At 56.2% G+C, this 461,373-nt stretch carries 426 protein-coding genes, 10 tRNA genes, 3 rRNA genes and 2 pseudogenes (2 of these 441 only partly in view); 187 read left to right on the top strand and 254 right to left on the bottom strand.

The genetic code is table 11. The annotated features are described in order from the left end of the window. A protein-coding gene (locus tag IT895_RS09715; RefSeq protein ID WP_199285369.1) for a 3'-5' exonuclease crosses the window boundary here: on the bottom strand, window positions 1-1,856 show its 5' portion. Its footprint begins 208 nt before the window's first position; the window shows 1,856 of its 2,064 coding nt (coding positions 1-1,856); the start codon lies at window positions 1,854-1,856; its stop codon lies off the left edge, out of view. Continuing rightward, complete coding sequence (locus IT895_RS09710) at window positions 1,853-2,227, bottom strand: response regulator transcription factor (protein ID WP_085919545.1); 375 nt, start codon at window positions 2,225-2,227, stop codon at window positions 1,853-1,855. The genes IT895_RS09715 and IT895_RS09710 overlap by 4 nt, the downstream gene beginning before the upstream one ends. Before the next feature lie 203 nt (window positions 2,228-2,430). On the opposite strand from IT895_RS09710, the gene IT895_RS09705 reads away from it, so the two are divergent. Next, window positions 2,431-3,522: a tRNA-queuosine alpha-mannosyltransferase domain-containing protein gene (locus IT895_RS09705; protein ID WP_199285368.1), complete on the top strand. Its 1,092-nt coding sequence runs from the start codon at window positions 2,431-2,433 to the stop codon at window positions 3,520-3,522. Here the strand turns inward: IT895_RS09705 and nth are convergent, their stop codons facing one another. The 13 genes from nth to IT895_RS09645 form a co-directional block, all read right to left on the bottom strand. Next, complete coding sequence (gene nth, locus IT895_RS09700) at window positions 3,523-4,161, bottom strand: endonuclease III (RefSeq protein ID WP_085919547.1); 639 nt, start codon at window positions 4,159-4,161, stop codon at window positions 3,523-3,525. Between the two features lie 14 nt (window positions 4,162-4,175). After that, a complete protein-coding gene (locus IT895_RS09695) occupies window positions 4,176-4,877 on the bottom strand; it encodes an electron transport complex subunit E (RefSeq protein WP_085919548.1) in 702 nt (233 codons plus the stop codon). Then, window positions 4,874-5,512 carry an electron transport complex subunit RsxG gene (gene rsxG, locus IT895_RS09690; protein ID WP_199285367.1) on the bottom strand — a complete coding sequence of 213 codons (639 nt, stop codon included), beginning with the start codon at window positions 5,510-5,512 and terminating at the stop codon, window positions 4,874-4,876. Before rsxG ends, IT895_RS09695 begins: the two co-directional genes overlap by 4 nt. Continuing rightward, window positions 5,509-6,546 carry an RnfABCDGE type electron transport complex subunit D gene (locus IT895_RS09685; protein ID WP_199285446.1) on the bottom strand — a complete coding sequence of 346 codons (1,038 nt, stop codon included), beginning with the start codon at window positions 6,544-6,546 and terminating at the stop codon, window positions 5,509-5,511. The genes rsxG and IT895_RS09685 overlap by 4 nt, the downstream gene beginning before the upstream one ends. After that, window positions 6,543-8,195, bottom strand: a complete 1,653-nt coding sequence (gene rsxC / locus IT895_RS09680; protein ID WP_199285366.1) for an electron transport complex subunit RsxC — start codon at window positions 8,193-8,195, stop codon at window positions 6,543-6,545. Before rsxC ends, IT895_RS09685 begins: the two co-directional genes overlap by 4 nt. Continuing rightward, window positions 8,179-8,787: an electron transport complex subunit RsxB gene (rsxB, locus tag IT895_RS09675; protein ID WP_199285365.1), complete on the bottom strand. Its 609-nt coding sequence runs from the start codon at window positions 8,785-8,787 to the stop codon at window positions 8,179-8,181. The genes rsxC and rsxB overlap by 17 nt, the downstream gene beginning before the upstream one ends. 8 nt (window positions 8,788-8,795) lie before the next feature. Next, window positions 8,796-9,377: an electron transport complex subunit RsxA gene (gene rsxA / locus IT895_RS09670; protein WP_199285364.1), complete on the bottom strand. Its 582-nt coding sequence runs from the start codon at window positions 9,375-9,377 to the stop codon at window positions 8,796-8,798. Continuing rightward, complete coding sequence (locus IT895_RS19365; protein WP_233337410.1) at window positions 9,374-10,135, bottom strand: GGDEF domain-containing protein; 762 nt, start codon at window positions 10,133-10,135, stop codon at window positions 9,374-9,376. Before IT895_RS19365 ends, rsxA begins: the two co-directional genes overlap by 4 nt. 98 nt (window positions 10,136-10,233) lie before the next feature. Beyond that, window positions 10,234-10,977, bottom strand: coding sequence for a CHASE4 domain-containing protein (locus tag IT895_RS19360; RefSeq protein ID WP_233337409.1), 744 nt, complete (start codon window positions 10,975-10,977; stop codon window positions 10,234-10,236). Between the two features lie 93 nt (window positions 10,978-11,070). Then, window positions 11,071-13,107 carry a methionine--tRNA ligase gene (metG, locus tag IT895_RS09660; RefSeq protein WP_085919555.1) on the bottom strand — a complete coding sequence of 679 codons (2,037 nt, stop codon included), beginning with the start codon at window positions 13,105-13,107 and terminating at the stop codon, window positions 11,071-11,073. 66 nt (window positions 13,108-13,173) lie between these two features. Continuing rightward, the gene (locus tag IT895_RS09655) at window positions 13,174-13,455 is read right to left on the bottom strand and encodes a hypothetical protein (RefSeq protein ID WP_085919556.1); all 282 of its coding nucleotides are present in this window, start codon (window positions 13,453-13,455) and stop codon (window positions 13,174-13,176) included. A gap of 98 nt (window positions 13,456-13,553) precedes the next feature. Further along, window positions 13,554-14,735, bottom strand: a complete 1,182-nt coding sequence (locus tag IT895_RS09650) for a 1-acyl-sn-glycerol-3-phosphate acyltransferase (protein WP_085919557.1) — start codon at window positions 14,733-14,735, stop codon at window positions 13,554-13,556. Window positions 14,736-14,806: 71 nt separating this feature from the next. Continuing rightward, complete coding sequence (locus IT895_RS09645; RefSeq protein ID WP_199285363.1) at window positions 14,807-15,751, bottom strand: recombination-associated protein RdgC; 945 nt, start codon at window positions 15,749-15,751, stop codon at window positions 14,807-14,809. Between the two features lie 179 nt (window positions 15,752-15,930). On the opposite strand from IT895_RS09645, the gene IT895_RS09640 reads away from it, so the two are divergent. The 8 genes from IT895_RS09640 (at window position 15,931) to IT895_RS09605 (ending at window position 26,877) form a co-directional block, all read left to right on the top strand. Continuing rightward, window positions 15,931-16,368 (top strand): acyl-CoA thioesterase, encoded by a 438-nt coding sequence (locus tag IT895_RS09640; RefSeq protein ID WP_085919559.1) that lies wholly within the window; start codon window positions 15,931-15,933, stop codon window positions 16,366-16,368. Window positions 16,369-16,521: 153 nt separating this feature from the next. Next, window positions 16,522-19,215, top strand: a complete 2,694-nt coding sequence (gyrA, locus tag IT895_RS09635; protein ID WP_085919560.1) for a DNA gyrase subunit A — start codon at window positions 16,522-16,524, stop codon at window positions 19,213-19,215. Beyond that, window positions 19,199-20,302, top strand: a complete 1,104-nt coding sequence (serC, locus tag IT895_RS09630; RefSeq protein WP_085919561.1) for a 3-phosphoserine/phosphohydroxythreonine transaminase — start codon at window positions 19,199-19,201, stop codon at window positions 20,300-20,302. Before gyrA ends, serC begins: the two co-directional genes overlap by 17 nt. Before the next feature lie 5 nt (window positions 20,303-20,307). Then, window positions 20,308-21,399: a prephenate dehydratase gene (pheA, locus tag IT895_RS09625; protein ID WP_085919562.1), complete on the top strand. Its 1,092-nt coding sequence runs from the start codon at window positions 20,308-20,310 to the stop codon at window positions 21,397-21,399. 17 nt (window positions 21,400-21,416) lie between these two features. Then, window positions 21,417-23,678 (top strand): bifunctional prephenate dehydrogenase/3-phosphoshikimate 1-carboxyvinyltransferase, encoded by a 2,262-nt coding sequence (locus IT895_RS09620; protein ID WP_199285362.1) that lies wholly within the window; start codon window positions 21,417-21,419, stop codon window positions 23,676-23,678. Next, window positions 23,675-24,364: a (d)CMP kinase gene (cmk, locus tag IT895_RS09615; protein ID WP_199285361.1), complete on the top strand. Its 690-nt coding sequence runs from the start codon at window positions 23,675-23,677 to the stop codon at window positions 24,362-24,364. The genes IT895_RS09620 and cmk overlap by 4 nt, the downstream gene beginning before the upstream one ends. 183 nt (window positions 24,365-24,547) lie before the next feature. Then, window positions 24,548-26,227, top strand: coding sequence for a 30S ribosomal protein S1 (gene rpsA, locus IT895_RS09610; RefSeq protein WP_066320448.1), 1,680 nt, complete (start codon window positions 24,548-24,550; stop codon window positions 26,225-26,227). Window positions 26,228-26,502: 275 nt separating this feature from the next. Then, window positions 26,503-26,877, top strand: a complete 375-nt coding sequence (locus tag IT895_RS09605) for a histone-like nucleoid-structuring protein, MvaT/MvaU family (protein ID WP_085918486.1) — start codon at window positions 26,503-26,505, stop codon at window positions 26,875-26,877. Between the two features lie 69 nt (window positions 26,878-26,946). Here the strand turns inward: IT895_RS09605 and IT895_RS09600 are convergent, their stop codons facing one another. Beyond that, window positions 26,947-27,777 carry a helix-turn-helix domain-containing protein gene (locus tag IT895_RS09600; RefSeq protein ID WP_199285360.1) on the bottom strand — a complete coding sequence of 277 codons (831 nt, stop codon included), beginning with the start codon at window positions 27,775-27,777 and terminating at the stop codon, window positions 26,947-26,949. Between the two features lie 372 nt (window positions 27,778-28,149). Between IT895_RS09600 and IT895_RS09595 the strand changes: the two genes are divergently transcribed. Then, window positions 28,150-28,476 carry a hypothetical protein gene (locus IT895_RS09595; protein WP_199285359.1) on the top strand — a complete coding sequence of 109 codons (327 nt, stop codon included), beginning with the start codon at window positions 28,150-28,152 and terminating at the stop codon, window positions 28,474-28,476. 37 nt (window positions 28,477-28,513) lie between these two features. Here IT895_RS09595 and IT895_RS09590 read toward each other — a convergent pair whose 3' ends face one another. The 6 genes from IT895_RS09590 to pilB all read right to left on the bottom strand — a co-directional run bounded on the left by IT895_RS09590 (window position 28,514) and on the right by pilB (window position 34,188). Further along, window positions 28,514-29,389, bottom strand: a complete 876-nt coding sequence (locus tag IT895_RS09590; RefSeq protein WP_199285358.1) for a DNA replication terminus site-binding protein — start codon at window positions 29,387-29,389, stop codon at window positions 28,514-28,516. Then, window positions 29,390-29,623 (bottom strand): DNA gyrase inhibitor YacG, encoded by a 234-nt coding sequence (yacG, locus tag IT895_RS09585; protein WP_199285357.1) that lies wholly within the window; start codon window positions 29,621-29,623, stop codon window positions 29,390-29,392. It lies immediately after the preceding gene. Window positions 29,624-29,685: 62 nt separating this feature from the next. Next, window positions 29,686-30,288 carry a dephospho-CoA kinase gene (gene coaE / locus IT895_RS09580; RefSeq protein ID WP_199285356.1) on the bottom strand — a complete coding sequence of 201 codons (603 nt, stop codon included), beginning with the start codon at window positions 30,286-30,288 and terminating at the stop codon, window positions 29,686-29,688. 39 nt (window positions 30,289-30,327) lie between these two features. Next, on the bottom strand, window positions 30,328-31,173 hold the full coding sequence (locus IT895_RS09575) for a prepilin peptidase (protein ID WP_085918492.1): 846 nt from the start codon (window positions 31,171-31,173) through the stop codon (window positions 30,328-30,330). 21 nt (window positions 31,174-31,194) lie between these two features. Then, window positions 31,195-32,427: a type II secretion system F family protein gene (locus IT895_RS09570; RefSeq protein WP_085918493.1), complete on the bottom strand. Its 1,233-nt coding sequence runs from the start codon at window positions 32,425-32,427 to the stop codon at window positions 31,195-31,197. A gap of 3 nt (window positions 32,428-32,430) precedes the next feature. Continuing rightward, window positions 32,431-34,188, bottom strand: a complete 1,758-nt coding sequence (gene pilB, locus IT895_RS09565; protein ID WP_199285355.1) for a type IV-A pilus assembly ATPase PilB — start codon at window positions 34,186-34,188, stop codon at window positions 32,431-32,433. Between the two features lie 240 nt (window positions 34,189-34,428). Between pilB and IT895_RS19350 the strand changes: the two genes are divergently transcribed. The 10 genes from IT895_RS19350 (at window position 34,429) to IT895_RS09515 (ending at window position 51,367) form a co-directional block, all read left to right on the top strand. Then, entirely contained in the window at window positions 34,429-34,896 is a 468-nt protein-coding gene (locus tag IT895_RS19350) for a pilin (RefSeq protein ID WP_186255736.1), read from the top strand. A gap of 82 nt (window positions 34,897-34,978) precedes the next feature. After that, the gene (locus tag IT895_RS09555) at window positions 34,979-35,434 is read left to right on the top strand and encodes a pilin (protein WP_199285354.1); all 456 of its coding nucleotides are present in this window, start codon (window positions 34,979-34,981) and stop codon (window positions 35,432-35,434) included. Window positions 35,435-35,524: 90 nt separating this feature from the next. Then, window positions 35,525-35,971: an anti-virulence regulator CigR family protein gene (locus IT895_RS09550; protein ID WP_199285445.1), complete on the top strand. Its 447-nt coding sequence runs from the start codon at window positions 35,525-35,527 to the stop codon at window positions 35,969-35,971. A gap of 25 nt (window positions 35,972-35,996) precedes the next feature. Next, the gene (locus IT895_RS09545) at window positions 35,997-36,815 is read left to right on the top strand and encodes an inositol monophosphatase family protein (RefSeq protein WP_199285353.1); all 819 of its coding nucleotides are present in this window, start codon (window positions 35,997-35,999) and stop codon (window positions 36,813-36,815) included. A gap of 127 nt (window positions 36,816-36,942) precedes the next feature. After that, a tRNA-Pro gene (locus tag IT895_RS09540) sits at window positions 36,943-37,019 on the top strand. Between the two features lie 1,367 nt (window positions 37,020-38,386). After that, on the top strand, window positions 38,387-45,481 hold the full coding sequence (locus tag IT895_RS09535; protein WP_199285352.1) for a peroxidase family protein: 7,095 nt from the start codon (window positions 38,387-38,389) through the stop codon (window positions 45,479-45,481). 82 nt (window positions 45,482-45,563) lie between these two features. Then, window positions 45,564-47,312 carry a type I secretion system permease/ATPase gene (locus IT895_RS09530; protein ID WP_199285351.1) on the top strand — a complete coding sequence of 583 codons (1,749 nt, stop codon included), beginning with the start codon at window positions 45,564-45,566 and terminating at the stop codon, window positions 47,310-47,312. Beyond that, window positions 47,309-49,183, top strand: coding sequence for a calcium-binding protein (locus IT895_RS09525; RefSeq protein WP_199285350.1), 1,875 nt, complete (start codon window positions 47,309-47,311; stop codon window positions 49,181-49,183). The genes IT895_RS09530 and IT895_RS09525 overlap by 4 nt, the downstream gene beginning before the upstream one ends. A gap of 9 nt (window positions 49,184-49,192) precedes the next feature. Then, the gene (locus IT895_RS09520) at window positions 49,193-50,521 is read left to right on the top strand and encodes an HlyD family type I secretion periplasmic adaptor subunit (RefSeq protein ID WP_199285349.1); all 1,329 of its coding nucleotides are present in this window, start codon (window positions 49,193-49,195) and stop codon (window positions 50,519-50,521) included. Between the two features lie 567 nt (window positions 50,522-51,088). After that, entirely contained in the window at window positions 51,089-51,367 is a 279-nt protein-coding gene (locus IT895_RS09515; RefSeq protein ID WP_199285348.1) for a hypothetical protein, read from the top strand. Window positions 51,368-51,490: 123 nt separating this feature from the next. Here IT895_RS09515 and IT895_RS09510 read toward each other — a convergent pair whose 3' ends face one another. Beyond that, window positions 51,491-52,429 carry a LysR family transcriptional regulator gene (locus IT895_RS09510; protein WP_085918653.1) on the bottom strand — a complete coding sequence of 313 codons (939 nt, stop codon included), beginning with the start codon at window positions 52,427-52,429 and terminating at the stop codon, window positions 51,491-51,493. Between the two features lie 144 nt (window positions 52,430-52,573). Between IT895_RS09510 and IT895_RS09505 the strand changes: the two genes are divergently transcribed. Further along, window positions 52,574-53,632: an SDR family oxidoreductase gene (locus IT895_RS09505; protein WP_199285347.1), complete on the top strand. Its 1,059-nt coding sequence runs from the start codon at window positions 52,574-52,576 to the stop codon at window positions 53,630-53,632. 151 nt (window positions 53,633-53,783) lie between these two features. Here the strand turns inward: IT895_RS09505 and IT895_RS09500 are convergent, their stop codons facing one another. The 3 genes from IT895_RS09500 to IT895_RS09490 all read right to left on the bottom strand — a co-directional run bounded on the left by IT895_RS09500 (window position 53,784) and on the right by IT895_RS09490 (window position 56,369). Further along, window positions 53,784-54,311, bottom strand: coding sequence for an HPP family protein (locus tag IT895_RS09500; RefSeq protein ID WP_085918499.1), 528 nt, complete (start codon window positions 54,309-54,311; stop codon window positions 53,784-53,786). A 418-nt stretch (window positions 54,312-54,729) separates the two neighbouring features. Next, the gene (locus IT895_RS09495; protein ID WP_199285346.1) at window positions 54,730-55,854 is read right to left on the bottom strand and encodes a GGDEF domain-containing protein; all 1,125 of its coding nucleotides are present in this window, start codon (window positions 55,852-55,854) and stop codon (window positions 54,730-54,732) included. Next, on the bottom strand, window positions 55,854-56,369 hold the full coding sequence (locus tag IT895_RS09490; RefSeq protein ID WP_199285345.1) for a hypothetical protein: 516 nt from the start codon (window positions 56,367-56,369) through the stop codon (window positions 55,854-55,856). The genes IT895_RS09495 and IT895_RS09490 overlap by 1 nt, the downstream gene beginning before the upstream one ends. Before the next feature lie 187 nt (window positions 56,370-56,556). On the opposite strand from IT895_RS09490, the gene IT895_RS09485 reads away from it, so the two are divergent. Beyond that, entirely contained in the window at window positions 56,557-57,468 is a 912-nt protein-coding gene (locus tag IT895_RS09485; RefSeq protein ID WP_199285344.1) for a homocysteine S-methyltransferase family protein, read from the top strand. 121 nt (window positions 57,469-57,589) lie between these two features. Here IT895_RS09485 and IT895_RS09480 read toward each other — a convergent pair whose 3' ends face one another. From IT895_RS09480 to ppnN, 3 genes are all read right to left on the bottom strand, one after another. After that, on the bottom strand, window positions 57,590-58,897 hold the full coding sequence (locus IT895_RS09480; RefSeq protein WP_199285343.1) for an MFS transporter: 1,308 nt from the start codon (window positions 58,895-58,897) through the stop codon (window positions 57,590-57,592). 220 nt (window positions 58,898-59,117) lie between these two features. Beyond that, entirely contained in the window at window positions 59,118-59,318 is a 201-nt protein-coding gene (locus tag IT895_RS09475) for a hypothetical protein (protein WP_085918503.1), read from the bottom strand. 72 nt (window positions 59,319-59,390) lie between these two features. Further along, the gene (gene ppnN / locus IT895_RS09470; RefSeq protein WP_085918504.1) at window positions 59,391-60,773 is read right to left on the bottom strand and encodes a nucleotide 5'-monophosphate nucleosidase PpnN; all 1,383 of its coding nucleotides are present in this window, start codon (window positions 60,771-60,773) and stop codon (window positions 59,391-59,393) included. A gap of 128 nt (window positions 60,774-60,901) precedes the next feature. On the opposite strand from ppnN, the gene IT895_RS09465 reads away from it, so the two are divergent. After that, window positions 60,902-61,792: a LysR family transcriptional regulator gene (locus IT895_RS09465; RefSeq protein ID WP_085918654.1), complete on the top strand. Its 891-nt coding sequence runs from the start codon at window positions 60,902-60,904 to the stop codon at window positions 61,790-61,792. 52 nt (window positions 61,793-61,844) lie between these two features. Here the strand turns inward: IT895_RS09465 and gcvP are convergent, their stop codons facing one another. Continuing rightward, the gene (gcvP, locus tag IT895_RS09460) at window positions 61,845-64,742 is read right to left on the bottom strand and encodes an aminomethyl-transferring glycine dehydrogenase (protein ID WP_199285342.1); all 2,898 of its coding nucleotides are present in this window, start codon (window positions 64,740-64,742) and stop codon (window positions 61,845-61,847) included. Window positions 64,743-64,820: 78 nt separating this feature from the next. Further along, a complete protein-coding gene (gene gcvH / locus IT895_RS09455) occupies window positions 64,821-65,207 on the bottom strand; it encodes a glycine cleavage system protein GcvH (protein ID WP_085918506.1) in 387 nt (128 codons plus the stop codon). A 414-nt stretch (window positions 65,208-65,621) separates the two neighbouring features. Between gcvH and IT895_RS09450 the strand changes: the two genes are divergently transcribed. Together IT895_RS09450 and gcvT are read left to right on the top strand one after the other, a co-directional pair. Beyond that, a complete protein-coding gene (locus tag IT895_RS09450) occupies window positions 65,622-67,010 on the top strand; it encodes an alanine/glycine:cation symporter family protein (RefSeq protein WP_085918507.1) in 1,389 nt (462 codons plus the stop codon). Between the two features lie 94 nt (window positions 67,011-67,104). Next, complete coding sequence (gene gcvT / locus IT895_RS09445) at window positions 67,105-68,217, top strand: glycine cleavage system aminomethyltransferase GcvT (RefSeq protein WP_199285341.1); 1,113 nt, start codon at window positions 67,105-67,107, stop codon at window positions 68,215-68,217. A 49-nt stretch (window positions 68,218-68,266) separates the two neighbouring features. Here the strand turns inward: gcvT and IT895_RS09440 are convergent, their stop codons facing one another. From IT895_RS09440 to IT895_RS09430, 3 genes are read right to left on the bottom strand one after another with little or no spacing between them, the layout of a single operon-like run. Next, entirely contained in the window at window positions 68,267-69,139 is an 873-nt protein-coding gene (locus IT895_RS09440; RefSeq protein ID WP_199285340.1) for a LysM peptidoglycan-binding domain-containing protein, read from the bottom strand. A 20-nt stretch (window positions 69,140-69,159) separates the two neighbouring features. After that, the gene (locus tag IT895_RS09435) at window positions 69,160-70,041 is read right to left on the bottom strand and encodes an acyltransferase (protein ID WP_085918510.1); all 882 of its coding nucleotides are present in this window, start codon (window positions 70,039-70,041) and stop codon (window positions 69,160-69,162) included. A gap of 44 nt (window positions 70,042-70,085) precedes the next feature. Continuing rightward, window positions 70,086-71,000, bottom strand: coding sequence for a LysR family transcriptional regulator (locus IT895_RS09430; RefSeq protein WP_085918511.1), 915 nt, complete (start codon window positions 70,998-71,000; stop codon window positions 70,086-70,088). A 185-nt stretch (window positions 71,001-71,185) separates the two neighbouring features. Here IT895_RS09430 and IT895_RS09425 point away from each other — a divergent pair, with 185 nt between their 5' ends. Together IT895_RS09425 and IT895_RS09420 are read left to right on the top strand one after the other, a co-directional pair. Next, a complete protein-coding gene (locus tag IT895_RS09425) occupies window positions 71,186-71,884 on the top strand; it encodes a CoA transferase subunit A (protein ID WP_066320486.1) in 699 nt (232 codons plus the stop codon). A 66-nt stretch (window positions 71,885-71,950) separates the two neighbouring features. Beyond that, window positions 71,951-72,616, top strand: coding sequence for a CoA transferase subunit B (locus IT895_RS09420; protein WP_085918512.1), 666 nt, complete (start codon window positions 71,951-71,953; stop codon window positions 72,614-72,616). Window positions 72,617-72,666: 50 nt separating this feature from the next. On the opposite strand, the gene IT895_RS09415 is transcribed toward IT895_RS09420, so the two are convergent. After that, the gene (locus tag IT895_RS09415) at window positions 72,667-73,434 is read right to left on the bottom strand and encodes a DUF1338 family protein (protein WP_199285339.1); all 768 of its coding nucleotides are present in this window, start codon (window positions 73,432-73,434) and stop codon (window positions 72,667-72,669) included. A 113-nt stretch (window positions 73,435-73,547) separates the two neighbouring features. After that, window positions 73,548-73,823 carry a GrxA family glutaredoxin gene (locus tag IT895_RS09410; protein ID WP_085918514.1) on the bottom strand — a complete coding sequence of 92 codons (276 nt, stop codon included), beginning with the start codon at window positions 73,821-73,823 and terminating at the stop codon, window positions 73,548-73,550. Window positions 73,824-74,017: 194 nt separating this feature from the next. On the opposite strand from IT895_RS09410, the gene IT895_RS09405 reads away from it, so the two are divergent. After that, window positions 74,018-74,788, top strand: a complete 771-nt coding sequence (locus IT895_RS09405) for a 3-hydroxybutyrate dehydrogenase (protein ID WP_199285338.1) — start codon at window positions 74,018-74,020, stop codon at window positions 74,786-74,788. Window positions 74,789-74,837: 49 nt separating this feature from the next. On the opposite strand, the gene IT895_RS09400 is transcribed toward IT895_RS09405, so the two are convergent. Genes IT895_RS09400 through IT895_RS09390 form a run of 3 tightly spaced genes read right to left on the bottom strand, consistent with a single transcriptional unit; the run spans window position 74,838 to window position 77,109 of the window. Next, complete coding sequence (locus tag IT895_RS09400; RefSeq protein ID WP_085918516.1) at window positions 74,838-75,377, bottom strand: response regulator transcription factor; 540 nt, start codon at window positions 75,375-75,377, stop codon at window positions 74,838-74,840. A gap of 41 nt (window positions 75,378-75,418) precedes the next feature. Further along, on the bottom strand, window positions 75,419-76,687 hold the full coding sequence (locus IT895_RS09395) for an ATP-binding protein (RefSeq protein WP_199285337.1): 1,269 nt from the start codon (window positions 76,685-76,687) through the stop codon (window positions 75,419-75,421). Window positions 76,688-76,692: 5 nt separating this feature from the next. Further along, window positions 76,693-77,109, bottom strand: coding sequence for a hypothetical protein (locus tag IT895_RS09390; protein WP_085918518.1), 417 nt, complete (start codon window positions 77,107-77,109; stop codon window positions 76,693-76,695). Window positions 77,110-77,276: 167 nt separating this feature from the next. Here IT895_RS09390 and pyrC point away from each other — a divergent pair, with 167 nt between their 5' ends. Further along, window positions 77,277-78,311 (top strand): dihydroorotase, encoded by a 1,035-nt coding sequence (gene pyrC, locus IT895_RS09385; RefSeq protein WP_085918519.1) that lies wholly within the window; start codon window positions 77,277-77,279, stop codon window positions 78,309-78,311. On the opposite strand, the gene mtnN is transcribed toward pyrC, so the two are convergent. Together mtnN and folD are read right to left on the bottom strand one after the other, a co-directional pair. After that, window positions 78,304-79,011, bottom strand: coding sequence for a 5'-methylthioadenosine/S-adenosylhomocysteine nucleosidase (mtnN, locus tag IT895_RS09380; RefSeq protein ID WP_085918520.1), 708 nt, complete (start codon window positions 79,009-79,011; stop codon window positions 78,304-78,306). The two genes, pyrC and mtnN, sit on opposite strands and share 8 nt — an antisense overlap. Before the next feature lie 43 nt (window positions 79,012-79,054). Next, window positions 79,055-79,918: a bifunctional methylenetetrahydrofolate dehydrogenase/methenyltetrahydrofolate cyclohydrolase FolD gene (folD, locus tag IT895_RS09375; protein WP_199285336.1), complete on the bottom strand. Its 864-nt coding sequence runs from the start codon at window positions 79,916-79,918 to the stop codon at window positions 79,055-79,057. A gap of 203 nt (window positions 79,919-80,121) precedes the next feature. On the opposite strand from folD, the gene IT895_RS09370 reads away from it, so the two are divergent. The 4 genes from IT895_RS09370 (at window position 80,122) to IT895_RS09355 (ending at window position 80,605) form a co-directional block, all read left to right on the top strand. Beyond that, window positions 80,122-80,198 (top strand) — tRNA-Pro (locus IT895_RS09370). Between the two features lie 87 nt (window positions 80,199-80,285). Beyond that, window positions 80,286-80,362: transfer RNA gene (locus IT895_RS09365), tRNA-Arg, on the top strand. A 52-nt stretch (window positions 80,363-80,414) separates the two neighbouring features. Continuing rightward, a tRNA-His gene (locus IT895_RS09360) sits at window positions 80,415-80,489 on the top strand. Window positions 80,490-80,530: 41 nt separating this feature from the next. Continuing rightward, window positions 80,531-80,605 (top strand) — tRNA-His (locus tag IT895_RS09355). Between the two features lie 130 nt (window positions 80,606-80,735). Here the strand turns inward: IT895_RS09355 and amt are convergent. After that, window positions 80,736-84,113, bottom strand: coding sequence for an ammonium transporter (gene amt / locus IT895_RS09350; RefSeq protein ID WP_199285335.1), 3,378 nt, complete (start codon window positions 84,111-84,113; stop codon window positions 80,736-80,738). Between the two features lie 323 nt (window positions 84,114-84,436). Between amt and IT895_RS09345 the strand changes: the two genes are divergently transcribed. The 4 genes from IT895_RS09345 to IT895_RS09330 all read left to right on the top strand — a co-directional run bounded on the left by IT895_RS09345 (window position 84,437) and on the right by IT895_RS09330 (window position 88,605). Then, on the top strand, window positions 84,437-85,678 hold the full coding sequence (locus IT895_RS09345; RefSeq protein ID WP_199285334.1) for an NAD(P)/FAD-dependent oxidoreductase: 1,242 nt from the start codon (window positions 84,437-84,439) through the stop codon (window positions 85,676-85,678). A 71-nt stretch (window positions 85,679-85,749) separates the two neighbouring features. Continuing rightward, the gene (locus IT895_RS09340) at window positions 85,750-85,959 is read left to right on the top strand and encodes a putative motility protein (protein WP_066320510.1); all 210 of its coding nucleotides are present in this window, start codon (window positions 85,750-85,752) and stop codon (window positions 85,957-85,959) included. Window positions 85,960-86,218: 259 nt separating this feature from the next. Further along, window positions 86,219-87,808 (top strand): peptide chain release factor 3, encoded by a 1,590-nt coding sequence (locus tag IT895_RS09335; RefSeq protein ID WP_085918523.1) that lies wholly within the window; start codon window positions 86,219-86,221, stop codon window positions 87,806-87,808. A 20-nt stretch (window positions 87,809-87,828) separates the two neighbouring features. Then, window positions 87,829-88,605 carry a TatD family hydrolase gene (locus IT895_RS09330; RefSeq protein ID WP_199285333.1) on the top strand — a complete coding sequence of 259 codons (777 nt, stop codon included), beginning with the start codon at window positions 87,829-87,831 and terminating at the stop codon, window positions 88,603-88,605. Between the two features lie 7 nt (window positions 88,606-88,612). Here IT895_RS09330 and ygfZ read toward each other — a convergent pair whose 3' ends face one another. Next, window positions 88,613-89,575, bottom strand: coding sequence for a CAF17-like 4Fe-4S cluster assembly/insertion protein YgfZ (gene ygfZ / locus IT895_RS09325; RefSeq protein ID WP_199285332.1), 963 nt, complete (start codon window positions 89,573-89,575; stop codon window positions 88,613-88,615). 209 nt (window positions 89,576-89,784) lie between these two features. Here ygfZ and IT895_RS09320 point away from each other — a divergent pair, with 209 nt between their 5' ends. From IT895_RS09320 to IT895_RS09290, 7 genes are all read left to right on the top strand, one after another. Continuing rightward, window positions 89,785-89,982, top strand: coding sequence for a hypothetical protein (locus IT895_RS09320; protein WP_199285331.1), 198 nt, complete (start codon window positions 89,785-89,787; stop codon window positions 89,980-89,982). Beyond that, complete coding sequence (locus IT895_RS09315; RefSeq protein WP_085918527.1) at window positions 89,982-90,389, top strand: OsmC family protein; 408 nt, start codon at window positions 89,982-89,984, stop codon at window positions 90,387-90,389. Before IT895_RS09320 ends, IT895_RS09315 begins: the two co-directional genes overlap by 1 nt. A 27-nt stretch (window positions 90,390-90,416) precedes the next feature. Next, window positions 90,417-92,441, top strand: coding sequence for an excinuclease ABC subunit UvrB (uvrB, locus tag IT895_RS09310; RefSeq protein WP_085918528.1), 2,025 nt, complete (start codon window positions 90,417-90,419; stop codon window positions 92,439-92,441). A gap of 3 nt (window positions 92,442-92,444) precedes the next feature. Further along, a complete protein-coding gene (nei, locus tag IT895_RS09305; RefSeq protein ID WP_199285330.1) occupies window positions 92,445-93,272 on the top strand; it encodes an endonuclease VIII in 828 nt (275 codons plus the stop codon). 181 nt (window positions 93,273-93,453) lie between these two features. Continuing rightward, window positions 93,454-94,959, top strand: a complete 1,506-nt coding sequence (locus tag IT895_RS09300) for a fumarate hydratase (protein WP_199285329.1) — start codon at window positions 93,454-93,456, stop codon at window positions 94,957-94,959. A 116-nt stretch (window positions 94,960-95,075) separates the two neighbouring features. After that, a complete protein-coding gene (gene cls / locus IT895_RS09295) occupies window positions 95,076-96,494 on the top strand; it encodes a cardiolipin synthase (protein WP_199285328.1) in 1,419 nt (472 codons plus the stop codon). A gap of 55 nt (window positions 96,495-96,549) precedes the next feature. Continuing rightward, entirely contained in the window at window positions 96,550-97,467 is a 918-nt protein-coding gene (locus IT895_RS09290) for a LysR substrate-binding domain-containing protein (RefSeq protein WP_199285327.1), read from the top strand. A gap of 4 nt (window positions 97,468-97,471) precedes the next feature. Here IT895_RS09290 and IT895_RS09285 read toward each other — a convergent pair whose 3' ends face one another. Then, window positions 97,472-98,575 carry a bifunctional nicotinamide-nucleotide adenylyltransferase/Nudix hydroxylase gene (locus tag IT895_RS09285; RefSeq protein WP_085918533.1) on the bottom strand — a complete coding sequence of 368 codons (1,104 nt, stop codon included), beginning with the start codon at window positions 98,573-98,575 and terminating at the stop codon, window positions 97,472-97,474. Between the two features lie 155 nt (window positions 98,576-98,730). Between IT895_RS09285 and IT895_RS09280 the strand changes: the two genes are divergently transcribed. Together IT895_RS09280 and yccX are read left to right on the top strand one after the other, a co-directional pair. Next, window positions 98,731-99,639 (top strand): YihY/virulence factor BrkB family protein, encoded by a 909-nt coding sequence (locus IT895_RS09280; RefSeq protein WP_199285326.1) that lies wholly within the window; start codon window positions 98,731-98,733, stop codon window positions 99,637-99,639. A 14-nt stretch (window positions 99,640-99,653) separates the two neighbouring features. Continuing rightward, the gene (gene yccX / locus IT895_RS09275) at window positions 99,654-99,929 is read left to right on the top strand and encodes an acylphosphatase (RefSeq protein WP_085918535.1); all 276 of its coding nucleotides are present in this window, start codon (window positions 99,654-99,656) and stop codon (window positions 99,927-99,929) included. On the opposite strand, the gene IT895_RS09270 is transcribed toward yccX, so the two are convergent. Continuing rightward, complete coding sequence (locus IT895_RS09270; RefSeq protein WP_199285325.1) at window positions 99,926-100,867, bottom strand: D-2-hydroxyacid dehydrogenase; 942 nt, start codon at window positions 100,865-100,867, stop codon at window positions 99,926-99,928. The two genes, yccX and IT895_RS09270, sit on opposite strands and share 4 nt — an antisense overlap. A gap of 182 nt (window positions 100,868-101,049) precedes the next feature. Here IT895_RS09270 and IT895_RS09265 point away from each other — a divergent pair, with 182 nt between their 5' ends. The 13 genes from IT895_RS09265 (at window position 101,050) to IT895_RS09205 (ending at window position 111,795) form a co-directional block, all read left to right on the top strand. After that, complete coding sequence (locus IT895_RS09265) at window positions 101,050-101,334, top strand: FmdB family zinc ribbon protein (protein WP_085918537.1); 285 nt, start codon at window positions 101,050-101,052, stop codon at window positions 101,332-101,334. Between the two features lie 66 nt (window positions 101,335-101,400). Next, window positions 101,401-103,182 carry an aspartate--tRNA ligase gene (gene aspS / locus IT895_RS09260; protein ID WP_085918538.1) on the top strand — a complete coding sequence of 594 codons (1,782 nt, stop codon included), beginning with the start codon at window positions 101,401-101,403 and terminating at the stop codon, window positions 103,180-103,182. A 74-nt stretch (window positions 103,183-103,256) separates the two neighbouring features. Further along, window positions 103,257-103,811: a crossover junction endodeoxyribonuclease RuvC gene (ruvC, locus tag IT895_RS09255; RefSeq protein WP_085918539.1), complete on the top strand. Its 555-nt coding sequence runs from the start codon at window positions 103,257-103,259 to the stop codon at window positions 103,809-103,811. A gap of 79 nt (window positions 103,812-103,890) precedes the next feature. After that, window positions 103,891-104,502: a Holliday junction branch migration protein RuvA gene (gene ruvA / locus IT895_RS09250; protein ID WP_085918540.1), complete on the top strand. Its 612-nt coding sequence runs from the start codon at window positions 103,891-103,893 to the stop codon at window positions 104,500-104,502. 32 nt (window positions 104,503-104,534) lie between these two features. Then, window positions 104,535-105,572, top strand: a complete 1,038-nt coding sequence (gene ruvB / locus IT895_RS09245) for a Holliday junction branch migration DNA helicase RuvB (protein ID WP_199285324.1) — start codon at window positions 104,535-104,537, stop codon at window positions 105,570-105,572. Next, complete coding sequence (gene ybgC, locus IT895_RS09240) at window positions 105,569-105,961, top strand: tol-pal system-associated acyl-CoA thioesterase (RefSeq protein ID WP_199285323.1); 393 nt, start codon at window positions 105,569-105,571, stop codon at window positions 105,959-105,961. Before ruvB ends, ybgC begins: the two co-directional genes overlap by 4 nt. 67 nt (window positions 105,962-106,028) lie before the next feature. Then, window positions 106,029-106,703 (top strand): protein TolQ, encoded by a 675-nt coding sequence (gene tolQ, locus IT895_RS09235; RefSeq protein ID WP_233337408.1) that lies wholly within the window; start codon window positions 106,029-106,031, stop codon window positions 106,701-106,703. A gap of 12 nt (window positions 106,704-106,715) precedes the next feature. Next, window positions 106,716-107,153: a protein TolR gene (gene tolR, locus IT895_RS09230; protein WP_085918544.1), complete on the top strand. Its 438-nt coding sequence runs from the start codon at window positions 106,716-106,718 to the stop codon at window positions 107,151-107,153. Between the two features lie 13 nt (window positions 107,154-107,166). After that, window positions 107,167-108,291, top strand: coding sequence for a cell envelope integrity protein TolA (tolA, locus tag IT895_RS09225; protein ID WP_199285322.1), 1,125 nt, complete (start codon window positions 107,167-107,169; stop codon window positions 108,289-108,291). Further along, window positions 108,291-109,580, top strand: a complete 1,290-nt coding sequence (gene tolB, locus IT895_RS09220) for a Tol-Pal system beta propeller repeat protein TolB (protein ID WP_085918546.1) — start codon at window positions 108,291-108,293, stop codon at window positions 109,578-109,580. Before tolA ends, tolB begins: the two co-directional genes overlap by 1 nt. 34 nt (window positions 109,581-109,614) lie before the next feature. Then, a complete protein-coding gene (gene pal, locus IT895_RS09215; protein WP_085918547.1) occupies window positions 109,615-110,160 on the top strand; it encodes a peptidoglycan-associated lipoprotein Pal in 546 nt (181 codons plus the stop codon). 51 nt (window positions 110,161-110,211) lie between these two features. Further along, window positions 110,212-111,003: a tol-pal system protein YbgF gene (gene ybgF / locus IT895_RS09210; protein ID WP_085918548.1), complete on the top strand. Its 792-nt coding sequence runs from the start codon at window positions 110,212-110,214 to the stop codon at window positions 111,001-111,003. A gap of 27 nt (window positions 111,004-111,030) precedes the next feature. Next, window positions 111,031-111,795, top strand: a complete 765-nt coding sequence (locus IT895_RS09205) for a YciK family oxidoreductase (RefSeq protein WP_085918549.1) — start codon at window positions 111,031-111,033, stop codon at window positions 111,793-111,795. Window positions 111,796-111,809: 14 nt separating this feature from the next. Here IT895_RS09205 and IT895_RS09200 read toward each other — a convergent pair whose 3' ends face one another. Together IT895_RS09200 and ubiG are read right to left on the bottom strand one after the other, a co-directional pair. Then, window positions 111,810-112,478 carry an HAD-IA family hydrolase gene (locus IT895_RS09200; protein ID WP_199285321.1) on the bottom strand — a complete coding sequence of 223 codons (669 nt, stop codon included), beginning with the start codon at window positions 112,476-112,478 and terminating at the stop codon, window positions 111,810-111,812. After that, a complete protein-coding gene (gene ubiG / locus IT895_RS09195) occupies window positions 112,478-113,221 on the bottom strand; it encodes a bifunctional 2-polyprenyl-6-hydroxyphenol methylase/3-demethylubiquinol 3-O-methyltransferase UbiG (RefSeq protein ID WP_085918551.1) in 744 nt (247 codons plus the stop codon). The genes IT895_RS09200 and ubiG overlap by 1 nt, the downstream gene beginning before the upstream one ends. Before the next feature lie 146 nt (window positions 113,222-113,367). On the opposite strand from ubiG, the gene galU reads away from it, so the two are divergent. Genes galU through msrA form a run of 6 tightly spaced genes read left to right on the top strand, consistent with a single transcriptional unit; the run spans window position 113,368 to window position 122,994 of the window. After that, entirely contained in the window at window positions 113,368-114,258 is an 891-nt protein-coding gene (galU, locus tag IT895_RS09190; protein WP_085918552.1) for a UTP--glucose-1-phosphate uridylyltransferase GalU, read from the top strand. A 3-nt stretch (window positions 114,259-114,261) separates the two neighbouring features. Then, complete coding sequence (locus IT895_RS09185) at window positions 114,262-115,554, top strand: nucleotide sugar dehydrogenase (RefSeq protein ID WP_199285320.1); 1,293 nt, start codon at window positions 114,262-114,264, stop codon at window positions 115,552-115,554. Window positions 115,555-115,563: 9 nt separating this feature from the next. Then, the gene (locus IT895_RS09180) at window positions 115,564-116,379 is read left to right on the top strand and encodes a hypothetical protein (protein WP_199285319.1); all 816 of its coding nucleotides are present in this window, start codon (window positions 115,564-115,566) and stop codon (window positions 116,377-116,379) included. A 53-nt stretch (window positions 116,380-116,432) separates the two neighbouring features. Next, on the top strand, window positions 116,433-118,289 hold the full coding sequence (gene tamA, locus IT895_RS09175; RefSeq protein WP_199285318.1) for an autotransporter assembly complex protein TamA: 1,857 nt from the start codon (window positions 116,433-116,435) through the stop codon (window positions 118,287-118,289). Window positions 118,290-118,298: 9 nt separating this feature from the next. Continuing rightward, window positions 118,299-122,345, top strand: a complete 4,047-nt coding sequence (gene tamB, locus IT895_RS09170; RefSeq protein ID WP_325073202.1) for an autotransporter assembly complex protein TamB — start codon at window positions 118,299-118,301, stop codon at window positions 122,343-122,345. A gap of 10 nt (window positions 122,346-122,355) precedes the next feature. Further along, a complete protein-coding gene (gene msrA / locus IT895_RS09165; RefSeq protein WP_199285317.1) occupies window positions 122,356-122,994 on the top strand; it encodes a peptide-methionine (S)-S-oxide reductase MsrA in 639 nt (212 codons plus the stop codon). Between the two features lie 49 nt (window positions 122,995-123,043). On the opposite strand, the gene can is transcribed toward msrA, so the two are convergent. Beyond that, entirely contained in the window at window positions 123,044-123,691 is a 648-nt protein-coding gene (gene can, locus IT895_RS09160; protein ID WP_085918558.1) for a carbonate dehydratase, read from the bottom strand. Window positions 123,692-123,842: 151 nt separating this feature from the next. Between can and gorA the strand changes: the two genes are divergently transcribed. The 4 genes from gorA (at window position 123,843) to IT895_RS09140 (ending at window position 127,824) form a co-directional block, all read left to right on the top strand. Next, window positions 123,843-125,228 carry a glutathione-disulfide reductase gene (gene gorA, locus IT895_RS09155; RefSeq protein WP_199285316.1) on the top strand — a complete coding sequence of 462 codons (1,386 nt, stop codon included), beginning with the start codon at window positions 123,843-123,845 and terminating at the stop codon, window positions 125,226-125,228. Window positions 125,229-125,435: 207 nt separating this feature from the next. Further along, window positions 125,436-126,014: a diaminobutyrate acetyltransferase gene (gene ectA / locus IT895_RS09150; RefSeq protein ID WP_085918560.1), complete on the top strand. Its 579-nt coding sequence runs from the start codon at window positions 125,436-125,438 to the stop codon at window positions 126,012-126,014. Window positions 126,015-126,088: 74 nt separating this feature from the next. After that, entirely contained in the window at window positions 126,089-127,357 is a 1,269-nt protein-coding gene (ectB, locus tag IT895_RS09145; protein WP_199285315.1) for a diaminobutyrate--2-oxoglutarate transaminase, read from the top strand. A 74-nt stretch (window positions 127,358-127,431) separates the two neighbouring features. Then, window positions 127,432-127,824 carry an ectoine synthase gene (locus IT895_RS09140; protein WP_066320560.1) on the top strand — a complete coding sequence of 131 codons (393 nt, stop codon included), beginning with the start codon at window positions 127,432-127,434 and terminating at the stop codon, window positions 127,822-127,824. A 114-nt stretch (window positions 127,825-127,938) separates the two neighbouring features. Here IT895_RS09140 and IT895_RS09135 read toward each other — a convergent pair whose 3' ends face one another. Further along, window positions 127,939-128,487 (bottom strand): DUF3833 domain-containing protein, encoded by a 549-nt coding sequence (locus tag IT895_RS09135; RefSeq protein ID WP_199285314.1) that lies wholly within the window; start codon window positions 128,485-128,487, stop codon window positions 127,939-127,941. 213 nt (window positions 128,488-128,700) lie between these two features. On the opposite strand from IT895_RS09135, the gene IT895_RS09130 reads away from it, so the two are divergent. From IT895_RS09130 to yidD, 6 genes are read left to right on the top strand one after another with little or no spacing between them, the layout of a single operon-like run. Then, the gene (locus IT895_RS09130; protein ID WP_199285313.1) at window positions 128,701-129,540 is read left to right on the top strand and encodes an ATP-dependent zinc protease family protein; all 840 of its coding nucleotides are present in this window, start codon (window positions 128,701-128,703) and stop codon (window positions 129,538-129,540) included. A gap of 36 nt (window positions 129,541-129,576) precedes the next feature. Continuing rightward, entirely contained in the window at window positions 129,577-131,100 is a 1,524-nt protein-coding gene (locus IT895_RS09125) for an inactive transglutaminase family protein (protein ID WP_199285312.1), read from the top strand. After that, on the top strand, window positions 131,097-132,095 hold the full coding sequence (locus IT895_RS09120) for an alpha-L-glutamate ligase-like protein (protein ID WP_085918566.1): 999 nt from the start codon (window positions 131,097-131,099) through the stop codon (window positions 132,093-132,095). Before IT895_RS09125 ends, IT895_RS09120 begins: the two co-directional genes overlap by 4 nt. A 49-nt stretch (window positions 132,096-132,144) precedes the next feature. Next, entirely contained in the window at window positions 132,145-132,594 is a 450-nt protein-coding gene (locus IT895_RS09115; RefSeq protein WP_199285311.1) for a transcriptional repressor, read from the top strand. Window positions 132,595-132,596: 2 nt separating this feature from the next. After that, entirely contained in the window at window positions 132,597-133,055 is a 459-nt protein-coding gene (gene hisI / locus IT895_RS09110; RefSeq protein WP_085918568.1) for a phosphoribosyl-AMP cyclohydrolase, read from the top strand. Beyond that, window positions 133,052-133,381 (top strand): membrane protein insertion efficiency factor YidD, encoded by a 330-nt coding sequence (gene yidD, locus IT895_RS09105; RefSeq protein ID WP_085918569.1) that lies wholly within the window; start codon window positions 133,052-133,054, stop codon window positions 133,379-133,381. Before hisI ends, yidD begins: the two co-directional genes overlap by 4 nt. On the opposite strand, the gene IT895_RS09100 is transcribed toward yidD, so the two are convergent. Beyond that, the gene (locus IT895_RS09100; protein ID WP_085918570.1) at window positions 133,378-133,797 is read right to left on the bottom strand and encodes a SufE family protein; all 420 of its coding nucleotides are present in this window, start codon (window positions 133,795-133,797) and stop codon (window positions 133,378-133,380) included. The two genes, yidD and IT895_RS09100, sit on opposite strands and share 4 nt — an antisense overlap. A gap of 38 nt (window positions 133,798-133,835) precedes the next feature. Continuing rightward, window positions 133,836-134,993, bottom strand: a complete 1,158-nt coding sequence (locus IT895_RS09095) for a tyrosine-type recombinase/integrase (protein ID WP_199285310.1) — start codon at window positions 134,991-134,993, stop codon at window positions 133,836-133,838. A gap of 235 nt (window positions 134,994-135,228) precedes the next feature. Between IT895_RS09095 and IT895_RS09090 the strand changes: the two genes are divergently transcribed. Then, window positions 135,229-136,275 (top strand): DNA-binding protein, encoded by a 1,047-nt coding sequence (locus IT895_RS09090; protein ID WP_199285309.1) that lies wholly within the window; start codon window positions 135,229-135,231, stop codon window positions 136,273-136,275. Between the two features lie 80 nt (window positions 136,276-136,355). On the opposite strand, the gene nfuA is transcribed toward IT895_RS09090, so the two are convergent. After that, the gene (gene nfuA / locus IT895_RS09085; RefSeq protein ID WP_085918573.1) at window positions 136,356-136,979 is read right to left on the bottom strand and encodes a Fe-S biogenesis protein NfuA; all 624 of its coding nucleotides are present in this window, start codon (window positions 136,977-136,979) and stop codon (window positions 136,356-136,358) included. A gap of 272 nt (window positions 136,980-137,251) precedes the next feature. Between nfuA and metH the strand changes: the two genes are divergently transcribed. The 4 genes from metH (at window position 137,252) to IT895_RS09065 (ending at window position 144,587) form a co-directional block, all read left to right on the top strand. Beyond that, window positions 137,252-140,947, top strand: a complete 3,696-nt coding sequence (gene metH, locus IT895_RS09080) for a methionine synthase (RefSeq protein ID WP_199285308.1) — start codon at window positions 137,252-137,254, stop codon at window positions 140,945-140,947. A gap of 2 nt (window positions 140,948-140,949) precedes the next feature. Further along, window positions 140,950-142,275 carry an MATE family efflux transporter gene (locus IT895_RS09075; protein ID WP_233337407.1) on the top strand — a complete coding sequence of 442 codons (1,326 nt, stop codon included), beginning with the start codon at window positions 140,950-140,952 and terminating at the stop codon, window positions 142,273-142,275. 124 nt (window positions 142,276-142,399) lie between these two features. Continuing rightward, window positions 142,400-144,055, top strand: a complete 1,656-nt coding sequence (locus tag IT895_RS09070) for a nitrite/sulfite reductase (RefSeq protein WP_199285307.1) — start codon at window positions 142,400-142,402, stop codon at window positions 144,053-144,055. Then, window positions 144,045-144,587, top strand: a complete 543-nt coding sequence (locus tag IT895_RS09065; protein WP_085918576.1) for a DUF934 domain-containing protein — start codon at window positions 144,045-144,047, stop codon at window positions 144,585-144,587. The genes IT895_RS09070 and IT895_RS09065 overlap by 11 nt, the downstream gene beginning before the upstream one ends. A 74-nt stretch (window positions 144,588-144,661) precedes the next feature. Here IT895_RS09065 and smrA read toward each other — a convergent pair whose 3' ends face one another. Continuing rightward, the gene (smrA, locus tag IT895_RS09060; RefSeq protein WP_085918577.1) at window positions 144,662-145,252 is read right to left on the bottom strand and encodes a DNA endonuclease SmrA; all 591 of its coding nucleotides are present in this window, start codon (window positions 145,250-145,252) and stop codon (window positions 144,662-144,664) included. Between the two features lie 132 nt (window positions 145,253-145,384). Between smrA and IT895_RS09055 the strand changes: the two genes are divergently transcribed. From IT895_RS09055 to pdxH, 4 genes are all read left to right on the top strand, one after another. Beyond that, window positions 145,385-145,855, top strand: a complete 471-nt coding sequence (locus IT895_RS09055; RefSeq protein WP_199285306.1) for a gamma-glutamylcyclotransferase family protein — start codon at window positions 145,385-145,387, stop codon at window positions 145,853-145,855. 24 nt (window positions 145,856-145,879) lie between these two features. Continuing rightward, on the top strand, window positions 145,880-146,503 hold the full coding sequence (wrbA, locus tag IT895_RS09050; protein WP_199285305.1) for an NAD(P)H:quinone oxidoreductase: 624 nt from the start codon (window positions 145,880-145,882) through the stop codon (window positions 146,501-146,503). After that, entirely contained in the window at window positions 146,500-146,895 is a 396-nt protein-coding gene (locus tag IT895_RS09045; RefSeq protein ID WP_085918580.1) for a DUF2069 domain-containing protein, read from the top strand. The genes wrbA and IT895_RS09045 overlap by 4 nt, the downstream gene beginning before the upstream one ends. A 65-nt stretch (window positions 146,896-146,960) precedes the next feature. Further along, a complete protein-coding gene (pdxH, locus tag IT895_RS09040; protein WP_085918581.1) occupies window positions 146,961-147,605 on the top strand; it encodes a pyridoxamine 5'-phosphate oxidase in 645 nt (214 codons plus the stop codon). Window positions 147,606-147,656: 51 nt separating this feature from the next. Here pdxH and IT895_RS09035 read toward each other — a convergent pair whose 3' ends face one another. Continuing rightward, window positions 147,657-150,404 (bottom strand): bifunctional acetate--CoA ligase family protein/GNAT family N-acetyltransferase, encoded by a 2,748-nt coding sequence (locus IT895_RS09035; RefSeq protein ID WP_085918582.1) that lies wholly within the window; start codon window positions 150,402-150,404, stop codon window positions 147,657-147,659. Window positions 150,405-150,508: 104 nt separating this feature from the next. Between IT895_RS09035 and IT895_RS09030 the strand changes: the two genes are divergently transcribed. After that, window positions 150,509-151,450, top strand: coding sequence for a histone deacetylase family protein (locus IT895_RS09030; protein ID WP_199285304.1), 942 nt, complete (start codon window positions 150,509-150,511; stop codon window positions 151,448-151,450). Between the two features lie 33 nt (window positions 151,451-151,483). Here the strand turns inward: IT895_RS09030 and IT895_RS09025 are convergent, their stop codons facing one another. The 5 genes from IT895_RS09025 to IT895_RS09005 all read right to left on the bottom strand — a co-directional run bounded on the left by IT895_RS09025 (window position 151,484) and on the right by IT895_RS09005 (window position 153,691). Beyond that, window positions 151,484-151,810, bottom strand: coding sequence for a TusE/DsrC/DsvC family sulfur relay protein (locus IT895_RS09025; RefSeq protein ID WP_199285303.1), 327 nt, complete (start codon window positions 151,808-151,810; stop codon window positions 151,484-151,486). A gap of 29 nt (window positions 151,811-151,839) precedes the next feature. Continuing rightward, on the bottom strand, window positions 151,840-152,130 hold the full coding sequence (tusB, locus tag IT895_RS09020; protein WP_085918585.1) for a sulfurtransferase complex subunit TusB: 291 nt from the start codon (window positions 152,128-152,130) through the stop codon (window positions 151,840-151,842). Window positions 152,131-152,138: 8 nt separating this feature from the next. Continuing rightward, entirely contained in the window at window positions 152,139-152,504 is a 366-nt protein-coding gene (locus tag IT895_RS09015; RefSeq protein WP_085918586.1) for a DsrE family protein, read from the bottom strand. An 8-nt stretch (window positions 152,505-152,512) separates the two neighbouring features. Beyond that, complete coding sequence (gene tusD, locus IT895_RS09010; RefSeq protein ID WP_085918587.1) at window positions 152,513-152,905, bottom strand: sulfurtransferase complex subunit TusD; 393 nt, start codon at window positions 152,903-152,905, stop codon at window positions 152,513-152,515. Window positions 152,906-153,010: 105 nt separating this feature from the next. After that, on the bottom strand, window positions 153,011-153,691 hold the full coding sequence (locus IT895_RS09005; RefSeq protein ID WP_085918588.1) for a Bax inhibitor-1/YccA family protein: 681 nt from the start codon (window positions 153,689-153,691) through the stop codon (window positions 153,011-153,013). 193 nt (window positions 153,692-153,884) lie between these two features. Between IT895_RS09005 and IT895_RS09000 the strand changes: the two genes are divergently transcribed. Then, the gene (locus IT895_RS09000; RefSeq protein ID WP_199285442.1) at window positions 153,885-154,643 is read left to right on the top strand and encodes a dienelactone hydrolase family protein; all 759 of its coding nucleotides are present in this window, start codon (window positions 153,885-153,887) and stop codon (window positions 154,641-154,643) included. Between the two features lie 49 nt (window positions 154,644-154,692). Here the strand turns inward: IT895_RS09000 and IT895_RS08995 are convergent, their stop codons facing one another. The 4 genes from IT895_RS08995 to IT895_RS08980 all read right to left on the bottom strand — a co-directional run bounded on the left by IT895_RS08995 (window position 154,693) and on the right by IT895_RS08980 (window position 157,399). After that, on the bottom strand, window positions 154,693-154,854 hold the full coding sequence (locus tag IT895_RS08995; RefSeq protein WP_176243658.1) for a hypothetical protein: 162 nt from the start codon (window positions 154,852-154,854) through the stop codon (window positions 154,693-154,695). A gap of 77 nt (window positions 154,855-154,931) precedes the next feature. Further along, window positions 154,932-155,942: a hydrolase gene (locus IT895_RS08990; RefSeq protein WP_199285302.1), complete on the bottom strand. Its 1,011-nt coding sequence runs from the start codon at window positions 155,940-155,942 to the stop codon at window positions 154,932-154,934. Window positions 155,943-155,960: 18 nt separating this feature from the next. Next, window positions 155,961-156,647 (bottom strand): LuxR C-terminal-related transcriptional regulator, encoded by a 687-nt coding sequence (locus tag IT895_RS08985; protein ID WP_199285301.1) that lies wholly within the window; start codon window positions 156,645-156,647, stop codon window positions 155,961-155,963. Between the two features lie 197 nt (window positions 156,648-156,844). Then, window positions 156,845-157,399, bottom strand: coding sequence for a response regulator (locus IT895_RS08980; RefSeq protein WP_199285300.1), 555 nt, complete (start codon window positions 157,397-157,399; stop codon window positions 156,845-156,847). A 242-nt stretch (window positions 157,400-157,641) separates the two neighbouring features. On the opposite strand from IT895_RS08980, the gene IT895_RS08975 reads away from it, so the two are divergent. From IT895_RS08975 to IT895_RS08960, 4 genes are all read left to right on the top strand, one after another. Next, a complete protein-coding gene (locus IT895_RS08975) occupies window positions 157,642-159,516 on the top strand; it encodes a bifunctional diguanylate cyclase/phosphodiesterase (RefSeq protein ID WP_233337406.1) in 1,875 nt (624 codons plus the stop codon). 357 nt (window positions 159,517-159,873) lie between these two features. Then, window positions 159,874-160,809, top strand: a complete 936-nt coding sequence (locus IT895_RS08970) for a GGDEF domain-containing protein (RefSeq protein WP_199285299.1) — start codon at window positions 159,874-159,876, stop codon at window positions 160,807-160,809. 126 nt (window positions 160,810-160,935) lie between these two features. Continuing rightward, window positions 160,936-161,877 carry a cobyrinic acid a,c-diamide synthase gene (locus IT895_RS08965; RefSeq protein ID WP_085918593.1) on the top strand — a complete coding sequence of 314 codons (942 nt, stop codon included), beginning with the start codon at window positions 160,936-160,938 and terminating at the stop codon, window positions 161,875-161,877. A 76-nt stretch (window positions 161,878-161,953) separates the two neighbouring features. Continuing rightward, window positions 161,954-163,150, top strand: coding sequence for a toxic anion resistance protein (locus tag IT895_RS08960; RefSeq protein WP_085918594.1), 1,197 nt, complete (start codon window positions 161,954-161,956; stop codon window positions 163,148-163,150). A gap of 15 nt (window positions 163,151-163,165) precedes the next feature. On the opposite strand, the gene IT895_RS08955 is transcribed toward IT895_RS08960, so the two are convergent. Together IT895_RS08955 and IT895_RS08950 are read right to left on the bottom strand one after the other, a co-directional pair. After that, window positions 163,166-163,453: a conserved coiled coil protein gene (locus tag IT895_RS08955; protein ID WP_085918595.1), complete on the bottom strand. Its 288-nt coding sequence runs from the start codon at window positions 163,451-163,453 to the stop codon at window positions 163,166-163,168. 79 nt (window positions 163,454-163,532) lie between these two features. Then, complete coding sequence (locus IT895_RS08950) at window positions 163,533-165,170, bottom strand: BCCT family transporter (RefSeq protein WP_199285298.1); 1,638 nt, start codon at window positions 165,168-165,170, stop codon at window positions 163,533-163,535. Window positions 165,171-165,323: 153 nt separating this feature from the next. Between IT895_RS08950 and IT895_RS08945 the strand changes: the two genes are divergently transcribed. Together IT895_RS08945 and IT895_RS08940 are read left to right on the top strand one after the other, a co-directional pair. Beyond that, window positions 165,324-166,064, top strand: a complete 741-nt coding sequence (locus IT895_RS08945) for a dienelactone hydrolase family protein (protein WP_199285297.1) — start codon at window positions 165,324-165,326, stop codon at window positions 166,062-166,064. A 305-nt stretch (window positions 166,065-166,369) separates the two neighbouring features. Continuing rightward, complete coding sequence (locus IT895_RS08940; RefSeq protein ID WP_199285296.1) at window positions 166,370-167,755, top strand: FAD-binding oxidoreductase; 1,386 nt, start codon at window positions 166,370-166,372, stop codon at window positions 167,753-167,755. Between the two features lie 193 nt (window positions 167,756-167,948). On the opposite strand, the gene IT895_RS08935 is transcribed toward IT895_RS08940, so the two are convergent. After that, complete coding sequence (locus IT895_RS08935; RefSeq protein WP_233337405.1) at window positions 167,949-169,154, bottom strand: GGDEF domain-containing protein; 1,206 nt, start codon at window positions 169,152-169,154, stop codon at window positions 167,949-167,951. Between the two features lie 229 nt (window positions 169,155-169,383). On the opposite strand from IT895_RS08935, the gene IT895_RS08930 reads away from it, so the two are divergent. Continuing rightward, window positions 169,384-170,415, top strand: coding sequence for a sodium:calcium antiporter (locus IT895_RS08930; RefSeq protein ID WP_199285295.1), 1,032 nt, complete (start codon window positions 169,384-169,386; stop codon window positions 170,413-170,415). A 79-nt stretch (window positions 170,416-170,494) separates the two neighbouring features. Here IT895_RS08930 and IT895_RS08925 read toward each other — a convergent pair whose 3' ends face one another. The 3 genes from IT895_RS08925 to IT895_RS08915 form a co-directional block, all read right to left on the bottom strand. Further along, window positions 170,495-171,154 (bottom strand): metallophosphoesterase, encoded by a 660-nt coding sequence (locus IT895_RS08925; RefSeq protein ID WP_085918600.1) that lies wholly within the window; start codon window positions 171,152-171,154, stop codon window positions 170,495-170,497. A 381-nt stretch (window positions 171,155-171,535) separates the two neighbouring features. Further along, window positions 171,536-171,626: transfer RNA gene (locus tag IT895_RS08920), tRNA-Ser, on the bottom strand. Between the two features lie 48 nt (window positions 171,627-171,674). Then, window positions 171,675-173,381: a potassium/proton antiporter gene (locus IT895_RS08915; RefSeq protein ID WP_199285294.1), complete on the bottom strand. Its 1,707-nt coding sequence runs from the start codon at window positions 173,379-173,381 to the stop codon at window positions 171,675-171,677. 222 nt (window positions 173,382-173,603) lie between these two features. Between IT895_RS08915 and IT895_RS08910 the strand changes: the two genes are divergently transcribed. Together IT895_RS08910 and IT895_RS08905 are read left to right on the top strand one after the other, a co-directional pair. Beyond that, window positions 173,604-174,671 carry an ABC transporter substrate-binding protein gene (locus tag IT895_RS08910; RefSeq protein ID WP_233337404.1) on the top strand — a complete coding sequence of 356 codons (1,068 nt, stop codon included), beginning with the start codon at window positions 173,604-173,606 and terminating at the stop codon, window positions 174,669-174,671. Between the two features lie 38 nt (window positions 174,672-174,709). After that, on the top strand, window positions 174,710-175,564 hold the full coding sequence (locus IT895_RS08905; protein WP_233337403.1) for a GIY-YIG nuclease family protein: 855 nt from the start codon (window positions 174,710-174,712) through the stop codon (window positions 175,562-175,564). Here IT895_RS08905 and IT895_RS08900 read toward each other — a convergent pair. The 3 genes from IT895_RS08900 to IT895_RS08890 all read right to left on the bottom strand — a co-directional run bounded on the left by IT895_RS08900 (window position 175,559) and on the right by IT895_RS08890 (window position 179,110). After that, window positions 175,559-176,377 (bottom strand): alpha/beta fold hydrolase, encoded by an 819-nt coding sequence (locus IT895_RS08900; RefSeq protein ID WP_199285293.1) that lies wholly within the window; start codon window positions 176,375-176,377, stop codon window positions 175,559-175,561. The genes IT895_RS08905 and IT895_RS08900 overlap by 6 nt on opposite strands. Before the next feature lie 27 nt (window positions 176,378-176,404). Beyond that, window positions 176,405-177,073 carry a 7-cyano-7-deazaguanine/7-aminomethyl-7-deazaguanine transporter gene (locus tag IT895_RS08895; RefSeq protein ID WP_199285292.1) on the bottom strand — a complete coding sequence of 223 codons (669 nt, stop codon included), beginning with the start codon at window positions 177,071-177,073 and terminating at the stop codon, window positions 176,405-176,407. Between the two features lie 123 nt (window positions 177,074-177,196). Beyond that, a complete protein-coding gene (locus IT895_RS08890) occupies window positions 177,197-179,110 on the bottom strand; it encodes a propionyl-CoA synthetase (protein ID WP_199285291.1) in 1,914 nt (637 codons plus the stop codon). 288 nt (window positions 179,111-179,398) lie between these two features. On the opposite strand from IT895_RS08890, the gene IT895_RS08885 reads away from it, so the two are divergent. Then, window positions 179,399-179,716, top strand: a complete 318-nt coding sequence (locus IT895_RS08885; RefSeq protein ID WP_085918606.1) for an ArsR/SmtB family transcription factor — start codon at window positions 179,399-179,401, stop codon at window positions 179,714-179,716. A gap of 20 nt (window positions 179,717-179,736) precedes the next feature. Here the strand turns inward: IT895_RS08885 and sohB are convergent, their stop codons facing one another. Then, on the bottom strand, window positions 179,737-180,768 hold the full coding sequence (gene sohB / locus IT895_RS08880) for a protease SohB (RefSeq protein ID WP_085918607.1): 1,032 nt from the start codon (window positions 180,766-180,768) through the stop codon (window positions 179,737-179,739). Between the two features lie 188 nt (window positions 180,769-180,956). Here sohB and IT895_RS08875 point away from each other — a divergent pair, with 188 nt between their 5' ends. After that, window positions 180,957-181,268: an SCP2 sterol-binding domain-containing protein gene (locus tag IT895_RS08875; RefSeq protein WP_085918608.1), complete on the top strand. Its 312-nt coding sequence runs from the start codon at window positions 180,957-180,959 to the stop codon at window positions 181,266-181,268. Window positions 181,269-181,289: 21 nt separating this feature from the next. Here the strand turns inward: IT895_RS08875 and nudC are convergent, their stop codons facing one another. The 4 genes from nudC to IT895_RS08855 all read right to left on the bottom strand — a co-directional run bounded on the left by nudC (window position 181,290) and on the right by IT895_RS08855 (window position 184,076). Further along, a complete protein-coding gene (gene nudC, locus IT895_RS08870) occupies window positions 181,290-182,072 on the bottom strand; it encodes an NAD(+) diphosphatase (RefSeq protein ID WP_085918609.1) in 783 nt (260 codons plus the stop codon). Then, the gene (dnaQ, locus tag IT895_RS08865; protein ID WP_085918610.1) at window positions 182,065-182,796 is read right to left on the bottom strand and encodes a DNA polymerase III subunit epsilon; all 732 of its coding nucleotides are present in this window, start codon (window positions 182,794-182,796) and stop codon (window positions 182,065-182,067) included. The genes nudC and dnaQ overlap by 8 nt, the downstream gene beginning before the upstream one ends. Before the next feature lie 9 nt (window positions 182,797-182,805). Next, on the bottom strand, window positions 182,806-183,267 hold the full coding sequence (gene rnhA, locus IT895_RS08860; RefSeq protein WP_199285290.1) for a ribonuclease HI: 462 nt from the start codon (window positions 183,265-183,267) through the stop codon (window positions 182,806-182,808). 62 nt (window positions 183,268-183,329) lie between these two features. Further along, window positions 183,330-184,076: a methyltransferase domain-containing protein gene (locus IT895_RS08855; RefSeq protein WP_199285289.1), complete on the bottom strand. Its 747-nt coding sequence runs from the start codon at window positions 184,074-184,076 to the stop codon at window positions 183,330-183,332. 98 nt (window positions 184,077-184,174) lie between these two features. Here IT895_RS08855 and gloB point away from each other — a divergent pair, with 98 nt between their 5' ends. The 6 genes from gloB to IT895_RS08825 are packed head-to-tail and all read left to right on the top strand — an operon-like array spanning window position 184,175 to window position 191,888. Then, complete coding sequence (gene gloB, locus IT895_RS08850; RefSeq protein ID WP_085918612.1) at window positions 184,175-184,942, top strand: hydroxyacylglutathione hydrolase; 768 nt, start codon at window positions 184,175-184,177, stop codon at window positions 184,940-184,942. 26 nt (window positions 184,943-184,968) lie between these two features. Continuing rightward, window positions 184,969-186,183 (top strand): transglycosylase SLT domain-containing protein, encoded by a 1,215-nt coding sequence (locus IT895_RS08845; RefSeq protein WP_085918613.1) that lies wholly within the window; start codon window positions 184,969-184,971, stop codon window positions 186,181-186,183. 33 nt (window positions 186,184-186,216) lie between these two features. Continuing rightward, complete coding sequence (locus IT895_RS08840) at window positions 186,217-188,118, top strand: extracellular solute-binding protein (RefSeq protein ID WP_085918614.1); 1,902 nt, start codon at window positions 186,217-186,219, stop codon at window positions 188,116-188,118. 35 nt (window positions 188,119-188,153) lie between these two features. Next, window positions 188,154-189,227 (top strand): microcin C ABC transporter permease YejB, encoded by a 1,074-nt coding sequence (locus IT895_RS08835; protein ID WP_199285288.1) that lies wholly within the window; start codon window positions 188,154-188,156, stop codon window positions 189,225-189,227. Window positions 189,228-189,229: 2 nt separating this feature from the next. Continuing rightward, entirely contained in the window at window positions 189,230-190,303 is a 1,074-nt protein-coding gene (locus IT895_RS08830) for an ABC transporter permease (protein ID WP_085918616.1), read from the top strand. After that, entirely contained in the window at window positions 190,296-191,888 is a 1,593-nt protein-coding gene (locus IT895_RS08825) for an ABC transporter ATP-binding protein (RefSeq protein ID WP_199285287.1), read from the top strand. Before IT895_RS08830 ends, IT895_RS08825 begins: the two co-directional genes overlap by 8 nt. Before the next feature lie 132 nt (window positions 191,889-192,020). Here the strand turns inward: IT895_RS08825 and IT895_RS08820 are convergent, their stop codons facing one another. Beyond that, a complete protein-coding gene (locus tag IT895_RS08820) occupies window positions 192,021-192,725 on the bottom strand; it encodes a pseudouridine synthase (protein ID WP_085918618.1) in 705 nt (234 codons plus the stop codon). Further along, on the bottom strand, window positions 192,725-193,540 hold the full coding sequence (locus tag IT895_RS08815) for an amidohydrolase (RefSeq protein WP_085918619.1): 816 nt from the start codon (window positions 193,538-193,540) through the stop codon (window positions 192,725-192,727). The genes IT895_RS08820 and IT895_RS08815 overlap by 1 nt, the downstream gene beginning before the upstream one ends. Window positions 193,541-193,612: 72 nt before the next feature. Between IT895_RS08815 and rarD the strand changes: the two genes are divergently transcribed. Beyond that, a complete protein-coding gene (rarD, locus tag IT895_RS08810; protein WP_199285286.1) occupies window positions 193,613-194,521 on the top strand; it encodes an EamA family transporter RarD in 909 nt (302 codons plus the stop codon). Here rarD and IT895_RS08805 read toward each other — a convergent pair. Next, on the bottom strand, window positions 194,492-196,141 hold the full coding sequence (locus tag IT895_RS08805; protein ID WP_199285285.1) for a methyl-accepting chemotaxis protein: 1,650 nt from the start codon (window positions 196,139-196,141) through the stop codon (window positions 194,492-194,494). The genes rarD and IT895_RS08805 overlap by 30 nt on opposite strands. A gap of 246 nt (window positions 196,142-196,387) precedes the next feature. Between IT895_RS08805 and IT895_RS08800 the strand changes: the two genes are divergently transcribed. Then, entirely contained in the window at window positions 196,388-198,091 is a 1,704-nt protein-coding gene (locus IT895_RS08800) for a SulP family inorganic anion transporter (RefSeq protein WP_085918622.1), read from the top strand. A 22-nt stretch (window positions 198,092-198,113) separates the two neighbouring features. Here the strand turns inward: IT895_RS08800 and IT895_RS08795 are convergent, their stop codons facing one another. From IT895_RS08795 to IT895_RS08750, 10 genes are all read right to left on the bottom strand, one after another. Then, window positions 198,114-199,958: a protein kinase domain-containing protein gene (locus IT895_RS08795; protein WP_199285284.1), complete on the bottom strand. Its 1,845-nt coding sequence runs from the start codon at window positions 199,956-199,958 to the stop codon at window positions 198,114-198,116. A gap of 12 nt (window positions 199,959-199,970) precedes the next feature. Next, complete coding sequence (locus tag IT895_RS08790) at window positions 199,971-201,215, bottom strand: 2-oxo acid dehydrogenase subunit E2 (protein ID WP_199285283.1); 1,245 nt, start codon at window positions 201,213-201,215, stop codon at window positions 199,971-199,973. Window positions 201,216-201,233: 18 nt separating this feature from the next. Further along, window positions 201,234-202,211 carry an alpha-ketoacid dehydrogenase subunit beta gene (locus tag IT895_RS08785; protein ID WP_066317536.1) on the bottom strand — a complete coding sequence of 326 codons (978 nt, stop codon included), beginning with the start codon at window positions 202,209-202,211 and terminating at the stop codon, window positions 201,234-201,236. Between the two features lies 1 nt (window position 202,212). After that, window positions 202,213-203,415, bottom strand: a complete 1,203-nt coding sequence (locus IT895_RS08780; RefSeq protein ID WP_085918625.1) for a thiamine pyrophosphate-dependent dehydrogenase E1 component subunit alpha — start codon at window positions 203,413-203,415, stop codon at window positions 202,213-202,215. Window positions 203,416-203,549: 134 nt separating this feature from the next. Next, window positions 203,550-204,272 (bottom strand): ABC transporter permease, encoded by a 723-nt coding sequence (locus IT895_RS08775; protein ID WP_085918661.1) that lies wholly within the window; start codon window positions 204,270-204,272, stop codon window positions 203,550-203,552. A gap of 43 nt (window positions 204,273-204,315) precedes the next feature. Further along, on the bottom strand, window positions 204,316-205,281 hold the full coding sequence (locus tag IT895_RS08770; protein WP_085918626.1) for an ABC transporter ATP-binding protein: 966 nt from the start codon (window positions 205,279-205,281) through the stop codon (window positions 204,316-204,318). Then, window positions 205,278-206,495, bottom strand: a complete 1,218-nt coding sequence (locus IT895_RS08765) for an ABC transporter permease (protein ID WP_085918627.1) — start codon at window positions 206,493-206,495, stop codon at window positions 205,278-205,280. The genes IT895_RS08770 and IT895_RS08765 overlap by 4 nt, the downstream gene beginning before the upstream one ends. A gap of 2 nt (window positions 206,496-206,497) precedes the next feature. Beyond that, window positions 206,498-207,412 carry a glycine betaine ABC transporter substrate-binding protein OsmF gene (gene osmF, locus IT895_RS08760; protein WP_085918628.1) on the bottom strand — a complete coding sequence of 305 codons (915 nt, stop codon included), beginning with the start codon at window positions 207,410-207,412 and terminating at the stop codon, window positions 206,498-206,500. A 107-nt stretch (window positions 207,413-207,519) separates the two neighbouring features. After that, a complete protein-coding gene (cysS, locus tag IT895_RS08755; RefSeq protein WP_199285282.1) occupies window positions 207,520-208,926 on the bottom strand; it encodes a cysteine--tRNA ligase in 1,407 nt (468 codons plus the stop codon). An 11-nt stretch (window positions 208,927-208,937) separates the two neighbouring features. Further along, the gene (locus IT895_RS08750) at window positions 208,938-210,617 is read right to left on the bottom strand and encodes a glutamine--tRNA ligase/YqeY domain fusion protein (protein ID WP_199285281.1); all 1,680 of its coding nucleotides are present in this window, start codon (window positions 210,615-210,617) and stop codon (window positions 208,938-208,940) included. A 155-nt stretch (window positions 210,618-210,772) separates the two neighbouring features. On the opposite strand from IT895_RS08750, the gene IT895_RS08745 reads away from it, so the two are divergent. Both IT895_RS08745 and IT895_RS08740 read left to right on the top strand, forming a co-directional pair. Then, window positions 210,773-211,273 carry a peptidylprolyl isomerase gene (locus tag IT895_RS08745; protein ID WP_085918632.1) on the top strand — a complete coding sequence of 167 codons (501 nt, stop codon included), beginning with the start codon at window positions 210,773-210,775 and terminating at the stop codon, window positions 211,271-211,273. 14 nt (window positions 211,274-211,287) lie between these two features. Next, window positions 211,288-212,058, top strand: coding sequence for a UDP-2,3-diacylglucosamine diphosphatase (locus IT895_RS08740; RefSeq protein ID WP_199285280.1), 771 nt, complete (start codon window positions 211,288-211,290; stop codon window positions 212,056-212,058). 67 nt (window positions 212,059-212,125) lie between these two features. Here the strand turns inward: IT895_RS08740 and IT895_RS08735 are convergent, their stop codons facing one another. The 20 genes from IT895_RS08735 to IT895_RS08640 form a co-directional block, all read right to left on the bottom strand. After that, on the bottom strand, window positions 212,126-213,946 hold the full coding sequence (locus IT895_RS08735) for a SurA N-terminal domain-containing protein (RefSeq protein ID WP_085918634.1): 1,821 nt from the start codon (window positions 213,944-213,946) through the stop codon (window positions 212,126-212,128). Window positions 213,947-214,058: 112 nt separating this feature from the next. Beyond that, entirely contained in the window at window positions 214,059-214,331 is a 273-nt protein-coding gene (gene hupB / locus IT895_RS08730) for a nucleoid-associated protein HU-beta (RefSeq protein WP_066317565.1), read from the bottom strand. 189 nt (window positions 214,332-214,520) lie between these two features. After that, window positions 214,521-216,932, bottom strand: coding sequence for an endopeptidase La (gene lon / locus IT895_RS08725; protein ID WP_199285279.1), 2,412 nt, complete (start codon window positions 216,930-216,932; stop codon window positions 214,521-214,523). Window positions 216,933-217,108: 176 nt separating this feature from the next. Then, complete coding sequence (gene clpX / locus IT895_RS08720) at window positions 217,109-218,389, bottom strand: ATP-dependent Clp protease ATP-binding subunit ClpX (protein WP_066317568.1); 1,281 nt, start codon at window positions 218,387-218,389, stop codon at window positions 217,109-217,111. Between the two features lie 74 nt (window positions 218,390-218,463). Beyond that, window positions 218,464-219,081 (bottom strand): ATP-dependent Clp endopeptidase proteolytic subunit ClpP, encoded by a 618-nt coding sequence (gene clpP, locus IT895_RS08715; RefSeq protein WP_085918636.1) that lies wholly within the window; start codon window positions 219,079-219,081, stop codon window positions 218,464-218,466. A 65-nt stretch (window positions 219,082-219,146) separates the two neighbouring features. Further along, window positions 219,147-220,499: a trigger factor gene (gene tig, locus IT895_RS08710; protein ID WP_085918637.1), complete on the bottom strand. Its 1,353-nt coding sequence runs from the start codon at window positions 220,497-220,499 to the stop codon at window positions 219,147-219,149. Window positions 220,500-220,702: 203 nt separating this feature from the next. Continuing rightward, window positions 220,703-221,071, bottom strand: coding sequence for a hypothetical protein (locus IT895_RS08705; RefSeq protein ID WP_233337402.1), 369 nt, complete (start codon window positions 221,069-221,071; stop codon window positions 220,703-220,705). Then, the gene (locus IT895_RS08700) at window positions 221,071-221,538 is read right to left on the bottom strand and encodes a flavodoxin domain-containing protein (protein WP_085918638.1); all 468 of its coding nucleotides are present in this window, start codon (window positions 221,536-221,538) and stop codon (window positions 221,071-221,073) included. The genes IT895_RS08705 and IT895_RS08700 overlap by 1 nt, the downstream gene beginning before the upstream one ends. Before the next feature lie 208 nt (window positions 221,539-221,746). Then, window positions 221,747-222,049 (bottom strand): integration host factor subunit alpha, encoded by a 303-nt coding sequence (locus tag IT895_RS08695; RefSeq protein WP_085918639.1) that lies wholly within the window; start codon window positions 222,047-222,049, stop codon window positions 221,747-221,749. Between the two features lie 61 nt (window positions 222,050-222,110). Beyond that, a complete protein-coding gene (gene pheT, locus IT895_RS08690; protein ID WP_085918640.1) occupies window positions 222,111-224,492 on the bottom strand; it encodes a phenylalanine--tRNA ligase subunit beta in 2,382 nt (793 codons plus the stop codon). 26 nt (window positions 224,493-224,518) lie between these two features. Further along, window positions 224,519-225,538 carry a phenylalanine--tRNA ligase subunit alpha gene (gene pheS, locus IT895_RS08685; RefSeq protein WP_085918641.1) on the bottom strand — a complete coding sequence of 340 codons (1,020 nt, stop codon included), beginning with the start codon at window positions 225,536-225,538 and terminating at the stop codon, window positions 224,519-224,521. 164 nt (window positions 225,539-225,702) lie between these two features. Beyond that, window positions 225,703-226,056 (bottom strand): 50S ribosomal protein L20, encoded by a 354-nt coding sequence (gene rplT / locus IT895_RS08680; protein ID WP_066317588.1) that lies wholly within the window; start codon window positions 226,054-226,056, stop codon window positions 225,703-225,705. Between the two features lie 56 nt (window positions 226,057-226,112). After that, on the bottom strand, window positions 226,113-226,307 hold the full coding sequence (rpmI, locus tag IT895_RS08675; protein ID WP_009724291.1) for a 50S ribosomal protein L35: 195 nt from the start codon (window positions 226,305-226,307) through the stop codon (window positions 226,113-226,115). 81 nt (window positions 226,308-226,388) lie between these two features. Further along, complete coding sequence (gene infC, locus IT895_RS08670) at window positions 226,389-226,880, bottom strand: translation initiation factor IF-3 (protein WP_217808002.1); 492 nt, start codon at window positions 226,878-226,880, stop codon at window positions 226,389-226,391. Between the two features lie 60 nt (window positions 226,881-226,940). Next, a complete protein-coding gene (thrS, locus tag IT895_RS08665) occupies window positions 226,941-228,863 on the bottom strand; it encodes a threonine--tRNA ligase (RefSeq protein WP_199285278.1) in 1,923 nt (640 codons plus the stop codon). A gap of 203 nt (window positions 228,864-229,066) precedes the next feature. After that, window positions 229,067-229,939, bottom strand: a complete 873-nt coding sequence (locus IT895_RS08660; protein WP_085918644.1) for an OmpA family protein — start codon at window positions 229,937-229,939, stop codon at window positions 229,067-229,069. Between the two features lie 288 nt (window positions 229,940-230,227). Next, on the bottom strand, window positions 230,228-230,695 hold the full coding sequence (locus tag IT895_RS08655) for a DUF2489 domain-containing protein (protein ID WP_085918645.1): 468 nt from the start codon (window positions 230,693-230,695) through the stop codon (window positions 230,228-230,230). Window positions 230,696-230,781: 86 nt separating this feature from the next. Beyond that, on the bottom strand, window positions 230,782-231,888 hold the full coding sequence (locus tag IT895_RS08650; RefSeq protein ID WP_199285277.1) for a COX15/CtaA family protein: 1,107 nt from the start codon (window positions 231,886-231,888) through the stop codon (window positions 230,782-230,784). A gap of 33 nt (window positions 231,889-231,921) precedes the next feature. Next, window positions 231,922-232,440, bottom strand: a complete 519-nt coding sequence (locus IT895_RS08645) for a hypothetical protein (protein WP_233337401.1) — start codon at window positions 232,438-232,440, stop codon at window positions 231,922-231,924. Next, window positions 232,424-233,140: an SURF1 family protein gene (locus IT895_RS08640; protein WP_199285276.1), complete on the bottom strand. Its 717-nt coding sequence runs from the start codon at window positions 233,138-233,140 to the stop codon at window positions 232,424-232,426. Before IT895_RS08640 ends, IT895_RS08645 begins: the two co-directional genes overlap by 17 nt. Here IT895_RS08640 and IT895_RS08635 point away from each other — a divergent pair. Next, window positions 233,139-233,330 (top strand): DUF2909 domain-containing protein, encoded by a 192-nt coding sequence (locus IT895_RS08635; RefSeq protein ID WP_085918648.1) that lies wholly within the window; start codon window positions 233,139-233,141, stop codon window positions 233,328-233,330. The two genes, IT895_RS08640 and IT895_RS08635, sit on opposite strands and share 2 nt — an antisense overlap. Before the next feature lie 4 nt (window positions 233,331-233,334). Here IT895_RS08635 and IT895_RS08630 read toward each other — a convergent pair whose 3' ends face one another. The 5 genes from IT895_RS08630 to IT895_RS08610 form a co-directional block, all read right to left on the bottom strand. Next, complete coding sequence (locus IT895_RS08630) at window positions 233,335-234,195, bottom strand: cytochrome c oxidase subunit 3 (RefSeq protein ID WP_199285275.1); 861 nt, start codon at window positions 234,193-234,195, stop codon at window positions 233,335-233,337. 1 nt (window position 234,196) lies between these two features. Next, complete coding sequence (locus IT895_RS08625) at window positions 234,197-234,781, bottom strand: cytochrome c oxidase assembly protein (RefSeq protein ID WP_085920435.1); 585 nt, start codon at window positions 234,779-234,781, stop codon at window positions 234,197-234,199. Window positions 234,782-234,812: 31 nt separating this feature from the next. Continuing rightward, the gene (ctaD, locus tag IT895_RS08620; RefSeq protein ID WP_085920436.1) at window positions 234,813-236,447 is read right to left on the bottom strand and encodes a cytochrome c oxidase subunit I; all 1,635 of its coding nucleotides are present in this window, start codon (window positions 236,445-236,447) and stop codon (window positions 234,813-234,815) included. A gap of 49 nt (window positions 236,448-236,496) precedes the next feature. Then, window positions 236,497-237,567 carry a cytochrome c oxidase subunit II gene (gene coxB, locus IT895_RS08615; RefSeq protein WP_233337419.1) on the bottom strand — a complete coding sequence of 357 codons (1,071 nt, stop codon included), beginning with the start codon at window positions 237,565-237,567 and terminating at the stop codon, window positions 236,497-236,499. 191 nt (window positions 237,568-237,758) lie between these two features. Continuing rightward, window positions 237,759-237,932, bottom strand: a complete 174-nt coding sequence (locus IT895_RS08610; protein WP_085920438.1) for a DUF2970 domain-containing protein — start codon at window positions 237,930-237,932, stop codon at window positions 237,759-237,761. Between the two features lie 214 nt (window positions 237,933-238,146). Here IT895_RS08610 and IT895_RS08605 point away from each other — a divergent pair, with 214 nt between their 5' ends. Beyond that, window positions 238,147-238,353, top strand: a complete 207-nt coding sequence (locus tag IT895_RS08605; RefSeq protein ID WP_320109342.1) for a hypothetical protein — start codon at window positions 238,147-238,149, stop codon at window positions 238,351-238,353. Between the two features lie 76 nt (window positions 238,354-238,429). Here IT895_RS08605 and hrpB read toward each other — a convergent pair whose 3' ends face one another. Both hrpB and IT895_RS08595 read right to left on the bottom strand, forming a co-directional pair. Beyond that, entirely contained in the window at window positions 238,430-240,868 is a 2,439-nt protein-coding gene (hrpB, locus tag IT895_RS08600) for an ATP-dependent helicase HrpB (protein ID WP_199285274.1), read from the bottom strand. 6 nt (window positions 240,869-240,874) lie between these two features. Then, complete coding sequence (locus IT895_RS08595; RefSeq protein ID WP_085920440.1) at window positions 240,875-241,534, bottom strand: TetR family transcriptional regulator C-terminal domain-containing protein; 660 nt, start codon at window positions 241,532-241,534, stop codon at window positions 240,875-240,877. Window positions 241,535-241,735: 201 nt separating this feature from the next. On the opposite strand from IT895_RS08595, the gene xdhA reads away from it, so the two are divergent. Genes xdhA through guaD form a run of 4 tightly spaced genes read left to right on the top strand, consistent with a single transcriptional unit; the run spans window position 241,736 to window position 247,784 of the window. After that, a complete protein-coding gene (gene xdhA, locus IT895_RS08590) occupies window positions 241,736-243,190 on the top strand; it encodes a xanthine dehydrogenase small subunit (protein WP_199285273.1) in 1,455 nt (484 codons plus the stop codon). Next, window positions 243,174-245,597: a xanthine dehydrogenase molybdopterin binding subunit gene (gene xdhB, locus IT895_RS08585; RefSeq protein WP_199285272.1), complete on the top strand. Its 2,424-nt coding sequence runs from the start codon at window positions 243,174-243,176 to the stop codon at window positions 245,595-245,597. The genes xdhA and xdhB overlap by 17 nt, the downstream gene beginning before the upstream one ends. Further along, entirely contained in the window at window positions 245,594-246,466 is an 873-nt protein-coding gene (gene xdhC, locus IT895_RS08580) for a xanthine dehydrogenase accessory protein XdhC (protein ID WP_199285271.1), read from the top strand. The genes xdhB and xdhC overlap by 4 nt, the downstream gene beginning before the upstream one ends. 1 nt (window position 246,467) lies before the next feature. Beyond that, window positions 246,468-247,784: a guanine deaminase gene (guaD, locus tag IT895_RS08575; RefSeq protein WP_085920444.1), complete on the top strand. Its 1,317-nt coding sequence runs from the start codon at window positions 246,468-246,470 to the stop codon at window positions 247,782-247,784. A gap of 195 nt (window positions 247,785-247,979) precedes the next feature. Here guaD and rrf read toward each other — a convergent pair. From rrf to IT895_RS08520, 11 genes are all read right to left on the bottom strand, one after another. Next, window positions 247,980-248,095 (bottom strand): 5S ribosomal RNA (gene rrf, locus IT895_RS08570). A 148-nt stretch (window positions 248,096-248,243) separates the two neighbouring features. Then, window positions 248,244-251,135 (bottom strand): 23S ribosomal RNA (locus tag IT895_RS08565). Window positions 251,136-251,365: 230 nt separating this feature from the next. Further along, window positions 251,366-251,441 (bottom strand) — tRNA-Ala (locus tag IT895_RS08560). Window positions 251,442-251,545: 104 nt separating this feature from the next. Next, window positions 251,546-251,622 (bottom strand) — tRNA-Ile (locus IT895_RS08555). Between the two features lie 186 nt (window positions 251,623-251,808). Next, window positions 251,809-253,339: ribosomal RNA gene (locus IT895_RS08550) — 16S ribosomal RNA — on the bottom strand. Together the 16S, 23S and 5S rRNA genes with 2 tRNA genes alongside form the textbook arrangement of a ribosomal RNA operon. Window positions 253,340-253,617: 278 nt before the next feature. Further along, entirely contained in the window at window positions 253,618-254,607 is a 990-nt protein-coding gene (locus tag IT895_RS08545) for an adenosine deaminase (protein ID WP_085919381.1), read from the bottom strand. 13 nt (window positions 254,608-254,620) lie between these two features. After that, a complete protein-coding gene (cydC, locus tag IT895_RS08540; RefSeq protein WP_199285270.1) occupies window positions 254,621-256,324 on the bottom strand; it encodes a thiol reductant ABC exporter subunit CydC in 1,704 nt (567 codons plus the stop codon). Next, window positions 256,321-257,997: a thiol reductant ABC exporter subunit CydD gene (cydD, locus tag IT895_RS08535; RefSeq protein WP_199285269.1), complete on the bottom strand. Its 1,677-nt coding sequence runs from the start codon at window positions 257,995-257,997 to the stop codon at window positions 256,321-256,323. Before cydD ends, cydC begins: the two co-directional genes overlap by 4 nt. A gap of 4 nt (window positions 257,998-258,001) precedes the next feature. Then, the gene (cydB, locus tag IT895_RS08530; RefSeq protein WP_085919378.1) at window positions 258,002-259,003 is read right to left on the bottom strand and encodes a cytochrome d ubiquinol oxidase subunit II; all 1,002 of its coding nucleotides are present in this window, start codon (window positions 259,001-259,003) and stop codon (window positions 258,002-258,004) included. Beyond that, window positions 259,000-260,409 carry a cytochrome ubiquinol oxidase subunit I gene (locus tag IT895_RS08525; protein WP_085919377.1) on the bottom strand — a complete coding sequence of 470 codons (1,410 nt, stop codon included), beginning with the start codon at window positions 260,407-260,409 and terminating at the stop codon, window positions 259,000-259,002. Before IT895_RS08525 ends, cydB begins: the two co-directional genes overlap by 4 nt. A gap of 235 nt (window positions 260,410-260,644) precedes the next feature. Then, window positions 260,645-261,619: a calcium/sodium antiporter gene (locus IT895_RS08520; RefSeq protein WP_199285268.1), complete on the bottom strand. Its 975-nt coding sequence runs from the start codon at window positions 261,617-261,619 to the stop codon at window positions 260,645-260,647. Window positions 261,620-261,839: 220 nt separating this feature from the next. On the opposite strand from IT895_RS08520, the gene IT895_RS08515 reads away from it, so the two are divergent. The 9 genes from IT895_RS08515 (at window position 261,840) to IT895_RS08475 (ending at window position 270,641) form a co-directional block, all read left to right on the top strand. After that, window positions 261,840-263,204, top strand: a complete 1,365-nt coding sequence (locus tag IT895_RS08515; RefSeq protein ID WP_085919375.1) for a paraquat-inducible protein A — start codon at window positions 261,840-261,842, stop codon at window positions 263,202-263,204. Further along, entirely contained in the window at window positions 263,197-264,882 is a 1,686-nt protein-coding gene (gene pqiB, locus IT895_RS08510) for an intermembrane transport protein PqiB (RefSeq protein ID WP_085919374.1), read from the top strand. The genes IT895_RS08515 and pqiB overlap by 8 nt, the downstream gene beginning before the upstream one ends. Before the next feature lie 9 nt (window positions 264,883-264,891). Continuing rightward, a complete protein-coding gene (locus tag IT895_RS08505) occupies window positions 264,892-265,482 on the top strand; it encodes a PqiC family protein (RefSeq protein ID WP_085919373.1) in 591 nt (196 codons plus the stop codon). A 16-nt stretch (window positions 265,483-265,498) separates the two neighbouring features. Beyond that, complete coding sequence (locus IT895_RS08500) at window positions 265,499-265,981, top strand: hypothetical protein (protein ID WP_199285267.1); 483 nt, start codon at window positions 265,499-265,501, stop codon at window positions 265,979-265,981. 230 nt (window positions 265,982-266,211) lie between these two features. Further along, window positions 266,212-267,465 carry a DEAD/DEAH box helicase gene (locus IT895_RS08495; protein WP_085919388.1) on the top strand — a complete coding sequence of 418 codons (1,254 nt, stop codon included), beginning with the start codon at window positions 266,212-266,214 and terminating at the stop codon, window positions 267,463-267,465. Between the two features lie 75 nt (window positions 267,466-267,540). Further along, window positions 267,541-268,044: a hypothetical protein gene (locus tag IT895_RS08490; protein WP_199285266.1), complete on the top strand. Its 504-nt coding sequence runs from the start codon at window positions 267,541-267,543 to the stop codon at window positions 268,042-268,044. Window positions 268,045-268,053: 9 nt separating this feature from the next. Next, entirely contained in the window at window positions 268,054-269,274 is a 1,221-nt protein-coding gene (locus IT895_RS08485) for an MFS transporter (RefSeq protein WP_199285265.1), read from the top strand. Beyond that, window positions 269,274-270,311, top strand: coding sequence for an asparaginase (locus IT895_RS08480; protein ID WP_199285264.1), 1,038 nt, complete (start codon window positions 269,274-269,276; stop codon window positions 270,309-270,311). The genes IT895_RS08485 and IT895_RS08480 overlap by 1 nt, the downstream gene beginning before the upstream one ends. 90 nt (window positions 270,312-270,401) lie before the next feature. Continuing rightward, window positions 270,402-270,641, top strand: a complete 240-nt coding sequence (locus IT895_RS08475) for a DUF2789 domain-containing protein (RefSeq protein ID WP_085919368.1) — start codon at window positions 270,402-270,404, stop codon at window positions 270,639-270,641. Between the two features lie 77 nt (window positions 270,642-270,718). Here IT895_RS08475 and IT895_RS08470 read toward each other — a convergent pair whose 3' ends face one another. Further along, entirely contained in the window at window positions 270,719-271,135 is a 417-nt protein-coding gene (locus IT895_RS08470; protein WP_085919367.1) for an SRPBCC family protein, read from the bottom strand. Between the two features lie 181 nt (window positions 271,136-271,316). Between IT895_RS08470 and queC the strand changes: the two genes are divergently transcribed. The 4 genes from queC to IT895_RS08450 are packed head-to-tail and all read left to right on the top strand — an operon-like array spanning window position 271,317 to window position 273,758. Continuing rightward, window positions 271,317-272,030: a 7-cyano-7-deazaguanine synthase QueC gene (gene queC, locus IT895_RS08465; protein ID WP_085919366.1), complete on the top strand. Its 714-nt coding sequence runs from the start codon at window positions 271,317-271,319 to the stop codon at window positions 272,028-272,030. Further along, complete coding sequence (gene queE / locus IT895_RS08460; protein ID WP_199285263.1) at window positions 272,030-272,674, top strand: 7-carboxy-7-deazaguanine synthase; 645 nt, start codon at window positions 272,030-272,032, stop codon at window positions 272,672-272,674. Before queC ends, queE begins: the two co-directional genes overlap by 1 nt. Next, entirely contained in the window at window positions 272,674-273,507 is an 834-nt protein-coding gene (locus IT895_RS08455; protein ID WP_199285262.1) for a 6-carboxytetrahydropterin synthase, read from the top strand. Before queE ends, IT895_RS08455 begins: the two co-directional genes overlap by 1 nt. Further along, window positions 273,504-273,758, top strand: coding sequence for a YkgJ family cysteine cluster protein (locus IT895_RS08450; protein WP_085919363.1), 255 nt, complete (start codon window positions 273,504-273,506; stop codon window positions 273,756-273,758). The genes IT895_RS08455 and IT895_RS08450 overlap by 4 nt, the downstream gene beginning before the upstream one ends. Window positions 273,759-273,832: 74 nt before the next feature. Here the strand turns inward: IT895_RS08450 and IT895_RS08445 are convergent, their stop codons facing one another. Together IT895_RS08445 and IT895_RS08440 are read right to left on the bottom strand one after the other, a co-directional pair. After that, window positions 273,833-277,732, bottom strand: a complete 3,900-nt coding sequence (locus IT895_RS08445) for an AAA family ATPase (RefSeq protein WP_199285261.1) — start codon at window positions 277,730-277,732, stop codon at window positions 273,833-273,835. A gap of 30 nt (window positions 277,733-277,762) precedes the next feature. After that, complete coding sequence (locus IT895_RS08440; RefSeq protein ID WP_199285260.1) at window positions 277,763-278,416, bottom strand: tRNA-(ms[2]io[6]A)-hydroxylase; 654 nt, start codon at window positions 278,414-278,416, stop codon at window positions 277,763-277,765. Window positions 278,417-278,834: 418 nt separating this feature from the next. Between IT895_RS08440 and acnB the strand changes: the two genes are divergently transcribed. From acnB to IT895_RS08425, 3 genes are all read left to right on the top strand, one after another. Continuing rightward, window positions 278,835-281,438 (top strand): bifunctional aconitate hydratase 2/2-methylisocitrate dehydratase, encoded by a 2,604-nt coding sequence (gene acnB, locus IT895_RS08435; protein ID WP_085919360.1) that lies wholly within the window; start codon window positions 278,835-278,837, stop codon window positions 281,436-281,438. Between the two features lie 149 nt (window positions 281,439-281,587). Beyond that, on the top strand, window positions 281,588-282,079 hold the full coding sequence (gene rraA, locus IT895_RS08430) for a ribonuclease E activity regulator RraA (RefSeq protein ID WP_199285259.1): 492 nt from the start codon (window positions 281,588-281,590) through the stop codon (window positions 282,077-282,079). A 60-nt stretch (window positions 282,080-282,139) separates the two neighbouring features. After that, complete coding sequence (locus IT895_RS08425; RefSeq protein WP_199285258.1) at window positions 282,140-284,023, top strand: glycerophosphodiester phosphodiesterase family protein; 1,884 nt, start codon at window positions 282,140-282,142, stop codon at window positions 284,021-284,023. A 2-nt stretch (window positions 284,024-284,025) separates the two neighbouring features. On the opposite strand, the gene ggt is transcribed toward IT895_RS08425, so the two are convergent. Both ggt and ppsA read right to left on the bottom strand, forming a co-directional pair. Then, the gene (gene ggt / locus IT895_RS08420; protein WP_422823625.1) at window positions 284,026-285,738 is read right to left on the bottom strand and encodes a gamma-glutamyltransferase; all 1,713 of its coding nucleotides are present in this window, start codon (window positions 285,736-285,738) and stop codon (window positions 284,026-284,028) included. A gap of 195 nt (window positions 285,739-285,933) precedes the next feature. Further along, entirely contained in the window at window positions 285,934-288,309 is a 2,376-nt protein-coding gene (ppsA, locus tag IT895_RS08415; protein ID WP_199285257.1) for a phosphoenolpyruvate synthase, read from the bottom strand. A gap of 227 nt (window positions 288,310-288,536) precedes the next feature. On the opposite strand from ppsA, the gene ppsR reads away from it, so the two are divergent. Then, window positions 288,537-289,370, top strand: a complete 834-nt coding sequence (gene ppsR, locus IT895_RS08410) for a posphoenolpyruvate synthetase regulatory kinase/phosphorylase PpsR (RefSeq protein ID WP_085919356.1) — start codon at window positions 288,537-288,539, stop codon at window positions 289,368-289,370. Window positions 289,371-289,381: 11 nt separating this feature from the next. On the opposite strand, the gene IT895_RS08405 is transcribed toward ppsR, so the two are convergent. Genes IT895_RS08405 through IT895_RS08390 form a run of 4 tightly spaced genes read right to left on the bottom strand, consistent with a single transcriptional unit; the run spans window position 289,382 to window position 292,256 of the window. Continuing rightward, window positions 289,382-289,960: a hypoxanthine-guanine phosphoribosyltransferase gene (locus tag IT895_RS08405; RefSeq protein ID WP_085919355.1), complete on the bottom strand. Its 579-nt coding sequence runs from the start codon at window positions 289,958-289,960 to the stop codon at window positions 289,382-289,384. Window positions 289,961-289,992: 32 nt separating this feature from the next. Further along, window positions 289,993-291,018: a beta-N-acetylhexosaminidase gene (gene nagZ, locus IT895_RS08400; RefSeq protein WP_199285256.1), complete on the bottom strand. Its 1,026-nt coding sequence runs from the start codon at window positions 291,016-291,018 to the stop codon at window positions 289,993-289,995. Window positions 291,019-291,076: 58 nt separating this feature from the next. After that, complete coding sequence (locus IT895_RS08395; RefSeq protein WP_085919353.1) at window positions 291,077-291,601, bottom strand: L,D-transpeptidase; 525 nt, start codon at window positions 291,599-291,601, stop codon at window positions 291,077-291,079. Then, on the bottom strand, window positions 291,579-292,256 hold the full coding sequence (locus IT895_RS08390) for a TetR/AcrR family transcriptional regulator (protein WP_085919352.1): 678 nt from the start codon (window positions 292,254-292,256) through the stop codon (window positions 291,579-291,581). Before IT895_RS08390 ends, IT895_RS08395 begins: the two co-directional genes overlap by 23 nt. A gap of 302 nt (window positions 292,257-292,558) precedes the next feature. Here IT895_RS08390 and lexA point away from each other — a divergent pair, with 302 nt between their 5' ends. Continuing rightward, the gene (gene lexA / locus IT895_RS08385) at window positions 292,559-293,224 is read left to right on the top strand and encodes a transcriptional repressor LexA (protein ID WP_085919351.1); all 666 of its coding nucleotides are present in this window, start codon (window positions 292,559-292,561) and stop codon (window positions 293,222-293,224) included. Here the strand turns inward: lexA and purU are convergent. Next, the gene (gene purU, locus IT895_RS08380) at window positions 293,221-294,075 is read right to left on the bottom strand and encodes a formyltetrahydrofolate deformylase (protein ID WP_199285255.1); all 855 of its coding nucleotides are present in this window, start codon (window positions 294,073-294,075) and stop codon (window positions 293,221-293,223) included. The two genes, lexA and purU, sit on opposite strands and share 4 nt — an antisense overlap. Window positions 294,076-294,336: 261 nt before the next feature. Between purU and IT895_RS08375 the strand changes: the two genes are divergently transcribed. Further along, on the top strand, window positions 294,337-295,932 hold the full coding sequence (locus IT895_RS08375; RefSeq protein WP_199285254.1) for a ribonuclease J: 1,596 nt from the start codon (window positions 294,337-294,339) through the stop codon (window positions 295,930-295,932). Window positions 295,933-295,959: 27 nt separating this feature from the next. Here the strand turns inward: IT895_RS08375 and moaE are convergent, their stop codons facing one another. The 10 genes from moaE to IT895_RS08325 all read right to left on the bottom strand — a co-directional run bounded on the left by moaE (window position 295,960) and on the right by IT895_RS08325 (window position 303,768). After that, the gene (gene moaE, locus IT895_RS08370) at window positions 295,960-296,412 is read right to left on the bottom strand and encodes a molybdopterin synthase catalytic subunit MoaE (protein WP_085919348.1); all 453 of its coding nucleotides are present in this window, start codon (window positions 296,410-296,412) and stop codon (window positions 295,960-295,962) included. Window positions 296,413-296,414: 2 nt separating this feature from the next. Then, entirely contained in the window at window positions 296,415-297,221 is an 807-nt protein-coding gene (moaC, locus tag IT895_RS08365) for a cyclic pyranopterin monophosphate synthase MoaC (RefSeq protein WP_085919347.1), read from the bottom strand. 4 nt (window positions 297,222-297,225) lie between these two features. Then, window positions 297,226-297,789, bottom strand: a complete 564-nt coding sequence (mobB, locus tag IT895_RS08360) for a molybdopterin-guanine dinucleotide biosynthesis protein B (protein WP_199285253.1) — start codon at window positions 297,787-297,789, stop codon at window positions 297,226-297,228. A gap of 27 nt (window positions 297,790-297,816) precedes the next feature. After that, window positions 297,817-299,064, bottom strand: a complete 1,248-nt coding sequence (locus tag IT895_RS08355) for a uracil-xanthine permease family protein (RefSeq protein ID WP_085919345.1) — start codon at window positions 299,062-299,064, stop codon at window positions 297,817-297,819. An 89-nt stretch (window positions 299,065-299,153) separates the two neighbouring features. Continuing rightward, on the bottom strand, window positions 299,154-299,783 hold the full coding sequence (upp, locus tag IT895_RS08350; RefSeq protein ID WP_085919344.1) for a uracil phosphoribosyltransferase: 630 nt from the start codon (window positions 299,781-299,783) through the stop codon (window positions 299,154-299,156). A 91-nt stretch (window positions 299,784-299,874) separates the two neighbouring features. Continuing rightward, window positions 299,875-300,558 carry a uracil-DNA glycosylase gene (ung, locus tag IT895_RS08345; protein ID WP_176243687.1) on the bottom strand — a complete coding sequence of 228 codons (684 nt, stop codon included), beginning with the start codon at window positions 300,556-300,558 and terminating at the stop codon, window positions 299,875-299,877. A gap of 2 nt (window positions 300,559-300,560) precedes the next feature. Further along, window positions 300,561-301,040 carry a xanthine phosphoribosyltransferase gene (gene gpt / locus IT895_RS08340; protein WP_085919342.1) on the bottom strand — a complete coding sequence of 160 codons (480 nt, stop codon included), beginning with the start codon at window positions 301,038-301,040 and terminating at the stop codon, window positions 300,561-300,563. A gap of 7 nt (window positions 301,041-301,047) precedes the next feature. After that, a complete protein-coding gene (locus tag IT895_RS08335) occupies window positions 301,048-301,593 on the bottom strand; it encodes an adenine phosphoribosyltransferase (protein WP_066315382.1) in 546 nt (181 codons plus the stop codon). 30 nt (window positions 301,594-301,623) lie between these two features. Further along, complete coding sequence (locus IT895_RS08330) at window positions 301,624-302,922, bottom strand: NCS2 family permease (RefSeq protein ID WP_085919341.1); 1,299 nt, start codon at window positions 302,920-302,922, stop codon at window positions 301,624-301,626. Between the two features lie 216 nt (window positions 302,923-303,138). Continuing rightward, complete coding sequence (locus IT895_RS08325) at window positions 303,139-303,768, bottom strand: riboflavin synthase subunit alpha (RefSeq protein ID WP_199285252.1); 630 nt, start codon at window positions 303,766-303,768, stop codon at window positions 303,139-303,141. A gap of 435 nt (window positions 303,769-304,203) precedes the next feature. Between IT895_RS08325 and IT895_RS08320 the strand changes: the two genes are divergently transcribed. The 4 genes from IT895_RS08320 to IT895_RS08305 all read left to right on the top strand — a co-directional run bounded on the left by IT895_RS08320 (window position 304,204) and on the right by IT895_RS08305 (window position 307,331). After that, on the top strand, window positions 304,204-305,247 hold the full coding sequence (locus tag IT895_RS08320; protein WP_085919339.1) for a methionine ABC transporter ATP-binding protein: 1,044 nt from the start codon (window positions 304,204-304,206) through the stop codon (window positions 305,245-305,247). Then, entirely contained in the window at window positions 305,228-305,881 is a 654-nt protein-coding gene (locus IT895_RS08315; protein WP_199285251.1) for a methionine ABC transporter permease, read from the top strand. The genes IT895_RS08320 and IT895_RS08315 overlap by 20 nt, the downstream gene beginning before the upstream one ends. Window positions 305,882-305,974: 93 nt before the next feature. Beyond that, window positions 305,975-306,760: a MetQ/NlpA family ABC transporter substrate-binding protein gene (locus tag IT895_RS08310; RefSeq protein WP_085919337.1), complete on the top strand. Its 786-nt coding sequence runs from the start codon at window positions 305,975-305,977 to the stop codon at window positions 306,758-306,760. A 91-nt stretch (window positions 306,761-306,851) separates the two neighbouring features. After that, window positions 306,852-307,331 carry a GAF domain-containing protein gene (locus tag IT895_RS08305; protein WP_199285250.1) on the top strand — a complete coding sequence of 160 codons (480 nt, stop codon included), beginning with the start codon at window positions 306,852-306,854 and terminating at the stop codon, window positions 307,329-307,331. A 109-nt stretch (window positions 307,332-307,440) separates the two neighbouring features. Here the strand turns inward: IT895_RS08305 and IT895_RS08300 are convergent. Both IT895_RS08300 and IT895_RS08295 read right to left on the bottom strand, forming a co-directional pair. Further along, a tRNA-Val gene (locus IT895_RS08300) sits at window positions 307,441-307,517 on the bottom strand. A gap of 43 nt (window positions 307,518-307,560) precedes the next feature. Beyond that, window positions 307,561-307,637, bottom strand: a tRNA-Val gene (locus IT895_RS08295). 187 nt (window positions 307,638-307,824) lie between these two features. On the opposite strand from IT895_RS08295, the gene IT895_RS08290 reads away from it, so the two are divergent. After that, a complete protein-coding gene (locus IT895_RS08290; protein WP_085919335.1) occupies window positions 307,825-308,895 on the top strand; it encodes an endonuclease/exonuclease/phosphatase family protein in 1,071 nt (356 codons plus the stop codon). On the opposite strand, the gene IT895_RS08285 is transcribed toward IT895_RS08290, so the two are convergent. After that, window positions 308,892-310,280 carry a class II fumarate hydratase gene (locus IT895_RS08285; RefSeq protein ID WP_085919334.1) on the bottom strand — a complete coding sequence of 463 codons (1,389 nt, stop codon included), beginning with the start codon at window positions 310,278-310,280 and terminating at the stop codon, window positions 308,892-308,894. The two genes, IT895_RS08290 and IT895_RS08285, sit on opposite strands and share 4 nt — an antisense overlap. Before the next feature lie 277 nt (window positions 310,281-310,557). Between IT895_RS08285 and IT895_RS08280 the strand changes: the two genes are divergently transcribed. Further along, window positions 310,558-310,932: a phasin family protein gene (locus IT895_RS08280; protein ID WP_066315349.1), complete on the top strand. Its 375-nt coding sequence runs from the start codon at window positions 310,558-310,560 to the stop codon at window positions 310,930-310,932. Between the two features lie 121 nt (window positions 310,933-311,053). Here the strand turns inward: IT895_RS08280 and hda are convergent, their stop codons facing one another. Together hda and IT895_RS08270 are read right to left on the bottom strand one after the other, a co-directional pair. Continuing rightward, window positions 311,054-311,758 (bottom strand): DnaA regulatory inactivator Hda, encoded by a 705-nt coding sequence (hda, locus tag IT895_RS08275; RefSeq protein WP_085919333.1) that lies wholly within the window; start codon window positions 311,756-311,758, stop codon window positions 311,054-311,056. Then, complete coding sequence (locus tag IT895_RS08270; RefSeq protein ID WP_199285249.1) at window positions 311,755-312,852, bottom strand: AI-2E family transporter; 1,098 nt, start codon at window positions 312,850-312,852, stop codon at window positions 311,755-311,757. The genes hda and IT895_RS08270 overlap by 4 nt, the downstream gene beginning before the upstream one ends. A 195-nt stretch (window positions 312,853-313,047) precedes the next feature. On the opposite strand from IT895_RS08270, the gene purM reads away from it, so the two are divergent. Together purM and purN are read left to right on the top strand one after the other, a co-directional pair. Next, window positions 313,048-314,121, top strand: a complete 1,074-nt coding sequence (gene purM, locus IT895_RS08265; protein WP_085919331.1) for a phosphoribosylformylglycinamidine cyclo-ligase — start codon at window positions 313,048-313,050, stop codon at window positions 314,119-314,121. Further along, window positions 314,118-314,852 carry a phosphoribosylglycinamide formyltransferase gene (purN, locus tag IT895_RS08260; RefSeq protein WP_199285248.1) on the top strand — a complete coding sequence of 245 codons (735 nt, stop codon included), beginning with the start codon at window positions 314,118-314,120 and terminating at the stop codon, window positions 314,850-314,852. Before purM ends, purN begins: the two co-directional genes overlap by 4 nt. A gap of 72 nt (window positions 314,853-314,924) precedes the next feature. On the opposite strand, the gene dcd is transcribed toward purN, so the two are convergent. From dcd to cobA, 4 genes are all read right to left on the bottom strand, one after another. Beyond that, the gene (dcd, locus tag IT895_RS08255; protein WP_066315332.1) at window positions 314,925-315,491 is read right to left on the bottom strand and encodes a dCTP deaminase; all 567 of its coding nucleotides are present in this window, start codon (window positions 315,489-315,491) and stop codon (window positions 314,925-314,927) included. A gap of 11 nt (window positions 315,492-315,502) precedes the next feature. Beyond that, window positions 315,503-316,303, bottom strand: a complete 801-nt coding sequence (gene apbC, locus IT895_RS08250; protein ID WP_085919329.1) for an iron-sulfur cluster carrier protein ApbC — start codon at window positions 316,301-316,303, stop codon at window positions 315,503-315,505. Window positions 316,304-316,447: 144 nt separating this feature from the next. Continuing rightward, the gene (locus IT895_RS08245) at window positions 316,448-317,566 is read right to left on the bottom strand and encodes a kinesin (protein ID WP_199285247.1); all 1,119 of its coding nucleotides are present in this window, start codon (window positions 317,564-317,566) and stop codon (window positions 316,448-316,450) included. A gap of 161 nt (window positions 317,567-317,727) precedes the next feature. Beyond that, window positions 317,728-318,534 (bottom strand): uroporphyrinogen-III C-methyltransferase, encoded by an 807-nt coding sequence (gene cobA / locus IT895_RS08240; protein WP_199285246.1) that lies wholly within the window; start codon window positions 318,532-318,534, stop codon window positions 317,728-317,730. Between the two features lie 294 nt (window positions 318,535-318,828). Here cobA and IT895_RS08235 point away from each other — a divergent pair, with 294 nt between their 5' ends. The 4 genes from IT895_RS08235 to IT895_RS08220 all read left to right on the top strand — a co-directional run bounded on the left by IT895_RS08235 (window position 318,829) and on the right by IT895_RS08220 (window position 322,871). Next, the gene (locus tag IT895_RS08235) at window positions 318,829-319,725 is read left to right on the top strand and encodes a GGDEF domain-containing protein (RefSeq protein ID WP_085919326.1); all 897 of its coding nucleotides are present in this window, start codon (window positions 318,829-318,831) and stop codon (window positions 319,723-319,725) included. Window positions 319,726-319,766: 41 nt separating this feature from the next. After that, a complete protein-coding gene (locus IT895_RS08230; protein WP_085919325.1) occupies window positions 319,767-320,105 on the top strand; it encodes a 4a-hydroxytetrahydrobiopterin dehydratase in 339 nt (112 codons plus the stop codon). Further along, window positions 320,106-321,296 carry an amino acid aminotransferase gene (locus tag IT895_RS08225; RefSeq protein ID WP_085919324.1) on the top strand — a complete coding sequence of 397 codons (1,191 nt, stop codon included), beginning with the start codon at window positions 320,106-320,108 and terminating at the stop codon, window positions 321,294-321,296. Window positions 321,297-321,380: 84 nt separating this feature from the next. Further along, complete coding sequence (locus IT895_RS08220; protein ID WP_199285245.1) at window positions 321,381-322,871, top strand: NCS2 family permease; 1,491 nt, start codon at window positions 321,381-321,383, stop codon at window positions 322,869-322,871. On the opposite strand, the gene IT895_RS08215 is transcribed toward IT895_RS08220, so the two are convergent. The 18 genes from IT895_RS08215 to leuC all read right to left on the bottom strand — a co-directional run bounded on the left by IT895_RS08215 (window position 322,858) and on the right by leuC (window position 342,530). Next, complete coding sequence (locus IT895_RS08215; protein ID WP_085919386.1) at window positions 322,858-324,147, bottom strand: MATE family efflux transporter; 1,290 nt, start codon at window positions 324,145-324,147, stop codon at window positions 322,858-322,860. The genes IT895_RS08220 and IT895_RS08215 overlap by 14 nt on opposite strands. Window positions 324,148-324,287: 140 nt before the next feature. Beyond that, window positions 324,288-324,872 (bottom strand): YceI family protein, encoded by a 585-nt coding sequence (locus IT895_RS08210; protein ID WP_085919322.1) that lies wholly within the window; start codon window positions 324,870-324,872, stop codon window positions 324,288-324,290. An 80-nt stretch (window positions 324,873-324,952) separates the two neighbouring features. Further along, entirely contained in the window at window positions 324,953-325,498 is a 546-nt protein-coding gene (locus IT895_RS08205) for a cytochrome b (RefSeq protein ID WP_199285244.1), read from the bottom strand. A 191-nt stretch (window positions 325,499-325,689) separates the two neighbouring features. Then, a complete protein-coding gene (locus tag IT895_RS08200; RefSeq protein ID WP_199285243.1) occupies window positions 325,690-326,889 on the bottom strand; it encodes an O-succinylhomoserine sulfhydrylase in 1,200 nt (399 codons plus the stop codon). A gap of 28 nt (window positions 326,890-326,917) precedes the next feature. Continuing rightward, window positions 326,918-328,441 carry an amidophosphoribosyltransferase gene (purF, locus tag IT895_RS08195; protein WP_066315288.1) on the bottom strand — a complete coding sequence of 508 codons (1,524 nt, stop codon included), beginning with the start codon at window positions 328,439-328,441 and terminating at the stop codon, window positions 326,918-326,920. A gap of 62 nt (window positions 328,442-328,503) precedes the next feature. Further along, a complete protein-coding gene (locus IT895_RS08190; RefSeq protein WP_085919320.1) occupies window positions 328,504-329,052 on the bottom strand; it encodes a CvpA family protein in 549 nt (182 codons plus the stop codon). Between the two features lie 2 nt (window positions 329,053-329,054). After that, a complete protein-coding gene (locus IT895_RS08185; RefSeq protein WP_199285242.1) occupies window positions 329,055-329,777 on the bottom strand; it encodes an SPOR domain-containing protein in 723 nt (240 codons plus the stop codon). Between the two features lie 21 nt (window positions 329,778-329,798). Further along, a complete protein-coding gene (folC, locus tag IT895_RS08180) occupies window positions 329,799-331,073 on the bottom strand; it encodes a bifunctional tetrahydrofolate synthase/dihydrofolate synthase (protein WP_199285241.1) in 1,275 nt (424 codons plus the stop codon). Then, on the bottom strand, window positions 331,066-332,088 hold the full coding sequence (gene accD, locus IT895_RS08175) for an acetyl-CoA carboxylase, carboxyltransferase subunit beta (protein WP_066315276.1): 1,023 nt from the start codon (window positions 332,086-332,088) through the stop codon (window positions 331,066-331,068). Before accD ends, folC begins: the two co-directional genes overlap by 8 nt. A gap of 99 nt (window positions 332,089-332,187) precedes the next feature. Then, the gene (trpA, locus tag IT895_RS08170) at window positions 332,188-332,991 is read right to left on the bottom strand and encodes a tryptophan synthase subunit alpha (protein WP_199285240.1); all 804 of its coding nucleotides are present in this window, start codon (window positions 332,989-332,991) and stop codon (window positions 332,188-332,190) included. 71 nt (window positions 332,992-333,062) lie between these two features. Further along, a complete protein-coding gene (trpB, locus tag IT895_RS08165) occupies window positions 333,063-334,250 on the bottom strand; it encodes a tryptophan synthase subunit beta (protein WP_199285239.1) in 1,188 nt (395 codons plus the stop codon). A 157-nt stretch (window positions 334,251-334,407) separates the two neighbouring features. Further along, window positions 334,408-335,031: a phosphoribosylanthranilate isomerase gene (locus IT895_RS08160; protein WP_199285439.1), complete on the bottom strand. Its 624-nt coding sequence runs from the start codon at window positions 335,029-335,031 to the stop codon at window positions 334,408-334,410. A gap of 14 nt (window positions 335,032-335,045) precedes the next feature. Then, window positions 335,046-335,969: a tRNA pseudouridine(38-40) synthase TruA gene (gene truA, locus IT895_RS08155; RefSeq protein ID WP_199285238.1), complete on the bottom strand. Its 924-nt coding sequence runs from the start codon at window positions 335,967-335,969 to the stop codon at window positions 335,046-335,048. Continuing rightward, window positions 335,966-337,894 (bottom strand): FimV/HubP family polar landmark protein, encoded by a 1,929-nt coding sequence (locus tag IT895_RS08150; protein ID WP_199285237.1) that lies wholly within the window; start codon window positions 337,892-337,894, stop codon window positions 335,966-335,968. Before IT895_RS08150 ends, truA begins: the two co-directional genes overlap by 4 nt. Before the next feature lie 226 nt (window positions 337,895-338,120). Beyond that, on the bottom strand, window positions 338,121-339,233 hold the full coding sequence (gene asd, locus IT895_RS08145; RefSeq protein ID WP_199285236.1) for an aspartate-semialdehyde dehydrogenase: 1,113 nt from the start codon (window positions 339,231-339,233) through the stop codon (window positions 338,121-338,123). Window positions 339,234-339,315: 82 nt separating this feature from the next. Further along, on the bottom strand, window positions 339,316-340,395 hold the full coding sequence (gene leuB, locus IT895_RS08140) for a 3-isopropylmalate dehydrogenase (RefSeq protein WP_199285235.1): 1,080 nt from the start codon (window positions 340,393-340,395) through the stop codon (window positions 339,316-339,318). A 32-nt stretch (window positions 340,396-340,427) separates the two neighbouring features. Then, complete coding sequence (gene leuD, locus IT895_RS08135) at window positions 340,428-341,075, bottom strand: 3-isopropylmalate dehydratase small subunit (protein WP_199285234.1); 648 nt, start codon at window positions 341,073-341,075, stop codon at window positions 340,428-340,430. Window positions 341,076-341,078: 3 nt separating this feature from the next. Beyond that, on the bottom strand, window positions 341,079-342,530 hold the full coding sequence (gene leuC / locus IT895_RS08130; RefSeq protein WP_085919311.1) for a 3-isopropylmalate dehydratase large subunit: 1,452 nt from the start codon (window positions 342,528-342,530) through the stop codon (window positions 341,079-341,081). Window positions 342,531-342,702: 172 nt separating this feature from the next. On the opposite strand from leuC, the gene IT895_RS08125 reads away from it, so the two are divergent. Further along, on the top strand, window positions 342,703-343,581 hold the full coding sequence (locus IT895_RS08125; protein ID WP_199285233.1) for a LysR family transcriptional regulator: 879 nt from the start codon (window positions 342,703-342,705) through the stop codon (window positions 343,579-343,581). Window positions 343,582-343,664: 83 nt separating this feature from the next. On the opposite strand, the gene IT895_RS08120 is transcribed toward IT895_RS08125, so the two are convergent. From IT895_RS08120 to IT895_RS08075, 10 genes are all read right to left on the bottom strand, one after another. Beyond that, window positions 343,665-344,165 carry a hypothetical protein gene (locus IT895_RS08120; protein ID WP_199285232.1) on the bottom strand — a complete coding sequence of 167 codons (501 nt, stop codon included), beginning with the start codon at window positions 344,163-344,165 and terminating at the stop codon, window positions 343,665-343,667. A 111-nt stretch (window positions 344,166-344,276) separates the two neighbouring features. Further along, window positions 344,277-345,071, bottom strand: coding sequence for a serine O-acetyltransferase (cysE, locus tag IT895_RS08115; RefSeq protein WP_199285231.1), 795 nt, complete (start codon window positions 345,069-345,071; stop codon window positions 344,277-344,279). A gap of 201 nt (window positions 345,072-345,272) precedes the next feature. After that, a complete protein-coding gene (locus tag IT895_RS08110) occupies window positions 345,273-345,899 on the bottom strand; it encodes an HD domain-containing protein (protein WP_233337400.1) in 627 nt (208 codons plus the stop codon). 55 nt (window positions 345,900-345,954) lie between these two features. Next, complete coding sequence (locus IT895_RS08105; protein WP_199285230.1) at window positions 345,955-346,431, bottom strand: OsmC family protein; 477 nt, start codon at window positions 346,429-346,431, stop codon at window positions 345,955-345,957. 67 nt (window positions 346,432-346,498) lie between these two features. Next, entirely contained in the window at window positions 346,499-346,918 is a 420-nt protein-coding gene (locus tag IT895_RS08100; protein WP_199285229.1) for a GFA family protein, read from the bottom strand. A gap of 76 nt (window positions 346,919-346,994) precedes the next feature. Next, window positions 346,995-347,537 carry a macro domain-containing protein gene (locus tag IT895_RS08095; RefSeq protein WP_199285228.1) on the bottom strand — a complete coding sequence of 181 codons (543 nt, stop codon included), beginning with the start codon at window positions 347,535-347,537 and terminating at the stop codon, window positions 346,995-346,997. A 206-nt stretch (window positions 347,538-347,743) separates the two neighbouring features. After that, complete coding sequence (locus IT895_RS08090) at window positions 347,744-348,007, bottom strand: Txe/YoeB family addiction module toxin (RefSeq protein WP_199285227.1); 264 nt, start codon at window positions 348,005-348,007, stop codon at window positions 347,744-347,746. Next, entirely contained in the window at window positions 348,004-348,246 is a 243-nt protein-coding gene (locus IT895_RS08085; RefSeq protein WP_199285226.1) for a type II toxin-antitoxin system Phd/YefM family antitoxin, read from the bottom strand. The genes IT895_RS08090 and IT895_RS08085 overlap by 4 nt, the downstream gene beginning before the upstream one ends. Window positions 348,247-348,399: 153 nt before the next feature. After that, the gene (locus tag IT895_RS08080) at window positions 348,400-349,011 is read right to left on the bottom strand and encodes a hypothetical protein (protein ID WP_199285225.1); all 612 of its coding nucleotides are present in this window, start codon (window positions 349,009-349,011) and stop codon (window positions 348,400-348,402) included. Window positions 349,012-349,099: 88 nt separating this feature from the next. After that, on the bottom strand, window positions 349,100-349,690 hold the full coding sequence (locus tag IT895_RS08075) for a hypothetical protein (RefSeq protein ID WP_199285224.1): 591 nt from the start codon (window positions 349,688-349,690) through the stop codon (window positions 349,100-349,102). A 539-nt stretch (window positions 349,691-350,229) separates the two neighbouring features. On the opposite strand from IT895_RS08075, the gene IT895_RS08070 reads away from it, so the two are divergent. Next, entirely contained in the window at window positions 350,230-351,543 is a 1,314-nt protein-coding gene (locus IT895_RS08070) for a hypothetical protein (protein WP_199285223.1), read from the top strand. Window positions 351,544-351,550: 7 nt separating this feature from the next. Here IT895_RS08070 and IT895_RS08065 read toward each other — a convergent pair whose 3' ends face one another. Further along, window positions 351,551-352,072 carry a zinc ribbon-containing protein gene (locus IT895_RS08065; RefSeq protein WP_199285222.1) on the bottom strand — a complete coding sequence of 174 codons (522 nt, stop codon included), beginning with the start codon at window positions 352,070-352,072 and terminating at the stop codon, window positions 351,551-351,553. 161 nt (window positions 352,073-352,233) lie between these two features. Here IT895_RS08065 and leuS point away from each other — a divergent pair, with 161 nt between their 5' ends. The 5 genes from leuS to IT895_RS08040 all read left to right on the top strand — a co-directional run bounded on the left by leuS (window position 352,234) and on the right by IT895_RS08040 (window position 357,904). Continuing rightward, window positions 352,234-354,819 carry a leucine--tRNA ligase gene (gene leuS, locus IT895_RS08060; RefSeq protein ID WP_199285221.1) on the top strand — a complete coding sequence of 862 codons (2,586 nt, stop codon included), beginning with the start codon at window positions 352,234-352,236 and terminating at the stop codon, window positions 354,817-354,819. Then, window positions 354,816-355,310: a twin-arginine translocation signal domain-containing protein gene (locus IT895_RS08055; RefSeq protein ID WP_199285220.1), complete on the top strand. Its 495-nt coding sequence runs from the start codon at window positions 354,816-354,818 to the stop codon at window positions 355,308-355,310. Before leuS ends, IT895_RS08055 begins: the two co-directional genes overlap by 4 nt. Next, a complete protein-coding gene (gene holA / locus IT895_RS08050; RefSeq protein WP_085919296.1) occupies window positions 355,307-356,374 on the top strand; it encodes a DNA polymerase III subunit delta in 1,068 nt (355 codons plus the stop codon). Before IT895_RS08055 ends, holA begins: the two co-directional genes overlap by 4 nt. A 171-nt stretch (window positions 356,375-356,545) precedes the next feature. Next, window positions 356,546-356,941: a PA2779 family protein gene (locus IT895_RS08045; RefSeq protein WP_085919295.1), complete on the top strand. Its 396-nt coding sequence runs from the start codon at window positions 356,546-356,548 to the stop codon at window positions 356,939-356,941. A gap of 18 nt (window positions 356,942-356,959) precedes the next feature. Further along, window positions 356,960-357,904 (top strand): PA2778 family cysteine peptidase, encoded by a 945-nt coding sequence (locus tag IT895_RS08040; protein WP_233337399.1) that lies wholly within the window; start codon window positions 356,960-356,962, stop codon window positions 357,902-357,904. 71 nt (window positions 357,905-357,975) lie between these two features. Here IT895_RS08040 and ltrA read toward each other — a convergent pair whose 3' ends face one another. Continuing rightward, window positions 357,976-359,364: a group II intron reverse transcriptase/maturase gene (gene ltrA, locus IT895_RS08035; protein ID WP_199283554.1), complete on the bottom strand. Its 1,389-nt coding sequence runs from the start codon at window positions 359,362-359,364 to the stop codon at window positions 357,976-357,978. Between ltrA and IT895_RS08030 the strand changes: the two genes are divergently transcribed. After that, on the top strand, window positions 359,363-359,599 hold the full coding sequence (locus tag IT895_RS08030; protein ID WP_199283555.1) for a hypothetical protein: 237 nt from the start codon (window positions 359,363-359,365) through the stop codon (window positions 359,597-359,599). The genes ltrA and IT895_RS08030 overlap by 2 nt on opposite strands. 292 nt (window positions 359,600-359,891) lie before the next feature. On the opposite strand, the gene nqrM is transcribed toward IT895_RS08030, so the two are convergent. From nqrM to IT895_RS07990, 8 genes are all read right to left on the bottom strand, one after another. Further along, window positions 359,892-360,146 carry a (Na+)-NQR maturation NqrM gene (nqrM, locus tag IT895_RS08025; protein ID WP_066315197.1) on the bottom strand — a complete coding sequence of 85 codons (255 nt, stop codon included), beginning with the start codon at window positions 360,144-360,146 and terminating at the stop codon, window positions 359,892-359,894. Between the two features lie 129 nt (window positions 360,147-360,275). Next, the gene (gene nqrF, locus IT895_RS08020; protein ID WP_085919293.1) at window positions 360,276-361,508 is read right to left on the bottom strand and encodes an NADH:ubiquinone reductase (Na(+)-transporting) subunit F; all 1,233 of its coding nucleotides are present in this window, start codon (window positions 361,506-361,508) and stop codon (window positions 360,276-360,278) included. A gap of 73 nt (window positions 361,509-361,581) precedes the next feature. Further along, on the bottom strand, window positions 361,582-362,199 hold the full coding sequence (nqrE, locus tag IT895_RS08015) for an NADH:ubiquinone reductase (Na(+)-transporting) subunit E (protein WP_085919292.1): 618 nt from the start codon (window positions 362,197-362,199) through the stop codon (window positions 361,582-361,584). Window position 362,200: 1 nt separating this feature from the next. Further along, on the bottom strand, window positions 362,201-362,869 hold the full coding sequence (locus tag IT895_RS08010) for an NADH:ubiquinone reductase (Na(+)-transporting) subunit D (RefSeq protein ID WP_085919291.1): 669 nt from the start codon (window positions 362,867-362,869) through the stop codon (window positions 362,201-362,203). 2 nt (window positions 362,870-362,871) lie between these two features. Beyond that, window positions 362,872-363,693, bottom strand: coding sequence for a Na(+)-translocating NADH-quinone reductase subunit C (locus IT895_RS08005; RefSeq protein ID WP_085919290.1), 822 nt, complete (start codon window positions 363,691-363,693; stop codon window positions 362,872-362,874). Further along, the gene (locus IT895_RS08000; RefSeq protein ID WP_085919289.1) at window positions 363,693-364,919 is read right to left on the bottom strand and encodes an NADH:ubiquinone reductase (Na(+)-transporting) subunit B; all 1,227 of its coding nucleotides are present in this window, start codon (window positions 364,917-364,919) and stop codon (window positions 363,693-363,695) included. The genes IT895_RS08005 and IT895_RS08000 overlap by 1 nt, the downstream gene beginning before the upstream one ends. Next, window positions 364,919-366,268: a Na(+)-translocating NADH-quinone reductase subunit A gene (locus IT895_RS07995; RefSeq protein WP_199285219.1), complete on the bottom strand. Its 1,350-nt coding sequence runs from the start codon at window positions 366,266-366,268 to the stop codon at window positions 364,919-364,921. The genes IT895_RS08000 and IT895_RS07995 overlap by 1 nt, the downstream gene beginning before the upstream one ends. Window positions 366,269-366,566: 298 nt before the next feature. Beyond that, a complete protein-coding gene (locus IT895_RS07990; RefSeq protein WP_085919287.1) occupies window positions 366,567-368,030 on the bottom strand; it encodes a glyceraldehyde-3-phosphate dehydrogenase in 1,464 nt (487 codons plus the stop codon). 198 nt (window positions 368,031-368,228) lie between these two features. Between IT895_RS07990 and mfd the strand changes: the two genes are divergently transcribed. Together mfd and IT895_RS07980 are read left to right on the top strand one after the other, a co-directional pair. Further along, window positions 368,229-371,678, top strand: a complete 3,450-nt coding sequence (gene mfd, locus IT895_RS07985) for a transcription-repair coupling factor (RefSeq protein ID WP_199285218.1) — start codon at window positions 368,229-368,231, stop codon at window positions 371,676-371,678. A gap of 66 nt (window positions 371,679-371,744) precedes the next feature. Then, the gene (locus tag IT895_RS07980; RefSeq protein WP_085919285.1) at window positions 371,745-372,899 is read left to right on the top strand and encodes a L,D-transpeptidase family protein; all 1,155 of its coding nucleotides are present in this window, start codon (window positions 371,745-371,747) and stop codon (window positions 372,897-372,899) included. A 102-nt stretch (window positions 372,900-373,001) separates the two neighbouring features. Here IT895_RS07980 and IT895_RS07975 read toward each other — a convergent pair whose 3' ends face one another. From IT895_RS07975 to IT895_RS07950, 6 genes are all read right to left on the bottom strand, one after another. Then, window positions 373,002-373,265, bottom strand: a complete 264-nt coding sequence (locus IT895_RS07975; protein ID WP_085919284.1) for an Lpp/OprI family alanine-zipper lipoprotein — start codon at window positions 373,263-373,265, stop codon at window positions 373,002-373,004. A 212-nt stretch (window positions 373,266-373,477) separates the two neighbouring features. Then, window positions 373,478-374,110: a L,D-transpeptidase family protein gene (locus IT895_RS07970; RefSeq protein ID WP_085919283.1), complete on the bottom strand. Its 633-nt coding sequence runs from the start codon at window positions 374,108-374,110 to the stop codon at window positions 373,478-373,480. Window positions 374,111-374,150: 40 nt separating this feature from the next. Then, window positions 374,151-374,615 (bottom strand): hypothetical protein, encoded by a 465-nt coding sequence (locus IT895_RS07965; protein WP_085919282.1) that lies wholly within the window; start codon window positions 374,613-374,615, stop codon window positions 374,151-374,153. A gap of 109 nt (window positions 374,616-374,724) precedes the next feature. Next, window positions 374,725-375,186 carry a DUF6586 family protein gene (locus tag IT895_RS07960; RefSeq protein WP_085919281.1) on the bottom strand — a complete coding sequence of 154 codons (462 nt, stop codon included), beginning with the start codon at window positions 375,184-375,186 and terminating at the stop codon, window positions 374,725-374,727. Continuing rightward, the gene (topA, locus tag IT895_RS07955) at window positions 375,183-377,813 is read right to left on the bottom strand and encodes a type I DNA topoisomerase (RefSeq protein WP_085919280.1); all 2,631 of its coding nucleotides are present in this window, start codon (window positions 377,811-377,813) and stop codon (window positions 375,183-375,185) included. The genes IT895_RS07960 and topA overlap by 4 nt, the downstream gene beginning before the upstream one ends. Window positions 377,814-378,115: 302 nt before the next feature. After that, window positions 378,116-380,467: a DUF3141 domain-containing protein gene (locus IT895_RS07950; protein WP_085919279.1), complete on the bottom strand. Its 2,352-nt coding sequence runs from the start codon at window positions 380,465-380,467 to the stop codon at window positions 378,116-378,118. Between the two features lie 293 nt (window positions 380,468-380,760). Here IT895_RS07950 and lipA point away from each other — a divergent pair, with 293 nt between their 5' ends. After that, window positions 380,761-381,816: a lipoyl synthase gene (gene lipA, locus IT895_RS07945; RefSeq protein ID WP_085919278.1), complete on the top strand. Its 1,056-nt coding sequence runs from the start codon at window positions 380,761-380,763 to the stop codon at window positions 381,814-381,816. A gap of 19 nt (window positions 381,817-381,835) precedes the next feature. Here lipA and lipB read toward each other — a convergent pair whose 3' ends face one another. The 11 genes from lipB to IT895_RS07890 all read right to left on the bottom strand — a co-directional run bounded on the left by lipB (window position 381,836) and on the right by IT895_RS07890 (window position 392,193). Next, window positions 381,836-382,504: a lipoyl(octanoyl) transferase LipB gene (gene lipB, locus IT895_RS07940; protein ID WP_085919277.1), complete on the bottom strand. Its 669-nt coding sequence runs from the start codon at window positions 382,502-382,504 to the stop codon at window positions 381,836-381,838. Then, a complete protein-coding gene (locus IT895_RS07935) occupies window positions 382,504-382,815 on the bottom strand; it encodes an HP0495 family protein (RefSeq protein WP_199285217.1) in 312 nt (103 codons plus the stop codon). Before IT895_RS07935 ends, lipB begins: the two co-directional genes overlap by 1 nt. A 58-nt stretch (window positions 382,816-382,873) precedes the next feature. Then, window positions 382,874-384,073 carry a D-alanyl-D-alanine carboxypeptidase family protein gene (locus IT895_RS07930; RefSeq protein ID WP_085919275.1) on the bottom strand — a complete coding sequence of 400 codons (1,200 nt, stop codon included), beginning with the start codon at window positions 384,071-384,073 and terminating at the stop codon, window positions 382,874-382,876. Window positions 384,074-384,139: 66 nt separating this feature from the next. Beyond that, window positions 384,140-385,099: a septal ring lytic transglycosylase RlpA family protein gene (locus IT895_RS07925; protein ID WP_199285216.1), complete on the bottom strand. Its 960-nt coding sequence runs from the start codon at window positions 385,097-385,099 to the stop codon at window positions 384,140-384,142. Continuing rightward, on the bottom strand, window positions 385,096-386,154 hold the full coding sequence (mltB, locus tag IT895_RS07920) for a lytic murein transglycosylase B (RefSeq protein ID WP_199285215.1): 1,059 nt from the start codon (window positions 386,152-386,154) through the stop codon (window positions 385,096-385,098). Before mltB ends, IT895_RS07925 begins: the two co-directional genes overlap by 4 nt. A 47-nt stretch (window positions 386,155-386,201) precedes the next feature. Then, the gene (gene rodA, locus IT895_RS07915) at window positions 386,202-387,359 is read right to left on the bottom strand and encodes a rod shape-determining protein RodA (protein WP_085919272.1); all 1,158 of its coding nucleotides are present in this window, start codon (window positions 387,357-387,359) and stop codon (window positions 386,202-386,204) included. Between the two features lie 2 nt (window positions 387,360-387,361). Further along, a complete protein-coding gene (gene mrdA / locus IT895_RS07910; protein WP_199285214.1) occupies window positions 387,362-389,269 on the bottom strand; it encodes a penicillin-binding protein 2 in 1,908 nt (635 codons plus the stop codon). A gap of 54 nt (window positions 389,270-389,323) precedes the next feature. Further along, complete coding sequence (rlmH, locus tag IT895_RS07905; protein WP_199285213.1) at window positions 389,324-389,791, bottom strand: 23S rRNA (pseudouridine(1915)-N(3))-methyltransferase RlmH; 468 nt, start codon at window positions 389,789-389,791, stop codon at window positions 389,324-389,326. Beyond that, window positions 389,788-390,168, bottom strand: coding sequence for a ribosome silencing factor (gene rsfS, locus IT895_RS07900; RefSeq protein ID WP_085919269.1), 381 nt, complete (start codon window positions 390,166-390,168; stop codon window positions 389,788-389,790). The genes rlmH and rsfS overlap by 4 nt, the downstream gene beginning before the upstream one ends. 55 nt (window positions 390,169-390,223) lie before the next feature. Beyond that, a complete protein-coding gene (nadD, locus tag IT895_RS07895; RefSeq protein WP_085919268.1) occupies window positions 390,224-390,889 on the bottom strand; it encodes a nicotinate-nucleotide adenylyltransferase in 666 nt (221 codons plus the stop codon). Next, the gene (locus IT895_RS07890) at window positions 390,886-392,193 is read right to left on the bottom strand and encodes a glutamate-5-semialdehyde dehydrogenase (protein ID WP_085919267.1); all 1,308 of its coding nucleotides are present in this window, start codon (window positions 392,191-392,193) and stop codon (window positions 390,886-390,888) included. Before IT895_RS07890 ends, nadD begins: the two co-directional genes overlap by 4 nt. Window positions 392,194-392,385: 192 nt before the next feature. On the opposite strand from IT895_RS07890, the gene IT895_RS07885 reads away from it, so the two are divergent. Beyond that, window positions 392,386-393,240, top strand: coding sequence for a hypothetical protein (locus tag IT895_RS07885; RefSeq protein ID WP_085919266.1), 855 nt, complete (start codon window positions 392,386-392,388; stop codon window positions 393,238-393,240). Then, window positions 393,237-394,169, top strand: coding sequence for a diguanylate cyclase domain-containing protein (locus IT895_RS07880; protein WP_199285212.1), 933 nt, complete (start codon window positions 393,237-393,239; stop codon window positions 394,167-394,169). The genes IT895_RS07885 and IT895_RS07880 overlap by 4 nt, the downstream gene beginning before the upstream one ends. A gap of 28 nt (window positions 394,170-394,197) precedes the next feature. Here IT895_RS07880 and IT895_RS07875 read toward each other — a convergent pair whose 3' ends face one another. The 3 genes from IT895_RS07875 to mpl are packed head-to-tail and all read right to left on the bottom strand — an operon-like array spanning window position 394,198 to window position 396,869. Beyond that, the gene (locus IT895_RS07875; protein WP_176243685.1) at window positions 394,198-394,821 is read right to left on the bottom strand and encodes a LysE family translocator; all 624 of its coding nucleotides are present in this window, start codon (window positions 394,819-394,821) and stop codon (window positions 394,198-394,200) included. Between the two features lie 3 nt (window positions 394,822-394,824). Continuing rightward, window positions 394,825-395,484: a flavin prenyltransferase UbiX gene (locus tag IT895_RS07870; RefSeq protein ID WP_085919264.1), complete on the bottom strand. Its 660-nt coding sequence runs from the start codon at window positions 395,482-395,484 to the stop codon at window positions 394,825-394,827. Further along, complete coding sequence (mpl, locus tag IT895_RS07865) at window positions 395,484-396,869, bottom strand: UDP-N-acetylmuramate:L-alanyl-gamma-D-glutamyl-meso-diaminopimelate ligase (RefSeq protein ID WP_199285211.1); 1,386 nt, start codon at window positions 396,867-396,869, stop codon at window positions 395,484-395,486. Before mpl ends, IT895_RS07870 begins: the two co-directional genes overlap by 1 nt. Before the next feature lie 212 nt (window positions 396,870-397,081). Between mpl and IT895_RS07860 the strand changes: the two genes are divergently transcribed. The 8 genes from IT895_RS07860 (at window position 397,082) to pepQ (ending at window position 405,755) form a co-directional block, all read left to right on the top strand. Further along, entirely contained in the window at window positions 397,082-397,468 is a 387-nt protein-coding gene (locus IT895_RS07860; protein ID WP_085919262.1) for a glutaredoxin family protein, read from the top strand. A gap of 279 nt (window positions 397,469-397,747) precedes the next feature. Next, window positions 397,748-399,325 (top strand): ABC transporter substrate-binding protein, encoded by a 1,578-nt coding sequence (locus IT895_RS07855; RefSeq protein WP_085919261.1) that lies wholly within the window; start codon window positions 397,748-397,750, stop codon window positions 399,323-399,325. Between the two features lie 97 nt (window positions 399,326-399,422). Further along, window positions 399,423-400,469 (top strand): ABC transporter permease, encoded by a 1,047-nt coding sequence (locus IT895_RS07850; protein ID WP_085919260.1) that lies wholly within the window; start codon window positions 399,423-399,425, stop codon window positions 400,467-400,469. Next, window positions 400,466-401,407 carry an ABC transporter permease gene (locus tag IT895_RS07845; RefSeq protein ID WP_085919259.1) on the top strand — a complete coding sequence of 314 codons (942 nt, stop codon included), beginning with the start codon at window positions 400,466-400,468 and terminating at the stop codon, window positions 401,405-401,407. The genes IT895_RS07850 and IT895_RS07845 overlap by 4 nt, the downstream gene beginning before the upstream one ends. Window positions 401,408-401,414: 7 nt before the next feature. Further along, window positions 401,415-402,431 carry an ABC transporter ATP-binding protein gene (locus IT895_RS07840; protein WP_199285210.1) on the top strand — a complete coding sequence of 339 codons (1,017 nt, stop codon included), beginning with the start codon at window positions 401,415-401,417 and terminating at the stop codon, window positions 402,429-402,431. Continuing rightward, on the top strand, window positions 402,428-403,495 hold the full coding sequence (locus IT895_RS07835; RefSeq protein ID WP_199285209.1) for an ABC transporter ATP-binding protein: 1,068 nt from the start codon (window positions 402,428-402,430) through the stop codon (window positions 403,493-403,495). Before IT895_RS07840 ends, IT895_RS07835 begins: the two co-directional genes overlap by 4 nt. 46 nt (window positions 403,496-403,541) lie before the next feature. Next, on the top strand, window positions 403,542-404,456 hold the full coding sequence (locus tag IT895_RS07830) for a LysR family transcriptional regulator (RefSeq protein ID WP_085919256.1): 915 nt from the start codon (window positions 403,542-403,544) through the stop codon (window positions 404,454-404,456). Window positions 404,457-404,465: 9 nt separating this feature from the next. Next, on the top strand, window positions 404,466-405,755 hold the full coding sequence (pepQ, locus tag IT895_RS07825; protein ID WP_199285208.1) for a Xaa-Pro dipeptidase: 1,290 nt from the start codon (window positions 404,466-404,468) through the stop codon (window positions 405,753-405,755). Between the two features lie 95 nt (window positions 405,756-405,850). Here the strand turns inward: pepQ and IT895_RS07820 are convergent, their stop codons facing one another. From IT895_RS07820 to IT895_RS07810, 3 genes are all read right to left on the bottom strand, one after another. Then, the gene (locus IT895_RS07820; RefSeq protein WP_199285207.1) at window positions 405,851-406,462 is read right to left on the bottom strand and encodes an OmpW/AlkL family protein; all 612 of its coding nucleotides are present in this window, start codon (window positions 406,460-406,462) and stop codon (window positions 405,851-405,853) included. Window positions 406,463-406,872: 410 nt separating this feature from the next. Then, window positions 406,873-407,028, bottom strand: a complete 156-nt coding sequence (locus IT895_RS07815; RefSeq protein ID WP_199285206.1) for a hypothetical protein — start codon at window positions 407,026-407,028, stop codon at window positions 406,873-406,875. A 15-nt stretch (window positions 407,029-407,043) separates the two neighbouring features. Further along, window positions 407,044-408,840 (bottom strand): NAD(P)/FAD-dependent oxidoreductase, encoded by a 1,797-nt coding sequence (locus tag IT895_RS07810; protein WP_199285205.1) that lies wholly within the window; start codon window positions 408,838-408,840, stop codon window positions 407,044-407,046. Between the two features lie 281 nt (window positions 408,841-409,121). Here IT895_RS07810 and IT895_RS07805 point away from each other — a divergent pair, with 281 nt between their 5' ends. The 3 genes from IT895_RS07805 (at window position 409,122) to IT895_RS07795 (ending at window position 413,242) form a co-directional block, all read left to right on the top strand. Beyond that, window positions 409,122-411,104, top strand: coding sequence for a sigma-54-dependent Fis family transcriptional regulator (locus tag IT895_RS07805; protein ID WP_199285204.1), 1,983 nt, complete (start codon window positions 409,122-409,124; stop codon window positions 411,102-411,104). A 98-nt stretch (window positions 411,105-411,202) separates the two neighbouring features. Then, window positions 411,203-412,057, top strand: a complete 855-nt coding sequence (locus IT895_RS07800; RefSeq protein WP_199285203.1) for an AAA family ATPase — start codon at window positions 411,203-411,205, stop codon at window positions 412,055-412,057. A 3-nt stretch (window positions 412,058-412,060) separates the two neighbouring features. Then, window positions 412,061-413,242 (top strand): vWA domain-containing protein, encoded by a 1,182-nt coding sequence (locus IT895_RS07795; RefSeq protein ID WP_085919250.1) that lies wholly within the window; start codon window positions 412,061-412,063, stop codon window positions 413,240-413,242. Window positions 413,243-413,268: 26 nt separating this feature from the next. On the opposite strand, the gene IT895_RS07790 is transcribed toward IT895_RS07795, so the two are convergent. Further along, complete coding sequence (locus IT895_RS07790) at window positions 413,269-413,832, bottom strand: hypothetical protein (RefSeq protein ID WP_199285202.1); 564 nt, start codon at window positions 413,830-413,832, stop codon at window positions 413,269-413,271. 127 nt (window positions 413,833-413,959) lie between these two features. Here IT895_RS07790 and IT895_RS07785 point away from each other — a divergent pair, with 127 nt between their 5' ends. Continuing rightward, a complete protein-coding gene (locus IT895_RS07785; protein WP_085919248.1) occupies window positions 413,960-414,358 on the top strand; it encodes a RidA family protein in 399 nt (132 codons plus the stop codon). Here the strand turns inward: IT895_RS07785 and IT895_RS07780 are convergent. Then, on the bottom strand, window positions 414,318-415,784 hold the full coding sequence (locus tag IT895_RS07780) for a cobyric acid synthase (protein WP_199285201.1): 1,467 nt from the start codon (window positions 415,782-415,784) through the stop codon (window positions 414,318-414,320). The genes IT895_RS07785 and IT895_RS07780 overlap by 41 nt on opposite strands. Window positions 415,785-416,023: 239 nt before the next feature. On the opposite strand from IT895_RS07780, the gene IT895_RS07775 reads away from it, so the two are divergent. From IT895_RS07775 to IT895_RS19335, 7 genes are read left to right on the top strand one after another with little or no spacing between them, the layout of a single operon-like run. Beyond that, the gene (locus tag IT895_RS07775; RefSeq protein WP_199285200.1) at window positions 416,024-417,046 is read left to right on the top strand and encodes a LacI family DNA-binding transcriptional regulator; all 1,023 of its coding nucleotides are present in this window, start codon (window positions 416,024-416,026) and stop codon (window positions 417,044-417,046) included. Between the two features lie 11 nt (window positions 417,047-417,057). Further along, window positions 417,058-418,089, top strand: a complete 1,032-nt coding sequence (locus IT895_RS07770; protein ID WP_233337398.1) for an ABC transporter substrate-binding protein — start codon at window positions 417,058-417,060, stop codon at window positions 418,087-418,089. A gap of 2 nt (window positions 418,090-418,091) precedes the next feature. After that, the gene (locus IT895_RS07765) at window positions 418,092-418,988 is read left to right on the top strand and encodes an ABC transporter permease (RefSeq protein WP_199285199.1); all 897 of its coding nucleotides are present in this window, start codon (window positions 418,092-418,094) and stop codon (window positions 418,986-418,988) included. Then, window positions 418,985-419,773 carry an ABC transporter permease gene (locus IT895_RS07760; protein ID WP_199285198.1) on the top strand — a complete coding sequence of 263 codons (789 nt, stop codon included), beginning with the start codon at window positions 418,985-418,987 and terminating at the stop codon, window positions 419,771-419,773. The genes IT895_RS07765 and IT895_RS07760 overlap by 4 nt, the downstream gene beginning before the upstream one ends. 23 nt (window positions 419,774-419,796) lie before the next feature. After that, entirely contained in the window at window positions 419,797-420,879 is a 1,083-nt protein-coding gene (locus IT895_RS07755; RefSeq protein WP_199285197.1) for an ABC transporter ATP-binding protein, read from the top strand. Further along, window positions 420,872-421,420 carry a metallophosphoesterase gene (locus tag IT895_RS19340; protein ID WP_233337397.1) on the top strand — a complete coding sequence of 183 codons (549 nt, stop codon included), beginning with the start codon at window positions 420,872-420,874 and terminating at the stop codon, window positions 421,418-421,420. The genes IT895_RS07755 and IT895_RS19340 overlap by 8 nt, the downstream gene beginning before the upstream one ends. Continuing rightward, window positions 421,402-421,725, top strand: a complete 324-nt coding sequence (locus tag IT895_RS19335) for a hypothetical protein (protein ID WP_233337396.1) — start codon at window positions 421,402-421,404, stop codon at window positions 421,723-421,725. The genes IT895_RS19340 and IT895_RS19335 overlap by 19 nt, the downstream gene beginning before the upstream one ends. Here IT895_RS19335 and IT895_RS19595 read toward each other — a convergent pair. The 6 genes and pseudogenes from IT895_RS19595 to IT895_RS07725 form a co-directional block, all read right to left on the bottom strand. Beyond that, window positions 421,722-421,838 (bottom strand): annotated as a pseudogene (locus IT895_RS19595) (6-O-methylguanine DNA methyltransferase); the annotation flags it as partial. The gene IT895_RS19335 and the pseudogene IT895_RS19595 overlap by 4 nt on opposite strands. Window positions 421,839-421,888: 50 nt before the next feature. After that, a pseudogene (locus IT895_RS07745) lies at window positions 421,889-422,173 on the bottom strand (helix-turn-helix domain-containing protein); the annotation flags it as partial. Window positions 422,174-422,242: 69 nt separating this feature from the next. Further along, the gene (locus IT895_RS07740; protein WP_199285195.1) at window positions 422,243-422,536 is read right to left on the bottom strand and encodes an AzlD domain-containing protein; all 294 of its coding nucleotides are present in this window, start codon (window positions 422,534-422,536) and stop codon (window positions 422,243-422,245) included. Then, a complete protein-coding gene (locus IT895_RS07735) occupies window positions 422,533-423,195 on the bottom strand; it encodes an AzlC family ABC transporter permease (RefSeq protein ID WP_199285194.1) in 663 nt (220 codons plus the stop codon). Before IT895_RS07735 ends, IT895_RS07740 begins: the two co-directional genes overlap by 4 nt. A 20-nt stretch (window positions 423,196-423,215) precedes the next feature. Continuing rightward, window positions 423,216-423,710 carry a GNAT family N-acetyltransferase gene (locus tag IT895_RS07730; protein WP_199285193.1) on the bottom strand — a complete coding sequence of 165 codons (495 nt, stop codon included), beginning with the start codon at window positions 423,708-423,710 and terminating at the stop codon, window positions 423,216-423,218. Between the two features lie 5 nt (window positions 423,711-423,715). Beyond that, window positions 423,716-426,229: a pyridoxal-phosphate dependent enzyme gene (locus tag IT895_RS07725; protein ID WP_199285192.1), complete on the bottom strand. Its 2,514-nt coding sequence runs from the start codon at window positions 426,227-426,229 to the stop codon at window positions 423,716-423,718. A 127-nt stretch (window positions 426,230-426,356) separates the two neighbouring features. On the opposite strand from IT895_RS07725, the gene IT895_RS07720 reads away from it, so the two are divergent. Next, window positions 426,357-426,992, top strand: a complete 636-nt coding sequence (locus IT895_RS07720; protein ID WP_199285191.1) for an acyl-homoserine-lactone synthase — start codon at window positions 426,357-426,359, stop codon at window positions 426,990-426,992. Here the strand turns inward: IT895_RS07720 and IT895_RS07715 are convergent. After that, complete coding sequence (locus tag IT895_RS07715; protein WP_199285190.1) at window positions 426,975-427,733, bottom strand: helix-turn-helix transcriptional regulator; 759 nt, start codon at window positions 427,731-427,733, stop codon at window positions 426,975-426,977. The genes IT895_RS07720 and IT895_RS07715 overlap by 18 nt on opposite strands. A 261-nt stretch (window positions 427,734-427,994) precedes the next feature. Here IT895_RS07715 and IT895_RS07710 point away from each other — a divergent pair, with 261 nt between their 5' ends. After that, a complete protein-coding gene (locus IT895_RS07710) occupies window positions 427,995-428,189 on the top strand; it encodes a hypothetical protein (protein WP_233337395.1) in 195 nt (64 codons plus the stop codon). Here IT895_RS07710 and IT895_RS07705 read toward each other — a convergent pair. Next, a complete protein-coding gene (locus tag IT895_RS07705) occupies window positions 428,186-429,043 on the bottom strand; it encodes a bifunctional transcriptional activator/DNA repair enzyme AdaA (RefSeq protein ID WP_199285189.1) in 858 nt (285 codons plus the stop codon). The two genes, IT895_RS07710 and IT895_RS07705, sit on opposite strands and share 4 nt — an antisense overlap. 156 nt (window positions 429,044-429,199) lie before the next feature. Here IT895_RS07705 and IT895_RS07700 point away from each other — a divergent pair, with 156 nt between their 5' ends. Beyond that, window positions 429,200-430,120 carry a glutaminase gene (locus IT895_RS07700; protein WP_199285188.1) on the top strand — a complete coding sequence of 307 codons (921 nt, stop codon included), beginning with the start codon at window positions 429,200-429,202 and terminating at the stop codon, window positions 430,118-430,120. A gap of 10 nt (window positions 430,121-430,130) precedes the next feature. Here IT895_RS07700 and IT895_RS07695 read toward each other — a convergent pair whose 3' ends face one another. After that, on the bottom strand, window positions 430,131-430,835 hold the full coding sequence (locus IT895_RS07695; protein ID WP_199285187.1) for an aspartate/glutamate racemase family protein: 705 nt from the start codon (window positions 430,833-430,835) through the stop codon (window positions 430,131-430,133). 150 nt (window positions 430,836-430,985) lie between these two features. On the opposite strand from IT895_RS07695, the gene IT895_RS07690 reads away from it, so the two are divergent. Continuing rightward, window positions 430,986-431,588 (top strand): LysE family translocator, encoded by a 603-nt coding sequence (locus IT895_RS07690; RefSeq protein ID WP_199285186.1) that lies wholly within the window; start codon window positions 430,986-430,988, stop codon window positions 431,586-431,588. On the opposite strand, the gene IT895_RS07685 is transcribed toward IT895_RS07690, so the two are convergent. Then, complete coding sequence (locus IT895_RS07685; protein WP_199285185.1) at window positions 431,574-432,407, bottom strand: AraC family transcriptional regulator; 834 nt, start codon at window positions 432,405-432,407, stop codon at window positions 431,574-431,576. The two genes, IT895_RS07690 and IT895_RS07685, sit on opposite strands and share 15 nt — an antisense overlap. A 180-nt stretch (window positions 432,408-432,587) precedes the next feature. On the opposite strand from IT895_RS07685, the gene IT895_RS07680 reads away from it, so the two are divergent. Continuing rightward, on the top strand, window positions 432,588-433,412 hold the full coding sequence (locus IT895_RS07680; protein ID WP_199285184.1) for a DUF1206 domain-containing protein: 825 nt from the start codon (window positions 432,588-432,590) through the stop codon (window positions 433,410-433,412). 15 nt (window positions 433,413-433,427) lie between these two features. Here the strand turns inward: IT895_RS07680 and IT895_RS07675 are convergent, their stop codons facing one another. The 6 genes from IT895_RS07675 to IT895_RS07650 form a co-directional block, all read right to left on the bottom strand. Continuing rightward, window positions 433,428-434,216, bottom strand: coding sequence for a slipin family protein (locus IT895_RS07675; protein WP_066319148.1), 789 nt, complete (start codon window positions 434,214-434,216; stop codon window positions 433,428-433,430). 49 nt (window positions 434,217-434,265) lie between these two features. Continuing rightward, window positions 434,266-435,663: an NfeD family protein gene (locus IT895_RS07670; RefSeq protein ID WP_199285183.1), complete on the bottom strand. Its 1,398-nt coding sequence runs from the start codon at window positions 435,661-435,663 to the stop codon at window positions 434,266-434,268. Between the two features lie 315 nt (window positions 435,664-435,978). After that, window positions 435,979-436,395, bottom strand: coding sequence for a DUF4019 domain-containing protein (locus IT895_RS07665; RefSeq protein ID WP_199285182.1), 417 nt, complete (start codon window positions 436,393-436,395; stop codon window positions 435,979-435,981). A 152-nt stretch (window positions 436,396-436,547) separates the two neighbouring features. Beyond that, window positions 436,548-437,477 carry an alpha/beta hydrolase gene (locus IT895_RS07660; RefSeq protein ID WP_199285181.1) on the bottom strand — a complete coding sequence of 310 codons (930 nt, stop codon included), beginning with the start codon at window positions 437,475-437,477 and terminating at the stop codon, window positions 436,548-436,550. A 102-nt stretch (window positions 437,478-437,579) separates the two neighbouring features. Then, the gene (locus tag IT895_RS07655; protein WP_199285180.1) at window positions 437,580-438,065 is read right to left on the bottom strand and encodes a DUF1456 family protein; all 486 of its coding nucleotides are present in this window, start codon (window positions 438,063-438,065) and stop codon (window positions 437,580-437,582) included. Next, window positions 438,055-438,498, bottom strand: coding sequence for a tetratricopeptide repeat protein (locus tag IT895_RS07650; RefSeq protein ID WP_199285179.1), 444 nt, complete (start codon window positions 438,496-438,498; stop codon window positions 438,055-438,057). Before IT895_RS07650 ends, IT895_RS07655 begins: the two co-directional genes overlap by 11 nt. A gap of 117 nt (window positions 438,499-438,615) precedes the next feature. On the opposite strand from IT895_RS07650, the gene IT895_RS07645 reads away from it, so the two are divergent. Further along, entirely contained in the window at window positions 438,616-439,443 is an 828-nt protein-coding gene (locus IT895_RS07645; protein ID WP_082926038.1) for a PAAR domain-containing protein, read from the top strand. A 1-nt stretch (window position 439,444) separates the two neighbouring features. After that, the gene (locus tag IT895_RS07640; RefSeq protein WP_066319127.1) at window positions 439,445-440,059 is read left to right on the top strand and encodes a tetratricopeptide repeat protein; all 615 of its coding nucleotides are present in this window, start codon (window positions 439,445-439,447) and stop codon (window positions 440,057-440,059) included. Between the two features lie 101 nt (window positions 440,060-440,160). On the opposite strand, the gene IT895_RS07635 is transcribed toward IT895_RS07640, so the two are convergent. Beyond that, entirely contained in the window at window positions 440,161-440,556 is a 396-nt protein-coding gene (locus tag IT895_RS07635) for a GFA family protein (RefSeq protein WP_199285178.1), read from the bottom strand. A gap of 99 nt (window positions 440,557-440,655) precedes the next feature. On the opposite strand from IT895_RS07635, the gene IT895_RS07630 reads away from it, so the two are divergent. Further along, window positions 440,656-440,943 (top strand): addiction module protein, encoded by a 288-nt coding sequence (locus tag IT895_RS07630; RefSeq protein WP_199285177.1) that lies wholly within the window; start codon window positions 440,656-440,658, stop codon window positions 440,941-440,943. Between the two features lie 208 nt (window positions 440,944-441,151). Next, window positions 441,152-442,348 (top strand): DEAD/DEAH box helicase, encoded by a 1,197-nt coding sequence (locus tag IT895_RS07625; RefSeq protein ID WP_199285176.1) that lies wholly within the window; start codon window positions 441,152-441,154, stop codon window positions 442,346-442,348. 45 nt (window positions 442,349-442,393) lie between these two features. Here IT895_RS07625 and rho read toward each other — a convergent pair whose 3' ends face one another. The 3 genes from rho to IT895_RS07610 form a co-directional block, all read right to left on the bottom strand. Further along, a complete protein-coding gene (gene rho, locus IT895_RS07620; RefSeq protein ID WP_199285175.1) occupies window positions 442,394-443,356 on the bottom strand; it encodes a transcription termination factor Rho in 963 nt (320 codons plus the stop codon). Window positions 443,357-443,718: 362 nt separating this feature from the next. Then, entirely contained in the window at window positions 443,719-444,303 is a 585-nt protein-coding gene (locus IT895_RS07615) for a Swt1 family HEPN domain-containing protein (protein ID WP_199285174.1), read from the bottom strand. A 3-nt stretch (window positions 444,304-444,306) separates the two neighbouring features. Continuing rightward, on the bottom strand, window positions 444,307-444,948 hold the full coding sequence (locus IT895_RS07610; RefSeq protein WP_233337393.1) for a DUF5343 domain-containing protein: 642 nt from the start codon (window positions 444,946-444,948) through the stop codon (window positions 444,307-444,309). A 545-nt stretch (window positions 444,949-445,493) separates the two neighbouring features. On the opposite strand from IT895_RS07610, the gene IT895_RS07605 reads away from it, so the two are divergent. After that, complete coding sequence (locus IT895_RS07605; protein WP_199285173.1) at window positions 445,494-446,471, top strand: IS110 family transposase; 978 nt, start codon at window positions 445,494-445,496, stop codon at window positions 446,469-446,471. 127 nt (window positions 446,472-446,598) lie between these two features. Here IT895_RS07605 and IT895_RS07600 read toward each other — a convergent pair whose 3' ends face one another. The 5 genes from IT895_RS07600 to cbiE form a co-directional block, all read right to left on the bottom strand. Continuing rightward, window positions 446,599-447,039, bottom strand: a complete 441-nt coding sequence (locus IT895_RS07600) for a YtoQ family protein (RefSeq protein WP_199285172.1) — start codon at window positions 447,037-447,039, stop codon at window positions 446,599-446,601. Window positions 447,040-447,113: 74 nt separating this feature from the next. Then, a complete protein-coding gene (cobF, locus tag IT895_RS07595; protein WP_199285171.1) occupies window positions 447,114-447,878 on the bottom strand; it encodes a precorrin-6A synthase (deacetylating) in 765 nt (254 codons plus the stop codon). Then, window positions 447,875-448,678, bottom strand: coding sequence for a precorrin-4 C(11)-methyltransferase (cobM, locus tag IT895_RS07590; protein WP_199285170.1), 804 nt, complete (start codon window positions 448,676-448,678; stop codon window positions 447,875-447,877). Before cobM ends, cobF begins: the two co-directional genes overlap by 4 nt. Further along, a complete protein-coding gene (locus IT895_RS07585) occupies window positions 448,675-449,094 on the bottom strand; it encodes a cobalamin biosynthesis protein (protein WP_199285169.1) in 420 nt (139 codons plus the stop codon). The genes cobM and IT895_RS07585 overlap by 4 nt, the downstream gene beginning before the upstream one ends. After that, the gene (gene cbiE, locus IT895_RS07580) at window positions 449,091-450,344 is read right to left on the bottom strand and encodes a precorrin-6y C5,15-methyltransferase (decarboxylating) subunit CbiE (protein WP_199285168.1); all 1,254 of its coding nucleotides are present in this window, start codon (window positions 450,342-450,344) and stop codon (window positions 449,091-449,093) included. Before cbiE ends, IT895_RS07585 begins: the two co-directional genes overlap by 4 nt. Between cbiE and IT895_RS07575 the strand changes: the two genes are divergently transcribed. Beyond that, window positions 450,337-451,083: a cobalt-precorrin-6A reductase gene (locus IT895_RS07575; protein ID WP_199285167.1), complete on the top strand. Its 747-nt coding sequence runs from the start codon at window positions 450,337-450,339 to the stop codon at window positions 451,081-451,083. The genes cbiE and IT895_RS07575 overlap by 8 nt on opposite strands. Here the strand turns inward: IT895_RS07575 and cobJ are convergent. The 9 genes in view from cobJ to IT895_RS07530 are tightly spaced (each overlapping or abutting the next) and all read right to left on the bottom strand, a layout consistent with a single transcriptional unit that may run on beyond the window. Then, a complete protein-coding gene (gene cobJ, locus IT895_RS07570) occupies window positions 451,026-451,820 on the bottom strand; it encodes a precorrin-3B C(17)-methyltransferase (protein WP_199285166.1) in 795 nt (264 codons plus the stop codon). The genes IT895_RS07575 and cobJ overlap by 58 nt on opposite strands. Continuing rightward, the gene (gene cobI, locus IT895_RS07565; RefSeq protein WP_085919577.1) at window positions 451,817-452,542 is read right to left on the bottom strand and encodes a precorrin-2 C(20)-methyltransferase; all 726 of its coding nucleotides are present in this window, start codon (window positions 452,540-452,542) and stop codon (window positions 451,817-451,819) included. Before cobI ends, cobJ begins: the two co-directional genes overlap by 4 nt. Further along, the gene (locus IT895_RS07560; RefSeq protein WP_199285165.1) at window positions 452,539-453,168 is read right to left on the bottom strand and encodes a precorrin-8X methylmutase; all 630 of its coding nucleotides are present in this window, start codon (window positions 453,166-453,168) and stop codon (window positions 452,539-452,541) included. Before IT895_RS07560 ends, cobI begins: the two co-directional genes overlap by 4 nt. Then, window positions 453,152-454,303 (bottom strand): cobalamin biosynthesis protein CobG, encoded by a 1,152-nt coding sequence (locus tag IT895_RS07555; RefSeq protein WP_199285164.1) that lies wholly within the window; start codon window positions 454,301-454,303, stop codon window positions 453,152-453,154. Before IT895_RS07555 ends, IT895_RS07560 begins: the two co-directional genes overlap by 17 nt. Then, window positions 454,293-458,144: a cobaltochelatase subunit CobN gene (cobN, locus tag IT895_RS07550; protein WP_199285163.1), complete on the bottom strand. Its 3,852-nt coding sequence runs from the start codon at window positions 458,142-458,144 to the stop codon at window positions 454,293-454,295. The genes IT895_RS07555 and cobN overlap by 11 nt, the downstream gene beginning before the upstream one ends. Further along, window positions 458,144-459,241 (bottom strand): cobalamin biosynthesis protein CobW, encoded by a 1,098-nt coding sequence (cobW, locus tag IT895_RS07545; protein WP_085919573.1) that lies wholly within the window; start codon window positions 459,239-459,241, stop codon window positions 458,144-458,146. Before cobW ends, cobN begins: the two co-directional genes overlap by 1 nt. Beyond that, the gene (locus tag IT895_RS07540; RefSeq protein ID WP_085919572.1) at window positions 459,228-460,601 is read right to left on the bottom strand and encodes a cobyrinate a,c-diamide synthase; all 1,374 of its coding nucleotides are present in this window, start codon (window positions 460,599-460,601) and stop codon (window positions 459,228-459,230) included. Before IT895_RS07540 ends, cobW begins: the two co-directional genes overlap by 14 nt. Beyond that, on the bottom strand, window positions 460,601-461,194 hold the full coding sequence (gene cobO / locus IT895_RS07535; protein WP_074396058.1) for a cob(I)yrinic acid a,c-diamide adenosyltransferase: 594 nt from the start codon (window positions 461,192-461,194) through the stop codon (window positions 460,601-460,603). Before cobO ends, IT895_RS07540 begins: the two co-directional genes overlap by 1 nt. Then, window positions 461,191-461,373, bottom strand: partial view of an AAA family ATPase gene (locus IT895_RS07530; protein WP_199285162.1) — the final stretch only. The gene runs 1,536 nt beyond the window's last position; the window shows 183 of its 1,719 coding nt (coding positions 1,537-1,719); its start codon lies off the right edge, out of view; the stop codon is at window positions 461,191-461,193. The genes cobO and IT895_RS07530 overlap by 4 nt, the downstream gene beginning before the upstream one ends.

The raw sequence follows: 461,373 nt of genomic DNA, 5'->3' as shown, positions 1-461,373 counted from the left end.
TCCAGCGCTTCGTCCAGTGCGCGCGAGATGAGGAGGGTGTCGATCACGGGGAGATCAAAGGTCACCCCTTGATGACTGATGGCGAGTAAGTCAAAAGCGGCATTATGGGCCAGCAGTACCGCTTCACCGGCATAGTCGCGAAAACGGCTAAGCACAATATCCAGGGGGGGCGCGCCGGCCACATCGGCATCGGTAAGGCCGTGAATGGCGGTACTGGCCAGCGGAATAGGCCGCTTGGGATCCACTTTTTGATCGAAGACGTCGCTTGCCAGCAGGCGTGCGTTAACCACGCGGCAGGCCCCAAGGCTGATCACGGTATCCCCTCGGCGCAGTTCAAGCCCGGTGGTTTCGGTATCAAATGCCACCACGTCCAGGCTGCGCAGCGAGCGGCTGGCGAGAGCTTCATCCGGCGGTGGCAGGTCGGCAATCCCAAAGTCATGGAATTCGGGGCGCGGCGGGGCGGTTTCTCGTGGGGCGCCTACACGGTCCATGGCGGGTAGTGGAAGGCGCAGGCGGGCATGAACGCCATCATCGTCGGTCAGGCTCCAGATATCGCTGGCATGCTGGCGCAGTACGTCGGAAACGATGGGGCTCAGCGGCAGAGAAGGCAGCGGTTGTTGCCGCCACTCGGCCAGCTCATGCTCGGGTAACGCCTTGCCCTGCCAGATAAGGTCTAGATAGACACGCTTATTACCCAGGCACATCTCGCCTTCAAAGCCGCTGTCGGGCAGGTGCGCATTGAGATGCTTGACCAGCGAATCAAACAGCGCAATCAGAGCCGGCGCGTCGCCCTTGAACCAGGCAGGCATGCCGACGGGGGTAATCAGGCGGTGCTCGGGGTCAAGGCGTTCGTCCAGGGCTTGCCAGAAGTCGTTTGACCACATGGGGGTCAGGCGTTCGCCCTGATGCTGCATGGCATCCAGTAGCTGGCCGATTTGGGCAACGTTGTCGCCAAGTGTGGCGCCTTCCTCCTGGATGACGCGTTCAAGACGCTGGCGTAGCGATGAGGTTTCCAGGTCGCCTTGATGACGAAGCTGGATCAGCGCGTCCGCGGCACTGGTCAGGCTCGCGGTATGCTGGCGAAGGGGCGTCAACATGTCAGCAAGCTCCGCTCTTACCCCCATTTCGTTCGACCAGGAGGCGGTCGCGTCACTGAACGTCAACAGCGTTTCGCCATCGCTACCCGGGACGCGGCGTAAAATGACCTTTAGCCAGCGGTTGTCACAAGGAGAAAGCAGCTCACGGGGGGCGCCATCGTTGGGTAGCTGGCTGATCGCCTGCTGCAAGCTCGCTACCGGCAGTAGCGCTTCCAGGCGTTTGCCCAGGCCGAGGCCGGTATTATCGGCGAAAAAGTCTTCGGCTGCCTGATTGAACAGCATCACACGACGATGATGGTCACATAGCAGGAGAGGTGTTTCGAGCACCTGCAACAGGGTTTCAAGCTCCTGGCGAATTTTGGCGGCGCTGCGCGCGCCTTCGGTATGCGCCGTGGCCAGGCGACTGCGGTCTTCACGCCAGCTCTCGCGGACCCGCTTAAGGTCTGGCCCCAAGCCTTTTAGCCAGCCTTCGGGCGGGTATTCATCGCGTGCATCGGGGTTGGCCACCAGGCGTGCCAATTGGACCTGCAGGTGGCGCAAGGGGGTGAACAGCATGCGTTCAAGCAGCAACCCCGCCAGGAAAATCGTGGCGCCGCCAGAGAAACTGCCCAGCCACAAGGCGACTCGCGTCGCCCCACTTGGCGCCAATTGGGCATCCAGCCACGCAGCAAAGACAGCCCCGCCCAGCAGGCTGATGCCGCTAAGCAGAAGCCACAGGCCAATCAATCGCTGGCGTTTGGGCAGCCCACCTCTTGTCATGGGTTGTTTCCTGTCAGCAGTGCGTTGACTTTTTCGACCAGTGCCTGGGTAGAGAAAGGCTTGGTAATGTAATCATCAGCTCCCAGTGCCATGCCTTTTTCCCGCTCCACCTCGCGGCCATGGGCGGTCAACATAATGATGGGGAGTGTTGCAGTGTCGGGGGCTTGGCGTAACTGCTCCAGTACATCGAACCCACTGATACCCGGTAAGCTGATGTCCAGCAAGATTAGATCCGGCTTGCTTTGTTGCACATGCACAAGTGCTTGCTCGCCGTCTTCTGCCGTCATGACCTCGAAGCCTCCTTGCTGCATAAGAAACTCAAGCGAGATTAAGATGTTGGGTTCGTCATCGACCACAAGCACTCTGGCCATTGTGCTCTCCATGGATTAAAGGTGTTGGGGCGGACCGAGTTGCCCGGTTATTAGCCTGAGTGTAGGTAGGCGAGCTGGCTGCGCCAAGACGACCTTGGTAACAAAGCGATGGCTGTGGATTTTCAATAGGTAGCCTGCGGCTGTGATGACAAGCAACGCCTGGGTATTACACAATTGTATTAACGCTACCCAACGAGACCCTAATGAACGCTCCCTTGAATCGCCGGAAGCGGGTTTTATTGCTATCCGCCTATGATGCCGTGAGCCATCGCTACTGGGCCGACAGCGTGATTCGTCACGTCGAGACTGTCGAGTGGACGCAACTGCGCTTGCCAGCGCGGCATTTTCGCTGGCGTGTCCGTGGTAACCCATTAACATGGCTGCTTAAAGAGCGGGGAACGCTGAGTCAGTCCTATGATGTGGTGCTGGTAACCTCGATGGTGGACCTGGCGACGTTAATCGGCTTGTTCCCTTCGCTGGGCCAGGCGCACAAGATCATCTATTTTCATGAGAACCAGTTTGCCTACCCTGTGTCGGAAGCGCAGCACTCCTCGGTGGAAGGCAGAATGGTCAATCTGTATTCCGCTCTGGCGGCCGATACGGTGATTTTTAATACCGCCTATAACCGCGACTCCTTTGTCGATGGCGCGCGCGCCTTTTTAAAAAGGATGCCCGAGAATGTACCGGCGGTAAAACCTCTTGAGGCGCTGCGACAACGCGCCAGAATACTGCCTGTCCCGATCATGCCCCTTGATGGCGGGTACCACGGCCAGCGCCATCCCCGGCGAATTCTATGGAACCACCGCTGGGAGTACGACAAGAACCCTGAGGACTTTTTCGAGGTGCTTTTTGAACTGAGCGGCCAGGGTGTGGCCTTCGAGCTTGCAGTGGTGGGGCAACGCTTTCGTCATGTCCCGCCGATTTTTGCCGAGGCGGAGCAACGACTTGCGTCACATATCACCGCCTGGGGGCCGCTGCCGGAAGGGCATTATCAGGCCGAGTTGGATAAAGCCGGTATCGTGGTGTCAACGACGTGGCACGAGTTTCAAGGGTTGGCGATCATGGAGGCGGCCCAGCGTGGCGCACGACCGTTAGTGCCAGACCGTCTTTGCTTCCCGGCACTTTACCCCAAGGCGTATCGTTACGATGGCACCCGAGGTGGGCTTTACGATCAGTTGTACCGCTGGCTTACAACGCCGACAGACCAACCGGAGCCATTGAATACGGCTCAATGGGAGTGGCCAGCATGGCAGGCGGCCTATTCGTCCCTGCTGGAGGAAGATGCATTTGAGTGATCAAGCAATCTCGGTTTTTTCTTTATAGTCGCATAGATCTTCAATGATGCAGCTGCCGCATCGCGGCTTGCGGGCAACGCACGTATAACGGCCGTGCAGGATCAGCCAGTGGTGAGCATCCTGCAGAAAATCCTTGGGCACGTGGCGCAACAGTTTTTGCTCTACCTCGACGACGTTTTTACCCTTGGCAATGCCCGTTCGATTGGCAACCCGGAAAATGTGCGTATCCACCGCCATGGTCGGTTGGCCGAAGGCCGTATTCAAAATGACGTTAGCCGTCTTGCGTCCCACGCCGGGCAAGGCCTCAAGCGCAGGACGGGTTTGAGGCACTTCCCCATTGTGCTGTTCGACCAGTTGATGGCAGGTTTTCATCAGGTTTTCGGCCTTGGTGTTGTACAAGCCGATGGTCTTGATATGGGTTTTCAGGCCATCGATACCCAGGTCGATAATGTCCTGGGGCGTGTTAGCGACAGGGAACAGGCTGGCGGTTGCCTTGTTGACGCCTACATCGGTGGCCTGGGCGGAGAGCAGCACCGCGGCGAGCAACTCGAAAGGCGTATGCCAATTGAGCTCAGTTGTGGGGTGAGGGTTTTCTGCCTGCAGCCGGGCGAAAATTTCATGACGCTTTTGGGCATTCATGGTCAGTCTCTGGGTTATTTAATCGTCCCCGTGACGCGGACACGGCGCTGTTCACGGGGGGTGATGGTCTTGGGTTGTGACGATGCCTCACGGCGTTGGTCAATGCTGTTTTTCAGCGCGATCAGCAGCCCCGCGACGAAAAACGCGCCGGGAGGAAGTACAAAAAACAGAAACTGATAGTCGTCGATCAATGTCAATCGCCAGCCATCGGCCATCGGCCCGAACAATAGCGCCATTTCCCGGAACAGCGTCCCCTGGCCCAGCAGTTCGCGTAATGCGCCTAACACCACCAGTACAGCGCCAAAGCCGAGCCCCATCATCAAACCATCAATGGCGGCAGGTAACACTGGCTGGCGCGAGGCAAACGCCTCGGCACGGCCCAGAATGGCGCAGTTGGTCACAATCAGCGGAATAAAAATCCCCAGCACCTGATAAAGCGGGTAGGCGTAGGCGGCCATGAGGAGCTCAGCGCAGGTGACAAAGGCGGCAATAATCATCACAAAGGCAGGCAGGCGGACGGCGCTGGGGACCTGGTGACGAATCAGCGATACGGTCGTGCTGGCGCCGACCATGACGACCAGCGTGGCCATGGCCAGCCCCAATGCATTGACCACGCTCGCACTGACAGCCAATAACGGGCATAGCCCCAGCAGTTGAACCAGCGCCGGGTTGTTTGACCACAGTCCTTCACGCGAAAGCTGGCCAAGTTGGCTCATCGCTTTGGCTCCTCTGCTTGCCGCTTGGGTGTATTGTCAAATAGTGCATGGTTGGCCGCATATTGTAGGGCACTGTGTACAGCATCGACCACAGCTCGGGGGGTAATGGTGGCGCCAGTAAAGGCATCAAAATGACCGCCATCTTTTTGTACTGCCCAGTCTTCGGTGGCTAGCGAATCCAAGCGTAAGCCATCGAAGTCAGTGATCCAATCGCTACGGCGGCGCTCGATGTCGTCGCCCAGGCCTGGGGTTTCCTGATGCCGGGTGACGCGAACCCCACTGATTCGCTGTTGCTCATCAAGCCCCACGAGCAGGTGGATGTCGCCGTTATAGCCGCGTCGGGTGACCACCGGTAACACGACAGCGCGTTGCTGATCGTTTTCCACTTGCCAGCCGGTCACACCGCCGGGGTAGCCGAGTTTTTCAGCATCGGGCAACGAAACGGAGGATACCGTCGCCCGATGGGTAAGGGCTTCGGGCAGAACGGCCTGGCGCTGGCGTTGCTGATAGGCTTGCTGGTGCGCGTCGATACGCTCGGCAGTCAATGCCCTCAGCGAGGCGACACTGCCCGCCGTGATCAAGGCAAACAGGCCTAACGTCAGTGCACCGCGCTGCATGGCGTTGAGGGTGCTCATGGTTGTGCCCTGCCAGTAGCGGCTTGCGATTCCGTCGTGGCGGGCACCGTGTAAATATCCAACAGCGGTACGCACAGGTTCATGAGTAGCACGGCAAAGGCGACCGCATCGGGGTAGCCGCCCCAGGTACGAATCACGATGACAAGCAGGCCGATCCCAGCGCCGTAGATCAGTTTGCCGCGCTGGCTGGTGGCCGCGGACACAGGGTCGGTGGCAATGAAAAATGCGCCAAATAGTGTCGCGCCGGTGAACAGGTGTAGCCAGAGTGAGGCGGCTTCATCGGGGTTGAATAAGTACAGCAACGCGGCGGCGGCTGTCATGCTGCCAAGCATGGCGACGGGGATATGCCAGCTGATCAGGCGTTTGGCAAGCAGCATTGCGCCCCCCACTGCCCAGGCCGCCGAAATCCACTCCCACGCAGTGAGGGTGGCTCGGGGTAGCGGCGGGTTAGCCCAGAATTGGCTGGCGGATACCTCCTCGGCTTTATGTTTGAACGCGTCCAGCGGTGTTGCGCCGCTTAAACTGTCAATCTGCTCAAGCGAGGTACTGCCCATGATTTGGCTGACAAGCGTATCGGGCCATAGCGGCTGGGGCGTCGGCCACAGGGTCATGTAGGTGGGAAACGACACCAGTAACAGGGCATAGCCCACCATGGCGGGATTGAAAGGGTTGTTTCCCAGCCCGCCATAAAGGTGCTTGGCGACCACGATGGCCGCGACCATGCCGATGCCGATCAACCACCAGGGACTGGCAGGGGGTAACGACGCGCCGAGCAATACGCCAGTGAGTAGCGCGCTGGCATCATTGAGCGGCCGCAAATTGCGGTGACGCAGCCGCAGGACAAGGGCCTCCAGCCCCAGCCCGAAAGCGGCGGCGAGGACGACGTTGCTGACCACGCCCAGGCCGAAAAAAAACGTCATGGTGGCAAGGCCAGGCAGTGTGGCAATGATCACCCAGCGCATGATACCCCCGGTGCTGGGCATTTTCGTCAAGCGGGGTCGGTCGTCTACCTGGGACGCGTGCAGCATACTTATGAAGTCTCTTGGGGTTCGCCTGCTTCACGAGCCTCGGCGAGGCGTGCCTCGGCTGCCTGCAGATTTTCCTGGGCGGTGGCCAACTGAATTTCGAGGTCGTCGTTGGGCTGTTCAGGGTCTTGCTGGGCAGCCCGCGCGAGGTTCTTCTCGGCTTTCCTGACCGCGGCTTTGGCGGCGGTTTGCGCGATGCGTAAACTTCGCAGGTCGGCTTGAGGAGAAGCGCCCTGAGAATCGGATTGCTGAGTCGACTGCCTGGCAAGTCGTGCCTGCCGACGCGCCTGCTTTTCTGCTTCCTCGCGGGCGAGCCGCGCCTGCCGCCATTCAAAGCGATGCTTGGCATGCTCAGCCTTGGCGGTTTCCAGTTGCTGTTGGCGAAGCCGGGTTTTAGCCTGACGATAGTCGGCAACCAGGGGAATATGGCTCGGGCAAACGTAGCTACAGGCATTGCACTCTATGCAATCGAACAGCCGGTAGTGAGCCAGCTTGGTATCGTCCTGAGCGCGCGCATACCAATGCAACTGCTGGGGTAATAAGTTGGCCGGGCAGACCTCTTCACACGCGCCGCAACGAATGCAGGGCGATTCGGGCGGCGCAGGCGGGAGCTCTTGCCGCGTGGCAGCAATCAAGCAGTTGGTGGTTTTGGTCACCATGCCTTCAAGGTCGTCAAGCGGCGTACCCATCATGGGGCCGCCCTCGATCAGTTGATGAAGTTCTGCCCGATTCAGGCCGGCCTCGTCGAGCAGGGCGGCCATCGGCGTACCGATCCGTACCCAGCGATTACCCGGGTCGGCGATGGCCTCACCGGTCAGTGTCACCAGTCGTTCAACCAGCGGTTCGCCATCGCGAACCGAGCGCAGGGCTGCCAGGAGCGTGCCGGGATTTTGGCAGAGCACGCCCACGTCAGCGGGTAACCCCTGGTCGGGCACGTCGCGGTTGAGTAGCGATTTAATCAACTGGCGCTCGCCTCCGCTGGGGTAACGGGTGGCGATTACGCTGACGGTCACACTGAGCGGTTGGCTTTCTGCCTTCGCTTGACGCAGGGCGCTTATCGCCTCGGGCTTGTTATCTTCAATGCCGACAACGATCTGCTTGGCGCCACAAAGCGAGGCGATGAACTGGGCACCTTCCAGCACATCCGAAGTGTACTGCTGCAGCGTAAGGTCATCCACGGTGATATAGGGTTCACATTCGGCGGCGTTGACCACCAGGGTATCGATGCGCTGGCGCTCGCCGATTCGGGCCTTGATATGAGCAGGAAAACCCGCGCCGCCGAGCCCTACCACGCCGCTTTGTTCCAGGCGCCTAAGCAGTTGATCAGCGCTTTCGGTACGCCATTCAAGCGGCGTCAAGCGTTGCCAGGTATCAACGCCGTCACCGTCGATGGTGATGGTATGGCGATCCACCTGGGTGACCTGGCCGCTGATGCTGGCATGCAAAGTGGCTGAAATCATGCCGTCGCCCCTGGCGATCGGCGTGCCAACCCTGACGCTATCACCCACGGCGACGGTCGCCAGGGCAGGGCGACCGGCATGCTGGTCCAAATGCAGCACGACTTGATCGGGCAACCTTGCATGACGCACCGGCCCTTGGGAGCGCTGTTTGCGTTCGGGCGGATAGACGCCGCCATGAAACTCAAAGGTGCGTGCCATGAGGCATCTCCATTGACGAGCGGCGGTCACTGGCAATCACCTGGGGTGGATAGGTGATGGGTCGCCATTGGTCCAACGGCTTACTCCGCGGCAGCATATCAATGCAATCGACCGGGCAGGGGTCAAGGCATAAATCGCAGCCTGTGCACTCATCTTCGATAACGGTGTGCATCTGTTTGGCGGCGCCAATGATCGCGTCCACCGGACACGCCTGGATACATTTGGTACAGCCAATGCACTCATCCTCGCGGATGAACGCCACCAAATCCTCACTCGGGGCTTCACCATCCAGCGGTTCAGGCGTGCGGCCCAACAGGTCGGCTAGGGCGGTAATGGTGGCTTCGCCGCCGGGCGGGCACTTGTTGATGGCATCACCCTGGTTGATGGCTTCGGCATAGGGGCGGCAGCCAGGATAGCCACATTGCCCGCACTGCGTCTGTGGCAGCAGAGTATCAATCTGCTCGACCAGGCTGGATTCATCTCCCTTGAAACGCCCGCTAACGGCGCCCAGCAGGGCACCAAACCCCACGCCTAGCGCGGTGAGCACCGCAATGGCGCTGAGCAGGCTGATGATCGAAAAGGCATCACTCATCGACGCACCTATCCTTGGACCAGGCCAGAAAAGCCCATGAAGGCAAGTGACATCAAGCTGGCCGTGATCATGGCAATGGCGGCACCTTTGAAAGGCCGGGGCGTATCCGCCGCGGCGAGGCGTTCGCGCATGGCGGCAAAAAGTACCAGTACCAGGGAAAACCCAACCGCGGCGCCCAGGCCGTAAAGGGTGGTGGCAATAAAACTCAGATCGCGATTAAGTGACAGTAGGGCAACGCCAAGTACCGCGCAGTTGGTGGTGATCAAGGGTAAAAAAATACCCAGTACACGATGCAGCAAGGGACTTAGCTGGCGCACCATGATATCGGTGAACTGGACCACGGCGGCAATCACCACGATAAAGCTGATGGTGCGCAAATAGGTAACGTCCAGGGGCACCAGCAGTCCATGGTAGACCACGAAACTGGCGGCGGAGGCCAGGGTCAGTACAAAGGTGGTGGCCAATGACATACCCATCGCCGATTCAAGTTTATTGGAAACACCCATGAACGGACATAAACCAAGAAACTGCACCAGCACAAAATTGTTGACCAGCGCGGTGCTGACCAAGATCACAAAGAGCTCATTCATTGCGGAGCATTGTGTTCAGGCGTCAGCCCACTGGCTAGCTGGGGGCTGAAGAATGCCACCTGGTGTCGGCCCGCTTCCTTGGCCAGATAGAGCGCCTGGTCGGCGCAGCTGACCACCGCACTGGGTGACTGGTATTTAGCGTCTTTTTGCATGGCAATACCGACACTTATCGTGACGAACGGTTTAACGGGTGAGGTTGAATGAGGAATCTGTAAGCCATCGATCGCCGCCAAAAGCTGTTCCCCAATGCCTCTTGCCTTATCGGGCGAGATGTGGGGAAGCAGGGCGCAGAACTCTTCTCCGCCGGTTCGGGCAATGAAAAAGTCTCTCGTTCGGGCGAGACTGTACATGGCGTCGGCAATACGTTGCAAGCAGACGTCCCCTTCGGGATGCCCATAATGGTCGTTGTAGAGTTTGAAGTGATCAATATCCAGCATCATCACGGCAACTGAGTCTGAATCGGTACTGGTGTCGCTGAAGGCAGTTTCAAGTTGCTGGTCAAAGAGCCGCCGGTTGGGCAGCCCTGTCAGCGCGTCATGCGTGGACATCTTCAGAAGTTCATCATTGAGCTGTTGCTGGCAGGTAAACTGTTCCTGAAACGCTCGTGACAGCAACCCTATTTCGTCGCTTCGTCTGGTGAGCTTATGTACATCCGTCTCGTGTATATCCAGCTGTTGAGTAAATTGGGTAAGTAAGCGCAACGGCTTAAGTACAATTTTCTCAAGCAGCAGTAGTACCACGGCAATGACCAGAATCATTAGGACAGCCGTCCACAACAGAACATAGCGAAAGGTGGTCAAGCTAGTTAAATAGCTAGTGCGATTGAGCTCTATGCCTATTCCTAGTGAAACGGGGGTTAGTGGACTATAGATGGGTAAGTAACGTTCGGCATGAACGATGTTACCAGAGAAGCTAAGAGCATCACTGTGCTTGAGGCGGCCTGCCGGGTAAGGCTCAGGTTGATAGGCAGCCCCGTGTATTCTTCCATGAAGCTCAGCCATTCGTCGTCTAAGGCGCGTGTCTTAAATAGCCATCCCGCCGGTGAGCCACTTTTATCGGTGCGTAAAATGGGGGTGGAGCCCACCATTACAGGCTCCTGGTCAGCATAGATAGCGCTTTGATCTGCTCTATCCCCATCAATGGCTGACTGCATGCGGTTAACCCAAGGCTCCATCCAGGCACATTCGTCGTTAGGCGTTTCACATGTTTGGTAGTTGCCCGTCGTCGGGTTAATACCGGCTAAAAAGTAGACTTCTCCAGCATTATTGAAAAACGCCATCAGCTGATAGCGCATATCGTCAAACATTTCCTGACTGAAGTTGACGTCTTTGTAGCGTGGATAGTCACCTTGGACAAACTGATAGGTATCATCCCAATGAGCCCAGTCACGCACCTGGGCAAGCAGTTGCTGCTGCTCAAGCTGAAAGCTGCGCTCAACGCGATCTAATTCTCGTTTTACGGCCTGGCGCTCTTCAGCTTGCAATGCCGGAAAGATGACCGATGAACTGATCGCGGCCAGTGCAACGATTGCACAGATAAGTAATCCGCCAAGAGCAGCGAAAAAGCGGAAACGCAATGAGCGTGGAATATGCCGGTGCATAAAGTGAACCAAAAGTGTATGGGTACTAAATAAGTGCTTATAAAAAAGGGGCGAAGGCTGGGTGCCTTGCCCCTTTTACTGCCGGATACCTAGTTAGGTGACACGCTGACCCGGTTCCGCACCAGAGTCCGGCGAGAGAAGATAAATGCCGTCTTGGTTAGCCGATGCCAGTACCATTCCTTCCGACACACCAAAGCGCATTTTGCGCGGCGCGAGGTTGGCGACCATGACGGTTAAACGGCCTTCCAGTGCTTCCGGGGCATAAGCGGAGCGGATACCCGAAAAGACATTACGGGTTTCGCCGCCCAGGTCGAGCGTTAGTTGAAGCAGTTTGTCCGCGCCCTCGACGTATTGCGCCCTGGCGATACGCGCGATGCGCAGGTCAACCTTGGCAAACTCATCGAAACTGATTTCTGCCGCGATGGGGTCGTCTGTCAAGGGGCCCTTGGGGGTTTCCTTAAGCTTTTGCTCTTCCACGATATCCTCCTTTGAGGCATCGATCATGGCGTCAATCTTGTCGCGCTCGATGCGCTGCATGAGGGGTTTGAATTTGTTGATGTCATGGTCGACAAGCACCTCTTGACGGCTCTCCCAGTCCAGCGACTCCACATTCAGGAAGACTCTTGCCTGGTCAGCCATGCCGGGGACTACCGGTGCAAGGTAAACCATCAGTTGGCGGAACAGGTTAATGCCCACCGAGCAGATGTCGAGCACTTCGTCATCCCGGCCTTCCTGCTTGGCGAGCACCCAAGGCTCTTTTTCAGCAATATAGGTATTGGCCTCGTCGGCCAGCTCCATGACGTGGCGCATCGCGCGGCTAAATTCGCGCGCTTCAAAGTCCTGGGCAATGCTGTCGCCAGCAGCGATGAACCGGGCGACCATCTGTGGCTCGCTGCAATGGGCGGATAAGCGACCGCCGCCAAGCTTTTTGACAAAGCCGGCGCAACGGCTGGCAATGTTGACGACTTTGCCGACCAGATCCGCATTCACCCGGGCGGCAAAATCGTCAAGGTTGAGGTCAAGGTCATCGACCTTGGACGTCAACTTGGCGGCAAAGTAGTAGCGCAGGTATTCAGGGTTCAGGTAGTCGGCGTAGGTGGCTGCCTTGATAAAGGTACCCCGCGACTTCGACATCTTGGCGCCGTCCACGGTGACAAAACCGTGGCAGTTAACGGCGGTTGGCGTTCGAAGGTCTGCCCCCTCGAGCATCGCCGGCCAGAAAAGCGCGTGAAAATACACAATATCCTTGCCGATAAAGTGATAGATCTCGGCATCCGAGTCTTTTTCCCAGTAGCTGTCGAAGTCAATGCCCTCTCGCTCGCAGAGGTTCTTGAAGCTCGCCAGATAACCGATCGGCGCGTCCAGCCAGACGTAAAAGTATTTGCCGGGGGCATCGGGGATTTCAAAACCGAAATAGGGGGCGTCTCGGGAGATGTCCCACTCGTTAAAGCCCGACTCAAACCACTCCATCAGCTTGTTGCGAATCTGCGGCTGTACATGGCCATCGTTAATCCAGCGCTGCAGGAAATCAGCAAAGTCCGGCAACTTGAAGAAGTAGTGCGTGGAGCTGCGGACTTCGGGCGTGGCCCCTGAAATCGCCGAGACCGGATTTATCAACTCGGCTGGCGTATAGGTAGCGCCACATTTTTCGCAGTTATCGCCGTACTGATCGTCCGCACCGCATTTTGGGCAAGTGCCTTTGATGAACCGGTCAGCGAGAAATAATCCCTTGTGCGGGTCGAACATTTGTTCAATTTCCCGCGTGGCGATGTGGCCCTTGTCGCGTAAGCGCTGGTAGATCAGCTCGCTGTAATAGCGGTTTTCGTCGGAATGGGTTGAGTGATAATTGTCAAAGGCAACCCCGAAGCGCGCAAAGTCGGCTTGGTGATCGCGTGAAACCCGGTCGATTAATGCCTCAGGGGAAATACCTTCCTGCTCGGCGCGCAGCATGATGGCGGTGCCGTGTGCGTCGTCGGCACATACGTAGTGGCACTGCTGACCACGGCTTTTCTGAAAGCGCACCCAAATATCGGTTTGGATATATTCAAGCAAGTGGCCCAGATGGATAGCGCCGTTAGCGTAAGGCAGCGCGCTGGTAACCAATATGCGGCGCGAGGAGGTAGTTGACATGATGAACGAAGATCCCGGTCAGGCATTAACAAAAAGATAAAACGGTGAGGCGGCTCAAGTAACTGACTAGTAGAGCGCCTGTTCCTCTTGAACCACTTCACGCAATAGCTCTAAAAACAATTTATCCGCCTCAGAGTGCTCGGTTGGGTCTTCAGGGATATGCACGCTAGTGGTATCAGATATTTGGTTGGCAATACGCGCCATGACGGCGGGGCTGTTGCCCTCGGCCAATTCTTCTCGGGCAATGGTCAGCGACTGCTCAAGAATTTTGGGGTCTTGCAGCAGCTTGCGAATAAAGCCGCGGAGCTCATTGATGATACGGGTTTTCTGGATTTCTGAAGCGGACATGGGGTTCTCCTTCATATCGCGACGAGCATGGCGTCAAGCGAGGCCACTAAATACCTCGACAATAGCATTTTTTCTGCCAACGAGCATGGCGTGTAACCTCAGTGGGTTAAACGCCCCGCCTTGTGTTTAACCGGGTTGGCGTATTGTGCCAGCCAGTAAGGCCGCAGCGGTTCCGGCACGTTTGCCAGTCGCGCATTGAAACGCTCTCTGTCTTCACGGGTAATGGTGCGACGTGCCACCAGTTCAGGGGCATCCCCAAGGGCTTCCAGCGCCAGATAATGGCTGGGAAAAAGTCGGTAACCGCCAATCACCTGCCGGTCAATTTCAGCGGCGACTTCATCGGGGGTGGCCATGTCGGCCCCCACGGGCGTGCCGAATCGCAGTTGAACACGGCCCTTGGTGCCGGTGATGCCAGCCACAATAGATTGAATGTCTTCGAATTCGCTTTTCGCGTAATGGCCCTTCGTGTCGATATCGTGAAGTTCCTGGGCTTTTTGCAGGTCGCAAGGATCATATTCGTAACTGATCGAGACGGGCACAAGCTTAAGCTCGGCAATGGCATCGCCAAATTGAGCGTCACGATTGCTGAGGCGACTCGCAATGGTCAGCATCTTGATGATGGCAGGGTCGGTCCGGTCAATCCCGTTTTTGGCTCGACCTTCCCGTTGAGCCATCCAGATCGAGTGTTGATCCTCGGTAATCGAATGGCGGATATAGGACGAAAGTTTCTGGTATGCGGCCAGCATGGCGCGCTTGCCACGTGCACTGCGAGGGACGATGAAACTTTTGTTGAGCCGCATGAGATCGGTGACGTAGGGCTTTTTCAATAAATTGTCACCAATCGCAATACGCACCGTGTCCCGATCAGCCTGGTAGAGAGCGTAGTTGACGAAAGCCGGGTCCAGCGAAATATCCCGGTGATTACCGATAAACAAATAGGCGCTATCAGGATCCAGTTTGTCCAGCCCGGCAACCTCGAATGCATCGGTTGTGGTGCGGATCATGCGCACCATATAGCTGGCAATGCGCATCTGGAATTCACGCACGCTGGTGACGCCCTTGACTTCCCGGCGCACCGCTTGACTGGCAATGGCACGTGCCAGCGGGGGTGCCCAGCGAGCCAGGCGGGGCAGCCGGAAGCGGGTAAGCGCATTTAGCAACTCGTTATCCCGCGAAAGCTTGGCAAGCACGTCAGCCACTTCATGATCCATGTAAGGGCGGACATCCGCCCAGGGGTCTGATGGCATCGAGGCGGTCGAAGCGTTATTGTGATGTGTCATGCGATCCGTAATATTTCTTCAATAAAATCAAATGTATGAGCGATAGTCGTTGACCTTTGGGCACGACCTGATCAAGCCGATGAAGGTTCTCGCTGTACTGGTTCTTGCTGTACTTCCCCGCCGAGCCAATCCATCAAGCGGACGATGTCGTCAGACAGGGCATTCGCCATGAGAATAAAGTCGGTCTCAAGCCGTGCGAGCGCGTCGTCGCCATCATCAGCTTGGTCAGCTTCTTCAATCAGGGCATCACCGAAGCGTAGCGACTTGAGCGCCAGGTCATCGTGTAATACCAAGCTTAGGCGACCTTCGATGTGAATGGCGAGTTTACTGGCTTGTCGCCCACTCTCGAGAAGTTGCTGGATTTCGTCGCTATCCAGGTCGACTTGTCGGGCACGCAGTACGCCATCGTCGCCTTTGGCCTTCAGTTCTACCTGGTCGCCCAGTTGAAGGTCAGCGGGTCGACTGGCGGGGTCGCCAAGCCAGGTCGTCATTGCCCGCATGGGCAGCGTCTGGGAGGCGAGCGGGGTAACGCTCAAGGTGCCCAGGGATTCGCGCAGCAGGTCGAGAATATCTTCCGCCCGGGTCCGCGAACTGGCATTAACACCGATTAGCTGGCGTCGAGTATCCCACCAAACATCAATTTTCTGACTGCGTACAAAAGCGCGAGGTAACAGCTCTTCGGTGACTTGCTCCTTGAGAGCGGTTTTTTCCTTGCGGGTCACCTTGCGGCCTTCACTTGCCTCAATGCTTGCCACCTGTTCGTCGACATCCTCTTTGACGACCGAGGCCGGCAGAAGGCGTTCCTGACGCAGCGCCGACAACAGCCGGTGCCCCTGGATTTCATGCAGGCGCTGGCCGCTGCCCAGGCGCCCGGCGGGCGCTGTCCAGCCCAGGCGGCGGGCGTCGGCATTACCCAGAGGTGCTGCTGCGTGAGCATCCAGTGCTTCACTGAGCGCCTCATGATTTAGTTCAGGAGCGCTGTGTATTCGATATAAGTGCAGGTGTTTAAACCACATGTCGCCTGTCCTGTGTAAAAGGTGGCACATTATGTCGAAAGCGGCGCTGTCCTACCAGCATCGTCGCAAAGCGGTTCATTGTTGCGAGTGTTTCAAACTTGTGTTTGATTGGGGTCTCGCTGGCCAAGTCATGCCGGTCAGTCACTATCGTTATAAACCCGAACAATGGAGGAGCCCTTATGTCAGTCGAATCAGTGTCGAGTACCCAGCTGCGCGTGCGTGGTTATCACCTGGATGGCTATGGCCATGTCAACAATGCCCGCTACCTGGAATTCATGGAAGAAGGGCGCTGGGCATTTTTCGATGAACATCCCGCGCTAATGAAAGAATTGCACGCCGCCGGGCGGGCGTTTGTGGTGGTGAATTTAAATATTGATTACCGAGCCGCTGCCGTTCAAGGCGATGACCTGGTGGTGGTGACGGGGATTATCGATGTCGGTGATCGAAGTGCGGTATGCCACCATCAGATTCGCCAAAAGGACGGCCGTATGGTGGCCCAGGCGGATCTTACCTTTGTATTGCTGGACGTGCAGGCCAACAAGGCGAGCCCCATTGACGGCAATGTCCGCGAGACACTCGATGCGTTAACCGTCGACAAGTCGATATTTGCCGATTGAAGCGTCTCGGCATTGCGACTGACTGCCCTTGATGCAAATGCAGTGGTATGATGGGGAATTATTTGGGCGCCGCTATGCTGTGTCTTTTCAGGCCGTATTTATAAGCGCTTTCAACTCTCGCAGTGCCAATGCAGTGCAAAGGATCTGACTTTCATGGGTGACATCGCCAGAGAAATCTTGCCCGTCAATATTGAAGACGAGCTCAAACAGTCGTACCTCGACTATGCGATGAGTGTCATTATCGGCCGCGCGCTACCTGATGTGCGTGACGGCCTGAAACCTGTTCATCGGCGTGTGCTGTTTGCCATGCATGAGCTGAACAATGACTGGAATAAACCGTACAAGAAGTCGGCGCGTGTCGTCGGCGATGTGATCGGTAAATATCACCCGCACGGTGACAGTGCGGTATACGACACCATTGTTCGCATGGCACAGCATTTCTCCATGCGCCATGTGCTGGTCGACGGTCAAGGCAATTTCGGTTCGATAGATGGCGACAATGCGGCCGCCATGCGTTACACCGAAGTGCGCATGGCACGCTTGGCCCACGAGCTACTTGCCGACCTGGAAAAAGATACCGTCGACTGGGTTGATAACTATGACGGTACCGAGCGCATCCCAGACGTTCTGCCCACCAAGGTTCCCAATCTGTTGATCAATGGGTCCTCGGGAATTGCCGTGGGGATGGCGACCAATATTCCGCCCCACAATATGCGCGAGGTGATCGACGGCTGCCTGGCGTTAATCGATGACTATACGCTCAGCGTCGATGATCTGATGCAGTATATTCCCGGGCCGGATTTCCCTACCGGTGGCATCATCAATGGCCGTGCGGGCATTCTTGATGCCTATCGTACCGGGCGAGGGCGTGTTTACGTGCGCGCCTGTCACACCATCGAGCATGATGATAAAACCGGTCGCGATCACATCATCATTACCGAGTTGCCTTATCAGGTTAACAAGGCGCGCTTGATCGAGAAGATCGCCGAGCTGGTCAAAGAGAAAAAGATCGAAGGCATCGCCGAACTGCGCGATGAGTCCGACAAGGACGGCCTGCGGGTGGTGATCGAAATCAAGCGGGGCGAGTCCGGTGAGGTCGTGGTGAATAACCTCTTCGCCCAGACGCAGCTGCAGAATGTCTTCGGTATCAACATGGTGGCGCTTGAAAACGGCCAGCCACGCACGTTGAACCTCAAGCAGATGCTTGAAGCGTTTATCCGCCACCGTCGTGAAGTCGTCACCCGTCGAACGCTGTTTGAACTGAAGAAAGCCCGTGAGCGTGGTCACATTCTGGAAGGTCTGGCGGTGGCGATTTCCAATATTGATGAAGTCATTGAACTCATCAAGGCATCGCCCAACGCGTCCGAAGCGAAAGATAAGCTGTTGGCGAATGTCTGGCAGCCAGGTCAGGTGACCAGCATGCTGGAGCGCGCCGGGGCCACTTCTTGCAAGCCTGAAGACCTTGACGAAGGCTTTGGTCTTAATCCCAGCGCGACCGAGTACCGCTTGTCGCCGGCCCAGGCTCAAGCCATCCTGGAACTGCGTCTGCATCGGCTGACCGGCCTTGAAACCGAAAAGCTGCTCGATGAGTACCTTTCCATCCTGGAAAAAATTGCCGAGCTGACCGAAATTCTTGCCTCGCCGGACCGCCTCATGGAAGTGATCCGTGAAGAGCTGCATGCCGTGCGCGATCAGTTTGGTGATGACCGTCGCACTGAAATCCAGGCCAGCCACCTTGATCTTTCGATGGAAGATTTAATTGCTGAAGAAGACATGGTGGTAACGGTCTCGCGTTCAGGCTACGCCAAGACACAGCCACTTTCTGATTATCAGGCCCAGCGCCGCGGTGGTCGCGGCAAGTCTGCCACGGCCATGAAAGACGAGGACGTGATCGAGCACCTGCTGGTGGCATCGACCCACGACACGGTGCTGCTGTTCTCCAATCGCGGCAAGGTGTACTGGCTTAAAGTCTACGAAATGCCTAACGCGAGTCGTGGCTCCCGTGGCAAGCCGCTGGTCAATATGCTGCCCCTCGAGGAAGGTGAGGCGGTCAACGCCATCTTGCCGGTGCGCGATTATGACCCTGATCATTATATCTTGTTTGCCACCGCCCAAGGGACGGTCAAGCGCACCAGCCTTGAGCAGTTCTCCCGTCCACGCAGCGTAGGCCTGATCGCGATTGACCTGGAAGAAGGTGACCGCTTGGTGGGCGCGGCGATTACGTCGGGTTCCGACCACGCCATGCTGCTGTCTTCCAACGGCAAAGCAATCCGCTTCGAGGAAGGTAATGTAAGGGCGATGGGCCGGACAGCTCGTGGCGTTCGCGGTATGCGCCTGGCAGACAAGGCGGAAGTGATCAGCTTGATCATTCCCAAGACGCAGCAGATTGATGACGGTGAAGACGATGCATCAGACAGTGCTGTCGATGGTCAATCCGACGCCGGTCATATCTATATTCTCACCGCGAGCGAGAACGGTTACGGAAAACGTACCCGTCTTGAAGCCTTCCCGCTTCGCGGTCGTGGCGGCCAGGGCGTGATTGCCATGCAGACCAGTGAGCGTAACGGTTCCCTGGTAGCGGCCATGCAGGTCTATGACAGTGACGAAATGATGCTGATCACCGACCGCGGCACGCTGGTCCGCACGCGTGTGGAAGAGGTCTCGACCACGTCGCGTAATACTCAGGGGGTCATGCTGATTCGTCTCGGTAAAGAAGAAAAGCTGGTTAAAACTGTGCGTGTCGAAGAGCCCGAAGAAGGCGATTTTGAGACGCTGGAAGAGGCGGAGACAGACGACGCCAACCATAATGACGCACAGGATGCCGGAGCCGATGACACGTCGTTATAATTTTTGTGCGGGGCCTGCCGCACTGCCTGAAGCGGTATTGGCACGGGCCCGGGATGAACTGCTCGATTACCAGGGCCGCGGTTTGTCGGTGATGGAAATGAGCCATCGCAGCGATGAGTTTGTGGCAATTGCCGAACAGGCGGAAGCCGATTTACGTGAGTTGCTGGGAGTTCCCAGTAACTACAAGGTGCTGTTTCTGCAGGGGGGCGCAAGCCTCCAGTTTGCTATGCTGCCGATGAACCTCTTGGGTCAGGGGGGGCGAGGCAACTTCATTCAAACCGGTATCTGGGGCAAGAAAGCGTTCAACGAGGCCAAGCGGCTTGGTTTTGACTGTCATGTGGCAGCAAGTAGTGAGTCGAATGGCCATACGGCGGTGCCTGCGGCAGACACATTGAAGATCAGTGACGACGCGGCTTATCTGCACTATACCTCCAATGAAACGATTGGCGGGCTGGAATTTGATTACACGCCACACGTGCAGCGTAACGATGGCACCAGCGTACCGCTGGTCTGTGATATGTCGTCCAACATCCTTTCCGGGCCGCGGGACGTCAGTCAGTTCGGGGTGATTTATGCGGGCGCGCAGAAAAACATTGGCCCGGCGGGATTGACGTTAGTGCTCGTGCGCGACGACCTGCTGGGTAACGCGCAGCCCACCATTCCCTCTTTGTTTGACTATCAGTTGCTTGCCGAGGCAGGGTCCATGGTCAACACGCCTCCGACCTATGCCTGGTATCTGGCGGGACTTGTTTTCCAGTGGTTGAAAACGGATGTCGGTGGCCTGGCGGCGATGGATGCGATTAACCAGCGCAAGGCTGAAAAACTGTATGCCGCCATTGACGCCAGCGACTTGTACAGCAATCCGATTGCACGTCATAACCGCTCTCGCATGAACGTTCCTTTTGTGCTGGAAGACGCCAGGCTTGATAACGCCTTCTTGAAAGAGGCCGATGAGGCGGGGCTCTTGAACCTGAAAGGGCACCGCAGCGTGGGTGGCATGCGCGCCAGCCTGTACAACGCCGTGCCAGAGGAAGCGGTGGACGCTTTGATTGCCTTCATGGCAGATTTCGAACAACGAAGGGGCTAATCACCATGGCCGACACGTCGATCAATCTGGACGCGCTGCGCCAGCGTATTGACCAATTGGATGATGATATTCTCCGCTTGATCAGCGAGCGGGCGGACTGCGCTCAGCAGGTCGCGCATATCAAGCTCGCCGAGGATGAGGAAGCGGTATTCTATCGGCCCGAGCGCGAAGCCCAGGTGCTACGCCGTATTATGGCGTTAAATAAAGGCCCGCTGGATGCTGAGGAAATGGCGCGCTTGTTTCGCGAGATTATGTCCGCTTGCCTGGCACTGGAAAAGCCCATCAAGGTGTCCTACCTGGGCCCGGAGGGGACCTTTACCCAGCAGGCGGCGCTGAAGCATTTCGGGGAAAGCGCGATTAGCCTGCCGATGGCCGCCATTGATGAGGTGTTCCGCGAAGTTGAAGCCGGAGCGGTCAACTATGGCGTTGTCCCGGTAGAAAACTCTACGGAAGGGGTGGTCAATCATACGCTCGACACCTTCATGGATTCCTCGATTCGCATTTGCGGTGAAGTGGTCCTGCGTATCCATCATCACTTACTGGTCAGCGAAACGACCCGGCGGGATAAAGTCTCGCGTATTTACTCCCACCCTCAATCCTTTGCCCAGTGTCGTAAGTGGCTTGATGCCCACTTTCCTCATGCGGAAAGAGTGCCGGTTGCTTCCAATGCCGAAGCCGCCAAATTGGTGAAAACCGAGTGGCACAGTGCAGCGATTGCCGGCGACATGGCCGCCAAACTCTACAATCTTGAGCGTGTCGCCGAAAAGATTGAAGACCGTCCGGATAACTCCACGCGGTTTTTGATTATCGGTAACCAGGATATTCCCATGTCGGGAGAAGATAAAACGTCGATTGTGGTGGCGATGCGCAACCAGCCGGGGGCCCTCCATGATCTGCTCGAGCCGTTCCATCGTCACCAAATCGACATGACCCGCCTGGAGACGCGTCCTTCGCGTACCGGGGTCTGGAACTATGTCTTCTTTATCGACTTTAAGGGGCATCGCGACGAGCCACGGGTCACCGCTGTGCTGGAAGAAGTCCAACTGCGAGCCGCCGAGTTGCGTGTGCTGGGTTCCTACCCCCAGGGCGTGTTGTGACGCCAGCGGGTGAGAAGATGTCCGGTGGGGCAGATGTCGATGAGTCGCGGTTGTTGATTGTCGGGCTCGGCCTGATTGGCGGATCACTGGCCTCGGCGCTGCGTTTTGCCGGGTTTGAGGGCCAGATAGTCGGTTGCGATCCCAACCCCGATGAAATTGCCCGTGGTATCGAGATGGGCTTGATTGAAAGCGGCGGCACCGAGCTTGGCGCCCAGGTGGCTGATGCGTCACTTATCGTGCTCGCCGTCCCAGTGCTGGCGATGGAAACGGTAATGAAAACGCTGGCTGGCGCATTGCCCAAGGCTGCCCCTGATGTGGTGATTACCGATGTGGGCAGCACCAAGGCGGCGATTCGCGCCTGTGCCAAGCGCGTTTTTGGTGGCGTGCCTGCCAATATGGTGTTGGGTCATCCAATTGCCGGCTCAGAAAAAAGTGGCGTGTCGGCAGCCAATCCCGATCTCTATCGGCATCACAAGGTGATCTTGACCCCTGAGCCGGACGTTGATGAGGCGGCCTTGGCGCGGGTTTCGGCTTTGTGGACAGCTTGCGGTGCCGATGTGCTGAAAATGAGCGTTGAGCACCACGACCATGTACTGGCGCGTACCAGCCACTTGCCGCACCTGTTGGCATTTTCGTTGGTCGACACGCTGGCGCGTCAGGATGACCGGCTGGATATTTTTCGCTACGCCGCCGGGGGGTTTCGTGACTTCACCCGTATTGCGGGCAGTGACCCGGTGATGTGGCGCGATATCTTCATCGCCAATCGCCAGGCGGTACTGTCGTCGCTGGATGATTTTGAAGCGGGCCTTGCCCGATTGCGCAAGGCCGTTGAGCAAGGCGATAGCGATGCCCTGATTGCGACATTTGATCGGGCCAGCCATGCACGCCACTATTTCGATACGTTATTGAACAAAACCACTTATCAGGCGGAATATCATATGCAACCAGAAGGTAAGGTAACTTACCGGGTGCGGCCAGGCGGTCAGGCGCAGGGTCGACTGCGAGTGCCCGGTGACAAATCCATGTCACATCGCTCAATCATGCTGGGGGCACTGGCTGATGGTGTTACCGAGGTCAAAGGTTTCCTTGAGGGCGAAGACAGCCTTGCTACGCTTCAGGCGTTTCGTGAAATGGGCGTGGCCATTGAAGGGCCACACCAGGGGCGCGTCACCATCCATGGCGTAGGCATGCATGGATTAAAAGCGCCTTCTGGCCCCCTTTATGTGGGCAATTCGGGCACCGCGATGCGACTGTTTGCAGGCTTGCTGGCCGGGCAGGCATTCGACAGCGAATTGACCGGCGACGAGTCGCTAAACAAGCGTCCAATGGCCCGTGTTGCCGACCCGCTGCGCCTGATGGGGGCAACCATCGATACCGCAGAAGGTGGACGCCCCCCGCTGAATGTCAGAGGCGGCGCCGCTTTAAAAGGCATTGATTACGACATGCCTATGGCCAGTGCCCAGGTGAAATCCTGCCTGTTGCTGGCAGGCCTTTATGCTGAAGGTGAAACCCGCGTGCGTGAGCCAGCGCCTACCCGCGACCACACTGAGCGCATGCTCAACGGCTTTGGTTATCCGGTGTCCCGTGAGGGTGATACCTGTTGGCTGCAGGGTGGCGGAAAGCTGACAGCGGGGCCGATCGATGTGCCGTCGGATATTTCATCAGCGACGTTTTTCCTGGTGGCCGCGGCCATTACCCCAGGTTCCGACATAACGCTTGAGCATGTGGGCATCAACCCGACGCGTATCGGCGTGATTAATATTCTCACCCTGATGGGGGCCAACCTGGCCCTTGAAAATCAGCGTGAAGTGGGTGGCGAGCCCGTTGCGGATATTCGCATTCGTTACGCACCGCTTAGCGGTATTGAGATTCCTGTCGACCAAGTGCCATTAGCGATAGACGAATTTCCAGCCTTATTCATTGCCGCCGCCAACGCCAAGGGCACCACGCGATTACGCGGCGCCGAAGAGCTGCGCGTCAAGGAGTCTGATCGCATTCAGGCGATGGCTGATGGCCTGGCCATTCTGGGCGTCGAGCATACGGTCGTTGCTGACGGTATTGATATTACTGGTAATGGCGACGACCAAGTGGCCAGTTATGGTGGCGGGCGGATCGATAGCCTGGGTGACCACCGAATTGCAATGGCCTTCGCCATTGCTGGACTGCGGGCAAGCGACGATATCGTAATCGATGATTGCGCCAATGTGGCGACCTCCTTCCCGGATTTCGTGGACCTGGTAACCCGCGTGGGGATGACGCTATCGGTGGAGGGGGCATGACTGAAATCACCCCTGTATTGACCATTGATGGCCCCGGCGGCGCAGGTAAAGGCACGATCAGCGGGCTAATGGCCGAACGCCTGAATTGGCACCTGTTGGACAGTGGTGCCTTGTATCGGTTGACGGCGCAGGCCGCTGTCAAACATCAGGTGGCGCTTGACGACGAGGCGGCGTTGGCAAAATTGGCCCAAGCATTGGATGTCGCTTTTCCGGTCGAAAATGGTCAGCCACGAACCCTGCTGGAAGGCGAGGATGTCAGCCGTACAATCCGCACCGAACAAGCTGGCGAGCGTGCTTCTCAGGTGGCGGCGCTTCCGGCTGTACGTCAGGCGCTGCTGGAGCGTCAGCGCGATTTTTGTCAGGCGCCTGGCCTGGTGGCTGATGGTCGAGACATGGGAACGATCGTTTTTCCTGACGCGTCTCTGAAGATATTTCTGACCGCCTCAGCATCGGAGCGGGCCCGCCGTCGCCATCAGCAGTTGCAGGAAGCAGGCGTGGATGCTAGTCTTTCGAGTCTTCTAAAGGAGATTCAGGCACGCGATGCACGCGATATGCATCGCGACGTGGCGCCACTCAAGCCGGCAGATGATGCCATCACGCTTGATACCACGCGCCTGAGCATACCGGAAGTGGTTGATCAGTTGACCGAGCTACTGGCCCAACAAGGCCTGGTCTCCGGAAATTGACTCTCCCTTGCGGCGTTTTTGGATAGGTGTCATGACATGGCAGGGCGTAAAACTCACATTGGGAGCCCGGTCAGGTTTAACCAGCGCTAACACCTCCAAAAGCAGAGTGACATTAGGCCCGTGCTCGCTGGTGGTACGGAGAAGGCATTTATGCCTCAACAACGTTGATCACGTAGGAACACCATGAGCGAAAGCTTTGCTGAACTGTTTGAACAGTCTCTTAACGACATTAACATGGAGCCAGGCGCTATCGTCGCGGCCCAGGTTGTCGATATTGACGGTGACTGGGTTACCGTCAACGCCGGTCTGAAATCTGAAGGTCAGATCCCCGCGGCGCAATTCCGCGACGAGAACGGCGAACTGAACATTGCGATCGGTGACGATGTTCACGTTGCACTTGAAGCCGTTGAAGATGGCTTCGGTGAGACGCGTCTATCCCGTGAAAAAGCCAAGCGCGCAGAAGCTTGGAAGATTCTGGAAGCCGCCTTCGAGAAAGATGAAGTCGTCAAAGGCGTGATCAACGGTAAGGTCAAAGGCGGCTTCACCGTCGATGTCGACTCTATCCGTGCCTTCCTGCCGGGCTCTCTTGTCGACGTTCGCCCGGTTCGCGATACCGCGCACCTGGAGCACAAAGAGCTGGACTTCAAGGTCATCAAGCTCGACCCGAAACGCAACAACGTCGTGGTTTCACGTCGTGCGGTTCTGGAAGCAGAAAACAGTGCGGAACGTGAAGCGCTGCTGGCCACGCTTCAGGAAGGTCAGCAAATCAAGGGTATCGTCAAGAACCTGACTGATTACGGTGCCTTCGTTGATCTGGGTGGCGTTGATGGCCTGCTGCACATCACTGACATGGCATGGAAGCGCATCAAGCATCCGTCTGAAATCGTGGCTGTCGGCGACGAAGTCAACGTGAAAGTGCTTAAGTTTGACCGTGAGCGTAATCGCGTTTCTCTGGGTCTCAAGCAGCTTGGCGAAGATCCGTGGGTTCGTATTAAAGAGCGCTATCCGGAAGGTACCAAGGTTCATGCTGTGGTCACCAACCTGACCGATTACGGCTGCTTTGCTGAACTGGAAGAAGGCGTTGAAGGCCTAGTTCACGTTTCTGAAATGGACTGGACCAACAAGAACATCCATCCGTCCAAAGTGGTTCAAGTGGGCGATGATGTTGATGTCATGGTATTGGATATCGACGAAGAGCGTCGTCGTATTTCTCTGGGTATCAAGCAATGCACTGCTAATCCCTGGGAAACCTTTAATGCCGAGTACAACAAGGGCGATCGCGTCTCGGGTACCATCAAGTCAATCACGGACTTTGGTATCTTCATCGGCCTGGAAGGCGGTATCGATGGGTTGGTTCACCTGTCCGACATCTCCTGGACCGATACTGGCGAAGAAGCGGTTCGTAACTTCAAGAAAGGCGACGAAGCCGAAGCGGTCATCCTGTCTATCGACCCTGAGCGCGAGCGCATTTCACTGGGTATCAAGCAAATGGATTCTGATCCGGTTGCTGAATATCTGTCGGTCAACGACAAGGGCAGCATCGTCACTGGTCGTGTCGTTGAAGTAGACGCCAAAGAAGCTCACGTTGAGCTGGCTACCGATGTAGTGGCGGTGCTCAAGGCGTCTGAAATCGCGGCTGATCGCGTTGAAGATGCACGTAACGTTCTCAGTGAGGGCGATAGTGTCGAAGCACGCATCGTGAGTGTTGATCGCAAGAGCCGTCAGATTAATCTGTCGGTGAAAGCGAAAGAGCAAGATGACACGCGTCAGAACCTCAAGAAACTGCGTGAACAAGAGCCGGAAGCAGCAGGTGGTGCTACCACGATCGGTGACTTGATTAAGCAGCAAATGGGCCAAGACTAATATCCTGTTAGTGATGGCTTCATAAAAACGCCGCCTTTAGGGCGGCGTTTTTTTGTGAGCAATTTTTGTCTGTATAACTTGGCGATTAACCTAATAAAAAGTTATTCATTGCTAAGCCAATCTTTAAAATATCTTTCGTAATTGACTAAAAATCATCTAGACTGTTGTCAGTTGGCCTTTTTACAGCAATAATGAATGCGCATTCTGAACTAATGGATACTGACAATGTCCGTTCGGTATCTTATCTGGTTTGACCTGATGTTAAAGGATTCCCCATGTCACTACTTAATGAATACATCCAAAAAGAACAGCAGCTGAAGCAGCTTCAAGAAGACCTTCAGCGACTAGAGGGTGATCAGCGCCTCAAGAGTGAACTAGAGTTCAAATCAAAGCTTGAAGCACTCATGAACGAGTTTGGTAAGCGTCCAGCCGACGTGGTCGCATTGCTTGATCCTGCCGCTGACCAGCGTGGTTCAAAGCCCGCCAGTAGTAATGCAGGCCGCCGTAAGCGTCGTTTAAAGATATATAAAAACCCTCATACAGGTGAGGTTATCGAAACGCGTGGAGGTAACCACAAGGGATTGCGTAGCTGGAAAGACGAACACGGCGATGAGACCGTTGAGTCCTGGCTTGTCCGGATGGAAGACTAAGTATCGTATCGCCAAGTCGGCATTTCCAATGGGAATGCCGACTTTATTGGTTGCCCAAAATGTATTTGCTTATTGATTCAGCGGTACCCTCAATTCCAAATAATCGGGTTTCCACAGTACCATGGGCGCCTCGCCGCTGATGTAATAGCCCTTTTGTTTATGCAAGAGTTCCAGCAGCATGCTGGTCAGCGCGTGTGAAAGTTGTGAAAATTCCTCGAAGCAGGTGCTCGCATAGTAGCGTGCCGCGATATTAATCCGGCGGTAGGGCGCAGGCAGTGGGATGCTTTTCATGTTGTGAAGTGTTTCAAGATAAAGCCCGATATCGGTACGCACCGGATGCGCAGCTTGATCGCTTAGAGCATCAATCTTTTCGCTGAGTAGATCAGGCAGCGAAACGGCTGGGGTTGAGTCTGCCAGCCTTGCTTGCAGGCTTTCCAACTGGTGGCTATGGTAAGTGCTGTCCCCGAGGCCTTGAAGCTGCTCCGGTGATTTATAGAGTCGCATGAGAACAGCCTGCCGAGCCGGTGTTTGCTTGATTCGAGTCGTGTAGCCGTAAGGCGGTATTTGCTGATGCATTACATGGCCCATAGCCTGACGGTAATGTCGCGGGGATAGTCGAAAATGTCGCAGAAAGGCTCGCGAAAAAGACGAATGGTTTTGGTAACCGCAATGCAGTGCAATTTGCGCTATATTACGGGGAGTGAGGGCGAGTAAAACCGCTGCACGCTCTAACCGACGCTTTTCTCGATAGGCACTCGGCGTTGTGTGAAAGTAATGACGGAATTGGCGTCGTACTTGTGAAGCTGAATACCCTAGATCTTGCGCAAGATCGTCAATACTCAATGGCTTTTCAAGTGTGTCTTGCAGCCAGATTTCAGCTCGTGTCATAGCATTGAACATTATCTGGCCTCCCATGCATGAGTCTTACCGCCAGGTAGTGTATCTGGCGGTATGTGCACCCTCCCGGTGCCTTGGTGTCACGGATGTACCGCCACGTCAGTGCAACGTGGCGGCGGTTTTTTTAGCCCAACGTTTATATTGCAGCCCAGTACTTACATTGCAGCGTAATATGTCAGTGGTCGCAAAATGTGCAGTGATACGTAAGTATTCTTTACTTTATGCACCGATACATAATGATGCTCTCTTTATGCTAGGAACAGCTCTCGAAGGCAAGTTTGCTTTGGCTTTTTACGCGTTTGGGCACAGTTTTTGGGGAAAATGGCCTTATAGGCAGGCGTATCTCTCAATCGAAAGGGTGTGAATGACATATCAATGAAATATCAAAAAGTTCAGAAACCGATGGACGAGCGCGACAAGCTTCGTAAATTTCGTGAATTGGATGATGCCTTTGCGCAAGCGCTACGTCAGCTAGAAGACCCAGGCAGCGCAACGGATATTCCGACTGGGCCGCCAGTGCGCTCCTTGGAGGCGCTTGAAGAGGAAGACGCCGAAAAGCAGGCTCTATTACGAGAGGAAGCGTTTCAGCAGCAATTCGAAGCATTGCTGGCGGAATACCACATTGCGTCGCATGAGCTGCGCGAGTTGATCGAGGCGCTGCTGGCTTCGGGACGTTGGACGGAGGAGCAGGTGCCTGCTTGATTAACCCCGTTTTTTTAAACCTGATGTTAAAATAATCTTAACGGTAGCGATAAACTCGCAGGCTGGGTAAGAAAACCTCGGATTCCAGTTTTTCATCGCTTCGAGTCGCGCGAGTTCGTTGCGGCTGGGGGTGAGCTGGCGGTGCCTTGATATCAGGCATTCCCAGGCGCTCATTGGGTACAAAAAGGGGCATGGAAACGTTTAACGCCCGTCGCGTGTGGCCATCCGCTAATGGGTGGCTAAAAAAGAGATTGGCCCGCATCAGCGGTGCCTGGGTTTGAACCTGGGCAAGCGGTTCTTCGCTGGGTAAGCCTGCAAGACGACGCAATTGTACTTTTATATGAGGCGCGTCAGTATCCAGTCGAAGTAGCTTTTGTTCGGCGTCTCTTACGGTGATGCGTTTAATCGAGCGTCCGCTTTGATACCAGGCAAAGCGCACTTTTGCGACTTCCGCATCGGCGATAGGCAATTGACGCCAGCATTGTTTTAAATGTAGCCGCGCTAACCCCTCTTTACGCAAGACCTGATTAACATCCGGGTGGCGAGTGGTCAGTTGTGCTTTAGTGTCACTTAACGCTTTAGGGGTGGTGCTTTTAATCTTTTGCAAACCGGCATGGAATGCGTCTTTCGCTGCATTTACATTGCGAGCAGCGTCGATAAGCGCCTCGTTGGCGACAACGATACCCAGGTAATTGCGTGTTTCCCGACCATCCTGCCCCGTCTGATGCCAGACATCAAAGAGTGCCGTTCTGAACCCGTCTGGTGAGGAATCGGCCATGGGAGACAGCATCCAGGTAGGCGGGCACTGAGTTGCGTATTGCGTTGCAAGTACGTCCAATGCTGCCATCAGATCATCAAAGCACCGTTCAAGGTGCTGCATAAGATGGTAGGCAGGGTAGTCGGATACGGTCATTTAGGAAAGCGGTGCATCGCGATCAGCCTGCGCCAGCATAGCGTCGATATCGGCTTCGTCCATGGCGTTTTCACCGGCTATTCGGTGGGATTCTTCCGCCCAGGCCCCCAGGTCGAGCTGTTGGCAGCGTTTGCTGCAAAATGGACGGAAAGGGCTTTCGCTACTCCATGCAACGGTTCTTGAACATTGAGGGCAAGCGACTTCAAATGGGCTGTCGTTAGCAGGTTGAAACATAAAATATCCGCAGGTGTAAAACGTGATCAGTGAAAGAGACCGCCTCAAGGGCCGTCAACGGGTCACGACGATAATTGCTCGCGATAGTATTGATCAAGTCGGGCGACCTGGCGCTGCATGTGCGCCATATCACGACTGTTGTCGATGATGTCATCGGCACGGGCACAACGTTCCTCGCGCGACATCTGTGCATCCCGAATAGCACGCACATTTGCTTCACTGACACCGTCGCGCTCAAGCGTTCGGTATAGCTGCATGTCGGTGGGAATATCGATCACCAGGGTGCGATTGACCAACGCCGCTTGGCCCGATTCGAACAGTAAAGGCGATACCAACAGCGCATAGGGGGAAGGCCCCGACTGGATGTTGTCCAACTGGGCAATAATCCGCTCGCGGATGAGCGGATGGGTGAGCTGCTCAAGCCAGCGACGTTGTTCAGGGGCTTCAAAAATAATCTCGCGCAGAGCAGCTCGGTCGAGTGCCCCATCCTGATTTATCACCCTGGGCCCAAAATGCTGACGGATAGCATCAAGTGCGGGCTCGCCGGGGGCCACGACTTCCCGCGCCACGTCATCGGCGTCGACCCACCCGATACCGCGTTCGCCAAAGGTGCGGGCGACCGTTGACTTGCCTGAGCCGATGCCTCCCGTAAGGCCAATAATCATGGTGTGTCTACCTATGGTATGTCATTCAGACTGTCAGGGTTAACTGACGATATTGAGGTACATTACTAATATGTCGTTGCCAGCGAGCAGCATTATCCATCCGGCAAGTGCTAAAAAAGGCCCGAACGGCATGGGGGTGCCCCGCGCCTGGGGTGATGATGCTTGATAGGCCAGGCCGAGAATGGCGCCTAAACCCGCAGAGAACAGCACGACCAGTGGAAGCGATAGCCAACCCAGCCAGGCACCCAATGCAGCGAGTAGCTTGAAGTCACCAAAGCCCATCCCTTCCTTGCCGGTCGTCAGCTTGAATAGCCAGTAAAAACTCCAGAGGCTCATATACCCCACCACCGCACCGATAACGGCATCGGCGAGGAAAGCGGGTTGAAAAAGCCATTGATAGATCAAACCGGCCCACAGCAACGGCAGTGTCAAGATATCGGGCAGTAGCTGTACACGCCAGTCAATGACGGCCAGAGCAAGCAGCGTCAAGCAGGCCCCATAAAGCCATAGCGCCTGCCAACTGATGCCATAAAGTAGGGTAACACTGATAGCCAGGATGCCACCCGCAAGCTCTATGAGCGGGTATTGCACGCTGATCCGGGCATTGCAGTGCGCGCATCGCCCGCGCCGCTTGAACCAGCCGATCAGCGGCAGGTTATCGTGCCAGGCGATAGAAGACTCGCAGCGCGGGCACATAGAGCGTGGTTGGGCAAGGTTGAAGCGCGGCGATGGTTCTTCATCAAGCGCGAGCTGGGCACGTGCTTCCTGACGCCAATGCCGCATCAGCATAACGGGCAGACGGGTAATGACCACATTGAGAAAGCTGCCCAGGCATAACCCCAATAAAAAGACCAGTGGCCAGAAAGTGATCGACAAGTACTGCATGAAATACCTTTGCACGGCGCCTTACAGGGCCGAGCCTAAGTTAAAGATGGGTAAGTACATCGACACCACAACACCGCCGACCAGCAGGCCCAAGACCACGATAATGAGCGGTTCCATCAGCGAGGTTAAGGCATCTACCTTATTGTCGACTTCTTCTTCGTAGTAGTCCGCGACGCGGTTGAGCATGGCATCCAGCGAGCCTGCTTCTTCACCGATGCTGACCATCTGCACTGCCAGGGGCGGAAACTGATTGGTCATGCGCATGGCGAAGTGTAACTGCTGACCGGTGGCCACGTCATGGCGCGTCCGGGTGACGGCGCGTTCATAGACTCTATTGCCGGTGGCCCCGGACGCCGTGTCCAATCCTTCAACCAACGGCACGCCAGACGCAAAGGTGGTCGCCAGGGTCCGGGCAAATCGTGCCACTGCCGATTTATGCAGGATGTCACCGACGACGGGCAGGCGTAACAGGACACTGTGCGCGCGGTAAGCAACGCGGGGAGAGCGGTTAATCGCCTGTTTGAGCAGCAAGATCCCCGCGACGACGCCCCCCAATGCATATAGCCAGTAACGCTGGGCCAGGCTCGATAGGTTGACCGTCATCTGCGTCAAGGCGGGGAGTTCTGCGCCAAAGCTGTCAAACATGCTGTCAAATTCGGGCACCACCTTGATCAGCAGAAGAAGGGTGACGCCGACACCGATCAGGAGGACCGCGGAGGGGTACCACATGGCCTTCTTGACGCGGCTTTTAAGCGACTCGACTTTCTCCTTGTAAGTGGCAATGCGGTCAAGCATCTGGTCAAGTGCCCCGGACTGCTCGCCTGCTTCAACAAGGTTCACGAACAGGCGGTCAAAGTGCCTGGGGTGGCGGCGCAGTGCATCGGAGAAGCTGGAACCAGCGGATACATCGCTCATCATTTGCTGGACCAGCGCCACCATTGCCGGTTTTTTGAGGCTCTCGGCGACCACCTGAAACGCCTGAAGTAGCGGAATGCCTGCCCGAATCATGGTCGCCATCTGGCGGGCAAACACCATGATATCGTGCGGACTGATTCGACCACGACCGCTGAGGCCGCCTTTCTTGCGTAACCGCTTTACGTTGATCTGCTGATTGGCGAGCTCGCTGGCGACGTCTGCCTTGCTGCGACCAATTATTTCACCGCTAAGCGTGCGGTTCTGGGGCCCAGTGCCTTCCCACTTCCAGCGGTAAAGCTGAATACCCGGCTGACGACGAGCCCGAGGCGACTTGGCCATGGTTTACTCCTTGCTGATACGGTTAACTTCCTCAAGGCTCGTGATCCCTTGCATCACCTTTAAAAGACCACTTTGATGCAGACTCGGATACCCCTCACGGCGGGCCAACTGGTCAATATCCAGAGAGTTGGCATCGCGCATGACCAACTGGCGCATCGTATCGGTTATCGGCACGACTTCGTAGACACCCACACGCCCCTTGTAGCCATGGGTACACTGCTTGCAGCCGACCGGGCGAAATAGGGTAGCCTGCTGAATCTCCTGTTGGCTGAACCCTTCGCGTCTTAGTGTTTCGTGGGGAATATCAGCCGGTTCCTTGCAGTGAGGGCAAAGCTTGCGCGCCAGGCGCTGAGCAATGATCAAACTGACCGCGCTGGCAATATTGAAGGAAGACACCCCCATATTGGACAGGCGAGTGAGGGTTTCGGCCGCCGAGTTGGTATGTACCGTTGACAGCACTAGGTGGCCGGTCTGGGCCGCCTTGATGGAGATCTCGGCGGTTTCCAGGTCGCGAATTTCACCGACCATGACCACGTCAGGATCCTGGCGCAGGAATGCCCTTAACGCGCTGGCGAAATCCAGACCGATTTTTGGCAGTACGTTGACCTGGTTAACGCCAGGGACCTTGATTTCCACTGGGTCTTCGGCAGTGCAGATATTGCGCTCTATCTGGTTAAGGATATTGATCCCGGTATACAGCGATACGGTTTTACCACTGCCCGTGGGGCCGGTCACCAGAATCATGCCTTGCGGCTGCGCCAGCGCCCGCTCGTAGTAACCGCGCTGGTCATCGGTGAAGCCTAACTGCTCGATGCCCAATTGCGTGGCGGTGGGGTCAAGGATCCTCAGTACGAGCTTCTCGCCATACACAGTCGGCAGTGAATTGACCCTGAAGTCGAGGGAGCGAGTGCGTGAAAGCTTGAGTTTGATCGCACCGTCCTGGGGCAAGCGGCGCTCGGAGATATCCAGCCGGGCCATGATCTTCAAGCGCGCGGCGATTCGGTTACGCATGGCGAAAGGCGGCCGTGCAACCTCGATCAGCATGCCATCAATCCGGAAGCGAACCCGGTACTGGGTTTCATAGGGTTCAAAGTGGATATCTGAGGCGCCCCGGCGAATCGCATCCAGCAGCAGTTTATTGACGAATTTGACGATCGGTGCGTCGTCGCTATTCTGCGGTGCTTCCTCAAGGGGAGCGTCTTCACCGGCGGCTCCCTGGACGACATTCAAGGAACTGACGGCATCGTCGATGTCGTCAAGCTCCTCCAGCATGCTGCGCTCATTCTGGGTGAGATACTGGTTTAACGCCGTGCTCAACTGATCAACAGGCGCGAGAACACCTTCAACGCTTAGCCCGGTGGCAAATTGCAACTCATCCAGTTGGGTAAGCGTCGCCGGGTAAGGGACGGCAACAGTGAGCCGGTGACCGTGGCGTGCCAATGGCAGCACCGTCAAGTTCTGAAGGACTTTAACAGGGTACTCAGCCGCTGGTGGCAGTGACGATAACCGTACGGCGTTGAGATCAATCACCGGCAACCCATACTCCCAGCCAGCGGCAATGGCTGATTGCCTGGGATCGACCAGGCCGCTGTCAACGACATGCTGGAGCAGTGAGATATCCAAGTCGAACGCTGTCGCTTCAGCGGTGGCCGCCTGAGCCTCGGTCAGCAACCCGTGCTTGACCAGGCGTTGGGCGATACCACGCAGTCCGCCCCGGGCGGCGGCATGGCTTAAGGTTGACTCGAAATAGGGTTCGCTCATGCGTGACTCGTTGGTGAAGTGCGCTGCGGGTTACTTTTACCATACTTGGAACCACAAGGCAGTAGCGTCTCGTTAAGTCGAAAAGCTCAAGCCAGGCATCCCACTGCCGATATAACTCATACTCAAGCGTTGGTGCGATATATTGATAAAGCACAGACTGTCAGTTAGTGTCATTTTAAATTTCCCCTATCGCGATACCCTGCGGCGACGCTGGGTAGCATCCCCCAAGGAGACGTCTCCATGCAGCATTCTGCACAACCGGCAATTCGTAACAAGAAGCAGGGTGGTTTCACGCTGATTGAGCTGATGATTGTGGTGGCCATTATCGGCGTACTGGCGTCCATTGCCGTGCCGCAGTATCAAAACTACACCGCCCGCGCTCAGGCTAGCGAGGGGCTGTCTGTAACAGCAGGCATGCGTGCAGATATTGCTGAGCAATACTCACTTCAAGGTGGAATGCCATCAACGGATGATATCGATGACTTGGTCGAAACAGACGATGAGCCAGCAGGTAGATATGTGCAAAATGCTACATATGCATTTGCAGAGGATACTGGCACGATCACTGTAACTTTTGATACCGATAGTGCGTTAGGGAATCGCACTATGCTCTTAGAAACTGACAATCCTCAAGATGGCTGGGTTTGTAAAGCTGGCACCACGGATGGTATTGACGAAAGTCGGCTTCCTGCGGGTTGTAAAGAATAGTCGTATCTAAATCAATAATTTGTATGGGGCCTTGATTGGCCCCTTTTAGATAGTAACGACCTGTATTTTCAGAGGGATAAAAATGAAGGGGACTCAGCAAGGCTTTACGCTGATCGAGCTGATGATTGTGGTCGCCATCATTGGCGTCTTGGCCTCCATCGCCATTCCGCAGTATCAGAACTACACGGCCCGTGCCCAGGTTTCCGAGGCGCTTAACGTTCTCAGCGGCGTGAAAAGCGAACTCGGCGAGCGTTATGCCCTGGAGGGTAGCTTTGGTCAGGAAAATTCGCTTAACGATGATTCTCTGGTCAGCCATACCCAGTATATAGACTCCATCGACTACTACGCCGCAGAGGGAGGAGAGGGCGTTAATATCGGCATTCGCATGCGCAATGAAGCACCCGTCTCCCAGGCGATTCGTAATACGCGCTTCAGGATAGAAGTGAGGGCAACGGAGGGGTCGATTACATGGCGCTGTATGCCTGCCCAGCAGCAGCCAATGGATAATAAATATCTGCCCGGTAGCTGCCGCTCTTAAACAGTAAAACCTCAGTATTTACACACTCACTGCGTATTTGCCGCTTAACCTGTTAGAGATTGCCATTACATGGGAGAGCTCGCAGTGAAAATGCCTCATCGGGTTATATTGGGTTCGTTGATTTTCTGTTTGACCACTCCGCTGGCGCTTGCCCAGCCCGACCATGCCCCGGCTCACGGCGCTCGCGATAAGCAGCATCATCAGGGGCAGACTCCAAAGCGTGAGAACCGGTCTTACGATGATCGCACCGAACGGAATTATCGTGGTGACTGGCCACGTATTGAGGAGCGGTTGTTGCAGCGCCTGCTGCGTGAATACGGTGCGCCCAGAGCGGAGCCGCTTCCACCGGGTATAGAGCGCAATCTGGCACGTGGAAAGCCGCTTCCGCCAGGCATCGCCAAGCGGTTTGACGGGCCGATCGCCAACGAACTGCCTCGTTATCCCGGTTATGAGTGGCAGCGTGTGGGGTCTGATGTGGTGTTGATCGATGCGGCCACGCGCGTAGTTGTCGATATCCTGGTGGATGCACTACGCTAGGGGCTTGTCTATTAACGGAGTCGCTATGCCTGCCTATACCCTCAAAGAGCGTTTGGACATTGCCCGCTCGATTGCCGAACAGGCGGGGCAAATGATTCGTCAGGCACGCCAGGAGCAATCTTTTGGTCGGCATTACAAGGCCGGTGATGAACTGGTGACGGATGCTGACGTGGCGGTTGATCGCTTTATTAGTGATCAACTGGCATCACATTTTCCTGGCGAGACCCGTTTAAGCGAAGAACTCTCTCCCGATCAGGCATTCAACGAAAGTGCCCCGCAGCTATGGGTTGTCGACCCGATTGACGGCACGGTCAATTTTGCCCAGGGGCTTCGCCATGTGGCGGTCTCGATCGGTTGGATGGAGAACGGTGTGGCAAAGATCGGTGTTGTCCACGCACCGTTTCTGGAAGAAACCTTCACCGCCGCCGAGGGAGCTGGGGCTTTCTGCAATGACCAGCCCATCCAGCCAAGCGACGCAAGTGAACTGGCGCGCAGTCTTGTGGCAACGGGGTTTCCCTATCAGCGCGAGGCCCGGGAAGCTCTGTTGCCTCGCCTGGCTGCCGTATTGAGTAACTGCCGCGATATACGACGCAACGGCGCCGCCGCTCTGGATATTTGCGATGTTGCCTGTGGGCGGCTGGATGCTTACTACGAGAGCGTCTCGCCCTGGGATTTCGTCGCCGGCTGGGTTGTCGCGCGCGAGGCGGGTGCCAGTGTGGGGCATCTTTACGTCGTGCCAACTGACGTACCTGTAGATTTATATTCCCAGCATTTGCTGGTGACGACACCCGCCGTTCACTCTGCGATGGCCAGACTGTTACGCGATGCCGATAGTGCCGCATAGGCTGAAACGATGAATCCGTATGGTAGACAAACACTTGAAAAGAAAGCGCAAAAAGAGCTTTTCATTTGCCGGCTAAACCGCTAGTATACGCACCGTCTTGAGGCAAGAAATTAACGCCTCGGTGAATCGGAGCGTGGCGCAGCTTGGTAGCGCGTTGCAATGGGGTTGCAAAGGTCGCAGGTTCGAATCCTGTCGCTCCGACCAAATAGTTTAATAAAAACGGCCACTTAGCTTATTGCTATAGTGGCCGTTTTTGCGTGCTTAAATTTTAGGTAGCAAATAGGTAGCATGCGTCCGAAGCAAGAAGGCACAGCTGGCAACAAACAGTTTGCCTTTTTCGCTTCGCCACACCGACCAGTGAATAGGCTTCACTTATTTACAACGGCGCTGATCCTGTAGTGGTTCACTGATTCTGGACACCAACGTAGGTGGCACGCGTCCGAAACGCTTGACTGGAGCCTTGTTCTTGCTCGGACTTTTAGACATCAGACATCACTGTGAGTATCGAATGTAAAGCTGTCCAATTGCCAATTTGAATGAGTTACGCCCAACAAGCTGCGACACCGAATGGGCAACATGGGTTGGTCAATTAACAGGCACCTTCACCATGCCAACCAAGAAAACTGATGATCTTTTGGTCAATGCGTTCCGTCTTTAGCAGCAAGATTAAAGTCCGGAGCTGATTGAGCTTCCTGAAAGTGCTGTATTTCCTGCATTGATCCCTGCGGCACATTCAACAGCTCCAAAAAGTAGGGTAACGGGAATGCTGCTTGGAGAACCCGCACCGCGCTACGTTCGCCGGGGAAGGAGTATCAGGTGCAGGCAATCCGACATTTTGGCTTGGCTGTCTGAAGCAGATCCTCAGTGCTCAAAAACAGAAGCGCTCTTGTTACAAAAACATTCGAGTATTCAGGCCTGTTCCTAAGTATCGGGGTCCTAGATTGAGACAATGAAGCTATTTTTTTCGTCTTAGACAGATTTTATGCCGCTAGGCCGATATCCATTTAGATTTTAGACCCTCGCTCGACTAATGCTTTTTATCATTCGATAACATCAGTGCCTCTGACTGAACTTACCTCTAGCACTCTGCCCAGCCTGATCCGGTTTTAAGATGGTTCTTTATGGCTTACCGCGCTGTTCCCAGGCGTGGTTCAGATCTTCGAAGACAAGCTATGAATCTGGATTCGATGATGCTGCTCACCCATCAGTGCAATGACCATAAGATTTTTGGCTCGGCAGCAAGATAACTTAACCGCTGGCCGCTCCAGACATGATTTTTCTCACCACAAAAGAGCATTTTTCTGGAAGGGGTATCGGTTCATTTTGATTAGATTTTCCGTAGTTAGGTAATGATGATTATGAGGCGGAAAAAAATACTTCGCATTGTAATCTTATGTAAGCGGAAGGTGTGTGAAGTTAACTTGGATGATGTGTCGTCGAGGTGTAGCGACATGCCTGTCGGCTATTAAAGATATAAACAGCAGCCTGCTGGTGAGGTTAATGGGGCCGCAAAAGAATTTTTTGGCTAAACAATAATAAGTCGCAGAGCCCGGTGGGGCCTGGGAGGGAACATGGCTGTCAAACTGAACCAACATGATCTGCAATTCATCCTGGAGCAGATCAAGATTGCGGAAGCGCATTCCGCGGGAACGCCGCTGGCCGACCTCGTCGACAGCTCGCTGTTGCCAACCGGTCTGCGCACTGTTGATGGAAGTTACAACAATATCGTGGTCGGCCGCGAGCAATGGGGGGCCTCAGGAGAGGCGTTTCCGCGATTGACTGATCCGAATTGGGTTGAGGGAAGCGGCACCCTGGGCGGAGCGCCATACCCCACCAACAACGACTATGGCACCGGGGGCGACGTGGTTGATGGCGAGCCGCGACAGATTTCCAACTTGATCGTTGATCAGACGATGGACAACCCGGCAGCGATTTACGCGGCGCTTCAGCATGCCGGGTTCGAAGGCGATATACTGACAACCGTTCGGGATATCCATACCGGCTATAAGACCAACGACAAGCCCGCCATGGACGCGCTGAAAGAGCAGGGTGACGAGGCTGGGCTTGAGCAGTACAAGGCGGATATGGCCACCCAGCTTTCCGATACCTACGGCATTGAGCTGGATGACCTTACTATCCACCTGCCCAACGTCGCTCCTGATGAGGGGTTGTCTGCGTCATACAACGCCTTCTTCACCTTTTTCGGCCAGTTCTTCGACCATGGCCTAGACCTGGTGGCAAAAGGTGGAAACGGCACCGTCTATATGCCGCTGAGCGTGGATGATCCGCTCTACAACCCGGATAGCCCACACACCAATTTCATGGTGATGACGCGCGCGACAACCGATCCGGATGCTGAGGGCAATGTCACCACGCCCTGGGTAGATCAGAACCAGACCTATACCTCTGACGCCTCGCACCAAGTGTTTTTGCGTGAGTACATGCTATCCGTCGACAGCGACGGTGATGGCACGGTGGATTCGAATCCGCTCGCGACTGGCCACCTGCTGGATGGCGCCCGCGGACTTGCAACCTGGGCTGACGTCAAGGAGCAGGCACGTGAGATGCTTGGCATCGATCTGACCGATTTGGATGTCAACGCGGTACCGGAGCTCCGTGTCGATCCCTACGGCGAGTTCATTCGCGGCGATAACGGCTTGCCACAGATACTTGCGGCCTTCGATCCAGCGGGAAATCCGATCTATGTCGAAGGTAATCGGGACCAACCCATCAATCCTTCGGCAATCCAGCTTCCGGTCGGCACACAGATCATGGGCACCGCCGGTGCAATATCGATTACAGCGGGTATGACCGTCTCGGCCGTACGTACAGGCCACGCATTCCTCGATGACATTGCCCATGCGGCTGTCGTTGTGACCGACGAGACCGGCGCGCTTGTCGCTGACGCCGACGACGTGGCAGGCAACGACGTAGCGGTGGACATGAGGGGCCGGAACACCGAATACGACAACGAACTTCTCGACGCGCACTACATCACCGGTGACGGACGAGGAAACGAAAACATTGGGCTCTCGGCCGTTCACCACATCTTTCACTCCGAGCACAACCGCCAGGTCGAAGACATTAAGGCGACCATCCAGGCTAGCGGCGACGCAGACTTGATTGCCCAGTGGACGCTCGATGACGGTTCATGGGATGGCGAACGTCTTTTCCAGGCGGCGCGTTTTGCCACCGAGATGCAGTATCAGCACCTCGTATTCGAAGAGTTCGCGCGCAAGATCCAGCCGGACGTGGATGTTTTTATTGTCCAGCCTGACGCCGAAATGGACCCGAGCATCATCGCCGAGTTTGCGCATGTCATCTACCGCTTTGGGCACTCGATGCTAAACGAAACTGTCGACATTATTAGCGCCGACGGAGATCGCAGCGGCTCGATGAACCTGTTCGATGCCTTCCTCAACCCACTCGCTTTCGGCGCAGTAGACGCGAACGGTAACGTCACCGTCAGCCATGACGAAGCCGCAGGTGCCATCGTCCGCGGTATGACGGGCCAGGTAGGCAACGAAATCGACGAATTTGTCACCAATACGTTGCGCAACCAGCTGCTTGGCATTCCGCTTGACCTGCCAGCGATCAACATTGCCCGTGGCCGCGACACTGGTATGCCGACGCTGAACGAGGCGCGTGCCCAGTTCATGGAAATGGCTGGCGGCGACACACAGCTCAAACCCTACGAGAGCTGGAGCGATTTCGCCCTAAACCTTAAAAACCCGGCATCAATCATCAACTTCGTGGCTGCCTACGGCACCCACCCGTTAATCGAAGCTGCCGTTACACTGGAAGCGAAGCGCGACGCCGCAATGCAACTCGTTGGTCTGTCGGACCCGGTTGAGACAACGGCTGCTTCGGTCGAGAATGCGAGCTTCGAGACGAATTCACTTTCGACGGGAGAACCGGGCGTCATCACTCACGTCAACGGAAACTACACCACCTCGGCTCCGGACGGCTGGACGCTTACCGGCCAAGGCGGCTTGATCGATCCGGCGGCGGGCGTCGTTGACTCGACCGGTATCGAAGGAACTAATGTCGCGTGGCTGCGCGAGAACGGAATGCTATCGCAGGACACAGGTCAGATTCTGGAGGCGGGTGCCAGCTATCGCCTGACGCTCGACATCGGTGACCGCACGAATATGGAGTGGCCCGGTGGGGAAGCTCGACTCGTAGCGGGAGGGGTAGTGTTGGCGACGGTTTCGCTGACCGCCCCTGCACAAGATGGGGGCTGGGCGACCTTCTCGTTCGAGACTGGCTTGATCGATGCTACACAGGCAGGGCAGGAGCTCAGCATTGAGATCCAGCAGACCGGCGGTGGTGCCGATCAAATGTTGGTCGACAACGTTCGACTCGATGTCGCGCGCTCGACAGAGATAACTGACAGGCTCGACTTCCTGAATGGCACCGGAGGCTGGAGCGATGTAGAGACGGGCCTGAATAAAATCGACCTCTGGGTAGGTGGCTTGGCCGAGAAAAAGATGCCCTTCGGCGGCATGCTCGGTTCGACCTTCTCCTTCGTCTTTGAAATGCAGATGGAGAGCCTGCAGGACGCCGACCGGTTCTACTATCTATCGCGTGTCCAGGGCCTGAATCTGCTGACCGAACTCGAAAACAACTCACTAGCCAAGATGGCATTGGCTAACACCGATCTCGGCGAGACGGAGTTTGCCATTCCGGCAGATCAATTCTCGGTGCCCGATCATGTTCTCTACATGGACCTAGTCAAGCAGCTGGCCATGACGGGCCTCAACGATCCTGAGCATGAGGACCCGACGCTTGGGGCCTTTACCAGCCTGGTCGAACGCCGTGACGCTGACGGTGACGATATCGCCGAGTTCATCCGCTACAACGGCGCTGACCATGTGGCCATCCAGGGCACTAACGGCGACGACACAATTGTGGCCGGCGGCGGTGACGACACCGTCTGGGGTGGCGATGGCAACGATCGCATCGAAGCCGGGTACGGTGTCGACAAGATCAACGGTGGTGACGGTGACGATATCATCACCAACTCGGGAACGGATATCGGAGAAGTTGACATGCTCAAGGGTGACGACGGCAACGACGTCATCCATGGCGGCAGCGGCATGGCACTGATCTTTGGCGGCGATGGCAAGGACTTCCTGATCACCGGGCCAGACGGTTCGGAGATCCGCGCCGGTGAGGGCGATGATTTCCTCCTAGGCGGTGACGGCCAGGACATCCTGTTCGGAAACGAGGGCAACGACTGGGTCGAAGGCAATAGTCGGTTCGAATACATCGCCGGCGACAACGGCGAGCTGTTCTTCAACTCCACGATCATCGGTCACGATGTCCTTAATGGAGGCCAGGGTGACACCGACTACGACGCTGATTCTGGCGATGACATCATGGTGGCCGGAGAGGGTATCCAGAAGAACATCGGCATGTGGGGCCACGACTGGGTGATTCACAAGGGACAGCAGATCGGCGCTGATGCCGACATGAACTTCCCAGTTTTCCCCAACCTGCCGCTTGAGATCCTGCGGGACCGCTTCAGCCAGGTTGAGGCGCTCTCGGGTTGGGAGCACGATGACATCCTTAGGGGTGACGACCGCACCTTCAACGACGGCTTCGAGCTTGAGACCGAGATCGAGGAGGAAGGCCCGGAGGAAGAGGATCTGGAAAACGAAGACACCGAAACTCCGGCTGGGGAAGGTGTTAACGCGCCGGGGTTCACCGTCATCGAAGTTAAGGAAGAGGTTGCCCCGGAGGTCTACGACCCGACTCCGGAGGGAAACTTCGTCCACAACGAACTGGACCAAGAGGGCATTGCCCGGATCGACGGCCTCGATCGAATCATCACCGAGGATATGCTTCGCGAGGTCGAGTACCGTGCCAACGGCTCTTGGGAGAATCTCGACGAAGGTCAGCAGGGTGACATCAAGCAAGCGTTCGTCGGCGGCAACATCCTACTCGGTGGTGGTGGTAGCGACCTTATCGAAGGCCGCGGCGGAGATGATGTCATTGATGGTGATGCCTGGCTTAATGTTCGTATCTCGATCCGCAACGACAACGGCGACGAGATCGCGACGGCCGAAGGCATGGATTCAGAGGTCCGTGATCTGTCAGGAGCCCTCCTGCATGCAGGTCGGACTCTTGCGTCACTGATGCTCGACCGGGCCTACAATCCCGGTCAGCTGCACATTGCCCGCGAGATCCTCTACGACGATAGCGGTACTGACCGTGCTTACTACTGGGACGACCAGGAGAACTACGTGTTCGATGGCACGAGCGACGGCAGACTCGTTGTTGAGCACCTAATGGTGACCGAGACCGACGCCGAGGATGGAAACGAGGGTAACCCCTTCGATCCTATCACAGGAAAGAACCGGACCTCGGACGGAAGAGACACTCTTGCCAATATCGAGGAGCTCGAATTTCGCGACGGGGTAATGAGTATCACGAGCGGTACGAACGGTGCCGACACGCTTGCCGGCGGCGGCGGTAACGACATAATCGTTGGAATGGACGGCGACGACACCATCAACGCTGGGCAGGGCAATGACGTCCTGATCGGTGGACGCGGCAACGACGAGCTCAATGGCGGTGCCAACGACGATCGGTTAGTCGGAGGTATCGGAGACGATGCGCTCAATGGTGGTACCGGCAACGATACCTATGTCTTCGGGCGTTCGGACGGCGCCGACACAATCACCGAAGCCGCCGGCGGGGGCGCGGAAGACCGGATTGTCATCAAGTCAGGTGGCGCGGCGCTTATCTCGCTCTCTGCGCAGGATAGCCACGGTGCAGGCGGCCAGGGGGATCTAGTCATCGGCTACGATGGTCAGCAGATCGACGTTGCAGGTCACTATTCCGGCACGAACGAACAAACCGGAGTGGAGTTGATCAACTTCGACGGCGGCTCGATCGGGGGCTTTGATCTTGGCCTGGGCGACTACAGGGTCAGCCGGTCGGACAACGCCAACGACAACCGCAACGGTACGGTCGAGAATGACTTCATCGCCGGTGAGAACGGCGAGGATCGGATCAACGGCGCTGCTGGCAACGATCTCCTGTTTGGTGGCGATGGAAATGACGAGGTCCGCGGCGGCATCGGCAATGACCTGATCGTTGGCGGTGGAGGCGACGATTTTCTCTTCGGCGGAGGTGGCGATGACACTATCCTGTGGAGCGTCGGCGACGGCAGCGACCAAATCAACGGAGGAGGCGGTTACGACACCGTGCATGTGACAGGCGACCAGACGGGTGAGGCGTATGAAATTTACACCCGGGCTGCGGCGGAAGATGCGGGTATTACCGTTGCTGCGAACACCGAGATCGTGATCATACGCAACGGCACAGTCATCGCCGAGCTGGACAATGCCGAGGAGATCGTTATCAACGGAATGGGCGGCGGCGATACCTTCGTCACGCACGGCGATTTCTCTGCGACTAGCCTCTCCTACAGCACCATCACGCTGGAGGGATCGGAGCACGACGAGACCGTCGATATTTCCGGGCTTCTGTCGTCGCACCGAATCTACTTCCGCTCCAACGGCGGCAATGACACGATCCTTGGGACGCTTCGCCCTCAGGACGTCATCGAGCTGCCGAAGGGCGCTAAGCTTGCCGACTATAGCCTGATTGAGAACGAGGACGGCACGACCACCTTCACCAACGGCGACCATGCGGTAACCTTCACGAGCAGTGACGGCACACCGCAGTTCAATGAGGACGATGACGACCTGCCCCCTCAGGATGACAGCGATCCGGACAACGAAGAACTAGAGGTCGAGGAACCGGAGGTCGATGAGACCGAGACTGAGACCGAAGACGAGGGCATCGAGGATGAGGACATTGTGGCACCGACCCCGGTAGCCGCGTTGGCCGGTACCGAAAGTGCTGATGCGCTGGTCGGAACGGCGGACGGCGATACCATCATGGGCTTGGGCGATCGTGATGTGGTGTTCGGCCATGACGGCGACGACGACATCTTTGGTGGCGATGGCGCAGACATGCTCTACGGCGATGACGGAGACGATCGTATTCTTGGCGAAGACGGTAACGACTTCATCAATGCAGGTGCAGGCGACGACACGGTCTTTGGCGGTAACGGCGATGACCTGTTCGTGGCCGAAGCCGGTGACGGTGACGACACCTACTATGGCGACGACATGGTGGGCGGTAGCGGCAACGACACGCTGGACATGTCAGCCATAATGGCGTCGATCACGGCTGATCTTGGCACTGGGTTCATGGGACGTGGCAGCGTCTCTAGTGCTGAAACTGGCAATGATGGGTTGTGGAGTGTCGAGAACATCGTCACGGGATCGGGGGACGATACGATTACGGCGAATAGCGCGAACAACGTCATGGATGGCGGTGCGGGCAATGACACTTTCCGCTTCCTATCCGCTGCGGATGCCAACGGCGATACCATCATGGGATTCCAACCGGGTGACCGTATCGATCTCAGCGGTATCGACGCGCATGGCTGCGACAGTGGGAACCAGAGCTTCACGTTGGTGAACGATGAATTCACCGGTGCCGGGCAGCTCATGTTCAGCCATCAAACGCTCGACGGTGAGGACTATACCGTTGTTCAGGGCAACACGACCGGAGGCGATGATGCCGACTTCGCCCTCAGCATCAAGGGCCGACATGACCTGACAGTGAGCGACTTCAACCTCTAACGAACGTCAACAACAATAACGATCCCTGCGGGCTCGCCCGCAGGGATAGCCCGTTCAATTTAGGGGATAGGGGGTAGTTCACATGCGCAAAAGAGACGCCAATACGTCGGCGAAGCGCAAGAGCGCAGAACAGCTGACCAAAGGTTTCCGAGGCATCTTTTTCTTCCTGTTCAGCATGTCGGGGATCATCAACATTCTCGCACTGACCGGTGCTTTCTACATGCTGCAAATCTATGATCGAGCGCTGACCAGCGGGAGTATTTCGACGCTGATCGCCATCTCTATTCTGGCGCTCGGCCTGTATTGCTTTCAGGGAATGTTCGACATCATCCGTTCCCAGATTCTTGTTCGCGTCGGTGCGCGCCTCGACAAAAATATCGCGCCGATGGCCCATCGGGTCGCTATCGATATGCCGCGCTTCGGGTTTTCGACAGCCGAATCGCTGGAACGTGGTCGCGACGTCGATACCGTGCGGGGTTTCCTGGGAAGCCAGGGGCCCATCGCTCTGCTGGATCTTCCCTGGATGCCACTGTTTTTGGTGTTCGTCTACATACTGCACCCCTACCTTGGCGCGCTGGTTTTCCTAGGGGGATTCATCCTGGCCATGCTCGCTATCGTCACGGAACTGCTGACCGCCAAGCTGAGCAGTGCCATGCAGCAGGCGGTTGTCACCCGCAACACCATTGCTGATTCCAATGCGCGCAATGCCGAAATCCTCAAGGCGATGGGCTTCGCCGGTCGTGCGGTTGCCCGTTTCAACCGCGCCAACGAGGATCATCTGGAGTTGCAGACGCGAACGAACGACGTCAGCGGTACCCTCGGGGCAGTTTCACGCGTTTTGCGTATGATCCTGCAGTCCGCCGTCCTTGGCTTGGGTGCTTTATTAACTATCCAGGGAGAGCTAAGTGCTGGCGCCATCATTGCCGCTTCCATTGCCTCCGCGCGGGCACTCGCCCCTATCGATCTTGCGATCGGCAATTGGAAGAGTGTCGTTGCTGCGCGAACCGCATTCTCACGCCTTAAGGAAACGGTCGTGGCATTGGCGGAGGCGGGTGAACCGATGGAACTGCCCAGACCGAGTGCCTCGCTCAAGGTCGAAAACATCACCGTTGCCGCACCCGATTCCGGGCAGGTTCTGCTCAGCGAGGTGAGTTTCGACCTCAAGGCTGGCCAGGCGATTGGCATCATCGGTCCTAGCGGTGGTGGCAAGACAACGTTGCTGCGTGCGTTGACAGGCATTTGGCCCGTGTTACGGGGCAGCGTGCGGCTCGATGATGCGGAGCTCTCGCAATGGCATGACGAAGCGCTCGGTCATTTCATCGGCTATCTGCCTCAGGAAGTCGCGCTGCTCAATGGCACGATTGAAGAAAATATTTCGCGGTTTCAGGAAACACCAGATTCCCAGGCAATCGTGGCGGCGGCGATGGCCGCCAGTGTCCACGAGATGATCGTGCGCTTGCCAGATGGCTATCGAACACAACTTGGCTCGCAGGGTGCGTCCCTTTCAGGCGGACAGCGTCAGCGAATTGGACTTGCCCGTGCACTTTTCGGGGATCCCTTCATCGTCGTACTGGATGAGCCCAATTCAAACCTTGACTCGGAAGGCGAAGCAGCGCTTACGGCAGCAATTAGAGGTGTAAGGCAGCGTGGAGGTATCGCCATCGTCGCCGCTCACCGCCCAAGTGCTCTGGCGGCCGTCGATCTCGTGGGGGTTATTCAGAACGGCCGGTTGGTTGCTTTCGGACCGAAGGACGAAGTTATCGGCAAGACGAACGTTCGCGAAGTGCATCCTGCCAAGTCGCCGATGAAGGAGGCATCAGGTGGATCATGATTAACGTCAAAGGCACGAAGAACGCCTCACCAGAAACTGATGCCTCGCAACGCTATGTTCTTAAGAGTGGGGACGAGGTTTCCCGGACGACGCTGGTTGTAGCCGGACTACTGACGGGGATCGCGGCTTACCTGAGCTCGATATTTTCCTGGGGCAGGGAGCGTAAGCCCGAATCGGAGCCGGAGGAGCCGATCGCCGGTGCTGCGGAGATCGAAAGTCCTGAACTTATGGGGGACGAAGCCGACTCTCCGCAAAAACCACCTAAGTTGCCCGATGCAGAACCTCACAGCGAAACAATGCCTTCGGTCGTCGATATGCCACGATCGACGCCCCTTCGCTATCCGGGCGAGGGTGAAATTGCACCTTTAGTCGGCGGAGCGGCGAGTGGCAATGCCGTTGAGATTGGCCGAGTGGGCGGCAGCGTCGGCACACCGCTTTCCTACATGGCTCATCCCGGCATTAATCGTCCCCCCCTATCGCTGAACGACGTGCCGCCCGCCATCGTCAATGATGCCTGGGATAGTGACAGTTCTTCTGCTGGAGAACCAATCGAAACCGAAGGTGAAGACGATACTGATAGTCGGCCCGACGTAAACCGTTCACCGCGCGTGTCAGGTCCCGTCTATCTGCTGGACGTGGCACCTTGCGTGGCCCTCCTCATTGCCTTCGACGATCTGTTGAGAAATGCAGTAGACCCTGATGGCGATGTTCTCTCTGTTCAAAATATGGCCGTGTCCTCCGGCACGCTGACTCAAGCGGAAGGCGGTTGGATTTTCCAGAGCGACAGTGGGCAACTGGGGCCCGTTATGCTCACTTATCAAATCACTGACGGTGAGCTTACGACCGATGCGGTTGCTCTTTTCTCTGTTGTCGAGCCGCCCGCGATCGAAGGAACCGCGGCAAACGACACGTTTCTTGGCAGCCTTTGTGCCGATGAGATCGACGGTGCCGGTGGCGATGACAATATTGATGGACGGGCTGGTGACGACGTCCTTAACGGCGGGGCGGGAGACGACCACATCGTCGCTGGAGACGGTGATGACGTGGTGTTCGGCGGTGATGGCAATGACATGATTTTCGGTGGCGCGGGGAATGACCATCTTTTCGGCGGCTCCGGCGACGACAGGCTATTCGGCGGTGATGGCGATGATGTGATCTTCGGGAATGATGGCAATGATCGCCTGAGCGGGGGAAACGGCGACGATCTTTTGCTCGGGGGCGATGGTAGCGACGTGTTTTTCGATGGCGCGGGTCGCGACAAGGTTTTCGGCGGTATGGGTAACGATTGGGTAGTGGCGGCGCTCGATGGGGATGATGACGTTTACGACGGCGGTGGGAACTCAGACACACTCGACTACAGCCATGCATCGCAAGGCCTTGTGGTTGATCTCATAAACGGTGTCGCCAGCGGAGTGGAAATTGGCCATGACGCCATCAGCGGATTTGAGAAAGTGCTTGGTGGTCAGGGAGCCGATCATTTCACCTTCGGAAGTGGGCCGGCCACGCTTACGGGTGGCAATGGTGATGACGTCTTCGTGTTCGCCAGCGTCAGTGACGAACGACCGAACACCGCTTCATACACGATCATGGACTTCGGGGTCGGAGACCGTATCCGGCTGTCACAGTACGAGATCTTCTGGCAAGAAGACCAAGAGCAGCATGGTCATTTCGAACAAATCTACCACGGTAATGACGATGACGATTCGCCGATACGCTATCGCCATGATCGGGACGATGGGAATGAGTGGACCGTGATCGAGACGGACTTCGAGGACGACGGTGGGATGTGGGAGACAGCTGTCACGCTGCAGGGAATAAAAAATCTGTCATGGTCTAAAGAGCGCGACGATGGCCTTGAGTGGCTATCATAGGAGCACATAATGAACTCAAATAATCATGCCGGTGGTGAAGGCAAGCCTTTGCCGAAGCAAGAAAACGCTTTTCGGCTTGGTCCACGTGTCTTTGTGGGTACGGCGCTCGCTCTATTTCTATTGGTGGGAGCCGGCGGCTGGGCCGCGAGCGCTCAACTCAGTGGTGCCGTCATTGCGCAAGGAGCCGTGACGGTTGATCAGGATCTGAAGTCGATACAGCATCGTGACGGCGGCATCGTCAGCGAGATAGCTATCAGGGAAGGGGACTTCGTTCGAGCTGGAGACGTGCTGCTACGGCTCGAAGACACAGAGACCAAGGCTGAGCTTTCGATCGTGCGCTCTAAACTCGTGGAATTGGCGATCCGGAGAGCTAGGCTTCTTGCAGAGCGTGACGGACTTGCAGCAATCGAGTTCCCGTCCAATTTGGACGTAGACGACTCTCCGGATGTTTTCCGCGGCGAAACGCGTCTCTTCGATGGCAATCGGGCAAGTCGCCAAAGCAAGAAGCAGCAGCTCGAACTCAGCGTTGAGCAAATCGAAGAGGAGATCAAAGGACTGGAAGCACAGAGCCAATCGAAAGAGGAGGAATTTCTTCTAGTCGCGACCGAATACGAGGCGAACAAAGGCCTCGTTGGCAAAGGAGTGATTGCACGAACACACCTCGTTCCGATCGCTCGCGACCGAGCACAACTTTCAGGTGAACGCGGCGAGATTCAAGCCTCCATTGCCAGAGCGAGAACCCGAATGAGTGAAATCCGCCTCCAAATTATTGCGATAGACGAGAACGCCCGTACCGAAGCGCAGAGGGAATTAAGTACAGTGGAGGCGGAATTTTCGGAACTGCGCGACCGGCGGATGGCAATTGAGGATCGGTTGGCGCGAACGGACATTCGCGCCCCGATTTCTGGAATCGTAAATGAATTAAACATCCACACGATAGGAGGCGTAATCACACCGGCCGAAGAGCTTGTCACTATTGTTCCGGAAAATGCCAAACTGAAAGTCGAGGTGAAGCTGACTCCAGTAACCATCGACCAACTCTGGGTCGGACAGCCGGCCCGGCTCCGTTTTACCGCCTTCAACCAGAGAACGACACCAGAGCTCAAAGGTGAAATCGTCTATGTCTCCGCAGCGACGACACGCGACGCCACCACTGGCGAAACCTACTACCTTGGTGATGTAGACGTTTCGGCAGACGAGCTTGAGAAGCTTGGCGATATCACTTTGCTGCCTGGTATGCCCGTCGAAGTCTTCATCACGACCGAACAGCGCACCGCGATGACGTATTTTATTAAGCCTATAACCGACCAATTCAGTAGGGCATTTCGAGAAGAGTAAAGCGTATTTTTCCGCCTTTGGAGCTAGATTGTGTCCAAAAAGGCTGCCTGCTGGTGGAGCTGTTCACACGCTTGCTGATCTTAATCAATCTGGATGATCAGAAGGAAACCTCCATTGGGTTCAGCGAAAAGTTGAATGAGGAGCTACATGCTTGCAGCTCTCCATGACCTACGATCAGGTAAAAAAAGATGAAGCACGCTGAGTTTGACCAACGGAAAAACCATTTATTTAGTCGATTCATTAGCCTATGGTGCGGGGTTGTAAAGATCGCAGGTTCGAACCCTGGAGCTACGGTAAAATTGATCAATAGAAATGGCCGCTTAACTCATTGCTATAGTAGCCGTTTTATACGCGCTTATTTCTAATTGACAAATAGGTGACACGCGTCCGAAACGCTTGACTGGAGCATTGTTCTTGTTCGGCCTTTGAGGCATCACAGCGAGTATCGAATGTAAAGCTGTCTAATTGCGAATCTGGATGAGTTACGCCCGACAAGCTGAGCCCCCAATTGGGCAACATGGGTTGGTCAATTAACAGGTACCTTCGCCATGCCAACCAAGAAAACTGATGATCTTTTGGACAATGCTTTCCGTCTTTTACCAGCAAGGTTACAGTTCAGAGCTGATTGAGCTTCCTGAAAGCGCCGTATTTCCTGCATTGATTCCTGCGGCACCTTCAACAGCTCGAAAAAGCAGGGTTACAGGAATGCTGCTTGGAGAACCAGCACCGCAATTCGTTCGTCGCGGAAGGAACATTAGGTACAGGCTATCCGATATTTTGGCTTGGTTGTCTGAAGCAGATCCCCAGCGCTCTACATCAGAAACGTTCTTGTTACAAGAACGTTAAGGATATTCATGCCTGCTTTCATGTGTCTATTCTAGCCACTGGGGGACCGGATGCGATCTATGTCGATGCTATGCCGCCTGCTGACGTCGGCGCTTATGAAGTTTATGCAGCCGTTTAATAAACTTAACGGTAAATCCCTTCCTGCCAACGATCCCAAGGGGGAAGTGGCGATACCACCTCGAACAGGTAATCCATAAAGGTACGCACCTTGAGCGTTTTGATTCGGCGCTCAGGTGTCAGTACGTAAAGTTCGCGGCGACCGGGCATGACCTCGCCACGCCATCCCTCAAGCAGTGGCACCAGAGCCCCCTTGGCAAGCTCTTCGGCTATCAACCAGGTGGGAAACATGACGAGCCCCTGACCCATTAGCGCCGCCCTTACCAGCGTCTCGGCATCATTGCTGGCGAGGCTACCGTCAAGTTCGTAGGCCACTTCGGGCGCCGCCTTGTTTTGCTGGAAATACCACCGCTGGCGACCCAGTTCGCCCTGATAGAGCAGGCAGTCGTATTCAGCGAGTGCCTCGGGTGTTTCCGGCGTTCCCTGTGTTGCCAGGTAGTCGGGTGATGCAGCCAAGACGTAGTTCATCGGTGCCACCTTCCGCGCGACCATTGATGAGTCGGACAGATCACCAACTCGAAACGTGATGTCATGCCCTTCGCGTACCGGATCGACAACACGATCGTCCAACTGCAGTTCCGCCTTGATGCCCGGAAAGCGGTCTTGAAAGCGGTGAAGCAACGGCACGATCTGGCGCTGGCCGAAGGCCACCGGTGCATTGATACGAAGCACGCCTCTGGGTTCTGCTTCTGGCTGGTTGAGTGCTTCGGTCGCCATGTCGAGGCGCTCAAGAATGTCACGCACTTCTGCATAATAGCGTTGACCTGCTTCTGTCAGTGTGACGGCACGGGTATGCCGGTAGAGCAGAGGTTGCCCCACTGATTCTTCCAGTCCCCGAATCTGCCGGGAGACTGACGACACTGCTCTGTGGAAGTGATTCGCGGCAGCGGTGAAGCTGCCGGTAGCGGCAACGCGTTCGAACACTCGCAAGGCGTTTAGGTCCAGCGCATTCAGGTTCATCAAGTTGCGTTTCCTGCAATAAAGATTTTCGATATTTTCGATTGTAGCAATTATCTCTGTCTTACAGACTGCTTTCACTAGTCTGGCTTGGTGTCAGAACTTTTATAACTCTCAAGAAGGACATCAATCATGCGTAAAGGTACTGCGCTTGTGGTAGGTGCCACGGGTATCACCGGTGGTAATCTGGCTTCTTACCTGGTGGCCAGTGGTTGGACCGTGTATGGTCTGTCGCGTCGCGCCACCCAGCAGAGCGGTGTGATTCCCATCGCCGCCGATCTGTTGGACGAACCCGCCACCGAGCAGGCGCTTGCTGGGCTACCGATTACTCACGTCTTCTACTGCACTTGGATTCGTCGCGACAACGAAAAAGCCAACGTTGAGGCCAACAGTGCGATGATGCGTAACCTGTTCGAGGCGCTCGACAGTGATAGCCTGCAACACGCCTCGCTGGTGACGGGTACCAAACAGTACCTAGGCTCATTCGAGGCCTATGGTAGCGGTCGAATCGAGACCCCGTTCCGCGAATCCGAGCCACGAGTGCCGGGTGACAATTTCTATTACGCGTTGGAAGATGTACTGTTCGAGGCCGCCGAGCGTCACGGCTTCGCCTGGAACGTGCACCGCCCGCACACGGTGATTGGTTATGCCCGTGGCAACGCAATGAACATGGGGACAACGATTGCCGTCTACGCCTCAATCTGTAAGGCGACCGGCAGACCGTTCGTGTTCCCAGGCTCGCAGATCCAATGGAACGCGCTAACGGACATGACCGATGCCCTTGTTCTGGCACGCCAAATGGAGTGGGCGGTGACCACGCCAGGTGCAGCGAATCAGGCCTTCAATACAGTTAATGGCGACGTCTTCCGCTGGCGTCGCATGTGGCGAGAGATCGGCGAGTACTTTGGTCTTGACGTGGCGAACTGCCCCGAGACTCCCCAGCCGTTAGACGAGCAGATGGCTGACGCGGAATCGACCTGGCGCGAGATTGCCAAAAAGCACGACTTGGTGGAGCCGGACGTCGACAAACTAGCGTCTTGGTGGCACACCGACGCTGATCTGGGCCGTGATCAGGAGTGCGTCAATGACACCACCAAGGCCCGCGACTTCGGTTTTGACCACTTCCGCGAGACACGCGGTGCCTTTTTTGACCTCTTCGATCGCCTGCGCGCCGAAAAAATCATCCCCTGAGTATGGAAAAGACGGACAAATGAGCCTGGCGCCATATGGCGCCGGGCTTTTCAATGGCCGGTTTCTCGCATGGCAGCGAACAGGGCTTCTCAGCTGAGTGTCACGATATCGCCGAACAGGTGCTGGCAATCCGATCCTGAGAAAAGGCTGTCTACCAATAGTGGGGATAGCGACGGTGGCGGGCAAGGTTGTTAACCGTAATGGCGACTGAAAGCATAATGATGCAACCAGCCCCAATAGGGAAAATCGGATATAACCAGCCTAACTGATGGACGTTTTCGCCACCCGCAACAGCTGTCAAAGCCGCGGCGGCACCCGGTGGGTGAACCGTATGGGTAAGCTGCATGACAAAAATCGATAGCGACACGGCCAGTGCCATGGCAATAGGAGACGTGCCAAGCCCTTGGTAACAAACAACGCCCACTAACGCAGACAGCATGCTGCCAACGAGTACGTGGCTTGGCTGTGCAAAGGGGCTTTCAGGTGCTGCATAGATGAGTACTGAGGTGGCACCAAAAGACCCTACAATGAGTAGTTCTTTTGAGAGCCATCCTGCGCTTAACCAGCAAATCAACGCCATACCGCTGAAGGCACCGAGCCACGACCAGAAAGCGTCTTTCCAGCCCACAAAAGAACGCTGGACAGTCCCTCCGCGCATCTTGCTTAAATAAGTCTTCATTCCACGCCCGCATGCACCAAATGAGCGCGAATGATTACAAAATGCACCGTGTTAAAGCAAATGAATAGTCGTAATGCATAGATGCAAGCGGTTCAAGATGCCTATCGAATAGCCAGGGGGCAATATTTAATCTACGGTTTGCTGCGATCTGCGGTGAGCACTTTGACGCCTCGCTCTGCCCACCACATCCAGATAATTGAAACGAGCGTGACGCTGAAACACAGCCTCCATACGGTGTTGTCGCAATGCGATAAAACCTGGCTATCCCTTTTCGCTAGGCTATCTAGGTTCAGATCCATCGTTATTCAAACCCGTAATCGCGTTGCCTGCCGATCTTGTTGTATCAATGATGGGGTGGCAGCTCTTGGGACGAACCTTTGTTCATGCTATACCGAGCAGGCAAGTCTGACGCATGACGTCAGTCGACGACAACACGATTGCGTCCCTGGGTCTTGGCTTGATAGAGGGCTCGGTCAGCACGGGAGTAAAGCTGATCGAAAGATGCATCATGATTGACGGCTGTGGCTAGCCCCAGGCTAACCGTGAGGCCAACGGGTACGCCAAGTTCTTGATGGGACAGGGTTGCCACTCGATGGCGTATCCGTTCGACGACCTCCAGCGCCCCTTCAGCGTCGGTTTCTGGCATAAGCACACAGAACTCTTCCCCGCCCAGGCGCGCCACAATATCTGCCTTGCGGACCTCGTCGAGTAGCGAGTCGGCAAAGACTTTAAGGACTTGATCGCCCGCGGGGTGGCCAAAATCGTCGTTCACGCGCTTGAAATGGTCAAGATCAAGAACAGCCATGCTCAGGGGGAGGCCACTGCGTTGTCTCTGTTCGAATAAGCGTTCGGCGAAATTGAGCACGTAACGGCGGTTGCCTAGTCCGGTGAGCTCATCCATCAGGCTTAGTCGGAGCACTTTTTTGTGCTGATGATGCAGGCGCATCAAGAGCAGCATGAGGCCGCCCACTAGGAGAAGAATAACAAGGATCAGCACGGCAATGCCTATCGCCAGACGGTCCATCACAATGCGTTGCTTGGCGGCCTCAGAATGTAAGAGGTGACTCAGCCTGCTATAGGCTTGAGCCAAATCGTTTTCAATGGCGATGCCTTGTTGAATCAAGTCATCGGGAGGCGCGCCAGCGGCTATTTCACCCAGCGTCTGACGTAGGTGGGGAATCTTCTCTTCTACGCGGCGTAAGCGGTTTAAAGAGGATCTATACTCGGCTGGTGCGAAGCGGTTTTTGCTGAGCCCGAAGCTTATACCTTCAATATGTTGCGGGATGCGCCAAAGAAGGTTGTCGAAGCGCTCTATCAGCTCGCTATCTTGTGGATCCTCGCGAAACTCGTTCAACGTGGAGCGTAGCAGGACAGTATGCAACTGCGGGCGAATGACATCGGCCACGAGCGCTGTGTAGTTCGATCCAAGTTGCTGGCGTACCTGGTACAGATAAATCCCTGCGGCGATTGCACAAATGCCCGCTAGTAGCGTAAACCCAAGGCCGAGTTGCCAGCCCAGTGGCCGATTAAAGCGCAGATTCATTATTGCACGTAGATGTCTTTAATTGACCATACCCATGAGGTCATACTCACCGTGCCCGTCTCAACGGCATCAGCGTCCGCCGGAATGATCAACATCGTCGGGCCAAACTCATCTCTGGTCAGTGTCTTGCCGTCCAGCCTTGTGGCGAGGAGATAGCGTTTGGCATCGCGGTCTTCAGGCGTAAGGAAGGTCGTGTAATCATCATGAGCAATGAAACGTAATGTCGCCGCATTATCGATGTCTTCAGCATTGAGGAAGTCATCGAGCCAGACGCCCGCAAAATTACCTTTTGGTCCTTCAAAGTGTTGCAGTGATACTTCATGGAGAGATGATTGCTCAATCTGCGCACGACTGATTGAGCGGCGTTCCTCATCGCTATGCAGTGTAATAACCGGTGTGTCATCTGTTGATGGTGAAAGAGCGCTTGGTGTCACTTCGGCTGCTTGGGCGGGTGCTGCAAAGGCGGTGACCGTAAAAGCAACCGTTATGAGTATCCGTCGAATGAAAGCTAACATGCCTGAGGCTCTTAATTCTAATGATGTGTAGAACATACTCCGTCTGTATCAGGGACGTCTAGTCATACTGAGTCATTGATACCTCTACCCATCGAAGTTTTGCGCCATGAGAACTTTTATATTGGTATGAGTCACATAGCGGCGGGATACGAAGACTGTGATCGATTTTTTTACTAAGGGAAAACTGATGAATACTGAAAGCAGAAACATAGTGCTGCTGGACGGTGGAATGGGGCAAGAACTCAGGAAACGCAGCAGCCAGCCAGCGTCCCCGCTATGGTCTGCTCAGGTCATGCTCGACGAACCCCATTTGGTCGTTGATGCACATCGTGATTTTATCGCGGCTGGAGCGCAAGTCATCAAGCTTAATAATTACAGTGCCACCCCGATACGTCTGGAACGCGATGGCAGCGCTGCCATGTTCGAGCCTTTGCAGACTGCGGCACTAAATGCCGCCCGGCAGGCGCGAGAAGAGAGCGGGCGTGAGGTTCGTATCGCAGGTTGCCTGCCGCCATTGGTGGCCAGTTATCACGCTGATAGCGTACCCGACGATAGCGTTTGCCAGCGTGATTACCGGCGTCTGGTGAAGCAACAAACAGAGGGGGTCGACCTATTTCTCTGTGAAACCATGTCGCTGATACGTGAGGCGCGAGCAGCGACAATCGCGGCGGTGGAGGCTGAGCGCCCGGTATGGGTGGCATTCACTGTGAACGATCGCGATGGCACCCGCTTGCGCTCTGGCGAACGGCTGTCCGAGGCGGCCAATGAGGTCGCGTCCATTGGCGCGGAGAGAATAGTGGTCAATTGTTCAGTACCTGAAGCCGTTACAACCGCCATGTATGAACTTGCAACCCTCGATGTGCCCTTTGGAGGGTATGCCAACGGCTTTACATCCGTGGCACCACTCCAACCCGGCGGGACCGTAGACGCGCTAATGTCGCGTAGTGATCTTGATCCTGCCGGCTATGCCGAACATGCGCTCGAATGGGTTAGGCTGGGCGCTACGGTGATCGGTGGCTGCTGTGAGGTGGGTCCTGCGCATATTGCGGAGTTAGCCAGGCGGTTGACCGACGAGGGTTACCGTCTGGTGGCATATTGATCGCCTGGTACGTGCTATGAGCAAGCCCGGCGCTTGCCATCTCGAGAAGAGGCCGCAAGCGTAAATGCCCCGGGCGCTTGAAACCCGGGATTGCGCACTGCAATAGCGATCACTGACTGCGTCACTTCGTCGTTTCTTCTGTTTCTGCTTCTTCCTCGTCCCCGACCGGTTCCAGGGGGTTGCCATCCTCGTCAAGAAATTGGTGATCATACGCCGCTTGGAGGCCAGTCTCTTCTGGTTCGACTTCCTGGGGCTGTTCGTCATCGTCAGTCAGGTAGTCGATGTGGCCCGGATAGAGGGGCGAGAGTACCGCCACCAGAATGCCGATCACGCAGAATACGGAAAAAGCGTCGGCATAGCCGAATTTGCCGACCAGCATACCGACCATCGGGGAGCCAGCTGCCTGACCCAAGGCGCAGGCCATAAAGGGTAATACCGGGCCCATCGATGGGCGTCCAGGCAACAGGCGGATGCCGGTCATCAGGTATAAACCTGTCAGGCTCATGTAAGCGAGACCAAACACCAATGCGGAAAACATCGTCAGGGCTAACTGGTCGGGGCTGGCGGCGAGCAGTACAAGGCTTGCCGCCAGCATCATCAGCATTAACGCCTGGGTAATGGGCGGGTTATTGCGGTCGGCTACATCGCTCACCACGGCACCTCCCAGGCCGGCAATCCCGGCGGCGAACCATAGCCAGCCGGTAAAGGCGGGGGGGAGTTCACCAAGCCTGACTACCAGATCCGGAGCGAAGATCCAGTAAGGTGCAGATACAAAACCCATCGCGAAAGCAAACAGCGAAAGCCGGACAAGGCGCGACCACTGCTGTCGAGTCACCGGGGGAGGAGGCGCTGCATTGGCGGGAATGACCCGTGAGACCGAGGGGATAAAAAACCAGGCTGCCACAACCCCGATACCTGCCAGTACGGCAAATGATGTATAAGTAAAACGCCAGGCATCTGCCAGGAACACGACGGTAGGTACCGCCACGATGATACCGATACTGGTACCCGCGTTCATGATGGAGCTGACACGGCCGTGCATCGAACGGCTGACCAATACCTGCATGGCGGAGGTCAGCGCCGGCATCATCAACCCCGTACAGACGCCGCAGGTAAACACCCCAATACCTAGGGATAGAGCGTCTGAAGACCGGCTGATCAGTGCCAGGCCCGCAACACCAAAACACCCTGAGAGCACTGCCAGATTGCGCGCGCCGAGACGGTTGGCGGCAAGTGGCGCCACCATGGTGGCTAGCACGAAACTGACAAAGGGTAATGCGCCGATGATGCCGACGATATACGCTGACAGGTCAAGTTCATTGCTGATGGAAGGGACGAACAAGCCAAACGCGAAGCGCGCAAGCCCGTAGCTGATAGCCACCAGGGCTGCGCCAAAGAAGGCAAACCCCATGTTGGATAAAGTCTTCATATGGCCACCCCACTGTCGCGTTTGGCTTGAATGTCATACGGGTATTTCCATTCTCTCAATGACATCTGTCAGGGGCAATGCAAGACGACCTATTTCATTGGAAGTGATTAAGTCGTTAATCCAACACAATTCCTTTCAGAGTATCTGACGACAAAAACGCCGAGGGACGTTATTCCCAGTCGGCGTTTTTGTATGTGTCGGCAGTCCAGGTCCAGAGGGATTAGCTGGGTGCCTGGTGATCGGCGAGGGCAGCGGTCACGGCTTCTTCCCACTGGCCCGGGGTAATCCCCCAATGCTTCATTTCCGCCTGGTCAGGGCTGCCTTTGGCGGCATCCTCAAGCTCATCCCTGGAGTGTCGTTCAAAACAATGCTTGGCAAACGCCTTGGTTTTGCCGTCACTTAACTGGTTGATCATGTCCATGGTAGTTTGCTCTCCTTGATGACGCGTTAAACACGTCCAGTGTAGTCGTTCAGTGCCTTTTTGCCCGCATGATCACGTCAGCACATAACAGGGGACGTAGGCCTGCCCATCGAGTTTCATGCGGCCCTGTGCCACAAATGAGCTCAGCAGCTCATCCAGGCGCCGCATTAGCTCAGGCTCGGCATTGAGCACATAGGGGCCGTGGGCCTCAATCGCACGAATGCCTTGCTCTTTGACGTTGCCGGCGACGATACCCGAGAACGCCCGGCGAAGATTGGCGGCCAGCTCATGGGTTGGCTGCTGGCGGTGAAGTGCCAGGGCCCGCATGGCATCGTGAGTGGGGTCAAAAGGCGCCTGGAAGTCACGCGCAACCGTCAGGCGCCAGTTATAGTAGAACGCATCCTGGTGAGTACGCCTGAATTCAGTAATCTCATCGACACTCTCGCGCATGAGCCGAGCTACCGCGACGGGGTCACCGGTAATGATGGTATAAAATCGCCGGATGTCCTCGCCCAGGGTATAGACCAGAAATTCATCGATCTTCTCGAAGTAGGCAGCCGAGTCGGCTGGGCCGGTCAATATCAGCGGAAATGGCATATCCTGATTTGAGGGATGCAACAGAATCCCCAACAGATAGAGGATTTCTTCTGCGGTGCCAACGCCGCCGGGGAAGACAATGATGCCGTGCCCCAGGCGGACAAACGCTTCAAGGCGCTTTTCGATATCGGGCATGACAACGAGTTCATTGACAATGGGGTTGGGCGCTTCGGCGGCGATGATGCCTGGTTCCGAAATCCCCAGATAGCGGCCATCACGACGACGCTGCTTGGCGTGGGCGACGTTGGCACCTTTCATCGGGCCTTTCATGGCACCAGGGCCACAGCCTGTGCAAATGTCCAGATCGCGTAGGCCTAGGTGGTAGCCGACGTCCTTGGTATATTCGTACTCTTCCCGTGAAATGGAGTGACCGCCCCAGCACACCACCAGGCTGGGGTCACGGCCAGGTTTGAGCGTGCCTGCCTTTCGCAGGATATGAAACACCGCGTTGGTGGTGCCTTCTGCGGTGGTCAGGTCAAAGCGATCATGACGCTGGATTTCATTGTAGATGTACACAATGTCGCGGATGATCGAAGAGAGGTGTTCCCGAATACCGCGAATCATGCGGCCATCCACAAAGGCTTCGGCGGGCGCATGGGTCAGTTTCAAACGAATGCCGCGATCCTGCTGAAGCACCTCGATGTCAAAGTCTCTATAGGCTTCCAGAATCGCCAGGCTGTCGTCGGTGGGACTGCCGCAGTTAAGTACGGCCAGCGCGCAGCGCCTTAGTAAATCATGCAGGCCGCTCTTGGATGTGCGATGAAGGCGATTGACTTCGTGTTGCGAGAGGACTTCAAGGCTGCCTTCCGGCGAGATAATGCTGGAAATGGTGTCGCGCGATTGAGCGTTTTGGGTCATTAGTGGTGCGGTTCCTGACGGTGTGAGGTCTTTTCTCATACTATCACGCTCCCTGAGCGGGTACACCGCAAGTGCCTGGTAAGCAGTATGATATGATATTCGCCATTGCTAACCCGATGATGCTCAACATGTTTAATGCGCAATATTTTCGAACCTACATCACCTTAGTGGAAACCGGCAGCTTTACGCGCACCGCGCAGCGACTGGATATGACGCAGCCAGGGGTGAGCCAGCACATTCGCAAGTTGGAGCGTTATTTAAATAAGACCTTGCTGGAACGGCGCGGACGGGGTTTTACATTGACCGAGTCGGGGCGTCGCGCTTACGACTATGCGTTAAAACTGTTTGCTGAGCATGAGCAGTTTCGTCATGCGCTGGACGACGATTTACTGGACAGCGGTGAATGTCGTATTGCCTCTCCGGGCAGTGTTGGCCTGATGTTTTATCCTTACATTCTGGGACAGCAGCAACGGCATCCCAATCTAACGGTCAGCTACAGCTTTGCGTTCAATCACGAAATCGTCAATGACTTACTGGAAGGGCGGTACGACATCGGGATCGTCACTGAAGCGGTCAATCATCCCGATCTGGAATGTTACGTATGGCACCAGGAACCCCTGTGTCTGGTCGTGCCAGCGGACTTCGTCGAAGGAACGCTTTCGGACCTGATGGGGATTGGCTTTCTCAACTACTATGATGGCATCAACCACGCCAACGCCCTGTTGCGGGCCAACTATCCCGATGATTACCGTTCGATGACGCATTTTCGCCACCAGGGCTTTACCAATGAAGTCAGCATGGTACTTGACGCCGTCGCCCGGGGGCTGGGTTTTACCGTGGTGTCGCGTCTGGTGCTGGAGACGTCCCCATGGCAGCGGCAGGTAAAGGCGCTTAACCTGCCCAACACGGTCAATGAAGTGTTGTATTTGCTGCGTCGGCGAGATTCCGTGTTGCCCAAGCGTTATGAAAAGCTGCTCAATGGCTTTCATCAGGAACGGATGCAGGAAATAACGCCTTGAGGCCGCCTTTGCCGGCGTCGTCCTCAAGGCGCTTGGCTGATCGACCTGGCCGTTACGCGTCGCGGTATTCGTCGATACTCGGGCAGGAGCAAATCAGCTGACGGTCGCCAAAGACGTTATCCACGCGATTCACCGCCGGCCAATATTTCGACGCCTTGACGGCGGCGGTAGGGAAGGCCCCCAGTTCGCGATCGTAAGGACGTTGCCACTCAGCGTCGATGATATCTTCCTGGGTGTGCGGCGCGTTGACCAGCGGGTTGTTGTCCTGCGGCCACTCGCCTTGCTCGACTCGCGTGATCTCCCCACGAATGGCAATCATCGCATCGCAGAAGCGGTCTATTTCATACAGCGATTCCGACTCGGTTGGCTCGATCATCAGTGTGCCTGGCACGGGGAACGACATGGTAGGCGCGTGGAAGCCGTAATCCATCAGGCGTTTGGCGATATCTTCTTCGCTGATGCCCGAGGCCGTCTTGAGTGGGCGAATGTCGATGATGCATTCATGAGCCACCGTACCGTTCTGGCCGCGATAGAGAATCGGAAAAGCCGCTTCAAGCCGCTTGGCGATATAGTTGGCATTGAGGATGGCCAGCTCAGTTGCTTCACGTAGACCCCGCGCACCCATCATTTTAATGTACGCCCAGGAAATCGGCAGGATGGAGGCACTGCCAAACGCCGCGGCGGATACCGCGCCACACTCTGGATTGACGCCGTTGATGGGCGTGACCACGTGGTTTGAGACGTAGGGAGCCAAGTGGGCTTTGACACCAATGGGCCCCATGCCTGGACCGCCGCCGCCGTGGGGGATGCAGAACGTTTTATGCAGATTCAGGTGTGAAACGTCGCCGCCAAAATCCCCGGGACGGGTTAACCCCACCTGAGCGTTCATGTTGGCGCCGTCGATATACACTTGGCCACCGTTGTCGTGAACGATCTGGCAAGCCTCGCGCACGCTGGTTTCAAATACGCCGTGGGTCGACGGATAAGTGAGCATGATGGCGGAAAGCTGATCCCGGTGCTGTTCTGCCTTGGTACGCAGGTCGTCCAGGTCAATGTTGCCGTTAGCGTCGCACTCGACGACCACCACTTTCATTTGCACCATGGCTGCAGATGCCGGATTGGTACCGTGGGCCGAGCTTGGGATCAGACAGACATTGCGGTGGCCCTCGCCCTGGGCATTCTGGTAACGCCTGATGGCTGCCAGCCCGGCGTATTCGCCTTGGGCACCTGAGTTGGGCTGCATGGAAATATGTTCATAGCCCGTCACCTCAACCAGGAAATCGGCCAGTTCGTCGATCATCTGGTGGTAGCCAGCCGCCTGCTCGCGGGGTGCGAAGGGGTGGATATGGGCGAACGCCGGCCAGGAAACGGGGATCATCTCGCTGGTGGCGTTGAGTTTCATGGTGCACGAGCCGAGGGGAATCATTGCATGGGCAAGCGATAAATCTTTATTTTCCAGCCGCTTCAGATAGCGCAGCATCTCGGTTTCGCTGCGATAGCGCTTAAAGGTGGGGTGGGTCAGAAAATCGCTTTCGCGCTGGTAAGCACTGGGAATGCCGGAAACACGGTCAGTGACAATCTGCTCGTCAAGAGCGGCGACAGAGAGTCCGTGCTCATCACCGAGCAGTACGTCAAGCAGGATGGCCACGTCGTGGGCCGTGGTGGTTTCATCCAGGCTGATACCCACATCGCCGTTGGCGAAATAATGCAGGTTGATGTCGTGGGTCATCGCGCGGCCATGGATTTTGCCTGCATCCACCTGGGTCAGGCGCAGCGTATCGAACCAGGTGTCATGCGCGAGGCGGATACCTGTCTGCTGAAGGCCGTGGGCGAGCAGGGTCGTCAAACGATGCACGCGTCCGGCAATTTTGCGTAGCCCGTCGGCACCGTGGTAAGTGGCGTAAAAACCGGCAATATTGGCCAGTAGCGCCTGGGCAGTACAGATGTTCGACGTGGCTTTCTCACGGCGAATGTGCTGCTCACGGGTTTGCATCGCCATGCGTAACGCCGTGTGGCCGCGGCTGTCTTTGGACACACCAATAATCCGTCCGGGAATGGATCGCTTGAGCTTGTCTGATGTGGCAAAAAAGGCGGCATGAGGCCCACCGAAGCCCATGGGCACCCCAAAGCGCTGAGAGTTACCCACCACAATGTCGACACCCAGCGCGCCCGGCTCTTTAAGCAGAACCAGGCTCAACAGGTCAGTGGCGACACAGGTCATGATCGAGCGTTCAGCGGCGGTGCTGACCAACGATGCCAGGTCACTGATTTCGCCGCTGGCCGTGGGGTACTGGAACAAGGCCCCAAAAACGTCATGCTCGGCAACCGACGCTGCCGGTCCCACGATGAGTTCAAACCCAAAAAAATCGGCGCGGGTTTTCACCACGTCCAGGGTTTGGGCAAACACATCGTCAGCGACAAAAAAGGCATTGGACTTGTTTTTCTTGTTGGCCCGCTTGCACAGCGCCATGGCTTCAGCCGCCGCTGTCGCCTCATCCAGCAGGGAGGCGTTGGCAAGCTCCATGCCGGTTAAATCCATGACCACCTGCTGGAAGTTCAGCAGCCCCTCCAGGCGCCCCTGGGAGATTTCCGGCTGGTAAGGCGTATATGCCGTGTACCAGCCCGGGTTTTCCAGGACATTGCGCTGAATCACCGCAGGCATGTGTGTCCCATAGTAACCCTGGCCAATATAGCTTTTGGCGACCCGGTTTTGACGCGCCAACTGGCTCAGGTAATCGAGGGCTTCAGCTTCGCTTCTGGGGTCGTCGAGCGACAGTTCGCGGCCAAGGCGAATATCGCCGGGGACAGTTTGCTCGATCAGATCTTCCATGCGCTGCATGTCGAGCGCTTTTAGCATGGTGGAGACGTCGTCGGCGTCAGGGCCATTGTGACGTTTGATAAAAGCATCGTGGTCAGCCAGTTCGGCTAATCGGCGAGTTTCAAAAGGCATGGAGAGAATTCCGAACGTGATGAGAAAACCGGGCAGGGGTTGGGGCTGCGCCTGCCAATGCTGGGCAGGCGTTATTGATCAGTCGTCGCTTAACGTCGCTTGATAGGCGTCTGCATCCATCAACTCATCAAGGTTGTCATCGCTTAACCGCACCTTCATGATCCAGCCGCCTTCATAGGGGGCATCGTTGACCGTTTCAGGGGCGTCTTCCAGCGCTTCATTGACGTCGATAACCTCGCCATCAACGGGCGAATAAAGGTCAGAAGCGGCTTTGACCGATTCAATCACACCGAACTCATCGCCTTTGGTCAGCGTGGTGCCGACATCGGGCAGTTCGACAAACACGACATCGCCAAGCGCGGCTTGAGCATGGTCGGTAATGCCAATGGTGACCGTGCCATCTTGATGGTCAAGCACCCACTCGTGGCTCTCAGCGTAACGAAGGTTGGCAGGAAGATTGCTCATGGTGATTCCCTATACGAAACGGATGTGGAGCCGCCATGTTAGCGCTTGTTGGTCACCTTGGCGATGGGCGCTGTTCACGGCGAGCGTTTAGCGAAGCATGGTAACGTGTTTCCAATAGGAAACAAGTTTCCATGCTGCTGCTTTATAGCGACATCCCTACCTATCTAAAACGTCGATGACGATTACGTGGTCATGAATTGTCAATTTAGCGAAATTTACTGCGTTAACTCGACAATGCCATGGCAAGTGACCAAAGTTATGGTGTAAAACATGGCGATCTTACGTCGGGTGCCGCCAGCGATCGGCTCGTGACACAAGAGCGTTTGATGGCCAGAATTAAGCGACGCGTCGTCAAGCGTTACATCTGGCCTACATCGAATAAATCAAATCATGAAAAGGGTAAGGAGGTAGCAGGTGGAAACATTAAACAGTCTCTTCGGAGCCATTAACGGGGTGGTATGGGGCCCGTTGATGCTCATCTTGTTGTTAGGTGTGGGGATCTACCTCCAGCTTGGCCTGAAACTGATGCCCATCAGGAAGCTCGGTATCGGCTTCAAGCTAATGTGGCAGGGACGGGAAGCCAAGGGAGAGAGCGCTGAAAAAGATGGCGAAATTTCCCCCTTTAATGCCCTGATGACGTCGCTGTCGGCGACTATTGGTACCGGTAATATCGCCGGGGTGGCCACCGCGATTGCGTTAGGTGGGCCGGGCGCGGTGTTCTGGATGTGGATCACGGCGCTGGTAGGGATGGCCACAAAATTTGCCGAGGCCCTGCTGGCGGTCCGTTTTCGTGAGACCGACAGCACTGGCTACCATGTCGGCGGACCGATGTTCTACATCAAGAACGGTCTTGGCAAGAAATGGATGTGGCTTGGTGTGTTGTTTGCGTTCTTCGGTGCTGTGGCTGCCTTCGGTATTGGTAACACGGTGCAGTCCAATTCGGTCGCGGATGCCATGGATGCCACCTTCGGCGTGCCGACATGGTTAACCGGGGTGGTGATCATGGTGCTGGCCGGTGCGGTCATTCTCGGCGGCATCAAGCGGATTGCCAAGGTCGCCGGCAAGTTGGTACCCGTCATGGGGATAGCCTACATCGTCGCGGGTATTGTCGTGCTGATTATTAATGCCGGTCAGATCGGTGAAGCCTTCAGCTTGATTTTCTACTATGCCTTCAACCCGGTTGCGGCTGCGGGTGGTTTTGCAGGCGCGGCGGTCATGGCAGCGATTCGCTTTGGTGTGGCTCGGGGGATTTTCTCCAACGAAGCAGGCTTGGGTAGTGCGCCTATTGCCCACGCGGCGGCACAAACCAAGAACCCGGTCCGCCAGGGTCTGATTGCCATGCTGGGAACCTTTATCGATACCATTGTGGTGTGCACCATCACAGCGTTGGTTATCTTGACCTCAACCGTATGGATTGATGGCGAGGAGGGGGCGTCGTTAACGGCACTCTCCTTCGATGCGGCGCTACCCGGGTTCGGCAATCAGATTGTTGCCGTTGCGCTAGCGGTGTTTGCCTTTACCACTATCCTTGGCTGGTCGTTCTACGGCGAAAAATGCTTCCAGTTCCTGTTCGGGACGCGCTCCATCATGCTTTATCGCGTACTCTTCGTTCTAGCGATTCCGCTTGGTGCCATGGCGCAGCTTGGGTTCATCTGGCTGATGGCGGATACCTTCAACGCCATGATGGCGATCCCCAACCTGATTGCACTGGCCCTGCTGTCGCCCGTCGTGTTTAAACTGACCAAAGACTATTTCGATGGCAAAGATGTCTTGCCAGGGGAATCGTTAGACCACGATAACTAATCGTTGCCAGGCGCTCGTGCGCATTTGCAATGCTGATGAAGAGTCGGGAAGGCACTGATGTGGCTTCCCGCTCTTGTTTGTAAAGGAGTGATTGATGACTGAGCTTAAACAGACCCCGTTGCATGCGCTGCATTGCCGACTGGGGGCAAAGATGGTGCCTTTTGCCGGTTACGAGATGCCTGTCCAATATCCGTTGGGCGTTAAAAAGGAGCACGAGCATACACGCCGGCAGTGCGGCTTGTTTGATGTCTCGCATATGGGGCAGGTAGTGGTGTCTGGCGATAACGTCGCCGAGGAATTGGAAACCCTGATTCCTGCCGATCTGGTTGGGTTGGCCGAAGGTGCCCAGCGCTATGGGCTGCTGACCAGCAGCGAAGGCGGAATTCTTGACGACCTGATGGTCGTCAATGCGGGAGATCATTTTTATCTGGTGGTCAATGCTGCCTGCAAGGAACAGGATATCGCCCATCTGCAGGCACATTTAGGTGACCGCCTGACCATAGAACCGCTGGACCGGGGGTTGCTCGCCCTGCAGGGACCCAGTGCGCATCTGGTCATGCAGCGGATTTGCCCGGCAGCCTGCGAGATGGTGTTTATGCAGCACGGTCGCTTTCAAGTGGCCGATCAAGAGGTCTGGATCAGCCGCAGTGGCTACACCGGCGAAGATGGCTTCGAAATATCGGTGGCGGCTGACGCCACCGAGGCTTTCGCTGAACGATTGCTGTCAGAGCCTGAAGTCGAAGCCATCGGCCTCGGTGCCCGTGACTCCTTGCGTCTGGAGGCAGGTCTGTGCCTCTACGGGCACGACATGGATACCATGACCACACCGGTAGAAGCCGGTTTGATCTGGGCGATCAGCAAGCCGCGTCGTCACGGCGGCGATCGCCCTGGCGGCTTTCCCGGTGCGGATTTGATCCTTCACCAGGTCGATACCAAAGACCATACCCGTAAACGCGTGGGGCTGGTGGCCGAGGGGCGCCAGCCGGTGCGTGAAGGCGCAACGCTGTTAACTGAGAATGGCAGTGAGGTGGGGATGGTGACCTCCGGCGGATTCGGGCCCAGTGTGGGTAAGCCAGTGGCAATGGGCTACGTTGCCCGCGACCTTGAAGCACCGGGCACGACCGTTTATGCCGAAGTGCGCGGTAAACGGTTACCCATGACCGTCACAAAAACACCGTTTGTCACTGCCAACTATTATCGTGGTTAGGCGTGGTGGTGAAACCGCCCCCGCCCTGGCTGTAGCCGCGGGGCCGGTTTTATTTCAGCACTTGCCGAGGGTCAATCGGTTTTCCACCCTGGCGTAAATCAAACAACAAATCATGACGACCCGTGGCCCGGCTTTTGCCTACCTGGCAAAGCGGGTCGCCTACGGCTACCTGCTGACCTTCCTCGACAGTTAACTGCTCACACAGGGCATAGACGCTTTGCAGGTTATCTGCATGGTGAACAATCACCACCTTCTCAAGCTGTCGCATACTGCCTGCAAAGCGGACCTCGCCCTTGGCGACTGCCTTTACGCTGGCATTGGCCTGGGTGGCCAGCAGCATGGGCTGAAGCGTGCCACGGCTATCAGGGCCATAGCGGCGAACAACCCGGTAATCGTCCAGTGGCCAGGGCCAGCGTTTGGCCGATGCCGGGAGTGATGAACTGCTTGCGCTGGACGTTTGCGCGGCCGGTTTGCTGGTGCTTGACGGTGTCGAGCTGGCGGTCGAGGTGCTAGCGCTCGAACCGACGGGAATATTGATCATTTGGCCAACGCGCAATTCGGTCGCCGAGCTGCCCGCGTTGGCACTTTGTAGCCGCGACGAGGTGGTGCCGAAATGGCGAGCAAGGCTGGAAAAAGTATCGCCCGGGCGGATTTGGTAGCGGTATGGTCCACTTGCCGGCGCGCGTTCCTGCTGCGTAGGAATCAGCACGCGTTGACCAACGGCCAGGTGGCGAGCTTTTACGCCTGGATTGAAGCGCTGTAGCCTTTCGAGTGGCACGTTGGCGCGTTTGGCTAACTGGCCCAGCGTATCACCACGTTTGATTGCCACCCAGCTACCGCTGATCTGGGTCATCGCCGGGGCAGCGACTCGCTGCGGGGCAGAGGGCGTGCCGGCGCAGCCCACCATTATGCTGGCGACCATGATAGCCCCGAGCCACTTGCTCAAGCGTGATCGATCTGACCATCCAGTTGACAGTCTTTTTCCTGCCAAAGTGCATTGATCCATGTGTGGAAATGTTCCTTGTGCTGCGATTCGGCGTGATAGTCAGCGGTCAACATCCATGCAGGCACTTCAAGGATGCGTGCTTTCAGGGTGATCGGTGCTTCCTGTCCACAGAGAAAGCCCCAAAATGTGGGATTTGGATTGGTATAGCTCAACGTGACGTCAAGGATGCCGTCGAGCTTGTCGCCAAGCAAGTTGAGGACTTGAGCAACCCCGCCCGCCTTGGGGCGAAGCAGATGGCGGTAGGGGCTCTGTTGCAAGGCATGTTTATGCGGCGTAAAGCGAGTGCCTTCAACAAAGTTGTAGATAGCAATGGGCGACTGGCGGGCGCGAGCGCACATGCGTTCTGTCGCCTCTCGGTCCAGCTTTGCCAGGGCGGGATTCCGGGCGATTTGCTCTCGGGTAATGCGACGCATGATAGGGAAATCGAGCGCCCAAAAGGCAAGACCCACAATCGGTATCCACAATAACTGCCGTTTTACAAAGAAACGCGGCATGGGAATGCGCCGATGCAGAACCAACAACAGCATAAAGATATCGGTCCAGCTACGATGATTGGAAATCACCAACCACCACTGATCCGGACGCAGGTTATCGGGGACAGATGCATCAAGCCGAGGCTGTATCCAGTGCCGCATCCACCACAGGTTAACGCCTATCCAGTTCATGGTGACGTGACCAATGCCTGCTTGTACTGCCTTTAGAACGCGACCCTTGGGGGTTATTACTTTGAGCAGCGACAGCGCTGTCAGGGGGATTCCCCAAAAAAGCGTGTTGAGGGCTAGCAAGGCAACGCTAACCACCCCTTTTAACATCGGCATACCGCGTTTCCTTACTGGTGCGTAATGTTGAATGCTAAAGGATATTAACCAGCCTGCCCAGCCTCATGCTCGGGTAAGTAAGGCGCCTGAACGGTTTCCAGCAATACCGTACGCAATGCATGTGCAGCGACTGATAGCTCCTGTTGCGTCAGTATCCCCACGCGACAGGCAACGCTTGGCGAGGTCAGGGGAAGGTATCGAGCGCCCAGCGCCTGCATTTGCGGAATGCACATTGATGGCACTGCGCTGACGCCCAGGCCTTCTGCCACCATTCGGCCGACGGTCGATAATTGATGACTTTCGAAGGCGACCGGTAAATCCATTTGCTGTCGGGAAAGAGCCTGTTCCAGCAGTCGGCGGACCATTGAGGGTCGTTGCAAGGTGATGAAATCTTCGCCTAGCAAGTCCGCCCATGACAGTGAGGCTCGCTTACTCAACCGTGAGCCTTTGGAAACAACCGCGACAAAATGATCCTCGAACAGAGGCGTGAATGTCAGGCTGCCGGTGCCTTCTGGTGCAAACGCAATGCCCATTTCCACCTGGCGCGAACGGACCATGTCGTTAACATCTTCGTTGATGACATCGTGCACGGTCACATTGATTTTGGGGTATTGTTGACGGAATCTAACCAATGCCCCGGGGAGCAGGTTGCAGGCAAAAGCAGGCATGGCCGCGACGCTGAGGCGGCCCAGTTGCAAAGTGAAGCGTTGACGCAGGCGTTCTTCCGTATTGTCCCACTGGGCGAGCAAATGCTTGGCCAGCGGCAGCAGCGACTCGCCCTCGGGGGTTAAGCGGACACTGCGAGTGCTGCGTAGCAATAGTTTGCCGCCCAGAGCATCTTCGAGCCCTTTTATGGCTAGACTAAGGGCAGGCTGGGACAAATGTAACCGTTCGCAGGCCTGAGTAAAGCTCAGGGTCTGGGCAACGGCCAGGAAGGCGCGCAACTGTTTGACGGTCATGGTCGGCTCTTTATAAGTTATGCAAATAAATTGATAAGAAAAACAAACTTAACAAATATATTGTCTGGCACAACACTGCAACCAGAAGCCTGCGTCGCGATAGCCGTCACACCTTGGATCTCGTGGGCTCAGCGACATTGGTGTATCACTGACAACCGTCATCGACAACAAGGCGAGGTATAACAATGGCAGGATTCGATAAGCGTGTTGCTTCCTACGAAGAAGCGATGGAAGGCATTGAAAGCGGCATGACCGTATTGGCCGGTGGTTTCGGCCTGTGCGGCATTCCCGAAAATCTGATTGCTGAAATAAAGCGACGTGGCGTCAAGGACCTGACCGTTGTATCGAACAACTGTGGCGTTGACGGTTTTGGCCTCGGCCTGTTGCTCGAAGACCGTCAGATACGCAAGATTCTGGCGTCTTATGTAGGCGAGAATGCGCTGTTCGAGCAGCAAATGCTCAATGACGAGATCGAAGTGGTGCTAACCCCTCAGGGGACGCTCGCGGAAAAGATGCGCGCAGGCGGAGCCGGTATCCCGGCGTTTTATACCGCCACCGGCTATGGCACTCCCATTGGCGAAGGCAAGGAAGTCCGTGAATTCAATGGTCGTCCGCATATTCTGGAAGAGGCCATAACCGGTGAATTTGCCATTGTGAAGGGCTGGAAAGCCGACCGTTACGGTAATGTCATGTACCGCCATACGGCGCAGAACTTTAATCCCATGGTCGCAACGGCGGGCAGGATTACTGTCGTTGAAGTCGAAGAGATCGTTGAGCCCGGCGAACTGGAGCCCAGTCAGATCCATACACCGGGCATCTATGTAGACCGAATCATTCAGGGCACGTTTGAGAAGCGCATCGAAAAACGCACGGTTCACAGTTAAGAGTGCAGCGCTATCGAACGACCCGGTTGTTTTGGCTTTTAATCGATTCACTATGAGGAACTGATCATGGCACTGACACGTGAACAAATGGCTCAGCGTGTGGCGCGGGAACTGGAAGACGGCTTTTACGTTAATTTGGGAATCGGCATTCCGACCCTGGTGGCTAACTATATCCCCGAGGATATGGACGTAATGCTTCAGTCGGAAAATGGTTTGCTGGGCATGGGGCGTTATCCCACCGAAGAAGAAGTTGATCCCGACATGATCAACGCCGGCAAGCAAACCGTTACGGCAAGACCGGGCGCGGCGATTTTTTCATCGGCAGAGTCGTTCGCGATGATTCGCGGCGGCCACGTGGATCTGACGGTACTGGGGGCGTTTGAGGTCGATCAGAATGGCAATATTGCCTCCTGGATGATTCCCGGCAAGCTGATCAAGGGGATGGGGGGCGCCATGGATCTGGTAGCTGGTGCGGAAAATATCATTTGCACCATGACTCATGCGTCAAAACACGGGGAGTCCAAATTGCTCGAAAAATGCAATCTGCCATTGACCGGCGCAGGCTGTATTAACCGTGTATTGACGGACCTGGCATACCTTGAAATCAAGGACGGCACTTTCATTCTGAAAGAGCGTGCGCCGGGCGTGAGCGTTGAAGAAATCGTCGAAAAGACTGCAGGCAAGCTGGTGGTACCCGACCACGTCCCCGAAATGACATTTGCCCAAGGCTAGTCGGCCCCCGAGTGCCTGACGCAAGTCAAGGCGTAAGCGTCGCCTGGCGCTTACGCTATCTCGCAGCGGGCATGAACAGGCAGCAATAGCTCGGCTATCCGTTCGTGATTGCTTTCCAGGTGCCTCTGAACTATGGCCAGACCGCCCAGACAGAGACGATGTTCGTCACCCTGGTCGAATATCATTTTTTGCGGGGTGGCGGGGTAAAAACGATGGACAAGCAGGTTGGAAACGCTGAATACCCCATTTTGCTGATCTACCATGTGGGTCAGGCCGCTTTGTAATAGTTGCCGGTCAATGGCTTCCATTGAGCTGCCAAGCTGTTCGCAGTCAAAGCCGACATGGTGCAGCCTGGGCCCCATAACGGCTAACCAGGCGGCGAGCGGGTGTTCATCGTGTAGCTTCTGATAAAGTGCCCAGGCAGGCATTGGCCAGGGGCGACCTCTACACAGCAGGTTTTGGCCTTTGCTGTCTTGCGGGTGCGTTTGCTGGACGAGGCCCAGCAGCGCTTCACGTAGCGATTTTGACAGGGTGCCCGTCTGTAATTCGACAAGAACCAGGCAGCTTCCACCCTCCGCTGGCGCCAAGAGATGGATGAGCAGTCCCTTGTCGGCCATCGCATAATGCCCGATGTGGCGATAACCCATATGGGCAAGCGAAGGCGATAGCGCTTGGGCGGAAAAACCGCCATGGTTGAGCGTCACCAGGGTGAGGTAATCCGCTGGCGTGGAAAGGGGCCAGAGGCGGAGTGCCCCGATATCAGGGTGAGTATGGATATAATCCAGCCACAACTGCTGGATGAACTCCTCGCGATGCATACTGCCTTCCTTGCCAAGGTATCGGACCATTAACGTCTAGGTTGCTATCAAGTCAGTATAGGCAAGTGACAGGTGAACGGTTCAACGCAGCTAAACGGCAGGCTAACGCTGACTCAGGCAGTCGACGAGGTGCTCAGTAGCTGGTGGTCGCGCACAAACTGGTCGAATTCGGTAAAGCCACCGACATGCTGCTGATCGACAAAAACCTGGGGAACGGTATGAATCGGCTTGCCGGCGGTTTTGGCAATATCGTCTTTGCTGACACCCTCAGACGGCATGTCGACGTAGCGATAGCCTTCAATGTTCCCCGCTTGTTCCAGCTGCTCAGCAAGCTGCTTGGCGCGGACACAAAACGGGCAGGACAAGCGTCCAAAAATGACCACAAACATACATGACTCCTTTGCTGGTGATAGAACGACAGAACATTGTGAATCAACCCGCCAGTGTTATCCAATAGGGGAACGCTAAAAAGGTTATTGAGTCACGTTATCATCTGCGTCTTTTCGAAGAGGCGCAGTGAAGCGGTAAGCAATCAACTAGACTGAACCCAGCAAGCCCACTCACTTAATCAACAGGATTTGCCATGACGACGACAGCAGTGACCCCCCGTGTTGCCTTGGTTACCGGCACCAGCAGCGGTATTGGCGAAGCAGTGGTCAAACACTTTTGCGAATTGGGCCACCAGGTATTGGCGGTCGATTTCAACCCTGAGGGTAAAAAGATCGCCGAGGCGGCAGGGGCTGCGTTCTACCAGGCAGATTTGACCGACCCGGAGGCCTGTCGCGGTGCCGTTGCGGAGGCGGTCAAACGCTTTGGCGGCGTGGATATCCTGGTTAACAATGCCGGGATTCAGCATGTGGCGGCGATTGAAGACTTTCCCGAAGCGAAATGGCGTCACATTATCGACCTGATGCTGACAGCCCCTTTCCTGCTGACCCAGGCAGCCTGGCCGCACATGCGTGAAAAGGGCTGGGGCCGGATCGTCAATATTGCGTCTATTCATGCCCAGGTGGCCTCGCCGGGGAAAGCCGCTTATATCAGTGCCAAGCACGGCATGATCGGGCTCACCAAGACGGCTGCGCTGGAAGGTGGTGAGCAGGGGATTACGGCTAATGCGATATGCCCGGCCTACGTGAAAACCCCTCTGGTCGATAATCAGATTGCGGATCAGGCCAAGCTGCATGGCATGGGCGAGCAGGAAGTGATTGAAAATATCATGCTCAAGAATGCCGCTGTGAAACGCCTGATCGAACCCGCTGAAGTAGCGCAGCTGGTTGCCTATATGGCCTCCGACGCTGCAGGGGCGGTGACCGGAGCGAGTTGGAATATCGACCTTGGCTGGACCGCCCATTAGTCCGTCTTAAACCGCCTCCGTTGCCATGCAAGCGGAGGCAGATAAACGGTTAGCGACGTACAGGGCGCTTTTGCAATTTGCGCTGTAGCGTTCGGCGGTGCATGCCGAGCGCCCTGGCAGTGGCCGAGATATTGCCATCGTGCTCCTGCAAGACCTTTTGGATGTGTTCCCAGGTAATGCGATTGATGGAAGGTGGGCTATCAGCAACTTCAATGTTGGGATCACCTTCGGAGCGGTCGAACGCGTTCAGTACATCGTCAGCGTCAACCGGTTTGCATAAATAATTGACGGCCCCGAGCTTGATGGCTTCCACGGCGGTCGCAATACTCGAGTAGCCGGTCAAGACGACCACATGGCAGTGCGGCACGACTGCCAGCAGGTCGGGCAATAACTTGAGCCCCGAGGAATTTTCCAGCTTCAAGTCGAGGGTGGCCATGGTGGGGGCATGTTGGGCCGCAAGTGCCAGGGCCTGGTCCGCATCATGTGCCACGACGACCTCAAAGCCTCGCCGGGTGAGGGAGCGGCTTAGCACATGGCAAAACATCTCGTCGTCGTCGACAATCAATAACCGCTGGTTGGGTGTTTGCATGATGACCTCAATTAATCACTAAAACGAGAGCGCCACATAGCCTAGTCAGCGTCTGCACGGGGTAGCGTGACCTCGGTTAACGTACCGCCTTCGGGATGGTTGTAAAGACTGACGCCCCCGCCAAAGCGATTGATCGTGGCGTGGGTCAAGAATAAACCAATGCCCATTCCCTTGCTTTTTGTGGAAATGAACGTATCGCCCAACTGATCGGCGATCGACATGGCAACGCCTGGGCCGTGGTCACGAATATCGATGACGACGCGGTCAGAGTGCCAGTCCAGCCCGATGGCGATGTCTTCAGGATTGGCGTCCGCAGCGTTATTGAGCAGATTGGTCAGCGCCTGATCAAGGGTGGCGTCAACCGCCAGCCAGGGTCGCCCACGGCGGCTGGCGATGTCCAATTGGTGGCTGACATCGGGCCGCAATACCAGCCAGCGTTGGACAACACCGCCCAGCCAGGTTTCGGCGTCGAGCACTTCCGGTTCTGCCATGCGCCGCCGGTCCGCCTGGTTGACGAGATGCTGCAGGCGCGATTTGCAAATATCCACCTGCTGACGCAGTAATTCGATATCTTCCTGACGCTCCGGGTGGTCCTTGGCTTCTTCCTGCATATCCTTGAGCAGTACGGCCATGGTGGATAGTGGCGTGCCCAGTTCATGCGCGGTGCCCGCCGCCTGGGTGGCAACGGCCAACACTTGTTCGTTGCGTAACGCCGCTTCACGGGTGCGCGAAAGGGCCTGGTCGCGACGTCTCAAGGCATGGGCCATTTTATAGATGAAGAAAGTGACGAGCCCCGCTGACATGCCGAAATTCACCCACATGCCCAGTACGTGGAGACTAAGCGGGCTGCCGCTGTTGATATGGCCCAGTTGGGGGATCGGATGGTAGTCAATCATCAAGAAGCTATAGGCGGCCATGGCACAGCCGGCAATGATCCACGCATGACGCCAGGGCAGGGTCGCGGCCGCAATGGTAATGGGTACCAGGTAATAGGTGATGAAGGGATTGGTGGAGCCCCCGGAAAAATAGAACAGCAGCGTCAAGCCCACTATATCAGCAAGCAGATGCAGCAAATACTCAAGATGCCGGACCGCACGCGGCCGACCCAGCCGCCACCAGGTGGCAATGTTGAGCAGTCCCATTGCCAGGACAACGCTGACCACCTCAGGAACGGGTAGTTCGAACGAGAGGAATTTGACGCCCACGATGATGGCGATTAAAAAACCCGTCCAGGTGATGCCTCGTACAATGGTCAATCGGACCAGATTACGGTTTGGGGTCGATAACGGCAGCGGGAGCTCGGTTGGCATCTTGCTCACCTGGCGGTGGATTTAAAGCGATGGATCAGGAATTTAATAAACAGTGTCATGACGTAGGTTAACCATCCCGCCGTGGCAACAATATTGAATACCAGCATCTTGGGCGGCAGCCAGGCGCTGCCCAGCAGGCCCTCAATCATGATGTGGAAAAACATCGCAATAAGCACCGGCAGCGCCAGCAAGTGAATCCACATATCGGTCCGCCGTTTGCGCACATGATAGCGTCGCAGCAGGTAGCGAAGCGGCCGGTGTGCCCAGCTGAAAAATGCCAGGGTGGCGACGATCAGCAACATGGTGACTGTCGCTTCGGTGCTGCCGTAATACGTTGAAAACGACACCGACCACGCTAGCGCGAGCCACAGCAAGCCTTCGAGGCTGGCAATAATGTCGGCATTTCGCCGGACCTTCTGCATAACGTGTATCCTTTGACCAACCAGTGATAATTATCATACGCCACATCGGTTTAGCTGTGGGTGAATTGCACTCGATTCAACCTGATGGTGTATCCGGTATACTGCTGCTTGAGGCGCAGGGCGCCCATTTCATTGACTGCGATAACTGACGACGTACAGGATCTTCCGTGGACGCTATTACTTTGACCCGGCCAGACGACTGGCACCTCCACCTGCGCGATGGCGAAGCGCTGAAAGCGGTTGTGGGCCACACCGCGGCCCAAATGGGGCGCGCAATCATTATGCCGAACTTGACGCCGCCGATCACCACGACCGAGCAAGCTATCGCTTACCGTGAGCGGATTCTGGATGCATTGCCTGCCGGTAGCCGCTTTGAACCGCTCATGACATTGTATTTGACAGATACCACTCCGCCGGAAGAGATTGAACGGGCAGCAAGAAGCGGTATTGTCAACGCCGTCAAGCTTTACCCGGCAGGGGCGACCACCAACTCCGCCTCAGGGGTGACAGATCTGACCCGCTGCGATGCTACCATTGCCGCGCTTGCCGATGCAGGCATGCCGTTGTTGATGCATGGCGAGGTCACCGACCCAGATATTGATATTTTTGATCGCGAGGCGGTGTTTATCGAGCGCGTGCTGACGCCGCTTTTAGCGCGCCACCCAACGCTGAAAGTGGTGTTCGAACATATCACGACACAACAAGCCGCCGAGTTCGTTGCCCAGGCACCCGATACCGTGGCCGCGACGATTACCGCGCATCACCTGTTGTTCAATCGCAATAAAATGCTGGTCGGGGGGATTCGGCCGCACTATTACTGCCTGCCCATTCTCAAGCGCGAAAGGCACCGTCAGGCCCTATTGAAAGCGGCGACCAGTGGCAGCGGGAAGTTCTTTCTGGGCACCGACAGCGCTCCCCATGCGCAAACCGCCAAAGAGTCCAGCTGTGGTTGTGCGGGCGCTTACACGGCCTCCACGGCGATAGAGCTTTATGCGACGGCGTTTGACGAAGTCGGGGCGCTGTCGGCGCTGGAGGGGTTTGCCAGCCTCAACGGACCGCGCTTTTACGGGCTGCCGCCCAATGGCGATACGATTACCTTGTCGCGGAGCCCGCAAAGCGTCCCCGCCAGCTACCCCTATGCCGATGGCGAGGCGATTATTCCGCTGCTGGCGGGGGAGACGCTCGACTGGTCAATCAGCTAGCGCCTAAAGTGAGGAGCATCTGGTCGACCATGCGCGAGGAATGGTCGGCAGCCACATCCAGGAATTGCTCAAAGGACAGGTGGTTATCGCCACTGCCGGGAATATCGGATAGCGCGCGGATAACCACGAACGGGCATTGGTAAAGGTGGCATGTCTGGGCAATAGCGGCGGCTTCCATTTCCACCGCCAGCATGCTGGGGAACAAGGCGCGTGTGGCATCGACTCTGGCCGGGTCGGCCATGAAGGCATCGCCAGTGGCGATCAAGCCTTCACGCACGTTGACCTCGCCGAGTGTCTTGATGGCTCCCTGAGCCACTTTGCGGAGCGCTTTATCGGCCAGATAAGCCGCGGGCATGCCGGGGACCTGGCCCATTTCGTAGCCGAATACCACCGCGTCTACGTCATGGTGGCGAACTTCGTCGGAAATGATGATATCGCCGATTTTCAGGTCGCTGGCGAACCCACCGGCTGAGCCGGTGTTGATCACCGCGTCAGGTTGATGGCGCTCTAAAAGTAGCGCAGTGCCCACCGCGGCGTTCACTTTGCCAATACCCGATTGAAGGATTGTCACATCGAGGCCATGGCGTGTGCCGCGATGAAAGATAAACCCAGCGTGTTCATAACGCTCCGGGTTTTCGAGCTGGGACGCCAGGATCCTGACTTCCTGGGCCATGGCGCCGATGATGCCGATACGCTTCACTATGTTGTTTTCCTATCCATCAGAAGAAGATAAACAGCCACGATTAGCTGTCAGATTGGTCGTGCTGTTCAGCGGCCGCCAGGGTGTTTTCCAGTAGCGTGGCAACGGTCATCGGTCCCACGCCGCCGGGGACGGGGGTGATCAAGCTGGCGCGTTCGGCCGCAGCGGTGAAACCGACATCCCCTTTCAGCTTGCCGTTTTCCTGGCGATTGATACCCACATCAATCACCACAGCACCGGGTTTTATCCAATCGCCTTGGACAATGCCGGGTTTGCCGACGGCGACCACTACAAGGTCGGCACGCCGGACATGTGCTTCCAGATCCCTGGTAAACCGGTGACATACCGTGGTGGTGGCGCCAGCGAGCATAAGTTCCAGCGCCATGGGTCGGCCGACAATGTTAGAGGCGCCGACGACAGTGGCATCGAGACCGCGGACCTTGACGCCACTCTGCTCAAGCAGCGTCATGATGCCTTTCGGGGTGCAGGGACGAAGGGCAGGCATGCGCTGGGCAAGACGGCCAATATTGAAGGGGTGAAAACCATCGACGTCCTTGTCGGGGCGAATTCGTTCGAGTATCGGTTCGGCGTCAAGCGATTCAGGCAAGGGCAGTTGGACAAGGATGCCGTCGACGGCAGGGTCGTCATTTAACTGGTCAACCAGTGCTTCAAGTGTCTGTTGGGAAGTATGGCTGGGCAGGGCGTGCTGAAAGGAAAAAATGCCTGCCTGTTCACAGGCGCGGTGTTTATTGTTGACATAGACCTGTGAAGCGGGGTCATCTCCTACCACCACAACCGCAAGTCCGGGTGCTCGTTTACCCGCCTGCTGGCGGGCAGCTACCTGTTGAGCAACATGCTGACGGACATTGGCGGCGATCGCTTTGCCATCGATGAGTTGGGCGGTCATGTAAAGAAATCCCCGTAGAGGTTGAAGGGCGAACAAAAACACGAGTGTTAATCAAAGGTCTGACATCGCTAATTTTCGCATGATGGGGCAGTCAGGCAAAGTGCCACGGTAAGTTGTCATGTTGATGGTTGACTTTAAAATTAAAAACAGTAATATATGCCTCGCTTGAGACGGGCCAGGCGGCAGCGTTTAGGCAATGAAATCGGGGTGTAGCGCAGTCTGGTAGCGCGCCTGCTTTGGGAGCAGGATGTCGGGGGTTCGAATCCCTCCACCCCGACCACGTCTAACGCGAAAGGTAGTTTTGCTTTTCCAGGCGATGGTTGTGGTCAAGTGCTCATCAATGTCTTTGTCTACAGATATTACATGTGCGCTCATAGCTCAACCGGATAGAGCAACGGCCTTCTAAGCCGTAGGTTGCAGGTTCGAATCCTGCTGGGCGCGCCATTTGTACCAGTAGCGATCAGCCTTGATGTCTCGTCAGTTGCAGTTGTCAATGGTGGATGTAGCTCAGTGGTAGAGCCCCGGATTGTGGCTCCGGTGGTCGTGGGTTCGATCCCCATCATCCACCCCAGTGACAGCACAGCAAGCAGCAATTCCCTTCTACAGGTTATGGTGGATGTAGCTCAGTGGTAGAGCCCCGGATTGTGGCTCCGGTGGTCGTGGGTTCGATCCCCATCATCCACCCCATTAACCTCTTTTCTGTTATTTCTCTGTTATAACTCCTCAGTTAATTATTCAAGCTCGTTCTTCAAGTTCGTTCTTTCGCCTTTCTTCCTTGGTAGTTGATTTGCCGGGGTTTGTTATTTCCGGTTTCTGATTAACGTGGCATTACCTTGATAGGCTGTCCGCCTACCTGGGTGAGTGAGCCTGGGTGTCCGAGTAAAAAACCTTGGGCATAGTCAATGCCGAGCGTCGTGAGTGTATCCAGGGTTTGCTGTGTTTCGACGAATTCAGCGATGGTTTCTATATTGAGCGCTTTCCCCACGGCATGAATGGCTTCCACCATCGCTCGATCTATCGGGTCTTCATGAACATGGCGAATGAAATGACCGTCGATTTTTAAATAATCAACGGGCAACTGTTTCAAGTAGCTGAAGGAAGACAGCCCTGTGCCAAAATCATCCAGCGCAAATCGGCAGCCAAGTTGCTTAAGCGTGTGGATGAGCTCGATCACGCTTGAAAGCTGGGCAATGGCCGCGCTTTCGGTAATTTCAAAGCACAGGCTGCCCTTGGGCAGTTGGGCTTTGTGTACCTGGGTGATCAAATCCCTGCAGAATTCGCCATCAGACAGTGACGCGCCCGAGAGATTGACCCCCCAGCAGCCCCAGGCAGTGTCTGGGGCTGAGCGGGTAATATCGGACAGCCATGCAAGCGTGTTGCGAACCACCCAGCGGTCAATGCGCGGCATAAAGTGATAGCGTTCGGCGGCAGGTAAAAAACTGCCCGGTGTGATCAGGTTGCCGTCTTCTTCCAGGCGTAAAAGTATTTCCTGGTAAGCGGGGCGTTTGGCGCAGACAGCTTTGATTGGTTGGGCAAAGAGTCGGAAATGATCATTGTCGAGGGCGTTCTGTAAACGCTGTACCCAGCGAAGTTCGCCGTCGCGTTCGAGTACCGAATGGTCATTGGCCTGGTAGCAGTGAAGGCGGTTGCGTCCTGCCTCTTTGGCGGTATAGCAGGCGGCATCGGCGGCGTGAAGCGCATCGGTTAGCTGCATGTTGTGATCCGTCAGAGCGACCAGCCCGATGCTGACGCCAATACCAAAGGTGTGCTCCTGCCAGGCAAAGCGATAGTTTTCGATATCACAGCGGATGGCATCGGTGATTTGGCAGGCTTGATCAATAGGGCAGTTGGGCAGCAGCAGGGCGAACTCGTCGCCACCAAGTCGTGCGACGGTATCGCTGGTGCGCACATAAACCTGCAGCTTTGTGGCCACCTGCCGGAGGAGCTCATCACCGGCGATATGGCCGCAGGTATCGTTGACGATCTTGAACTGGTCAAGATCCAGATAGCATAAAACGTGCGATCCTTCCTTCTCATTCAGCAAATGGCTCAGTGTTGTTTCAAATGCTCGGCGATTGATTAGCCCTGTCAAATTGTCGTGGCTGGCCTGGTAGTTAAGCTGGTCGGCAAGCTGACGGGTGACGCTGACATCCTGAAAGACGGCCACTGCGCCCAGCGTAATGCCGCTGCGCGAGCGAATAGGGGCGGCGCTATGCTGAATGGGCGTTCGCTGTCCTTCGCGGTGTTCAAGCCAGCCATCGTCCGTTGAATGAATGGCGCGATGCTGGGTGAGCACCTGACGCGCTGGGTTGCTCCGTAGGCTACCGGTATTGTCGTCAATGAGCCGGTAAATAGACTGGATCGGTTTTTCACGCGCGTCGCGAAGGTGCCAGCCGGTCAGCCGCTGGGCTTCGCTATTCATGAACGTGATCAAGCCACTGGCGTCGCAGGTGATAACGCCATCGCCAATGGAAGCAAGGGTTGTTCTTGCCAGGTCCCTCTCGCGGTTTAGCTGCTCCTGCAGGCGCTTGCGTTCGGTAATGTCACGCACCATGCCGGAACGTTCGGAGGCCGAGCCACTGGCACCTTCGCTTACCTGAATTTCCAGGTAGCGGATTTCCTGAGTGGCGGAGCGCAGTTTAATCTCGTGACGCTCACCCGGTGCCAGGTTTCGGCTATCCAGTAAGCGGCTGACGGGGGTACCTATCATTTGCTCGGCTTGAACGCCGAACAGCTGTTCGGCTCCGGGGTTAAGGCTGGTTAGCAGCCCATTGGCTTGCCAGGTAAGCACGCCGTCGCGCAGGTTGTGCAGCATCACACGGGTATGCCCGATAGCGCTTTCCAGTGCCGCGGCGACGCGGTTGTAGCCTGCCGCTATTTCGCCCACTTCAGAAAAAGGATCTGCCTCGATGCGCTGGCGCATGTCGCCCTGCTGCTCATGACGGCGCATGTGTTCCAGTAATTGAGTCAGTTCGTTATGGGTACCGTGCTCGGCGAGGTTGAGGCCCATTTTTTCATCTTCAGCGCTAACGCGAAGTGGAAAATAGCGCCCCGAGATACGAAACAGCAGCCACGCAATACCAAAGCTCCAGAGTCCGCAGACAACGACGCCCAGCAATTGAACGCCTGCCTGCTCCAAGGTGCTCAGTCCCGTGGCCAGTGCCTTGGGGTTGGCTATCCAGGGCAGAGCGAGCGTGCCCCAAATGCCGGGAATCAAATGCGCCGGAATAGCGCCTACGGCATCATCGATGCGGTGGTTGAGTAGCCATTCACTGGTGACCACCATCAGAACGCCGCTGACAGCCCCGAGCCCCAGTGCTGCCGACATCGAAATCGCATGGGCGCCTGCGGTAACAGCGACCAGCCCGGCAATGGCGCCGTTGATGGCATACATGACGTCAGCATAGCGACGGGTTCGCCAGCCCATCAGCATGGCGGATAAAATGCCACCGGCGGCGCCCAGGACGGTATTGGCAAGAATGCCAGGTACCTGATTGTTAACAGCCAGCGTGCTGCCGCCGTTGAAGCCAAACCAGCCGAGTATCATGAACAATGCCCCTAACATGGCAAGGGGAAGGTTGCCTGCCGGGAAGGCGGTGGGAGGTTGGTTTTGGTTGAAGCGTCCCTGGCGAGGGCCGATGGCGAGGACGGCTGCAAGCGCGACCCAGCCCCCCACGCTGTGAACGACGGTTGAGCCGGCAAAATCGACAAAACCCAGCGAGGCGAGCCAGCCGCTTTCGCCTCCCAATAGACCGCCCCATGCCCAGTGTCCAAATACGGGGTAGATGAGTAGCGCTATCCAGAGGGCGGTCCATAGGTAGGCAAAAAATGGCATTCTTTCGGCGACGGCACCCGCCACAATGGTCGCAGCGGTAGCACAGAACATGGCTTGAAAGATAAACAACGTGATTACCCAACTCGATACAGAGTTGAGCTGCCACCCGAACAGGCTTGTGCCCAACCAGCCGCCTTCCGAAACACCGAACATCAACCCGAAGCCCACTAGCCAGAAGATGCTCAATGCGATGGCAAAATCCGCAATATTCTTCATTGCGACATTGATGGCGTTTTTGCTGCGGGTTGTGCCGGCTTCCAGGCATAAAAAACCCGCCTGCATGACAAATACCAGCGCGGCTGCCCATAATACCCACAGCGTATCGAGCAGTTCGGTGTCGACAATGGGTGTGAGCGGCATGGCGGTGTCCTTGGTATTTTTGGTGCGTGGCACGCACCTTTTCGGTGCATGGCGCTATGCAAAGGTTGTTAAGACAGTGCTGAATTAATGTTCTTTGCCCTGATGATGATTCACCCGGTAATAAGGCCAAGCAATTGCTGTGCCGCAATGTCGGGCGCTGTCGATTTTTGTGCTTAAGGCGATATTAATTTCTGATTTATCTATTAAAAACAGTTTTTTGGACTGTATTAATGGTTCTTTATCAGTGCTATTTTTTTAGATAAATAGGCGTGCGGTGTAACGAGCCCGCGTGTCGTGTAATTTGCAGATCGGAGGGTGTTTCAATGTCGCGTCATGCAGTGGTGTTAGGGGCAGGTATGGTAGGTGTCAGCATTGCATGGCAACTGCAGCAGCGGGGTATTCAGGTCACCCTGATGGACCGGCGCCAGCCAGGCCGGGAAACATCCTTTGGCAATGCCGGTATTATCCAACGTGAAGCGGTAAAACCGTATCCCTTTCCTCGCGATTTGAAAACTATCCTGAGTGTATTGCCCAATCGGCGCGTGGATATCCGCTATCGTACCGGTGGGATGCTGGAAGCGGCATCGCCGTTATTGAGCTATTGGCATCATTCTTCGCCGCGTCGCTACCGGCAGATCGTGCCGGAATATGCCTCCTTGATTCAGCTGTGTCTTAAAACCCATGAGCCGATGATTGAGGCCGCGGGGGTCGAGGACTTGGTTCGTCGTCAAGGTTGGCTGGAGATATATAGAACCCCGGAGAAGCTGGCCGAGCGCGCAAAAGAGGCCGAAGAAATGCGGGACCTCTACGATGTGCAATTTCAAGTGTTGGATCGACAGGCATTGCGAGACAAGCAGCCCGACCTTGGCGATGACATCATTGGGGCCATTCATTGGCTTGATTCCTGGACAGTCGCCGACCCAGGCGCGCTGGTGGCTGCCTACGCGGCGTCATTTGTCGCCAATGGCGGACGCGTTGTGCAAAGTGATGTTCAGTCGGTCACCCAGCGTGAAACCCAGTGGCGTGTGACGACCAGCGATGGAGAAGTGGTGGCAGATGATGTCGTAATGGCACTGGGACCCTGGTCAGGCGAGTGGCTCAAAGGGCTGGGCTATCGCTTCCCGACCTTCGTCAAACGGGGCTATCACATGCATTATGCCACTCAAGCACCGGCTCGGTTGCAGTACTGGTTGATGGATGCCGAGGTGGGCTACTTGCTGGCGCCCATGAATGCAGGCATCCGTCTTACCACGGGTGCCGAGCTGGACCGCCTTGAGTCACCGGCTCATGAAGGCCAGCTAAGCGCGGCGGAAAGCGCTGCACGACGTATTTTTCCGCTGGCTGAGCGTCTTGATGAAGCCGCCTGGAAGGGCGCACGCCCGTGTCTTCCGGATATGAAGCCGGTGATTGGCCCGGCGCCCCGTCATAAAGGCCTCTGGTTGGCCTTCGGGCATGGCCATCAGGGGTTTACCCTGGGGCCGGCGACGGGCTACCTGCTGGCGGACATGATGGAAGGTAAAACGCCAGCCATTGTTATGGCCCCCTTCAGGGCCGAGCGTTTTTAGCGCGCGATTTTGCGTGTTGTCACACCATTTGCTAGTCTCCTAGTATATTCGTACTACATTGAGGTGATTATATGGATGTAGCCGTCAGCAACGCCGTCAGTACGGCGCTTTACATGAATCAGGCGCAAAGTGCTGAGCAAGCTCAAATGCAGGTATTCAAGGAAGCACTGGATACCCAGGCGCAGCAAGTGACTGACATCATGGCGTCTGCCGATACCGGTGCACAGCCTGATCTGGCAAAAGAGGGCACCGTGGGGACTCAGGTCAACACCTTTGCCTGAAACGTAATACGTTCCCGACAGCTTTACGCAAAACGCCGGTTTCCCGGCGTTTTTTTATGTCCGGTTATTCACGCCTGGCTCTTTTTCATGGCTCCTGCTGTTCATGACCGCAGTCTCGCTTAACTAAACCGTCCCAAAACCGTCCTCTTATGGCCCCATACTGTCTGCGAGGGTACAATTGCCAGCAATGCCATATAGCTCGGCCGCTGACACTTGGCATCTATGTGCCTGGCTGAGTCCACGTTAATGATGAGGCCCGATGAAAGATACCCAATTAGCCCAGGAAGCCGGGCTTAGAAGAACCTTTGCTATCATTTCGCACCCCGATGCCGGTAAAACGACCATTACAGAGAAAATGCTGCTGTTTGGTAATGCCATTCAGCTGGCCGGATCGGTGAAGAGCAAGCGCAATGATCGCCATGCCACGTCGGACTGGATGAAAATGGAGCAGGAGCGGGGCATCTCGGTGACAACCTCCGTGATGCAGTTTCCCTATGGGGGACGCATCGTTAACCTGCTCGATACGCCAGGTCACGAAGATTTCTCTGAGGACACCTACCGTACCCTGACGGCGGTGGACTCCGCCCTGATGGTGATTGATGGCGCTAAAGGCGTCGAGGACCGGACCATCAAGCTGATGGACGTCTGTCGTCTACGCACCACGCCGATTCTGACCTTCATCAACAAAATGGACCGCGATATCCGTGATCCTATTGAGGTGATGGACGAGGTCGAGACGGTGCTCAACATACAGTGTGCGCCAATGACATGGCCCATCGGCATGGGACGACACTTCCGCGGGGTGTATCACCTTTATAATGATGTGGTTCATCTCTATACCCAGGGTCAGGGCAGTCGTATCCCCGAGGACAAGCGTATCGAGGGGCTGGATAATCCCGAGGTAGACGAAGTGCTGGGTGAAGAACAGGCTGAAGAACTGCGCATGGAAGTTGAACTGGTGCGCGGTGCATCCCATGAGTTTGACCTTGATGCTTATCGCCGTGGGGAATTGACGCCCGTCTATTTCGGGACGGCCATGGGCAACTTTGGCGTACGCGAAATGCTGGATGGCTTTGTCGAATATGCACCGGCTCCCCAACCCCGGGAAACCGATGTGCGGGATGTGCCGGCTGACGATTCTCGCTTTACTGGCTTTGTGTTTAAAATCCAGGCCAATATGGATCCCAATCATCGCGATCGTATCGCTTTTCTGCGGGTATGCTCGGGCAAGTACGACAAGAACATGAAGATGCGCCATGTGCGTATCAACAAGGACGTCAAGATTGCCGACGCGCTGACGTTCATGGCCTCCGACCGCTCTCAGGTGGAAGAAGCCTGGCCTGGCGACATCATCGGCCTGCACAACCACGGCACTATCCAGATTGGTGATACGTTTACCGTGGGTGAGAATATGCGCTTCACCGGTATTCCGCATTTTGCGCCGGAGCTTTTCAAACGCGTGCGCTTGAAAGATCCGCTTAAAATGAAAGCCTTGCAGAAAGGCTTGCAGCAGCTCTCCGAAGAAGGCGCTACCCAGGTCTTCATGCCGATCGACAACAATGACCTGATTCTGGGGGCAGTGGGGACGCTGCAATTTGACGTCGTGGCGCACCGTTTGAAAGAAGAATACAAGGTCGACTGTCTGTATGAAGCCGTCAATGTTCAGACAGCGCGCTGGGTGTATTGCGAAGATCCCAAGATGCTTGAGGAATTCAAGCGTAAGGCAAGCACCAACCTGGCGATCGATGGCGGCGGCTACTTGACCTACATCGCACCGACCCGCGTCAACCTGCAAATGACCCAGGAGCGCTGGCCGGATATTCGCTTCCAGCCGACGCGCGAGCACTAGCCGGGCAATACGAGGCGACCATGCTGATTGATGCCCACTGCCATCTTGATTTTGCGGTGTTCGACCCTGATCGTGATGCAGTCATGTCAGCCGCAAGAGGCGTGGGGGTCAAGCACTTCATCGTGCCGGGGACGACGCGTGCTCGCTGGCAAGCCGTGCTGGCGCTGGGACAGCGATGTCAGGATGTCAGCGTTTGCGCAGGGCTTCATCCCTACTTTACGGGTGAACACCGTGACCAGGATCTGGCTGAGCTCGAGTGCTTGCTGAAAGAGCGCTCCGAGCTGGTCGCCGTCGGTGAATGCGGGATTGACGCTCGCTTTGACACTACCCTTGATGCCCAATGGGCGTACTTTGATGCCCAATTAACCTTGGCCAAGCAGCATGCCTTGCCGGTGGTCGTGCATTGTGTCAAAGCCAACGACACCGTCGCCAAACGGCTTCGTCAACGCACGCTTTCCAGAACCGGGTTGATCCATGCCTTTGCCGGGTCTTACGAGCAGGCCAGGAAGTTTGTGGATCTTGGTTATGTCCTGGGTCTGGGGGGCGCGGCGACCTATTACCGGGCAAAGCGATTGCACCGGGTTATCAAGGCATTGCCCGATGACAGTTTTGTGCTGGAAACGGACAGCCCCGACATGCCGCTAAGTTGCTACCAGGGACAGCGCAATGAACCTTGCCGAGTAAGTGACGTCTGCAATGTCGTGGCCGAATTACGCGGACAAGCACGCGAACATGTCGCCGCCATCAGCAGCGCCAATGCCGCCCGCCTGTTTCGCTTACCCGTTGCGGTCGATTAATCAGCGTTCAATTCGCCAGGCCCATGGCGAGCTGCTCGGGGTCGAGCCGCTCGATAGCGTAGGGAAGATCGAGTAGTGTCAAGCGGGCCTCCCCGATATAAACGGGCATGGCCTCTTCCATCACCTTGGTATTCATGACAGCCAGAAGCTCAATGCTGCCTGTTTCGCTAAGAGCGCTGGTAACGACTTCGCCGACGGCCTTATTGGCTTCATTGATAATCGTGTCCCCGGTTGTTGGCGCCTCGATATTCGAAAGTTCGGCACGCACCAGGCGTTTTTTTACCTGACCACGAAAATGAGCCCGGGCAACGACTTCCTGACCGGTGTAACAGCCTTTTTTGAAGCTGATACCGCCCAGCGCTTCCCAATTGAGCATCTGCGGCAGGAAATGGTCCTGCTGTGCCTCGGTCAGCCATGCCAGGCCGCTGCGGATGTCAGCCAATTGCCAGGCGGCCCGTCCGCCTTCATCGTCAAGTGTCTCGATAAGAGTGTCGTCTTCCAGACAGAACAGCCAGCGTGGTGTATCGCCTGGATAGCACAGCACGCTGGCGTGTGGGTTTGTGGATTGAGTGCCAGGCGCGTTGGGCAAGGGGAGGTCCAGCGTTTCCGCAACTGAGCGGGCATTTTCTCCCACGCCGACCAGCAATAGCCCGGGAAGTGGGGTTAGCTCCGCTTTATAAAAAGCGGCAAATTTTTTTAGGTGGCTGCTCAGCGTTTCAAGCAGCGACGCGCTGAGAAGTAGCCGATAATGACTGTCACCAACCTTCATCAACTGGGCATTTGCCAGCATGCGTCCCTTTGGCGTGCAGAAACAGGTAAGCGGCGCAAAACGCCCGTCGGCAAGGCTGACCTGAGCGCTGGTTTGCCCTTGCAAGAATTTCTCGGCATCGGGTCCTTGGATATCCAATGCCGCTAAATGGTTAAGGCGAATACCGCTGTTAAGGGCATCGATTGAGGGAACGGTCGCCATGACAACTCCTGTTGAAGGGGTGGCTGGATCGTGTTGCGAATCAATATTGTCTTAAGTATGGGCAATGGACCGCAATTGCAAGGGTCCTGCCGCGTGCTAGACTCGTTGTCTGTATCAGTTTTGCATAGGACAATATCAATTCGCTCGGAGAGCCAATCCAGTTGGCATTGACCCGTGACGGTAAAATGTATTTGAAACAAGGCTAGCCGATGGCACAGCAATCACTAACCTTTCACGGTGTGAAATCCGCTGAACAGGTCAATCAGATTACCACCGCGCTGATGATGCTCGAAGGCGTGGACAGCGCTGAAGTGGGTCGCTATGGCGCTGAAGTGGACGGTCGCGTAAAGCGTGAGGCGCTCATCAAGGCCGTTGAAAAGCTCAAGCTGGGCATAAAGGTAACATGATGCACAAGCCGATTACGGTGATCAGTGAGCGCAACAGCGCTTTCCGCCAGCGCGTCGAGGTTGACGGCCTTGAGGATCTGGCCGCCGATGTGCCGCCCGTCGTGGGCGGTGACGGCAGCGCGCCTGACCCCCATGACTATTTTGATATTGCCCTTGGAACCTGTAAGGCAATTACCGTACAGATGTATGCCAAGCGAAAGCAATGGCCTCTGAAAGGCATTACCGTCACTGTTCAGCGCGATGACAGCCAGGAAAGGAAAGGTGAGTACAAGCTGGCGGTGATGATGACCTTTCACGGCATTGATGATCCTGAGCAGCGTGCCCGGCTGGAAGATATCAGCCACCGCTGCCCCATCCAACGGTTGATGACCACATCGACCGTGGAGATTACGACGAGCACCACGTAGCTCGCCTTACCCTGATCAGGAGTGACGATGAGCAAGGATTTCCGGTTGCAATCGAAATTTGAGCCCGCAGGCGACCAGCCCAACGCTATCAAGGGCCTGGTGGGGGGGCTAGAGTCGGGACTTGCCCATCAAACGCTGCTCGGTGTCACCGGCTCGGGGAAAACCTTCACCATGGCCAATATCGTCGCGCAACAGCAGCGGCCAACGATTGTCATGGCGCCCAATAAGACGTTGGCGGCGCAGCTATACGGTGAGTTCAAAGCGTTTTTCCCGGATAACGCCGTTGAATACTTCGTGTCCTACTACGATTACTACCAGCCGGAAGCCTATGTGCCGTCGTCGGACACTTTCATTGAAAAAGATGCCTCCATCAACGACCACATCGAGCAAATGCGCCTGTCGGCGACGAAAGCACTTCTGGAGCGCCGGGATGCGTTGATTGTCGTATCGGTGTCAGCGATTTATGGCCTGGGCGACCCTGACCAGTACCTCAAGATGCGCTTGCATTTTACCCGCGGCGAGTTGATCGACCAGCGTGCTTTCCTCCGTCGTCTCGCGGAACTTCAGTACACGCGTAACGATATGGATTTTCGCCGCGGTACTTACCGGGTGCGAGGCGATGTGATCGATATTTTCCCGGCAGATGCCGAAGAAGAAGCCGTGCGGGTGGAGTTGTTTGACGATGAAATCGACTCGATCCGGCTCTTTGATCCTTTGACGGGCGACGTGCGCGGGCAAGTCCCGCGCATGACCATCTACCCGAAATCCCACTATGTTACGCCTCGAGAAACGATTCTAGGCGCGATTGACGATATCAAGGCAGAACTTAAAGAGCGGTTGGAGTGGCTGCGCAAGCACGAGCGTCTGGTCGAGGCGCAGCGGCTCGAGCAGCGCACGCTGTACGATATCGAGATGATGCTCGAATTGGGTTACTGCAACGGTATCGAAAACTACTCTCGCTATTTATCGGGCCGCACCCCCGGCGAGCCACCGCCGACATTTTTCGATTACCTGCCAGACGATGCGCTGCTGTTTATTGATGAATCCCACGTCAGCGTGCCCCAGGTAGGCGGGATGTACAAAGGTGACCGGTCGCGCAAGGAAACGCTGGTGGAGTACGGATTCCGCTTGCCGTCTGCACTCGATAACCGGCCGATGAAGTTTGAAGAATGGGAAGCCATTTCACCGCAAACGATTTTTGTCTCGGCGACACCGGGCCCTTATGAAGCCGAGCATGCAGGCCAGGTTGTCGAGCAGGTCGTGCGGCCGACGGGCTTGCTGGACCCCGAGATTGAAGTGCGTCCGGCAAGCACGCAGGTTGACGATTTGCTGTCCGAGATCAGGCTTCGCACCGAGGTGGGCGAACGCGTGCTGGTGACCACCCTCACCAAGCGTATGGCAGAAGACTTGACCGAATACCTGGACGAGCATGGCATCCGCGTCCGCTATCTGCATTCGGATATCGATACCGTCGAGCGGGTGGAAATCATCCGCGACCTGCGGTTGGGGAAATTCGACGTGCTGGTGGGGATCAACCTGCTGCGTGAAGGGCTGGATATCCCGGAAGTCTCATTGGTTGCCATTCTTGATGCCGATAAAGAAGGTTTTCTGCGTAACGAGCGCTCATTGATCCAGACCATTGGCCGCGCCGCACGTAACGCCCAGGGGAAAGCTATCCTTTACGGCGACCGGGTTACCGATTCCATGCGCAGGGCGATGGATGAAACCGAGCGTCGGCGTGACAAACAGAAGGCGCATAACGAAGCCCATGGTATTACCCCAACCACGATTACCCGCTCGGTAACCGATATCATGGAAGCCGCACAGGCACCGGGCAAGAAAAGCAACCGCAAGCGGGGTAGTGATCGCAAAGTGGCCGAGAGTACGGCCGAGTACGATACCGCGAGCATGGACAAGCACGATTTCCTTGCCGCGATCAGCAAAATCGAAGATGCCATGTTTGAAGCGGCGCAAAACCTTGAGTTTGAGGAAGCGGCACGCTTGCGCGACCAGTTGCACAAGATGAAAGAAAAACAGCTGGCGCTAGGGTAGGGCATGCCTGAAGGTCCGGAAATCCGTCGTGCGGCAGATCGCATTGAGCAGCAGATAGGCGGCCAGGTGATTGACGATGCCTGGTTCGCCTTCCCGGAACTTGCCGAGCAGGCAGCGTCACTGCTTGGGGTGCGGGTTTCGCGGGTAGATACTCGGGGCAAGGCAATGCTGATCTGGTTTGCCGACCAGCGCGTGCTTTACTCCCACAATCAACTGTATGGGGTTTGGAAGCTTCACAAAGAAGATAAGCCCCCCAGCACCCGGCGCTCGCTGCGTGTTCGAATAACCACAGATGGGCGCTGCGCCAGTCTGTATAGTGCTTCCGATATTTCACTCTGGCACGAAGACAATCTCACAGAACACCCGTTTTTATCCCGGCTCGGGCCTGACCTCCTGAGCCAGAAGGTGACCCCGCTGCAAGTACAGCAGCGCATGAGCCTTAAGCAGTTTCACCGACGTAGCCTGGGTGCATTACTTCTCGACCAGGGCTTTGTCGCGGGGTTAGGCAATTATCTGCGCTCGGAAATTCTTTTTTTTGCCCATTGCCACCCCAAACAGCGCCCGGTTGATTTAGCCGAGCGGCAGCGCCAGCAGTTGGCTATTTTTATTATCGACATAACTCGACAGGCCTACCAGCAGGCGGGGGTAACCAATACAAAGGCCTGGGTTGAAAACGCCATCGCCGCCGGTGAACCGCGTCGCCAATGGCGCTTCAGTGTTTTTGAGCGAGCGGGACTTTCCTGCCATCGTTGCGGTCGCGTTATCGAGCGTATGATGGTCGGCTCCCGGCGGCTTTACTGGTGCCCCGGCTGTCAAATAGATACACCATGATTTATACCGTTATCTTTCTGTTTGAAAACAATTAAACCAACACACACACCTAGAATTGCAGACATACAGTGTTGCTGCCGGAATAATGCCAATACGGTATAATGTTTACACGTTAAACAGGCCGCTATTCCCATCACCGCTTAGGCCGCCGACAAGACGATAACCGAGGAGCAGTTTGTCCATGACCGTGATTCGCCAGGACGACGTGATTCAAAGCGTTGCCGATGCACTGCAGTACATCTCTTACTACCATCCCAAAGACTTTATCGATGCCATGGCGGCTGCCTATGAGCGTGAAGAAAACCCTGCCGCCAAGGACGCGATTGCCCAGATTTTGATCAATTCGCGTATGTGTGCCACCGGTCATCGCCCAATTTGTCAGGATACCGGTATCGTCACGGTGTTTGTTCACGTGGGTATGAATGTCACCTGGGACGCTGGGATGAGCCTGGATGACATGGTCAATGAAGGGGTGCGTCGCGCCTATCAGCTACCCGACAATATTTTGCGAGCGTCTGTCCTGGCGGACCCTGATGGAAAGCGTCAGAATACCAAGGACAACACCCCGGCGGTTATCCACCATAAGCTTGTGCCGGGCGATAAAGTCGATATCCATGTGGCAGCCAAGGGCGGTGGTAGCGAAGCAAAATCCAAGTTTGCCATGCTCAACCCCTCTGACAGCGTGGTGGATTGGGTCATTGAGCAATTGCCTAAAATGGGCGCTGGCTGGTGCCCGCCTGGTATGCTGGGTATCGGGATTGGCGGCACGGCCGAAAAAGCCATGGAAATTGCGAAAGAGGCACTGCTGGATCCTATCGATATCCAAGACTTGCAGGCAAGAGGGGCCAGCAATCGCGCCGAGGAGCTGCGTCTCGAGCTGTTCGACAAGGTCAATAAAAGTGGCATTGGCGCACAAGGCTTGGGTGGCTTGACGACTGTGCTGGATATCAAGGTCAAGGATTATCCGACGCATGCGGCAAATAAGCCGGTCGCCATTATTCCCAACTGCGCGGCCACTCGCCATGCCCACTTCACACTGGACGGCTCTGGCCCCGTGGCGCTACCTGCCCCCAAGTTGGAAGATTGGCCGGAAATTACCCGTGAAGCCGGCGACAACGTCAAACGTGTCAACCTGGATACGGTGACTCCCGACGATGTCAAAACCTGGCAGCCCGGCGATACGCTCTTGTTGAATGGCAAGCTGCTGACCGGGCGTGATGCGGCCCACAAACGCATGGTAGATATGATTGCCAAGGGCGAGCCGTTACCGGTCGATATGAAAGGACGGTTTATCTACTATGTGGGCCCGGTGGATCCGATAGGTGACGAAGTGGTCGGCCCTGCAGGTCCTACCACCGCCACACGCATGGACAAGTTCACCCGCACCATGCTCGAAGAAACAGGCTTGCTGGGCATGGTGGGCAAGGCCGAGCGAGGGCAGGCGGCGATTGACGCCATCCGCGATAACCAGGCGGTTTATCTGATGGCGGTAGGCGGTTCTGCTTATCTTGTTGCCCAGGCAATCAAGAAATCCCGCGTGGTTGGCTTCGAGGATCTCGGCATGGAAGCCATTTATGAGTTTGAAGTGGAAGATATGCCGGTTACCGTCGCCGTGGATAGTGCAGGAACCTCGGTGCACCAGACCGGGCCTGCCAAGTGGAAGGACATTATCGCCCAGACGGCTTGAATGTTGGAAAGGAGTCGCGTGTTTCAGGCGATATAGGCCCTGCCAGTGGCGGGGCCTATGTCCATTCTCGGCCAGCGCATCGCAATGGAATTGACACCCATAATGAGGACACCACTATGACCTCGTGGTTGCTAGGGACCGGCATCTTGTTGATCTATGTGCTGGGGATTGTTTCAGCGGTGATGGCGCTGATGTCCAGCCGGACCTCCCAGGGCGCGGTCGCCTGGATTATCTCACTACTCACGTTTCCTTACGTTGCCGTACCTGCCTATTGGCTATTTGGACGGCCACGGTTTTATGGCTACGTGACGGCCCGCGGGGTGCGTGACAATATTTTACGCCGCATGCTGGTACGTTATCGCGCCAACATTGACCCCTATGGTGTGACGGCTAAAAGCGCCGATATTCGAGCCGTTGAACAGTTGGCCATGATGCCAATGACCCAGGGTAACCAGGCAACCTTGCTGATTGACGGCGAGGAGACCTTCGAAAGCCTGTTTGCGGGCATTGAGCGTGCCCAGCGCTATATTCTTCTGCAATTTTTCATCGTCCGGGATGATCGGCTTGGCCGCCGATTGATGGCGTACCTTCAGCAGGCTGTGCGGCGTGGTATCAATATCTATTTCCTATACGACGAGATGGGCAGCCGAAAGCTCAGCGATCGCTATTTAAATGATTTGGCCCAGTCAGGTATCGAAGTCAGTGCGTTTCGATCCTCCAGGGGGCTTAAGCATCCTTTCCAACTGAACTTTCGCAATCATCGTAAAGTGATGGTGGTCGATGGGCATGAAGGTTGGCTTGGCGGGTTTAACGTCGGCGTGGAGTATCTGGGCGAGGATCCTAATCGTGGCCCCTGGCGCGATACGCATCTCAAGCTTGAAGGTCCGAGTGTTCTGGGGCTTCAGGAAGCCTTCTGGGAAGATTGGCATTGGGCGACAGGCGAAGTGATAACCCTGGATTGGCAGCCCGTGAAAACCTTCGCCAGTAACCATCACGTGGTCGTGGTCCCCTCGGGACCTGCAGATCGCCAGGACACAGCAAGCCTGCTCATACAGCAGGTAATACAGAGTGCCGAAGAGCGGCTATGGGTTACCAGCCCCTATTTTGTGCCGGACCAGGGTGTTCAGGATGCGCTTCGGCTAGCCGCCATGCGTGGCGTGGATGTCCGGGTCATGATACCCGAACGGCCTGATCACTTGCTGGTTTTCCTGTCGGCCTTTTCATTCCTGCCCGATATGTTGCGCGTTGGTGTGAAAATATACCGTTATCTTCCTGGTTTTCTCCACCAGAAAGTGATGCTTGTTGACGACAAGGCGGCAACGGTCGGTACAGTGAATATGGACAACCGTTCTTTCCGGTTAAACTTTGAAATCACCGCTTTTATGCCCAGCCCGTCCGTTGCTGCCCAGGTTAGCTTGATGCTCGAGAACGATTTCGCAAGATGTCGTCGTATCAGCCTGGATGAGATTGCCCAGCGTCCCTGGTGGAAAAAAGTGGTATCACGGGCGGCCTATTTAACGGCGCCCATTCAGTAAACTGAAGGCTCCGTGCCAGATCAATTCAAATAACTAGGGTGACAAGGAGTCGTTGGTGAACCTTGAAACAAAATGGTTGGAAGATTTCGTCGCATTGGCCAATACCCGGAGTTTTTCAGCATCTGCCAGGCAGCGGCACGTGACTCAGCCAGCGTTCAGTCGGCGTATCCGGGCTTTAGAGCAGGCGGTGGGGGTGACGTTGGTTGACCGTTCAACGACGCCGGTGGGCTTGACCTCAGAAGGACAGCTGTTTCTGGTTACCGCGCGAAACCTTGTTGAGCAGCTTAACGAATCGTTAGGCCATTTACGGGGGCTCTCGATTGCCAATGAGGCGCTGGATATCGTCGCCGCGCATTCGTTAGCGCTGAGCTTTTATCCGCCTTGGATATCGCGACTGCAAAAAGGCCTCGGTGAGCTGCCTACCCGATTGGTCGCGATGAATGTCGGAGAGGCCATTCACGTGCTTCGTGAAGGCAACTGTGACCTCATGCTGGCCTACTATGATCCATTCGCCACCATGCAGCTGGATGCTGAAGTGTTCCCGTCTTTTTCGATTGGCAACGTCAATATGCTCCCCGTGTCATTACCCGATGCCCAGGGCAAACCATTGTTTTCACTTCAAGAAGGTGACTCTGTGCCCTACCTGGCTTATACGCAGGGTGCCTTTTTGGGGCGCAGTGTACGCATGCTGCTGAAAAACGACCCCTTGCGTATGAAACTGCGCACCGTCTATGAAACCGCCATGGCGGAGGGGCTGAAGGGGATGGTGCTTCAAGGGGTAGGCATGGCATGGATCCCCGATTTTTGTATTCGCGAAGAACTAAAGAGCGGTCGTTTGGTGCGTGCTGCCGATGCCAACTGGGATATCCCGCTGGAAATCCGGCTGTACCGTTGTTCACTGGTCCACAAGCCTGGTGTAGAGCGCTTGTGGCGGCAAATGATGAAGCTGCCCCGGGACTTTCTGCAGGGGTAATGAATTAGTGCGCTGACTCGCTCGTAAAGTCGGCAGGCAGGCCAAGAAAATTTTGAATGATAAAAAAATGGTCTTCAAACAGGCTATCGGGCTGAAGGTCGGCAAGGGCGACCCAGCGGGCATGGTCACCGCCCTTGACGGGTTTCAATTGCGGCAACTGCTGGTCGGGGCGCAAGGCAAAGTAGAAGGCTTCAGCCAGCGTTCGGCCACGCCAACTGCGGTGAGGTTCATCAAACAGGCGCTGGCCTCTCAATGAGCCCTTCAAAACCGGCTCAGGTACTTTCAGACGGATACGCTCACGCAATTCCCGCAGGCAGGCGTCAAGCAATCGTTCATGGGGATTGATAAAGCCACCTGGTAATGCGAACAGCCCCTTACCCGGTGCTGCAGTACGGCGTACCAGTAGCACATGGCCTGACTGGACCACCACGGCATTGACGGTAACAAAAATGGGAGGGTAGGGCGCTTGTTGCCAGGCTTTACGATACTGGTCCAGCAGTTGCTGCTCCTCCAGCAGTTGTTCGTAGTCGCTTCCCCGGCAAAAAAGCGCCACACGATCAACCACGCCAGGGGGTAGGTCGTGGTAGGCACCTGTACTGAGGTAGTCGTCGGTGGACCCAGGCGAGCGAAACAGACGTTCACGGATCTGGCTTGCTGAAATACCTTCGACCAACGGGACACTCACCGACTCCCATTGCGGGAATAGTGATAGGTAGTAGCTGGATTGTCCCCGGCTAGCCCCTATAAGACCGATCCGTGGCAGTCTGGCATTTGCCGGCGCGGTCAAGTCCCTTACTTTACGCTGAACATCGCGAACCCAGACGTCGTTGTTGTAAAGCGCATCCAGTAACGGTGTGATTTCCAGTCGCTGGTTATCCTCCTCGTCAAAACCTGAGCGCAACATCATCTGCCGTTCTTCAAAACGCCATGGATTCCGCAGCGAGCGTGCCTGCCAGGAGGAGCCGACCAACACGATAACCTGACGCGCTTGTTTCAGTGCTTCACGAATAACCGCCAGATGCCCCAGGTGAGGGGGCTGAAAACGGCCAATAAAGACGAGGCAGTCAAAGTCATACGCCTGGCTCGGGTGTGAGGCATCAGTTGGCATGCGAGGCTGTCCTTTGTCTGTCAATCATGGCCCCGCATTATGGTGGGCTTGGCGAGGCGGCGCAATCTAGCTCTGCAGCCAACGGTATGATTGGGTATGCTAATTATAATAGGCCATGGAGAGTTGGCCCTGTATCAATTGATTAGGGAGTTTTCATGCTCAAACGCAGCGCATATTTTTGGGGCAACGTGCTCAGGGACTCGGCGTCATTATGGTTGAAGCGCAACGCCTTCAGTTATGCAGGCTCCTTGGCGTTTTACACCCTCTTTTCACTGGCCCCCACCATTATTATTGCGGTCACCGTCATTGGCCTTGTACTGGGTGAGGAAGCGGCGCAGGGTCAGATCGTGGCACAACTGCAAGGCACGATCGGCAGTGATGCCGCAGCGGTAGTGGAACAAGCCGTCGCTCAATCGCGCATTCAGGAAGCGGGGATAATGCCGACGATACTCGGCGTGGGCGCACTTGTCGTGGGTGCCACAACGGTGTTTGCTCAGATGCAGTTCTCGCTCAATACGATCTGGGGCGTCACCGCCAAGCCGACAGCCAACGGGGCGCTGGTGTTCATTAAAAATCGTATACTCTCGTTAACGGTTGTGCTGTCGATCGGGTTTATATTGCTGGTCTCGTTAGTGTTGGGTGTGGCCATCCGGGGTGCGCTCGGTGCGGCAGATAACCTGCTACCTTATGTAGGCCTGCTGAGCCAAGTGGCCGAATCGCTGGTTTCGCTATTGGTTGTTGCTTTGCTTTTCGCCACTATTTTCAAGGTATTGCCCGATGTGGTATTAAGTTGGCAGGATGTTTTGATAGGTGCTGTGGTAACCGCCGTATTATTTACCATTGGCCGGAGTGTCATCGCTGTCTATCTTGCTTATACGGCAACGGCTTCTACTTACGGTGCGGCTGGTTCTGTGGTGATGGTGCTGCTGTGGGTTTATTATTCATCCCTCATTTTGCTCTTTGGCGCCGCCTTTACCCGCTCACTTCTTTTGCGCAGAGGTCGACCGTTGGTGCCACGCAATAGCGCTGTTGTTATCAAATATCAGGAAAATGATGACGGCTAAAACAGGAGACGACAATGGCAGATTGTTGTGTACGTGCTTGGGTGACGGGAAAAGTGCAAGGCGTTTTGTTTCGGCGCTCTACCCAACATCAGGCGCTGCAGTATCGTTTAACCGGCTATGCGAAAAACTTGCCTGACGGTCGTGTTGAAGTATTGCTTTGCGGCGGTCCAGAGGATGTAAAAACCGTCAGCGAGTGGTTATGGAAAGGCCCTGACGGGGCGCAGGTGACCCATGTCGAATTTAACGTGCTGGATCAGTGCCACGCCCCGGATCATTTTGCGACTTATTAGCGGTTTGCCTGCCACTGCTGGATGTTCTCAGAGGTCAGGCTGACAATGTTTTGCCTGGCCTCTGGCGTAATCCAGGCATTATGGGGCGTGACAACCAGGTTGAGTGGTTCATCCAGCGCGGCTAGCAGTGGGTGTCCTTCGCGTGGCGGCTCATTGGGTAGCACGTCGACGGCAAGCCCACCTATATGCCCATCCCTGAGTGCCGAGAGCGCGGCATGTTCGTCGATAACGCCTCCACGGGCACAGTTAATCAGCATTAACGAAGGTTTGGCCATGGCCAGGCGTCCTGCATTGATCAGGTGATGGGTGGCGTCATTTAGCGGGCAGTGAAGGCTGATAACGTCGGCTTCTGGCAGCAGGTCGTCGAGTGACGGACGGGCGTCGTTCGCTTCATTCCCCGGGCGGGCTGCAAAGGTGACGCGCATCCCCAGTGCTTCAGCCAGACGTGCTACTTCCGAACCAAGTTCGCCCTGGCCTACCATCACCAGGTGCTTGTCCGATAACTGCATCGTCGGATAATGCTGCAGGCAGAAAAAGTCGCTGTTTTGCCAGGCGCCCGCGGCAACATCCCGTTGATAAAGCGGCAGTCTGTTTGCCAACGTCAGCATCAGCATCAAGGTGTGCTGCGACACACTGGCGGTGCCATAAGCGGCAACGTTCTTAACGGCTATCCCTCTGGCATTGGCAGTTTCCAGATCGATATTGTTAAGCCCGGTAGCCAGCACACAGATCAATTTCAGCGAGGGCAACTGATTGAATGTCTCCGCATCCAGGACAACTTTATTGACAATGGCGATATCGGCATTGGCCAGGCGCTCACGAGCCTGTTGAGACGTGCTTTGACCGAACACCTCAAGGTGCGATACCGACTGACGGATAGCGGTTAGATCGATTTGCGGACCAAGACTCTCGGCATCCAATATGACTGCATTTGGCATTTTCTGACCTCCACTGTCTGCCGGTGGCGTCTAGCCTTGCTCGGCAGGGGGCACAAAAGGGTATAATAAGCTGGCGTGAATAATCATCGCCTTGGAATTTATCCCGACGGGCCGCATATTGCAGCTTGGCAGCATTCATGTTGCTGTTTTGTCGGAGTTGAGCTTTATCTGGAGTCATCAACATGCCCATCTATGAATATGAGTGCAAGGCCTGCGGCCATCGCATGGATAAATTGCAAAAAATCAGCGCCGATCCGTTAACGGATTGCCCTGCGTGCGAAAGCGCCAGCTTGTCGCGGCTGGTATCCGCTGCCGGTTTCCGCTTGGCGGGCGGCGGCTGGTATGAAACTGATTTTAAAACCGGCAGTAAAAAGAATTTAGCTGCTGATGCCAAAAGCGCAACGCCCGAGACAGGTGGTCAGAATAGCGCCAGTCCGGCGGCCAAGAAAAAAGACACGGCGGCCTAGCCGACGTCGTCAGACCGATCAAGGTCCTACAATTACCTTTTGCCACGAAACACAACAGGATGAAACATGCGCAGTCATTATTGCGGCCAGCTAAACGAAACATTGGTAGACCAGACGGTCACCGTATGCGGGTGGGTGCATCGCCGCCGTGACCATGGTGGGGTTATCTTTCTCGATATGCGCGATCGCGATGGCGTCGCTCAGTTCGTCGTGGACCCAGATACCGCCGACGCGTTTGCCAATGCCGACCGTGCTCGCAATGAGTTCGTTCTGCGCATTACCGGGCGGGTTCGTCTGCGCCCCGAAGGTACGCAGAATCCCAATATGCCCACCGGGATGATTGAAGTACTGGCAAAAGACGTCGAAGTGCTTAATACCGCGGTGACGCCGCCTTTCCAGCTCGACGAGCATGGCAAAGTCGGTGAAGAGGTCCGCCTCAAGCACCGCTATATCGATTTGCGCCGCCCCGATATGATCGACAAGCTACGGCTGCGCTCGCGTATTTCACACACCGTACGCGCGTTCCTCGAAAATCAGGGATTTCTGGATATCGAAACCCCGGTTTTGACCCGTGCGACGCCCGAAGGGGCGCGCGATTACCTGGTGCCGAGCCGTACCCATGCGGGCAACTTCTTTGCACTGCCGCAGTCGCCGCAGCTCTTCAAGCAGCTGTTGATGGTGGCGGGGTTTGACCGCTACTACCAGATTGCCAAGTGTTTCCGCGACGAAGATCTGCGTGCCGATCGCCAGCCCGAGTTCACCCAAATCGACATCGAGGCCTCGTTCGTTGAAGAAAACGACATCATGGACATTACCGAGTCCATGATTCGTCAACTCTTCCAGGAAGTGCTCGATGTCGAACTGGCCGCGTTTCCGCGCATGACGTGGCAGGAAGCCATGGACCGCTTTGGCTCAGACAAACCCGACTTGCGTATTCCCCTTGAATTGACCAATGTCGATGACTTGATGCAACAGGTTGACTTCAAGGTGTTCTCCGGCCCGGCAAATGCGGCAGATGGCCGCGTTGCAGCGTTGAAGGTTCCTGGCGGTGCATCACTTTCACGCAAGGAAATCGACGAATACACCAAATTCGTCGGTATCTACGGCGCCAAGGGGCTTGCTTGGATCAAGGTCAACGAGCGCGCGAAAGGCCTTGACGGGCTGCAGTCGCCGATCGTCAAGTTCATGGAGAATGTGGTAGAGGATCTGCTCGACCGTGTCGACGCCAAAGATGGCGACATTATTTTCTTCGGTGCTGACAAAACGCGTATCGTCAACGAAGCGATCGGCGCATTGCGCGTCAAGCTGGGGGCAGACCTCGACCTGTATACCCAAGACTGGGCTCCTCTCTGGGTCGTCGACTTCCCGATGTTCGAAGAGGACGATAACGGCCGCCTCAGCCCGCTGCATCATCCCTTTACTGCCCCGTCATGCTCGCCTGAAGCACTCAAGGATGACCCGGCGAACGCCTTGTCGCGCGCCTACGACATGGTGCTGAATGGTACCGAGCTTGGCGGCGGCTCGATCCGTATTCATGATCAAACCATGCAGCGTACGGTGTTTGACATCCTGGGAATTGGCCAGGCAGAAGCCCAGGAAAAGTTCGGCTTCCTGCTGGACGCCCTCCAGTACGGTGCGCCGCCTCACGGTGGTTTGGCCTTTGGCCTGGACCGCCTGGTGATGCTGATGGCGGGTGCCAAGACCATCCGCGAAGTGATCGCGTTCCCGAAAACCCAAAGTGCCGCTTGTTTGATGACCGACGCCCCGGGCGAAGTCAGCTCAGAGCAGCTCAAAGACCTTAATATCCGTTTGCGTCAGAAAGCCAAAGCGGATACCACGGCCGAATAAGCGCTCTTCATATACCACCTTGCACCGGCGCCCAGGCGTCGGTGTTTTTGTTTGGACGACTTGAGTGCTGTTATATGCAGACACCTGCCTTATCCAATCCGTTGCGTATCCTGGGCATTGACCCTGGTTCGCGCATTACCGGCTATGGTGTCATTGAGCTGGTAGGGCTTGTTCCCCGGTATGTTGCTAGCGGCTGCATTCGTACCGCTGAAGGTCCGCTCGAGCAGCGTTTGGCTCAAATCTACGCAGGGCTAGGGGAGGTGGTCGGATTGCACCGCCCAGATGCTGTGGCCATTGAGCGCGTTTTCATGGCAAAAAATCCCGACTCAGCGCTCAAACTGGGGCAGGCAAGAGGGGTGGCGCTGGTCTGTATGGCCAACCATGGTCTGGCAGTTGATGAGTATGCCGCGCGGCAGATCAAGCAGGCGGTAACCGGTCAGGGCGGCGCCGATAAGTTGCAGGTGCAACATATGGTAACGGCTATCTTGCATCTGGCGGCTTCACCGCAGGCGGATGCGGCTGATGCACTCGCGATTGCACTGACCCATGCCTACGCCAGCCAAGGACCCAAGGCGCTAACCACGCAAGGAGGAGGGCGTCGCCGTTCCTCCGGGCGCTGGCGACTCTGATAATCAGCCGCCAACCACTGGTCACTTGTACAGAGTGGCTTTATAGTGGCGACTGGTTTGGCTTAGCGCGAGCATAGATATGATTGGACGGCTTAAAGGCCAGTTAATTGAGAAGCAGCCGCCTTGGATCGTGGTGGATGTACATGGCGTGGGATACGAGCTGGAAACGTCGATGACAACGCTGGTAGCGCTGCCGCCGGTGGGTGAAGGCATTTTTTTATATACTCATCTCACGATACGGGACGACGCCCATCTGCTATATGGATTTGGTCGCGAGCATGAACGTGCCCTGTTTCGCGCCCTGATCAAAGTGAATGGTGTGGGGCCCAAACTGGCTTTGGCCATCTTGTCGGGTATGGATGAAGACGCCTTTATGCGTTGTGTGCGCGATGATGACAGCAAGGCGCTCACCAAACTTCCAGGCGTGGGTAAAAAAACCGCCGAGCGCTTGATCATAGAAATGCGTGACCGCTTTCCTGAGTGGGAAAATGGCCGCGATACCACGCTTCCTCTCGAAGCCGCCAATGGACAGGCTACTCATCACCGAAACAGCTTGGCGGACGCCGAGTCGGCGCTCGTGAGTCTTGGCTACAAACCGACCGAGGCCACGAAAATGCTGGCCGACCTTGATGGTTCTCAGTCGACCGAGGCCCTCATCAAGGCGGCACTTACCCAGCGCATGAAGGGCTGAACGCGTACAACCAAGGACGTAAATGAACGCTTATGCTAGAGCACGATCGACTGATTGCCGCTGAGCCAGAGCAGGGTGAAGGTCGCATTGACCATGCGATTCGCCCTAAACGGCTCCAGGACTATATTGGCCAACCCCGCGTTCGCGAGCAGTTGGAAATTTTTATTGGGGCCGCCCGGCTGCGTGAAGATAGCCTTGACCATACATTGGTGTTCGGCCCACCAGGCTTGGGCAAGACCACCTTGGCCAACATTATTGCCACGGAAATGGGCGTGGGGCTCAAGTCGACGTCGGGCCCGGTGCTTGAAAGGGCCGGTGACCTGGCGGCAATGCTCACCAACCTGGAGCCTGGGGAAGTCCTGTTTATCGATGAAATCCATCGCTTATCGCCCGTTGTCGAGGAAGTGCTGTATCCGGCGATGGAAGATTTTCAGCTCGATATCATGATTGGTGAGGGGCCTGCTGCACGCTCGATCAAGCTGGATTTACCGCGCTTTACGTTGGTGGGCGCCACCACTCGAGCAGGGCTCCTCACCTCGCCGTTGCGTGATCGTTTTGGCATCGTTCAACGGCTGGAGTTTTATAACCTGACCGAGTTGACAGAGATCGTGACCCGTTCAGCCAAGCTGCTTGGCGTTGAAACTCATCATGACGGTGCCGTTGAAATTGCCCGTCGCTCAAGGGGCACCCCCCGAATTGCCAACCGCTTGCTTCGCCGAGTCCGCGACTATGCCGAAATGAAGGGCGATGGCACCGTAGATGCAAGTCTGGCAGACGCGGCGCTAAACATGCTTAATGTGGACCACCATGGGTTGGACCATATGGATCGCAGGCTGTTATTGGCAATGATCGATAAATTCGACGGCGGGCCAGTAGGTGTCGATTCACTGTCAGCCGCCATCGGTGAGGAACGCGATACCATTGAAGACGTCATCGAGCCGTATTTGATCCAGCAGGGACTGATGATGCGCACGCCTCGCGGGCGCGTCGTCACGCGGCAGGCCTGGTTGCATTTTGAGCGTGTTCCCCATGAGGCGTCCATCGAGGCCCAGGGAGAGCAGCGTCCATGAACCAGTCGCCGCGTTACCCGGTCCGCGTTTACATGGAAGATACAGACGCGGGGGGGATTGTCTACTACGTTAACTACCTGAAGTTTATGGAACGTGCCCGCAGTGAATGGCTGAGATCCCTGGGGATCGACCAGCAAACGTTGCTGGACGCAGGCACTCAGCTAGTGGTATATCGCTTGTCCTGTCATTACACCAAGCCTGCGCGACTAGATGATGCGCTTGACGTAAGTGCCGATGTCGTCAGTGTTGGCCGCTGCCGGATGACATTTGAGCAGCACGTATGGCGGGAAAATGAACGTCTTTGCGCCGCCACGGTCGAGATAGCGTGCTTGAGTGCGCAGGATCTGCGCCCTATGGCATGGCCGTCTGCGCTCAAATCGCTTATGTAACGCACGATGCGGGCACCTAACACCACATTACTGATGATTGATGAGGGCACTTGTGAACGATAATGCCATGTCTATTCCACACCTGATTATGAATGCCAGCGTCGTTGTTCAGCTGGTCATGTTGCTATTAACAGTGGGGTCCATTCTTTCATGGGTGGTGATTTTTCAACGCGGCATTGCCCTGCGCCGTGCGCAAAAAGAATATACCCAGTTTGAAGAAACGTTCTGGTCAGGCGTTGATTTGAATGAGCTTTACCGTGAAATCCCTGCTGACGATCCCCGCCACGGGGCTGAACACATCTTTCAGGCAGGCTTTCGTGAATTCAATCGCCTGATGCCCAAGACCCGTAATACCACAACGGTTCTGGAAGGTGTTCAGCGCAGCATGCGCGTCGCATGGTCACGTGAGGAAGACCGCCTGACCCAGCATCTTGTCTTTCTCGCGACAGTGGCTTCTGCCAGCCCCTATATAGGCCTGTTTGGCACTGTGTGGGGCATCATGGGGTCCTTCCAATCGCTCTCCATGACCCAGCAAGCCACATTGGCAACGGTCGCCCCCTGGATCGCAGAGGCATTGATTGCCACGGCAATGGGCCTTTTCGCCGCGATACCTGCCGTGATTTTCTACAACCGGCTTTCCAACAACGCCAGTCGCTTGTTGGGCAAGTACGAGGATTTCGCTGAAGAGTTCCACGCTATCTTGCACCGCAATCTGCAAGGGCGCGACAGCGCGTCAAGCTAAGGGAGTTGCCCCATGCAAGGACCGTTTAAACGCGGCGGACAGCGTAAGCCTATGGGTGAAATCAACGTTGTCCCCTTTATCGATGTCATGCTGGTGTTGCTGGTCATTTTCATGATTACCGCTCCGATGTTGAATCAGGGAGTGGACGTTGAATTGCCCCAGGTCAGTTCAGAGCCAATAGAAAGTCAGGAAGACAACGACCCGATCATTATTTCCATCGATCGCGAAGGACAGTACTACCTTAGCCTCGGAGACGATTCGACCCAGGTCTCTGCTGATGATATCACTCGCCGGGTTAGCGCTATTATAGAGCAGCAGCCTGACACGCCGGTGATGGTTCGTGGCGACCAGAATGTGGCTTATGGTGAAGTGGTCGTGTTGATGAGTAATCTGCAGCGCTCGGGCGTGGCCAATGTGGGGCTCATTTCTGAGCCACCACAGAATGAGTAAGGACGCACAGGGCATGGCTGTAAAAAAACCTCGTGATCCTCAAGATATTGGCTACCTTTGGCCAGCGGTGTTTGCGATTGCCGTGCACCTGCTGATCGTGTTGTTCTCGTTGGTTGAATGGCCAGATAGTGACGCCGAGCCAGATTCCTCTTCTATTGTACAGGCAACCCTGATCAGCACAGAGGCGTTCACGAACCGGGCCCAGCAGGCCAATGATGAGTCAGCTGCCATGGAGGGGGCTGAGGAAGCTGAGGAGACAATAGAAGAACCCGATACATCAGCCGCCGAAGAGCAGGCCGCTGCCGAACAGGCTGCACAGGAAGCGGCTGAAGCTGCTGCTGCCGAAGAAGCCCTGGAAGCTGCCAGGGCAGAAGCAGAAGCGCAAGCCCAACGCCTCCAGGAGGCAGCCGAAGCTGAAGCCGAACGTGAAAGGGAAGCTGAAGAGCAGCGCCGCCAGGAAGCGGCAGAAGCCGAGGCCGAGCGTCAGCGGGAAGCTGAAGAGCAACGCCGTCAGGAGGCCGCCGAAGAGCAGCGCCGCCAGGAAGAGGCAGAAGCCGAGGCCCAGCGCCAGCGGGAAGCCGAAGAACAGCGCCGCCAGGAAGAGGCAGAAGCCGAGGCCGAGCGTCAGCGGGAAGCCGAAGAGCAACGCCGCCAGGAAGAGGCAGAAGCCGAGGCCGAGCGTCAACGCGAAGCGGAAGAGCAACGCCGTCAGGAAGAGGCAGAAGCCGAGGCCGAGCGTCAACGCGAAGCCGAAGAACAGCGCCTTCAGGAAGAGGCAGAAGCCGCAATGCAGCGACAGTTGGAAGGTGAAGCCCAGGCCGCTGCTGCAGCACAACAAGCCGAGCAAGCCGCCAATAGCTTCCTGACGATTGTTAAGCGCGCCGTCGAGCAGGCATGGATAATTCCGTCAGACGCAAGCGACTCGATGAGTGCTACGCTTGAAGTCAGGTTAGGGCCGTCAGGCGAAGTGCTGACCACGTCGGTGGTATCGTCAAGCGGCGATGGCAACTTTGATCGATCGGCGATGCAGGCAATCGAACATGCAGCACCGTTCGTTGAGCTGCGTGAGCTGCCGGCTGGACAGCAGCGCAATTTACGTCAATTCAATCTGCGATTTACCCCGGGGGATGTTCGCTGATGCACACCATAAGCAAGGTATGGCTATTCTGTCTGTTGCTGGCAATGAGCACAGTTGCTAGCGCCAATTTAACCATCGAAATTACCCGCGGCAGTGATCAGGCGCTACCCATAGGCGTGGTGCCGTTCGAGGGTCCAGAGGGTATGCCCGAAGACGTGGCACAAATCATTCATGACAATCTTGATCGCAGCGGTTTTTTTGATCCCCTGGATCGCGGTTCGATGTTTGAGCAACCCAACGAGGCAGAGGATGTTCAATACAGCACCTGGCGGTCATTGGATGTTCGTTATCTGGTCGTTGGCAGAACCGAACGGACAGACACTGGCTATCGAATCCAATATGACCTGATGGACATCAGCGGCCAGCGGCGCATGATGAGCGAAACCGTGACGGCCAGTGAAAATGATCTGCGTGGTGCCGCGCACTATATCAGCGACCAGATTTTTGAGGAGATTACTGACATTCGCGGTGCTTTCTCGACGCGAATTGCGTATGTCACCGCGCAAGGGGTTGGCGATAACACCGACTATGGCCTGTACGTAGCCGATGCAGACGGGCGCAATAGCCAGCAGATTTTGACGTCCGACCAGCCCATCTTGTCCCCTGCCTGGTCACCGGACGGTGGCAAGCTTGCTTATGTATCTTTCGAGAGTGGACGCCCGGAGATCTATATTCAGGAAGTGAGTAGCGGTAATCGTGCGCGGATTACATCGTTTGAGGGGATTAACGGGGCACCCGCCTGGTCGCCAAATGGCCGCCGGTTGGCCATGTCCTTGTCAAAAGACGGTCAGCCCGATATTTATGTCATGGAAATCGCCGACCGTTCGCTCACTCGCGTTACGGATAGCAACAGTATCGATACCGAACCTGCATGGTCGCCGGATGGTCGCCGTCTGGTGTTCACGTCCGACCGTAGCGGTGGGCCGCAAATTTATCAGCATACGCTCGGTAGCGGTGAAACGGAGCGTATGACTTTCACGGGTAATTATAACGCTCGGGCGCGTTTCTCGCCGGATGGCGAAAACCTGTTTTTGATCCACCGTTCTGACCGTGGTTTTCAAGTCGCACGTCAGGAAATCGACAGTGGTCGCCTGGTCACGTTGAGTGATTCCACTAGTGATGAATCACCCAGTGTTGCACCGAACGGGACCATGGTAATCTTCGCTACCCAACAGGGTAACAACGGGGTGCTGAGTGCCGTTTCTGCCGATGGCCGTTCGTCATTCAGGTTGCCCGCTGCCCAAGGTGATGTGCGTGACCCCGCATGGTCACCGTTTTTAAACAACTGAAATCCATTCATGTTTTCAGGCAAGGAGTCTGATTATGCAACTTAAACCGTTGGCTCGCTCATTGGCAGTCGCGCTTTCTATCGCCGTTATCGCAGGCTGTTCAAGCACCGGCGGCACTCAAGACGGTGATTCATACGGCAGCCAGGATGGCCGCGATGGAAGCGCCAGCAGCACCTCGGGCACCGGAACGAGCGGTCAGTATGGCAGCGCCACATCAGGCGCTGATCGCAGTCAACAGGCCGACTCGCGTATTCCGGATGTCAAAACCATCTATTTCGACTACGATCGCGACACGATTAAAAGCGAATACGAATCTGTCGTGATGGCCCACGCGCGCTATCTGCGTTCAAACCCGGATGTCAACGTCGTCTTGCACGGGCATACCGATGAACGCGGTACCCGTGAATACAACATGGCCCTCGGTGAACGCCGTGCCAACGCCGTCGAGCGCTTTCTGAACATTCAAGGCGTTTCATCCTCGCAAATGAGCGTGGTGAGCTATGGGGAAGAGCGTCCGGCTGAACGTGGTAGCAGCGAGGCTGCATATTCACAAAACCGTCGCGTTGTGTTCAATTATTGATGACCCGCGTGATAATCAACACGCATTAGGATTCGTCATTTTGGAGTCATCATGAATCACAGTCTCAAGCGTTACATTGAGAGGCTGTGCGGTGCGGGAGCCTTAGTGCTCCCGTTATCCGTATTGCCCCTTGCCAGTGTTGCCCAACAGCCCGTTGTCGAAGACCTTTCAGGTTCAGGCGGCGGGTTTTATGAACAAGCCCAGACCCAGGGCGGAGGCTCCAATGGAAGCCTCGTCTTATTCAACACGGTGCAGGAGCACCAGCAGGAAATTCAGCGTCTTCGTGGTGAAATTGAAGAGCTGCGTCACCAATTGGAGCAACTTCGCCGCCAATCACAGCAGCAATACCTTGATATTGAAGACCGCCTGATGAGCATTGGGCAGAGTCAAATCGAGGAATCGACACCCGAGGTGGAGCCTGACGCCGCCGAGGAAGTTGCCAATACTCCCTCACCAAGCGATGTGAGTGAGGATGCGCGGCAGACGTATCAGGACGCCTTCGCACATGTACAGGCGCGCCGTTTCGACGAAGCTATCGCCGCCTTTGAAGCCTTTGTGGAAGCCTATCCCGATACCAGCTTGACCGCCAACGGCCATTACTGGCTGGGTGAGCTGTATGCCGCGGAAGGCGAACTGGATGCCGCCGAGCAAGCGTTCACCCGCGTGATTGACAACTATGATGGTAGCAGCAAGGTGCCGGATGCGTTGTACAAGCTTGGCTTGGTCAAGGCCCGGCAGGGCGAAGCGGAAGAAAGTCGTGCGTTCCTCGAAAAAGTGCAGGATGATTATCCACAAAGCAGTGCGGCGGGGCTGGCCGATGATTTTCTTCGCCAGGGCAGTTGATGGCAAAAGCCGCCAGGAGGGTCTGCGATGACATGTAAAATTGATTATCAGCCAGCGCCCGATTTGCTCCGTGACCGTGTCGTGTTGGTCACTGGCGCAGGTGACGGCATAGGGCGTGCGGCGGCGCTAAGTTACGCCCGCCATGGTGCGACCGTGATCCTGCTTGGCCGCACCATTGCCAAGTTAGAGCGTGTGTACGATGAAATCGAGGCGGACGGAGGCCCTCAACCGGCCATTTTTCCGCTCAATTTTGAGGGCGCCACGCTCAAGGATTTTCACGACATGGCCGACACCCTCGAAAAAGAGTTCGGCTGTCTGGACGGTCTGCTGCACAATGCCGGTCTACTGGGTCGTATTACCCCTTTTGCGCAGTACGATGCCGCACTCTGGGAGCAGGTCATGCAGGTCAATATCAATGGCCCCATCTGGATGACCCAGGCGCTATTGCCGTTGTTGCAACGCTCCCACGATGCCTCGGTCATCTTTACCTCTTCCAGTGTCGGCCGCAAAGGCCGTGCCTACTGGGGGGCCTACGCCGTATCCAAATTTGCCACCGAAGGGTTCGTGGAGGTACTGGCCGACGAATTGGATAGTGAGCCCCACCTGCGCATTAACACCCTTAATCCAGGCGCTACCCGGACGCAAATGCGGCGTAATGCTTATCCTGGTGAAGACCCCGCCAACTTGCGTACCCCCGACGACATTATGCCCACGTACCTGTGGTTGATGGGGCCCGATAGCGCAGGCACCCATGGTCAAAAAATCGATGCCCAACCCCCCAAGCAGACTTGACCTTTGAGGGTTGTTCAAGCGATATCAGGCAGCGCATCGACCAGCTCAGTACACTGCTGATACCAGCAGTGTGCTGGCCACAGACGATAATCATCGCCTTCCGCAATATACCCGTAGCCAACCGCCACCGCCGTCATGCCGGCTGCTCTGGCGGCTTGCATATCTCTGAGATGATCGCCGACATACCAGCAATGCTGTGGTTTGACACCTAATCGCCGAGCGGCCTCGATCAGCGGAGTGGGATCGGGTTTTTTGACGGTCAGATCATCCGCGCAAAGCAGGGCACCCGGCGTCAGCGACAAGGCCTCGAGCAACGGCGTGGTATAGCGACGGGGTTTGTTAGTGACAATCCCCCAGGGGCGTTCCTGGCATTGCCATTCAGCGAGCCATTGATCCAGAGGTGAAAATACCCGGCTGTGAACCGCAACCGAGGCTTCATAGGCGTCCAGCAGAAACTGACGAGCCTCTGCCTGATGAGTAACGCCAAGATCACTGCCCAGCGCCAGGCTCACCAAGGCGTTACCGCCATTTGACACCTGGGTGCGAATCGTGGCGAACGGTAGCGGTGTCAAACCGTGGTGTTGACGCAATGCATTGGTGGCGACAGCTAAGTCCGGCGCGGTATCCACCAGGGTGCCGTCAAGGTCAAACAGCACGGCACGGGGCGATGAGCAGACAGGCATTATGCCTGCACCTTACGGCAATACATCATGTAATTGACCGAGACATCGTTTTCGGTCAACCGATAGCGTCGGGTCAGGGGGTTGTAGGTCAGCCCGATCTGTTCGCGCACTTCCAGACCGCTATGCCGATTCCAACTCGCCATTTCCGAGGGGCGGATGAATTTCGCATAGTCGTGCGTTCCCCGAGGCAGTAGCTTCAGCACGTACTCGGCACCGAGAATGGCAAAGGCGTAGGACTTCGGCGTGCGGTTAAGGGTAGAGAAAAACACATAGCCACCCTGTCTCACCAAGGCCGCACAAGCATGCACGACCGACGCCGGGTCAGGAACATGCTCCAACATTTCCATGCAGGTGACGACGTCATACTGGCCTGGCTGTTCATCCGCCAGTGCTTCCACGCTGATGTTGCGGTAATCAATCGTCACGCCTTGCTCTTCAGCATGCAGGCGGGCAACGCCCAAGGGTGCTTCACCCAGGTCAATACCGGTCACCTTTGCACCACGGCGGGCCATGGCTTCGCTTAAAATACCGCCGCCGCAGCCAACATCCAGCACTTTCTTGCCCGCTAATCCTGCCCTGGCATCGATAAAGTCGAGTCGTAAGGGATTTATATCGTGCAGGGGTTTAAATTCACTCTGCGGGTCCCACCAGCGACTGGCAAGTGCTTCAAATTTCGCCACTTCGGCGTTATCAACATTGCCTTGGTATTGGTGAGCAATGCTATCCTTTGGTGTCGCTGACATGTTTTGACTCCATCAACATTGAGCAAGCATGGGAAAGACCGTGGCCTGATACTTGCAGTGTAACGGCGAACTGGAAACCCAACGCGCGTTCAGTATGATAGGCATTCTAACCACTCCTGAGCCGGAACGCATGAAAAGGACCTCTTATGATTCGTAAGGCTGTATTGCCTGTTGCGGGATTCGGTACCCGCTGCCTGCCCGCTTCCAAAGCCATTCCCAAGGAAATGATCACCATTGTGGATCGGCCAGTCATTCAATACGTGGTCGAGGAGGCAATTGCCGCAGGTATTCGCGATATCGTGTTTGTCACCAGCAGTAATAAGGGCGCCATCGAAAACCATTTCGACACCCATGCTGAATTAGAGGCGAGCCTGGAAGCAAAGGGGAAGCATGATCTGTTGGCCTCGCTCAGGGAAATGGTGCCTGATGACGTCAATATCATCAGTATACGCCAGGGTGAGCCCTTGGGACTGGGACATGCCATACTTTGCGCACAGCCAGTTATTGGCGACGATGAACCCTTTGCCGTGCTATTGCCGGATGTGTTGGTGGACAACAGCGACACCCCGCGCAGCGATCTGCAAGGAATGCTCGAGGCTTACGACCAGCAGGGTACCGCTCAGCTGATGGTCGAGGAAGTCAAGTGGGAGCTTGTGGAAAAATACGGCATTGTTGCCCCCGCAGGTGATGTGCCGGCTCCCGCCAGCTCTGCCGACCTGGTTGGCATGGTTGAGAAGCCGGCGCGTGACCAGGCTCCCTCGAATCTGGCGGTCATCGGCCGCTATGCCTTGCCCGCCGCGATTTTTCCTATTCTTGCCAAGACGCCACCCGGCGCTGGTGGGGAAATTCAGCTCACCGATGCCATTGAAACGCTTCGTGAGCAGCAGGGCGTTCAGGCCTATCGTATGCAAGGGACGACGTACGATTGCGGACAACCACTGGGATACCTGGAGGCAACGCTGGCCTATGCACGCAGGCACCCTGACTTGGGTGATGAGTTTAAAGCATTGCTCGCGCGCTACCATCAGGGAGCCTAATCGATGCGGGTGCTCCTGTACGGTAGTGAATTAAGCACCGCAACCGCGGTGGCGGCCTTGTCCTCTGTGGGCCATGTGGTGGCATGGCTTCCCCATGGAGATACACCGTGGTCGACGCTACTCAACGAGGATTGGCTACGCCGCGAACCACAACTCGTTGAGCAGATACAGCAAGCTCTGGAGAGTGGCGCTTTAACGGTTATCGCCCAGCCGGAAACGCATCTGGCTGTCGATGTGCTGTGGTTAGCACTCTCACCATCACAGCGCGAGTCGGCAGCCGCTTTGCTGCAGCACCCCGCGCTGAGATGGCAGACCGATAGCATACTGGTCAATAACTCGACCTTCCCGGTCGGTGATACCGAACGGTTACAGCGCCTGACAGGGGAGTGCGCTGTGGGCGTTGCCTTGCCAGATACGCTGGAAGAAGGGCGAGCCTGGGCGTCGTTTACACGCCCTGGCCGTTGGCTATTGGGTTGTGATGATCAACTGGCCGAGCAAAAGCTAAGAGAGTTACTGAGAGCCTTCAATCGACGCCGTGATGCTTTTCAGGTGATGCCCACGCGTGCCGCTGAGTTAACCAAGCTGGCCATTAACGGCATGTTGGCGACGCGCATCAGCTACATGAACGAAATTGCGGGGCTGGCAGATACCCTGGGCGTTGATGTCGAGCATGTAAGGCAGGGAATGGGGGCCGATTCACGTATCGGGTATGAATACCTTTATCCAGGCTGTGGGTTTGGCGGGCCAAGCTTCTCGCGGGATTTGATGAGGCTTGCCGACGTGCAGGTCGCCAGCGGGCGACAGTCTGCATTGCTTGAACACGTGCTGGATATCAATGAACAGAAGAAAGAGACATTATTCAGAAAGCTATGGTCCTACTACGGCGGCGCGCTTGAAGGGAAGACGATTGCCATCTGGGGAGCCGCTTTTAAGCCAGGCACAGCACGTATTGATCATGCGCCGGTACTGACGTTATTGAACGCCCTCTGGGCGCAAGGGGTTCACGTCAAGCTTCACGACCCTGCGGCCACGCCTGCATTAATGGCGGCCGTTGGCCCAAGGAATGATTTGGTTACCTTTGTCGATAACCCGTACGATGCCTGTGAAGATGCCGATGCGTTAATGTTGGTAACAGAATGGAAAATCTACTGGAATCCAGACTGGAAACACTTGGCTTCACAGCTTGGCGATAAGCTGATACTGGACGGCCGAAATATTTATGATCCTGAATTTGTGGCCAGCTGTGGGTTACAGTATCGAGGAATAGGTCGGCGCGCCGATCCAACGTCGTTGTGAGGAAACTGCATGTCCGATAGAGCCCCATCTTCGCGCATTGTACCGGATGCCGATCAGAGTATTGCATCGCAGCATGTCAAGCATCGTAAGGGGCCTTCGCTATGGCCGCTTTGGCTGTGCATGTTTTTGTTGATTGGCCTGTTGGTGGCGGCCGCGATTGGTCTGTACCTCGAGCGCGAGCGGCTTCAGAAGGAGTTGCAGCGGGTCAGTGGTGAGGTATCGAACATGCACGCTAGACTAGACTCGGGTGACAGTGATGTACAAGATACGTTAACCTTTGTCCAAGCTCAGATGAGTACCTTGTTCCAAGAGCAGGAACAATTGTCGATAGCGCTAACGGATACTCGTAATGAGCTTTACGACGTACTTACCGAAAATGAAAGCACTGTTGCCAGTGACACCATTGATCCATTGCTTGAGCGACTGGAGGAACAGCGCGAGCGAGCGGCTCTTCGCGATAGCCAGCTTGCCGCCATACACACGTCGCTGGATGCGTTGGAAGAAGCTGGGACATCGGGGCGTAGATCGTTAACCGAGGAAATCGCTCATGTAGAGGCTCAAAGCCGCGAAGAGTTGGAAGCGTTGGAGACGTCAGTGGCCGCTTTGGCGAACGATATTGACGAACGCCTCAGTGCCCGCGACGCCGAGCGACAAGAGAAATGGTCACGCTTTGAAGCATCGCTAAGTGAGCTAGAGAGTGCAAAGAGCGACAACGAAACACTAGAGAGTCGATTGTCACAGCGACTGGATGAACTCGAAAACGATTTACGCCAGGTTCGCCAAGCGCAACTGGCATTCAGTGCACAACTTGAAATGTTGCGTTAATTGACACGACCTGCTGAAAGGCAGCACGCCGATGATTAGGTTAGGGAAAATGTATGGGAAGACAACGGCAGTGGCTTTCAGCAGCGGTCATCGCACACTTGGTAACATTGCCGCTGGGGATGGCTGCACCCGCCGTATGGGCACTGAGCGCGACGCTTGAAGGTGTGGAAGATGAGGTAGAGGGCAATATTCGCGCCTATCTGCAGAATCTCGAAGGAGACGAGTACACCGAAAGCCGTCTGGTGGGTGAAATCCGCCAACGCACCCAGGAAGCGATGCGCGTTTACGGTTATTATGAACCCGATATTTCCATCGACTTACCAGCGGAGGGTAATCCACACCTGACCATTGAGCCAGGCCCCCAGGTCACCATCGAAACACTGGATATCAACATACTCGGTGACGCCGCTCAGGATGAGCCATTCAATGAGGCGTTGGCGGGATTCCCCTTGAAAGTGGGAGATACCCTGCGCCACGCGCCCTGGGATCGACTGCGGGGTGAGTTTTCCGGTTTGGCGATTGAACGAGGCTACTTCGACTGGGGATTTACTGAGCGTCGAATGGAAGTTCGCCCCTACTTGCAAAGTGCCCGGCTGTATATGGATTTTGACAGTGGCCCGCGTTACCGGTTTGGCAAGACGATGATCACTGGGAGCCACATTCAACCCGAACGTCTGCAGCAGATGCGCACGTACCAGGTGAATGAACCTTATTTGGCTGAATCCCTTGCGCGTTTTAACCAACGTCTTGCCGAGACCGGATGGTTTAGCTCAGTATCCGTCAAGCCACGCCTGGAAACTGCCCAAGAACTGACACTCGCCCCACCTGGTGGTGGTGACCCATGGTGGGTATCGGCAACCGAATCGCAGCCTGAGCGGCCAAGGATTACCAGTGCCGCACTTGTCAGCGCGTTGAGCACGCAACAAACCGACGACACAGCCCTGCCCATCGATGTCAGTGTAGAGCCTGCCAATCGGCACCAGTTTGAAACAGGCATAGGCTTCGCCACTGACGTAGGCGCACGGTTACGGTTCGGCTGGGACCAGCCATGGATCAACCGCTATGGCCATAGCCTGGATCACGATCTCTACCTGTCAGCGCCTGAGCAGCGCTTTACCGGCGTCTACGACGTTCCCCTCGAAGACCCGCTGCGTGATAGCTATCGCCTTCAATACGGTGTCCGCAACGTCGATGACAGCGATACCGACTCGCTGGAAGGTACCGTTGAAATCGCTCGGCGCTGGGAGTTCGACAATGACTGGGTACAGTCGCTGTACTTTCGAACGACCTATGAGGATTTCAACCAAGGGGGGGAGGCCGATCAAGTGTGGTTATTCTACCCCGGCATTCAATGGTCACGTACGCGCACCAGGCCACAGCGCTTTCCTCTGTGGGGGGACCGCCAGCAGTTTTCGGTGGAGTACTCTGATCCGGTCTGGGGATCGGACGCCCAGTTTTTACGCCTAACGGGTGACACCGAATGGATTCGCACCTACGGCGATGATAACCGCTTTTTGGCACGCGTCAGTGTCGGGGCCATCGAGACCCAAAATTTCGATAAGATTCCCCCGTCCCTGCGGTTCTTTGTCGGCGGCGATCGCAGCGTACGCGGTTATTCCTACGAAGGACTCTCGCCCCGTAACGATGAAGGCAAACTGCGTGGTGGCCAGCAAAAACTTACCTCCAGCCTCGAGTACCAGCGCCGCGTGACCGGTGCATGGTGGGGAGCCGCCTTTATCGATGCCGGGGATGCCTTTGACAACTGGGGCCCCGCTGATCTGAAAAAAAGCGCGGGCTTAGGAGTTAGGTGGGTGTCCCCGGTTGGCCCTATTCGCTTGGACGTGGCGCATCCTTTTGACGACGCCGACGATAACTGGCGTTTGCACTTTTCGATTGGACCCGAATTCTAGGAGAGCGATGTGTCTCAAGCTAAGCAAACGCCTGCGACTGGTCGCCGAGCGTTATCACGTCGCTACCGCCTGTGGTTACTGTGCTGGAGTATGCTGCGGCTGGTGTTGCTATTCCCACTATGGCTGTTTGGCGCCATAGCGCTATTGTTGGGGGTCGCGCTGTCACCGTGGGGAACCGGCGTATTGCTATCCCAGGGCCAGGATCGCGGCTGGTTCAGCGTCGAAGAACACGTGGGCGGTGTACTCGATGAGTTCCGGCTTAGCGGTTTCCGGCTTGACGCCCCAGGCGCAGAGGTTCGGATTGACGAGCTTGAGCTTGCATGGGCGGATGACTGTGTCCTGTCCGGCAAGCTGTGCCTGGATACGCTACGCCTGGAAGGCGTTGATATTCGCCTGTCTGGCGGCGGCGGTGATGAAGAAGCCCCCGCAGAGGCGGCAGGTTCAGAGGGCACGTCTCCATTCCGTTTTCCCTTTCCCGTCGAGCTCAGGGAACTGGTGCTGGATGATGTCGCCCTGCAACTACCTGATGGGACCCGGTTCGCTTGGACCTCTTTTCGCACCTCGTTAAGTGCAAGCGCCGGACAGGTTGATATTGCCCCGACGCACTGGGAAAACCCACGGCTTTATTTGCCGCCGTCAGTGGGGGCACGCCTGGCGCCAGCAGAGGGTGAAATAGGGTTAACCGCTGCGGCTATTGATGCCTCGATCGCGTTACAAAATCCACCTGCAGAAACGACTGGCGCGACCACTGAGTCCGTAGCCTCAGATCGCTCTCCCATCGAATTGCCCGAGGTTCGTCTGCCTGTCGATATTCACCTCGCTACGCTGACGGTTAATGATATCGAGGTGGCGGGTCGCTTCAGCTATCTCGTCGAACGATTAAGTCTCGGGGTTGGAGCCCAGGGTAATGACATTGTAATCGAACACTTCGCGGTGTCGTCTGCCGATGCAACGTTTAACCTGGCGGGTAATGTTGCACTGCGTGACGACTATCCGCTGGAATTACGGGCTGAAACCACACTGTTTCTGGAGGAACCGTTACCGGCACTGAAGGGTCAGGCATTCACACTGGATCTGTCGGGAAATCTAAGCGACTTGACGGCACAGTTTGACGCGGAAGGGGCCATTAACGCGTCATTGGAAGGCCAGGTGAATGCCCTGGACCCGGTGCTCCCCTTTAAGGCGCACCTGCAAAGTAATGAGCTGACATGGCCGCTGCCGGCCAATGCGGCGATTGACGAAAATCCTCAAGAAACCTCTTCAAGTGAGGGGTTTGTCATCAATGATATGGACCTGGAGGCCAGCGGTAACCTCGACGCTTATCAACTACAGCTGGGTTTGAAGGCTCAGGGCCCTGGATTGCCCGAAACCGACATCACGGTGAACGGAAAAGGCGATACGGCACATTTCATCTGGCAGCCATTGACGCTCGTCGCAGGCGATAGTCAACTGACAAGCGAAGGCCGTGTCGACTGGACGTCGCCGCTGACGGTTAATGCCCGGGTTGGGCTCGAGCAATTTGATCCCGCCTTGTTTATTGACCAGTTAGAAGGCGATATCGACGGCGAACTCGCTTTCACCGTTCGTCAGCAGGACACACGTTGGTTGGTTGATGTGCCGAATTTAAGCTTGAGCGGTGACCTGCGTGACTACCCACTGCAGCTTGATGCTGCCTTTGATGCCAACAGTGACTTGCAGGCCAACATTGAGCGTTTGAGCTTTCGTCAGGGTGAGAATCGCTTGTCGGCGAGCGGTTCGGTTCAGCCTGACGCGCTTGCCGTGGACGCCGATATTGATCTGCGCGAGCTGCAAACGCTTTCCCCTGATCTTGCTGGTACGATCCGCGGCGACATTGAAGCTCGGGGTAGCCTGGAGCAACCCCAGCTTCAAGCGACGCTCAACGGCGACGTGCTGCGGTTTGCCCAAAACCGCATTGAACAGTTGCGCCTGAACGCTAATGTGGAAGGGCTGGAAGATCCACAACTGGATGTTTCATTGGCACTCGAGAATCTGGTTGCCGGCGGTCAGTCGCTGGCTGCAGCGAATCTAATGCTGGATGGACGCCTGTCATCGCATCAACTGGAGATCAATGTGGATGGTCAGCCGAACGGCGCCTTGGAACGCGCCTTGATCAGCCTCAGTGGTCAGTTCGACCAGGCTGCTCAGCGCTACAAGGCGCGTCTGACACCGCTGGAAATTGACACCGAGGCAGGCGATATTCGACTGGAAGATCCGCTTGAGATCGTTTTCAATCTCGCCAGCAGTGAGGCCCGTTTGACGCCGTTTTGCCTGGTTCGCGAGCAGGGTGGCCGGGTATGCGCTGACCAACCGACGGTCGCATCGCCTGACCAGGGGCAAGCGGCGCTTAGCGTGCGTGATATTCCTATCGAAGCGCTGGAACCCTGGTTACCCGAAGCATGGCAGGTCGATGGTGATACAACCGCGGACCTGGCCGCCCAATGGAGCCAGGGAGGCCAGCGTTGGCAAGCCGATGTCGAGGTGCTAGGCGAACTGGCAGTCACGGCGGTTAATGATTATGGCCAGCCCGTTGAGCTGCCGCGTATCTCATTGGATACTCAGGTATCCGCCACACAGGCCGAGGCGGATGGCAGGGTGCTGCTATCGCTTGAAGAGGCGGGGGATATCGAACTTGCGCTATCGGTCTTGGACCCACTCGGCGCGGGGGAGCTGTCCGGCTCGCTTGAAGCCAATGGCGTATCACTGGCTCCGTATCGGCCCATGGTGGTATCCCTTGAGCAGCTTGCGGGGGATTTGAATGGCCGCATCGATATTTCTGGCACCACCACTCAGCCGGACTTGCAGGGCGAGCTTGCGCTGCTTGGCATCCAGGTAAATGGCCCCGATATTCCTGTCGATGTACAAGATGGCGAGGTGAACATAACGTTCGAGGGCGAAGAAGGGACGATTGATGGGTTCCTGGCAGCCGAGCGAGGCCAGCTTGATATTGACGGGAATGCCAACTGGCCAGCGGATGATGACTGGCGAGTGGGCGTAGACCTCAACGCAACCCAATCACCCATACTGGTGGTATTACCGCAGTTTGGGCGATTGGAAGCCGCCCCGGATATTCGTATCCGGGTCACTCCCGAGCGACTGCAAGTCCGCGGCAATGTTGACTTGCCATGGGCACGGCTAGAAGTGGGAGACCTGCCGTCGTCTGCCATCTCACCCAGCCCCGATGAAGTGATTATTACCGAGCGCCAGGATAGGCAGGCGGCCCAGGAGGCACGCCGCCAGGCAGAACGTGGAGAAGACGGCCCCAGTGCGGCGGATGAGCTGGCCAGTGATGGCATGGAGCTGGATGTGTTAATTACCCTGACGTTAGGTCGCGACATGATGATTTCAGCTTATGGGCTGGAATCTCGGCTGGGAGGTACATTAGAAGTTCGTCAGGATAGCGGTTCGCTACAACTATTTGGCGAGGTCAACCTGATCGACGGACGCTTCCAGGCATTTGGCCAGGACCTGCTCATTCGCCGCGGCCAACTGCTGTTCAGTGGCCCACCTGGGCTGCCCATTCTCGACTTTGAGGCCATACGCAACCCGGATGTGACCCAAGACGATGTCATTGCCGGCCTTCGTGTAACGGGTAATGCTGAACAGCCTAATATTGCCATTTTTTCCGAGCCCCCCATGAATGAGAGCCGTGCGCTTTCCTACGTGTTGAGAGGGCGAGCTCCGGAGGCTTCAGGCGGTGGTGTCGACAGCGCTTTAACAACCGCGCTGATTGGCATGTCGTTGGGTCGCACGGGTGGGGCGGTTGGCTCTATTGGCGAGGCCTTTGGCATCGACGATTTGACGCTGGATACGGCAGGTTCCGGTGAAGATAGCCAGGTGGCATTGAGTGGACAACTGACTGACGATATCCGGATAAGCTACGGGGTGGGAATTTTTTCACCCATTGCAGAACTAACGTTACGCTACACTTTGTGGCGCAACCTTTATGTACAGGCGGTTTCCGGGGCCAATCAGGCAGTCGATCTGATCTACACCTTCAGTCGTTCTGGTAACCCAACTATTTTCGATCAGCAATGAGGTAAGCAGCATGTCTATATTTGACACCCATAATGCCACTCGCCAGGCGGAGCTCGCTCTGCCGGGTCGCGAGACACCCATTGCGACCAGTGATCACCATGCCGTTAACGGCCACCCTCTGCACCCGCCTTTTCCTTCAGAGACTGAGGAACTGGTTGTGGGCATGGGCTGTTTCTGGGGCGTGGAGCGTCTTTTCTGGGATTTGCCGGGGGTCTATGTGACGGCGGCAGGTTATGCCGGGGGGCAAACACCCAACCCGACTTATGAAGAAACCTGCACGGGGCGTACCGGCCATACCGAGGCCGTACGAATTATTTACGACCCGAGCCAGGTCTCACTGGCAACATTGCTGAATGTTTTCTGGGAGCAGCACGACCCTACCCAGAAAAACCGCCAGGGTAATGATGTTGGCTCTCAGTATCGCTCAGCGATTTACACGACGACAACGGCGCAGCATCAGGCAGCCGAGGAAAGTGCCAAGGTATTCCAGGAGGCGCTTCACGCCGCTGGAAAAGGCGATATCACCACTGAAATCAAGCCATTGGACGTTTTTTATTATGCTGAGGCGTATCATCAGCAATATCTATACAAAAACCCCAATGGCTATTGTGGCATCAAGGGTACGGGTGTCAGCTGCCCTATCGGATAACCTGCTGGATGTTACTGTCGCCCGCGCAGAACCCGCGGGCGAGAGGCAGTCAATCATCGGTCTGAAGACGGTCAATGCGGTATAACGTTTCGACTTGTTCAAGGCCGTTGATGGTGCAATTGAGGTCTTTTACGTGTCCATCGCTCAAGCCATAGACCCAACCATGAACCGAAATCTGCTGCCCACGCTGCCAGGCACGTTGAAGGATCTTGGTGCGACACAGGCTATTGACTTGCGCTTTTACATTCAGCTCACACATGCGGTCAATTTGCTCGTCAAGCGGGAGATGTTCAAGCGAACGACGATGTTGATTGTATTGCTCGCGAACCGAGTGTAGCCAATAGTCGACGACGCCGCATTCGCCACCCATTACCGCTGCCTTGATTCCCCCGCAGCCGTAATGCCCAACCACCATGATATGGCTGACCTTGAGCACATCCACAGCAAATTGCACCACTGAAAGTGCATTCATATCGGTATGATGCAGCAGGTTGGCGACGTTGCGATGGACAAATACCTCGCCAGGGGGCAAAGCAATGATCTGATTGGCGGGCACCCGGCTGTCGGAACAGCCAATCCAGAGATAATCAGGATTTTGCTGCTCGGAGAGTCGTTTAAAGTAATCAGGGTCTTCGTCGCACATGCGCTTCGCCCAGGCGCGATTGTTCTCTAGTAACGTCTCAATAGGGTCAGACATTGGGTCTCCGATTACTTAATTTTTTCATCATTACGTCCGGCATGCTCATCGTTAATAATGGCAGCCATCACGTACATTAATCAGAGGAAGGTTTTAACCTTCTCTCGACAGCGGGTCAACATTCGCCGTGTTGACGATATAGGAGTTTGAAATGTCAGAGGTTGCAGGTTACGACTACGATTTATTGGTGATTGGCGCCGGGTCCGGCGGCGTGCGGGCTGCACGCATGTCCGCTGCCAAGGGGGCCAGCGTCGCCATTGTAGAGGATCTCTATCTAGGCGGCACCTGCGTCAACGTGGGGTGCGTGCCTAAAAAACTTTATGCCTATGCGTCCCATTTCCATAGCGCGTTCGATGATGCCAGTGGTTTCGGTTGGCAACTGCCTGGCGAGGCGCGTTTTGAATGGGCGACGCTAAGGGACAATAAAACCAGCGAGATCAAACGACTCAATGGCATCTATCAGCGTTTGCTTGAGACCGCAGGCGTCAACCTCTATAACGGCCGAGCCCGCCTGAACAGTGAGCACTCGGTCGTGATTACCGATCAGCAGGGCGACGAGCAGCATGTGACGGCCGAGCGTATCCTTCTGGCTACCGGCGGCTGGCCTTGGGTACCGACGTTCCCTGGCAATGAGCATGCCCTGACTTCCAACCAGATTTTTGATCTTGAACGTCTGCCGGAGCGGTTCCTGGTGCTAGGCGGTGGCTATATTGCCGTTGAGTTTGCCAGTATTTTTAATGGGCTAGGCAGCGAATCGCATCTGATCTACCGCGGCAACCTATTCCTGAAAGGCTTTGATAACGAGGTGCGTGAGTTCACGCGTCAGGAAATGGACCGCCAAGGTGTCCATCTCCATTTTGATACCAATATCGAGACAATCGAGAAAACTGACACTGGCTACCAGGTTGCGCTCAGCAATGGGGATACTCTTGAAGTGGATGCCGTTCTGGCTGCGACAGGGCGCCGTGCCAACGTGTCCGGACTGGGCCTGGAATCGGTAGACCTTTCGCTAAATGAGCAGGGCAAGCTATCGGTCAATGAACGCTTTGAAACTGAGGTCCCGTCAATTCTTGCCCTTGGGGACCTGATTGATACGCCCGAGCTGACCCCGGTCGCCATTGCGGAAGCCATGCAATTAGCTGACCACCACTTCGGTGGCCCGGCGCCTGCTCCCCTGGACTACACCCGCGTGCCAACGGCCGTTTTCTGCCACCCCAACATTGGCACGGTCGGCCTTTCGGAAGAAGCTGCACGGGAGCAATTTGGCGCCATCCGCGTTTATCGCACTGACTTTCGAGCCATGAAGCATACGCTGTCAGGCAGCCAGGAACGCACCCTGATGAAGCTCGTGGTGGATGATGCGACCGATGTGGTTGTCGGTGCCCACATGGTCGGTGACGACGCGGGGGAAGTCATCCAGGGAATTGCCATTGCAGTGCGCGCAGGATTAACCAAAAGAGACTTTGATAATACGGTCGGGATTCATCCCACCGGCGCTGAAGAATTTGTCACGATGCGTACGCCTTCCCGGAGATAGTGGCGCTTCAATATGCCCTGGGCAGCCACCGTCTTTAAGCTAAACTCATCATAGGCAGTAGAGGGGTAACGGCATCCAGTTCGCCAAGGACAGGCTTCTCGTATAATAAATAATTATCGAAAATAGGGAGTTGAATAACATGATTTTTGAATTGCTCATAAGCAGCTGTTATAATCACATCCAAAATCGCAACAGCGAAGCATAACCATGAGCACCCCAATACCGCCGTTTACCCCTTCAGCAGACTTGGCACGACCGACCGTCGCCGATGCCGTTGTTGGCCATGCGGACACCCCGCTGTACATTCGCAAGCCTAATGCCGAAGACGGCTGGGGGGTATATGAATTGATAAAAGCGTGCCCCCCGCTGGATGTAAATTCCGCCTATGCCTATCTTCTGCTAGCCACCCAATTCCGTGACACCTGTGCCGTTGCGACCAATGAAGAAGGTGAAATCGTTGGTTTTGTGTCTGGCTATGTAAAGGACAATGCGCCGGATACGTATTTTTTATGGCAGGTGGCCGTGGGTGAAAAGGCCAGGGGAACCGGGCTGGCACGTCGCCTGGTCGAAGCCATCATGTCGCGCCCGGAATTGGCCGATGTCCACCACCTTGAAACGACGATCACGCCCGATAACCAGGCTTCATGGGGCTTGTTCAAACGGCTGGCAGGCCGCTGGCAGGCACCACTGAACAGCCGCGAGTACTTTTCAACCGAACAACTCGGGGGCGAGCACGATCCGGAAAACCTGGTGCGTATTGGTCCGTTCAATACCCACAACATCTGACCGGTTTTCCCGCTCGCGTTACCTTTGTTTCCTTTCGCTTGGCAAACTGATTCTTATTAAAAAGGAGGTCGCTAATGCAGACCCAGACACTCGAACGCATGGAATCCAATGTTCGTACCTATTCTCGCTCTTTCCCTGTGGTGTTCACCAAGGCGCAGAATGCCCGATTGACCGATGAAAACGGCCGAGAATACATCGATTTTCTCGCCGGTGCGGGCACATTGAACTATGGGCATAATAACCCTCATCTGAAGCAAGCCATGATCGACTATCTGGCAACAGATGGTGTCGTTCACGGCCTGGATATGTGGACCGATGCAAAACGCGATTATCTGGAAACGCTTGAAAATGTCATTCTCAAGCCTCGTGGACTGGATTATAAAGTTCACCTTCCTGGTCCTACCGGCACCAATGCGGTAGAAGCCGCCATCCGCTTGGCGCGTGTTGCGAAAGGGCGTCACAACATCGTCACCTTCACCAACGGTTTCCACGGCGTCACCATGGGGGCCCTGGCAACCACCGGTAACCGTAAATTCCGCGAAGCCACCGGTGGCATCCCGACCCAGGGAGCAAGCTTCCTGCCTTTTGATGGCTACATGGGCGAACATGCCGACACTCTCGATTATTTCGAGAAGCTATTGAAGGATAAATCGGGCGGTCTGGATGTGCCAGCCGCGGTGATTGTCGAAACGGTGCAAGGCGAGGGCGGTATCAACGTCGCCGGTATCGAGTGGCTCAAACGCCTGGCAGAGATTTGTAAAGCCCACGACATTCTGTTGATCATTGACGATATCCAGGCAGGCTGTGGTCGTACCGGCAAGTTCTTCAGCTTCGAGCACGCGGGCATCAACCCTGATATGGTGACCAACTCCAAGTCGCTGTCAGGCTTCGGGATGCCGTTTGCCCATGTGCTCATCAAGCCTGAGCTGGATAAGTGGAAGCCGGGTCAGTACAACGGTACCTTCCGCGGTTTCAATCTGGCGATGGTCACGGCCACTGCCGCCTTCAAAAAATACTGGTCAAACGATACCTTCGAGCGTGACGTGCAGCGTAAAGCCCGTATTGTAGAAGAGCGTTTTAAATCGTTAGCCGCTGTGCTCACAGAAAACGGCATGCCAGCGACTGAGCGTGGCCGTGGCTTGATGCGTGGCATCGACGTTGTATCAGGTGATATCGCCGATAAAATCACCGGTATGGCGTTTGAACACGGTCTGATTATCGAGACCAGCGGTCAAGACGGTGAAGTGGTCAAGTGCCTGTGCCCGCTGACCATCAGCGATGAAGACCTGCTGGAAGGGCTGGATATCCTGGAAAAATGTGTCAAAGCCGTCGCTAGCGAGTAACAACGCTACTGATCTTCCGCTAAGATATAACGTACGCGGTACCGTCCGGGCCGCCTCTGAACTGGAGCACACGTATGATCGTTCGCAACATTGAAGAAGCTCGCCAAACAGATCGCTTAGTGACAGCTGAAAACGGAAACTGGGACAGCACGCGCCTGGTACTGGCTGGTGATGGTGGCAACTTCTCGTTCCACATTACGCGCATCTTCGAAGGCACCGAAACGCATATTCATTACAAGCATCACTATGAATCCGTCTACTGCATCGAAGGTGAGGGTGAGGTAGAAACCCTGGCAGATGGCAAAATCTGGCCGATCAAGCCCGGTGACATCTACATTCTTGACCAGCATGACGAACACCTGCTGCGTGCTCATAAAACGATGCATCTGGCCTGTGTGTTCACACCGCCAATCACAGGCAACGAAGTACACCGTGAAGATGGCTCGTACGCACCAGCCGATGATTGAGCCATGGGGCTCAAGCTTTTTTGGCACACCGTACTAAAACCTTAGTACTAAAACAGCCTGCTGATCAGCAGGCTGTTTTTGGGTGCGGCAGAGGCTGATGCATCAAAGCGACTATTATTTTGATCGCGGCGTTGCTTGCTGAAAAACCAGCGTGATCTCACCCAGGGTTAAACCAAACTTTTTCATCGCGGTACGATTGATCAATCGTCCATCCGGTTGCAAGTACATCCAGTCATCCATGGTGAAGTTTATCGTTCTATCGCCGATCGCCACATCAAGTGGGTAATTCATGTGGAACGCATAACCGTACTGGCGGGCTTCAATAGGCTCCTCGACGTCGTTGGCAGTACCCACCCAACGATGCTCATCGATACGCTCGAAGCGCCATACGCGCTTGTCTGTCTCGCCATCGGCAAACACGAAGTCTTCATCCAGAATGAGCGTGCCGTTTTCAACACGGCCATCGATGGTCACGGTAAACCGGCGCTGAACCTCGCCGCTGTAATCCTGTACCATGCCCCAGGCGCGTGTTGAGCCGGTAAAGTATTCCGCAATATCCAGTCGCGGTTCTGTATCGGCGTAATCTTCGACGTCGACACTCGAACAGCTGGCAAGGAAAACAACCAAGAGGGCGATAACGGTAGCGTGTACAGGTTTTCTCATCGCGTTTTTCCTATATAGACAACGTGGCATGTATAATTACTGTCAAGACTATCGCAGGAATTGTGGCTAAAGCCAATCTATCCTTTCGGTTCGCATAATATATATTATGTTAAATTGAATGGATTGCCGGTAAATAACACCACGCGGTTGTTGGACAACCGGTCTCACTACTCCTTATCATTCATCTTCTTATTGATCACGGATGTCCATGTTATGCGTAAAGGTGTTGTTTGGTTGATAGTAGGTTCGGCTGTTTTGGTGTCTGGCTGTGCATTGCCGAAGCCTGCTCCCGAAGGCCCTCCGCCTCTTGATGAAGCAGCATTCAACATGCGCATGGATAGGTTACAGACCCAGTTGTCCCAGCAGTGCAGCGAGACCGCTTCCTTGCAGCAACGCCAGCTTGACCAGCAGGAAGTCTTCACCGCCGATGTGCGTGAAGTTGGCAGCCTGCTTCGTCGCCTACGTAACGACGTGCAGCAACTGGATGCGCACAACCAAGAATCCATCGTGGTTCGTGAAGAATGCAACGTTGAAAACGACCTGCTTGAAAATAAAACGCTGCTTGGCCGCAATGAATGGGTGGGATTGCCGAGTATCGGTACCTATCTCCAGGCCCAAGTGGACTCAGGCGCCAATACATCATCGCTATCTGCCCGTGACATCACGCCCTTTGAACGTGACGGTGAAGACTGGGTACGCTTCAAGTTGGCGCTTAATGAAGAAGATGTCGTGGTTGAAAGTATCCGCGATGAGTGGATTGAAGCGCCTATCGAGCGTCGCGTCCGTATCGTACAGGCCTCCGGAGAAGAATCGCGTCTGGTGATTTCCCTGCTGCTAACCCTGGGTCCGCTTAGCGAAAATGTGGAGTTCACCCTTAGTAACCGCAGTCACCTGGACTACCCTGTTCTGCTTGGTCGTCGTTTTTTACTCGATATTGCCCTTATTGATGTGGCTGAAACTTATCGCTTCGATCGACCTGAATTCCCAGGTGGTGAGCCCGCCGACGAAGCGGCTGAGGACGAAGCGGCCGACTCGGACGATAGTGAAGAATAACGACAGTCGCCACTGTCACTTTTGAAAGGAATCTTAATGTCACGGCTACCCTTTTATTTTATTGTCGGTTTATTGCTCGCAGCCGGCATTGCGATGAGTGTACATCGTCACCTGCAGTTTGAAATACCCTGGGTGCCAGGTGAGCAGCGCCAGGTATGGGAAATCGAGGCCGTCATTACCTTTGATGCTCAGGGTGGGCCTGTAGAGGTTGATCTTGCACTGCCGACCCAGCAGGCCGGATACCGCATACTCACCGAGAACACAGCGTCTTCCGGTTATGGGCTGGCTTACCAGGCAGATGAAGCAGGTCGGCGTGCGGAGTGGACGATTCGCGAGGCTGATGGTGAACAGCAGCTGTATTATTCCGTTCAAATGCTGGTATCGCCCGAGGCGCAAGCGCCGGTGCAGGCTGCACCTGAGCTTCCTCCTGCCGTCGAATGGGAAAGTCCTTACGACTCAGCTGCTGAGCAGCTTATCGAGGAAGCCTGGGAGCGAAGTGCCAATAACGCCACCTTTGCCCGGGAGTTGATTCGCGATACAAACGGAGAACGCCAGGATGAAAATGCTCGCCTTCTGCTTGGCGAGATGGACCCTGCCCCACTGGTTGTTCGCCTGCTTAACCAGGCAGGTGTGAAAGCTCGAGGGGTTAGCGGCTTGCTACTTGACGATGGCCGTCGCCGACAAACGCTGAGCACCTGGATTCAGGTCTTCGATGAAAACGATGAAACATGGTCGCTTTTTCATCCCATTACCGGTGTCCAAGGCAAGCCTGACAACCTGCTGCTATGGGAAACGACCGGTGACGCTGTACTTGAGGTACAAGGCGGGACCAATTCCCGGGTCAGCTTCTCGATGATGACCCACTATCAGCCCGCATCCGCGGCGGTACGTAACCACAACTCCAACGATACGCTGCTGAATTTCTCGATTCACAGCCTCCCGCTGGAAGAACAGGCCCTATTCCAAACCATCTTGCTTATCCCGATTGGGGCGCTGGTCGTCGTCTTCCTGCGCGTACTGGTAGGCATCAAAACCTCGGGCACCTTCATGCCTGTACTGATTGCCCTCGCCTTCATCCAGACCAGTCTGGCAACCGGATTAATTGGTTTTCTGCTGGTCGTATCGGTAGGCCTGATAATCCGCAATTACTTGTCTTACTTGAATTTATTGTTGGTTGCCAGGGTCTCGGCGGTGATCATCACCGTCATTGCCATCATCTCGGTGTTCTCGGTGCTGGCGTACCGGATGGGCTTGAACGCCGGACTCACCATTACCTTTTTCCCGATGATCATTCTGGCCTGGACGATCGAGCGGATGTCGATTCTGTGGGAAGAAGAAGGTCCCAAGCAGGTCCTGATACAGGGCGGCGGGAGCTTGCTGACAGCCGTCATTGCGTTCCTGGCCATGAACAATCCGTGGGTGCGACACATCACCTTCAACTTCCTGGGGGTTCAGTTTATCTTGATGGCGCTGATTCTTTTGCTCGGTAATTACACCGGTTACCGCCTGCTGGAACTGAGGCGCTTCAAGCCCATTACCGAGGAAGACAAACCCTCATGAGCTTGCTGAGCAATTGGACATGGCCGACGCAACTGCGTGACAAAGGCATCATTGGCATGAACCGGCGTAACATCCGTTATATCGGGCGTTACAACAATCGGCGTCTTTACCCGCTGGTCGATGACAAGCTGAAAACCAAGCTACTGGCGCAGCGTTATGGAATTACCTCTCCGGCGTTAATCGGCACGGTGACGACGCAGTTTGGGGTCAAACATATCGGACGCATATTGGCAGGCCACCATGGCTTTGTGATCAAGCCGGCCAAAGGCAGCGGCGGCAAAGGGATTCTGGTGGTTGAAAAGATTGAGGGCGACGATTTTATCAAGCCCAGCGGTGCTCGCCTGTCGATCACCGACATCGAGCGCCATGTATCGAATATTCTGTCAGGACTCTATTCGCTTGGCGGCTCACCCGATGTCGCCGTTGTCGAGACACTGATCAACTTTGATGAAAGCCTGATGGCCTACACCTATGAAGGCGTGCCCGATATTCGTGTCATCGTCTTTAAAGGCTACCCCGTCATGGCCATGATGCGACTTTCCACGGCGGCGTCGGATGGCAAGGCCAACCTGCATCAGGGGGCTGTCGGGGTGGGGCTTAATATGGCAACGGGCGCTGCCCTTCGCGGCGTTCAGTTTGATCGTCCCTGCTTTGTCCACCCCGATACAGGGCATGATCTTGCTAGTCTCAAAGTTCCGCAGTGGGAAACCTTGCTTAACTTAGCGGCCGGTTGTTATGAAATGACCGGCTTGGGGTACCTGGGAACCGACATGGTGCTCGACCGCCAGCATGGCCCGATGCTATTAGAGCTCAATGCCCGCCCCGGTCTTGCCATCCAGATGACCAACGGTGAAGGGCTGCGCCGCCGCCTGGACCTTATTGAACGTCAGCCCGATGGTGTGCCGGCCGAGAAGCGTGTGGCGTTTGCACAGCATCATTTTGCCCGCGTGAGTGAATTGATTGACCCACCTGACACGCCTCCTGCAAGCGCGTAAACTACTCTTCAGCGCGTGAACTGCGCTCACCATGGTCAACGAGACGTCTATGACACACGCCAATGTGCTATTACAACAGGCAGAATCCCAATGCCACACGCGGGGGGTGCGCTTTACGCCTATTCGGCGCCGTGTGCTTGAACTGATTGCGCGTCATGGCGGCGGCTTAAAGGCCTATGATCTACTTGATAAACTCTCCACAGAGCACGCGGCTGCTCGACCCCCGACGGTGTATCGTGCCCTCGAGTTTCTTATCGAGCAGGGACTGGTGCACCGTATCGAATCGCAAAACGCCTATGTTGCCTGCGCATGTCCGGAGCATGCCCATGGCTTTCAACTGCTTATCTGCCGACAGTGTGGCTACGTGGAAGAACTCCACCTGGATGAAATCAGCGATCAACTGGCTGCCCTCGCCCAGCGTCAAGGCTTCAATGTAGAGCGCCAAACCATTGAGCTACAGGGGCTATGCCAGCGCTGCCAACCCCATGAGGAATCGTGAACATGTCCTCCAAAAATTCATTACTCAAAGACCTTGAGTCGGCATCTCCCGCGGATACCCTTCTCTCAGTCACGGCGTTGCTCGATGCCGCCGCTTTTAATGCGGACGGATTGATGCCAGCCATCGCCCAACAGCACGATACCGGCGAAGTATTGATGATGGCCTGGATGAACCGCGCATCCCTGGAAGAAACACTGCAAACGCAGCGGGTATGCTATTACTCACGCTCGCGCGGCAAATTATGGCGAAAAGGTGAGTCTTCCGGCCAGCAGCAGCATCTCGTATCAGCGGCCCTCGACTGTGATGGAGACACGCTGCTGCTCCAGGTGGACCAAACAGGACCTGCCTGCCATACGGGTCGGCGAAGCTGCTTTTACCTGTCACTTTCAAGTGAAGGCGTGACGGTCAACAGCGAGCCACTTATTGACCCCGCCGAGCTCTACGCCAAGCCATCACCATGACGGCTTGGCGCGCACTGGTTAGTGCCGTTCGTTGGCTGGTCGGTCATTGCCTGGTTGTCATGGTGCGCACTTATCAATATACGTTAAGCCCCCTGCTCGGCCCGCGCTGTCGTTTTTGGCCAAGCTGTTCGTCTTATACCATTGAAGCCATTCAGGTACACGGGCCGTTCAAAGGTAGCTGGATGGCGATGAAGCGTATTCTGAAATGCCACCCGGGAAGCAACGGCGGGATGGACCCCGTACCCGGCGGGCGCAGCGAAGCCTTGTGCCGGGAAGACGAGGAACACGCTCACACCGATGGTCACCATCACTCCCGGCGTGATTAAGCGCTCTGCCGGGCAACCTGGTAAATGCGCTCCAACATGGCATGCAAGCCGTTACTACGCGTTGGCGACAGGTGCTTGTCCAGGCCCAGATCCGTCATGAAATGCGGCTCTGTGACGCTCACCTCGGCAGCGGTTCTTTCGCTGTAAATACGCAGCAGCACGGCAATCAAGCCCGAGACTATCGCCGCATCAGAGGTCGCCTTGAAGATCAGCTTGTCGTCTTGCTGTTCATGGTGCATCCACACGTTCGACTGACACCCCTGAATTTTATACTCGTCAGTTTTCCACTCGTCTGGGTAATGGGGGAGCTGCTTGCCCATATCAATGATGTATTGATAACGGTCCATCCAGTTATCAAACATGTCGAACTCTTCGATCAGTTCCTGCTGGGCTAACTCGGCACCGGACGTGCTCATGGTGATTCCTTTAGCGTTGGTGTCACGTATGCCGCCCATTATAACGTCTCAGCGTCGTCTTGGGTGACTCTCGGCTCAATCTGATGGCGCTGCTGTTGCTGGTGCCACTCGATAGCCTCATTGTGCAGATAGCGCGCCGTGGTATCCAGGCGCGAGTGGCGAGCACTGTCGGCCAGATGCCGCAGGCTGATGCCTGCCTGGGCTTGATGGGTAATGGACGTATGGCGCAACCAGTGGGGGGTTGCGCGACGCAACGCCGCGATATTAGCAGGGCTTCCTTCAGCCGCTTCCAGCGCGTTGGCCGCTTCGTTGAAAGTCTCACGTATCAGACGGTAGAGCTGGTTATGACCAATCCCCCGCTTCTTGTCCAAAGCGCGAAGTACCGGCGTATCGTCGTGATGGGGTGGCGTGGTAGCGAGTCCCAGGGTTTGTCGCCATTCAGCCAGGCATTCCAGCATGTCAGCGGGTAGCGGAATATGGGCGACCTTATTGCCCTTGCCAACGACGGACCACCACCAACGGCCCTCGCTTTGATGAAAATCGCCCATACGGGCATCGGCCATTTCACTCACGCGGGGAGCCAGCAGGTACGCAAAACCAAAGATAAAACGTCGCCTGGCCATTTCGTAACGGTCGCGTTCGCCCTTCCCCGCTGGCTGGTTAAGCCACTGCCAGAGCCACCCCCATAGCTCGCGCTCCAGATAGCGCTCAATCCGCGGCGACTGGTTGTTCAAGCGACGCGATTTATCGCGCATCAGGCGAAATGGGTTATGGCGCACCCAGCCTGCTTCTACCAGCCAACTGAATAACCCCTGCAGAATGATCAGGCTTTGCCGGCGACTGGCCGGGGAAAGACCACCTCGAAACGGGCGCCATTGCGGGTGATGACGGGGCTTGGTAGGCCCCGCCCACTGCGCGCTTGGCTGCGGATCGGCCAGGAAGTTCTCGAAGTGACGCAGCACGTCACGGTTTACCTGGCCAAGCGTCAAATTCTGGGCCTTGAGCCACAGCAGCAAGCGCTCGGCTTCCCGACGATAGCACTTCCAGGTTTGCGGGCTGTCCTGGTACTCGGCGAGCCACGCCGCCACCGCTTCCACATCCGTGTTGGCGGTAATGTGTGGCAAAACCGGCGAACCGCTGAGGTTTTCCAGCGGCGATATCGGGTTGGCGATAGCTGTATTATCTCGCGTTTCCATTGGCGACCCTGCTCCTCTCTCACCCTAATCGTCCCTCTTCCCTTCTTATTCGGCCCAGTTGCTAACGGGTGCGCCAAGTCTGCCTTTTATACCTTATAAATTCAAGATTATACGGGTAATCTTGAATTTTACCCATTTAAAATAAATAAATTACACTTTACATATTACGTAATATTGCCTTGTATGACCCGGGGCGGGATAATGACGGCCACTAACCCCAATAAGGAGCTCGCAAATGGCACGCAGCGGCGTTCAATATCAAGATGTACAGCAGGCCATCGATACGTTGCTCAGCCGAGGCGATACGCCCAGCGTGCAGCGCATTCGTGAAGTGCTCGGTACGGGTAGCTTCACCACCATCAGTGAACATTTCCGCCAGTGGCGTCTTGAGCGTGAGCACAACCGTGACGTACCACCGCCCAAAGGGTTGCCTGAGGCAGTGGTCAGCGTTGCCAGTGAACTATGGAAGGAAGCCAGGGAGGCGGCGCACGATGCGTTATGCCATTACCGTGAAGAAGCCGACCGCCAGGTTGAGACTGCAAAGCTTGAAGCCAACGACGCCGACCAGCGGGCCGCCAATGCGGAGCAGCGTGAAAGCGCCCTGGCGGAACATCTGCGTCATACAGAAACGCGCGTCGAGGGGCTTAGTCGAGACCTGGCGGCCAGCCAAGCCGATGAAGCCCAGTGGCGGACTCAAGCAAGAGAGGCACGTGAAGAGGTGGCCAAGTGGCAGTCCGCCTATGAGCGAGCCCAGCAACAGTTGGGTGAGCATCAGGCGCAACATGCCGATCAGCTCAGCCAACAGCAAGCCGAATGGCAGGCGCGCCTGACTCAGGAAGAGCAGCGCCATGAAGCCGCCGAAGATCGCCTAATGAGCTTGCTGGACAGCGCCCGACAGGAGCGGGCACAGGAAGAAAGCGCCTACCAGCAGCGGCTGAAACAGGCTGATAAACGCAACGAGAAACTGGCCCAAGAGGTTAAAACGCTGGAAAAATCAATCTATCAGTATCAGTTGGAGGCGCATGCCGAGCAGCAAGCTCAACAGCAGCTTCAGGCAGCGCTGAATGCGCTGGAGCAACGCTACCAAGAGGCGATCAAGAAACTCGACGATGCAGAATCGGCATTAGCCGAAGAAGCGCGGCAGCATGACGCTCGCGAAAAGGCCTGGCAGGAGCAGCTTTGGTCAAGAATGGACGCCATGCAGCGACAGTTAACCGACCTGCCGACATCACTGTCGCGTGATCAGGAGAGTGAGCGCGAAGATAAAGATAGCCTTGAGTAGACGGCTAGCATCAACGGGCACTCTTAAACGATAATGCCCAGCGGGTGCTGGGCATCATAATGCTGTTGGGACGCTATCGCTTACCGGTAGTAAGCGTTGGTGGTGTCCGAATGGTCGGTCACATCACGAATGCCGCCAAGCTCGGGAATACGTTCCATAAGCGTTTTTTCGACGCCGTCCTTGAGGGTCAGGTCAACGGCCGCACACCCCTGGCAACCACCGCCGAAGGCCAGCACCGCCATGTTCTGCTCGGTCAGTTCGACCAGCTTGACTTCTCCGCCGTGAGAGGCCAGACCTGGGTTGATCTCGCTGTACAGAACATAGTTGACGCGGTCTTCAAGTGGGCTGTCCGCGTTGACCTTGGGCATTTTGGCGTTTGGGGCCTTGATGGTCAGCTGACCGCCCATGCGGTCGGCGTTAAAGTCGACCACGGCTTCTTCAAGGAACGCCAAGCTGTTCTTGTCGAGAAACACATTGATTTTTTCGAGCTCAAGCTTTTCGTCAGTCGGCTCTTCTTCGCCCGGGCGACAATAGGCCAGACACGTTTCGGCGTAAGGTGTACCTGGCTGGGTGATGAAAATGCGCACGGCGATGCCTTCGACGTTTTGCTTTTCCAGCAATTCCGCCAAGTAATCCTGCGCACTGTTCGTGATATCAATACCTTGGGTATCGACGTTGGTATCGGCTTCTGCTGTCGTGGTCATGAGGGTTGTTTTCCTCCCGTGGCAGTGGCGAGGCCACTTCACATGTCATTTTGTGTCTATGGTAAGCAAAACAGCGCGCCGACACAATCCCGACTGTTTTACTAGGCTATTTCCGGTGTATTGTTAATGGGGCCTATGGCATTCATAAACAATACATTGCTGCCCCGCCTGGAACCCTTTGTTATCATAGTGCGCCGTTGGTTCATTTGAACGGCGATTGCCGACGATAAAAAAACCTTTTTTGACTGTGACGCTGGAGACATCCCCCTGCCATGGCTGCTAGTGATTTGATTGCCACCCTCTCCCAACGCCTGAATCAACGTATCCATATCCTGGATGGCGGCATGGGGACCATGTTGCAGAATGCCGAGCTGAGCGAGGAGGAGTTTCGTGGCCAGCGTTTCAGTGACTGGCCGTCGGACCTGAAAGGCAACAATGACTTGCTGGCGCTGACCTGCCCCGACGTGGTGACCCGCATTCACCGCGATTATCTCGAGGCCGGTGCCGATATTATTGAAACCAACACTTTCAACAGCACGCGCCTCTCCCAGGCTGACTATGGCATGGAAGATATTGTGCCGGAGCTGAATCGGGAATCGGCACGGCTGGCCCGGGAAGTGTGTGACGCCGTTGCCGAAGAGACCGGCGTACCGCGATATGTGGCGGGTGTGCTGGGCCCTACCTCGCGAACCGCGTCGCTGTCGCCGGATGTCAACGACCCTGCCAAGCGTAACGTCACATTTAATGAGCTGCGCGACAATTACCTTGAAGCAGCCAAGTCGCTGATCGAAGGCGGCGCCGATCTGATCATGATCGAGACCATCTTCGATACGCTGAATGCCAAGGCCGCGATCTACGCCCTTGATGAACTGTTCGAGTCCCTTGGTAAGCGGTTGCCAGTGATGATTTCCGGCACCATCACCGATGCTTCCGGGCGGACGCTGTCGGGGCAAACCACGGAAGCTTTCTGGAATTCGATTCGCCATGCCGAGCCGTTTTCCGTGGGCCTAAACTGCGCGTTGGGTGCCGAGGAATTACGCCAGTACGTCGAAGAGCTTTCCACCAAGGCCGACACCTTTGTATCGGCCCACCCCAACGCGGGCCTGCCCAACGAATTTGGCGAATACGACCAAACGCCTGAAGAAATGGCGGCCATCGTCGGCGAGTTTGCACAGAGCGGCCTGGTCAACATTATCGGCGGCTGTTGCGGCTCGACGCCGGAACACATCCGCGCCATTGCCGAAGCCGTTCACGGTTTGGCGCCCCGGGAGGTGCCAGAGCGTTCGCGCGCATGCCGGTTATCGGGACTTGAACCGTTCAACATCGAGGCCGACTCGCTGTTTGTGAATGTCGGCGAGCGCACCAATGTGACCGGCTCGGCGCGCTTCAAGCGACTGATCGTGGAAGAAGATTTCACCACCGCGCTGGAAGTCGCGCTGGAGCAGGTGGAAAACGGCGCCCAGATCATCGATATCAACATGGATGAGGGCATGCTGGAGTCTCAGGAAGCCATGGTGCGCTTTCTGAACCTGATCGCCGGCGAGCCCGACATCGCCCGTGTGCCTATCATGATCGACTCGTCCAAATGGGAAATCATCGAAGCCGGCCTTCAGTGCGTGCAGGGCAAGGCCGTGGTCAACTCCATATCCCTCAAGGAAGGCGAAGAAGCTTTCCGCGAGCAGGCGACCAAATGCCGGCGCTACGGGGCCGCCATCGTCGTGATGGCGTTCGACGAGGAAGGCCAGGCTGATACCTTCGCCCGCAAGACCGAGATTTGTGAGCGCGCCTACCGCCTGCTGGTGGATGAAATCGGTTTCCCGGCGGAAGATATCATTTTCGACCCCAACATTTTCGCCATTGCCACGGGTATCGAAGAGCATAACAACTACGCCGTTGATTTCATCGAGGCATCCCAGTGGATTCGCGAACACCTGCCCCATGCAATGCTGTCCGGGGGCGTTTCCAACGTCTCCTTCTCGTTCCGGGGTAATAATCCGGTACGCGAAGCGATTCACTCGGTCTTTCTGTACCACGCCATTCGTGCGGGGCTCACCATGGGGATCGTCAATGCCGGTCAGTTGGCCGTTTACGACGATCTGCCGACCGAACTGCGCGACGCCGTGGAAGACGTGGTGCTCAACCGTCGCAGCGACGGTACCGAGCGTCTGCTCGATATTGCCGATAACTATAAAGGCGATGGCAGCGGCGCGGCGAAAAAAGAAGACCTGGAATGGCGCAGCTGGCCGGTCAACAAGCGTATCGAACATGCCCTTGTCAAAGGCATCACAGCGCATATCGAAGACGATACCGAACTGGCACGCGCCGAGGCGGAACGCCCCATCGAGGTCATTGAAGGGCCATTGATGGACGGCATGAACGTGGTCGGCGACCTGTTTGGCGCGGGTAAGATGTTCCTGCCCCAGGTGGTCAAATCCGCTCGCGTCATGAAGCAGGCCGTCGCCTATCTGATTCCCTATATCGAGGCCGAAAAAAGCGCTGACACCCAGGCCAAGGGCAAGATTGTCATGGCGACGGTCAAGGGCGACGTCCACGATATCGGCAAGAATATCGTCGGCGTGGTGCTACAGTGCAACAACTACGAGGTTATTGACCTTGGCGTAATGGTGCCCACCGAGAAAATCCTCCAGGCCGCCAAGGATCACAACGCCGATATCATCGGGCTGTCCGGTTTGATCACGCCGTCCCTGGATGAAATGGTTCACGTCGCCAAGGAAATGAAGCGTCGCGGCATGGACCTGCCACTGCTGATTGGCGGTGCAACGACCTCGAAAGCGCATACGGCGGTTAAAATCGAACCCCAGTATGACCATCCGGTGATTTATGTGACCGATGCGTCCCGGGCCGTTGGGGTGGCCAGCCGGTTGCTTACCCCGTCCCTCAAGACGCCCTACATCGCCGAAATACGCGAAGAGTACGAAAAGGTTCGTGAACGCAATGCCAAGCGTCGCCCCAAAGCCGCCGACCTTGACTACACCCAGGCGCGTAAGCGGCGTTTCCGGACCGACTGGGCCAGCTACACACCGGGCAAACCTCATCAACTGGGGCTACAAACCTTCGATAATTACCCGCTTGATGAACTCGTCGAGCGGATCGACTGGACACCCTTCTTCATGAGCTGGCAGTTGGCAGGGAAGTTCCCCAAGATTCTGGATGACAAGGTGGTCGGTGAAGCCGCCCGCAACCTGTTTGAAGATGCCAAGGTGATGCTGCGCAAGCTGCTTGATGAAAAGCGCGTCCAGGCACGGGGCGTGATTGGCTTCTGGCCGGCAAATACTGTCGACGACGACGTCATTGAAGTCTACGCCGATGAATCCCGTACCGATGTCGTCGAACGACTTCACCATATACGTCAGCAGACCACCAAAGGGCGCGACGGCATCTGTTACAGCCTGGCGGATTTCATCGCCCCCAAGGACAGCGGCAAAGCGGACTGGATTGGTGGCTTTGCAGTGACCACCGGGCACGGGGTCGATGAACTGGCCAAAGAATATGAAGCGGCGGGGGACGACTATAACGCCATCATGGTTCAGGCCCTGACGGACCGGTTGGCGGAAGCCTTTGCCGAGCGCATGCACGAACGTGTGCGCAAGGAGTTCTGGGGCTATGTGCCCGAGGAGTCGCTCGATAATGACGCCTTGATTGCCGAGAAATACCAGGGTATCCGCCCTGCCCCCGGCTACCCGGCCTGCCCTGACCACACCGAGAAGGCAACGCTGTTCAGACTGCTTGACGCCACCGCCAATACCGGACTGGCGCTGACCGAAAACTTTGCCATGTGGCCTGCCGCGGCGGTATCAGGGTGGTATTTCTCGCATCCGCAGTCCAAATATTTTTCAACCGGCAAGATTACCCAAGACCAGGTCAAGGTATTGGCTGAGCGTAAACAGATGCCGCTCGAGGAAATGGAGCGCTGGCTGTCACCAGTGCTTTCCTACGACCCGAGCTGACTGTGCCCTACGTCGCCCACCGCCACGGCATAGTGGTTCGTCTGGCTTGGCCGGTCATACTGGGCATGCTCTCGCAGAGCATGCTCAACCTGGTCGATGCCGCCTTGGTGGGCCGTCTAGGCGAAACGGCGTTGGCGGGTGTTGGCCTTGGCGGTTACGCCATGTTCATGATGACCGCCCTGGTGTTCGGGCTGTCCTCCAGCGTTCAATCCCAAACCGCCCAGCGCCTGGGCGCGGGTCATTCAGGCCTCTCCCTGCCGCTGCAGGCGGGCCTGCTGCTTGGCTTGATCAGTGGCACATTACTGGCGCTGCTGGCATGGTGGCAGGCGCCTTTGATTATGCAGTGGATCTCGCCGACGCCGGACGTTCATGACGTGGCAGTTGATTACTTTCGCTGGCGTGTGCTGTCGCTGGCGGCGATTGCGCTCACCCTGTGCTTTCGTGGTTACTGGAATGGCCGTCAGTACACTCGCCTGTATTTGCGCATTATTGTGGCGGTTCACCTGCTTAACGTGGTGCTCAGCGCGGGATTGATTTTTGGCCTTGCCGGGCTTCCCGAACTGGGCGCCAGTGGTGCTGGCGTTGCCACCAGCTTGTCGGTGGGCGTGGGGCTGTTGCTCTGGATAGGCATCACCGCCCGCCACAGCAGTGCTCTGACATGGGCCCCGTTACGACCTGACATACAGGGGCTGCGAACCACGGCCCGGCTGGCGTTGCCGCACTCGGCCCAGCAGCTTTGGTTTGCCGCTGGCTATGCCGTGCTTTTCTGGCTGTTGAGCCAGCTCGGCACCGCGAGTGTTGCGGTGGGGCACGTGCTGATCAACCTGTCGCTATTGCTGATATTGCCGGGCGTGGGTGTAGGGGTTGCCGCAATGAGCCTGGTGGGTGAAGCCCTGGGGCGGGACGCCGAGCAAGAAGCTCACCGCTGGGGTCTTGACGCGCTCTGGGTAGCTGCACTGCTGCTGGTCGTACTGGCCCTGCCCATGCTATGGATGCCGGACAAACTGCTTGGCCTGTTTTTCAAGGCGCCGGAATTGATTAAGCTTGGTACCTTGCCGCTTCAGTTAACGGGCCTGATGATGGTCATTGACGTCGCCGCATTGGTACTCGCCCAGGCCCTGATGGGCGCGGGCGCTCAGCGAACCGTCATGCTGTTGACGTTGAGCCTGCAGTGGCTGCTTTTTTTACCGCTGGCCTGGTGGGTTGGCGTCAGTCTCGGCTATGGGCTGCTCGGCATTTGGCTAATGCAGTTGATGTATCGCATCATTAACTCAGCTGCTTTTTTCTGGATATGGCAACGTCGCCGGTGGGCGGCGTCGCTAGCGTAAATACCATTTTGAGATAAAAAGATAATTATATATTCTTTTGTAGAATATGATGCCCGCGTTAAGGTGGCGACACTGATTCGTCCCGTTTCAACGTGACAACTTCGCTTTAGCAGGACCGTGCCCCATGTATCGCTATGATATTCATGACCAAACGCTGGTAGATGAGCGCGTCGCTCAGTTTCGCGATCAAATGGATCGCTACCGCGACGGGCGTTTGGGAGAAGAAGAGTTTCGTCCACTGCGTTTGCAGAATGGTCTCTATATCCAACGCCATGCGCCCATGCTGCGTATTGCGATCCCGTACGGCATGTTGGCTGGCCATCAGCTGCGTGCGCTGGGGAGTATTACCCGTCGCTACGACCGTGGCTACGGTCACTTCACCACGCGCCAGAATCTGCAGCTCAACTGGCCTGCCCTGGAAGACGTGCCGGATATCCTGGCGGATCTGGCCAACGTCCAGATGCACGCGATCCAGACCAGCGGCAACTGCATTCGCAATACCACCAGCGATCAATTTGCCGGTATTGCCAACGATGAAGTGGAAGATCCGCGTCCCTGGTGCGAGCTGATTCGCCAGTGGTCGACGCTGCACCCTGAATTTGCCTATCTGCCGCGCAAGTTCAAGATCGCCGTCAGCGGTGCTTCCCAGGACCGTGCGGCCATCCAGGTTCACGATATCGGCCTGCGTCTGTGGTACAACGAGGCAGGCGAATTGCGCGTAAGAGTCCTTGCGGGTGGTGGTCTGGGCCGCACGCCGATGATCGGCGATGTGGTGCGCGACGACCTGCCCTGGCAGCACCTGCTGACCTATCTGGAAGCGTGCGTCCGGGTGTACAACCAGTTCGGGCGTCGCGACAACAAGTTCAAAGCGCGGATCAAGATTCTGGTCAAGGCGTTGGGCATCGAAGAGTACCGCCGTCGCGTCGAGGAAGAGTGGGCGCATTTGAAAGACGGCCCCCAGACGCTCAATGCGGCGGCGGTGGAGGCAGCCAAAAGCCACTTCCCCGAACCGGAACGTCGCAGCGTGGCTGAAAGTGCTGTGCAGGATTACGAGCGCCTTCGTCAGGAAAATCGAGGCTTTTCACGCTTCGTGACCAATAACGTGGCTGACCACAAGGTTTACGGCTACAAGGCCGTGACGCTATCGCTCAAGCGTCGCGAGCATGCCCCTGGCGACGTGACGGCTGACCAGATGGACGCCATCGCCGACCTCGCGGACCGTTACAGCTTCGGTGAAGTCCGGGTTACCCATGAGCAGAACCTGGTACTTTCCGACGTGCCGGTCGACGAGCTGGAAGCCCTTTGGCAAGAGCTTGAAACACTGGGCATGGCCAACCCGACAGTGGGCACGCTCAACGACATCATCTGCTGCCCTGGCGGCGATTACTGCAGCCTGGCCAACGCGGTGTCGATTCCCATCGCCCAGGCATTGCAGGAACGGTTTGAAGACCTCGATTTCCTTTACGACCTGGGGCCGCTGGATCTGAATATTTCCGGCTGCATGAATGCCTGTGGCCACCACCACGTGGGCCATATCGGCATTCTGGGCGTCGATAAAAAGGGCGAGGAGTACTACCAGGTATCGATTGGCGGCAATTCGACCGATGATGCCTCATTGGGCAAGATTCTTGGCCCCTCCTTCTTCCGTGAAGACGTCCCCGGGGTTGTCGAGAAAGTGCTGGAAGTCTACGTGGCCCAGCGCCATGAAGATGAACGCTTCCTGGACACTTATCGCCGTATTGGACTGAAACCCTTCAAGGAGCGTGTGTATGCCGCCTAATGACAAACAGGCCGAGGCGGTTGAGATGACGCCGGTTCATGCCGATCATCTGATCGCCAATGGCGAACTGGCGGCGGAAAATGCCTGGTGCGTGTCTTACGACGCTGAGGCACTTCCCGAGCAACGCCCTGCTTTTGTACCGCTGGCGCTCTGGAAGGCTCATCAGGAAGACACCGAGCTAGCACCGCTGCTGGCAAGCGATTGCGAACTGACGGCGACCCTGGCCGATGAGATCCGTTCGGCCCCGGCCGTCGCCATTCATTTTCCGGCATTCACCGACGGCCGTGGCTACAGCCTTGCCCGGCTGTTACGCGAGCGTTTCGGCTACAACGGTGAAGTGCGCGCAGTTGGCGATGTGCTGGTCGACCAGTTGGAATACATGCGCCGCTGTGGCTTTACCGCCATGGCGCTGCGCGATGACCAGCATCCCGAAGATGCCCTGCGGGCGTTGAGCTTTTTCAGTGTGCGCTACCAGCCGGATGTCGAAGAACGCCAGGCACTGTTTGAAAAACGCCTTAACGCTAGCCACTAAGTGCGTCAGTCATCTAAACGCAAAGGGGCAGCCAACGGCTGCCCCTTTTGTTTTGACGGCTTATGTGTCGCTGGCTAGCCACGACGCTTCTGTTGCCGTTCACGGTTGTTGGCTTTCGCCCGATCGCTCTTGCGTAGCATGACCCAGGTAGCCCCCAGCCCACCTTCCGACGGCTGGGCGGAAATATAGGCCTGTACTTCGTCAAACTGGATCAGCCATTTGCCAATATAGGAGCGCAGCACATTGGCCGGGCTGTCGATCTCCCGCCCACGCCCGTGGACAATCAGTACCGAACGCAGGTCGTGCGCATAAGCATCCTGAATAAAGGGAAATACCAGTCTCCGGCATTCGGCCAGAGGCCGTCTGAGCAGGTGAAGCTGTGCCTGGACCGGGTAGCCGCCGTGCTTGAGTTTATCAACCACCCCCTGCTGGATTCCCTCCCGGCGGTACTCGATGGGGTCAAAGGGGGGTATCAGGTCGACAAAATCATCGGATAGAAAGTTACGCTCATCAATCTCTGCTTCAGCGCGTTCGCGCCTTGCCAATTGGGCCTCGGAAGGACGCTTGCGCGCATCACCGGTATCTGCGCGGTTTTTATCCGCTAGCGGTTTCACGTCGCCCACAAGCGCCCGAAAGTCTGTTTCATCACGAAGTGGCTGGTTCATGGCAGGCTCTCCGACAGGATAGGCTTTTTATCCTACCAAACACGCACTGATTGCTTAAGCGTCTTGTTACGCTTGTGTTCCACGCTGACGCACGCCACGCTACGCTTTCTGCCTGCTACATAAGGAAACACCATGGCCTGGGTAAAACGCCTGTTGTTGCTATGTACAATACTGCTGCTGGGCCTTGCCGGGTGGCTTTGGCTGACCATGCTCAGCCCCTGGTTCTATGACCGGCCCGACCATCTTGCGGATATCGAACAGCGCTCCCACCACGTGTTTGTATATGGCACGTTACGTTATGCCCCCGTGCGCTGGATCGTCATGGGGGGCTCGGGCAACCCTCAAGCGGCCACCCTCGAAGGTTATCAGCGTAATGGCCTTGATTTATCGCCATTGCCGGACAGCCAGGTTGATGGCTTGCGTTTGCGTGTGACCGCGGATCAACTGGCCCGCCTTGACCGTTACGAACGCCTGGGGATTCGCTACGAGCGCGTGGAAAAGCAGCTGGCCGACGGAACCCGGGCCTGGGTCTATCAACGGCTGCCCAATGCGCAAGGTATGCGTTTGGCATTACCCGCTGCCCACATTGCTCTGGTACCCTAAGAGAATAATCTGCTTGGAGTTACTATGTCCGGTTCATTGCCCTATGTCTTGATACTTTATTACTCGCGCTCGGGTGCGACCGCCACCATGGCTCAGCAGATGGCCGCCGGCGTAGAGCAAGTGGCAGGCATTGAAGCGCGCCTGCGCACTGTGCCGCCGGTTTCCCCCACCTGCGAAGCGACATCCCCCGAGATCCCCGAGGAAGGCGCGATTTATGCCGAGCTCGACGATCTCCGTCACTGTAGCGGCCTGGCGCTGGGCAGCCCGACCCGGTTTGGCAACATGGCGTCACCACTTAAATATTTTCTGGATACCACCAGCAGCCTTTGGATCAATGGTGCCCTGATCGACAAGCCGGCAACCGCCTTTACCTCAAGCTCGAGCCTGCATGGTGGGCAGGAAGCCACGTTGTTGACCATGCTGGTCCCGCTGCTTCACCACGGCATGGTCTACGCTGGCGTGCCCTATAGCGCCACTGAGCTGCTGGCCACAGAAACCGGTGGAACGCCCTATGGCTCAAGCCACCTGGCAGGGCCAAGGAGCGACCGCTCAGTCGACGAACATGAGCGCGCCCTGTGCGTCGCTCAGGGCAAGCGCCTCGCCAAACTGGCGCTGGCGATGCGGACAATGCGCGAGGAGACATCATGAAGCAGTGGCTGGAGCGGCTTGAGCAACGGCACGGCGTTGATCTTCTCACCTTGCGGGCACGGCAGTGGGTATTGGCAAGTTTTGGCCTGTTGCTGATAATGATGCTGTTACGTGGTTTCATGGTGCAGGACGCGGCGTTCAGTTGGCGCCCCATGGCAGCCTTTGTGCTTCCTCTGATCCTGTTTCTACCTTCTATTATCGGAAGGCGACCGCGAGGACATGCCTGGTTAGCCTTTGTCAGCCTGCTGTATTTCAGCCAGGGCGTGATGGTGGCCACCCTACCCACTCAAACCTTGCGTGGCGTCACCGAGGCCGTTCTCTCGCTCGCTTTGTTTACCGGTTGCATGGCCTTTGCGCGGTTTCGCAGCCGCCAATTACGTGCTCAGGGCTAATCAGGGCTTGAGCTTTGTGACCACACCCGACACCATGTAAAAAATTCTTGATGGAGAGCCTAGCAATGGCACGCGACATAGCGGATATCAGGCGTGATTATGAAGGTGGCCAACTCGATGAATCCCAGGCCCCTGATGATCCCCTCGTGTTGTTTGATGAATGGTTCAATCTGGCTATCGAAAAGGAAGGCAAAGACAGCAATGCCATGACGCTGGCAAGCGTCGACAGCCAGGGGCGCCCTCACGCGCGCGTGGTGCTTTTGAAAGGGTTCGACGAGCGCGGCATGGTGTTTTACACCAATTACCATAGCCACAAGGGAAGCGAACTCAACAATGTGCCCTACGCGGCGCTTACCTTCTGGTGGCCATCGATTTCCCGCCAGGTGCGTATTGAGGGAGCCGTCGAGCAGGTGGCCGCTGAAGAGTCCGACGCGTATTTCGCCAGCCGCCCACGTGGCAGCCAGTTAGGTGCCTGGATTGCCACCCAGAGTGTAGTGATACCGGACCGTAACTGGATTGAAGAACGGCAAAAGCGTTTTGAACAAGCCTATGAAGGGCAAGAAATTCCGCGTCCCAACCACTGGGGCGGTTACCGCGTGAATCCCGATATGATCGAATTCTGGCAGGGCCAACCCAGTCGCTTGCACGACCGTATACGCTTTGAGCGTCGCGAAGGCGGCGAGTGGAACTCTTTCCGCATGGCGCCCTGAGCCCCTCTGCCCTGTGGCTGGCCAAGGTGGCGGGCTAGCCATGCCCAGCGGCTAGTCCGGCAGGCTTTCCAGCCGGTGGCGCTGCCATTCACTTTCGGGCTCGTTGAGCCGCATGATGGCATCAATTACCTGTTCTTCCATGTTGTAACGACAAGTGAAGCCCAGGTGTTTCATCAGTGCCCGCATGGGATGATTATCCGGCATGATTTTGCCCACCATTTCCAGGGTGCCAATGTGGGTGCAATAAGCGACCATTTTTTTCATTAACAGGCTGCCGATCCCCAGGCCCTGCATGTCGTCGCGAATAATGACTGAAAATTCCGTTCGAATGTTATCCGGATCATTCCAGACACGCACCACCCCGAGCATTTCCTTGCTGCCATCATCGCGTTGATGTTCGGCAATAAACGCCATCTGGCGGTCGTAATTGATGTGCGACAACATCGAAAGATCGCGCTGGGTTAAATCCGACTTGTTATGAAAATAGCGGAAACGAATACTTTCTTCGGAAAGTTGGCGGTGAAAATTGGTAATCAACGGCGCATCTTCGGCACGAATCGGCCGCACCTCGACTTGCCAGCCGTTTTTCAACGTCAGCCATTCACGCAGCTCTTCCGGATAAGGCATGATGGCAAAGCGTGCCGGGGGGCCGAGGTCCATGGCAAAGTCGACGGCCAGCATGCCGTCCCGGTTGAGCAGCAATGGGTTAAGTTCAAGCCCACGCAGCTCGCCCAGATCCGAGGCCATTTGTGACAGCTTTACCAGCAGTTGGCATAAGTGCTGGGTATCCCGGTCGGGGTCTGACGAGTGTTCGCGGATCAACGATGCGGCATGGGTGCGATTGACCACATCCGCCGCCAGGCTCATGTTGAGGGGCGGTAAAGCGACTTGGCGGTCAGCAAGTACATTGACTTTATAGCCACCAATGCCAAACACGATCAGCGGGCCGAATACCGGGTCCCGGGTAATGCCCGCGCACACCTGCATGGAATGCTTGCCGCGCTGCATGGGCTGCAGGCAGTATTCATGGATCGCGTATTCGGGGTACTTTTCGTTCACCTTTTCGCCCAGTTGGCGAACGCCATCCGCCACCTGCTCGGGGGTTTCAAGATCCTGAAGCAGCCCTGCCGAAATCTTATGCGGGTGCTTGCGATAGCGATAGGGTCGACAATTGCCCTCATGCACCACCTTCAGCGCCTTGGGTCCTTCAATCTGCCCGGCAATGTCCAACGCCTGCTCGGCACTGGTAAGGTAATAACTGGTCGCTGCAGGAATGCCGTAAGCCTCAAGCACTTGCGCCGTTTCCGAGTGGCTTAACGTCTGACGGCCCTCGGCCTTCGCCTCGCTGATCAATGTCCGGCACTCTGCGCGAATATCAGCACTGGTGGAAAACGGCAGGCTGGGCGGTGTTTCCTGCAGCAGCTGTTGAACGCGCTGGTAGTCCACCATATGCATGAAGGCTTTCACCGCTTTTTCGGGCGAAATATAAGTGGGAATGCCGGCCAGGTTGCATTCGTGGCGAGCATTCAACGCCTCTTTGAGCCCCATCCAACTGGTCAATAAATTACGACGGAAGGCCTTGCGGTTGGCAATCAGCGCTTGTGCGGTGACCAGCGAAGGCGCCAGGCGCGTTGGTGCATGCACCACGAGGACCGCATCCACATTGGCATCTGCGGCGACAATTTTCAGCGCCTCGACAAACCGCTCGGGCGTGGCATTACCGCCCAGGTCAACGGGGTTTTCACCGGGTTTGCTGAAATCGACCTGGCTTTGATGCAACGCTTGTTGTGTTTCATCGCTGAACTCGGCCAGCTTGCCTCCGGCGCTGACCAGCTTGTCGATAGCCAGCATGGCAGGCCCCAAACCGTTAGACACCACCGCCAGGCGGTCGCCACGTAATGGTTTCATGCGCGAGAGGGTTTCCAGGGCATCCAGCAACTCGTCGGAGTCGTCGACACGCACTACCCCGGCGCGTGAAAAAGCCGCGTCAAACACGACATCGCGATTGGCAATACCCGGCGTCGGGGCCATGCCGGAAATATCCGAAGCAAAGGTTCTTCCGCTCTTGATGGCCAGCACGAGCCGGTTTCTCGAGGCGTCGCGTACCGCGGTCATGAAATGCTGCGCGTCGGAAATCCGCTCAAGATGGAGCAGAATTGCCTGCGCCGGAGAGAACTGATTTACGTAATCGATCAGATCCGGCAATAGCACATCGACACTGTCACCCACGGTAATCAGGTGCGAAAACCCCACATCGCGCCCGGCTGCCCAATCGATCATGGCGTTGGCCAACATGCCTGACTGGCCAAGATACGCCACTCGGCCTGCCTTGACCGGCTGACTGGCATATGAGGCATTGAGTTTTTTAGCTGGCACGATAAGGCCCATGCACTCAGGCCCCAGCACGCGGATGCCGGATTCACGGGCAGCCTTCAGCATGCGCTCGCGTATCGAGCCTTTATTGCCCGTGTCGCGATCCAGATAAGCGCCACCGGAAAGTACCAGGGCGGCTTTGACCCCAAACTTGCCCAACTGGTGGATCAATTTGGGCACCCCGTCAATGGGCGAGCAGATGATGGCGAGGTCAGGCACCTCAGGCAAGTCGTCAACGCGCTTGACACAGGGGTCACCGAAGACCTGATCATAGCCTTTCAGATTAACCGCCCAACGTCGCCCCTTGAACCCGCCTTCATGAATATTGCGAAGCACCAAGCCCCCAAGCGACGCTGGGTTCTCGGATGCGCCAATGACGGCAAGCGTGCGGGGTTCGAAAAAATGGTGCAAGAAACGTGTACTCACGTTTGCCTCTCCTGGAACGGTGCAGCGCGATGTAAGACTTATGGACACTGTCGCCTATCAGCGTGTCGCGATTAAGGTGATACTAGCTACCATGGAGCGCTTGAATGATCACTGCCTACCTTACCCACCCGGACTGCTTATTGCATCATATGGGGCCGGAACATCCTGAAAACCCTCATCGACTGGAGGCGATTCGAGCGCGTCTGGCATTGTCAGGCTTATTGCAGCAAACCATGCAGGCCGATGCCAGGGAAGCGGATGAAGCGGCACTCAATCGAGTGCACGCCACACGTCATCTTAACGCCCTTACCAAATGTCTGCCCGAGCAAGGCATCGTATCGCTTGATAACGACACCCTGATGAACCCGGATAGCCTGAAAGCCGCTCGTTATGCCGCTGGTGCGGTTATCAAAGGGATCGATCAGGTCTTCAAGCGCCAAGCCGATAATGTGTTTTGTGCGATTCGTCCGCCTGGGCATCATGCCGAAGCCGCCGAGGCGATGGGGTTTTGCTTTTACAACAACATCGCGGTCGGCGCGGCCTATGCAAGGGAACGCTACGGTGCCCAGCGCATTGCCATCCTGGATTTTGACGTCCACCAGTGCAACGGCACGATCGATATTTTCAAGAATGATCCGGATGTGCTGATCTGCACCAGCTTCCAGTATCCCTTCTACCCATGGCGATATTTACGTAGCGAATGGCAAAACGTCGTCAATACGCCCCTGGAAGTCGGCACGCAAGGGCCCGAATTCCGTCGCCTGCTTGAAAGCCAATGGCTACCGGCGTTGCACCGCTTCAAGCCTGACCTGGTGATGATGTCCGCCGGGTTCGATGCCCACCGTGATGACCCCATGGGCGATGTATGCCTGGTGGATGAGGACTTCTACTGGATCACGCACATGGCGATGGAAATTGCCACGCTGTATGCCGATAACCGGCTTGTCTCCTCGCTGGAGGGCGGCTATAACCCGACATCGCTGGCAAGCGGTGTGGAGGCGCATCTCAAGGCATTGCTGGGCCTGCCTTTTGCGGCATCGAGCTAACGGCCGACCAGCGGTTACGCAACCTGGCTGTTTTCAAAGGCAGTTGGTGGGTTTGGGAAGCCCTGCAATGCGCGCTACCACCTTGGCGGTACTGCCAGGAAAGAGCCGCATCAGGTAAATAGAGCGGCCCTTGTCACTACCCAGCGTCTGCTGAGTGGCTTTGACGAGCGGTCGCATTGCCGGTGCCATTTCATAACGGCGATAGAAACCGCGCGCCAAGTGGATGATTTCCCAGTGCTCGGACGTCAATTCGATGCCTTCATCGACGGCCAACTGGTCAGCAACCGCTTCTGACCAGTCACTCATGTCGACGAGGTACCCTTCCGGATCAAGCAGTACGTTAGCGTCGGTGTTCTCCATCAGAGTACTCACTGTTGCCTATCAGCTATTCAATACCAGGTGACCGACTGTGCATGCTGCTCAGTCAGCGCTACAAACCCTTCCATATCCACGGCCGCCAACCCATGGGTTGCGGCAATGCTTGAGAGCCCTCGGGCGACGAGGTCTTCTTCAAGCAAAAATACCGCGTAGTCATTCTGCGTCCAGCAGTGTAAATCTGGGTTAAGCGCCGCCATCACGCCTGCTTCGGTCAGCAACAGCGTATCCCCCGCCTGAATGGCCTGCTCGACCTGCTGGGCGGCCTCATGGGTGGGAGGGGTTGTCAAAATATGCAGGATCATGAAACACCCTAGAAGTTGAGGATCGGGCGGTTTTGGCTAAACAGCGCTTTGACTTGCTCCTCGCTGAGCGGTGTTACGCCATCGACAAGCGCATCGAGAGGAAGCTTGAGGTCGTCGAGCACTCGCTGGGGGACATTCAACTGGTCGATATCGTACATCTCGAGCATGTCGATGGTCGGCAGACTGGCCTTTTGCCCCGGGGCGCCTGCCTGCTGTTCCCTGCACAGTGCCAACGCACCCTGCCCCATGAACAGCAGCCTGACAGATTGCCCAAAGGCGGCGCCAACCAGAGCGGCGTCAAGTCCCTCACGCAGCCAGTTCGAATTATGGGGAGCATGACGAATGATCACCAACAGGTCTTCTGATTCATGCATGGACGGCCTCAACTGGCAAAGGTAATCAAACGATCGCAGCGTTGTTGCAGCGTCAGCAACTGACCAAGCCCGGTCAGCTCAAAGGGAGCTTCCAGGTTAAAGGCATCATGGCCATGGCGGGATGCTTCAGATTGACTGATGACACCACGCCTCAGCGCCGCGGCGATACATACATCCAGCGCCACATTGTGGTCTTTATGAAGCGCTTTCCAGGCTTCGCGCAGGTTCAACTCATCCTGCGGCGGGGTCATTAGCATTGACGCATTATGAACACCGTCGTGATAAAAGAAAACGCCGGCGAGCTGATGCCCCCTTGCCAGCACCGCATGGGCAAACCTGAGCGCCGAATGAGGCGCCGGCTGGCTGTAGGGGGCCCCCATGACTAACAGTCCGTAATTCATTGCCCTTACCTATCGGTGTGGCGAGTGACATCCTGCATATAACAAAAAACAGACCCTGGTAATAGGGTCTGTTGAGACATGCTGCTATGTGTAACGCCAGATGGGTTACTCGTTGCTCATGAAACCGAGCAGCGACAGCAGGCTGATAAACAGGTTGTAGATAGAGACGAAGAGCGTGATGGTGGCCAGAATATAATTCGTCTCACCCTGGCGATGGATGATTTCACTGGTCTGGTAAAGAATGGCCGCTGAAGAAAACAGTACGAAGCCAGCCGATACCATCAGTGAAAGCGCGGGGATGTTGAAAATCAACGCCGCCACCATCGCGAGCACCAGCACGATGGCACCGGCCACCATGAAGTTGGCCAGGAAGCCAAAATCTTTCTTCGTTATCAGGGCGACGGCTGATAGGCCGATGAAGGTGATGCCGGTCATGGCCAGGGCATTCATGATCAAGGCGCCGCCATTGGGCAGTGCCAGGTAGGCGGACAGGATCGGCCCTAAGGTGAAGCCCATGAAGCCTGTGAAGGCAAAGGTAGAAAGCAGCCCTAGCGCTGAATTGGCCGTTTTATGGACCAGGAACATCAACCCGTAAGCACCAATGAAGAACACGAAGATGTTCAGTTGCTGAACGCCCATCGCGACGGAGGCGCCTGCGGTGACCGCAGAGAAAAGTAGCGTCATCGCCAACAACGCGTAGGTGTTACGCAGCACTTTGTTGGTGCTAACCGAATTGGCTACACCGCCAGAGGCTGATTGCGCAATATGCGAGTCGTTGTAACTCATGTGTTCATGCTCCGTAATGATCTATCAAACAGTTGACCAGCATGCCGTTACCGAGTTCCAGACGCAAGTCTTTGTCTTCCACGCTATTAGTCTTTCAGCGTTGAGACTTTCAACATTGTGTCAGTTTAGCAAGCGTTAGCTATGCTTGCTAAGAACCTCCTTGATACCCATTCCCACCTTGGACACCAAGATGATGAAAAAAATTCTATTCCCTGCCAGCACCATCGTGCTGATGTCATTGGCTCAGGCTACTTTTGCTTTCTCCCCCGCCGGGCAGGATGTGGCTTACTCCATCAATGATGAAGATTTCGAAGGTTATTTCGTCTCGGGTGGTGACGACGCACAAGGCAGCGTGCTGATCGTTCATGACTGGGACGGGCTGGATGATTATGAGCGGGAACGTGCCGATATGCTCGCCGAAAAAGGCTTTGACGTGTTTGCCTTGGACCTGTTCGGGGAAGGCAACCGGCCCCAGGCAGTTGAAGACAAACGGGCGGCCACCAATCGGCTTTACGAAGACAGGGAACGGATGAGAGCGCTTACCCTCGGTGGCCTTTCGCAGGCAAGGCAACAGGGTGCCGCCGATAACACCGTGATCATGGGGTACTGCTTTGGCGGTGCAGTGGCACTGGAGATCGCCCGTTCTGATGAGGCCGAAGATATTGCGGCGTATGCCAGTTTTCATGGTGGGTTGACCACGCCCGAGGGGCAGGCCTATTCAAGTGATACGGCACCGATCTTCATTGCCCACGGTGGCGCCGATTCATCGGTGAGCCTCGGCGATGTAGCGACCCTGGCCGGCGAACTGGAAAACGCCGAAGTTACCTACGAAGTCGGTATCTATTCTGGCGCGCCACACGCCTTTAGCGTCTTCGGAAGTGATGCTTACCATGAACGTGCCGACCGGCGCTCCTGGCAAGCCTTTACGGTCTGGCTGGAGGACATGCTCTAAATCGAGTGACCCAGCGGTTAGACCCGCTGGGTATGTTGATGTCCGCGCCTCAACTTTGCACGTCTTCCTCATCGTCTTTCAGCGGTGTGGTCTTGGTCACCGCGGTTTGACGTGCGTCCTGCGATGAGTTGTAGAGACGCGTGTCAATCACATGCAGTACCGCTAATTGTGCAAACAGCACAGCAAAACAGATAATCAGACCTTTTAGCATGGCGTCTTTCCATAAGGGCTCCCAATGAGCCTTATAGCTGCATAGTAGTGCAACGCCTCACTAACACAATCAATATTTCACGCGCAGCTCGCCCACTTCTCGGCGTTTGATAGCGTAGACGCCAACCACGCTGGCAGACGCCGCTCCAGGTAATAGCCGGGGGATCTGGGCGTACCTTCAATAAAGCCCACGTGCCCTCCTTGGCGGTGAAACTCAAGCGTCACGCTGGAAGGTAATGACTGTGGAGGTGGTGCACTTTCCGGATAAAGAAAGGGGTCGTCTTGTGCCTGGATGATCAGCGTCGGCACAGTGATCGACGAAACAAAATACAGACTGCTGCATCGCTGGTAATAGTCGGCAGCACTTGAAAAACCATGCAAGGGGGCCGTTACTCGCTCATCGAATTCCCATAGCGTGGACATCCCCTTGAGCGACCCCAAAGCTAACAGCTTTGCGTATTCATCGGGGTCACCATTGATGGAGAATCGCTGGCGCTTGTCTTTCATGTAATGACCCAGGTCGCGTAAAAAACGGGCTTGATATATTTTCGACATGCCCTGACGAATCCTCTCGGCACTGTGGTCCAGACGAAACGGGACCGAAACGGCGGCGGCTGCCTGCAACGGGGTGGCACTGCCCTGCTCGCCCAGGTATTTCAACAGGACGTTGCCGCCCAGCGAATAACCAATGGCCGCCAGAGGCTGGGCCGGTCGGCGCATGGATAGCATCCCGACAACCTCAGCCAGGTCGTCACTCACCCCAGAATGATAACCGCGAGCGAGCTGATTGGGCTGTCCAGAGCAGCCACGCCAATTCACGGCCACACTCTGCCAGCCTCTCAAGGCTAACGCCTGCTGCTGGCCCAGGATATAACGTGACGAAGAACTGCCGGTCAGCCCGTGTAGCAGTATGACGCAAGGCGTATCGTCGTCACGACGGCCATACCAGTCGAGATCAAGGAAGTCCCCATCTTTCAGTGTCATCCGCTCACGCTCGCGCGCTAAAAGCAGTTCTGAACGAAAGAATGGGCTATACAGCGTTTGCAAATGACCACCGGGCAGCCATCTGGAAGGACTAAACGAGGACATGGATAACCATCGTGTTGTTCATTCAGGTCCATCCGTTTCGTTGGGTGAAACCAATAAGCCAAATCGAATCGCTTCATGAACAAGCCCTGCCGTATGCCTCACCCCCAGGCGACGCATAATATCGGCTCGATGGGTCTCGACGGTTTTAATACTGACGTTAAGCTGGTCAGCAATGGCCTTGCTGCGAAAGCCTTTTGCCACCAGCTCAAGAACTTCGCATTGACGCGAGGTCAAGGGGTTATCCGGGATGGCGGAGGTCCCGACAACGGAGGCTGCTTCAACGAATTGCTCAGGTTCCATGGAAGTAAATACAAAACACTCGCCCATCGACGCTTTCTTGATTGCCAATTCCAGTGTATCGACGTCAGCGTTTTTATGTAGAAATCCATGTGCCCCTTCTTCGAAAAGGCGGCGAATGAAACTATCGCTGGAATAGCTCGATAGAATCACGACCCGCCCTTTGGGGCACCGTTTCCTGAGCCGACTCAATGACGCGACTCCCTTCATCGAAAGCAACGTTGCGTCGATGAGTGCCACATCAACATCGGTATATACGTCGTCGTCTTTCAGCAACTGTTGCGCAGAGCCAACCTCGGCAATCACCGTCATGTCATCAAAGGTTTCAATAAGCGAGCTGATCGCAGAAAGAACGAGCTGATGTTCATCCGCCAGTAGTATCTGGATGGTATTGTCATTAGATTTCATGAATTTATGCTGTTGACCTTGACAGGTTGTTGCCTGTAACTCCCTCTTGGCTGAGGGTGTGTTCAATCGTGAATCGTGAACCTAGCAGGCGCATCACCCCGTTACTGGATAAAAAGTTAACATTAGAAATTTAGGTGTATATTCGTTCCTGCACGTTAACGCAGTGATCGACAAAGCAGTATAAGTAAAAACCCTGACTAGCTATCCTGCTGGAGCATACCCAAGTGCTGTGCCTTAAGGAGCATATCCTCAATCGAATAGCAATTTGGGTGCGCTGCACCTATGTTGCCGCCTTCAAGCATACATTCTGATTCCGATGATTCGTACAACCGTTTGAGTAAGGTTGGGCACAAAAACATCTCCCCCTTAACAGCGGCACGCAGCGCTATTTCAAGGTCGCTGATACCAGCGCTACGCAGCAAAAAACCGATGGCCCCTGCCTGAAATGCTCTTCTTACATCCGTCAGGCTAGGATTGACCGACAGGATGACCACCCGCGTTTCGACGCCGCTTTCGTGCAGCTGGCGAGCGGCATCAAACCCCGCCTGGCTGGGGAATTGTGCGTCAATCAAGGCAACATCAACGCACAAGGTTTGCACCACCGCGTCCAGATCATGAGCACAAGAGGTGCTGCCCACCACGTCAACTCCCCTGAACCGCTCGATAACCTTGCAAAGTCCCTCACGAATAAAACCGCTTTCGTTGACAACCAATACTCTGATAGCTGACCCGGAACCTTCTTGTGGATTCACTTCGCACTCCTCATTAATCAATGCTGTTTTACGGCATGCCCCGCTGATTTTGGACGCTCCCACTGACTGCTGAGCAAAACGATTTATTACAACCTCCTGACGAGAATACTTACCTTCCTCGTCGTGAACAGCTTTTTAAGAGGCACATGAGCACCAATATATACACAAAAACCCCTAGGATATTTGAAACGTATCCGCAGGAATGATTAAATCAACTACTATCGTTTAAAGCACGAGTGTCAATGCCCCGGCTGGTTACCTGCGTGCTCAGCTTCAAGCAGGCATATTCAATGGATGACGAAAGTAACCGCTGCCCCCCTTTGCAAAACGATGACAACGGCCTCACCGCTCAGCATCCACCAGATGCCGCCCCAGAAGCGCACTTTGATCGTTATATCCACCTGGTGTCCCAGGTATTCAATGTGCCCATCGCTTTCATTTCACTGTTCGATGAAAATAGTCAGTGGCTGAAATCGTCAGTCGGCATGGAAGGGCGTGAAATCTCACGCGAATTTTCTTTCTGTATCCATGCTCTAGAGCACGGTTATATGGAAGTGTCCGATACATTGGAGAGCGATTTATTCAAACGCCATAGGGCTGTGATTTCATATCCTTATATTCGGTTCTATGCTGGCGTCGTGTTGCGCGACTCAAACCGAAAGGCAATCGGCACGCTCTGTCTTAGTGATACCCAGCCGCGTGCGCTCAACGAGGTTGAGCGTTCATGGCTGCTCGCCTTTGGCAATATTGTCGAAGAGCAGATCAACATCAAGACACAGATACTCGAGATGCGCCACCAGGCCAGCCGTATTAATCAACGGGATGCGCGAACGGGCCTACCCGACGAAACCTTGCTGGGCGAAACCTTGGACAATCTAGTCCAACTTGCTGAAACCGAATCTTACCATCTGGTTGTTTTGCACTTGCGGATCAACAACCTAGACGAGATTAGTCGGCTTCATGGTCGCAAGTATCGTAACGCGATTCTTAAATGCCTGGCCGATCGTCTCATTGCCCCTGATATCGGTATCCTGACAGCTGGCAATATCGACATTGATCGTTTTGGTGCCGTGGTATCCATCTATTCACTGCGCGATCTTTTCGGCGTTATCAAGCCGATTATCAACAAGCTGAACGCTCCCATTGATCTCGATGGTCATACGGTAAGACCGAAAATCGACGTAGGGGTCAGCGTCTCACCAAGTGATGGAATCAACCCGGATGATTTGCTGGAAAGGGCTCGTACAGCGCTAAAGGCACCCAAGACATATGAAAACATTCATGTCTTTACCCATCGCACAGAAGAAAGTGCGTTACGTCGACATGAGGTTGAGCAGCGCCTTGAAGCGGCTCTGTCAGGGAATAAATTGCAGCAACACTACCAGCCGCTGGTCTCCGCCGATGGCAGCGGCGTGGTTGGGTTCGAAGCACTAGCGCGCTGGCAGGATAACAAGCTGGGGGCCATCAGCCCTGGAGAGTTCGTCCCCATTGCCGAAAAAAATGCACGGCTGTCACGGTTACTGACTGACTGGTCGCTTGAGCTTGTATGCCAAAAAGCCTTCCATTGGCCCCTCAAGCTCAGCGACCCCTCGTTGAAAATCGGGGTCAATATCCCCGCTAACCAGTTTTATCAACCCAATTTTGTCGAGCAGGTTCTGCGGACCCTTGGTGAGCACAACCTGGCCCCACAGCGCCTGACGCTGGAACTTACCGAAGAAAGCCTGCTGACAGATATCGACCGCGCGATTTCGACCATGGATAAGCTGCGAAACAGCGGTATATCTCTGGCGCTGGATGATTTTGGTACTGGCTATTCGTCACTGAATTATCTCAAGCGCTTACCCGTTGACGTGCTTAAGATCGACAAGAGCTTTATCGACGACCTGCCTCATGATGAAAAAGCCATCAATCTCGTGAGCGGCATTATCCGCATCGCTCACGGCCTTGGTCTGACGGTCGTTGCCGAAGGCGTTGAATACCAGACACAGCAGACGCTATTGGAAAAGCTTGGCTGTGATGTCCTTCAGGGCTACCTGTTCAGCCGTCCCGTTGATGCCGACAAAGCACTCAATTTTTTAGAGGCGTGGTCTCAGGGCTCTCATCCTGCAGCCATGTAAATGGCATTCAGGCACTTCATCACATCTCCACATACCAGCACGGGATCTTTGGCATGCCTTCAACACGCAAGGCATCTCAGCCCCTTACAACGGTTGGTACATAAAACGACATTGACACACCCAATGATAGAGCGCCTTAAAGGGTGCTTAAGGAAAAGATGGTGGCATCTTTATTCAAGGCCAATAGAAAAATCAGCAGTCGAACAATTCATTGACCTTCAAGTACATTGGATAATCTGGGTACTGGCTATGGATGCTGACCCAAGCACTAATTTTTAAGAGGTATGGCCTCAGGGCCCTCATTCGGCAGCCGTAAAAATGGCATCGAGGAACACTATCAACCCCGCAAATCATGGCATGCAGACTTCATCTCGAATTTTCGGTATGCCTTCGACATCGCAAGAGTGGCAGTCCTTCGCGATCATGCTACAAAAACTGCATAAGATAAGAGGCTTCGGCTACTGGCAGATGTCACTATCAACTGGGCAGATGTATTGGTCAGAGATGGTTTACGAATTCTTTGGCGTTGACCCTGACCGGTTCATACCTGATAGAAAGGACTTTATCAGGTTGGTGCATCCCTCTGATCGGAAAAAAGTTGCCAAGGCACAGCAGACACTTAAGAAAACCGGCGCCATTGATATCAAATATCGTATCGTCCAGCCTAATGGTAATGTGCGCTGGATACATGAAGTTGCCGATAACTCTGCACCCGACGACCCTGATATTCTCCTCAGCACTTTACAGGACATCACCGACCACAAGGTGCTGGAGAAAAACCTAAGAAATCAAGCAATCACTGATGACCTCACCGGCACATTCAACCGAGGTCACTTTATGAAGCGACTTCGACAAGCCTTTTCTCATTTTTGTCGAAGCGAACATAACGCCGCCGTCCTGCTTTTTGATGTCGACCATTTTAAAAACGTCAACGACACTTATGGGCATGCCGTAGGCGATAAGGTACTGAAGCAAGTCTGCCGCTTATTCAAGGAACGGTTCAGGGAGACCGATGTCATCGGACGTTTGGGTGGAGAGGAATTTGCCGTACTGCTGTTTGAAATAACGCCAGAGGCTGCATTAGCAATCGCTGATGATATCAGACAAAAGCTTGCCAACACTGCCTTCACTACGCATACCGGTGCTACCTTTTATATTTCTGTCACCTGCGGGGTTGCGCATTTCACTGCGGATGACCCAACAGAAGAAAGCATTCTTCATCGTGCGGATACCTCTCTCTACACAGGCAAGCATCACGGGCGCAATCAAGTTGTTGGTGAAGTGCAATGTTGATCCATAAATTCATCAATACCATCCGCATGGAGGATGCAAGTCAATATTAGAGTGCCAGCGCTGCTGGTGCTGATCATCCCGGCTCGGTTACTCTAGGCGTTCAATCACTCAAGGATAATCGCATCAATGTTGGGATTCCTGCAGGGATTTTCCTATGGCCTCTTCATGACCTGTCTCCCCTGGTTACTGGTCGGCCTGTACAACCCCGGTATAGCGCTTCCGGTGGCAACCCAAGGGCGGCTACAGGTCGTCTTCCGCTATTGCCTGATCATCCCTTTCATCAGCATGCTGCTATGGCTAACCTCTCTTTGGGGTGGTTTCAGCCCTAGTCTGTTTGGCTGGTTGGCGGGCATTGTTGCCATTCCGGTGGCGCTGCCCATCGAGCGAACGCTACGCGGCTGGCTTGCTCGCCGCCGTGAACGCCGTCGAGAGGCTCAAAGTATCGCCGAAGCGCAGCAGCGCAGAGCCCAGGAGGAGCGCAAGGCCTATGAAGCTGGCGTCTCGGTGCTCGATCCGGCAAGACCACCCGAGGGTGCCGATGATCTTGTGTTGGCCATGTGTCGGGCCAAGCAGAGCTTGCTGGACGTCAAGCGTCCTGACCTGGCGATTCTCGCCGACCGTCTCTACAGCCGCTACCGTCATGTCATGGACGTCCTGAGCGGTCGCTTCCACACGGGCGAGCTGGCCTTTGAGCGCTCGCGCGGGCTGGTCACCCAGGTATGTCTCGGCGCGGTGGATACACTGACGACCATGGCCTCCCAGGCCCGCGGCGTGGTCAGCGTGGACGGCCAATACGTGCGCGGTCGGCTGGAACGGGATGGCAAACGGCTAAGCGATGAGGAACGTGCCGCCCTGGTGCGTCGCCTCGACTTGCTGGTGGAGACCGAACATCGGCTCAATGAGCGAGCCGCCCGAATTGAGTCGGCGCTTACCGTGCTCGACGATACCGCCGTTTCCATGTCACGCATCGAAACAACGCGACCCCAGGCGTCCGTTACCACCGATAAAGCGCTGGAAGATCTGCGCCGCTTCGTCGAAGGCGCCGATCGGTATGCGCGCAAAGACTGATCCGGTAGCCATTGATAGAGTAACGTTTTACGACGGTCTTTTGATCACTTAGTTTTTTTATCCTCTGGAGACGCTCATGACTCAGCCATCGGATGACCAACCTCGCCTGTCCCTGCCACCGGTGGACGAGATCGCCAGCCAATTGGGGGCGCGCCAGGACGAGTCAGTTGAGCCTGACAAGCAGGATATCGACCCCGAACTCGCGTCCCTGGCTGACCGTTTTATCGAGGACATTCTAGCCGAAGGCGACGAGGCATCAGCGGTTCGCCAGCGCCGCGCCGTGGACGAAATGGGCCTGGAGCTTCAGCAGCAGGCCGCCCATCGCAGTGCCATGCTGCAAACACCGCTCCGCAAGCTGGCCCACCAGGGCGACGAAGGTGGGCCGGTTGCCAAGGCGCTAAGTGACCTTCGGGGGCGGATGGAAGGCCTCGACCCCGCCCGTCATCGCCTGGCGCCCAGCGCACTGGATCGCGTGATGGCGATCATTCCCGGCGTCGACAGCCGCCTGCAGCGCTACTTCCGCAAGTTCGAGAATGCCCAGCAGGCCCTGGACGCGATCATCGAGGAGCTGGAAGGCGGTCGCGACATGCTACATCGTGACAACCTCACTCTTAGCGATGACCAGAAGGCGCTCAATGACATCCTCAGTGAGCTGAACCGCCAGATCACGCTGGGTCGCTTGATCGATCAGCGCCTTCAGGATGATGTCGCTGACCGTGACGTGAATGACCCACGGCGTCAATTTATCGAAGAGGAGCTGCTCTTTCCGCTTCGTCAACGCATTGTCGATCTTCAGCAACAGTTGGCGGTGAGCCAGCAGGGTGTACTGGCGCTGGAAGTCATCATCCGCAACAACCGGGAGTTGATGCGCGGTGTGGACCGGGCCATCAACGTGACCGTCTCGGCCCTTACCGTTGCAGTGACGGTCGCCATGGCCATGGCCAATCAGCGTCTGGTGCTGGACCGCATCGAATCCCTAAATTCCACCACATCGCAGATGATCGGCGGAACCGCCAAGGCACTACGCCAGCAGGGCGTGGACATCCAGAAGCGGGCCTCCTCGGCGATGCTCGACATGCAGGTGCTCGAAGAGGCGTTTGGCGAGGTGATGGGCGCAATCGACGACCTTTCAACCTACCGTCAGGAAGCCCTGCCCCGCCTGGATGAGCAGATCGACCGCCTCGCCGCTTTGTCAGAGCAGGGAAGTGCGTCTATCGAACGACTACGCGAAGGCAATGAGGCGCAACCGCAGGACGGTCGTGCCTCCAACTAATGGGGCTAGCGCCGGCTACTTGAAACGAGAGGAGGCGTCCCGGAAAGCTTTGCGCATCAATTCCCAGGAATCGTCCATGCCCTGGCGAACGGTATCCCAGGCCTCTTCACTGGCATGGCGCAGTTCCTCGAGCCTTTGCTGAGTCTCCGCCTGGCGCTTCTTGAGTCGCTCAATGTCTTCGTGGTATTTGACCCTGGCCTCATCACTGGCCTGACGGGCCTGAGCGGTTAGTTTGTCGATTTCAGCATTCCACTCATCAAGCCTGGCTTTCATTTCCTCGATGAATTCATCGCGTTGACTCATTGCCATTCTCCCCTTGCGGTAATGGATCCGGAAAATGCTGTCTCAAGTTTCCTAGAATCTTTTGATCTTCGAAAGGGGCTTAGGTTCTCCCCTTCTCGCTCGCTGATAACTCCTCAGGTTTGGGTGGATCACCAACCTTCACCGCCCCAAGGTCTTCGTGGGACAACCCACGGAACAACGCGAACATCATGGCAAACACCAGAATGAACATTGGCAGACCGACAACGGTAATCACCTCCTGCAATGCCGTCAGCCCTGCATCGCCGGCAAGCACAATGAGCATTGCCGCCAGCATGCCTTCAGAGACCCCCCAGAATACGCGCTGATGCCAAGGGCCAGGGTCAGGGCTGCCGGTACATAGCATGTCGACCACCAGGGACGCGGAGTCTGATGACGTGGCAAAGAAGATGGCAACGATGACGACCGCCAGACCCTGAATCAATGTAGCGGCCGGGAAATTCTCGAAAAACGCAAACATGGCGAGTGGAATGCTTTCGCCGACGGCAGCAGACAAGACACCGGCCTGCTCGCCCATTGCTTCCCGGGCCTCGGGCCCGATTCCGTCAATCTCCATCGCCGACCAGCCAAAGATCGCAAACCAGATCAACGTGAAAATGGAGGGCGCGAACAGCACCCCAAGCACGAACTCGCGGATGGTCCGCCCGCGGGAAATCCGTGCCACGAAGATCCCTATGAACGGCGACCAGGTGACTGTCCAGGCCCAGTAGAATACGGTCCAACTGCCCTGCCATCCCCAGCCACTGCCATCATCGTTGGTATAGGTCGCCAGGGTGTCATTCCAGAACGCCATGGGCAGCAGGTTCGATATATAGAGCCCAAATGTCTCGACAACGGCACGTAAAAGGAAAACGGTAGAGCCTGTAAAGAGCACAAACATCATCAGGCCAACGGCCATACCGATATTGATATTGGAAAGCCGTTTTACACCTGAATCCAGCCCTGCCACGATCGAACCGACAGCAACGCTTGTCAGAATGGCAATGATCAGCACCTTGGGCATCACTGCATCAGGAATACCGAACAACTCCGTTAACCCCGCACTGATCTGCTGAGTCCCCAGGCCAATGGAGACTGCCACGCCAAAAAGGGTACCGAGAATGGCAAAGATATCGAGGGATTTACCGACGGAACCGTAAATGCGCTCGCCAATCAATGGGTAGAAAACCGAGCTAAAACGCATCGGCAGATTGAAACGATAGATAAAGTAGGCGAAAGCAAGGCCCGGCATGGCGAAGATCGCCCAGGTATGCAGCCCCAGGTGATAGATCGAAAAGCTCATGGCATCGTCAGCGGCCTCTACAGAGAAGGGTTCAACACCCGGCCTTGGTGGCGTCGTAAAATGGGAAATAGGCTCCGCTACGCCCCAGAACATCAACACCGTGCCGATACCTCCCGCAAACAGCATGGCGAACCAGGAGATATTGCTATAAGCCGGTTTGGCATCATTGCCACCCAGGCGGATTGCCCCATAACGGCTGATCGCCACCCAAAGCAGGAAGGCCACCCAACTCGTCACCCCGAAAATAAAGAACCAGCCAAGATTGGTGACGATCCACTCCCGTCCGGCGCCGAAGGCATCGCCTATGGGGCCCGGCGCAATTAAAATCACTACCAAGAAAAGGATCATGATCCCTGCGGAGGTGAAAAATATAGTGGGATCCGTCCTGAGGCCGAGCTTACGCGCAAGTGCATCCATTATTGTTACTCCTATCGCCTTTCCGACAACATAGGAGTTTTACGTCGATCACGCCAAGTTACGAGGATGACAAGCCTTTATTCGGCTAGATTTATCTGTGTAATATTCGACTGTGACAACAACCACTCGCTATCGACAAGCCGGAGCTTATTCATGTCTCGTGCTATCGAAATTCCCGCCACCGACGGCACCATCGACGCTCATATCTTCACGCCCGGGAATGCCGTAGGCCCCTTTCCGGCCGTTATTCTGTTCACGGATATCGGCGGTTTGCGGCCCTGCTATCACGAGAAAGCCCAGCAGGTCGCCAACAATGGCTATGCCGTGTTGATGCCTAACGTCTACTACCGTGATGCGCAAGGCTCTGTCGTGCCGGAGAGCAAATCCTTTCGTGACCCGGACGTAAGGCCAACGCTATTAGCGTATGCCGGTCACCTCACGCCCGAGGCACAGTCCCGTGACTTCATTGCCCTTCTGAACGGCATTGATAACGAGGCCGAATTTGCTGACGGCAAGATGGCGGCGGTCGGCTATTGCATGACTGGGGCGTTTGCGCTTCGCATGGCAGCTGAACACCCCGACCGCGTTGCAGCGGCGGCCGGTTTCCATTCGGCCCGGCTGGCGGAAGCAGACGACCCGAACAGTCCGATACACGTGGTCGGCAATATTCAGGGGCACGTCTATTTTGGACATGCCGACCAGGACGAGCTTTTGCCTCCGGAGCAGATCGCCTGCATGGACGCTGCGCTAGCCGCCGCTGGCGTGCACTTCACCACCGAACTCTACAAAGGCGCAGCCCACGGCTTCACGGCCAAGGACGCCCCTTCTTTTAATGCAACCGCCTATGAACTGCATCTCAAGCGACTGGCCTTGCTCCTGGAAGAAACACTGTAGCTTACCGCTCGTTTCATCAACTGCTCTACTCACTATATGGGCCGAGAGTTACCGAAAACGAACGGCGATAACTACTTGCCAGAGATCCAGTCGCTATGAGACTAGGATTCTCCATGAGTCCATCGAATAAATAAACGCGATTGTTAACAGTCTGACCTACACTATGATGATCCACTGACGAAATGCCAATCAAAGGGTCGCTGTGAGGATTGGGGGCGAATCGCCAGCCGATTTGTTTTCTTCCATTCTCCGCCCGACGCTCTTTCCATGCGTCCCTGCCTCGGGCACACGCAACGGTGGTCGTCATGAACCATATTTCTCAAACCGCAATAGAGGCGTTTAAGGCCGATTTCTCGGGAAGTGTGATGCTTCCGGATGATGTGCAATACGAAGAAACGCGACAGATCTGGAATGCCATGATCGACCGCAGGCCTTCCATGATTGCCCGCTGCTCTTCACCTGAGGATATTGTCCAATCCCTGAACTTCGTGCGCGCCAACGACTTGCCCTTTTCCATACGTGGCGGTGGTCACAACATTGCAGGCAATTCTGTCTGTGACAATGGTGTGATGATCGACCTCTCATTAATGAAGGGCGTACTCATAGATCAGAAGCTTCATCGCGGATATGTTGAGCCTGGTTGCACCCTCGCAGATTTCGATGCCTCTGCCCAGGCGTATGGCCTTGCCACCCCGCTGGGCATTAACTCCACCACGGGTGTGGCCGGCCTGACCCTGGGAGGTGGTTTCGGTTGGCTCAGCCGTAAGTACGGCATGACCATCGACAACCTGCTCGGTATGGACGTGATTACTGCCGATGGCCAACAGTTGCACACCAGTGAAACGGAAAACGCCGACCTTTTCTGGGGACTTCGCGGTGGAGGCGGTAACTTCGGTATCGTGACGCGTTTCGAGTACCAGCTGCATCCCGTAGGCCCGAATGTGCTGTGCGGTCTCATCGTCTTTCCCTTCGATCAGGCGAAATCGGTCATCACGCAGTTCGCCCGTTTTACGGAAACGATGCCTGATGAACTCAACGTGTGGATGGTGACCCGCAAGGCACCTCCCTTGCCCTTCCTGCCCGAGACTGTCCACGGGAAAGAGATTGTCGCACTGGCCATTTGCTACACAGGCGATCCTGCTGAAGGCGAGAAACACATCGAACCGCTGCGTGGGTTCGGTACCGCCCATGGTGAGCATATCGGCGTACAGCCATATACCGATTGGCAACAGGCGTTCGATCCACTGTTAACCTCAGGCGCCCGCAACTACTGGAAGTCGCATAATTTCTCGTCGCTTGGCGAAGGGGCGGTCGATGCCATCATCGAATACGCCGGCACTCTACCGTCTTCACAGTGCGAGATATTTATTGCCACGTTAGGCGGCCAAACGGGCCGGGCCCAATCCGAAGCGATGGCCTACTCGAGCCGCGACGCCAACTACGTGCTAAACGTGCATGCCCGTTGGGAGACGGCTGCCGAGGACGAGCGCTGCATCGACTGGGCGCGTGAATTCTTTACCCGCACCCAGCCCTATGCCAGTGATGGCGCCTACATCAACTTCCTGACCGATGATGAAACCGACCGCATTGCCTTCGCCTATGGCGCGAGCTACGAGCGACTGGTGGAGCTCAAGAAGAAGTTTGATCCGACAAACCTCTTCCGCGTCAACCAAAACATCCTACCGGCCTGAATGCCGCTTGCGTGATGAAGCTTCGTTTTGGGTACGTTTTCCGCAAAACCCCGTATTAGCAAGCGCCCTTATTCAGGGCGCTTTCAGCTGCTTGCAGGAACCTTGGTGGTTAATCTTACCGGTGGCACGCCAAACGAAAATGCCCACTTCATATATTTGGCTGCCGCCATCTTCGGCGTTGTGGAAGGAGTGGTTACCGGATTATTCGCGGGTTGTCGTACATTACCACCCGGTTCCTGCCTTGACGTTTGCCGCTGTAAAGCATCTGATCAGCTCGCGTGATCAGCGTCTCAAGATCAACGTCCTGGGTGTGCGCTATCGCTATGCCGATCGTAACGCTTGGGCATAGTTTTTCCATTTCTTTTTGTAATGGCAGATCTGCGACCTGTTTTCTAAGTCGTTCTGCCACCATTTGCGCGTCTTCAGGACTGATATTAGGAAGGGCCACCACAAATTCTTCCCCTCCGAAGCGCCCTATCACATCCGTAGGGCGCAGAGATTGAACACAGACCTCGGCAATCTTGGTCAAAATCCAATCCCCATGGCGATGGCCCCAGGTGTCGTTGATGACTTTGAAGTGGTCCACATCAATCATGAAAAAGCCGAACGGCACCTTTTCCAGTTGTGAGTGCTGCAATAGTTTTTCGGCCAAATTCATGAAATGACCGCGGTTATTTAATCCTGTCAGAGCATCCCGCTCTGCCACTTCGCGCAGCTGCGTTTCCAGTGATTTTCGGCGAACGATTTCCTCATGCAACTGCTGATTCTGACCACGTTCTTCGTGAAGCAACGCAAATTGCTTACGTTGTAGGCTCTCAATACGCAGCAATGCACAGAACCCCACCACGTTGGCCATAATCAACAGCAGCGCTATGCGAAGCATTGTCATTGGGCCAAGCGCCGCAAACAGCACTGCAAAGACCAAAAACCCAATATTCAAATAGAGGCTGGCAAGCGCCGCTACCGTCAGGAGGTTGGGAATCAAAAGATAAAAAGCCATCGTGGCTACCACTACCGCTGTTACCTGAGTGGGAAGGCTTTCGGGGCGTAATGGCACAATCAAAATGATACCCGTCGCCAGTAGCCATAGCGGCAAAGCATGCAGCCAGACTTTTCTCGAATAGCCGCCCCAGCGCCCGATAATGAAGGCCAGCATAAGGCAGAAGCTCACCACCCCGATACGCATAGCGAGCAGCAAATAAAACTCTCTGGTGATGCCCAGAAGGTAATAATCCGAAATGGCAAACATGCCGAAGATCAACGCGGCCACAATCAAGTAAAGGCAGGATTCAAACCGCACCCTCGACTCAATGGACTGGCGATACATTGACTCACTGCCACCGCCACAGAACTGACCGGTCAACCAATGCACCTGGTAGTGCGTTTTTAGTGACGACAAGGTCCCATACTCCCCGAGTAAAACGGCGATTTTTCTAGAATTTAGCCAGCGAAGCTGACTTCACCGATCGTTAGCTGAGGTAATATCGCATGCCCCACAGCTTAATGTTTTTTTATCGATCCTGAATACTGTTGGTGAGGCACTTATTGCTTGAACTCATGCTTTCTAATGAGCCAGTGTTAAACATTCTCGGCATGACACAGCGATATGCCCTAACGAGGGAAACTGAATGTTCACATTGCTCAATGATATTTCGCTTCTGGCCGCGTTTGCCCTCTTCGGTTTTTGCGCAGTTGTCATTGGTATCGTGGGTACCCGACTCACTCGAGTGGTTGATAGCCTCGCTGATCGCACTGGCTTAGGTGAAGCGATTGCGGGAGCTGTTTTGCTTGGAATGGCTACCTCGCTATCAGGCATTGTGGTATCGGTCTCTTCTGCCTGGACTGATAAACCCGAACTGGCAATGAGTAATGCGCTAGGCGGTATCGCCGTCCAGACGCTATTTTTAACGATCGCCGACATGGTATATCGACGTGCCAATCTCGAACACGCGGCAGCCTCTCTTGGTAACCTGATTCAGGGGGCATTACTTTTGTGCCTTCTCAGCCTGTTGCTGGTGGGGCGTTTCGCGCCTGAGTGGACTTTCTGGCAGATACATCCGATCACACCGTTATTATTTATTGCTTACCTATTTGGTCTAAGGCTGATTAAAAATGCTCACACACGGCCGATGTGGTCCCCGACAAGAACCCGCGAGACGCGTGAGGACCAGCCCGATGAGCCGTCTGGAAAAATTACGCTCAAGCGGCTATGGCTCATTTTCCTGGGTCTCGCGCTTGCAATAGGCTTCACCGGCTGGTTGCTGGAACGTAGCGCGACGATTATTGCTGCCGAAACAGGGCTTAGCCAAGCCGCCGTCGGTGTCCTGCTCACATCAGTCGTCACATCGTTACCCGAGCTTGTAACGACGATTGCAGCGGTGCGACGGGGAGCGCTAACGCTCGCAGTGGCTGGGATTATCGGTGGTAATGCGTTTGATACATTGTTTGCCGCCGCATCAGATGTAGCTTATCGGGGCGGCTCCATTTATCACGTCATCCCCAATCATGTGATGTTATGGGTTGCCCTTACGGTATTGATGACGGGGGTGCTCATGTTGGGCCTTCTGCATCGACAAGAGCAAGGGCCGGGCCGTATTGGATTTGAAAGCATGGCAATAATCGGCCTTTATTTGACGGGAATCATCATACTATTCAACTAGCGGTGCGAAAGAGATCATCCCCGCGAAACTACCGTTTAGAACGCACTAGCCCTACTGGGTGGCCGACATTCGCTCCCGTTCATGCCAACACCTCCCGGGCATTGATCAACGTCAATCGCCCGGTTTGGAAAGCGCCGGTGTCGATATAGAACACATTACCCAACCACGTCGGTCGCTCGATGATCGTATGCCCGACCACCACCGCATCGATGCCAGTCACCGGCGTTTTTTCCATACGCTTGATACGGGAACGCCCCCACACGATTTGTTCTTTTTCGGCAGGGCCTGCATCTTCAATCATTGACCAGTCAGCGGGCGACTCCGCGTGAACGATGCCTATCTGCTGCCCCATCACCTCCACCTGGCGTGCATAGGGCAGATACTTCAACGCCTTGAGGAGTAATCTGTGCACTTCGGTCCGGTTCTCTTTGTTCGCCCAAGTACCGCCGTTGATCATCCAAAGACTTTCAGCGTTTCCCCCCCTTTCTAGAGCCTCCAATGCCAGCATTTCGTGATTGCCGCGCACGCCGAAAAACCAAGGCTCGAAGGGTAGCGATAGACACTTCAATGAATCAGCGCCGCGGTCTATCAAGTCACCCACGCAAAACAGGCGATCCTTGGTCTTATCAAAATCAACCTGCGCCATGGACTCCAGCAGCAAGTCGTATTGCCCATGGATATCGCTGACAATGAAGTCCCTGCCCGTCATGTTCTGGTCGTGCTTTTGAATCAAGCGCATGGTGATAGCTCCTGGTTGCGACAGGGTGCTAAAGGAAGCCAGAAGGACAGTAGGTGAACCACCCACTAGGAAGCAGTCAGGTCTTTAGCGGCATCCAAAACATAACGCAGCGGTGCGCAGACGTCATTCTATTGGGCCTAAGGCCGCATGAATGAGCTTCTCAAGATGATCTGGTCACGTATCAACGTTGATAACGCCCCACCTCACCTGAAAGGTGAAAACAACAAGAGCGCCAAGCGCCGACGGAGGTTGCTAAACAACCGTAGACACGATCTGGACCAAGTAAAGGACCTGTGCATTTAGTAGAAGGGGTATTGAACAAGAAACGAAGGGACTAGAAACGCAAAAAAGCCCCGTAAAAACGGGGCTTTAATATAGAGGTGGCGGAGGGACAGGGATTCGAACCCTGGAAAGGCTATTAACCTTTGCCGGTTTTCAAGACCGGTGCATTCAACCGCTCTGCCATCCCTCCGGCTTACGGATGCATATACTACCAGCTTTTCCTTGGAAGTCAACGCCTTTAGTACAACCTTAGCCCGACACGGGTGATTTTTCCGCCTTGCATATCGCTGACAACCCAATGGATGCCATGCCAGTCCACATCGTCACCTACCACAGGGTGACCGCCTACGCGGAGCGATACAAACTCGGCCAGGGTCATGTCCTTCTCACCTGGGCTCAAGGTCAGACCATAAGCCTGGGCAATATCTTGCATTTGGGCGCTGCCATCCAGGGTAAAGGTACCGAAAAAGGCACGCTCCCTTTTTAACTTTGAATCACCGTTAAACAGACGGTTGAGCGCATTCAGGTCTTCCGAACGGCCGATTACGCAAATTACATCGCCCAGCTTGAGTCGGGTGCTGCCTTTCGGGTGCAGCATGGCATGTTCACGGAATAGCGCCGAGATAAGTGCACCGGAGGGAAAGCGCAGAAGACGGATGGGCACGTCTTCAAGGTCTTTGTTGTCAACTGAGTAGACGAACATCTCGTAGTCGTTTTCCGGCAATATACCCAGCGGACCGCGTCGATCAGGCGTGGTACCCGTCGGCACCTCCACCTTTAGCCAGCGAGCCATGACAGTCAGTGAGCCACCCTGGATCAGAAGCGACATAAGCACCACCGCGAAGGCCACATTGAAGTAGAGCGAGGCGTTTTCCACACCGTCGATCAAGGGGAAAATGGCCAGCACGATCGGCACCGCGCCGCGCAGACCCACCCAGGCAATAAACCACGTTTCCCGCCAGCGAAACTTGAAAAACGGTTTGATGGTAATCAACACGGCCAGCGGGCGGGCAATGAAAATCAGGGCCAGCGCTACCAAGGCGGCGGGAAGCGCGACGTCCCAGAGCTCGCTGGGCGTTACCAGAAGCCCCAACACCAGGAAAAGACCGATTTGACTCAACCACGCTAGGCCATCGTGAACGGGCAGGATAAAGTTGAGATGGCGGCCCGGCTGGTTGCCGATCATCAAGCCCGCCAGGTAGATCGCCAAGAAGCCACTGCCGCCGAGTACACTGGTGAGGCCAAAAACACTAAAGCCCAGGGCAAGCGCTAGCATGGCGTAGAGGCCCGGGGCCAGGTCCAGCCAGCGCAACAGCTTGGCACTCAGCCAGCCGCCGCCAAGTCCCACCACCAGGCCAATACCGAATTGGGTAATAAAAAACAGCAGTGTCTCAATGGGACCGCCGATATCACCAACCAACAATTCGACCAACATCAAGGTCAGGAAAATCGCCATCGGGTCGTTGGTACCCGATTCGATTTCAAGCGTGGCCCCTACCCGCTCATTGAGATTGACACCTCGTCCGCTTAGCATTGAAAACACCGCGGCGGCATCGGTGGAGCCTACAATGGCACCCACCAGCAACCCCTCGGCGAGCGATAGATCAAACACCAGCATGGCGATGCCACCGACAATGGCACTGGTGATAAAGACCCCGAAGGTGGCAAGTGAAAGCGCCGGCTTGAAGCCGACGCGGAAAGTTTTCAGGCGTGTGCGCAGGCCACCATCCAGTAGAATCATCGCCAGCGCTAAATGGCCGATGGTGAACGCCATGTAATAGTCATCGAACTGGAGCCCTAACAGTCCTTCTTCACCGGCGACCATCCCCAGCGCAAGGAAGATCAGGAGCAGGGGAACCCCCATCATCGAGGAAAGACGACTCGCCAGAATACTGAGCGCCATCAAGGAACCGCCGACCAAGAAAAACGTGTAGATTGCGTCCATGACTCTCCGTCTCTTCTCTAAGCACGCTGATTATCGCATGCCAGCGTTGAATTTACTGCGCCTCATGGACTGACAAGGCGTAATTGAAGGCTGGTCAGATGCTTAGCGTGCCAGATACACTTTGCTTTCTGTTACTGGGAGTGATTGATGATGCTGACCCGTTTGTGTCGCACTTGGTATGTTTTGCTGTCTATAAAGGTCGTTTTATTATTCGTAAGTTCAATGACATACGCAAATGAGTCGGATGCTCAGAAGACGAACAGTGACAGCCAGCTCGAACTTAACAGCAGCGTCGAGGTTCCCCCCGCCTGGTGGACGCCCGATGCCGAACCAGAGGAGCCCCAACAGGAGGCGCCTACCAACGCCGTCACCCCAGCGCCTCCCCTTGAGCCACCACCCCTTGAACAGGTCAGCATCATGCTGGACTGGTTTTTGAGCCCGAAGCACGCAGGGCTCATCGTGGCTCAGCAACGTGGCTTGTTTACCGCCCAAGGCATGAAGGTTGAGCTCCAGACACCGGCAGACCCAAGCGTCGGACTGAAGCTATTAGCGGCCGATGAAATCGATTTTGCCTTAAGTCGCCAGCCTTCACTGCATCTCTACGTGCATGATGGAGCTCCTATCGTACGTATCGCCACGCTGATCGAAACACCGCTAAGCGCAGTGGTCGTGGCAGGTGAGATTGAAGATCCCATCAAGGATAAACTTGCAAGGATGCGCTACGGCTACACAAGCCGCGAAGGTCTTGACCTGTTCATCCCTTATTTGATCCCCAAGGCACTCACCCAGGCTGGCAATGTCGCGCCTCCGGTTAATCTGCATTTTGACATTCGCCGTGCTTTCGCTGAGGAGCAGGTCGATGCGGTCATCGATGCGCCCTTTCATTCATTACCTGAACAACTGGCGAATGAAGGCATCAATACGCAGGTTATACGCCACAGTGCCCTGGATATTCCGCGCTACGACGGCTTGATACTGTTGGCCAACCGAGACGGTACCGCCCGTCGTGCCAAGACCTGGTCTCACATTGTCAGGGCCATTGAAGACGCGCATTACTGGATATTGGAAAACCCCGATGCCGCCTGGGAGTTACTGATCAGTGCCGAACCGGTGCTTGATAACCCCATTAATGCAGCAAATTGGCAAGACCTCCTCAGGCGTATCGCGTTGTCACCTGGTGCGGTGGATAACCGCCGCTATCAGGCCTTTGAACAATTTCTTTTACAGCAAGGCCTCAGCGATGAGCTTTTGCCAGTGTCACGCCTGGCCATCGATCCCCATACCCTCTAGTCGGGGGCTGTTAATCACCGACCAAACGGCAAACGCAATTGGATGAAACCCGGGGTCGTCAACGACCGGCACGGATTGATCAGGACATGCTCGACCAGCTACCGCCCAGGCCTGGAGTGTATCTGTTTTATGGCCATAACCGGCTACCGCTTTACGTCGGCAAGAGTATCCGCCTACGCGACCGCGTGCGCGACCATTTTCGGCGAGCCCGCCACGATCATAAAGCGATGCGAATGGTCGAGCAGATACAGCATATAGAATGGGAAGAGACAGCTGGCGACCTGGGTGCCCAGCTACGGGAAGCCCAACTGGTCAAGTCCCTGCTACCAATCATGAACCGTCAATTACGCAAGCAGCGCAACCTGACCACCTGGCATTGGCCAGAGGGGACGACACAGCCACAATTGCTCAGCGGCACGGCGCTTAATCAACCGACAACGGGAGGATTCTTCGGTCTTTACCGAAATGCTTCCAGTGCCAAGGAGGCCTTACGTGGGCTAGCCGAAACGCATCAGCTTTGCCCGCAGGTGCTGGGCCTGGAAGCGGGTAAAGGCCGCTGTTTTGCCAGCCAGGTAGGAAAGTGCCGGGGCGCCTGTTGCGGTAACGAAACAATCAGCGACCACACACAGCGCGCGCAGACAGCGTTGCAGCCCCTACAGGTCAACACCTGGCCGTGGCCGGGGCGGATTGTCATCAAGGAATCCCCACCGGAGCACAAGGCAGTGGCCTGGCACGTGGTAAATCAGTGGTGCTACCTGGGAAGTGCCGCCACTTTAGCCGCCGCCAAGAAGCTGGATGCCGAGTCAGCCAGCTTCGATATCGACAGCTATCGGATCCTGCAGCGTTTCTTACGTGAACCTGATGAGTATGGCCTATCTATCAAGGCTCTATGAGTTGACTGAAGAAGTTTGCGCTGTCAAAAATGCGTCAACTGATTGCTGGAAAGCCACAGGCTGATCGGCATGCAGCCAGTGCCCGGCTTGTTTTAGCGTCACGACACGTGCGGCGGGAAGTATCTCACGCAGCGCAGGCAGCATGGCGTCGCTCACGTAGGGCGACTCATCGCCGCGTAGTACCAGCGTCGGTCCGTTGTAAGGCGCCTCCCCCGACGGCAAACCGATGATTGCCTCGTAATCCTGGCGGATGTAATCCAACCCAACGCGCAGTTTGAGCCCACCTTGATCGCCTCGCACCAGATTAGTGGCAAGAAACAGCCGGGTCGGCCGGGAATCGACGTGTTCAGCAAGCAGTTCATCCGCTTCGCGGCGATTAGCGGGCTGCCCTTCCCTCACCCGCTCGAGCGCGGCAAAGACATCATCATGGCCATGCTGGTAAGCCACTGGGGCAATGTCCGCCACCACCAGTGAGGCAACGCGATCCGGGTGTTGACGGGCCAGGCTGATTGCCACCTTGCCGCCCATGGAATGCCCCACCAGATGAACCTGCGATAATCCGAGCTTGTCGAGCAAGGCGACGACATCGGCGCTCATTTGGGCGTAGTTCATTCCCTCGACATGAGGCGAACGGCCGTGGTTTCGTAGGTCAACCGCAATCACCCGGCGCGAGCTTTGCCATACCTTGAGATGCGAGCGCCAGTTGTCGGCGCTGCCGAGAAGACCGTGAATGACGACCATCGGAGTCGCATCGGCGTGCTCTTCCGAGGGCTGGTCAAGGTAGTGTAAATCTATCGGCATGGCGTCATTCATCGTGGCTCCTCGTCGGTTGATGGGCTATCAGGCCGGTCGCGGCGCGACGTCAGTCTGATCGGTCCAGACCACCAGCCGACGCGTTAACCAGGATAGCAACAGGCCATACAGTGGCAGGAAAAACAGCAGGCTGATGGCAAGCTTTATGGCGTAATCGACGGCAGCAATTTCCACCCAATGGGTGGCCATGAAGGGATCCGGGCTCTGGTAAAAGGCGACCGAAAAAAATGCAAAGGTATCGGCCAGGTTGCCCAGCACGGTAGAAAACACCGGCGCGACCCACCATACCCACTGTCGCAAACGATCAAACACCTGCACATCCAATAACTGCCCAATAACGTAAGCCAAAAAGCTTGCCAGTGCGATACGCGCGACAAATAGATTGCCTTCGCTCAATGCGCCCAGACCTGCGAAATCGCCCTGCGGAAACACCACGGAGATCACATACGAAACGACCAGCGCAGGCAGCATGACGCGCAGAACAATCGCTCGCGCAGGCCCTTTGCCAAACAGCCTGACGGTCAAGTCAGTGGCCAAAAAGATAAACGGAAAGCTAAAGGCGCCCCAGGTGGTATGAAAACCGAACAGGCTGAAAGGAAGCTGAACCAGATAGTTACTGGCGGCGATGATACCTATGTGAAACGCTACCATGACGGCGAGGCAACGGCGGTGCTGAGCGTCGTTTAAAACAAACATGCGGCTAGCCTTTTTGTGTAACGAGGGGTTAGGGAACCCTCAATGTATTGCGCACCCAGTGCGGCGAGAGGCGCATTATACGCCTTCTCGACCGCATTAAAAGTGGGCGGCGGTCAGCAAAGGCTAGGTGTGAGGTGGCGTTTCGTTCGCGCGACCGATCCGGTGATCGCACATGGCGCGATGCACATCATCGACGCTGGTGGGATCATCGATAGTGGAAGGAATGCCCACCTCCTGGCCATCGGCCAGGTTGCGCAGCAACTTCCGCAAGATTTTTCCGGAGCGTGTCTTGGGCAGCCGGTCGACGACAATGACTTGCTTGAAACAGGCCACCGGGCCAATTTGCTCGCGTACACGCGCAATCAATGCTGCTTCGAGTGCTTCTTCACCTTCAGTGTAACCATCCTTGGGAATCACCAGGCCAACAGGCAACTGCCCTTTTAGATCATCATGGACACCAATGACCGCGCATTCGGCGACCGACGGATGACCGCCCACGACTTCTTCCATCTCGCCGGTAGAAAGCCGGTGGCCTGCCACATTAATCACATCGTCGGTACGCCCCATGATGAACAGGTAACCCTGCTCATCAAAAAAGCCGCCATCTCCGGTCAGGTAATAGCCCGGAAATGCTGCCATATAGGCAGAGTGAAAGCGCTTTGGATCTCCCCAAACACCGGTTAAACAACCCGGGGGCATCGGCTGCTTGATCACAACGCTGCCCTGTTCCATGGGGGCTGCTTGCTCGCCATCCCGATTCAACACCTGCACATTAAAGCCAGGAACAGGTACGGTCGCCGACCCGGCCTTGGTGGGCATGGGTTCGATACCCGGCAGATTGGCGGCAATGGGCCAGCCGGTTTCAGTTTGCCACCAGTGGTCGATAACCGGTACGTCGAGCAGATCGTCAAGCCAGTGATAGGTCGGCGGATCAAGCCGCTCACCGGCAACGTAAAGATGCTTGAGACAGCTGATGTCGTACTTTGACAGCCACTGTGCATCCGGGTCTTCCTTTTTAATCGCACGAAAGGCCGTAGGTGCACTAAAGAAACTGGTGACGTTATATTTTTCGATTAGACGCCAAAAACTCCCAGCATCGGGCGTCTTGACCGGCTTGCCCTCATAAAGAACCGTGCTGCATCCGTGTAACAGTGGGCCATAGACGATATAGGAATGGCCGACGACCCAGCCAACGTCTGACGCGGTAAAGAACACATCGCCCGGCGCCAGGGCATAAATCGCCTCCATCGAGTAAGCAAGCGCCACGGCATAGCCAGCGGTGTCGCGCACAATGCCTTTGGGTTTTCCCGTGGTGCCTGAGGTATACAGCACATAAAGCGGGTCGGTGCCCTTTACCGGTACGCAGTCGGCCGGGGTCGCCTGGCTGACAAGGGCCTCCCAGTCGTATTCCCGTTCGTTGAACTCGACGTCACACTCCGCGCGGACTTTGATAATGCAGGCATCGGGCTGATGCGGACTTAAGGCCAGGGCCTGGTCGATGATCGGCTTGTAGGCCACTACCTTGCCACCCTCGATACCGCAGGAGGCAGCAACAACGACTTTCGGTGCGGCGTCTTCGATGCGTGCGGCCAGTTCGTGGGGAGCGAAACCACCAAATACAACGGAATGAATCGCGCCCAGTCGGGCGCAGGCGTACATGGCGACCACCGCCTCCGGAATCATCGGCATATAGATGACCACCCGGTCGCCTTTTACAACGCCTAACTGTTGAAGGCCGCCGGCAAATGCCGCTACCCGATCCCGTAACTGACGGTAAGTAATGGTCTGCTCGGTTTGCGTCACTGGCGAATCCCAGAAAATGGCGGCCTGCTCTCCTCGCCCCTGATCCACATGGTAGTCCAGGGCCGCGTGGCAAAGGTTCATCTCACCGTCGGCAAACCACCGCGCGTGCTGTTGTTCATCGTAGGACAGTACCGTCGTGGGCGGCATCATCCAGGGAATCCGCTTGGCCTGCTCGGCCCAAAACTGTTCTGGTTGCTCAATAGATTGCTGGTAAAGCTGCGGGTAGCGGCGCATGGGAACACCTATCGTTATTGTGATTGGGGAAGGCTCTCAGGATTGTTGACACTTTATGCATTAAGCCGATGCTTTTCTCTAAGACCATGGGCTACAAGTGGGAGATAATTCGCGGAATGGGTTTCATTGTCGACAAAATGCGTTGATTACCATTGATAAACCGTTAAACAACAACTTGGACAAACCACGCTAATTTACTGATCATTAAATAATCAGACACTACATCGCGGCCATGCCTTCAACAACCTATAACAACGCTACCTTTCAAAGGTAGACCAGGAGATCCCCATGTCGGCTTCCAAGAGTGCTGCACGCCTGCTTAATCATAACGGTCACGCCATCGAGGCGGGAACCAACCTGTTGAAAGCATTGGCCAATGAGAAACGGTTGCAGATTTTGTGCTTGCTCGCAGGTAAGGAACTTTCGGTAACACAGATTAATCAGCAGCTGGCACTGAGTCAGTCCGCGCTTTCGCAGCATTTGGCAATTTTACGGCGTGACCAACTGGTGAATACCCGGCGGGAATCACAAACGATTTATTATTCGCTCAGCAGTGATAGCGCCAAGGCCATCATCATGACCTTGGCAGACCATTTTGCTGCTTGATAGGCAGCAGCAAATCGTACTTAACGACGATGCCAACCTGTGGCTTCCAGCATGCTTAGTCCTTTAAGCACGGCATTTTCTACGCCGCTGGCCATCGCCAGGCCAAACTTGCGGCCAACTGTCTTGGGGGGCTCGAGTTTTACCCGATAAACGTGGGCTTTTGCGATACGCTCCATCAAATACGCTTCGCTGGTGCCGACACTATCGACCAGCTTGCGATCCAATGCTTCACTGCCGTACCAGATCTCCCCCGTCGCCAAGGCATCGATATCCATATCGGGGCGACGCTCGCCAACGTAACGCTTGAATAATTGATGCGTATTCTCAAGATCTTCGAGGAATTTTTCACGCCCTTCGTCGGTATTTTCACCCAACAGGGTCAATGTTCGCTTGTATTTACCGGCGGTTAAAAGCTCAACGTCGACATCGTGGCGCTTGAGCAAGCGATGGATGTTAGGAATCTGAGCGACCACGCCAATTGACCCCACCACGGCAAAAGGCGCTGCTTTAATATGATGCGCGGTACACGCCATCAGGTAGCCGCCACTCGCCGCCACCTTGTCCACGCACACAGTCGTCGTAAGCCCTGCCTCTCTCAAACGATCCAACTGGGCAGCAGCTAGACCATAGGCGTGAACCAGCCCACCGGGCGACTCAAGACAGATCACCACTTCATCATCAGGTTTGGCGACCTCGATAAGCGCTGAGATTTCCTGGGCAAAATGCTCGGTGGCCGAGGCTTTCATATCGCCCTTGAATGTCAGCACCCACACATTGGGCGTCTCAGTTTCGCCCTTTTCTTTACGCCGATGCTTGTCCTCACGACGGAAAGTCTTGAGCAGCTTTTTGCGAATACCGGCAGGCGTCGCCGCGAGCCGCAGGCGACGAGCGCGGCTACGGCGACGCTCGTGCAGGGGTTCTACGTGCAGGGTTAAATCGCGCTCCCCTTCTGCCTTGGCACGTGCAATAAGCAATACACCGATGCCGATAACAGCGACGATAATGCAGGCTTGTACGATAAACGTACCTATCTCTACGACCCATTCGTTCACGTGCGTCTCCTTGATTGATGTGCATCAAGCTGCCACCGTTGACCGCTGCATGAAAACGGCGCTTGATATGAAACATATGTTTGAAATATTCTCTCGCCCCAAGGTGGCCAATGGTACGATGTCGCTTCACATTGCACGCCATTTCATCCCATTATTCATTCCATCTGGTTTTTTAACGGAACGCTATTATGTCAACCAACACCCTCGAAAAGTTGCAAGCTCGCTTTGACCCAAAAGCCGCTCAGGGGATGCATGAGATTTTCCAGTTTCATTTTTCTGATGCGGGCAGTCACTATCTGGATATCCAGGATGGCAACCTCGATATTCAAGAGGGTGAGCACGACGACCCGTCGGTCAGCCTGAGCATGAGCACCGATACGCTGAAAGGCATCATGAATGGTGACATCAATGGCATGACCGCATTCATGACCGGCAAACTCAAGGCAACGGGTAACGTGATGCTGGCCACCAAGTTGACGAGCCTCTTTCCCGGCGAATAAGCCGACGGCTCCCCACCCTTTTCATCGCCAATGGTTTAAATGGGTTTCGATCAGCTCGCGAGAGATCGAATAGGTCGGCGGTAGCGTAGGCAGTTGGCGGGGGGAAAACCACGCTGCATCACTGATTTCCACCCCGTCAATGCGAATCCGCCGTGTGGTCGCCTCGGCAAAAAAACCCAGCATTAGTGAATGGGGAAATGGCCACGCCTGGCTTTGGTAATAGCGTAACTGGCTTACGTGGACGCCCACCTCTTCAAAAATTTCTCGATGAACGGCCTCTTCAGCGGATTCTCCCGGTTCAATAAACCCCGCCAGAGTTGAATAGCGGCCAGGCGGAAAACGCGGGCTGCGTGCCAGCAGCATCGCCTCGCCACTGGTCACCAGCGTGATAATGCAGGGCGAGATGCGTGGGTAGTTACGGTGACCGCAGGCGTGGCAATGCATCGCAAATTCAGTGGAGAGCTTCGTTGCTTCTGCACCACAGCGACCACAAAAGCGATGATTTTCCAGCCACGCTCCCACTTGCAGGGCGGTGGATAACAGCGAATACCAGTGGGTCGGCAACTCACCCATCCATTGCCGCCCGTCTATCCATCCTTCGCCCGGCGATGAGGCTAACTGCAGCGCAACAGGCTCTTCCTCCCAGTAGCAAAGCGGCTGCATTTCTTGAGTCCACTTTTGCCAGGGGTGGAGAGGGGTCAATGCCTCGCGATCTAGTGTCGACTCGGCAGGCGCAAGACGACTGCGTGAAAGGTAAATAACACGCCCTTCCCGTGCTTCATGGGGTATTTCTCGTCTAAGCATTGCCCGGCATATCCTCGAACCAGCGAAGCTGGTGCGTTTCACATTTCGCCAAGTGCGCTTGCCGCTCTTCCTGGCTAGGCGCAATGACCCGAAGCTGTCCAGGCGATAATGACATGCGCTGAACCGACAGCCCCGCCTCGGACGGAGTATCGCTACGCTGCTCTTGGTTGACCTCAGCATCCAGCGTGAGCGCCGTCTGCCCACCGGTCATGGCAAGATAGACATCAGCCAGGATCTCGGCGTCCAGCAAGGCGCCGTGCAGTACGCGATGACCGTTATCGATATCATACCGCTTGCATAGCGCATCAAGACTGTTGCGCTGTCCCGGGTGCATCTTTCGGGCCATCACCAGGGTGTCAAGAATACGGCAATGATCACCGACAGGGCCGAGCGGTTGCCCACGACCCTTCAGCATTTTTAATTCGTGATCAATGAACCCCACATCGAAGGGGGCGTTATGAATGACCAACTCGGCCCCTTCTATAAAGGCCCAGAAATCGTCGGCAACCTGGGCAAACACCGGTTCGTTGGCAACTTTGGCATCATCAATCCCGTGTACAGCGACTACCTCAGCGTCGATGTGACGCTCGGGATTGATATATTGATGGTAGGTACGGCCGGTAAAACGCCGATTGACCATTTCCACGGCACCGATTTCTACCAGCCGATGACCTTCCCTGGGATCAATACCTGTGGTTTCCGTATCCAGAATGACTTGGCGCATCATGGTCTCCTATGCGTTTTGTACTGCTTCATCGATTGCCTGATTGGCAAGGGCATCAGCTCGTTCATTGCCGGGATGACCGCTATGCCCTTTTACCCAGTGCCACTCAACTTGATGACGCTGGGCTTCAGCATCAAGCTCTTTCCACAGTTCGGCATTTTTGACCGGCTGTTTAGCAGCGGTTTTCCATTGGCGTTTACGCCAGTTATGTATCCACTGCGTGATACCCTGACGGACGTATTGGGAATCCGTCCAGATCGCCACCTGACAAGGGGTATTCAATGTACGCAGTGCCATGATGGCCGCCATTAATTCCATGCGGTTATTGGTCGTTTGTGCTTCATACCCATAAAGGGTTTTCTCATGCTGCCCACTTGCCAGCACAACGCCCCATCCGCCGGGGCCGGGGTTCCCACGGCAGGCTCCATCGGTATACACGTTTACCCGGGGTAACCGTCCAGTGTCAGTCACGTTGTGTGCGTCCTTAAATCCATAATGTTTGAGCTTGGGGTCTGTAGACTGGATAACGGCGGTTAATGACCATGGGTACGCGTCGCCCCCAGGGAATTCGCGGCAACCGGCGCTTTCAGACCAAATTTAATGCGTTGTTTGGGTGCATGGCGTTGGCGGCGTTTGGCCAGCACCATGTAGCTTTCCCCCAGAGGACAGTTATAGCGCCGACCCAGTGACTCCCAGTGCTCGACGCAACGCCCTCCCGGCCAGCTTCTAAAGCAGCAGTAGTCTACTCGCTCCACCTCAAAGTCGACAAATGCCAGCCAGTCACCCATCCGGCTGGCCGTTCGCCATTGCCCGTTCCAGGGGTATTGCCCCTGGCGCTTGCGCCACTGTTTGACCACACCGCTGACCCCCATAGGGTTAAACCCGAACAGTACCAGTAGGCCACTATCTGAGGTAACGCGTGCGGCTTCTTGAAGCGCATGATGGGCATCCGGCAAATGCTCAAGCCAATGGTGAAGCACGACGACATCCAGACAGCTGTCCGGTAGTGCGAGCCTGTCGGGCGGACAAATTAACGTCTGGTCGCTGGAGGCGCTCGTGCGTGTAGGTGCCCACTGCAGGCGATGGGCAATGCCGGACATCGACATCAGTGCTGGCCCCATTCCCATCTCGAGGCTATGACCACCGGAACGGGAATCAACCAGGGGCCCGAGGCAGGCGCGTTGGGAATCCCACAATGATTTACCTGCCTCCGACTCCCAGTAGGTGCGGCTTGTAAATAGCGTGTGGGCGAGTGTCTCTGCCGCCGTTGAATTTGACATGTACCGCTCAACCCTCCACAGTAACTGCTTTTTGACGTCTTGCATCATGAAAAAGCTATTAATCATGAGCGCTAATCCATCGTTAAAGGATCTCGCCTATGCTGAGCGTGACACCGATTCCCGCCCTTAGCGACAACTATATTTGGCTGCTCCGACAGGATACCAGTCAAGAGGTGTGCGTGGTGGATCCTGGTGAAGCGTTGCCGGTTATCGAGTTTCTTGAACGCGAGTCGTTGTCACTCGGCACTGTCCTGGTCACTCATCATCATCCTGATCATACTGATGGGCTGGGAGAATTAATCAGGCGCTATGCCCCCCGGGTAATAGGCCCGGACAATCCCTCTATCGAGGGGGTCGACGAGCGGGTCAGTGATGGCGATGAAATTCGCGTCATGGGCCGCCTGTTCGAGGTCATCGAGACGCCTGGGCATACGTTAGACCATATCAGTTATTTTACACCAGGGATTCCCCCGTTATTGTTCTGCGGCGACACCCTGTTTTGTGCCGGTTGTGGCCGCCTTTTTGAAGGGACCCCTGAGCAGATGCACAAGGCATTGAAACGCTTTGCTGCCCTGCCGGAAGAAACATTTGTGTTTGCTGCTCACGAATACACGTTGGCCAACCTTCGCTTTGCCAGCGAAGCAGACCCGGAAAATGAAGACGTCAAACACGCCTTAACGGAGTGTGAGAAGGCACGGGCACTAGACCGCCCCACCTTACCCAGCACGATAGGACGCGAGCTGAAAATCAACCCCTACTTGCGTGTCGATACGGAAAGTGTCCGCGGCGCCGCAAGCAAGCAGGGCGCTATTGATAATGATCTCGCAACGTTCACCACTCTGCGTGAGTGGAAGAATCGTTTCTAAACGCTATCGCAACGACGTAAACCACTATGACCTATCGCACGATTCGCCAACGCCTTTTATTGGGCGCCGGCAGTACCGTGATCATGAGCCTGTTACTGGCAGCTGCCGCTAACTCTCAGGCATCCGCTATCCAATACGACCCTTCTCAGCGGTCTGCCTCCGATTCACGGAATGCCTCTGCGTCCGATCATCCCACAGCGTCTCATGTACATTTCTGGGAAGAGCTGATGCTGGAGCCTCAGGATGCCTGGAGCAAACTGCGTGACAGCTTCCAGTGGCGCGAGCAGTCACTGTCTGCCAAGGCACAGGCACGTGTCGATGAATGGATAGACCACTACCGCTCAAGCCCTGAAAATATTGCTGAAATCACCGGTCGTGCAAGTCCATGGCTTGCCTGGATCACTCAGCAGATAAGTGATCGCAACCTGCCGGGAGAATTAGCACTTATACCCTTCGTTGAAAGCTCTTTTGACCCCAATGCGCGAAGTCACCGGGGCGCTGCTGGTCTATGGCAATTTATGCCTGGCACCGGTGACGCTTTAGGGCTTGTACGCAACGGCCATTACGACGGCAGGCTCGACGTTGTCACCTCGACTAACGCCGCGCTGGACTACCTCGAAATGCAGGCCGACCAGTGGTATGAAGGGGACCTGCAGCTTTCTCTTGCCGCCTACAATGCAGGCGCCGGGACAGTCAATAAAGCCAAACAACGCGCCGAAAACCAAGGCTTGCAAGGCAGCTATTGGGATCTGAACCTGCCCCAGGAAACCATGCAATACCTGCCCAAGCTGCTTGCTATTGCCAAGATTATCGATGATCCGGAACGCTACAATGTCAGCTTGCCGGATATTCATACAGAGCCGGCCTTCGCCAAGGTAAAGCTCGAGCATTCGGTTACCCTGTCTGAAGCGTCAAAGTTGCTTCGGATAGATAAATCGGCGCTGGCTGAACTCAACCCCGGTCTCCTCAATGGTGCGCTCAACCCATCAAGTTCTCAAACGCTGCTGGTACCTGAAGACGTGGATCATGACGTTCTCGCAGAGCTGTCAAACGGTGCAAATGAGCGCCAGGCCATAGCCAGCGCCAATACGCCCGACACTTACCGCGTGGAAAGCGGCGATAGCCTATCAGTGATAGCGAGTCGCTATAATCTGAGCGCTCAAGAGTTGATGCGGTTAAATGAGATTGAACGTCCAGAAGCTTTACAAGCAGGCCAACTCCTGACACTTTCAGGACGTTGAGACTCATCGCCTTGTTGATAGGGAAATTGCCCCATGCGCTGTGGCGTTATTCTGCGTCCTGTTTTATGCCTTGCCCGTAACGCGCTGCTTGCGGCATCACTCCTGGCCAGCACTCATGCCAGCAGTGATGCCCGCGTGACAGAGTCCACCGCCACGGATGGCTCGGCACCTGTCGAAACCCGCCATGCGATGTCGCTTTATGACGCGCCTGCCCTCGCTGAGGATTTTGCGCACTTTTCCCACGTGAATCCCGACGCGCCCAAAGGCGGGAGTATCAAGCATACGGCGGTGGGAAGCAGTTTTGATTCGACAAACCCCTTCATTATTCGCGGCACACCAGCGGCGGGAATATTTCAGATCTACGACACCTTAATGGCAAGCAATCCTAATGAGCCTTTCAGTCTTTATGGTTTGCTTGCAGAAGGTGTGCGTCTTGACCCCGATCGTGAATGGATTGAATTCGACCTTCGCCCTGAAGCTCGCTTCCAGGACGGTGAGCCGGTCACGGCCGACGATGTCGTCTTTTCGCTGAACCTGCTTCGTGACGAAGGCAACCCTTTCTATAGCAGCTACTATGCAGGGGTTGAGCAAGCCGTTGCCCTCAATGACCACCTGGTTCGTTTCACGCTTAGCGACAGTGAGTCACGAGAGTTACCGCTTATCGTCGCCCAATTCCCCGTGCTGCCGAAGCATTACTGGGAACAGCATGATTTCACCGCCCCGACATTGGCGGCGCATCCCGGGTCTGGCCCGTATAAAATTGGCGAAGTGGATCCTGGGCGACGGATTGTCTATCAGCGCGACGACGATTATTGGGCAAAGGACCTGCCGGTCAACGTGGGCCGATACAACATTGACCGGGTGATCTATGATTATTACCGGGATCGGGATATTGCCTGGGAAGCTTTTAAGGCCGGACTGACGGATTTTCGCACTGACGCGCGCGCCGCTACCTGGGCAATTGGCTACGATTTTCCCGCTTATGAGGAAGGGCTTGTCAAGCGTATCACGGTCCCCGATGTTAACCCCTCCATGATGCAGGCGTTCGTGTTCAATCTGCGCAAGGAAAAGTTCCAGGATCCGCGCGTTCGTGAAGCGCTGAGCCTGACCTTTGATTTTCCATGGCTGAACACCAATATTTTTTACGATACCTATCAGCGGACGCAAAGCTTCTTTGAAAACTCCGAAATGGAAGCCCAGGGCCTACCGAGCGACGAACAGCTTGCATTACTCGAACCCCATCGCGAGGAGCTGATGGAGTCCCACCAGTCAAAGCGGTTGTTCACGGAACCACTGCCCATCGACCATCCTCACGACCTCCGCGAACGGCTTCGCCTGGCCCTGGACCTGCTTCGCGAGGCAGGTTATCGGGTGGAAGACGGCGTTCTGGTCCATGAGGATACCCAGCAGCCGCTAAGCCTGGAAGTATTGCTATACGATTCAGGGCTTGAGCGCGTGGTACAGCCTATGTTGCGCAACATGGCCCGCCTGGGTGTGCAAACCTCGATGCGTATCGTCGATATCAATCAGTACCTCAATCGTCAGCGCAATTTTGATTTTGATATGGTAATCAGCCATTTCCCCCAGTCCAATAACCCAGGCAATGAGCAGCGTGACTTCTGGACCAGCCAAGCAGCTGACTCGCCACAGAGTCGCAATCGCATGGGCCTTGCGCATCCGGCTATCGACGATCTGGTGGAAAAGCTGATCCGAGCAGAAGACCGCGAAGAGCTTAATACCATTACCCGGGCGCTGGACCGTGTCCTGCGCTGGGGGTTTTATGTCATTCCCCACTATCATTCAGGTGAGACACGGATCGCCATATGGGATAAATTCGGTTATCCCGACCCCTTCCCCGAATACGCCATGGATTTAGACGCCTGGTGGGTGGTCCCCGAACGTGAAGCCGCTTTACAGCGCCGGTCACGCCGCTGACCTCGGCTTATTCTTGATGAACCATGGAGAGTTCTGTGGCACGTTACACCCTACGCCGACTGTTGTTGATGATTCCGACGCTTGTCGGGATCATGCTGCTCAATTTCATTATCGTGCAGGCCGCGCCTGGTGGCCCGATCGATCAAATGCTGGCACGCTTTGAAGGCGCCGATGCAATGGCCAGTACGCGCCTGGATATGGGAGGTGCCGATGTACAGGTCAACGACGAGTCCCGCGGTGCCAGGGGAATCGACCCTCGCTTTATTGAGCAACTGGAACAGCAGTTTGGCTTTGATAAACCGGCTCATGAACGCTTCATCGGCATGATGGCGGATTATCTCACCTTCGATTTCGGCACCAGCTTTTTTCGCGACCGGCCGGTAATCGATTTGATGATAGAGCGTTTGCCGGTATCTATCTCGCTGGGGCTTTGGACGACCTTGCTGGTCTACCTCATCTCGATTCCGCTAGGCATACGGAAGGCCCTGCGCCACGGCTCACGATTTGACGTCTGGACATCCGGGCTGGTCATCGTCGGTTACGCCATCCCGGGGTTTTTATTCGCCATCTTGCTGATTGTGCTATTTGCCGGCGGCACCTACCTGGACTGGTTTCCACTCAGGGGGCTCACTTCCCCTTATTTCGACCAGCTTTCCACCTGGGGTAAGGTCAAGGATTATTTCTGGCATATCACGCTTCCTGTATTGGCTGCATCGATTGGCAGTTTCGCCACGCTCACCATGCTGACCAAGAACAGCTTTCTGGATGAAATCCACAAGCAATACGTGCTGACAGCCTGGGCCAAGGGCGCCGATGAGCAGCGCATTCTTTATGGACACGTGTTTCGTAATGCCATGCTGATCATTATTGCCGGCCTGCCCTCAGCCTTGATTGGTATCTTCTTTACTGGCTCGTTACTGATTGAGGTGATTTTCTCTCTTGATGGGCTGGGCCTGCTGGGGTTTGAAGCGGTCATGCAGCGAGACTATCCCGTCATTTTCGGTACGCTGTTTCTCTATACGGTCATCGGGTTGCTGCTGAAACTGCTGTCAGATCTCACCTATGTGTGGGTTGACCCGCGCATCGACTTTGCCACCCGGGAGTCGTGACCATGACTGTTTCTACGTCTCGATTTTCACCCATTACCCGGCGCCGCTTTGCCGCATTCAGGTCGAACCGCCGCGCCTGGGTATCATTATGGGTGTTTGGTGTCGTGTTTGTGTTGAGCCTGTTTGCCGAACTGATCGCCAACGATAAACCGATCATCATGCAATACGATGGTCAGTGGTATGTTCCGCTGCTGGTCGACTACCCCGAAACGGAATTTGACGGCTTCTTGCCTACACGAACCGATTACCTGGACCCCTTTGTCCAGCAGCAGATCGAGAACAACGGTTGGGCGTTGTGGCCCCTGATTCCGTTTTCTTACCAGACCCTGGATATGCAGATGACCCGCCCGTCGCCTGCCCCGCCAGATGGTCGCCACTGGCTGGGCACCGATGACCAGGGACGGGATGTGCTTGCGCGTGTGATTTACGGCTTTCGTCTTTCGGTCGCGTTTGCCCTGGTATTAACGGCTGGATCATTGGTACTAGGCGTGCTTGCGGGGGGTGTCCAGGGCTATTTTGGCGGCAAGACGGACCTTGTCGGCCAACGCATTACCGAAATATGGTCAGGACTCCCAGTACTGTTTCTGCTGATCATTCTCGCCAGTTTCGTGCAGCCCGGTTTCTGGTGGCTGCTGGGTATCATGCTGCTGTTTTCCTGGCTTGGGCTGGTGGACATCGTGCGCGCCGAATTCCTGCGTGCACGTAACCTAGAGTACGTTCGCGCGGCCAAAGCCATGGGGCTGCCGTCGCGTCTGATCATGTGGCGACACGTGCTGCCCAATGCCATGGTGGCCACCCTGACGTTCATCCCTTTCCTGTTTACCGGGGCCATTGGCACCTTGACCGCGTTGGATTTTCTGGGGTTTGGACTACCACCGGGAGCGCCTTCACTGGGCGAGCTTGCCGCTCAGGGCAAAAACAACCTGCACGCACCCTGGCTGGGCATCACCGCCTTCATGACCCTGGCCATTATGCTTTCGCTGCTGGTGTTTATCGGCGAAGGCCTACGTGACGCCTTTGACCCCCGCCACGTTCAGCAGCTACCAACGCCTGCTAAGGAAACGCCCCATGCCTGAGCCGCTACTTTGCGTCGACAACCTGACCATCGCCTTTGATGGTAGCACCGTGGTCGAGTCACTGAGTTTGGAGCTACATGCAGGCGAGACGCTGGCCATTGTGGGCGAATCCGGCTCAGGCAAATCGGTATCGGCGCTCGGATTGATGAATCTGTTGCCGGCCAATGCCAGGGTAAGCGGCGAACGACGTCTGAACGGTACCCCGCTTAACTCACTTGGCAATGCCGAGTGGAACGCCCTGCGCGGCAATACGGTAGGCGTTGTCTTCCAGGAGCCAATGACATCGCTCAACCCACTACACCGGATTGGTAAGCAGATTGGCGAATCCCTGCGCCTGCACCAGGGGCTTCGTGGAAAAGCCGCCCGAGCAAGGGCCAAAAACCTGCTTGAACAAGTGAAACTGCCGCGTGCTGAAGAACTGCTTGATGCATGGCCTCACCAGCTATCCGGGGGGCAGCGTCAACGGGTTATGATCGCCATGGCGATTGCCAATAACCCATCGCTGTTGATCGCCGACGAGCCCACCACCGCACTGGACGTCACCGTTCAACAGGAAATTCTGGCCCTGCTGAAAGAGCTGCGCGACCAGCACGGCATGGGGCTGCTGTTGATCAGTCACGACCTTAACCTGGTACGCCGTCATGCAGACCGTGTGTGCGTCATGTATCAGGGTAAAATCCAGGAGTCTGGCCCCGTCGAGCAGGTGTTTGAGCGGCCACAAAGCGATTATACCCAGCGACTGCTGGCCGCCGAGCCGGAAGGCAGGCCATCGCCTGTTGCCGAGCGTTCGCCGTTACTGACTGTCAGACAGTTGAGCGTAAGCTTTAAACGACCCAAACCCGGATTGTTCAAGCGTCAACCGCCTGCCTTTGAAGCGGTCAAAGCCACTGACCTCACCGTCGCACCAGGCGAAACCTTGGGTATTGTGGGTGAGTCAGGTTCGGGCAAAACCACCCTCGCCTCCGCTATCATGCGGATGGTGACCAGCCAGGGCGATATCACCCTGGGTGATGCCCCCTTGAGCAAGCTGACGGGTAACGACTTGCGCCGTCAGCGGCACCGGCTACAGATGGTTTTCCAGGATCCCTATGGCGCACTGTCGCCGCGTATGCCGGTATTCGATATCGTCAGCGAAGGTTTGCGGTTTCACTACCCGCACCTGTCTGATGCGGAAGTCACCGAGCGCGTCCATCAAACGCTGAGAGAAGTTGGCCTGCCGGAAAGCTGTGCAGCGCGGTACCCGCATGAATTTTCCGGTGGTCAGCGCCAGCGGATCGCCGTCGCGCGAGCCATTATCCTGGAGCCTGAGCTGCTGGTGCTGGATGAACCGACGTCAGCACTGGACCGCACCGTTCAAAAGCAGCTGGTGACACTGCTGAGGGACCTCCAGGCACGGCGCCAGCTCAGCTATCTGTTTATCAGCCATGACCTCGCCGTGGTGCGCGCGATGGCACATCGCATCATGGTGCTGAAAGATGGCGACGTCGTCGAGCAAGGATCCTGTCTGGATGTACTGGCCTCTCCCCAGCATCCTTATACCCAATCGCTTATAGCGGCGGCGTATCTGAAAGATTTCGTGGGCTGATTTGCTGCCTGTTCAAGAATATCTCGAGTCTGCCCAAAGACCAGGCAAAAAAGATAACGGTATAAAATGATAGTAAAATGAAACGCGCCTGAGCCATATCGGTGTGCGTAAGCTCAGGGCGTTCGTGGGCAATTAAAAGCTGGCGATTTCTTCCGGGGTCAGTTCACGCCATTCGCCTGGCGCAAGGGCATCAGTCAGCTCAATATCGCCAATGGAACGTCGATGCAGCGCATCTACGTGATTGCCTAACGCTACAAACATGCGCTTGACCTGATGATAGCGGCCTTCCGTGATGGTCAACTCGGCCTGGCGCGGTGATATAAAACGCAGCGTTGCTGGCTGGGTCGGCGTTTCTTCACCATCGAGCATGATGCCTTCTGCCACCTGGTTGATGGCCCACTCGGCCATATCACCTTCCATGGGCTCAGCAAGCTCAGCCACATACACCTTGGCGCAGCGATGGCGCGGTGACGTCACACGATGCGACCACTGGCCATCGTCGGTAAGCAGCAATAGACCCGTAGTATCGACATCAAGACGACCGACCGGTTGTAATCGCTCCGCCTTGGGAAGGTCAATCAGGTCGATGACCCTGGGGTAAAGCCCTCGCCTGGCGGTGCACTCCACATCGGCAGGCTTGTTCAGCATGATATAGCGTAGCCCTACCAGCGCCAGACGCGCGCCGTTAAGCAGCACCACGTCTTCTTGCGTATCAATATGCGTTGCTGCCTGCTTGATCGGCTCGCCGTTCAAGGTAACCTCACCGTTTTTTAGCGCGCGCTTAGCCAGGCTGCGCGTTAACGGGGTCGTTTCACTTAAAAAGCGATCAAGACGCATTATTGGCCGACTCCTGGGAGTAATGAAAATCGATCGGCGTCTTGCCAGGCAGGAAATTTTTCTCGAAAAGCATCTAGATCCGTTTTATTGAGGCATCCCGTTTCCACAAACGGCGTATGCGCTGAATGGTCGATAAGTGGCTCGCCTTTGAAATCAACCAGCATGGAGTCGCCGCTGTACGCCAGGCCTTTGGCATCTTCGCCCACGCGATTGACGCCAATCACGTAGGTCAGGTTTTCAATCGCCCGGGCCTGAAGCAAGGTGCGCCAGGGTTGACGGCGAGGTGCGGGCCAGTTGGCCACGCACAGCAGCGCATCATACTCGAAATGTTCGCCTTGTGCCGGTTGCTGGCGCAGCCAAACCGGAAATCTCAAGTCGTAGCAGACCGTGAGCAGTATTTTGAAACCGTTCAATTCGACAATTTCACGACGCTCCCCCATGTCATAACGCTCATGTTCACCGGCCATGCGAAACAGGTGTCGCTTGTCGTAATAGGTCAGTTCCCCATCCGGCATGGCCCAGATCAGCCGGTTGTAGAACTCACCCTCATGCTGGATGGCCACACTCCCGGTCATGACGCACTGACGTGACCGGGCCTGATGCTTCATCCAGGCAACACTTTGGCTTTCGTCCATGGGCTGTGCCATCTCACGGGAGTTCATCGTAAACCCGGTGGCAAACATTTCGGGCAATACGATCAGATCAGTTTCCCTGTTATCTAGATCACCCAGCAGCTTCTCAAGGTGGGTGTGGTTGGCTTCCGGGTTTTCCCAGCGCAGATCGCACTGCACCAGGCTGGTTCTGAGTTGGCTCATCGAATCACTCCTTTACGCCGTTCATGTTGTCGCGTTTGTGTTAGATTAGCATTTTTAAATAATGAGGCTGCTATGCATCCCACTCCACCACGCGATCCCGAAGCCGTCAAAGGGGTCACCTTTGGTTTGACGGCCTATACCATGTGGGGATGCTTCCCGCTTTTTTTTGCGCTGTTTGATGGCGTACCGGCGGTCGAGATACTGGTTCACCGCATTTTGTGGTCATGTCTTTTCCTGGTGGGCCTTATTACCCTCCTACGCCGCTGGCCGCCGGTTGTCGCCGCCCTGGTGGAGCCCAGGCGTCTCGGCCGTGTTCTCGCCTGCGCCTTGCTGATTGGGTTCAATTGGGGAATGTACATCTACGCGGTTGAAACCCGCCAAGTATTACAGGCCAGTTTAGGTTATTTTTTAACCCCGCTGGTCAATGTGGCGCTGGGCATGCTGGTACTGCGTGAAGTGATGGCACGGTTGCAACTGGTGGCACTGGGGTTGGCCAGCCTGGCGATCGCCATTCAGTTTTTCATGTTGGGGGAATTGCCATGGATCAGTCTACTGCTGGCACTGAGCTTTGGAAGTTATGGCCTGTTTCGCAAACAGGTCCCGCTTGATGGCCTGTCGGGGCTTTTTGTTGAGACGTTGTTGCTATTCCCTGTTGCGCTGATCGCATTGGCAGGCTTTAGCTGGAAAGGAACATCCCACTTTTTAGGCGACACCCAGACAACGGCCCTGTTGATCGCCAGCGGGGTCATTACGGCCCTCCCGCTCATGGCTTTTGCGGGCGCTGCGAGGCGTTTGCGCCTCGCGACGCTTGGGTTTCTGATGTACATCAACCCCAGTATCCAGTTTTTAATCGCCCTGGCTGTTTTTGGAGAACCTCTCAGCCCTATCCAGTTGGTGACGTTTATCATGATCTGGACAGGGCTGGCACTTTACTCTTGGTCTGCCTGGCAATCACGTCCCGGCCAGCTGTCGGCCAGGTAGCGCGGGCACATCGTCTTGATGGTCCAGAGCCTGAGAAACCGGTTCGCGCTCTGGCTGATAGCCGATACGGAAACCACCCCAGTGTCGGCCATTGATATAGATGGGTACTGACAGGTCATGCATGATCTCGCCCGTATCACGCTTATAGGTTTGGAGTAGCAGTGGCTTTTCGTGTGCACCACAGCGGCGCCCCGTCGGGTCGTCGAAGATACGCTTGCTGCGACAGAATTTTAAGTCGTGTTCAAAGTCGCCAGTGGGCGCACGGCTCACGGCTTGATTGTGGGTGGGCACATAGCCTTTCTTATCGCAGGTAATCGCGTAGCTCAACTCAAGTTGGGTAAGTAACGGTTCCTGGATATCGGGCAGATATTTATCGGTAAAGTCATCGAACGACGTTCGATACAGCGGTGGCCGAGTATCGGGGATCTGCTGATAGCTGGGCTGGAACAACGCCGCTTCGCTTAATTCGCCGCGTTTGAGGGCGTTCTCAAACAGTTTGCCCAACCGGTCGGCGGCTTTCCGCGCCGCATGAAAAACTTGTTGATGACGACCGTTGAGCCGCTGTTGCGCCAGCTCGCCATCAACACCTTCTGCCGCTTCCATCAGCGCACGGGCCTGATTCGCCAGGTCGTGCATGTCGCGGTTGCCTTCATCAACGTCTGCTTCCAGCTCGTGCAAAGTATCGGCCACGGTCTGGCTATGCTGACGGGTATTATCGATGGCGTCCGCAACGCTGCTGATTTCACTTTGCACTTGATCAAATTCTTGGGTAATGGTGCCCAGACTGGTACCGACGTGCTGCATGTCAGCGGACCGGTGGCTGATTCGACTCATCAGGCTACCCATCGATGACACCACGTTTTGCCCGCTCAGATGCATATCCTTGACGAGCTCATCCACGCTTTGGGTCGCCGTGGAGGTCTTGTGTGCCAGGTTGCGAACCTCGCCGGCCACGACAGCAAACCCTCGTCCGTGCTCGCCTGCCCGTGCGGCCTCAATGGAGGCATTGAGCGATAACAGATGCGTTTGTTCGGCAATGTCTTCAATCATTGAGGTGACGTTGCGCACACGCTCGATCTTGTCGTTAAGCGCGGTCAGCATTTCCAGCGCTTGCTGGGACTGTTCGGACACATCGCTCATTTCCTGGATGATATCGGTGAGTGCTTCCTGATTGTGATGACTGGCTTCGCGGGCGCTTTCAGCGAGCGTGGCAACCTGAGAGGCGCTGGCACTGACCTGCATGATAGCCGTATTGATAGCCCCCATGCTGGCTGACGACTCCCGAGCCATTCTTTCCTGTTTAGTGAGACGCTGATCCATCAAATCTGCGTAGTGTGAAACTTCTGCCGAGGCGATCGCGGTGCTGCTGGCGCGCTTCATTAACCTAAACGCCATGGCGCGTAGCGACGCATAATCGGCCATTAACCGATTGACAGGTCGCCTGCTCTCCAACGACTGCTGATCTGCCTGGTATAGCGCTCCCCAGGCCATCAAAACACTCAGCCCCCCCGCAAGAGCCGCCAACCCCACCGCTACATATCCCCCAAATGTACTGAAAGACACTAGCCAACCCGCCAGTGCCAAGAGCACGATGGGAACCGCCCATTGAATGACACGCATAGTCAGTTCTCTTGTTATTAAAGTGGTAATGAGGCCCTAAGTCTTCCATTAGACTTATCGTAAGCTTACTAATTAATGAGGATTAAATAAGTAACACTTTGGGGGAAGGACGCCCCTCTGAAGATGAAATTACCGCAGGGTGCCGTAATTTGACTTATAACTTGTTAATATAATGACCTACATTCGCGTTAAGCTCTGACACAGCTTATCAATCCGAAGAATTGAGGCGGATCGCCCCGGGAGCCCATGCTAAAGCGCTACTTGCCCATTCTGTCCTGGCTGCCTTACTACCATAAGCGGTTACTGGGAGCAGATTTACTTGCCGGCTTGATTGTCACCGTCATGGTCATACCGCAGTCGCTTGCCTATGCCCTTCTCGCAGGACTTCCGGCCGTGGTGGGCCTTTACGCCAGTATTTTACCGCAGCTGGTATATACCCTGTTTGGTACCAGCCGTACCCTGGCTGTGGGCCCTGTGGCGATTATTGCGCTAATGACCGGGGCTGCCCTTTCATCGGTTGCCTCTCCAGGATCTGATGCCTACCTGGAAGCCGCCTTGGTGCTGTCGATGCTTTCGGGGGGCATGCTGGTCGCCATGGGGCTGCTGAAAATGGGCTTTTTTAGCAATTTCTTGAGCCACCCGGTCATTTCAGGTTTTCTAACGGCCTCAGGTATTCTGATTGCGGTCAGTCAGCTTGGCAGTCTGTTGGGGATCGAAAGCAGCGGTTTCACTCTGGTGGAGCGTTTGATGACGCTCATCCCCAACTTGGATGCCCTCAACGTGCCCACCTGCCTTTTGGGGCTTGGCACACTGGTGTTTTTGGTATGGCTTCGTCGACATGGGAAATCGACACTCAAGCGCCTGGGGCTACCCAATAGTGCTGCCGACCTGGTCGCCAAGGCAGGGCCGGTGATCGCCGTGGTTGCTACCACCCTTGCCACCTGGTACTGGGGGCTTGCTGATCAGGGCGTCAATGTCGTCGGCGACGTGCCGTCTGGGCTTCCCGCTTTCAGCCTGCCGTGGGCTGATGCCTCGTTATGGAAAGCGCTATTCATTCCGGCCTTGCTCATCAGCCTGGTCGGTTTTGTCGAGTCGGTGTCGATGGGGCAGATGCTGGCGGCCAAACGGCGCCAGCGCATTTCCCCCAATCAGGAATTGATTGGCCTGGGCGCAACCAACCTGGCCGCGGCCGTTACCCATGGCATGCCGGTGACCGGCGGCCTGTCACGCACGGTGATTAACTTTGATGCGGGCGCTCAGACGCCAGCTGCCGGTGCTTTTGCCGCGCTGGGCATTGCGCTGGTGACGATGGCGTTTACGGGATGGCTTTACTACCTGCCAATTGCCACCCTGGCAGCGACGATTACCGTGTCTATCCTGACCCTGGTAGATATCCCCATGCTGCGCCAGACGTGGCGCTATTCCCGCAGTGATTTCTCAGCCATGGCGCTTACCATCATCCTGACGCTTGTCGAGGGAATCGAGGCGGGTATTCTGGGGGGCGTGACCCTTTCCATTGCACTTTATCTATATCGTACCAGTCGCCCGCACAGCGCGCTTGTCGGGCGCGTTCCTGGCACCGAACACTTCCGTAACATTACCCGTCACGATGTCGAGACTGTCAGCCGTGTCGCACTACTGCGAATTGATGAAAGCCTGTACTTCGCCAATGCGCGCTATCTGGAAGATACGCTGTATAACCTGGTGGCCAGCCGTCCCGAACTGGAACACGTGGTATTGATTTGCTCAGCCGTTAACCTGATTGATGCATCAGCACTGGAAAGCCTCGACGCCATCAATGCCCGCCTCAAGGACGCAAGTGTCAAACTGCACCTTTCAGAGGTAAAAGGCCCTGTGATGGATCAGCTCAAGAAAAGTGACTTTCTTGAGGCGCTCACCGGTCGCGTCTTTCTCAGTACTTACGCGGCATGGCGGGAATTCTCCCGGTAACACCTGCAAAAATGGTCTGCCTTTATTGGCCATGTTTCCTGATATAGTCCCGGGGGTCACGCGGGTAGTATCGTTCGGGCTGGCTTTCAAGGTGCGTAAAGTAGCGGGTATCTTTGTAAGGCATTTTCATGAATCCAGAGACCCCCAGACCTTCAATTTGGCTGACTGATGCGAGCATTTTCACCAGCAACGCACGAAATTCGCCCTCCCTGGAAGGGTCGAGAAGACGATAGTAGCTGTGAATCTTGAGGTGCTTGGGCAGCGCTTCAAAAATGATCATGCCGGTGTGATGAATCTCGTTAAGCTGTTTGAGCACCTGCATGATCGATTCTGGCAATGCTAATAGCTCTTCGGGATCGGGACCATCCTCGAAGTAGCTATGCTGACGAGTACGGTCCTCAAGTTCCGGAACGGCGCTCATTTCATAGCTGATCGCCATGCCGGGTTCGCAATCAAAAGCCTCTGACGCTGAACCCCGCTCCAGATGCAACGTTTGACGGGCGTTAAACAGACAGCTCTTGAATACCCCTTGGCGATGGATCGCCCGCGCCAGGTGCACCATGTTATTGACCGCTTCGATAAACGCAGGCTTCAATGCCGGGTCGTGCAGGTTCAACGACGAATCGATATAGACCCCGTCGCGCTCCCAGCGTACCGCCAGACCGCCTACAACCGGGTACTTGCCCAGACGGCTCACCGAGGCCAGAAAGGCTTTTTCAGTTTCTCCCATCCCCTGCATGAACTGTTTGTAATAGCGATCCAGCTGCACATCGTTAACGTCGTTGAGGGTTTCAGGGGCATTGGCTTCACGCAGAAACGCCTTGCGAGAACTGTACACCACGGTGTCAATTTCCTGTTCAGCCGGACGCCCCCATACCGGTACCAGCGGTGATTGAACGCTACCCGGCAGGTCCAGCATCACCACGCGGGCCATCCGGGGCATGGCGCGCAAAAAATAGTCACCCGCTTTGCGGCGTATTTGAGGATCTGGGTCGAGCATAGCGTCCAGCGTTCGGGCAAACTCCATGGGAAGCCCCAGCGAACTGGCAGGAATCGCGCGATGACCAAAGCGGCACGACTGGGCAGACGCCAAGGCATACAAGGTGCCCGCCACGCCCTGCTCGTCAAAGCGTGGCGACGAAAGTGCTCCATTGAGCTGTTCCTCGCCGATAAAATAGACATCGCCCAGTCGCGCATTGGTCTGTTGCAGGTTATCCGACATCAACTCCATCACATTGGCACCAACGAACTGCAATTGGGCATCGAGCTGGGCAAAGACGGATGAGCCCCAATCGATCAAGGCGATGGACTCGTCAGTCGGGTCAAAGACCAGATTGGAGGGTTTGATATCACCGTGGACGACAGGTCGCGCCTTGGGTCCGGACTCTCTGCGTAACGCCATGAGGATATCGGCTAACTGAGCGGCGATGCGGACGATCAGACGGGGTGACAGGCGCCCCTCCTTGAGCGATACCTGTTCAAGATTCAAGCCGGGCGCGCGCTCCATGACCAGAATCGATTGCCCCCGCGCGCGCTGGTAGGTAATCAACCTGGGAATGAGCGGGTGCGACACCTGCTCCAGCATGAACGCCTCTTCTTCGAGGCGTTCCTGGAGGTGAATAGGCAGGGTAATGCGCGAGAACTTGAAAACGTAGTGCGCCGTCGCTCCCTGGATCGGCGCACTACCGGCAAAAACGAAACCGTAGGCACCCTTACCGATCAGTTCGATGTCCCGGTAGCCCAACTGGGAGAGCTGCTCCTGGCACAGCGCCACCCAGTCCTTGAGCTTGCGGGCATCGTGGTGGCTCAGCAGGTATACCGACTGCTCCTCGGGTATATAAAACTGCTGAAGGGGTGCCTGAGCCATGGGGTGCCTGCGTTATCCCAGATGCAACAACATGCTATCTGGGGCTTCCAGAAAGCCCTTCCAGGTATTACAGAAGCGCGCGATCGTACCGCCGTCGATAAAACGGTGATCCCCCGCCCAGGTAATCGTCATGATCGCACGCCGCTGGACCTCGCCCTGATCATCAAAACGCGGCAGCCACTGGGTTTTGCCAATCGCCACGATGGCGGCTTCCGGGGCATTAATGATCGGCGCCGCGTAGGTGCCGCCCAGCGCCCCAATGTTGGAAATGCTGATGGTGCCACCCTTGAGATCCGCCTGATCAACCCGCCCTTCTCTGGCCGCATGGGTTAAACGACCAACTTCCCTGGCAATCTCCAGGAGCGTCAATCGCTCGACACCTTTGACATTGGGCACCAGCAAGCCAGCCTTGCTGTCCACGGCCATGCCGATATTGCAATGAGAGTAGTAGCGCAGCTCGTCGCCTGCTTGATTGAGCTGGGCATTGATAATCGGTGTTTGGGCAATCGCCAATGCCATCGCTTTCATGAAGAAAGACATCAGCGTCAAGCGCTCCCCCTGGGCTTCTGCTACCGGTTTCAAGCGTTCCCGCATGGCGAGAAGCTGCGTCGCGTCGATTTCCTCACCGTAATGAAAATGCGGAATCGTGCTGGCCGATTCCACCATGCGCTTGGCCATCATCGCCCGCATACCACGCAGTGGCTCGACCCGGCTCACTTCACCACTCCCTCGTGATGAAGAAGCCATCGAAACGGTCTCTGCAGGTTGATCAAGATGCGCCAGGACGTCTTCTTTGAGGACTCGGCCGTCTTTGCCGCTTCCCGCGATATCCGTGAGCTGCAACTGATGCTCTCTGACCAGTCGTCTGACGGCGGGGCTGGCAGGCACTTTCCCCTGAGTAACAACCGATGGGGTTGAGGGTGACGGCTGAGTTTCCGCCTGTTTTTCAGCAGCCGGGGGCTGACTGGACGACGACGCTTCTGAGCTATCATTCAATACCTTTGCCTCATCAGCATCTTCACCCTCAGCCTGGTAGGCATAAAGGGGGGCATGGACCTTGGCAATTTGCCCCTGATCGACATACAGTTTAGTGACCACGCCTGCCTCATGGGCGGTGATTTCCACCAGCGCCTTGTCGGTCATGACCTCGACAATAGGCTGATCTTCTTCAATCCGGTCGCCTTCAGCGACGCGCCATTCGACCACTTCACACTCGACGATACCTTCGCCGATATCCGGCAACATAAAATCGCTCATTGTTGTTCTCCTCTGGCGTCAAAAATTAACGCTTTCACGAATCGCTTCAAAGATTTTCAGGTGGTCGGGTAGATACTCTTTTTCCAGCACCAGCGGGAAAGGCGTATCCAGCCCGGTCACCCGTGCAATGGGCGATTCCAGGTAGAGAAAACAACGCGCCTGAATCGTCGCGGCAATTTCACCGGCGAAACCACCGGTCAACGGCGCTTCATGGCTGACCACTAACCGACCTGTCTTGAGAACGGACTCGGCGACCGTATCTGCATCCCAGGGCAATAGCGAGCGCAGGTCGATGACTTCGCAGTTAATGCCCTGCTCCTCTGCCAACTCCACCGCTTTGCCAATCACTTCCATCTGCGCGCCCCAACCGACCAGGGTAATATCGCTGCCTTCCTTGGTGATCTCGGCCTCGCCGATGGGAAGCTGGTAATCGTCTTCCGGTACCTCGCCGACTGACGCGCGGTAAAGCCGCTTGGGTTCTAGAAACAGCACCGGATCCGGGTCACGAATGGACGCCAGTAGTAGCCCCTTGGCCTGATAGGGGTTGCGGGGCACCACAACCTTTAACCCAGGTGTATGGGTGAAGTAGGCCTCGGGGGATTGTGAGTGATAAAGGCCACCGGAAATCCCACCGCCGTAAGGCGTCCGAATGGTCAGGCCGCCGACGTTAAACAAATCGCCCGAGCGATAGCGGAATTTGGCGGTTTCGTTAACGATTTGATCGAAGGCGGGAAAAATATAATCGGCAAACTGAATTTCAGCGACTGGAACCGATCCCTGAGCAGCCAAGCCATTGGCAAAGCCAATGATACCCTGCTCTACCAAAGGGGTATTAAAACAGCGGGCCTTGCCATATTTTTCCTGCAGGTGGCTGGTGGCACGAAAGACGCCGCCAAAAATCCCCACATCTTCACCAAAACAGATGACTTTTTCGTCTTCCGCCATGGCAATGTCGAGGGCGTTATTAATTGCCTGAAGCATATTCATTGTCGGCATTTTATTCGCCCCCCTGGGAGTCGGCATCGGTGCTCACACTCAGATCCAATGACTTGGCCCCACGCGGGTAAGCCTCCGGGTAGCGGCGGATATGCTGCTTGAGCTGGTCGAACTGCTGCTGCAACGCCGGGGTGACATCCGCATAGACATCGCTGATCAGGGAGTCCAGGGGCGGAGGCGAGCGCTTTTCGGCGCGCTTCATGGTGTCCAACACTTCACGACGCAGACGTTCCTGCTCGCTGGCCTCTTCGTCTTCGCTCCACCAGCCTTTGGCCAACAGCCACTTCTGCATGCGCAACAGTGGGTCTTTGATACGCCAGGCCTCTTCCTCATTTTTGGAACGATAACCCGACGGGTCATCGGAAGAGGAATGCGCGGCCAGCCGATACGTCATCGCTTCTATCAGCACGGGTTGATTGCGTTCAACGGCGATTTCACGAGCCTGTCGCGTGGCTTCATAGACCGCCAGTATGTCGTTGCCATCCACACGGATCACATGCATGTGATAACCAAAAGCCCGGGGGGCGATACCGTCGGCTGCAAACTGCTCTACCGCCGGCGTCGAAATCGCGTAGCCATTGTTGCGGCAGAAAAAGATCACCGGGACCTGGTGGACCGAGGCCATATTCAGCGCCGCATGAAAGTCGCCTTCAGAAGCCGCCCCTTCACCAAAGAACGTTAGGGTACAGTGCCCATCGCCCGCCATTTTCTGACCATAGGCATAGCCTGTCGCCTGGGGAATCTGGGTAGCAAGCGGCGAGGAAATGGTCATGTAGTGGAGCTTTCGCGACCCATAGTGAATCGGCATCTGGCGGCCTTTGCCATAGTCCAGCTCGTTGCCGAATAGCTGATTCATGAATTCATCAATGGAAAACCCGCGGTACATCAAGGCACCCTGCTCGCGATACTGCGCCATGATCATGTCGGCATCGTCGAGCGCCGCAGTGGCGCCTACCACGGCGGCTTCTTCGCCGGTGCATTGCATGTAGAAAGACAGCCGTCCCTGACGCTGGGCCGCCAACATACGCTCATCGAGAATACGCGTTGCCAGCATCGCATGATAAATGCGCCGGGCATGGTCTTTTTCAAGCGTCGGGGCATCAGCTTCGCTGTAGAGTTCGCCCTCGGGGCTCAGCAAACTGAAGGTGGGAATCGAAAATTCATCGCCTGTCAGGAAGACAGGCTGGTGTGCATGCTGTGTCATCATTATTGTCCTTGTCGTACCCCTTTTGAGGGCAGTGTTGTCGGTGATGACCTTTTATGCCAGTGGATTTATCTGACATTGGTCAACGCAACACCTGCGACAGTAACGCAGCTGAGACACTTTAGGGATTCGACTTAAGAGGTATAAAAGCGCGAACGTAGCCGTTCCTGAAGACGCTCGAACAGGCTATCGACGGTCAACGCCAGCAACGCGATGGTCAGCGCCCCCTGAATGATATAAGCCATGTTTCCGTTCACAATACCGGCAATGATGGGGTCACCCAGATTGCTCGCACCGACGGTGGCGCCGATCGCGGCGGTCGAGATATTGATGGTGATGGAGGTCCGAATGCCGGCCAGTATGACTGGGGCCGCCAGGGGCAACTCCACCTGACAAAGGGTTTGCCAGCCCGTCATGCCCATCGCGGCGGAGGCGCTTTTAACCTCTTTATCAACGCCCTGTATGCCGCCTAGTGTATTTCGAACGATGGGTAGCGCGCCATACAGCACCAGCGCAACAATGATCGGCAGTGTGCCAAAACCTAATGCCGGTACCGCCAGCGCCAGCACGGCAACCGGTGGAAAGGTCTGACCCAGTGAGGCGACTTGCGCCACCAGAGGTAAAAAATTACGTCCCCATTCCCTTGTCACGACAATCGCCGCCAACACGCCACTCGCCGTGGTAATCACGGCGGCCGCGCTGACCACAAGGAGGTGCTGCACCAACAGCGACGCTAAGCTGGCGCGTTGATAGACAACCTGACGGGCATCCGGCTCTATCACGCGTAGCACACCGTCAGCGTAAGGAAATCCCCAGACACACACCATTAAAAGCACCAGCCAGATAGCCGGCCACATCACCGGGTTAGCGCCGCGCGCCGTCAGCGAACGGCCCAAGGCATTATGACTCACGCACTTTTCCTTGTTCCGGTTGGGCTTCCTTGACGATTTTGCGCAGTGTGAGCTCGCCTACCGGCACGTCGTGTTGGTCCACGACGGTAAGGCGATCCGTATGGTCACGCAGCATCATGGAAAGCCCCTGGCGCAGGGAAAACGCCGCGGGAATTCTCGATTGAGCAGGTAATGTTGGTCCCATCGGGGCCATATGGTCCTTTACCCGGGTCAATGCCGCCTGCTTCAGCCCGCGCTCAAGTCCGCCGAGCAACGATTCCACAAACGGATCCTGCGGATGCTGAAGCAGTGCCAGTGGCGTGCCCTGCTGAACAATATGGCCTTCACGCATCACGACCAGATGATCCGCCAGCTTTAGCGCTTCATCCATGTCATGGGTAACAAACACCACCGTTTTATGCATCTTTGCCTGGAGCCTGGCAAGTTCATCCTGAAGCTTTTCACGGGTAATCGGATCCAGTGCGCCAAAGGGTTCATCCATCAGCAAAATATCAGGGTCAGCAGCCAGCGCCCGCGCCACCCCGACACGCTGCGCCTGCCCGCCCGACAGCTGATGAGGGTATTTATGGGCGAATTCATCTTTCGGCAAACCCAGCAGGTTCATCAGCTCGTCAACTTTTGCCTGAACCTCTGCGGCGGACCATTTAAGCAGGCGTGGAACGAGGCCAATATTGCGAGCCACCGTCCAGTGGGGAAATAATCCTGTGTGCTGAATCACATAGCCGATGCGACGCCGCAACTTGACCGGGTCATAGGCGGCAATCGGTTGACCATCCAATATGATGTCACCCTCGCTGTGCTCGATCAGACGGTTAATCATCCGTAAAGTGGTTGATTTACCACAGCCCGACGTACCCACAAGCGCACAAAACTTGCCTTTTGGGATGTGCAGCGAAATGTCATCCACTGCGACAGCGTCGCCAAAACGTTTGGAAACGTGGGCGAGTTCGATCATTGGGCTTCTCCAGGCGGCACGGTATTTTTCGGCCGGAGGATATCAGACAAGGCCCCCAGTCCGGCGTCTGCTATGAGCGCCAGTATCAGAATGGGCAATGCGCCCAGTAACACCATATCCATCGCTGCCTGCCCCAATCCCTGAAAAATAAAAGCCCCCAGACCGCCCGCGCCAATCAAGGCAGCAACCGCCGTAAGGCCAATAGCTTGGACCGATGTGATTCTTATACCCTCAATCAGCACCGGCAAGGCCAGTGGCAAACGTACCTGCCAGAAGCGCTGGCTATTGCGCATCCCCATCCCGCGTGCCGCTTCCAATGTTTCAGGACTGACTTGCTCAAGGGCAATGTAGGTGTTTCGCACCATCGGCAGTAGACTGTAAGCGACCAGCGCCAGCAAAGCGGGTGCCCAGCCAATACCACTGACTCCCAGTTGAGACAACAGCGGCCACTGAGCCGCCAGCCAAGCAAGGGGGCCCAGCATTAAACCGAACAGGGCGATACTCGGAATGGTCTGCAGGAAATTGAGCACCCCAAAGGCGACTTTCTGAAAGTTTGCATAGCGGCGCATCAGCATGGCAAGGGATAGACCCAATCCAATACTGATAGCCACGGCGACACTCACCAGCGATATATGTTGTCGCAAGGCGCGCCAGAATTCATCGTCCCGAGCGCGAAACTCCTGCCCCAACGCCAACGCCTCAAGCGCCCACATGGCACACAGCCACCAGACGATCGCGACGCCCAGAAGCATCAGGACAGTCCAACGCCGTGGCAGCGTTAAACGCAAGCGCAGCTCGATCCAGCACAGGAATAATAGAGATAGCATCAGCCAATAGGCCATCCCCATATTCAGTCGAGCTGGTGGCGCATCGCTACTGACCAGCCGGTCGCTGGCCACCATCAAACCAAACGGCATCAGGAGAAGTAATAGACAGACACCTACCAGGGCAACCTGATAGTTCTGTCGACTAGGCTGGAGAGACAGCAGCACCAGGGTGAGAATGACACCGCTGACCAGCAATGCCCCCAACCAGCCCACGGCTTCAACCAGACCAGCTCCCTGGCCGCTGACGATCCGGTTGGGGGAGACGCTGACGACATCGAACAGCCAAACGGCCACCAATAGGACGCTGAGGAGAACGACGAGAACACTATTGGGCCGCCACTGTCGCCAAGACATACGCGGACTTGGCAAAGCATCCAGCAACGCCATTATCAGTCGTTATCCAGGCTATCGAGGTAATCGCCTGCGACATTACCGGGTGACATGCCGTTCACTGCCACGTCAGCGTTGAGTTTTTGCAGCGTTTCAAGATCCAGCGTGCTGAATACGTTCTCAAGCAACGGAGCGATATCAGGATACGCTTCCAATACGCTTTCGCGTACGACCGGGGCGGGTTGATAAATGGGTTGAACACCCCTTGAATCTTCAAGCACCACGAGCCCCAGCGCATTCAAACCGCCGTCGGTACCGTATGTCATCGCGGCATTGACGCCACTGGTCTGCTCGGCGGCTGCCCGCATGGTGGCCGCCGTGTTACCGCCAGAAAGCACCAGCAGTTGGTCTTCGCTGAGTTCAAACCCATAGGCTTGCTGAAAAGCGGGAAGAGCCTGCTCGGATTCAACAAATTCGGCGCTTGCCGCAAACTTGAACTCGCCCCCTTCGTCCAGATAAGCCGCCAGGTCATCGAGCGTTTCCAGGCCATTCGCCTCTGCGACGTCCTTTCGCACACTCATGGCCCAGGTATTGTTGGCACTCGCCGGACTTAGCCACACCAGTCCCTGTTCGGCATCGAGCTCACGGACAGTTTCATACGCCTTTTCCGGGTCGTTCCATACATCGCTGCCGCCCATATCGAAGAAAAAGGCGCCGTTGCCGGTGTACTCGGGATAAAGGTCGATTTCCCCCGCTTGCAGGGCGCTACGTACAACACTGGTGCCGCCCAACTGCAGGCGGTCTTCAGTGGGGATATCGTTACGCTCCAGCGTCTGTATGATCAGTTCACCCAGCACCGACCCTTCCGTGTCGATTTTTGACGAGACTACCACAGGGTCATTGGCATTAACCGATGATAGCGGTAACAGGCTGACACATCCGATGGCGATGGCCGATTTAGTCGCAAAACGCATTGTCATCATCCTTTTGGCAGAGTTTGGTAGGAGTATATGCCCCTCGTGCGTTGAAGTCAGACGCCCTTCGAATCCACAGCGCTATCTAAACCATCGCTTGGCCCTGCTTAAGAAGCAGACTCGACGACCCAGGTGGTGCCTTCTCGGGAATCTTTAAGAATAATCCCCAGCGCCGCCAGTTCGTCGCGGATGGCGTCGGCTTGAGCAAAATCCTTGTTGGCTTTGGCAGCCTGACGCTGGGCAATCTTTTCGTTGATGGCCGACTCACTCAGCGCGAGATTGTCTTGCTGCGAGCCTTTGAGAAACGCCTCTGGTGATTGCTGGAGAAGCCCCAGCACGCCGCCCAGCTGTTTCAATTCAACGGCCAGACCCAGGGCTTTTTCAGGTGCATCGGATTTAGCACGGTTGACATCACGCGCCAGGTCAAACAAGACCGCCAACGCTTCGGGGGTATTGAAGTCATCGTCCATGGCTGTGGTAAAACGCTCGCGATAGTGGGCAACCGCCGGATCATCGCTCGCGGCGGCGGCATCAACTGGCACGCCCTCCAACGCCGTATAAAACCGCGTCAATGACTTTCTGGCTTCTGAAAGCGAATCCAGTGAGTAGTTAATCGCACTTCGATAGTGGCTGGCGACCAGCAGAAAACGGACCACTTCGGGGTCGTGCTCAGACAGCACTTCACGAATTGTGAAGAAGTTTCCCAGCGACTTCGACATCTTTTCCTGGTCAACACGGACGGCCCCCGCGTGCATCCAGGTATTCACATAGGTCTTGCCGGTGGCCGCTTCAGACTGTGCGATTTCATTTTCGTGGTGAGGGAAGGTCAGGTCCGGGCCACCTCCATGAATATCGAAAGTGTCGCCCAGGCAGCAGGTCGACATTGCCGAGCATTCAATATGCCAACCGGGGCGGCCATCTCCCCAGGGAGATGGCCAACTGGCCTCGCTGGGTTTGGCCGCCTTCCACAGCACGAAATCCAGCGGGTCCTCTTTATGAACGTCTACGTCAACGCGGGCGCCTGCGCGCATGTCATCCAACTGGCGATTATTCAGCTTGCCATAGTCAGCGAAACGGCGAACGCGGTAATACACATCGCCGTTGTCGGCCGGATAGGCAAAGCCTTTTTCAATCAACGTCTGGATCATGGCGATAATATCGTCGACATGCCCGGTTGCCCTGGGTTCATGGCTGGGCGGCAACACACTGAGGCGCGCCTCGTCCTCGTGCATCGCCGCAATCATGCGCTCGGTCAGCGCCGAGATAGTCTCGCTGTTTTCATCGGCACGCTTCAGGATCTTGTCGTCAATATCGGTGATATTGCGCACATAATTGACTTCATAACCTCGCTCCCGCAAGTAGCGCGTAATGACATCGAACGCCACCATGACGCGGGCATGGCCAAGGTGGCAATAGTCATACACCGTCATGCCGCAGACATACATACTCACCTTGCCCGCCACCAGCGGGGTAAAAGGCTCTTTGCGACGTGTCAGCGTATTGTAAATATGCATGTGCCGATTCCTTAACCTTTCTGTTTGATTTTCGCCCAGCTGTCCTTGAGCCCGACAGTACGGTTGAACACCAGATGGTCTGGCGTCGATACATGCCGATCAGCACAGAAATAACCCACACGCTCGAACTGGAAACGCGCTTCAGGTCCTGCATCCGCCAGGCTGGGTTCGCCGATGGCGTGGCAAACCGTCAGTGACTCGGGGTTCAGATGGTCCAGAAAGTCGACATCTTTGTCCCGGTCAGGCTGCTCCACCATGAACAAATTATCATAGAGACGCACTTCCAACGGGATACCATGGTCGACACTGACCCAATGGATGACCCCTTTCACTTTTCGACCCTCGGGGTTTTTGCCCAGGGTGTCAAAATCAACCGAGCAGCGCAGTTCGGTTACCTCCCCAGCGTCATCCTTGATGACCTCATCGCAGCAGATAACATAGCTATTGCGCAGGCGGACTTCCTTGCCCGGCGCCAGGCGGAAGAATTTTTTCGGCGCATCTTCCATGAAATCATTCTGGTCGATGTAGACCTCACGGGTTAATGGCACTTTCCGCACTGGCATGTCGTCACGCGCCGGGTGGCCTGCCACTTCATATACTTCCTCGTGATCTTGAGGCACGTTGGTCAGCACCACTTTCAGTGGCTTCAATACACACATCGCACGCGGCGCATTATCTTCAAGGTCCGAACGAATCGCGTGGGTCAGCATGGCGATATCCACCAGGCCGCCATCTGCGCGGGTAACGCCAATCATCTCGCAGAACTTGCGGATGGCGGCGGGTGTATAGCCGCGGCGACGCATGCCAGAGATAGTCGGCATACGCGGGTCATCCCAGCCGTCGACGATCTGTTCGTCCACCAGCATTTTAAGCTTACGCTTCGAGGTCAGCGTGTAGTTCAGGTTCAATCGGGCAAACTCGATCTGACGGGGTTTGGTGGGTACCGGAAGATGATTCAAGAACCACTCGTAAAGCGGCCGATGGTCTTCGAACTCCAACGTGCAGATCGAGTGGGTAACCCCCTCGATGGCATCAGACTGCCCATGGGTAAAATCGTAAGACGGGTAGATTTTCCACTTATCGCCGGTCTGATGGTGGCTGGCATGTCGGATTCGATACAGGATCGGGTCACGCAGGTTGATATTGGGCGATGCCATGTCAATTTTGGCACGCAGCACCTTTTCACCCTCAGCAAACTCTCCCAGGCGCATGCGCTCGAGAAGATCAAGGTTCTCCTCCGCGCTACGCTCACGGTAAGGACTCGGCTGGCCTGGCTCGGTTAGCGTACCGCGGTATTCGCGAATCTCGTCAGGCGTCAGGTCATCAACATAGGCTTTATCTTCACGAATCAGGTGTTGCGCCCAGGCATATAGCTGGTCGAAGTAGTCAGAAGCAAAACGCACCGCCCCTGCCCACTGGAAGCCCAGCCAACTGACGTCCTCTTTAATCGCGTCAATATAGGCCTGCTCTTCTTTAGCAGGGTTGGTGTCGTCAAAGCGTAAATGACACTCACCACCCATCTGTTCCGCCAACCCAAAGTTCAGGCAGATCGACTTTGCATGGCCGATGTGCAGGAAGCCATTGGGCTCAGGGGGAAAGCGCGTCACAATCTTAGTGACCTGGCCGCCCTCGATTTCGTCGCGTACTTGGTTGCGAATGAAGTTCGGCGCTGGGGTGGTCTCGTTGGTCATGGTGGTGTTGATAACCTCGTGGTGGATGGCATGCTTGGCGTCGTCTGCCTACTCTAACGGTATAGCGCTTCGCGGTGCCAAGCAAAACCGGTATTATAACGTGACGCCGATGCACAGCGCCAAGGCGAACGCCTTTATTGAACAGGAATTTATCTATGATCGTATTACAGACGAACCACGGCGACATCACGATTGCGCTTAATCACGAAAAAGCCCCCGTCACCGCCGCCAACTTCGAGCAGTACGTTCGCGATGGTTTTTACGATGGCACCCTTTTTCACCGTGTCATTGATGGCTTTATGGTCCAGGGCGGTGGCTTTGACCAGGATTTCAATCAAAAACCCACCCGTGATGCAATCGAAAACGAAGCGGATAACGGGCTGAAAAATACCCTGGGGACCCTGGCGATGGCACGCACCCAGGACCCTCACTCCGCTACTGCTCAGTTCTTCATTAATGTCGGTGATAACAGTTTTCTGAATCATAGCGGCAAGAATTTGCAGGGTTGGGGTTACGCCGTTTTTGGTGAAGTCGTCGACGGTATGGACGTGGTCAACGCCATTAAAAACGTCAGCACCACGCGTCGCGGTATGCATGCCGACGTGCCCGCCGAGGACGTTATCATCGAGCGCGCCTATCTCAAGGAAGCAGAATAATCTCCGGGAGCTATATGCGTACCCTGCTAGTTGCTGATATGCATTTAAGTCATGATACCCCTGAGATCAATCAGGGGTTCTATGATTATTTAGCCCATACCGCCAGAGGAGCGGATGCCCTGTACATTCTGGGCGATCTGTTTGACGCCTGGATCGGTGATGATCTCCTCGATACGCCTCACCCACTGGGCGCTGTCGCTCGCGAGGTCATTCAGCAATTACACCGGCTTAGCAGCGATGGAACCGCGATATATTTTATTCACGGCAACCGTGATTTCTTGCTGGGCCAACGCTTTATTGACGCCTGCCAGGCGACACTGCTTTCCGAGGTCGAACAAATCGAGCTCCAGGGCGCGCCTGCCGTCATCTTGCACGGCGATAGCCTGTGCACTCGGGATGAGGCGTATATGGCATTTCGCCAACAATCCCGGGACACTGAATGGCAAGCTCAGATACTCGCCATGCCGCTGGATCAACGCTTGGAATTGGCCAGCAGCCTACGCCTGCAGTCGGGAGATGCCAATGCCAAGAAGGCAGATGCCATCATGGATGTTACCCACGATGAGGTGGTAGCGCTGATGGAAAAGCATGGTGTCACAACCATGATTCATGGCCATACCCATCGTCCCAAAGTGCACGATTTAACCGTGGAAGATGTTCCTGCAAAACGCTTCGTGCTTGGCGACTGGGATGCCAGTCACGGTTGGGATATTGTGGTCGAGAAAACAGACCATACTACCCCTCGGCTGCGGCAGTTCCCCCTTAACGACCCACCGTCTCCCTAGCGGCCACTATAAAAAAGCCGATCCCTTGGATCGGCTTTTTTGACGGTACGTGCTTAACGCCCAAGTATCATCGCTCAATCTCGGCGTCACTACGCAGGTCTTCAACAAGCCCCTGAATAATCGCCTGCGCGCGCAATTGCTGGGCCATTTGAGCGACAAACCGCTCGCGCTCTTCATCCACATCACCCGCCGTGACTTCGTCAAGCGCAAGGACCGCAACGCCAGTAGGTAGAACTGCCGTTTGGTAGGTGCTTTCGCCGTCATCGGGATGGGGCATCCGGAAAGCAGCTTGCACGATCAGTTGAGAAGCCGTGACTTCATCCTGGCGGCGTACATTGTTGGCTTCCAGCCATTGCCTATCAATCGACTCACCTGCCTGCAGGCGTGCCACCATGTCTTCGGCTTGCGACTGAAGCCGCTCCTGTTGCCGCTTGGCGCGTACCGCTGCCTCGACCTCATCGCGCACGTCATTTAGCGGCAACTGAGTCTGCTCACGATGGTCAGCAACGCGAACGACCAATCGACGGTCTTCATCGAGCTCGATCACTTCGCTGTTATAACCTTCCTCCAGAACGTCGTCACTGAAGGCCTGCTCCATGACGCCTGGCTCAAATAGAACGCTACTACCCTGGTCATTCCGGGACAGCCAGTCGCTTTCTTCAAGGGTTAGCGAAAGGTCTTCGGCGACGCTTTGCAAGTCATCGGCGGCAAAGCTCTCGTCGATGAGCTGCTGAACCTTATCGTTAAACGCATCATTCACTTCGTTCATCGCGACATCTTCACGCAGCGAATCCCGCTGGTCCTCAAACGCCGGACGCTCAATGTCGGTGACTTGAATGATATGCAAGGCGTTGTCCATTTCGACAACCGATGACGTTTCCCCCTCATCAAGAGAAAATGCCGCCTCATCAAAGGCTTCACCAAAGAAGCCAGGGCTGATCGTGCCGAGGTCGCCGCCTTCTTCAGCACTGGCCGTATCATCAGAATAGCGGAGTGCCGTATCGGCGAAAGACTCGCCGTCTTCAAGGGCTTGTAGCGCTTCATCCGCCCGCTGCTGAGCTTCATCGCGATTGCGCTCATCACCGAATGTAATCATGATGTGCGAAACGCGACGATCTGCGTCTTCGGTCCGCTCTAGCCAGGCTTCTCGCAGTGCCTCTTCATCCACATCGACGTTATTTGCCATTTCTCGACGGTCGACCAGAACATACTCAAGACGCACCTGTTCGGGACGTTCAAACCGATCAGCATTGGCTTCATAGTAGGTTTGAAGCTCATCGTCGCTGATCTCGATATCCCCCTCGAGGTCATCTTCATCCAACATCACGTAACGAAAACTGCGCTGTTGACGTTGAAGTTCTGCCAGACGCTGACGTTCGTTATCCAGCGTGAAGTCACTAAACGCGAGGCCTTGCTGAAGCTGTTGACGTTTAACGTCCACTTCCAGTTCCTCACGAAATGAAAGAGGGGTATAGCCAGCACCTGATAGGCGGTTGCGAAATATGTCGGGCGAGAATCGTCCGTCTTCATCCTGGAATTCAGGAATCCCCACAATGAGCTGGTCGACTTGATCTTCGGATACGTACAAGCCGCCTTCTTCTGCGTATTGGGTAAGCAGTGTTTGTGTTACCAGTTCATCCCTTATGTCATTGCGCAGTTGACGCTCTTGCTCAGGAGGGACCTGGCCCGAACGCATAGCACGCTGAACTTCCAATTCAATCTGTTGGCGCATGATGGGCTCGCCATTCACGCTGATTTCCTGATTCGGGTCGTCACCGAACAGACCAAACAAAGATTCCACACCGAAAAGCGCCATGGCAGCCACCATGACCCCGATAATAATCTTGGCTCCCCAGCTTCTGGATCCATTCCGAATACTTTGCAGCATGTTTTCCTCAGGCAGTCACAGCTAAACGGGTCGCCCCTAAAGGTGAGCTAGAAAATAACATGGGCGCATCGCGGTTGCGATGCGCCCATAGATGACTACAAACGCGTACAACTTAGTTAACGGCGTCTTTCAATGCTTTACCGGCTTTAAAGCTAGGCACTTTTGCCGCACTGATCTGGATCGGCTGACCTGTTTGTGGGTTACGGCCCGTACGCGCAGCGCGTTCTTTGATTGCGAAGGTACCAAAGCCCACCAGTGAAACACTGTCACCATTTTTTAGGCTATCGGTGACAGACTCCACCATGGCATCCAATGCGCGGGTTGCCGCTGCTTTTGGAATATCTGCAGACGCGGCAATGGCTTCAATCAGCTCAGACTTATTCACACTTCACCCCTTGACTGTTTCAAAAAATGGTTCTAAAGACATGGTCACCGACGGTATCGACGATCAAGGCATAGCAGCGTTTTATAGCAATGCCCTGAAACGCCTGTCAAGCAACCTTGCCTGGATGTGCCCGCCATAAAGGCTTTGGGCAATGATACAAACAAAATGCTATTGGTTTGCCGACGTTGCCTAATGTGTATTGGCGACGGCGGAGTTACCCAACGCTTTATCCGCTTTAGGTAGCGGCGCACCTTCTAGAGGTTCGTCCGCCAACGCCACGGCAAGTACATCGTCAATCCAGCGTACCGGACGAATATCCAGTGCATCCTTGATATTGTCCGGTACCTCCTTGAGATCGCGACGATTTTCTTCCGGAATCAGGACTATCTTTATACCACCACGACGGGCTGCCAGCAATTTCTCCTTTAGCCCACCAATCGGCAATACTTCGCCACGCAGGTTGACTTCACCTGTCATCGCAACCTGACACTTCACTGGCCGTTGGGTATAGGCAGAGACAATCGCCGTTACCATGGCTACCCCGGCACTCGGTCCATCCTTGGGGGTGGCGCCCTCAGGGACGTGAATATGTAGATCTTCTTTCTCGAATCGCTCGGCGTCGATACCGTATGCCTGCGCTCTGGCACGTACCACGGTTTGCGCAGCACTGACGGACTCCTTCATGACATCGCCCAACGAGCCGGTTTTGTTGATTCGCCCTTTGCCTGGCGTCACAACCGATTCGATATTAAGCAACTCACCACCTACAGAGGTCCATGCCAGCCCGGTCACACGGCCCACCTGGTCATCTTCTTCGGCAAGACCATAGCTGTAGCGCCGAACGCCGGCATAGTGCTCGACGTGCTTGGCCGCGAGCAGATCAGGTGGCAATTCGCCATCCTTGACGGCAGAAGGTTCTATACGCTCGCGCAACACTTTCCGGCAGACCTTGGCGATCTGGCGCTCCAGTTCGCGCACACCCGCTTCACGGGTGTAATACCGAATAAGCTCCAGCAAGGCCTCATCTTCAACCGCCAGCTCGGCGTTTTTCAAACCATTGGCTTTCAACTGCTTGGGTAGCAAGTAACGCTTGGCGATCGCCAGCTTTTCATCTTCTGTATAGCCAGGAAGACGAATGATTTCCATACGGTCCAGCAAGGGACCCGGAATATTCATCGAATTTGCTGTGCAGATGAACAGCGTTTCGGACAGATCATAATCAAGCTCAAGGTAATGATCGCTGAAGCTGTTGTTCTGCTCAGGATCCAAGACCTCTAACAGCGCAGACGCCGGGTCACCCCGGTGATCCATGCCTAACTTGTCGACTTCGTCGAACAAAAACAAGGGGTTTTTAACACCTGCCCGACTCATGCGTTGCATGAGTTTACCTGGCAACGAACCAATATAGGTTCGGCGATGTCCCCGAATCTCTGATTCATCACGCACGCCGCCCAGAGCAAGGCGCACGTATTTACGATTCGTCGCCCGAGCAATCGATTGACCAAGCGACGTTTTACCCACGCCAGGAGGGCCAACCAGGCACAAAACGGGGCCTTTCATCTTGCGTACACGCTTTTGTACCGCGAGGTATTCAAGGATGCGTGACTTTACCTCTTCCAGACCATAGTGATCTTCATCAAGCACCTGTTGGGCTTTCTGCAAGTCGTGCTTAACACGGGTACGTTTTTTCCACGGCACTGCAACCAGCCAGTCCAGATAAGAACGAACCACGCTGGCTTCAGCAGAGTTGGCCGCCATCATCTTGAGCTTGTTCAGCTCTTGGTTGGCCTTGTCCGCCGCCTCTTTCGGCATGCCGGATGCGGCAATCGCCTGCTCGTATTTTTCCACTTCATTGGGTACATCATCGAGCTCGCCCATCTCTTTCTGGATGGCTTTCATTTGCTCGTTCAGGTAATACTCACGCTGCGTCTTTTCCATCTGCTCTTTGACACGCGTGCGAATCCGCTTTTCTACCTGCAAGAGGTCAATTTCAGACTCGATGAGCGCCATCAAATGCTCAATGCGATCACGCACACGATCCATTTCCAGGAGCTCTTGTTTATCGCCGATTTTCAGCGATAAATGCGCACAGATGGTATCCACCAGGCGACTTGGATCCTCAATGCCGGACAACGAGTTGAGGACTTCATTGGGTACTTTTTTGGACAGCTTGACGTACTGTTCAAACTGATTGAGCAGTACGCGAACCAATGCTTCTTGCTCGCGGGTCGTCAGCGGCTGGCTTTCACGGGCCACCAGATAGGCCTGAGTGTAACCATCAGCATGCTCTTCGATGCGACTCACGTCCGCCCGGAAGTTGCCTTCGATCAGCACCTTTACCGTTCCATCAGGCAGCTTCAGGAGCTGCATGATGTCAGCCACCGTCCCCATGGCATAAAGGTCGGCGTTGTCGGGCTCATCTTGAGATGCCTCGCGTTGAGCCACTAGCAGAACGCGTTTGTCAGCCTCCATTGACGCCTCGAGGGCCTGGATCGACTTTTCACGTCCCACAAAAAGGGGGATCACCATTTGCGGATAAACCACCACATCGCGCAATGGTAACAAGGGTAGACATTGTGTCTGTTCGGCGCTCTGCTGCATCGCAGACGTTCCTCGATAAATCAGATGAGTTCTGGGAAGAGAACTGACTACGTTTAAAGCACGGCCTAAGCACCATGTAGCACTGCGCTACTAATGACAGGGGGCCGCCTAGGCGACCCCCTTGACTGGCGCTAACCGCGAAAGCGATAGAAAGCTAAGGCTCTTCGGTGATGGGTTTAGCCATCGGTACCGTCGACCCGTGCCTCTTCTTGCTGGGAGTAAATCAACAGCGGTTCACTTTCACCGGCGATTACCGAAGCTTCGATCACCACTTTGCTGACGCCTTCCAAAGAAGGTATTTCGTACATGGTATCAAGCAATACGGATTCCAGGATCGACCTCAAGCCACGCGCACCGGTTTTGCGTTCCATCGCTTTTTCCGCAACGGCACGAAGCGCATCATCACGAAACTCAAGCGTTACATTCTCCATTTCAAACAGCTTGGCATACTGCTTGATCAAGGAGTTCTTGGGTTCGGTGAGTATCTCGATCAGCGCTTCTTCAGTGAGCTCGGTAAGCGTGGCGATCACTGGAAGACGACCGACGAACTCAGGAATAAGGCCAAACTTGACCAAGTCATCCGGTTCGACATCGGCAAGCATTTCACCGACACCCCGAGATGATTCCTTGCTCTTAACCGTCGCATTGAAACCGATACCACCCTTTTCAACACGGTCACGGATAACCTTGTCCAGCCCGGCAAATGCCCCACCGACAATAAACAGCATGTTGGCGGTATTGACCTGCACAAACTCCTGCTGGGGATGCTTGCGACCACCCTGCGGAGGAACAGACGCTGTCGTACCTTCAATCAGCTTGAGCAGCGCCTGCTGTACGCCTTCGCCGGAAACGTCACGCGTAATTGAAGGATTGTCCGACTTGCGCGAAATCTTGTCGATTTCGTCAATATAGACGATGCCTCGTTCCGCCTTCTCGACGTCATAGTCACACTTCTGCAGCAGCTTCTGGATGATGTTTTCAACATCTTCACCCACATAGCCCGCTTCCGTCAGCGTGGTGGCATCAGCAATCGTGAACGGCACATTCAGCAATCTCGCCATGGTCTCGGCCAGGAGTGTTTTACCGCTCCCCGTCGGACCAATCAGCAGGATGTTGGATTTTCCGAGCTCGACGTCGCTTTCACGGACTTCAGATTTCAGTCGCTTGTAATGGTTGTACACAGCGACCGACAGGACCATTTTGGCTCGATCCTGTCCGATGACGTAGTCGTCAAGCGTGTAACGTATTTCGCGAGGCGTAGGTAAACGCTCCTCATCGCTCTCGGCATCGGCTTCGAGAACTTCTTCGCGAATGATGTCGTTACACAAGTCGACACACTCATCGCAGATATAGACGGATGGACCTGCAATCAGCTTTCTTACTTCGTTTTGATTCTTGCCACAAAACGAGCAGTAAAGCAGCTTGCCACCTTCGTCTTTGCCTTTGCCGTCGGCCATTCGCGTACCTCTTTCACTGCGGCGGTAAAGACCGCCTTGTAAGCTCGTTGGAAATGCAGTATCCCATCACGCTATCAGGATGTAGGCCGCTTATCCAGCACTGCATCAATCAAGCCATATTCTTGAGCCTGGCTGGAACTCATGAAGTTGTCGCGATCAGTGTCGCGCGCAACAGCCTCAATCTCCTGGCCAGTGTGATGTGCCAGAATCTGATTCAGCTTCTCACGAATACCCAAAATCTCACGGGTGTGGATTTCGATATCCGACGCTTGGCCCTGATAGCCACCCAGCGGCTGATGGATCATCACGCGTGAATTGGGCAGGCAATAGCGCTTGCCTTGGGCACCGGCGGTCAACAACAAAGCACCCATGCTGGCCGCTTGGCCAATACACACTGTCGACACATCGGGTTTCACAAACTGCATGGTATCGTAAATCGACATACCTGCCGTCACGGATCCACCGGGAGAGTTGATGTAAAGGTGGATGTCCTTGTCGGGGTTTTCAGATTCAAGAAACAGCAGCTGGGCAACGACCAGATTGGCTGTGTAATCTTCGACGGGGCCCACCAAAAAGATAACGCGCTCTTTAAGCAGACGCGAGTATATATCGTAGGATCTTTCCCCTTTGGCGCTTTGCTCCACCACCATGGGCACTAGACCGCCGGCGTTTTGAATATCAAATTCACTCATTTAGGTGATTCCTTGCGTCCGATAAGGGAATGGCGCACCCGGACAGTGCGCCAGTGTCAGGGAGTTTACGCGTTGGTAGTTTCGTCTTCCTCAGCGCCCTCACCTGCCTCAGCCTGTTGCTGAGCCGCTGCCAGCACTTGCTGGTAGGACATATCAACATCGGCGACGGTTGCTTGCTCAAGCAGCTTATCAACCGCTTTTTCTTCGAGAATGGCAGATTTGACCTGGGTTTTCATCTGCTCGTTGCCCATATAGTAGTCAACGACTTCAGAAGGATCCTGGTACTGCTCCGCCAGTTCTTCAACCTTCGCCTTAATCTCATCGTCTGATGCGTCAAGCTCGTTCGCCTTGATGACCTCGGCGAGTAACAAACCGACCTGAACGCGGCCTTTCGCTTGCTCTTCGAAAAGCTCATTCGGCAATTGACTGACGTCGAAATCTTCACCGAGGCCGAACTGCTGAGCAGCCTGCCGCTTCATGCCGTCAGTCTCTTGTTGCACGAGCGCACTCGGAACAGGGATGTCGTTGGCTTTTTTCAGCGCATCCAGCACCTGCTGCTTGACGCGGTTATCGACCGCCTGTTCTGCTTCACGGGTCATGTTCTTCTTGATTTCAGTGCGGAATTTGGCTTCGTCTCCGCCCTCAACGCCGAAACGCTCGATGAACTCGGCGTCGACTTCCGGCAGCGCCTGGCGGCTGACCTTGTGCACCTTGACCTTGAAGGTGGCTTCCTTACCCGCGAGGTGCTCGGCTTGGTAGTCTTCAGGGAAGGTCACCGTAATGGTTTTGTCGTCACCAACTTTGGCACCGATGAGCTGCTCTTCAAAACCGGGGATGAAGCTATTGGAACCAATCACCAGCTCATGACCTTCAGCACTACCGCCTTCGAACGGCTCGTCGCCAAGGTAGCCCTGGAAGTCGATGGTCACTTGATCGCCGTCTTGCGCAGCAGAATCGACTTCTTCATAGGTCGCATTTTGCTTACGCAGTGTGTCGATCATTTCGTCAACATCAGCATCGGTGACTTCTACTACCGGGCGCTCCACTTCTGTTCCCTCAATCGAAGCAAGCTCGACGTCGGGATAGACTTCCATGGTGGCAACAAATTCAAAGTCTTTACCCGCTTCGTTGACGACCGGCTCGATTTGCGGATAGCCCGCCGGGTTAAATCCTTCATCGGTGATTGCACGCACGTAGCGTTCACGCATTACTTCGCCAACAACTTCATTACGCACGCTTTGACCGTAACGCTGACGAACCACGGCCATCGGCACTCGCCCTTGGCGAAAACCATTCAAGCGAACGTTCTTCGCCGTTTCTTTTAAGCGAGTATTGACAGCCTCATCGATTTCGCCAGCAGGCACTTGAATCGTGATGCGGCGCTCAATCTGGGAGGTCGTCTCGACGGAAACTTGCATGAATTGTCCTCTAACGGCTGGGCGTTGTGTTGATTGCTGTAAATAAGTCCAAGGGGCAATTTTAAGAACCCTGGCGCATCGTGGCAAGCGCCATGCTCGCAAGATGGGGGCAGCATCGTGAAAAACAAGGGGATAGTGCTGGTTTCAGAGCCCCTTTGACATCGATTTAGTACCAAGGCGGACAATTTTCATGGCCTGCCGCCTTATTTGGCCACCCACCATAGACTGACAACGTGGGCAACAAGGCCAAAGGTGCTTGCATGGGAAATAAACACCTGCCAGCTCATCCAGTCGGTGAACAGTGCATGCCACGCCCCCATTACCAACACTCCGAGCATCATCATGATGGCAAGACGTTTAAGCATACCAGGAAGCTGCTGTCGACCATCGCGCGGCAGGAGACGCCACTGCACGACGGTAGCCACTAGCACAACCACCAGAGCCAGCAGTATCAACGTCAAGCGGGTTTCGTGGCCACCCGCCATGTAGCGAGGCAAGGTGGCGAGCATCACGACACACAGGCCTAGCGCACTGCTCACTTTATTGGCTGACGTTGCCTCCCCCGGCTGCATCAGCTATTCACCGGCAGTTGCTCAGACGCCAGCCATTCTTCGACCCAGGGTAATGCGGCGTCATCGGCCATAAAGGTTTCCATGGCATCGACTTCCAATCGCTCGCCCAGACGTGTCGCACCAAGATCTGCCAGCAACTCATCCAGACGACGTCCCGCACCACAAAAGGTGTCACCGTAGGAGCTATCACCGAGCGCTATCAGGCCGTAAGACAACGAGGAAAGTGATGGGCTCTGACTCTGAAGGTCGCGAACTAAAGGAACAAAGTTGCCTGGGAAATCACCGCTACCGGTGGTCGATACGCAAAACAACACGAGATCCGGCATCGAATCGGTAATGTCCGCCAGTACTGGCTGTTCCAGGATATCAACCACGTAACCCGCTTCCTCAAATAGCGGCTTGACCTGCTCGGCCACATCCAATGCACCACCGTACATGGTACCTACTGCTATACTTAGACGAGGCATTACGACTCCTCAAACAAGGTAATGTACCGCCGACAAAGAGCCGACTAATACCTGATGAATTTGCTCAAATATTAACATGCCTGCGTGATATGGCGCACCCTCAAGAGAACCTCTACCAGAGTGGACAATATAAAACCCCCATCGACACGGGCAGCGTCAACGGGGGTTAATCAGTGGCTTACAGGGGAAACAGAGCATCTACGTTACTTTATGATGCCGCCCCCCGATAATGCTCGACTTGCTGCTTGAGCTTTTGCCCGGGACGGAAAGTGACAACCCGGCGGGCTGAAATGGGGATTTCCTCACCGGTTTTGGGGTTGCGGCCAGGCCGCTCACGCTTGTCGCGAAGATCAAAATTACCAAAACCCGACAGCTTCACCTGCTCGTTCTCCCTTAGGCAGGCTCGGATCTCCTCGAAGAAAGCCTCAACCATAGCTTTCGCTTCCCGCTTGGAAAACGACAGCTCAGTATGTAAATGCTCCGCCAGCTCTGCTTTGGTTAACGCACCCATGGGAATCCTCCGTGTAGCACAAAGCCGCCAAGCATACGGAACGGACCGCATCTTGGCATTTTTAGCCGCGTAGCTCAGCGCCCAACTCAGCCTGCACCTGCGCCACTATCGACTCTACCAACTGATTGATTTCTTCATCATTAAGCGTGCGCGATGGGTGCTGCCAGGTCAAGCCTAGCGCGATACTTTTATACCCTTCGGCAACGCCTTTACCAGCATAGACATCAAATAGCGTTATGTCTTTCAGGTATTCACCGGCTTTTACCTGCGCACAATCCAGCAATGTCTGCACGGGGCGCTCACTGGGAAGCGTAAAGGCTAAATCACGGCGTACTTCTGGAAAGCGTGACAGCGGCTCAAAAGCAGGTACACACCCCTGACTCAAGTGATCCAAACGCACTTCAAATACGACCGCATCAACCTTAAGTCCCAGCGTTGCCCTCACCTGAGGATGCAGGGTACCAATCCAACCCGCCGGCTTGCCTTCAAACAGTACCTGGGCACTCTGACCCGGGTGCAAGGCTGGATGCTCAGCGGGCTCGAACCGCCACGCATCGCGATTGCCGCCCAATGTCAACAAGCTTTCCAGGTCACCTTTGAGGTCATAAAAGTCCACGCCGACCTTCGCGCCGCTCCAGCCTTCTGGGTCGCGGCTGCCGCACACCAGCGCCCCCATCATCGGCACTTGCGATAAAGCATCCAGCTCACCGTTGAAGACCAGCCCCGTCTCAAACAGGCGCACCCGGCTTTGCTGACGGTTAAGGTTGTGCTCCATCGCCCTCACTAATCCCGGCATCAGGCTGGCACGCATCACCGACATATCGGCAGAGATGGGATTGGCAAGAACCGGCGAGACGGCGTCTGGCAGCATGGCCGACTGTAGCTCGGGGGCTACGAAACTATAGGTAATGGCTTCCTGAAATCCCCGCGCCACCATTTGTCGGCGCAGTCGCCCGAGGGAAAGTGTGGCTTCATCTGTGGGACGCAGCGAAAGTCGCGCAGCGGGGCGACGAACCGGCAGATTATTATAGCCGTGGATTCGCGCCACTTCTTCAATCAGGTCTTCTTCAATGGAAACATCAAACCGCCAACTGGGTACCTGCACCAGCCAGTTGCCTTCGCTTTCGGTGACGCTGAAACCCAGTCGTTTGAGAATATCGCTGACATCATCGCTGGCCAGACGTTTGGAAAGGGCTTTTTCAAGCCGCTCAGCGCGAAGCGTGATGTGCTTGGTGGTCGGCATTGCAGCCTCACTCTTCGCCTCGACAACGGGCCCTGCCTGGCCACCACATATCTCCATGAGCAGGCTTGTCGCACGCTCGATGGCGAGGGGCGTCAGTTCTGGGTCGACACCGCGCTCAAAGCGATGCGAGGCATCGGTGTGCAAACCGTAGGAACGGGCCTGACCGGCAATGGCCACCGGGCTAAAAAAAGCGGCTTCCAGAAAGATCGTCCGTGTTGTTTCGCTGACACCGGACAGCTCGCCCCCCATGATCCCTGCCATCGCCAGCGGACCTGCCTGATCGGCAATTACCAGGGTTTCAGGCCGCAGAGCGATCTCCTGCCCATCCAGCAGGGTTAGGGTTTCACCGGGGTGAGCCATCCTCACGACGATACCGCCGCTGAGGTTTTCCCGGTCAAAGGCGTGCATGGGCTGGCCAAGTTCCAGCATCACATAGTTGGTAATATCAACAACCGGGTCAATCGCACGGATACCGCTGCGACGCAAGCGCTCGACCATCCATAGAGGTGTTTCCGCGCCTGTGTTGACATTGGTGATGACACGGCCCAGATAACGCGGGCATTGTTCCGGCGCTTCCAGGTCGACCGCGAAGGTATCATCGATCTCGGCAGGCACCGTCAGCGCCTCTGGCTCCGTCAGCGTCAGGCGGTTAAGCACCCCCACTTCACGGGCCATGCCTTTAATACTCAGGCAGTCGCCTCGGTTAGGCGTGAGATCGACCTCAATCGTCATGTCATTGAGATGCATATACTCACGAAAATCCATGCCAACAGGCGCTTCGATGGGCAGTTCGAGAATACCGGACGAGGTATCCTCTTCAAGGCCAAGCTCTGAGGCCGAGCAAATCATGCCTTGCGACTCGACACCCCGCAGCTTGGCTTTTTTAATCTTGAAATCACCGGGCAATACACCACCTACCCGGGCAAATGGTACTTTCTGGCCCGCGTCGACATTGGGCGCCCCGCAAACCACCTGTACCGACGAACCACTGCCGTCATCCACTGTGCACACGTTGAGCTTGTCGGCATTGGGATGACTTTCCCTGGTCAACACTTCCGCGACTACCACGGCGCTGAATGATGCTGCCACCGGCTCAACGGCATCGACTTCCAGGCCTGCCATGGTGATCTGGTCGGCGACTGCCTGCGTATCCAGCTGCGGCGAAACCCACTCACGCAGCCACTGTTCTGAAAATTTCATGGTCGTTCCTGTGGTTGGCGAAGGACTTAAGCGAACTGACGCAAGAAGCGCAGATCATTCTCGAAGAAAAGACGCAAGTCGTTGACGCCATATCGAAGCATTGCCAGGCGCTCAGCGCCCATACCGAAGGCAAAGCCCGTAAAACGCTCAGCATCGATACCTGAGTGACGAAAGACTTCAGGATGGACCATGCCGCAGCCCATCACCTCAAGCCAGCCACTGTGTGAACACACACGGCATCCCTCACCGCTACACATGACACATTGAATATCAACTTCCGCTGAAGGTTCTGTAAACGGGAAGTAGGAAGGACGAAAGCGCACCGAGAGATCATCCCGCTCGAAAAATGCCTGCAGAAAATCTTCAATCGTGCCTTTCAAATCCGCAAAGCTGATATCTTCATCCACCAGAAGACCCTCGACCTGATGAAACATCGGCGTGTGGGTCAGGTCCGAATCGCTGCGATAAACGCGCCCTGGGCAAACAATCCGAATAGGCGGTTCAGTGCTTTTCATGGTGCGCACTTGCACTGGCGAGGTATGTGTCCTCAACAAGCGCGTTGCATCAAAGTAAAAAGTGTCGGCCATGCCGCGAGCCGGATGGTGCGAGGGGATATTGAGCGCCTCGAAATTGTGGTAGTCATCTTCAATTTCTGGCCCGACGGCGACGTCATAACCTATGCGGGTAAACAGTCCCTCGATCCGCTCCAGTGTACGGGTCACCGGGTGCAGGCCGCCAGCCGACTGCGTGCGACCGGGCAAGGTCACGTCGATACGCTCCGCGGCCAAACGCGCTTCAAGGGCCTCGCTTTCGAGCTGCTGGCGCTTGGTGTCGATTTCTCCCGCCAATGTCTGCTTGGCTTGATTGATACGCTCACCTGCAGCTGGACGCTCTTCGGCGGACAGTTTGCCAAGCCCTTTAAGCAACGTCGTCATTTCGCCCTTTTTGCCTAAATAACGTACGCGCACTTCATCCAATGCAGCGACGCTCTGTGCCGCCTGAATGGCGTCGCGTGCTTCAGATACCAGCGCTGGAAGGTGGTCCATCCTGTTCATCTCCGAATTAAGCGATTTCCATCCCGAGGATGGCGTGTCACGTTGTGATTGAAGAGCGTGACATAAAAACAGGGGAAGAGCGGCTGCTCTTCCCCTGTATGGGTCACACTGAAATGACCGAAACGTTCACTGGCACCACCGGTGCCAATTGAAGCTTATTGGGCAGCCTTGGCTTTTTCCACGATGGCAGCAAATGCCGCTTTTTCATGAACGGCCAGATCCGCCAGCACTTTACGGTCAATTTCAATACCGGCCTTCTTGAGGCCACCAACAAAACGGCTGTATGACATACCGTTCATGCGCGCACCCGCATTGATGCGCTGAATCCACAACGCACGGAATTGACGCTTGCGATTGCGGCGGTCACGGTAGGCATATTGACCGGCTTTGATAACCGCCTGTTTGGCTACACGGAACACACGCGAACGAGCACCATAATAACCTTTGGCCTGCTTCAATACTTTTTTATGGCGACGACGGGCAACTACGCCACGCTTAACACGAGTCATAACACACTCCTGACTTTATGACTGAGGCAAATGCACTCAGTTTAGAAAATTCGACGTTACAGATTCGGCAGCATGCGCTGGATAAGCGCCTTATCAGACGCATGAATCTGCTTCATACCGCGCAGCTGACGCTTACGCTTGGTCGACTTCTTGGTCAGAATGTGGCTACGGAAAGACTGCTTGTGCTTGAAGCCATTGGCTGTCTTCTTGAAGCGCTTTGCAGCACCACTGTTGCTTTTGATTTTCGGCATGAGGAAAACTCCGCTCGATGTTTTTTAGAAAATCCAGGGCCTACTACCTACAGGAGGTAGCCCGTTAACTTCGCCGTTGGATCACTTCTTTTTCGGGGCAAGGATCATGATCATCTGGCGGCCTTCCATTTTTGGAAATGCTTCCACCGTTCCGATCTCTTCCAGGTCTGCCGCAATCCGTTCCATCAGCTTTCGGCCGATATCTTGGTGCGCCATTTCACGACCACGGAAGCGCAATGTGACCTTCCCCTTGTCACCACCTTCAAGAAAGCGCGTCAGGTTTTTCAGCTTGACCTGATAGTCGCCCTCGTCGGTGCCAGGCCGGAATTTAACTTCCTTGACCTGGATTTGCTTCTGCTTCTTCTTCTGAGCCGCTTTTTGCTTTTTCTGCTCAAAAACGAATTTGCCGTAATCCATAATCTTGCAGACGATGGGATCGGCATTCGAAATTTGCACGAGGTCCAAACCGGCAGATTCAGCACGTTCCAACGCTTCGGTGGTGGGCACTACACCCAACTGCTCACCTTCGCTATCGATAAGACGCACTTCTTGCTCGGTAATTCGCTCGTTCATTGGTGGGCGCTTGTCTGCTGGACGCCCGCGCTGGTTGCTTCTCTTGATCGTTCCGTCTCCTTAGGCAATTGACGATGTCGCCAGGGCTGCTCGCTCAGCACTGAAACGTTCGATAAACTCATCGACCGTCATAGTGCCGAGATCTTCGCCGCTGCGAGTTCGCACGGCCACTGAGTCAGCGTCGACTTCCTTATCTCCTACCACCAGGAGATAGGGAACTTTCTGTAACGTATGCTCGCGGATTTTAAAGCCGATTTTCTCGTTCCTCAAGTCCGCTTTTGCTCGCATTGCATTTTTTTGCAAACGTTGCTCTAAAGCAAGGGCATAATCACGCTGTGAATCGGTTATCGTCATCACGCTGACCTGCTGCGGTGCCAGCCATAATGGCATTGCGCCAGCGTAGTGCTCAATCAAAATTCCCAAAAAGCGCTCGAAGGAACCTAATATAGCACGGTGCAGCATCACTGGCGTTTTGCGAGCCCCGTCTTCGGCTACGTATTGCGCTCCAAGCCGACCTGGCAAATTGAAATCGAGTTGTAGCGTACCACATTGCCACACGCGATTCAGGCAATCGCGCAGGGCAAACTCAATCTTCGGACCATAAAAGGCACCTTCACCCGGCTGCAGCTCCCAGTCAAGCCCGGTGGCATTGAGGGCAGCTTCCAATCCTTGCTCAGCCTGATCCCACACATCAGCCTCGCCCAAGAAGTCTTCGGGCCGGGTTGACAGCTTAAGCTCCACATCTTCAAAACCAAGCGTTTTATATACCTGAAGCGTGAGCGCAATGAAGGCTTCCGCTTCCGCCTGAATCTGGCTTTCAGTACAAAAGATGTGCGCGTCGTCCTGCGTAAAGCCGCGTACACGCATCAGGCCATGCAAGGACCCAGACGGCTCGTTGCGATGGCAGCTACCAAATTCTGCCAAGCGTAACGGCAAATCACGGTAGCTCTTGAGCCCCTGATTAAAGACCTGCACATGGCACGGGCAGTTCATGGGCTTGACCGCATATTCGCGCTTTTCCGATTCCGTGGTAAACATCAGTTCATTGTAGTGTCCCCAGTGACCCGACTTCTTCCACAGGGAAAGATCCACGACCTGGGGCGTCTTGATCTCCTGATAACCGTGTTCACGCTGGATCTGGCGCATGTAGTCTTCCAAGGCCTGATACATCGTCCAGCCGTTGGGATGCCAGAACACCATGCCAGGCGCTTCTTCCTGGAGATGAAAAAGATCCATCTTGCGCGCCAGCTTGCGATGGTCCCGTTTCTCAGCTTCTTCCAGCCGTTTTAGATAAGCCTTGAGCTGTTTCTTGTCGCCCCACGCTGTTCCGTAAATCCGCGTCAACATGGGATTCGAGGCATCACCACGCCAGTAAGCCCCCGCCAGCTTGGTCAGCTTGAAGGCTTTGAGGTGACGCGTGTTGGGGACATGCGGCCCCCGACACATATCGGTATATTCTTCATGATGATAGAGCCGGATGGTAGCGCCCTCGGGAATATCCCGAACAATTTCCTGCTTATAGGGCTCATCACGATGCAGGAAGGTCAGCATGGCTTGATCACGATCCACGTACTCACGTACGACGTCATATTCGTGATCAATAAGCGCTTTCATACGCGTTTCTATTGCTTCCAGATCATCAGGCGATACCGAGCTGCCAAATTCGATATCGTAATAGAAGCCGTCTTCAATGACCGGACCAATTGCCATCTTGGCATTGGGATATAGCTGCTTGACGGCGTGGCCAATCAAATGCGCAGAGGAATGCCGGATAATATCCAGCCCCTCCGGGTCACGGGCAGTAAGGATGGCCACCTGAGCGTCTTGCTCGATCAGATCAGCAGCATCTACCAGGACGCCGTCGATTTTTCCGGCAACGCAGGCCTTAGCCAAACCAGGGCCAATGGACTCTGCCAGTTGCATAATGGAAAGCGGTTCATCAAATGTTCTCTGACTGCCGTCTGGCAGTGTCACAATGGGCATGCGGATTTTCCTTGAGCGCAGTGGTGATCCATACCAAGGATCACATTTCGCTATCAATGATGTAAAAATAGACTAACGATAACAACGTACAAGACTAACAGATGACGGACTTTGTATAAATAAAAAAGCGGGAGGCTAAAGCCCCCCGCTTACTTCAATTAACGCGATTTAAAACCGTAAGGTCGGCGCGTTAAATGCGTACCTTAGTTCCACTCATCCAGCTCTACACGACGGTTTTCAGCACGTCCTGCAGCAGTTTCATTCGTTGCAATTGGCTGCTCCTCACCGAAACCTTCAGCCATCATGCGGTTGGACTCGACGCCACGAGTTGCAAGATACTCAGTTACCGACTCGGCACGAGCCTGGGACAGATCCATGTTGTACTGATTGGAGCCAACAGAATCGGTGTGACCTTCAATGCGGACACGCACGCCAGGATTATTCACCAAGCGCTCAGCAACGCCATTAAGCACATTTTGCGCTTCAGCGGTTAGTTGAGCGGAATCAAACTCAAAGTTGACATCCTGTAGTACAACGCTGTCAGGGCAACCCAATGAATTGACTTCAACACCTGCCGGTGTATTGGGGCACTGGTCACGGTAGTCAGGCACGCCATCGTTATCAGAGTCCAGCGGGCAACCGTTGGCATCGACTTCAACGCCTGCAGGAGTACCCGGGCACTGATCACGGAAGTCAGGCACGCCATCATTGTCGGAATCTAACGGGCAGCCTTCAGCATCGACAGCTGCACCAGCAGGAATTTCACCGCCATAACTCGGGCATTGAGGCTCCATAGGCTCAGGGCTGCTGTCCGCACACAGCATAGCACCGATAGTGGCACCCGCTGTCGCACCAACAGCAGCGCCCGTGTCTTCGTCAGAGCTGCTGCTGCCCGCGTAGCCGATGCTTCCACCAATTACGCTACCGGCCAAGCCACAAACAAAAGGATGCTGATACCAGCTGCGATCGCTGCTGGCGCTCATTTGGCCGGAAGACTGGGAGGCAGAGCTAGCGCAACCGGAAAGGCCCACTACCAGAGCAGAACCGATTAGCAAGCCAGTCGTTGATTTTTTCATGCAGAACTCCTTCTTGATCCAATGCTGACATGGTCATTAGTGACCATGTCATATAATGCTTCTTTTTAAGCGAGAGCATCCATTTTTCGCTTGCCTGACACCGCCAAAATTTGCCTTCCTCGGTGTGAGGCCGTTGGTCATGGTACCGAATCAATGCCCTTAGGCAACATGTCGATTTATCAACTTGTTGCAGACGCTGACATACCTCAGCATAGCAAATTAAGCACGAAGAGCACTATAAACCAGCCGTTACACTTAAAAAATTTGGGCAATCAATCCATTGACAGCTCAATGAAGCCCTTGCCCACCCTTTTTACGCCATGTCATCACAGCCTCAGCAGCGGCTAACACGGCATCTCGCATTTGCTCTTCCGCGGCAAGACGTTCACGATCTTCTTCCATGCGCTCACGCGGCGTCAATTGTTGCCTGGCCGAATGGGTTTTGAGGTGCTTTGTGCGCTCATAATGCTCTGCGAAGGCTTGAAAATCAGACCTTTCCGTCAGGCTCGGGTCGATAATCTCCAGCAAGACTTTGCAACGCCAGGCGCCTTCGGTGATGTCCACCTGCTCCTGAACCAAAGCAGCGGTTACCCAATCCAGATTCTCCAGGCTCTTCAACTGAGCCTGTTGGTCTTCAGCGACGCGAAACGCATCACGCCGCTTGACTTCCTTGCGTAAGCGGTAGGCGTAGCCACCCAATGCGACAATCACCACAACCGCGACCAAGAGAAGTAACAATGCATACGTCAGACTCATGATGCTCCTTACCCAAACCTATCAATTGCTTTACCAAAATTGTACATATCAATCATCATGACCTTACAGCATCTATATCGATCACGCTAATCATATCGAGCTTGTCGATTGGCAGCGAGTGTTACTAGCTCTGCTGGCTGGCTTGCCTTATCAGGCGATAAATAGTTTGCCGTCGAGGAAGAGTTGAGCCCGTGAGCATTTCTATCCGACATGTTGTATCGCCACTGCCGCCAGGCAATTAAATAACTGACACTAAGCGCCATCGCGCCGGCGGTATGCAGTAACGCCAACCATAGCGGCAGCCACAGAACAACGCTGGCAATGCCGAGGACCACCTGGAGGCAGTAGATTTTCAATACCGTAAGCAAGCCGAGTGCCGCCCTGTCATGCCGATATCGCCACCACAAAGCCATTAGAGCCGCTCCCAGCAAGCCGCCTCCCAGTCGGTGCATCATATGAATCGCGGTTCGCGCATCAGCGTGCAACTGGCCGTGTAAATAATTGGGTCCTACGGTTTGGGTCAAGTGGAAGCCTTCACTAATATCCATTTCCGGCCACCATTGAGCATTGCACGACGGGAAGCCCTGGCATGAAATACCAGCATAGTTGCTCGAAACCCAGCCCCCCAACGCTATCTGGCAACATAATAGTACTGCCACCAGCCACCAGTGTGCAGATGCTCGACGTGGCTGCCGACCAGAATTTTGCTGTAATGCTTTCAGACGGCTATATAACAATACAAACAGCAACAGAATCCCCATACCACCCAGCAAATGCAACGTAACCACCTGGGGCCATAATTTGAGGGTGACGGTCAACGCACCAAATGTCCCTTGTGCCGTAATAGCCATTAACAAGATAATGCTGATATTCCATGGATATTGCTTTACACGTCTTAGTGGCCAACCCAGCCACAACAGCAGGATGACAGTCGCGCCGAGCATGGTTGCAACATAGCGATGGAACATTTCAAGCCAGGCCTTCGATGCCTCTAAGGGGAAGGCTGGATAGTTCACAGCGGCGTGATCGGCTGTGGGCACCACCCATTGACCGTAGCACCCTGGCCAATCTGGACACCCCAAACCTGCGTCTGACAGTCGCGTCCAGGCCCCCACTAACATCACCAGAGCGGTAAAAAAGATACCGATAAATGACAGCCCCTTGACGACGACAATACGCTGTTGATCAACCATTGAGACCTCCCACGGCAAAGCGCTTGTTCTATGCTATCTGGCGTTGACCTTAAATAAATGTTGCGTGTCGTCGAGTATATCTGCCACCGGCACAGAAGCAGGAAACGACAACGCCGGACGACCCTGAGGATCAATCAACCACACGCTATTTGCTTTTCGCCAGGTGGGCTTTCCTTCCCAACGTGCCAACTGCTCGCCAGGCAATGCCTGACCTCCTCCGCCAATACTTAATCGCGCCAACCGATGGGCCTCACGGCCGAGAGCGCGATGCATTCGCCACAGGATGTCTCGGCGCTCTGCACACTTAACCGAACAATCAAATGCTAATGTCCATTGATCTTCACCAACGTCTGTCTTTGAAACCGTTTCAACGGGCCAATGCTCAAGTAATGGAAGTTGCTCAGCGGGTGATCCGTGAGCCGTAATCTGTTCAGGAACGCCGATACGCCACTCAACCATCCCCCAAGCGGTGATGATAGGCGCAGAAAAGATAACGAATATCAATACCAACTTAATACGCTGACGATTGACTGAATTAATGGCTATCATCATGCCCCCTCTCATGGTGCTCTCGGCTCGAGTAAAGATAACGTCTGCCAACCAACATCGTGATCAGTGCCACCAGCGCAAGCCCCCACCACTGAAATGCATAGGCAATATGCCGACTTGCTGGCATTACATTGGCTTGCCACCACTCTGAGAAAACGCCGTCGCCGGTTTGCGCATGCACCCATCCCTGGTAACGAAAGCCGGGTATCACCCCTTGCCAAGGCGTAAGGCTGATTTGTTGAAGGCGCTCTTCTTCCCGGTTAGGTCCAAACAATAGGCCATCATTATTTGCTTGCTGCCATTTCCCGGTTAAAGAGACGTGTTCTTTGGGTGTCGATATAATTGGCGATTCACGACTGGTCCCGGTTTCAACAAAGCCACGCTGAATCAACCAGTACTGACCAAATCTATCTTTAAGCGGGGTTAAAACGGCAACCCCCAACCGTCCATTGGCAATTCGGTTATCTAAAAAAAAAGTATGCTCGGATATATACTCACCATTGAGCGTAAGCTCAGCCCCTTCGGTAGGTAGCGTTTGCGGGTCAACCAGCGCAGGCGCATTGTCTCGCGCCGAAGCCGCCGCTTGTTTATTATTGGCCCTGTCCCACTGCCATGCGCCAAGAAGACCGCCCAGCAGCACCAACGACAACCAGAACGCATACCAGGCATATAGACGCCAGCGACATGAGGAGTACTTTTTCATGCTACTTAAATCACTCATTATCATTGTTTTTTTCGCTATGTTGATTAGCTTGGCGATAGGCGCTGGTTACCTGTTACGTGATGGCTCTTCGTCCAAGCGACTACTTACATCTCTGAAATGGCGGATAGGCTTTGCTGCTCTGCTCTTATTGCTAATCGTCTATGGGTTCGGGAGCGGCCAACTCACCTGAGTGCTCACACGACGTAAACGAAGATGAACAATCCTAACCATACAACATCGACAAAGTGCCAGTACCAGCAGGATGCCTCAAAACCAAAGTGCTCAGTATCCGAAAAATGTCCGCGTATGATACGCGCCAGCATTACCATAAGAATGAGGGTGCCTATGATGACGTGAACGCCATGAAAACCCGTTAAAATAAAGAACGTAGACCCAAAAATACCGGCTTCCAGCGTAATACCATAATGTTGGTAAGCTTCATAATACTCGACACCTTGAATAAAAATAAAACAGCAACCAAGTATTACCGTTCCAGCCAGCCAGTTCCTGCATACACCACGCTTTTCAGCCTTGAGTGCTTCATGGGAAATTGTCAATGTGATACTTGAGGTGACCAACAGCAATGTATTCACCAAGGGCAGCTGCCAAGGGCTAAAGACATTATCAGGCCCTGAGACTGAACTATCCGGGGGACTCAACAAAGGCCATTCGGCAATAAAGTTCGGCCATAAAAGTGCGGAAACACCTTTAGCACCTTCACCTCCCAACCAGGGTATCGCAAACATACGAACGTAAAACAGTGCACCAAAAAACGCGGCAAAAAACATCACTTCTGAAAAAATGAACCAGCCCATTCCCCAGCGGAAAGAGCGATCCATCTGGCTATCATATAGGCCCAGGTGGGACTCATTGATCACATCACGAAACCAGAATGCCATGACCGCGATAACGGAGATAACACCTATCGCAATAAGTAAGCTTGTACTGCCGTAAACAAGCTGCGAGCCCAAACCCACCATCATAAAACCGGTAGCCAAAGATCCCAGGATCGGCCAATAGCTTTTTGCAGGGACATAATAACTTCCGCCACTCATTTTAAATCTCCCCGTTTTTATTATTCACATATTGCGCCACTGCTGGGCGGTCATCACTTTCGTCGAGAGGGTATAGCGTATATACCAATGTAACGGTCGCTATATCCTCTGGCAGCGTGTTATCCAGTTGAAAAACAAGCGGGATGGTAAGATTCTCGTTGGCATCAAGCCGCTGTTCCTGAAAACAAAAGCAGCTCACCTTCCGCACATGGGCGCTAGCAACAGATGGGCTAACGCTGGGAACTGCCCGGCCCCAACTGGTCGACTGGCTACGGTTGGAGAACGTAAAGTCAACCTCCGTCATTTGACCGGGGTGTACCTGGACTTGGCGGGTTTCCACACCAAGTTGCCACGGAAGCCCGGCGCTTGTCCGGGTAATGAACTGAACCGTCACATAGCGATCGCGGTCAACATCATTACCCAAGACCTGTTGCGCGGAGGTGCTCACCTTTCCATTAATACCTGTTACTTCACAAAAAACGTCGTAAAGAGGCACTAATGCAAACGCAAATGCAAACATACCAATCAAGGCGAAAATCGTCTTGGTGACTGTTTTCTTTACGCCTTCCGCTTGGTGTGAACGCATATTTCACTCCAGGTGATTGAGTATGGATGACCTATTTTTCTATTTGTCGAAATACTGGGGGTGTCTCGAATGTATGTAGGGGAGCAGGACTGGGCACCGTCCACTCTAAATCTACGGCGCCTTCCCAAGCCTTAGCGGGGGCTGGTTTACCGCCTTTCACACATAAAATAATCACCAGAACGAAAAGCAATTGCGACGTCCCAAAAAAGAAGGCACCTATGCTGGAGACTAGATTAAAATCGGCAAACTGAAGTGCATAATCAGGTATTCGTCTTGGCATACCGGCTAAACCAGCAAAATGCATCGGGAAGAATGTTAAGTTGACCCCAATAACGGAAAACCAGAAATGCCATTTTGCTAGCGTTTCGTTTGGATAGTGCCCTGTCCACTTGGGCAACCAGTAATAAACACCCGCCATGATGGCAAAAATGGCGCCTGGCACCAGCACATAATGAAAATGGGCGACGACAAAGTAAGTGTCATGATATTGAAAATCCGCTGGCGCAATAGCAAGCATCAGGCCTGAAAAGCCACCGATGGTAAACAGCACCACAAAGGCAAGCGCAAACAGCATGGGAGACTCAAAGCTAATCGAACCGCGAAAAAGCGTCGTCACCCAATTGAAGACTTTAACGCCGGTAGGCACGGCAATCAGCATCGTCGAATACATGAAAAACAATTCAGCGACTAATGGCAGGCCCACCACAAACATATGATGCGCCCATACCAGGAAAGACAATAGAGCAATAGCCGCCGTGGCATAAACCATCGAGGCATAGCCAAATAGAGGTTTTCGAGCAAAAGTCGGGATAATTGCAGATACGATTCCGAAAGCTGGCAAGATCATGATGTAAACTTCAGGATGACCAAAAAACCAAAAAAGGTGCTGAAAAAGCACGGGGTCCCCACCGCCCCCTGCATCAAAGAAGCTGGTGCCAAAGTTGATATCCATGAGCATCATTGTAATGACGCCAGCCAGAACCGGCATGACGGCAATCAGCAAAAAAGCGGTGATTAACCAAGTCCATACAAACAGCGGCATATCCATCAACCGCATGCCCGGAGCGCGCATATTTAAAATGGTAGCGATAATATTGATCGCCCCCAAAATGGAGCTAATACCTGCAATATGCAGTGCAAGAATAAAGAAGGTCGTCGATGCTGGCGCATAGGTAGTCGATAGTGGTGCATAGAACGTCCAGCCAAAGTTAGGCCCACCACCCGGCATCAGCAACGTGGAAAGCAACAGCGTGAACGCGACAGGCAGCAACCAGAAGCTAAAGTTGTTCAAGCGCGGCAGCGCCATATCGGGCGCGCCAATCTGTAACGGTATCATCCAGTTGGCAAGCCCAGTAAAAGCCGGCATGACAGCTGCAAACACCATTATCAGGCCGTGCATGGTGGTCATCTGGTTAAAGAACTCTGGTTGGACCAACTGTAATCCGGGTTGAAATAACTCTGCACGCACAACAAGCGCAAAGATGCCTCCAACAAAAAACATGGATAAGGAAAAAATCAAATAAAGCGTGCCTATTTCTTTATGGTTGGTCGTCAAGACCCAACGACGCCATCCAGTCGGATGCGCCGGATGATCGGCAACACCACCCGCTGTCGCAACCGCATCGCTGTGCTGTAGCGTAGACTGCAAAGGTATTCTGGGTGCCATATCTGTCTCCAAATTTATTCTTTTCGCTGTAACCTGCAGTACCTATCGATCATTCTGTTTGTTCTGCAACGCGCGCGGGCTGTACCTGCTTTTGGGTATCGTTGCCCCAGGCGTTTTGCGTATAGGTAACGACCGCGGCAATCTCGACCGGATTAAGCGTATTTCGGAACGCAGGCATTGCGGCACCCGAAACGCCATTGATGACTTTGTCCAAGTGCCAGTCGAGATCATCAATCAGTTGCTGATTTCCCGCGAGCGCTGGAAATGCGGGGGGAGAACCCTGTCCATCTGGTTGGTGACATGATGCACAAATTGATTCATAGACAGCCTCTCCTCTGTCCATTAATTCTTCCATTGCCCATTCACGCCCAACCCCCTGCGCTTCTTGCTCAGCCGCTTTTTTGCGTTCTGTCAGCCAGTCATCAAAGGCCTCTTCTTCCATGGCCTGAACCACTACCGGCATGAAGCCGTGGTCAATGCCGCAAAGCTCAGCACACTGCCCACGATAAATTCCAGGCTCGTTAATCCTGACCCAGTTTTCGTTAATAAACCCAGGAATCGTATCTTGCTTGACGGCGAGATCAGGCACCCACCAGGAATGTATAACGTCATCTGACGTCATTAAAAAACGGATTTTACGGTTGATAGGCAGGACTAGTGGCTCATCAACCTCCAGGAGATAGTTCTCTCCTCGAACTTCCTCGCCACTTACCTGGCTGCGGGGCGTACTGAGGTTGGAGGTGAACGCGACATCTTCCCCCAGATATTCATAGCGCCAGCGCCATTGCTGGCCCGTTACCATAACGTCCAGTTCAGCATCTGAAGCATCGTACATATTCTTTAACGTGGCCGTCGCCGGTACGGCCATGCCGACAAGAATCAGTACAGGAATTACCGTCCAGAGAATCTCTACCTTGGTGTTCTCATGAAAGTGAGCGGCTTTGGCGCCTTGTGAATGACGATAGCGAAAAAGCGAGAAGAACATAGCGCCAAAAACCACCACACCAATGGCGACACATATCCAGAAAATGGTCATGTGTAGACCAAAGATATCGCGGCTTACATTGGTCACCCCGAGCGGCATGTTCCACGATTGAGCAAAGCAGACACTGCTACTCATCACGCCTGCACTGAACACTGATGGTCGCCACCATAAGCGCATTGAAGCCCCCTTGTTTTTTTTGTTGTGGCTGAAACCAGCAACCTGCATGGATGTAGGCAACAGACGAATGCCGATATAACGTTGTCAACTGCAGTATAGAAAACACCCGCCAATGTTCACGTGATTTGTAAAAAATAAAGCTGGTCTGCTTATCCCGCAACGACAGTAGCAAGAGCCCAAAGCGCCACGACAAACGCTAACGTAATGATAATAAATGTAATAATAAACGCAGCTGGATGTTTAGAACTGAAGTCTTCACGCCGTTGACGGTCATTTTGAACACCGATGAGTGCTGCGAGCACCGATTTGATTACCGACCACATACTCACCTCGTTGCCGCTTGCCGCGATGTGGCTATCAACGGCTTTCTGTTCTGCTGTAATACGCTATTTTAAACGATAGCTCACACGCGACATGTTACCCTGGTAGTCATTCAACGCTCTTGGAACATTGTTTATTTGCTAATTTACGATTCCGCTATCGACTTCTATAGTTGATTGATAATATTGATCTTAACGTGCCCTGCGGAGATAACTGATGCGCATGAAAATGTTGAAAATAATCACCCTGGCCATGGCATCATGCCTGCTGGTCACGTTGTTGTCCGGCTGTACCACTTACACTTGGGAAGACGGGTCCAAGGAGACAGTATTTGGCGTACCAGCTGAAGATGAGAGGCTCACGGAAGAGGAACGTCGCGCTCAAGGAGTGCGCTACCGCAAGCCTGGTGAGATCCCTGAATAAAAGCGGTCATCAATGCGCTATTAAACGCAACGTCAAACGGCCCTAAAACCCGTTATACATGATATGGGTGTTTCGTTTATCTGCGCTTATGCGTTTTTGCGGTAGCTGGTGCGGCAAGAGGATCTTCGGGCCAGGGATGCTTTGGATAGCGCCCTCGCATTTCTTTTCGTACCTCAGGGTAGCCGTTCACCCAGAAGCTGTGCAGATCCTGAGTAACCTGAAGGGGTCGCCCCGCCGGTGATAGCAGATGAACCATGACGGCGACGCGACCATCGACAACCCTTGGTGTCTCCTGCCAGCCAAATGCCTCTTGAAGCTTGATCGCGAGCACCGGTGGCCTACTTTCCAGACACGGGGTGTAGTCAAGCGATATATCGCGACCGCTTGGCACGGTTAACGAAGTGGGCGCCAAGCGCTCAAGCTGAGTCTGCTGATCCCAACTCAGTGACGCCAGCAAGTATGTCTCGAAAGGCATTTTTTCCACCTGGCTCATGCGGGTCGCCCCGATCATGTAGGGAGCGAGCCAGACTTCAAGTGTTTTTATCAATGAACTGTCCGACCAATCTGGCCAGTGACGCTCAAAAGACTCGTGCAGCATCGCCATACGTCCCTGTAGCTGCTGAACACATGAATTAAAGATCATTTCAGGACGCTGCTCCAAAGCGCTCAACAGCGCCGCTGTGACGTCTTCCTCGGGCAACTTGCCGAGCGGAGAAGCGGCTAACACCAGCTCACCATGACACTGCACCCTTTCTCCAATCAGTCTGCCTTGGGCGTCCGACCAGCTGACGCGATTGACCCACTGCCGGGTGGCCGGATAAAGACTGTTAAGGGTATCTAGCGGAAGCGACTCCGCCACGTATATCGTCGCCTCGCTGGCCGCCCCTTCAACGTTGACAGCAACCAGGTAAGGCTCACTGGCAAGCGGATGGCTGTTCGGTAAGGTCGCCGTTTTACCATTGGCGAGTTTGAATCGACCTGGGCTGATGCACTGACCAATACGCTCTGGATACGCCAGCGCCACAAGTGCACCTAACAATGCGTCGTCAACCTTGCCTGGGAAATCGACGTGTGCACTCCGTGCCAGCCACTTGGCCTCACGCTGCCACTGAGGGTACCGTGCAGGTTGAGAAAAACGCAGATCCAGCGCATTGCGAAGCGAGCCGTTGATACGCTCCCTGCTTTCAAGGAGCGCGGCTAGCCCACAGGCCAACGCCGTCGCGTTGATGTCGGCTGATTTCACCAACATTGCGGCAAGCCTTGGGGCCACCGGCCAACGTGCACACTGTTCACCCACCGAGGTCAACATGCCGGTTCGATCAATGATGCCAAGCTTTTTCAGCAGTGCTTTGCCACTCTGCCAGGCGCCGCTAGGCGGGGGGGTCACCCACGTCAGATCGTCGGGAGACTGTACGCCCCAGGACGCCAGTTCAAGCACCAGTTTCGAGAGATCAGCTTGTTGTATTTCAGGTTCACCAAAGGGGACGAGCGGTTGTTCTTTAGACCATAAGCGGAAACATAGCCCTGGACATTGTCGACCCGCGCGACCGCGCCGCTGATCGGCGCTGGTGCTATTAACCCACCGGGTGGTCAGTTGCGTGAGTCCCAAACGAGGCTGGAACAGCGGAACACGCTCTAAACCAGCGTCGATCACCACATTAACGCCATCCACTGTCACGCTCGACTCCGCGATAGCCGTCGATACGATGACCCGAGGACGTGAAGCATTTTGCTGGAGGGCAGCCTGCTGCGCTTCTACTGACATGCGACCATGCAACGTGCGCACTTCGATATCAAGCCAACTCTCTGACAGCTTCTTCACCAGCCGGTTTATCTCGGCTACGCCCGGCAGAATAACCAGAATATCGCGCGTATCCGATCGCTTGAGGGCGTCACCAACTGCCTCGCAGACGCGTGTCTCCAAAGCTGTATCACGCTGCACCGGCCGATAGATCGTTTCAACCGGGTACTGGCGCCCCGTACTTTCAATCACCGGCGTCTGTTGCCCAAGCACTTTCCGTAAAGCCGCCACATCGATAGTGGCGGACATCACAATGAGGCGTAAATCGTCGCGAATGCTTTGCTGTACATCTAACGCCAGAGCCAACCCCAGGTCTGCGTCAATGCTGCGTTCATGGAACTCATCAAAGATGATGCCGCCAACTCCCTCAAGCAGCGGATCATCCTGCAGCATACGGGTCAGCACCCCTTGGGTGACGACTTCCAGGCGGGTATATCGACTTACCTGACTATCGCCCCGCATTCGATAGCCCACCGTATGACCTATAGGCTCATCAAGCTGCTGAGCCATGAAATTTGCCGCTAGCCGAGCTGCAACTCGTCGTGGTTCCAGCAGTAATAGCGTTTTGCCTTGCGCCCAATGGCTATTCAAAAGCGTCATGGGCACTCGCGTCGTCTTGCCCGCCCCAGGCTGGGCCACCAAAATAAGTCGATTATGGTCGTTCAGGGCTTCTTGCAGGGAGGTTAAATGCGGCTCAATAGGTAGCGTGGTCATAACCAATCACCGCGGCGTTGCGGGCGATGCATCGGGACGCGGCACACCACAGCCTTTCAGGATCACCTGCTCAAGGAATTGGCAAATCGACTCCAGGTCTGCTTCATCAAGTGCCTCTTTACCTAGAATACCGGTGACCTGGGCACTATATTCAGCGTAATGCTGAGTAGCGGACCAAATGAGAAAAATCAGCAAATGCGGGTCCAGATCGTCCATCTTGCCTTGATTCGACCACTGACGAATAACGGCCGCCCGGGAAGCGACCCAATCACGGAGTTCACCGGACAGGTATTTATTCAGAAAAGGAGCACCCGCTAAAATTTCAGCGGCAAACAGCTTTGAGCCTTCGGGATAACGCTGACCAAGCACTATCTTGGTGCGAATAAATTCGCTGAGAACGCGTCCTGGGTCGCTTTCCGGTGTGATGTCCTCAAGCACTGCATTCCACCGGCTCATCATGCGATTGAGCAACCGCACATAGAGCGCCTGCTTGCTGCCCATGTAATACAGGATATTCGCTTTGGGCAGACCGGCTTTATCGGCAATCGCCTGGAGGCTTGCTCCCCGGTAGCCATACTGCGAAAACACCTGTTCAGCCGCGCGCAAAATGCAGCGTTCGATGTGATCCCTACCGACGTTATCCTGGTCTGCTGTTTCAGCCGTCATTCACTGAGTTCCTTTATCAGGTGCTGGGTAGATGAGTGGGGGCAGATAACGGCGCTTCACATTACATGCTCCAAAACCCCGCGTAATACGGTTATTTGCACCTTACCGGTGCAACACTCGAAGCCTTGCATAACCGCCGATTTTGTCTCAAGCTCAAATGATATTGACCGATCGGTCAAAACAATGAAGATGGAGTTTGGTATGGCGACGATTGAGTTTTTGCTCAATGGCATCCCCAAGCAATGCGATGTGCCACCGGACACAAGCATTTTAACGCTATTACGCGACCATTTGGGGATGACGGGCACCAAAGAAGGTTGCGCCTCCGGCGATTGTGGCGCCTGTACGGTTGCCATTCGCAACCCTAGTGATGCTCAAGCGTGCTTTCAAAGCATCAATGCCTGCATCACGCCAGCACATCAGCTTAGCAGTCGCCACTTGGTCACTATCGAAGGCTTGGCGCAAGGCAGTCAGTTGCACCCTGCGCAACAGGCCATGGTTGAATGTCACGGCAGTCAGTGCGGTTTTTGTACGCCGGGTATCGTCATGTCGCTGTTTACGCTGCATACCACTCAGGAGCACCGTCCGGCCCCTTTGACCCCTGAACGCCTTGAAGCCGTGCTAGGTGGCAATTTATGCCGCTGCACCGGCTATCGCCCTATCCGCGATGCGGCCTTGAGCATGCAATCATTTTCCTGGCAGGCCCCCCAATGGTTTGACGCCTCACCGCCAGTTGCATCAGCGCCCGATTCTGAGCGGGTAGAAAACAACGCATCGCTGTTTGCCCAGCCAACCACCCTGGTTGAACTCACCAGAGTGCGCCGTTGTTACCCCAATGCGCGCCTCGTCGCCGGTGCAACGGATTTATGGCTGGAAAACACTCAGCGCCTTGTCGAACTGGATCAACTGATTGATGTTTCCCGGGTTAACGAGCTCCGCCGGATTGAGGAAGCCACTTTTCAGGAACAATCAGGCTGGTGGGTAGGCGCTGGCGTCACCTATACCCAGCTTGAGCCGCTGTTGGACACCCACTTCCCGGCCTTTGCCCATTTGCTACACCGTCTCGGCTCCCAACAAATACGCAATACAGGCACCATCGGCGGCAATATCGCCAATGCGTCTCCCATTGGCGATACCCCCCCCGTTTTGCTGGCACTCGATGCCTGGGTAGAACTGGCAAACGCTGACGGCTCTCGGCAAATTCCTTTGAGTACTTTTTTTATCGACTATAAAAAAACCGCGCTGGCAGCAGATGAAATTGTCAGCCGGGTATTTGTTCCCAAACTGGCTGATAACAGCATGCTGCGTGTCTGGAAGCTCTCCAAGCGGCGGGAGGATGATATATCAGCGGTGTTGGGCGCTTTCTGCTACCGCCTGGAGGCAGGTGTCATGCACGACGTGCGCATCGCGTTCGGCGGCATGGCCGCAACCCCTAAACGAGCCCTTGCGACCGAGAAAGCACTGGAAGGCCAGCCACTGTCGAAAGCCAGCTTCCAAGCCGCACAGCAGGCGCTTGACAACGAATTTCATCCCATGAGCGATGTGCGGGGTAGCCAGCTTTATCGCCAACAAGCCGCTCGCAACCTGCTAGAGCGCCTGTACCTGACGCTTTGCGCGCCCAATCAGGAGGTGATGCTCCATGCGTACGCTCACTAAACTCGATGTCGACAGCCACCGTGCACGCCGTGAATTGCATGACCATATTCAAGGCTCCGGCCCACTTGCTCGCCATACGGTCGATAACCAGAGTCAACGCCAGGCGGGCAGTGCAAGCTTTCACGAAAGCGCTAATAAACACGTCACGGGTAAGGCAGCTTATATTGACGATATCAAAACGCCGGCTGATGCCCTGCACGTTGCACTTGGCTTGTCGCCTGTCGCCCATGGCACATTAACCAAGCTCAACCTTGAGGGGGTCAGGCAGGCACCTGGGGTTATCGATGTTATAACGTTTGATGACGTACCGGGGCACACTGACATTGGCCCGGTATTCCCGGGTGATCCTATCTTTGTGGACCGGGAAATCAGCTATGCAGGCCAATGCCTCTTTGCCGTGGCTGCAACAACCTTACTGGCCGCGCGCCGGGCCGTGAAACTTGCCAAGCTGGATATCGACGAACAACCCGCCAGCCTTGATCCTGTCGCGGCGACCGAGCGTGAAGAGTTCGTTCGCCCCACCCACGTTCAAGAGCGTGGTGATTGGCAGGCAACCCTGGAACAAGCATCGCAGCACATCGAAGGCGAGCTTTTTATTGGCGGCCAGGAGCATTTTTACCTGGAAGGACAGGCATGCATTGTATTGCCCAGCGAAGATGAAGGCGTCATCGTCCATACCTCCAACCAGCACCCAAGCGAAACCCAAAAGCTCGTTGCCGAAGTGCTCGGCATTCCTTTTCACGCGGTAACCGTTGAAGTTCGCCGCATGGGCGGTGGCTTTGGCGGCAAAGAAACCCAGGCCTCTCCCTGGGCCTGTATGGCAGCGCTTTTTGCGCGCCGAACGGGCAAGGCCATTCGCCTACGGTTGCCACGCAGCGAGGATACCCACGCCACGGGCAAGCGGCATCCTTTCCATAACCGCTATCAGTTGGCGATCGATCATCAGGGGGTCATCGAAGGCGGCGAGATCACCGTGATCGGCGACTGCGGCTACTCGCCCGACCTTTCAGACGCCATCGTCGATCGTGCCATGTTTCATGCCGATAACGCTTACTCGTTGGGCAATGCGCGCGTGACAGGGCATCGCGCCAAGACCCATACGGCCTCAAACACTGCTTTTCGAGGCTTTGGAGGGCCTCAAGGAATGATGATCATTGAGGCCGCCATGGATGACATCGCCCGCCGGATCGGCGAGGACCCACTGACCATCCGGAAGCGCAATTTCTATCGCCAGGGTCGCGACATTACCCACTATGGCCAGCAGGTCGATCAGATCCAATTGCTTCACACCCTGGTGGACACGCTGGAACACAGCAGTGACTATTGGTCGCGTCGTAAGGCCATTACATCGTTCAATGCGGCAAGCCCAATTATCAAAAAGGGCCTCGCTCTTACCCCGGTCAAATTTGGCATCTCATTTACTGCTCAGCACCTGAATCAGGCCGGCGCGCTGCTTCATGTGTATACCGATGGCAGTATCATGATCAACCACGGCGGCACGGAAATGGGTCAGGGCCTACATACCAAAATCTGTCAGGTAGTCGCTCGAGAACTGGGGCTGGATCTGGACAGCGTCCGCATCAGTGCAACCCGCACAGACAAGGTACCCAATACATCGCCCACCGCCGCCTCCAGCGGTGCCGACCTGAACGGCATGGCGGCGCGGGACGCCGCCAGCAAGCTGAGGGAGCGACTGTTCGATTTTGCCGCCGAGCACTATTCAGAAGGCCTGGGTCGTGAAGGCATGCGCCTGGAGGACGGTATGCTGATTGCCGGCATTGGCGAAAGTGAGCGCCGCATCGCTTGGGGTGAGCTCGTCCAGACCGCCTACCTAAACCGTATTTCACTGTCGGAAAAAGGCTTTTATGCAACGCCGCTGATTTACTACAACCGCGCCGACGGCCAGGGTCGCCCTTTCTATTACTATGCCTTCGGCGCAGCAGTAGGCGAAGTCAGCGTAGATACACTGACGGGTGAATATCAGGTGGAGCGCGTGGATATACTCCACGATGTGGGCGATTCACTTAATCCTGCCATTGACATGGGCCAGGTGGAAGGCGGCTTTATACAGGGCATGGGGTGGCTGACCAGCGAAGAGCTCAAATGGAATGATAAAGGCATGCTGATCACCGACGGGCCGGCAACTTATAAGATCCCCACGTTCGGCGACCTGCCACTGATTTTCAATGTCGAACTTCTGGAAGGCCACCCCAACTCCATGGCGAGCCTTTATCGCTCCAAAGCCGTTGGCGAGCCGCCCTTCATGCTGGGGATTTGCGTGTGGTCGGCATTACGAGATGCCCTTTCAAGCCTGACGGGCTATCAGGTATCCCCCCATCTTGATACCCCGGCAACACCTGAACGGGTCATGTTGGCAGCAAATGCCATCAGGCAGAAAGCACTATGACCTTACCCACTCCAGAAAGCTGGCATGCGGCGCTGCATCGCTTACAGCGCGACGGCATCCCCCATGTACTAGCAACTCAGGTGACCAGCGCAGGCTCGACACCCCGCGAGCCTGGTGCGCGAATGGTGATTACTGAAGAGGCTATCTTCGATACGCTAGGTGGCGGTACTTTCGAGTGGCAGACGATCAGCGCGGCGCGGGATTATTTATACCATCAGCGTTATGGCCTTCACCTTGAAGCCTTCTCGCTGGGGGGCCGCAGCGGCCAGTGCTGCGGCGGCTTCGTCAACATTCTGCTGGAAGTCTTTCCAGGTTCAGAAGCCCATGTCGCTATCTTTGGTGCGGGCCATGTCGGTCGCGAAATCGTTAACTTAAGCGCACCGTTGCCTTGGCAACTGCACTGGTACGATAGCCGAAGCGATATATTTAGTGAGCAGACGTCACAGCAATCACGCCTTAGCTGTCATACACTTGGCGATGTCCATCGGACGGTCGCAGAATTACCGCCGCAAACGCATGCACTCGTACTAACCCATAGCCACGATCAGGATTACGCCCTCATCACAGCCCTCATTGAGCGAGATGATGTGGCATCCATCGGGCTAATTGGCAGCGACAGTAAATGGTCAAGCTTTCAGGGACGTCTCCAGCGAGAAGGCCATGACGCCGGGAAAATAGAGCGTGTGCGAAGCCCCATCGGACGCATCCACGCCACCAAACTCAATAATAAGACCCCCTATGCCATTGCGATGACGGTGGTCACCGAATTGCTGTGGCTAACCGACAAACCCACCTCACCAGAAACACGTGGCCTTGAGCCTAACGCTGTACGTGCTTTAGTTGGCGATACGAAAACGACCCAGAGTTAATATGAATTCCACTACCGATACGTTGATTCGTGCCGAATTGATTAGTTTTGCCCGCGACCCTGGCATTGGCGATACGCCCGAGCCGGGCAGTTTAGAGCATTACGGCGACGGATTGCTCTGGTTGAAAGGTCAGCATATTCATGCCGTCGGCCATTTCAATGAATTATTGCCGTCACTACCAGAAAACAGTGATGTATTGGACTATCGCGATAAGCTGATCATGCCGGGGTTTATCGATACCCATGTTCACTATGTCCAGTTGGATATAATGGCGTCTTATGGTCGGCAACTGCTGGATTGGCTCAATGACTATACCTTCCCTGAGGAATGTCGCTTTGCCAATCATGAGCACGCAGAGGCATTATCAAATGCCTTTCTGGATGAAATGCTGCGTGCAGGCACCACGACGTCGCAGGTATTTGGCTCAAGCCATCAAGGGTCCGTGGATGCTTTCTTTACTGCCTGTCAAAAACGTCGACTACGCATGCTGGCCGGCAAGGTATTGATGGATCGTAACGCGCCAGAGGCGCTTATGGACGGCACGACGGGTATTGCCGCCAGCGAGCGACTGATTGAAGACTGGCACGGCAAGCAGCGGTTGGGGTATAGCGTTACCCCACGCTTTGCGCCAACATCGACCAAAACGCAAATGGATGCGGCAGGCGCCCTTCTACGTAACGACCCGAGCCTCTGGTTACAGACTCATCTAGCGGAAAACAGCGGGGAGCTGGACTGGGTGGCAGAGCTTTTTCCCGGCAGCCGTGACTACCTGTCGGTGTATGAAGAAGCGGGGCTTGTCGGCCCTCGCAGCACCTTTGCACACGGTATTCATCTTGATAACGGTATGCGTAAGCGGTTGGCGGAACGCGGTGCAAATATTGCTTTTTGCCCTAGCTCTAACCTCTTCCTTGGCAGCGGACTATTTGACCGGGAGGCCGCTAGTGAAACCGGCATGGCATTTACCTACGCCAGCGATATCGGTGCAGGCACTGACCTTTCCGGATTTGACACACTCAAAAGCGCCTATCAAGTTGGTCAGCTACGCGGACAGCCCCTTACCGCCTGGCAGGGGTTTTATGGTTTGACCAAAGGAAATGCAAAGGCACTCTCGCTGGATAGCCATATCGGCCAATTGGCGCCCACGCTTGAGGCTGACTTTGTAGTGATCGACACCCAGGCAACGTCGCTGCTTAAGCGTCGCATCAATCACTGTAAAACGCTGGGAGAACGCTTGTTCGCTTTGATGATGCTGGCCGACGACCGAGCCATCTATGAAACCTGGGCGGGTGGTATTTGTCAGCATCACAGGGATAATTAATCACCATTTTTAAAAAGCCGCCGTCTTAACGACGGCTTTTCTTCCACGCACACAAAAACCCCCGAGCACGATGTGCTCGGGGGTTTCTGCGGTATAGGTGCCTGACGATGACCAGGGCGGCTCTCCGCTACTCTCCATGGGGAGACCCCTAAACAAAAAACCCAGCCGATTGGCTGGGTTTTCTGCGGTATAGGTGCCTGACGATGACCTACTCTCGCATGGGGAGACCCCACACTACCATCGGCGCGAAGCGGTTTCACTGCTGAGTTCGGCAAGGGATCAGGTGGTTCACGCTTGCTATGGTCGTCAGGCGTAACTTTAAATGCATATCATGCTGTGCTTTGTGTGCGTCTCTTACCAAGCCCTGTGTCATCACCACTTGGCTCAGTACGCGTATCCGGTTCTCTGCGTGTCTTCACACGCGTCGTTATCATCACGACCAGACCCCTTGGGTGTTATAGGGTCAAGCCTCACGGGCCATTAGTACACGTTAGCTCAACGCCTTGCAGCGCGTCCACACCGTGCCTATCAACCAGCTGGTCTCGCTGGGCCCTTCAGGAGGCTCTAGGCCTCAGGGATGTCTCATCTTGAAGGGGGCTTCCCGCTTAGATGCTTTCAGCGGTTATCCCGTCCGCACATAGCTACCCGGCAATGCCACTGGCGTGACAACCGGAACACCAGAGGTGCGTCCACTCCGGTCCTCTCGTACTAGGAGCAGCCCTTCTCAAACATCCAACGCCCACGGCAGATAGGGACCGAACTGTCTCACGACGTTCTAAACCCAGCTCGCGTACCACTTTAAATGGCGAACAGCCATACCCTTGGGACCGACTTCAGCCCCAGGATGTGATGAGCCGACATCGAGGTGCCAAACACCGCCGTCGATGTGAACTCTTGGGCGGTATCAGCCTGTTATCCCCGGAGTACCTTTTATCCGTTGAGCGATGGCCCTTCCATACAGAACCACCGGATCACTAGAACCTGCTTTCGCACCTGCTCGACGTGTCTGTCTCGCAGTCAAGCACCCTTATGCTCTTGCACTCATTGCACGATGTCCGACCGTGCTGAGGGTACCTTCGTGCTCCTCCGTTACGCTTTGGGAGGAGACCGCCCCAGTCAAACTACCCACCACACACTGTCCTCGATCCGGATAACGGACCTGAGTGAGAACGCCAATGATGCCAGGCTGGTATTTCAAGGCTGGCTCCACCCGAACTGGCGTCCGGGTTTCTAAGCCTCCCAGCTATCCTACACAGGCAACATCAGCGTCCAGTGTGAAGCTATAGTAAAGGTTCACGGGGTCTTTCCGTCTAGCCGCGGGTACACCGCATCTTCACGGCGATTTCAATTTCACTGAGTCTCGGGTGGAGACAGCGTGGCCATCATTACGCCATTCGTGCAGGTCGGAACTTACCCGACAAGGAATTTCGCTACCTTAGGACCGTTATAGTTACGGCCGCCGTTTACCGGGGCTTCGATCAAGAGCTTCGCCTTGCGGCTAACACCATCACTTAACCTTCCGGCACCGGGCAGGCGTCACACCCTATACGTCCGCTTACGCGTTAGCAGAGTGCTGTGTTTTTACTAAACAGTTGCAGCCACCTGGTATCTTCGACCGGTTCTCGCTGAAGCCGCGAGGGCTCTCACAATACGCCGGCGTGCCTTCTCCCGAAGTTACGGCACCATTTTGCCTAGTTCCTTCACCCGAGTTCTCTCAAGCGCCTTGGGATTCTCACCCTGACCACCTGTGTCGGTTTGGGGTACGGTCGCACATGATCTGAAGCTTAGAGGCTTTTCCTGGAAGCGTGGCATCGATGACTTCAACACCGTGGTGTCTTCGTCTCGTCTCTCGGCCTTGAGCGCCCGGATTTACCTGAGCCCTCAGCCTACCGACTTTCACCAGGACTACCAACGCCTGGCTCACCTAGCCTTCTTCGTCCCCCCATCGCAATCATGTCCGGTACGGGAATATTGACCCGTTTCCCATCGACTACGCCTTTCGGCCTCGCCTTAGGGGCCGACTCACTCTGCTCCGATTAGCGTCGAACAGAAACCCTTGGTCTTCCGGCGAGGGAGTTTTTCACTCCCTTTATCGTTACTCATGTCAGCATTCGCACTCGTGATACCTCCAGCGAACTTCTCAATTCACCTTCATCGGCGTACACGACGCTCCTCTACCGCTCACACCTAAGTGTGAACCCGTAGCTTCGGTACCTGGTTTAGCCCCGTTACATCTTCCGCGCAGGCCGACTCGACTAGTGAGCTATTACGCTTTCTTTAAAGGATGGCTGCTTCTAAGCCAACCTCCTAGCTGTCTGAGCCTTCCCACATCGTTTCCCACTTAACCAGGATTTCGGGACCTTAGCTGACGGTCTGGGTTGTTTCCCTTTTCACAACGGACGTTAGCACCCGCTGTGTGTCTCCCACGCTCGCACTCACCGGTATTCGGAGTTTGCCTCGGGTTGGTAAGTCGGGATGACCCCCTAGCCGAAACAGTGCTCTACCCCCGGCGGTGATACGTGAGGCGCTACCTAAATAGCTTTCGAGGAGAACCAGCTATCTCCGAGCTTGATTAGCCTTTCACTCCGATCCACAAGTCATCCAAATCTTTTTCAACAGATCCTGGTTCGGTCCTCCAATTGATGTTACTCAATCTTCAACCTGCTCATGGATAGATCGCTCGGTTTCGGGTCTATATCCAGCGACTGTGTCGCCCAGTTAAGACTCGGTTTCCCTACGGCTCCCCTATGCGGTTAACCTCGCCACTGAATATAAGTCGCTGACCCATTATACAAAAGGTACGCAGTCACAGAACAAGTCTGCTCCTACTGCTTGTACGCACACGGTTTCAGGATCTATTTCACTCCCCTCTCCGGGGTTCTTTTCGCCTTTCCCTCACGGTACTGGTTCACTATCGGTCAGCCAGGAGTATTTAGCCTTGGAGGATGGTCCCCCCGTCTTCAGTCAAGGTTTCTCGTGCCCCGACCTACTCGATTTCACATGATCAGACTTTCGACTACGGGGCTATCACCCGCTACGGCCACGCTTCCCAACGTGTTCGGCTAGTCAGTCTCATGCTTAAGGGCTGGTCCCCGTTCGCTCGCCGCTACTGGGGGAATCTCGGTTGATTTCTTTTCCTCAGGGTACTTAGATGTTTCAGTTCCCCTGGTTCGCCTCCCCCACCTATATATTCAGTGGGGGATACTCATCTGATGATGAGTGGGTTTCCCCATTCAGAAATGCCCGGGTCACAGGTTGTTTGCCACCTCGCCGAGCCTTATCGCAGGCTTCCACGTCTTTCATCGCCTCTGGCTGCCTAGGCATCCACCGTGTGCGCTTCATTGCTTGACCCTATAACCCGAAGGGGTCTGGTGTCTCGCAACGATAACGATTGCCGGATACGCTTGAGACGTATCACAAAACAATTACGTATGAACGTCTTAAAAAAACGTTCATGTCAGCATGATATACATTGTTAAAGAGCGACTGTTCGATGAACAGTGATAAGGCAACGCAGTGAGTGCGTCTTGACTTATCAATGGTCACAAAACATGAGTAAACGGGTAGTAAACTAAAAGTAATGGTGGAGCCAAGCGGGATCGAACCGCTGACCTCCTGCGTGCAAGGCAGGCGCTCTCCCAGCTGAGCTATGGCCCCATCTTGTAGCACTTTATTTCCACAAATTTCTGTAAGACAAGGCAAAATGCGACGACGTATAGCCTGCTATACGAGGAACATTTTAACGCCGTATTACAGGAATTTGGTGGGTCTGGGCAGACTTGAACTGCCGACCTCACCCTTATCAGGGGTGCGCTCTAACCAACTGAGCTACAGACCCGTGCTTCTAACGACCTCTCGTTACTGCATCGGCTGGCCGACCTCACCCTCCTTTCCATTTAAGGTCAGGGGGTGCGCTCTAACCAACTGAGCTACAGACCCAAGAGGGTTCGTGCTTAAACCGTTTGCTCTATCACGTGATCAGGTAATTCATTGTGAGCGCTTACCGCGAGGATGATGCATCGTTTAAGGAGGTGATCCAGCCGCAGGTTCCCCTACGGCTACCTTGTTACGACTTCACCCCAGTCATGAACCACACCGTGGTGATCGCCCTCCAACGTTAGGCTAACCACTTCTGGTGCAGTCCACTCCCATGGTGTGACGGGCGGTGTGTACAAGGCCCGGGAACGTATTCACCGTGCCATTCTGATGCACGATTACTAGCGATTCCGACTTCACGGAGTCGAGTTGCAGACTCCGATCCGGACTGAGACCGGCTTTAAGGGATTCGCTGACTCTCGCGAGCTCGCAGCCCTTTGTACCGGCCATTGTAGCACGTGTGTAGCCCTACCCGTAAGGGCCATGATGACTTGACGTCGTCCCCACCTTCCTCCGGTTTGTCACCGGCAGTCTCCCTAGAGTTCCCGACCGAATCGCTGGCAAATAGGGACAAGGGTTGCGCTCGTTACGGGACTTAACCCAACATTTCACAACACGAGCTGACGACAGCCATGCAGCACCTGTCTCTGCGCTCCCGAAGGCACCAAGTGATCTCTCACAAGTTCGCAGGATGTCAAGGGTAGGTAAGGTTCTTCGCGTTGCATCGAATTAAACCACATGCTCCACCGCTTGTGCGGGCCCCCGTCAATTCATTTGAGTTTTAACCTTGCGGCCGTACTCCCCAGGCGGTCGACTTATCGCGTTAACTTCGCCACAAAGTGCGCTAGGCACCCAACGGCTGGTCGACATCGTTTACGGCGTGGACTACCAGGGTATCTAATCCTGTTTGCTACCCACGCTTTCGCACCTCAGTGTCAGTGTCAGTCCAGAAGGCCGCCTTCGCCACTGGTATTCCTCCCGATCTCTACGCATTTCACCGCTACACCGGGAATTCTACCTTCCTCTCCTGCACTCTAGCCTAATAGTTCCGGATGCCGTTCCCAGGTTGAGCCCGGGGCTTTCACAACCGGCTTATCAAGCCACCTACGCGCGCTTTACGCCCAGTAATTCCGATTAACGCTTGCACCCTCCGTATTACCGCGGCTGCTGGCACGGAGTTAGCCGGTGCTTCTTCTGCGAGTGATGTCTTTCCTGCCGGGTATTAACCGACAGGCGTTCTTCCTCGCTGAAAGTGCTTTACAACCCGAGGGCCTTCTTCACACACGCGGCATGGCTGGATCAGGGTTGCCCCCATTGTCCAATATTCCCCACTGCTGCCTCCCGTAGGAGTTCGGGCCGTGTCTCAGTCCCGATGTGGCTGATCATCCTCTCAGACCAGCTACGGATCGTCGCCTTGGTGAGCCATTACCTCACCAACCAGCTAATCCGGCATAGGCTCATCCAATAGCGGGAGCCGAAGCCCCCTTTCTCCCGTAGGACGTATGCGGTATTAGCCTGGGTTTCCCCAGGTTATCCCCACTACCGGGTAGATTCCTATGCGTTACTCACCCGTCCGCCGCTCGTCAGCATCCAGCAAGCTGGACCTGTTACCGCTCGACTTGCATGTGTTAGGCCTGCCGCCAGCGTTCAATCTGAGCCATGATCAAACTCTTCAGTTTACAATCATTGTGATCCTTACTTGTCACTCGAAAGTAACAAAAGCGGATCAAACTTGGCTCAAGGTTTTCAAACGTTCTCTCAAGATCCGAAGACCTTGGACGAGTCGCTTGCCTTGATAATTGGTGATTTATCACCCTCATCGGCAAGCGCCCACATGAATTACCTGATCACATTATTAAAGAGCTATCGAAGGGCGTCGCCGTTCGATGTGGTGCGTATGATACGTTTTTTTTACGCGAGGTCAACCAGCACCGACACATTTCTTGCCAATGGTCGTTCAGGCAGCCAAGCGGGCCAATAAGTCGGCACGCCGATCGGCGGATACGAACGCGGCATCAATTGCGTTTCGGGTCAATTTCACAAACACATCTTCAGACCAGCCGAAAGCGTCCGCACAAGCCACATGATTGGCGAGCATTCCGCCGCCAAAGTAAGCAGGATCATCAGAGCTGATGGTCACATTCAGGCCCTCATGCAGCAGAGTGGGCAAAGGGTGCTCACGCAAGTCATCGACGACTTTTAGACAGACATTGGATAACGGGCAAACCGTCAGGACGACCTGCTCACGACGAAGACGCTCCACCAAATCCGGATTTTCCAGACAGCGCACGCCATGATCGATACGCTCCACCTCCAGAAGATCGAGAGCCTGGATGATATAGTCCGCCGGCCCCTCTTCGCCTGCGTGCGCTACGCAAACCAGACCAATCTCTTTGGCCCGCGCAAAAAGTGTCTTGAACTCAGATGGCGGATGATCGCGTTCGGCACTGTCCAAACCGATTGCATCGATAAACTTCCAGTAGGGTGCAGCTTGCTCGAGGACGTGCAAGGCTTCTTCTGCCGGGCGATCACGTAAAAACGCCATGATCATGCCAACCGAAAAATCCATGGATTCCTCGGCTTCCTGCTTGGCTTTGAGCAGCCCACCCATGACCACTTCCAGCGGAACACCTCTTTGAAGGTGCGCCTGGGGGTCGAAATGCATATCGACATGTACGACTCCCTCTCGACGAGCGCGATGAAAGTAGTCCATCGCCAGGTCGTAAAAGTCTTCCTCGTGACGAAGCACGCCCATGCCCTGAAAATAAAGGTCCAAAAACGCCTGCAAATCATTAAAGTCATACGCATCTTTTGCTTCCTGAGCGGAAGCATACGGCAAGTCAATGTTATTACGCTGGGCCAGCGCGAACATCAACTCGGGCTCAAGCGAACCTTCGATATGAAGATGCAGCTCTACCTTGGGAAGCTGGCGTAAAAAATCGTGCATACAGGGCTCCTGTCTAATTAGCTTCAAGGCCAAGCTTACCTGCATCCAGGTGCCAGTGGTAATCGATATGCGGCAACAAATAAGGCTGGTCGACTTGATGGATAAAATAGATGACTGTTCTGTTGCCAAGCCAACGATCAAGCGAAGCCGCCAAGTGCTGGGCAGTCACCGCATCAACGCTTGCAAAAGGCTCATCAAGGATCACAATCTGCGGGTCTCGCAACATCAACCGTGCCAATGCAACTCGCCTGGCTTGCCCCCCAGAAAGTTGCTGGCCCTTTTCGCCCACCGCTGTGTCGAGTGCTCTGGGTAAACGTTCAGCCCAATCGGCCAACGCCACGTCAGAAAGCACTTGCCAAAGCCGCTCATCACTTGCAGATGGATCCGCAATGAGCAAATTCTCAGCCAGCGAAGCATCAAATAGATCCACTTGCTGGGTCAGCATTGCCAAATGCGCCGCGCGCTGTGTATCAGCCAACGCTTGGGGCGCTACCCCCAGGACGTTGACGACGCCGCGAGTGGGCACCAGGCGACCCAGGATGAGTGACGCCAATGTCGATTTTCCAGCCCCCGACATGCCTGTCACCACAGCGCGTTTGCCTGCAGGAAGGCGAAAGTCAACGTCGCTCAAGGCCAGGGAAAGCGAACTGGGATAACGCAACGATACGCCTTCAAAAACCACACCATCGTCTAACGACACAGCGGTTGAAGGTGAAAAACTGCGCGACGAATCGCGCGGCTCAAGTTTGTTCAATCGCTCAACAGCGGCATAACTCGCCCCCAATCTAACAAACGCATTGGGTAGAACACTGAACGCTTCATTGATACCCAGCGCCATCAGCACGGCCATCACAACAATAGGACCGTCAACCTGGCCTTGCGCCAACACCTCCCCCGCCAGCCAAAGCACTCCTAATGCCAGCAAACTCGTCACCGCGGCAACAATCGAATTACCAAGCGCCTGCTTATTACCTACTTGCCGCTGATTGTTCAGGACCTGCTGCTCATGAGTATCGACAAAGCCGCGGTGCCAGCGATCACTACGATAGCTGGTCAGCTCTGCGCTGGCCTGAACCTGATCAATCACCAAGTGACGCAAGACCTCCTGATCACCAACATGGTAGTGGCTTTGTCGCCACCCCCAGACGGAAAAGCCCACTGTCGTGACCAGCCAGAGCCCCCCGAGAACGCCCGCCACCAACAAGGCCGCATAAGGCAGCCACAGCGCGATAAACAACACCATGATGGCGCTACCCAGCAGCGCAACAATAGGTGGCATCAAGGCTCGGAGATAGAAATTATCCAGGGTGTCGATATCGGAAGTCAGGCGGGTCAGCCAATCACTCGCCCGCTGACGGCCGAGGGTTGAATCATCAAGGCGGGTTAATTGGCCAAATACACGAAAGCGCAAATCCGCCAACAATGCCAATACGCTATTATGATTATAGACTCGCTCGGCGTACCGCGAGACTGTCCGCAATAGCGCAAAGAAACGGATACCTCCACCCGGCACGTAGACATCCAGTATGGCGGGAATCCCCAACGCCAGCGCAATACCGGTTAGCGCACTGGCGGTGATAAACCAGCCAGACAGCCCCAGTAGTGCAACACCGGCTAAAAGCGTTAGCCCTGCCAGCAAGGCCCCCAACATGAAAGCGCGCCGACGGCGGGTAAGCAATCTCAACCACGGTAAGAATTGGCGATAGATATCCCTCAAACGGGCATCTCCTCGATCTGTCCTTGAGTCATTTTGAAGTGACGATTCGCCGCTTTGATGACCGCAGGATGATGGGTAGCAACGACCAGCGTGCGCCCTTCTTTTATCCAGTCGATCAACGCCGCCACCACGGCCTGCTCTGTTGCCTCGTCGAGCTTTGCTGTCGGTTCATCAAGCAGGACCAGTGGTGCGCCACTCAGGTAAACGCGCGCCAGCGCCAGACGCTGAGCCTGGCCACCCGACAAACCGACACCGCGCTCGCCAAGCAAGGTATCCAGCCCCTCTGGAAGGCCATTGACCACATCAATCAAACCGGCACGCCTTAACGCTGCTTGCATTGCATCTTCTGATGCCAAGGGGTTCGACAGGCGCAGATTGTCGGCCAGACTCCCCTGCAACAGGCAGGGCTGCTGATCCAGCCACGCGACTTGGTCCGTCGCTGCATGTCGACACTCGCCATGACTGGGCCCAATGAACCCTGCCAATAACGCGAGCAATGTCGACTTGCCACTGCCCGACTCTCCGCTGACAGCGATCACATCACCCTGCGTTAGGGCGAGATCCAAGGGGCCCATCACCACACCACGCCCCGGATAGCTGACCTGAACCCTCTCAAGCTCCACCAGCACATTGTCGGCTCTGGTAATTGAGGGAGAGGTATCACTCATCACTGGCGGCTCGTTGAGGGTATTGACGATGCTCTCTGCCGCCCCCAATGCAGCCGCTCGATCATGATAATGCATGGATAACGTGCGCAAAGGCTGGAAGAACTCCGGCGCCAGCAGCAACACCGCCAGGCCGGAGAACAGCGTCAATGAAGGGGCGGGGCCATACTCGATATAACCCAGCAGACCAAAGCCGACATACATGGCGACTACCGCGATGGCCACCGACGAAAAGAACTCAAGCACCGCCGAGGATAAAAATGCCAGCTTCAACGTCCGCATGCTCAGGCGTCGATACTGGTCTGAGGCCACCCAGACCGCCTGTTGTGCCGCTGCTGTGTGACCAAAAAGCTGGAGCGTTGTGATACCGCGCACTCGATCTATGAAATGCGCTGACAGTCGGGCGACGGCGGCGAACTGATCACGGTTCATGCGCTCAGCCCCCATCCCCACCAGGGCCATAAACAGCGGAATCAGCGGCGCCGCCAGCAACAGGAACACAGCGGCCAGATAATCCAGCCACATCACCACGGCAAGAATGACGAGCGGTACCCACACGGTGATCCGCAGTTGCGGATGATAGCGCGCAAAATAGCCGTCCAAGGCGTCGATATGCTCTACCGCCTGAGCGGCAATGGCACCACTTTGCTGTGATGTCAGCCAAGCAGGGCCCAAGGCAGTGATTTTATCAAGCAACTGAGCACGGGCCTTGCGCCTGATGCGAAGGCTGGCATCCAGACTCAATCTCTCTGAGGCCCACTGGCACATCGCGCGCAATAATACGGCGACGGCCAGGAGCGCGAAAACAGGCGTCAAATCACTTGGCGACCGGTTTTGAACCACCAGTTGATCGATCAACCAGGCCAGGCCGGTCACGATCAATACGGTGTGGCAGCCTGCCAAGGCACCAAAAAACGCCGCGCCCGCTAGCCGCTTGCGTTCTGATGCAGCAAGCAAGGTTAACCAGTGGCGCGGCGTAAGCTCCTTATGGCGGTGAACGGATGCCATGGACTTAATGGTAGCCCTCTCCGACACGCACCTTGCCGCGGAAGACCCAGTAGGTCCAGGCGGTGTAGGCCAGCACGATGGGGATGACAAACAGAACACCGATCAACAGGAAGAGCTGTGATTCAGGGGCTGAAGATGCATCCCAGATCGTGTAGTTGGGTGGCACAATGACTGGCCACTTGCTGGCAATCAACCCCAGATAGGTGAAGATAAACAAGCCTAGCGAGGCGACAAATGGCAAGCCTTCTTGCTGACGCTTCACGGCACGGAAAAGCACATAAGCACAGACCATCGCAAGGATGGGGAACACCCAGATCAAATGAATCTGGCTGAGCCAGCGGTCGCGCACCTCAGGGCTCACCAACGGCGTCCATAGACTGACAATACCAAACACCACCAGCACCGCCAGCAACAGCTTCGGGGTTATCCGGTAGGCCCACTGCTGAACATAACCTTCCGACTTCAGAATCAGCCAGGTCGAGCCCAGCAACGCATAGCCTGCCATCAAGCCAAGGCCGGTCAGTACGCTAAACGGTGTCAGCCAATCGAGCGCACCGCCCACATATACAAAATCCTCTACCGCAAAGCCCTGTATATAAGCGCCTACGACAGCACCTTGAGCAAAAGCAGCGACAGCGGATCCTCCACAAAATGCGCGGTTCCACCAATGGCGATTTTTCTTCGACTTGAAGCGAAACTCAAATGAGATACCCCGGAAGATCAACCCCGCCAGCATCAAAAACACGCCAATATAAAGTGCCGGCAGGAACACCGAGTAAACCAGCGGGAAAGCGCCTAAAAGCCCCGCCCCTCCTAATACTAGCCAGGTTTCGTTGCCGTCCCACACCGGCGCGACTGAGTTCATCATCACATCACGCGACTCTTCATCCGGTGCAAAGGGGTAAAGTATCCCCAGTCCCAAATCGAAGCCGTCCATAATGACGTACATGATAACGCCGAAGCCAATAATGCCGGCCCAGATTATTGCAAGGTCAAGGCTGATCATTTGACTGCTCCCTCATAATCACTATCGAAAGGCGTGTGAGCCGCAGAGAAAGGACGTTTGGCTCGCTCGACTTCGCCGGTTACTTCCATGGAATCCGCCAGCATGCCGTTACGCACGACACGAGTAAGATAGTAAATACCTACCCAAAACACGACGGCATACACAGCGACGTAGCCCAGCAGCGTAAACAGCGCCATACCGCCTGTCAGCGAAGGGGTTAACCCTTCAGCATGGGTCATGACACCGTAGACCAGCCATGGCGCGCGCCCCGACTCGGTGACCACCCAGCCGGCCAGCACTGCCAGGAAAGGGGAAATAATCATACCTACCAGTGTTTTAAGATAGAGCGGCGACTGGAAGAAACGTCCTCCACGGCGTAAAAACAAGCCAACCGTCGCGACGGCTATCATCAAAAGTCCAATCCCCACCATCACACGAAACGACCAGAAGACAAGCGCCACAGGGGGCTGTTCATCAGGCGCCATTTCGTTGATACCCGGGACTACGCCGTCCGCACTATGGGTCAGAATGAGGCTGGCCAGGCTGGGAACACCGATTTCAAAGCGGTTTTCCTGAGCTTCCTGATCGGGCAAGGCGAACAGCAAAAGTGGCACGTTGGACTGGGTTTCCCAATTACCTTCCATTGCCGCCACTTTGGTTGGCTGATGTTCTAACGTGTTGAGGCCGTGGAAATCACCGACAACAGCCTGCGCCGGCGCCAGGAAAAGCAACAGCCACAGGCACATTGAAAGGGCTTTTTTATTGGCTTCAACATCACGGTGACGCAGGAGGAACCAGGCGCTGACACCTGCGACCACAAAACCACCGGTCAGGAACGACGCCATGCCCATATGCACAAAGCGATACCAGAAGGAGGGGTTGAAAATTGCCGCCATCCAGGAAGTGATATGGAAGCGACCATCCACCATTTCATAGCCCGCAGGTGTTTGCATCCAGCTATTGGCAGAGAGGATCCAGAACGAGGAAATAAAGGTTCCGACCGCCACCATGATCGCGGCAAAAAGGTGCACCCCTTCTGGCACTTTTCCACGCCCGAAGAGCAATACACCCAGAAACGCCGCCTCAAGGAAGAAAGCGGTGACCACTTCGTAACTGAGTACAGGCCCAAGGAAATTTGACGTGGCAAAAGAAAAGTTGCTCCAGTTCGTACCGAACTGAAACGACATCACAATGCCTGTCACCACCCCCATGCCAAACACAACGGCAAACATCTTGGTCCAGAATTGTGCCAGGCGATCCCAGGCATCGTTTTCCGTTTTATAGAATATCCCGTGCAGCACGGCAATGTAGGACGCCAGCCCAATCGTGAAGACAGGGAAGATAGCGTGAAAACACACAACAAATGCGAACTGGAGTCTCGATAGCAATAGCGGATCAAGTTCCATAACTCCCTCCTAAGGCCCCATAGAACCTTCGTTTCAAAGGTTTAAAACAAGCTTAGGTGAGCCCCTTTGGATCACGCTCTTCTTTTTATAGTCACTAAGCTTATTTGATCAACAACCCCTTGAGTTTACAGCTTAGAAGGTATGGATGCGGCATGCGTTTTGGGTTTTCACCGTGTCGCGTTGACGCAGGTCAATTTTTAAGTCGCAACCAATAGCGACTGTTGTGACAAGCGACTCAGGCCAACACCACCACACTCACCAGATAGCCTGTATAGGCGATAAAAAGCGCCAATAAACCACCGCCCTCAAAACGGTTGATACGCCGTGGGCGCCCTTTCCAGGAGAACGCGAACAACATCATCAGCACCGTCATCACCAGCATGACAATCCAGTCACGCTGAAGCACCTCCTGGCCGGTTTCAATCGGTGTAATGACGCCAGCCAACCCCACCACGGCGAGGCTGTTGAACAGGTTCGACCCCACGACATTGCCGAGCACCATATCGTGTTCATTACGTCGCAGTGCGGTAATCGATGAGGCCAGCTCAGGTAATGAGGTACCAATCGCCACAACGGTCAAGCCAATGATCAGGTCACTGACGCCAAACGCGACAGCGATCTCGACAGCCCCCCAGACCAAAAGACGTGAACTGGCAATCAACAGCACCAGACCAACCAGGGTCCACATAATGGCTTTACCGCGCGACATGGGCTTGCTATCCAGCGTTTCCGCCACTTCCGAGACAAGTGCATCGTCCTGCTGGCCTTTAGAACGCACAACGCTGATAACGATAAATACCACCAATGCCAGCAAAAAACAGACCGCCTCCCAGCGGGCTACCCAACCATCCAATAGCATCAGCCCGGTTACCAGCATCACTACCAGTAACAACGGTATCTCTTTGCGAATGACGCTCGAGTGCACGGCCAATGGGGCCAGTAAAGCAACAAACCCCAGCACCAGACCAATATTTGCGATGTTGGAACCGTAGGCATTACCCACCGCCAGCCCCGGATTACCTTGCATTGCTGCCAGTACCGATACCATCATCTCGGGAGCCGATGTACCAAAACCGATGACCAGCATGCCAATCAACAGGGGGGAAAGCCCCAGCCACCGGGACGTCGCCGCGGCGCCATCAATAAATTTTTCAGCGCTCCAGATAAGCAGTATCAAGCCAACGACAACGGCGATAAGAGCAAGTAACATAAGGTTCCTTTGGATGGCGTTTTCATGGAGTGTCGATGATCTGAGCCTTGAATGGCCAGACATGACCGTATAAGCGGCAAATGAGCGTGGCGATCATTATTCATTCATCGCTCAAGGTCAACGACAACCTATTCACGATTCGATGAATTTTACCCAACATTTGACAGACTTATAAACGAGAGCGTATTGCTTTGCCTACTCACGCTAGCGAGATCACCATTTGTCCCAGAACTGGCTACCTAAACACCCCAATTTGAAGGTCAATGCACCGCTTGTTGACCAACAACCGCCGGAGACCCGCACCCAGAGGCGGCGCCTGCGCGCCTGTCACGAATGTGACTGGATAGCAGCGTTACCCCCCCTTAAATCCGGTGAAAAAGCCTGCTGCCCACGTTGCTCGCATGTCCTGGTCAAGCGTAACCGGTACCCCGCCCAGCGCAGCATGGCGCTCGCGATGGCCTCGCTTATTGCGCTTTTACTGGCCGTCTCCTACCCGTTTGTCAGTTTCAGCTACAGCGGGGTGAGCAACCGTATCGAACTTGCCGAAACGGCAACCACCCTGATTGCCTTTCATCAACCCCTGGTGGCTATCGGCGTTATCATGACCATCGTGGTATTACCTGCTGTGTATTTGATAGGTACCCTGTGGCTGCAATACGGCTTGTTACGCAACGCCCCGTTGCCCTTTAGTCGCTCGACGGCTCGTTCATTGAGCCATTTAACGCCCTGGATGATGGCCGACGTGTTTATCGTGGGTGCCCTGGTTAGCTTGATCAAGGTTGCAGGGCTTGCTGATATTGAACTGGGCCTGTCGTTTTGGGCGTTTTGCGTCTTTGCATTTCTTCTACTGATGACGGTGCAATCGATTGATGCGGACTGGATGTGGTTTGCTCTGGAAGGCGAGCCACTCGCCCCGGAGGGCACACTAACAGGGGCATCAGCCGCGTCCCAGCAGCTTACCAGTTGCCCCACCTGCGGGCTCATCAATCGGCTGGCGCCAAACGGCAAGCATTATTGCGTGCGCTGTCATGAGCGGCTGCACCCTCGCTTTCCGCATAGCGTCCAACGCACTTGGGCATTACTCGCGGCTGCTGCGATCATGTACATTCCTGCCAATGTATTTCCCATCATGACCACGACCAGTCTGGGCAATAGCTCGCCTTCGACGATCGTGGGCGGCATTGTCGAGTTGATTCAGGGCGGCTCCTGGCCAATAGCAGGCGTCATTTTTGTGGCCAGCATTATTGTTCCCGTCGGCAAACTGTTCGCACTGGCCTGGCTATGCAGCGTGGCTAACCGTAGCGATGCTTTCAATGCGCAAACGCGCACAACGCTTTACCGGATCACTGAGTTTATCGGTCGATGGTCGATGGTCGATGTGTTTGTCGTCGCCATTCTCGTAGCGCTAATCCGCGCTGATTCGTTAATGACGATCAATCCAGGGCCGGCAGCGCTCGCCTTCGGAGCCGTGGTCGTGCTGACCATGCTGGCCGCCATGACCTTTGACCCACGTTTGCTATGGGATACCCCCATAACGAAATATACAGGACAAGGCGACGCCCGTAAGGAAATGATGAATGGCTAACGAAAACGACATGCCCTCCAACGAACCACAGGGCGAGGCGGCAATGCATCGTGCCAAACCCAGCCCCCAGACACGGCTTTCACCCATCTGGATTGTACCGATTGTCGCCCTGGTCATTGGCTTATGGCTGGTATACGACAACTATTCCTCCCGGGGCACCATGATCACCTTGACGATGCCAAACGCGGAGGGGATCGAAGCCGGCAATACGCTGATACGCAGTCGCAACGTTGAAATCGGCCGCGTACAAAGCGTTCAGCTATCCGACGATCTTTCCCGAGCCGTTTTACGCGCCCGCATCCAACCTGAAGCAGAAGCCATGCTGCGCGAAGATAGCCGGTTCTGGGTCGTGAAACCGCGTATCGGCCGTGAAGGCATCAGTGGGTTGAGTACTGTCCTGTCGGGTGCCTACATTCAACTTCAGCCAGGCTCTTCAACTGAGCCCCAACGCGAGTTTGAAGTCATGGAAACGCCGCCTGTCGCCCCTGCTGGCGTCGCAGGTTTGCAAGTCAGCCTCATCAGCCAACTGGGTAATTCATTGCGCGTGGGCGATCCGGTATCCTATCAGGGCTTCACTGTCGGCCGTATTGAGGAAACCCGCTTTGATGCTGAGTCACGTACCATGCATCATCAGGTATTTATTGAAGAGCCGTATGATCAGCTCGTTACAGAAAGTACGCGCTTCTGGAGTGCCAGCGGCATTGATTTTCGACTCGATGCCGACGGCGTTCGTGTCAACGTTGACTCCATCGAAACATTGCTGGGCGGGGGCGTCACCTTTGGCGTCCCTGAAGACCTGCCGATGGGACAGCCCGTAGACAACAATACCCGCTTCGAGCTTTACACCGATGAAGATAGTGCTCGCCAGGGTACCTTTAACCGTTATCTGGAATACGTACTCCTTGTCGACGATACTGTTCGCGGACTTTCCAAGGGGGCACCTGTGGAGTTTCGGGGCGTTCGGCTTGGCACCGTTGCCGCCGTACCCTGGAATTTCACAGCTCCTCAGCCGGATTCACGGGAACAGTTTGCCATCCCGTTGCTGATTCGCATCGAGCCCCAGCGACTCGGCATCGAGAATGCCGACGTGGATCTTGATGAGTGGGATGCTCGCTTCAAGCGAATGTTCACCCTAGGCTTACGCGCCTCCCTCAAAAGTGGAAACCTGCTGACAGGGGCAATGTTTGTCGATTTGAACTTCCGCGAGGAACTGGCCGCTCACTATGTGCCGGAATCTTTCTCAGGGCACACAGTATTCCCCACGACCTCAGGTGGCTTTGCGCAAATTCAGGCGCAGGTGACCGACTTACTGGAAAAGCTGAATGGCTTGGAAATCGAGCCGTTATTAACGGGGCTTGATCAAAATCTACAAGCATCTGAATCTGTACTTGAGGAAGTTCGCGGCGTTAGCGCATCCTTGAATCAGCTACTTAACGACCCTGACACCCAGTCTATCGGCACTAACGTAAACCGTACGCTCGAAGAGCTGCAGAACACGCTGGAAGGCTTGTCTCCGGAATCGGCCGCCTACCAGGAGCTGATGTCAACGGTCGAACGGCTCGACCGCGTCATTCGCGATGTCCAGCCGCTGACTCGTACACTAAGCGAGAACCCACGCGCACTGCTGTTCGAGAGTGTCGAAACCGAAGACCCGATACCTCGCGCACCACGCGAGTAAGGATACACAATGCGACATTCATTCGGAAAACTGGTGGTGATGTTATTGGTGCCGTTGCTGCTGAGTGCCTGCGCCAGCCAATCAACGCCTTCCACCCGCTACATATTGCCGGGCGGGCAACTAGCGAGCCCGCCAGCCTCCCCCGACGGCACGCTTCAGGTGACATCGCCTCGTCTCCCGCACTATCTGGATGTCGAGGGTATTGTCATGCAAACCGATGATATTACCCTGCGGGAAGCAAACACCCATCAGTGGGCAGAAGCCATTGGCCGTCAACTGGAACACGGAATGCGAGCCCGTCTCTCAAAGGCGCTGCCCACATGGCGGGTAGTGCGCGACGCCGCTAGCGACGACCAGGCAATCACGCTACGCTTGGAAGTAGACCAGTTCCAGGGGCGCCAGGATGGTCGCGCCATCGCCAGTGGTCAGTGGCAACTGCTCAATCAGCAGGGCGATGTGTTGGCAATGGAAACCTTCGATGCCGACACCCCGCTCGAAGAAGACGGCTACCCCGCTCTTGTACGTGCCTTGGGTAAAAGCTGGGACAAAGTCAGCGAGCAGATTGCCCAGGCAACGTTGGATGTACGACCCAGTGATTAAACGGAGTTACACGGCAATGACGGACACAGCCCAGTACGCAGAAAGTGCCCTCGAGGCCGTTCACAGACTCAATCATACAGCCGAAAAGCTCCTCCACGAGCCTGCCAGTGAGGCATTGCTGATTAGCGCCATGACACTTTATACAAGCGTACGGCAAACACTGACCGCTGCCACCCCCTCTGGTGCTACCCTGGCCGCTCTGGCTCGAACAGAACAATTTATTGCTGCCTCAGCTGATGCGTATTATCGTCAGCTACCCACCGACGCCGACACATCACTCAAGCTCGCGGAGCGGGCGGCGTTATTTGGTAACCGCTTGATGGCGTTGGACGGTATTGGCCCTGCGACGACCAACCAGCTGTTTGCGCGTGGCATATTCACTCCCGAACAGCTATTCGCCCTCCCTTTTCATACTCTTGAAACGCTTGACCTGCCACCTGCATCACTTGCTCGTGTCACATCGCTGCACAATGCGTATCGAGCCAAGATACCAGACTGAATGTTTCTGGCATGATATAGTGATCACTTAATTGATCGTTCGTTATGAGTGAATCTTGTCACCGGCCATGAATGCGCTTCCTGGTATGTCGCTAAAAGACGCCAATCGTCAATTCATAAGTGACCGGCCCTTGTTATCTTCAATTCATTACGGTTATTCATTTCCAATCATTCAACAGTGCGTTGTTCAACGATGCCATGCGCATGCGTAAACAGCCGCTGGGAGAACGCATGAACTTTTCTGATCTCGGCCTCGACGCCGACCTGCTGCGCGCTGTCACCGACCAGGGATATCGCGAGCCGACCCCCATTCAACGTCAAGCGATTCCCGTCGTGTTACAAGGCCGCGATTTGCTCGCCAGTGCTCAAACGGGAACGGGTAAAACCGCCGGTTTTACACTCCCCATGCTGCAGCGTTTATCGGCAGGCAAACCCGCCACTAAACGCCAGGTGCGTGCGCTGGTGTTAACCCCAACCCGCGAACTGGCCGCCCAGGTAGGTGAGAGTGTTACCACGTACGGACAACATCTCTCTCTGCGTTCGCATATTATTTTTGGCGGTGTCGGCCAGCAGCCCCAGGTCGACGCATTGAAACGCGGCCTGGATATCCTGGTGGCGACGCCGGGGCGTTTGCTCGACTTGCAACAGCAGGGACATGTTGACCTTTCCAGCGTTGAAATTGTCGTTCTGGATGAAGCCGACCGCATGCTCGACATGGGGTTTATCCACGACATTAAACGCCTTTTGAAACTGGTCCCGAGCAAGCGTCAGAATCTACTGTTTTCCGCCACTTTTTCGAACGAAATTCAAACCCTGGCGCAACAGTTTTTGAACGACCCTGCGTTTATCGATGTCGCCCCGCGCAATACCACGGCAGACAAAATCGCCCAGTCGGTATACCAGGTGGATCGTGAGAAAAAACGCGAGCTGCTGGCGCACCTCATCAAGCAACACCAATGGTATCAAGTGCTGGTTTTCACGCGCACCAAGCACGGCGCCAACCGCCTGGCAGAACAGTTATCCAAGCAGGATATCCCGGCCATGGCCATTCATGGCAACAAGAGCCAGGGGGCTCGAACACGTGCGCTCGGGGCGTTCAAAAGCGGTGACCTGCAGGTATTGGTTGCCACTGATATTGCCGCACGCGGTCTGGATATCAACGAGCTTCCCCATGTAGTCAACTTTGAACTACCCAATGTGGCGGAAGATTATGTGCACCGTATCGGGCGCACTGGCCGGGCTGGCAGTGATGGCGAGGCGATTTCACTGGTCTGCGTCGATGAGCATGCGCTGTTACGCGGTATTGAACGGCTGATAAAACAGACCCTGACCAAACACATCGAGCCCGGCTATGAACCGGACCCGAATGCCACCCCACAGCCTATCGAAAATGGCCGTCGGCAACCGCGCAATGCGCGCAGTCAACGCAAACCCAGCCAACATAGTGACCGCGATGCAGCGCCCAAGCGGCGTGCTCGCCGCTAGTCAGGCTTATCTGAACATGTGATGGTAGCGTTACTATCAGGCTATTCATCAAGCACCTGTTTTCACGGAGTGATCATGGCGTCGTCCCAACTCATTGAACAATACCGTCAGTGGCAAACATTTCAGCGGCAAGACCAATTAAGCCGAGAGCATTTAGGCGTAGTGCAACGCCTGGAAGATGCCAGAGCGTCGTCGACACAAGTCGTCGAAGCGTATCGCAGCATGGCGGAAAAAGCCTCAAAGGAAGGCGCCTGCTACCGTACCCTGTTTTTACGCAAGCGGAATGATCAACATGCACTGCCCTGCGAAGGCTGGCTGTTCGTTCGCCGGGTGCTCAGCGAAGGCAACAGCACGCGGGTAAGAGTCACGCTTGTCGAAACCTTTACGCTTGAAGATGGCACCCTGGCACCCGGCGATAAACCAGCCCGCAAGTTGACCCTGGAAATTTTCGAACAGGTGCAGGTAGATAAAGGCATGCGTACCAGTGTAAGAGTCGATTGCCTGGATACGCCCGAGGATTACCACTTCATCACGCTACTGGATGCCGTCCGCGGAGACTTACGCCCCTATCTGAAATAAGACGTATTTATGAGGGCACGCCACTCCGTATTTATTGCACTCATGGTCATCGTAGGGCTTAACCTTCGCCCTGCGATGTCATCGGTCGCGCCATTACTCAACCGGCTGCAGGAGGTCGCTGGACTATCGGCTGCCTCGGCGGGCGTACTGACCACACTGCCTGTACTTTTTCTGGGGCTTGCCGCACCGCTCGCCCCGATGCTTGCCCAGCGTATCGGAAGCGAGCGCGCGTTGAGTACTGCCCTGGGCCTCCTTATGACGGGCCTGATAATACGTGGTTTGCCCTTCCCCGGTGTTCTTTTTCTGGGATCAGCGCTTTCCGGTGCGGCCATAGGGCTGGCGGGCACCCTGCTTCCCGCATTGGTCAAACGCCAGTTGCCCCAAAGTGCTGATCTCCTCACCGGCCTCTATACCATGGCGCTGTGCCTGGGCGGTGCACTCGGCGCAGGGCTAAGCGTGCCTCTAACCCACTATCTTGGCAGTTGGCAAGCCAGTTTGATGAGCTGGGCGCTACTTGCCCTGGCAGCGCTGGTTTTATGGGTCATTTACATGCCCAGAACGCCAACCACCTCCTCACTTGCCTCACTCCCGCAAGCCGGTGCACTCAAGCTTCTCGGTCAACCGCTCACCTGGTTCGTCATGCTCTTCATGGGCATTCAGTCATCGATGGCCTACATCGTCTTTGGATGGCTGCCTACACTGTTAGTATATCGAGGATATGATGAAGCCTCCGCCGGGTGGACCATGGCCATTTCCATTCTTTGCCAGCTTGCCTCAGCACTCAGTGCCCCTTGGCTTGCACGCCTGGGACGTGATCAGCGCCCGGCATTGCTCAGCGTCTTGCTGTGCACCGCCTCCGGGCTATCGATGTTGCTGATTGCCCCATTATCATGGCAATGGCCCGGCGCCGTGCTTCTCGGTTTGGGCCAGGGAGGAAGCTTCAGCCTGGCACTCAGCCTGCTGGTATTGCGCACGGCAAATGCCCAACTCTCCGGCCAGCTGTCCGGGCTGGTACAAGGCGGCGGCTATACCATCGCCGCACTTGGCCCATTCGGGGTGGGCTTATTGCTGCAACACGGTGCCAGCGTTGCCCAAATCGCCTGGTTGCTGATTGCTCTGCTGCTAGTGTGCAGCGGCTTTGCGATGCTTGCCGGGCGCCAACGCTGCCTCGACGATAGCTCCGGGCAGCTTGTCGTACACAAAGGTCGCTTACATAAGGAGACACCCTGATGGCCCACCCTCGCCTGCTGATTATTTATACTGGCGGCACTCTCGGCATGTGCTCAGGCGACCAAGGGTTAACCCCGTCGGGCAATATTGAAGCACGGCTGGCAACAGCGTTTCGCCAACTGCCCCTTCTTCAGCAGCAGGCCTTGCCAAGTTTTGAGGTGTTAAGTTATCCGCAGTTGATCGACTCGAGCTCCGCCACGCCTAAAAACTGGTCACAGCTTGCCCATGATATCGCCGAGCGTCAGAGAGATTATCAGGGATTTGTGGTCATTCACGGCACCGATACACTAAGTTGGACAGCAGCCAGTCTCGCCTATCAATTGCAAGGGATCGACCGACCGGTCATTCTCACCGGCTCCATGCAACCGCTTGAAGCGCCCGGCAGCGATGCCCTAGAAAACTTATATTGGGCGCTACGCTGTGCTGAACAACCTCACGTGAAAGAAGTGGCGATTTACTTCCACGGACAGTTACTTCGCGGAGTTCGCGCCACCAAGCAACACAGTGAAGCCGTGGATGCGTTTACCAGCCCCAACTATCCGCTACTCGGCGAGCGTATAGGAGACCATGTTGTCCATTACCCCGGCCGTGGTTTGGCTGATCAGCAACGTGGCGCCCCGCGGTTCGAGCTGCCCGATTACACCTCGGTAAGCAATGGTGCCATTGTTCGATTAGTACTCTGGCCGGGCATCACCGCCTGGCAGCTCGCGTCCTGGTTGGGCGATCCGCGCGTTAAAGGAGGCATCCTTCAGCTCTGGGGTGCAGGCAATCTGCCCGATGACCCATCGCTTCTAGCCACCCTTGCCAAGGCTACCGGCGAAGGCAAAATGCTCGTCGCCATCAGTCAGTGCCCTCAAGGCAGTGTGCAGCTGGGAGCGTACGCTGCCGGCAAAGGGCTTCTCGACGCTGGCGTGTTATCCGGCGACGACATGACGCCTGAAGCCGTTTTTGGCAAGCTTGTGCATTTGCTAGCCCAGCCGATACCGGAAGAGGATCGGCGTCATCGCTTCCTGAGCTCTCTGGTTGGCGAACGTTAACCAGAGAGCGTTAAATATGCGCCTGGCAATCACTGCGTTTAACGCTAGAGTGAGTGAAACCACACCCAGCGATTAACAGGAATAACGTTTATGGAAAAGCCGGTTCATTATTTTAGCGAGCTGTTCGAACAGTTGGGCCTTGCATCGGATGCGGCCTCGATTGAGCGATTTATTCAACGCCACGCGCCCCTTCCCGATACAATGCCGCTGGCCGACGCGCCCTGCTGGAATGAAGGGCAGGCAGAGTTCCTCAAGGAAGCCGTCGAGGAAGATGCTGATTGGGCGGAAGTCGTCGACCATCTCGATGCCTCCATGCATAAACCAGCGTAAATCAGCCTGTCAATGCAGGGCATCCCTGAGCGTCCTGCATAGCACCGGCAAATGGCGCTACTCAATCCCTATGACACTCATGCCTGCAAACGCGCTTCTACCCGCTCGAGAATTTGCCGACTCACTTTGCCCACCAGTGGCGTTGCCGCCTTGTTCACGGCTTTTGCCATGAAACGGTTACCTATTTCATAGCTCAACGTCAGCGCCACTTCTGTGCCTTCCGGCACCTCACGCAAATGATAGCGTCCCTGGTTTTTGACCCCATTGACCGACTCCCAGGCGAGCACATCCGGCGATTTAACCTCGGTAATCACTACGTCAAATGTCCAGTCCATGCTGAGTGCGCGAACATGCCACCGATAGCGTTCGTCGCCAAGCGGTTCGATATCGCTGATCAGGTCCGAATAATCGGCAAAGTCCTCAACGCGCCTTAACAGCGCGAATACCCGTTCGGGCGCTGCCCTGACGATGGCGCTGTGTTCGATAGTGGCCATATAAAACCCCTTGAATGAAGCCCCTAGCGTAGCACTTTCAGCCCATGTTGTGAGCATGCTTGCGCTAGCCAGAAACACCTCAATTGCGTACACTTGCGACCTTCCGGACCGGACCCCGGAACGCAGTAGCGGCTTTTTTCACGCTACGATCAATAAATTCTCCGGCATAAGAGTGCTTATCATGTCAACTTCCCAAACCCCGCATGGGGCCACCGCCGTGGTAATTTATTCCGGCGGCATGGATTCGTTCACCCTTCTCCACCGGGCGCTAAATGAAGGTTATCACGTTCATGCGCTGTCATTTCATTACGGCCAGCGCCACGCCCGTGAACTCGATGCTGCCCGCCAGGTATGCCAACACCTGAGTATTCCCCATCAGGTCGTGGATATCCGGGCGATTCATTCGCTGATTGATAACTCAGCATTGACCAACACCGACCAGGTAATGCCGCAAGGTGATTACGACGCCGACAACATGGCGGCGACCGTCGTCCCTAACCGCAACATGATATTGTTATCCTTGGCCATTGCGAACGCCGTCAACATCGGCGCAGAACGGGTTGACTACGGTGCCCATGGCGGTGACCACGTCCTTTATCCCGACTGTCGTCCGGCTTTTGTGGAGGCCATGGATCAGGTCGCACGAATTGCCAATTTCTCCCCTGTAAAGGTCCATGCTCCCTACCTGCATGCCAGCAAAGCCGACATTCTTCAGCAAGGCCTGGCCATGGGGCTCGACTACCGATACACCTGGACCTGCTATGAAGGAGGCGAGCTGGCCTGTGGGCGCTGCGGAAGCTGTCGCGAACGATTGGCCGCGTTTGCAGCAAATGGCGTGACCGACCCACTCCCCTATGCCCCACACCCCTATGCCCCACACCCGGAGGTACGCTGATGTATCAGGTGAAAGAAGCCTTCTACACGCTGCAAGGCGAAGGGGCTCAGGCCGGCCGGGCCAGCGTCTTTTGTCGTTTCAGCGGCTGCAACCTATGGAGCGGTCGTGAACGGGACCGAGCCACAGCCCGGTGTACCTTCTGCGATACCGATTTTGTCGGCACCGATGGCCAGGGCGGAGGCCGCTTTGCAACGCCTGCCGCCCTAGCCGAGCACATCAGCGCACTGTGGCCCAGTGACGCAGGTACTGCCGTCCCTTACGTGGTGTTTACGGGTGGCGAGCCGCTGCTGCAGCTTGACCCGGCACTGATTGCCACTCTACACAGCGTGGGTTTTGAAGTAGCGGTTGAAACCAATGGTACACTCACGCCTCCCGCCGGCATTGACTGGCTGTGCGTGAGTCCCAAGGGCAAGAACCCGCTGGTCATTGATCAGGGCGACGAACTCAAGTTGGTCTATCCCCAGACCGAAGCACCGCCCGAGGCATTTGCACAGCTCGACTTCCGACACTTTTTTCTTCAGCCGATGGACCTTTCCCCCTTAGACGCCAACGACGATACTGTCGCGCGCACCACCGCCTATTGTTTGGCCAACCCGCAATGGCGTTTATCGCTTCAGACGCACAAAATCGCAGGCTTTGACTGATGTCTTTATTTGTTAATCAACTCACCCATATCGATGCGTCGCTGTGGTGCCCTGAAGAGGGCCTCAAGGGCGTCAGTTGGCAAGTAGACGCGGTGCTTGAAGGCGAGCTTGGCAAAGACGGCATGCTGCTCGATTTTGGCGAGGTCAAGCCATGGATCAAGCAGCACCTCGATAGCGGCCTGGACCATACGCTTCTGGTTCCTATCGAAGCTTCCGGGATCACGGTCAGCCCCTGCGAGGAAGGCTTGTGTGTGCGCACCACAACGCCTTATGCCATGGAAGTAAAAGGGCCGAAACAAGCTTTTACCCTGCTTCCCGTTGCCACCATTGAGCGCGACACAGTCGCCGCCAATTTAAGCCAGACACTCACTGATCAGCGACCGGAAAACGTCACACGGATTCAGCTAAGCCTCAGCGATGAAGCCATTGAAGGTGCGGCCTATGGGTACAGTCATGGCCTGAAGCTGCATAATGGCAACTGCCAGCGAATCGCCCATGGCCATCGCTCACGCCTGCATATCTGGCAACGGGGAACCCGTCAGCATGAACTTGAACAACAGTGGGCGGCCTGGCTCGATAATCGCTATCTGGTAGAAGAAAATGACATTATCGCGCTCGATAAGCAGACACTGACGTGCCGCTATCAAGCAGATCAGGGAACCTTCAGCCTCACACTGCCCGGTGAACGCTGCGCTGTCCTGGCAACTCCCACCACGGTGGAAAACATCGCTCGTTGGTTAGCCGAACAGCTCGCCGCCCAAACCCTTGAAACCACAACGGTACATGCGTTTGAGGGAGTTAATAAAGGCGCGATGGCAAAGGCAACCCCATGAGTGATGGGTGCCGGGCAGGCTGTGGGGCATGCTGTATTGCGCCGTCGATCAGTTCAGCCATTCCAGGCATGCCTGAAGGCAAACCGGCAGGCGTGCGCTGCGCCCAACTGGACGAGCACAATTTATGCCGCCTGTTCGGGGATCCCCGCCGACCTGCCGTATGCGAGCAGTTTCAATTTGACACTGCCGTTTGCGGACGGCAGCGGGAAGAAGCACTGATCACCCTGACATGGCTGGAAGATAACACCTAGCAGCCTGTCGGGCTTGGCCGATCGTCGCGAGAAGCACGGATTCGCAGTAGATCAGTGTTAAGTCCGGCAGGCTGCTAACTCTCCAGTCGCTCGGGGTATGCCAGACGATGATCCACCAGGCTTACCCAACGGACCAGAACCGGCGCGTCACTATGGCTAACGTCGCTTAACAGACGATGGAAGGCATCCCGCGCCGCTTCGTCGTCGGGGGCGATCCGCGTCAACCATAACTCCAATGCTGCCAACTCCTGATGGCGATTACCGTGCTCCCGCGCCTGTGAAATCGCCATCTCGGCCAAGGCGCGCACTTCATTGGCAGGGTGATCGAGCATGATACGAACCCGGGCAAGTTGGGTGGCAAGCTCAGGTAGAAACAGCGTGGACCTCTCCTTGGCAATCACCAGGCACTGATCCAGGTAATCTTCTGCGGCACTCAGTTCTCCCAGGGCGATACAGGCATCCGAGTACCAAAGCACAGGACGTTTGAAGCGATCACGCCCATTAAGCTCTGCCATTTGATCCAGGCTATCGCGCAGTTGAGTCAGCCCTCCGTGATCGCCCGCCAGCGCGCGCTGCCAGCCGAGAATTCCCTGGGCAGTAATTTGCCATAACTGTAAATCCGGCGTAGCGGTCATTGCCGCTGCTTTTTCCGCATGACGCGCTGCTAAATGCACATGGCCAAGCTGGCGATAGAGTGAGGCGGCAAACAATAGCGCCATGGCAAGCGTACCGGGGTGACCCAGCTTCTCCGCCAGCCGTATCGCCGCGGAAACCTGTCTTTCAGCACGCTGGTAATCACCACAAAGGCATAGCGCCCAACCCTGGAAGCACGCCGCAGTCACCTGTGGATGGTCAGAGAACGGCAGCCATTCGATCATCATCGGTGAGTTGAGCGGGTCGATTTCATTCAGATGGTCGTTGGCCTGCTGCACACGCCCTGCCCAGTATTCACAGTGCGCACGCGCATAGTCAGCCAGCCGCTGGTAACGAGGGTCCTCGAGCCGAGCAGCTATATCAGCCAGGGTAGATGCCAACGCGAAGGCATCGGCGTGGGCGTAGCGCTGGCTGCGCCCTACCCAGAGCCCCCATTTGACCAGAAAGATTTGTTCCAGGTCTTCAGGATCTTCCAGCGCATCCGCACCTGAGTGGCGCAATAATTCACGGGCACGAACGAAACTTTCGTGGGCGGTGGGAGAACCATGGCCTTCAAGCGCAAAAGCAGCCTGCCCCCGCACCGTTAACAGACTCACCTCGCGCTCTATCTCATGCTCTACGTGGCGCAGGCTAGCCAGGCCAAAATCCGCCATGCGTAAGGCGGTACGATTGGCACTTACTTTTAGTGCCTCCCGGGCAGCAAGCTCAAAATAACGTGCGCCGCGTGCGTAGTGCCCGCTTCGCCGGAGGTGGGTGGCAAAGTCACCAGGGTGGCGGCTGATCCACATCGGGAAGCGCTCTTCTATAAGGCTAACCACCTGCTGGTGAAGCGTGACGCGGACATCGCGGGGGCAGGAAAGGTAGGCCGCTTCCTGAAGCAGCTGGTGGCTGAACTGGAATTCATGTTCGCTTGAGCCGTTGTCCACCGGCTCAATGATTTCGAGCTGGCGCATATGATCCAGCGCCTGCTGCAGACGCGCTGTGTCATAGCCACTGCACTCGCTGAGGAAGTCAAGCCGGAACCGTTTTCCCAGCACCGCGGCAATATGGGCAATTTCACGATCCGCTTCCAACTGGTCGATTCGGCTGGCCAACAGCCCAAGCAACCCCTTGGGCAACTCGTCAAACTGAACGCTTCGCCCTTCTCGGCGATCCATGTCCAGGCGTCGGCAAATTTCCTGCAAATACAGTGGAACACCGTCGCAGCGCTCGATAATCTGATTACGCAATCGCGGGCTTAGGTGAATACGATAACGACGCGAGAGTTGCGATAACAGTCGCGAGGACTCCAGTCCATCCAGCCGGCCCAGCGTGATTTGCTGATCCCAGTGCAGCTTGACGGGCAGAGGTTCACGACCATGGTGACTGGCCACCAGCATAAAGGCCGTATTGATGGGCAACCGCGCCTGAAGGCCTGACAGTACCTTGAACGATGGTTCGTCGAGCCACTGCAGGTCATCCACCATCAGAACGAGCGTATGGGTCGCCGACTGACGTTCGATCAAGCGGTGTAACAGCATTACCACCAGTTCAACCGCTTCACCGTTTTGCGTCAGCTGTGACACTTCCTGCACGCTACGCACGCCGAGGGCTTCTTCGAGCAGACATTGCTGCTCATCGCTTAACGCATTGAAAGCCAGGTCGGCTTGCAGAGCGCACAGTGCATCCTGATCCGGCGCCCCTCCCAGGTACCATGATAGAAGCGTGCGGGCGACGCCATAGGGCTCCAGCACCGAAAGTCGCGTGGTGGGCTGCCAGCAAATAGCAGCGTCGCGACTGATCTCAAGCTGACGAAAACCTACCATCAAGGCCGATTTACCCATGCCCGACGCACCACGTACCAGCACACTTTGGCGAAGCCCGATACCGGCTCGGGCAAGGGCATCCCTCAGCGTTCTTAACGAGGTTTCGCGCCCTACCAGGCTCGGCGGCAGTGCATCAGGACCACCTTCATTCTGGCCCAGCACCAACGCGCGCTGGCGCACACGACCATCGCTCGACATTACTCGCGAGACCAGCCGGGGCTGAAGGTCGAGCGCCGGTGGCATGTGCTGGCTCGACTCCTGCGAGATGACCAGTTCGCTGCCTTCTGCCGCGCTCATCAACTCGAGGGATATTTGCGTCACCTGGCCCAACGGGTCAGCCAGTTGGCGTTCAGGCAAATAAACGACACGCCCGCTGTGCAGCCCTGCTGCCAACTCAAACCGTGGCGGCTCACCTTCACCCGTCCAGTGCCTGGCCGACTCTTGAGGGAGCGTCTGACGGCAATGCTCATAAAGCGCGACCAGTTCAGCCAACTGATGGGCAGGGCCATGGGTACCAAAACAGGCAAGCCCCAGGCCGCCAGTAGCGCCAGGCAACCAGAAACCACCCAAATGATGGCATTGCTGCTCAAGCCACCGCAGCAACTCCAGTTGAAGTGCAAGGCAGTTACGCGTCGCGGCGCGATCCTGCCAGTCCCCCTGGAGGCGCAATCGAATGGCCATTACCGAGAGTTGACGAAGCTCAATTTCATCTTCGCGCAAAGGCTGGCTGTCGGTAGCAAGCGCTCGCGAAAAGGCGCCTTGGGGAGACATGACGCGGGCGTCATGGTGACCATCGGACCAATAGCTCGCCAGCTGTAAAAAGCTAGGCTCGGGCTGCTGGCCTGACAGGGCAAGCAGCTGCAAATAGCTGTTGTATTGCTCGTGAGCTGCCGCCATCTGCTTTTGTTCGGCAAGCTGTTTAACCAACCGTTCATGAAAAGGACCGTAACCGGAAAACCGGCTGACCAGCGTTTCCAGAAGGCCGTCAGGTACTTCCTGATGATTATCAAGCACCTGTTCAGCAAAACGGATAACCCGCTGACGCCATTCGTTGCGCGCCTGCACCAGCCAGCGTTGGAACTCACTACAGTTGGCGAGCTGCAATTCCTCGATCAAATCGCCCTGGTAGCAAGACAGCACCTCATCCAGAGTGGCAAGATCCCGCGGCCCTTCAAGTAGCGTTTGCAGCTCATGCAGATCGACCTGCCAATTGGGCGGCAGCTGAAAGGCAATGGTCTGGCGCGACACATTGAGCACTTGTTCTGCATCTTCGCCCAATGATTGACGTAGGCAATGCAGCGCGTGTCGAAGGTTGGTGCGGCCTGATGAAAGGCCCTGATCTGGCCACAGCAGTTCTGCCAGCGCAGCGCGGTTGACAGGTTGTCGATGCAGCAGCAAGTAGACAAGCAACGCTTTCACTTTATCGTAGCTAAAGTGCGTCAGCACATCATCACCCTGAGACAGGGCAAAATGACCGAACAGGGTCAGTTGGTCATACTTTTGAGCATCGCGCATGGTAAACATCCTGTCTGGACGAACGGCATCTTACGCTGGCACGCCGCTATGAAAACGAAAAGCTGTATCCGGCGAAATGATCAGCTCTGCTTCAAGAGCAACAAAGAACGCGATCCGCTCGTCGATCGAGTGGTCGGTTTGCTGCCGGGCAAGCAAAAGATAATCTTCGAAATGTCGGCCTTCAGACTTGACAAGGGTGCGGTAGAATTTCGCCAGTTCTTCATCAAGGTAAGGAATCAAGCAAGCAAAGCGTTCGCAGCTTCTGGCCTCGATGAGGGCGCCAATAATCAGCACATCTATCAACCGCTCAGGGTCCTGAGGACGGACATGTCGGCGCAACCCTTCCGCATAGCGTGAAGCGGTCAAGTGCCGATACGTTACCCCCCGGCTTTCCATAAGGGTCACGACCTGCTCAAAATGCAGCAGTTCTTCACGGGCAAGTTGCGACATCTTGCTCAGTAGCAGCGGTTGATCCACATAGCGATACAATAGGCTCATCGCCGTGGAGGCAGCCTTCTTCTCACACTGAGCGTGGTCAATCAGAAGAATTTCGGGATTCTCCAGGGCCCAGGTCAGCCAGGCATCTGGTGTTGTACATCCCAGAAAGTCATTCAAGCTGTCAGGCAACAAGTCGTTCGCATCAATCGAATGACCCGCTTTGTCAGGAATTACTTGTATCGACATAACACCATCACTAAATAGCTATCACATAATTGTACAACAATCATAACGCCTTGGGTAATTCGAATATGCCATCACGGCCAACTGCTCAGCCTGAGGCAGGCTATCAGCCCAGGCGAGGTAACGCGGCGTTACGAGAATCACACTTTATGAAACCTCTGTCGATAGCGAGTGCTTTTTTGCTAGTAAAGCATGTCAGAACGTTTGGTCCCAGCGTGTTTCACACTTTTGAACAGGCTCATCATCACAAAGTACAACGCCATGGCAGCGGACTCACCTTAACATTGTCGACAGTTTCACGTAGAATTACTGGCATCCAACCAACGCTGTTTGTCAAGCGTATGTCGGTGTCCGATGGCATCGTGAAGCGCATAGCCCACGTGCCGTCGCCACCATTAAAGCAGATGAGAGGGCCCCAAACGTGCTTGAAGCTTACCGCCAACATGTCGAGGAACGCGCTGCAGAGGGCATCCCCGCCAAGCCCCTGAATGCCGAGCAAACCGCCGCTCTAATCGAGCTGCTGAAAACGCCCCCGGCTGGCGAAGAAGAATTTATTCTCGACCTGATTACCAACCGCGTTCCCCCGGGTGTTGACGAAGCGGCTTACGTAAAAGCCGGTTTCTTAACGGCCATCGCCAAAGGCGAAGCGACATCGCCCCTCATCGATAAAGTACATGCCGTCAAACTGCTAGGCACCATGCAGGGCGGCTATAACATCGTGTCGCTGGTCGAGCTGCTCGACAACGAAGAACTAGCCCGTGAAGTCGGCGAACAGCTTAAGCATACCTTACTGATGTTCGATGCCTTCCATGACGTTGAGCAACGTGCCAAGGCAGGTAATAGTGTCGCCAAGGACGTTATCCAGTCATGGGCCGACGCCGAGTGGTTCCTCTCCAAGCCGGCGCTTGAAGAAAAGATCACACTGAGCGTCTTCAAGGTACCTGGCGAGACCAACACCGACGACCTGTCGCCGGCACCGGATGCCTGGTCGCGTCCGGATATTCCCTTGCATGCCAATGCCATGCTCAAGAACGAGCGTGATGGCATCGATCCCGTGGAGCCGGGCAAGACCGGTCCCCTAAAGCAGATCGAAGATGTAAAAGCCAAAGGCTTCCCTGTCGCTTACGTGGGTGATGTCGTCGGCACCGGGTCTTCGCGCAAATCAGCCACCAACTCAGTACTGTGGTTCTTCGGCGATGACATCCCGCATGTGCCCAACAAGCGCGCAGGCGGGTTCTGTTTTGGCAGCAAAATTGCTCCCATCTTCTTCAACACCATGGAAGATTCTGGCGCCCTGCCGGTAGAAATGGATGTTGAAAAGCTATCCATGGGTGACGTCATCGATGTCTACCCCTATGAAGGCAAGGTCTGCAAGCATGGGACTGACGACGTACTGACAACCTTCGAGCTCAAGACACAGTTGATTCTCGACGAAGTTCGTGCGGGTGGGCGTATCCCGCTGATCATCGGTCGGGGTTTGACCGGCAAAGCTCGGGAATCCCTGGGTCTTGCACCTTCAGATGTATTCCGCCTGCCCGAGCAACCCAACGACACAGGTAAAGGCTTTACCCTGGCCCAGAAAATGGTCGGCAAGGCCTGCGGCATGGACGGCGTTCGCCCTGGCATGTACTGCGAGCCCAAGATGACCACGGTGGGGTCTCAGGACACGACCGGCCCCATGACCCGCGATGAACTAAAAGACCTGGCGTGCCTGGGCTTTCAGGCCGATCTGGTCATGCAGTCGTTCTGCCATACCGCCGCTTACCCGAAGCCGGTCGACGTGGACACCCACCATACCCTGCCCGACTTCATCATGAACCGCGGCGGCGTTTCGCTGCGCCCCGGCGACGGCATTATTCACAGCTGGCTCAACCGCATGCTGCTGCCGGACACGGTAGGCACAGGCGGTGATTCGCATACCCGTTTCCCGCTGGGCATTTCCTTCCCGGCAGGCTCAGGGCTGGTCGCGTTTGCCGCCGCCACGGGCGTCATGCCGCTGGACATGCCGGAATCCGTGCTCGTGCGCTTTAAAGGCAAGCGCCAGCCTGGCGTCACCTTGCGCGATCTGGTTCACGCTATTCCGCTGTATGCCATCAAGCAGGGGCTACTGACGGTGGAAAAATCCGGCAAGAAGAACGCTTTCTCGGGCCGTGTCCTGGAAATCGAAGGTCTTGAAGACCTGACCGTCGAGCAAGCTTTCGAGCTTTCCGACGCCTCTGCCGAGCGTTCGGCAGCCGGCTGTACCATCACGCTTTCCGACGAGAGCGTGACCGAGTACCTCAAGTCGAACATCACCTTGCTCAAGTGGATGATCGCCAATGGCTACGGCGATGAGCGCACCATCAGCCGTCGTATCGAAGGAATGGAAGCCTGGCTTGCCGATCCGAAATTGATGCGTGCCGACAAGGATGCCGAATACGCCGAAGTTATCGAAATCGACCTCGACGATATCAAAGAGCCGGTACTTTGTGCACCGAATGACCCCGACGATGCCCGTCTACTTTCTGACGTTGCCGGCACGAAAATCGACGAGGTTTTTATCGGTTCGTGCATGACCAACATCGGTCATTTCCGCGCTGCCGGCAAGCTGCTCGAGAAACAGCCCGCAGGCAGCCTCAAGACCCGCCTGTGGTTAGCGCCTCCGACCAAGATGGATCAGCACCAGCTTACCGAAGAAGGCTACTACGGCATCTATGGTCGCGCCGGTGCGCGCATGGAAATGCCCGGCTGCTCGCTTTGCATGGGTAATCAGGCGCGCGTCGCTGCGAAAAGTACCGTCGTATCGACCTCCACGCGGAACTTCCCCAACCGTCTTGGCGATGGCGCGAACGTCTATCTTGCGTCAGCAGAGCTGGCGGCAGTGGCCGCCGTTGAGGGTCGCCTGCCCACGGTCGACGAGTATCGCCGTTACATGGGAGAGTTTGACGCCATGGCAAGCGAGATCTATCGTTACATGAACTTTCACGAAATTGAGGAGTATCAGAAGATTGCCTCAAACGTGATTCCGGTGGCTCAAGAAGCGTAAGCTTCAACGCTACCGCTCCATCGCCGATGCTCGCAACATCGCAAAAGAGCACTGTGCTCTTTTGAGCCGATGAACGAACGCCCCGCCACTGTTCTACAGGGCGGGGCGTTTTTTCTTACGATTACCAGAGACCAATGACAGGATTCGCCATGCTGACAATCATTACCCCCGATATATGCGATGCCTTTCCAGACGTTCAGGTACTGGAACCCACCTTTGCCAACTTTGGCGGCGTTGATGCCTTTTACGGCCCCGTCCGGACCATCAAATGCTTTGAAGATAATTCTCTCGTCAAGCAAGCCGTCGCTGAACCAGGCGACGGGGCCATCCTTGTCGTCGATGCCGGAGGCTCCCCACGATGTGCCATGCTCGGCGACCTGCTGGCCGAACAAGCGGTCGAGAATGGGTGGGCTGGCGTCGTGATATACGGTTGTGTTCGCGACGTGGACATCCTCGCTACGCTGCCTCTGGGCGTACAGGCACTTGGGTGCCATCCGCGTAAAAGCGAAAAACGTGGAGAAGGACAGCGCGATGTCACCATAAGCTTCGCAAGCGCCACCATCACGTCGGGCAATTGGCTTTACGCTGACAATAACGGCATCCTGATCGCCGATCGCGAACTTCCGCTTGATCAAGTGTGACTTGCCTGGGGTGGCGCTTACTGCCACCCTGAAGCCTCTTTTCATTACCTTTTTGTGTCCATGCAGCCTTTGAATCAGCTTGGCTATGCCCTTGCCCGCACGTTACGCGATCATCTACGTCCGCTGATTGCGTTTCACTTATTTTTCACCCTGCTCGCGTCAGCCCTTCTATTACCCGCCATCGCCTGGGTCATGCGTGCCCTGCTCGCCCAGTTGCGGCGTAGCGTAGTGACCAATAACGACCTGGTCTCGCTCGTATTCAGCCCTCTGGGGCTATTGGGCATGCTGGTCGGTATCGGGCTGTTCTTTGTAGTGATTTATTGGCAGCAGGCCGGCATGCTTCAGGTAGCTTCAAGGCCGCGTGACAATCACTATCGACTTGCGTTTGAAGCGCTCTGGCTAAGCAGTCGGCGGTTACCTGCGCTGACGGGCTTGGTCGTCTTGCAGGTAGGTAGCCACTTGATATTGCTCGCCCCTTTCATGCTCGCCCTGACCTGGCTGTATGACATATGGCTGAGCGGTATCGATCCCTATTATCTTCAGCGCATCAAGCCCCCCGTCTTGTGGTACTTCCTCGCCAGCGCAACCCCATTGTTACTTTTATGGACGGTCCTGGCCGCCAGGCTTTATTTACGCTGGTTACTGGCGCTCCCCCTGGTCGCCCTGGATGAATACTCGCCGTGGCAGGCGCTTCGCCGCAGCGTCGTTCTCACGCGAAGCTGGCATCGCTCGATTGGCATTGCCGTCATATTGGTTCTGGTACTGATTATCGCGCTGCCGATTGCGACCACCCTTTTGTTTGATCATTTATTTACGCCGCTATTGTGGTGGTTACCCGAGCATACGGCTGTCCTGGTGCCGGCCATGCTGGGCTATTTGACCGGCTATGTGCTGATCACGCTGGCGATTACCTTTCTGGGCATTGCCGTGAATGCTCTTTTGTCGGCCTGCCTGTACCTTCAGTTGGCCCATCGAGAAGCGCGCCCGGCGCCGCCTAACGATGCCCACCCGGGGCGCTTTGCCTGGGCCGTGGAGCTCATCGTATTGGCCTTTGCAGGCCTTCAGGCCTGGTGGATACTGACAAGTTTCGAAATTCGCGATGATGTGGCGATCATTGCCCATCGCGGCAGCTCAATGGCAGCGCCGGAAAATACCCTGGCGGCATTGGATCAGGCGATCGTGGACGGCGCCGACGCCATCGAAATCGACGTCCGCCTGACAGCCGACCAGGAGGTCATGCTGTATCATGATCGCAATATGGCTCGCCTGACAGGCGACCAGCAGGAATTCGGGGACTTGACGCGCGAGGAACTCGAGCGCTATGACGTTGGCAGCTGGTTTGGCGATGTGTATGAGGGGGAGCCCATTCCAGGACTCGACGACGCGCTTGCGCTGGTACGTGGGCGAGCCGACTTGATGATCGAAATAAAGCCCCTGCCCGGCCAGGGTCAGGCGCTTAGCGGTGCCGTCTTGAGAGAGCTGCAAAAAGAGACCGATGCCCGCTATCAATGCTGGGCATCGGCTGATAGCCCAATCGCGGCCTACGTCCAGTGCGGCTACCCGAATGCCATGCACAGCATGCGTATGGCCACCATGTCCCCCGGCTTGCTGCCATTCATCAAACAGCAAGCGCCAGAACTCAAGGTCACGCTCATCGCTCAGCTAATTTTGCCGGGCACGCTGGATCGCGGAGCCTTTGATGCCCTGGGCCTTCGCCATAATCGTATTAGCACACAGGAAATAAAGCTGGCGAGGTTCTATGGTTATGAAGTGCATGCCTGGACGGTCAACAGCCGGGACCGAATGTCCACGCTCATCGACCTGGGCGTGGACGCGATCATTACCGACTACCCAAAACGACTGGTCGCTCTGCGCAACGACCGTCGCTCACTGAGCGACGGGGCATTGATGTTGGTGAAACTGCGCAATTGGCTGCGACGTTAAACTTAATCGCCCATCACCACACCTTCTCGGCGGGGATCAGCGCCGCCAAACAGCGTGCCATCTTCCAGGCGCATGATGGCCTGAAGGCCGCTGGTCAGCTCGCGCTCGCTGATGTCATGACCTCGCTCTCTCAAAGCATCGATAGTGGCATCAGGAAAACGCCCTTTCTCAACCCATACATCGTCGCCCAGGGTGACGGCGTGGGGCAGGTTCAACGCCGTTTGCGCGTTCATCCCCCAGTCACGCAGTGCCATCAGCGTACGCGCGGTGTAATGAATGATCGCTGCACCACCGGGCGACCCAAGGCTACCGACCAGCTCGCCGCTGTCATGATCGAAGATAAGCGTGGGGCTCATACTGGAACGCGGGCGCTTGCCGGGTTCAACTCGATTGGCCACCGGTTCACCGTTCTGCTCTGGCTCGAAGGCAAAATCGGTCAGCTCATTGTTGAGCAGAAAGCCGCCCGGCAAGTCGGTCCCCCCATCACTCATGATGCGTGAGCCAAATGCCTGCTCAATGGTCGTGGTCATGGCAACCGATCGGCCTTCAGCATCCACGATGCTGATATGGCTGGTGCCATATTCAGGCTGGGTCGGCTGCGCCGCCCAACTTGTTTCAATATCGCCGGGCCGACCGTGTTCGGCGTTATCCCCCATGCTCTCTTGACCGATCAGCGCGCTGCGCTTGGCGAGATAGTCCGGCGCCAGCATTGTCGACCAATCACCACCGGGGGCCTCAACGAAATCCGGATCGGCTATATAGTAATTACGATCGGCGAACGCTAACCGGGAGGCTTCCAAAAACTGGTGCAACCAGCCGCTGCTGGTGACACCGTCATCCAAAGGGGCTTCAAGCAGTGGCTGCTGATCGAGCATGCCAAGGATCTGCATGATAGTGATGTGGCCGGATGAGGGAGGCGGGAAACCGCATACGTCCCATTGCTGCCAGGGTGTGCAGATAGGGTCGCGGATAATGGCGTCATAACTTTCCAGGTCATCCAGCGTCATCGCGCCGGGCCGGGCCGGATGCTGAACCACCTGATCGACAATATCCTGAGCAACGTCACCCTGGTAAAACGCGGCGCTGCCTTCCTCGGCGATACGCTTTAGTATCGCCGCAAGGGCCGGGTTTTTGAGGGTTTCACCCACTGCAATGGGCTCGCCTTCAGCGTCATAATAGAAGTCCCGCGCCCGTTCGTTATTGCGCAAGGCATCGTCATTGGCAAGGCTCAAATGAAGCCGCTCACTGACGGCAAAGCCTTCTTCTGCCAGCGTCATCGCAGGCACAAAAAGGTCTTCCCAGGGCAGACTGCCGTGAGCCGCATGGACTTTTTCCATTAGCCGCAGCGTTCCCGGCACACCGACCGATCGGCCGCTTGCCACGGCATCCATGAACGCCAACGGCTCGCCATCCTGCATGAAGAGCCCACCATCCACAGCGGCGGGTGCGGTCTCACGCCCATCGTAGGCGCGTACGTCATCACCATCGTAATAAAGCAAGAACGCCCCGCCGCCAAGGCCACTCGATTGTGGCTCCACCAGTCCCAGCACCATCTGGACGGCAATGACCGCGTCGACCGCGTTTCCGCCGGCCTTCAATATCTGGTAGCCCGCATCGGTGGCCAGCGGATTGGCAGCCGCCACCGCGAAGGAATCGGCAGACCAGCCAGGTTTTTCTTCGTAACCAGACTCACTTTCCGGCGAGATGGAGGGCATTGCATAGTCAAAGCCCCAACCATATAAAGGCACTATCAAGAGACTGGGTAGTAACCACCGCATTCTTTTAGAGGGCATCACGACCGACTCCGCCAATGTATACAGACCGAAATAAAAGCGTAGCCTATTAAACCCAAGCGCCCAGCACAATGGCTGGGCGTGTTTCATCTAGCCTGCTAACTACCTCACTAACGATCAGTCTGCGATGGTTTCACCTGCCAACATGAACCAGGTCTCGAGCACCGCGTCCGGGTTCAGCGATATCGAATCAATCCCCTGCTCCATCAACCACTTGGCAAAGTCAGGATGGTCGGACGGCCCCTGACCGCAGATGCCGACATACTTACCCTTAGCTCTACAGGCCTGAATCGCCATGGAAAGAAGTTTTTTGACGGCTTCGTTACGCTCGTCAAACAGATGCGCCACGATACCCGAGTCGCGATCAAGCCCAAGGGTGAGCTGTGTCAGGTCGTTGGAGCCAATCGAGAAACCATCGAAATGCTCGAGAAACTCGTCGGCCAGCAACGCATTGGCAGGCAGCTCACACATCATGATGACCTTGAGGCCGTGGTCGCCGCGCTTCAGCCCGTTGGTCGCCAGCAGCTCGACCACTTCCCGGGCTTCTTCCGTGGTGCGCACGAAGGGCACCATGATCTCGACGTTGTCGAGTCCCATATCTTCGCGGACACGCTTGAGCGCCCGGCATTCCAGCTCGAAACACGGACGGAACGCCTCCGAGACATAACGCGAGGCCCCCCGGAAGCCCAGCATGGGATTCTCTTCGCCGGGCTCGTAGAGCTTGCCGCCAATCAGGTTCTCGTACTCGTTTGATTTGAAATCCGAAAGCCGCACGATAACGCGCTGAGGATAATAAGCAGCGGCCAGTGTCGAAATGCCTTCAACGAGTTTATCGACGTAGAAGCTGACCGGGTCGGTATAACCGGCCGTGCGCATGTCGATCACCTGCTGAAGGTCGGACGGCAGGGTGTCGTACTCCAGCAATGCCTTGGGATGAACGCCAATCATGCGGTTGATAATGAACTCAAGCCGCGCGAGCCCTACCCCGGCATGGGGAAGGCTGGCAAACCCAAAGGCACGATCCGGGTTGCCCACGTTCATCATGATCTTGAAAGGAATCTCGGGCATGGTGTCAACGTTGGAGACCTTGCAGTCAAAATCCAGCAGGCCTTCATACACATGCCCGGTATCACCTTCAGCGCAGGAAACAGTAACATCACTGCCTTCATTCAATCGTGTGGTGGCATCGCCACAGCCAACGACAGCCGGGATGCCCAGTTCACGGGCAATGATCGCCGCGTGGCAGGTTCTGCCACCGCGATTGGTCACGATGGCTGAAGCACGCTTCATGATCGGCTCCCAGTCGGGATCGGTCATGTCGGTTACCAGCACATCGCCGTCATGGATCTTGTCCATGTCATCGGGCGTCATGACCACCTTGGCGGTACCGCGGCCGATGCGTTGGCCGATAGCGCGACCGGTGACCAGGGTGCGGCCTTTCTCGCGTAGCTGGAAACGCTCCAGCTTGCCGCCTTCCTGCTGCGATACAACGGTTTCCGGCCGCGCCTGCACAATATAGAGCTCACCATCGTCCCCATCCAGTGCCCATTCGATATCCATGGGCCGCTGGTAATGCTGTTCTATGGTCACCGCTTGACTCGCCAGCGCCATGACCTGCTTGTCGTTGAGGCAGAAACGACCACGGTCCTGCAGGGGCACATCAATGGTCTCGACCGACTTGCCGGCGCTGGCATCTTGGGTATAGACCATCTTGATCAGCTTGGACCCCAGGTTGCGGCGCAGCACCGCAGGTCGGCCCGCAGCCAGGGTCGGCTTATGAACATAGAACTCATCAGGATTCACCGCCCCCTGGACGACGGTTTCACCCAGCCCCCAGGAAGCTGTCACAAAGACCGCATCGCGGAAGCCCGACTCGGTATCCAGCGTGAACATGACACCCGACGCGCCCGTTTCCGAGCGCACCATTTTCTGCACACCCGCAGATAGCGCGACATTTTCATGCGCATAGCCGCGATGAACTCGGTAAGAGATGGCCCGGTCATTGAACAGCGAAGCGAAGACTTCATGGACCGCACGCTTGATATTGTCGAACCCTTCGATATTCAGAAAGGTTTCCTGCTGGCCGGCAAAGGAAGCATCGGGCAAGTCTTCCGCGGTGGCCGAGCTACGCACCGCGACCTTCAACGCTGGGTGACGCTGCTGCAGGCTTTCATAGGCACTACGTAATTCGCTTTCGAACGTCGGGGGTAGCGGCGTGTCGATCACCCACTGGCGTATCATTTTACCGGCTTCGGCCAATGCTTTGACATCATCAACATCCAGCCGCGCCAGCGTATGGTTGATACGCTCGTTGAGGCCTTCGTGGGCAAGAAATTCTCGGTAGGCATGGGCCGTCGTGGCAAAGCCGCCGGGAACCGTGACCCCCGCTCCGGATAAATTAGAGATCATTTCGCCAAGCGAAGCGTTTTTACCACCCACGCGTTCGACGTCAGCCATACCCAGTTGATCGAACCATAGAATGTAATTGTTCACGCAACCCCCTCGCTCAATAGGCCAGCGATCATGACAACCGCCAGTGATGAATGCGGTCACCCTAGCACCGCCCCGGTGTATTCGCCATTGGTCTAATAGCGAAGGGCATGGAGGATTTTTACAACAGGCGGCATTTTTGAACAATTGTTGTAGTCGCGACTCAAGCACCGTTGTGCCAGGCGTCATCCCGGCACACAATATGCGCAACGTTCAGGAGAGCAAACACCATGCAGCGCACGGCTTTTTTTATTTCGGATGGGACAGGCATTACCGCAGAGAGTCTGGGGAGGAGCCTACTGGCGCAGTTCAGCGATGTCGATATCAACATGCAAACCAAGCCCTATATCGACACCCTGGATAAAGCCGAGGCCCTGGCCGAAATTATTGACGCGACGGCGGTCCGTGACGGGCAACGACCGATCATTATCGACACCATCGTCGACCAGAAGATTCGCGATGTGATTCGCAAGGCCGCAGGCTTCAAGGTGGATATATTCTCCACCTTTCTGGAGCCACTCGAACAGGAGCTCGCCACGCACTCTTCCTACAGCGTTGGACGAACGCATTCGATTGGCAGCGACGATGTCTATATGGACCGCATCCACTCGGTGCACTTCGCACTGGATAATGACGACGGAGCACGCACTCATCAGTACGATAAAGCCGATATTATTCTGGTCGGGGTATCGCGCTGCGGCAAAACCCCCACGTCGCTCTATCTGGCCTTGCAGTTTGGCATTCGCGCCGCCAACTATCCGCTAACGGAAGACGACCTGGACGAAGACGGCATGCTGAAACTGCCGCCGGTGCTCGCTCAACACCGGCACAAGCTGTTTGGCCTGACAATCGACGCCAGGCGTCTGGCCGCCATCCGCAACGAACGCAGGCCCAATAGCCGCTACAGTTCGATGGATCAATGCATGCAGGAGATCGAGCAGGCAGAAGCGTTATACCGTCGCCTGCACATTCCTTTTATCGACGCCACGCGCTTTTCCGTGGAAGAGATATCCACCCGCATGATTGCTGAAACCGGGTTGGCGCGGCGCTTTTCACCCCGCTAAACCGCCTCAGATCACATGCCCTTGGGGGCAAAGATTCCCGGGGCATTGCGCCAATAGCCTTTGTAATCCATACCAAAGCCAAAGACATAACGATCGGCGACTTCCAGGCTGCAGTAGTCGGCTTTCAATCCGGGTACTGCCTTGCGATCGTGCCGTTTATCGACCAGCACCGCCGTGGTAATGCTGGCGGCTTGCGCTTCCTGGCAATAGTTCAGAATCGCAGATAGCGTCGTGCCTTCATCCAGAATGTCGTCGACGATAACGACATGCCGACCGGCCATGGGAATCTCCGGCGATACCCGCCAGAAAAGCTCTCCACCGCGGGTCTCGTTGCGGTAGCGTGTGGCATGCAGGTAGTCGACCTCAAGCGGAAAGCCCAACCGGGTCAACAGATGGCCCGTGGTGATCAAGCCGCCATTCATGACGCAATAGAAGACCGGTAGTTTATCGCCCAGATCCGCACTGATCTGCTCGGCCATACGGTCCAGCGCCTGCTCCACCTGCTGCTGGGAAATCAAGCAGTCCGCGTTGTCCATGAGCTCGCGCATGGTGTCGAGGGATGCGAGCGCTTCTTTGTCTAGCTTTGCCATTGAAGTTCCAGTCTACTTGGTAAAAACAATCGTTAACTGCTGCGTGAATCAGCGGCCATGGCCTCTAACTGGGCATGCGTGCGCCGCCAGCGGCTAAGCGCGGATAGCGCGTCCAAATCGGGACGTGCGCGTTTGTAGCGAAGCTTGCCGGGCCTGACAGACGCTGAAGTTGGAACGGCGGCAACGACCTCAAGCGCCGCCTCGCGGTCATTGCATACCAGCAACATGTCGCAGCCGGCAGCGAGAGCAGCCGCTGCGCGTTCGCGCGGCCCTCCTACCTTATGGGCGCCGGCCATGCTCAAATCGTCGGAAAAGATACAGCCTTTAAACCCCAACGACTGACGCAGCATCCCCAGCCAACTGGGCGAAAAGCCGGCGGATCGCTTGTCAAATGCCGAGTACACAATGTGGGCTGGCATGACACCATCAAGCTTCTTGGCCAGGGTGCTGAAAGGCACCAGGTCGTGTTGCTTGAGCGTCTCAAAAGGCCGGTCATCGACGGGCAAGGCGAGATGCGAGTCTGCCGCTACGCCGCCATGACCGGGAAAATGCTTGCCGATCGCTGCCATACCGGCTTCATGCAGCCCGGCTACCAGCGCGCCACCCAGTTCACTGACTTGCGTGGCCTCCGAGCCAAAACTGCGGTCGCCGATGACGCTGGAGAGACCGCTATCGATATCCAGTACCGGAGCAAAGCTGATATCCAACCCGCAGGCGGCCATTTCCATGCCCAGGAGCCAACCGGTGTCCTGGGTAAGCCCCAGAGCCGCCGCACGATCCTTCTGGTAATACTCACCCAGCCGAGCCATTGGTGGCAGGCGCGTCAGTCCTTGCTTGATACGCTGAACGCGACCGCCTTCCTGATCCACTGCCAGCAACACGTTGGGGCGTAGCTTACGCACCTCGCTGCACAGGTCTCTGACCTGGTGGGCATCTTCCACATTGCGCGAAAACAAGATGACGCCACCCACCGAGGGCGATTTCAACAACTGCCTTTCTGCGGTGGTCAAAGTTGTCCCTTCAAGGTCCAACATGACCGAGCCCAAAGGATGTGTCATAGCGGGGTGTCCAAAAAAGGCGCTAACTCTAGACGATGATTAGCGAGGAGTCCAACGATCAGCGGCTGTCGTGTAACCAGACAGGCGTTCCAGGTCCAGCATGCTCGAAAAGCCAAAGAAGATCTGCATTACGCAGCCGCACGCATCCATGAGAGGCTGGTTGACCCATGGGCTCATTCGGCGGCGTACCGTGCAGATAAATATAGCGTCGCTGGGAGTCGACCTGACCACCGCGGTTTATCCCCGGTTCCAGGCCACACAGCCATAGAATGCGCGTCAGAATCCAGTCTCGCTCGGGAAACGCCGCCGCCAGCTCGGCGTCAAATACTTCGCCCGTCCAGCGGCGGCCTTTAAAGACCGCGTTTTCCGGGGCATCAGTACCAATGGCGGCACGAATATAGTGCCAGCCAAGCGGCGTTTGACCACTGCCCTGCCGATTACCCATGCCCTGGCGCCCGGTAGAAATTTCACACTCATGGCGACACATATCGCCTTGCCAGACGCGCAAGCTCTGCGACTGGGCGGCGATTTCCAGCCATAGCCCCTCGCGGGGCGGCATTTCAATGAGCGACGGTGTCTGCATGGTGCTCAATGTCCTTCTCATCAGGTAATGGCGCGTTCATCGCCGCCACCACTACCGGCCGCAGTCGGCGAACCAGGTCGCGGACCGAGACATGCTGATGGTAATCCTTTTCGGCAATATCGCGCAGCGCATCCAGCCCCGAAAGCGTAAAGATGACGGTACCCAGCATAAAGTGTAGCCGCCAGAAGCGCTCAGCGTCGGGCAGATCCGGTGTCGCACGGCGAACCAGTTCGGTGAAACGGCTGAACACATCACCGTATTGCTGCTGGATGTAGCGTCGTAAATGCCCCTGAGCCTGGCTGTACGCAAGCCCCAGCAAACGCATGAAGACTTTGAGGCTATTGCGTTCGGCAGGCACCGTCAGCACGGTTGTGGCCATGGTTTCGAGGAGCACTTCAAGGGGGATGTCACGACCCTCGTAGCGCGCTTCGAGTTCGTCCAGAGCGCCATGAAAACGTTGGGAAAACGGATCCAGGTAGCGAGCAAACACCGCCTGGATGAGCGCCTTCTTGGATCCGAAGTGATAGTTCACCGCAGCAAGATTGACCCGAGCCTTGCTGGTGATGTTGCGTAAAGAGGTTTCGGCAAAGCCGCGCTCTGCAAAAAGCACTTCAGCAGTATCCAGAATGCGGGTCACCGTATCCGATTGAGCCATGCTGCTCTCCATAAGACGGGCCAAAAAGCGGGCCATAAAAAACGGATGTTTTAAACAAACCAGGATACTACGTTATCGTTTGTTACCTCTCAACGTATACCTGAACACCCAACCCTTATCCAACGCCGCTTTGCATCTTCATATACATCAATTTGTTAGCTGCCTTACCCCCATTATATACTGGACAGGAGAACATGCTGTATACTTAACCACATACTGTTAACTACATACTGACTGTTGACTACATACTGATAGGTAAACAGGAACGCAGTCTTGCTCACTTATTCAATCTGGAGGCTGGTATGTCGCGGCCATTAACTGTTCGTCAACAAAACGTGTTCGACTTTATTGTCAAGACCATGGCTGAGCTCGGCTATCCGCCCACCCGGGCTGAAATAGCCAAGGCACTGGGGTTCCGTTCACCCAATGCGGCAGAAGAACACTTACGCGCACTTGAGCGTAAAGGCGTCATTCGCATCATTCGCAATACGTCGCGCGGCATACGCCTGCCCAACCAGGAGCACCAGGAAACGCCAGACGTGCTGCCAGCCTCAGGCGCAGACCCTGCCAATGGCCTGCCCATCATTGGCGAAGTCGCGGCGGGTAGCCCTATCCTGGCCGCTGAGCATATTGATCGCTACTGCCCCCTGCCCGCCGACTACTTCACGCCCAGAGCAGATTATCTGTTGCGCGTTCGCGGGCTGTCGATGCAGAACGTCGGCATCCTCGAAGGCGACCTTCTCGCCGTCCACCGCACCCAGCGCGTTCGGGATGGCCAGATTGTCGTCGCCCGGCTGGAAGACGAAGTCACCGTCAAGCGTTTCAAACGCGACGGGAATCACGTCACCCTGATCGCTGAAAACCCCGACTTCGACCCTATCCATATCGACCTACGCACCCAACCACTTGATATCGAAGGGGTTGGGGTCGGCGTTATTCGCGGTGGCAATGGCCAGGCGCTCGGCTAGCTGAACACGATGGTCTTGTTGCCATGCACCAGCACGCGGTCTTCCAGATGCCAGCGAAGACCGCGCGCGAGGACGGCTTTTTCAACATCGCGGCCAAAACGTACCAGATCGGTCGGCGTATGACAGTGGCTGACCCGGTGAATGTCCTGCTCGATGATGGGCCCTGCATCCAACTCCTGAGTCACGTAATGGCAGGTAGCCCCTATCAACTTGACGCCACGCTGGTAGGCTTGGTGATAGGGTTTGGCGCCAGCAAAAGACGGCAGAAAACTGTGGTGGATATTAATGACCTGCCCCGCATATCGTTCACACAACGCTGGCGGTAATATCTGCATGTAGCGAGCCAGCACGATACTGTCGGCCCGGGCATCATCAATATGCGCCTGCACCTGCTCAAAGGCCGCAGTCTTGTCTGCCGGATCCACCGGCACATGGTGATATGGTATTCCGTACCATTCCGTTAACGAACGCATGTCGTCATGGTTGGAAATCACACCCACGATATCGCAGTCCAGCTCACCCACCTGCCAGCGGTAAAGCAAATCGACAAGGCAATGGGATTCTCGCGAAACCATCAGGACAACCCGCTGCCGTTTCCGGGTATCGACCAGCGCCCAGTCCATGTCAAACCGCTCCGCCACCGGCTCGAAGGCTGAACGTAATACCTCTGCCGACATACCCAGCGAATCCGCCAATATTTCGTAGCGCATGAAAAAACGCCCGGTTTCCAGATCGGAATGCTGGCTGGCCTCGGTAATCGACCCTCCCTGGTCCGCGATAAAACTCGATACCTTCGCGACGATCCCCACCTGGTCCGGGCAGGACACCACCAAACGATAAAAATGCGACATAGTCATTACTCTTCACGGTTTGCCGGGCGACGATGATCGGGCCGTCCGCTGGCATTAAACAAACGTCTAGTGTACCGAATGAAGCGCTCGCAATCACCGCCCTTAATGGCAGTGATTGTTAGCCGCCCGCCCCATCCCGTATAGTTAACCAATTACTTTCTAGGCTTTATTAATCTGATGCATCCACCGCGCGTTCATATTCGTCCCCGTCGTCGCCCTCCCTTACGCCTCTTGCCGTTAGGCGGCTGCGGGGAAATTGGCATGAACCTGACGCTGTATGGGTACGAAGATCACTGGATCGTCGTGGATTGCGGCATGATGATTCGCCAGGATCTACCCAATGCGCCACTGCAGGTGCCCAACCTGGAAACCCCCAAAGCCCTGGGCATTGCCCCGCAAGCGCTCTACATCACCCACGGCCATGAAGACCACATTGGGGCGGTCGTCTGGCTCTGGCCCCACTGGCAATGCCCCATTTATGCAACGCCGCTGGCGGCAGGCTTGTTGCGCCTGAAGTTTGCCGAACATCAGCTCTCAAGCGCCGCCATTCATGTGGTCGAGCCAGGTGAGGCATTGGAAAGCGGGCCTTTCACCCTGCGCTTCCTGGCGGTTCCACACTCGATACCCGAGAGCTGCTCGCTGATGGTCATGGCAGGTCGCTATCGTGTATTGCACAGTGGCGATTGGAAGCTCGACCCTGATCCAATTATCGGCGCGCCGATCGATCAGACGCAATTCAAGGCCTTAGCGCCGGTTGATTTGGTAGTGGGGGATTCCACGAATGCCCCTCTACCCGGCCACTCAGGCAGCGAAGGCGATGTCGCCAAAGCGCTGGTCGAGACGCTCGCCAACTGCGAAGGCCGGATCATTGTCTCCTGCTTTGCCAGTAATCTCGCCCGGGTGTTGGCGATTGGCCGTGCCGCCTACCAGTGCGGGCGGCGCGTCAGCCTGATGGGGCGCTCGATGGAGCGCATGGTGGGTGTCGCACGCGGCCTCGGCTATCTGGACGATTTTCCTGCCATCGTGCCCGCCCATGACCTGGGTTATTTGCCGCCCGATGAAGTCGTGGTCATTGCCACCGGCAGCCAAGGTGAGCCACGCGCCGCCCTGCAGCGACTTGCCCAGGGGCGTCATCCTCACGTGGATTTACAGCCTGGTGACAACGTGATTTTTTCCGCCAAGGCCATTCCGGGTAACGAGAGGCCCATCGGGCAGTTGAAAAAGCGCCTTCAGCAGTTGGGCGTCGAGCTATTCGATGAATTCAGTCATCCGCAACTTCACGCGACCGGACATCCGGCACAGGACGAAATCACCCGCTTTTATCAATGGCTGACGCCAAGCCACCTGTTGCCGGTTCATGGTGAAAGCCTTCATCAACAGGCCCACCAGCAGCTGGCCGCGTCCCTGGGTATTCAAGCCCCCTTGGCGCCGGTCAATGGCGACTTGATCCGCTTCGATCAGCAGGGACTGCATCACGAGCAGCACTACCCGCAACCGCCATGCATCGTCAGCCAGAACAGCGTAGTACCCCACCCTGGACTGGAGAGCGAAAACAGCACCCTCCCACGACGCGGCAGCCTCTATCTTGCGTTACCGGTGACCGCCACTCAAACCGGGTGGGCGCGCGTCGGGCGCCTGATGCTGGACAATACAAGTGCCAATTCATTCGACGAAGACAGTTTCAGCGAATGGCTGGATGATCAGCTTGCCGAACTCCACGCCGACACGTTGGCGGATCTGCGCCTGGGCCTTCAGCCCCGCTTGATTGCCTGGCTGGCAGAACGGCTGCAGCATTTACCTGAAGTCCACCTGCAGATTATGGCCAGCGAGCTGCCAGCGACAGTGGCGGACGATTAGCCGACCCCAAAGCTGGCTCCCCGGAGACTACCAGCGGGCAGCATCCTCGATATCCGAGTGGCGTTCCTTGACCCAGTAGTCCCCGTGGCGACCATGTTCTTTCTTCCAGAACGGTGCCTGAGTCTTTAGCCAGTCCATGATGAAATCGCAGGCTTCGAAGGCTTCGCGACGATGGGCACTCGCTACCAGCACTCTGACGATCGCATCGCCGGGGCGCATGTGGCCGACACGGTGAATAATCGTAACGGCGCTTAGTGCCCAGCGTTCTCCCGCCTCTTCCGCAATACGCTGTAAGGTTGACTCGGTCATGCCTGGATAATGCTCCAGGGTCAATCCCGTGACATCGGGTGTTTCGTTAAAATCACGCACCAGGCCGGTAAAGCTGACGACGCCGCCAATATCCGTACGGCCCCCAATGCTGGCTTCATAGCCATACGCCATGTCAAAAGGCGCCTCTTGAACGCGGATGGTAATGTCCATTTTCAGCCCCCGGTGACCGGCGGAAAGAAAGCAACCTCGTCATCGTCGGTAATTCGCGCATCATCATTGGCCATGACCTGATTGATGGCGCATAGCGTGCGCTGGTCCTGCAACAGCTGAAAACGTTCATCCTGAGTCGCCAGCGCTACTTTGAGGCCCGCTATATCGCGGCTTTCGAGTTGATCGAAAGTCACTACCCGCTCATTTTCACCCAACTGCTCGCGTAGTTCGGCAAGAAACTTGACCAGCACGCAGGGCGAATGACAGCGCCCGCCCAGGCTCACTTCGCCGGCTGTTCCCTGACCCGTTACAATCGGTGTCGCCGTTTCAGGCGCTTCTTCGCGCTGATAATCTCCCCGCTGACCACCGCTTTTGCTATCCAGTTGCACCGCGTCGATGCGCATGGTTTTGTCGACCGCCTTGCACATATCGTAAAGCGTTAAACAGGCCACGGAGACGGCCGTCAACGCTTCCATCTCGACACCTGTGCGGCCATTCAACCGGCAGTTCGCGGTCACATGAACACAGCTTTCATCGGGGTCGACATCAAACTCTATGGCCACTTTGGAAAGTGCCAGCGAGTGGCACAGCGGGATCAATTCATGGGTGCGCTTTGCTGCCTGGATTCCCGCAATACGGGCGGTGGCCAACACATCACCCTTGGGTAAAGCACCCTCGCTGAGCTGTTTCAAGGTAGCGGGTTGCATCACAATACGACCGGAAGCCACCGCTTCCCGGCGCGTTTCCTGTTTGTCTGCAACATCCACCATGCGGGCTTCGCCGCGGCTATTGAGATGCGTTAACTGCATGGGGTCACCTATCAGTGCGTGAAACATCATTGAGCCGTTGGCCCGCCATCCAATCGATTATCCAGCGTGCAATCCCGTCGCTATCATCGAGTGCCAGTTGCGTCGTCGTGGCCGACAGAGAGATGGGAGAAGCCCCCTGAAGGGCGACGGCTTCGACACCCTGACCCTGCAGGATTTGCGCATCACCTATCCCCTCACGATAAAGCACCAGCTTGGGCAGTGGCCAAGCTTTAAAGCCTTCTACCAGCACCAGGTCAGGTTGATGCACGGCCACCATTGCCAACAACTGATTTAAATCCGGCTCTTCGCCGTCTGGCGTTTCCTGCATCAGTGCCAGGCGTTGGCTCGAGGCAATCAGCATGGGCGTAGCGCCTGCACTACGTAGCTTATAGCTATCTTTTCCCGGCTGATCGATATCAAACCGATGATGAGCGTGCTTGATCACCGCTACCTGGATACCCTCTGCCCGCAGCCGCGGTAACAACTGCTCAAGCAGCGTCGTCTTCCCAGTCCCACTCCAGGCAGCAATTCCCAGCACGGGAAAGGGTAGCGATGAATCTAACGGCATAAACGCTCGGCTCCCAATGAAGAAAGGTTAGTGGGCATGATCAGGTTCATCTTGTGGCTCGTCAGGCAGCAACCAGTTCAACACAATCCCAACCAACGCCGCCAGGCTAACGCCTTGCAGCGTAAACTGACCACCGCCAACCTGCATGCCACCAATGCCAAAGACAAGAATCAATGACACAACGACCAGGTTACGCGGCGCGGTCAATGAATGTCCTGCCCTGACCAGCGTATTCATACCCACCACCGCAATAGAGCCAAACAGCAGGGTCATGATTCCCCCCATGACAGGGCCTGGGATGGTTTGCAGCAGCGCACCCAGCTTGGCAATAAACGCCAGCGATATGGCCAGCACTGCGGCCACCACCATATAGCGCGGGTTGAAAGCCCGGGTCAGAGTGACGGCCCCGGTCACCTCTGAATAGGTGGTATTAGGCGGGCCGCCGAATAAAGCGGCCGCTGTCGTCGCCAGGCCATCCCCCAGCAAGGTTCGGTGCAGCCCCGGCTTTTCAAGGTAATTGCGCCGGGTCACCGATCCGATGGCCACCATGTCACCAATATGCTCCACCGCCGGCGCGATGGCGACAGGAATCATAAACAGAATCGCCGCCCAGTGAAAACTCGGCGCGGTAAACGCCGGAATGGACAGCCAGCCAGCGTCCTGGACAGGCGTGAAGTCGACCAGCCCCATCAGCAACGCCAGGCAATAACCCACGACAATACCGCCCATGATCGGAATCAAGCGCAACAGCCCGCGACCAAATACAGCCAGGATCAGGGTCACCAGCAAGCTCGCCATGGACAGGAACAGCGCCGCGCCATAACCGATGTTATCGCTGGTTTCACCGGTCGCCATCTCTACCGCCACCGGGGCCAGGGCCAGCCCGATTACCATGATAACCGGCCCCACCACCACCGGTGGCAACAGGCGATGAAGCCAGCCGGTGCCTTTGACGCGTACCGCCATGGAAATCGCGACGTACACCAAACCGGCCACCATCAGTCCGCCCAGCGTGGCCGACACGCCAAAGTTGGCGATCGACCCCTGGATCGGCGCAATAAAAGCAAATGATGAGGCCAGAAAGACGGGGACCGTCAGGCGGGTTACGGTATGAAACAGCAGCGTGCCTATCCCAGCGGTAAATAACGCAACGCTTGGATCAAGCCCGGTCAATAGCGGCACCAGGACCAAAGCACCAAACGCCACAAACAGCATTTGTGCGCCGGTTAGCAACACCCGAGGCCAGGATTCAGGCTGGCTAGGCGTATCATTCATTATGCAAACTCCTCACAGGTCTTTGGGGTAATGATGGGCAAAAAAATGCCCCTAACGTATAACGCCAGGGGCTGCTGAATCATCAATGCTTATCGGGTGCCGAAAATCTTGTCACCCGCATCGCCCAGACCAGGAACGATATAGCCGTTATCGTCCAACCGATCATCCACCGACGCCGTATAAATCTCGATATCCGGATAGGCTTCCTGGACTCGCTTGATCCCTTCGGGTGCTGCCACCAATACGATCACCTTCATATGCTCGCAGCCACGTTCACGCAGCATGTCCAATGTCGCGACCATTGAGCCGCCGGTGGCCAGCATCGGGTCAATGACGATGGCCATACGCTCTTCGATATCGTTGGCGAATTTGGCAAAGTAAGGGACCGGCTGCAGCGTCTCTTCATCACGGTACAACCCGACAACGCTGACGCGTGCGCTGGGGATCAAGTCAGTAACGCCCTCGAGCATGCCAAGCCCGGCACGCAGAATCGGCACCACCGTTACTTTCTTGCCTTTCAGGCGACGTGTCCCGATCGGCTCCCCATTCCATCCTTCAATCGTATGATCTTCGAGTTCAAGTCCCTTTGTTGCTTCATACGTCAACAGCTTGGCCACTTCCCCCGCCAACTCGCGAAAGCTCTTGGTACTTAAATCCATTTCGCGCATCAGTCCCAACTTATGCTGAACAAGCGGATGGTTAATGGCATGGACACTCATGGGACTTCCTCACAGCAGGTGGTTATGGGCAACGCGGGTGATCACAAACATGCAAAATCGGGCGGTATTCTACCCCTAAGCCGTCACCAGGTTAAGGGGTGGCGGGTAATTGCCATTCAACAGGTTCGCGCCCCTGCTCAACAAGGAATTGATTCGCCCGGGAAAAATGGCGGGTGCCAAAAAAGCCTCGGTGGGCAGACAGCGGCGAGGGGTGCGGCGCTTCCAGGACTAAGTGACGCTGGGTATCTATCAGGGCTTTTTTCTGCCGGGCGTGGCTACCCCAGAGCAGAAAGACGCTGGGCAGCGCATGCGCGCTTACCGTCTTGATCGCGCTATCCGTGAAAGACTCCCAACCTTTACCCCGGTGCGAGGCAGCGTTGCCCTTCTCGACCGTCAGCGAGGTATTGAGCAGCAAGACGCCTTGCTTCGCCCAGGCTTCCAGATGCCCGTGCTTGACGGGTTCAGCGCCTACATCGCTAGCCAGCTCCTTGTAGATATTGACCAGCGACGGCGGAACCGGGACCCCTGCCTGAACGGAAAAACATAGCCCGTGCGCTTGATTGGGTCCGTGATAAGGGTCCTGCCCCAGGATCACCACCTTGACGTCATTGAGCGGCGTCAGTTCGAAGGCGCGAAACCACTGCGACGAGTGGGGATAAATGATCTTCTTGGCCGCTTTTTCCTCGGCCAGAAAACGTTTCAGTGACTGCATGTAGTCGGCCTGAAACTCATCGCCAAGCCACTGATTCCAGTCTTCAGGAAGCGGGGTCGACATGATTATTTCTTCACTTGGTCCACCAGAGGTTCAACGTAGGCAACGCCCATATCCCAGGGAAACTGGATCCAGCAGTGCTGAGCCACTTCGGTTAGGTACTGGTCAACCAGCGGGCGCCCTTCCGGCTTGGCGTAGATAGTGACAAAATGTGCCTTGGGCAACATCTCGCTTACCGCCCGCGCCGTCTTGCCGGTATCCACCAGGTCATCGACCAACAGCCAACCCTCGCCGTCATGATCAACGCCTTTCAGGATATCCAGCCCGCCCTGGTCCATGTGGTCATAGCTTTTGATGCACACGGTATCGATCAACCGAACGTTAAGTTCGCGCGCGATCAAGGCGGCAGGAATGAGTCCTCCCCGGGTAATCGCGACAATCCCTTTAAAATCACGCTCGACCAACTGATGGCACAACTGGCGAACATCACGGTGGAGCTGATCCCAGGAGACGGTAAAGTGCTGATGATAGCGTTCACTGCTCATAGGGTCGTTACTCGTCTTCTGTAAAAGAACAAACCGCGAAGACGCTATAGCCCGCATCGCGAATTTTTTGCGAACCACCCAGTTCGGGTAGATCAATAATGGTCGCTGTTTCGACCACATGCCCGCCGCTGCGCTGTATAAGATTGGCCGCCGCCAACATGGTCCCGCCGGTGGCAATCAGGTCATCCATCAGCAAAATTCGGTCACCTTTTTGAAACGCATCCGAATGAAGCTCGACCTCTGAATGACCGTACTCGAGCGTGTAGGTTTCGCTGATGGTCTTGAACGGAAGCTTGCCTTTTTTGCGGACCGGGACAAAGCTGCAGCCCAACTCATAGGCTAGAGGTGCCCCGATGATAAACCCCCGCGCATCAATCGACGCGATGGCATCCAGGTTCATTTCCTGGTAGCGGTGTACAAAGCTGTCGATCAGCTTGCGAAATGCCGCGCTGTTTTGCAGCAGCGGGGTAATGTCACGAAAGTTGACCCCCTGCTCAGGCCAGTCAGGCACTGTGCGAATCACGGACTTGATGTAATCGCCGTAGATGCTCATCGCGTCTCTCATTGGATTAATAAAACCACGTTAGTCTAGAAACAGAAATTTCACCGCAAACAGCAGCGCCAGAATAATCACTGCTGGATTGAGGTCTTTGAAACGGCCCGACAGGGTTTTGATCGCTGCATAGCTGATAAACCCGAGAGCGATGCCCTCGGCAATCGAAAAGGTCAGCGGCATTGCCAGGGCGGCAATCAATACCGGCGCGGCGTCAGTGGGATCTTCCCAGTTGGCATGGGCCAGGCTGCCAGCCATCAGCACAGCCACGTAGAGCAGCGCGCCGGCGGTGGCGAAAGCAGGAATGGAGCCTGCCAACGGCGCAAAGAACAGGCTGACCAGGAAGAGTACGGCCACGACGACCGCCGTCAAACCAGTCCGTCCACCCGAGGCAATGCCTGCCGTCGACTCAATATAGCTGGTCGTGGTGGAGGTACCCAGGGCAGCGCCGGCCATTGATGCCGTACTGTCGGCCATCATGGCACGACCAAGACGCGGCAGTTTGCCGTCTTTGTCCAGCAGCTTGCCGCGATGCGCAACCCCCACCAGCGTACCTGATGTATCGAACAGGTCGACAAACAGGAAAGCAAAGATAACGCTGAGCATGGCGACATCCAACGCCCCCATCAGATCCATTGCCATGAAGGTCGGTGCAATAGAGGGCGGCATGGACATGAGACCGCCATATTCATTGTGACCAAGCAGCGTCGACGCAATGGTAATGCCAAGAATACCGATCATGACGGCACCGGTGATCCTTAAATAGGACATCGCGGTTATCACGAAAAAGCCCAGGAGCGCATACAGGGCAGCAGGCTCGGAGAGATCTCCCAGCGCAACAAAGGTAGCGTCATTGGCGACCACGATACCGGCATTTTTGAGCGCGATCATGGCCAGGAACAGGCCAATACCCGCGGCGATGCCCAGTCGCAGTGAAAGCGGAATAGAGTTGATAATCCATTCACGGATCTTGAAAACACTCAGCAGGAAAAAACACAACCCGGAGAAGAAGACAGCGCCTAACGCTGCTTCCCAGGTATACCCCATCCCGAGCACGACACCGTAAGTGAAGAAGGCGTTGAGCCCCATACCGGGGGCCTGAGCGATGGGATAGTTCGCCCACAACCCCATGATCAGACAGCCGATGGCGGCAGCAACGCAGGTAGCAACAAACACCGCACCATAGTCCATCCCGGCCTCGGAAAGGATACTGGGATTGACAAAAATGATGTAGGCCATTGTCAGGAAAGTGGTTATCCCGGCGATGACTTCTGTTTTAACGTTGGTTTTGTGCTCAGTGAGCCCGAACTGCTTATCCAGAAACTTCATAGGTATTTTTATCCTTCGCGTAAACGCTGAATGCACCCTGGCAGCGCGAAAAGCCGCACATATTACCGAAAGGTCACGCCTGATGCGAACACCTTGTGCAGCTGTCGAACGCGGGCTGATGCCCGCCTGTTACTTCCCATCGCTTAGCATAAGCAAACTTCAGGCCACCTTCTAACCAATCGGTCAGAAACGCAGCCCCCTGGGCAATACCGCCCATCAGCGCATCTGGCTAGCCAGAACACGCTCAACTGTTTCAACAATCACCTGGGTCTGGGGATCAATTTCAATATTGACACGGTCACCTGGCATCCGCTCACCCAGGATGGTGCGGTCCAGCGTCTCAGGGATCAGATTAACGCTGAACTCGACCCCTTCGCCCTCGGCCGAAGGTCGCACATCGCCAATCGTCAGACTGATACCATCGACACCAATATAGCCTTTCTCAAATACAAACCGCCCCACTGAAGCCGGTAACGCAAACCACAGCCGACGGTTATTGGGCGCCTCATCAATGGCGATCACCTCCGCCATGCAAATCACATGGCCCGACATCGAATGCCCGCCAATTTCATCGCCAAAGCGTGCCGCTCGCTCGATATTGACGCACTGCCCGACCTCGACTGCACCAAGATTGGTCAGCCGGAGCGTTTCACGCATCAAATCGAAGCTCACCCGATCACCTGAAATGTCCGTGACCGTCAAACACACACCGTTGTGCGCCACCGAAGCGCCGGTCGCCAATCCCTCGCGCAATGCATCGGGCATTTGCACAACATGCGTACGAAACTTATCAAGCTCATGCACTTCTACGACTTCTACCTTGCCTTGCACGATGCCAGTAAACATAGCGCCCTCGCTCTAATTTGATCCGTGCGCAAGCTTACTACTGCACAAACCTATTTGTGCACCCCAAAGGCATGCGCGATCAATCAACGTAACTCAGTATTCATGCCTGCAGAAAACCCGGGCCTCCAGAAAAGAGAAATTAACACTTTTAAAGAAACAAAAATCAGTTAAAAAAATTATTAAATTGAACAGCAATATAAGATGTTATTCTTTTGGTTTGACATCGCCTGGCTAGCTCTCTAGACTCCCGCCGCAAATGTAAAGGCGCCGATTTGTACCCAGATTGCGGGCGTCCGCCGAGTGAATGCTTGGTGAAGTGCAGCTAAAAGGGTGTGTCCAGCGTTGATGGCCACCCGAAAGGGTGGCCTTTTTTTGTTCCCTCCCCTACGCTTGCGCGCTCACCTTCGTCTTCGGCCTATAGAAAAGGCAGACGCCATGATCGAACTGAATAATGTCAGCAAAACCTACGGTACCGGCCGCGACGCCGTTCACGCCCTCAAGGGCGTGAATCTGGCGATCCCCAAAGGGGCCATTCACGGTGTTATCGGCCTGTCCGGCGCGGGCAAGTCGACGCTCATTCGCTGCGTCAACCTGCTTGAGCGACCCACCCAGGGCACGGTGACCGTCGATGGACAAGAGATCACACGATTGAGCAACACGGCGCTGAACCAAGCACGCCACCGCATCGGCATGATCTTCCAGCACTTTAATCTGCTCACCACACGCAACGTGTTTGACAACGTAGCACTGCCACTGGAGTTGATGGGCCAACCCAGGCGAGATATTCGTGATCGCGTGAGCCCACTGCTTGAAATGGTCGGCCTGTCCGACAAGGCGGATCAATTTCCGGCGCAGCTATCCGGCGGGCAGAAACAGCGCGTTGCGATTGCCCGGGCGCTGGCCAGCAACCCTCGCGTCCTGCTCTGCGATGAGGCCACCTCCGCACTGGACCCCCAGACAACCAGCTCAATCCTGGAACTGCTGCGCGATATCAACCATAAGCTCGGCATCACCATTTTATTGATTACCCATGAAATGGAAGTGGTTAAATCGATCTGCCATCGTGTCGGCCTGATATCCAATGGCGAGCTGGTTGAGGACGCCGTAGTAGGCGATTTCTTTACCGCACCTCGAACCCAATTGGGGCGCGATTTTCTCAACGATTTTCTGCAACTGTCTCCTCCCAAGGAGCTGCTCGAACGCCTCAGCGACAACCCCGACACCAACGCACACCCGGTCGTGCGGCTTACTTTCTCGGGGGATGCGGTCTCCACACCGCTTATTTCCCGCCTGGCACGGGACTGCGGCGTCGATGTGAGCATTCTGCAGGCCAAGGTGGAATCGATTCAGGAAAGAACACTTGGCTTGATGATTGCCGAACTGCTGGGCACGTCTGAGCAGACGCAAGCCGCTATGGACTACTTGGCAGACCATCAATTACAGGTAGAGGTATTAGGCTATGTCCAGCGCAATGATTGAGCTTATTATTCAGGCAACGCTCGATACCCTCTACATGGTCGGCATATCGGGATTGATCTCGACATTACTCGGGCTACCGCTGGGCGTGATGCTCTATGTAACGCGACCCAGGCAGATTCTGGCCAAGCCATTACTGAACCACGCCCTGGGCATTGTAACCAACGTTGGCCGCTCCATTCCGTTTATTATCTTGATGGTGGCGATTATTCCGTTTACGCGGATGCTGGTGGGCACGTCCATCGGCATCAATGCGGCTTCAGTGCCGCTGACCATTGCCGCGATTCCCTTCGTCGCCCGGCTGATCGAAGGCGCCCTCAATGAAATCTCACCGGGTTTAATCGAGGCTGCCCAGGCCATGGGCGCTACACCATGGCAAATCATCACCAAGGTGCTAATCCCCGAAGCGCGTGGCGGTATTATCACCGGCCTTACCATTACGCTGGTAACGCTGGTCAGCTACTCCGCAATGGCAGGCGCTGTCGGCGGCGGCGGACTCGGTGATCTGGGTATCCGCTATGGCTACAACCGATTCAACCCAACCATCATGCTGATCACCGTAGTGGTACTCGTTGTCATGGTACAGGGCTTCCAGAGCCTGGGGGATTACCTGGTGCGCAAAACTGACCGCAAATAACCGCATTGCTTTCCAGTGGACATATAACGAAAAAGCATTAAAATTACCCTCATTATCACCATTCACCAAAATTGACATCCAACAGGAGTTGCCATGAAGACATTAGCCCTCGGCACCATTACCGCACTCGCACTGGCCGTTAGCGCCAGTGCTCAAGCCGCCAGCATCAAGATGGGCACCGTTGCCGGCCCTGAAACCGAAGTCATGGAAGTTGCTGCCCGAATTGCCAAGGAAGAATACAACCTTGACGTCGAAATTATCGAATTCACTGATTACGTAACGCCCAATGCAGCACTGGCAGACGGCAGCCTGGACGCTAACGCTTATCAGCACGAGCCCTACATGCGGTCCATGGTGAATGATCGTGGCTATGATTTCGCCATTGCAGGCTACACCTTTGTCTACCCCATCGGCGCTTACTCAGAGAAGTACGACAGCGTTGACGAACTGCCTGAAGGTGCCCAGATCGCGCTACCCAATGACCCGTCCAATGAAGGTCGCGCGCTGATCCTGATGCATAATGAAGGCCTCATCACGCTGAATGACCCCGAAAACCTGGAAGCGACACCTATCGATATCGCCGAGAACCCGAAAGACTTCCGTTTTCGCGAAATCGAAGCCGCCCAGCTACCGCGCGTTTTGCCGGATGTCGACATGGCCTTCATCAACAACACCTTCGCGCAGCCCGCAGGCCTGAGCCTTGACGACGCGCTGATCAAAGAAGGTCCCGAATCGCCCTACGTCAACCTGATTGCCGTCCGCGGCGGTGATGAAGACCGTGAAGAGATCCAGCAGCTGGTCAGCGCTTACCAGAGCGAAGAAGTGATCGAGAAAGCCGAAGAACTCTTCGATGGTGCCGCCGTACCCGGCTGGAAATAATCCTCACCATTGTCAGACAAGAGACCAACCACACCGGGCCGACAACTGTCGGCCCGGTGTCGTTATGGATATGCATAACCAGGGAGCCGTCATGTCACTTGATAGCGTCAACTATGACCTTCTCGATCGCCAGCTCGCCGCGTTGCTGGATACCCGCGACTGGCTAACCAATAGTGCACAAACCTGCGCCTTCATCATGCAGTCACTACCCCACTTGAATTGGGTCGGCTTTTATTTGCAACGCTCACCTGAGATGCTGGCGTTAGGGCCTTTTCAGGGCAAGCCTGCCTGCCACCCCATTCCGTTCAGCAAGGGGGTTTGCGGTGCTGCCGCGCGAAAGCGTACCACCCAGCGCGTTGATGATGTTCACAGCGTTGCCGACCATATTGCCTGCGACATCGACTCCCGGGCGGAGCTGGTCGTGCCGATTGTCAGCAATGATCAGCTATGGGGGGTGCTGGATATCGACAGCCCGCAGGAAGCACGCTTTAGCCAAGAGGACCAAGCCGGCATTGAAGCATTACTGAATACTTTTAAACGCCAAACCGACCTGCCTGTCTGGGATCACTGACGGACTGACCCCACTGACAAAGCAACGCGATACTTCCTCACGCCAGACAAATCGCACAAAAACAAAAACGCCCCGTCATGACGAGAATGACGGGGCGTAATCGAGAATCTGGTAGGACCAGGCGGATTTGAACCGCCGACCTCCACGATGTCAACGTGGCGCTCTAACCAACTGAGCTATGGTCCTGAAAAAGTGTCATTGCTGCCTGGCCGTTTAACGACAACCAAGATGGTAGGACCAGGCGGATTTGAACCGCCGACCTCCACGATGTCAACGTGGCGCTCTAACCAACTGAGCTATGGTCCTGCCGAGCAACGGATGCGTATTTTACGTTTCCGCCACTGAATTGCAAGCTATTTATCGACTTAGCAAAGCATCGGCAGTCACTGACGGTCACTTCGCCGCCGGGAACTTATCACGCTGCCCGAACAAACCGGGTGCTACACTGGAACAGCGCCCATCGACGAACGCAAGACAACACGGGAGACCGGCCATGCCAGGCCTATTGCTGGGAAGCATCGCGATCGTCTTATTACTCACAACACTGGTTGCCCGCATACGACTGCGCTGGTGGTGGATTCGTAGCTGTGAATTTCCACGCTTACAGATTGCGAGCCTCGCCATTGCCTGCTTTATAGCAGCGTTGCTCATGCCTGTTTCACCTACATGGCAAATGATCACGCTCGTCATTTGCCTGGCCGTCATTATCATCCAGGCGTGCTATATCCTGCCCTGGACGCGGCTCTGGCCCAAACAGGTCCGCTCAGCCAACGTTTGCAATGAAGCCCGGGACATTACGCTGCTCGTCGCCAATGTCCTGACCCCTAACCGCCGGTCTTCTGACCTTATCGATCAGATCCACGCACATCAGCCCGACATCATTCTCACACTGGAATCTGATCAGTGGTGGCAGGACCAACTGGACCCGGCGCTGGACGCGCAGTGGCCGTATAGCGTCAAGATTCCCCTCGACAACCTCTACGGCATGCATCTTTACTCACGGCTGCCGCTTGAGAACACATCCGTCGAGTGGCTTATCCAGGACGACATTCCCTCTATCCATACCCACATCAGGCTGACGGGTGGTGAGGCAATACGACTGTTTGCGGTGCATCCCCGCCCTCCAGCGCCGGGTGAAAGCGAAAAGTCGCTCTGGCGGGATGCCGAGCTGTTATGGGTGGGTAAGAAGATCCAGAAGACGCCGCAGCCGACACTGGTCGCCGGCGATCTTAACGATGTTGCTTGGTCACGCACTACTCGGCGCTTCTGCCGCGTTGCCGGCATGCTGGATCCTCGTCGGGGGCGGGGGATGTACAGTACATTTCACGCTCACTACCCGATTCTGCGCTGGCCTCTCGACCACATTTTCGTCAGCGAGCACTTCACACTTGGCCGTATGCATCGCTTGAAAGACTTTGGCTCGGATCACTTTCCAATGCTTGCCACGCTTTGCTACCGCCCCACCCGCAAGCACGAGCATGAAACACCCGATGCAAGCGCGGAGGAGGAAAGCGAGGCAAGTCAGACCATCCGCCAGGGTCAGCGCGAAGAGCAACAGACCTAGCCCTTGTCGTTATCAGGCACGCCACCTCGCGTAAGCGCCTCTGGGTCAAGCAAGCGCTCAAGGCGGTCACGCCCAAGGTCGGTGTGCTCTTCGGCGACATCAATGATCGGCCGCCCTGTTTGATAAGCTTCCTTGGCGATGGCCGCTGCCGCATTGTAACCAATCGCGCTGTTAAGCGCCGTGACCAGAATGGGATTACGAGCGAGCGGTGTTTCAATGCTGTCCCGACGTACCGTGAACGTCGCAATGGCACGGTCGGCTAACAGCCGCGTGGTACTAGTCATCAGTGTGATGCCCGTCAGCAAGTTATAGGCCACCAGGGGAAGCATGACGTTCAACTGAAAATTCCCGCTCTGCCCGGCCACCGTTATCGCGGCATCCAGACCAATAACCTGCGCGGCGGCCTGTGCAGCCGACTCCGGAATCACCGGGTTCACTTTACCGGGCATGATCGAACTGCCCGGTTGCAGCGCCTCGAGCTCGATTTCACCCAGTCCGGCAAGCGGGCCTGAGTTCATCCAGCGCAGGTCATTGGCGATCTTCATGACAATGCACGCCAGGCCTTTGAGATGGCCGGAAAGCTCCACGGCCGCGTCCTGGGAGGCAATGCTGGCGAAAAAGCTATCGTTGGGCTTAAACGACAGTCCCGTTTGCTCACTTAGCTGGGAGGCCACCTGGTCGGCAAACCCTTGGGGTGCGTTAATGCCTGTCCCGACAGCTGTTCCGCCCTGCGCCAGCCGACATAGCCGCGTCAGGCAGCTGTCCAGCCGCTCGATGGCCTGACCCAGTTGGCTCGACCAGGCGCCCAGTTCCTGATCCATGCGCAGCGGCATGGCATCCATAAGATGCGTACGGCCGGTCTTGACCACATCCGAAAGCTCGGCAGCTCGTGAATCAATCGTACTGCGAAGATGCACCAGCGCCGGACGAAGCGACTCATGTACAGCCAATGCGGCCGACACATGTATCGCTGTCGGAATCACATCGTTACTCGACTGCCCCATATTGACGTGATCATTGGGCAGGACCTCAACACCACGACGGCTGGCCAGGGTGGCGATGACTTCATTTACGTTCATGTTGCTGGAAGTGCCCGACCCGGTCTGAAACACATCCACCGGAAAGTGCTCGTCATGCTCGCCACTGATCACTTCCCGGGCGGCTTGCATGATCGCGTCGGCGCGATCAGCATCAAGTTCACCCAGCGCTTGGTTAGTCTGAGCGGCGGCAAGCTTGATGCGTGCAATCGCATGAATAAACGCAACCGGCATCGGGGTGTGAGAGACCGGAAAATTATTCACTGCGCGTTGCGTCTGGGCGCCGTACAACGCCTCGGCAGGAACATCCAGTTCCCCCATACTGTCGCGTTCAATGCGCGTTTTCATGGTAGTCCTCCTTGTCGATATCGGCGGATAAACGTCGGTACGATAATTTACCGACGGGCAATCGTGAAACGGCGTCATTTCTAGCCTAGTGGCCGCAGTATAAAACTCAAGCGATCTGGCATCAGCTTTATTATCCAACCATGTTGCACTGCACAAAAACGCCTGCTATGCTGCATCGCAGAACATCAGGGAAAGCACCACAGGACGACACTTCGTCTGGCGCTGCTACCCATTTCATCGAAACGCGTTAGCACCGCTAAACAGGAGATTTTTGATTATGAGTACTTTCAACACCAACGAATGGACACAGCAGTTCGATAATTTCTTCATGGCCCCAGCACGCGCTTACGCTGCGCTGAGTGTCGACATGACAGAAAAGCTTTTCAATGCGCAACTTGATGCGCAGAAAGCCTACGTAGATACCAGTCTTGCCCAGGCACGCAAGCTGATGAGCGTGAAAGACGCCGAGGAACTACGCAGCTACATGGAAAACCAGCAGAAAGTCGCCAAAGAAGTGGCAGAGCGCCTCAAAAGCGATGCTGATAACGTGGTTTCTCTACAGCAGGACTTCGTTCAGAAAAGTCAGAAGATTACTGAAGACAACATCAAGCAGGCACAGACAGCGGCCAGCAAGATGGGTAAAACGGCCTGATTGGAATAACGGGTCACTCGCATGACCGAATGTCATGCGCAGTAAGTAGACGATGATTGATGAGCCGCCAGCCACCGCTGGTGGCTTTTTTTATGGCCGTGACCTTATTAGCCGACCAGCATTACCAGCCCAGTGCGGACTTCACAAACGGGATGGTCAATTTACGCTGGGCGGACAGCGACGCTTGATCCAGCGTTTCCAGCGCTCGACAAAGCGCGCCAAGTTCGCGTGGCCCGCGATGAAGAATATAGCGGCCTACGTCGTCGGGCAATTGCATCCCGCGGGCATGGGCCCTCAGCTTCAGCGCGGCCAGACGGTCATCGTCATTCAAAGGATGCAGGTGGAACACCGTGCCCCACGTCAACCGCGATGCCAGGTCAGGTAACACCACCTGCAACTGGCGGGGCGGCGCATTGGCGGCAATCACGAGATGCTTGCCGGCATCGCGCAGGCGATTGAAGGCATGAAAAAGCGCTTCCTCCCAGCGCTTCCGGCCTATCACCTGCTCCAGATCATCTATACAGACCAGGTCGAGCCGTTCAATATCTTCCAGCATCAATGGTGGAAAATGACCTAACTCGGCCAACGGCAGGTAAAGGGCCCGCTTGTCTCGATCGGAAGCGGCATGGCAGGCAGCCTGCAATAAATGGCTGCGCCCTGACCCCGGCAGGCCCCAGAGATAAATAAAATCCTCGCCGGCTTGCGCCCACTGCTGCTGAAGGCGATCAAGCAATGCCGCATTGACCTCGCCAGCGTAATAGTTATGAAACGTAGCGTCGTCGCGCAAACCCACCCCGAGGGGCAGCTGCGCCGGCACCTGGCTCATGAAGACTCCCTCTCATCGCCGATCGCGGGCACCTCTTGGGCGTTTTGATCGTCATCGTTATACAGATCACTGTTGATGTAACGGTCCCTGGCCTCGCGTAGCAGCACCATGATGACCGCCGCCGCCGGCAATGCCAGCAGCACCCCCGTCAGGCCGAATAAGTTACCTCCCGCCAGCACTGCAAAAATAACCGCGACCGGGTGAAGGCCTATCTTGTCGCCTAACAGCTTAGGTTGTAACACCACGCTTTCCGCCACCTGGCCAATCGTAAACACGGCGACAACACCCAAAAGCCCCCACCAGGTGCCAAACTGGAATAGCGCGACAATCAGCGCCACACACAACCCCAGGATAAAGCCAAGAAACGGCACGATGCTCACCAGGCCGGAAACCACACCGATCAACAAGCCAAAGTCCAGCCCGATCAGGGTCAACCCGCTCGCATAGATGATGCCCAGGCAAAGCATGACCAGCAGCTGTCCACGCAAGAACGACGCCAATACTTCATCACAGCGGCCAACCAGACGGCTAACATCATCCGCCCATTGACGAGGAATCAGATTGGCAATATTGGTGATAAGACGATCCCAGTCCAGTAGCAGGTAAAACGTCACGACAGGGATCAGCGCCACGTAAGTGACCCAGGATATGAAGGCCATCCCGGAGCGACCTATCTGGCCGAGTGCCTGGGCCAGGTAGCCACCGGCATCGCGCCAATTCTCGACCAGCGTCTCGCGTACATTGACCAGTTCAGAACGCAGATCATAACCGGTCCACTCGAACACCTTCGGCGCCAGGGTGTTTTCCCCCCAGGCAAAGATACCCGGCACGGCGTCACTTAACTGTTTCAACTGCTGAATCACGAGCGGGATGATGATCAGCAGGCTGACAACCAGCACCAGCAGCAGCACACAGAAAACACTGCTGACCGCCACCGCACGGTTCATTCCCCAACGCTGGAAGTGATTAGCCAGCGGGTCCGCCAGATACGCCAGGATGATACCGGCAATAAACGGCATTAATACGGCATCCAGTAAATACAACAGCCCGAACACCAGGACTAATAGCAGGATCCCCCACCATGAATTGCGCATATAACTCCTTTGATGGCCACTGTCACGATAGCCTACTATGCCGGATATAAAGAAAAACCGCCTGCTTTTGTTAACGTCATACGCGAGCCGATGCGAGCCTTGCCACCGGGTGTTACAATCCCGTTCAATTATTGCCCGGCTCTGGCGACGTACGCCAGCCACTATCGCACCGTACTTTGCTCCATAGGACCTGTCATGACCGACACCTCTTCTTCGCACGCCTCATCGGGACCGTCACTCAGTTATAAAGACGCAGGCGTTGATATCGATGCTGGCAATGCGCTGGTCGATCGCATCAAGCACGTTGCCAAGCGCACGACGCGCCCTGAAGTCATGGGCGGGCTCGGCGGATTCGGCGCCCTTTGCGAGTTACCTCAAGGGTATCAGCAGCCGGTACTGGTCTCAGGCACCGACGGCGTGGGTACCAAGCTGCGTCTCGCCATGACACTCGGCAAACACGACACCATCGGTATTGACCTGGTGGCCATGTGCGTCAACGATCTTATCGTTGCCGGTGCCGAGCCCTTGTTATTCCTCGACTACTATGCCACGGGTAAATTAAATGTCGATATCGCGGCGGACGTGGTCACCGGTATCGGTGCTGGCTGCGAGCAGGCAGGCTGCGCCCTTGTTGGTGGTGAAACCGCCGAGATGCCGGGCATGTACGAAGGTGATGACTACGACCTGGCCGGATTCTGCGTTGGTGTCGTCGAAAAAAGCGAGATTCTCGATGGCAGCCGCGTGGCGGAAGGCGACGTTTTGCTCGGCCTGGCCTCATCCGGACCTCACTCAAACGGCTACTCGCTGATTCGCAAGATTATCGAGCACGGTAACGCGCCGCTGGACACCCAGATCGACGGTGTTGCTCTGGGCGATGCCCTGATGGCACCGACGCGCATTTATGTAAAGGCACTGCTTTCCCTGCTACGGGAGACCGACCTATCGGTTCATGCGCTTTCACACATCACCGGTGGCGGGCTGCTCGAGAATATCCCCCGCGTACTCCCCGATTCGCTTGCAGCACGCATCGATACCCAGGCGTGGACGCGGCCAGCGGTATTTGACTGGCTTCAAACCCAGGGGAATGTCACCGACACCGAAATGTACCGGGTTCTGAACTGCGGTATCGGTATGGTCGTCGTCGTCCCTGAAGCCGAGGCCAGCCAGACCATGCGCCACCTCGAAGCCCAAGGCGAAACCGTGTACCGACTGGGACAGATTGAACCACGCAAGCAGGATGCCGTGGTGTTGGAGAATTTGCCGGCATGAGCAGCACCGACTATAACAGCGACACCTTGACGGACATGACCCCAGAGCCCACTACGCCACCCCGCGTGGTCGTGTTGATTTCTGGTAGTGGCAGCAACCTGCAAGCGCTTATCGAGGCGCAGTCACACGACCGCCTGGGTGGCGAGATTGTGGCCGTTATATCCAACGAGGCCGATGCCTATGGCCTAAAACGCGCCCGTGACGCCGGTATCGATGCTGTTGCGCTACCGCACCGGGAGTACGATAGTCGTGAGGCCTACGACGGGGCACTGATCAAGGTGATTGAACGCCATGAGCCCGACGCCATCGTGCTGGCCGGTTTCATGCGTATTTTGACACCGCGCTTTGTGCAGCGCTTTCTGGGCCGGATGCTGAATATCCATCCCTCGCTGTTACCCGCTTACCAGGGGCTCAACACCCACGCTCGCGCGCTGGCGGACGGGGTGAAGCAGCACGGTTGCAGCGTTCATTTCGTTACCGAGGAACTGGATGGCGGGCCGGTAGTGTTACAGGCCGAACTCAATGTCGCCACCGACGATAACGTTGAATCGCTGAAGCAGAAAGTCCAGGCCCGTGAGCATCTGATCCTGCCCATCGCCGTACAATGGTTTTTACAGGGACGCCTTCAATACAGCGGTGAAGGGGCTACCATGGACGGCCACCCCCTGTCCCTCCATGGCATGCGACTGTCCCACGACGATGCGGCCGAAGAGCTCGACGAGTCCGTCTAGGCCAAGCCGGCACACAAAAAAAGCCGAGCGGCCAATACCGCTCGGCTTTTTACTTAGCAGACAGGCATTTATTCAGGTACGCGGTAACGTCACACCACGCTGGCCCATGTACTTGCCGCCACGATCCTTGTAGGAGGTTTCGCACACTTCGTCAGATTCCAGGAACAGCATCTGCGCAACGCCTTCGTGAGCGTAAATTTTAGCCGGCAGATTGGTTGTGTTCGAAAATTCCAGCGTGACGTGACCTTCCCATTCCGGCTCAAGAGGCGTGACGTTGACGATGATTCCGCAGCGGGCATAGGTCGATTTACCCAGGCATATCGTCAACACATTGCGCGGGATACGGAAATACTCCACCGTCCGCGCCAGCGCAAAGGAGTTGGGCGGAATAATGCAGACATCGCCCTTTACATCAACAAAGCTTTTATCATCAAACGCTTTGGGGTCCACGATCGCCGAATGAATATTGGTAAAGACCTTGAATTCATCCGAGCACCGGACATCATAGCCATAGCTGGATGTGCCGTAGGAAATAACCCGCTGATCGTTAATATAACGGACCTGCCCCGCTTCAAAAGGCTCAATCATGGCATCGCTTTCTGCCATGCGCCGGATCCATTTATCGGACTTGATGCTCATTGGTTACGTCGTCACTCGCTGAAGGAAATAGTGGGACTTTCTTTATTCTGGCCATCCACGCTCTGCGCCACTCGTGTGGCAATCGCGGCAAACGTTTGGCTGACCGATCCCTCCGGCTCCGAAACAACGCTTGGGCGACCTGAATCGGTAAGCTCACGAATCGACAGGGTTAACGGCAAACGACCCAATACCTCGGTTTCATACTCTTCGGCAATACGGTCACCACCGCCAGCACCGAATATCGGCGCTTCATGGCCGCACTTTTCGCAATGGTAAAGACTCATGTTTTCAACCACGCCCAATACAGGCACATTCACCTTGCGGAACATCTCGATGCCTTTCCGCGCGTCCAGCAGGGCGATATCTTGCGGTGTGGTCACAATCACAGCCCCGGAAACGGCGACTTTCTGGGCCAGGGTCAACTGAATGTCACCAGTACCGGGCGGCATGTCGATAAGTAGAAAATCCAGGTTATCCCACTGGGTTTGATTAAGCATCTGCTGGAAAGCCCCCACCACCATCGGCCCGCGCCAGACCATGGCTTCACGTGTGTTGACCATGAACGCCATCGACATGGCTTGCAGCCCATGGGCCTCAAGCGGCAGGAATTTATCTTCACCCGCTGCCTGCGGCCGAACACCCTCGGCAACCCCAAGCATTTGCGCCTGACTGGGGCCATAGATATCCGCATCCAGAACGCCCACACGATAGCCCTGGGCGGATAACGCCAGCGCCAGGTTAACGGTAACCGTAGATTTGCCGACGCCACCCTTACCCGAGGCCACAGCGATGATATGTTTTACGCCTTCCATTTAGACAGACTCCTCGTCTGGCGTTGAATCAACAAGTGCTGGAATCATACTCCTCGCGGACCAAATCATAAACCAGCACCCAAAAGAACGGGTGCTGACGTATCAGCACCCGCTCATCCAGACTAAGACATTTCGAAAGAGTGCTTAGCCAGCTTCATCTTCCTGATTACCACTTTCGCTGCCAGAGGGTGCCTCTTCGCTGCTCTGGCTGTCGCCTTCTTCGCTACCCCCCTGACTGGTGCTTTCACCGGCATCGTTGGCCGCATTACCGGTACGCGAATCCAGCGTGGAGAGCTCATCACGCCACTCATTCAACTGTGTTTCCAAGCGTTCCAGCTGCTCTTCACGGGTGGACACCTGGTCTTCAATCTTGGCCAGTTCCTCGCGGCCCATTTCGATGGCGACCATGACATCTTCCATTTCACTGCGAACATCGTTCAGGCTATTCTCTTCTTCTTCACGCAGCGCTTTCAGCGAATCGACCTCTTCTTGCAGTGCATCGCGCTCGCTGGCAGCGCTGTCACGCGCCTGCTGAACCTCAGCTCGCTCCGCTTCGGCGTTGGCGATGTCGTCTTGAAGGCTGGACAAGCGCTCATTCGCCTGCTCGATCTGGGTGTTGACGTCATCCAGCGTTTCTCTTGCGGCGTCACGCTCTTCAACCGCCTGCTGACGTTCACTGGCCGCTTCCTGCCGGGCTTCTTCTGCCTCTTGGCGCGCATTTTCAGCACTCTGACGAGCCTCTTCGGCTTGTTGACGTGCCTGGTCAGCTTCCTCACTGGCCTGCTGTACCTGATCACGCTCTTCGCGCAGCGTTGTCAGCTCGCTTTCAGCGTCGCTTACCTGTTGGTTCAGTTCGTCAACGTTAGTTTGCAGGGCGTCGCGCTCTTCCTGCAGTGACTCAAGTTCAGAACGCGTGTCACTCACTTGCTGCTGGAGGTTTTCCAGGGCCTGTTGCTCTTCGGACTGCTGGTTTTCAAGCGCATTCATTTCCTCCTGCAACGCCGACAGATCTGCTTCGGCATCGTCAACTTCGTTGAGCTGCTGAGTCAGCGATGTATTTTCTTCCTCAACGTTTGCCACCTGCTCTTCCAGCGCCGCAACGCGGTCCCGGCTGGTGCCGACATTTGACTGCGCCATGATGGCCCAGATCACTGCGATCGCGGCGATACCCGCAATCCCCTTCACGCGATTATCGCGGAACAGTGTCTTCATATCTGGCTTGCTATTGGTCGGCTTTTGATCGGTTTGCTGCTCGTCTGACATGTCGCCTCTCCCTTTGGTATTCGCTGCGCGTTACGCGTACCGGTGTTGGCTGCGCATTAGGCAGCAGACAGTGATAATTATCAGCCTGCTAGCTACCAGCATACACAGCTTAGAGTATCTAGCCACTCTGACGATAAGACACTAGCGTTGATTGTTTAACGCTAGCCGCCTGAACCGGTGGGTGGCGTTGGATGCTTACCGTGACGAAACCCCTTGGCATCGGTCTGATCCACGTCGAACCATGCCAGCTGTGCATTCAATGACACTACATGACCGACAATCAACAAGGTCGGAGGCTTTATATAGCCTGAATAGAAAGCATCAGGCAGCGCCTGCAAGGTGCCAATATGGGTTTGTTGCTGTTGAGTCGTACCTTGCTCAATCAGCGCCAGCGGCGTATCTCCCGCCATGCCGTGGGTGACCAGCGCTTCGCAGATGACATCCACACTGCCCAGCCCCATATAAAACACCAGTGTCTGGCCCGGGCGTGCCAATGTCTGCCAATCCAGATCACACTCACCGTTTTTGAGATGGCCGGTGACAAAGCGCACCGATTGCGCATGGTCGCGGTGGGTCAGCGGAATACCGGCATAGGCCGCACAACCCGACGCCGCCGTGATACCCGGTATCACCTCAACAGGGACGCCAGCAGCTATCAAGGTTTCAAGCTCTTCCCCTCCACGGCCAAAAATAAACGGGTCACCTCCCTTGAGTCGAACCACGCGATTCCCTGCCCGGGCCCAGTCCACCAGCGCCTGGTTGATACCCTCCTGGGGGACACTGTGCGACGAGCGAGCCTTGCCCACATAAAACTGCCTAACCGTTGACGGCAGTAGCGCCAGGATCTCATCGCTAACCAGGCGGTCGTGCAACACCACATCGGCATTCTGCAAGCGCTTAAACGCCTTGAGCGTCAGTAACTCAGGATCCCCTGGCCCGGCCCCCACCAAACTGACGCGCCCCTTCATGCAAGCGCCATCCTGTATAGACGTGCTGTGCGACAAAACACACCTCATCGGAATAAAAAGAATATTTTATATGCACAAACGTAATGCTTTTTGCTCACATATGCCATCAGCAACGTTAAACCAACGTATTATATACCTTTTTAGTCTTAATATTTTTTTAGATATAGCAAAAAAATATGTAAATGTATCGAATTGTAGGAAATGGCTTACATTCTAATTACGTTTTTAAGGCTATCCTAGCCGATTGTTTTTGATGGCACCGCTTTCCAATGGTACAGCTTCGGAGATTCACGCATGTCCGTGAATGATATCCCCTTATCGCTCAACGCCGAGCAACTTATCAGTCAGATTCCAGGCGTCGTCTTCCAGTTCTTCCGCCACCACGACGGCCATATGTCCATGCCGTTCATGGAAGGTGCCGGAGTGACGTCAGCGCCGATTGATCGCGACCAACTGGCAGAGGATGCCAATACGGCGCTCGAGACGTTGACCGGCGCGGATTATCCGAAACTGATGTCAGCCATTGAACGCTCAGCCCGGGGAATGCTGCCATTAGCCACTCGGTTCCGCCTTGCGCCACCCGGACATAAAGCTAAGTGGATTGGCGTCAGCGCCACCCCTGAACCCATGCCAAATGGTGTTCGTTGGCATGGCATCATGATGGACATCAGTGACCAGGTCAGCGAAGAACAGCGGCTACGCAAGCTGTGCGACACCGACCCACTGACCAGCCTGCCTAACCGACGCAAACTAATGGTCCACTTGACTAACCTGGCATCGCTAAGCTCGCGGCACGGCACCCCGCTATCCATCATGATGCTCGACATCGACCACTTTAAATATATCAATGACCGTTGGGGGCATCTCCACGGCGATGAAGTCCTCAAACGACTGGCCACCCTGGCTCAATCACTGCTGCGCAGCGAAGACATGATAGCCCGACTGGGGGGTGAAGAGTTCATGGCCCTCTTGCCGCTAACCCCGGTCAAACAATGCCATCAGTTGGCTGACCGGTTACGCCATCAAATTGCTGAACATGATTTCGGCATGGGCGTCGGGAAGGTCACGCTCAGCATCGGCGTTGCTGAGTATCGCTGTGGTGAACCCATAGCGAGCCTGATCGAGCGCGCGGATCAGGCACTTTATAGTGCCAAAGATGTTGGTCGTGACTGCGTCTGCCTTCTATCCTGAAAGAGCAAGCCATTCATCATCCTTATTTAGGAGGTAGCCAAATGACGTCACTGGCCCAACAACATTGTGAACCCTGCAGCGGCGACGCACGGCCCATGACGCGCAGCGAGTGCGAAAGCCAGCTAAAGACTCTCCCCGAGTGGCGAATTGTCGATCACGATGGCATTATGAAGCTGTCACGCAGCTTCACGTTTCGTGATTTTGTCAATGCGCTGGCGTTCACACAGCGCGTGGGCGAACTGGCCGAACAGGCAGGCCACCATCCTGTGATCACCACCGAGTACGGGAAAACCACGGTCACCTGGTGGAGCCACGCGATTGATGGTCTGCACCAAAATGATTTCATTCTTGCCGCTAGAACCGACGAGGTAGCCGAATAAATGTTTGAGCATATTGAGCGAGTCCCTGGAGACGCCATTCTTGGGCTAATCGAAGCTTTCAAAAAAGACACCAATCCTCAGAAAGTCGACTTAGGCGTTGGCGTTTACCGCGATGCGCACGGCAATACGCCGGTAATGCGTGCGGTTAAAGAGGCCGAGGCTCGCCTGCTCAGCAATGAAACCACCAAGACCTATATTGGTTCCCACGGCGCACCCGCTTACGGCGGTGTTGTGCTACCAATGGTACTGGGTGCCAGCTCGCCGGTGCTGGAAGCCAATCGTGCCAGTGCCACCCAGTCGCCTGGGGGTACTGGGGCACTGCGTTTAGCGGCCGACTTCATTGCCACTCAATTGCCCGACAGGGGCATTTGGGTGAGCGACCCCACCTGGCCCAACCACCACGGTATTTTTACCGCCGCGGGCATTGAGTTGCACAAGTATCCCTATGTCGACCCTGATAACCGTCTCGACTTTGACGGCATGCTGGGAGCGCTGAAGAAGATCCCTGAAGGCGATGTGGTCGTACTTCACGCCTGCTGCCATAACCCAACCGGGTTCGACCTTTCAAAGTCCCAGTGGCAACAAGTGCTCGAGGTGGTTAAAGAGCGCCAGTTACTGCCGCTCATCGACTTTGCCTATCAAGGGTTCGGGGAAGGCCTGGACGAAGATGCCTACGGCGTTCGGCTATTTGCCGAGCAGCTGGACGAGGTCATCATCACCAGCTCCTGCTCGAAAAACTTCGGCATTTACTGTGAGCGGACCGGCTGCTTGATCATGGTGGCTAAAGATGCCGAGCAGATGGAAAACATCCGCTCGCAGGTCGCCATTGTCGCGCGGGAAAACTACTCCAACCCGCCTGCACACGGCGGCGCCATTGTCAGCGAGATTCTTCATGACGCTGAACTCTCCGCCATGTGGCGCGAGGAACTGACCGAAATGCGCGACCGCATCAACACCCTGCGTCGCGATTTCGTCGAAGCCCTGAAACCCTACGGGCTGGATGAGAAGTATGCATGTGTTGCCGAGCAGCGCGGCATGTTCTCCTACACCGGCCTCACACCGGAACAGGTCGACCGACTGCGCGACGAGTTTGGTATCTATATGGTGCGCTCGGGTCGCGCCAACGTGGCCGGCTTCTCCCAGGAAAACCTGCCCTACCTGGCGAAGGCGATCGCCGCGGTTAACGACTAGACACGCTGGCAAAGCGCGTTCCAATGCCCAGGCCTGCCTGGGCATTTTTGTTTAGCTCTACCATCCCATAAACCAGAGGCATTCATGGCAACGCAACATCACTACCCGTGGTACAAAAAAGAAGACACCGACGCATTCTTCGCTTTGTTCCAGAACAACATTGCGAACTTTGTCATCATTGCCATCACCATGCTTGGCATGGGTTTTCCTGCCTCCATCGTCTATGGACAAGTGCTGCCCGGCGCGGCGGTTGCCGTGATGGTCGGCAATTTCTATTACGCCTGGAGTGCCTCACGGTTAGCCCGCAAAGAGCAGCGCTCGGATGTTACCGCCTTGTCCTACGGCATCTCCACGCCGGTCATGTTTGTGTTTCTGTTCGGCGTTCTACTGCCCGCCAAGGAACTGACGGGAGATGTCACCCTCGCCTGGCAAGTGGCTGTGGCCGCGTGCTTTATCAGCGGAGCCATTGAAGCCGCCATCAGCCTGGTCGGCCGCTGGGTGCAATATCATCTCCCACGAGCTGCCATGCTCGGTGCCGTTGCCGGTGTGGCGCTGACCTTTATTGCCGGTGAAATGTTGTTCAAAACGCTGGAAATGCCGGTGATTGGCTTGCTGGTGCTGGCCATCATTATTGTCGGCTTGCTTGCCCGGGTCAGCATGCCCCTGAAAATTCCCACTTCGCTATTCGCGATCATCCTGGGCACAGCGATGGCCTACTTGATTGGCGATGCGGGTGGTGAACGCTTCAGCGACGCCTTTACCCACCTTGGCTTTTACCCACTGCTGCCCAACCTGGCCTGGTGGGAGGGCCTGGGGCTGCTGGCCACCGGAATGCTCGCCATTCTGACCGTGGTGTTGCCGATTACGCTGTATAACGCCATTGAGACCATGAACAACGTCGAGGCCATGGAAGCCGCCGGTGACAAGTACGACGTACGTGAATGCCAGGCGGTCGATGGCGTGGGCACCATGCTGGGCGCACTGTTTGGCGGCGTCTTCCCCACCACGGTGTATATTGCCACCGTTGGGGCGAAGTGGATGGGGGCCGGACGTGGCTATAGCCTGTTAAACGGAGCTGTTTACGCCATCGCCACCATGTTTGGATTAATCGCCATGATTTCGGCGATCATCCCTGTCTCGGTGGTCGCCCCTATTCTGGTCTTTGTGGGCATTTCCATGATCGCCACGGCGTTTCAGTCCAACGACAGCCGTTACTATCCCGCGGTCGCGCTAGCCATGCTGCCCTACTTTGCCAACTACGTGATGACACGCTTTAACCGCGGTGCTGAAGACATCGTCAGCGATATTTCCACCGCCATTGTGGCCACCGGTCAGGGCGCCATGTTCATGGCCATTTTCCTGGGAGCCATGACGGTTTCCGTGATCGATCATCAGTTTCGGCGGGCAGCGATCTTTGCCCTGATCGCGGCAGCGTTCTCGTTTGTTGGTTTGATGCACGCAGCAGAGTTGGGCATCAATGCCGCGCCCAGTTTCAGCATGGGCTATCTGGCGATGGCGCTATTGTTCGGCTACTTTGCATTTCAAGAAAAGCCAACAACCTCTAACCCGCGTTAACCCCCGCCTGCCGATGAGGACGTGACAGAATACGTCTCAGCAGCAGCCAGGCTACTAATCCGGCGAACACATTACCCAAGGCCGCTCCGGCGGCCAATCCCCACCATCCGGCCAGCTGTTCACCCAACCACAGGCAGGGTAAGTAGCACACAAAAAGGCGCGCGGCAGACAGTAGCATCGCACGTAATGGCCACCCCAGCGCATTGCCCGCCGAGACCACCAACATGCAGACACCGAGTGCCGCGTAGCTGGGCAGCAGGAAACGAATCAACAGTACCAGTTCATCCTGTACGTCAGGGTTGCCTGCCAGCGCCATGCCAAGCCAGGGGGCACCCAGCGCCAGCAATATACCCAGGGTTAACTGCCAGACCACCGCAACACCCAGTGCCAGGCGCAGGAGACGATGGATCTGGTCCCAATCACCGGCCCCATAGCAACGCCCCAGCCAGGGCGGCAACGACATCGTCATGGCTAAAATCACCATTAACGACAGCGTTTCCAGCCGACTTGCCAACCCCCAGGCAGCGACTTGACTCTCGCCCAGGCCCGCCACCACCGAAATGGCCAACATGGCGGCCAGGGGGGGCATGAGCTGGCTCACCATGGCCGGTGCGGCGATACCCATGAAAGGGCGCCAAGACTGCCGTCCTTCTTGCCATAGACCTTCTCGCGCGGCCCAGCCGCGTTTCCACAAACGCCCCCCGGTGACCAGTAAACCAATGCCAAAGGCAATCGCCGTCGCCCAGGCGGCACCGGGCAGCCCCCAACCTGGCCACGGCCCCACGCCAAAGATCAGCACGGGATCCAGAGCCAGGTTGATCAGACTGGTGATCACCATCATTTTTCCTGGCAAACGGGTATCGCCATGGGCACGAAAAACGCTGTAAACAAAATAAAGCAGCGCCCCCAACCAGGCTGCCAGAAGCTGCGGTGGCCAATAGCTGCGCAAATACCCAAAGGTGTTGCTTTCGGCACCTAACAAACTGAATATAGGTATCTGAAAAGCCCACAGCAACATGCCCAGACAAGCAATCACGGCGCCACCCGCCATCAACACCAGACTGCTCAACCGCTTGGCACGGTCCTTCTCGCCAGCCCCCAGCGCACGAGAAATCAACGCCGCGATGGCGATCCCCATGCCCACCTGAATCCCGATGATCAGAAACGAAAGCGGAAAGGTGAACGATTGGGCCGCCAGCGGGACCGTGCCCAAGCGGGCAATAAAGGCACTATCAACCAATTGGAACCCAAGTAGCGACAGTACCCCAATCGCCATCGGCCAGGTTTGCCGCCACAGGGTTTTGCCCAATCCTGCCGTTTGCTGAGTGCTAGCCGCCAACACCTATACTCCTGTTGAATAAACGCAAAAAACGCCACCACCCCCGAAGGCGTGGTGGCGCTTTTAGAAGCGCTGAATTACTGGCGAATACCTTCGAAGGTCACATAAAGCTCTAGCTCATGCATCGCTTCGGGGAAATCGCTCATATCAATACCAAAATCGCCCAACGTGATCATGGTGCTGCCTTCAAAGCCAGCACGATAGCCACCCCAGGGGTCCTCGCCTTCACCCATCAGCGTGACGGGCATTTCAATTTCCTGGGTTTGACCGTGAAGGGTCAGATCGCCGGTCACCACACCCTCATTGTCACCGGTCGACTCGAAGCCTGTCGAGGTGAAGGTGGCCGTGGGATACTCGTCTGCGTTGAGGAAATCGCTGCTCAAAATGTGACGGTCACGTTCCCCATGGTTAGTGTTCAGGCTGCTTACCTGGACTTCCATGTCGACGGATGATGCATCGAGATCATCGGCGTCGTAGCTGAACTCACCCGAAAAGTCTTCAAAGCTACCCAGGATGTAGGAATAGCCCAGGTGGCTGATTTTGAACTGTACAAAGGCATGCTGCCCTTCAGTGTCGATGGTGTAGTCAGCAGCCTGGGCCTGGCCAAGCGTGACAAGTCCTGCGGCGGCGACTGCCGTGGTCAGTAAGGTCTTCTTCAACATGCTGCAACTCCTTTCTCGATGAAAAGCACCGTTTTGAAAGGTGCTCCTTGAAGCTATCCCGACAGGGAAAGCCTGATGCGTCAACGCGATGCGGGTTTCAACATACGCCGTAAGGTGTCGTATCGGTCATGAAAGTGGTGCTTGAAGGCCGCCAGTGAATGCCCCGCGGCCAGCAACGTCAACCCCCAGGCACTGTACCAATGCAGATCTCCGGCGATCAGCGACTGCTGTGGCAGCCCCTGCACCAACGCAGGCACGACAAACCAGCCAAATACACTAATACCACTCCCATCGGCGGTGGAGATCAAATACCCCGTGGTCATGACCACAAGCAGCGTTACATACAGCATGACGTGACCCAGGTGCGCCAGCAGAATGGCAAGTCGGCTTCCATGGCCGCGGGGCGTAGGCTGCGACCACCGCCAGACGATACGCGCCAGGGTAGCGGCGAAAAGCAAAATGCCAATCGAGCGGTGTACCCAGGGGCCCAGATTATACCAAGGATCATAATACCCCAATCCGGTCATCCACCAGCCCAGGGCAAAGAGCCCGACAATCGTGATAGCGCTTAGCCAGTGCAGCATAATACTGATGACGCCCCAGCCAGCCTTCGTATTTCCCCACATCGAATAATCCTTTCTTGGACGCCCTCTTTGGGCGTGATGTGAAAGTGATGATAGCGGCAAAATGGATTGTAAACCGCTGAAAAAAGCAGAACACACCATTCGTAAAAAACGTTGGACAGCGCCTTTACACAATCAAGACGGGCTAAAAAAACCGGCCATGGGCCGGTTTCAGATCACTTTCTGGCAGACGACTACCCCGCCAGCAAGGCGTCTAACCCTCTGGCGAGGTCATTTTGAATATCTCGCTGGTTTTCCAGCCCGACGGCAACGCGCACCAGCCCCGGTGAAATACCGGCGGCCGCTCTTTGCTCATCGCTCAAGCGACCATGCGTGGTCGTGGCAGGATGCGTGATGGTCGTTTTGACATCTCCCAGGTTGCCGGTAATCGACAGCATGCGGGTCGCATCGATCACCTGCCAAGCGCCCTCCTGGCCGTAGAGGACCTCGAACCCAAGCACCGCGCCAAAGCCGTCCTGCTGCTGTTTGGCGAGCTCATGCTGCGGATGGTCGACCAAGCCGCTATAGAAGACCTTATTGACCGCTGGATGGGCATCAAGCCACTCGGCAAGGGCTTGTGCCTGTTCACAGTGAGCCTTCATACGCAGCGAGAGCGTTTCCAATCCTTTGGTAAATATCCAGGCGTTGAACGGACTCATGCACGGGCCACAGGTGCGTACGACCCCGAACACCTCTTCCAGCACGTCGTGCTTACCCACCACGGCACCGCCTACCGCACGCCCCTGCCCATCGAGGTACTTGGTTGCAGAGTGAATCACCAGGTCAGCCCCCAGTGCGATGGGCTGCTGAAGTGCCGGCGTTAAGAAGCAGTTATCAATCGCGAGCCAGACATCATGGCGTTTAGCCAACGCTGACAGCGCAGCGATATCGGCTACTTCAGACAGCGGGTTCGACGGCGTTTCAGCAAACAGCAAGCGCGTATTGGGGGTGATCGCCGCTTCCCACGCCGCCAAATCGGAGAGCTCCACATAGCGGGTGGTAATACCGAACTTGCCGAAATATTTATCGAACAGGCTCACCGTGGAGCCAAACAATGAACGCGAAGCGACGATTTCATCGCCTGCCGATAGCAGCGCCAGCACCGTTGACAGGATAGCGGACATCCCCGAACTGGTGGCCACGCAGCGTTCGCCGCCTTCCAGCGCCGCTAACCGGCGCTCAAAGGTATGAACGGTCGGGTTGGTGAAGCGGGAATAAACGTTGCCGGCCTCGTGACCACCAAACTTGCGCGCTGCTTCAGCGGCGCTGTCATACACGAAGCTGGACGTGGGAAAAATCGGCTCCGCGTGTTCCTGCTCAAAGGTACGCTCGTGTCCCGCCCGAATCGCTAGCGTTTCCAGCGACCACGCGTCTTGCTGGCTGTCATCTTGCATGGGCTAGTCTCTTGTTCAAACACACCATTTAATCGTCCAGGTCGTCGTCATCCTGATTATGCATGTCGACCAGGGCATGGTCACCGGCGCTCTGGTCCTTGGCCAGGTCGTTTCGGCTGGCCTCCAGCACCGCCAGGTAGGCATCGTCAATATCCCCCGTGACGTAGTTGCCGTCGAAAACCGAACAGTCAAAGGCTTCCAGTTCGGGATTCACTTCACGGCAGGCATCTTTCAGGTCCTCGATATCCTGATAGAAAATCCGGTCGGCACCTATCAACTCGCCGACTTCTTCTTCCGTACGCCCATGGGCTATCAACTCAGAAGCCGCAGGCATGTCGATGCCGTAAACGTTGGGATAACGCACCGGCGGTGCCGCAGAGGCAAAGTAGACTTTCCGCGCTCCGGCGTCGCGGGCCATCTGGATGATCTGCTTGCAGGTGGTGCCGCGCACAATTGAGTCATCCACCAGCAGCACATTCTTATCTTTAAACTCGATGTCGATGGCATTCAGCTTCTGGCGGACTGATTTCTTGCGCTGGGTCTGCCCCGGCATGATGAAGGTTCGACCGATATAGCGGTTCTTCATGAACCCTTCGCGGTAGGTAACGCCAAGGTGCTGCGCCATTTCCAGCGCCGAGGTACGCGACGTATCGGGAATCGGAATCACCACGTCGATATCATGATCGGGCCATTCATTAAGCACACGGTCACCGAGCTTACGCCCCATCTGCATGCGGGTACCATAGACATAGGCGCCGTCGAGAATCGAATCGGGCCGTGCCAGGTAAACGTGTTCGAAAATACACGAGCGCAGTTGGGGACGGTCGGCACACACCTGGGTATGCACGTTGCCCTGCATATCGACGAAGACCGCTTCACCCGGCGACAGATCCCGCTCCAGCTCGAAGCCACCCACATCCAGGGCAACCGACTCGGAGGCGATCATGACATCCTGGCCGTTTTCTGCCTGGCGTGTACCAAACACCACCGGCCGAATGCCGTGAGGGTCACGAAACGCCACCATGCCAAACCCGTTGATAATCGCGACGGCTGCATAGCCCCCCTGGCAACGACGATGCACCCGACGCACGGCATCAAAGATATCCTCGGCTTCCAGATGCAGGCCCTGCTTACCCAGTTCATGGGCAAATACATTGAGCAGCACCTCGGAATCCGAGCTGGTATTGATATGGCGAAGGTCCGTCGAAAACAGTTCCTGCTTGAGCTGTTCGGAATTGGTCAGGTTGCCGTTATGGGCAAGGGCGATACCATAAGGGGAATTGACATAAAAAGGCTGCGATTCGGCTTCGCTGGAGGAACCGGCGGTCGGATAACGGACGTGTCCGATACCCAGGTTGCCTTTCAAACGCGCCATGTGCCGCGTATGAAACACATCGCGCACCAGGCCGTTGCTCTTGCGCAGTAAAAAGCGTCCCTCGCTCCAAGTCATCATCCCGGCAGCGTCCTGGCCGCGATGCTGAAGAACGGTCAGGGCATCGTAAATACCCTGATTTACCGCTTGCTTGGCCAGAAGGCCGACGATACCGCACATTCCCGTTACCTCGCTTGATGCTGGCTTAACCTACGTAAGCCGGTACATGTCAGATAAAACTATCAAAGTTCACGCCCCTTGCGTAAATCCGGCAGCGTGATGTCGTTGAGCGTGGACGGCGCTTCGGGAAGTTCGCCGCCCCATTGATCCAGTCGGTTAATCGCGTAGTTGCGCAATTCAATAAACGTGGGGCGTAACGATGCCTGCTGCCACGCCTGAAGCTCTGAAAGTGGCGTCAGCATAATCAGCACTGTCACTACCAGCAGAATGACCCCGCCCCGCGCGATACCAAACGCCGCCCCGGCAAAGCGGTTAAGCAACCCCATGCCGACCCACTCGACCGCGGCATGCACCAACCGGATAACAATGCCACACAGCAGGATGACCGCAAAAATCACTAACGCAAAGGCCAGCACCAAGCGCGCGTCAAAGCTGTCGATGAAACCACTCATCAATTCAGCGACTGGCTCGGCCAGCACCCTGGCGACCATCAGGGCAATAACCCAGGCCGCCAGCCCCAGCGCTTCGCGGACAAAACCGCGCACGAACCCCGCCAGCATCGACAGCGCCAGCACTGCTAAAAAGGCGGCGTCTATCCAGGTAAGTGCCATGGTTAATCCCGCACTCGAACCAGCAGGCCTTGCACATTGGCTCGCTGTTTGACATCGCTCATTGCCGCTTCACCCTCTTCCGACGTAGTAAAGGGGCCGACATAGACGGTTGTCATGTCATTGTCGCGGTCGCGCTGGTAGACAGCAAAACCTTCTCCGCTCAGCTGTTCACTCAAGCGTCGCGCGTTATCAGGGTTGCCGAAGCTGCCAACCTGTACCGCCCATTCGCCGGCTGGATCGGACTGCGGAGCCGACCCTGACTGGTCGTCGGCGGGTCGCTCTTCAGACGTGTCACTCACTGACTGGCTATTTGACGCAATCAGGTCGGCTATCGGATCGCTCTGCTCACTCGTTGGTGACTCGTCAGCGCCACTGGCTGCCTGCGTTTCATCTCCGGCACTATCTCCGGCACTATCTTCGGCACTATCATCATTGCTGGTCAGTTGATCCGTATTCGGGCTGGCGGGATCCACGTCAAGCGGCTCGTCCGTTGCCTGAGCGGCCACATCCGGGTCTACCTGCTCGGCGGGGTCCCCAATCGACTCGGGACGCTGTGGGGGGGCCACATCACGGCGCTCGACTTCCACCGGTTGCTCGATGACAAAATTCGGTTGGGGACGCTCTTCACGCGGCGCTGGGTCACTCATCAGCCACGGCACGATGATGGCCAACAGCGCAAGCAGGATGACGATACCGCTGATCCGTTCCGTTTTACCGTATTTCATATCCCTCTCCATCAAGCGATGCTACGCCTGTGGCAATGGCTGCGCCGATAGCGCCGCCACCGTGAAAAAAGAGCCAGTCGCCAGCACGCGATCAGCCGGGCTAAGCCGCGTCGCCAGCCATTCCACTCCCGCCATCGGGGATGCCGCGCAATGATGCACGCGTCCGCCCCGGGCTGCAATCCGCTCGGCGAGTTCCGTGGCTTCACGGCCACGCTCACCGTCAAGGCTCACGCAAACCCAGTCATCGATACGTGATGATAGCGCGGCGATCACGCCATCGGCATCTTTATCACTTAACATCCCGATGAGCCCCCATTGTGTTGCGCCTGGCGCAACAGGGGGCAGGTGGCGCGCCAGATAATCCGCTGCGTGGGGATTATGGCCCACATCAAGGCACCATTGACCGCGCCACTGCATTCGCCCGGGCACCACCAGATGGGCCAGGGCCGTCTGGGTAGGATATGCCTTTAGCACAGTGCCAGACAGCACCAACGCTTGCAGTGCCGTCGCGGCGTTATCCATGGGTAGGCCTGGGTCGGGCAAGGCTTCCAGCGTCAGCACATCGCCTGCGGCAGTGTGGCCTTGCCAGCGCCAGCAGGCCGACGCTGGGTCAGCTGTATGCTCGAAGTGACGTCCGAGTTGATAAACGGGGGCTGACAGGGCGTCGGCGATGTCCGCCACACTCTCTGGGAGATCGCGACTGCCTAAGACGGCAGGTCGTTGCGAACGGAAGATACCGGCTTTCTCGCGCCCTATCTGGGCAATATCGGTGCCTAGAAATCCGGCGTGGTCCTGGGCAATGGTCGTGACGATCGCCACATCGGCATCGACAATATTGACGGCATCCAGGCGCCCACCAAGCCCTACTTCAAGTACGGCCAGATCAAGCGGCTGCTGGCAAAGGCACCAGAGGGCACACAGCGTCCCGGCTTCGAAGTAAGTCAGACTAACCGCCGGTGCGACTAGCCTTGCCTGCTCGACGGCTTCAAAGCCCGCGACCAGCTGTTCGTCGCTCGCCATGCCGCCATCAAGCTGAACGCGCTCGTTGTAGCGCAGCAGGTGGGGAGACGTATAGGTCCCCACTCGCAGACCATGAGCGCGCGCCACGCTATCGATGATTGCCAGGGTCGAGCCCTTGCCGTTAGTGCCCGCCACGCTGATGACCCGCTTGGCAATGGGGCGTTGCAACAGGCCCATTCGGTCAGCCACCTGACTGACCCGATCCAGCCCCAGTTCGATCCCCACCGGGTGGAGGGTTTCCAGATGGTCAAGCCACTGCGCCAGCGTTTTAGGCATTGCGTGAGGAATCGTCGCGCTTGGCAGTGTCCGATTGGCTATTACCGTTAATCGCCTCGATCCACTCGGGGTCTTCCGCCTGCTCGGCCACCTGAGGCTCGTCGACCACCGGCTCAAACACCATGGGCTCTTCTTCGGGCTCAGGATCACTACCGGCCAGCGGCTGGTGGGTCAGCTTGCGAAGGACGCCACCAACGCGCTCGCGCATATCGTGGCGATGCACGATCATGTCTACCGTGCCGTGCTCAAGCAGGAACTCGCTGCGCTGGAAGCCTTCCGGGAGGGTTTCGCGCACGGTTTGCTCAATGACGCGCGGACCGGCAAAACCGATCAGCGCATTGGGTTCGGCAATATTCAGGTCACCAAGCATCGCCAGGGATGCAGAGACGCCCCCAAAGACCGGATCGGTCAGTACCGAGATATACGGAATGCCTTCCTGCTTGAGCTTTTCAAGCGCTGCCGAGGTTTTCGCCATCTGCATCAGCGAGAATAGCGCTTCCTGCATGCGCGCCCCGCCGGAAGCCGCAAAGCAAATCAACGGTACGCGAGATTCAAGTGCCAGCGTAGCGGCGCGCACGAACTTCTCGCCAACCACCGCGCCCATGGAGCCGCCCATAAAGGTAAACTCGAACGCCACGGCCACCACGGGCAAGCCATTCAGCTCACCACGCATGGCAACCAGCGCGTCTTTTTCGGCGGTTTCTTTTTGCGCTGCGGTCAAGCGGTCCTTGTATTTCTTGGAATCGCGGAACTTGAGGCGATCGACCGGCTCAATCTCGGCCGCAATCTCTTCGCGTCCCGTCTTGTCCAGGAACCAATCCAGCCGCTTGCGCGCCGTTAACCGCAGGTGGTGGTTGCACTTCGGGCAAACACTTTGATGCTTCTCTAACTCAGGAAGATAGAGAACGGCTTCGCACTTGGGGCATTTACGCCAGAGACCATCGGGAACGCTAGCGCGACGGTCCTTACGCTGGATACGCCCCATGGAGGGCACAATCTTATCTAACCAGCTCATATCAAAAAGACTTCCGTTGTACGTCAACGCTTGGCAGGACCAAGCTTGATGAATGGGGTCAAACTAATGTTCAGTTAGTGTAGACGATGAAATAACTTATCAGGCATCCATGGCCGAACGCATCTCGCCAAGCACCTGCTTTAACTGGGCGGCAATGGTATCCGGCGCATCGACACTCTCGGCGATGCGGTTGACCAAGGCGCTCCCCACAATCACACCGTCAGCCACCTTGGCGACTTCCGCGGCGGTTGCACCGTCACGAATACCGAAACCCACACACAGCGGCAGGTCGGTCATGCCGCGTAACGGCGTCAGGTGCTCTGCCACGTCGTCGGCATTGAGTGTCGCGGCACCGGTCACCCCCTTGAGTGACACATAGTACAGGTACCCTTCGCCGTGGGCGCATATTGTAGCGGCCCGGGCGTGGGAAGTGGTAGGTGCAACGAGAAAAATCGCCGCCAGGTCGCGCGCTTTCAGAAGCGGGCCAAACACGTCCGCTTCTTCCGGGGGCATATCCACGGTCAATACACCATCTACCCCGACCTCGGCTGCCTTATCGGCAAAGGTGTCGTAACCGATGCGCTCAATGGGGTTGAGATAGCCCATCAACACCACAGGCGTAGTGGTATCGGTCTCGCGGAACTCGGCGACCATGTCGAGCAGGTCGACCAGCCGGGTGCCCTGCTTGAGCGCGCGCTCGCAGGCCTTCTGGATGACTGGGCCGTCTGCCATGGGATCTGAGAAGGGTACGCCCAACTCGATGATATCCGCACCGGCTTCCACCAGGGCATGCATAAAGCCAACGGTGTACCGAGGTGCGGGGTCTCCGGCGGTAATGAAGGGAATCAGGGCCTTGCGGCCCTGCTGTTTTAGTTCACTGAAACGCTGATCAATACGGTTCATGCTTGCCCTTAGAAACTTATGACCTTAGATACTTGTGACCTTAGAACTTGTGACCCTGGAAGCTGCTGGCCCTAAATGTCGATTCCGTCAATCTTGGCCACTGTCATAATGTCTTTGTCACCACGGCCCGACAGGTTAATCACGATATGCTGATCAGGGCGCATGGTGGGCGCCAGTACCTTGGCGTAAGCCAGCGCGTGGGCCGTTTCGAGGGCAGGCATGATGCCTTCCATGTGCGTGAGTTCGCGAAACGCCTCAAGCACGTCATTGTCGTTGGCGGCCACGTAATTTACCCGACCGACGTCTTTCCAGAGGGCATGTTCGGGGCCCACGCCCGGATAATCCAGTCCGGCAGAAATCGAGTGGGTATCCGACACCTGCCCTGCCTCATCCGACATCAGGTAGGTACGGTTACCGTGCAGCACACCGCGCGGTGCGTTGGAAGACAGCGGCGCCGCGTGACGCCCCGTTTCCACCCCGTCACCACCGGCTTCAACGCCATACATGGCCACATCGTCGTCTTCCACGAAGGGATAGAACAGGCCAATGGCGTTGGAGCCACCGCCCACGCAGGCAACCAGCGCATCAGGCAGGCGGCCAATCTGCTCAAGTGACTGGCGGCGTGCCTCACGCCCCACCACGGCGTTGAAATCACGCACCAGTTGGGGATACGGGTGCGGCCCTGCCACGGTACCGATAATATAAAAGGTGTTATCGACGTTGGTGACCCAGTCGCGCAGCGCTTCGTTCATGGCGTCTTTCAGGGTACGGGTACCCGACTCGACCGGAATCACCCGAGCACCCAGCAAACGCATGCGATAGACGTTCAGTTTCTGGCGCTCGACATCTGCAGCCCCCATGTAAACATCGCACTCAAGCCCCAGACGCGCCGCCACCGTGGCGGTTGCCACGCCGTGCTGGCCCGCACCGGTTTCGGCAATGACACGGGGTTTGCCGGTCTTTTTGGCGAGCAGCGCCTGACCAATGGTGTTATTCACCTTGTGAGCGCCGGTGTGATTAAGGTCTTCGCGCTTGAGCCAGATTTGCGCCCCACCGAGGGCCTGTGACCACCGTTCAGCGTGATACAACGGCGATGGCCGCCCCACGAAGTGGGCAAGATCACGGTCAAACTCAGCCTGAAAGTCGGGGTCGTCACGCAGACTCAAGTAGGTCTGCTCCAACTCCTCCAGGGCAAAGCTCAGGGTTTCCGACACGAACCGGCCGCCGTAGGGGCCAAAATGGCCACGGGCATCCGGCATTTGAGTCAACTCACTGAAACGTGTCTTTGAAACGCTTTCAGAAGCACCAGTTGCTAAGACTGTCACAGGGATACCTCACAAGATCGCCAGAACAGGCAAACAATAAATGAATTCACTTTAAAACGCAGCCCGGGAAAAACCGGGCGGACCCAGGAACTTAACGGGCGTCAGCCAACGCCACTTGACGGACAAAAGACGCCATCCTGGAAGCATCTTTACAGCCGCGCGAGGCTTCGATGCCGCCGGAAACATCCACCGCGTAAGGCCTCACCTGGTGGACGGCCTGCGAGACATTTTCCGGCGTCAATCCCCCTGCGAGGATAACAGGTTTTGCCAGCGTTGCGGGGATTCTCGACCAATCAAACGACTCACCGGTGCCGCCGGGCGTACCAGGTCGGTAAGCGTCAAGCAACAAGGCTTGTGACCGGGCATAACGCTCTGCTTCAAAGGCTAGATCGATCGTGTCGCGCATGCGCAGCGCCTTGATCCAGGGGCGGTCAAAGCCGGCACAGAATTCGGGCGTTTCATCACCATGAAATTGCAGCAGGTCCAGGTGCGGCAGACATGCCTCGACCCACTCGGCAGACGGGTCGACAAATAGCCCCACACGGCTGACAAACGCCGGGACCTTCGCTGCCAGCCCTGCCAACTGCTCAATATCGACGCTGCGCGAACTCTTCGGCCACATCACAAAGCCCAGGGCATCCACGCCTAGCGCCACCGCCGTATCGATATCGGCCTGGCGGGTAAAGCCGCAGAACTTGATGCGTGTGCGTTGCATGGACTCAGTATTAATCACGGTGTCTCCTGGGGCTTCTTGGCAAAGGTCAGCTTTCGCCGTGCCGCCACGCGCGGGGTCTCGGGGAGTTCGCGCTCGCCGGTCCATTCGCCGGAAAAGGCCAGCAGGTTTGGCCCCAGCGGCTCTTTGGGCAACGCAAACCGCTCGTCATAGATCGAGTCGACAAAGTGCAGCCCACAGGCCGGCGCGGTGACATCGCCCATCTTGCGGTTCTTGAGCGCCAGAAGCCGTTCGATATAGTCCTCGTCCTGGGCGCCGCGACCCACGCTTGCCAGGGCACCGGCAATGTTGCGAATCATGTGGTGCAGGAAGGCATTGCCCTGGATATCGATCATGACCAGCGGGCCAAACCGTTTGACGTCGATAAAGTGCATTTGTCGCCACGGCGTTTTCGACTGACAGCCCGCCGCGCGGAAACTCGAGAAATCATGCTCCCCCACCAGCGCCTGCGCGGCTCTGTGCATGGCGTCGGCATCCAGGGGATCGCGGCACCAGGTGACGTTGTGTCGTTCCAGTACCGGGCGACTTATCTGATTCAGCAACAGGTAACGGTAACGGCGCCCCAGCGCACCCAGCCGCGAGTGAAAATCGTCGGATACCGGCTTGACCCAGCGAACCGACACATCACGCGGCAGGTAGGTATTCGCACCAAACACCCAGGCCTTTTCCGAGCGCTGGGCAGGTGGGTCCAGGTGGATGATCTGACGGGTGGCATGCACGCCTGAGTCGGTGCGCCCGCTGGCATGGATCTGCACCGGCGCACCGGCCACTTTGCTCAGCGCATCTTCCACCGATGCCTGCACCGAGGCGGCGTGCTTGAGTCGCTGAAAACCGCAAAAGCGCGTGCCATCGTATTCGATGCCCATCGCCAGGCGGCCGGTTAACGGTTGTGTCTCATCAAAATGGTAAAACAGCGTCATCGCCTCTTATCAACATTGCCGGGGGAGGAAGGCGCGCTATTATCGCGAGGAGTGGGCGCAAATGCCACCTCTTCAATCTCCCACTCCTGCTCTTGCTCTTGCGCTGGCTCCCGAGTAGCGGCAGACGCAGGCGCCGTCGATGGCGCCGCTGGCTTGCCTTCAAAATCCACGGTGGGCTGCATGGGCGTTTCTTCCCGGGCCGCGCTTTCCGAAGCCAGCGTAGGCGGCTCATAATCGATAATCCATGCCCCCTCATCGTCCGGGACCGTTGTCGACTGGCTGGGTTCAGACATCGGCTCGTTGTCCACCTTGCTGGCACCCATTGACGAAAGCATGGCCGACACAGCCTCAGGATCGGCGGGGGGCGCCAGCCATAACGATGGCTTATGCCCGCCAGAGGTGACCTTTAACGCCAAACGCCGCTCGCCCCCCATCTCGATCAGCCCGGCCGCCTGGGTACGGGCCATGGCCGAGCGATCAAAGGGTGTCTCGTCCTTGGTATATTCCCCGTCGGTAGGGTTGGTTGGCGCCTGGCTCGCCGCCTCGCTTGCCGCGGGTGGATCCATCGCTTCTGGCGTCACCGCTGGTGCATCGTCATAAGATGCTGCCGGTGCTACCGAGGGAGACACGCGAGGCTTGCCAGCGGTCGATGGTGCAGGCTGTTGGGGGGCCTTTGCGCCCGCCGTCGCCATGGTCGGCGGCGCTTCCCACTGCTGGCGACGGCGACGCATCGCCACCCACAATACCACCAGTAGAACCAGCGCGAGCAGCAGCAGCCACCTCTGATAGTCGCTGACGCGTTCCATGAAAGACGGCCGTTCGGTTCCCGGCGACGACGGCGTGGGCACCGCTTGCTGCGCTGCCAGGGTTTGATTCAGCCGATCCACCTCGTCGCGAAGCGCTGAGATTTCCTCGCGCATATCCTCAAGCGCCTGCTGGAACCGCGGGCTGGGCTCAGCTTCACCGGAAGGCGCCGGTGATGACGAGGCGGACGGTGATGTCGCATTCGTCGCCGCATTGGCTAGCACTCGCGCCGTACTGAGGGCAGTCGCCTCGACGGAGGGGGCTTGCTGCGAGGCTGCCTGAACCTCTTGCGCAGGCTCGCTTGCGGCTGGACCGGCGTCAGCGGTCGTGGCGTTATCTGCATCGACCTCGGGCATCGCCACCGGCGCCGGGCCATTTTCGTCGCGGCGCTGCCAGGCCGCGTTCATTGCCCGGATGGTTTCGGCGGCCTGATCCGCCGAACGCGCCATCACCCGCGAATCATCGGGCAACGTCAGCCGCTGGGCGGCACGCATTTCGTGGATATTACCCGAGGGAAAGGCGCTGGGGTTAGCTTCAAGCAATGCCAGCATCATCTGCTGGACGCTGGCCTGTGCGGGCTTGGTGCGCGCCGCAACGCTCCATAGCGTATCGCCGCTGCGTACGTACGCGTCGCCCTGGGCGGCCTCAGGGTTTTGTGGCGCGGCGGGGGCATTGTTCTCGGCGGCAGGTTGAGGGGCTACTGATGCCGCCGGTTGATCGACAGCGCTGTAGTCAGGAGGATCAAACAGCAACGTAATGGCCTGGGACTGCCGGCCATCGGGGGATGCCACGGTCAACAGCAGGTCCAGCCAAGGCGACGTAATGGGCTGGTTACTGGTCAACATCACCACGGGCTGCCCCTGGCGCTCCTGAATGCTGGCCTGGACGCCCCCCGCCATCGGTGTCCACTCAACCCCCGCGTCGGCAAAGGCATCCTGACCGGCGACGCTGACCTCAATCGCTGACGTCGAATACGCGTCGCCATCCACAAGCGGCAGCATGGCCTGCAACGGGGCCTCTAACCGGGACTGAACCTGGGCAGGCCCCAACTCAAGCGCCCAGCCAATTGACCCCACCATGCTTAGCCAAAGCCCTACGGCCAACGCGCCTAGCTGTTTCATGGATGCCCCTGTTACCAATTTAACTTTTTTATATAACTCGCCACTTCATTGTGCGGCAGTTTCATGCTTTTTTACCACAGTGGCGTTTTTACCATAGTACCGTCTTTTTGGGACAAAATCCGCGCGCATAAAAAAACGGGAAGCGTTTGATTCGCTCCCCGTTTTCGTCCGCTTGGGATGCGGCTTTTTCATCCGCTTAGGATGCGTCTTTGGCCTCGGCGGAAACTTACTGCTCGCGCAGGATCATCAGCATCCGCTTGAGCGGTTCAGCCGCGCCCCAAAGCAGTTGGTCACCAACGCTGAAGGCCGAGAGGTACTCACCGCCCATTTGCAGCTTGCGCAGACGGCCAACCGGCACTTGCAGCGTGCCTGTCGCCGCCGCAGGCGTTAAGCCTTCGTTGGTGGCGTCTTTCTCGTTGGGAATCAGCTTGACCCACTCGTTGTGCTTGGCGATGCGGTCTTCGATCTCGTCCAGCGGCACGTCCTGCTTCAGCTTGATGGTGAACGCCTGGCTGTGCGAGCGCATGGCACCGATGCGTACGCAAAGGCCATCGATGGGGATCGGGTTGTTGTCGAGACCCAGAATCTTGTTGGTCTCAACGCTACCCTTCCACTCTTCGCGGCTTTGGCCGTTATCCAGTTTGCTGTCGATCCACGGCAACAGGCTACCGGCCAAGGGCGCACCGAAGTTCTCGGTGGGGAAGTTGCCGCTACGCATGGCCGCCGTCACTTTGCGATCGATATCCAGAATCGCGCTGGAGGTGTCTTTCAGTTCTTCGCCGACGCTATCGTGCAGCGTACCCATCTGGTTGAGCAGCTCGCGCATGTGCTTGGCACCCGAGCCAGACGCGGCCTGATAGGTCATGGACGTCATCCAATCGATCATATCGGCTTCAAACAGACCGCCAAGCCCCATCAGCATCAGGCTCACGGTGCAGTTGCCGCCGACGAAGGTCTTGGCGCCCTTGGCCAGCTGTGCGTCGATCACGCCACGGTTGACCGGGTCCAGCACGATGGTCGCTTCATCTTCCATGCGCAGCGTGCTGGCCGCATCGACCCAGTAGCCTTGCCAGCCTGCACTACGCAGATCCTTGTAAACCGGCTTGGTGTAGTCGCCGCCCTGACAGGTGACCACTACATCCAGCGCCTTGAGCGCCTCGATATCAAAGGCGTCTTTCAGCGGAGGAACGTCCACACCGATGTCGGGGCCGGGCTGGCCAACCTGGGAAGTGGTGAAGAACACCGGCTCGATGCCGTTGAAATCACCATCTTCCTGCATGCGCTGCATCAGCACCGAGCCGACCATGCCGCGCCATCCCACGAAACCGACTTTCAACATTATGAAGTCCTCCTGCAAAGAATGAGTACTTGCATTATACACGATTCTTAATGGTGGTTTTATAAGCGCGAAACCGAGGGTTTCACTGCTTGGCAAACGCCGCCAGCACCGCATCGCCCATGGCGTCGGTACCGATGGTCTGCATACCTTCGGAAGCGATATCCGCGGTGCGCAGGCCGTCATCCAGCACGCTGCCCACGGCGGCTTCGATACGCTCGGCCATGGCGTTTTCGCTCAGCGAGTAGCGCAGCATCATGGCCACAGAGAGCATCATTGCCAGCGGGTTGGCAATGTTTTTACCGGCAATGTCCGGTGCACTGCCGTGGCAGGGCTCGTACATGCCCTGCCCGCTTTCATTGAGCGAAGCAGAAGGCAACATACCAATGGACCCCGTTAGCATGGCAGCAGCGTCGGAGAGAATATCGCCGAACATGTTGCCGGTCACCACCACGTCAAACTGCTTGGGCGCACGCACCAGCTGCATGGCGGCGTTATCCACGTACATGTGCGACAGCTCAACGTCCGGGTACTCCGGTGCCAGCCGCTCCATGACCTCACGCCACAGAATCGTCACTTCCAGCACGTTGGCTTTATCCACCGAGCAAAGCTTCTTGCCACGCTTCTGGGCCATTTCAAAGGCCACGCGACCGATACGCTCGATCTCGCTTTCGGAATATACGTAGGTATTAAAGCCTACCCGCTCGCCGTTGCGCTCTTCGATGCCGCGGGGCTGGCCGAAGTAGATGCCGCCGGTCAGCTCGCGGACAATCATGATATCAAGCCCAGCCACCAGTTCAGGTTTCAGGCTCGAGGCGCTGGCAAGCTGGGGGTACAGCATGGCCGGGCGCAGATTGCCGAACAGCCCCAGGTTTTTGCGCAGACCCAGCAGGCCTTTTTCGGGCCGCTTGGATAGATCTTCGATCTTGTCCCACTTGGGGCCACCCACTGCTCCAAGCAGGATGGCGCTTGCGGCCTTGGCTTTATCCAGCGTCTGCTCAGGCAATGGATCGCCGTGGGCATCGTAGGCGGCGCCGCCAACCAGCGCTTCATCTACCTCGATATCCAGCCCGGCGTCCTGGCAGGCTTTCAGCAGGCGCGATGCCTGGGCAGCAATTTCAGGGCCGATACCGTCACCCGGCAGTAATAGAACCTTATGTGTCATGCAACGTCCTTAGCATTTATTGAAGCGGTGACTTACGCAGGTTGGCGGAACAACCAAGGCCGTTCCTGGCGGTGGCTTTCCTCAAAGCGTCGAATGGCGTCTTCGTCTTTCAAGGTCAGTCCAATATCATCCAGGCCTTCCAGCAGGCAGTGCTTGCGGAACTCATCGACCTCGAACTCAAGAATTTCGCCGCGATGGGTAATCACGCGCTGATTCTCCAGGTCCACGTCCATGCGGTAGCCTTCTTTCGCTTCCACTTCATCGAACAGGCGATCGATCGTGTCTTCGTCGAGCGTGATGAGCAGGATGCCGTTTTTGAAGGCGTTATTATAGAAAATATCGGCGAAGCTGGGCGCCACCACCACCTTGAAGCCAAAGTCTTCCAGCGCCCAGGGGGCATGCTCGCGGGAGCTGCCGCAACCGAAATTACGCCGCGTCAGCAGTATTTCGGCCCCCTGGTAACGTGGCTTGTTCAACACGAAATCGGGATTCAGCGGCCGCTGCGAGCAATCCTGCCCTGGCTCGCCTTCATCCAGGTAGCGTAGCTCGTCAAACAGATTGACCCCGAAACCGGTCCGCTTGATCGACTTCAAAAACTGCTTCGGGATGATCAGATCGGTGTCCACGTTGGCGCGATCAAGAGGCGCAACGACGCCTTCAAAACGTTCAAACTTTTTCATGACTTAGGCCTCCTGAGCGTGGGTTGCATCGTTCGCGGGCAATGTGCGCACATCGACAAAGTGGCCGGCAATCGCCGCCGCTGCTGCCATGGCGGGGCTCACCAGGTGAGTGCGACCGCCGTAGCCCTGGCGCCCTTCAAAGTTGCGGTTGGAGGTCGAGGCACAGTGCTCGCCCGCCCCCAGTTTGTCGGCGTTCATCGCCAGGCACATCGAGCAGCCCGGCTCGCGCCATTCAAAGCCCGCCTCGATGAAGATCTTGTCCAGACCTTCCTCTTCCGCCTGGCGCTTCACCAAGCCGGAACCGGGCACCACCATGGCAAGCTTGATGGAGTCGGCGATTTTATTGCCCTTCGCCACCTTGGCGGCTTCGCGCAGATCTTCAATGCGCGCATTGGTGCAGGAGCCGATGAAAATCTTGTCCAGCTTGATATCGGTAATTTTCTGGTTGGCCTGCAGGCCCATGTACTCAAGCGCACGGGTGTGGCTGCGCTGCACGGTTTCATCCGGCGCGGCGTTGGGGTCGGGCACCTGGCCAGAAATACCGGTGACCATTTCAGGGCTGGTGCCCCAGCTCACCTGGGGTTCGATGTCTTCGGCTTTCAGGGTCACCACGTTGTCGAAGACGGCATCCGGGTCGGAAACCAGGTTGCGCCAGTCTGCCACGGCGGCTTCCCACTGCTCGCCGGTCGGCGAGTAGGGGCGGTTGCCGATGTAGTCAATCGTGGTGTCGTCCACGGCAATCATGCCGACTCGCGCACCCGCCTCAATGGCCATGTTGCACACGGTCATGCGGCCTTCCATGGACAGCGACTCGATGGCGCTACCGGCAAACTCGATGGCATAGCCGGTACCGCCCGCCGTGCCAATCTTGCCGATAATCGCCAGCACCACGTCTTTCGCGGTCACGCCCAGGCCCAGCTCGCCTTCAACCCGCACCTGCATATTCTTCATCTTCTGGGTCAGCAGGCACTGGGTCGCCAGTACGTGCTCGACTTCCGAGGTGCCGATGCCGTGGGCCAGCGCACCAAAAGCACCATGGGTGGCGGTGTGGGAATCGCCGCAGACGACGGTCATGCCTGGCAGGGTTGCGCCCTGCTCCGGCCCGACCACATGGACGATGCCCTGGCGCGGGTCGTTGATGCCGAACTCGGTGATGCCGTATTCGACACAGTTATCGTCGAGGGTTTGAACCTGGATCAACGACACCGGGTCTTTGATACCGCTGTTACCCTGAGAACGCTCGATCAGCGTAGTCGGCACGTTATGGTCAGTGGTCGCAAGGTTGGTATCCAGGCGCCATGGCTTGCGGTTCGCCAAACGCAGTCCTTCAAAGGCCTGGGGCGAGGTCACTTCGTGGAGCATATGGCGGTCGATATAGATCAACGCGGTGCCGTCATCGCGCTGCTTGACCAGATGCTGATTCCACAATTTGTCGTAAAGCGTTTGACCTGACATGTGCTTCTCCCGGGCTAGGCCCTGCTAGTTCATAGCGGCAGCTTTTTGGCGCTGCTTTTTTAACGTGTGGTAGGAGTGTCACGCGGCTCGAAGATAAAAGCAATTCATGTTATTCATAGTTTAGATTCCAAACTGGAATACATGACACTTTGCCAAGTGGATACACGACGCGATGGACACCCAAAGCCTTCAAGCCTTTTTGGCCGTAGCCGACACACAAAGTTTCTCCCGGGCGGCTGAACATCTTCACCTGACCCAACCGGCGGTGAGCAAACGCATTGCCACCCTGGAATCTCAGGTAGACGCACGGCTATTTGACCGCATTGGCCGACGCATCGCGTTAACCGAGGCGGGTAGCGTGCTTCTCCCCCAGGCCAGGCAAATTCTGTTCACGGTAGAAGACAGCCGCCGGGCGCTCGCCAACCTGTCCGGCCAGGTGGGTGGGCCGCTGACGCTCGCGACCAGCCATCATATTGGCCTGCACCGTTTGCCGCCGGTATTAAAGCAGTATACCCAGCGCCACCCGGCGGTGGCGCTGGACCTGCACTTTCTTGATTCGGAATTTGCCTATCAGGGCGTGCGCGATGGCTCGCTGGAAATGGGCGTGGTCACCCTGGCGCCCCACCCCGTGGAGCAACTGCATGTCGTGGAGCTCTGGCGTGACCGGCTGTGCTTTGTTTGCGCGACCGACCACCCGCTCGCCGCCCAGCAACGCGTGCTGTCACTCGCCGACCTGTGCCAACACAACTGCGTGATGCCAGGGGCCAGAACCTTTACCGGCTCGCTGATCGCCCAACGGTTTGAACAAGCGGGGCTTGAACTGCCGGTGAGCATGGCGACCAACTACCTGGAAACGCTCAAGATGATGTGCAGCGTCGGGCTCGGCTGGAGCCTGCTGCCCGAAAAGATGATCGACCACGATCTGGTGGAGCTCAGGGTTGCCACCGCCCCGCTCCACCGCCCGCTGGGTTATCTGGTTCACAACAACCGCACGCTCTCCAACGCCGCGCGCATGATGATCGAGGCACTGGAAGAAAGCAGAAGCGAATAATTGACGTCAAGGCGCATCCACGCGGCAATGCCAGGCCTGGGTGCCAGGGAAAAGGGTTGGCGCGCCAACCCATCAGCTCACGCCTAATCGCCGAAATAGGCCTGGTAGTTCACTTTCAGCAACGAACTGTCCTGCCCCATCGACATCAAAAAAATCCTCACCTTGCGGTTACCCTCGACCCAGGTCACGCTGGCTTTTTGCATGATACCTGCCTGGGTGGTTTCGGCATCCGCTTCTTCCCCATATTGCTCGCGCAGGTCGTTCGTCAGCGCCTCCACCAGCCCCAGATTGGTCTCGAAATCTCGCGCGTCGTCCAGCTTGAAGGTGACCTGGGTAAGTTGGCCGTTCATGAAGTAAAACTGCTGAGTGAATATCTCGCCGGCTAGCGCCACATCATCCTTGCGCACTTCTTCTATCGCCGTGGTGGCAAGGCGACCACCATCCTCTACCCGGTAGGCCCCATCCACCGCGTGCAACACCTCCTTTACCGTCATCCCGGCGTCGGTCGGCCCCCAAAGCTGCCCTGCAAAGGCAAGGTTGGGCAACAGTAGCAAGAGCATGATGCCCGTGATTAATGTACGCATTAGTAATCCTCCATGAGTTTTGTTGTTGGTATTCTGACTAAACGCCTTTGCAGGCCCCATCGATTGACTGGGTAACAGGGAAGCGCCTCAGGCATCTTCCCGGCGGCAGGGTCAGCTATTGCCTGCTTGTTCACAGCGCTGATCCATGCAAATAGCCGGGTGCTCGTTGCCTGGCTTACCGACGACTCGCGCCGGGACGCCGACGACGGTTGTACGCGGCGGCACATCCTGAAGCACCACGCTGCCTGCTCCAACCTTGGAGCCAGCGCCTATGCGGATATTGCCAAGCACTTTGACCCCCGCCGACAGCAGGACGCCACTCTCAACCTTGGGATGCCGATCCCCTTCTTCTTTCCCCGTGCCACCTAGCGTTACGCCCTGAAGCATGGACACGTTGTCGCCAACCACCGCCGTCTCACCGATGACGACGCCATTGCCATGGTCGATGAATATGCCATCACCCAGAACGGCAGCAGGATTGATATCCACAGCAAACACCTCGGAGACCCTGCTTTGCAGATAGAGCGCCAGAGACCGCCGCCCTTTCGTCCAGAACCAGTGGGACACCCGATACGCCTGCAAGGAGTGAAACCCCTTGTGATTCAGAAAAGGATTCGCCAGGCCATGCGCCGCCGGGTCACGGTCAGCGGCCGCCGCCAGGTCATTGCGGATCGCCTTCCTGATATCAGAGGAATCAGCGAAAGCTTGAGAAATCACCTCCCGGAGGCTCATGGCCGGGAGATCAGGGGAGGAAAGTTTGCCCGCAAGCAGGTAGGACAGCGAATCCTCCAGCTCGCAATGGTTGATCACCGTCGCATGCAGGTAGCTAGCCAGGATCGGCTCTGACCCTGCCAGAGCGCGCACCTCTTCACGCAATGTCTGCCAGGTAGCGTCTTCGATCTGCACGTGATTTAACCTCCTGATGCCTAAAACTGACGTATTTCGGATCCTTGATGGCCTGGCAAGGGCAGTAGCGTCGGCCAGCCTTCAAGTTCTTCCAATGTATCGAAGACGTATTCCTTCGCATGGCTAGGTGAGGCCGTCTTGAACGGCTCAACCTTCTGAAAGCAGGCGTGAATGCCTTGCCTTTCGAATACGTACTTCCCTTTATATTTCAGCGCCTAACTGAACCAGGTACTGTCTCATAAAGGCGGTTCTCCTTTCCGCCTCTTCCCTGGCTGATTGCGTGTTCATGGTTTCAGCAATTCTTAGTAGCTTTGTATAGAAGTGATCAACCGTATTAGCACGGTCATTGGGCACACGAACATCACAGAACGGGTCCTCCGGGTCATACAGCCCCACCCCTAAACGTGTGCTCACCTGAAGGCACCTTGCAATCCCGATAGCCCCAAGCGCATCCAGCCTATCGGCGTCTTGTACAATCTGTGCTTCTATCGTTTGAGGATATACATTCGCACTGAAACTATGCGCGACAATCGCATGCCCTATGTCGCTGTGATACTCAGGCGGATAATCGATGGCCGCCAGAAAATCCAACGCTTTTTCGGCGGCGATAAAAGAACTCCGCGCCCTGTCGGGGTAATTCTTGGGGAATGAAAAGCAATCATGTAAATACGCGGCCGGCAAAACCACTTCAAGTTTCGCCCCTTCTATTGCACATAACGATTTAGCGGTTTTAACGACTCTAAACACATGATTCAAATCATGCGCCAGGTCTTGCTCCATTTCAGCGTTAATGAAGCTGACGAACTGGTGTTCATAATGCTCTACCACGCAACATCCTTATTCGTCATGTACCGCTAATGCTTGCACTTGTCAGGCACGTCGATTACCCGGTGAGAATCTCAGGCTCACATCCAACGTCAAAATTGACAGAATTGGCAATAAAGCAGAACGAATGTGCTTTATCGTGCAGGGATGTCGCCAGTTCGCTGTCGTCAGCCGCCCCGATTCGGATGCGTGGCTTCAGCGTTACGCCCTCGAAATAGCCACTGCAATTGGTCGTCTCGATCATTCGACCCGTGGCGTTGTCTGTGTACTCCGTTACCGTAATGCCAGCGTTGGCGCACAGATGCAGGTACCAGAGCATATGGCATGCCGAGAGTGAGCTTAACAATAGCTCTTCCGGGTTATAACGGGACGAGTCGCCCAGGAAGGCGGGATCTGCCGATCCGAAGATTGTCGGTTTGCTGGCGCACGTTATCTCGTGGTCACGCGAGAAGGCGCGGTAATGTTTGGTACCCTCGCCTGAATTCCCCGTCCAGACAACGGTAGCGGCATAATCGTGCCGACCTTTTTCTGACATTGATGCTTCCCTCTTCAGAAATGACCCGCCTCATCGCTTACATGGAGACGCGCCCGCCGATTGCCCTTTATCCACCGTACTGGGCGAACACTTCTTCGCCGGTCAGCTGCTTGGTTTTTTCTGCCAACGAATAGTAGCGCGGCTTTTGGTCGATGAATATTTGCTCGGTTATTTGCCAATCATCCGAGCCATCAAGCAGCCCAACGGGAAGCGCGTAATGACCCTCTTGCTTTAAGCGATAGAAGAGATGAGTGCCACACTGCTGGCAGAAACCACGCTCGGCCCATTCTGAGGAACTAAAGATGGAAATATGCTCTGTGCCTTGGAAGTCCACATCACCCGCAAACTCGACCGCAAACATCGGGCCGCCACCCCACTTTCGACACATTGAGCAGTGACAAACGCCGACATGGTGGCTGTTGGTGGTCACGGTGACGCTGACCATACCGCACAGGCAGGCCCCCTGACGCTGTGTGGTAGATGCCATCTTGATCTCCTTCCGTTGTGCTTACATCGACTCTGATGCCCACGCTGTGCCTCATGTGAGGGAATAAACACAGCTGCTAGCCCGCTGGATCAACGGTCAAGCGTTGAGCCAATGCGTCGTGGAGTGTTTGACGGGCCGCTTCATCAAATAATACAAAGCGGATCAGGCGCACTTTGTGCAAGGTGGGCAGGATGGCTTCAAGGGTCGTCGCGCACACCTGTGCGGCCTGCTCCGCCGGGTAGCCAAAGGCACCGGTGGAGAGCGCTGGAAAGGCCAGCCGCTCAATGCCGTGCTCGTCAGCAAGTGTCAGCGCATTACGGTAGCAGTCTGCCAGCAGCTGATCCTCGGGCTTGTCCACGCCATACACCGGGCCCAGACAATGAATCACCCAAGAATTAGGCAGATCATGACCGCCAGTAAGTACCGCTTGGCCAGGGGCGATAGGCGCCATCGGCCGCCCCTCTTCCGCCAAGCCTGGCCCGGCAGCGCGGTGAAGCGCCCCGGCGACGCCACCGCCGGTTCTCAATTGCGCATTAGCCGCATTGACCACGGCATCGACATCGGGCTGTTGGGCAATATCGTCCACCACGCACTGCACGCTGATGCGATTGTCGCTCATAGGCTCCTCCGTCTATTGCCACGTATCAGGCAGACTCTAGTGTTGCTGAACCTTGGTGACTGCGGCAAATACTGAAAGTGTAGACTGAAAAAGCGCTTGGGTTCATGCATTGCCCTCAGTGATCGCACTGGCTTCGCGCATCTCATTAATCGTAGCGCCAGCATTGTTCCTCTCTCTGGCATCGGGCAACAGCGGCTGGTTATGAATTATTCGTAGTGGCTCCAGAGCCTCAGAACTTTTACCACCCGTTCCTCTTCCAATACTTGGTAGACCAGACGATGCTGAATATTGATTCGACGCGAACAGGCCCCCGCGAGATCCCCTAAGAGTTTCTCGAACGGAGGCGGCTTGCGGTAAGGGTCCTCTGAAATCAGCGCCAACAATTCCTGGGCATTTGGTTGGAGGCCGCTGGAGGCCAGTTTCTTTGCATCTTTCTGGGCTTGCTGGGTGTAAACCAACTTCCATGTCACCAGTCCAGCTCCTCATCACATTCATTCACGGCGGTGTCCATCCCCTCGCGAATAGACTCACGCATACCCGGTACGGAGAGCAGGTAAAGTGTCTCCTGAATGGCCGACCAATCTTCCTCGGATACCAAAACCGCTTTGTTCCGCTTACCCATAATGACGATTGGCTGGTGGGACTCGGCGGTCTCGTCAATCAACCGATAAAGGTTGCTGCGCGCCTCAGTTGCTGTGATTCCGGTCATGACGCACCTCTTACGTATTCAACTTTACACTAGTGTACGCTTTTGTGTACGTACGTCAAAGCGAACGCCCTAGCATAACGCTGAAGCTCAGTTGCCGCCCGAAGCGCGCCAGCACTTTGGGCGGTCAGCTGCAGCGACTTGTTGGGTTGCATACTACAGCTCGACATGGTTACGAACTGTTACCCCCGGCAATAACGGTTCTGATCTTCGCTTAAACCCGTTAGCCTCCAGTATCGCATTCCTGATTTGGAGTGGACTCTGCTGCCAGATAATGCACGCTTGCTGAAGTCGAGGCCCTTGGATTGTTGAAGCAGCTTCGAAACCTTGCAGCCGCTTAAACACTGCCAATGTTTTTTCGCTCAAGTAATAAAATTCTTCATAAAGCTGCCCATGCCTGAGCGCGTGTTCCAAAAGATCTCCGTACAGCCCCGCCATAATCTCAATTTTTTCACCACCTTGAGCGTCCATCGGCTGAAACATATCAGGCCGGCCGTTAAATCCACTATGGACTTCACTGTGACACGGCCCACATAGCGAGATACCGTTGCCTGTTTCAAATTCGGCGCTTTCGAGGAATGTTTTACGACAGATATGGTGAGCCGCAACGCGTTCGGCTGCTGAACATAAGACGCATGCGCCTCCGTCGCGCAATCTGACAAATTTACTCCAGTGTCTGAGGAGTGTTTTTCTAGAGGACTTACGCTTCAGGCTAGCGTCTAGGTGGAGATAGCAATTACGTAGTTCTTCGAAGCGCAAGTGATCCATACAATTTCCTGCTTAGGTCCAACGCCCGCCATCACCGGTGACAAAACCGGAGCAAAGCGTAGGTTTTGGCATCCGGTGGATGGCCTGGTTAGGATTTGTTGGACCGTTTTCGGAATTCGTCATAGTAGTAGGATGCCTTTTCAGGGTCGCCCAGTGCGATCTCAAGCATTAGCTGCAACGTCAGGAGAGGCCCTGGAATAATTCCGTCTTCATCGATCTCAGCATCTCGGAAGCCTGGGTTGATAGCGAGTTCGAAGTTTACAATCCACCAAACCTCAATTTTTCTTAGCAGAGCCACCATCCGCTCGAACTGCTGAGCAAAATTAACAGAGTTTTCTCCTCCAAGAAGGTTGGGCATTTCGTGAGCAACTTCGTTTCTAGACTCACGGATTTCGTCAAATGCTTCAATGTCCTCTGCAGTTATTGCTTCGTGCTCTTTCAGCCATTCGAGAGACGCTCTGACCTTGCTTTTATGTCTGTATTTAACCTCGGTTTCATACTCTGGCGAGAGAATATGGCCCTGCGGCCCAAAACCATCGGTGAAGAAAGTTTCAATCCGCTCAATGATTGAGTCCTTGAGAATCTCGAAAGCCGCAAGATATATCGAAGCGGATATCAGTTTGGTTCTGAGGATCTTAGGATTGAGAAAATCCTCCCACCTCCTAGATGACTCACTCATGGAAAATCCTAACAGCCCTTTTCTATAGCCCGCCACATAACATCAATAACCGCGCAGGCACGTTTATTGATGTTATGTGTCCACCCACTTTCCTATAAACTACTGTTTTATATATTCTTTACAGAAGAAGTGGCAGCATATCCAAAATTCGCGTGCCCGCTCGTTTTTGCTCTGTTCAATCATACTCTATTCATAAATTTGGCTTAGGTCACGTGCCGCGCGTAAAAATTTACCGGGCGCTACTTGCAGCGGCGTGCCTGAAGATAGTGCTTGGTAATATGCATTTTTTTAGATGTAGGGATGGGCTTATGCTCGTCTACGAACACGGCTGGTGTTGTGGCCTTATCAATCGCCCGACAAGTCGAGCTCCTACATTGGTGGGGTGCTTTTAGGGGGTTACGTTGCGCGTTGAATTTCTGTGCATTTTTATGGGTGCCTTTACCGAGCCCAGAAATTTTGCGGCCCTTACAGATCGGTTCGGGGCTGGCCTTCCGTTGCAAACCCGATTAGCCTGCTAACTCAACCAGTAAGGGATTGAGATGCAAGAGACGACTTCTCGGCAGCGCTTGGCGGGCGTGCTGATTTTGCTTGGTTTGGTAGTGCAAATAGTGGGGTTTAGCGGGTGGGCGGCGACCACGCAGGCGGTGAGCTATGTGCTGTGGGCGGCGGTATTGTTGCTGTGGCGGGATATTCCCAGGCGTTCGCGGATCCAGGCGGGGGTGTTGATTGGCCTCGGCGCGGGCATGCTGTTGGTGGCGCGGTTTGTTTATGGCGTTGAGGTTGATTGGCCTGCCATGTTGCAGGGTAATGTGTTCGTGGTGGCCATGCTGGTGGGTGTCAGTTTTATCACGCTGATTGGCAAGCAAGGCAGCAAAGGTGCCTCGGGGAGTCGGGTGACCGGTGCGGGTGGCGTGCTGCGCACCTGGTTGGGCGTGCATTTCCTGGGCACGATCTTGAATCTTTCCACCGTGCTGATGGTTGGCGACAAGCTGGCGAGGCGCGGGCCGCTGACAATGCCGCAGTTGTTGGCACTTAACCGTGGGCTTTCCAGCGCCGCGCTGTGGTCGCCGTTTTTTGCCTCGATGGGCCTGGTGATCTCGCTGGTGCCCGACGTCGAGTACGCGCACATTGCCCTGGCGGGCTTTCCCCTGGCGATGATGGCGGGGTTGTTCACGACGCTGGAGCTTAGACGGCGATTTGACCTGCGCGAGGTGGATGGCTATTCGCTGGCACCGCGTAGCCTGCTGATGCCGGTGGGCATGGCGGCGCTGGTGATGCTGTTTCACTTCTGGCTGACGCCGTCGCTGACCATTGTCAGCATTATTACCTTCCTGCTGCCAGCCGTTGCCGTGCTGAGCAACCTGCGCGAGGGGCCGCGTTTTACCCTGCGGAGAGTCCGCCAGCATACCCTCAGCCGCTTGCCTGCCATGCGCGGCGAGGTGTCGCTGTTCCTGGCGGCGGGGTTATTGACCCTGGGGCTTTCCACCCTGGTATCGGCCGCGGCGGGTAGCGACTGGACCCTGTTTGCCGACTTTGGCACACCCCAGGCGATGATCAGCTTCGCCGCCATTTCGCTGAGCGCACTGGCCGGGCTGCACCCGATTATCGGCGTGTCGGTTTTGGCCTCGATACTCAACCTGGAAGGCGGTGAGCAAACGCTGTTTGCCTTTGTGGCATTAAGCTCGTGGGCGGTGGGCACCAGCGTGGGGCCGCTGTCGGGCATCAACCTGTCCCTTCAGGGCCGCTACGGGGTGAGTGGCTACCGGATGATGACCAACAACCTGCTGTACGCGGCTGTCCTGAGCCTGCTCTCGCTGGGGGCGATCGCAGGCGTCAGTTTGATCGTCGGCTAGCGATGTATCAGGTCTCGACGATTTTGCCGGGAAAACGGTAAAAGTAGCGATGGCCGCACTGGTGGCAAGGCTCCAGCCGCGAGACGCTGTGAAGCATCACCTGGGCATCGCAGTGCACGCAGGCCATCAGGCCGGGAGCGGCCATCTCGCCTTCGCAGTAATCGGCGCGGGCGGCTTCCAGGTCATCGTCAAAGCGCTCACGCTCGACGATGCTGCGGTCGGCAATCGAAAGCAGCGATTCCGCCACGCGGCGGGTAAGGTGGTCAATATCGATGCCCAACCAGCTGGCCACCTGCTTGCCGGTATCCGACATGTAGTGGCGCATGTCTTTCAGGTCACGCTCTACCCAGGCCCGCAGCAAAGCCAGTTCGTCCTTGGTGTACTCTTCCAGCTCCGCTTCAAACTCAACGGCGTCGTCCAGGTCCTTTTGCAGATTTTCCCAGGTCAGCTCGTCAGCGCCGTCCTGCATCCGTTCCAGCAAACGCTCGTAGCCTTCGCGTAGGCGATGGTCGTTGTGTTGTTCACTCATGGTCCCTCTCCTTTTGTCGACGCGCGGTGTGACCTATCATGGCCTAGCCGTTCAAGGATACACCTGCATAGGATACAATCGTCGCCACTAATCTGACAGTCGTCATCTAACATTCACTTTGCGCCCAACTTGGGCGATACGCCAAGGCATTAAATAAACCGATGGACGCACAATACAGCCCTCGTGAAATTGAACGCGACGCCCAACAATATTGGGATCAACATCAATGCTTTAAAGCGGTAGAGGACGCGAACCGCGAAAAGTTTTACTGCCTTTCGATGTTCCCCTACCCCAGCGGCAAGCTGCACATGGGCCACGTGCGTAACTACACTATCGGCGACGTGGTGTCCCGCTTCCAGCGCATGCAGGGCAAGAATGTCATGCAGCCCATGGGTTGGGATGCGTTCGGCATGCCGGCGGAAAACGCCGCGATTCAAAATCAGGTGCCGCCCGCCAAGTGGACGTACCAGAACATCGACTACATGCGCAACCAGTTGAAAGCCCTTGGCTTTGCCTACGACTGGAGCCGCGAATTCGCTACCTGCGATACCAGTTATTACCGCTGGGAGCAGTGGTTCTTCACCAAGCTGGTGGAAAAGGGGCTGGTGTACAAGAAGATGTCCACGGTCAACTGGGACCCGGTCGACCAGACCGTTCTGGCCAACGAGCAGGTCATTGAAGGCCGCGGCTGGCGTTCCGGCGCGCTGGTCGAGCGCAAGGAAATCCCGCTGTGGTTTTTGAAGATCACCGACTACGCCGATGAGCTGCTGGCGGATCTCGACAACGTCGAGTGGCCCGAGCAGGTCAAGACCATGCAGCGCAACTGGATCGGCAAGTCCCAGGGCGTCGAGCTGTCTTTTGACATCAAGGCCCCCGACGGCTCGAGCGGTGAGCCGCTTTCGGTGTACACCACGCGCCCGGACACGCTGTTCGGCGTTACCTATATGGCCGTTGCCGCCGATCATCCGCTCGCCAAACAGGCCGCTGAAGGCAATGCCGAGCTGCAGGCCTTCCGCGAGGAGTGCGCCCGGGGCGGCACCTCGGAAGCCGAAATGGCCACCAAGGAGAAAAAAGGCCTGCCCACGGGCTTCAAGGCCATTCATCCGCTTACCGGTAACGAAGTGCCCGTCTTTGTGGCCAACTTCGTGCTGATGGAGTTCGGCACCGGGGCCGTCATGGCCGTACCTGCCCACGACCAGCGCGACTGGGAGTTCGCCACCAAGTACGGCATCGAGATCAAGCCGGTGATTGCCGATGAAAACGGCAACACACCCGACCTTTCCCAGGGCGCGTATGCCGAACACGGTATGCTGATCAACTCTGGCGAGTTCAACGGGCTGGGCTTTGAGGACGGCTTTGATGCAATCGCCGCCAAGCTCGCCGAGATGGGCCGCGGCGAGGTCAAGACCAACTACCGCCTGCGCGACTGGGGGGTGGCCCGCCAGCGCTACTGGGGTGCGCCGATTCCGGTCAAATACGGCCCTGAAGGCCAGACCGTGCCGCTTACCGATGACCAGTTGCCGGTCGAACTGCCGATGGAAGTCACCGTCGACGCCTCGGGGTCACCGCTCAAGAAGATGCCCGAGTTTTCTGACCTGGGCGACGGCTGGACCCGGGAGACCGACACCTTCGACACCTTCATGGAGTCTTCGTGGTATTTCGCGCGCTTCTGCTGCGCCGACAACCATGAGGCCATGCTTGATGAGCGCGCCAACTACTGGCTGCCGGTCGACCTTTACATCGGCGGGATCGAGCACGCCATCCTGCACCTGCTCTACGCCCGCTTCTTCCATAAGCTGATGCGTGACTTTGGCCTGGTGGATTCCGATGAGCCCTTCCAGCAGCTGCTGACCCAGGGCATGGTGATTGCGGAAACCTACTACCGCACCACCGAGAACGGCGGCAAGGAGTGGTTCAACCCTGCCGATGTCGAGGTCAAGCGCGATGAGAAAGGCCGCCCGCTGAGTGCGGTACTGATGAGCGATGGCCAGCCGGTGGAAATGGGCGGCATCGAGAAGATGTCCAAGTCGAAGAACAACGGCGTTGACCCGCAGTCGATGATCGACAAGTTCGGCGCCGACACCGTTCGCCTGTTCATGATGTTTGCCGCGCCCCCCGAACAGTCACTGGAGTGGTCGGATTCCGGCGTGGAAGGCGCCCACCGCTTCCTGAAGCGCATGTGGCGGCAGGTTCACGAGCACCTTGAAGCCGGTTCGCCGGGCAAACTGGACTTGGCCGCGCTGGATGACGACCAGAATGCACTGCGCCGCAAAACCCATGAAACCATCAAGAAAGCCAGCGACGACATTGGCCGCCGGACGACCTTCAACACCGCCATTGCCGCGGTGATGGAGCTTTCCAACGCCCTGGCCCGCTTCGATGACGACTCCGCCCAGGGGCTTGCGGTGAGCCGTGAGGCACTGGAAGCCTGCGTATTGCTGCTGGCACCGATCACGCCGCACCTTTGCCATCGCCTGTGGCAGCAATTGGGCCATACGACCCCGGCGATTGAAACGCCCTGGCCTGCCGTCGACGAAGCGGCGCTCACCCGCGATACCATTGAGCTTGTGGTCCAGGTTAACGGCAAATTGCGGGCCCGTATGGAAGCCCCGGCCAGCGCCGACAAAGCTGCCATTGAGCAGTTGGCAATGGAAAACGACAACGTCCAGCGTCACCTGGAAGACAAGACGGTGCGTAAAGTCATCGTGGTACCGGGCAAGCTGGTCAACATAGTGGTGAGCGGATGAATCGACGGACTTTTTTAGCCACCAGCATGGCCGCCTCAGCGGCCGTGCTCCTCAGCGCGTGCGGTTTTCGACTGCGCGGTGCGGGTTCAATGCCCAGCCTGCCGCCGCTGGCCCTTGAAGGCGATACCAATAGCGACCTGGCTCTCCAGCTCATCGACCGTTTGGAGCAGCAAGGCACTGCCATCACGGATAGCGGCCAATGGCGCGTGACGCTGGGATCGCCGACGTTGGACGAACGGCGCCTGGGCGGCGAAGTTCGCGGTAGCCGAGACCACGAGCTGACCCTTAACATTACGCTGTCTGTTCAACGCCGCGAGGACAACGCCTACCTGCTCAACGGTGAGACGCTGTCGACCAGTACCCGCATTCGCATCAATGATAATGACCTGCTCAACCGCGAGGACCTGTTCAGCGAAGCCGAGCAAAGCCTCAATCGTGAATTGACGCAGCGCATTATCGAACGTCTCAGCGCCCTGAATAACGCCTCGTGAAAGTCTTTGCCGATCAACTGCCCGCCGCCCTGGCCAAGTCGCTGCCCAAGGTCGTGATTGTGGCCGGCGATGAGCCGCTTCAGCACCGCGATGCCTGCGATGCTGTAAGAGCCGCGGCCCGCCAGGCGGGTATCGAGGAGCGCGAAGTCCTGGATGTCGAGCCCAACTTTGCCTGGGGGCGGCTGCTTGAAGTGGCCAGCAACCTGTCGCTGTTCGCCACCAACAAGCTGCTTGAACTGCGTTTGGGCCAGCACAAGCTGGGGCAGGAAGGTAGTAAGGCGTTGGCCGAATACGCCCAGCATCTGGACAATAACGATGACCTGCTGTTGATCAGTATGGGCAAGCTTGATGCCAAGCAGCAAAAAAGTGCCTGGTTCAAGGCGCTCGATAAGCATGGTCTGTTTGTCCCGGTATGGCCGGTTGATGTCTCGCGGCTGGGTTACTTTCTGCGCGACCGTGCCTCACTTCACGGCTTGCAGATCGACCTGGACGCCGCTCGCCTGCTGGGTGAACGTACCGAAGGCAATCTGCTGGCGGCTGATCAGGCGATGCAGAAACTGGCCCTCATTCACCCCCAGGGTACCCGGCTTAGTGCGGAAAGCATTGCCCAGGGCGTGGAAGACAGCACCCGCTTTGATGTTTTCACCCTGGCCGACGCCTGTTTGAAAGGCGAACCCAGCCGCGTCTCGCGGATTATCACCGGGTTGCGTAGTGAGGGCGTGGAAGCGCCTATCGTCCTCTGGGCGCTAACCCGCGAGCTACGTACGCTGCTGTCGCTGCATCAACACATGGACCAGGGACAGAGCTTTGAGCACGCCTGTAAGGCTCAAAAGCCGATGATTTTCGACAAGCGCCGCCCGGGCTATCAAAAAGCCACTCAGCGGCTACCCATGAAGCGCTTACATAAGCTGCTGTTGATGGCCCAACGACTGGATCTCGCCGTTAAAGGGGCGTCACCGGTGCCGTTATGGCCCGGATTGCACGACCTGGCGATGACCATGGCCGGTGGGCGCGGGTTACTGGCTGAATCGGCCTGGACGTACCGCGTTGCCCCCAGCTTTTAGGCTTTTCCGGCTTCCTGCATTCAAGCACTATTGACCGAATAAGCAATAACCGTGAATTCTCGGTACCAAAGCGTGTACCCCGCTTAAAAAAAGGATGAATTCTTCCTATACTCATGTTTCAATCCGTTTGTGCTTGGCCCATCCCTATAAATATGTCTAAGGATCAAGACGATGAAAAAAATACGTGCCTATCTATCGACGCTGCTTATTGCCGCCCTGGTCATTACCAGCCTGCCCGTTGCGGCGGCACCGGCTTCTTCCTCAACGGACCTTGTCAGCACACAGTCCGTTCTCGCCAACGATAGTGCCCAGGCGGACCGTGAGCGGATCCATCAGCTACTTAACCGCGCCGACATCCAGGACGCACTTGTCAAACAAGGCGTTGACCTGGACGAGGTGGAAATGCGTGTTGCCGCTTTGAGCGATGCTGAAGCCCAGCAAATGGCCACCCAACTGGAAGAGCTGCCAGCTGGCGCCGGTGTCGTTGGCGCGCTGTTCGCGGTCTTTATTATTCTATTGGTCACTGACATTCTTGGCCTGACCGATGTTTATCCGTTTACGCGCTAACCCATGAAGCCTATCTTCATGAACGCTATGTATTGCTTTCAAAACGCCCGCCTCGCGGGCGTTTTCGTCTTGATGCTGTTACTCACGGCTTGCGCAAGCGCCCCGCAGCTACGCGATAGGACTGAGCAGCGCCTGCCCCGCCAAAGCGAGATCAGCGACGTTCCCTTTTACGCCCAGACCGAGTACCAGTGCGGCCCGGCAGCGCTGGCCATGGTACTGAATCACCAGGGGGTCGATACCGACGTCGAGACGCTGATACCCCAGGTATTTATTCCTGACCGCGAAGGTAGCGTCCAGCCGGAAATGCTGGCCACTGTGCGTCGCCATGAGCGTCTTGCTTATCCCATTCGCGGCAGCTTCGACGATCTGTTGGGGCACCTGGCCGCCGGTGACCCAGTCTTGGTCATGCAGAACCTGTCACTCGCGGCGTTTCCCATGTGGCATTACGCGGTGGCAATTGGCTACGACCTGGATGACGATACCCTGATACTGCGCAGTGGCGAAATCGAGCGGCATACCCTGTCTTTCAGCCGCTTTGATGCCACCTGGGCACGGACCGATCGCTGGGGATTTGTAGTGGCAAAGCCTGGCACTCTGCCGGAGGGCATTACCGCACGCAACGCGATCAATGCGATCAGCGCCTACGAGGAAGCACATGGCCCCGAAGCCACACTGGGTAGCTGGCAGGCAATGACAGAGCGTTACCCCAACAATGCGATTGGCCAGTTTGGCCTGGCGAATGCGTATTACGCCAACCAGCAGCCGGACAACGCGCTCAGCGCCTTCCAGGCAGCCACTCATCGTGATCCGCAAATGGGCGCAGCGTGGCTGAATATCGGGCTACTGCAGTTGCAGAGGGACCAGCCAGAGGCGGCGAGAGAAGCTCTCAGACAGGCGGCGTCCATCGAAGGCAGCTGGCAGGCCCGTGCCCAGGAAGTACTGGAAAATCAGTTGGGCAGGTAATCGAGTAGGAAGGGGAGTTACCTCCCCTGTCCTCTCACACCACCGGGCATACGGTTCCGTACCACGGCGGTTCATGAACAACGTTTGAGCCATCCTACCGTATCGAGTATCGAGATTAGGCCATGGTCATAAAAGCACTTCCTCGGCAGGGCCTGATTCATGTGCGATGCCCCGGCATTCCACCAGGGGCCTCGCCCATTACCCGCCGATTTCCAAGCTCGGTATGCGTCCAGACCTAGGCCTCGGAGTTTCCGCCGCCGGGTCGCTGGGCGCTTCCATTGCCGCCAGAGCAGGCCGCGTAAGCGGCGGCGTATCCATTGATCCAGCGCTTCCAGCGGGCGCTTTACATCAACGAGGCTGAAGTAGTTGGCCCATCCTCGTAGGACTGGCCTCAACCCTTCGATTACCCGTTGGATGTTACGCCCCCTGCCACGCTTCAGGATCTCCCGGACACGCTGCGTCATACGCTTCAGGCTGGTCTTGGCTAGCGTCAGTTTCGGCTGATTGTGCCGAGTGAGACTGTAGCCTAGATAGCCGCGTTTCCACGGCCGATCCACCGCACTTTTGCGGCGATTGACCGTCAGCCGGAGTGAACTCTCGAGATACTCACTCAAGCTGTCCATGACACGCTCGCCTGCTCGTCGACTTTTGACGTACACCTGAACGTCATCGGCGTAGCGACAGAAGCGGTGGCCTCGGCGTTCCAGCTCCTTGTCCAGATCGTCCAGCAGGATGTTCGCCAGCAGCGGGCTGAGGGGCCCACCTTGAGGCGCTCCTTGGCGTCTCGGTGTGGGCAGGCCGTGCTGGAATATGCCTGCCTCCAGGTAGCGGCGGATCAGGCGCAGCACGCATTTGTCGTCAACGCGTCGCGCCACCCGTGCCATCAGCAGGTCGTGGTTCACTCGGTCGAAGAAGGCTTCCAGGTCGAGATCGACCACCCAGCGGTGGCCGGCGGTAACGTGGGCCTTCATGGACGAGACGGCCTGCTTGGCGTTGCGTTTGGGGCGGTAGCCGTAACTCGACTCGGAGAACATCGGGTCGAAGATAGGCATGAGCACCTGCAGCAGCGCTTGCTGGATCAGTCGGTCTGTGACCGTAGGAATGCCGAGTTGCCGCTCGCCGCCTTTAGGCTTGGGGATCGTGGCCGCTCGGATTGGGCTTGGGTGATACTCGTCGGCCAGCAGCCGCTCGCGCAGCGTTGGCCAGTATTGCTTTAGGTGGTTGGCTAATTGATGCACTGTCATGCCATCGACACCCGGTGCCCCTTTGTTGGCAACCACCTTACGGTAAGCTCGCTCCATGTTCTCCGGGTCAACGACCCGTTCCATGAGCGAGGTTGGCTCCGCTTTCGTCCACGATAGCGACGCCGGGGTCGTCTCGACGCTCACCGGCTGGGGCTCAGGGTACTGCCCCTGCCCCTCTGGGTGAGTGACGGTGTTAGCGTCAGTTTCTGTCTTCATGATCGATCCTCGAGACGTTATCGCCTACTCGCGGTTCTTCATGTTCGGCCCTTGGTGCCGGAGTGAACCGGCACTTACTATGGCCTCTGCTGACGTCTGGTGGTCCATCCCGTCGCCTCTCGACGCCGGTAGCACCATGGCAGACCACCAGACCTCCCAGGGTAAGACGCGCGACCTTCCCGCTTATGCCTGTCGGATTTACGTCATGACGTTCCGTGCAAGTATCGGGCTTTAGTGATTAGTGCCACCTCACCCCGCCATAACGCCTCGTATCCGCTTCCTATTCGTCAGGCCAGCGTTTTGCCTCAGGCTGCCTTCAGATTCCCCCTCGCGGGAGACACCCTTGCCGTCGGCTAGCACTTCCCCTTGCCGGGCGTGCAGGGGACTTTCACCCCCAAGTCATCCTGAGGCACCACCCCCAGGAACAGCGCCAGTTAAGGCGCTGCGCGCCATGCCTGGCGCACACTGAAAACGCCGTGGCTAAGCCACGGCGTCTTGGAGAAATCATCAATCTTGTTTGACGGGAATTAACGACGAGAAGCGTTATAGCCTAGATCGGCGCCACGGCTTTCGTCGCTACGACGACGTGCGCTACCGCGTTTACGGTTCTCTTCCTCGCACACCTTGTCTTTACCGCCGCAGATATCGCAGCCGTCTTTCATGCCGATTTGATTCAAGCCGCCACAGGAACCCGCAATGGGCTTGCGTCCCATGATGACCCCCACGGCCATGACCGTCATCACAAGGGCCATGAATCCGAAAACCAGTAGCCAGATGGCCATAATTACCTCCTCTCACGATGGGGCTTACCAGTAGACAACAACAAGTCCCGTTAGTGCCTGATATTCCACAACGCGAAAATAAAGGGGGCCAGCCAATGGCCAGCCCCGCAATCGCCCTTGGGCATGCTATTAACCGCCGAAATCATCCAGCATGATGTTTTCCGGCTCAACCCCCAGATCAAGCAGTAGCTTGATGCAAGAGGCGTTCATCATGGGCGGCCCACACATGTAGTACTCACAATCTTCAGGCGCGGGGTGGTCCTTCAGATAGTTTTCATACAACACATTGTGAATGAAGCCCGTCGCTCCTTCCCAGTTATCTTCCGGCAGCGGGTCTGACAACGCCAGGTGCCATTCGAAGTTCGAGAATTCTTCAGCCAGTTGATCATACTCTTCATTGTAGAAGGTTTCACGCCATGAGCGCGCACCGTACCAGAATGAAATTTTACGATCGGTTTTCAACCGCTTGAGCTGGTCGAAGATATGGCTGCGCATCGGTGCCATACCGGCACCACCGCCGATAAAGATCATTTCGGCGTTGGTATCCTTGGCGAAGAACTCACCAAACGGCCCCATCACGGTAACCTTGTCACCCGGCTTCAAGCTGAAGACATAGGTGGACATCAAGCCCGGGGGATGGCTGGTGCCGGGAGGCGGCGTCGCGATACGGATGTTGAACTTGAGGATACCCTTCTCATCCGGGTAGTTCGCCATTGAATATGCACGAATGACTTCCTCGTTGTTCTTGTGGGAAACGTCGAACAAGCTGAACTTTTCCCAGTCACCACGGTATTCCTCTTCGATATCAAAATCAGAGAACTTGATATCGTACGGCGGCGCCACCAACTGCACGTAGCCACCGGCGCGGAAGGCAACTTCTTCGCCTTCCGGCAGCTTCAGGTTCAGCTCTTTGATAAAGGTGGCAACGTTGGGGTTATCGATAACCTCGCATTCCCACTTCTTGACGCCAAACACTTCCTCAGGCACTTCAATCTTCATGTCCTGCTTGACAGGCACCTGACAAGAAAGACGCCAGCCTTCCTTCTTCTCGCGCATGGTGAAGTGCGATTCTTCGGTCGGCAGGATAGAGCCGCCGCCTGTCTCTACACGGCACTTGCACTGGGCGCAGGAACCACCGCCGCCACATGCAGAGGAAAGGAAAATGCCGTTGGCGGCCAGGGTATTCAGTAGTTTGCCACCGGCCTGGGTCGTCAAGGTATGTTCAGGGTCATCGTTGACCTCAATGGTCACGTCCCCACTACTCACAAGCTTGCTTCGCGCTGCCAGAATGATCGCCGTTAAGCTGATAACGATGACCGTAAACATGACAACACCGAGCAAGATGACAGCTGTATCAACCATGTCGGTTTCCTATTGCTGAAGGGTTTTCTTTGCCCCGACGATGCGTATGCACCGTCGGGAAAACCGGCTCCGATTAAAGCTGAATACCTGAGAAGGACATAAAGCCCAACGACATCAGCCCTACGGTGATAAAGGTGATACCCAGGCCCTGCAAGCCCGCCGGTACATCGCTGTACTTGAGCTTTTCACGGATGCCTGCCAGGGCAGCGATCGCCAGCGCCCAGCCAGTACCGGCACCAAAGCCATAGACCACCGACTCACCAAAGTTATAGCTACGCTCGACCATGAACAGTACGCCACCGAGAATGGCGCAGTTCACCGTGATAAGCGGCAGGAAAACCCCCAGCGCGTTATAGAGCGTAGGCACGTACTTATCCAGGAACATTTCCATGATCTGGACGAGTGCTGCAATAACCCCGATATAGCTGAGCAGTCCGAGGAACGAAAGGTCGATGTTTTCAGCACCATTGATGCCGGTCCAGGTCAGTGCACCCTCCTGAAGCAGGAAGGTGTATACCAGGTTGTTGACCGGCACGGTGACGGTCAGTACGACAATAACGGCAATACCCAGGCCGATCGCGGAGGATACCTTTTTCGAGACGGCCAAAAAGGTACACATGCCGAGGAAGAAAGCCAACGCCATGTTTTCAACGAAGACCGACGCAACAAAAAGGCTTAGATAGTGTTCCATGTTACACGGCCTCCTTCGGTTGAGTATTTTCCTTCATCTTGAACTCGTTCTCCTCAACCTGCTCAGGATTGAGTGAACGCAGCACCCAGATCAGCAGGCCGATGATGAAGAATGCAGAAGGCGGAAGCAGCAGCAAGCCGTTGCCCACGTACCAGCCACCGTCCTGAACGGTCGGCAGTACGGTGAAGCCAAATACGCTGCCTGAGCCCAGCAGTTCACGGAAAAAGCCAACGACCATCAGTACAAAGCCGTAACCCAGACCGTTACCGATACCGTCAAGGAAGGACATGCCGGGCGTGTTGGACATCGCAAAGCCTTCTGCACGTCCCATGACGATGCAGTTGGTAATGATCAGACCGACGAACACCGACAGCTGTTTGGACATTTCATACGCATAGGCTTTCAGAACCTGATCCACCACGATAACCAGCGAGGCGATGATGGTCATCTGGACAATGATCCGTATTGAAGACGGAATATGATTCCTGATCAACGATACAAACAGATTGGAAAATGCCGTTACAAAAATAACCGCCAACGCCATTACCAGCGAAACACTCATGCTGGTCGTCACCGCCAGCGCCGAACAGATACCCAATATCTGCAGTGCGATGGGGTTGTTCTTGAAAATCGGCGCTGTTAAAACGCCTTTTGCATTTACGTCCGCCATGATTAGGCCCCCTCAACGTCTTCGAAGTTGGTATCGGTGTCTTCGGCGTCTTCCGGGTCAGTACCGCTACGGAATTTCGCCAAATACGGACCGAAGCCTTCTTCGCTCAACCAGAATTGCAGCATGTTGGTCACGCCGTTACTGGTCAGCGTAGCGCCGGATAGCGCATCAACTTCGTGTTCGTTACTTGCACCGCCTTTGGTCAGGTGGATTTCCGGCGAGAGGTCGCCCTCTTCGTCGTAAATCTCTTTACCTTCCCACTGAGCCTGCCAGCGCGGGTTGTTAACCTCAGCACCCAGGCCAGGCGTTTCACTGTGCTCGTAGTAGGTGATACTGACAATGGTATTGCCGTCACCCTCTACGGAGATGAAGCCACGCATGAGGCCCCATAGGCCCTGGCCACGAATCGGCAGCACAATCTGCTCTGGATCGTTTTCATCACCAATCAGGTACACCGTAGAGTAATTTTCTACCCGGCTTAGACCCGCAATGTCTTTTTCACCAGACAACGTGCGACCAGTGGCCGGATCCCGGGCGGCTTCAAAGTTATTGAAGGTCTCCGGGTCGAACTCATCGGTGTAATCACCGGATTCCATGTCAACGACACGGGCCGTAATCTGCTCGTTGAATGTTTCTTCAACGTCCATGCCTGGCTCGTAAAGCTTGGCCACGTTAAGGATGTTGGTCTTACGGTCCAGTTCCTGGTTCAACTGCTGGGCGGGGCGTAATGCCACCGCCGCCGTCGAGACAATGACGGAGCACACAATACACAGTGCAAACGCCACTATCAGAACTTTCTTGATGGAGTTATTACCTTGTGCCATTAGGCAGTCTCCTCGGCCGGTACGCCCGTGCGCTTGACGCGACGCTTGATATTGGCCTGGACAAAGAAATGGTCAATCAACGGGGCAAACAGGTTGGCAAACAGAATCGCCAGCATGATGCCTTCCGGGAAAGCCGGGTTCACCACGCGGATCAGCACCGTCATCACGCCGATCAAGGCGCCGAACACCAGGCGGCCCTGGTTGGTCATGGAGGCAGACACCGGGTCCGTCGCCATGAACACCATGCCAAAGGCGAAGCCGCCAATCACCAGGTGCCAGTACCACGGCATCGCAAACATTGGATTGGTGTCAGACCCCATCAGGTTGAACAGCGTGCTGGTGATGACCATGCCCAGCAAGACGCCCAGCATGATTCGCCAACTGGCAATCCCGGTCCAGAGCAAGACGGCGGCGCCAATAAAGATCGCCAGGGTGGATACCTCACCTACCGAGCCCGGGACAAAGCCGAGGAAAGCGTCCCACCAGCTGAAGGTGTCGGTCAGCGAGCCCATGCCTTCCTGGAAAGCCAGTGACAGCGCCGTAGCACCTGTGTAGCCGTCGGCTGCTACCCAGACAGAATCGCCGGAAATTTGCGCCGGATAAGCAAAATACAGAAATGCCCGTCCGGTCAGCGCGGGATTCAGGAAGTTTTTCCCGGTACCCCCGAAAATCTCCTTGCCGATGACCACGCCAAAGGTGATACCCAACGCCACCTGCCAGAGCGGAATTGTCGCCGGCAGGATCAGGGCGAACAGCACGGATGTCACGAAGAAGCCTTCATTGACCTCGTGACCACGCTTGATGGCAAAGAGTACTTCCCAGAAACCACCGACGGCGAAGGTCACCAGGTAGATGGGCAGGAAGTAGGTTGCCCCCAACACGAAGTTGGCCCATAGGCTGCTTGGATCGTGTCCACCTGCCAGGGTCATCATGATGGCTTCGCGCCAGCCGTCCATCGATGCATAGCCTGCCTCGATGGCTGTATTGGCCTGCCAGCCCGCGTTCCACATGCCAAAGAACATCGCCGGGAAGGTACACATCCAGACGGTGATCATGATGCGCTTTAGGTCGATGCCATCGCGCACATGGGCGGTGGTTTTGGCCACGCTGGGGGGTGAGTAGAAAATCGTATCTACGGCTTCATAAAGCGGGTAAAACTTCTCGTACTTACCACCTTTATGGAAGTGCGGCTCGATGTTATCGAGTGTTTGTCGAATACCCATCATCAGGCCTCTTTCTCGATCATGGTGAGATTGTCACGCAGAATGGGACCGTACTCGTATTTGCCGGGGCAAACATAGGTACACAGGGCAAGGTCCTCTTCGTCCAGCTCCAGACACCCCAATTGCATGGCAACCTCAATGTCGCCCACGATCAGCGAACGCAACAGCTGCGTCGGCATAATGTCCAGCGGCATCACGGTTTCATAGACGCCGATTGGCACCATGGCACGCTCGGACCCATTAGTCGATGTTGTGGGGGCGTAGTTGCTCAGGCCCTTAATCTTGGAAAGATAAATACCCAGTACGGAATGGCGGTTAGCGCCTGGCGACAACCAGCCCATGAAAGAGCGCTTGTTGCCCTCTTCAAGCAAACTGATTTGATTGTCGAAACGTCCCAGATAGGTCAGCTTTCCTTCAGCGGCAAAGCCCGAGAAGACTGATCCTGAAATAACGCGGGTGTCTTCCGGTTGGATGACATTCCCGTCCAGGAGTTCCTCAGTGCTGGCTCCCACACGGGTACGCACCAAACGCGGATTCTCGGCACGCGGACCGCCAATCGCGACCACGCGGCTTACATCGAGTTTACCTTCGGCAAACAATTTGCCAAACGCAATGACGTCCTGATAACCAATGTGCCATACCTTTTTATGCAGGGCGACCGGTGACAGGTGATGAATATGCGTCCCTACCAGGCCGGCGGGATGTGGCCCTGCAAAGCTTTCGGTGGTAACACCCTCGACATCATCGCCGGGAACAGAGGCGTTGGCGCCCTTGCACAGAAAAACGTTGCCCTCGGTCAGGCGGGTTAGCACCTTGAGGCCGTCTTCAAATGCTTGTGTGTTCTCGTTGATGATCAACGCCGGATCAGCGCTGAGTGGATGGGTATCCACTGCAGTAACAAAAATATCGGCAGGCGTGCTGTCGATCACCGGTGTCCGCGAGAAGGGACGCGTGCGTAACGCGGTCCAGAGCCCGGACTCTACCAGCTGGTCAACCACGACCTGACGATCGAGCTGACCTAACGAGGCACGTTCATGAGAAGCAAAGCTCACCGCCTCTTCCTGCTCGTCGACTTTGATCACGACAGATAATAGACGACGCTTTTCGCCACGGTTTATTGCGACCACTTCACCGGAGGCGGGTGCGGTGAAGCGCACGCCATCAATTTTCTTGTCGGTGAAGAGCAGTTGGCCCAGTTTGACCTTATCCCCTTCCTGAACTTCCATTGTCGGCTTCATGCCAACGTAGTCAGTACCCAGGATTGCCACGTGGCGCACAGGACGCGCATCTTCAATACGCTGCTCGGGCGCTCCCGTGATGGGGAGATCCAGGCCTTTTTTGACTTCGATCATAGTCTCGCCCAGTTGATGGATCGGATATACGAAGGTAAGGGGTTCGAATGCTTATTTTCTGCTCAGTGAATTTTTGTTATCTGTTCAGATTGTTACCAGTCAGGCTCAAGTAGCACTTGAACCACCCCGAAAAATCTATCGTATTATAAAGACAACCGGGCCTAATGACTACATCAACTGGGGTCGCCTAAAGTGCTATAGACGCCCTCATTTCAAGATTTTTTATTCCATTCGCCTACAAAAACGCCACCTGATGGTGGCGTTTTTCGATTAATGATTATCAATCAAAACAGACAGACTAACTGGCTTGCTGAGGTAGCTTGAGAAAGCTGACGTTCGACATCTGCTGAAGAATACGGATCACCTGGCAGCTATAGCCGAATTCGTTGTCGTACCATACATAGACGACGGCATGATGACCGTTGGCAATAGTGGCTTTGGCATCCACAATCCCGGCGTGTCGGTTGCCCACAAAATCGGATGAGACCACTTCCGGAGAATCAACGAAGTCGATTTGTTTCTGATAGGCCGAGTCAATCGACATACGGCGCAGATAGTCGTTAAGCGCATCGACATCCGTTGTCTTGTCGAGCGTCAGGTTCAGGATCGCCATGGACACATTGGGGATGGGCACGCGGATCGCATTACCCGTCAGCTTGCCTTCAAGCTCCGGCAATGCTTTTGCCGCCGCCTTGGCCGCGCCGGTTTCGGTCAACACCATATTGAGGGCGGCACTGCGCCCGCGACGGTCCCCTTTGTGATAGTTATCAATCAGGTTCTGATCGTTGGTGTAGGCATGAACGGTCTCCACGTGGCCATTAACGACACCATATTCGTCGTTGAGCGCCTTGAGCACCGGCACGATGGCATTGGTCGTACACGAGGCCGCCGATACGATACGGTCCTGCTCGGTAATCGACTCATGGTTGATGCCATAGACAATATTCTTGATATCGCCTTTGCCCGGCGCCGTCAGCAGCGTCTTGGAAGCGCCTTGGCATGCGACATGTTGACCCAGGCCTGCCTCGTCACGCCATATCCCTGTGTTGTCGACGATCACCGCGTTGTTGATGCCGTAATCCGTATAGTCGATATCGCTTGGGTTATCGGCATAGATGACTTGCACCACGTTACCGTTGACCGTCAGGGTGCGCGCCTCGGCATCAACGGCAATGGTGCCTTCAAAAGGCCCGTGAACCGAATCACGGCGTAACAGACTGGCACGCTTCTCCAGATCCTTCGCGACATCACCACGCCCGCGCACGACGATCGCCCGCAGCTGCAGCAGGTTGCCGCCGCCGGCTTTTTCGATCAGGACACGCGCCAGTAAACGTCCGATACGACCAAACCCGTAAAGCACAACGTCTTTGGGCTCACCCTTGCTGGCACCCGGCTGGTAGCCGTCAACGATCTGGTGCAGCTCCTTGCGCAGGAAGGTCTCGACATCGCCACCACCCTGCCGCTTCAGCATCACGGCCAGCTTGCCGACATCCACGTGGGCAGGCCCAAGGTTCAGCTCGCACAGCGCTTTGACAATCGGGAAGGTATCTTCGACCGACAGCTCAGTCCCTTCGATTTTGCGAACAAAACGATGGTCCTTGAGGATGCGGATGACCGACTGATTGATCAACGAACGCCCATACATGGTCGCCACAACATTGTGCTGACGGTACAGACGGCCAACCAAAGGGATCATCTGCTCCGCCAGAGCTTCGTTGCTTTGCCATTCCTGAAAAACGTTATCGAGCGTTTGCTGACTCACGTGCGGCCTCATTAAGTAATGAATAATTTTCATGGGTATTATCCGTAGCCGTTGAATGGGCCGCAATGCCTGGATAGTCGCAGACGATGTAGGGGGATTACATAAACAGCGGTTTGACTACAAGCGGGCTGCTTCTGCCTGAAAGCCTTGATCGTGTATGATCTAGGTTCCGTTTCAGCGCAGAACGACATCTTTATTATGCCCACGTTTTCTCTACTTGCTCCGCCCCAACCCGAGGGCGCGCGCGATACACTTTATTGGACATCGCCCCCCGGGAGCGCGTCGGCGCTTGCACTGGCACGTCTGGCCGCCAACGCTCCTCTATTGGTGATCACGCCAAATACCGCCAGCGCCCAACGCCTCGAGCAGGATCTGTCGTTTTATAGTGATGTCCCGGTATTGCCCTTCCCTGACTGGGAAACGCTACCCTATGACAGTTTTTCACCCCATCAGGATATCGTCTCCGCGCGCCTGCGCACGCTGCGCCAGCTTCAGGACGGGGTACGCGGACTTGTTCTGGTACCGATCAATACGCTGATGCAGCGCTTACCGCCGGTGGATTACATCGCCGGGCGCGTCCTGACGCTAAATGTCGGCGACAAACTCGATCGTGAGCCGTTTCGCGAAGCACTCTCACGAGCGGGTTACCGGGCCGTGGAAACCGTTTATGAACCGGGCGAATACGCCATGCGCGGGGCCTTGATCGACCTGTTCGCCATGGGGATGGACGCCCCCATCCGGATTGACCTGTTCGACGATGAGATCGATACCCTGCGTCATTTTGACCCGGGCAACCAACGCTCCACCGACAAGCTCGACAGGATCGAATTGCTGCCGGCCCATGAATACTCACTGAGCCGCTCATCGATCGCCTGCTTCCGCGAATTTTTCGAGACCCTGTTTGATGTCGATCCGCGCCAATGCCCGCTGTATAACGATGCGCTCAAAGGCATTCCGTCGCCGGGGCTGGAACACTACCTCCCCCTGTTTTTTGAGGAGACGGCGTCGCTGTTTGACCACTTGACCCAGGATACCCGGGTCGCCATGCTGCCGGGCGTCTATGCGGCGGCCGAACAGCACTGGCAGTCAATCGAAAGCCGCTACGCCAATCTGGGAGTCGACCCTACACGACCGCTGCTGACGCCACACCGCGCGTTCTTTCCGGTCAGCGATGTATTTGCGGCCATCAAGCAGCGCCCGCGGGTTGAACTGAGTGACGATCCTGAACAGCGCCACGCCCTGGCGCCCGAAGCCAAGTCACTGCCCACGGTGGCGATCGACTCCCGGGCCAAACGGCCGCTGAACGACTTTGCCGATTTCCTCGAACGCGAGACCGATTCCCGTGTGCTGCTGGTTGCCGAGTCACGCGGACGACGCGAGGCCCTTGAAGACGTACTGGCACCACTGTCGCTGAAACTGCCTCACGTCGATGGGTTTCAGGACTTCCTCGCCGGTGACCAGCGCCTCGCCATTACGGAGGGCCTGATTGACAGCGGGCTCTGGCTGACCGACCCGCCGCTCGCCGTCATCAGCGAGACAGAGCTGTTCGGCGATGTGGTTCGCCAGAGCCGGCGCCGTGAAAAGGCCACCGACGATAATGAATTTGCCGTTCGCCACCTCTCAGAACTGCGCAAAGGCGCGCCGGTGGTCCACCAGGCCCATGGCGTAGGCCGCTACATCGGCCTGGAAGCGCTTGAGGCAGGCGGTCAGGCCAATGAGTTCCTGGCATTGGAGTATGCCGACGGTGCCAAGCTCTATGTGCCGGTGGATAGCCTCCATCTGATCTCGCGCTACAGTGGTGCTGACGATGAGCTGGCCCCATTGCACAAGCTGGGCTCGGATCAGTGGGAAAAAGCTCGCAAGAAAGCCGCCGAGAAAATTCGCGACACCGCCGCTGAACTGCTGGATATCTATGCCCGTCGAGAAGCGCAGCAGGGCGTTGTATATGAAGCACCGAGCGATGACTACGCGCGTTTCGCGGGGAGCTTTCCCTTTGAAGAAACCGCCGACCAACAAGCCGCCATTGAAGCCGTCATCGACGACATGACATCGCCCCAACCCATGGATCGAGTGGTCTGCGGGGACGTGGGCTTCGGCAAGACCGAAGTCGCCATGCGCGCCGCCTTTCTGGCGGTTCAGTCGGGCCGTCAGGTTGTGGTACTGGTTCCCACCACTCTGCTGGCCCGCCAGCATTTTGAGAACTTCCGGGACCGGTTTGCCGACACTGCGGTCAATATCGGCCTCATCTCGCGCTTTACCCATGGCAAGGAGATGAAAAAGACGCTGGACGATATCAAGAACGGCCAGACCGATATCGTGATTGGCACCCACAAGCTTCTCGGCAATAGCGTTGAACTGCCCAAGATGGGCCTGTTGATCATAGACGAGGAGCACCGCTTTGGCGTCGCCCAGAAGGAAAAGCTCAAAACCCTGCGCGCCCAGATCGATATCCTGACATTGACGGCCACGCCCATTCCCCGGACGCTTAACATGGCGATGAGCGGTATTCGCGATCTGTCGATCATCGCGACACCGCCGCCCCGTCGGCTATCGGTCAAAACCTTTGTTCAGCAGCATCAGGACGGTGTTATCAAAGAGGCGCTGTTGCGCGAGATTCTGCGTGGTGGCCAGGTCTACTTTCTGCACAACGAAGTCAAGACCATTGAGAATACGGCCGAGCGTATTCGCTCGTTGATTCCTGAGGCCCGGGTCGCCGTCGCCCATGGCCAGCTCCCGGAGCGAAACCTCGAACGGGTCATGTCCGATTTCTACCACCGCCGCTTCAACGTGCTTGTCTGCTCGACCATCATTGAAACCGGCATCGACGTACCCAGCGCCAATACCATTATCATCGAGCGGGCCGACAAGTTTGGCCTGGCACAACTGCATCAACTGCGCGGACGTGTGGGCCGCAGCCACCACCAGGCGTATGCTTACCTGCTCACCCCGACGCCCAAGGCCATGACCCGGGACGCCGTCAAGCGTCTCGAGGCGATTAGTGCCTCGGATGACCTGGGCGCTGGTTTCACCTTGGCGAGCCACGACATGGAAATCCGCGGCGCGGGGGAACTGCTCGGTGATGAGCAGAGTGGCCAAATGGAAACCATCGGCTATACCCTTTATATGGAAATGCTTGATCGTGCCGTGAAAGCCATTCGTGCCGGCAAGACGCCGAATATCGATGCGCCCTTCGATAGCGGCGTTGAAATCAGCCTTAACCTGCCTGCACTGATTCCCGACGACTACATTCACGACGTCCAGCAGCGGCTCGTCATGTACAAACGCATTGCTAACACCCAAAGCGACGCGGAGCTTAAAGAACTGCAGGTGGAACTGATTGACCGCTTTGGCTTATTGCCAGCACCGCTGAAGCACCTGATACGCCAAACGCGACTACGCCAGCGAGCCGAGCAGCTTGGTATCAAGCGGTTAGAGGCAGGTGAGAAGCGCGGTCGAATCATCTTTGACCAGCATACCCAGGTGGACCCCTACACACTGGTCACGCTTATTCAAAGCTCACCAAAACACTACCGTCTGGACGGTTCGGATACGTTACGTTTTGAACTCGATATGGAAAAAATCGACCAGCGGTTTGAACATATCGAGTCACTGTTAGCCACACTCAATCAAAAAGTGGCGGCGGCCTGACGGTTGCGGCAAACTGAACCTGTTGTCATCGCCTGCGTGCGATGTATTCACTGATTAGGATTACTCATGAACATTCGTCATACTTTTCTTCGCTGGGGCCCTACCAGCCTTGCGGTTCTGCTAACGGCAAGCCTTTCAGCCCCGGTGATGGCTCAGTCTGCCGACGGCGAGCAGGCAAGTCAGAACACGCCCGAACTGAGCGACATCGCCATTGAAAGCGCAGAACTCGTTTCGCAGAAGTCGCCAAACGACCTGCCACGCGGGGAATTCCGCATTCCCGATGAAGGCGACATTATTGGCGAACGCTATACCATCACGATCGACAATCCGAAAGACACACTTATCGATGTGGCCCGGCGACACAACATTGGCTATGAAGAAATTCGCATGGCCAATCCTGATGTCAGCATATGGGTGCCTGGCGAAGGCACCGAAGTCGTTATTCCATCCCGCTACATATTGCCACCGGTAGAACGCGAAGGCATCGTGATCAATCTGTCCGAGTTGCGGCTTTACTACTACCCCGCTGACAAGCCGGGTATCGTTGAGACCTACCCTGTCAGCGTAGGCCGCGAGGAATTCGCGACACCCGTTGGCAAGACCAAGACCACGATCAAGGTTAAGGACCCGGCCTGGTCACCCCCCGCCTCCATGCGACGCGAAGCCGCCGCACGCGGCGAACCAGCTCCTTCAATCGTGCCACCCGGCCCTGACAACCCGCTAGGCGAACACGCAATCCTGCTGGGGCTGCCCAGCTACCTGATCCACGGCACAAACCGCCCTGACGGGGTCGGCATGCGTGTCAGTCGCGGCTGCATCCGCATGTACCCCGAGGATATCGAGTCACTTTACGAGCGTGTACCCAGCGGCACCCCGGTTAATTTGATTGACGCCCCTTTCAAGGCCGGCTGGGCTTCTGATGGCACCCTGTTTGTTCAGTCTTACCCGCAGCTCGAAGAAAATATGGACGACTTTGAACCGCTGCTTGAAGCTCTCAAACGCATTTCGGAGCTAACGGAAGACAACATCCAGGTAGACTATGCTCAGGTTCGCAGCGCAGTTGAATCGCCCAACGGTCGTTTCGTCGCCCTGTATGGTCCGCAAGCGCCTGCACCAGAGCCTGAGGAGCCTGCTGAAGAAAACAAGCCCGACCCTCTGGAGCAAGGCATCTTCAAGCAGATTGAGCTAAGCGACAGCGGCCGGGCTGATGACGAGGTGTAACGGTCAAGGCCCAACGACTGGTCACAAAAAAACCCCGCCGAGGCGGGGTTTTTTTATGCCTAATGGCTGCGAAGAACTTAACCTTCGCAACCGTTAGTCATATTACTTCTGCATAGAGCGCTCGAACATGCGCTCCATTTCTGCACGGTTCTGCTCAGACATCTGCAGGGCAGCTTGCGCGTCGCGCTGAGCTTGGTTTGCAGTGTTCAGAGCTTGAGAAGCCATGCTACGTGCTTCAGCGGCGTCAGCTTGTGCTGATTCAGCTGTCATGCGTACTTCTTCCAGCGCGCCAGTAGAGGCACAACCGGCCAGAATGGCCAGTGAAGCAGCAGCAGCAGACATCTTCAGAGTCGTCTTGAAAGTCATAGTGTTCTCCTTGAATCTTCCTTGGGTACAACGTTAAGGGTATGACAAACATAAGCTTACGAGATGAGCCTAAATTTGTCTACCTGCGGTGCAGGTTCTTGACCGTGACTTGTGCCGCGAAGCACGTAAGTCAAACGCTGTTTTATTACAATCTACAACGGTTGTCTATAGCCACGTGTTTAAAACCTCGAACTTCCTTCTACGACACCAGCTTAGCGGATCACTACGCGAGTGCCAACCTTGACGAGCTCGGCCAGGCGTTCAATTTGCGAATTAGTCACTGCCACGCAGCCCTGGGTCCAATTATAACGTTCATGAATATCGGGATCCGCCTCGCCTAACCCATGAATGCCAATGGCCCCGCCGAGCACGGTATTCTGGGGCGGCTGGCGGTGGCGGCGATAATAATCAAAATAGGCGTCGTAATCCGCTTGGGAATAAATACCCTGCTGTAGCGCCATCCGCGCGTGAGCGGGGGTCGGATAATCGACCCCCATGAAAATATGCCACTTGCTGTCGTGATTGAAGCGGTTAACCCGGAACTCGCCCAGAGGCGTAGTGTTGTCACCCCGCAGCCGCTGAGTTCTGGCACCACCACGGCCAAGTGAGACAGGCTTAAACTCCTCTACCACCGTGTATCCGCGAAACACGGTCAACGTTGATGCTTCATCATCGATCAGCACCCATTGTTCATAGGGCTCCCGGGGGGATGCGGCACGCTCAAGCTGATTGGCAACCAGGTCGGGGTAGACTTCGGACGACAAGGTGACGCTGGCCGCTGCACTGGCAGCTACTGGCCAACCAAGGGCTAAGGCCAGAAAACGGCGACGGGTTACCGGCTTCATTCAGTACTCTCATCAAGATGGTGGTAACGAGGATACAACACTAAACGCCCTGCAACTCTTCAATGCCGGCTACGATGCGACGGAGTTCGGCATTGTGGCCTTCCGCCAGGGCGTTAAAAAATTCGGCTTCGGGTTCAATCACAGCCCGATCAACCCGGTGGCGGTACAGCGCCTCAAGGGTGCGATGCGCTTCGACGGCCGATTCCATTACCGACTCAATGGAGTTGCCAACGGGCTTATCGGCCAGTTGCTCCAGTTGCGGCGGCTGCGGAAAGTCATTGGGATCATCAAACCATGTATCCAGCACGTCGCGCTTTTCATGTGACTCATCGAAGATAGCGCGCAAGCCTGCCTGCATGCGCGTTTCATGGTCCGCCAGATAATTGAGCACCATCTGCAGTCTTTCGCTCTCGGCAGCACCAGCTTTGGCGCGGTACTGTTCCGCTAAACGCCCATGGTAGGCCTCGACCCAGACAATCAAATCTTTTACTTGGTTGTAGCGCATTGTTTCTCCCTTCCTACATCGCGGCTTCATAGAGCAACGCGGTCTAGTTAACTTCCCATTACCACTCTCAGCACCACTCTCAGTACTACGCTCATTACCACTCTGCTCATTACCACTCTTGACTGGTTTCGCGCAGCGCGGCGACTTCTCGCTTGGCCGACTCGAGATGGTCCCGAAGTTGCTCGCGCAAGCTGGCTTGATCGCCAACCGCAATCATTCCGGGCTGGGAAGCTCGGCGCTTGGCCACGCCTTCACTGCTATGCAGTTTATCCAGCTGTACTACCAGCCAGTTTAGCCAAGAATCCGGATGGTGGGCCAAGTCACGCAGGCGCTGAAGCTCTGCCATCGCCGGCCCTTCCTCAGACAACAGATAGCGCCAATCGTGCTGGGCCAAACGAGCGTGCTCTGTCACTTCGCGCAGCAACGACGTCAGCGCCAGCTCAAACAGTGCAAGCGCCCCCTCTTCCTGTGCCATACCTTGCGCAACGGCATGCTCATTATCATCGGTCGTTGAAGTCGCCAGTAGTTCAGCCTGGTAGAGCAACTGATTGGTGCGCGCACGATCACTCATTTTTTACGCTTGTCCTCCACGTGCCATTTACCGCCTTCAAAGGTCGCTTTCCAGCCTGTCGCCTTGCCCTCCTCGTCGGTCATCACGTACTGCTCTTTGAACTTGCGCGAGTAGCGAATCTGCGCAGGCCGCCCGTCCGGGTCTTCGCTGGGCGCCTTGAGGATGAAATGGTACTTTTCAGGCAACTCATCGGCATGGGCCTTGAGTTCTTTGACAAGCGGCGGACGTGTTTCACGGTTTTTGGGAAACTTGCTCGCTGCCAGAAACAGTCCGCTGGCACCGTCGCGCAGTACGTAGTGGTCATCGACTTTCTGACAGGCCAGTTCCGGCATATCAATGGGGTCCATCTTCGGCGGTGCCACTTCGCCGCTCTTCAACAGCTTGCGGGTATTTTTACATTCACTGTTGGTACAACCAAAGTACTTGCCAAAGCGCCCGGACTTCAGCTGCATGTCCGCACCACACTTATCGCATTCGATAAGCGGCCCATCATAGCCTTTAATCTTGAACTTGCCGGTTTCAACCTCATAACCTTCGCAATCCGGGCTATTGCCACAGATATGCAGCTTCCGGGTTTCGTCGATCAGATAGTTATCCATCGCCGTGCTGCAGACCGGGCAACGACGCTTGGCACGCAGCGCGTCGGTTTCAGCCTCTTCACCCGCATCAGCGGCCACGGCCTCTTCACCGGGAATCAGGTCGATGGTGGTCTTGCAGCGCTCTTTGGGCGGCAGGTTATAACCACTGCAGCCGAGGAAAACCCCCGTCGAGGCTGTACGTATCTGCATCTGACGACCGCAGGCGGGGCAGTCGATATCGGTTGGCACCGGTTGATTGGGCCGCATGCCGTCTTCGCTTTCAGCCTGGACCAGCTCTTCCCGAAATTCTTCATAGAAGGCATCCAGCAGGGCCTGCCAGTTACGCTCACCTTCGGCGACTTCATCCAGGCTGTCTTCCATGCGGGCGGTGAACGAAAAGTCCATCAAATCAGGGAAGGACTCTTTTAGACGCTCCGTCACGATATCGCCGAGTTTTTCGGCGTAGAACCGCCGGCTCTCGAGCTTTACGTAGCCGCGATCCTGGATCGTCGAGATGATCGAGGCGTAGGTCGACGGACGCCCGATACCCTGCTTTTCAAGTTCCTTGACCAGGCTTGCCTCCGTATAACGTGCGGGCGGCTTGGTAAAGTGCTGCTGCGGGTCAAGGGTTTCAAGCGACATGGGCGTACCGGTTGGCAGATCCGGCAGACGCTGGTCTTCATTCTTACCACTGGGTTTCATTACCCGAGTGTAGCCGTCGAACTTCAGCACACGACCTTTGGCACGCAGCTCATAACCGTCAACGTCGATACTCAATGTGCTTGAGAGGTACTCGGCAGGCGTCATCTGACAAGCCACGAACTGACGCCAGATAAGCTCGTAAAGGCGCTCGGCGTCACGCTCCATGCCCACCAGGTCGGTCGCCTGACGGTCAACGCTCGACGGACGTATAGCCTCGTGAGCCTCCTGGGCGCTTTCCTTGCTGGTATAGCGGTTGGCTGACTCGGGTAAATAGCGCGGCCCGTATTCTTCACCGATAAATGTCCGCACGTTGTCCACCGCATCTTTGGACAGATTGGTCGAATCGGTACGCATATAGGTGATATAGCCCGCCTCGTACAGACGCTGAGCCATGGTCATGGTCTTTTTGACCGAGAAGCCTAACCGCCCGCTGGCCGCCTGTTGCAATGTCGAGGTGATAAAGGGGGGTGTTGGCTTCGAACTGGTGGGTTTATCTTCCCGCGAGGTGATCGAAAGCGACGCGCTCCTGAGCCGCTCGATACGCGCCAGGGTGTCCTTTTCAGACGTCGGGCGGAAGGCCTTGCCGTCCTGACGGGCCAGCACGAAGCGCACCTGTTCGCCATCCGGCGAGGCAAGGTCAGCGTGCACATCCCAAAACTCTTCGGGAATGAATGCCCGTATCTCCCGCTCCCGCTCGACGATCAAGCGCACGGCAACGGACTGCACGCGGCCAGCCGAGAGCCCCCGGGCAATCTTGGCCCAAAGCAACGGCGACAACATGAAGCCCACCACACGATCAAGAAAACGCCGGGCCTGCTGGGCTTCAACACGCGGAATATTCAGTGCCCCAGGGGCTTTAAAAGCGTCCTGAATGGCGTTTTTGGTGATTTCGTTGAACACCACGCGCTTATAGCGGCTGTCGTCCCCGCCGATGGTTTCGCGCAGGTGCCAGGCAATGGCTTCCCCCTCGCGATCCAAATCCGTTGCCAGATAGACGGCATCAGCCTTCTCGGCCAGCTTCTTGAGTTCGGCTACGACTTTTTCCTTGCCGGGAAGTACTTCGTAGTGTGCTTCCCAGCCGTTATTGGGGTCGATGCCCATTCGTCTTATCAGCTGGTCCTGTGCCTTGCGCTTTTTATATTCGGCTTTATCGTCCGCCGACATTTTACGTGTAGCCGCGGCTTGGCGAGCGCGCTCCTTGGGGTCAGAGGCTGTCTTGCCTGAGCCGCTGGTCGGCAGGTCACGGATGTGACCCACGCTCGACTTTACGATGAAATCGTTGCCGAGGTATTTATTGATCGTCTTCGCTTTGGCGGGCGACTCGACGATGACCAGTGACTTACCCATAGTGCTCCACTTTCTGAGTGCACACGCTGAGGTGCGATGAATACGATGCCGCAACAGCCATCAAAACCGTGCGGGCGAAAAAATGCGCCTACCCTACCCCAGCCCATAACGAAGCGCCAGTGGTGAGCACGAGGATGCAGTCGATTCAATGATGATGAACATCACACTTTTCAACTAATTTGTAGCTAGACACTAGACTGCCGATTGCGCAACGGCAACCCAAAAATCAACGCCGCACAATGCAGATACCAACGCAAACGCCCCTGCCATTGGGCAGGGGCGTGTAGCACTCGATGGAACCGCTACTGCTTAGGCGGCGATTTGCGCCGTGACGTCGCGGACGTCTTACTCGCCGTCGATGCCTTGGCGGGCGACGCCTGGGGAGCCTGCTGAGGCGTCTGTGGACTTGCCGCAACGGCTTTTTCAACAGGCCGGGCCTGATTAAACAACTCCTTGGCCTGTGCAAAGCGCGATGCAGCATGCTCAGAGAGCTCACCACTGGCCGACAGCACATCCTCCAGATGCGAAAGATGAGCATCAATCTCGTCGTTGGTCTGGCCTTCTAGCAGTGTTGGCAAGGTGTTAAGCGCTTGCTCCCGATCCAGCTTCAGGATAAAGAACTGCTCACGCACCAGGCTCTTGAAGTCGCTTAAATTGGCGCTGGGCTCCAACGCCGCTCTGGAAGCGCGCAGCCGCTTGAAGTTGCGCTCGTCCGTCGCGGGTGCGCCACCCAGCACGTAAATAACGGCACGCATGACCGCTTCGTGAGGCCCACCCTGGGCAATCTTGGCAAGCAGTTCGTTCTCGCGCTGCTCCAGAAAGCGGCGGTGTTCCGGCTCGTCGCCGGGGCGACGGCGGTGCACGTGGGCGTCACCGTAAAGCCCAACAGCGGCCTGTAACAGGGGTTGCCCGTAGATATCCATGAACAACCGCTCGGTGGCACCGTCACGGGCATCGCGCCAGGCATTGAGCCCTGCCACGATCTGATCAGAGGTCATGGTTTCAAATGCCTTGAACAGGTTGTCCTTGCCCACCGGGTGACGCGACTGGCGAACCTGCTCTGCCATCACGGGTAGCGGCACACTCATCGGATTACGGTCAGAAAGCAGCTTGTAGCCCAAACGAATCGGGTGCATCCGGCGGATCCAGCGGGCGGCTTCAGGGGTCATGACCGCCTGAAGCCAGGGCTGCATATAAAGCCGATAAAGACCCAGGTTGATTTCGGAAATACGCGCCACGGTCGCGAAACGCCGGTCATCTTCGGGCTTGTGCATGACTTCACGATCAAGCTCGTCAAAGTTACGCGGCGAAAATTCAAGCAGGTAGTCCCGCTCGAGGCTCTCGCCGTCGTGGCGTTCATCGGCGTGTGTAATCGTGGTTTCGTAAAGCCCCGGCGGCATCACATCGATATAATCCATGTTGGCCGTGAACTCGGTATGCTCCTTGCGCGACACGCTGCTCGACACGAAGATACCCAGGTGACCGGTTGTATCATGCTGGCAATAAACAATGGTCTGTTCATTGGCAATGATATCTTTTTCATCTTCGTAAAGATCACGGATCCAACCCAGCGCCTGTGGCGGCGGCGTAATATCGTCACCCCGCGAGCAGAATACCACCACCGGCGAGCGCACGTTGCGCAGGTCGATGCGGCGACCATCACGCGTGACCAACTGTGCGGTGGATAGCCGGTTGCCGACAAACAGGTTGTCGACGATATATTGAATCTCTTCGCCACCAAGGACTACGTGACCACCCCACCAGCGCTCAAACTCGAGGTATCGATTTGCCTCAGTATCAATATTGTCAAACAGGTGGTACTGCTTTTTCCAATAGGTGTTCGCCGGGTTGAGACGCTCGAAATTCTGCACCAGCCAGGCACCGTCGAACAGGCCATTACCCAGGTCGCTGGTCATCGCGGTTATCCAGCTACCGCCGGTCATGCCCCCGGTATAACGCATGGGGGCCTTGCCATGCTCGCCTGCCCAATACGAAAGCGGCGCACCGGCGATCAGAATCGGGCCGAACACCTCAGGCTCCAGGGCCGCCGCCATCATGATCTGCCAGCCCGCCTGGCAATTCCCCACCACCATGGGCTTTTCGCTGGTTTCAGGATGACGCTCGATCACATGACGCAGAAACGCCACTTCAGACTCGACCACATCTTCAACCGTTTGTCCGGGCTCGGGAAACGGTAGAAAGCCGATAAAGTAACAAGGATGACCCGCTTTTAATGCGACACCAAGCTCGCTGTCGGGCTTGAAACCACCGATACCGGGTCCATGACCGGCTCGCGGGTCGACCACTACAAAAGGACGGCTTTCAGGATCTGTTTCAATGCCTTCCGGCGGTATCACGCGCAGCAGTTCATAGTTGGTAGGCTGCGGCAATGTACGCCCATCCACCAACACTTCGGTGTCAAACCCCAGCACACTGGGTTTGGTCTGTTCCATATGTGCCAGGTATTGATTCCCGCGCTCACGCATCACGTCCAGGTAAAGCACGCTACGCTCAACGCTATCTCGCCAGTAATCAAAGGCGGCGCGGCCAAATCCGAAAGGATCGAACAGCGTGGCCATGGCATCACTGACAGATGCCGTCGCTTTATCCTGGTTTTTATGAGTCGGCGATAAAGGGTTAGCGAAGAAATTCATAGGATCTCCCATTGGGTTGATGCGGTAGCATCGAACCCGAAAGCAATGATGCTGCAACGCAATATAGTTTAGGCCTTTCCCCGCATCACGTCGATGCCTAACGCAGACTCATTGGTATAATCTATTACCGGTGCACAGGTTACCCATGACAGGTATCCACCCTGCGGTGTCATGCAAAAGCCAACCTATGTTACATTATGTCTTACTACCTACGTATCAATCGGCATGCAGTCGGACATGGCTTACATCGCCGCATGACATTGCCTGCCGCCCAGTAGAGAGGCTCTCTCGCTATGAGCAATAACACCTCGCCACGTGTCCCCAGCGGTGAAAAATTCCGCAATGAACACGGCATGACGGTGATTAAAGATGGCATGAAGCAGCGCAAAGCAGACGCCGATGCCCCTTCTCTGGATCGCAAGCCCAAATGGCTTCGCGCTCAAATCCCTGGTGGCGAGCGCTTTGAGGCGGTCAAAAAGAACGTTGCCACCCATCGGCTTAGCACGGTGTGCGCCGAGTCCCACTGCCCTAACATGGGCGAGTGCTGGAGCAACGGCACGGCGACGATCATGCTGATGGGGTCGGTGTGCACCCGCGCCTGCCGTTTCTGTGCAGTCGACACAGGCAACCCGAAAGGCTGGCTCGACCATGAAGAGCCAGACAACACGGCAAAATCAGTCGAGTTGATGGGCCTGCGCTATATCGTGCTTACCTCGGTGGACCGTGACGACCTGGACGATGGGGGGGCCAGCCACTACGCCAACTGCATTCGCGCCATCAAGGCACGCACCCCCCACGTGGTGGTTGAAGCACTGACCCCGGATTTTGACGGGGCGCCCGCGGCCATCGAGCAAGTTGCCGATTCAGGTCTGGAAGTCTTTGCCCAAAACGTCGAAACGGTTGAGCGCCTGACCAGCCGGGTTCGTGACCCGCGTGCAGGCTACCGCAAGACCCTTGACGTCCTGGCCCACGCAAAACGTTACCGTCCTGACGTGATCACCAAAACCAGCCTGATGCTTGGCCTGGGTGAAACAGACGAAGAGATTCTCAAGACATTCGACGATCTTCGCGAAATCGGCGTCGATATCGTGACCCTGGGACAATATCTGCGTCCGACCAAGAATCACCTGCCAGTGGAGCGCTGGGTAACGCCTGAAGAGTTCGACCGCTACCGCGAAATCGGGCTTGAGAAAGGCTTTATGGAAGTGCCATCTGGCCCACTTGTTCGCTCAAGCTACCGTGCTGACCGCGTCTTCGAGAAGAACAACCTCGGGCTGGCTTCGCCGGCAGCCGTGCCAGGCCAGGAAGAACCGGATCCCAATATCATTCCGGCCCTCAATGTCGGCTAATCAGCCCCACCGGCCACCGCTATGCATTCAGCGGTGGCGGTTGCACGCCTGTTACCAGTGAACGATCCAACTGGACGGCCAGCGCTTCAGCCAACTGCTCGCCTACCCGATGGTCGCTTGGCAAGGTTACCCAATCGGCCAAGCGTGTCATCGGCATGCCCGCATAGCCACAGGGATTGATGTAGGAAAAAGGCGTCAGATCCCCGTCGACATTTAGCGCCACACCGTGAAAGCTCGCTCCGCGGCGAATACGCAGACCTAGAGACGCGATCTTGGCTTCCCCTGCGTCGCCCTTCACGTAGACGCCCGGCGCATCGGGACGCGCCCTTGCCGACACACCGTAGTCTGCCAGCACGCTGATCACCGCATTTTCAAGCGCGGTCACCAGCGTACGCACGCCCAGTTTACCCCGCCGCACGTCGAGCAACGGATACAACACCACCTGGCCGGGTCCATGGTAGGTGACCTGCCCGCCGCGGTCGGTCTGCACGACCGGAATGTCGCCCGGCATCAGCACATGCTCGGGCTTACCGGCCTGCCCCTGGGTAAACACCGGGTCGTGCTCGACCAGCCAGAACTGATCAGGCGTCTGTGGATCTCGATGATCCGTCAACGAACGCATGGCCTGCCAAACCGGCAGATAGGGCTTGCGGCCCAACACATGCAGTTCGATGGGCGGTGTTGTCATTACACCACCATATGCACGAGGCCAGTGGCCTTCAGCTCGTCGAACAATTGCTTCAGCTGTTGTTCACCGGTTGCCGTGATGGTGACCCTCACCGATTGAAAGCGTCCGTTGCGGCTATCAATGACTTGCATCGTCGCTTCATCAAAGTCGGGATCGTGGCGGACAACCACCTGGCAAACCCGTGCCGGGAAATCCTCCGTGGCGTCACCCACTACTTTTAACGGATAGGGGCAAGGAAAGCTGATCTTGGGCGCTTCTTGTGCCGCCGGCTGACGCAGATCGCGAAAGCTGTTTTGTCCACCTTTTGACATGACAAACTCACTGGTTTTGCAAATGATATTCCTGCTTTGACGGCAAGACAGCTGACCATCAATCAGTAAAATTACTGATCAGGTTAGAGAAAAAGCGGCGAACCTGATCAAGCAACTGCTTGAAAAAGCCGCCCTCTTCAACGTCTTCCAGTGCCACTAGCTGCCGTTCACCGACGACATCGTCACCCATGTGAATCTCGAGCGTACCCACCTCGTCGCCGACACTGAGGGGCGCCTGGAGCTCAGCGTTGAGATTCAGGCGTGCACGCAGCTCGTCATTGCGGTTACGCGGCAATGTCATGGTGACGGCTTCATCCACTCCGACGCGAACCTCATTGATATCACCACCCCAGACACGCGGCGTGGCCAGCACGGCACCACGTTCGTAAAGGCTCATGGTTTCAAAAAACCGGAAGCCGTAGCTGAGCAGTTTTTGAGTTTCCTGAGCACGGGCCTCTTCAGAATCGGTCCCCATGACCACGGAAATCAAACGCATGTCGTCTCGTTTAGCCGAGGACACCAGGCAATAACCGGCCTCGGAGGTCCAGCCGGTTTTCAGACCATCCACCGTTGGGTCTCGCCACAGCAGGCGGTTACGGTTCGGTTGCGAAATACCGCCGAAGGTAAACTCACGCTCAGAGTAGATGGCGTAATGCTCTGGATAGTCATTGACGATATGTTGAGTCAACAGGGCCATATCGCGGGCAGATGAGTAGTGGTTTTCTCCCGGCAGCCCGGTCGGGTTTTCAAAATTGGAATTTTCCATGCCCAGTCGCGCCGCATGCTGGTTCATCAAATCGGCAAACGGGGCTTCACCGCCCGCCAGGTGCTCGGCCATCGCCACACTGGCGTCGTTGCCAGACACAATGATGATGCCATGCAGCAGGTCTTCAACCGCGACCTGGTCGCCGACTTCGACGAACATTTTAGACCCGCCCGTACGCCACGCTTTTTCGCTGATGCTCACCTGATCATCAAGGGCAATGCTACCCCGATCCAGCTCACGCTCTACCAGATAGGCGGTCATTAACTTGGTCAAACTGGCGGGCGGTAAGCGCTCATCCGCATCATGCTGTGCCAGTACTTTGCCGCTATCGGCATCCATTAATATCCACGAGCTGGCGGCCAACTGCGGCGGTGCGGGAATAATCGTTTGCGGCTGGGGCGTCTCTTGAGCACTGACAGCAGGGGCGACCACAATGGCCGCCGCAAACACACAAAGCCGCGCAGAAGAAAACAAAGCACTTAACACTTTCATGATCACATTCTCATTGACTTGAAAAAAACGCGCTCAGGAGCGCGCGTCTAAAATATCGATTAACAATTATCGCACGATAAACACATCGGTAAAGCCCGCATCGTGTAACGCTTTGCGAGCGTCACTCTCTTGATCAGCAGCGACCGGCCCAACCTGAACGCGATAAATGTCGTCGTCCTGGTTCACACGCACATCGTGAGAAATGGTATTGCTCAATTCTGAACGCATTTTCTGAGCGTTTTGAGGATCGCCTAACGCGGCTATTTGTAAATAGACGACCCCACCACTTGGCTCGCTCGGCGGATTATCTCTGTTGCGCTCGGGCGTTACCGGTGCACTTGCCGTTGCCGTGTCGGGCACAGGCGTTGACCGAGACGTGTTACGCGAACGCTGCGCCTGCCACTGTTCGGGATTTATCGCCTCGACCGTCACCGCGCCAGTCCCTTCATCCAGAATACCCAGCCTGGCAGCTGCCGCGTAGGAAAGATCAATTTCGCGGTCACTGTGGAAAGGACCACGGTCATTGACCCTGACAATCACCGACTGTCCGTTACGTTCACTGGTCACACGTGCATAGGTGGGCAGCGGGAGCGAACGATGCGCCGCCGACATTTTGTACATGTCATAGATTTCACCGTTCGACGTTGCGTAGCCGTGAAACTTTTCGCCGTACCAGGAGGCCAGCCCCTGCTTGGTGTACCCGTCGGCATCGGGCAAGACATGATAGGTCTTACCCCAAACCTCGTAGGTTGATCGGTTGCCTGCCCGTGAAAGCGGTTCATCGCGGGGCACTGCATCCGGCACACTGGAGACATCCGGCGGCTCGAGCGGATAGGCATCCCCGCTCATGGCGTAACGCCCGCCGGCAGTATCACGATCATTGCTCGGATCGGTACTTGCTCCTGTGCGATTTTGCGCTGGCTGGCTTGAGCCACTCATCGGCTCGTGACTCGCACAGCCGCTGACAACCGCCAGAATCAAGGCAGCACAACCTAATTGCTGCCAGACGTTCACATAATACTTCATGCGTCATCCTCACCCTGGAGACTTTTTACGCCCACCGCCTGCGCCTCAGCGGAGATGGCTTCTGCCAACTCGGCAACAGCCATGGCATAAAGATGGCTGTGATTGTAGCGGGTAATTACGTAAAAATTGTGATCACCGAGCCGATACGTCAGTTGACCATCGCTCAGAGTAAGCACCAGCGGCGTGACCGAGGCGCTTTCATCCAGCGCCACATCCGGCGTGATACCTGCGCGTTGCAAGGCCTCCAACGACGTATCGGGGGGTGTTATCTGGTTGACGGACAGATCAGAGGGCATCGTTTCAGGCCCCTCCGCCGGGTAATAGACCGCACGCCCTTCCTGCCAGCCGTGCTCCGCAAAATAATTGGCAACGCTGCCAATCGCGTCAACCGGGTTGTTCCAAAGATCGCGCTGCCCGTCATCATCGAAGTCAACGGCATAGGCTTGATAGCTTGTCGGAATAAACTGGGGGTAGCCCATTGCCCCGGCATAGGAGCCCTTTAGGGCCGCAGGGTCAACTTGCTGCTCGTACGCAATCTGCAGAAAGGCCTCTAGCTCACGACTAAAAAAACTCCCCCGCGTGGGATGCTCAAAGGCCAACGTCGCCAAGGAATCCAGTACCGGATGGCTACCCCGGTAGCGACCATAGTAGGTCTCGACGCCGATAATCGCGGTAATGATGTCGCGGGGAACACCATAAACGTCTTCCGCTTTGGCAAACGCATCCTGATGGGCCTGCTGAAACTCGACGCCTTCTTCAATACGCTGCTGGGTCATGAAAATATCGCGGTATTCGTGCCATTCAAGATGACGCTCGGCGGCCCCCGCCATGGCATCCAGCACCGACTGACGCAGTCTGGCCTGACGCAACTGTCGGTTTAACCAGTCGCTCGGCAATCCTTCGTCCTCAAGACTTTTCACCAATGCACGCGCGCCTGCATGGTGCTCAGGGTCGAAATTCTGGGCACCGTCATCCTCCGCCATTAGAGGAAACGCCAGGCCGCCGACCATAACCCCCAAAACGCCGACAACCGCCATCCGTTTGGCTCTATTCATTCACTCACTGCTCCTGTGGGCTGCGCTGTGATTTTCTATCGCTACCGCTAGCGTGGAAGAAGCCGACGATGCGCGTGAATCGACATGAGAATACCGAAACCCACCAGCAAGGTCACGCTTGAGGTGCCGCCGTAGCTGACCAGCGGCAACGGCACCCCAACGACCGGCAATATTCCACTCACCATACCGATATTGACAAATACATAGATAAAAAACGTCAGAATGATGCTGCCGGCGACCAGACGGCCAAAGGTATTCTGCGACTCGCTAGCCAACCACAGCCCGCGACTCACAATGAGCAGATACAGAAAAATCAGTACCACCATACCGATAAGCCCAACTTCTTCGCCCAGCACCGCAACGATAAAGTCAGTATGACGCTCAGGCAGAAACTCCAACTGTGATTGCGTTCCCTCAAGCCACCCCTTACCAAAAACACCGCCGCTACCAATGGCGGTCGTTGACTGGATGATATTCCAGCCTGAGCCGAGCGGATCCGTCTCCGGATTCAGAAACGTCAGTATGCGCTGGCGCTGATAGTTATGCAGGTTCATCCACAGCAAGGGAAAGCCTGAAATCAATAGCACAGACACCAATCCGATCAGTCGCCACGACAAACCGGCCAGCAACACGACGATGATCGCCGCACTGGCAACCAACAGTGACGTGCCCAAATCGGGCTGGGCGGCAATCAATGCGACCGGAAGACCAATAATGAATGCGCAGACCACAATATCTTTCAGCTTGGGGGGCAGTTCACAGCGGTAGAGATAGGCCGCGACCATCATGGGAACGGCCAGCTTCATCATTTCCGAGGGCTGAAAGCGGATGACACCTGGGATTTCCAGCCAGCGTTGAGCGCCCATGCCAAAATCACCGACCAGTTCTACAGCTACCAGCATCAGCACGCCGACCCCGTAGGCCACTGGTGCCCAGCGCATGAAAAAGATCGGTGAAAACTGGGCCACCACCACCATTGCCACCAACGCGACACCAAAGCGAATAGCTTGGGCAATGACCACGTTCATGCTCTGGCCAGAGGCGCTATAGATCACCAGCAGGCCACTGCTCATCAGGATCAGAAGGAGGCCCAGTAGCCAGGGGTCAAGATGAATGCGCTCCCAGATACTGCGACGCTTGGGGATACCCCCGCTGGGACGCACCGGATGGCCGCGTAGTGATCGGGTTATGGCCTGCCATGGCATGATCAGTTGCCCTCCACGTTGCTGGTATCGGTTTCCAGGGTCTCGCGCACCTCGTCGACTTCGGGGGCATCGTCGTCCAGCAACCATTCATCGGTCATCGCCCTGGCAAGATGGGCGGCGTGGGTACTCCCGCCACCAGCATTTTCAACGATGACCGAAACGGCAATTTGCGGGTCTTCGATAGGCGCAAAGGCAATGAACAGCGCATGGTCACGCAGGCGCTCTTCGAGCTCGTCGGCATCGTAGCGCTGGTCCTGGCCCAGCGAAAACACTTGTGCCGTGCCCGATTTGCCCCCCATGCGATACTCAAGACCCACACCGGTACGCCGCGCGGTCCCTTCTCTGCCGCTCACCACCTTTTCCATGCCGCTGAACACACTGTCCCACCAGTCGTCTTGTGCCAGGTTGATATCCTCCGGGGTATCGGGCAGGTCCCGTTCCAGCGGCTTATCACCAATTTTTCGCGCCATACGAGGCTTCACCCAATCACCACGGTTGGCCAATGTGGCCGTGGCGGTGGCCAACTGCAGCGGCGTAACCTGCCAGTACCCCTGACCGATGCCCACGGATAGTGTCTCACCTGGATACCAGGGCTGGTTAAAACGTTCGCGCTTCCATTCACGCGATGGCATCAAGCCTGAGCTCTGGCTCTGGACATCATGCGCAACACGCTGACCAAAACCGAAGTTGGTCATTTGCTCATGGAGACTATCAATGCCCATTTCGTGAGCCAGCGAGTAATAAAAAGTATTGTTGGACACCGCCAGCGAGCGTTCCAGATCCACGCGACCGTGCCCCCAACGCAGCCAGTTTCGATAACGCCTTGAATCATTGGGCAATTGATAATAGCCGGGGTCGTTGATGGTGGTATCGGGCGTGATCGCTCCATCGACAAGTCCGCCAAGCGCCAGGAAAGGCTTGATCGTCGAGCCGGGCGGATAGTGACCACGAGTTGCCCGGTTGAACAACGGCAAGTTAAGATTTTCCTGGAGTGCTTGATACGAGGCCCTGTCGATACCGGTGACAAACTGATTACTGTCAAAACCGGGCGTCGAGACCATGGCAAGTATCTCGCCACTGTCTGGCTCGATGGCGACGATGGAACCCCGGCGGCCATCCATCAACTCGTAGGCGAGCATCTGCAGCGACGAATCAAGGGTCAACGTCAAATCCTTGCCGGGCACTGGGTCGGTGCGTCCAAGCTCACGCAGCACACGCCCCCGCGCGTTGGTTTCAACTCTTCGCAAGCCTGCCTGGCCGTGCAGTTCATCCTCGTAAAACCGCTCGATACCCGTCTTGCCGATAAAGTGCGTTCCGGCATAGCGGGTCGCATCCAGGTTAGCCAACTCTTCGGCGTTGATGCGTCCGACATAACCCAGCGCATGCGCCATCACCTCAGCATTGGGGTAATAACGCAGTAATTGAGCCTCGACCTCCACTCCGGGTAACTGATGACGATTAACGGCTAACCGGGCAATCTGCTCCTCACTGAGGTCGCTCGCCAGAAGAACGGGCTGAAAGGGGCGCTGCCATTGCTGGGAGCGCTCATAGAAGGTGCTGATTTCTTCACCTTTGAGTTCAAGAAGCTCGACCAGAAGTTCCAGGGTTTCATCGACGTCTTCCGATCGCTCGCGCACCAGTGTCAGGTTGTAGGTGGGCCGGTTTTCCGCCAGTAGCACCCCGTTGCGGTCGTATATCAACCCACGGTTAGGCGGCAAGGGTTCAACGCGAACACGATTTTTTTCAGAGCGTGTGCTGTAAACATCATGCTGAGCAACCTGCAGATAAGCCAGACGTCCAACCAGCAGGCTCGTCAAGGCCACCACAACCACAAAGGCCAGTAAGGCTCTGGCACGAAAAATCCGAAGTTCTTGCTCGGTGTTCTTAAGCTTGTCGGAGCGCGGTGGCATAGCGATGACTAACTCTCATTCAATCGATGAAGGGCATCCAGCTGTCTGAATAACTCAACGATGGTAGGGATGCCCCACCAGCAGCGTCCAGGCACGATAAAGCTGCTCGGCGAGCATGATACGCACCAATGGATGAGGTAAGGTAAGTGGCGATAACGACCAGCGCTGCTGAGCCATCGCCGACACAGCAGGATGAAGCCCGTCCGGGCCGCCAACCAGCAGCACCACATCCTGACCTTGCAGTCGCCAGCCATCGGCCTGCCGGGCGAGCTGCTCGGTGGTCCAGGCCTTGCCATCAACCTCCAGCGCGACCACATGCTCGTTGCCACGTAGCTTGCTGCGAATGCGCTCCGCCTCTTGTTCCCGAGCCCGGGCTATATCCGCATTTTTACCACGCTGGCCCAGCGCCACCTCTTCGATATCCAGGCTGAAATCTTTCGGCAGGCGCTTGCGGTAGGTTTCTACGCCCTCTTCCACCCAGGCGGGCATTTTACTGCCCACCGCCAACAGGCGGATTTTCATGACATGCTGGCCGGCTCGTCACTTAGAGAAAGCTCACGCCGCCCGGTGTCGCTGGGCAAATCGGCCCATAAACGTTCCAGGTCATACAGGGCGCGTGCTTCAGGCAGCATGATGTGAACAATCACGTCGCTCAGATCGACAAGCACCCAGTCGGCGTTGTCACCCCCCTCGACACCCCGCGGGGATAGCCCGGCAGCTTTGGCTTTTTCAACCACGTTCTGGGCCAGGGCAGCAACATGGCGGGTTGACGTACCGCTGGCAATCAACATGATATCGGCAACGTCGGTCAGCCCAGTGACGTCCAACTGAGCGATGTCTCGAGCCTTCAATTCTTCCAGCGCATCAAGCGCTACGCTCTTCAATGTATCGATGTGCATATCTCCTAACGATAACCCCATGTAATGCGCTTTTTGAAGCGGGCCATTGTAACGACTAATAAGCGGACTGCCAGCGCTGATACAGCCCTTCGCGTAAAATGGTACTTTCCACCGCCTCGGGGACCAGAAAACGTACGCTTTTGCCCTGCCCTAGCCACTGGCGGATGTGGGTTGCTGAAATGGCCATCGTGGAAGGCAAGGTGACACGTAATACCTGCCCGTGAGGCGAGGCCATTAAACGGGACACGCTATCGACTTCACGCTCGTCCAGCAGTTCCATAAGAGGCCTCGACGGTGCATCGGCATGGCCTGGTCGGGCGATCACCACCAGGTGGGCAAACGCAAACAGCTGCTCAGGCTTGTGCCATTGGTCAAGCCGCAAAAACGCGTCCCAGCCTATGGCCATGACCAGTCGCGCCTGTTCACCGTACTCATGGCGAAGCGAACGCAGCGTATCCACGCTATAGGAAGGACCATCACGCTCAAGCTCACGCCCATCGGCCTTGAGACCTGGCGTATCACCAATGGCCGTTTGTAACAGTTCAAGGCGCTGTTGCGGCGATACCTGAGGCGTATCGCGCAAGGGCGGCTGCGGTGCGGGTATCATGTGGACTGTGTCCAGCCCTAGCGCATCACGCAACTCCACCGCGCTGCGCAAATGACCATTATGCACCGGATCAAAGGTGCCGCCGAGCATGGCGATACGTGCCGGCCGGGTCATTCGCGAACCTGGCCACTACCCATGACCACGTACTTCTGAGTGGTCAAGCCTTCAAGCCCAACCGGCCCTCGGGCATGCAACTTATCCGTGGAGATGCCGATTTCAGCCCCCAGGCCATATTCGAACCCATCGGCGAAACGAGTCGAGGCGTTAACGACCACCGAGCTTGAGTCCACTTCGGCCATAAAACGGCGGGCTAGCGAGTAGTCTTCAGTCACGATGGCGTCGGTGTGATGCGAACCATAGCGTTCAATATGGGCGATCGCCTCATCAATGTCGTCGACCACCTTGATTGCGAGTATCGGCGCCAGATATTCGGCACTCCAGTCATCGTCGCTTGCCGGAAGCGCCTGAGGAAGCAGCGCCTGGGTTTGCTCGCAGCCACGCAATTCGACCTCATGCTCGGCATATTGACGGGCGAGTTCGGGCAGCAGGAGGTCGGCAATCGCCGCATCCACCAGCAGCGTTTCCATGGTATTGCAGGTGCCATAGCGGTGAGTCTTGGCATTGATCGCAATCGACAGCGCCTTGGCCGGATCGGCCAGGCTGTGGATATAGACATGACAGACACCGTCAAGGTGCTTGATGACCGGCACCTTCGCTTCGCGGGAAATACGCTCGATAAGCGACTTGCCACCGCGGGGAATGATCACGTCGATATAATCAGGCATGGTAATCATTGCCCCGACCGCTGCGCGGTCACTCGTGGCCACCACCTGAACACTACCGGCTGGCAGCCCTGCATCGCCAAGCCCTTCCTGGATACAGCGGCTAATGGCTGCATTGGACGCACGCGCCTCGGAGCCACCCCGCAGCACACAGGCATTACCCGCTTTAAGACATAAACTCGCGGCTTCAAGGGTCACGTTAGGACGCGACTCGTAGATGATGCCGATCACGCCCAGGGGAACGCGCATTTTTCCCACCTGAATACCGCTGGGGCGATAGCGCATGTCACTGATCTCACCCACCGGGTCGGGCAGTGCGGCCACCTGGCTCAACCCCTCGATCATGGCGTCGATACGCGCATCGCTGAGGGCCAGACGATCCAGCAACGCCGCATCAAGGCCGTTTTCCTGCCCTCTTGACAGGTCTTCGCTGTTGGCCGCCAGCACATCCTCACGGGCCGCATCCAGGCGGGCGGCCATGGCATACAGCGCTCGGTTTTTCTGGCCCGAATCAGCGCGACGCAGCTCACTCGCCGCCTGACGAGCGGCTTTGCCAAGTGATTGCATGTAGGCCGCGACATCGCCAGCCTCAAGGGATAGCTTTGCATCGGCGTCGAACGATGTTGAAACGCTCATGCGATCTCCATAAATTTCTCGGTGGGCATAAGCCACTCGGTCATATTTAGCCTGTAAGTTAAGCGGCGTGCTAAGCTATTTTAGCGCTATACTAAGGGCTTATTTAACACTTCTCGCCACCTTTCTAATGACGATTTTACGCATATCACGCTCACCATCACGCATCTGTCCAAGGGTTGATAGTAAGCCACCATGCAAAATAAATACAAAATACGTCTATTAAGAGCCAACCTGCTGGCGGCGGCCGTAGCGCTTGCCCTATGGACACCCTCCGCACCGCCGTCGGCAGCGTTGGTGCTATGGCTTTCAGTAGGCTGGCTATTTATTACCGCCCTTTTACTGGACTTCAGCCACCGCTACCCGCGTGGCCGTCCGTGGCAGCTGCTGCCCGGGGCGCTTCTACTCGGGCTGATTGCCGCCGCTCCGGAACGCCACGGTCTGTTGATCTGGGCCTGGGCGGCCTTGTTCATGTTACCGCAAATGAGCTGGGTAGCCGCGTTCAACATAAGCGCTGCCCTGCTCAGCAGTGTGCTGGTGGCCCCGCAGTTATCGACACCCGCCTGGCTATTGATGGTTATTTCACTGGCGATCCTGTGCGTTCTGGCATTGGCCCGTGCACAACAGCTGATCGACATGAACGGAGCGATTCGCCAACGGTTGCGACTCGTTCCAGGCTTGAACCTGTGGGCTGGCGAGCAGCTGGTGAGGGACATCCAGCGGGAACAGACGCGTTGCGCGCGGGAAGGCATTTATGGCGAACTAATAGTCCTGCATGTAAAGCGCCATCAACTGTGGCCAACAGCCAAAAAACTCTGCGAACTTACCCACGACTTCGAGAATGTGTACCGTCTCGATGGCACGACCCTGGCAACGTTAATGCTGTCTCGCTCGGCACTCGAAGCGCATGAGCGTTACCAGTCATTAATCAACGCGTTACCCGACAACACTATCGCCAACCCAATCGAGTTAATGGATGTGCCCCCTACCCCCTCAACGCTTCAAACGCTGACCCGACGAGAGGCAGGCGAATTGCGAGGCCAGCCATGACTCAGCATCATTTCCCTCGGCAACTGGTGACGCTGGCGTATATAGCCAGTATCGCCTTGATGGGCAGCTATACTGTTTGGCTTTATGCCATGGGCGAATATCGCGACCTCGTCATGCCCAGCTTCATGATCCTGCTCCTGCTGGCCGCCTTTCTGCTCCATCTGGGCCAGGACATGCGCGCTCACCTGCCGAGGCTGGTGCTGCTTTTTTGCACCTATACAAGCGTCATTGCCGCGCTTTATTACCAACCCGAAACCCCACTGATCTGGATCGGTTTGCCGATGACCGCTGCTTTCCTGCTGCTTCCCCTGCTGAGCGCGGTCTTATTGCATATGGTATTAATTCCACTGTGGTGGTTGATGCCTGCGCTAGCCCAAGCATCGCCTACCCTGGTGATGGGTTACGTGGCGCTGGCGCTTTTGCTTGCACTGCCACGCTGGGAACATGCAAGACGCCGCGCATTGCTGCGAGCCACCGATCCCAATGACAGCGAGTGCGACGCCTACCATATCGACACACTGAAGGAACGTTTGCACAGTGAATACCAGCGGGCCGATATGCTCAACCAGCGTTTGGCAGTGCTGGTCATCCACTTACCTCAACGTGACATGGCGGAAGAGCAGTTCGGCGCCCGCGCCGCCCAGGCATTGCTTGGCGCCTTGTGCACCGAGGTATATAGCTGCTGTCGCGACCACGACCTGCTGGGGCGTGCCGACAATGCAACCTTTTGGCTGGTATTGCCCGACACCAGCGAAAGCGGAGCGCTACTGGTCCGAGACCGGCTTCAGCGCGCGCTTTCACGGCGTGTATTGGTCGAAACCGGACAGTGCGAGGCGCGCATCGCCGCGTGCCTGCCCTGCCCCAAAGAAAATTTTGAACACTATCTGCAACGCCTGGAAAACCGGGGCAACGCACTGGCGGCCCCCTGACAGACAACCTGACCGTATCGACTTGGCCTTATCCCAGCGCCAGCCACACCCCCACACCAATCATCAACGTCCCGGCAATACGGTTCAACAGGCGAACATTGCCGCTTTTACCCAGCACACGACGCAGGGTTTTTCCGCCGGTGGCATAGACCAGCATACTGGCAAACTCGATGGTCAATATGACGGCGATCAACGTAATCAGTTGCTGGCCGAGAGGTCGGCTGCTATCCAGGAAAGGCGGCAGCAGCACCATGAAAAACGCCCATCCTTTGGGGTTGGCGACGGCCGTTAAAAATCCCTGGAGTGCCAATTGCCACCGCCCTGCCGGTGGGCCAGCTTCAAGCTCATTGGGGATCGCCATACGCCCTCTTGAGCGCCACATCATGATGCCGATATAGGCCAGGTACGCACCGCCTACCCATTTGAACGCCATAAAAAGCGCTGGCTGGCGCAGCATCAGTGCTGCCACACCTGCGCCCGCCGCCGCGGCTACCAGCCCGACCCCGATTAATTCGCCGACCATCATCCAGAGGGCGCGCTTGACGCCCTGGGTCATACCCAGAACCATCGCCAGCGTCATGCACATACCCGGCGTTAACGACACCAGCAAAAAAGTCGGCACAAATACCGAGAGCGTGGCCCACGACATCATTGGCTATCCATCCTTGGTTGTTGAAGCAGTCGATTGTTTTTCCCCCCAGCGCGGCATCAATTGGTGATCGATGCCCAACTGATTGAGAATGCGCGCCACAATAAAATCGATCAAATCATCAATGGATTGAGGACGATGGTAGAAACCGGGCGCTGCAGGCAGGATGACCACGCCAAGCCGACTCAGGGCCAGCATATGCTCGAGATGAATCGGGGAAAACGGGCTCTCCCGCGGCACCATCACCAGCGTGCGTCGCTCCTTCACCGCCACGTCAGCCGCGCGCTCGATCAGGTTGTTGCTGGCACCGGTGGCCACGGCCGATAGCGTGCCCGTCGAGCACGGACAGATCACCATGGCAGAAGGCGCGCCCGACCCTGACGCCACAGGCGCCATCCAGTCTTCACGACCAAAACAGCGAACTTGCCCGTCAGCCGCGCCGCTGCGCTCGCTCAGCGCCGCGGCAAGCCTTTCTGGCTGTGCGGGCAGGGTAATCTCGGTTTCGGTGGCGATCACCATATGGGCGGCCTTGGAGATCATCACCCAGACTTCATGGTTGGCGGCCACCAGCACCTCAATCAGCCGAAGCCCGTACTGTGCCCCCGAGGCACCGGTCAGCGCGACGGTGACCGGTGGTTTGAAAGTCGCTGTCATCGGGTTTGCCATTACGCCTCCTTCCTGGCGGCTAATGCGCTTATCAAGCGCTCGTGAACGCCCTCAAAGCTGCCGTTCGACATCACCACAATACGATCCTGAGGTGATGCCTGGGTGACGACGGCGCTCACCAGCACGTCAATATCATCGTAAAGCGTCGAATGCGCCTGAGCGTCTACTAGCGCCTCCATCGACCAGGCCACACTGGGCGGCTGAAACCAGAAAATCGCATCGGCTTCCGCTACGCTTTCCATCAGGCGTTCACGCATTGCCCCCAATCGCATGGTATTGGAACGCGGCTCGATAACCGCCAGCAGGCGCCCCTTCGGGGTTGCCGCTCTGAGGCCCTGCAGCGTCGCCGCAATGGCGGTGGGGTGATGGGCAAAATCATCGATGACCTGAATACCACTGACCTCCCCGCGCACCTCCTGACGACGGCGTGGGGTTTCAAAGCGCGCCAGGGCTGCGCAGCCTCGCGCCAGGTCGACGCCACACTGCCAGGCAGCGGCCAATGCGGCCAAGGCATTGCGTGCATTGTGTTCGCCGGTCAAGGCCCACTCCACCACGCCATCTTCTTCAATCGTACTTTCAGGATCGCGGTAGATGACCTGGAAACGGCTTGCATCGGCGCGCTCGCTGCGCAACTGCCAAGCGCTATCCGGGTGGTCGCCCACATAGTCAACGGGCGTCCAAACGCCCTGCTCCAGCACCCGCTCAAGCGCTGGCTGCCCATCGGCAACCAAGAGACGCCCCTGGCTGGGCACGGTTCGCACCAGATGATGGAATTGACGCTCGATGGCGGCCAGGTCTGGAAAAATATCCGCGTGGTCGTATTCCAGGTTATGCAGTACCGCAATATCAGGGCGATAGTGAACAAACTTGGATCGCTTATCGAAAAACGCCGTGTCGTACTCGTCGGCCTCCACCACGAAAGGCGCATCCAGTGCCCCCAGCCGGGCCGAGACGTTAAAGTTTCGTGGCACGCCACCAATCAGAAACCCCGGCGATAGCCCTGCACTTTCCAGTAACCAGGCTAACAGGCTGGCGGTGGTGGTTTTACCATGTGTGCCCGCCACGGCGATTACCCGCCGCCCCGGCAACACGTGCTCTGCCAGCCACTGGGCGCCGGACGTATACGGGAGGCCGCTGTTCAGCAAGGCTTCGACTTCCTCATTGCCCCGGGAAAGCGCATTGCCTACCACCACCATGTCGGGGGCTGGCTGCAGGTGCGCGGCCCGGTAGCCTTCCATCAGGCTGATTCCCGCTTCTTCCAGCTGGGTGCTCATCGGCGGATAGACATTGGCGTCAGAACCACTCACCTGATGACCCAACTCCCTGGCGAGCAGCGCCAAACTGCCCATAAAAGTGCCGCAAATTCCGATAATGTGCAGATGCATCGCTACGCCTCTAAACAACCCCTAAACAGCCCGCAAGCCTAGCACGCCCAGCCTTTGGGCTCACCTGTCTTGAGCGGTGGCCGTACCACAAGGGAACCATCCTCCAGTGACAACGTCTCTCAGATATTGCACGATGCCCGGTCAGTCCATACGCCTACGCTTCCCGCTACTCTAATCGAGACGGCAAGCATGATTACGATGAGGGTTACTTTATGCGCATACTGGTACGCTATTTTTTCCGCGGTCTACGCGTATTGCTTGCACCTATCATGCTGATATCCGAGAAACTTTCGACACCCCAGGCAGTAAAGCGCTCGCCTGAGGAACAGGCCAGGGTAGACGAAGCATGTAACAGCCTGGCGTTGTATCAGTTCCGCACCTGCCCGTTTTGTATCAAGGTGCGCAAGGAAATGGCCCGCCTGGGGCTGACGATTGAAAAACGTGATGCCCAGTTGGACCCTGACCACAAAAAGGCACTGCAGGAAGGTGGCGGCCGCGTCAAAGTGCCGTGCTTGAAAATTGCCCACGATGATGGACGCGAAGAATGGCTGTATGAATCTGATGAGATCAATCGCTGGCTACATCAACGGTTTGGATAATTTGAAAGCCTGCCTGGGTGACGTTTCCAACTACTCCTTTCGTCTCAATTCCTCTCCGTAACGCTCGCCACCGCCTGCCTCATTCATATGCTGAATGAGGTCAGTCATTATTTCGATTGTAGAGAACCCTCGCCTCTCACTATGTTAGACGCATAGCTTTCGAGCTGACCGTGTCTGTTTTGTTGCCGTTATGCGCCCCCTGAAACATCAAGGGTGCGTGGCAGAGCAGCAAAGCGAACAAACAATAATCCTTCTTGGGAACAACGATTAGGAATAATGATGACGTTTAAAAAAACGCTACTAGCTTCCGTGATTGGCGCAACGCTTGCCAGCACAGCCCTCCTGTCCACTGCCGCACAGGCCGAAAACACGCTGCGTATGGCCTACGATGCCGACCCGGTATCGCTGGATATTCACGAACAGCTGTCGGGCGGGATCCTGCAGCTGTCGCACATGACCCACGACCCGCTCGTGCGCTGGAATGATGCGCTTGAATTCGAGCCGCGCCTGGCCTCTGACTGGGAACGCATCGACGACACCACCATGCGTATGTCGCTGCGCGAAGGGGTTGAATTTCACAGCGGAAACGCCTTCACTGCCGACGATGTCGTCTGGACTATCGAGCGTCTCCAGCGCAGTCCTGACTTCAAAGCGATTTTTGACCCCATCGAAAGCGTCACTGCCGTTGACGACTACACGGTAGAAATCACCACCAAGACACCCTACCCGCTGCTGTTGAACCTGGCGACTTACGTCTTTCCCATGGATAGCGCCTTCTATTCAGGAGAAGCCGAGGACGGTGACCCGAAAGACGAAATCGTCAAAAACGGCAACTCCTTTGCCTCACGTAACGTTTCAGGCACCGGCCCTTATACCGTCGCCGATCGTCAGCAGGGTGTTCGTACCGAGTTCGAGCGCAACCCTAACTATTGGGACACCGAATCACCGGGCAATGTCGATAACATCATCCTCACGCCCATCAGTGAAAACGCGACCCGCGTGGCGGCACTGCTTTCCGGCGACGTTGATTTCATTGCCCCGGTACCGCCCAATGACCTGGAACGCGTTCGCGAAAGCGAAGACGCCCAGCTCGTAACGATGTCGGGCACGCGAATCATCTTCTTCCACATGAACCAGGAGCGTGTCGAGGCGTTCCAGGATCCACGCGTACGTCAAGCCTTTGCCTACGCCGTTAATCAGGAAGCAATTGCTGACCGGTTGATGAAAGGCTTTGCCACGCCTGCCGCGCAGTTTTCTCCGGAAGGTTACGCTGGTCATATCGAAAGCCTTGAGCTTCGCCACGACCTGGAGCGTGCCAAGGAACTGATGGCCGAAGCAGGCTATGAAGACGGCTTTGACATCACGATGATGGCGCCCAACAACCGCTACGTGAACGATGCCAAGATTGCCCAGGCCGTGGCAGCGATGCTGGCTCGCATCAACGTCAACGTGGATCTGAGCACGCTTCCCAAAGCACAATACTGGGGCGAGTACGATGACCGCGCCGCCGACATGATGCTGATCGGCTGGCACGCAGACACCGAAGACAGCGCCAATTTCCACGAATACTTGACGGCCTGCCCGGATCCGGACACCGGCGCCGGACAGTACAATGCAGGTAACTACTGCAATCCAGAGCTTGATGCACTGGTGGCCGAGGCCAACGTGGAAGTGGATCGCGCCAAGCGTGCGGCCATGCTTCAGGAAGTCGAGCAAACACTTTACGACGAAGCTGCGATTATACCGCTGCATTGGCAGGACCTGGCCTGGGCGTCGGCCAATCACGTCAACATCGAGCCGGTGGTCAACGTGATGAACTTCCCCTACCTGGGTGACCTGGTCATGGACGCCGAATAAGGCGCCAGTGAATTAATCCAGCGTCATTCGAAAAGCTCGCCCCGAGGTTATCCGCTTCGGGGCGAGCCCTACCTGTTTTACTGACGGAAACGTTTTCATGATCGCCTTTTTGGTTAAGCGCCTCTTCCATGCGCTGCTGGTGATGTTTGTCATCAGCATCATTGCCTTCGCTATACAAGATAACCTGGGCGACCCGATTCAACAGATGGTCGGCCAGTCGGTACCGGAGAGCGAACGTGCCGAACTTCGTGAAGAGCTTGGGCTCAACGATCCTTTCCTGGTGCAGTACGCGCGCTTTGCAGTTAATGCAGCGCAGTTTGATTTCGGCTATTCATACGTTTTCAACCAGCCCACCACCGAAGTCATTGCGCGCCACCTACCGGCGACGCTGGAGCTCGTGGCCGCGGCTACCTTTTTAATCATCACCCTGTCGGTGCCGATTGGCGTTTATAGCGCCATCAAACCTCGCGCCTGGCTTTCCCGCTTTTTTATGGGCGTCTCGATTGTCGGCATCTCGATCCCGGTATTTCTTACCGCGATCATGCTGATTCAACTGTTTGCCATCGGCGTCAGCTGGACTCCTTTTCCCGTCGATACCGCCTGGGGCAGTTGGCTCAACGGCGTGATCTCCACCGAGGGGGGCATGCCTGCTTACGGCCGAGGTGATCCGGTCCCCGTGTTTGGCACCTGGGAAACCAACTTTGCAAGCCTGGAGGGGCTGACCTACCTGGTACTCCCCGCCGTTTCACTGGCCTCCATCATGCTGCCGCTGTTTATTCGCCTGATCCGTGCCGAAATGCTCGAGGTGATGCAGTCGGACTACGTCAAGTTTGCGCGGGCCAAGGGCATTTCCATGCGTCGCATCTATTTTCTGCACGCCTTGAAAAATACCATGCTGCCGGTCATCACCGTCGGCGGCGTGCAGATTGGTACGCTGGTCGCCTACACCATCCTGACCGAAACCGTCTTCCAGTGGCCCGGCATGGGGCTGATGTTCCTGGATGCCATCGAGCGTTCTGATATTCCGCTCATCGTGACCTATCTCATGATCGTGGGCCTGATATTCGTGATCACCAATACGATCGTCGACCTGATTTATGGCCTGGTTAACCCCACTATCAAACTCACCGGAAAGCCCGCATGAATGCATCTTCTTCCGCGCTTCCCAGCCGCTGGGAACGCTTCCGCGACTCGTATCTGTTTTACAGCTTCAAACGCGACATGGTCGCTCAGGTCAGTCTGGTGGTATTCATCGCGCTGGTCGCCGTCGCCGTGCTCGCGCCGTGGCTTTCGCCCATGAACCCCTATGACCTGGCACAAATCGATATTCTCGCCTCGGAACTGCCGCCGTTCTGGGTCGAGGGTAGCGACGCCCAGTACCTGCTGGGCACCGACGCCCAGGGCCGGGATATGCTCTCGACGATTCTGTACGGCGCGCGCGTGTCGCTGATTATCGGTTTTGGCGCCGTGGCTCTTCAGGCGCTGATCGGCGTCTGTTTTGGCCTGCTCGCCGGCTATCTGGGTGGTCGTATCGATGCTTTCCTGATGCGTCTCGCCGATATCCAGCTGTCATTCTCGACCCTGATGGTCGCGATTATCGTCGGCGCGCTGGTCAAGGCGATTTTTGGCGGCGAGACGTTCAGCGCCTACGCCGTGCCGCTGCTGGTGCTGATTATCGGCCTTGCCGAGTGGCCCCAATATGCGCGTACCGTGCGCGCCTCGGTGCTCGCCGAGAAGAACAAGGAATACGTCGACGCCGCCCGCGTCATGGGGCTCAGAAGCAAACGCATCATGTTCCGCCATGTGCTGCCCAACACCCTGTCGCCGATCTTCGTCATTTCGACGGTACAGATTGCCAACGCCATCATTTCAGAAGCCGCCCTGTCGTTTCTCGGCCTGGGTATGCCCGAAACCCACCCGTCGCTTGGCTCGCTGATCAAATCCGGGTTCGACTATATCCAGTCGGGTTCGTGGTGGATCACGCTCATTCCCGGGGCGTTACTGGTGGTACTGGTCTTGTCCATCAACCTGCTGGGCGACTGGCTCCGTGACGTTATGAACCCGCGACTCTACAAAGGCTGAGGACACCATGGCACTACTGGAAGTGACAAATCTGGACGTGCGCTTCGGCCTGCGCCAGGGCGAAGTGCGCGCACTGCGCGACGTCAATTTTACCCTTGAACGTAGCGAGCGCTTAGGCATTGTCGGCGAATCTGGCGCCGGTAAATCCGTGGCCGCGTTTTCACTGCTCAACCTGATTGCCAAGCCCGGCTTTATTGCCGGGGGCAGCATCAACTTCGAGGGCAAGACGCTCAACACCATGTCCGAGCGTGGCCTGCGCAAGGTACGTGGCAACCGCATCTCGATGATTTTCCAGGACCCGATGATGACGCTGAACCCGGTGCTCTCCATCGGTGAACAGATGGTCGAGTGCCTGAAGGCTCACCGGCGTATTTCCGGCAAGGAGGCGCGCGCGATTTGTCTGGATAAACTGCGCCAGGTACAGATCCCATCGCCGGAAACCCGCCTGGATCAGTACCCCCACGAGCTTTCCGGTGGCATGCGCCAGCGGGTGATCATTGCCATCGCACTACTGCTGGACCCGGATATCATCATTGCCGACGAGCCCACCACGGCGTTGGACGTGACCATTCAGGCCGAAATCATGGCGTTGCTTCTGGAACTCTGCGAGCAGCACAACGTCGGCTTGATTCTGATCACCCACGACCTGGGTGTGGTCAGCCAGGTGACTCAGCGCATGCTGGTCATGTACGCCGGCCGTGTGATCGAACAAGGGCCCACGCGGGAAATCATCAACGACCCGCAGCACCCCTACACCCAAGGGCTGATTAACGCCCTGCCGCAGATGGCCACCCCCGGCGAAAAGCTCAATCAAATCCGCGGCAGCATGCCATCGCTTTCAAACCTGCCCAGCGGCTGCGCGTTTCACCCGCGCTGTAACTTTATCAATCGCGCAGACGGAAAGCCCCGCCCCGCCTGCACCGAGCAGGTTCCAGGCTTTGTCGAGTCCGGCAACTGCCGCGTGGCGTGCCACATGGTCGCTGAAATGATTGAAGACCGCCGCTTGAAGGAGGAAACCTCATGACCGCGCCCGCTGAGGCCAAGGCGGCCCACCCGACGCCGACCCAGAACGAGAAAAGTGACGACTCGCTGTTGCAGATTCGAGGCTTGAACAAGCGCTTTTCGTTGTCGGGCGATTTTCTTGAACAATTACGCTTCAAGGGTGGCAAGCTGGTTCGCCACCAGGAATATGTGCACGCCATCAATGGCGTCGATCTCGACATAAAACGCGGCGAAGCGCTTTGCGTAGTGGGCGAGTCCGGCTGCGGCAAATCCACCGTTGCACGCATGGTAATGGGGCTGATTACCCCTTCCGAAGGCGAGATTCGCTACGCAGGCGAGCGCATTGACAACCTGAGTTCGCGGCAACTGCTGCCCTACCGCAAGCGCATGCAGATGATTTTTCAGAACCCCTATGCGTCGCTCAACCCCCGCATGACCATCCAGCAAACGCTGGAGGAGCCGCTGCGTCTTCACCACCCCGACTGGGACCGTGAAAAAATTGAACAGAAGGTCGAAGACGTCATGCGGTCGGTGGGCATTGACCCGGACTGGGGCAAGCGCTTCGGCCACGAATTTTCCGGCGGCCAGCGCCAGCGTATTGCCATTGCCCGCGCCCTGGCCGTTGACCCCGAGTTTATCGTCGCCGATGAGCCCATTTCCGCGCTGGACGTCTCCATTCAGGCGCAGGTACTCAACCTGCTCATGGAAGCTCAGCAAGAGCGCAACCTGACCTATCTGTTTATCACCCACGACCTGGCAGTCGTCGAGCATTTCGGGACCCGTGTTGCCGTCATGTACCTGGGCACGGTATGTGAAATTGCTACCACCTCGACATTATTCGCCAAGCCTCGCCATCCTTATACTCAGGCGTTGCTGTCGGCGATTCCACGGCTTGAAGACGACCGCCCCCAGCACATCCGGCTCTCCGGCGAAGTACCTACACCGGTTAACCTGCCCACCGGCTGCGTGTTTCATGGCCGTTGCCCCCATGCCAATGCGCGCTGTAAACAAGAAATCCCTGTCCTGCAGACACAGGATGACGGCACGCGGGTTGCGTGCCACGCTGTTGAAGAAGGCCGCCTATGAGGCGGTCGTCGAACCTTAGATGGCGCTATGCATGGAGAGGTAAAGCATGGAAATTCGCTGGCTAGAAGACTTTATCGCCCTGGCCAGAACGCGACACTTCTCCCGAGCTGCTGATGAACAGAACGTCACCCAACCTACTTTTTCCCGGCGTATCAAGCTGCTGGAAGAGGAAATGGGCGTGACGCTGATCAACCGGCAAACACTGCCGCTTTCCTTGACCCCGGCGGGAGACGAGTTCTTGCTGCTGTGCGAGCAGGTAACTGACCGCGTTCGCCTGACGCGAGACCGCGTTCGGGAAATCAGCGCGGGGCAGAAACGACGCATCATGGTGGCTGCTCCACAGAGCCTGTTGGGGCAATTTCTACCCGAGTGGCTGGCCACAACCGGCTGGCAGGAGCGTGTTCAACCCTATCTGCGCGCCACTGGCTGGGTGGCCAGCGACTATTTCCAGGCGCTCCAGCGCGGCGAATGCGACCTGGCGATTTGCTACTGGCCGATTGGGCGCTGCGACCTGGACATCGACACCAGTTCCTGCACCTACCGTGTGATCGGCCATGAACGCCTGATTCCGGTGACCGGTGTTGACGATCACTCGGCGCCAAGAGCGTTATTGCCAGGCAGCCGCCAGCAGCCACTTCCCTGGCTCGCCTACCCACAACGAGGCCTGCTAGGCTCAGCGGTGACCGCCCACCTGGCACGATTACCCCAGAGCAGCTATTTAAATGCCCAGAGCGAAAACCTCTATGCGGCAGGTATCAAGGAACTGGTGCTGCTCGGCTACGGAATGAGTTGGCTGCCCGAACGCAACGTCGAGGCTGAGCTTCGCCAGGGCAGTCTGGTCCGCGCCGGCGACAGCCGCTGGGATGTCCCCATGGAGCTTCGCCTCTACCGCCACCAGGGCCAGCACCATGGAGAGCTGGACGCCTTCTGGAGTGAACTCCCACACTTTCGCACTTACTAGAGACCCTGCATGTCATCCCAACTACATCGGTTACAGCAAGAGCACCTGACACGCCTGCAGCGCGACTATACTGCCTTGCTTGACGAGCACCAGCTCGACAGCCTGGCCATATACAGCGGGCACACCAACGCCTACTTTGCCGACGATCAGGCACCCCCCTTCCAGACCTACGGTCATTTCATGCACTGGGTGCCACTGGCCGACGTGCAACATAGCTGGCTGGTGATACGCCCTCATCAGCGGCCACAACTTTACCTCTATGCCCCGGCGGACTTTTGGCACCTGCCGACCCGGCTTCCCGAAGAACCCTGGGTCGACGAATTCGATATCCACCTCTGCAGCGACCACGTCAGCCCCGCGCTGGATGGCCACGCCGCAATTATCGGCGATGTGGCACAGTTACCCGGCGCCAGCCTGAAGGCGCAACTGAACCCTGCCACCTTGTTGAATCGCCTGGACGAGCTTCGCATCGGCAAGTCTGACTATGAAATCGCCTGCCTACGTGAAGCCAACCGGCTCGCGATCGCCGGACACGAGGCCGCCCAGGCAGCCTTCCTGGGCGCGTCCGGCGAGCTGGATATTCAACTTGCCTACCTGGCAGCTAGCCGCCAGCGCGAGTCGGCGGTTCCCTACCAGAATATTATCGGCCTGAACGACCACGCGGGCGTCCTCCACTACCAGTACTACGACACAAGCCCGCCCAGGCGACGCCATAGCCTGCTCGTCGATGCCGGAAGACGCTTTCGTGGTTACTGCGCGGATATCACCCGCACCCACGCCGGACCAGATGCCCCGGCGCTATTCGGCGAGCTGGTGGGCGCCGTGCACGACCTGAAAGACGAGCTGGTTCAAGGTGTTACAGCGGGTACGGATTTCATCGCGCTGCACGAGCAAATGCACCAGCGGCTGGGCGATATTCTCATTACCCATGACCTCTTCCGAGGCAGCCGCGAACAGGCTATCGATGAAGGCGTGACGCGCGCGTTCTGCCCGCATGGGTTGGGCCACTCGCTGGGATTACAGGTGCATGACGTGGCCGGTTTACGCCATCCAGACGGCACTGCAGCTCCGGCGCCCAACGGACATCCGGCGCTTCGTCTCACGCGTACGCTTTCCAGCGGCATGGTCGTGACCATCGAGCCCGGGCTTTATTTCATTCCCATGCTGTTAGCCCCTCTGCGAGAGACATCGCTGCCCATCAACTGGACGCTGGTGGATCACTGCATGCCCTGCGGTGGTATTCGTATTGAAGACAATATTGCCGTGACCGACCAGGGGCCGGATAACCTGACCCCTTAGCCAATATTCGTATACGCCCGATACAAAAACGCCCAGCTGAGCTGGGCGTTTGTTCTAGCTAGGCTAACGCAACGATGTGCGTTCGATATGGCCGATTAGAAGCGGTAGGTAACACCACCACCAACGGTCACCGGATCAATGTCAACAGCACCAACGTTGTTACCGTTGGATGTAATGTCGGCGTCCACGTCGGCATAGCTGACATAGCCGTTAAGCATGATGTTGTTGGTCACGGCCAGATCAAGACCCGCCTGGCCAATGGCACCAAAGCTGTCGTCGACTTTGACACCGGGGCCAATGTCTTCGCTGTAGAAGTTGGTGTAGTTAAGACCCACACCTACGTAAGGCTGAATACGCGAATCGACACCGCCCATCGGGTAGTAGTTGAACAGCGCATTAACCGGCAGACGCTCGACGCTACCGGCATCACCGGCGGCCGTCGTCAGGTCATGCTCAAAGCCTTCACCGCTGTTAAGCTCGATGCCGAACTTGTCATGGAACAGATAACCAACGCCGTAGCTATAGCCGTTTTCACTTTCAACGTCGAAGTCTGCTCCCCCTGCATTGGTGTCGTCGGAAGCGATGTCCGTTTTAGCGACCCCACCGCGAACAAAAACATCACCCGCGGTGTACGCAAGCGCGGCTTGGCTTGCCATGGCAAAGCCAGCGGTAATCACAGCGGCTGTTACAATTTTGAATTGGCTCATCAGGGTCATCCTCTCAACTTTCGCTTGGAGTCCGTTATCAAGCGTCACATATCACTCACGTCTACAACGTCTACGTTCATACCATCGGCGACGCTTCGATAACTTGTACAGAAATGAGTATACGAACACTGTTTCTAAACGTCACGTAAAATTTTGTTATAATATTAAGCACAAAATATGCAGAGAAGAGAGAGGGCCGAATTACACGCAAAAAAAAGTCCCCCGAAGGGGACCCAGGTGGAGCACGCCAGCTCACTCGGTGTATCGCAAGCCAAACGGCTGCGATATAGGCAATGAAGGGAAAGTCGGTTTCAATCACAACGTCAATCGTGCTCGACTCTTTTCAATTGCCTTACACCCAATTATATAGCGACAAGCGTGCCACTATTTTAAAAATCATTAACAATCAATTAGTTATAAAATAAAAGCTCTACTATCCCCTGTCGCTCACCTTTTTTCCAGAACTTATGCGCACCACGAACGATCAATTTTCCCGTCAAGCGAGTCATGATGATGCAGTGCACACTCTTGCTCTGAAATGCTGCTTGCATGCTTGACTGGCGCATGGCTTTCCCTTCCTGTTAAGACGTGTGATGCACCGGCTGCAGGCCGTAGACAGGCGTTGCCAGCCCCTCCATGCGGGCTTTCAACTGCAGCGCCAGATAGTGTGAGTAGTGCCGCGACTGGTGCAGATTGCCGCCGTGGAACCACAGCGCCTCCTGCTGGGTGGGTTTCCACATGTTGCGCAGCTCGCCCTCCCAGGGGCCGGGGTCTTTGGTGGTGTCGGAGCCCAAGCCCCAACACTTGCCGACTTTATCCGCCACCTCCTGGGAGATAAGTCTGGCTGCCCAGCCGTTCATGGAGCCATAGCCGGTGGCATAAACGATCAAATCTGCTGCTAGCTCACTGCCATCGGTAAGCGTGATGGAGTGCGGGTTGATGCGCTCTATCCCTACGCCGCTGCGCAGTTTGATATCGCCACTGGCGACCAGATCACAGGCGCCCACATCGATGTAGTAACCCGAGCCCCGGCGCAGGTACTTCAAGAACAGACCCGAGTCGTCGTCACCAAAATCGAGCATAAAGCCCGCATCTTCTAGCTTCTGATAGAACTCGGCGTCGCGCTGTTTGATCGCCTCAAACGCCGGGCGCTGAAAGTCCGGCAGCACCTTGTAGGGAATCGAAGCAAAAATCAGATCAGCCTTGTCATGGGTTAAGCCACTCGCCACCGCCTCTTCGGAGTAGAGCGGCCCCAGCACTTCCTCCATCAGCGAATCCGACTTCACAATATGGGTGGATGAGCGTTGCAGCATGGTGACATCGGCGTCGTGCTCCCAAAGTGCCGCGGCAATATCGTGGGCGGAGTTATTCGACCCCACAATGACGCACTTTTTACCAGTGTAAGCGTCTGGCCCCGGATGCTGGCTGGAGTGCTGCTGCTCGCCTTCAAAGCTTTCTGCACCGGTAAATGTCGGCACATTGGGCATCCCCGACATCCCGGTGGCCATGACGAGCTGCTTGGGTCGCAAAGTGATCGCTTCGCCGTCGCGCTTCACGTTCACCACCCACTCGCCTGCGGTTTCGTCGAAGTGTGCATTCTGACACTCGGTGGAACTCCAATAATTGAGCTCCATCACCTTTGTGTACATCTCCAGCCAATCGCCCACCTTGTCTTTGGGCGCAAACACCGGCCAGTTTTCAGGGAAAGGAATATAGGGAAGGTGGTCGTACCAGACGGGATCATGCAGGCAGAGCGACTTATAGCGATTTCGCCAGGAGTCCCCGGCACGTTCGTTGCGCTCGATAATAATGGTCGGCACGCCCATCTGCTTTAGTCGCGCGCCCAAGCCGATACCGCCCTGGCCGCCGCCAATAATCACGCAGTAAGGCTGCTGTGTGTAGCCAAGTTCCGCTTCTTCGCGCTGTCGTGCTTCCAGCCAGGTTTCACGCTGCTTATTGGCGCCGTGCTCAGCGCCTTTGGGGCGGTTGTGATTACGGGGTTCAGGGAAGTCGTGCAGGGACTGCATCGTGGTGAGCAGTGTCCAGCACTTCCCCTCTTTCAGCCGCAGGTAGCCTTTGCCGCTGGCAACCGCGGTCTCAAAGGTGAACCACGCCTCGGCGATATCGCCATTTTGGGTTGCTTCGCCTTCAAGCTGCCAGTTGGACGGACGCGCATTATCTAACGTTGCGTTCAGCATGGCCTGAATCTCGTCTTTACCTTCACAGGTTTTTAAATTCCAGGTAAAGGTAAGGAAATCGCGCCAATAGCACTCATCGCCAAATAGAGAGACTACCTGCTGAATATTCTTGGCTTGCAGAGCGGCGTCAACGTTGGTCAGCCATGCTTGTACAATGGCCGTGGCGGTTGGCTGTGTCATATCGGTACTCCAGGTCAGGTTTGTTATTGTTGAATCAGCCATGATTCAACAATTCCTAAGCACCCGCCGTGCCAAGTGCCTTAAAGACTACCTAAGACACTGATAAATCGAGAAATAAAAGGCAGTCATAAAACACCGCAGAGGTGTACACCTGTCACACCCTTTACACCCGGACGTTACAAGTGTAACTAGCGACTAACGGTGTAATTCAGCCGCGTTGACACCTTACCCAAAGCGCATAGTCTGGAAGGACAACAACAAAGCGCGACGTGAGGAATACCATGCCGACCAACTCGCCCCTGCCTGCGCAGCTACGATCCGTTCAGCGCCAGCATATTGAGCATGTGTTTCAGCTCGGCGAAGGCCTGGATTCGCCCCATACACCCGCCCAGGAAATGATTCGCCATTCTTGGCTGCGCTGCTTGAACGAATACCAGTTGGACCCGACTCAACCACGACCCGCGCGCGTCGTGCCACAACAGACATTGCTGGAACATCGTGAATCGGTGGATGAATTGCTGCACGTGGCCCGGGCGGGCGTTGAACAGCTTTATGGACAAATTTCCCAGCTTGGCTATGTCCTGCTGCTAACCGACCAACGCGGTATCACGGTCGAGTTTCGCGGCGACCCACGCCAGGATCAGCAATTGCGCAAGGCCGGGCTCTACTTGGGCGCTGACTGGGACGAGCGCTTTGCAGGCACCTGCGCCGTAGGCACCTGCCTGCACGACCGACAGGCGATCATCTGTCACCGCCAGGAACACTTCGACGCCTCGCATATTTCGCTCACCTGCACCGCCGCGCCCATTGCCGACCCCCAGGGCAATGTAATGGCCGTGCTGGATATATCCGCACTGCAATCGCCTACTCAGCGTGAGAGCCAGAATTTCAGCCTTTCGCTGGTGACGCTCTACGCACGCATGATTGAAGACGCTTACTTTTTACAGCGCTATCGAGACTGTCTGATGGTGCGTCTGGATACGTCGCGGGAATTTGTGCACGTTAACGGACGCGGGCTCATCGCCATTGAAGAGAACGGGCAAGTGATTGCCGCCAATGCGATAGGCCGTGAGTTGATCGCCGAACACCAGCGTCGCTGGCCACCCTGGTCGACAAACCCTACGCCCATGCTAGGCGAATTATTCGAGTGCGAAATTACCGATGTCTTGAGCATCAACAGCGCCACCGACGACCAGCTCCGCGCTTTTCGGGCACGCGCCAACAACACCATTTACTTTATCAGCCTGTTGGAACCCAAGCGCCCCCGCTCGAGCCAGCCGACAAAACCGGCCAGTGCCTCACTGCCAGAATCGCTGGCACGCTTAGGCGCGGATGACCCTGCCATGCGCAAGGTACAGAAGCTCGCTGAACGTTTGCGTAATGAAACCAGTGTCAATGTACTGATTAGCGGAGAAACCGGCACCGGCAAAGAGGTCATCGCCCGCGCCCTCCACGAAAGCGGTAACCGCGCCAACTATCCGTTTATTGCGGTGAACTGCGCCGCAATCCCGGAAGCGCTCATCGAAAGCGAGCTGTTTGGTTACGAACCCGGCGCCTTTACCGGCGGGCGCGCCAAGGGAATGCGCGGGCTGATTCCCCAGGCCCACGGCGGCACGCTGTTTCTGGATGAAATCGGCGATATGCCGCTAGCCCTACAAACCCGGCTGCTGCGCGTACTGGCAGAACGGGAGGTCATGCCGCTGGGTGCCAATACGCCTGTGAAGGTGGATATTCGGGTCATTACCGCCACCCACCGCAATATCGAGTCAATGATTCAGCAGGGCGAGTTCCGCGAAGACCTCTACTACCGCCTAAACGGGGCTCAACTGCGCCTGCCCGCGCTGCGTGAACGTGCCGATAAGCTCTACGTGATTCGCCAGGTGTTTAACGACGTGGTCAGCGAACGCGGCGGCAACGCCTCACCCAGGCTAAGGGCCGATGCCATCAGCGCCCTGCTCGCCTACGCCTGGCCGGGCAATATCCGCCAGCTAAAAAATGCACTGGCGTTTGCCCTGGCCACCTCGGAAAGCGACGAAATCACCGTTCATGATCTGCCCGATCAGTGCCTTAGCCAACGCATCACACGGCAGGCATCTCCCCCGGCTTCGGAAATGAATCACGACACCGATCCCACGTTGCTGACAACTCTCAAGGAGCAGCACTGGAACATAAGCGCCGTGGCTCGCGCGCTAGGGGTTTCTCGGCCCACGATCTACCGGCAAATGCAGCGCCAAGGCATCGTGCCGCCGAATTGGCAAGGGTAAACAAAGACACGCCAGAGAAGGCTGTTGGCCTTGGGATAGCCCTCACGTACACTTGTTTGAATCCTTTAACACGCATTCGACAAGCCGAGGCTCCTTCCATGGCGTTTGATTCCACCTCTTCCTATATTGCCACTGATGCGCTCAAGCAGGCAGTCAATGCTGCCGTGGTGCTAGAGCGTCCGCTGTTGATCAAGGGCGAACCGGGCACCGGCAAAACCCTGCTGGCCGAAGAACTGGCAGAGTCGCTCGGTACCCAGTTGATCACATGGCACATCAAATCCAGCACCAAGGCAGCCCAGGGGCTTTATGAGTACGATGCCGTCAGCCGCCTGCGCGATTCACAGCTGGGTGTGGAAGGGGTCGAGAACGTCGCCAACTACATCAAGCCCGGCAAGCTTTGGGAAGCGTTCAGCACTGGCGAGCGGGTGGTGTTGCTGATCGACGAGATCGACAAGGCCGATATCGAATTCCCCAACGACCTGCTCCAGGAGCTGGATCGGATGGAGTTTCACGTTTACGAGACCGGCGAAACCATCCGCGCCGAGTATCGCCCGATCATCGTTATCACCTCCAACAACGAAAAAGAGCTGCCGGATGCGTTCCTGCGCCGCTGCTTTTTTCACTATATCGAATTCCCCGACCGCGAGACCATGCAGGCAATTGTCGATGTGCACTTTCCTGACATCGCTCCCCGGCTGGTCAGCGAAGCCCTGGAAGTCTTTTTCGACCTGCGTGATGCTCCGGGACTGAAGAAAAAGCCCTCAACCTCGGAACTGGTGGACTGGCTGAAACTGCTGATGGCTGATGAGCTGGCTCAGGAAGCGCTTTATAACCGCGACCCGGCAAAAGCGCTGCCGCCCATGGCCGGTGCGCTGGTCAAGAACGAGCAGGATACTCAGTTGCTTGAACGCCTGGCGTTCATGATCCGTCGCCAGAAAGGCAGGGGCCGCTAAGCCATGTTTATCGGCTTGTTTGAAACTTTAAAACGCTCAGGCGTGCCGGTCTCGCTGCGCGAGCTGCTCGACCTTCACGCCGTGGTAGAGCGCGGCGTGGTATTTGCCGATATGGAAGCGTTTTATCAGGTGGCACGTACGGTGATGGTCAAGGACGAGCGCTACTTCGACCGCTTTGACCGTGCCTTTGCCGCCTGGTTTAAAGGCCTTGAGGACATGGACGCCGCCATTGAAGCGCTGATCCCCGACGATTGGCTGCGCCGTGAGTTCGAGAAGCAACTGACGGACGAAGAGAAAGCCAAGATCGAATCCCTGGGCGGCCTCGAAGAGCTGATTGAGACATTTAAAAAACGCCTGGAAGAGCAGAAAGAACGCCACGCGGGCGGTAACAAATGGATTGGCACCGGCGGCACCAGCCCATTTGGCGCCTACGGCTATAACCCCGAAGGCATTCGCATCGGTCAGGATGGTTCACGCCACCGGCGCGCCACCAAGGTATGGGACGAGCGGCGCTTTCGCGACTACGATGACTCGCTGGAGCTGGGCACGCGCAATATCAAAATGGCGCTGCGTCGATTGCGCAAGTTTGCCCGCCAGGGCGCGCTTGAAGAATTCGACGTGGATAGCACCATTCGCGAAACCGCCAAGGACGCCGGGCTACTCAACGTCCAGATGCGCCCAGAACGCCATAACGCGGTGAAGGTGCTGCTGTTTCTGGATGTGGGCGGCTCGATGGATGATCATATTCGCGTCTGCGAAGAACTCTTCTCTGCCGCCCGTTCAGAGTTCAAGCACCTGGAGCACTACTACTTTCATAACTGCCTTTACGAAGGGGTTTGGCGAAACAACATGCGTCGGGGTAACGAGCGGATTCCGACCATGGATGTTTTGCACACCTACGGCGCGGATTACCAGGTCGTGATTGTCGGTGACGCGGCCATGTCGCCCTATGAGGTCACCCACCCCGGCGGTAGCGTAGAGCACTTTAACGACGAAGCGGGCGGCGTGTGGCTGAAGCGTTTATGCGAAACGTTTCCCCGCCTGGCGTGGCTTAACCCGATGCCACCCCGGGCATGGGAGTACACTTACTCTACCCAACTAATCCGCGAAATCATTGATGACCGCATGTACCCCATGACCATGGAAGGGCTGGAAACCGCCATGCGCGAGCTGGCGAAAAAGTAGCCGCCTGGTCACTGCAAGATTGGCCTTTAAAAGGCTTCGGGGAAATGGGCCAGGCCATCGACAAATAACTGTTTAGCCTGCTCAAACGCTGCCGGGTCATGCTTGAAGCGGCGTAAAATCAGCGCCTCGTCGAGGGTGACCGTCGCGGTGAGCTGCTCGATGGTATTGGCCGGGTGACGAGCGCCTAACCCGATCCGCTGACCCTCGGCACCGTCCAGCCAGCGCTTAATGCCGCACTGCTGATAAAACGCTTCCTGTGCAGCGTCGCTAGCATCAACACGCAGCGGCGCTTTTAGCGCCAACTCATTTACCAGCCACGCCTTTGCCTGGTGAGCCACCAGATCGCAGGCGTGGGTAAGCGCCATCCCTTCGCCCTCTTCGTCCAACACGAGCAGCGCGAGAGCCTGGGGCTTGCCTTCGCCGTCGACCGCCGCCACCAAGCGCGCGGCTTCTTCGGCCAGAAGTACATTGCGTGTACCGGTAAATACCACGAGCGGCGTCAGCCCGGCGGATTGGCCATAAACCTCTGCACACAGCCGTGCCAGGCAGGCATCCTGCTGTGCTGCCTGGTCTATTTGGATTACTTTCATGAGGTCCCCCGCTCGCCAAAAGCGGCAAGCCTAGTGTAAACACGGCTATTTTAACAGCGCCACGCAACATGAACCTAGCAAGTGTTAACGTGTCGGATTGTTTACCAGGCACCATAGAAGGATGATTATGACGAAATTTATGAACGACCCCACCATGCCAACGCCGAGCTTCCCCGGTAGTCATATGGTGATGGATGATCGCTATGTGTTTATTTCGGGGCTAACGGTTTCTGACCTATCGAACGGCCATGCGGCCAAGGGCGACGTCAAGGAAGAAACCCGGTTAGTGATGCGCGCCATTTCACGCATGCTGGAAATGGAAGGCGGCAGCCTGGCAGACGCGCTACGCGTGGACGTTCACCTGACTGACCTGATGACTATCAACGATATGGACAGCGTCTATGCCGAGTTCTTCGAGCCGGGCCGCTACCCTGCGAGAACCTGTACCGAATCGCCCAATATCTGTGGAGGCTGCCACGTCGAGATTACCGTAATGGCGACGCGCCAGCTCCCAAAAGAGCAATGAGGGCCTCGATATCCAGGTGCGCCTCTAACGTATCGGCCAAACGGTCCAATTCTCGCTCGCGATGGGCGCGATAATCCAGACGCTGGGCTGCTGACAAGCCCAGGCGCGCTAACAGCGCCTGGCAAGCCTCGGAATGATCAAACAGGCCGTGCAGGTAAGTCCCCATCACCTGCCCATCGTCACTGACGGCGCCATCAAGGTGGGTGCCTAGATCAAAAAGCGGCTGCGCCAGCGCAGCGCCCTCGCTAACGCCATTGTGGATCTCGTAGCCCGTGACGCTCGCCCCTTCAGCCACTGTTACACCACCCACATTGCGTAGCTGTTTGCCCGCCACCATGCGCGTGGTGAGCGATAGTAGCCCCAATCCCATGACACGCTCGGCCTTGCCTTCCAGGCCGTCAGGGTCCTCCACCCATTCGCCGAGCATTTGAAAACCACCGCAAATACCCAGCACCTTGCCGCCGTAGCGCAGGTGGCGCTGAATTGCCCTATCCCACCCCTGGCGCTTTAACCATGCCAGATCACTCGCCGTACTTTTACTGCCCGGCAGGATAATCACATCGGCCGCAGGAATCGGCTCGTCTGCGCCGACAAAGGTGAGGTTGACCTGAGGATGCAAACGCAATGGATCAAAATCGGTGTGATTGCTGATGCGGGGCAACGCAGGCACCACCACGTTGAACGATTCTCCCTGGGTGGGCGCGTGGGTCAGGCCGATGCTGTCTTCGGCATCCAGCAGCAACCCTTGAAGGTAGGGCAAGGTGCCCAATACCGGCTTGCCGGTGTGTGCCGTCAGCCAGTCAATGCCTGGGGTTAACAAGCTCATGTCGCCACGAAAGCGGTTGATCACAAACCCTTTCATACGCGCCTGCTCGCTTTCGCTCAGCAGTGCAAGCGTCCCCACCAACTGAGCAAACACCCCGCCTCGCTCAATATCGCCCACCAGTATTACCGGGCAGTCAGCCGCTTCGGCAAAGCCCATATTGGCGATGTCACCCTGGCGCAGGTTGATCTCAGCGGGGCTGCCCGCGCCTTCGGCGATAATCACATCGAAGCGGGTTTCCATCGCCTTCCACGCGGCCATCACGCTCTCTTTGGCGGTGCGCTTGAAGGCATGGTAATCCATGGCATCCATATGCCCATGCACCTTGCCGCGTAAAATCACCTGGGCGCCACGGTCGGTTTCCGGCTTGAGCAACACCGGGTTCATATCACTGTGTGGCTTAACGCCAGCGGCCTGTGCCTGGAGCGCGGTGGAACGGCCAATTTCGCCACCATCTTCCGTAACGGCGCTATTGAGCGCCATGTTCTGGGGCTTGAATGGCGCCACCGATATGCCACGCCTGGCCAATGCACGGCAGAGCGCAGCCACCACGGTGCTTTTGCCCGCATCCGAGGTGGTGCCCTGAATCATCAGTGTGGCCATAAGGAGGTCTCGTCCAGGTAAACAAGAGCGAGACTGTAGCGGCCTCCAGAAATCTGCGCAATGTAAGCAAGCAAAACAGCCCCCTTTTCATTAGCTCTCGAGCTTCATGGTGATTAATCGCCTTGTCATCATAATCACGCTAAAAATACATATTCCCGCCATTTAGCCGTCACATACCCCCTCTAGGCTAATACCCAATAAATGAGATCGATCTCATTTCGCTGACAACAGGTATCCGCATGGCAGATTTACTCACTGTGGCCAAACTCGCCGGCGTCTCTCGGGCAACCGCAGCGCGGGCTTTTTCAAGCCCCGAGCTGGTACGCCCAGCGACCCGGGAGCGCGTTTTTAACGCGGCCCAGCAACTGGCGTTCAGGCCCAATAAGGTTGCCCAACAGCTTCGCTCGCAGGCCACGCAGATGATTGGCGTAATGGTACCAAGCCTCGACAACCCGGTATTTGCCGAGCAGCTGCAAGCCATGGAAGTGGCTGCCCGTGCGGCGGGGTACTCACTGATCGTTACCACCAGCGAATACTCACCCAACCGCGAGAGTGAGATTGTCGAGGAGATGCTGCGCCAGCGCGTCGACGGCTTGGTGCTTACCGTGGCTGAAGCGGATAACAGCGTCGTGCTGGACAAGCTGCGCTTGGAAACCACTCCCTGCTTGCTGGTCTACAACCCGCCGGGCAGCAGCGGCTTCCCCTCGGTGGGCGTCGACAACCGTGCCGCCAGCGCCGATGCCACCCGCCACTTGATCGCCCTGGGCCATGAGCGAATTGGCATGGCCGCTGGCCCGCTACTGCAGTCAGACCGCGCCCAACAACGCTTTGAAGGTTACTGCCGTGCGATGGACGAAGCGGGGCTGATGCCGCACCCGCTGGTAGAAATGGCCCACCATACCCAAGCAGATCTGACCCGCCTCACCTCAGCGTTACAAGGCGCTGATGCTCTCACGGGAGTGATCTGCACCAACGACCTGCTCGCCATCAGCCTGATGGGCGAACTTCAACGCGCCGGATTTAGGGTGCCTGATGACCTTTCCGTCATGGGCTTTGATGGGATCGCCCTGGGCAAGCACCTCTACCCGTCGCTGTGCACCATTGAGCAGCCTCGCGCCGAGATCGGGCGCGCGGCGGTTCACACCTTGCTAGCCATGATTCGGGGAGAAAAATGCACACCCGCTCCCCTGCCCCACGCACTGCGTAAGGGCGAAAGTGTCGGAACCCCGACATCCCGCAAGTCCACGTTAAGCACTTTATAGAGGAACTTGGTATGAGTCTTAAACGCATGAACCTTAAGCGTCTGTATCAAGCGTTACTGGCCACGGCGGTTATCAGTGCGTCAGGGGTCGCTACTGCCCAGTCAAGCGACAACGCGATCTGCTACAACTGCCCGCCCGAGTGGGCAGACTGGGGCACTCAGCTGCGTTTGATTGAGCAGGAGACCGGCATTCGCGTGCCCCAAGACAACAAAAACTCCGGCCAGTCATTAGCCCAACTGGTCGCCGAAGCGGATAGCCCGGTGGCGGATGTCGTCTACTACGGGGTGACCTTCGGTATTCAGGCCATGGAAGAAGATGTGGTAACGCCCTACCAGCCTGACCACTGGGACGAGATCCCCGACGGCTTGAAAGATCCCGAAGGCAACTGGTTTGCCATTCACTCCGGCACCCTCGGTTTTATGGTCAATGCCGATGCCCTGGATGGCGCCCCGGTGCCCACCTCCTGGGAAGACCTGCTCAAGCCCGAGTATCGCGGCATGGTGGGCTACCTTGACCCGGCCAGCGCCTTTGTCGGCTACGTCGGTGCTGTGGCAGTCAACCAAGCCATGGGCGGCGATCTAAACGACTTCACACCGGCGATCTACTACTTCAATCAGCTGGCCGAAAACGACCCTATCGTGCCCAAGCAGACCAGCTATGCACGGGTGCTTTCCGGCGAGATCCCGATTCTGCTTGATTACGACTTCAACGCTTACCGCGCACGCCACAGCGATGGCGCCAACGTGGAGTTCGTAATTCCCGAAGAGGGCAGCGTGGTGGTGCCTTACGTCATGAGCCTAGTAAAGGATGGCCCCAACCCCGAGAACGGCAAACAGGTGCTTGATTTCGTGCTCTCGGATCAAGGCCAGGCGGTATGGGCAGATGCCTACCTGCGCCCCGTGCGCGCCAGCGCCATCTCCCCTGAAGCACGCGAAGTCTTTCTGCCCGACAGCGAGTATGCCCGCGCCGAAGCACTCGACTACAACGCCATGGCGGCTGCCCAGCGAAGCTTCTCCGAGCGGTATCTGTCGGAGGTGCGTTAATCATGACAGTGGCAACCAAGCAGCCTTCCGGGGCTGCTTCTTATCTCAGTCGACCGCCTGCGATGGCAGGGCCAGCCCAGCGTAAACGCCTGATCGTGCTGCTCGCCCTGCTGCCTGCGCTGGTCATTTTCTGCGCCTTTTGGTTACTGCCTTTTTCACGTCTGATCATGATGGGTGCCGAAGCAGACCCAAGCAGTGGCATCAGTGCTTATCTGACCATTCTCACCCATCGGCAGTACTTGATTAGTCTGGCGACCACCGTTGGCCTCTCACTGGCAGTGTCACTGGTAGCGGTGGCCATCGCCGGTGTTGCCGGTTTTTTTCTCGCCCGGCAGCGTTTTTTTGGCAAGTCCATACTCGTGGCTATCCTCACCTTTCCGCTGGCCTTTCCAGGCGTCGTGGTGGGCTTTCTGGTCATTATGCTGGGCGGCCGCCAGGGTGCCCTGGCGCAAACCAGCCTTTGGCTCTTTGGCGAGCGCTGGATGTTCGCCTACTCGCTGGCCGGGCTCTTTATTGGCTACCTCTACTTCTCCATTCCTCGTGTGATCACCACGGTAATGGCCGCCTGCGACAACCTGGATCAAAGCCTTGAAGAAGCCGCCCGCTCGTTAGGGGCTAACACCTGGCAGGTCACCAAAGACGTCATTATTCCAGGCATTGCCCCTGCACTGCTCTCAACCGGTGCCATCTGCTTTGCGACCAGCATGGGCGCCTTTGGCACGGCGTTTACCCTGGGCACGCGGCTAAGCATCCTGCCACTCAATATCTACGGCGAATTCACCAACAACGCCAACTTCGCCATGGCGGCTGCGCTTTCAGTGGTGCTGGGTGTGATCACTTGGATGGCGTTAAGCCTTGCCCGTCGGTTGGCAGGCGGCAATCTGGGAGCTTCCGTATGAAATCGCGCCTACGCTTTGTTCTGCAACTCAGTTTCACCCTACTGGTGTGCTTATTCATGATCGTGCCCGTGGCCATGTCGGTGATGGCGGGGCTGACCGAGAACTACTTTGTCGGCCTTGAAAGCGGGCTGACTCTGCGCTGGGTCGATGAAGTGTGGCACCTCTACGCCGACACCATCTGGCTATCGATTAAACTGGCGCTCGCCTGCTTACTGATCACTACTCTGATCGGCATCCCCGCCGCCTACGGTCTACTGCGCAGCCGCCGCCGCTGGGCCAATGCCATTGAAGAGCTGCTGTTGCTACCGGTAGCCGTCCCCGGTCTCGCCACCGCCCTTGCCCTGCTGCTCGCCTACGGCAGCTATCGGGAATTTCGCGGCAGTTGGCTGTTTATTCTTGTTGGCCATGTGCTGTTTACCCTGCCCTTTATGGTGCGTGCGGTGCTCTCCGTGATGCAAACCGCCAAGCTTCCCCAACTGGAAGAGGCCGCCGCCAGCCTGGGCGCCAGCTTCCGGCAACGCTTTTTCGGGGTAATCATCCCCAACTGCATGAGCGGCATTCTGGCGGGCGCGCTGATGGTGGTCACCTTATCCATCGGCGAATTCAACATCACCTGGATGCTGCATACCCCCTTGACCAAAACGCTGCCCGTCGGCTTAGCCGACAGCTACGCCTCGATGCGCCTTGAAGTGGGCTCGGCTTACACGCTGATATTTCTAGTGATGGTGGTGCCCTTGCTGGTAGCGATTCAGTGGGCAGGTCGACTCACCGAGCAGCGCCGCTAAGTTCTATTATTTGAGAATCCGTTATGAGTTCATCTGTCAGCATTACCCTAAACCAGTGCAGCCGCACCTTTGCGGGTGGCACGACTGCGCTACAGCCGCTTGATTTACAGGTTAACGCGGGCGAAACCCTGGTACTGCTGGGCCCTTCCGGCTGCGGCAAAACCACCACCTTGCGTATTATCAGCGGCCTGGAAAGCCCCGACAAAGGTGGGCAAGTACTGTTTGGCGAGCGCGATGTCACTGCCCTGCCGATTGAGCAGCGCGATGTAGGAATGGTGTTTCAAAACTATGCGCTGTTTCCCAATATGAGCGTTGCCGACAACATTGCCTACGGGCTAAAAATACAGCGTTTGCCACGGGCAGAGATTGCCCAAAGGCTTGACGAAGTGATGCGCATGGTCGACTTGCAAGGCTTTGGTGATCGGCGTATCGACGCCCTCTCCGGCGGGCAAAAACAGCGCGTCGCCCTCGCCCGTGCGATTGCCGTGCGCCCCAAGGTACTGCTGTTTGTCGAGCCATTGGCAGCCCTTGATGCCAAACTGCGCGACCGCCTGCGCATCGAAATTGGCCAGCTGCTGCGTGAATTGGGCACCACGGCAGTCTACGTCACCCACGACCAGAATGAGGCAATGGCTCTGGGTGACCGCATCGCGGTAATGCAAGCCGGACGCATTGCCCAATTAGGCACGCCCCAAGAGATTTACCACCAGCCAGCCAATGCCTTTGTGGCCGATTTTATTGGTGCAGTTAACTGCCTGGACGTGATCAGCACACGTGCCGATGGGGGATTGGCCGTCCATGGCGGTGAACTCCGAGCCTCACATTTGCAGGGAGTATCCACTGTCTACTGCCGACCAGAAGATATTCAGGTAGTGCCCCTTGACCAAGCCGATATAAAAGGCACGGTAGTGCAAAGCATTTTCCTGGGTCAGAGCCAGCGCCTGATGGTCGATACCGGCAATGCCTCACCACTCCAGATTGAGGCACCTTCCCGCCAGCAGTGGCCAAACGGTAGCGCGATTGGCCTGGCACTCCCTTCCCATGTGGTTTTTCACCCGGATAAGCCCACTGCCCCGGTTGATGCCAAGGAGGCGGCCAATGGCTGACATTCAGAAAGATCCTCATACCCAGCCATGCCTTATCGCCCAGATTAGCGATCCGCATATCAAGGCGGGCGGGAAACTCTCTTACCGCCAGGTAGATACCGCCAATGCGCTGCGGCAAGCAATCAGCACGCTCAATCAGCTAGCGCCGCGGCCCGACCTGGTGCTAATTAGCGGCGACCTGGTTGATTTTGGCCACCCTAGCGAGTACGCCACCTTTAAGCAGATTCTGGCTGAGTTAATGCTGCCCGTGTACTTGATCCCTGGCAATCATGATGACCGCGAGCATCTACGCGCCGCCTTTCCCGAGCACCGTTATCTGTTTCAGCACCGCGACTATTTACACTGGGTCGTGGATGACTATCCGGTACGCATTGTAGGACTCGACTCATCGGTACCGGGCAAACCCCATGGGGAGTTAAGCGATGAAAGTCTGCAGTGGCTGGATGCAACCCTGACAGAGAAGCCCGAAAACCGACTCTCGTCATGGTGCATCACCACCCGTTTGTCAGTGGCATCGACCATATGGATCGCCAGCCGCTGAAGCGACCAGACGCGCTAGCCGACGTCATTGGCAAACATACCCAGGTCGAGCGCCTGCTCTGCGGGCATCTGCACCGGAGCATTCAAGCCCGCTTTGCTAACACCTTGGCGATGAGCTGCCCCGGGGTTTCCCACCAGGTGAGTTTGGATCTCTCTCCAGACGGCCCCGCCCACTTTCAGCTTGAGCCCCCCGGTTACCTGCTGCACCAGTGGTCGGCAACTAACGGCATAGTGACGCACCAAGGGTTTATCGCCCCCTATCCCGGCCCTTTCCCGTTTTATGATGCCAGTGGGTTAATTGATTAAGACGTGGCCATGGGAGAAAGCGATTCGTTGTTGACCGTTGCCAACTCCCAGGCTTGCACCATCTGCTTTTTCGCCAAGCCCCAGCGGTAGCCGCCTAGCGCGCCGCTTTGTTGGCGTCTCGAAGATCAGGGATATTCATATGCTTGAGCTTGCCGCTGATCTATTCGGGAGACAAACGCCGACGCAGCATGTGCTGAATCAGGGAGAACCTAGGGCAACCAGGAAGCAGTTTGCGCCTTGGTCGACAACCTTCTCGGCGGTCATGACGGTGCTGTTGCGCGTGTGGCGCGCGATACCTCCCATCGGACGAACCATTGCGACGTATCTCTAGACTGATCGTTGCCGGAGACCGTTCGAGCAGAATCGCTATCTTCCTGATACTCAAGCCTTGCGCGAGGCTGACCTGGATCGCGGCACGTTCTTCAGTGCAGAATTCAGAATATGACATGGGGTCAACACTTTACCGGTTTGGTCAGGTGTTGCACTCAGAATTTGCGGCTCAGCCCTCTTTAAATTGCTACAACCTGAGTGCAGCAGTGAGCAACATCGCGGATATGATGGATAAAAAAAATGGGAACTTGAGCAGTCCTAAGGCTATTCCTACTGCTGCCCCCAAGACCTTTGCTAAATCGAAGCCACTATCGTGGTGAACAATAGAAAAAACCGCAAATGAGCCAAGCATGCTAAGAGCGCTTGCTTTGAGGTATTCATTTGTTTTGCAACTTACGGATATTTTTCCTCTAAGGAATATACCTGATGCTCTAATTGCGTATGTTCCGATAGCAAGAGCAATAATAGTGGGGAAGGTCAACTCCTTACTCCTCTTGGGACAAAGAAAAAAGCTACAATTAAAGGGGCTAGCAGAATCGAAATTCCGGCGGGTAAAAATAGATAAGCAAATGTGGTTGTCAGAACAGATGTCATAACAGCAAAGATCATCCGTAATGTTTTAATTGCGGGAATGATGAGCAGCAGGATTGCCACAGGGAGAACAATATCGATACCGAAAGCTTCTGTATTGACTCCCCCACTGCTTAGGTGTGCCCCTAGGAACACGGAAGATGGCCATACGACAATCAGGGTTAAAGAAGCGATCCAGTATATCTTTCTTTTCATATGAATGGAGTCTTGGGTGAATGTTAGCGCAACAATCTCGTCAACCACGAAATGACTAGCAACTAATTTTTCAAAACTAGAGCTTGAAAATATCTCCCCCACGGAGAGTCCTAATGGGAAAAAGCGAAGGTTGAGGAGGAGGCAGTTCATTAACACGAATACAGGAGATGCGCCTGCAAGTGACAATGTAACAGCCAACAATTCCGCTCCGCCGGAAAAAACTAAAAGCGCAAGTAAAGATAACACCCAGGCGGGCAGCCCTTGCCCGCCTGATAAAGAGCCAAATGAAAAGCCTATTAGCGCCATAGCGGCCAACATAGAAGCGGCTTTTTCGATCAAACTTTTGCTAAGCATAGTGGGCCTGGATATGCATTTTAAGGTGTCTCCCATTGTTCTCTGGTAATTTTCATGACCACCAGGTTAAAAGGCTTATCACCGTCCCTCTTTAAAAGCTTGGTATGAACCTCCTTAAAGCCAGAGGCTCTATATACTCTTATTGCCCTATGGTTTGTTTCGAAGACGTCTAACCAAACTACTTCAGCATGAAGGCTCATGAATGCGTAATTAACCGATGATAAGAACCAGCTAACACCGTATCTCCCTCTATAGGCAGGTAGTGTGATTCCTCTGAGGAGCTCAAACTCCCCTTCAGTGCCCGTCACGGGAACAATCGTCATGTACCCGATAGGCTGGTTGTTTCTGGCTAATGTCAGATGATGCACTCTGGGATCGTAATGCATGGAAAGATGCCAATCAAAAGAAGCGTCATCACCAATCCATTTTTTTGTATCAACATCCTCTTCAGCTTTAGAGAACAAACCAAGCTCTTCTAAGCTTGTAGCTCTTACCTCAAGCGGCAAATACTTCATAGAACTTACCACCGTGAAGTAACTTTTAAAATAGCTGACGACAGTGAAACAGCCAGCCTCTCAGCTTCAGTTTCTGAGGTTGGCCCTACCGCAAGCCTTAAAAAGGGAGGAGCCGACTCAGCTAGTGCAGATGCAGCAGAAAGCCTAGATGCTGTGAAGCCGAATGAGACACCCTTGACGAGTGGGACATGATGGCTGCGGGCTTCACGAATAGCTGCATCTACTATGGGGTCTAATTGGTCCCGGTTTAACTCCTGATTTAGAGGAGCAAGTGTCACGCATGATCCCGAACGCTCGTAACGCAGAGATAGTGTGTGATCAAGATGATCAGGCAGGCCAGGAAATGTAGTTATAAAATGATCTTCTGGGAGAAACTCCTTGAGCTTTTTCGCTACAAGTAGAGCCGATGTCTCCATCGATTTTATACGTTTTTCTAGCATTTCGGGCTTGAATTTTGGGAATAACTCAGCCCCGTATCGGTCAAGACCTAGACCCATGTTTCTGCGAACTCGACGAGCTACAGCCTCCATTTTCCTTGGGATAAGAACCATTCCTGCCATAGTTATATCTAACCCAAATTGCATGTATTTTGAACAGCTTTCAAAATATACGCCGCTCTCTGGCATGGCTTCTACTACCCCCTGAGCACTAACAAGGGGTAGCATGCTTCCATCAACTATTAACGTAGGCTGGTTTGGAGCTTCAGACAAGGAATAGGCAAGCTGATCAATATCGACCATTCTCTGCAAAGGGTGATTGCTAAGAGGATCAGCTAATACTGCATCTGGCCTTAACTTCATGTTTAAACTGGTCATGTCATCGGCGTTGTATGAATCTGAAACATGTATGTTGTCACCACCTAACCAATATTGCATCATCTCCACGTTTTCAAAATAGAGATAGGGGGCAGTGAGTACGGATTTTATGTTTTTGAAAATCCTTGACGTTTCAAAGGCCAGAGTGAAGGCAGCCATTCCTGAGTTAGTCAAAAGAACGGCGTGAGTAGACGGGGAGACCCCTAAAGTATTTAACAGAGTACTCTCGATGTTTGGAACACCTGGTTGATCATATCGGGCATAATTAACACCGCTGGAACCTTGAGAAGCCAAGTCAAACGCCGACATCGATACAGATTGCTCATAGCTTGGAGACCTCCACTCAAACGCCAGCCTTGAAGCTGTGGCAAGTTGAGTCAATGCCCGGAGGCGCTGTTCTTTGAGCATGGTGCTTTCAGGCAGATCTTCTTGCAGCCTATTTTTTATTAGATCGTTCACTTCTTGCACTGCATCTAATGTATAGCGGTCTAAAAGCAGATTTTCACTACTGCAGAAGCCCTCAAACTCCGAAAGAAGCCTATCAGTTGTGTTCGTGTATTGTTCTACTTGATCAAAAAACGCCTTAGGGAGCGTGTTGTCGCCGCAACCTAAAAACGAGCCGTCCTCAGTCTTCTCTACATTACTTAGAGAGATGTTCTGCCTTCTTTCTGGCTCAAATTCCGCCTTCCTACCAAGCGTGTCAGAAAGATCAGATAAGGTAATATCTGAGAATGGATAAGCAGCCATATGCCAGAAGGTAGTGTGGTGCACGTTCCCGCCACAAAGCAAAGTTCCCACTTTAGATTCAGGTTGCTTTAAAATTTCATCCTTGATTTTCAAAGATGCAGCTATGCCTGCTGCCGCCGCTCCCTCCGCCAGTAATGATTCCCGGTTGAAAACTGCTGCACAACCAGATGCAATTTCTTCTTCACTTACTTCAAGAAAAGAAAGATTCTTCTCTTGATTAGGAATCTCAAGGGTGATTGATCCTGGCTCAATGTTTGTAGCTAATCCATCGGCAAACGTGGGCCTTCTACCTAGCTTGACTGCACCATTATTCTCTTTACTTGTCTTGTACGAATTAAATGCCTGTGGCTCACATGAAATTAAGTGTAAAGACCCTTTGTCTAGAAAATGCTTTGCGGCAATTGCTCCACAAAGCAGCCCACCTCCCCCAGTTGGAATGATCAGATGTGTTAGATTGATTTCTTGTAGCAGTTCAATAATTACAGTTGCCTGTCCGGCAATTACATGTTTGTTGTTATAAGGCGACACGTATTCTGCGCCGGTGGTTCTAGATATATCCATCGCACTTTCAGTCGCATCGTCTACGGTTGCCCCGCTTTCAATGACGCCCGCTCCTAAACGTAATATACGCTCGCGTTTAAGAGGACTAGCATTTTGAGGCAATACGATATCTACTTTTTTTCCAAATTTTTTGCCCGCCCAAGCCACAGCGAGGCCATGGTTACCTGCTGATGCTGCCACAACTGTATCATTATTAGACTCTGCTACCGCAAATAGAGCTCCTCGAGATTTAAATGACCCTGTGATTTGTTGGTTCTCGAGCTTTGCTATTACGGGAAATCCGCAATGTGGCTTAAGCCACTCAAACTCTCTAACCTCTGTTTCGATGAGGTGTTCATTTGTACACTGCATTGCTGCAGGGATGAGGTCAATGACTTCCTGTAGGATTGTGGTCATCGTGCACTTTCCTTGAACTTTAGGATTTTACTTGATTCTGTTCGAAGATAGCTTTTCTAGTCATCCGCCACCACCTGTCAAAAAAGACAGGTGCGTTATAAATACATGTCTGATAGATTTGTTATATATGGATAAACATGAATTGAACATATATATTGGAAAGCCCGGCTCTGGTGAGATGTGCTTTGACCTTGTCCAGAACATGTACCTTCTTCGGGCAGAAATCTTTAATGGCAGGAATCAATGGGGGCTGCCGTTGAACAAGGGGAGAGAGATAGATGAGTTTGATACACTTAATACTGTTTATGTGATTTGTGAAGATAGATATAGCGGTCAGGTCATAGGGGGCTGGAGACTCCTGCCAACCACTCAAGAATATATGCTTAACTCTGTATTTCCTGAATTGCTACCTGCTTCATGTAACGTGCAAGCTTCAGATGTTTGGGAGCTTAGTAGGTTTGCGGTAAGAAAAGGCATTCGCAACCAATCTCCATTTCTAGCTAGTAGTATAACGAGAGAGATGTTTGCTGCTGTTCGGTTTTTTGCCGACCGCCAGCAGGTCAATAGGTTTGTTACAGTAACGTCCCCTTCACTTTATCGATTACTTTCAAATAGTGGCTTGACCATGCCTCGTATTGATGATTTAGAAGAGAGTGAGCGCCGGAGACTTGGGAGGACGTCATGCTATATTGAAATTGATGAATGCTTTGAAAGCTTCGTCAGCGTAGGAGAACGCAGCGCCTATCTAAAGTATTCCATGTAATATAGCTTTGGATACGGTACTTACCTTGTTGACTCCTCCAAGTTTTTCTGAGGCGCTGTTCATGTGAAATTTCACCGTTGATTCCGATATTCCTAATATAACTGACGTTTCCCAGAGTGTTTTCCCCTCTGCAGCCCACGCGATAACCTCTCTCTCCCTTTCAGTTATGGGGGCTTTAACATAGCATCCTCCTTTCTGCTTATAGTGCTTTTCTGCCACTGCACCATGCATTGTGGCGGCAATATAATAAGCAAAAGCGACACGAGGGTCTTTGTTGTTTTCAAAGAAGTCATCTTTCGCTGAAGATGATATGCTTAACAGACTCCACGCCCCTCCTGGGCCATGGAGGGGTATTGTGCGACCATAAGTCAAACCAAACTCCTTGGCTTCGTTTATTACTTTGTTATTCTGACCTTCCTTCGCCACTCTCAACCCTGACCAGGATATAGGGGTTACGTTCTTCCTACAGTACTTTGTCACAGGATCAATAAATGTATAGTCGTTTTTCTTGTACCGATCCCTCCATTCTTCAGGATAGCCGCTTATAACCATCTTCTCGCTGCTGCATGTGGCTTTTTCCGGGACGAAAAATGCATAGATGAATTTCTGGAAACCAAGGTTTTTAATAATGCCACTCATTGCAGCCTGGAGATCTTCTTTTTTATCACAATAATATATTTTATCTATCTGCTCACTGTCGAAGTGATCGCCTAGGGTAGATTCTTTATGGCCTTTAAGCATAATAACTCCAACGTTCTTAAGCTCTATATCCTCTCTTGCTTATGAATTTTCTTGCATAACTTCAGTCGCTGAGAGCTTATTTCAAACTACCAAATCAAGAAGGCTTGGGGAATCCCCGGACCTTGTCGCTGGGTGCATTGTCAAAACTGGGGCTGTTGTTGCGTAGCTTCCGCCTCACACTCTAGTACTACTGTGTCATAAAGCGCGTGCTCTGCGGGCATCTGCACCGGAGCATTCAAGCGCTTTGCCAACACCCTGGCGATGAGCTGCCCCGGGGTCTCCCACCAGGTTAGCCTGGATCTCACCCCAGACGGCCCCGCCAACTTTCAGCTAGAGCCCCCCGGTTACCTGCTACACCAGTGGTCGGCAACTAACAACATGGTGACTCACCAAGGGTTTATCGAGCACTACCCCGGCCCTTTCCCGTTTTATGATGCCAGTGGGTTAATTGATTAAGACGTGACCACGGGAGAAAGCGATTCGTTGTTGACCGTTGCCAACTCCCAGGCTTGCACCATCTGCTTTTTCGTGGGGCCCCAGCGGTAGCCGCCTAGCGCGCCGCTTTGTTGGATTACCCGGTGGCAGGGTATCCATAGTGCGATGGGATTGGCACCCACCGCATTGCCCACCGCGCGCGAGGACTTGGGGGTGCCCAGTGCCTGGGCAATATGCGAATAGCTGGCCAGTTGGCCTTCGGGAATGGTCAGCAGCGCCCGCCATACGGCGATTTGGAAGTTGGTGCCGGTCACATGCAGCGACAACGTGGCAGAGGCATCGCCTGACCTGTTGAAAAGCGCTTCCACCGCAAAACGCGTGGCGTCAGGATCGTGATGAAGCGTGGAAAGCGGCCACTCTTTGCCAAGCCGTGCCAGTAACTCGTCGGCACTGGTGGCATCGACAAACCCCATGCGGCAGATACCCCGCGGCGTGACCGCCACGAACAGGCTGCCCAGCGGCGTGGCATGAACGCCGTAAGCAATCTCGACGCCCTGCCCCCGGCGCTTGTGCTCTCCCGGTGTGACCGCGTCCAGCTGCACAAAGTGATCATAAAGCCGCGATCCACCGCTAAGCCCCAGCGTATGGGCGATATCCAGCAGTGAACTAGAGGATGCCATCAACTGCTTGCCACGCTCCAGGGTCAGCGCCTGCAAAAAACGCTTGGGGCTGATCCCGACATAACGGCAGAACAAGCGCTGAAAGTGAAAGGCGCTCAAATGAACGTGAGCGGCCACCGCTTCCAGCTTGGGCTGCGTGGCCGCATGGGCCACCATGTAATCCATGGCTTTCTCGATACGCTCATAGTCGTTCATTGTCGTCTCTCACATCGTCGTATTAACCGTTACCTTCACAGCCTATGCGCTCACAGGCGAGTTGCCGACCCGAATCTTGCTGACTGCAATAGCAGACAGTGCCAGGATTTTTCGCTAGGGTTATTGCCCGCCTCAACTGACGGTCACGATACGCCCATGCAAGCCTTGATCGACGACATTGCCGCCACCATGGCGAGCGCACAGGAGCGTGGCAAAGTAGCGGATTATATCCCCGAGCTAAGCCACGTTGACCCGCAGCAGTTTGCCATTTCCCTGGCCACCGTGGATGGCAAGGTGTACTCGGCGGGGTGCGCGACCACGCCCTTCTCCATCCAGAGTATCTCCAAGGTATTCACGCTGACCATAGCGCTGGGGCAAGTGGGTGATTCGCTGTGGTCGAAAGTGGGCCGCGAACCCTCGGGCGATCCGTTCAACTCCATCGTTCAGCTGGAGCATGAAAGCGGCAAGCCGCGTAATCCGTTCATCAATGCCGGGGCCATTGCGGTAGTCGATGCGATCATGATGGGCCACGAACCCAAAGAGACCCTGGGCGAGATTCTCAGCTTTGTGCGCTATATCGCCGACGACGACAGCATCTACTTCGACCATGCGGTGGCTGCCTCAGAGATGGCCCACCGTGACCGCAACGCCTCGCTGGCGCATTTCATGAAAGCCTTCGGGCATCTACGTCACGATGTCGATAAGGTGCTGGGCACCTACTTTCACCAGTGCGCCATTGCCATGAGCTGTGAGCAGCTCGCTCATGCGGGGCTATTTCTGGCGTCAGATGGTATCAACAAGCCCAGCGGCATTCGGGTGGTGGCTTCCCAGCGGGCCCGACGAATCAACTCGTTGATGATGATGTGCGGCCACTACGACGCCTCCGGCGAATTTGCCTTTCGTGTCGGCTTACCGGCTAAAAGCGGCGTGGGCGGCGGCATACTGGCGATCACGCCGGGCCACGGGGCGATCGCCGTCTGGTCACCGGGGCTCGATGCCTACGGCAATAGCCTGCTAGGCACCCAGGCGCTCGAAATGTTTGTCCAGAAAACTGGCTGGTCGGTGTTTGGCCATTAATGGCAAGCGTTCAGGCGGCCACGCCATCACCCAGCGCCCAGGCCACCGCACGCTGGGCGTGGATCTCGGTGGTGTCAAAAAGCGCGACCGGCGTATCGCTCTGGTTAATCAGCAAACCAATCTCGGTGCAGCCTAGAATCACGCCTTGCGCGCCCCGCGCTGAAAGCGTCGCCACCACGTCCAGATGAGCCTCTTTCGAGGCGGGGTTGATCGTCCCCCGGCAGAGCTCCTGATAGATCACGCGATGAATCACCTCACGCTGGTCGGGCTCAGGCACGATAACTTCGATCCCCCGCGCCTCCAGTCGCTGCCGGTAAAAAGGCTGCTCCATGGTGAACTGGGTACCTAGCAGGCCAACGCGGTCTATCCCCTGCTGGGCCAGAATATCGGCGGTTGCCTCGGCAATATGCAAAAGGGGCAGGCCTGATGCGGCCTCCACCTCGGCAGCTACTTTATGCATGGTATTCGTGCCGATCACCAGAAAATCCGCCCCCGCTGCCGCCAGCGAGCAAGCCGCATTCGCCAGGATGTCCGCCATCGCCTCCCAGTCGCCCTGGCGTTGAAGCGTTTCGATCTCGGCAAAATCCACGCTATAGAGCACTATTTTCGCCGAGTGAAAGCCCCCCAGCTTCTCCGCCACGCCTTGATTGAGCATACGGTAATAGGTCTGCGTGGACTCCCAGCTCATGCCCCCCAGCAAGCCGATGGTTTTCATAACCCTTTGCCTCCCTTCGATAAATTTAAAGCGCCCTTGCCAGCTTTAAAGATACTTAACAATAGCTAAAAAGCTATTTGCAGATCAATTTTGTTCAATATATTCGCCATACGCCACTGCAAACTCCTTGTACTACCAAGGAGGACGATAATGAACGCTTCACTACTGCCCTTGCTGCTACCCATGTCCGCATTTGCCCTTGCCGCGTCCATTTCGCCAGGGCCGGTCAATATCGTTTGCTTGAGTAGCGGCACGAACCACCCCATTCGCCAGGGCCTTGTCTTTGTAACGGGTGCCACACTAGGTTTCATCGCCCTGTTTTTGGGGATTGGCGCAGGCCTTTACTCGCTGCTGCAAGTGGTGCCGCTACTGAAAGATATTTTACGCTGGGCGGGCATCCTGTTTTTGCTTTATCTCAGCTATCAACTTTTCCAGCACGATGGACGCCTGCACGAGCAAGGCGCCGAGAAAGCGCCAGGGTTTATGTCGGGCGCGATGATGCAGTGGCTTAATCCCAAGGCATGGCTGGCGTCTGCCGCTGGTATTGGTGCCTACACCAGCGGTGACGCCCCCCACCAGCTTTGGCTGTTCGCGGGGCTCTACCTGCCTATTTGCTGGCTATCGCTTGCCAGTTGGGTGTACGCAGGGGCTTTTCTCAAACGCTTTGTTCACCGCCCTTCCATTCTGCTAACGGTTAACCGCTTGTTGGCGGCATGTTTGGCCGCCAGTGCTATCTACTTATTGATTGAGTAGCGGGTAGCGGTACTGGTTGGGTGTTGCTGCTACCAGCCGCTTAAAGGTTCGCTGAAAGTGGGGTTGGTCATTAAAGCCAGCGTTCAACGCCGCCTCGACAATAGGTTGCCCTTGCTTTAGTGCCTGTTGCCCCATCTGGATGCGTTGATTAATCAAGTAGGCATGGGGCGTTAGCCCGTACTGCTGTTTGAACGCGCGGATTAAATGACCCGCACTGTAACCGGACTGCTGGCATAAGCTTTCAAGCGAAATGTCGACGGTACAATTATCACGTAAATAGACGGCAACCTGCTCTAGCGTACTGGACGCTTCCGGCAATGCCGCAGGAGGTGCGTGGGCAAGCGCCTGCATAAGGCTAGACAGGTAGTCAGTTAGTACTGCTTGCTTATCGTCAATCGCCTGCCGCTCATCCAGCAGGCAGGACGCCATATCGCAATACGCTGCATAAAGCTCGGGTTGGGTAAGCACAGCGGTGGCAATGTCTTGCCAGTCAGGCGCATCCAGCAGCCCCAACTGATAGCGCAAGTTACTCAGCCAGGCGGTATCGATGTAAAGCATCAGGTACGCCCAGGGCTGATTCTCGATGGGGTTACAGGCATGCACCCAATGCGGGTTCATCATCACCAAGTCACCCGCGCTAATCTGATAGGTCGTATCGCGGTAACGAAAGGTACTTCTGCCTGCGGTAACGGCACCCAGCGACCAGTGCACGTGACTGTGAGGCGCATAGCAGACTTGCCGCGCATCACTGATCTTACGCAACTCTACATGGGGCATGCGCTGATCGCGCCAGAAAAGCGGAGAAGACGATGGACTCATGCGCTACTCAAACAATTCAAATAATGGAAAAAGGAAAAGACAGCCCCGCCCCGCTCAACTCGTCAGCACGGCTTGCTTCGCCTAAGCTGGACAATAGCACGGCGCAGACACAGTATAGTCCCCGCTCATTCAAGTTGCTTATGGATAATTGGCAACAGCCTTATTGGTCAGGAGGACACCATGGCAAGCTCTACGCCCGCACCCGACCACCGCGATGCCATCAGCGCATTCGCCCGCATGGGCTATGCATCCCGCGGCGTGGTTTACGTTCTGGTGGGGGGATTGGCGGCGCTCACCGCCATAGATCAGGGCGGCCAGGCGGAAGGCAGCCGGGGCGCGCTGGAAGCCGTGCTTGGGGCGCCATTCGGCAAGGTGATGCTGGGCATCATCGCCATGGGGCTGCTTGGGTACGCCATGTGGCGCTGCATACAGGCCTTCAAGGACCCCGACCGCCACGGCACCAGCGCCAAAGGGCTGGTGATTCGCGCAGGCTTGTTTGTCAGTGCGGTTACCCATACCTTGCTGGCATTTTTTGCCGCCAGCCTTGTCTTCCGCTTTCTTTCGTCCGGTTCTTCAGGCGGCTCAAGCGGTGGCTCGGAAGGTATGGCCACTTGGCTGATGCAACAACCCTTTGGCCGCTGGTTGGTGGCTGCCGTCGGCATCGCCATCATCGGTGCGGGTATCGCCCATGCCGTCAAAGGCTACAAGGCCAAGTTTGACAAGCACTTCACCATGCCCTCGCGCACCCAAGCCTGGGCCTACCCGATATGCCGTTTCGGCCTGGTGGTTCGCGGGCTCGTCTTTGTGATCGTGGGTAGTTTGTTCATGATCGCCGCTTACCAGTTCGACCCCAACGAAGCTGGCGGCACGGCGGAAGCGTTTAACACCTTGCGGCGCCAGGCCTTCGGGCAATGGCTGTTTGGGTTTGTCGCCATTGGCCTGCTGGCGTTTGGATGCTATAGCGTGCTTACCGCCATTTACCGCCACGTTGACCCTTCGTTATAGCCCTATCAGGAGCGTTTAAGCGTCGTCTTTTGGCGAACCCGATGCGGGCGGCATGTGCTTGGCTTTCATGTCCTTGAAGGCTTCCATGATGTCCATGGGCAGCGGGAAGACGATCGTCGAGGCGTTCTTGTTGCTCATGTCGCTCATGGTCTGCAGGTAGCGTAGCTGCAACGCGGCGGAGTTTTCCTGCATCACGTTGGCGGCCTCGACCAGTTTCTTCGAGGCCTGCAGTTCGCCTTCAGCATGGATGACCTTGGCACGCCGCTCGCGCTCTGCCTCGGCCTGGCGGGCTATAGCGCGGATCATGCTCTCGTCCAGATCCACGTGCTTGATCTCGACGTTCGCCACCTTGATGCCCCAGGAGTCTGTCTGAGCATCAATGATTTCCTGGATGTCGTCGTTGAGCTTGTCGCGCTCGGAAAGCATTTCATCCAGGTCATGCTTACCCAATACCGAACGCAGCGTGGTTTGCGCCAGCTGGCTGGTCGCCTGGGTGAAGTTCTCCACCTGAATAATCGCCTTTTCAGGGTCGATCACGCGAAAGTAAAGCACGGCGTTGACCTTCACCGTGACGTTGTCCTGGGAGATCACATCCTGCTCGGGCACGTCCATGGTGATAACACGCAGATCGACCACCTGCATCTTTTGAATGGCCGGGATCACGATAACCAGACCAGGCCCTTTTACCTTCTGATAACGGCCCAGAAAGAACACCACGCCACGTTTATATTCCGGCAGAATGCGAATGGAGGCGGCTATCAGCAACACCACCAGGACAACGGGCACTAAGTAAGATAGCAACATGGGACACCTCGTCTAGCGATTGATGTGTAACGCACTGGCGGCCAGGCGCTTACGGGGGTGATACGTAGACCGTCAAGCCCTCAAGGCGCTCCACTTTCACCTCGTCGCCCTGCTTGATCGGCACATTGGTCACCGCGTTCCAGCGCTCGCCATGCAGTCGCACGTGGCCGCGCGTGTCAAAATCTTCCAGGGCAATAGCACTTGCACCAATCAGCTGCTCCATCCCTGTGTGGGCCGGACGCTTGCGCAGCGTTGCGAAGCGGGTCAGCGTCCATAGCATCAGCCCGCCGGACACCAGCGCCACACCGCCAATCAGTGGCAGCGAAATGGCGAGGTACTCGGCATCCATCAGCATGATCGACCCCAGCACAAAGGCAATAATCCCGCCCACGCCCAATACACCAAAGCTGGGCATTAACGCCTCGCCCACCATTAGCGCCAATCCCACGATGATAAGCGCCAGGCCCGCATAATTGATCGGTAACATCTGAAAGGCAAAGAGCGCCAACAACAGCGAAATAACCCCGATAGTGCCAGGGAACAGGCTGCCGGGGCTCGAAAGTTCGAAGATCAGCCCGTAAAAGCCGATGATCAGCAGGAAGTAGGCAATATTGGGGTTCGTAATCAGCGAAAGCAGCTCTGTGCGCCAATCCGGATCAAAGCGCTCGATGGCGAGGTCGGCTGTCTCAAGCGTCCGATCACCACCTTCCATGACCACCGTCGTACCGTCTATTTGTGAAAGTAAATCGTTCAGATCCTGCGCAATCACATCGATGACGTCCTGCTCCAGTGCCTCATTGGCGGTGAGGTTGACCGCCTCGCGCACCGCCTCTTCGGCCCAATCGGCGTTCCGGTCGTGACGCTCGGCCAGGCTGCGGATAAAGCTTACCGCGTCTTCCATGACCTTGCGTTCCATGGCGCTGCTCTCGCCTCCAGATGCGCTTTCACTTTCTCTTTCACTCTCGCCTTCCGATTGGCCTTCGGCGTTGTCATCCGCTTCATCAGCGCTGCCGGGAAAGCCGGAACCGCCCATCTGCACGGGCGTGGCAGAGCCCAGATGGGTCGCAGGTGCCATGGCGGCAACGTGGCTGCCATACAGCAGATAAGTGCCCGCACTGGCCGCCCGAGCGCCGCTGGGGGAGACATACATTGCCACGGGAATGTCGGCATTCAGCATTTCACGGATCATGTCGCGGGTCGTGTCGACCAGGCCGCCTGGCGTATCCAGCTCAACGACAACCACCTCGCTGTTCTGCTCACGGGCCTTGCGCAGCCCGCGCTCAAGATAATCCTTGGTGGCGGGGCCAATGGGCCCTTCAATGCTCATCACCAGGGCGCTACGCGAAGAAGTCTGTGCCGTGGCCTGCCAGGCAAACGACAGCGCCAGCATCAACAAACCTGCCAGCGATAACCAAAGCCAAGGGGATTTGTAAGAAAGGCTTCGCATATCAGCTCTCCCCGCGCCTAGCGTCCTGAAACCATTACCTGACTGCTGGGTCAGCAGCCATTATATAAGCACGCCCACCATCGGAATCATCATATACAAAACTTACGCCCTGTATACTTTCTGAACAAGTAATATCGCCACATTGATATACTTTCAACATAGCACTTATGGTGGGTTGGGTAATGAGGCGAAGCGTAAACTTCCTTAGCAGGAAAAATTGTCGCCATTTCAGGCCAATCTGGCATATTTATCCCTATCGGGAAATACACCTGGGCAAGCTGATTCGCCAGGCATGCAGCCCTGGCAGCTGGCAAATCAGGGCGCTTCCACGTAATAGCTGCTCACCCGCCAGGTGCCGTTTTCAAGGTGGGGGGTAACGGTCTCGAGCCAACGTCCGCTGTTCTCGAAGCCGGTTTGGAAGGTAAAGACGATATAGTCGCCGCTCGGCGCACCCGGCATGGACGTCTGGTGGCTGGTACGAATGCGCTTGCGCGAGGCCACCTCGCCAAAGTCCCGGCGCACAAGCTCAATGGTGCGCGCCAACATACCCTGTGACAGCGGCGCTTTTAATATCGGCGACGAGGTCTCCCAGGCTTGTTCATAATTACCGTTATCGATCGCTTTCAACCAGGCAAGCGCAGCGGCCTCTGCCTCATTGGCAGTATGGGCCATGGCATGCGCACTGAAAGACAGCAGTGCGGCCGTGATGATGCAACTGAGTATTTTGGGCATGGCTGACTCTCGATACATGGGGGACGGTCGAACAACGTTGTTCGATAGCGTTCATCCGATATAAAGAGATATCGGAAACTGGCGAGGTTTCTTTAGGGGATTTGAAAGATCCGCCAATATCCGTTTGCAGCGCCCGCACTTGTTGTTGCCCACTATAACCCCTGAAGCCACTGACGAACGGTCGCGATGCCCTCTTCACTGACCACTAGCTCCAGGTGCGATGCGCCTTCCACCGTGGTGATGTCCGCATGCGGCACAAGCGGACGCAGCACGGGTTCAAATTGATCCGCATACAACGCCTCGTCCTCAGCACCGGTGACCACCAGAACGGGCACCTGCACTGAGCCCAGCGCCTGACGAAAATCAGCCGGACTAAAACCGCTCATCAACCGGTATGAATAGGCGAGCGTCTCTGAGCCATCGCGGTATTCAGGTGGCAAGTTGAACCGCAATACATCCGTCCCGTTGAAATGCGTGATGCCAATCGCGTTGAGCATCGAGATCGCCACAATCCTGGCGACACTTGGCTCTGCCCAGCCGCCGGAGTTATCCCGCACAGTGGGCGCATCGTGCCCAAGGTAAGGCGCCAGCAGCAGATACGCCGAGGCAAGGTGACCATGCTGCCCACCGGCAAAGCGTACCGCGAGCCCGCCTCCGGATGAATGACCGCCAACGACCACTCTTGAGACATCGGTGTTGGTGTCTTTGATATGGGCAATGAGATCCGCCAGGTCATCTTCAAGCTGCTCAATGTAGTCGATATCGCCACGGCGCACCGACGAAGGACCATGCCCACGGACATCCGGCGTATAGACACTGGCAGTGCCTGACGCGGCCAACTCATGGGCGAGCGTCGCCAGGTACCTGCTGTCGGTTCCAGAGCCATGCACGAGGATCAGCGCGGTACGGGCATCACTTGGATAATGGCGGTACGCGAGCGATGTTCCGTCCCGTGCTTCATACGTTTGCAGCGGGGGCAGCGGGCGTGATGCTTGTGCAGAGGCCAGCGCTTCAAAATCAAGGCTGTTCGCGTTTGCACTTGTCGACATCGCCAGCAATGCTCCCATAACGGCAATCATCATGCGTTGTATCACTAGTCCTCCCGAACGCCTCAGCACATCGGCTACCTTGATGCAGTGGCACACAGCCCAGTGTCCGGGTTGGCTCTTCACGCTACTTACCCTTTAGGCGTTTGAGCCTGAGCCTTCCTGGGTTGGGCGTAACTGACGCTGAGTGCCGAGCAGGAAATTGCGCAGCATCTGATCCTTGCACTCACGGTAATTCTTGTGGCTTGGTTTACGGAAAAAGGCGCTGAGTTCATGGTGGCTCAACGGTAGCCCGACCAACTCAAAAACCTCCAGCACATCATCCGCTTTCATGTTCAGGGCAATGCGCAGTTTCTGGAACACCATGTTGTTGTTCAGTTGCGCTTCCGGCTCGGGTTGCGGGCCTTCGCGCTTGCCACGCTTGAAGCTGATAAACCCGTTCAAGAACGCCGCCAGCTCCTTGTTCCTCATCGTGACAAAGGCATCGTCGTCATCCTTTTTCAGCCAGGCCGTCACCTGCGGCTGGGTAACGGGCACTTCTGCCAGCGCGAAGATATCCACAATGGTGCTGTCTTTTAAATCGAAGGTGTAGCGGATGCGGCGAAAAATATCGTTATTGGTCAAAATGGGGTTCCTGGCCGGTAGTTAGTTTTTCAAGCAGTTCATCGATGTCGGCTTTCAGTTCGTCATCTTCAGTGCCCTGCGCACTGGTTTTGGCCTGTCGTAGACTGGCAATAGCCGCGTCGGTCTTGCCTGCCTCAGCTTGCAACATCGCCATGGAAAAACCAATTGAAGCCCGATGGTCGTTGGAATCAATGGCGTTGGCTTTTTCCAGGGCCTTTTCGTAGCCCGCCAGCGCGTCTTCCAGCTCTTCGGTAAAATCCGCCAGGGTTTCCCATTGCTCCGGGTGGTCTTTATCGGTGTTCTCGTTATCAACGCAGATTGCCTGCAACTCGGCATACAGCGCATCAAATGTTTCTCTGTCATCCTTGGCGGCAGCCTTCATCAGCTTTTCCGCCAGTTCGTAAACCGCCTTGTAAATTTTGGTGTTAATCACTGTGCATTACCTTTTCTATTACCCGGATTAATAGAGTTTCAGCTCTCCCCGATAAGTAGCATGACCGATCATATGAGTGCTAATCTTCCATGATGCACTATATATAAGGAACGTTCGATGGATCTTGCCAAGGTAGGCGACAGAGTCATCTGTCAGTGTAAAGGGAGCCCACACAACATTGTCTCCGGCGCATCCGCCACTATGGTCGATGGCATACCGGTTGCCAGGATAGGAGACAAGAGCTCTTGTAGCGCAGTCATTTCATCAGGTGCCAGTTGGTATTCGGTGGAGGGCTCTCCAGCTGCCATTCATGGTAGTGCGACCTCATGTGGTGGCTATATCGTGGCAGCTTCTTCTGCGATAACTGGCTCACCCACCACAGGAGGCATGCAGACATCCTCCCATCAAGCAAGCGCAGCCGCTGATGATGCACCAAACCAGGAGGGCATCCCCTCATCTGAGCTTTCTCCTACCGAAATCAACGAAGAATCTATATACGAATTTGTCGCCGAAACAGCCGAAGTCACCATGAATCAACCCGCCTATCTACTCGTGGAGGGCGTGGGCATGAATGGCGGCTATTCATTTCGGAACAATATCGTTATTAGAGGAAATGCCCTCCATATTTCTTCGCTGGGCTGGGCTCCTTCTGCACTATCGCCAGGGTCAGGCTCCGCCGTGCTTAATATGCGTGCTGAACTCAAGGATGGCAACCAACTTATTCAGGCAGTAGTTCTTGAGAATAGTGGTATCAATGCCTGGCCAGACGACCCCCAGTATACGCCGGTAGGCCACGCCACCATCCGATTACCTGAACCACAACCTGACACAACGCTTTCGCTTCACTTCCAGGGCACTTTCATTTACCAGACAAGCTCAGGTTCAGTGACGCCAATGCCGCCAAGCACTAGCAAGATGATTTCTATCCAAGTAGTGGCAAAATGACATGATTAAAAAATTACTCCTTATTCTGCCAATTTTCCTTTTAATGTCAGCTTGCCAGGAAAGCTCGGGCAATAGCATTGATGACGAGTCTATCGATCTCCAAAGGCAAGCCAACGAAGAAGTTACCTTCGGCATAGCGGAAGAAAATAGCGAAAGACTGGACAGAGCGAAGGAACTGATCGAGCAATCACTAAATGCAGACCCCAACAACCATGCAGCGTTGATCAATAGAGCTCAGATTGCCGTATACCAACAAAACTACGAACGCGCCCTAAGCGATGTGGAAAGCGCTTACGACATTGCGCCGAGCAATGATTCACTCCCACTTTTTCGCTGCATTCTGATAGAAGAAGTGAAAGGTAATGATAGAGGCAAGGCGTGCTACTCATCTGTCGAAGAACGTTACGCCGAGCGACATAATTCTGATGGTAAAATTCCCGCCAATTGGGTAGGCGCGGCCATACTGGCTGATACTCAAGACGCACCAAGACTGGTCGAGGCATATCTTGAGCAGGCAAGGAGTAAGGGTGAGATGGAAGCTGAAATGGCCGAAATGACGATTGAAAGCCTCCAGGATGGAAGCTACGTGGACCAAGTATTGATGCGGCATAAATGAGTGTCAGCTCTACTAAACTCTTGGGCAGCGTAAGCCCCACTTAATTAGCGCTACACCCATTGGTTGAATGACCCGCCTGCTTTTTTGCCGACTGAATTAACCTACAAATCAGCTTCATGATTGATACCGTCACTGACGGGAAGATCAGGTAAGTCATGCGGGTTAACGCCTTCCAAACACCCGACATTGAATCCGTATATATCGGGATTCGAGCGCGTTTGATGGTGCGTGTAGATGCCACAATTGGAACAGAAGTAGTGCTTTGCGACACCCGAGTTGAACTGATAGAGCCTTAGCTGCTCAGCGCCGCTGATAACACGTAGACCACTCAATGGCACATAGGCCATCACCGCGCCTTTGCGCCTGCACATCGAGCAATTACACCTTTTAGGTTCGACAAGGCCGTCAGGCAGATCAAGCTCAAGCACCACCGTGCCGCAGTGGCACGTCGCCCTATGCGTAGGCTGAATTTCTACACCGCCGACTTGTTTGAGCATTGCATGTTCCCTTTGAGCTGTAGCTGACGTCCTGTTGACCGGCTTTTTAGGGCCATTGAATCGGGATAGCATAGCTAAATAATCACTCGCAGAGGCACCATGGCGACGGAAATATTAGACCACCTACGCTCCCAGATTTCGTCTCTCTCCGAGTCGGAACGTGCAGCGCTGGCTCTCGAGCTCATAATGAGCATTGACAGTCACTATGACGCTTCTGTCGAGCAAGCCTGGAACGATGAAATTGTTCGCCGTGTGTCCAAGGTCAAAAAAGGAAAGACCAAGCTGCTTAGCCGCGAAGAATTTCGAACCAAGATGCGAGCGAGATTAGGCCAATGCAGCCAGGTGCTTCTGGATCAGGATGAGCAACGGGCTCGGGTGGATCGATAGATCGGTCAACGTGCATAAGTCGGCCTCGTGCTGATTAATATGTCAGAATCGTGACGCCAAAGGTCGGCTTCTAACGCCGCAATGAGGGGGAGATGTCGCAGCACTACGACGCTGATTGGATAATTCAAGAAACGAACGGCGGCTCTCGCGCTATACTGCACCACTTTTTATTTTCGACACCCCTCACGACTATCTGTCAGAGCGCCTTATGCCATTTGCAAAACTAGGATTATCCAGTCCTCTTGTTCAAGCGATTACCGAGCTCGGTTACAAAACGCCAACGCCCATCCAGGAACAAGCCATTCCTGCCATTCTTTCGGGTAACGACTTGATCGCCACCGCACAAACCGGCACAGGCAAAACCGCTGCTTTTGTGCTGCCGCTTCTGGAACGCTTCAGTAACGCGGAAACCTTGCGCGGCAAACGCATACGTGCGCTAATCCTGGTGCCAACCCGCGAGCTGGCGGTTCAGGTCGAAGCCAGTGTGGCGCAATACGCTAAACACACGCCCTTAACCTCGATGGCCGCGTATGGCGGTGTGGATACCGCGCCCCAAAAAGAGCGTCTAATCGAAGGAGTGGATATTCTGGTCGCAACGCCGGGTAGACTGCTTGATTTGGCGCATCAGCGTGCGGTGCACTTTGATGAACTACAAGTCATGGTATTGGACGAAGCGGACAGAATGGTCGACATGGGCTTTGTCGATGATATCCATAAAATCATCGTCCGCCTGCCAGAAAACCGTCAGAACCTGCTGTTCACAGCCACCATGACTAACGACGTTCGCGCCATCGCCCACGCGTTTTCAGACAGCAAGATGACCGACGTGGCGGCGAACATCTCCATAACACCCAACGTCCGCGCCGCTGCCACGATCAACCAATGGCTCATCACGGTGGACAAAGACACCAAGTCCGCCCTATTGAGCCACTTGATCAACGAGCAAGCGTGGGATCAGGCGCTGATTTTTGTCGAGAAAAAACACAGTGCGGCCAAGCTGGTTGCTCAACTGGAAAAACGCGGTATTCAAGCGGATTCCATCCATGGCGGCAGAAGCCAGGCCATGCGCGAAAAGGTGCTGGATCAGTTCAAATCGGGCGAACTGAAGTACCTAGTAGCTACCGGTGTCGCCGCTCGGGGGTTGGATATTGGTGAACTGAGCCGTGTGGTGAATTACGATTTACCCTTCCAGCCAGAAGAGTATATCCACCGCATTGGCCGCACCGGCCGTGCAGGTGCCTCCGGTGAAGCCATCTCGCTGGTCGACATCAGCGACTTTAAAAATCTGTGTGCGATTGAAAGACGTTTGAAAAACACGATTGAGCGCAAAGACGTTGAGGGCTTCCCGGTCAAAAAAGCGGTGCCCGTTTCCAACTTAGACCACGTTAAAAAGAGCAGCCGTTAAGCCTTAACCAAGAAGCTCACCTCGAATGAATACTAAGGGTGAGCTTCACCTCTCCTCAGCGGGCGAGAAAGCATCCAACAGCTCGGCATTCGTGGGGTATTTCTCCAACAGCGCAAGCAGCTTCTGCGCGCCTTCTATTGGCTTAAGATGTGTTAGCGCTCTGCGCAATGTCCGAACCTTTTCAATATCCTTTGCATCAATCAACAGCTCTTCTCGACGGGTACTGCTTTTAGCAATATCAATCGCCGGGAAAATCCGTTGATTGGCCACGTCCCGAGATAGCACCAGCTCCATATTGCCCGTGCCCTTGAACTCCTCGAAAATCACCTGATCCATACGGCTTCCCGTATCCACCAGAACGGTGGCCAGAATGGTGAGCGATCCGCCGTTTTCGATCTTTCGCGCAGCGCCAAACAGTTTCCGGGGTATTTCCATCGCTCGGCTGTCGAGCCCACCCGACATCGTGCGGCCATTGCCCCGCTGCTCCGAATTATGCACACGTGAGAGCCTCGTAAGAGAGTCGATCACAATCATCACATTATGACCCTCGCCTGCTTGCCTACGTGCCGTCTCAAGGAGCTTATCGGCCATACGCACATGGTGTGTGTAGGTTTCGTCTGAAGACGATGCATGTACCTCAGCCGACACACTGCGCTTAAAATCGGTCACTTCTTCAGGGCGCTCATCAATCAGCAAGGCATACAGCTTTATTTCCGGATGAGCCTCAGCCACGGCCTGACAGATATGTTTTAACATCGTCGTCTTGCCAGAGCCTGGCGGCGCCACAATCAACCCTCGTTGCCCCATCCCAATGGGCGTGATCAAATCCATCGCTCGCGCAGTACGCTGCTTAGAACCAGGCTCTAAAACAATGCGTGGGGAAGGATGAATAGCGACGCCATTTAAAAACCGTTTTTCTGGATCATTAGGGAATTGATCTTCAACTTCGTCGGCGGGCTTGGCGTCTGCCTGTCTTTTTGTTTTCAAGCCTAGTGTTTTTCTGGTCATAATATTGGTTGATCGCCTTGAATAGCCGGGATTTATTGGATAGCTGCATTATAGGCCAGCCGAACTGTCGCACCGTTACGGTGCTTGGGATGAAAAACGGGTAAGTCTAACTTGTGCTCGATCAGGTAGTGTACGGCATGTTCAAAGGTGAATGGCTTGAGCTGACACCACCACGGCGTTCTGATCGTAGTTATAAGCCTTGAAGCGCAGCATGCTGACCACTCGTCTTCTGTTTCATCGATCCTACCAAAGCTGGAGCGTCAACGGGTTTTCAACAGCCACAACAACTTGTCACCGGTAAATTAGGAGCGCAACGAGTAATTTATCCGCGTGCAGCAACTTGTTAGAAGTGACACGCCTTATTAGCTAGTAATTCTGAACCAGTCTCGGAGAGCTAGTTCAAGCCTAAGCACTTCATCCTCCGCTAGTGGAGAGCAATGTGCGATAGGATTTCGGAGTGAGTTTAACGCGGACATAACCTTCTCCATTGCCTTTTGATCGTTAAAAACAACGCCGCCAAATAATCCCCAGTTGGCCTTGATGATTTCACCAAGCTCGCCGAAGGTGGTGTAATCAATGGGTTCTTTGGATCTTGGTGTTACTGCGGCCTCTTTTTCGCGCTTTATACTTTTCTTTGCGTTCGCTTTTACTACATCTGGGACGAGATTCTCCCACCAATCTTGATCTTCGGTCCCTTCAAACACATCGACTATCAACTGTCGGATTGATTTTTCTAGGCAGTAAAAGAGCTCATAATGTTTTGACATTCCGCGAGCTTCACCTCTTAATGCCGCATCGAATTGAGGATAATAGGTATCCTCGATATGACTGGCCTCTTCAGTTCTTCGGCCAAGATCAATATTGTATTGTCGTTCGATCTGGTCGAGATCCGCTTCTAACAACATATTTGTCATTGCAAAAGACTTGATTGCTGACGCCCTATTCATCAGCTACTCCTGGATTAAATGTTTTTTAAGGCTTTTAAAGATCGCGTTGAAAACCTCGATATCTGTTGTAGCAGGCAAGTTGAGATTTATTGTATAAGACAGGTTTATGCTTTCCGACCCGCCGGAATGTTGTTGATGATGTATCTGAGAGAGCTGTGACTCCCTCTTTGAACTTTGCGGAATCTCCTCCTCTTCTAAATCTACGTCTCCGTTTCCCTCCGCCTCAAAGTCAGCAAGCTTCCTAAGTGCTTGGAACGTAGAAAGGGTCATCTGAACAACCCTAGAATTTTGCTCAGCTCCCGTAGCTTCGACAATCAGTCCTCTAAGGGTGCTTTGGTCGGTGTCATAAACATACTCGTTCATCTGGAATAGGGGCTCGTAAAGCTCACGCATTGCATCAGCTATCGCTTTGCCAGATTTGGCGGGGTTTCTGAACTCCTTGTATCGTTCAGTGGGCGTGCCGTCTGATCCGACTAACCCCATTTTCTTAATGAATGGAATAATTGATCGAGGCGTTCCCCCTTTCATTAGAAGCTTCTCTGATACGAAATCTTGGGAAAATTTTTCGGGGACAGAGGCAGTCTTAATTTTTTCCAACATGCTTATCAGCGTTGTTGTGGTTTGTGCGTAAGGAAGGTTTGCCACATCATTCTCCTATTTCGTTTTTCATTTAACTTCTAACAGTGGTTATACGCCAAGCTGCATAACCTCAATGAATGTGCCCGCGCGTTTGTTGCTATTACCTAGTTACTTACATTCCTTTAACTCATTGTTTAAAAAACATCAATCTGACCCCAGACAGCATATACAAAATTTGCGTGCCCGCTTGTTTTGCTCTGTTCAATCATACTCTATTCATAAATTTGGCTTAGGTCACGTGTCGGGAAGGTAAATTTTGTAGGTGGTGTGTTCAGGGTTGGAAAGGTGAGGAAGGAAACTCTGTACAAGTGATTGTTTTCGTTGGCTGATTTAATGCTGATCGCCCAATGAACTGGGCTCCTTGTGTCTCTCAAGAGGGAATGATTAGCTACCACTCTCTCTGGCCAGAAGGGTAACCCGTTGAGCTCCTGATGGGCTTTGACCCTGCGTTGTAGATGGGCCCCTTCTGGTTTCTTATCTCGTAAATTTGGACGGTATCCAAAGCCCTTCGCGCGACGAAAGAGGCTGTACGAACAAGGCGAGACAACGAGATGGCATATATCGGCATTGATGTTAGCAAACAGAAACTTGATTGCCTGTGGGTGCGCGATTTGAGCAAGGGGAAGGTGAAAACGAAAGTATTCCCCAACCGCCATCAGGACTACCCAGGTTTGCTCGACTGGCTTGTCAGGCAGACCGGCGAAGATATCAGCAACCTGCATGTCTACCTGGAAGCCACCAGCATTTACCATGAGCCTTTAGCTTACTGGCTGCATGACGTTGGTGTCACCGTGTACGTACTGAACCCTGCCCAGGTGCGCCATCACGCCAAGGGGATGGGCGTCCGCAGCAAGACTGACCGCAAGGACAGCATGATGCTCGCCCGCTATGGGGTCGAACGGAACCCTCAACCGTGGCAACCAGAGCCAACGGAGGTGAGAGAGCTAAAGCGTCTCATCAACCGGTTAGAAGCCGTAGAGGACGATCTGCAACGCGAGCGTAACCGCCTGGAGAAGGCCGAATTCAACACCGACACTCAAGCGAGCGAATCCATTAGCTATATGCTGGTCGCCCTTGAGCGAGAAGTACAGCGGCTGCAGCAGGCGATCGCTGACCATTTCGAGGCGCATCCTCCGCTTAAACAGGATCGCAAACTACTCGAGAGTATTCCCGGTATCGGAAACGTCCTGTCAGCTCGCTTGGTCGCCACACTACGCAGTCGAGATTTTCGCAGTGCTCGACAGGCAGCCGCGTTCCTGGGCCTCGTACCGATACTAAAAGAGTCAGGTACATCGGTGAAATTACGATCCCATCTTTCCAAGGCAGGGGCGCCCGGCATCCGCCGGAAGCTTTATATGGCCGCCGTCGTATCGACCCGATGTAATCCTGATATCAGCGAGCAATTTGCACGACTCAAAGCCCGTGGTAAACCAACACTGTCGGCGTTGGGAGCGGCTATGCGGAAATTGGTGCATATCGCTTTCGGCGTGTTGAAGTCACAAAGTGAATATCGGCCGCAAGGAGCATGAAGCCCCTTGCAGTTGGTATAGAGAGACGGTATCTACAGGCCCTTGCCCTAGGCACTGGTGGCACGGTGGTTGCTGATTGCGCGATGAATTGCGCTCAGGGCACCGTGCACTTCGCTGGGTGGGCTTATTAGGCTTTGAGAACGTAGCGGAGGGTTTCGACGACTTGGTCGGTGGTGGTGCACCAGGCTTGGGCGCCTGCGTCGACTTCTTTTAGCGGGTGGACGATGTCTTCGCTGTGCAGGGTGATGTAGGGCTTGGCAAGGGCGGCGCAGTAGCCTGCGTCGAAGGCGGCGTTCCATTGCTTGTATTTGTCACCGAAGCGTACGACGACCAGGTCGGCCTGTTCGATCATCGTGCGGGTGCGGATGGCGTTGACCTTGGAGGACTGGTGGTCGCGCCAGAAGCCATTTTCGGATTTGCCGAGGTGGTCACCGGCGGCGTCCGAGGCGTCGTGGTCGGTCACCGGGGCGGTGAAGACGATATCCAGGCCTGCCGCGTCGGCGCCGCGCTGGATTTCGTCGCGCCAGTCGGTGTGGATCTCGCCGGATAGGTATACGTAAAAGCTCATTGTCGCTCCTGATAACGCAGTCATTTAATGGATACGGTTATTTTATGGAAAAACATTCCACATTGATACCGGCGTCATATCAGCGGCTGTTTGGCCAGTAAGTAAATATCCATGATCCAGCCGTGTTGTTCGCGAAGGCTGGCGCGGCGCTGGAGGATCTCGTCGCTGACCTCGCTTAGCCAGCCTTTGATCAGGCACTGTTTTTCCATACCCAGGTAAGCGCCCCACCAGATGTAGGTATCGTCGGCAGGCAATGCGGTAAAGGCTCCGCCGCTGTCGAGCATCACGGCGACGGTGGCGGCGTCGCTTGGCCAGCCGCGCTCGCGCAGGCGGCGGCCGGTGGTGATTTGTACCGGTTCGGCGAGGGAATTTAGCGGGATTTTATGTTCGGCGGTGAGTACCTGCAGGCTGGTGATGCCGGGTACCACCTCGACGTCTACCTGCCGCCCGGCCGCAGACAGGCGTTCAGCGATGCGCAGGCTGCTGTCGTAAAGCGAGGGGTCGCCCCAGATCAGCATGCCGACCCGCCCGCCTTCGGGCAGGTGGTGTGCTATCAGCGACGCCCACACCTCGGCAATGGCGTGATGCCATTCATCGACGGCGCCCAGGTAATCGCCCCGCTCGCCTCGCTTAGGCAGGTCGAACTCGACGATTTGAGCCTGCTCGGGCTCGCGCAGCAGGGTCTGGCACAGCAGGCGGCGCAGGTCGACCAAGTCGCTTTTGGCTTCGCCTTTGCGCGGCAGCAGGATCAGGTCGGCGTCGTTGAGGGCGCGCACGGCGGCAAGCGTGACGTGGTCTGGGTTGCCCGTGCCGATGCCGATCAGCGAAAGCGTGGTCATCCGTCTGGGCCCTCCTCGTCTGGCAGGTTGGCAAACGGCGAGTCCGCGGACTGTGGCCGAAAACGGCGATCGTAGCCCACGGCGTACAGCGCGCTTTCCTGGAAGTCCTGGCTCTCAAGCACCGGCCCCACCAGAATCAACGCCGTGCGTTGCAGCGTGTTGGCGGCCAACGCCTCAATGGTGGATAGGCGCCCTCTGATGATTTTTTCATCGGGCCAGCTGGCTCGCCACACAATGGCCACGGGGCAGTCACCGCCGTAGTACGGCGTCAGCGACGCCACCACGCTTGCGAGGTTATGAATCGACAGGTGAATCGCCAGTGTCGCGCCGGTTTGGGCAAAGTTGGCCAGGGTTTCGTTGTCCGGCATGGCGCTGGCGCGCCCGGAGGTACGCGTCAGCACCACCGATTGCGCCACGCCCGGCAGGGTCAGCTCCTGGCCCAAGCTGGCCGCAGCGGCGGCAAAGGCGGGCACGCCGGGGGTGATGGTGTAGGGAATCTCGAGGGCACGCAGGCGGCGGGTCTGCTCCCCCACCGCTGACCATACCGATACATCCCCCGAGTGCAGCCGCACGACATCCTGCTCTGCCGCGTGGGCGGCCTGGATTTCCTGGATGATCTCGTTCAGCGACAACGGCGCGGTGTTGACGATGTGAGCGCCTGGCGGGCAATGTTCAAGCAGTTCTTGCGGCACCAGCGAACCTGCATAGAGGCACACCGGGCTCGCGGCAATCAGGTCGCGGCCGCGCAGCGTGATCAGGTCAGGGGCGCCTGGCCCGGCGCCGATGAAATGAACGGTCATTCGGTGATTCCTTCTGGTACTTCTGACAACGCCAGGGCGGCGGTGGCTTGCCTATCCGCTGAGATTATCCGAGGCCCTAGCAGCGTTGCCCCTGGGCCCGCCGCTATCAGCGCCACGGCCTCAGCCACGCTGCCCGTACCTCGGGCTTGTAAACTTTGCGCGGAATGAGTCAGCGTTGTCACCGTCGGCAGCTCGGCGTCCGCTACGGTGATGACTTCGATGTTGCGCAGTCGTCCTAGCTCTTCGACTAGTGGCAGCATGGAACGAGCCGCCGCCAGCTTATCGATAGCGCCAGCGCCGTATTGGTAAATAGCCCCGTACTGCTCGGCAAGCTGATCCAGCGCCTGACCAAGGGAGGCAAGCGTGGCCTCGCGGCGAAAGCCAAATCCAACCACATGCAGCGTCTGCGCCTTCATCGAACGCCCCGCCACTGCACGATCGGATAGCTGGCCTTCCATCCCCGTCGGGTGCCGATGAGGGCAGCGTTGGCAAGTTCCAGGCGCATCAGTTCGCCGCCCGCCTGCTGGTGCCAGTGGGCCAGCAGCGCCTCGGACTCCAGCGTCACCGCATTGGCGACGACGCGCACCCCTTCGGGCAGGCGCTGCCATAGGTCGTCCAACAGCGCTTGGGATAGCCCGCCGCCGATAAATAACGCATCGGGCAGCGGTGTATCGTTCAGTACGTCCGGCGCGCTGCCCTCTTTGACCTCAAGCCAATCAACGCCCAGGTTCTCTGCGTTGCTGCGCGCTCTTGCTGCCCGTTCTGCGTTTTGCTCAAAGCCCACCGCCTGATTATCCGGGTGAGCGAGCAGCCACTCAATGGCAATCGAGCCCGAGCCGGTGCCGATATCCCATAGCCGCTCGCCGGGCTTGGGCGCCAGCGCGGCCAGGGTCATGGCGCGAATGGCTTGTTTGGTGATCTGGCCGTCGTGCTCGAAAAAGCTATCAGGTAACCCAGGCGTCAGCGGCAATGCGGGCCCTTCGCCTGCAACCTCAAGCGCTACCGCGACCGGATGCGTGATGTCATCGGGAAGCGTCGCCGCTGCCGGAAAGGCACGCACCCGTTCGTGCTCGCCGCCCAGGGCTTCCAGCACCGTCAGTTTTGAGTCTGCAAAGCCGAATTGGCAGACCCACTGGGCAAGCTCCGCTACCGCGTCACCGTCGCGTACCAACACCAGCACGCGCCTGCCGGGATGCAGGTAGGGGCGAACGCGGGTTAACGGCTTGGCGTGCAGGCCCAGGCAGGTACAGTCCTGAAGCGGCCAGCCCAGGCGGGAGGCTGCCAGGCTGAACGTGGAGGGAGACGGCAGTGCCTGCCATTCCCGGGGCTCAAGGTGGCTGACGATGGAGGTGCCCGCGCCAAACCAGAAGGGGTCGCCGGAGGCCAGCATCACCACGCGGCGGCCGCGCTCGGCAAGCAGTTGGGGGATGCCGTCGGCAAACGGCACCGGCCATTCACGCAGCTTGGTTTTCAAGTCGGCTTTCAAATCGGCGCTTTGATCAGTGCTCAGGGGTGCAAGCAGGCGCAGATGTCGGCGGGCGCCAAACACCACCTCGGCACGCTCGAGCGCCTCGCGGCTTGCCGCCGTGAGACCCTGTGTGCCACTCTCCCCCCAGCCTATTATCGTCAGCCAGGGAACCTCGTTACCGTTAACCACTATGAACATCCTGATTCTTGGCGGAACCTCAGAGGCCAGCGCCCTGGCCAGCCTGCTGGCTGAGCGTTCGATCCCGGCCGTCTATAGTTATGCGGGGCGGGTCAGCAGCCCCAAGCCGCAACCCTTGCCGACGCGTGTTGGCGGTTTTGGCGGCGTGGCTGGCCTGGTCGACTACCTTAAGCAAGCGGGCATCACCCACCTGATTGACGCGACCCACCCTTTCGCCGAGCAGATGAGCCGCCACGCGCTGGCCGCTGCCGCGCAATGCGATATTCCCCTGATGGCATTCACCCGCCCGGCCTGGCAACCCCAGCCCGGCGATCACTGGACGCACGCTGCCAGCATCGACGAGGCAGTGGACCAGTTGGACAGCCCGCCCCAGCGCATCATGCTGGCCATCGGGCGCCAACACCTGGAAGCCTTTGCCGCGATGCCCCAGCATCACTATGTACTGCGGCTGGTCGATCACCCCGAGCAGCCGATACCGCTGCCCCACCAGACTATCACCGTCGCGCGCGGCCCGTTTACCACGTCGGGCGATCTGGCCTTGCTCAAGGACCACGCCGTTGAGCGTCTGGTGTGCAAAAACGCCGGCGGCGACGGCGCGGTGTCCAAACTCACCGCCGCCCGCACGCTCGGCCTGCCGGTGGTGATGATCGAGCGGCCTAGGCTGCCCTCACGCCGGGAATGTCACGCCCTAGATGACGTGCTGGCCTGGCTTTTGGCGCCCACCGAGCGAGGGGTATAAACCCAGGGTTCGCTCGGTTCATGGCCTTGCCTTTCAATGCGCCGCGTCTGGCTGGAACCCACGATGACCAGGGTGCGCATGTCTGCCATCTCCGGCGTCGCCTCGCCCAGGGTGGTCACGCGAATCGACTCATCCGGAGTCGAGACAGCGCGGGCAAAAATGATCAGCCTTTCCGGCCCGCAGGCGTCAAGCAGCACCTCCAGGGTACGCACAAAGCCTTCTGGCCGCGCCCTGGAGCGCGGGTTGTAGAACGCCATGGCAAAGTCGGCCTCGGCGGCCAGGCGCAGGCGCTTTTCAATCAGCGCCCAGGGCTTGAGGTTGTCGGATAGATTAATGCAGCAGAAGTCGTGCCCCAGCGGCGCGCCGACGCTGGCACTGGCGGCCAGCATGGCGGAAATCCCCGGCAGTACCTGAACGTCCAGCGAGCGCCACTGGGCATCGCCTGCTTCCAAGGCTTCAAACACCGCCGAGGCCATGGCAAACACGCCCGGATCGCCGGAGGACACCACCGCCACGCGACGGCCGTCAGAGGCCATCGTCAGCGCCTGCTCGGCCCGCTGGATTTCTTCCCGGTTGTCCGAGCCATGGCGCACAAGCCCCGCCCTGGGCGCGACGCGTTCCACGTAGGGCACATAGCCCACCACATCGGTGGCCTCGGCAAGCACCGCCGACACCTCGGGCGTTACCAGTGTGTCGCTGCCCGGCCCCAGGCCGACGATTTTCAGCCAGCCGCTCATGGGCGCCTCCCATGGCCATGAATTAGCACAATCGAGAAGTAGGGCACGCTCTCGCCCACGTCCTTGAAGGGCTGAACCCGTTCCTGGCGCATGGCGGCGTATTCGATCAGCCAGGCTTCGTCCTCGCGCCCGGCGTGGGCAAGCGCCCGGCGCAGTTTGTCCAGGTTGCGGCCGATTTTCATCACCACCAGCGCATCGGTCTCGGCAATGCGTTCGGCCAGGGACGACTCCGGCAGCGTGGCCATGACCACCGTGAGGATATCGTCGCCCCAGGTGATCGGCTGGCCGGTGGCGGTCCAGGCCGCCGACATCCCGGTGATCCCCGGCACCACGGAGACCGGCACGTGGTCCAGTAGCCGGGTATAAAGATGCATGAAGGAGCCGTAGAAGAACGGGTCGCCTTCGCAAAGTACCACCACATCACGCCCAGCCTCAGCCAGCTCGATCAGCAGCGCCACGCTGCGTTGGTAAAAATTGGCCAGCAACTCGTTATAACGCGGGTCGTCGAAGGGGATTTCCGTGGTCACCGGGTATTCCATGGCAAGCTCGGTGACCTCGGGGGCCAGCATGCCCTCGACGATGCTGCGCGCATGCCCGGTACGCCCCTTCTTGCGAAAGTAGGCCACGTGCGAGGCGCCGCGGATCAGGCGGTCGGCGCGCACGCTCATCAAGTCCTGGCTTCCCGGGCCAAGGCCGACCCCGTAGATGATTCCCTGGGTCATTCTGTTCGGTCCGCAATGGCATTGAGGGCGGCGACGGTCACGGCGCTGCCGCCCAGACGTCCCTGCACCGTGCAGCAGGGGCTCACCTGGCTCTCCCAGAGCGCCTGTTTGGATTCCGCCGCGCCGACAAAGCCCACCGGGCAGCCAATAATCGCGGCGGGCCGCGGGCAGTCAGGGTCTTCGAGCATATTGAGCAGATGAAACAACGCCGTGGGCGCGTTGCCAATCGCCACCACCGCGCCTTCCAGGTGCGGGCGCCAGAGTTCAAGCGCCGCCGCCGAGCGGGTGTTGGCCATCTCTTTGGCCAGTGCGGGCGTGCGCTCGTCATTCAGCGTGCAGATAATCGGGTTATCCGCGGGCAGGCGTTTACGCGTGATGCCTTCTGATACCATGCGGGCATCACATAAAATCGGTGCGCCGGCTTCGAGCGCTTTGCGGGCGTGGCTGACCACATCGCCTGCAAAATGTATCGAGGCGGCAAGCTCTACCAGACCGGCGGCATGAATCATGCGCACGGCAATCGGCTCTTCATCGTGAGAAAACCGCCCCAGGTCTGCTTCACGGCGAATAGTGGCAAAGGACTCCCGGTAAATCGCCGGGCCGTCGGTTTCATAAATGTGGGGCACCTAAACTCTCCAAATAAGCGATTACCTCAGTCTCCGTGAGGTTTGTCTTGACCGGCGTGCTATCGGCACGGCCGTTAATTATAAGGTCAAATCTACCGGCCTGGCCGACCAAACACACGTCGGCCGGTGAGCGCCGGGCGCAGCCCTTGGCGCAGCCGGATACATGCACCGAGCCTTGGGTAACCCCACGCAGGCGCTCGGCAAGCGGCTGGGTGGCCACGCTGGCCTGCTCGCAATAAGGCGCGCCCGGGCAGGCATCAATCTGCAAGCGGGCGTCCTGTTCGTCGGTTATCAACCCGTCGATGACTTCGACGCTGGCGCCTGCGACCCAGATACGCCGCCAGGGCGTCACCTGCAAGGCGGTAACGTCGGCAGGCGTCACCGCAGTCCTGAGCACCTTGGCAGGCACCCGCCCAAACGGCAGGCCATACACCGCGCCGTGTTCGTGCTTGCCCAGAGGCAATTGGCTGCCCGTTGCAGCGGGACGTGCGTTGGTCGGGGCCCAGTCAGGCAGCGGCACATGATGGCGCCGCATGCGTTTGCTGTCCCAGCCGCCACTGTCGACAAACCATGCCAGCAGGCGAATAAGTTGCGCCACGGCGGCGTCAATCGAGCGCACTGCGGTGCCCAACGAATAACCGTCGGCGCGCACCAACAGGCCGCCCGAATTGGCGCGCTCGATACGAAAGTCCGCCGAGGCATCGCCTAGCACCGGCGCCTTGCCTGCATCAATGGCGATCCCGACCTTGGCGGGCACCACCGGCAACTCTGCCCAACGGTCGACAAGCGCGCTGGCGATTTTATGGGTATCGTCCCCCGCTTGCCAGCCGGGGGCCAATAGAATTTGCGGACGACGCTCCGCTTCCGGGTCGGCGTCAATCAATTCATGGGCGACCAGGGTCTCCATCAGGGCGGGCCAGCTCGCCTCGGTCACGCCGCGCAATTGCAGATTGGCGCGGCTGGTCAGTTCGATCAAGCCGCTGCCGTAGGCCTCCGCCGCGTCGCACAGCGCCAGCACCTGGCCACGTTCAAGCTGGCCCAGCCGTGGGCGCACGCGCACCAGTAAACCATCGCCGGTTGCCATCGGTTGCCAGGCACCGGGGCACCAGCCCTTGATGCGGGGCTCAGCCGACATCCGCCGCGACCTCCTTGGCCTCGTCCATGTCCAGCAGCAGGTCTTTCAGCGCGTCGCCCTGCTCACCGGGTGCCTGCCACATGCCTCGCTGGGCGGCTTCGAGCAGGCGTTCGGCCATTTCTTCCAGCGCCGAGGGGTTATGCTCGCGCAGGAACTGCTGATTGGCGTCATCCAGCACCAGCGCATCGGTGACCTGGGCGTACTGGTAGTCGGCGACCAGGTCGGTGGTGGCATCGTAGGCGAATAGATAGTCGATGGTGGCCGCCATCTCGAAGCCGCCTTTATAGCCATGCTCGCGCATGGCGTTGATCCACTTGGGGTTGAGCACCCGCGAGCGAATCACCTTGGCCAGCTCCTCTTTCAGCGTGCGAATCTTGGGCTGGGCGGGGTTGGCGTGGTCAGCGTGGTAGATATCCGGGGTTTTGCCGCTCAGCGAGCGGCTGGCATTGGCCATACCGCCCTGGAAGGCGTAGTAGCTGTTGGAATCGAGGATATCGTGCTCGCGGTTATCCTGGTTCTGCATCACCGCTTCCAGGCCTTTAAGCTGCTGCTCGAAGGCATCCGGGGCGGCCGTGCCAGACTCGGCAAACTGCCCGTAGGCGTAGGCGCCGTTGTCCAGGTAGGCCTGAGCCAGGTCATCGGCATTTTCCCAGGCGCCGTTGTCGATCAGCCGATTCAGGCCGGTGCCGTACTCGCCCGGCTTGCTGCCAAAGATCCGATAGCCCGCCTGCTGGGCGGCCATCTCGACACTCAGCCCCTGCTTTTCCAGCACCTGCTGGCGGGCCATCACCGCATCACGAATGGTGTTGCTGTTGCCCGGTTCGGCGTAGCTGGCCACCGCCTGTACCGCCGCATCGAACAGCCGGATCACGTTGGGAAAGGCATCGCGGAAGAAGCCGGAAACCCGCAGCGTGACGTCCACCCGCGGGCGGTTGAGCAGCATCGAGGGTATCACCTCGATATCGATGACCCGCTGGGAACCCAGCGACCAGATGGGGCGCACGCCCATCAGCGCAAAGGCCTGAGCAATGTCATCGCCACCGGTGCGCATGGTGGCGGTGCCCCAGATGGAGAGTCCCAGGCGACGGGGGTAGTCGCCGTTATCCTGCAGGTAGCGCTCAACGAACGCCTGGGCGGATTTTTCGCCCAGCGTCCAGGCGGCGGGCGATGGAATCGAGCGGTTGTCCACGCTGAAGAAATTGCGCCCGGTGGGCAACGTATCCAGCCGCCCACGGCTGGGGGCGCCACTCGGCCCCGGCGGCACAAACAGGCCATCCAGGCCTTCCAGCAGCGAGCTGATTTCCAGCTCGGCGCTCTGCTGAAGCGCGACCCAAAGCTGGTCCCGGGCGTAGCGCAGCTGCTCGGCGGTCGCGGGATATTGGGCGGCCAACGTCTCCAGACTGCCCGGCGCGACCACGTACGCCTCGACCAGTTGGTGGGCCAACGCTTCCAGCCGCTCGCGGGTGTCGTTGCCGCTGCGCCAGGCGGCGCTATCCAGCTCGCGTAGCACGTTCGGCCGAGGCCCGTTCCAGGGGCCGGCATCGGCCATCAGTGGGTCAAAGGGCGCTTGGCCTTCGCCCTGCAGGGCCAGATCATCGGCCAGGTTATGCAGCAAGCCGCGCTGGGCAATGCTTTCACCTCTCGGCAAGCGCAGCAGCGCCACCAAGGTGCCGACCACTTTATCCTTTGGCGGTAGCGTGCCGAGCACGTGCAAGCCATGACGAATCTGCGATTCCTTGATGTCGCATAGGAAGGTATCCAGCTCGTTCAGGATCAGCGCTTCGTCCTGGCTGTCGACCGCCTTGGTCAACTCCTGGTCGATGCCGGTCTCGCGCAGGTGCTCAAGGATCTGCTCGCGGATTAACGCCTCGCGCCGGGGGTCCATATCCAGCGCCTGGTAATATTCGTCGGTGAGCGCTTCCAGTTTGGCCATGTCGCCATACAGCTCTGCGCGGGCCAGGGGTGGCATCAGGTGATCGATAATCACCGCCTGGCTGCGCCGCTTGGCCTGGGCGCCCTCGCCCGGGTCGTTGACGATAAACGGGTAGAAATGCGGCACCGGGCCGAGCGCTATATCTGGCCAGCAGTCGGCGCTCAAGGCGCTGCTTTTGCCCGGCAGCCACTCAAGGTTGCCGTGCTTGCCCACGTGAATCACCGCTTCCACCTGATAGTGCTCGCGCAGCCAGAAGTAAAACGCCAAGTAGCTGTGCGGCGGCGCCAGCTGCATATCGTGGTAGGACTGGGTCAGGTCGTCGATAAAGTCGCGCTCGGGCTGGATACCCACGAAGGTGTCGCCCAGCCGGATACCCGAGATCATCAGCCGCCCCTGACGGCATTTGGGGTCATCCGCGGGCGCGCCCCAACGCGTCCATACCGTTTCCTGCAACTCACCGGGCAGGGTTTGAAACCAGGCCAGGTAGTCGTCAACGCTAATGCTTTGCCAGCACATGCGCTGGTCGATGACGTTGCGGTCATTGGTTACCGCCCCCTGCAGCAGGCGGATCAGGTCATCGCCACTGTCGGGCAGGTCGCTGACCGGGTAACCCGCTGTTTGCAGCGCGGTTAATATCTGCAGCGTTGAGGCCGGGGTATCCAGCCCCACGCCGTTGCCAATCCGGCCATCGCGATTGGGGTAATTGGCCAGCACCAGCGCCAGCCGTTTGGCGTGATTGGGGGTGGTGCGCAGGTGGCAGAACCGGCGCGCCAGCTTGGCGACAAATTCAGCACGCTCGGGATGCAGGGCATGGTGGGTTACCGACAGCTGGCTGCGTTCGTTATACAGCGCTTCCGCCTTGAAGCCCACGGCACGGGTGATCACCCGGCCGTCCATTTCGGGCAGTACAATCTGCATCGCCACATCGCGGCTTCTCAACCCGGCGGCCGAGGCCTGCCAATCCTCCATGGTGCTGCTGGAAAGAATCGCCTGCAGGATCACCGGCTGGCCGACGAACACGCTCTCGGGAATCGCCCCGCCCAGCGGGTAGGTGTCGTCGGAATTGCGGTTGATCGAGAAGCTGGTGGTGTTGACCACCAGCATGGCGCCGGTCTGCTCGATCAGGTGATTGATAAACGCAATGCAGTCGGCCTCTTTCAAGGAGGCAACGGCGATGGCGAGTGGCTCGAGTCCCTGCCCTTTAAGCGCTTCGATCATGCCGTCGACGACCAGGGTATTGGCGCCCTGCAGGTGGCTGCGGTAGAACAGCAGCAGGCACACCGGCCGTTCCGGCTGCTGGTTGGCCCGCCATTCGCTCAGGCTCATCACCTGGCGCCCCGTCTGGCTTGCGGCATCGCTTGGCGCATAGATCACCGCCGCGGGCACCACCTTGGGTTCCTTCCAGGTGGTGGGCAACGCCAGGCACTCGCTGCCCAGGTAGCGCAGCAGCTGCTCGGCGTTATCCACGCCGCCTTCGCGCAGGTAGCGCCATACCCGATAGGCGCTGTCATAGTCGACGCTCGAGGCTTCCAGCAGCGCATCGTCCGGGGCGTCGCAGCCGGGCACCAGAATCAACTGGCGGCCGGGCTTGGCATTCCGCCAGGCCAGCAGGCGTTCGTAGCCGTATTGCCAGTAGGCCTGGCCGCCCAGCATCGACACGACCACCAGCTGCGCCTTTTCCAGCACCCGATCCTCGTAGAGGTCGTAGGCGGCGGGCTTGACCAGGTTCATCCAGTTGGCCAGACGCACCGACGGATAGCGCTCGCCCAGGCGATCGATCGCCTGGGCCAGGGCCGAGAGGTTGCTGTCGGCGGCCGAGAGAATCACGACATCCGCGGGGCTTTGTTGAAGATCGACAATGCCATCATCATCAACAAAGCCACCGGGTTTGGCGGCAAAAAGATGCATTAGGCGGCTGTTGTTACCTCTGCTTCGGCAAGCGCTTCACGCAGCGCGCCGCTGTCCAGCGACTTGCCAATGATGACCAGTTGGGTTTGACGCGTTTCACCTTCCGCCCAGAGGCGGTCGAAGTAGCCATCCAGACGCTCACCAACGGCCTGGATCACCCGGCGCATCGGCTTGCCGGGAATCGCCGCGAAGCCTTTGGCGCGGTAGATCTCCTGGGTTTTGACAATGTGCTGCAGCTTGGCCGCCAGCAGGTCGCCGTCGACTTCGCCCAGGCTGATCACGCAGGAATCAAAGTTGTCGTGGGCATGGTCGTGATGCGCGCCCTCAGCGTGATGCTTGTCGTGGTGATTGGTGATCAGGTCAATACTCGCTTCGCTGGCCGCCCCGATGCCCATCAGGGCTTCGAGCTGTACGGTGTTGGTGGCCAGGGTTTGGTCGACAAACAGGTACTTCACCGATTCCGGCACACGCGCCTGAATCAACGCCTCGACCCGCGCCTTGTCGTCCGGGCTGAGCAGGTCCGTCTTGCTGACCAGCACCAGATCGGCGGCGCTTAGCTGGTCGTCAAGCAGCTCCTGCAGGCTGGGGTCGTGATCCAGGCTTTCGTCGGCCTGACGTTGGGCTTCTACCTTGGCAACATCGCTGGCATAGCGGCCAGAGGCCACGGCGGGGCCATCGATCACCGTAATGATGGCATCGACGGTGCAGTGCTGGCGCACCTCCGGCCAGTTGAAGGCCTGCACCAGCGGCTTGGGCAGCGCCAGGCCGCTGGTTTCGATCAGAATATGGTCGATATCGTCGCGGCGGGCGACCAGCTTTTTCATCACCGGTAGAAATTCCTCTTCTACGGTGCAGCAGATACAGCCGTTGGCCAGTTCGAAAATGCCGCTGTCGTCGCCTTCCACCGCCTGACCGTCTTCGCAGTCGAGGGCACAGCCGCGCAGCAGGCTTGAGTCGATGTCCTGCTCGCCGAATTCATTGACGATCACGGCAATTCGCTTGCCGGTGACCTGGCGCAGAATGCTTGCCAGCAGGGTGGTTTTACCGCTGCCCAAAAAGCCGGTGACCACGGTGGCGGGTATCTTATTTAACTGCATGGGTCTCGTCCTCAGAATCGATAGGCTGACGCGCTGGCGACGCTTTGCCGCTAAACAGCAGCGCGATCGAGGCAGGGTTGTTGGCAAAAAACAGGTGCAAGTAGGTGGCCGTCAATCCACGCTCACGAAAAATGGCCTCCCCCGGCGCGGGGTGGCGCTGGCGTTCGCCATGGGCGATGGGCTCAGGCGTTCCCTCGGCCATCGAACGGTGGTGGGCATGGCCGCGCACCGGGCCTTCGGGCAACGCGGCGGTTTGCATCCCCTGGCAGCCCCGCCGTCCGCGCATCGCGCCCTGCCCTGGTAGCAGGCCCAGCATGGTGTGGGTGGTGTCGTCGTAGTCGGTCAGGGTTTCCAGGCAATAAAGCAGCCCGCCGCACTCGGCAAGAATCGGTTTGTCGTCGGCAAAAAACTGCCTGATCGCCGCGTGCATGGCCGCATTCGCCGCCAGGGTCGCGGCGTGAATTTCCGGGTAGCCCCCGGGTAGCCACAGCGCATCGCAGCTGGGCAAGGCGCTGTCGGTAAGCGGCGAGAAAAAGCGCAGCTTGGCGCCCATCTGTTCGAGCAGGTCCAGGTTGGCCTGGTAAATAAAGCTGAACGCGGCGTCTTTGGCTACACCAATGGTAAGCCCGGCAAGCGACGGTAACGACGCCGTGGCGACTTCTGGCGCGGCGTAAAACGTCACCGGCGGCAGAGCGAGTAGCGTTTGCGGCAGGTTTTCCGCCTCGATAACACGGGCGCCCTTTTCAAAGCGTTCTTCCAGGTCGTCACGAATCTCGTCGGCCTGCACCAGTCCTAGATGGCGTTCGGGCAGTGAAAGCTCCGGGTTACGCGCAATGGCAGCCAGCAGCGGGATGTCTGTCGGCAGGGTTGTCTCGATCAGCTCGCGGTGGCGCTCGGAGCCGCAACTGTTGGCGATAAGCCCGACAATGCGGATATCGTCGCGAAAGCCCGCAAGGCCCGCAAGCAGCGCGCCCGCGGTCTGCGCCATGCCTTTGACGTCCATCACCACCACCATGGGCAAGCCAAACCGGGCGGCCAGGTCGGCACTGGAAGGCTCGCCGTCAAACAGCCCCATGGCGCCTTCGACCAAGATCATGTCCGCCGTCTGGGCGGCTTCATAAAAGCGTTGGCGGCAGTAGGCGTCGCCCGCCATCCACAGGTCCAGTTGATCCACCGGCTGGCCAGCGGCCTGGGCCAATACCTGGGGGTCCAGGTAGTCGGGGCCAGTTTTAAACACGCGCACCACCTTGCCCTGGTTGCGCAGCGCCCTGGCCAGCGCGGCGGTAAAGGTGGTCTTGCCCTGCCCGGAAGAAGGCGCGGCAATAAACAGCGCCGGGCAGCTTGCAGTGGGTGTGCTCATCAGTATTCGATCCCCGCCTGGGCTTTAACACCGCCACGAAAGGCGTGACGCTCGTCCTGCACCGTGCTGATGGTGTCGGCGATTTCCTGAAGCGGCGTCGCCATGGTGCGCCCGGTAATGATCACATTTTGATGCGCGGGACGTTGGTTAAGCGCTTCGACCACCGGCAGCGGGTCGAGATAGCCGTACTTGAACATGTAGCTCATTTCATCGAGGACGATGAGGTGGTAGTCGGGGTTCTCGAGCAGACCCTTGGCCACCGCCCAGGCCGACTGGGCAGCTTCAATATCGCGCTCGCGGTCCTGGGTTTCCCAGGTAAACCCCTGACCCATGATGTGCCAGTCAAGGTTGGGCTGGTCGCGGAAAAACAGGTATTCGCCGGTTTCACGGCGGCCCTTGATAAACTGGATCACCGCGCAGCGCTGCCCGTGACCCAGCGCCCGCGCCATGGTGCCAAGCGCCGAGCTGCTTTTGCCCTTGCCGTTGCCTTTCAGCAGGATCAACACGCCGCGCTCTTCCGTGGCGCGGCTGATGCGCTCGTCGACCACGTCCTTTTTGCGCTGCATGCGGTGGGTATGGCGATCGTCAGTCATGGCGTTTCCTGTCCAGAAAAAGGTGTCGCGTAGCGCGCCCCCAGTTGCTGGGCGATGCGTGCGCCCTGGCCGCGCTTGATTTTCGATGACTCGGTATCCAGCAGGATGCAGTCGCCCAGCGGGCCAAGGTCGGCGACGGATTCGCGGGTACGGCCGTCGGTAATCAGATAGGTGCGGAT

Origin of the sequence: Halomonas sp. A40-4, assembly GCF_015767635.1 — a bacterium.
Lineage (GTDB): Bacteria > Pseudomonadota > Gammaproteobacteria > Pseudomonadales > Halomonadaceae > Vreelandella > Vreelandella janggokensis.
Note: the sequence above shows the minus strand (reverse complement) of the source record. Positions and strands in the feature narration are given on the sequence as shown.

Excerpts from the sequence above, each read along its gene's own strand:
- IT895_RS09710 (WP_085919545.1), bottom strand. The coding sequence starts at position 2,227 with ATGGCCAGAGTGCTTGTGGTCGATGACGAACCCAACATCTTAATCTCG.
- IT895_RS09705 (WP_199285368.1), top strand. The coding sequence starts at position 2,431 with ATGAACGCTCCCTTGAATCGCCGGAAGCGGGTTTTATTGCTATCCGCC.
- nth (WP_085919547.1), bottom strand. The coding sequence starts at position 4,161 with ATGAATGCCCAAAAGCGTCATGAAATTTTCGCCCGGCTGCAGGCAGAA.
- IT895_RS09695 (WP_085919548.1), bottom strand. The coding sequence starts at position 4,877 with ATGAGCCAACTTGGCCAGCTTTCGCGTGAAGGACTGTGGTCAAACAAC.
- rsxG (WP_199285367.1), bottom strand. The coding sequence starts at position 5,512 with ATGAGCACCCTCAACGCCATGCAGCGCGGTGCACTGACGTTAGGCCTG.
- rsxC (WP_199285366.1), bottom strand. The coding sequence starts at position 8,195 with ATGGCACGCACCTTTGAGTTTCATGGCGGCGTCTATCCGCCCGAACGC.
- rsxB (WP_199285365.1), bottom strand. The coding sequence starts at position 8,787 with ATGAGTGATGCCTTTTCGATCATCAGCCTGCTCAGCGCCATTGCGGTG.
- rsxA (WP_199285364.1), bottom strand. The coding sequence starts at position 9,377 with ATGAATGAGCTCTTTGTGATCTTGGTCAGCACCGCGCTGGTCAACAAT.
- IT895_RS19365 (WP_233337410.1), bottom strand. The coding sequence starts at position 10,135 with ATGATTCTGGTCATTGCCGTGGTACTACTGCTGCTTGAGAAAATTGTA.
- IT895_RS19360 (WP_233337409.1), bottom strand. The coding sequence starts at position 10,977 with ATGCACCGGCATATTCCACGCTCATTGCGTTTCCGCTTTTTCGCTGCT.
- metG (WP_085919555.1), bottom strand. The coding sequence starts at position 13,107 with ATGTCAACTACCTCCTCGCGCCGCATATTGGTTACCAGCGCGCTGCCT.
- IT895_RS09655 (WP_085919556.1), bottom strand. The coding sequence starts at position 13,455 with ATGTCCGCTTCAGAAATCCAGAAAACCCGTATCATCAATGAGCTCCGC.
- IT895_RS09650 (WP_085919557.1), bottom strand. The coding sequence starts at position 14,735 with ATGACACATCACAATAACGCTTCGACCGCCTCGATGCCATCAGACCCC.
- IT895_RS09645 (WP_199285363.1), bottom strand. The coding sequence starts at position 15,751 with ATGTGGTTTAAACACCTGCACTTATATCGAATACACAGCGCTCCTGAA.
- IT895_RS09640 (WP_085919559.1), top strand. The coding sequence starts at position 15,931 with ATGTCAGTCGAATCAGTGTCGAGTACCCAGCTGCGCGTGCGTGGTTAT.
- gyrA (WP_085919560.1), top strand. The coding sequence starts at position 16,522 with ATGGGTGACATCGCCAGAGAAATCTTGCCCGTCAATATTGAAGACGAG.
- serC (WP_085919561.1), top strand. The coding sequence starts at position 19,199 with ATGACACGTCGTTATAATTTTTGTGCGGGGCCTGCCGCACTGCCTGAA.
- pheA (WP_085919562.1), top strand. The coding sequence starts at position 20,308 with ATGGCCGACACGTCGATCAATCTGGACGCGCTGCGCCAGCGTATTGAC.
- IT895_RS09620 (WP_199285362.1), top strand. The coding sequence starts at position 21,417 with ATGTCCGGTGGGGCAGATGTCGATGAGTCGCGGTTGTTGATTGTCGGG.
- cmk (WP_199285361.1), top strand. The coding sequence starts at position 23,675 with ATGACTGAAATCACCCCTGTATTGACCATTGATGGCCCCGGCGGCGCA.
- rpsA (WP_066320448.1), top strand. The coding sequence starts at position 24,548 with ATGAGCGAAAGCTTTGCTGAACTGTTTGAACAGTCTCTTAACGACATT.
- IT895_RS09605 (WP_085918486.1), top strand. The coding sequence starts at position 26,503 with ATGTCACTACTTAATGAATACATCCAAAAAGAACAGCAGCTGAAGCAG.
- IT895_RS09600 (WP_199285360.1), bottom strand. The coding sequence starts at position 27,777 with ATGTTCAATGCTATGACACGAGCTGAAATCTGGCTGCAAGACACACTT.
- IT895_RS09595 (WP_199285359.1), top strand. The coding sequence starts at position 28,150 with ATGAAATATCAAAAAGTTCAGAAACCGATGGACGAGCGCGACAAGCTT.
- IT895_RS09590 (WP_199285358.1), bottom strand. The coding sequence starts at position 29,389 with ATGACCGTATCCGACTACCCTGCCTACCATCTTATGCAGCACCTTGAA.
- yacG (WP_199285357.1), bottom strand. The coding sequence starts at position 29,623 with ATGTTTCAACCTGCTAACGACAGCCCATTTGAAGTCGCTTGCCCTCAA.
- coaE (WP_199285356.1), bottom strand. The coding sequence starts at position 30,288 with ATGATTATTGGCCTTACGGGAGGCATCGGCTCAGGCAAGTCAACGGTC.
- IT895_RS09575 (WP_085918492.1), bottom strand. The coding sequence starts at position 31,173 with ATGCAGTACTTGTCGATCACTTTCTGGCCACTGGTCTTTTTATTGGGG.
- IT895_RS09570 (WP_085918493.1), bottom strand. The coding sequence starts at position 32,427 with ATGGCCAAGTCGCCTCGGGCTCGTCGTCAGCCGGGTATTCAGCTTTAC.
- pilB (WP_199285355.1), bottom strand. The coding sequence starts at position 34,188 with ATGAGCGAACCCTATTTCGAGTCAACCTTAAGCCATGCCGCCGCCCGG.
- IT895_RS19350 (WP_186255736.1), top strand. The coding sequence starts at position 34,429 with ATGCAGCATTCTGCACAACCGGCAATTCGTAACAAGAAGCAGGGTGGT.
- IT895_RS09555 (WP_199285354.1), top strand. The coding sequence starts at position 34,979 with ATGAAGGGGACTCAGCAAGGCTTTACGCTGATCGAGCTGATGATTGTG.
- IT895_RS09550 (WP_199285445.1), top strand. The coding sequence starts at position 35,525 with ATGCCTCATCGGGTTATATTGGGTTCGTTGATTTTCTGTTTGACCACT.
- IT895_RS09545 (WP_199285353.1), top strand. The coding sequence starts at position 35,997 with ATGCCTGCCTATACCCTCAAAGAGCGTTTGGACATTGCCCGCTCGATT.
- IT895_RS09535 (WP_199285352.1), top strand. The coding sequence starts at position 38,387 with ATGGCTGTCAAACTGAACCAACATGATCTGCAATTCATCCTGGAGCAG.
- IT895_RS09530 (WP_199285351.1), top strand. The coding sequence starts at position 45,564 with ATGCGCAAAAGAGACGCCAATACGTCGGCGAAGCGCAAGAGCGCAGAA.
- IT895_RS09525 (WP_199285350.1), top strand. The coding sequence starts at position 47,309 with ATGATTAACGTCAAAGGCACGAAGAACGCCTCACCAGAAACTGATGCC.
- IT895_RS09520 (WP_199285349.1), top strand. The coding sequence starts at position 49,193 with ATGAACTCAAATAATCATGCCGGTGGTGAAGGCAAGCCTTTGCCGAAG.
- IT895_RS09515 (WP_199285348.1), top strand. The coding sequence starts at position 51,089 with ATGATCTTTTGGACAATGCTTTCCGTCTTTTACCAGCAAGGTTACAGT.
- IT895_RS09505 (WP_199285347.1), top strand. The coding sequence starts at position 52,574 with ATGCGTAAAGGTACTGCGCTTGTGGTAGGTGCCACGGGTATCACCGGT.
- IT895_RS09500 (WP_085918499.1), bottom strand. The coding sequence starts at position 54,311 with ATGAAGACTTATTTAAGCAAGATGCGCGGAGGGACTGTCCAGCGTTCT.
- IT895_RS09495 (WP_199285346.1), bottom strand. The coding sequence starts at position 55,854 with ATGAATCTGCGCTTTAATCGGCCACTGGGCTGGCAACTCGGCCTTGGG.
- IT895_RS09490 (WP_199285345.1), bottom strand. The coding sequence starts at position 56,369 with ATGTTAGCTTTCATTCGACGGATACTCATAACGGTTGCTTTTACGGTC.
- IT895_RS09485 (WP_199285344.1), top strand. The coding sequence starts at position 56,557 with ATGAATACTGAAAGCAGAAACATAGTGCTGCTGGACGGTGGAATGGGG.
- IT895_RS09480 (WP_199285343.1), bottom strand. The coding sequence starts at position 58,897 with ATGAAGACTTTATCCAACATGGGGTTTGCCTTCTTTGGCGCAGCCCTG.
- IT895_RS09475 (WP_085918503.1), bottom strand. The coding sequence starts at position 59,318 with ATGGACATGATCAACCAGTTAAGTGACGGCAAAACCAAGGCGTTTGCC.
- ppnN (WP_085918504.1), bottom strand. The coding sequence starts at position 60,773 with ATGACCCAAAACGCTCAATCGCGCGACACCATTTCCAGCATTATCTCG.
- IT895_RS09465 (WP_085918654.1), top strand. The coding sequence starts at position 60,902 with ATGTTTAATGCGCAATATTTTCGAACCTACATCACCTTAGTGGAAACC.
- gcvP (WP_199285342.1), bottom strand. The coding sequence starts at position 64,742 with ATGCCTTTTGAAACTCGCCGATTAGCCGAACTGGCTGACCACGATGCT.
- gcvH (WP_085918506.1), bottom strand. The coding sequence starts at position 65,207 with ATGAGCAATCTTCCTGCCAACCTTCGTTACGCTGAGAGCCACGAGTGG.
- gcvT (WP_199285341.1), top strand. The coding sequence starts at position 67,105 with ATGACTGAGCTTAAACAGACCCCGTTGCATGCGCTGCATTGCCGACTG.
- IT895_RS09440 (WP_199285340.1), bottom strand. The coding sequence starts at position 69,139 with ATGGTCGCCAGCATAATGGTGGGCTGCGCCGGCACGCCCTCTGCCCCG.
- IT895_RS09435 (WP_085918510.1), bottom strand. The coding sequence starts at position 70,041 with ATGCCGATGTTAAAAGGGGTGGTTAGCGTTGCCTTGCTAGCCCTCAAC.
- IT895_RS09430 (WP_085918511.1), bottom strand. The coding sequence starts at position 71,000 with ATGACCGTCAAACAGTTGCGCGCCTTCCTGGCCGTTGCCCAGACCCTG.
- IT895_RS09425 (WP_066320486.1), top strand. The coding sequence starts at position 71,186 with ATGGCAGGATTCGATAAGCGTGTTGCTTCCTACGAAGAAGCGATGGAA.
- IT895_RS09420 (WP_085918512.1), top strand. The coding sequence starts at position 71,951 with ATGGCACTGACACGTGAACAAATGGCTCAGCGTGTGGCGCGGGAACTG.
- IT895_RS09415 (WP_199285339.1), bottom strand. The coding sequence starts at position 73,434 with ATGCATCGCGAGGAGTTCATCCAGCAGTTGTGGCTGGATTATATCCAT.
- IT895_RS09410 (WP_085918514.1), bottom strand. The coding sequence starts at position 73,823 with ATGTTTGTGGTCATTTTTGGACGCTTGTCCTGCCCGTTTTGTGTCCGC.
- IT895_RS09405 (WP_199285338.1), top strand. The coding sequence starts at position 74,018 with ATGACGACGACAGCAGTGACCCCCCGTGTTGCCTTGGTTACCGGCACC.
- IT895_RS09400 (WP_085918516.1), bottom strand. The coding sequence starts at position 75,377 with ATGCAAACACCCAACCAGCGGTTATTGATTGTCGACGACGACGAGATG.
- IT895_RS09395 (WP_199285337.1), bottom strand. The coding sequence starts at position 76,687 with ATGCCAACCGAGCTCCCGCTGCCGTTATCGACCCCAAACCGTAATCTG.
- IT895_RS09390 (WP_085918518.1), bottom strand. The coding sequence starts at position 77,109 with ATGCAGAAGGTCCGGCGAAATGCCGACATTATTGCCAGCCTCGAAGGC.
- folD (WP_199285336.1), bottom strand. The coding sequence starts at position 79,918 with ATGACCGCCCAACTCATCGATGGCAAAGCGATCGCCGCCAATGTCCGT.
- amt (WP_199285335.1), bottom strand. The coding sequence starts at position 84,113 with ATGCCGCTCACACCCATTGTCGACACCGAACTGCTCGATACGCTGTGG.
- IT895_RS09345 (WP_199285334.1), top strand. The coding sequence starts at position 84,437 with ATGTCGCGTCATGCAGTGGTGTTAGGGGCAGGTATGGTAGGTGTCAGC.
- IT895_RS09340 (WP_066320510.1), top strand. The coding sequence starts at position 85,750 with ATGGATGTAGCCGTCAGCAACGCCGTCAGTACGGCGCTTTACATGAAT.
- IT895_RS09335 (WP_085918523.1), top strand. The coding sequence starts at position 86,219 with ATGAAAGATACCCAATTAGCCCAGGAAGCCGGGCTTAGAAGAACCTTT.
- IT895_RS09330 (WP_199285333.1), top strand. The coding sequence starts at position 87,829 with ATGCTGATTGATGCCCACTGCCATCTTGATTTTGCGGTGTTCGACCCT.
- ygfZ (WP_199285332.1), bottom strand. The coding sequence starts at position 89,575 with ATGGCGACCGTTCCCTCAATCGATGCCCTTAACAGCGGTATTCGCCTT.
- IT895_RS09320 (WP_199285331.1), top strand. The coding sequence starts at position 89,785 with ATGGCACAGCAATCACTAACCTTTCACGGTGTGAAATCCGCTGAACAG.
- IT895_RS09315 (WP_085918527.1), top strand. The coding sequence starts at position 89,982 with ATGCACAAGCCGATTACGGTGATCAGTGAGCGCAACAGCGCTTTCCGC.
- uvrB (WP_085918528.1), top strand. The coding sequence starts at position 90,417 with ATGAGCAAGGATTTCCGGTTGCAATCGAAATTTGAGCCCGCAGGCGAC.
- nei (WP_199285330.1), top strand. The coding sequence starts at position 92,445 with ATGCCTGAAGGTCCGGAAATCCGTCGTGCGGCAGATCGCATTGAGCAG.
- IT895_RS09300 (WP_199285329.1), top strand. The coding sequence starts at position 93,454 with ATGACCGTGATTCGCCAGGACGACGTGATTCAAAGCGTTGCCGATGCA.
- cls (WP_199285328.1), top strand. The coding sequence starts at position 95,076 with ATGACCTCGTGGTTGCTAGGGACCGGCATCTTGTTGATCTATGTGCTG.
- IT895_RS09285 (WP_085918533.1), bottom strand. The coding sequence starts at position 98,575 with ATGCCAACTGATGCCTCACACCCGAGCCAGGCGTATGACTTTGACTGC.
- IT895_RS09280 (WP_199285326.1), top strand. The coding sequence starts at position 98,731 with ATGCTCAAACGCAGCGCATATTTTTGGGGCAACGTGCTCAGGGACTCG.
- yccX (WP_085918535.1), top strand. The coding sequence starts at position 99,654 with ATGGCAGATTGTTGTGTACGTGCTTGGGTGACGGGAAAAGTGCAAGGC.
- IT895_RS09270 (WP_199285325.1), bottom strand. The coding sequence starts at position 100,867 with ATGCCAAATGCAGTCATATTGGATGCCGAGAGTCTTGGTCCGCAAATC.
- IT895_RS09265 (WP_085918537.1), top strand. The coding sequence starts at position 101,050 with ATGCCCATCTATGAATATGAGTGCAAGGCCTGCGGCCATCGCATGGAT.
- aspS (WP_085918538.1), top strand. The coding sequence starts at position 101,401 with ATGCGCAGTCATTATTGCGGCCAGCTAAACGAAACATTGGTAGACCAG.
- ruvC (WP_085918539.1), top strand. The coding sequence starts at position 103,257 with ATGCAGACACCTGCCTTATCCAATCCGTTGCGTATCCTGGGCATTGAC.
- ruvA (WP_085918540.1), top strand. The coding sequence starts at position 103,891 with ATGATTGGACGGCTTAAAGGCCAGTTAATTGAGAAGCAGCCGCCTTGG.
- ruvB (WP_199285324.1), top strand. The coding sequence starts at position 104,535 with ATGCTAGAGCACGATCGACTGATTGCCGCTGAGCCAGAGCAGGGTGAA.
- ybgC (WP_199285323.1), top strand. The coding sequence starts at position 105,569 with ATGAACCAGTCGCCGCGTTACCCGGTCCGCGTTTACATGGAAGATACA.
- tolQ (WP_233337408.1), top strand. The coding sequence starts at position 106,029 with ATGTCTATTCCACACCTGATTATGAATGCCAGCGTCGTTGTTCAGCTG.
- tolR (WP_085918544.1), top strand. The coding sequence starts at position 106,716 with ATGCAAGGACCGTTTAAACGCGGCGGACAGCGTAAGCCTATGGGTGAA.
- tolA (WP_199285322.1), top strand. The coding sequence starts at position 107,167 with ATGGCTGTAAAAAAACCTCGTGATCCTCAAGATATTGGCTACCTTTGG.
- tolB (WP_085918546.1), top strand. The coding sequence starts at position 108,291 with ATGCACACCATAAGCAAGGTATGGCTATTCTGTCTGTTGCTGGCAATG.
- pal (WP_085918547.1), top strand. The coding sequence starts at position 109,615 with ATGCAACTTAAACCGTTGGCTCGCTCATTGGCAGTCGCGCTTTCTATC.
- ybgF (WP_085918548.1), top strand. The coding sequence starts at position 110,212 with ATGAATCACAGTCTCAAGCGTTACATTGAGAGGCTGTGCGGTGCGGGA.
- IT895_RS09205 (WP_085918549.1), top strand. The coding sequence starts at position 111,031 with ATGACATGTAAAATTGATTATCAGCCAGCGCCCGATTTGCTCCGTGAC.
- IT895_RS09200 (WP_199285321.1), bottom strand. The coding sequence starts at position 112,478 with ATGCCTGTCTGCTCATCGCCCCGTGCCGTGCTGTTTGACCTTGACGGC.
- ubiG (WP_085918551.1), bottom strand. The coding sequence starts at position 113,221 with ATGTCAGCGACACCAAAGGATAGCATTGCTCACCAATACCAAGGCAAT.
- galU (WP_085918552.1), top strand. The coding sequence starts at position 113,368 with ATGATTCGTAAGGCTGTATTGCCTGTTGCGGGATTCGGTACCCGCTGC.
- IT895_RS09185 (WP_199285320.1), top strand. The coding sequence starts at position 114,262 with ATGCGGGTGCTCCTGTACGGTAGTGAATTAAGCACCGCAACCGCGGTG.
- IT895_RS09180 (WP_199285319.1), top strand. The coding sequence starts at position 115,564 with ATGTCCGATAGAGCCCCATCTTCGCGCATTGTACCGGATGCCGATCAG.
- tamA (WP_199285318.1), top strand. The coding sequence starts at position 116,433 with ATGGGAAGACAACGGCAGTGGCTTTCAGCAGCGGTCATCGCACACTTG.
- msrA (WP_199285317.1), top strand. The coding sequence starts at position 122,356 with ATGTCTATATTTGACACCCATAATGCCACTCGCCAGGCGGAGCTCGCT.
- can (WP_085918558.1), bottom strand. The coding sequence starts at position 123,691 with ATGTCTGACCCTATTGAGACGTTACTAGAGAACAATCGCGCCTGGGCG.
- gorA (WP_199285316.1), top strand. The coding sequence starts at position 123,843 with ATGTCAGAGGTTGCAGGTTACGACTACGATTTATTGGTGATTGGCGCC.
- ectA (WP_085918560.1), top strand. The coding sequence starts at position 125,436 with ATGAGCACCCCAATACCGCCGTTTACCCCTTCAGCAGACTTGGCACGA.
- ectB (WP_199285315.1), top strand. The coding sequence starts at position 126,089 with ATGCAGACCCAGACACTCGAACGCATGGAATCCAATGTTCGTACCTAT.
- IT895_RS09140 (WP_066320560.1), top strand. The coding sequence starts at position 127,432 with ATGATCGTTCGCAACATTGAAGAAGCTCGCCAAACAGATCGCTTAGTG.
- IT895_RS09135 (WP_199285314.1), bottom strand. The coding sequence starts at position 128,487 with ATGAGAAAACCTGTACACGCTACCGTTATCGCCCTCTTGGTTGTTTTC.
- IT895_RS09130 (WP_199285313.1), top strand. The coding sequence starts at position 128,701 with ATGCGTAAAGGTGTTGTTTGGTTGATAGTAGGTTCGGCTGTTTTGGTG.
- IT895_RS09125 (WP_199285312.1), top strand. The coding sequence starts at position 129,577 with ATGTCACGGCTACCCTTTTATTTTATTGTCGGTTTATTGCTCGCAGCC.
- IT895_RS09120 (WP_085918566.1), top strand. The coding sequence starts at position 131,097 with ATGAGCTTGCTGAGCAATTGGACATGGCCGACGCAACTGCGTGACAAA.
- IT895_RS09115 (WP_199285311.1), top strand. The coding sequence starts at position 132,145 with ATGACACACGCCAATGTGCTATTACAACAGGCAGAATCCCAATGCCAC.
- hisI (WP_085918568.1), top strand. The coding sequence starts at position 132,597 with ATGTCCTCCAAAAATTCATTACTCAAAGACCTTGAGTCGGCATCTCCC.
- yidD (WP_085918569.1), top strand. The coding sequence starts at position 133,052 with ATGACGGCTTGGCGCGCACTGGTTAGTGCCGTTCGTTGGCTGGTCGGT.
- IT895_RS09100 (WP_085918570.1), bottom strand. The coding sequence starts at position 133,797 with ATGAGCACGTCCGGTGCCGAGTTAGCCCAGCAGGAACTGATCGAAGAG.
- IT895_RS09095 (WP_199285310.1), bottom strand. The coding sequence starts at position 134,993 with ATGGAAACGCGAGATAATACAGCTATCGCCAACCCGATATCGCCGCTG.
- IT895_RS09090 (WP_199285309.1), top strand. The coding sequence starts at position 135,229 with ATGGCACGCAGCGGCGTTCAATATCAAGATGTACAGCAGGCCATCGAT.
- nfuA (WP_085918573.1), bottom strand. The coding sequence starts at position 136,979 with ATGACCACGACAGCAGAAGCCGATACCAACGTCGATACCCAAGGTATT.
- metH (WP_199285308.1), top strand. The coding sequence starts at position 137,252 with ATGGCTGCTAGTGATTTGATTGCCACCCTCTCCCAACGCCTGAATCAA.
- IT895_RS09070 (WP_199285307.1), top strand. The coding sequence starts at position 142,400 with ATGTATCGCTATGATATTCATGACCAAACGCTGGTAGATGAGCGCGTC.
- IT895_RS09065 (WP_085918576.1), top strand. The coding sequence starts at position 144,045 with ATGCCGCCTAATGACAAACAGGCCGAGGCGGTTGAGATGACGCCGGTT.
- smrA (WP_085918577.1), bottom strand. The coding sequence starts at position 145,252 with ATGAACCAGCCACTTCGTGATGAAACAGACTTTCGGGCGCTTGTGGGC.
- IT895_RS09055 (WP_199285306.1), top strand. The coding sequence starts at position 145,385 with ATGGCCTGGGTAAAACGCCTGTTGTTGCTATGTACAATACTGCTGCTG.
- wrbA (WP_199285305.1), top strand. The coding sequence starts at position 145,880 with ATGTCCGGTTCATTGCCCTATGTCTTGATACTTTATTACTCGCGCTCG.
- IT895_RS09045 (WP_085918580.1), top strand. The coding sequence starts at position 146,500 with ATGAAGCAGTGGCTGGAGCGGCTTGAGCAACGGCACGGCGTTGATCTT.
- pdxH (WP_085918581.1), top strand. The coding sequence starts at position 146,961 with ATGGCACGCGACATAGCGGATATCAGGCGTGATTATGAAGGTGGCCAA.
- IT895_RS09030 (WP_199285304.1), top strand. The coding sequence starts at position 150,509 with ATGATCACTGCCTACCTTACCCACCCGGACTGCTTATTGCATCATATG.
- IT895_RS09025 (WP_199285303.1), bottom strand. The coding sequence starts at position 151,810 with ATGGAGAACACCGACGCTAACGTACTGCTTGATCCGGAAGGGTACCTC.
- tusB (WP_085918585.1), bottom strand. The coding sequence starts at position 152,130 with ATGATCCTGCATATTTTGACAACCCCTCCCACCCATGAGGCCGCCCAG.
- IT895_RS09015 (WP_085918586.1), bottom strand. The coding sequence starts at position 152,504 with ATGCATGAATCAGAAGACCTGTTGGTGATCATTCGTCATGCTCCCCAT.
- tusD (WP_085918587.1), bottom strand. The coding sequence starts at position 152,905 with ATGAATTACGGACTGTTAGTCATGGGGGCCCCCTACAGCCAGCCGGCG.
- IT895_RS09005 (WP_085918588.1), bottom strand. The coding sequence starts at position 153,691 with ATGAGTTACAACGACTCGCATATTGCGCAATCAGCCTCTGGCGGTGTA.
- IT895_RS09000 (WP_199285442.1), top strand. The coding sequence starts at position 153,885 with ATGAAAAAAATTCTATTCCCTGCCAGCACCATCGTGCTGATGTCATTG.
- IT895_RS08995 (WP_176243658.1), bottom strand. The coding sequence starts at position 154,854 with ATGCTAAAAGGTCTGATTATCTGTTTTGCTGTGCTGTTTGCACAATTA.
- IT895_RS08990 (WP_199285302.1), bottom strand. The coding sequence starts at position 155,942 with ATGTCCTCGTTTAGTCCTTCCAGATGGCTGCCCGGTGGTCATTTGCAA.
- IT895_RS08985 (WP_199285301.1), bottom strand. The coding sequence starts at position 156,647 with ATGAAATCTAATGACAATACCATCCAGATACTACTGGCGGATGAACAT.
- IT895_RS08975 (WP_233337406.1), top strand. The coding sequence starts at position 157,642 with ATGCCCCGGCTGGTTACCTGCGTGCTCAGCTTCAAGCAGGCATATTCA.
- IT895_RS08970 (WP_199285299.1), top strand. The coding sequence starts at position 159,874 with ATGCAGACTTCATCTCGAATTTTCGGTATGCCTTCGACATCGCAAGAG.
- IT895_RS08965 (WP_085918593.1), top strand. The coding sequence starts at position 160,936 with ATGTTGGGATTCCTGCAGGGATTTTCCTATGGCCTCTTCATGACCTGT.
- IT895_RS08960 (WP_085918594.1), top strand. The coding sequence starts at position 161,954 with ATGACTCAGCCATCGGATGACCAACCTCGCCTGTCCCTGCCACCGGTG.
- IT895_RS08955 (WP_085918595.1), bottom strand. The coding sequence starts at position 163,453 with ATGAGTCAACGCGATGAATTCATCGAGGAAATGAAAGCCAGGCTTGAT.
- IT895_RS08950 (WP_199285298.1), bottom strand. The coding sequence starts at position 165,170 with ATGGATGCACTTGCGCGTAAGCTCGGCCTCAGGACGGATCCCACTATA.
- IT895_RS08945 (WP_199285297.1), top strand. The coding sequence starts at position 165,324 with ATGTCTCGTGCTATCGAAATTCCCGCCACCGACGGCACCATCGACGCT.
- IT895_RS08940 (WP_199285296.1), top strand. The coding sequence starts at position 166,370 with ATGAACCATATTTCTCAAACCGCAATAGAGGCGTTTAAGGCCGATTTC.
- IT895_RS08930 (WP_199285295.1), top strand. The coding sequence starts at position 169,384 with ATGTTCACATTGCTCAATGATATTTCGCTTCTGGCCGCGTTTGCCCTC.
- IT895_RS08925 (WP_085918600.1), bottom strand. The coding sequence starts at position 171,154 with ATGCGCTTGATTCAAAAGCACGACCAGAACATGACGGGCAGGGACTTC.
- IT895_RS08915 (WP_199285294.1), bottom strand. The coding sequence starts at position 173,381 with ATGGACGCAATCTACACGTTTTTCTTGGTCGGCGGTTCCTTGATGGCG.
- IT895_RS08910 (WP_233337404.1), top strand. The coding sequence starts at position 173,604 with ATGACATACGCAAATGAGTCGGATGCTCAGAAGACGAACAGTGACAGC.
- IT895_RS08900 (WP_199285293.1), bottom strand. The coding sequence starts at position 176,377 with ATGAATGACGCCATGCCGATAGATTTACACTACCTTGACCAGCCCTCG.
- IT895_RS08895 (WP_199285292.1), bottom strand. The coding sequence starts at position 177,073 with ATGTTTGTTTTAAACGACGCTCAGCACCGCCGTTGCCTCGCCGTCATG.
- IT895_RS08890 (WP_199285291.1), bottom strand. The coding sequence starts at position 179,110 with ATGCGCCGCTACCCGCAGCTTTACCAGCAATCTATTGAGCAACCAGAA.
- IT895_RS08885 (WP_085918606.1), top strand. The coding sequence starts at position 179,399 with ATGTCGGCTTCCAAGAGTGCTGCACGCCTGCTTAATCATAACGGTCAC.
- IT895_RS08875 (WP_085918608.1), top strand. The coding sequence starts at position 180,957 with ATGTCAACCAACACCCTCGAAAAGTTGCAAGCTCGCTTTGACCCAAAA.
- nudC (WP_085918609.1), bottom strand. The coding sequence starts at position 182,072 with ATGCTTAGACGAGAAATACCCCATGAAGCACGGGAAGGGCGTGTTATT.
- dnaQ (WP_085918610.1), bottom strand. The coding sequence starts at position 182,796 with ATGCGCCAAGTCATTCTGGATACGGAAACCACAGGTATTGATCCCAGG.
- IT895_RS08855 (WP_199285289.1), bottom strand. The coding sequence starts at position 184,076 with ATGTCAAATTCAACGGCGGCAGAGACACTCGCCCACACGCTATTTACA.
- gloB (WP_085918612.1), top strand. The coding sequence starts at position 184,175 with ATGCTGAGCGTGACACCGATTCCCGCCCTTAGCGACAACTATATTTGG.
- IT895_RS08845 (WP_085918613.1), top strand. The coding sequence starts at position 184,969 with ATGACCTATCGCACGATTCGCCAACGCCTTTTATTGGGCGCCGGCAGT.
- IT895_RS08840 (WP_085918614.1), top strand. The coding sequence starts at position 186,217 with ATGCGCTGTGGCGTTATTCTGCGTCCTGTTTTATGCCTTGCCCGTAAC.
- IT895_RS08830 (WP_085918616.1), top strand. The coding sequence starts at position 189,230 with ATGACTGTTTCTACGTCTCGATTTTCACCCATTACCCGGCGCCGCTTT.
- IT895_RS08825 (WP_199285287.1), top strand. The coding sequence starts at position 190,296 with ATGCCTGAGCCGCTACTTTGCGTCGACAACCTGACCATCGCCTTTGAT.
- IT895_RS08820 (WP_085918618.1), bottom strand. The coding sequence starts at position 192,725 with ATGCGTCTTGATCGCTTTTTAAGTGAAACGACCCCGTTAACGCGCAGC.
- IT895_RS08815 (WP_085918619.1), bottom strand. The coding sequence starts at position 193,540 with ATGAGCCAACTCAGAACCAGCCTGGTGCAGTGCGATCTGCGCTGGGAA.
- rarD (WP_199285286.1), top strand. The coding sequence starts at position 193,613 with ATGCATCCCACTCCACCACGCGATCCCGAAGCCGTCAAAGGGGTCACC.
- IT895_RS08805 (WP_199285285.1), bottom strand. The coding sequence starts at position 196,141 with ATGCGTGTCATTCAATGGGCGGTTCCCATCGTGCTCTTGGCACTGGCG.
- IT895_RS08800 (WP_085918622.1), top strand. The coding sequence starts at position 196,388 with ATGCTAAAGCGCTACTTGCCCATTCTGTCCTGGCTGCCTTACTACCAT.
- IT895_RS08795 (WP_199285284.1), bottom strand. The coding sequence starts at position 199,958 with ATGGCTCAGGCACCCCTTCAGCAGTTTTATATACCCGAGGAGCAGTCG.
- IT895_RS08790 (WP_199285283.1), bottom strand. The coding sequence starts at position 201,215 with ATGAGCGATTTTATGTTGCCGGATATCGGCGAAGGTATCGTCGAGTGT.
- IT895_RS08785 (WP_066317536.1), bottom strand. The coding sequence starts at position 202,211 with ATGCCGACAATGAATATGCTTCAGGCAATTAATAACGCCCTCGACATT.
- IT895_RS08780 (WP_085918625.1), bottom strand. The coding sequence starts at position 203,415 with ATGACACAGCATGCACACCAGCCTGTCTTCCTGACAGGCGATGAATTT.
- IT895_RS08775 (WP_085918661.1), bottom strand. The coding sequence starts at position 204,272 with ATGTGGCCGGCTATCTGGCTGGTGCTTTTAATGGTGTGTGTCTGGGGA.
- IT895_RS08770 (WP_085918626.1), bottom strand. The coding sequence starts at position 205,281 with ATGATCGAACTCGCCCACGTTTCCAAACGTTTTGGCGACGCTGTCGCA.
- IT895_RS08765 (WP_085918627.1), bottom strand. The coding sequence starts at position 206,495 with ATGGCGTTGCTGGATGCTTTGCCAAGTCCGCGTATGTCTTGGCGACAG.
- osmF (WP_085918628.1), bottom strand. The coding sequence starts at position 207,412 with ATGCGTTTTGCGACTAAATCGGCCATCGCCATCGGATGTGTCAGCCTG.
- cysS (WP_199285282.1), bottom strand. The coding sequence starts at position 208,926 with ATGCATATTTACAATACGCTGACACGTCGCAAAGAGCCTTTTACCCCG.
- IT895_RS08750 (WP_199285281.1), bottom strand. The coding sequence starts at position 210,617 with ATGACCAACGAGACCACCCCAGCGCCGAACTTCATTCGCAACCAAGTA.
- IT895_RS08745 (WP_085918632.1), top strand. The coding sequence starts at position 210,773 with ATGATCGTATTACAGACGAACCACGGCGACATCACGATTGCGCTTAAT.
- IT895_RS08740 (WP_199285280.1), top strand. The coding sequence starts at position 211,288 with ATGCGTACCCTGCTAGTTGCTGATATGCATTTAAGTCATGATACCCCT.
- IT895_RS08735 (WP_085918634.1), bottom strand. The coding sequence starts at position 213,946 with ATGCTGCAAAGTATTCGGAATGGATCCAGAAGCTGGGGAGCCAAGATT.
- lon (WP_199285279.1), bottom strand. The coding sequence starts at position 216,932 with ATGCAGCAGAGCGCCGAACAGACACAATGTCTACCCTTGTTACCATTG.
- clpX (WP_066317568.1), bottom strand. The coding sequence starts at position 218,389 with ATGGCCGACGGCAAAGGCAAAGACGAAGGTGGCAAGCTGCTTTACTGC.
- clpP (WP_085918636.1), bottom strand. The coding sequence starts at position 219,081 with ATGAGTGAATTTGATATTCAAAACGCCGGCGGTCTAGTGCCCATGGTG.
- tig (WP_085918637.1), bottom strand. The coding sequence starts at position 220,499 with ATGCAAGTTTCCGTCGAGACGACCTCCCAGATTGAGCGCCGCATCACG.
- IT895_RS08705 (WP_233337402.1), bottom strand. The coding sequence starts at position 221,071 with ATGCAGCCGGGGGAGGCAACGTCAGCCAATAAAGTGAGCAGTGCGCTA.
- IT895_RS08700 (WP_085918638.1), bottom strand. The coding sequence starts at position 221,538 with ATGCCTCGTCTAAGTATAGCAGTAGGTACCATGTACGGTGGTGCATTG.
- IT895_RS08695 (WP_085918639.1), bottom strand. The coding sequence starts at position 222,049 with ATGGGTGCGTTAACCAAAGCAGAGCTGGCGGAGCATTTACATACTGAG.
- pheT (WP_085918640.1), bottom strand. The coding sequence starts at position 224,492 with ATGAAATTTTCAGAACAGTGGCTGCGTGAGTGGGTTTCGCCGCAGCTG.
- pheS (WP_085918641.1), bottom strand. The coding sequence starts at position 225,538 with ATGGACCACCTTCCAGCGCTGGTATCTGAAGCACGCGACGCCATTCAG.
- rplT (WP_066317588.1), bottom strand. The coding sequence starts at position 226,056 with ATGACTCGTGTTAAGCGTGGCGTAGTTGCCCGTCGTCGCCATAAAAAA.
- rpmI (WP_009724291.1), bottom strand. The coding sequence starts at position 226,307 with ATGCCGAAAATCAAAAGCAACAGTGGTGCTGCAAAGCGCTTCAAGAAG.
- infC (WP_217808002.1), bottom strand. The coding sequence starts at position 226,880 with ATGAACGAGCGAATTACCGAGCAAGAAGTGCGTCTTATCGATAGCGAA.
- thrS (WP_199285278.1), bottom strand. The coding sequence starts at position 228,863 with ATGCCCATTGTGACACTGCCAGACGGCAGTCAGAGAACATTTGATGAA.
- IT895_RS08660 (WP_085918644.1), bottom strand. The coding sequence starts at position 229,939 with ATGAAAAAATCAACGACTGGCTTGCTAATCGGTTCTGCTCTGGTAGTG.
- IT895_RS08655 (WP_085918645.1), bottom strand. The coding sequence starts at position 230,695 with ATGAGTCTGACGTATGCATTGTTACTTCTCTTGGTCGCGGTTGTGGTG.
- IT895_RS08650 (WP_199285277.1), bottom strand. The coding sequence starts at position 231,888 with ATGGTTGATCAACAGCGTATTGTCGTCGTCAAGGGGCTGTCATTTATC.
- IT895_RS08645 (WP_233337401.1), bottom strand. The coding sequence starts at position 232,440 with ATGATGATAGCCATTAATTCAGTCAATCGTCAGCGTATTAAGTTGGTA.
- IT895_RS08635 (WP_085918648.1), top strand. The coding sequence starts at position 233,139 with ATGCTACTTAAATCACTCATTATCATTGTTTTTTTCGCTATGTTGATT.
- IT895_RS08640 (WP_199285276.1), bottom strand. The coding sequence starts at position 233,140 with ATGAAAAAGTACTCCTCATGTCGCTGGCGTCTATATGCCTGGTATGCG.
- IT895_RS08630 (WP_199285275.1), bottom strand. The coding sequence starts at position 234,195 with ATGAGTGGCGGAAGTTATTATGTCCCTGCAAAAAGCTATTGGCCGATC.
- IT895_RS08625 (WP_085920435.1), bottom strand. The coding sequence starts at position 234,781 with ATGCGTTCACACCAAGCGGAAGGCGTAAAGAAAACAGTCACCAAGACG.
- ctaD (WP_085920436.1), bottom strand. The coding sequence starts at position 236,447 with ATGGCACCCAGAATACCTTTGCAGTCTACGCTACAGCACAGCGATGCG.
- coxB (WP_233337419.1), bottom strand. The coding sequence starts at position 237,567 with ATGAGTAGCAGTGTCTGCTTTGCTCAATCGTGGAACATGCCGCTCGGG.
- IT895_RS08610 (WP_085920438.1), bottom strand. The coding sequence starts at position 237,932 with ATGTGGTCGGTAATCAAATCGGTGCTCGCAGCACTCATCGGTGTTCAA.
- IT895_RS08605 (WP_320109342.1), top strand. The coding sequence starts at position 238,147 with ATGCGCATGAAAATGTTGAAAATAATCACCCTGGCCATGGCATCATGC.
- hrpB (WP_199285274.1), bottom strand. The coding sequence starts at position 240,868 with ATGACCACGCTACCTATTGAGCCGCATTTAACCTCCCTGCAAGAAGCC.
- IT895_RS08595 (WP_085920440.1), bottom strand. The coding sequence starts at position 241,534 with ATGACGGCTGAAACAGCAGACCAGGATAACGTCGGTAGGGATCACATC.
- xdhA (WP_199285273.1), top strand. The coding sequence starts at position 241,736 with ATGGCGACGATTGAGTTTTTGCTCAATGGCATCCCCAAGCAATGCGAT.
- xdhB (WP_199285272.1), top strand. The coding sequence starts at position 243,174 with ATGCGTACGCTCACTAAACTCGATGTCGACAGCCACCGTGCACGCCGT.
- xdhC (WP_199285271.1), top strand. The coding sequence starts at position 245,594 with ATGACCTTACCCACTCCAGAAAGCTGGCATGCGGCGCTGCATCGCTTA.
- guaD (WP_085920444.1), top strand. The coding sequence starts at position 246,468 with ATGAATTCCACTACCGATACGTTGATTCGTGCCGAATTGATTAGTTTT.
- IT895_RS08545 (WP_085919381.1), bottom strand. The coding sequence starts at position 254,607 with ATGCACGATTTTTTACGCCAGCTTCCCAAGGTAGAGCTGCATCTTCAT.
- cydD (WP_199285269.1), bottom strand. The coding sequence starts at position 257,997 with ATGGCATCCGTTCACCGCCATAAGGAGCTTACGCCGCGCCACTGGTTA.
- cydB (WP_085919378.1), bottom strand. The coding sequence starts at position 259,003 with ATGATCAGCCTTGACCTTGCAATAATCTGGGCCGGCATTATTGGCTTC.
- IT895_RS08525 (WP_085919377.1), bottom strand. The coding sequence starts at position 260,409 with ATGGAACTTGATCCGCTATTGCTATCGAGACTCCAGTTCGCATTTGTT.
- IT895_RS08520 (WP_199285268.1), bottom strand. The coding sequence starts at position 261,619 with ATGTTACTTGCTCTTATCGCCGTTGTCGTTGGCTTGATACTGCTTATC.
- pqiB (WP_085919374.1), top strand. The coding sequence starts at position 263,197 with ATGGCTAACGAAAACGACATGCCCTCCAACGAACCACAGGGCGAGGCG.
- IT895_RS08505 (WP_085919373.1), top strand. The coding sequence starts at position 264,892 with ATGCGACATTCATTCGGAAAACTGGTGGTGATGTTATTGGTGCCGTTG.
- IT895_RS08500 (WP_199285267.1), top strand. The coding sequence starts at position 265,499 with ATGACGGACACAGCCCAGTACGCAGAAAGTGCCCTCGAGGCCGTTCAC.
- IT895_RS08495 (WP_085919388.1), top strand. The coding sequence starts at position 266,212 with ATGAACTTTTCTGATCTCGGCCTCGACGCCGACCTGCTGCGCGCTGTC.
- IT895_RS08490 (WP_199285266.1), top strand. The coding sequence starts at position 267,541 with ATGGCGTCGTCCCAACTCATTGAACAATACCGTCAGTGGCAAACATTT.
- IT895_RS08485 (WP_199285265.1), top strand. The coding sequence starts at position 268,054 with ATGAGGGCACGCCACTCCGTATTTATTGCACTCATGGTCATCGTAGGG.
- IT895_RS08480 (WP_199285264.1), top strand. The coding sequence starts at position 269,274 with ATGGCCCACCCTCGCCTGCTGATTATTTATACTGGCGGCACTCTCGGC.
- IT895_RS08475 (WP_085919368.1), top strand. The coding sequence starts at position 270,402 with ATGGAAAAGCCGGTTCATTATTTTAGCGAGCTGTTCGAACAGTTGGGC.
- IT895_RS08470 (WP_085919367.1), bottom strand. The coding sequence starts at position 271,135 with ATGGCCACTATCGAACACAGCGCCATCGTCAGGGCAGCGCCCGAACGG.
- queC (WP_085919366.1), top strand. The coding sequence starts at position 271,317 with ATGTCAACTTCCCAAACCCCGCATGGGGCCACCGCCGTGGTAATTTAT.
- queE (WP_199285263.1), top strand. The coding sequence starts at position 272,030 with ATGTATCAGGTGAAAGAAGCCTTCTACACGCTGCAAGGCGAAGGGGCT.
- IT895_RS08455 (WP_199285262.1), top strand. The coding sequence starts at position 272,674 with ATGTCTTTATTTGTTAATCAACTCACCCATATCGATGCGTCGCTGTGG.
- IT895_RS08450 (WP_085919363.1), top strand. The coding sequence starts at position 273,504 with ATGAGTGATGGGTGCCGGGCAGGCTGTGGGGCATGCTGTATTGCGCCG.
- IT895_RS08445 (WP_199285261.1), bottom strand. The coding sequence starts at position 277,732 with ATGCGCGATGCTCAAAAGTATGACCAACTGACCCTGTTCGGTCATTTT.
- IT895_RS08440 (WP_199285260.1), bottom strand. The coding sequence starts at position 278,416 with ATGTCGATACAAGTAATTCCTGACAAAGCGGGTCATTCGATTGATGCG.
- rraA (WP_199285259.1), top strand. The coding sequence starts at position 281,588 with ATGCTGACAATCATTACCCCCGATATATGCGATGCCTTTCCAGACGTT.
- IT895_RS08425 (WP_199285258.1), top strand. The coding sequence starts at position 282,140 with ATGCAGCCTTTGAATCAGCTTGGCTATGCCCTTGCCCGCACGTTACGC.
- ggt (WP_422823625.1), bottom strand. The coding sequence starts at position 285,738 with ATGCCCTCCATCTCGCCGGAAAGTGAGTCTGGTTACGAAGAAAAACCT.
- ppsR (WP_085919356.1), top strand. The coding sequence starts at position 288,537 with ATGCAGCGCACGGCTTTTTTTATTTCGGATGGGACAGGCATTACCGCA.
- IT895_RS08405 (WP_085919355.1), bottom strand. The coding sequence starts at position 289,960 with ATGGCAAAGCTAGACAAAGAAGCGCTCGCATCCCTCGACACCATGCGC.
- nagZ (WP_199285256.1), bottom strand. The coding sequence starts at position 291,018 with ATGACACATCCTTTGGGCTCGGTCATGTTGGACCTTGAAGGGACAACT.
- IT895_RS08395 (WP_085919353.1), bottom strand. The coding sequence starts at position 291,601 with ATGCAGACACCGTCGCTCATTGAAATGCCGCCCCGCGAGGGGCTATGG.
- IT895_RS08390 (WP_085919352.1), bottom strand. The coding sequence starts at position 292,256 with ATGGCTCAATCGGATACGGTGACCCGCATTCTGGATACTGCTGAAGTG.
- lexA (WP_085919351.1), top strand. The coding sequence starts at position 292,559 with ATGTCGCGGCCATTAACTGTTCGTCAACAAAACGTGTTCGACTTTATT.
- purU (WP_199285255.1), bottom strand. The coding sequence starts at position 294,075 with ATGTCGCATTTTTATCGTTTGGTGGTGTCCTGCCCGGACCAGGTGGGG.
- IT895_RS08375 (WP_199285254.1), top strand. The coding sequence starts at position 294,337 with ATGAACCTGACGCTGTATGGGTACGAAGATCACTGGATCGTCGTGGAT.
- moaE (WP_085919348.1), bottom strand. The coding sequence starts at position 296,412 with ATGGACATTACCATCCGCGTTCAAGAGGCGCCTTTTGACATGGCGTAT.
- moaC (WP_085919347.1), bottom strand. The coding sequence starts at position 297,221 with ATGCAGTTAACGCATCTCAATAGCCGCGGCGAAGCCCGCATGGTGGAT.
- mobB (WP_199285253.1), bottom strand. The coding sequence starts at position 297,789 with ATGCCGTTAGATTCATCGCTACCCTTTCCCGTGCTGGGAATTGCTGCC.
- IT895_RS08355 (WP_085919345.1), bottom strand. The coding sequence starts at position 299,064 with ATGAATGATACGCCTAGCCAGCCTGAATCCTGGCCTCGGGTGTTGCTA.
- upp (WP_085919344.1), bottom strand. The coding sequence starts at position 299,783 with ATGAGTGTCCATGCCATTAACCATCCGCTTGTTCAGCATAAGTTGGGA.
- ung (WP_176243687.1), bottom strand. The coding sequence starts at position 300,558 with ATGTCGACCCCGCTTCCTGAAGACTGGAATCAGTGGCTTGGCGATGAG.
- gpt (WP_085919342.1), bottom strand. The coding sequence starts at position 301,040 with ATGAGCAGTGAACGCTATCATCAGCACTTTACCGTCTCCTGGGATCAG.
- IT895_RS08335 (WP_066315382.1), bottom strand. The coding sequence starts at position 301,593 with ATGAGCATCTACGGCGATTACATCAAGTCCGTGATTCGCACAGTGCCT.
- IT895_RS08330 (WP_085919341.1), bottom strand. The coding sequence starts at position 302,922 with ATGAAGTTTCTGGATAAGCAGTTCGGGCTCACTGAGCACAAAACCAAC.
- IT895_RS08325 (WP_199285252.1), bottom strand. The coding sequence starts at position 303,768 with ATGTTTACTGGCATCGTGCAAGGCAAGGTAGAAGTCGTAGAAGTGCAT.
- IT895_RS08320 (WP_085919339.1), top strand. The coding sequence starts at position 304,204 with ATGATCGAACTGAATAATGTCAGCAAAACCTACGGTACCGGCCGCGAC.
- IT895_RS08315 (WP_199285251.1), top strand. The coding sequence starts at position 305,228 with ATGTCCAGCGCAATGATTGAGCTTATTATTCAGGCAACGCTCGATACC.
- IT895_RS08310 (WP_085919337.1), top strand. The coding sequence starts at position 305,975 with ATGAAGACATTAGCCCTCGGCACCATTACCGCACTCGCACTGGCCGTT.
- IT895_RS08305 (WP_199285250.1), top strand. The coding sequence starts at position 306,852 with ATGTCACTTGATAGCGTCAACTATGACCTTCTCGATCGCCAGCTCGCC.
- IT895_RS08290 (WP_085919335.1), top strand. The coding sequence starts at position 307,825 with ATGCCAGGCCTATTGCTGGGAAGCATCGCGATCGTCTTATTACTCACA.
- IT895_RS08285 (WP_085919334.1), bottom strand. The coding sequence starts at position 310,280 with ATGAAAACGCGCATTGAACGCGACAGTATGGGGGAACTGGATGTTCCT.
- IT895_RS08280 (WP_066315349.1), top strand. The coding sequence starts at position 310,558 with ATGAGTACTTTCAACACCAACGAATGGACACAGCAGTTCGATAATTTC.
- hda (WP_085919333.1), bottom strand. The coding sequence starts at position 311,758 with ATGAGCCAGGTGCCGGCGCAGCTGCCCCTCGGGGTGGGTTTGCGCGAC.
- IT895_RS08270 (WP_199285249.1), bottom strand. The coding sequence starts at position 312,852 with ATGCGCAATTCATGGTGGGGGATCCTGCTATTAGTCCTGGTGTTCGGG.
- purM (WP_085919331.1), top strand. The coding sequence starts at position 313,048 with ATGACCGACACCTCTTCTTCGCACGCCTCATCGGGACCGTCACTCAGT.
- purN (WP_199285248.1), top strand. The coding sequence starts at position 314,118 with ATGAGCAGCACCGACTATAACAGCGACACCTTGACGGACATGACCCCA.
- dcd (WP_066315332.1), bottom strand. The coding sequence starts at position 315,491 with ATGAGCATCAAGTCCGATAAATGGATCCGGCGCATGGCAGAAAGCGAT.
- apbC (WP_085919329.1), bottom strand. The coding sequence starts at position 316,303 with ATGGAAGGCGTAAAACATATCATCGCTGTGGCCTCGGGTAAGGGTGGC.
- IT895_RS08245 (WP_199285247.1), bottom strand. The coding sequence starts at position 317,566 with ATGTCAGACGAGCAGCAAACCGATCAAAAGCCGACCAATAGCAAGCCA.
- cobA (WP_199285246.1), bottom strand. The coding sequence starts at position 318,534 with ATGAAGGGGCGCGTCAGTTTGGTGGGGGCCGGGCCAGGGGATCCTGAG.
- IT895_RS08235 (WP_085919326.1), top strand. The coding sequence starts at position 318,829 with ATGTCCGTGAATGATATCCCCTTATCGCTCAACGCCGAGCAACTTATC.
- IT895_RS08230 (WP_085919325.1), top strand. The coding sequence starts at position 319,767 with ATGACGTCACTGGCCCAACAACATTGTGAACCCTGCAGCGGCGACGCA.
- IT895_RS08225 (WP_085919324.1), top strand. The coding sequence starts at position 320,106 with ATGTTTGAGCATATTGAGCGAGTCCCTGGAGACGCCATTCTTGGGCTA.
- IT895_RS08220 (WP_199285245.1), top strand. The coding sequence starts at position 321,381 with ATGGCAACGCAACATCACTACCCGTGGTACAAAAAAGAAGACACCGAC.
- IT895_RS08215 (WP_085919386.1), bottom strand. The coding sequence starts at position 324,147 with ATGGCGATTGGGGTACTGTCGCTACTTGGGTTCCAATTGGTTGATAGT.
- IT895_RS08210 (WP_085919322.1), bottom strand. The coding sequence starts at position 324,872 with ATGTTGAAGAAGACCTTACTGACCACGGCAGTCGCCGCCGCAGGACTT.
- IT895_RS08205 (WP_199285244.1), bottom strand. The coding sequence starts at position 325,498 with ATGTGGGGAAATACGAAGGCTGGCTGGGGCGTCATCAGTATTATGCTG.
- IT895_RS08200 (WP_199285243.1), bottom strand. The coding sequence starts at position 326,889 with ATGCAAGATGACAGCCAGCAAGACGCGTGGTCGCTGGAAACGCTAGCG.
- purF (WP_066315288.1), bottom strand. The coding sequence starts at position 328,441 with ATGTGCGGTATCGTCGGCCTTCTGGCCAAGCAAGCGGTAAATCAGGGT.
- IT895_RS08190 (WP_085919320.1), bottom strand. The coding sequence starts at position 329,052 with ATGGCACTTACCTGGATAGACGCCGCCTTTTTAGCAGTGCTGGCGCTG.
- IT895_RS08185 (WP_199285242.1), bottom strand. The coding sequence starts at position 329,777 with ATGAAATACGGTAAAACGGAACGGATCAGCGGTATCGTCATCCTGCTT.
- folC (WP_199285241.1), bottom strand. The coding sequence starts at position 331,073 with ATGCCTAAAACGCTGGCGCAGTGGCTTGACCATCTGGAAACCCTCCAC.
- accD (WP_066315276.1), bottom strand. The coding sequence starts at position 332,088 with ATGAGCTGGTTAGATAAGATTGTGCCCTCCATGGGGCGTATCCAGCGT.
- trpA (WP_199285240.1), bottom strand. The coding sequence starts at position 332,991 with ATGAACCGTATTGATCAGCGTTTCAGTGAACTAAAACAGCAGGGCCGC.
- trpB (WP_199285239.1), bottom strand. The coding sequence starts at position 334,250 with ATGCCGGATGCCCGTGGCCATTTTGGCCCCTACGGCGGCCGGTTCGTG.
- IT895_RS08160 (WP_199285439.1), bottom strand. The coding sequence starts at position 335,031 with ATGCAACGCACACGCATCAAGTTCTGCGGCTTTACCCGCCAGGCCGAT.
- truA (WP_199285238.1), bottom strand. The coding sequence starts at position 335,969 with ATGACGCTGTTTTACCATTTTGATGAGACACAACCGTTAACCGGCCGC.
- IT895_RS08150 (WP_199285237.1), bottom strand. The coding sequence starts at position 337,894 with ATGAAACAGCTAGGCGCGTTGGCCGTAGGGCTTTGGCTAAGCATGGTG.
- asd (WP_199285236.1), bottom strand. The coding sequence starts at position 339,233 with ATGTTGAAAGTCGGTTTCGTGGGATGGCGCGGCATGGTCGGCTCGGTG.
- leuB (WP_199285235.1), bottom strand. The coding sequence starts at position 340,395 with ATGACACATAAGGTTCTATTACTGCCGGGTGACGGTATCGGCCCTGAA.
- leuD (WP_199285234.1), bottom strand. The coding sequence starts at position 341,075 with ATGAAAAAGTTTGAACGTTTTGAAGGCGTCGTTGCGCCTCTTGATCGC.
- leuC (WP_085919311.1), bottom strand. The coding sequence starts at position 342,530 with ATGTCAGGTCAAACGCTTTACGACAAATTGTGGAATCAGCATCTGGTC.
- IT895_RS08125 (WP_199285233.1), top strand. The coding sequence starts at position 342,703 with ATGGACACCCAAAGCCTTCAAGCCTTTTTGGCCGTAGCCGACACACAA.
- IT895_RS08120 (WP_199285232.1), bottom strand. The coding sequence starts at position 344,165 with ATGCGTACATTAATCACGGGCATCATGCTCTTGCTACTGTTGCCCAAC.
- IT895_RS08105 (WP_199285230.1), bottom strand. The coding sequence starts at position 346,431 with ATGTCAGAAAAAGGTCGGCACGATTATGCCGCTACCGTTGTCTGGACG.
- IT895_RS08100 (WP_199285229.1), bottom strand. The coding sequence starts at position 346,918 with ATGGCATCTACCACACAGCGTCAGGGGGCCTGCCTGTGCGGTATGGTC.
- IT895_RS08095 (WP_199285228.1), bottom strand. The coding sequence starts at position 347,537 with ATGAGCGACAATCGCATCAGCGTGCAGTGCGTGGTGGACGATATTGCC.
- IT895_RS08085 (WP_199285226.1), bottom strand. The coding sequence starts at position 348,246 with ATGACCGGAATCACAGCAACTGAGGCGCGCAGCAACCTTTATCGGTTG.
- IT895_RS08080 (WP_199285225.1), bottom strand. The coding sequence starts at position 349,011 with ATGGATCACTTGCGCTTCGAAGAACTACGTAATTGCTATCTCCACCTA.
- IT895_RS08075 (WP_199285224.1), bottom strand. The coding sequence starts at position 349,690 with ATGAGTGAGTCATCTAGGAGGTGGGAGGATTTTCTCAATCCTAAGATC.
- IT895_RS08070 (WP_199285223.1), top strand. The coding sequence starts at position 350,230 with ATGCAAGAGACGACTTCTCGGCAGCGCTTGGCGGGCGTGCTGATTTTG.
- IT895_RS08065 (WP_199285222.1), bottom strand. The coding sequence starts at position 352,072 with ATGAGTGAACAACACAACGACCATCGCCTACGCGAAGGCTACGAGCGT.
- leuS (WP_199285221.1), top strand. The coding sequence starts at position 352,234 with ATGGACGCACAATACAGCCCTCGTGAAATTGAACGCGACGCCCAACAA.
- IT895_RS08055 (WP_199285220.1), top strand. The coding sequence starts at position 354,816 with ATGAATCGACGGACTTTTTTAGCCACCAGCATGGCCGCCTCAGCGGCC.
- IT895_RS08045 (WP_085919295.1), top strand. The coding sequence starts at position 356,546 with ATGAAAAAAATACGTGCCTATCTATCGACGCTGCTTATTGCCGCCCTG.
- IT895_RS08040 (WP_233337399.1), top strand. The coding sequence starts at position 356,960 with ATGAACGCTATGTATTGCTTTCAAAACGCCCGCCTCGCGGGCGTTTTC.
- IT895_RS08030 (WP_199283555.1), top strand. The coding sequence starts at position 359,363 with ATGATCGATCCTCGAGACGTTATCGCCTACTCGCGGTTCTTCATGTTC.
- ltrA (WP_199283554.1), bottom strand. The coding sequence starts at position 359,364 with ATGAAGACAGAAACTGACGCTAACACCGTCACTCACCCAGAGGGGCAG.
- nqrM (WP_066315197.1), bottom strand. The coding sequence starts at position 360,146 with ATGGCCATCTGGCTACTGGTTTTCGGATTCATGGCCCTTGTGATGACG.
- nqrF (WP_085919293.1), bottom strand. The coding sequence starts at position 361,508 with ATGGTTGATACAGCTGTCATCTTGCTCGGTGTTGTCATGTTTACGGTC.
- nqrE (WP_085919292.1), bottom strand. The coding sequence starts at position 362,199 with ATGGAACACTATCTAAGCCTTTTTGTTGCGTCGGTCTTCGTTGAAAAC.
- IT895_RS08010 (WP_085919291.1), bottom strand. The coding sequence starts at position 362,869 with ATGGCGGACGTAAATGCAAAAGGCGTTTTAACAGCGCCGATTTTCAAG.
- IT895_RS08005 (WP_085919290.1), bottom strand. The coding sequence starts at position 363,693 with ATGGCACAAGGTAATAACTCCATCAAGAAAGTTCTGATAGTGGCGTTT.
- IT895_RS08000 (WP_085919289.1), bottom strand. The coding sequence starts at position 364,919 with ATGATGGGTATTCGACAAACACTCGATAACATCGAGCCGCACTTCCAT.
- IT895_RS07995 (WP_199285219.1), bottom strand. The coding sequence starts at position 366,268 with ATGATCGAAGTCAAAAAAGGCCTGGATCTCCCCATCACGGGAGCGCCC.
- mfd (WP_199285218.1), top strand. The coding sequence starts at position 368,229 with ATGCCCACGTTTTCTCTACTTGCTCCGCCCCAACCCGAGGGCGCGCGC.
- IT895_RS07980 (WP_085919285.1), top strand. The coding sequence starts at position 371,745 with ATGAACATTCGTCATACTTTTCTTCGCTGGGGCCCTACCAGCCTTGCG.
- IT895_RS07975 (WP_085919284.1), bottom strand. The coding sequence starts at position 373,265 with ATGACTTTCAAGACGACTCTGAAGATGTCTGCTGCTGCTGCTTCACTG.
- IT895_RS07970 (WP_085919283.1), bottom strand. The coding sequence starts at position 374,110 with ATGAAGCCGGTAACCCGTCGCCGTTTTCTGGCCTTAGCCCTTGGTTGG.
- IT895_RS07965 (WP_085919282.1), bottom strand. The coding sequence starts at position 374,615 with ATGCGCTACAACCAAGTAAAAGATTTGATTGTCTGGGTCGAGGCCTAC.
- IT895_RS07960 (WP_085919281.1), bottom strand. The coding sequence starts at position 375,186 with ATGAGTGATCGTGCGCGCACCAATCAGTTGCTCTACCAGGCTGAACTA.
- topA (WP_085919280.1), bottom strand. The coding sequence starts at position 377,813 with ATGGGTAAGTCACTGGTCATCGTCGAGTCGCCCGCCAAAGCGAAGACG.
- IT895_RS07950 (WP_085919279.1), bottom strand. The coding sequence starts at position 380,467 with ATGAATTTCTTCGCTAACCCTTTATCGCCGACTCATAAAAACCAGGAT.
- lipA (WP_085919278.1), top strand. The coding sequence starts at position 380,761 with ATGAGCAATAACACCTCGCCACGTGTCCCCAGCGGTGAAAAATTCCGC.
- lipB (WP_085919277.1), bottom strand. The coding sequence starts at position 382,504 with ATGACAACACCGCCCATCGAACTGCATGTGTTGGGCCGCAAGCCCTAT.
- IT895_RS07935 (WP_199285217.1), bottom strand. The coding sequence starts at position 382,815 with ATGTCAAAAGGTGGACAAAACAGCTTTCGCGATCTGCGTCAGCCGGCG.
- IT895_RS07930 (WP_085919275.1), bottom strand. The coding sequence starts at position 384,073 with ATGAAAGTGTTAAGTGCTTTGTTTTCTTCTGCGCGGCTTTGTGTGTTT.
- IT895_RS07925 (WP_199285216.1), bottom strand. The coding sequence starts at position 385,099 with ATGAAGTATTATGTGAACGTCTGGCAGCAATTAGGTTGTGCTGCCTTG.
- mltB (WP_199285215.1), bottom strand. The coding sequence starts at position 386,154 with ATGAATAGAGCCAAACGGATGGCGGTTGTCGGCGTTTTGGGGGTTATG.
- rodA (WP_085919272.1), bottom strand. The coding sequence starts at position 387,359 with ATGCCATGGCAGGCCATAACCCGATCACTACGCGGCCATCCGGTGCGT.
- mrdA (WP_199285214.1), bottom strand. The coding sequence starts at position 389,269 with ATGCCACCGCGCTCCGACAAGCTTAAGAACACCGAGCAAGAACTTCGG.
- rlmH (WP_199285213.1), bottom strand. The coding sequence starts at position 389,791 with ATGAAAATCCGCCTGTTGGCGGTGGGCAGTAAAATGCCCGCCTGGGTG.
- rsfS (WP_085919269.1), bottom strand. The coding sequence starts at position 390,168 with ATGCACATCGATACATTGAAGAGCGTAGCGCTTGATGCGCTGGAAGAA.
- nadD (WP_085919268.1), bottom strand. The coding sequence starts at position 390,889 with ATGACCCGGCCGGCACGTATCGCCATGCTCGGCGGCACCTTTGATCCG.
- IT895_RS07890 (WP_085919267.1), bottom strand. The coding sequence starts at position 392,193 with ATGAGCGTTTCAACATCGTTCGACGCCGATGCAAAGCTATCCCTTGAG.
- IT895_RS07885 (WP_085919266.1), top strand. The coding sequence starts at position 392,386 with ATGCAAAATAAATACAAAATACGTCTATTAAGAGCCAACCTGCTGGCG.
- IT895_RS07880 (WP_199285212.1), top strand. The coding sequence starts at position 393,237 with ATGACTCAGCATCATTTCCCTCGGCAACTGGTGACGCTGGCGTATATA.
- IT895_RS07875 (WP_176243685.1), bottom strand. The coding sequence starts at position 394,821 with ATGATGTCGTGGGCCACGCTCTCGGTATTTGTGCCGACTTTTTTGCTG.
- IT895_RS07870 (WP_085919264.1), bottom strand. The coding sequence starts at position 395,484 with ATGGCAAACCCGATGACAGCGACTTTCAAACCACCGGTCACCGTCGCG.
- mpl (WP_199285211.1), bottom strand. The coding sequence starts at position 396,869 with ATGCATCTGCACATTATCGGAATTTGCGGCACTTTTATGGGCAGTTTG.
- IT895_RS07860 (WP_085919262.1), top strand. The coding sequence starts at position 397,082 with ATGCGCATACTGGTACGCTATTTTTTCCGCGGTCTACGCGTATTGCTT.
- IT895_RS07855 (WP_085919261.1), top strand. The coding sequence starts at position 397,748 with ATGACGTTTAAAAAAACGCTACTAGCTTCCGTGATTGGCGCAACGCTT.
- IT895_RS07850 (WP_085919260.1), top strand. The coding sequence starts at position 399,423 with ATGATCGCCTTTTTGGTTAAGCGCCTCTTCCATGCGCTGCTGGTGATG.
- IT895_RS07845 (WP_085919259.1), top strand. The coding sequence starts at position 400,466 with ATGAATGCATCTTCTTCCGCGCTTCCCAGCCGCTGGGAACGCTTCCGC.
- IT895_RS07840 (WP_199285210.1), top strand. The coding sequence starts at position 401,415 with ATGGCACTACTGGAAGTGACAAATCTGGACGTGCGCTTCGGCCTGCGC.
- IT895_RS07835 (WP_199285209.1), top strand. The coding sequence starts at position 402,428 with ATGACCGCGCCCGCTGAGGCCAAGGCGGCCCACCCGACGCCGACCCAG.
- IT895_RS07830 (WP_085919256.1), top strand. The coding sequence starts at position 403,542 with ATGGAAATTCGCTGGCTAGAAGACTTTATCGCCCTGGCCAGAACGCGA.
- pepQ (WP_199285208.1), top strand. The coding sequence starts at position 404,466 with ATGTCATCCCAACTACATCGGTTACAGCAAGAGCACCTGACACGCCTG.
- IT895_RS07820 (WP_199285207.1), bottom strand. The coding sequence starts at position 406,462 with ATGAGCCAATTCAAAATTGTAACAGCCGCTGTGATTACCGCTGGCTTT.
- IT895_RS07815 (WP_199285206.1), bottom strand. The coding sequence starts at position 407,028 with ATGCGCCAGTCAAGCATGCAAGCAGCATTTCAGAGCAAGAGTGTGCAC.
- IT895_RS07810 (WP_199285205.1), bottom strand. The coding sequence starts at position 408,840 with ATGACACAGCCAACCGCCACGGCCATTGTACAAGCATGGCTGACCAAC.
- IT895_RS07805 (WP_199285204.1), top strand. The coding sequence starts at position 409,122 with ATGCCGACCAACTCGCCCCTGCCTGCGCAGCTACGATCCGTTCAGCGC.
- IT895_RS07800 (WP_199285203.1), top strand. The coding sequence starts at position 411,203 with ATGGCGTTTGATTCCACCTCTTCCTATATTGCCACTGATGCGCTCAAG.
- IT895_RS07795 (WP_085919250.1), top strand. The coding sequence starts at position 412,061 with ATGTTTATCGGCTTGTTTGAAACTTTAAAACGCTCAGGCGTGCCGGTC.
- IT895_RS07790 (WP_199285202.1), bottom strand. The coding sequence starts at position 413,832 with ATGAAAGTAATCCAAATAGACCAGGCAGCACAGCAGGATGCCTGCCTG.
- IT895_RS07785 (WP_085919248.1), top strand. The coding sequence starts at position 413,960 with ATGACGAAATTTATGAACGACCCCACCATGCCAACGCCGAGCTTCCCC.
- IT895_RS07780 (WP_199285201.1), bottom strand. The coding sequence starts at position 415,784 with ATGGCCACACTGATGATTCAGGGCACCACCTCGGATGCGGGCAAAAGC.
- IT895_RS07775 (WP_199285200.1), top strand. The coding sequence starts at position 416,024 with ATGGCAGATTTACTCACTGTGGCCAAACTCGCCGGCGTCTCTCGGGCA.
- IT895_RS07770 (WP_233337398.1), top strand. The coding sequence starts at position 417,058 with ATGAGTCTTAAACGCATGAACCTTAAGCGTCTGTATCAAGCGTTACTG.
- IT895_RS07765 (WP_199285199.1), top strand. The coding sequence starts at position 418,092 with ATGACAGTGGCAACCAAGCAGCCTTCCGGGGCTGCTTCTTATCTCAGT.
- IT895_RS07760 (WP_199285198.1), top strand. The coding sequence starts at position 418,985 with ATGAAATCGCGCCTACGCTTTGTTCTGCAACTCAGTTTCACCCTACTG.
- IT895_RS07755 (WP_199285197.1), top strand. The coding sequence starts at position 419,797 with ATGAGTTCATCTGTCAGCATTACCCTAAACCAGTGCAGCCGCACCTTT.
- IT895_RS19340 (WP_233337397.1), top strand. The coding sequence starts at position 420,872 with ATGGCTGACATTCAGAAAGATCCTCATACCCAGCCATGCCTTATCGCC.
- IT895_RS19335 (WP_233337396.1), top strand. The coding sequence starts at position 421,402 with ATGGATCGCCAGCCGCTGAAGCGACCAGACGCGCTAGCCGACGTCATT.
- IT895_RS07735 (WP_199285194.1), bottom strand. The coding sequence starts at position 423,195 with ATGCTTAGCAAAAGTTTGATCGAAAAAGCCGCTTCTATGTTGGCCGCT.
- IT895_RS07730 (WP_199285193.1), bottom strand. The coding sequence starts at position 423,710 with ATGAAGTATTTGCCGCTTGAGGTAAGAGCTACAAGCTTAGAAGAGCTT.
- IT895_RS07725 (WP_199285192.1), bottom strand. The coding sequence starts at position 426,229 with ATGACCACAATCCTACAGGAAGTCATTGACCTCATCCCTGCAGCAATG.
- IT895_RS07720 (WP_199285191.1), top strand. The coding sequence starts at position 426,357 with ATGGATAAACATGAATTGAACATATATATTGGAAAGCCCGGCTCTGGT.
- IT895_RS07715 (WP_199285190.1), bottom strand. The coding sequence starts at position 427,733 with ATGCTTAAAGGCCATAAAGAATCTACCCTAGGCGATCACTTCGACAGT.
- IT895_RS07710 (WP_233337395.1), top strand. The coding sequence starts at position 427,995 with ATGAGCTGCCCCGGGGTCTCCCACCAGGTTAGCCTGGATCTCACCCCA.
- IT895_RS07705 (WP_199285189.1), bottom strand. The coding sequence starts at position 429,043 with ATGAACGACTATGAGCGTATCGAGAAAGCCATGGATTACATGGTGGCC.
- IT895_RS07700 (WP_199285188.1), top strand. The coding sequence starts at position 429,200 with ATGCAAGCCTTGATCGACGACATTGCCGCCACCATGGCGAGCGCACAG.
- IT895_RS07695 (WP_199285187.1), bottom strand. The coding sequence starts at position 430,835 with ATGAAAACCATCGGCTTGCTGGGGGGCATGAGCTGGGAGTCCACGCAG.
- IT895_RS07690 (WP_199285186.1), top strand. The coding sequence starts at position 430,986 with ATGAACGCTTCACTACTGCCCTTGCTGCTACCCATGTCCGCATTTGCC.
- IT895_RS07685 (WP_199285185.1), bottom strand. The coding sequence starts at position 432,407 with ATGAGTCCATCGTCTTCTCCGCTTTTCTGGCGCGATCAGCGCATGCCC.
- IT895_RS07680 (WP_199285184.1), top strand. The coding sequence starts at position 432,588 with ATGGCAAGCTCTACGCCCGCACCCGACCACCGCGATGCCATCAGCGCA.
- IT895_RS07675 (WP_066319148.1), bottom strand. The coding sequence starts at position 434,216 with ATGTTGCTATCTTACTTAGTGCCCGTTGTCCTGGTGGTGTTGCTGATA.
- IT895_RS07670 (WP_199285183.1), bottom strand. The coding sequence starts at position 435,663 with ATGCGAAGCCTTTCTTACAAATCCCCTTGGCTTTGGTTATCGCTGGCA.
- IT895_RS07665 (WP_199285182.1), bottom strand. The coding sequence starts at position 436,395 with ATGCCCAAAATACTCAGTTGCATCATCACGGCCGCACTGCTGTCTTTC.
- IT895_RS07660 (WP_199285181.1), bottom strand. The coding sequence starts at position 437,477 with ATGATGATTGCCGTTATGGGAGCATTGCTGGCGATGTCGACAAGTGCA.
- IT895_RS07645 (WP_082926038.1), top strand. The coding sequence starts at position 438,616 with ATGGATCTTGCCAAGGTAGGCGACAGAGTCATCTGTCAGTGTAAAGGG.
- IT895_RS07640 (WP_066319127.1), top strand. The coding sequence starts at position 439,445 with ATGATTAAAAAATTACTCCTTATTCTGCCAATTTTCCTTTTAATGTCA.
- IT895_RS07635 (WP_199285178.1), bottom strand. The coding sequence starts at position 440,556 with ATGCTCAAACAAGTCGGCGGTGTAGAAATTCAGCCTACGCATAGGGCG.
- IT895_RS07630 (WP_199285177.1), top strand. The coding sequence starts at position 440,656 with ATGGCGACGGAAATATTAGACCACCTACGCTCCCAGATTTCGTCTCTC.
- IT895_RS07625 (WP_199285176.1), top strand. The coding sequence starts at position 441,152 with ATGCCATTTGCAAAACTAGGATTATCCAGTCCTCTTGTTCAAGCGATT.
- rho (WP_199285175.1), bottom strand. The coding sequence starts at position 443,356 with ATGACCAGAAAAACACTAGGCTTGAAAACAAAAAGACAGGCAGACGCC.
- IT895_RS07615 (WP_199285174.1), bottom strand. The coding sequence starts at position 444,303 with ATGAATAGGGCGTCAGCAATCAAGTCTTTTGCAATGACAAATATGTTG.
- IT895_RS07605 (WP_199285173.1), top strand. The coding sequence starts at position 445,494 with ATGGCATATATCGGCATTGATGTTAGCAAACAGAAACTTGATTGCCTG.
- IT895_RS07600 (WP_199285172.1), bottom strand. The coding sequence starts at position 447,039 with ATGAGCTTTTACGTATACCTATCCGGCGAGATCCACACCGACTGGCGC.
- cobF (WP_199285171.1), bottom strand. The coding sequence starts at position 447,878 with ATGACCACGCTTTCGCTGATCGGCATCGGCACGGGCAACCCAGACCAC.
- cobM (WP_199285170.1), bottom strand. The coding sequence starts at position 448,678 with ATGACCGTTCATTTCATCGGCGCCGGGCCAGGCGCCCCTGACCTGATC.
- IT895_RS07585 (WP_199285169.1), bottom strand. The coding sequence starts at position 449,094 with ATGAAGGCGCAGACGCTGCATGTGGTTGGATTTGGCTTTCGCCGCGAG.
- IT895_RS07575 (WP_199285167.1), top strand. The coding sequence starts at position 450,337 with ATGAACATCCTGATTCTTGGCGGAACCTCAGAGGCCAGCGCCCTGGCC.
- cbiE (WP_199285168.1), bottom strand. The coding sequence starts at position 450,344 with ATGTTCATAGTGGTTAACGGTAACGAGGTTCCCTGGCTGACGATAATA.
- cobJ (WP_199285166.1), bottom strand. The coding sequence starts at position 451,820 with ATGAGCGGCTGGCTGAAAATCGTCGGCCTGGGGCCGGGCAGCGACACA.
- cobI (WP_085919577.1), bottom strand. The coding sequence starts at position 452,542 with ATGACCCAGGGAATCATCTACGGGGTCGGCCTTGGCCCGGGAAGCCAG.
- IT895_RS07555 (WP_199285164.1), bottom strand. The coding sequence starts at position 454,303 with ATGTCGGCTGAGCCCCGCATCAAGGGCTGGTGCCCCGGTGCCTGGCAA.
- cobN (WP_199285163.1), bottom strand. The coding sequence starts at position 458,144 with ATGCATCTTTTTGCCGCCAAACCCGGTGGCTTTGTTGATGATGATGGC.
- cobW (WP_085919573.1), bottom strand. The coding sequence starts at position 459,241 with ATGCAGTTAAATAAGATACCCGCCACCGTGGTCACCGGCTTTTTGGGC.
- IT895_RS07540 (WP_085919572.1), bottom strand. The coding sequence starts at position 460,601 with ATGAGCACACCCACTGCAAGCTGCCCGGCGCTGTTTATTGCCGCGCCT.
- cobO (WP_074396058.1), bottom strand. The coding sequence starts at position 461,194 with ATGACTGACGATCGCCATACCCACCGCATGCAGCGCAAAAAGGACGTG.